This window comes from Mycolicibacterium gilvum (assembly GCF_900454025.1).
Classification (GTDB): Bacteria; Actinomycetota; Actinomycetes; order Mycobacteriales; family Mycobacteriaceae; genus Mycobacterium; species Mycobacterium gilvum.
Window position 1 is genome coordinate 4820780 of sequence record NZ_UGQM01000001.1, and the last position, 461373, is coordinate 5282152.

Consider the following 461373-nt stretch of genomic DNA (forward strand, 5'->3'; position numbering starts at 1 on the left):
CGTCCGCCCCTGTCGCGCACTTTGCGCTGCCTCATCTGCTAGTGGCACACTCACTACGTGCTCACTGCGCAGTGGCGATTTTTCTACGGGTACCGGCCTGCGGTGCCCGTGGTCTAGCTGCTTCCCCTCAGCCCCGCGGTCCGCTACCGGATCCGGGGCTCGTCTCTTGTGTGAGGCCCGAATCGACACGGACCGGGCCTTCACCCAACGAGAACCGGAGACCACGACATGACCACGACGCATTCAGGGATGGAAACCACCCAGTTGCCTGACATCGACGATCTGCGCCAGGAGATCGACCGGCTCGACGCCGAGATCCTCGAGGCCGTGAAGCGCCGCACCGAGGTCTCCCAGATGATCGGCAAGGCCCGGATGGCCTCCGGCGGCACCCGCCTCGTGCATAGCCGCGAGATGAAGGTGATCGAGCGCTACAGCGTCCTCGGCGAAGAGGGCAAGAACCTCGCGATGCTGCTGCTGCGCCTGGGCCGCGGCCGCCTCGGCCACTGAGCCTCCGCCCCCCCTGCGATTTCGGTGTAGTTCGTCAACGTCAGCGTGACCAACTACACCCGAATCACCGGGTCGTGACCGCCTCGACCAGCCACGGCGTCAGCCACTCGACCGCTTCGGGCGTCGGGTGCACCCCGTCGCTGCGCACCTTCAGGCCGTTGACCCTGGTCTGGTAGTAGCCGTTGGGGCTGAGTTTCCCGTTGAGGTCCAGGACCGTGGCATTGGGCCGCTCGTCGACGACCTCACGCAGCATCGTGTTCCATCGCTCGACGCGATCGGGCTGGTCCTCCGGGTAGAGGCTGCCGTCGGCCTTCTCCGCCCGACGGTTGTACGGCTCGGTGGCGACGACGAGGCGCGCGCCGGTCGAGCCGAGGATGTCCAGTGCCCGGTTGAGCTCGCTGCGCAGATACCCGTCGTAGCCCGGCTCGCCGATGTGGGTCCATCTGCCCTCGCTCATCCGGTCGACGACCTCCCACCGTCCGACCATCAACAGCACCACGTCCGGCTTCTCGTGTCCGATGCGCTGCGCCCACCGGGCGGGCCATTCGTCGCACTCCGGCTTCTGCTGCAGTTCCTGGCCGACGTATTCGTACGGGCCGCCGCGCGCGATGCCGCAGCCGATCGTGGTGAAGTCGGCGAAGTCGACCCCCGGCGTCTCGGGCAGATAGCGCATCATCGTCCACGCGATCGAGTCGCCGAACACCGCGACCCGCAGATCCCCCGGAGCCGCCGGCGTCGGCGTGCGCGTCACCTCCACCGGGACCTCGGGTCCGACCAGCGCCGCGATGTCGACCAGCGGTCCGGGCTCGGGTGTCGGCGGCACCACCCGCACGGGCAGCACGGTCATCGTCAGCACCGCCGCCGTCGCCGCGGTCGCCCCGGCCAGCGGCAGCATCGGCACGAACGCCGGCCGCCACTCGCGGATCGGCTGTTCGATCAGCCACCACGACACCGCGGCCACCGCGACCGTGGCGGCACAGCGCAGCGCGAACAACTGCCACCCCGACGCCCCGGTGCGTTCCCCGTTGAGGATCAGGAAGATCGGCCAGTGCCACAGGTACACGCCGTAGGAGATCGCGCCCAGTCCGACGAGCGGCCACACCGACAGCAGCCGCGCGACGGGGCCGTCCTGGGCCAGGGCGACAGGGGCGATGACCAGAACCGCGGCGAGTGCGACCACGATCAACAGTCCGCTGCGGAACTCCTCGGCGCTGCCGGTGGCGATCCGCGCGGCCAGGAACAGCACCACCAATCCGATGACCGGCAACGTCCACGCCACCCACCGCGCCCAGCGCGACCGGAAGATCTCCAGGCCCGCCGTCAACCCACGCCAGTCGCGAACGAGCAGGGCCGCGGCGGCCGCACCGACGAGCAACGCCTGCACCCGGGTGTCGGTGCCGAAGTAGACCCGGTTGAGATTGCCGTCCGAACTCATCAGCGCCGTCGCCGACGCCGACGCGACGATCCCGGCGGTGGCGAGCAGAAAGACCGCGGTGCGCACCGCGCGCTGCGACAGCGTCACCCCGCGCCGGTACGCGAGCGCGGTCAGGCCGGCGATCACCGCGGCGATCAGCAGCGGCCAGAGGACGTAGTACTGCTCCTCGACCGCGAGCGACCAGGTGTGCTGCAGCGGCGACGGCGGTGCGCCCTGGGAGAAGTAGTCGGTGTTCTGCGCGACGAACATCCAGTTGGACATCCAGAAGAACGTCGCGACCGCGTCGTCGCGCAGGGTGGCGACGGACTCGTCGGAGAACAGGCCGCGGACCGCGACGACCGCGAGCACCATCACCACCAGTGCGGGCAGCAGACGGCGGGCACGGCGGATCCAGAAACCCTTGAGTCCGATGTGGCCGGTGCGCCCGATCTCGTCGAGCAGCAGCGAGGTGATCAGGAACCCGCTGAGGACGAAGAACACGTCGACGCCGAGGAAGCCTCCGGACAGTCCCGGCACGCCTCCGTGGTCGGCGAGCACCAGCGCCACGGCGATCGCCCGCACACCGTCGAGCGCCGGAATCGACTGCCCCGGGCCGACATACCGACGCGGCCCCACCCGAACTGGTGCCGCACTCACGGCTGTCACCTGACGAGGCCCTCCTTGCCTTCTCCGAGCAAGGAAGTCTATGGGCGTGTGCGCCCTCGATCTGTGAGGCGCGCGCGTCCTCCCGCGAGCTTCTCCCGCGAGCAGTCGCATACTCGGGCGCGTCGCCGGCGCGTCGTGCGAGTTTGCGTCTGCTCGCGGCGGGAGATGCCCCAGTTGCGGCGGGAGGTGCCCTACTTCGCGGCGGAAGGTGCGCTACTTCGTGAGCGCGATGTACTTCGTGTCGAGGTACTCCTCGATGCCCTCGGTGCCGCCCTCGCGGCCGAAGCCGGACTCCTTGATCCCGCCGAACGGCGCGGCGGCATCGGAGATCACGCCGCGGTTGACGCCGACCATCCCGGACTCGATGCCCTCGGCGACCCGCAGGGCCCGGTCCAGCGACTGCGTGTAGACGTAGGCGGCCAGCCCGTACTCGGTGTCGTTGGCCGCGGCGATCCCTTCCTCTTCGGTGTCGAATCCCGCGATGGGTGCGACGGGACCGAACACCTCCTCTTTGAAGATGCGGGCGTCGGCGGGGACGTCGGTCAGCACGGTCGCGGGATAGAAGTTGCCGGGTCCGCCCGGGGCGACGCCGCCGACGGCGACGGTGGCGCCGCGCGACACCGCGTCGGACACCAGCTCGGTGACGGTGGCGACCTGCTTGGCGTTGATCAGCGGGCCGAGTGTCGAGGACTCGTCGAGACCCTTGCCGAGGGTGAACTCGCTCATCCGCTTGACGAACTTGTCGGTGAACTCCTCACGCACCGCGTTGGCGACGTGGATGCGGTTGGCGGCCGTGCACGCCTCGCCGCCGTTGCGCATTTTGGCCAGGATCGCGCCGTCGACCGCGGCGTCGACGTCGGCGTCGTCGAAGACCACGAACGGCGCGTTGCCGCCGAGCTCCATCGAGGTGCGCAGCAGCTTGTCGGCCGACTGCTTCACCAGTGCCTTGCCAACCCCGGTCGAGCCGGTGAACGTGAGCTTGCGCAGCCGGCCGTCGTTGATCAGCGTCTCGGTGACGGGGCCGGGGCTGGTGGTCGGCAGCACCGACAGCACGCCCTTGGGCAGGCCGGCCTCGGCCATCAACTTGGCGAGCAGGAGCATCGTCAGCGGCGTCTCCTGCGCGGGCTTGACGATCATGGTGCAGCCGGCCGCGAACGCCGGTCCCATCTTGCGGGTGCCCATGGCCAGTGGGAAGTTCCACGGCGTGATCGCGTAGCAGGGACCGACGGCCTGCTTGGTGACGAGGATCCTTCCGGTCCCGGCCGGTGCGGCGGTGTAGCGGCCGTCGATGCGGACGGCCTCCTCGGCGAACCACCGGAAGAACTCGGCGCCGTAGGTCACCTCGCCCTTGCTCTCGGCGAGCACCTTGCCCATCTCCAGGGTCATCAGCGCGGCGATGTCGTCGGCGCGGGCGGTGATGGTCTCGAAGACCGAGCGCAGGATCTCCCCGCGCTTGCGCGGCGCGATACCCGCCCACTCGGCCTGCACCGCGCACGCGGCGTCGAGCGCGGCCCGGGCGTCGTCGGCCGTCGCGTCGGCGACCGACGTCAGCACGGTGTCGTCACTGGGGTCGAGGACGTCGAACGTCGAGGTGCCCTCGCGCTCCTCACCGCCGATCCACAGCCCGGTGGGAACCGACGCCAGCAGCGCTTCGACAGCGGAGTTGTCCATGGCCCAAGTGTTCCACCCCGGACGTCCCAATCGCACTAGGGTTCTGGACATGGGAACCGACATCACCGCGACGTCCGCGTGGCAGGCGCTGGCGAGGCACCACGACGAGATCGGCGACACGGACCTGCGTCAACTGTTCGATCAGGACGCGGCGCGGGGTTCGCAGTTCGCCGTGACCGTCGGCGATCTCTACATCGACTACAGCAAGCATCGCGTGACCGCCGAGACGCTGAACCTGCTCGTCGATGTGGCGCACGCCGCGGGGCTGGAGACCAAGCGGGATGCGATGTTCTCCGGCGAGCACATCAACACCTCCGAGGACCGCGCGGTGCTGCACACCGCGCTGCGGTTGCCGCGCGATGCGGCGCTGACCGTCGACGGGCAGGATGTCGTCGCCGACGTGCACGAGGTGCTCGACCGGATGGGCGATTTCACCGATCGGCTGCGCAGCGGGGACTGGCTCGGCGCCACCGGAGAGCGCATCACCACGGTGGTCAACATCGGTATCGGCGGGTCGGATCTCGGTCCGGTGATGGTGGATCAGGCATTGCGCCACTACGCCGACGCCGGCATCTCGGCTCGGTTCGTCTCGAACGTCGACCCTGCCGACCTGGTCGCAAAGCTGGCCGGGTTAGACCCTGCCGCAACGCTTTTCGTCATCGCGTCGAAGACGTTCTCCACGTTGGAGACGCTGACGAACGCGACGGCCGCGCGACGCTGGTTGATCGAGGCGCTCGGCGAGGACGCGGTGTCGAAGCACTTCGTCGCGGTGTCGACGAACGCGAAGCTGGTCGCCGAGTTCGGCATCGACACCGACAACATGTTCGGCTTCTGGGACTGGGTGGGCGGACGGTACTCGGTCGACTCCGCGATCGGCCTGTCGGTGATGGCGGTGATCGGCCGGGAGCGTTTCGCGGAGTTCCTCGCAGGCTTCCATCTGATCGACGAGCACTTCCGCACCGCGCCGCTGGAGGCCAACGCGCCGGTGCTGCTGGGCCTGATCGGCCTCTGGTACAACAACTTCTTCGGCGCCGAAACCCGTGCGGTTCTTCCGTATTCGAACGATCTGGCACGGTTTGCGGCCTATCTTCAGCAGCTGACCATGGAGTCCAACGGCAAGTCGGTCCAGGCCGACGGCACTCCGGTCAGCACCGCCACCGGCGAGATCTTCTGGGGCGAGCCGGGCACCAACGGCCAGCACGCGTTCTACCAGTTGCTGCACCAGGGCACCCGGTTGGTGCCCGCCGATTTCATCGGCTTCAGCGAGCCGACCGACGATCTGCCCACCGCCGACGGCACCGGCAGCATGCACGACCTGCTGATGAGCAACTTCTTCGCGCAGACGCAGGTCCTCGCGTTCGGCAAGACGGCCGACGAAATCTCCGCTGAGGGAACCTCTCCAGATGTGGTGCCGCACAAGGTGATGCCGGGCAACCGGCCGACCACTTCCATCCTGGCGACGAAGCTGACGCCGTCGGTGGTGGGCCAGCTGATCGCCCTCTACGAGCATCAGGTGTTCGTCGAAGGCGTCATCTGGGGGATCGACTCGTTCGACCAGTGGGGTGTGGAGCTCGGCAAGACCCAGGCCAAGGCACTACTGCCGGTGCTCACCGACGCCGAATCTCCTGCGGAGCAGTCGGATTCGTCGACAGATTCTCTCGTGCGGCGGTACCGAGCGCAGCGAGGCCGAACAGCCTGAGCCGAGCGGAGGGCCGGACTCAGGCTTCGGGGTCCGGGCGCGTCCAGCCGAGGATCATCGCCGGCGCGCAACCCCCGATCAGCAACACGGTGATGGCCATCAGGCCACCCGCGTAGGCCATGTCCGTGTCGGTACCACCGTCGGTGAAAACCGACCCGAAAATCAGGTAACCGATCGGCAGCAGCATCAGATACTGGGTCAACGTCAGCCCGATCGACCTCGCGCTGTTGCGTTGTGCCAGTTCGTATTCGTCGAGGATGGCCAGCGGCGCATCACCCTGGCGGCCGGACACGATCTGCAGCATCACCCACAGCGTGAAGAAGAGGGCCGTGGCGGGCAGCCAGGCGAGCGCCGCTGAGCGAATTCCGGAGGCACACAACACGCTGACCACTGCCATCACCGCGAAAGTGAGCCCGAGGCCAACCACGAGTAGTCGTCGCCTGCGTTGGGTGCGCCAGGATGGCAGAGAATGGGCATAGGTGCGCTCGTACTTCAGGAAGCGGCGGGCACGGTAGCTCTGGTATCTGTCGATCAGGGTGGCCTCAGACATGGGCAGTCCCTCCTTGCGATTGGTCTTTTCGGTACAACTCGGACGACAGCGGGGTGAAGGGCGTGCGCGAGAACACCGCTTCAACAGGCAGGTCGAACACCGAGCAGATGCGGAACGCCAGGTCGAGACTGGGATAGTGGTCGCCCCGCTCGAGTGCTCCGACCGTCTGCGGGTTGACGTCGATCAGTTCCGCGAGACGTGCCCTCGTCATCTGGCGCTCGGCGCGCAGGACACCGATGCGGTTGTAGATGGGGAAGGTTTCCCCGCGTCGTACCGGACTCACCCAATCGATTGTTGGGAAAACCCAACACCGTGTCAACCCGTCTCTGCGATTTCGGTGTAGTTCGTCAATCCCACATTGACCAACGACACCGAAATACCTAGAGGACGGCGGCTTCCCTGCGTTCGGTGATCGGGGCTGCGAGCCGCTGCTCGTCGCAGATGCGCTGCAGCCTCTCCAGTGTCGCGTCCAGCCCCGGCCCCAGTCGCGGGCCCGGGGTGAAGGTGGCCGGCAGATGCCGCATGCCCTGGATCACCCCGATCGTCTCGTAGTGCACCGCCCCGGCCGGGTCACAGTGGAAATCGGGCATCCGGTCGAGGACCGCGGTCAGCATCGACTTGAAGACCGTCCGTGCGACGTTCGACCCGATACACCGGTGCACACCGACGCCGAAGCTGAAGTGCCGGTTGCCTTTCCGGTCGAGCAGCACCTCGTCGGGCCGTTCGAACAGCTCAGGGTCGCGGTTGGCCATCGCCCACGACAGCCACAGCCGCTCCCCCTCTTTGAGCACCACGCCGTCGACCTCGACGTCGGCCGCCAGTGTCCGACCGTCACCGGGCGCCGGGGTGAAGTACCGCAGGAACTCCTCGGTCGCCGGATTCAGCAGGGTGTCGCGGTCGCGGCTGAGCCGAGTGCGCTCCTCGGGGTGCTGCGAGAGCCATTCCAGCGCGTGCGCGGTCAGCGCGGTGGTGGTGTCGAATCCCCCGCCGATCAGCAGCATGAGCATGCCCAGGATGTCGATGTCGGGTGCGGGTTCGCCGTCGATCCTGATCCTGGCCAGCGCATCGATCAGGCCGGGGCGCGGCGTCTCGCGGATCTCGGCGACGTGACGCATCATCTCCATCGCCGACGCCACGGCCAGCTCGGTGACCTCGCGGTATTCCGGCGATTCGGCCGGGGTGTACACCGACGCGTGCGCGGGTTCGCAGTAGATCTGCCAGTCCTTCAACGGCACGCCGAGCAGGCCGAGGGTCAGCACTGCCGGGACGATGTTGGCCAGGTCGTCGACGAAGTCGATCCGTCCGTCTTCGATCTTCTCGTCCAGGCAGGCCTTGACGATCTCGTCGACCACGGGCACCCAGCGCTGCACCGCCGCGGGTGACAGGTAGCCGTTCAGCGGCGTGCGGTATTCGCGGTGCTCGGGATCGTCCATCTCGAGCATGCCGCCACGGAAGGTCACGCTCGTGTCCCCGCGGGGGATGTTGATCCCTGTGTAGCCCTTGCGCTCGCCGGTCACGTCGTTGTCGTTGGAGACGTGCGGGCACCGCGCGAGTTCGAACACGGCGCGGTTTCCGGCAGCCACCCAGTGACCGCCGTAGGTGTCGGTCCACGCCAGCGGGCACCGCGCGTGCATCTGTGCCGTGACCGCCTGGAACTGGTCGCGATACTGCGGCGTGTGTCGGTCGAAGTGGAAGGCGTGTTCGGCGCGTCGTCGATCAAGCTGATCCGACATCCCTCGAGGGTAGGAAACCCGGCCCGCGAGAGATGACAGTTCGGCGAGATTGCCTACTGGTCAGGCGAAATACTTGGTGAACCTCGGCGGAAGGACCTTCATCACCTCGACCAGAGGCCACCACGGCCAGCCCGGGACCACGGCGCGGCCCTTCTCCTTCTCGATCGCGTCGACCATCGCCTTGACGCCGGTCTCGTTGTCGACCATCAGCATCGTCGAGTTCGACTTCGCGGTCATCTCGGACTCGATGTAGCCGGGCTCCAGCACGGTGATCTTGATCGGGCCGGACGGGTACTCGGCCCGCAGCGATTCACCGAGGGAGGTCACGCCGGCCTTGCTCGCCGAGTAGGCCGCCTTGAAGCCGGGCACACCGACGTTGCCCAGCACCGACGACACGAGCACCAGGTGTCCGGCGCCCGCTGCCTTGAACATCTCCAGCGCGGTCTCGATCTGCACGAGCGCCGCGACCAGGTTGGTCTCGAGGGTGGCCTTGTTGGCCCACATCTTGCCGCCGCCCAGCGGATACCCCTTGCCGATGCCGGCGTTGACGATCACGCAGTCGATGCCGCCGAGTTCGTCGCTGAGCTCGGTGAAGACCTTCGGCACCTGCTCGTGGTCGTTGACATCGAGCGCCGCGACGGCGACCTTGATGTTCGGGAAGTCGGCCAGCAGCTGGGTCCGCAGTTCGTCGAGGTTGTCGAGCCGGCGCGCGCACAGCGCGAGGTCGCGTCCCTTGGCGGCGAACTGCCGGGCCATCCCGGCGCCGAGCCCGGAGCTCGCGCCGGTGATCAAGATCTTCTGCCGAGTCATGCCGGAAGGATAACCGAGTTAGACAACTCTCGATAAATCGCCGAAACTGCGTTCCGGCCGCTCGAAGTGCGGGTGCGGACCTGCTGGAATGCACGTTCGGCGCCGCGGGCGGTCATTTCAGCAGCCGGGACATCCTGCGGTCGGCGAGCACCTTGCCGCCCGTCTGGCACGTCGCGCAGTACTGGAACGACTTGTCGGCGAACGACACCTCCCGCACGGTGTCCCCGCAGACCGGGCACGGCAGCCCGGTGCGGGCGTGCACGCGCAGCCCGGACCGTTTCTCGCCCTTCAGCGTCGCGGCCTGCTGCCCGACCGACCGGGTCACCGCGTCGGTGAGCACCGTGATCATCGCGTCGTACAGGTCGGCGCGCTGCGCCTCGGTGAGCTTGTTGGCCGTCGCGAACGGAGAGAGCCTCGCGACGTGCAGGATCTCGTCGCTGTAGGCGTTGCCGATGCCGGAGATGACCTTCTGGTCGGTGATGACGGTCTTGATGCGGCCCGACTCCCCCGAGAGCATCTCGGTGAACGCCGGCAGCGTCAGCGACAACGCGTCCGGCCCCAGCGACGCGATCTGCGGCACCGCCAGAGGATCGGTGACCAGCCACACCGCGAGGCGTTTCTGGGTTCCGGCCTCGGTCAGGTCGTATCCGGGCGCCTCACCGGGCGTCCCGAGGTGCACCCGCAGCGCGATCGGCCCCTTGCCGGGCTTGAGTGGCGCGGCGGCGAGCTTGTCCGACCAGCGCAACCACCCGGCCCGGGACAGATGGGTGATCAGGTGCAGGTCACCGGCCTGCAGGCCGAGGTACTTGCCCCACCGGTTGGCGGCGGTGACCTCCCGGCCGACGAGCGCGGACACCGGCGGATCGAACGTCTTGAGCACCGACAGGGACGCGACGTCGACCCGGCCGACGGTCAGACCGACGGCGTGGCGGCGCAGGTGGTCGGCGAGCGCTTCGACCTCGGGCAACTCGGGCATGCCACTCAGTCTGCCTGGACGATCAACGACAGAAGCCAACTCACGACCGAGAGCACGATGGCGGCCCAGATCGCCGTCCACCAGAAGTCGTCGATGGCGAGGCCCCAGTGGGTGGTGTGCTCGGTGATCCACGACGTGATCCACAGCATGAACGCGTTGATCACCACGTGGAACAGTCCGAGCGTCAGGATGTAGAGCGGAATCGACACGATCTGCACGATCGGCTTGATGACGGCGTTGACCACGCCGAAGATCACCGCGACGACGAAGATGACGCCGATGCGCGCCGCGGTCGACTCCCCTCCGACGAACTCGATGCCGGGCACCAGCAGCGTCACCACCCAGAGCGCGACGCCGGTGAGTCCGGCGCGCAACAGAAGCGATCCCATGCCGATCATGATCCACCCCCGGTGCGCACCGGCGCGCGCGGACGACGACCGTTCGCATCGCCGGCACCTCGGCCGCAGGGCACGCACCACGGCGACGTTCGCCGACAGCCGATGTAGCGAGTCCGAATAGCCTTGGCAGACAGGATGTTCGGCCCCACTCATCCCCAACAGTCGCCGGGCGGACAGCGAACGGACTCCACGCACCTCGTTGCGCGCATTCCGTGGCGGGCATACTAGAACGTGTTCTAGTATGCGGTCACCGACGAGCAGGAGACGACGTGCGATTCACCTTTGCCGAAGCGATGACCGATCCGACGTATTACATCCCGCTGGCGAAGGCCGCCGAGGCCGCCGGCTATCACGCGATGACGATCCCGGACAGCATCGCCTATCCGTTCGAGTCGGATTCGAAGTATCCGTACACCCCCGACGGCAACCGTGAGTTCCTCGACGGCAAGGCGTTCATCGAGTCGTTCGTACTGACCGCAGCGCTGTGCGCGGTGACGACGAAGCTGCACTTCAACCACTTCGTGCTCAAGTTGCCGATCCGGCCGCCGGCGCTGGTCGCCAAGCAGGCCGGTTCGCTGGCGGCGCTGTTCGACAACCGTCTCGGACTGGGAGTGGGCACCAGCCCGTGGCCGGAGGACTACGAATTGCTCAACGTCCCGTTCGCCCGGCGCGGCAAGCGGATGGACGAGTGCATCGACATCATCAGGGGCCTCACTTCGGGCGACTACTTCGAGTACCACGGCGAGTTCTACGACATCCCGAAGACGAAGATGACGCCCGCGCCGTCCAAGCCGGTGCCCATCCTCATCGGCGGGCACGCCGACGCGGCACTGCGCCGGGCGGCCCGCAACGACGGGTGGATGCACGGCGGCGGCGATCCGGAGGAAATCGACGCGCTGCTGGCCAAGCTCACCCGGTTCCGCGACGAGGCCGGTACGGCGGGTGCAGACGATTACCAGATCCACGTGATCTCGCTGGACGCCTACTCCCTCGACGGCATCAAGCGTCTCGAGGACAAGGGGGTCACCGACGTGATCGTCGGTTTCCGGATCCCCTACATCACAGGACAGGACACCGAACCGTTGGAGACGAAGATCCGCAATCTGGAGATGTTCGCCGAGAACGTCATCGCCAAGGCCTGACGCTCAGGCGTCCGCGCACCGCTTGAGGACGCTTGCGATCGCGTCGATCGGCGTCGACGCCTCGATGACGGTGCGCAGCTTCCCGGCGGCCTCCCGGTAGCGGTCGTCGCGACGGACGGCGTCCACCGCGGCGCGGATCGCCGCGGCCGACGGTGACGAGGTGCCGAGGTCTATCCCGACGCCGGTGTAGGCCACGCGCGCGGCGACCTCCGCCTTGTCGGACGTCTCGCCGGCGACGATCAGCGGCACACCGTGGCCGAGGGCGTACTGGACGCCGCCGTATCCCCCGTTGGTGATCATCACATCGACGTTCGGAAGCAGCGCCGAGTACGGAATCCATTCCGCGACACGCACATTGGACGGGATGCGGTCGGCGATCCGCTGGCCTGCGCGACCGCCGGTGGTGGCGACGACGAGCACATCGTCGAGGTCTTCGAGCGCTTCGAAGGTCGGGCCGATCAGCTGGTTGAGGTCGGTGTTGTCGAATGTGCCCTGGGTGACGTGCACGACCGTCGTCCCGTCCCGCTCGATCTCCCCCCACCACGGAGGCGGCACGAATCCGGCTGTCCCGTCCGGCAATACCGGGCCGACGTACTCGACCGTCGCGGGGAGGTCGCTGCGGGGATATTCGAAGTCCCGCACCGAGAGCTGCAGGATGCCGTCGGCGAGGCGAGGCCAGTCGCTGATGAAGACCGGCGACCTGCCGCAGCCGGCCCGCCGCAGCGCGCGGTCGAACCGTCGCTGGCTGGCGCGCATGATGACCCGGTGCGCGACCGCGGTCATCTGCGTGTAGTCGACCCCCGCCTCGGGTTGCCACGCCATCCCGAACGGCGGCGTGTCGGTGCTGGAGATGGTCAGCGGCCCGACCCCGCACACCACCACCGGTGGACGGGGCTCGTCGGCCAGCAGCATCGGCAGCACACCGGTGAAGGTCACGTCGGCCACCACCGCGTCACACCTCGTGACGGCCAGCGCCGAGGCCAGCGAGTCCGCTTCTGCGGCAAGCGGTCTGGCGAAGATGGTGTCGAGCTCGGCACGGCCCAGCCAGAATCGCCGCACCGCCGGGGGCATCCTGCGCATCAGAACGGGCGCAGCGGCCGGCGGGTCGATCACCACGCTGTCGGGCAGGCACAGCATCTGCAACCCTGCGGCCTCGACGAGGTCGGCGTACTCCGCAGCGGTCAGGATCGTCACCTCGTGGCCGAGGGACTGCAGTCCGGCCCCGACGTCGACCATAGGCATCACGTGCCCCCGGAGTGGGCTTACGGCAAGCAGATAATGCGCCAAACCTCATCCTTTGCTGCTGTGGAGCAGGCGCTCCCGTTCCCGGCGCGTACCGCTGAAATTACCCGAGCCGCAGGTGCGCGCCACGTCGTGCACATCTGACCCTACGTAACCCGTCACAGATATGTCATAACCGGTTTCCGGCATTCCACCAGGCCGCCGGCAAGCCTCCGACCACGGCAAATGCACGTCACGACCGATCAGCGCCGCACGAACGGTCCTGTGGCGCTACACAACTGACGCGGTAACACTATCTCCATGTCGGTGGGAGATGCGCGCGAGTTGAGTCGGCACCGTGGACGGGCACCTGGAACGGACCCGATCGCACGACAACGCCGATGCTTAGACGTCACGCTATTGGGTAATTCCCCGCTCTGATGACACCCGGTGCTCGACCCTCAACCGACGGTGGTCAGATGCGGACGGTCAACGGTTACGCGACGTCGACGTTTTCGGCCACCGGCATCGCGTCGCGTCACGACCTGAGATGGCACTCCGACATCCGTGACCGCGTACTGGCCGCGATCACCGAGTTCGTCGACGCACGGTGCGCCGCCGCGCTGGTCGGCGGACCTGTCGACGTGGCCGAGGACGTGCTGCGCGGGCTGCTCGCCGACGGCAAGTGTCTCCGCTCGACGTTCCTCTACGTGGGCTGGCGGTGCGGCGCCGACGGCACGGATGCGGCGATCCGGGCGGCGGCCAGCCTGGAGTTCCTGCACGCGTTCGCGCTGATGCAGGACGACGTGATGGACGAATCCCCGATGCGCCGCGGGCGGCCCACCGCGCACCGGGCGTTCGCCGGGTGGCACCACGCCCACGGACTGTCCGGATCGTCGACCCGGTTCGGGGAGTCCGCCGCGGTGCTGCTGGCCGACCTGTGCCTGGTGTGGGCCGAGCAGATGCTGCGCGAGAGCGGAGTGGACGCGGCGGCACTGGATCGCGCCTGGCCCCGCTACGACACGATGCGCACCGAGCTGGCCGTCGGCCAGTTCGCCGACCTCGTGAACGACACGGCCGCGTTCCCGTCGCTGGACGCCGTCCTTGACGTCGCGCGCCGCAAGTCCGGCAATTACACGGTGCGACGCCCGCTGGAGATCGGTGCCGCGCTGGCCGGATGCGACGAGCGCCAGCTCAGCGCGCTGGGCGGGTACGGCAGCGCGGTCGGCGAAGCCTTCCAGATGCGCGACGACCTGCTGGGCGTGTTCGGCTCCCCCCAGACCACCGGCAAACCCGCGGGCGACGATCTCGCCGCCCGAAAAGCGACGTCCGTGGTGGCCGCGTCCTACCAGCTGGCCAACGACACCCAACGTCGGCGCCTGGGCGCGCTGATGACCGGGGGCCACCTCACCCCGGCGGACATCACCCACTGGCAGAACCTGATCGCCGAGACCGGCGCCGTCGAATGGATTGAAGAGTTGATCGAACGAAGGCTCACCTGGGCCCTGGACAGTCTGGACACCGCAGACTTCGACGGTGAGGCGCGCAACGCGCTCGCCACGATGGCCGCGGCCTGCACCGAGCGGGTGGCGTGATGAGGTCGGTGCCGGGTTCCACCGACCGCGTCGTCGTCGTCGGGGCCGGACTGGCCGGACTGTCGGCCGCCATGCATCTGGCCGGACGCGGCCGCCAGGTCACCGTCGTCGAACGCGATCCCCACCCGGGCGGCCGGATGGGCCGCGCCGACGTGAACGGGTACCTGCTCGACACCGGGCCCACCGTGCTGACCATGCCCGACATCATCGACGAGACGTTCGCGGCGCTCGGTGAGACGACCTCGGACCGCGTGCATCTGGATCCGGTGCTGCCCGCCTACCGCGCCTCCTTCGCCGACGGTACGAGCCTGGACGTCCACACCGACGCGGCCGCGATGAGCGCCGAGATCGAACGCTTCGCCGGACCCGAGGAGGCCGCCGGGTACGCGCGGATGCGCCAGTGGCTGAGCAAGCTCTACGAGCTGGAGTTCAACGGTTTCATCAACGCGAACTTCGACTCGCCGCTGTCGCTGGTGACCCCGCAGCTCGCGCGCCTGGCCGCCATCGGCGGCTTCCGCCGCTGGGAGCCGATGATCCGGCGCTTCCTCAGCGACGAGAGGCTGCTGCGCGTCTTCACCTTCCAGGCGCTCTACGTCGGTGTGCCGCCGAAGCGGGCGTTGGCCGCCTATGCGGTGATCGCCTACATGGACACCGTGTCGGGCGTGTACTTCCCGCGCGGCGGCATGCGCGCCCTCCCCGACGCGATGGCCGCCGCGGCCGCCGACGCCGGCGTCGAGTTCCGTTACGACGCACCGGTTTCGGCTCTTGAGCGATCCGGCTCGCGGGTCACCGCCGTGCGCACCGTCACCGGCGAGCGCATCCCGGCCGACGCCGTGGTGCTCACCACGGAACTGCCCGACACCTACCGGCTCCTGGGCCGCACCCCACGCCGCATGGTGCCCCTGCGCCCGGCGCCGTCGGCCGTCGTCGCCCACTTCGGCACCCGCGCACCCGCACAGGACACCGACGGGTCACACCACACCATCCTGTTCGGCGACGCGTGGGAACGCACCTTCGACGAGATCATCGACCAGGGCCGGCCGATGGCGGATCCGTCGCTGCTGGTCACCCGTCCCGCACTCGGCGATCCCAGCGTGGCACCGCCCGGCCGCGACCTGCTCTACGTGCTGGCGCCAGCGCCGAACACCGATGTCGGCCACCGGGATTGGGATGCCGACCAGGACGGCTACACCTCGCACATGCTGGACACGGTCAGAGAACGCATGCCGCACCTCGGGGACGACGCCGAGCTGCTGCGGGTCGTGACGCCGCGGGACTGGGCCCGGCAGGGCATGGCGTCGGGCACACCGTTCGCGCTGTCGCACACCTTCGCCCAGACCGGCCCGTTCCGCCCGGCCAACACGATCCGCGGGATCGACAACGCGGTGCTGGCCGGCTCCTCTACCGTTCCTGGTGTGGGCATCCCGACCGCGATCGTGTCCGGCCGACTGGCCGCCGACCGGGTCACCGGGGCCGGGAGTCGGACTCAACCTCGGGTAGTGACGCAATGATTGGGGCGCAACGATGATCGGCTCAGAATTGGATGCCGCCGGGGTGCGGGACAAGGATCTGCGGCAGGCCTACCGGGAGTGCCGACGCCTCAACGCCCAGCACGGTAAGACCTTCTTCCTCGCCACCCGGCTGCTGACGCCGGCACAGCGGCCCGCGGTGCACGCGCTCTACGGCTTCGCCCGCCGCGCCGACGACGTGCTCGACAGCTTCGACGATCGCTCCGTCGCGGCCCGCGCCGACGAGCTGCAGAATCTGGCCACCGCGCTGTTCACCCGGCTGGTGGAGAAGCAGCACTCCGGCAACGATCCCGTGCTCGACGCGGTCGAGGACACCGCCCGGCACTACCGGATCGACTGGCAGCTGTTCGACGACTTCCTGGCGTCGATGCGGATGGATCTGACGATCACCGACTATCCCGACCGTGCGGCGCTCGACCGCTACATGTACGGCTCGGCCGAGGTGATCGGCCTGCAGATGCTGCCGGTGCTCGGCACCGTGGTGCCGCGTGAGGAGGCGGCGCCGTACGCCGCGGCGCTGGGCAAAGCGTTCCAGCTGACGAACTTCCTGCGCGACATCGACGAGGACCTGACCCGTGGCCGGGTCTACCTGCCCGCCGACGAGCTCGCCGCGCACGGCGTGGACCGCGAGGTGCTGACATGGTGCCAGCGCAACCGCCGTACCGATCGCCGGCTGCGGGCCGCACTGGTCGAGCAGCACGCGCTGACGCGGCGCATCTACGTGCAGGCCGAACGCGGGATCGCGATGCTGCATCCGCATTCCCGGCCGTGTGTGGGAGCCGCGCTGACGCTGTACTCGGAGATCCTCGACCGGATCGAGGAGATCGACTTCGCCGTGTTCGCCCAGCGCGCCACCGTCTCGACGGCACGCCGCCTGCAGGTCGCCTCCGCGGGACTGGCCCGCGCCGCACGGGCCCGCTTCCGGCACCGGGGGGCCTGACATCGACGGAACGCTCGTTTGTCCGATGCCGCCGGCGGCGGCCTCGCAGCGGCCATACTCGGTGTCCATGGACATCGTGTCGACTTCTCCTGCACGCCGTGCCGACCCGCCCGCGGCGGTGTGATCCGTGGCGACCTACGACGTCCCGGACGCTTTCGACGCCGGCGCCGACGCCTACGACGGCCTCGTCGGCGCGAACCCCGGCTATCACAAGCACCTACGCCTGTCGGCCCGGCGGATGGGGCTGCCCGACGGGGGGCGCGGGCTCCTTCTGCTCGACATCGGTTGCGGCACAGGAGCATCGACCGCCGCGCTGCTGCGTGCCGCGCCGCACGCCGAGATCGTCGCGGTCGACGGCTCGGCAGGCATGCTCGCCCAGGCCCGCGCGAAGCGGTGGCCGCCCAACGTCCGCTTCGTACACAGCAGGGTCGAAGATCTCGCGGTGAACGGGGTGACCGGCCCGTTCGACGGCATCCTCGCGGCGTACCTGATCCGCAATGTCGCCGACCGCGACGGCGTCCTTCAGGAGTTGCGTGCGCTGCTGCGGCCCGGCGGTGTGTTCGCCGCCCACGAGTACTCGGTGCGTGACTCCAGGACCGCGACCGCGCTGTGGAACCTGGTCAGCTCGGCCGTCATCATCCCGGCGGGCAGGCTGCGCTCGGGAGACGCCGAGCTGTACCGGTACCTCAAACGCAGCGTCAACGAGTTCGACGGCGCCGCGGAGTTCCGTAACCGTCTGCAGCGCAACGGCTTCGTCGACGTCACGAGCCACACCATGTCCGGTTGGCAGCACGACATCGTGCACACGTTCCTCGGGAGGACGCCACAGTGAACGATCCGCGACGGGTTCTGCATCCCGCCGCCGCAGCCCTGCCCAGCGCCTCTGCGCTCGGTGCGCAGCCGAAGGCGGCGGTCATCGGCGGCGGCATCGCCGGCCTCGCCGCGGCCACCTCGCTGGCCGAGCGCGGTGTCGCGGTGCGGCTCTACGAGCGGCAGAGCTACCTGGGCGGGCGCGTCGGAGGATGGCAGGACACGCTCGACGACGGCACCACCGTCGCCATGAACCGGGGCTTTCACGCCTTCTTCCGCCAGTACTACAACCTGCGCGGCATCCTGAGCCGCATCGACCCGTCCCTGTCGATGCTCAGCCCGCTGACCGACTATCCGCTCGTCGACGCGCTCGGCAGGCGGGACACGTTCCGCGGACTGCCCCGCACACCACCGTTCAACGCGATGGCGTTCGCGTTGCGCAGTCCCACCTTCCGGGTGCGCGACCTGATCAGGCTCGACGCGCGTGCGGCCGCTCCGCTGGCCGCGGTCTCGGTCCCGGGCACCTACGACGAACTCGACGACCAGGATGCCGAGTCGTTTCTGCGGGACATCAACTTCCCCGACGCCGCACGGCATCTGGCCTTCGAGGTGTTCTCCCGCAGCTTCTTCACCCGACCCGCCGCGCTGTCGGCGGCAGAACTGGCCACCATGTTCCACATCTACTTCCTCGGATCCAGCGAGGGACTGGTGTTCGACGTGGCCACCTCGAATTTCGATGTGGCGCTGTGGAATCCGCTCGCCTCCTACCTGGAGCGCCTGGGCGCCCACGTCCACACCGGCACCGCGGTCGACAGCGTGACGGCGACGTCGCAGAACAGCTTCATCGTCACCGACGGTGCGGGTGACGAGAACGAGGTCGACGGCGTCGTCCTCGCCACCGACGTGTCGGCATTGCAGTCCATCGTCTCGTCGTCGGAGTCACTCGGCGATCCGGAATGGCGCGAGAAGATCCACCGCATGGGAACCGCACTGCCGTTCGTGGTGCAGCGCCTGTGGTTGGACCGTCCGGTGCGCGGCGACCGGCCCGCCTTCCTGGGCACCGGCGGCCTGCCGCCGCTGGACAACATCAGCGTGCTGGAGCGTTATGAGCACGAGGCCCGCGACTGGTGCGCACGCACCGGCGGCTCGGTCGTCGAACTGCATGCGTATTCGGTCGACCAGGACAGCCCCGAACTGCGCCGAGCCCTGATCTCGCGGTTGCACGACTTGTATCCCGAGACGGTGGACGCGACGATCGTCGGGGAGAAGACGCTGTGCCGCAACGACTGCCCGCGGCTGGCACCCGGGGATTTCGCCCAGCGGCCCACGGTGCGGACCCCCCATCCGGGGCTCGCGCTGGCCGGTGACGGCATTCGCATCGACCTGCCGGTTGCCCTGATGGAACGCGCCGCCACGACCGGTATCGCCGCCGCCAATTCACTGCTCGCCCATTTCGGCGTCACAGGGCACGATATGTATACGGTTCCGGTGCGCGGCCGCTCGCCGGTCCTGCGGCATCTGGCCAACCGCGTGGAAAGGCGGGTCTTGCGATGAGCGCTTGCGCGAAGAGCCGAGGGATGCGATGAGCGCTCGCGCGAAGAGCCGAGGGATGCGATGAGCGCTCGCGCGAAGAGCCGAGGGATGCGATGAGCGCTCTGGGTCGCCTCACCCACTCGGTGAAGAAGGCCTGGCCGTTCGAAGTCCTGCCGCGCACCGCCTGGGCCCGTCAGTCCCCCACGGTGGGGCAGGCGTCCCCGCAGCTGATCGAGGCCGCGCTGGCCCGCAGCCAGGCCCGGCCCAGCGGCAACTGGTACGTCATCGCTGCGGGCGCGGACGTCGGCGCCAAGCCCGTCGGCGCGACCGTGGCGGGAGCGGAACTGGTGTGCTGGCGTGGCGCCGACGGCGAGGTGCACGCCGGCCCGGCGAGCTGCCCGCATCTGGGAGCGGACCTGTGCACCGGCACCGTCGACCGCGGCCAGCTGGTGTGCCCGTGGCACGGGCTGCGACTGACCGGTCGCTCGCGCCCCGACTGGCCGTCGGTTCCGACGTTCGACGACGGCGTGCTCGTCTGGGCGCGGCTCGACCGCATCGGCGGTGAGGCCCCGACCGAGGCGCCGATCGTGCCGGTTCGGCCCGAGGCCCCGACGATCGCTGCGGTGACGACGCTGCACGGGGCGTGTGAGGCCGTCGACATCATCGCCAATCGGATGGATCCGTGGCACGGCGGCTGGTTTCACCCGTACTCGTTCACCAAGCTCGAGGTGTTGTCCGCACCCGGCGAGGACGGCGACATCCCTGAGGAGCTCGACCGCTTCCTGGTGGCGGTCACGTTCCGCATCGGCCGCCTCGGCGTGCCGGTGATCGCCGAGTTCACCAGCCCCGAGCCGCGCACCCTGGTCATGCGCATCGTCGACGGCGAAGGCACCGGCAGCGTGGTCGAAACGCACGCGACGCCACAGGGTTACGACCGCGACGGCAGGCCGCGCGCCACGGTGACGGAGGCTGTCGTCGCCCATTCCGACCGTCCCGGGTTCGCGCGCGCGATGCGGGTGGCGCCGATGATCACGCCGTTCATGCGGCACGCCGCGAACCGACTGTGGCGCGACGACCTGGTGTACGCCGAGCGCCTGCAGACCGTGCGGGAGCAGAAGGCGTCCGGAGCCGCCGATCTGCTCAGACCGCTACCCGAGCCCACCCGGGGAGACCGGCAGCCTCCAGCAGCGGCACCTGGCTCTGCGCCCACGGACTGATAGCCCACCGCAGCGCGGCGGCCGAGCGCAGGTCGCTCCATTCCACCCACTCCAGGTCCATCACCTCGTCCGGGGCCGGGGACACGGTCCCGTCGATCAGCGCACAGAACACCGGGCAGATCTCGTTCTCGACCGTACCGTCGGCGGCACGCGCCCAGTAGCGGAAGTCGGGCAGTACGCACACGACGTCGGCCAGCGCGGCTCCCAGTTCGCGCCCGGCGCGTCGGTGCACGGCGTCGGTGACGTCCTCACCCGGGGCGGGGTGGCCGCAGAAGGAGTTCGTCCACACCCCGGGCCAGGTCTTCTTGCCGAGCGCCCGACGCGTCAGCAGCACGCGCCCCGACGAATCGAACAGGTAGCACGAGAAACCGAGGTGTAGGGGGGTGTCACCGTGGTGCACCGTGGACTTCGCGGCCGTGCCCACGCTGCTGCCGTCGGGATCGAGAAGAACCACCTGCTCGTCGCTCACCGCACCATTAGTACCCCGCCCGCACGGCGCCGGGGCCCTGCGCGACCCTTACGAAGTTGTGACCAGTGCGTCGACCGCGCGCGGGCCCAGCACCTCGTCGAGCACCATGGTCGCGCTTCCGATGCCTCCACTCCTGTCGCCGAGAGCCGCGGGGAGGACGTCGAGATTCTTGGTGGCCAGCGCGGTCGCGTTGCCGTACAACGTTTCCCGCAGCCCGGCGACGAAGATGTCGTACGCCCCGGCGACGTCTCCGGCGACGACCAGCGCCGCCGGGTTGAGAAGGTTGACCGCCGCGGCGAGCACTTTGCCGACATGCCGGCCGCTGTCGCGGATCAGCCTGCGGGCCAGAGCATCTCCGGTGTGAGCCAGCGCGACCACGTCGCGCAGGTTTTGCACCGTCCGACCGTCCTCGCGGAGCGCGCGCACCAGCGCCCACCCGCCTGCGACGGTCTCCAGACAGCCGACGTCCCCGCACCGGCAGGCCCGGCCTGCGGCGGCCGCGGTCTTGTTGTGCCCGAACTCCCCCGCAGCCCGGATCGAGCCCACCTGCAGCACACCGCCGAGGATGATGCCGGCGCCGAGACCGGTCGAGGCCTTGATGACGAGCAGGTCGTCGAATGCCCGCCCGGCACCTTCGCGCCATTCGGCGAGCGCGATCACGTTGGCGTCGTTTCCGAGCACGACGGGCGCGGGGGTGAGATCGCGAAAATACGGGAACAGCGGTGCACCGTCCCACCCGCTGAGCACCGGCGTGTCGATGCTGGTGCCGCGCACCGGATCGACGGTGCCGGGAAGGCTGAGCCCGACCCCGAAGATCCGGGCGTCCCGACGGTCGGCCTCGCTCAGCAGGAGATCGAGGCGCCCGACGATGTCGGGCATCAAACTCGCCGGACCCTGGCCGGGTTCCTGGTCGATGTCTGCCGTCGCCAGCGCGTCGCCGGCCAGGTCGCACACGCCGAGCCTGGTCCGGCTCCCGCCGACCGCCGCGGTCAGCACGATGCCGGCCGCGGCATTGAAGCGCAGCACCGCGGCGGGCCGACCCCCCGTGGACGGTGCGTGCTGGTCTTCGACCACCAGCCCACGCGACGTGAGCTCACTCACCCTGGCGTTCACCGCGGTCCGGGACAGACCCGAGAGGGCGCCGACCTCAGAGCGCGTCAACCCGCGCTTCGCCCTGATGAGGGCGTAGATGTCTCCCACAGAGGTGGGAACCGCGGTCCTCGGTGACGACACATCCAGAGCATAACTCGGCGCACCTTATGCATTTGAAGTACAGAAGTGAGATTGATGAATACGTAATTGGTCCCTACCGTTGACGCGTGAGTTCTTTCGAGGTGCCGCCGCGGTTTGCGCTGTGAGCGCGGCGGTCGACCAGCAGTCCACTCCGGGCGCGTCCGTGGCGGCGCCCGATCCGGTCGTGCGCCGACTCGCCGTTCTGGCCCTGGCGCTGGGCGGGTTCGGCATCGGCACCACCGAATTCGTGGCGATGGGACTGCTGCCCGACATCGCACGCAGCTTCGATGTGTCGGAACCGGTTGCGGGGCATGTCATCTCGGCCTATGCCCTCGGCGTCGTGGTCGGCGCGCCGCTGATCGCCGCGATCACCGCCCGGATGGCGCGGCGCACGCTGCTGCTGGCGCTGATGGCGGTGTTCACCCTCGGCAACCTGGCGAGCATGCTGGCGTCGTCATACGAAACGCTCGTCGGCGCGCGATTCCTGGCGGGTCTGCCGCACGGTGCGTACTTCGGCGTCGCGGCACTCGTCGCCGCCCATCTGATGGGGCCGCAGCACCGCGCCAAGGCCGTCGCGCACGTGCTGACCGGACTGACGGTGGCCACGGTGCTCGGGGTACCGGTGGCATCCTGGCTCGGCCAATCGCTGGGCTGGCGCGCAGCCTTCGGACTCGTCGTCGCGGTCGGAGTGCTCACCCTGACGGCGCTGGCGCTCTGGCTACCGGTCCAGCTGCGGCTGATGCGTTCCACCAGTCCGCTCACCGAACTCGGTGCGCTACGCCGGCCGCAGGTGTGGTTGGCGCTGGCCGTCGGGATGATCGGCTTCGGCGGCATGTTCGCGGTGTACACCTACATCGCCACCACGATGACCGACGTCGCCGGGATGCCCCGGGCTCTGGTCCCGGTGGCGCTCATGGTGTTCGGGCTCGGCATGTTCTTCGGCAACCTCGTCGGCGGGCGGTTGGCCGACCGTTCGGTCGTGCGGGCGCTGTACCTGTCGATGGGAGCGTTGTGCGCCATGTTGACGCTCTTCGTCGCCGCATCGCACAACCCCTGGACCGCGCTGCTGGCGCTCTTCGGTATCGGCCTGACCGGCTCCGCGGTCGGCCCCGCGCTGCAGACACGTCTGATGGACGTCGCGCATGACGCGCAGACACTGGCGGCCGCACTGAATCATTCCGCACTCAACATCGGCAACGCGACGGGTGCCTGGGTCGGCGGCCTCGTCATCGCCGCCGGGTACGGCTACACCGCTCCCGCCGGTGCCGGCGCGGTGCTGGCGCTGGCGGGCCTGGTCGTCCTCACCGTCTCGGTGGTGCTCCAGAAGCGCTAGCGGGGCGACAGCCTGATGATCGGCAGTTGGCGGTCGGTCTTGGCCTGGTAGTTCGCGAAGAGTTTCGACTTTCGGGAAATGCGGCGCCATGCTCGGGCCCGCGCGTCACCGTGAAGCTGCTCGGCCACCACGTCATAGGTGTGCCCGTCGAGTTCGATCCGGACCCGGTCCGGATTCGCGGCCAGGTTGTAGTACCAGGACGGGTTCTTCGCCGCGCCCGCCGCCGATGCGACGATCAGCCACGTTCCGTCCTCGCCGGGAAAGTACGTGACCGGGGTGCTGCGTTCGATTCCCGTCCTGCTGCCGACGGTGGTCAGTACCAGCGCGAGGGTGCCGCCGAAGAACGTCTTGCCGGCACGCGCGCGCTTGGCAGCCCACGTGTTGATGAGCCGCGGCAGGAATCCATTACCCGGTTGCCGCGCACCACGTGTGCCGTTGCGGCTGGAGAAGGTCATGACGAGATTCTTCCCGAGTTACGCGGCGATTAACGCCGAGTCCTTGCGGGCATTCAGCAGCATGGCATTCAAACTCACCTATTCCGATGGTCAAGAGTCCCAGCACGACGACGACACCGTGTGGGAGATCGACGACGGTGTCCTGAAGCTGGGCCGCAAGAAGGACGAGTGGTCGGTGTATCTGTCGCCGAGCCATTGGGCGGTGCTCGAGCTCGGGGGCGGTGCGTCCAAGGACGACGACGACACGTCCGACAAGAAGGACGACAAGAAGTCCGATGAGGGCACGACGGACGAGAAGGACCGCGACGCCAAGAACGAGGACGACAACACCGACGATGAGAAGAACGGCGACAAGGACGACAAGGACGACTGAGTCCCCGATCGGCACTACAGTCGGAATCTCCGTATCAGGAGATGACGAAGGGGATGTCCGATGGGCGACGCCGTTGCCGAGGCGACCGAAGACAACCGCGGGGACTGGGCAGACCAGCATCTGGCGACCTACCTGAGCTCCGGCGGTGCCCGCGGACACCTGCTGAATCTGGAACAGGCCGGCGGGCGCGCCTTCACCACCCACTGCCTGCTCCGGGTACAGGGCAGGACGTCGGGGAGGACCTACATCAAGCCGCTGATCTACGGCAACGTCGGCGGCGAGCTGGTCGTCGTGGCTTCCAAGGGCGGTGCGGACACCCACCCCGAGTGGTACCGCAACATCCGAGCGAGCGACACCGTGGACGTCCAGATAGCGACCGAAGCCTTCGAGGCCACCTGGCGCGAACCCGATGACGAGGAACGTCACGCGGTCTGGGAGTTCATGACCCATCTCTACCCGCCGTACATCACCTATCAGCAGTCGACGAGCCGACGAATCCCGTTGGTGATGCTGGCAATCGGGAAGCCGATCGACGTCTTCACAGCGTGACGGCCGCGGTAGCCCTCACCGGACTCGACGTCGGTGATTCTCCGCAGTCCTGGGCGCACGCCGGGTTCGAGGTGGACGGCGCCGTCTGTGCGGTCGGCAGCGTCGGCATTCGATTGCGAGGCGACGGCAACGACATGATCGGCTGGTCGTTGAGTGGACCCGCGAGTGCACCCGCTGACATCGACGGCGTGCCGACGTCGCGGTCGCCCGCCGCTGCCCGTTCCGTCGCCAACCATCCCAACGGCGTCGCCGCCATCGACCACGTCGTGCTGATGTCGCCGAATCTGGATCGCACGGTTCGAGCTCTGTCCGCGATAGGCGTCGACCCGCGCCGGGAGCGGGACGCCGAGATGGGCGGCCGGGCGATCCGGCAGATCTTCTTCCGGTTCGGTGAGGTGATCGTCGAGGTCGTGGGCGCACCCGGCGCTGCCGGCGACGGTCCGTCGTCATTGTGGGGAATCACGTTCACCGTTGCCGACATCGATGTCACGGCGGCTTTCTTCGGAGACCGCACAGCACCGGTCAAGGATGCGGTGCAGCCGGGCCGCCGGATCACGACGCTGCGGCATCGGGAGCTCGGTATGTCGGTCCGGACGGCGTTCATCTCGGCGAGCCGATGAGCCGCGGTCGACACCGGTTGCCTATTCTCGGCTCATGAGCGACGTCGTGGTCATTCACACCGACGGAGGATGCCGACCCAATCCCGGACCCGGTGGTTGGGGGGCGGTGTTGCGACAGCGTCATCACGTGCGCGAGATGTGTGGCGGCGAGCCGGCCCAGACGAGCAACAACCGGATGGAGTTGACCGCGCCGATCATGGCGCTCGAAGCACTCACCCGGCCGGTGTCGGTGCATCTCTATACGGACAGCACCTATGTCCGCAATGGCATCACGAAGTGGGTGCTCGGCTGGGAACGCAACGGCTGGATGACCGCGGCCAAGCAGCCCGTCAAGAACGCCGACCTCTGGCGTCGGCTTCAATCGGCATGTGCGCGACACGAAGTCGAGTGGTTCTGGGTGAAAGGGCACTCCGGCGTCGCCGACAACGAGCTCGCCGACGTGCTGGCGACCCGCGGTCTACAGGAAGCGCTCGCGGCTTCGGTTGTCTAGTCGCGGAGGCCTCCTGCGGGGCGCCCGCCAGAACGTATCAGGCGGGCGACCTCAGGCCGCCTCACCTTCGGGTGGTGCGGGTCCGCCGGGTTCGCCGGGATCGTCGGCGGGTCGCGATGCCTGGGAGTCGTTGTCGCCCAGCGGTTCCGGGTCTTCGGGGCGTAGGAGGCGTTCGGGGCGGTGGTAGGTGTTGACCCGGGCCTGGCCGGTATCCAGGCCGGGTGGCGGGATCCATTCCACCTCGCAGCGGTCGTTCATCCGGGTGGTCCAGCCGCCGTCGGTGACCGAGCGGTTGTCAGGCCCGCAGGCCAGGCCGAGTTCATCGATGTTGGTGTTCCCGCCGTGGGCGTAATCGGCCTCGGCGTGATGAACCTGGCAGCCGTAGGCCCCGACGGTGCAGCACGGCTTCGTGCAGCCTCCGTCGCGGGCGATCAGCATGACCCGTTGCGCCGGGGACGCGACACGTCGGGTGCGGAACAGATCCAGCGCGGAGCCGGTCGCGCGGTCGAAGACGGCGAGGTAGTGATTGGCGTGGCCGGCCATCCGGATCACGTCGCGGATCGGGAGTTTCGTCCCGCCGCCGCTCACGCCGATCCCGGCCCGGGATTCCAGGTCTTGCAGGGTGGTGCGGATGATCACCGACACCGGTAACCCGTTGAGTTGTCCGAGCTCGCCGCTCATCAGCGCGATCCGCCCGACGGCCAGCAGGGCGTCGTGCTGACGCTGCGCCAGACTGCGGTGATCCCCGTCGATCTGCGCCTGGCTCGGGGTTCCCGACGTGCACGGTCGCTCATCGTCGGGATTGCACATGCCCGGTGCGGCGTACTTGGCGAAAATCGCCTCCCACACCGCGCGAGCTTCTGGGGTCAGCTGCCCGGTGAGCGCGCTCATCGCCTCGGCGCCCTGTCGTCCGATCGAGACGCCACGCTTGCGGCCCCGCTCCGCATCATCGGGCTCGGGCCCGTCCTGATCCAGCAGAAACAGCATCCGGTCGGCAGCATCGTTGAGTTCCTTCGGTCCGTGACCGACCGCGGTGCGGACCAGGTTGACCTCGAACTGCTCGCGGGTCGCGACATCGACCCAGCCCGGGAGTTTCTTGACCGCTTTGCGGATGACCGCGACATGCTCGGCGTTGATCAACCCGCGGGCCTGGGCGATCGCGGTCGCCGCCAACTGCGGCGGCAACGCCGGACCCGTCAGCGACGGGCGCGGCGCCAACAGCGCCGCATCGGTCAGCCGGCGGTGGGCTTCTGATCCCGAGATGCGCCACCGCACCCGCAACACCTCGCTCCAGTTCTTGGCGCCCATCTGCTGCGGGGTCCCCTCGGCCTGCAACCGCGCCAACAGCCGATGTCCCACGGCGGGCAGCTGACACGACAGTTCTTCGAGCTCATCGAGCGCCGCGACAAGATCGGGCCGGGTCAGCAGCTCGATCTCACACGCGGCGACCTCGTCGAACGCCGCCCGCAACACGGCGATCCTCGTCTGCAGGTCCCCACCCGACATTCCTCGAACATACATGCGGCTACTCAGGTTCTCGTGGGTAGTTTCACCTGCAGTCCGCCGAGGCAGAGGTAGATCATCGAGGTGAGTGTTTCGGCGGTGTGGTGGCCGTAGCCGCGTGCGTTGATGAGGCGGATCTTGGCGTTGATACTCTCGGCGAGAGCGTTGGAGATGCCGAGTTCGATGGCGGCCAGGATGCCATCGAAGTAGACCGCGAGTCGTTTGCCGAGCGCGACGAATGCGGGGATGCGGCAGCGTTTGGCAGCGGTGATCCAGGCCTTGAGCAGTGCACGGGCGACGCCGGGTTGGTGGTCGTAGCGGTAGAGATCGCGGGCCTGTTCCTTGAGGGCCCATGCTCGTCCGACTCGTCGATTCTGCTTGGCGATCTGGTTGACCAGTTCGCGTTTGGTGTCGGTGAGTCTGTTCTCGCCGGTGCGTAGCGCCCATCGGGTGGTGCGCCATTGCGCTGAGGACATGTGGACTTTGTCGGGGCCGGCTGCCGCCTCGGAGAAGACGGCGTCGAGGGCGCGGTTGATCCATCGCATGATGTGGAAGCCGTCAAAACAGATGATCGCCTCGGGCACCTTCGAGCGAGTGGCGCCGATATAGGGCTTGCTGACGTCCATGCTGACGGCTTGGATCTGCTTGAGCATCGAATCAGGTTGAGCTGTATAGAAATCAGTCAAGGATTGCTCGCTGCGGCCGGGTCGGATGTTGACGACGGTGCCGGTATCGTGGTCGCCGATGATGGTCAGATAGCGGTGCGGGTGTCGGTAGCAGATCTCGTCGACACCGATCCGATACAGCGTCTGCAGGCGCCGCTTGTCGAGCAGTTCGGCGACGCCGCGGTTGATGATCGCGGTGACCGATTCCCAGGCGCAGCGCATCAGTGTCGAGACGGTGGTGCGGTCGCTGCGTTGGGCCAACCACAGCACCATGTCTTCGAAGTCGCGGGTGAACCTGGATCCGGGCCGCGCCCAAGGCACCGCTTCGGTGATGACCCCGCAGTCCGGGCAATTCAGGCGGCGGATCTCATTAACCAGCCATAACCGCTTGACCCCGAGATCGAGGTGGCGCCAGCGTCGGCGACGGCGGTCATAGACGCTGGGCTGGCGTTTGCCGCACGGGCAGGTCAAGAGACGGGCAGTAGGGCGCAGGGTTACTTCGACGGTTGCGTCCAGCAGAGTGGTGTATGAGTCGGACCTGATTAGCGGTACCGGCGTGTCGTAGCCGACTGATTGAGGGTCATCGCGTGATTCTTCGAGGGACCCGTCAAAGTCACTCGAGCAAAGGAACCACGCGATGACCGTTGCCCAGAATATCGACCTGCCCACCGTGCTGGCCGAACGACTCACCACCACACATCCCGACGTGCTGCGCGAGCTGCTCGCCACGTTCATCCACACCCTGATGGGTGCCGAAGCCGACGCCCTGTGCGGCGCCAGCTACGGCGAACGCAGCACCGAGCGGACCAACTCCCGCAACGGCTACCGGCACCGCCAATTCGACACCCGCGCAGGCACATTAGATCTCGCGATCCCGAAGCTGCGCCAGGGCTCCTACTTCCCGGACTGGCTGCTGGAACGCCGCAAACGCGCCGAGCGGGCCCTGACCACCGTGGTCGCCACCTGCTACCTACTCGGTGTCTCGACGCGGCGGATGGACAAGCTCGTCGAAACCCTCGGCATCACCAGCCTGTCGAAGTCGCAGGTGTCGGTGATGGCCAAAGAGCTCGACGCCGCCGTCGAGGCCTTCCGCACCCGACCGCTCGATGCCGGCCCGTATACGTTCGTCGCTGCCGACGCCCTGGTGCTCAAGGTCCGCGAGGGCGGCCGGGTCGTCAACGTGCACGCGCTGATCGCGGTCGGGGTCAACGCCGAGGGCTACCGCGAAATCCTCGGCATCGATGTCACCACCGCCGAGGACGGCGCCGGCTGGCTAACGTTCTGGCGGGCTCTGACCGCCCGCGGCCTGTCGGGGGTCCAAACTGGTCACCAGCGACGCCCATGCCGGGCTTGTCGCCGCGATCGGCGCCACGCTGCCCGGTGCGACGTGGCAGCGCTGCAGAACCCACTACACGACCAACCTGATGGCGGTGACCCCGAAGTCGTCGTGGCCCTGGGTGCGCACCCTGCTGCACTCTGTGTTCGACCAGCCTGATGCTGAATCCGTTGCTGCACAATATGACCGGATCATCGACGCCCTGGACGACAAGCTACCTACGGTCGCCGATCACCTCGAAGCGGCACGGCCGGATCTGCTGGCGTTCACGGCGTTTCCCAAACAGATCTGGCGCCAGATCTGGTCCAACAATCCCCAGGAACGGCTCAACAAGGAAATCCGCCGGCGCACCGACGTCGTCGGTATCTTCCCCGACCGCAACGCCCTCATCCGCCTCGTCGGAGCCGTCCTGGCCGAACAACACGACGAATGGGCCGAATCCCGGCGCTACCTCGGCCTCGACGTCCTGAGCAAATCACGCACAGTCAACGACACCCCGACCGAACAGGAGGCCACCCCGGCGACACTGACCGCCTGAACCATCACCTCGAAGAATCACACGACGACGTCGTACACCACGTCCCTGGACTTGACCACTTCGACATCACGTTCACCGATGACGACATCGGTCACCGATGCCCCCGGGATCGCCAACAGACGGTTAAATGCAGTACTGACGCGCACGTGGGTCGTCCTCGCGGTTGAGGTTGGTGTGGTAACCCCGAAACCTAGAGGTTCGACCACGTGCGCGTCCTTCATCTCGGCGCTGACACGCCGAAACCCTCACCGCACCAACCGAAAACACTGCTGAACAGCAGAAACGCGCCCACTAGAACACTAGGAGCGCCACATACATTCGACCACCGACAAATTCGGCCCCCTCACACCCGCCTCGGACTCCACGGCTCGGGCGACAACAGATCGGCCCTCCACGAGCCGGACCTGATGAGCGCGGCGATCTCCTCGCGCAGCGCATTACCGACCTTGACGACGAGCTCCCGCGGAAGATCGAGCTGCTCGGTTGCGGCCACCCCGAGCTGCTGGGTCAGCACGGGTTCACAGATCCGGGAGTATCTGAGCCGCGACTCCGCGAACTCGCGGCCGCACGCCGACAGCGGCAGCACACCGTAGGCGAGGCCGGATTCGATGAGGCACACCATCACTCGCGTGGAGTCGGTGGTGATCCGGTAATCGATGGTGACCTTCGCGCGCAGCGCCGCGTTGTAGAGCGCCTGACCCAACCCCGTCGTCGAACGTGGCACCACCAGGGGCAGTTCGACGAGATCGGCGAACTGGAGCGGCTTTTCGGGCTCAAGTGGAGAGTCAGGTCCACCCACGAGGACGAACTCCTCGGTCAGGATCTCCCGGTAGAAGACGCGGTCGTCGGGAACCGGGTTGATGAGCGCGATGTCCACCGAACCCTTGAGCATCGCCTCGACGAGATGATCGGTGCTGCCGACGGTCACGGCGAACTGAGCGTCGGGAAAGGCCGAGCCGAGTCGTGTCATCAGCGGCGCGGCGAGCACGTCGATCGCGCTCTCAGGAATACCGATGAGCATCGCGCGTTTGAGGCGGGCCAGCGGGGAGGCCGCGTACTGGACGGCCAGCTCCAATTGGCGCAGTGGCGCGGCGGTCGAAGATCGCAGACGCTCACCGGCGTCGGTGAGCTCGACACCGCGACGGTTCCGCCGGAACAGGGCGACCCCGAGATCCTCCTCGAGCAACTGCAATTGACGACTCAATGCCGGTTGAGCCATTCCCAGCAGACTCGCGGCCCGGGTGATCGACCCTTCTTCGGCGATCCGCAGGAAGTACTTCAACCGATGCGTGTCCATCGCTCCGACACGGTAACAGCCATCGAATTCGAGTATGGCTGAGCTGCGAAATCGGTATTACCTCCCACACCGGATCCCGACCTAGTCTCGCCTGAGAGCCCCTCCACGAAAAGGACGTCGATGACGACCCACAACGATGCCGAGGCCATCGCAGCACTCAATCTCGACCGACTGCCGCACCACATCGTCGGCAAGCGGGTCACCGAACTGATGGACCTGAGCGGGAAAAAGGCGTTCGTCACCGGTGCGGGAGGCGACGGCCTCGGTCACGCGATCGCCAATCGGCTGGCCGGTTCCGGCGCCGACATCGCGCTCGTCGGGCGAACCCGCGAACCGCTGGAGCGACGGGCCGCGGAGATCGCGCAGCGGTGGGGTGTCAACACCTACCCCGTCCAGGCAGACATGTCGAAATGGGATCAGATCCACCGCGGCGTGGCCGAAGCGCACGACAAGCTCGGCCGGCTCGACATCATGATCAACAATCCCGTCATGGTGGCCGCCGGCCCTTTCGAGAAGCAGACCAAAGAACAGATAGACCTCACGGTGCTCGGAAGCCTCACGATGATGATGTACGGCGCGCATGCCGCGCTCGAATACCTGCTGCCGCAGGGCTCCGGGGTGATCATCAACATCGGATCGGTGGGCGGCCGCGTGCAGCAGCGCGGCTTGACCGTCTACAACGCCTGCAAGTCCGGGGTCATCGGATTCACCCGTAACCTCGCCCACGAGGTCGCGCCACGGGGTGTCAACGTCTTCTGCGTCGCACCCGGCATCATGATCAAGGAGCAGATGAAGCAGTACCTGTTCGATCCGCAGGACGATCAACAGCGGGCCGGCCGTGCGGCGATCATCGAGTCCATCACCCATCAGGTGCAACTCGGCCGCGCATCACTTCCGGAGGAGGCCGCGAACATGGTGGCGTTCCTGGCATCCGAGGCGGCCAGCTACATGTGCGGCCAGACCATCGATGTCGCCGGCGGGCAGTGGATGGGCTGACGATGGCCACTGTCAACGACATTCAGGATGCCGCCGTCGCGCAGACCGGCCTGGACGACTTCGGCGACGACTCCTACCGCGAAGGGTTGGAGATCCTGTTGGCGTCGCTGGCCCGAGAGGCGAAGCTCAACGCCCGCGGCGAAGGGTTCCTCTATCCCCGCATCACCGGTTACCTGGCACAGCGCCTGCAGGTCGAGGACTGGTACCGGCGACACCCCGAGATCGACGACGTGCCGATCGCCGCCCCGCTGATCGGAATCGGGCTGCCGCGCACGGGATCCACGGCGTTGTCCGCCCTTCTGGCCCAGGACCCCGACGTGCGCTATCTGCGTAAGTGGGAGTCCAGCCAACCGTGCCCGCCACCGTCCAGCGTCGAGGGCGCCGACCCCCGCATCCCGGATGACCCCAAGGGAGAGATGATCGGCACGCGGTATCACGTGCCGACATCCACCCACGGCCCGATGGAATGCCACGAGTTGATGGCGCTGAACTTCGCGTCGCACCTCTTCCAGTCGTTCGCTCACGTCCCCGGCTATTCGGAGTGGCTGATCGAGCACGCAGACATGCGATCGACACTGGCCTACGAGAAGCGGGTGCTGAAACTGCTCCAGTGGGGTGAGCCCGAACGGCCCTGGCGGTTGAAGTGCCCGTCCCACGTGTTGTGGTTGGACGCGGTCGACGCCGCTTTCCCCGACGCGCGATACGTGATGACCCATCGCGATCCGACGGATGTGATCCTGTCCGTCGCCGATCTCTACGCCGACATCATCGCGTCGTTCACCGACGATCTCGACCGTCCCTCCATCGGCAGACTCAACGTCGAGCACTGGTCGCTGGGCATGGCACGGACGGTCGAATTCCGCGCCGCCGCAACCGGTGATCGGTTCTACGACATCGACTTCCGCGCGATGCAGTCCGACCCCGTCGGGGAGGTCACCGGACTGTACTCGTGGTTGAGAGCACCGGTCAGCGACGAGTTCGCCGGCCGGATGCAGAGTTGGTGGGCGCAAGCGGCAACCGAACGGGAGCCCAGCTCGCACGCCGATGCGGCGGAGTTCGGGCTCGACCTCGACGCGGTGCGCCCGCTTTTCGCGGACTACGTCGAGCACGCCGCACAGTGGACCGCCCACGACACACCGACTGCGAGGACCTGACATGCCCGTCGATCTGACCGGTGGCATCGACCCGCGCCGCGAGTTCGTCTTTGCGGAGTGCCCCGACGATCCCGAGATGCGTGACTCGGTGAGCTTCTGGACCGTGGACGACCGAGGCCGAATCGGCCTGCCGCGCATCGGGATCGAGGCGGTGGCGGCCAATTGGGACAATCACGAGATCCAGATCAACATCGCGTTCCCGGACGGGCGGGTCTATCGACTGCGCGGCGCGGGACCGTCGCTGGCGCCGCAGGGACCCGACGGCACGCCGACAGTCCTCGGTGCGGGCGGACTGGCCTTCCGGTGCGTCACACCGTTCGACGCCTGGACCATGACCTACGAGGGGAAGGCCGTGGCGACGTCGTCGGCGGATCTGGTCACCGGAAGGTCTGACGGCCCCCTCGTGGATGTCTCGTTCTTCGTCGAAGCCAGGATGGCCGTGCCACCCTGGGTTCAGGGCGCCCTGCAACCCGATGCCGCGGAACGGATCGGCACTTCCGTCGAGGGCGAGCTCATGGGCGGGCCACGGTACGAACAGCTCTATCGCGCCACGGGATCGGTCACGATCGCCGGGGAGACCGAGTCCTTCACCGGCACCGGTCTGCGGATCCGGCGGCAGGGCGTACGCCGCCTCGCCCAATTCTGGGGGCACGCCTGGCAATCAGCGGTCTTTCCCAGCGGGAAGGCGTTCGGGTACATCGCGTACCCGCCGCGACCGGACGGGCAACCGACATTCAACGAGGGTTACATCTTCACCGGTGACGGCGGCCTCATCGCAGCGCGCGTCGTCGAGGCACCGTGGCTGAAGCGTCTGCAGGCACTGGGCGAAGACGTCTCACTGACCTTGGAGACCGCCGACGGCACCGTGCACATCGAAGGCGAAACGGTGTACTCCACGCACGACATCCACCACGACGACGACACCTATTCCGTGCGGGAGATGAAGAAGGAGAACCCGAAATTCCCAGCGCTGCAACAGGCCGGAGTGCGGTACCGCTGGGACGGCGAAGAGGCCTACGGCATGCTCGAGCGCTCGAGCCCGCTCGAGCAGATCGAAACCTAGCCGTGCGGGGCCTCACCGGAAAGACCTTCATCATCGCGGGCGGAGCCACCGGAATCGGTGCGGGTACCGCGAAGCGGCTCGCCGACGAGGGCGCGAACGTGGTGGTGGGTGACATCGCCATTGCCGCCGCGACGGCGACGGCAGAGAAGTTGTGCGCTGTCGGGGCCCGCGCCATCGCCGTGGAGTTCGACCTGGCTGACGAATCCTCGGTCCGGCAGTTGGTGGAGCACACGATCACCGAGTTCGGTTCTGTGGACGGACTTTTCAACGTCGGCGCGGACCTATCCCCCGAGACCAACGGCAGCGACCTGACCATCCTCGACACCGGTCTCGACATCTGGCAGCGCACCCTCGACATCAACCTGCTGGGATATGTGCGCACGATCCGCGCAGTGCTACCGCATCTGCTCGAACAGGGATCCGGCAGCATCGTGAACACATCGTCGGGCGGCTCGCTGGGCACCGACCCGATGCACGTCGCTTACAACGCCTCCAAGGCGGCGGTGAATCAACTGACCCGCCACGTCGCGAACAACTACGGGGCCAAGGGTATTCGCAGCAACTGCGTCATGCCCGGCCTGGTCTGGGGTGAGACCCAGGAGAAGGCGAACCTGGAACCGCTGCGCGAGATGTTCGTCGCCGCCGCCCGTACCACCCGGGTCGGTCGTCCCTCCGACCTCGCGTCGATCACCGCGTTCCTACTCTCCGATGAGGCCGAGTGGATCAACGGTCAGTGCTGGTACATCGGCGGCGCGTCTCATATGAGGCAGTAAGCCGCGGCTACCCCTCCCACCGAACATCCTCGGGAACCTTGTCGTCGCGCAGACCGCGCCAGCTCGCCTGCCGCAGACGGCCGTCGGACGTGCGCTCGCTGTAGCGCACCTCCCCCACCAGTTCCGGCCGCACGAACGTCACCCCCTTGGCGTCCTGCTTGGGAAGCTCTGCCGCGAAGGGTGATTCGTCGGTGCGCAGCGGCTCCAGAGTCTTCTTCAACGACGCCAGCTGCTTGTCGGTGAACCCGGTGCCGACACGTCCGACGAAGTGCAGTCCGTCGTCGTCGGGCACTCCGAGCACGAGCGCCCCGATCCCGCTCGTGCGCCCACCTTCACCCTGGCGCCACCCGCCGATCACCACTTCCTGGGTGTTCCAGATCTTGTCCTTGATCCAGGCCGAGGACCGCCGGCCCGGCTGATACGTGGAGTCCCGTTTTTTGGCGATCACGCCCTCCCACCGCTGAGATCTGGCGTACTCCAGCGCCTCGGGCCCGTCCCCCTCAAGGGCGGGTGGAACGATCAATCCTCCGCCTTCGGCCAACGCCTCCAACAGCTTTCGCCGATCGGTATACGTGGCCTTGGTCAGCAACCGGCCGTCGAGGAACAGGATGTCGAACGCCCAGAACTCGACCCGCGTCGACCGGGCCCGGTTCTGCATCTCACCGAAACTCGGAACCCCGTCCTCGTCGAGCGCCACCGCCTCCCCGTCGAGAATCACGTGATGGTCGGCCAGGTCGGCGGCGAGCGCCTTCAACTGCGGGTATTCGGCGGTGACGTCACGGCCCCGCCGAGACCGCAGCGTCAGCTTGCCGTGGTCGGCGTCGACCAGGAGCCGATAGCCGTCCCATTTCCCCTCGAACGCCCATTGGCCCCTGGTGAGTCGCTCCACCGATCCCTCGGTGGTCAGCATCGGCGCCAGGTCGGCCGCGGTCGGCTTCTGCTGGTCCTTCATCCGGTGCGCGAGCCAGTTCTTGCCGTCGGTCTGGATCAACGCGTACCGGCCCTCGATCTTCTGACCGTGCAGCGTGACGATCACCTCGCCGCCCTTGGCCGGTCCATCGGGCGGGTTGTCGCGGAACTTCTCCGTCTCGTACGTGCCGGTATCCCAGATGTGGACCTCGCCGCCGCCGTACTCCCCTTTCGGGATCTCGCCGGCGAAGTCGATGTAGTCCATCGGATGGTCTTCGGTGTGCACCGCAAGGTGATTGACCGACGGGGTGTCGGGAAGGTTCTTCGGTACCGCCCAACTCACCAGGACACCGTCACGCTCCAGCCGGAAGTCGTAGTGCAACCGCCGCGCATGGTGCTCCTGGATCACGAACTTGTCGTTCGCGCCGGTCTCGGGCGGCTCAGCGGGCACCGGCTCCGGCGTCTTCGTGCGGTCTCGCATGCTGCGGTAACGGGTGAGCTTGTCGGTGGCCGGCAATGGCGGGTCGAGGTCGGCGAGCAGGTCACCGTCGCGCTCCAACCGGTCGAGCACCTCGTCGAAGGTCAGGTGACGCAGGTCCGGGTCCTCGATCTCATCCCACGTCCGGGGAGCGGCGACCGTCGGACGTTCCCGTCCACGAAGCGAGTACGGCGCGATCGTGGTCTTGTTGCCGTTGTTCTGACTCCAGTCCAAAAACACCTTGCCGTCGCGCAGGCTCTTGGTCATCGTCGCGGTGACCCGCTTGGGCATGCTCTGCTCGAGCTGTTGCGCCACGCGCTTGGCGAGCACCGACGCCCCGCGGGAACTGATCGGGTCCTCCAGCGGGACGTACAGATGAAGGCCCTTGCTTCCGCTGGTCAGCGGGAACGTCGTGAGCCCGATGTCGGTGATGAGCTCGCGCACCTCGTGGGCGACCTCGCAGAGCTGACGGAACGTGACACCCTCGCCGGGGTCGAGGTCGAACACGATCCGCGTCGCCGGCCCCGGCTTTCCGTCCCCGCCGTCAGCCGCCCCACTCTGCCCGCCCCGGGTGAACCGCCACTGCGGAACGTGCACCTCCAGCGCCGCCTGCTGCGCGATCCAGGCCAGCCCCTCGACGGTGTCGATGACCGGATAGGTGGTGGTGCCGGACTTGTGCGCGATGGTGCCGCGGTCCAGCCAGTCCGGCGCCGACGACGCGAGCTGCTTCTCGAAGAACGACGACTCCTCGACGCCGTTCGGCCACCGCTTACGTGTCACGGCACGTCCGGCGATGTGTGGCAGCATGCCCTCGGCGACATTCACGTAGTACTCGAAGACCTGCGCTTTGGTGGTGCCGCTGGCCGGATACAGCACCTTGTCCGGGTTGGTCAGCTTCACCCGGTCATAACGGTCCACCACAACACGGTATTACCCACTGTCGGCGCGGTAGCGTCGAAACCGTGCGGGCACTTGTCATCGGTGAAGCGCTCATCGACATCGTCGAACGCGGCGACGAGGTCACCGAACATGTCGGCGGCAGCCCCCTCAACGTCGCCGTCGGCCTCGCCCGACTGGGGCGCGACGTCGACTTCCTGACCCACATCGGCACGGACGACCGCGGGAGGCGCATCGCCGAGTACGTCGAATCCTCAGGGGTGCACCTGGTTCCGGGAAGCACCGCGGCCCCGCGCACCGCCACCGCCCGCGCAAAGCTCGACGCCGCCGGCTCGGCGAGCTATTCATTCAACATCGAGTGGGCGCTCACCGGAACACCGGAAGTCGCACCGCCACTGGTCGTGCACACCGGGTCGATCGCCGCAGTACACGAACCCGGATGTCTGGCCACCAAAGCCCTGATCGACGCGTATCACCTGTCGGCGACGTTCACGTTCGATCCGAACATCCGGGCGGCGCTGATCACCGACGCCGATGCCGCCCGGTCACGCATCGACCGACTGCTGGAGCAAGCCGACGTCGTCAAGGCCAGCCACGAGGACCTGCACTGGATCGACCCGACCCGCACGCCCGAACAGGTCGCGGCGGCATGGCTGGCTCTGGGCCCCGCAATCGTCGTCGTCACGTTCGGCGCGGACGGCGCGCTGGCGATGTGTGCCGCCGGATCGGTGCGGGTACCTGCGGGCAATGTGCACGTGGTGGACACCGTCGGGGCGGGCGACGCGTTCATGACCGGACTCATCGACGCGCTCTGGTCGGCGGATCTGCTCGGCGCCGACCGCCGACACCGCCTGGCCCGGATCGACGTCGACGCGCTGACCACCGCCGTCCGCGCGGCGACCCTGACCTCGGCGCTCACCGTCGCCAAATCGGGCGCCGCCCTGCCCGATCGTGTCGAACGCGATACCGCACCCGCATCGGACATACTGAGCTGATGCGGTCCATCTGGAAGGGTTCCATCGCGTTCGGGCTGGTCAACGTCCCGGTCAAGGTGTACAGCGCCACCGAGGACCATGACATCAAGTTCCACCAGGTCCACGAGAAGGACAACGGCCGCATCCGCTACAAGCGGGTCTGCGAGGTGTGCGGCGAGGTGGTCGAGTACCGCGACATCGCCAAGGCCTACGAATCCGACGACGGCCAGACCGTGATCATCACCGACGACGACATCTCCACACTGCCCGAGGAGCGCAGTCGCGAGATCGAGGTCCTCGAGTTCGTCCCGGCCGCCGACCTCGACCCGCTGATGTACGACCGGTCGTATTTCCTGGAGCCCGAGGGCAAATCAACGAAATCCTATGTGCTGCTGGCCAAGACGCTGGCGGAAACCGACCGGGTCGCGATCGTGAACTTCGCGCTGCGCAACAAGACCCGCCTCGCCGCGCTCCGCGTCAAGGACTTCAGCAAGCGCGATGTGATGGTGATCCACACACTGCTGTGGCCCGACGAGATCCGTGACCCCGACTTCCCGGTGCTCGACAAGGACGTCGACGTCAAGCCCGCCGAGCTGAAGATGGCGAGCCAGGTCGTGGACTCGATGACCGACGACTTCAACCCCGATCGCTACCACGACGACTACCAGGAGCAGCTGCGCGAACTCGTCCAGACGAAACTCGAAGGCGGCGAGGCGTTTACCACCGAGGAGCAACCGCAGGAGCTCGACGAGTCCGAGGACGTCTCCGACCTGCTGGCCAAGCTCGAGGCGAGCGTGAAAGCGCGCAAGGCACAGAGCTCGGGCAAGTCCTCCGATTCCGACGACTCGGACGACTCGGACGACTCGGACGACTCGGACGACTCCGACGAGAAGGACGACAAGCCCGCGAAGAAGGTCCCGGCCAAGAAGTCGGCCGCGAAGAAAGCTCCGGCGAAGAAGGCCGCCAAGAAGGCTCCCGCGAAGAAGGCCGCGGCCAAGAAGGGTTAGTCCCTCCGCGTTCTGCGCCGAGATTGCGTTCCCGCAGGCGTCCACTCGATCTCTGCCTGCTGAAATGCAATTTCGGCGAGATGGGAAATTAGAACGTGTTACAGAAAGTGCTCACGCCGCTGGATTCCGCTTGCTAGCGTGACGCGCGGCGGCCACCGACGGCGATTGGAGACACGTGTGATTCTGGACCGGTTCCGGCTCGACGATCAGGTGGCGGTGGTGACCGGGGCCGGCCGCGGTCTCGGCGCCGCGATGGCCCTCGCGTTCGCTGAAGCGGGCGCTGACGTGCTGATTTCCGCACGCACGCAATCACAGCTGGAAGAGGTTGCCGAGCAGATCGCCGGCACCGGGCGGCGTGCGCACATCGTCGTCGCCGACCTCGCCCGTCCCGAGGACACCGCGGCTCTGGCCGCACAGGCGGTGGACGCATTCGGCAGGCTAGACATCGTCGTCAACAACGTCGGCGGCACCATGCCCAACGCGTTGTTGAACACCTCGACAAAGGATATGCGCGACGCGTTCACCTTCAACGTGGCGACGGCACACGCGTTGACGACGGCCGCGGTGCCGTTGATGCTCGAGCACTCCGGCGGCGGCAGCATCATCAACATCACCTCGACGATGGGCCGCGTCGCGGGGCGCGGTTTCGCCGCCTACGGCACCGCGAAGGCCGCGCTGGCGCATTACACGCGACTGTCGGCGCTCGACCTCGCACCCCGCATCCGCGTCAACGCGATCGCGCCCGGGTCCATCCTGACCTCCGCGCTGGAGATCGTCGCGAGCAACGACGACCTGCGCGACCCGATGGAGAAGGCGACGCCGATGAAGCGCCTCGGCGACCCGCTCGACATCGCCGCTGCCGCTGTGTATCTCGCCTCGCCCGCTGGCGCGTACCTGACCGGTAAGACCCTCGAGGTCGACGGCGGCATCAACTTCCCGAACCTCGAACTTCCCATCCCCGATCTGTGAGGAGTCCCGTCATGGCAATCAGAGTCGCCGCTGTCGGCACCGGAAACGTCGGCAGGCACGCGCTGGCGCAGGTGATCTCCGACCCCCGGTTCGAACTCACCGCGGTGTGGGTGTCGTCGGAGTCCAAAGCCGGCAAGGACGCCGCAGAGCTTGCGGGACTGCAGGATTCGACCGGTATCCGTGCGACGGCCGACCTCGACGAGGTTCTGTCCACGCAACCGGAGTGTGTCGTGTACACCGCTCTGGCCGACAACCGTCTCCCCGAGGCGCTCGAGGACTACCGTCGCATCCTGGCCGCGGGGGTCAACGTCGTCGGCAGCAGTGCGGTGTTCCTCCAGCATCCATGGCAGGTGCTGCCCGATGAGATGATCGCGCCGATCGAAGACGCCGCCCGCGAGGGATCTTCGACCCTGTTCGTCAATGGCATCGACCCCGGGTTCGCCAACGACCTGCTTCCGATGGCACTCGCCGGAACCTGCCAGAACATCCAGCAGATCCGCTGCATGGAGATCATCAACTACGACACCTACGACAGCGCGGCCGTCATGTTCGACGTGATGGGATTCGGGGGCTCGCTCGACGAGACCCCGATGCTGCTGCAGCCGGGTGTGCTCAGCCTCGCCTGGGGTTCGGTGGTCCGCCAGCTCGCGGCCGGACTCGACATCGAACTCGACGAGGTCACCGAGACCCACGTGCGGGTTCCCGCGCCCGAATCGTTCGACATCGCCGCCGGCCGGATCGAGGAAGGCACCACTGCAGCAATCCGTTTCGAGGTGCGCGGGATGAAGGACGGCAACGTCGCCGTCGTCCTGGAGCACGTGACCAGACTGCGCGACGATCTCTGCCCGGACTGGCCGCAGCCGGCCCAGCACGGCGGCTCCTACCGGATCGAGATCACCGGCGAACCGTCCTATGCGCTGGACCTGTGCCTGAGCAGCCCGAACGGCGACCACAACCACGCCGGTCTGGTCGCGACCGCCGCTCGCGTGGTCAATGCCATTCCCGCCGTTGTCGATTCGTCACCCGGAATCGTGACTGCACGAGAGTTACCTCCCATAACGGGCAAAGGTCTGTACGCTAACCCTTGAAACTCGCTGGAAGGAACCTGAAATGAAGGCTCGCCTGAGCACCCTCGCCGCCCTCCTCGTCGCCGGCGGCGCCGCCGCGGCGATCGCCGCCGCGCCGGCCGCGCTCGCGCAGCCGAACTGCTCCACGACATCAGCAGGCGCCGGGGGCCGGACCGAGGTGTGCCAGTCGCCCGGTCACGCTCAGATCAGCTCCACCCCCGGGGTGTACGCGCAGCCGTGGTACGGCGGCGGCTTCTTCCGGTGGGAACGCTACGGCCCCTACATCTTCTGATCGGACGATCGGACATGACGACCGCCTCGCGTCTACTCCTCGGGCTCGCCGCGAGCCTCGGATTCCTGGCGGTCGCCGCGGCTCCCCTCGCCGCCGCGGCGCCGGACTGCTCGAATGTCGGCAAGACGGTGACGTTCTGTCAGACCAACGGCAGCACCCAGATCATCAGCACTCCGCCCCCGTGGAATTACGGCGGCTGGACCGGAATCGGTTACTGGCCGCTGGTCGGCGCCTACGGCGTCGGAGTCGGCCCCTGGTAGCCCACCCCGCGATGGTCCCCGCCAAAGGTTTCGGCTAGCCTAACTTTTCTATTCGCCGTTCCGGATAGAAGAGGGGTGTCGTGACCCAGGACGTCCGACCACAGACGAGGCGTTGGCTGCTGCTCGGACCGGCGTTCGTCGCCGCGATCGCCTACGTCGATCCCGGCAACGTCGCAGCCAACGTCAGCGCCGGCGCGCAGTTCGGGTTTCTCCTCGTCTGGGTGATCGTCGCCGCGAACCTGATGGCCTGCCTCGTGCAGTATCTGTCGGCGAAGCTCGGCCTGGTGACGGGGTGCTCGCTCCCCGAGGCGGTCGGCGGCCGGATGAGTCGCAAGACCCGGCTCGCCTACTGGGTGCAGGCCGAATTGGTCGCGATGGCAACCGATCTCGCCGAAGTCGTGGGCGGGGCGATCGCGCTGTACCTGTTGTTCGATCTACCCCTGCTCGTCGGCGGGATGATCACCGGCGCTGTCTCGCTGATCCTGTTGATCGTCAAGGATGTTCGCGGGCAAAGGGTCTTCGAACGGGTCATCACCGGCCTGCTGATGGTCATCGCGATCGGATTTCTCACCAGCCTGTTCGCGGCCTCCCCTCCGGTGGGCGCCGCGGCCGAGGGACTGATACCGCGTTTCGACGGCGCGGAGAGCGTGCTGCTGGCCGCTGCGATGCTCGGCGCGACGGTGATGCCTCACGCGGTCTATCTGCACTCCGGCCTGGCCCGCGACCGGCACGGCCACCCCGGGCCCGGCGAACCCCGGCGCGCACTGCTGCGCATCACCCGCTGGGATGTCGGCATCGCGATGCTGGTCGCCGGAGCCGTCAACCTGTCGATGCTCCTTGTCGCGGCGACCAACCTGCAGGGCATCGAGAACACCGATTCCATTGAGGGCGCCCACGCCGCGGTGCAGAGCACACTCGGCAGCACCGTCGCGCTGCTCTTCGCGATCGGCCTGCTCGCATCGGGTCTGGCGTCGTCCTCGGTCGGCGCCTACGCCGGCGCGATGATCATGCAGGGCCTGCTTCGACGGTCGGTCCCACTGCTCGCCCGTCGGCTCATCACGCTGATCCCCGCGCTGGTGATCCTGGCGGTGGGTGTCGACCCCAGTCGCGCACTGGTGCTGTCACAGGTCGTGCTGTCGTTCGGCATCCCGTTCGCACTGATTCCACTGGTGCGGCTCACGGCCGATCGGGCCTTGATGGGCGCCGACGTGAACCATCGCGTCACGACGGCTCTCGGCTGGATCGTCGCGGGCCTGATCACGGTCCTGAACGTGGTGCTGATCTACCTGACGATCTGGGGCTGAGGAAGTCCTACTCGAAAGCGCCCGCGACCACGACAGCCCCGACGAAGGCCATGATGCAGGCGAGCGTGGCGTAGGTGGCGGGCCCGTGTGTGCGGACGAGGTACGGACGGTCGTCGGGCCTGGGTTGCCTGCGCTTGTTGGCCCACCCCACGGCGACGACCGCAGCGTTGAAGAACGCCACGACCACTGCGGCCACGACAAGCGATCCGGCGACTGCGGACGACACTCATTCCCCCTGGGTTATCCCGAGTAATTCGTCAATCCTTGCATTTCTAGCAAATTCGGCAACTCATGGGAAATCCGCCTAAAATTGAGTGTTTGCGACCGCCGCCGGCATGCAGCCGACCGAGGTGAGGAGAGTTTTTGTCTGCCCAGGTCACGGACCGCGACACGGCCGGGGACGTTCGGCACAACTACTTTGCGTACGGATCGAACCTCTGTGCGCGGCAGATGGCCCGACGCTGCCCGGACGCCACCGATCCCCGGCCGGCGACTCTGGCCGACCACGACTGGCTCATCAACGAGCGCGGCGTGGCCACCATCGAGCCGTTCACGGGCAGCGAGGTGCACGGGGTCGTGTGGCAGGTGTCCGACCGCGATCTCGCCACCCTCGACAGCGCCGAGGGCGTCCCGGTCCGCTACCGCCGGGATGAGATGACGGTGCTCACCGCCGCCGGTCCGTCACCGGCGTGGGTGTACATCGACCACCGGGTGGAGCCTGGTCCGCCGCGGCCGGGTTACCTGGAACGCATCCTCGACGGCGCCCATCATCACGGGCTGCCACGACGGTGGATCCAGTTCCTCGAACGCTGGGATCCGGCGAACTGGCCGCAACGTCGCGAGGACCGGCATGCCTCGGGACCACAGACACTCTCGGAACTTCTCGCGGACCCGGCCGTGACCGAGGAGTCGGTGCTGAGATCCCGCTTCGGGTTCCTGGCGATCCACGGCGGTGGACTCGAGCGGATGACCGACGTCATCGCCGAACGCGCCGCCGACGCCGCCGGGGCCTCGGTATACGTGGTGCGCCACCCCGACCAGTACCCGTACCATCTGTCGTCGGCGCGATACGACCCGGCACATTCACCACGGCTCGCCGAGTTCCTCGACCACGTCGACGTCGCGGTGTCGCTGCACGGCTACGGTCGCATCGGCCGCAGCACCCAGTTGCTCGCCGGCGGACGCAACCGCGCCCTGGCCGAGCATGTGGCGACTCATCTGGAGATTCCCGGCTACCGGGCGCTCACCGATCTGACGACTATCCCGGCGGAACTTCGCGGCCTGCATCCCGACAACCCGGTGAACCGGACCAGGGGCGGCGGCACGCAACTGGAACTCTCGGCGCGGGTGCGCGGGACCAGTCCGCGCAGCGCCGTTCCGAGCGACGACGGACTGTGTCCGGCCACCTCGGTTCTGGTCCAGGGGCTGACCGCCGCCGCGCGGTCCTGGACGCTGCCGCCGCGCTGAGACGCACGTCCCCAACACCCACCCATCCATCCGTGGTGCGGCTCCGAATAGGGATATGTGAACCCCATTCGCACACTCGACCGGCCGATTGCCGTCGCCCCGGCGGCGCGTGACCTGGATGAAGACCGGCCGGCCCGGCGGCGTAGGGCCGCGTCCGTCCCGCGCGTCGGCGCCGCGCTGTACCGTACGCGGATCACCCACCTGCGGCGCACGCCAGTGCACCACTACTTCGAACAGCGCAGCTACAGCTGGTTCGTCGATCTCGACGCGCTGCCCCGGGTGCCCGGGTGGCTTCGCCCGTTCGCGAGGTTCGAGGCCCGCGATCATCTGTGGGACGCACCCGTCGACACGTTGCGCGGGCGCATCGACGCCTTTCTCGCCGGCAAGGGCATCGATCTGCACGGTGGTCGGGTGACCGCGCTGTTGCAGCCGCGGGTGCTCGGGCATGTCTTCAACCCGCTCACCCTGTACTGGTGCCACGACGCGACCGGGGTGTTGCGGTGGGTGGTCGCCGAAGTGCAGAACACCCACGGCGAACGCCACGCGTATCTGATGCCGCCGACCTCTGCGGACCGTCCGGCGGTCGTGGACAAGAAGCTGTACATGTCGCCGTTCACCGGGGTCGACGGCTGCTACCTGGTGCGTGCTCCTGAGCCCGAAGAGCAACTCGACGTGACGATTTCGCTGCTGCGCGACGATCAGCCCGCGTTCGTCGCCACCTGGCGCGGCGCCCGTCGTCCGGCGGGGGCCCGCCAGATCATGGCCATGCAGGTGCTCTCCCCCGTGGCCCCGCTGATGAGCATGCTGAGCATGCGCGTGCAGGGTGCCCTGCTGCGGCTGCGGCGGGTCCCGACGATTCCGCATCCGAACGCCCGGCCCGCACGCGACCGGCGCAAGATTCCGTCGACACCACTGATGAGATGTCCACAATGACGGCATCGGCGCTGGTGGCCGATAGGGTGTTGCTCGTGACCGCCGAACTCGACGCACTGTTGCGCCAGGTGGCCCGCCGAGATGCCGACGCGTTCGCCGCGTTCTACGACCAGACTCGTTCCCGGGTGTTCGGACTCGTGACGAGGGTGCTTCGAGATCCCGGCTACAGCGAGGAAACGACGCAGGACGTGTACCTGCAGGTCTGGCGCACCGCTGAGAACTACGACCCGTCAGCCGGGTCCCCGCTGGCCTGGCTGCTGACGCTGGCACACCGGCGCGCGGTCGACCGCGTGCGCTCCGAGGAGGCCGCGAGCACGCGCGACTCCCGCTACGGCGCGGCGACGATCGAAACACCCACGGACCACGTCTCCGACGCGGCGATCCTCAGCGACGAACGTCAACGGGTGACCGACTGCCTGGGCGCGCTGACCGACACTCAACGTGAGTGCATCCAGCTCGCTTATTACGACGGCCTGACGTACGTCCAGGTCTCCGAGCGCCTTGCGACCAACCTCGCGACGATCAAGTCCCGGATGCGCGATGCGATCCGTGGCCTGAAGAGATGCATGGGGGTCACATGACCGATCCACAGAACGACCTGTTGTCCCTGGCGACGCCGTACGCGTTGCACGCCGTCAGCGCTGCCGAGGCCGCCGAGATCGACCGCCAACTCGACGCCGCGCCACCTGATGTGGCCGATGCGTTCGCCGCGGAGGTGCGCGCAGTGCGCGAGACGATGGCCGTGATCGCCTCGGCGACAGCGGTCGAACCGCCCGCCCATCTGCGCGACGAGATCCTGCGCCAAATCACCGAAGACCGGGTGCGGACATTGCCCTCGCCGCGGCCGCGGCGCTGGTCGCGCGCGGCGCTGTCGGCGGCCGCCGCGGTCTTCATCGGCGTCGGCGCGCTGGGTGTCGGCTATGCGCTGCGTCCGGCGTCCGAGCCGACCACGGCCGAGCAGATCTTCGCGGCGCCCGATGTGCAGACGGTGTCCGGAGAGATCCCCGGGGGCGGCACAGCGACCGTGGTGTTCTCCCGCGAGCGCAATTCCGGTGTGCTGGTGATGAACAACGTGACCCCACCGCAGCCCGGGACCGTCTACCAGATGTGGCTCATCGACACCGACGGTCCGCATTCGGCAGGCACCATGGACTCCGAGTCCGTCGCTCCGTCGACCACCGCCGTGATCCCCGACCTCGGAGGGTCCAAGACGTTGGCTTTCACCATCGAGCCGCCCGGCGGGTCGGCTCAGCCGACCAGTCCGGTGTTCGCGGAACTGCCGCTGATCTGACCGCTCACCCGGTCACCCCCCGCCGAAATTGCATTCCGGCAGGGCATTACTCGGCTTTTCCCTGATGGCCCTCTTTGCCACGCTCATTGTGAGTCAGTGGGAGTCAGTGCGAAGGGGATGAGTGTGTCGATCAGTGCAGGGTTCAGTATCGCCGAGATTCGTGAGTTCGTTGTCGAGTATCAGCGGGTGCCTCATGGGCAGAAGGGGTCGTGGCTTGCTGCTTCAGGGGTCTCTGGCGGTCAGTTCAGACGGTGGCAGGCCGCAGTGTTTAGCGGTGACCTCGACCGTGGCCTGATTCCGCGAGAAGGTAGTGAGATGACAGTTCCCCCGGCGCTGCGCAAAGCGTTGGCCAAAGTTGATGCAGCCAGGCAGGACCGCGACGAGGCCGAACTCGCTCAGCTACGAGAGCGAGTTCGCGAGCTCGAGGCAACCAACGAGGCTTTGGGAAAAGCTATCGGGCTCTTGCACACGATGAGCGCGCACGAGCCCGACGCAGCCCCGACGATCCACGATCTCGACGATTCATCGACGCCGAGAACGGACTTGTCACCGAGTTGACCGCGGCGATCGGTTCGCAACGTCAGGCGCTGGCGATGATCGATCTGTCGCGTTCGACGTGGCATTACCGGACCAACCCGCGCCCGCCGGTCAGCGACCCGCTGCCGCAGAAGCATCGGGCTTACCCATCGCGCATCGATGAGGCCGACCGGGCAGTGATCCGAGACAAGATCCTCGCCGGCTGGGAGGCGGGCAGCTCGGTGGACCATGCGTTCGCCGCCAGCTGGGACGAGGGCGTGATGTTGGCCTCGCGGCGTTCCTGGTGGCGGATCGCCGCCGCGATCGAGGACCAAAGTGCGCGCCCAGTCGCACCGACCCGCTCGACGAGCAAGACGCCCCGGCAGGCGCCGGTACTCAAAGCGACAGGACCACAACAGATCTGGAGTTGGGACATCACCGACCTGCGCAGCCCGTGGCGCGGTGTGGCGTTCAAGGCGTACTCGATCCTTGACATCTACTCCCGCAAGATCGTGGGCTGGCGCGTGGAGGAACGGGAATGCGACGACCTCGCCGTGGACATGTTCGAAGCCGCGTTCGCCGGGCACGGCCTCCCCGCGGTCGTGCACGCCGATTCCGGGCCGGCGATGCGCTCGACGGTCCTCAAAGACCTCCTGGCCGGTCTCAAGATTGGCCAAACCCATAACCGGCCCCGGGTCAGCAATGACAACCCGTTCTCCGAATCGGAGTTCCGCACGATGAAGTACCGACCGAACTATCCCGGTGTCTTCACAGATCTTGACTCCGCCCGCGCCTGGGTGAGCGCCTACGTGTCCTGGTACAACCAGCATCACCGCCACAGCGGCGTCGAACTGTTCACCCCAGACTCCGTCCACGACGGCACGTGGGCGCAGCTCTGGGACCGACGAGACACCGCCCTACAGGCCTACTACGACGCTCACCCCGAACGGTTCCGCAACCGTCCACGAACCAAAAGCCCCAGCCCCGTCGTCGGCATCAACCTCCCCACCGAAAACGACCCCGACCGACTCCAAGCAGCTTGACATCGCCCGTGGAATGCAATTTCGGCGATCAGGGGAACTCGACCGTGGCGGCGGCGCTTTCGGCGAGCACATCGGCGACGTCGTGGCGTCGGCGCCATGCCCGGCGCTGCCGGGCCGCGCCGTTGCCGTGCTCGGCCACGCGGGCGAGGCCGGAGCTGACCAGCTCACCGTCGCCCGAGGCGTCCAGTGCGGGCCCGATGCGTTCGACGAGTCGGTCGAGAAGCTCGACCATGGGCGCGGCCCCGTGGTCGGAGAGATCGACGCCGTCGCCCTCGATTCCGCTGCGCGCGGCCATCCAGTAGGCGGCCTTGAGGACGTACGGGGCGAGCGGGCGGACTGCCTCGCCGCGGGCCTCGTCGTCGAGTGCGGTCATGACGCAGCCCCGCACGATCGCCGCGAACAGCACCGTCTCGGCGACCGTCGCGGGCACGTCGGAGACGCGCACCTCGACGGTCGGAAAGGTCGCCGACGGCCGCACATCCCAATAGACCATGCCCTGATCGCGGATGACGTTGGTGTCGCACAGCATCTGCACCGCGGCGTCGTACTCGTCGGCCGATTCGAACTGCGGTGGCGGCCCGGCGCCGGGCCATCGCGCCCACAGCACGGAGCGCCAGCTGGCGTGTCCGCTGTCTGCGTTGCGGTAGATCGCGGAGTTCGCGGTCAGACCCAGCAACAACGGCAGCCACGGCCGGAGCCGGTTGCCGACCCGGATCGCGGTATCGCGGTCGGGCACCGCGACGTGCACGTGACATCCGCAGATGCCCTGCTCGTGCGCGATCATCCCGTAGCGCTCACCGATGTCGCGGTAGCGAGGGGTGTCGGTGATCGGGAACTCGTGCGGCAGGGTCGGCGGCAGGCCGACCGCGAGCAGTCGGGCGCCGGCGTTCTCGGCGGCGTGAGCAGCGGTCCGTCGCAGATGGACCAGCTGTTCGCGGAGGTCGACGGTGGTGTCGACGACGCCCGTGGCGGTTTCGACCTGACACCGGGTGAGCTCCAGTTGCAACTCCACCCCGTCGCGGGCGGCCAGATCGGCGACCTCGCGGTTGAGGGCCACCGGCGCACCGGATTCCGGGTCGACGAGGAGGAACTCCTCCTCGACACCGAGCGTCGGGATCTCTGTCATGGCTCCGGTGAAATATTGATCCGGCCCGTCGGATATTTCGACGACGGGCCGGATCGGGGTGAGGAAAGTCGATGCGTATATGCCCCTGCCCCCAGCGGTTCAAACCTGGACCTACGATCACGATGTGGCAAAGGAATTCCGCTTCGGTGTCGGCGTCACCCGGGTGAGCACGAGAGCGAAACTCGAAGACGACGCCCGACGCGCCGAAGCTCTGGGTTTCGATGTGCTGCACGTTCCCGACCACCTCGGAGGTCCCGCGCCGTTTCCGGTGATGACCGCGGTGGCGATGGCCACCACATCACTGCGGGTCGGCACCTTCGTGCTCAACTCGGCGTTCTACCGCCCGGCGTTGCTGGCGCGCGATGTGGCGGCCCTCAATGACCTGAGCGACGGACGTGTCGAACTCGGGCTCGGAACCGGCTATGTGCGCGAGGAATTCGACGCGGCGGGCATCCCCTACCCCACCGCCGGCGAGCGCGTCGACCACCTGAAACTCACCGCCGCCCATATCGCCGAGCACCTCCCCGACGTACCGATCATGATCGCCGGCAACGGAGATCGGGTCCTGCGCACCGCCGCACGGTTCGCCGACATCGTCGGATTCACCGGCGGAGACCGCGCCGCCACCGGCGACGAGGATCCCCTCGGCGACCGGATCGGGTTCGTGCGCGCCGCCGCCGGTGAACGGTTCGCCGCGCTCGAGCTCAACATCGCGATCACGGCCATGCCGCTCGACAGCTCGGGGCAGCCGGATCTGACGATCCCCAGGATCTCGCTGCCGGGCCTCTCCGACGACGAACTGCTGCGGCACCCCGGCGTGCTGTCGGGTTCGACGACCGAGATCGCCGATCGGATCCACGGCTACCGCGACGTCTACGGCATCAGTTACGTGATCGTGCAGATGCGCCACGCGGAGGCGTTCGGCGCGGTGATCGATCTCCTTCGCTAGAGCCACAGATACAGCGCGGACAGCAACACCCAGATGCCGGCGCAGTAGGCCTCGAAGGCCGCGCGCAGCGGGATGGGCGCATGGCGCAACTCCATGAAGTCCAGCCCGACGAGGCGGACCTTGACCGCGGCGATCGCAAGAACCAGAACCGCGACCAGGGACCCCGTTCCATGGTCGGCGCCGACGGCCCAGGAGAGCACCGTCGCGGCGACCAGCAACAGCCACGTCGCACCGGCGCGGTTCCTGAGCAGGGCGAGGACGGTCATCAGCTCACCAGGTAGAGGAGTGCGAACAGGAAGATCCAGAGCAGGTCGACAAGATGCCAGAAGCAGGCCGCACCTTCGACCAGAGCCGTTCGGGTGGTGCTCAAGTGGGTGCGCCGGGTTTGGCTGAGGACGAAGATCAGCGCACCGAGACCGAGGCAGACGTGGAACAGGTGCAGCCCGGTCAGGATGACGTAGTAGAGATAGAAGTCGTTGGCGCCCGGGCCGTGACCGGCGTCCGCCAGTGCGACGTACTCGGAAGCCTTCAGCGCGATGAAGACGATGCCCAGCGCCATCGCCGCGGCGACGGCGCTGGCGGCGATTTTTCGGCTCCCGGCCCGGATGGCGTTGAGCGCCAACACGACACACAGTGAACTGGTCAGCAGCACGAGGGTGTTGAGCACGCCGACGCCGATGTGCAGTGTCGTGCGTGCGGTGTCGAAAACCTCTGGGGCGTGGGCACGTTCGACCAGGAAGGTGACGAAGAACGCGCCGAAGACCAGCATGTCGCCGAACAGGAACACCCAGGTGCCGCTCTCACCGGGTATCCGGCGCACGGTGCGCGGCGGGGCCGCCGTGTCGGTCACGCCGGCTGGGCCTCGGGAAGCGCGCCCGCCTCCGCGCGTTGTTGGGCTTTGATCGACGTCGACATCACCGCGGTGGTGCAGAACAACCACACGACGAGCACCAGCCCGGGGATGTAGAAGGCGAACACCCCGTTCCACGCCAAGGGTCCGTCGTTGAAGACCACCACCACGCAGCCGGGCAGCGACAGCGTCGCCACCCACAGGTTGAGGTAGCCGTACCAGCGGGGGAACGTGGGCGGGTCGGCTCTGTCGATGAAGGCGGCCGCGGCCAGCGTGAGGTTCTGGACGATGATCGTCCCGACGATGCCGATGAACCACAACCAGAACACGTCGTTGAGCGCCTGGGTCAGTTCGGCGGACCGTTCCTCGGGGCGGTAGGCGGCCACGCCGAGGAAGAACTGCGGGAACAGCAGGGCGGGAACGAACACGGTCGCCGCCATCAACTGGGTCATCGACAGCATGCCCCAGCCGCCCTCGACCCGCCGGATCCGCAGGACGATCGTGGCCAGGAACGGCAGGGCGAGCACCGCGGACAGCAACGCCCCGGACACCCCGAAACGGATCCAGAGCTTGTGCTCGACGAAGAACGCGGCGATCTCGTCGGCCGACGCCGCCGGCGACAATGGGGGGAACAGCTGCGCGATCCCGGAGAAGCTGGCCCCGTAGAGCAGGATCATGATGGTGCCCGACCAGGCGCCGATGCGTTGCAGTGTCAGCTCCACGGGACGCAGGCTACCGGCCACACCGGCCATGTTTTGACACTTTTGCCATAACGAGGGATCGTCATTGTGGGCCCGGCCGCTCGGCCGGGTAAGCTCCCAGCGTCTTTGCCCTAGCTGCCCCCGTAGCTCAGGGGATAGAGCACGGCTCTCCTAAAGCCGGTGTCGCAGGTTCGAATCCTGCCGGGGGCACTTTTTCCGACTGCCGAGCGTGGGCCTTGTGCACGCTTTTCGACGCAATCGCGTGCACAGGACCCACGATCGAGCGTGCTTTGTCCAGGTGAGCGGCCTGATTTCACCCGTTCCGGGGGATGTCGACCCTCGCGCGTCCCGGCAGATTGAGCACCGGTCCTCGACGAACAGGGCGAGCGGCGGTTGGAGGCAGCGATGCGGAAGTCCTACTACGCGTTACCGATCCTGGCGGCGGGCGCTGTTGCCGCTGGGCTCATGGCCGGGTCGGCCGGGGCGGCCCCGGTGCAGGCGCCGATACCGACGGAATATCCATGGTGCGAGCTGGACGTGTGGTGCTACGACGACGACCTCCAGGTCGTCCTCAATCCGCGCAGCAAGCGCGACGACGTGCAGTACGGCGGCGGCGCCGCATTCGGCAATTAGTGACGAAGTGACTCGACCACGAAGAGGAGTAGGTATGTCTGTTCTCGTTCGATCCGTGGGGGCGATCGTGATCGCCGGCGCCGCGCTCCTTGGCAGCAGCGCACTCGCCGCATCACAGCCGCCGCCCCCGAACTGCTCCATCGCGGACCAGGCCGGGATTCTGTCGGGCGTGTCGGCCTCCTTGTCGGCGTACATGTTCACCCACCCCGATGTGAACGGGTTCTTCAGCGGCCTTCGTGGTCTCCCGCCCGAGGAGCGCCGCGCGAAGGTTGACGCGTACCTCGACATGAACCCGAGGGTGGAAGCCGATATGCAGGGAATCCGCCAGCCGATGACCGACTTCCGCGCTCGATGCGGACTTCCGCCGGCCGGCTTGGCCGACGACTGATACCTACGTGCCCCTGGTCTCGATGACTTTCGCGGCGACCTCGGTGAGCTTGGTGTTGCTGTCCTGCGACAACCTGCGCAACATGTCGAACGCCGCGACGTCGTCGACGTCATAGCGCTCCATGATGATGCCCTTGGCCTGACCGATGCGGTCACGGCTTGACAACGCCGATTCGAGTTGTTCGCTCTGCCGGCTGGCCATGATCGCCGCGGCGGCGTGCGCGGCCAGGATCGCGCCGATGGTCTCGGCCTCAGCGTCGAACGCGTTGGGCTCAAGCCCGAAAAGGTTCAATGCACCGGCGGTATGCCCGCTGGTGTACAGCTTGAACGACAGACCGGAGAGCACCCCGATCTCGGCGGCCGCCGGGGCGTACTTCAGCCAACGTTCCTCGCTCCGGAAGTCGTCGGTGCGCACGATGGTCTGGTCGAGGGCGGCGTCGAGACAGGGGCCCTCCTTGAACCTCATCTGGAGTTCGTCGAGTCGATGAGGCAGCTCGGACGTTCCCGCGACCGACTCGAAGCGGCCCGCCGTGCCGACCAGCAGCACGCCTGCGGCGTCGACCCCCGGGATCAACGTCCTCGCCTCTGCGGTCACGTCCGACAGCACGTCCTCGACACGGCGCGGACTGGCGACCTGGCGGGCCAGCTCAGCCATCCGGCGGGCCAGCTCGTGGGTGGGCATCGGGTTCATCGTTACAGACTTCCCCATATCCCGCGTCGATTACGCAGCGGGGGTTTGCCCCGTCCACTGCTGGGAATGAAGGCGGGAGACACGGGATGCGGTCGACCGCACCTCATGTCCAGGTCTCGTCGGTTCAGACCAGAAGCCGGCGGGACCGCCTACGCCGGAGCAGTCACTCTGTTAGTTGTAGTACGGTGCTGTGGTGCGCTCGGCGGATGACGTGTGGATTCTCGGTGGCTACCAGAGCGACTTCGCGTGCAATTACCACCGCGACGGTCGGGGGTTCTCGGAGCTGACCGCCGAAGTCGTCGAGTCGACGCTGCGCGACGCCTGCATCGACGCCCGCGACATCGGCGTCGTCCACGTCGCCAATGCCTTCGGCGAACTCTTCGCCCATCAGGGCCACCTCGGCGCCATGCCGGCCACCGTCGTCGACGGACTCTGGGACACCCCGGCCACCCGGCACGAAGCGGCGTGCGCATCCGGTAGCGTCGCCGCGCTCGCAGCGATCGCCGATCTACGTTCCGGCGCGTACCGCACCGCACTGGTGGTCGGCATCGAGCTGGAGAAGACGGTGCCGGGCGACACGGCGACGTCCATTCTCGGCGCAGCGGCATGGACGGGGCACGAGGGCCGCGACGCGAAGTTCATGTGGCCGCACATGTTCAACGCCGTCGCCGACGAGTATGACCGCAGGTACGGTCTCGACGAGTCGCATCTGCGCGCCATCGCCGATCTCAACTTCACCAACGCGCGTGCCAACCCTCTGGCTCAGACCCGCGACTGGAGCGTGCCGACTCCGCCCACCGCCGATGACACATCCAACCCGGTGGTCGACGGCAGGCTGCGCAGACTCGACTGCAGCCAGCTCACCGACGGGGGCGCCGGCATCGTGCTCGTCAGCGACGCGTGGCTACGCGACAACCCTGCCGCCCGGCCACTCGGCCGCATCGACGGATGGGGCCACCGCACCGTCGGGCTGGGGTTGCGCCAGAAGCTCGACCACTCCGCGGGGAATCCCTATGTCTTCCCGCATGTCCGCAACGCCGTGCAGGACGCGTTCGGACGCGCCCGCGTCTCGCTCGACGACGTCGACGGGTTCGAGGTGCACGACTGCTTCACCCCGAGCGAGTACCTCGCGATCGACCACATCGGCCTGACCGAGCCCGGCCAGTCGTGGAAGGCGATCGAGCACGGCGAGATCGCGATCGGCGGTCGGCTGCCCGTCAACCCCAGCGGCGGGCTGATCGGCGGCGGGCATCCGGTGGGAGCCTCCGGGGTCAGGATGCTGCTCGACGCCGCTCGACAGGTCAGCGACACCGCCGGCGACTACCAGGTCGAGGGCGCAAAGACGTTCGGCACGTTGAACTTCGGCGGAAGCACCGCCACCACCGTCAGTTTCGTCGTCGGGAGTACACCATGACAGCCGGCACCCATCCCGAAGTCGTGGGCAAGTTCCTGTCCACGCTGCCCGAGGATGACGACCACCCCTACCGCACCGGCCCGTGGCGCCCGCAGACCACCGAGTGGGACGACGACGACCTCAGAGTCGTCGCAGGCCAGATCCCCGGCGATCTCGATGGGGTGTATCTGCGCAACACCGAGAATCCGCTGCACCCGGCCCTGAAGTACTACCACCCGTTCGACGGTGACGGCATGCTGCACATGGTCGGCTTCCGCGACGGAAAAGCCTTCTACCGCAACCGGTTCGTTCGCACCGACGCCCTCGCCGCGGAGAACGAGGCCGGCGGCCCGCTGTGGCCCGGGATCGCCGAGCCGATCGAGTTGGCCAAGCGCGACTACGGCTGGGGTGCACGCACTCTGATGAAGGACGCGTCGTCCACCGACGTGATCGTGCACCGGGGCGTCGCGCTGACGAGCCACTACCAGTGCGGCGACCTGTACCGCATCGACCCGTGCACCGGCGCGGATCTCGGCAAGGAGGACTGGAACGGCGGGTTCCCCACCGACTGGGGGGTGTCCGCGCACCCGAAGGTCGACGACCGCACCGGCGAGCTGTTGTTCTTCAACTACAGCAAGCAGGCGCCGTTCATGCGCTACGGAGTGGTCAGCCCCGCCGGCGACGTGGTGCACAACGTGGACGTACCGCTGCCGGGTCCGCGCCTGCCGCACGACATGGCCTTCACCGAGAACTACGTGATCCTCAACGACTTTCCGCTGTTCTGGGACACCGGGCTGCTGGAACACAACATCCACCTGCCGCGCTTCCACCGCGATGTGCCGTCCCGCTTCGCAGTTCTCCCCCGCCGCGGTAACACCTCGCAGATCATGTGGTTCGAGGCCGACCCGACCTACGTCCTGCACTTTCCCAACGCCTTCGAGGACGGCGACGAGATCGTGCTCGACGGGTTCTTCCAGGGCGACCCGGAACCCACCCAGGGCGTCGACAACGGCATGAGCCGTAAATGGCAGCAGATCTTCCGGTCCCTGTCCCTCGACGGGATGCAGACCCGGCTGCACCGGTGGCGGTTCAACCTGAAGACCGGCGCGGTGCGCGAGGAGCACCTGTCCGACAGTTTCACCGAATTCGGCATGATCAACCCCGGCTTCTCGGGACGTCCCCACCGGTACACGTACGCCGCGACCGGCAAGCCCGGGTGGTTTCTGTTCGACGGCCTGGTCAAGCACGACCTGCACACCGGCACCGAGCAGAGATTCACCTTCGACGACTGCGTTTTCGGCAGCGAGACGGCGATGGCGCCGCGCGTGGGCGGCACGGATGAGGACGACGGCTACCTCGTCACGCTGACCACCGACATGAACACCGACGCGTCGTACTGCCTGGTGTTCGACGCGGCTCGCGTCGGCGACGGCCCGGTGTGCAAACTTCAACTGCCCGAGCGTATCTCCAGCGGTACGCACTCGACCTGGGCGGCGGGTTGCGACCTGCCGCGGTGGCGCGACAGCGAGTCGGCGGCCGGGGCGATCGGCCTCTAGTTGACCGGGCCCCCCAATGCGGTCGCCCGCATGCTCGGCCTGCTCGGCGACGAGTGGACGCTGCTGATCGTCCAGCGGGCGCTGCTGGGGGCCCGGCGCTACGGCGAGTTCCTCGATGCCCTGCCGGTGTCCAATGCGGTACTGACGAGCAGGCTGCAATCGCTGAGTGCCACAGAGATGCTGTCCCGCAACCAGTATCAGAGCAATCCACCCCGGTTCGAGTACCTGGTGACGCCGATGAGCCGCTCACTCTGGCCGATGCTGACCTCGATCTGGGAATGGGAGCGACGGTGGGTGACCGACCATGCCGAGCCCCTGCCCCGGATGCGGCACACAGGGTGCGGCCACGAGTTCGCCCCCCGAGTCGTCTGCCGATCGTGCACGGCGGAGGCGAGCGGCAATGACGTTGTCGCACAATGGGGTCCGAGCGGATCCTGGCAGCGCTCGATCCCGGGCGGTACCCAGCGCCGCCGCTCCAGCGGGCACCGTTCGGGTGCGACCATCCTGTTCCCGCAGACCATGAGCGTGATCGGTGACCGCTGGGCGTTCGCGATGCTGGTCGCCGCGTTCGTCGGGATGCGTCGCTTCACCGATTTCCAGGCCCAGCTCGGCGCCCCGCCCACCACCGTCGCCGACCGCCTGACGACGTTCACCGACGAGGGGATCCTGGTCAGCGGCGACGGCGGCTACCAGCTCACCGACAAGGGGAGGGCCTTCTTCCCGGTGCTGGTGTGCGCGCTGTCGTGGGCGCAGCGGTGGTTCCCGTCCCCCGAGGGACCCGCGGTGATCCTCACCCATACGGCATGCGGAAGGCGTTTCGACCCGGTGCTGCGCTGCGATCAATGCCAGCGGCATCTGCGTGGGGCGCAGATCCGCCCGGTGCCGTAGCTGCAGCAGTGCCCCGACCGGGGCCGAAATTTCCCCCAAAATAGTGCTGGCACTCTCCTATCTCGAGTGCTAATCTCGCTGGTGCACAGTGATTTGGTCGCCCGCCAGGGTGGCGGGCTCTAAGCGACATAGGAGGTGAATTGCTGTGCTCCGTTTTGATCCGTTCAGTGACATTGACGCGCTGACCCGGGGCCTGCTTACCAGCCAGACCGGATCGAACCGTACGCCTCGTTTCATGCCGATGGACCTGTGCAAGATCGACGACCACTATGTCCTGACCGCAGACCTTCCCGGGGTCGATCCCGGATCGGTCGACGTCGACGTCGACAACGGCACGCTCACCATTTCGGCGCACCGAACCGCACGGTCCGACGAGTCCGCCCAGTGGCTCAGCAGCGAGCGTTTCTACGGCACCTACCGGCGCCAGCTGTCGCTCGGCGACGGCATCGACACGGGAGCGATTTCGGCAACCTATGAGAACGGCGTCCTCACCGTGACGATTCCGGTCGCCGAGAAGGCCAGACCGCGCAAGATCGCGATCAACCACACCAAATCCCAGACGTCGATCGAAGCCAACACCGTCGACGCCGAGTGATCCCGACCCGTCGGCTGCCGCGGTCCAGTCCCCTGGCGGGCTGGACCGCGCAGCCGGCGATTATCCTGCGCGACAGCAGGACTCGCGGTCAGACCCGGGTCACCTGAGGCTGCCGGTCGACCACGTCGAGAGCATCGCCCACACCGACAACACCACCGCCAGCAGCGCCACCGCGCCGCCCACGTAGAGCCCGTAGCCGGCGGTCACCGGCGGGTAGACGTAGAGCCGGTAATACCACAGCGCCAGCACCACGAGCAGAATCGAAATGGCCAGCGCCGCCGTGGAAGCCATACGGCCCGAGATCCCTCTGGCCGCCATCGCGCCGGACACCACCAACGTCGACGCGAGCAGCACCACGAGTTGACCCACGCCGAAGCCCGGCGGCGGCACCGGCATCGGACCCACCACACTGCCGATCGCGTTGGCACGCCCTCCATCGGCGGCCGTCAGCCACGGCAGCCACGCACTCACCGCCACGATCAACGCACACAGCGCGACCAGCCACCCCGGAAGCGCGCGAGCCATGCGCGCAAGACTACTAGGGTGAGCCGATGAGCGATCTCCCCGAATGGGCGCGTCGGCTCGATCTCTCCCCCCACCCCGAGGGCGGCTGGTACCGGGAGACGTGGCGCAGCGACCTGACCATTCCGCAATCGGTGTTACCGCCGGACTACACGGGTGGCCGAAACGCGGGGACCGCGATCCTGTTCCTTCTGATGCCGGGCCAGCAGTCGGCCTGGCACACCGTGCGCAGCGCCGAACTGTGGCTCTACCACTCGGGAGGACCGCTGCACCTGGAGGTCGGTGAGCAGCAGGAGTCCGCGACGACGCATGTCCTCGGCGCCGACATCCTCGCCGGCGAGAGTCCCCAGTACGTGGTGCCGCCCGGGCACTGGCAGCGCGCGCGACCCAGCGGTGAGCAGCCGTGCCTGGTCAGTTGCGTGGTCGTACCGGGCTTCGACTTCGGCGACTTCGCCCTCGGCGCGCCTACCGACTGAGCAGTTCCAGCGCCGCGGCGACCAGAGCGGCATTGCCGTCGGCGACGGACCCGTCGGGCAGACACACCGTGTCCTCCAGCCCGATGCGGGCCTGAATCCGGCGGACGCCGGCGTGTTCCAGCAGCGGCCAACAGCTTTCGTCGAGGCCGTGCAACAGCACCGGTGCGGGTGACCGCGCGCCGTCGACCACGCCGAGGATCTCGTCGGCCCTCGACACGTCCCCGTCGGCGCCCAGTTCGATCATCACCCGCATGCAGTGCTGCGTCATCTCGGAAGCCGCCCACGCCCGCGCGGCCTCGGCGTGGAAGAGGCCGATCTCCACCCCGATACCGCGGCTCAGCAGAAGCTCGGCCACCTCGGGTGACCCCGGCTCGTGCCAGTTCACGGACGCGAAGTCCGGCAGGATGCTCCACTCCTCGATGGCCTCGAGGCGCTGCTGCGCGTCGGGCAGTGCCCAGAAGCCTGTGGTGACACCGAGCGGCAACCCCGGCAGAGCCTCACGGACCGCCGCGACCGCGGCGTCCACCTCCTCCGCCCGCAGCGAGTCCCTGCCGTCGGCGCCCTTGGGATGCATGTGAACGGCCTTCGCGCCCGCGGCGTGCACGGCGACCGCCTCGGCGGCCAGTTGATCCGGCGTCACCGGGAGATTCGGATGGTGATCCGGTGTGCGGGCTCCGTTGACACAGGCCTTGAGGTAGATCGTCCCGGTGTCGCGGAAAGGGTTGTCGGCCATGCCGGCCATCCTGGTCTGCGAACGCCGTCGCCGCCCGTCCGACCCGACACGATGAAGAGAAAATTTCCGTCGCGAGCCGTCTCGACCGGGCAATCCCGCGGCGGGTATGGTCGGCGAAGCCGCCGCGTTCGCATCTGATAGAGGTGCGCACCACCCGAGCGGACCAGGGCCGAGTTGAGCGAACAGCCGCGCCACGCATGCTCGTGTGATCACTTGCAGACAGGATGGGCTACATGTCAAACACCTCAGCCGAACAGCAGGACGCCACCGCACAGTCGGCATGGCTGTCGAAGTCGGCGTCGGAGACGCGTGGATCGGACAAGAAGGAAGTCCAGTTCCACTACGACATCTCGAACGACTTCTTCAAGCTGTGGCAGGACCCGTCGCAGACCTACAGCTGCGCGTACTTCGAGAAGGACGACTACACGCTCGAGCAGGCGCAGCTCGCGAAGGTCGACCTGTCACTGGGCAAGCTCGGCCTGCAGCCGGGCATGACGCTGCTCGACATCGGCTGCGGCTGGGGTTCGACCATCCAGCGCGCCGTGGAGAAGTACGACGTCAACGTCATCGGCCTGACGCTCTCGGAGAACCAGAAGCAGCACATCGAGCAGAACCGGTTCCCGAACATCGACACCAACCGCAGCATGGAAGTCCGGCTGCAGCCGTGGGAGGAGTTCGACGGGAAGGTCGACCGGATCGTGTCGATCGGCGCCTTCGAGCACTTCGGGTTCAACAAGTACGAGGACTACTTCAAGAAGACGTTCAGCTGGCTGCCCGACGACGGCGTGCAGATGCTGCACACGATCATCATCCCCAGCGATGAGGAGATCAAAGCCAAGAAGCTGCCGCTGACCATGTCGAAGGTGCGCTTCATCAAGTTCATCATGGACGAGATCTATCCCGGCGGCCGTCTGCCGCTGGCCGCCCAGGTCACCGACGCCGCGAAGGGTGCGGGCTACACGGTGACCCGCGAGCAGCACCTGCAGCCGCACTACGTCAAGACCCTCGACACCTGGGCCGCGAACCTCAAGGACAAGAAGGACGAGGCCGTCGCGATCACCTCCGAGGAGATCTACGAGCGCTTCTACAAGTATCTGACCGGTTGCGCCGACCTCTTCCGCGACGGCTACACCGACGTCGTGCAGTTCACCTTGGAAAAGCAGTGATGGATCGCGGTGTAGTAATTTGAGCACACGCGTTACCTGATTCGGCGACACAACGCCTGAACGGAATGGAGGTCGGTCGGGGATGACCGGGAGAACGGCGGAGCCGCCCACGGGGCACGACACGACACCGCCAACGGCGGACGATATGAAGCCCCATTTCGAGGAAGTGCAGGCCCACTACGACCTCTCCGACGTCTTCTTCGGACTGTTCCAGGACCCGTCCCGGACGTACAGCTGCGCGTACTACGAGCGCGACGACATGACGCTGGCCGAGGCGCAGATCGCCAAGATCGACCTCGCGCTCGGCAAGCTCAATCTCGAACCCGGGATGACGTTGCTCGACATCGGCTGCGGCTGGGGGTCGGTGCTGCAGCGCGCGGTCGAGAAGTACGACGTCAACGTCGTCGGCCTGACGCTGAGCCGCAACCAGTGCAAGTTCGCCCAGGAGCTGCTCGACGGTCTCGACACCGAGCGGTCCCGACGAATCCTGCTGCGCGGCTGGGAGCAGTTCGACGAACCCGTCGACCGCATCATCAGCATCGAGGCCATCGAGGCGTTCCCGCAGGAGCGCTACGCGCCGTTCTTCAAGATGTGCAGCAGCGTGCTGCCCGAAGGCGGCCGGTTCGTGCTGCAGGCGATCCTCGGTCACCCGCTGAAGAAGTGGCCCGAGCTGGGCATTCCGATCGTGATGTCCGATCTGAAGTTCATGCGCTTCATCGCCAAGGAGATCTTCCCGGGTGGCTCGGTGCCCGGAGAGGAGAACATCGTCGAGCTGTCCGCCGAGGCGGGGTTCACCCTCGAGCAGACGCAGTTCCTGAACAAGGACTACGCGCGGACGCTGGACACGTGGGCCGAGGCGCTCGAAGCCCACCATGACGAGGCCGTGGCGGCCACCTCCGAAGAGGTCTACCAGCGGTACATGAAGTACCTGACCGGCTGCAGCGACTTCTTCACCCGCGGCATCAGCGAGCTCGGGCAGTTCACCCTCGTCAAGGCCTGAGCCGCGGCGCGCCGGGCTGCGCCTAAGCGCGGCCGAACACCAGCGACACGTTGTGGCCGCCGAAGCCGAACGAGTTGTTGATCGCGTACTCGTAGCGACCGCGCCGAGGCTCACCGGCGACGACGTCGAGGTCGATCTCCGGGTCGAGATTACGCAGGTTGCGGGTCGGTGGGATGACGCCGTCACGCAGCGCGAACAGGGTCAGGATGGACTCCACCGCGCCGACCGCGCCGACGGAGTGGCCCAGCGCGCCCTTCGGTGCGTACACCGCGGGCTTGTGGCCGCCGAGCGCTTTGTTGATCGCGATCCCCTCGGCGACGTCGCCGACGGTCGTGCCCGTGGCGTGGGCGTTGACGTGGTCGATGTCGGCCGACGCGAGACCGGCCAGCTCGACGGCGTGCGACATCGCGTACCCGGCGCGTTCGCCGTTGGGGTCCGGGGCAACCATGTGGAAGCCGTCCGAGGTGATGCTGGCCCCCATCAGCCGGCCGAGGATCTTCGCACCCCGGGCCTTCGCGTGCGCCTCGGTCTCGATCACCAGCAGAGCGCCGCCCTCGCCGAACACGAACCCGTCGCGGTCCCTGTCGAACGGGCGGCAGGCCCCTTCGGGATCGTCGTTGTTGGTCGACATCACGATGCGCATCTGCGCGAATCCCGCGATCGGCACCGCTTCGATCCGGGCCTCGACGCCGCCGCAGATCGCGATGTCGGCCTCGCCGAAGATGATCTGCCGCCACGCCTGCGCGACACCCTCGGACCCCGACGCACACGCCGACACCGGGGCGAGCACCCCGGCCCGGGCATGGCGCTCAAGCGCGACAGCCGACGACGGCCCGCTCGGTGCGTACTGCTGCACGGCGGTCGGGTTGACCTCGTCGAAACGGGCCCCCCGAAGATTCTCGTAGGCGAACAGCAGTTCCTCGATACCGCCCATGCCGGTGCCGATGGACACGGCCAGCCGGTTCGGGTCCACGTCGGGTGATCCGGCGTGCTCCCACACGCGGCGCCCCAGCACGACGGCCATGCGCTGCACGTAGGACAGGTTGTAGTTCTCTTCGGCGCTCAGCTGCTCGTCGAACGTCTCCAGCAGGTGCCCACCGATGCGTACCGGCAGGTCGAATTCCTCGATGAACGAGTCCTGCAGGACACGAATACCGCTGCGACCCTCCAACAACGCCTGCCATGTCGACTCGGCGTCGGTCCCCAGCGCCGTCGTCATGGCGACGCCCGTCACCACTACGTCAGGAAACTTACCCATGGTCCCCCTCGCAGACTCCGAGTATCGACCACCATTTTTACCCGTGCGCTCTCCATCTATTCCACGGATAGCAGGTGCTGCTATGGGTATCAACATTGCTGTGAGCGACAGAAATTTCAAGAAGGGCGACAAGGTGACGTGGCAGAGCCACGGCAACCCCGTCGAAGGCACCGTCGAGAAGAAGATCACCGCCGACACCGAGGCGGGCGGGCGCACGGTCCGGGCGTCCGAGGAGGAGCCGCAGTATCTGGTGCGCAGCGACAAGACGGGAAAGGACGCCGTCCACAAGCCCGACGCGCTGCGCTCCCCGTGACTTCGGTGTAGTTGGTCAACGTCAGATTGACCAACTACACCGAAATCCCTGCTAGGCGGGGGCGTACCCCAGCGCGGCCTTGACCTCGAGGAACTCGTCGAACGCGAACGGCCCCCACTCGCGGCCGTTGCCGCTGCGCTTGTAGCCGCCGAACGGCGCCGCCATGTCGAAGCCGTGGTTGATCGCGACCGATCCGGCCCGGATGCGGCGGGCCACCGCACGGGCCTGCTCCAGGTCAGAGCCCGAGACGTAGCCCGCCAGACCGTATTCGGTGTCGTTGCCGATCGCGACGGCCTGGTCGAGGTCGTCGTAGCCGAGGATGCACAGCACGGGACCGAAGATCTCCTCGCGCGCGATCGTCATGTCGTTGGTGACGTTGGCGAACACGGTCGGCTTGACGTAGTAGCCCTTGTCGACGCCGTCCGGACGGCCGGTGCCGCCGACGACCAGGGTGGCGCCTTCGTCGATGCCCTTCTGGATCAGCCCCTGGATCTTCTCGAACTGTGCCCGCGACGCGACCGGACCGATGGCGGACTGGTCGCCCGGGTCGCCGACCTTGACCGCGCCCGCGGTCTCACGGGCGACCGCGATCGCCTCATCCATCCGCGAGTTCGGCACCAGCATGCGCGACGGCGCGTTACAGCTCTGCCCGCTGTTGACCATCATCACCGACGTGCCGGCGGCGACGCTCTTGGCGAAGTCGTCGTCGTCGAGCACGATGTTCGGGCTCTTGCCGCCGAGTTCCTGGGTGACGCGCTTGACGGTCGGGGCCGCGTTGCGGGCGACCTCGATGCCGGCCCGGGTCGAACCGGTGAACGACACCATGTCGATCTCGGGGTGGCTGGAGATGGCCGCGCCGACGCCCGGCCCGTCACCGTAGACGAGGTTGTACACGCCGGCGGGAACCCCTGCGGCGTCGAGGATCTCGGTGAAGATCTGCGCGGAGTACGGCGCCACCTCCGACGGCTTGAGCACCATGGTGTTGCCGGTCGCCAGCGCCGGGAACACCTTGCAGGCGATCTGGTTGATCGGCCAGTTCCACGGCGTGATCAGCCCGCACACGCCGATGGGCTCCTTGACCACCAGCGTGCTGCCGTGCTGCTCTTCGAACTGGAAGTTCTTCAGCGCGTCGATCGCGGTGGCGAGGTGGCCGATGCCGAGGTTGACCTGGGGACCGGATGCGAGCGACGCGGGCGCGCCCATCTCCTCGTGGACCGCGTCGGCCAGGTCGGCGGCGCGGTTCTGGTACTCGGCCATGATCGCGCCGAGCAGTTCGAGGCGCTCCTCGCGCGTGGTCTGCGACCAGGTGCCGAAGGCCCGCCGCGCCGCGGTGACCGCCAGGTCGACGTCCGCGGACGAGCCCAACGCGATCTTGCCGGACACCTCTTCGGTGGCGGGGTTGTCGACGTCGAGGGCGTTGGGCCGGACCGGGTCGACCCACTGGCCGTCGATGTAGTGCTTCAGGTATTCACGCATGGCTTTACTCTTCCCTAGTTCACTGGCCTACTGGGTGCCTTCTGCATACCAGGTCCGGAATCGGTCGTACTTGGGCATCTCCTCGGAGTTGGCCTTCGGGTCGATGCAGACGTGGACGACGGCGGTCTTGCCGCTGGCGAATGCGCGCTGGATCGCGGGGCCGATCTCGTCTTCCTTCTCGACGTATTCGCCGTGGCAGCCGAACCCCTCGGCGATCTTGTCCATCCGGACGTCCTTGCTCCAGTGCACGCCGGGTTGCGGTGAGGGCTGCTCGAACGTGCGCTTGTACACCCCGACTTCGAGCCCCCACTGATGGTCGACGCCGACGACGCAGACCAGCGGCAGGTTCTCTCGCACCGCGGTTTCGAGTTCGGCGATGTGGAACAGGAACGCCGAGTCACTGGTCAGGAGCATGACCGGCCGCTTGCGGCCCTCCGCGACGGATGCGCCGACGGCGTAGGGCAGGCCGGTGCCGAGGTGGCCGAAGTTCTGATTCCAGATCACGTCACGCGGCTTCACCTGCGAGTAGGTCCACTGGAAGATCACCGTCGCGCCACCGTCGCGGACCAGGATGCCGTCCTCGGTGTGCTCCTTGAACGCCTTGGTCGCCTCGACGACGTAGCGCGCCGGATGCACCGGGGCGCGCCCGCTCGGCGCCTCCTCGGCCACCCTGGCCAGCTCCGCGGCATCGGCCTTCACCAGGGAGTCGAGGTTCGCCGACGGTGCGCGCGGGGTGTCGCGCAGGGCGTCGACGAGCTGCGGCACCACGCCGCGCAGGTCGCCGACCAACGGCACGTCGATCGGCCGGTTCACACCGATCGCAGTCGGATCCTGTTCCACCAGAATCCATTTGCGGTTGGCGTCGTTGCCCGCCCAGTGCTGGGTGCGGCCGTAGTGCATGGGTTCGCCGAGCTCGGTGCCCAGCGCCACACACAGGTCGGACTGCTCGACGGCCTCGTTGGCGGCCGGGGAGAACAGGTACGGGAAGGTGCGGTCCTGCAGGCCGGGGATGAACGACGTGCCGCCGGAGGTCTGGATGACCGGGCAGGCCATCAACTCGGCGAGCTCCCTGACCTGCTGCTGGGTGCGCGACGTGTGAACGCCGTGGCCCACCAACAGGATCGGGCGCTCGGCGGCACGGATCAGGCGGGCCGCCTCGGCGATCTCCCGCTCGCCGGCGCCCTGGTTGACGAGGCGGTACCGCTCGGGGGGCAGCGGATCGGCGACGTCGAGCTCTTCGAGGATCACGTGCGACGGGAACTCGACGTAGCTGGGGCCGGGGGTTCCCGACATCGACCGGCGGATGGCTTCGCGGATGATCTCGTCGGTCTGATCGGCGTACTCGATCGAGCTGCTGTACTTGACCGACGGCGCGAAAAGCCCTTCCTGCTGGACGAACTGGATGCGGCCGCGCCGTACCCGTCGTTCGGTGACGCGCGCCCGCTGGCCGCCGAGGAAGATCACCGGCGAGTTCTCCACCAGTGCGCACATCATGGCGCCGGCGATGTTGGCCACACCGGGGCCGAGCGTGCCGATGCACAGGCCCGGACCACCCGTCATCCGTGATGCCGCCTCGGCCATGAAACCGGCGCTCAGTTCGTGGTGCGGTGCGACGACCGACCACCCGCGCGCGTCGGCCTCGGTGAACATGTGCACGAAGTTCGGGTCGGGGATGCCGAACAGCGTGTTGACGCCCTCGGCCTCGAACAGGTCGAGAATGCGTTTGTATACGGGAACGCCCATGGGATCTCCTTCTAGTGGTAGCGCTGTGAGAGTCTTCTGCGTTGTGCAGCAGGTGAACCGAACAGGGACCGGTTCAGGGTGGCGCGTTTGAGGTAGGTGTGGATGCCGCTCTCCCACGTGTAGCCGATGCCGCCGTGCAACTGCATCGCCTTACCGGCGACCTCGACGGCGGCGGCGCAGACGTACGACTTCGCCATCGCGGCGGGGATCGCGGCGTCCCCGCCGCCGGCCAGCACGTCGACCGCGTCGGCCACCAGCTGCCGGGAGACCTCGACCGCGACGAGCATGTCGGCGCACGCGTGCTTGACGGCTTGGAACGAACCGATCGGTCTGCCGAACTGGTGTCGTACCTTCACGTAATCGACTGTGGCCGAGAGCATCCGCTCGGCAATACCGAGGCTGTCGCAGGCGACCGCGATCTCGGCACGATGACGAAGTGCGTTCACCGCGTCGGCGGGATTGCCGTCGAACGTCAGGATGTCCACCACCGTGGCCGAGTCGGCCGCGATGGTGGCGAGGCGGCGGGTCTCGTCGACCACCGGCTGTGCCGTCACCGTCGCCGCAGCGGTCTCGATGACGGCGACCTCGGGACCGGTCACCACCAGCAGGCGCTCGGCGCCGACGGCGTCGGGCACGAACTCGGCTCGGCCGGTCAGCTTTCCGGCCGACATCGAGAAGTCTCCGGTCACCACAGCAGACCGCGGCTCGCCACCGGCGACCGCGGCGAGCAGGTGATCGCGGGAGTCGCTGGGCTGCAGCAGGTTCAGCACACCGGCGGCCAGCACTGCCCCGCCGAGATAGCCGGTGACGCCCGCGGCACGGCCGATCTGGTCGAGGATCACCGCGCTTTCGGCGAACGACGCGCCCGCACCCCCCAACGTGTCGGGCACCTCGAGTCCGGTCCATCCGGCGTCGGCGAGCACCTGCCACTCGGGCGCGTGACCGTCTTTGGCCAGCAGGTCCGAGGCGACCGCGCGCAGCTCGTCGTGGAACTCGGCGAATCCGGCGCGCATCACAGCGCACTCGGTTCTCGCGGCAACCCGAGCCCGCGTTCGCCGATGATGGTGCGCTGGATCTCGCTCGCTCCGCCCGGGATGGTCCACTCCCAGGATCCGACGAAATCGAGTACCCAGGAACCGGATTCCCATCCGCTCGACATCGGTTTGGTGAGCACCGTGTGTGCGGGCAGCCCGCCGATCTCGGCGCCGAAGTCGGTGAGCCGTTGCAGCAGCTCGCTGTAGTACAACTTGACGACAGACGGGTCGGCGGGACCGGAGGGACCGTGCTCGACGATGCGCCGGCACATCCCTCGCAGCGCGGCGAGTTCGGTCTCGAAGCCGGCGAGCCGGTCGGCGACGATCGGGTCGTCGACCGGTGCGGATTCGACCAGCCAACGGAATCCGGCGTTGCCGAGGCGTTCGGCGAGCTCGAGCATCGTCATGCCGCGCTCGGCGCCCAGCGTCTCCTGGGCCACCTGCCAGCCCGCGTTCTCGGCGCCGATCAGGTTGGTCGCCGGGATTCGGACGTCGTCGAGGAAGATCTCGCAGAAGTGCGAGTCGCCGATGGCGTTGCGGATGGGCCGCACGTCGACACCCGGACTCGTCATGTCCAGCAGGAAGTACGAGATGCCCTTCCGCTTCGGCGCGTCCGGGTCGGTGCGGGCCAGCAACAGACACCAGTCGGCGTGCATTCCTCCACTGGCCCAGAGCTTCTGGCCGTTGACGATGAACTCATCTCCGACCCGGCGGGCGGAGGTGCGCAGCGCGGCGAGGTCGGACCCCGCCTCGGGTTCGGAGAAGCCCTGCACCCAGATCTCGCCGTCGAGGATCGCGGGCAGATGGCGCCGCCGTTGCTCCTCGGTGCCCGCGACCAGCAGCGTGGACGCGGCGTGGTGGATTCCGACGAACGCGAGCACCAGCCGGGGTGCGTCGTGTGCCGCCAGTTCCTGATACAGCACGACCTGTTTGTCCACAGGAAGGCCGCCACCCCACTGCGCCGGCCAGTGCGGCACCGCGTACCCGGCGCTGTGCAGCTCGGCGAACCACGCTTTCTGGAACCGGACGAACTCCTCCTCGCCGACCCCGGCCTGAGTCGCACGCCAATCCGCGGGGACGTGCTCGCGGCACCAGTCCCGGACCTCGGCGCGGAAGGTCTCCAGCTCGCTCATGTGTACAGTCCCGCCAGTCCGCGCCGCCCGGCGAGGCGGGTCAGATGGTCGCGGGTGGCCGACAGCCCGAACGGCAGGCGCCGCAACGGCTGGCTGTACCGCGACAGCCAGGACAGCGTGGTCTCGTCACAGAAGCCGGCGGCGCCGTGCAGTTGATGGCACACCCGGAAGACGACCTCGGCGGCCTCGAGCGCGGCGAGCCGCAACGCCAGCGCATCGTCGACGGCCTGTGGCTGATCGGTCGCGATGCTCCACAACGCATGCTTGGCCAGGATGTCGACGCCGCTGCGTTCGACCTCGGCGTCGGTGAGCTGGAACTGCACGCCCTGGAAGGACGACAGCGTCTGGCCGAACTGCTTGCGCAGGCTCACGTGCGACACGGTCAGTGCGAGGGCGCGGTCGAGCATCCCGAGCAGGGTCCAGCTCGGCAGCACCAGCGCCAGCGCGAGGTCGGGCCCGCCGGCGTCGTCGACGGGCGAGAGCTCGAGCTCGGCGACGAACGCCGGTCCCGGCTCGCCGTGGCCTGTCACCGTCGACCGTCGACCGTCCAGATCGACTGCGGCCCAACGGAGATCGAGCCCGGCCACGGAAGCCGACGGCCGGGTCGAACCGATCACCAGCAGCCCGTCGACGTCCAGATCGGCCGGAGCGGCGAGGCGTTCTGCCAGCGGATACGGCACCGCCCAGTACCCGGCGCTGCGGCAGAGTGCGGCGGCCGCTTCGAGTCCGTCCGGATCGGCACGCGGGTCCAGCTCCCAGGCGCCGAGGCCGTCGAGCACCGGGGTCACCAGGGCCTGGCGTGCCGCGGGGTCGGCTTCGGCCTGTTCGGCCAGGCGGTCGCCGCCGGCATTCTCGAAGGCCTGCAGCGCCTGCCGCCCGTACTCCAGGGCGTCGTCGGACAGATCGAGGATCATCGCGGGGCTCCCGCACTAGCTGATTTGCTCCTCGCGTCCGCAGTCAGCATTGCCCGCGACAGCAGGATCCGTTGCATCTCAATACTTCCCGACGACACCGTCGCCGCCTGCGAGTAGCGCCAGTGGTCGTCGACCTCACCGAGGAACCATGCGGCACGCTCGTCGTCGTGACGCACCTCCGCCGCGATGTCCATCAGCACCTCGGCGCTGTCCTGGTCCAGCTTCGTCACGGCGATGCGGTACGCGGCGGCATCGCCGGGGGTGATGCGTCCACTGCTCTGCAGCGCCACCACACGGTAGGCCAGAAGCCGCGCCCGGCGGCAGTGCGTCAGCATCCGGATCCAGCGGCCCCGCAGCTCGGTCGGCAGCGAGTCCCAGCGCTCCCCCAGCACCGTCGGCGCGGCGGCCAGCAGCCGCTCACAGCGGGCATAGCGGGCGATGCCGACCCGCTCGAAGGACATCACGTCCTGCACTATCGACCAGCCCTGGTCCACGGTGCCGAGCACATCGGCCTCGGTGACGCGCAGGTCGTCGAAGAACACCTCATTGAGATGGTGCGGGCCCAGCATCGTGCGGATCGGCCGCACGGTGATCGCCGGATCGTCCATCGGCACAAGGAAGATCGTCAGCCCCTGCTGCTTCTTCTGGGTGGCGCCCTCTCCCAGCCTGGATGTCCGCGCGAGCAGGAAGCACCACTGCGCCATCGTCGCGTAGGACGTCCAGATCTTCTGGCCGCTGACCAGCCAACCGTCGCCGTCGGCGCGCGCAGACGTGCGCAGCGACGCCAGATCCGATCCCGCCTCGGGTTCGGAGAAGCCCTGACACCAGATCACCTCGCCGGCGGCGATCGGGGGCAGATGCCTGCGCTGCTGCTCCTCGGTGCCGTGGCGCATGATGATCGGCCCCACCCAGTTGACGCCCATGTACTGCGCGCCGCGCGGCTCGTGGTGGGCCCACATCTCCTCGCGCACCACCGTCTGCTCCCACACCGATGCGCCGCTACCGCCGAACTCCTCGGGCCAGGCCATGCACAGCAGGTTGCGCTCGGCCAGCATCCGGCAGAAACGTTGCGTCGTATCGAGATCGGCCGGGTCGTCGGTGAACGCCCCGAGGAAGTGCTCGGGGACGTGCTCTCCGACGAGCGCCCGCAGTTCGCGCCGCAGGTCCGCGGCACCCTTGCCCATGTCGAAATCCATCAGCTCACCTGTTCTGCTGCGACGGTGTCGAGCCCGAGTTCGGCGAGCACCGCCGCGGTGTCGGCGCCGAGTTCCGGTGCGGGGCCGCGCACCTTGCCCGGGGTGCGGGAAAACCACGTCGGCACCCCCGGGAACTTCACGGGACCGTGCGGGGTGTCGACGGTTTCGAACAGACCGACCGCATTCAGGTGCGGATCGTCGAAGAGCGCGTCGGGGGTGTTCAGCGGCGCGGCCGGAATCTCCAGTTCCCGGAACAGGTTCAGCCACTCCTCGGTGGTCCGTTCGGCCAGCGTCTCGGCGACGAGTCCGTAGACGGTGTCGATCTGGTGGGCGCGCGACTCCAGCGTCGAGTACAGCTCGGACGCCCAGGGCGGTCGCACCGCGGCGATGAACGCGTTCCAGTGTTTGTCGTTGTAGATCAGCGCGGCGATGTAGCCGTCCTTGGTGCGGTACGGACGCCGGTTCGGCGCGACGGTGCGGGGGTAGACGGCCGGGCCGAGCGGGGGGTCGAACATGGCGCCGTTGGCATGTTCGACCAGCATGAAGGAAGCCATGGTCTCGAACATCGAGACCTCGACCTCCTGCCCCTCCCCGGTGCGTTCCCGATGGAACAGCGCCATCATCGTCGCGTACAGGGCCGTCAGTCCGGCGACCTTGTCGGCCATGATGGTCCCGACGTAGTCCGCCTCACCGGTGAGCTGCTTCTGCACCGCGGGCAGACCGCATTCGGCCTGGATGGTGTCGTCGTAGGCGGGCCGGTCACGCTCGGGACCACGCCGGCCGTAGCCGTAACAGTTGGTGTAGATGATCGCCGGGTTGACCGCGGCGACGTCGTCGTAGCCGAAGCCGAGTTTGGCGATCGCCTTGGAGCGCATCGAATGGATGAAGACGTCGGCCCTCTCGATCAGCGCCCGCAGCGCCGCCTTGCCCTCGGCCGAGCGCAGGTCGAGCACGACGCTGCGTTTTCCGCGGTTGACGTTGACGAACACCCCGCTCATCCCCGACACCGGGCCGACCGAGATGAACCGGGTGTTATCCCCCTGCGGCGGTTCGACTTTGATGACGTCGGCGCCCATGTCGGCCATGATCTGGGTGCAGTAGGGCCCCATCACCATCGCGGTGAGGTCGACGACGCGGATGCCCGCCAGCGGTCCGCTGTCAGCCATGGCTTGCCACATGCTCTTCGCGCGAGCGCTCATCGGCCATCGCGAAGCTGTAGCCGATGTGGTCGTTGTGACCGCTGGGCACCACCGGGAAGACCACGGGCGCAGAGAAGTCCCGGATCTCGTCGATCCGGGTGGCGACGTCCTCGATCGTCCACGACGGCTGGTACACCCCCGGCGTCTCCGCGATGACCGCACGCGCGACCCGGCCCGCCAGCGCGATGAAGATCTCGCCGGTCACCGAACAGGTCTCGTGCGCCAGCCAACCGACGGTCGGCGCCACCAGATCGGGGTCCATCGGCGGGTAGGCCGAGGTGTCGATGCCCTCGGCCATCCTGGTGACCGCCGCGGGCACGATCACGTTGCTGCGCACGCCGTGCGCGGCGCCTTCGAGGGCCGCGACGTTGGACAGGCCGATCACGCCGGCCTTGGCGACCGCATAGTTGGCCACGTCGTGGTTGCCGTAGAGGCCGCCGATCGACGAGGTCAGCACGATGCGGCCGTATCCGTTGTCGCACATGACCGGAAAGGCGGGCCGTACCACGTGGAACGCACCCCGCAGATGCACGTCGAGCACGGCGTCGAAGTCGTCGTGGCTCATCTCCCGCAGCGAGCCCCGCCGCACGTTGCCCGCGTTGTGCACGAGCACGTCGATGCGGCCGTAGGCGTCGAGCGCGGTCGCGACGATCGCCGCTCCTCCGTCCGCCGTCGCCACCGAGTCGGTGCTCGCGACCGCTTCGCCGCCGGCGGCGACGATCTCGTCGGCGACCTGCTGCGCGGGGCCGGGGTCGGCACCGTCACCGGTGAGGCTGCCGCCGACGTCGTTGACGACGACCTTCGCCCCGCGCGACGCCAGCATCAGCGCGTACGCCCGGCCCAGTCCGCGACCGCCGCCGGTGACGGCCGCGACGCGACCGTCGAACCTCAGGTCGGTCACGACAGTTCCAGGCCCTCGAGGTCGCCGCTGTCCCGCCATGCCGCGATCAACTCGTCGAAGGCGTAGAAACCGGGCGAGTAGAAGTCACCGAGGAACGCGCCGTTACGCACGGCGCCGCCTCGGCCCTCGTTGTTGTAATAGCCGGGTGTGCAGGACATCTCGAACGCGGAGTTGTCGATGGCGAGCTCGCGCACGGTGTGGACCCAGTTGTCCTGGGCCTCCTGGGCGGGTTCGACGACGGCGGCGCCCCGGTTCTGCGCCTCGGCGATGATGTAGGCGATGTGCTCGGCCTGCTGCTCGAACATCGCCGTGGTGTTCGCCGACACGCCGCCCTGGATGAATCCCATGAAGAACTGATTCGGGAACCCGCGACTGGTCATGCCGTGCAGCGTCTTGTAGTCGTCACGCCAGTAGTCGAACAGCGACACTCCGTCGCGGCCGACGATGCTGTCGATGGCGTACCGGCGGTGGATCTCGGTGGAGATCTCGAAGCCGCTGGCGAAGATCACGCAGTCGACCTCGTACTCGACGCCGTTGGCGACGATCCCCTTCTCGGTCAGCCGTTCCACGCCTTTGGATTCCGATACGTCGACGAGCGTGACGTTGGGCCGGTTGAACGTGTCCAGGTACTGCTCGCTCGAACACGGCCGCTTGCACATGAAGCGGTAGTAGGGCTTGAGCGCCTCCGCGGTCTCCGGATCCTGCACGATCTCGGCGACACGTCGGCGCAGCCGCTCCATGATCTTGTAGTCCTCCTCTTCCCGGAAGGCCATGATCTGCTCGATCGTGACGGCCGTGGGGTCAGGACTGCCGGCGATCCGCGCGGTCAGATTGCGGCCGAGCTCGGTCCAGAAGTCACACACCAGATCCGGCTCACCGAAGACGACACCGACGAACGGGGACCAGTTGTGGAAGTTGCGCTTGCGCTCCTCCTGCCATCCCGGCTGCAGTGAGGCGGCCCAGTCCGGATCCGTAGGGGTGTTCACCCGCTGATCCACCGACGACGGGGTGCGCTGGAACACGAAGAGCTGCTGGGCATCCCGGCCGAGGTGGGGTACCAACTGGATACCGGTCGCACCGGTGCCGACCAGCGCGACACGTTTGTCGGCGAGCTTGTGCAGACCGCCGTCCGCGTCACCGCCGGTGTAGTCGTAGTCCCAGCGCGCCGAGTGGAACACGTGGCCACCCGCGTCGCGGAAGTCCTTGATACCCGGGATCCCGGGCAGCTTCGGTCGGTTGTAGGAACCCTGGGCCATCACGACGAACCGGGCCCGGATGTCGTCACCGCGATCGGTGCTGATCTGCCAGCGTTGCGTCCCGTCGTCCCACCGCAGTTCGCGCACCTGGGTGGAGAACAACGCCCCGTCGTAGAGGCCGAAGTGCTTGCCGATGTTGCGGCAGTGCCCGAAGATCTCGGCGCCGTCGGCGAACTTCTTGCTGGGCATGAAACCGAGCTCTTCGAGCAGCGGGATGTAGCAGTACGCATCGTTGTCGCACTGGATGCCCGGGAAGCGGTTCCAGTACCACACACCGCCGAAGTCCCCGGCCATCTCGATGACGCGGATGCCCGTCACGCCCGCCTTCTTCAGGTACGCGCCGGCGAGCAGACCGGCGAAACCCCCGCCGAGGATCACGACGTTGGTGTCCTCGACGATCGGATCCCGCGGGGTCGCGGTGGTGTACGGGTCGACCTCGGCGAACTCGGCGAAATCCCCTTCCAGCTCGAGGTACTGGTCGGCGCCTTCGGGCCGCAGTCGCTTCGCGCGTTCAGCGGCGTAGCGCTCCCGCAGCGCGGGGATGTCGATGTCGTCGGGGGTGTCGGTGGGCCCGCACTCGTTCACAGTGTTCCTTTCAGAGTGATTTCGGTGTAGTCGGTCAACGTGAGCGTGACCAACTACACCGAAATCGCGGCCTAGATCTCGCGGGGGTCGCCCGTTCCCATGTACTTGGACAGTTGGTGGTGCAGGTTCACGGTGCTGCGCTCGCGGTACGGGTTGGGCAGCGTGCCCGGGAAACCCGCGGACTTCATCCCCTGCTGCACCGCCGCCATGTTGGAGAAGTCCTGCGGCAGCACCGACAGCCAGTTCGGTGAATCCTTCGGCGTGTAGGCCCATTCCGTCGCGGGCTCTTCACCTTTCGGGTACAGCTCGAACACCGCGACCTCGAAGATGCACTTGTTCGGGTCGTAGCTCGGATCGGGACGGGCCGAATAGCAGAGCGCGCTCGTCAGGCCCTGGCCGATCTGGAAGTTCGGGAAGACCTGCCATGCCGTCCCGCTCTGACCCAGGATGTCCGGAGGGATCGTCGGCCAGATCACCCCGCGCGCCTCGTCGTCGCGCCGGGCCGAGGCGAGCCAGTGTTGCAGCACCTGATCGGCCGGGGTGCCTTCGGGCAGTTCGTCGACCAGCCGCTTGGCGGCGTTCACCAGCGTCTGCGTGGTGGTCGCGTTGGTCTCTTCCATGGTGTAGACCTGCATCTCGGCGGTCGAGATGCGCGGGTCACCGGTGCCGAGGCGGATCTTGGACTTGGTCTCGTCCATGCCCTTCGGTGCGTCGTAGCCGATATTGCTGTGCCGGCCCTGCGCTTTCGCCCATCCCTTGAATTCACCGAACTTGTTGAACTCCGGGTGGGTGGTGAACACGTGGTAGGTCTCGTTGAAGGCCTCCATCGCGACTTTCCAGTTGCAGTCGAAGTACAGCCACTTGCGCCACTTGTAGCGCATGTTCTCCAGCCCGAATGGCTCGAGGATCTTCGCGGCCGGGAACAGATAGTCGGCCAGCGGCTCGCAGTCGGGGTCCATGTTGACGAAAAGCCAACCGCCCCAGGTGTCGACCTGCACGGGAGCCAGATGGGTGTTGCGCGGTGTCAGCGTGCCCTTCCAGTCGTCCTGTTCGCGGATGTGGGTGCACGTTCCGTCCAGACCGTAGGTCCAGCCGTGGAATCCGCAGACGAACGACTTTCGGGCCCGCCCCACCGCGTTCTTGGCGCCGTCGGGGACGTCGACGAGCCTGCGGCCGCGGTGCATGCAGACGTTGTGGTGTGCGGCGAACGTGTTCTCGCCGGTGCGGACGACGATGATCGAGTCGTCGAGGATGTCGTAGGTGAGGTAGCTGCCCACTTCCGGGATCTCCTCGACGCGCCCGACCTGTTGCCACACCTTGCGCCACAGCTTGTCTCGCTCGGCGCGCGCATAGGCCTCGGAGACGTAGGCCTCGACGGGGATGGTCACCGGGTCCGACAGGTCCTCGGCGATCTGGCCCGTCGAGTCGTCGGGGTCTGCCTCGACCTCGATCGCGGCGTCGAGGTCTGATTCGGTATGGGTCACTTGATCTTCCTTTCAGCGCCGGCCATCAATGCCGACTGATCACTTCTCGGAAGGACTCGTCCTTGAGGAACAGCGACGTGTTGTCGGCGCCGAGATGGCTCCACTTCAGGTTCAGCCCGCCGTCGACGAGCAGCGTCTGTCCGGTGACGTACCCCGACAGATCGCTCAGCAGGAACAGGACGGCGCCCGCCTGCTCCTCCGGGGTGCCCCGCCGCCCCATCGCGATCGCCGTGCGGTCACGCTCGGGATCGTCGTCGACGTACATGCGCGATGCCGCGGTCTCGGTGACACCGGGGGCGACGGCGTTGACGCGGATTCCGTCGAGCGCGAGCTCGACGGCCATCGTGCGGGTCATCGCGACGATGGCGGCTTTGGCTGTGCCGTAGGCGATGTGGAACGGAGCGGTGTTCATCCCGCTGATCGAGGAGACCGACACGATGGCGCCGGGGTTTCCGTTGGACCGGATCTCGCCGCTGATCGCCTGGCTCATGAAGAACGCCGTCTCCAGGTTCGCCTGGAACAGTGCGCGCCAGTCGTCGCGGGTGACGCGGGTGGACGGCATCCACGTCGCCGGGGCGGCGCCGCCGGCGATGTTCACCAGACCGTAGAGGCGCCCGGGGGTGCGGCGCACGGTGTCGAGCACGGTCGCGATGCCGTCGTCGGTGGACGCGTCGGCGGCGACGGCCACGACGTCGCGTCCTTCCCCGGCCAGTGGAACGACGTGTTCGTCGAGGTTGTCCTGGGATCGGCTGACCGCCACCACGGTGGCGCCCGCGTCAGCGGCGAGGCGGGTGACGGTGGTGCCGATGCCCCCGCCGCCGGCTCCGGAGACGACGACGATGCGGCCGTCCAGGTTGATCGAGACCCCGGTCGTCATCTCACTTATCCGGACAAATAATGTGGCTCTGCATATTGCAGAACACTATTCCGCAGCGGTTATCTCAGCGTCAAGACCGGTTGGCGCGTAATTCGGCCGCTATTGTCTGGACTAGCCGCCCTTGCTAACGTCCGAGTCCATGAACGCCCGGTACGCCGCGCAGAACCCGACCGCCGCCGAGGGCTGGACTCTCCGGTCGGTCACGGCACCCAGCCCCCTCTTCGGCGCCAACGGCCTGCGCACAGGCCCCGACGGACGCATCTACATCGCCCAGGTGACGGGCAGCCAGATCAGCGCCCTGGACCCCGCTACGGGCGCGCTGGAGACGGTCAGCGCGAAAGGGGGCGACATCATCGCCCCCGACGACGTCGCGTTCGCCGATGACGGCACTCTCTTTGCGACCGAGGTGATGGACGGCCGGGTCAGCGCCCGCGAACCGTCGGGCCGCACCCGGGTACTGCGTGACGACCTGCCGTGCGCGAACGGCATCACCGTCGACCGGGGGCGCCTGTTCGTCGGAGAGTGCCGTGACGGCGGCCGGCTGATGGAACTTCCGCTCGACGGGGGCGAGCCGCGGATCCTGCTGGAGAACCTGCCCTCGCCGAACGCGATGGAGGTCGGTCCCGACGGACTCCTCTACTACCCGCTGATGACCGCCAACGAGATCTGGCGCATCGACCCCTCCGGCGGCGAGCCGCAGCGCGTCGCCGCCGACCTCGGTGTCCCCGACGCGGTGAAGTTCGACACCGACGGGTTCATCGTGTCCACGCAGGTGGCCTCCGGGCAGGTTCTGCGCATCGATCCCCGGACCGGTGAGAAAACCGTCCTGGCGCAACTGAACCCGGGCCTGGACAATCTGACGTTCGTCGGGGACCGACTGTTCGCGTCGAACTTCACCGGCGAGATCACCGAGATCGGCCGCGACGGGCAGACCTCGGCGCTGCTACCCGGCGGCTTGAACTGGCCGCTGGACCTGACGGTGTCCGACGGTCGGCTGTACGTGGCCGACGGCACGTACTTCTACCGGGTGGGTCCCGACGGCGCTCTGGAGACCGTGGGAATGCTCTTCTCCCCCGGCTACCCGGGCTTCCTGCGCGGCGTCGTCGCGGTCGGCGGCGACGAGTTCGTCGTCACCACGTCGGGCGGCCAGGTCGCGCGCTATCGGCCCGGCGCAGGTGAAACCGACTTCCTGGCCACCGATTTCGATCAGCTCTACGGCGTCGACGTGGCGGGAGACGGTTCGATCGTCTTCGCCGAACTGGGCACCGGCCGCGTCCTGCGTCTCGACGACGGCCGCGTCGAGACGCTGGCGAGCGGACTGCGGCAACCCGTCGGGGTCGCCATCGACGCCGACGGCGCACCGCTGGTGAGTGAATCCGGCGCCGGCCGCGTGGTCCGGGTGAGCTCGGGCGGGGTGGACACCGTCATCGACGGTCTCCAGCGCCCGCAGGGACTCCATGTGCGCGACAACCGGCTCTACATCGTGGACGCCGGCGCCAAGGAGCTCGTCGAATTCGATCTGGGCACCAAGGCGCGCAGCACGATCGCAACGGGACTGCCCGTCGGGCCGCCGCCGGGCGTCGAACCGAAGCCGCTCAAGGGCATGCCGCCGTTCTCGGGGCCCCAGGGTCCCTTCGCCGGGATCACCTCGGGCCCGGACGGCACGCTGTTCGTGTCCGCCGACGGGGACGGCAGCGTGCTGGCAGTTTCGCGCGGATGACCACCACCGCCGGCGATCACCGCTACCTGCAGGTGGCCCGCACGCTGCGCAAGGAGATCGTCGACGGCGTGTACCCGGTGGGCTCGCAATTGCCGACCGAACACGAACTGTGCGAACGGTTCGCGGTCAGCCGCTACACCATCCGTGAGGCGCTGCGCAGACTGCGCGAGGACAACCTCGTCGCGTCCCGCCCCCGGGCCGGAACCCTGGTGGTCCCGCGTCCGACCACCAATGCCTACGCGCAGGACGTGGTGGCGATCGACGATCTGCTCGCCTTCGCCCAGGGGGCCCGGTTCGCCATCGAGACCAACGCGATGGTCACCATCGACGACGAGCTCGCCGATTTGACGGGTCTGCCGGTGGGGACGGAATGGCTTGCGGTGAGCGGCTATCGGCGCATCGACGACGAGACCGCACCGTTCTGCCGCACCGAGTACTTCATCAACCGGAGCTTCGCCGCCGTGGGCCGGCACCTGCAGCGCCACACCGGTCCGATCTTCCCGCTCATCGAGGATCTCTTCGGAGTCAGCGTCGTCGAGGTGCATCAGGAGATCTCGGCGGTGGTGCTGGGCTCCGAACTCGCCGAGCGCCTGCAGATCTCGCCCGGTACCGCGGCCCTTCGGATGAAGCGCAGCTACACCACCTCCGACGGCGAGGTCGCGCAGGTGACGGTCAACACCCACCCGTCGTCGCGGTTCCGGCATGCGATGACGATGCGCAGGGTGCGGGACGCTCCGTGACCGGCACCCTTGTCGAGGCGCTGCGCGACGCCGCGCGCGACACCCCGGACCGCGTCCTGGTCCGCGATGACGCCGTGGCCCTCACGTGCGCGGAACTGCTCAGTGCGGCCACGGGTCTCGCACACGCCCTGACGCGCCGGATGCCGGCGGGCAGCGTGGTGTCGTTCACCGTGCCGAACTGGCATGAGGCGGCGATCATCTACCTGGGCGCCACGCTGGCCGGAATGGTGGTCAACCCGATTCTGCCGTCGCTGCGCGAGCGCGAACTGTCGTTCATCCTCGACGACGCCGACAGCCGGATGATCTTCGTGCCGGAGACGTTCGGCGGTCACGACTACGCCGCGATGCTCGACCGGGTGGTTCCGGGACTTCCGTCACCGCCGGAGGTCGTCGTGGTGCGCGGCGAGGGCCGGGTGACGTTGGCCGACCTGCTCGACGAGCCCGCGGACGGGGTCCTGCCCGCACCGAGGCCGACCGACACCCGGATGATCCTGTACACCTCGGGCACCACCGGCCGTCCCAAAGGCGTGCTGCACACCCATGAGTCACTGGCGGCGCTGATCGCGCAGCTGGGCCGGTTCTGGCGTATCGACCGGGGAGACACGTTCCTGGTGCCGTCCCCGATCGCGCACATCGGCGGGTCGATCTACGCGTTCGAGTGCCCGCTGCTGCTCGGCACCGAGGCCGTGCTGATGCAGCGCTGGGATCCCGACGCCGCGGTCGGCCTGATGCTCGAGCACCGTGTCACCCACATGGCGGGCGCCACCCCGTTCCTCGTCGGACTGCTGGCGGCCGCACAACGCGCCGGCACCCGGCTGCCCGACCTGAAGGTGTTCATCTGCGGTGGCGCATCGGTGCCGCCGACGCTGATCCGCAGCGCCGCCGCGTATTTCGACAAGGCCGCGGTGAGTCGCGTCTACGGTTCCACCGAGGTGCCGGTGACCACGGTCGGCGCCCTCGACGACATCGACCGGGCCGCCGACACCGACGGCCGACCTGGGATCGCCGAGGTCAGGATCGTCGACGGCGAGATCCGCGCCCGGGGACCACAGATGTTCACGGGTTACCTGCACCCGGAGGACGACCGCGAATCCTTCGACGACGCAGGGTACTTCCGCACCGGTGACCTCGGACGGTTCACCGAGGACAATCATCTGGCGGTGACCGGCAGAGCCAAGGACATCATCATCCGCAACGGCGAGAACATCTCCCCGAAAGAGGTCGAGGACATTCTCGTGACCCATCCGCGGATCGCGGAGATCGCCGTCGTCGGCATCCCGGATCCCCGTACCGGGGAGCGCGCGTGTGCCGCGCTCGTCACGACCGAGGATCCCCCGCCGGACATCGCCGAGCTGAAGGACTTCCTGACCGACCGCGGCGTCGCGAGATTCAAGGTGCCCGAGCAGATCCACGTCGTCGGCGCGCTGCCGAAGAACGATGCCGGCAAAGTCCTCAAACACGTCCTCAAGGCAGAGCTGACCAAGGAGTCCTGAAGCATGCAGACAGCCCAGGTTGCAATAGTCACCGGTGCCAGCAGCGGGATCGGCTTCGGCTGTGCCACCGCCCTGGCGGACCGGGGAATGGTGGTGCTGGGAACCGGTCGCGACGCCGGCCGCCTCGCCGAGTTGGAGAAGGCCGCCCCCGAACCGGGCCGCATCGCGACGCTGGCGGTCGACCTGACCGACGACGACGCACCGCAGCGCATCGTGTCGGCGGCACTGGACCGCTGGGGCCGCATCGACTTCCTGGTCAACAACGCCGGGATCGGTAGCCCGAAACCGTTGCACGAGACCGACGACGAGACACTGGACCACTTCCTCGGTGTCATGCTGCGCGCGCCGTTCCGATTGGCGCGCGACGTGATCGTGCACATGCAACCCGGCTCGGCGATCATCAACGTCACGTCGACGTTCGCGGTGGTCGGTGGGCTGCGCGGCGGAGCGTACTCGGCGGCCAAGGGCGGACTGACCGCTCTGACGAGTCACATCGCGTGCCAGTACGGCGCGCAGGGGATCCGGTGCAACGCGGTGGCGCCCGGGGTGACGCTGACCCCGATGGTGGCCACCCGGCTCGAAGACGAGCGGTTCCGCAAGATCAACACCGAGATGACGCCGCATCAGCGGCTCGGCCGCGTCGAGGACATCGCGTCGACGGTCGCGTTCCTGTGCTCCGACGGCGGCGAGTTCATCAACGGGCAGACCATCGTGGTGGACGGCGGGTGGAGCTCGACGAAGTATCTGTCCGACTTCGCTCTGAACTCGGAATGGGTTGCGCGTCAGGGCACCTCGTGAACCTGTTCGCACTCCTGGAACAGGCCGCGGCGCGCCACGGTGAGCGCGGTGCGGTGTATCACGGCGTTCAGCAGATCCACTCGTGGGCTTCCCTGCGGGAGCGGGCGTTGCGACTGGCAGGGTCGCTGCGCGACCTGGGACCCGGTGCGCGCATCGCGGTGGCCAGCGAGAACCGCCCCGAGATCGTCGAGCTGATGTTCGCGATCTGGGCGGCCGAATGCGTGTTCATGCCGCTCAATTTCAAGCTGCATCCGCGGGAGATGGAACAGATCCTCGACGACTCCGGCGCGGCGCGGGTGTTCGCCTCCCCGAAGATCGCCGCGCAGTTGACACCGGTGACGTCGGCGCCGGTCGAGGTGATCGGGTCAGCGGAGTACCGGAGCCGTTGCGCGGCAGACCCGTTGAGTGTCCCGCGATACACCGAAGCGGCGTCGCTGGCCTGGTTGTTCTACACCAGCGGAACCACCGGCCGGTCCAAGGGCGCGATGCTATCGCACCGCAACCTGATGGCGATGACGGTGTCGCACCTCGCCGACTTCGACTCCCCGGACGAGAACTCCAGCCTGATCCACGGCGCGCCGATGTCTCACGGCTCGGGTCTCTATGTGCCACCGTATGTTTCGCGCGGCGCCCGCCAGGTGGTCCCGGCGTCGGGGGCCTTCGATCCCGACGAGTTCCTGGACCTGTGCGGGCAGCACCCGCGCTGCAGCGCGTTCCTGGCGCCGACGATGGTGGCGCGCCTCGTCCAGACCGGCCGGCCACGTCCTGCCCACCTCGACACCGTCGTCTACGGCGGCGGACCGATGTACGTCGACAGCCTCAAGAAGGCGATGGCCGCGTTCGGCCCGATCTTCGTGCAGCTCTACGGGCAGGGCGAGGCGCCGATGACGATCACCGGGCTGCGGCGCGGTGATCACGTCACCGCCGACGGCTGGGCCCCGGACGCGGTGCTGGGTTCTGTCGGATACGCCCGCTCGGGCGTGGACGTCGCCGTCCTGGGTGAGGACGGTGAACCGGCGGGCGTCGACGAGATCGGCGAAATCGTCTGCCGGGGTGACGTCGTGATGTCGGGCTACTGGAACAATCTCGGCGCGACACAGGCGACGCTGAAGGACGGATGGCTGCGCACCGGGGACATGGGGTCCTTCGACGCGCACGGTTTCCTGACGCTGCGCGACCGGTCCAAGGATGTCGTCATCAGCGGAGGCAGCAACATCTATCCCCGGGAAGTGGAAGAGGTGCTGCTGGAGCACCCCGGTGTCCTCGAGGTCGGTGTGGTCGGCGCCCCCGACACGGACTGGGGTGAGGTGGTCGTCGCCTTCGTCGTCGGCGACGTCGGGGTCGCGGAACTCGATGCACACCTGCTGGAGAGAATCGCCCGTTTCAAGCGACCGAAGCGCTACGAGTTCGTCGACGAGTTGCCCAAGAACAGCTACGGCAAGGTCCTCAAGCGCGAACTGCGCGAGCGGTTGAAATAGCGGCAAGCACGCTGACGTCGGCTTTGCCCGGGCTACGATGACGCCGTGGGGTGGGTGCGGGCCGGCTGGGCCGCGATCAAGCGGGCCGAGATGTGGCCGGGAATCGCGACCCCGACCCTGTGGGCCCGAACCGCGGGTATCTGCCTGGTCTTCGGCGCCGTCACGGTTGCCCTGACCACGCCTCTGGCAGTGCACGACCCCACCGTCGCCGCCGTGCACTACGTCAACGCCGTCATGGCACTGGTCGCCGGCATCGTCGTGCTGCGGCGCGGGCCCCGGGTGACGCTGTGGCAGTTCCACTGGGTGGTCATCGTGGCCACACTGCAGATCACGCTGGCGGTCTCGGTGTCGGAGGGCGTGGCCGCCGTCGCGGTCGCCACGCTGTATGTGTTCGTGTCCTGTGCCGCCTTCTTCGTGGCCTGGCCGACCGCGGCGGTGTACCTGACGGTGGCGATCGCCTGCTGCATGACGGCGCTGGGCATCGCATCGGCGGTGCCGTGGTGGGCGGGCCTGTTCACCTCGGCGACCATGGCGGCGATCGGGATCCTGATCATCGTGCTCGGCCAGAGCGTGTCGCGAGGCGAGTTGGACGCCGCGACCGGGGTGCCCAACCGCCGCGGATTCGAGCGTCTGATCAGTGCCGAGATCGGCCGTGCCCACTCCGGGGGCACCGGCCCCGCGGTCGTCGTCATCTGCCTCGACAACTACGCGGCCGTCCACGACGAGTTCGGCGATCGCGCCGTCGACGCGCTGATGCACCAGCTGGTGGGGCCGTGGCTCGGCGTGCTGGCACCCGAGCACGTGCTGGCTCGCCGCGCCGACGACGAGTTCGTGCTGATGCTGCCCGCGACCACCGAGCAGGCGGCGCTGGCGCTCACCCAACGGCTCCGCACGGCGAGCCCCCAGGATTTCTCCGCCGGCGTCAGCGCGTGGAATCCCGGGGAGGATGCGGCGCCGGTGCTCGAGCGCGCCGACGTCGCGCTGCGGCGCGCCCGTTCGATCGGGCGCAACCAGACGATGTTGGAGTCCTCGCACCTGCCGTCCATCGCTGTGCAGCTCCGCGATGCGCTCGCCGCCGAGACGGTCGGCGTGCGCTACCAGCCGATCATCCGACTGGGCGAGATCGATACCGTGATCGGAGTCGAGGCCCTGCTGCGCTGGTCACCCGAGTTCGGCTCCGATCTGCAGGCCAACGAGGTGATCCGCGTCGCGGAGGACAACGACCTGATCGCCGCCCTCGACCAGTACGTGCTGCGGCGCGCGTGTCTGGACGCCCAGTGGATCCAGCGCCAGGTCACCGATCTCCGACTCTCGCTGAGCGTCAACGTCTCCGGTCTGGAGTTGGTCGAGAAGGGCTACGTCGACCGTGTCGTCGACACCCTGGCGGCGACGGGCTGGCCCGCCGCACAGCTCATCCTCGAAGTGACCGAGAGCGTGATCGACGTGGACCGGCCCTCGTCGATCTACGCGCTGCACGAGCTCCGCAACCACGGAATCCGGGTCGCCATCGACGATTTCGGCACCGGATACTCGTCGCTGAGCAGGCTGCAGAAACTGCCCACCGATCTGCTCAAGCTCGACGGATCGTTCACCTCCTCGATCACCTCGGTGTCGTCTTCGGCCCCGCCGTTCCTTCGGGCCGTCGCGGGACTCGGGCACGCGCTCGGACTGCCGATCGTGGTGGAGGGGGTGGAGACGGCGCATGAGGCAACCGTGCTGCGCGGCATGGGATTCGCGATGGCGCAGGGCTACCATTTCGGTCGCCCGCAGACCCGCGAGGACGTGGTCGACACGATCGTGCGCGCGAGGCTGTGACCGTCGCGCTGTGGGTCGTCGTCGCGGCGCAGACGGTGGGCCTGATCGTGCTGACCGTGATGCTCATCGTGTCCCGGCGGTCCCTGTCGAAGGCCAGGCGCGCGGTGGGGCGCCGGCACGGCGACGACCCGGGGCGGCGGCGCCGCCCGCCGATCGGCGTCGCGCCGCTGGCGGTCAGGACCGTGATGAACACGGTGCACACCGCGGATGCGATCGTGCGCAAGGGTATCGGCGGTTCAGTGCGCAGTTCGATCGAGGATCTCGCGGGATGGGCCCGGATCGAACGGCCCGACCTGGCCCGGGTCGTCTCCGCCGACGGGACCGTCGTCCTCGTCTTCTCCGACATCGAGGGCTCCACCGAACTCAACGCGTCGCTGGGAGACCGTGCCTGGGTCAAAAACCTTGAGCGCCACAACACCCTGATTCAGCGATGCGTCGCCGATCACCGGGGCCACGTGGTGAAGAACCAGGGCGACGGTTTCATGATCGCGTTCGCCGAGCCCGCCGACGCGATCCGGAGTTGCTGCGACGTGCAGCGGGCACTGGCGCGGGACCCCGACCGGTGGGGCGGGATCCGGGTGCGGATGGGGGCACACGTCGGTACGTCGGTTCGGCGCGGGGACGATCTGTTCGGCCTGACCGTCGTCGTCGCGTCACGCGTGGCCGATCTTGCCCAGGGCGGACAGATACTCGTGAGCGAGGCCGTGCGAGAGTCGCTCGACGGGTCGGCCGGTATCGGCTTCGGTGAGCCACGTGCGGTGAGCCTCAAGGGGTTACGGGGTACGCAGAACGTCTACCCCGTCGACGTCTCGCCGTGAGCGCAGACCCTGACCGCGATGTCACCCTGCCTCGGCAGACCGGTCACGGGGTCGTACTCGGTATCGGTGGGTACGAGCCTGCCGACGTTCGTCCCGTGCTCGCGGAAACCCGAATCCTCCTCGGGCAGACCCCCGAAGGCGTGGTGCATCGCGACGACATCCCGGCGCAGCGTGGGGTCGGCCTCGACCACCGCGGCGACCGTGTCGTGGCCGGAGGTCACCGACACCGCGGCGCCGGATTGCAGGCCGAGCCCCGCCATCGCCTCTGGGTGCATGTAGAGCGGGTTGAACGGCTTGCCGCGATGGAGCGCGGGTAGCGCGGTGCCCGAGGAGTTCATGAAGTTCTGATGGCGGCGCGGGATGAGCCGGAACGGAAACTCCGAAACATCCTGGCGCAGCGCATAGTTCTCGGCCCGTACCGCGTTCAGCTCGTCCAGCATGTGCGTGTTGCCGACATCGAGGCGGTCCGCGCAATCGGGATCCCGTTCCTGGACGACGGCGTCGACGTCGAAGATCTTGCCGTGCGGATGGCTGCGTACCTCGTCGAGCGGGATGCGCGAGGTCGAACACATCTGGGCGAACAGTTCCTCGGTGGTGAGGTCGGTCTCGGCGTTGATCGGCAGCACCACGGGCGGCGACTCCATGAATCTGCCGCCGCCACCGCCGAAGAAGTTGACGAACCACAACTCGAGGCCCATGCGCTTGGTCAGGCCCAGGAAGAAGCGCCACTCCTCGATCAGGTCCGAGCCTGCGGGCGGCTCGACGATCCGCGGAACGTACTGCCCGTACGCGGCGGGAATGCCGGTGCCGCTGGTGTAGTACTTGATCAGCTCGCTGCCCATCGTCATGGCCGGTGTCTCCATCTGCATCATCGGGGCGATGACGTAGTCGGCGAGTTGCGACGTCAGCGACATCTCGGTGTCGAGTGTCACGAGAAGCTCCAGGCTCTCCAGCGCCCGTTTGGTCTTGCGCTGATCCGGCCAGGCCGCCATCGGATTTCCCCCGATGCAGATGAGCGCCTTCACCTGGCCGTCGCCTTCGAGCAGGATCTCGTCGGCCAGAGCGGCCGTCGGCATCCCGGCCACGGTGTCGGTGAGCCCGCGCACCCGGAGGCGCTCGCCGTAGCCCCAGCCCTCGTAGGGCGGGTGAGGCTGGGCCTTCGCCGTGAACGCCGGCATCAGGGTGTTCGGTCGCGTCACACGCTCGCCGGCGCGCTGCCAGCGGCCGCAGATCGTGGTCAGGCACAGGCACAGGTACTCCAGCAGGTTTCCGTGCAGCGCGAAGTTCGCGCCCGTGCCGGCGTTGACCATCCCGCGCCTGGTCCCGTAGGTCGCGAAAGTCTCGGCCGCGTCGTGCAGTTGGTCCTCCGGCACATCGGCGCGCTGCGCGACGTAGGCGGGTGTGAAGCCGGCGACGGCACGGGCCAGATCGTCGAACCCTGCCACGTTCTCGTCGATGAATGCCGGATCGTGCCACTGCCGGTCGATGATGATGTGGATGATCCCGGCGAGGATCGTGACGTCTTCGCCCGGCCGGGGCTGCAGATGGACGGCTGCGCGGGCGGCGGTCTGCGAGCGCCGAGGGTCGATGACGATCAGCTTCATACCGCGCTCGATCGCCGCGCGCAGGTTCTGGGACGGATTCTGGCCCGGGATGCCGATGGCCTTCGACACCAGCGGGTTGGTGCCCACCAGCATCCAGCTGTCGGCCTCGTGGAAGTCGACGTCACCGCCGAGCCAGTGGCCGTGGGCCGCCAGGGCGATCTGTTTACCGGGTTGGTCGATGGTGTTGGCCGTGAAGAACATCGGCGACTCGATGCCGCGCATGAACGCGTTGCCCATCAACGCCGACGCGGGGTACGGCAGACCGTTGGTGCCCAGATACATCGCCACCGAACGCGGGCCGTGCTGTGCGATCAGCTCCTGCAACGCGGCGGCGATCTCGTCCATCGCCTGTTCGGAGCCGATCGCGGTGTAGGTACCGTCGGGCAGGCGCTTGCGGCTGTGCAGAAGCCGGTCGGGATTGTTGTGGATCTCCGGCAGTGCCCGGCCCTTGATGCAGTTGTAGCCCTTGAACATCGGGTTGTCCGGATCACCCGCGACCTTCGTCAGGCGCCCGTCGGTGACGGTGGCGAGCACGCCGCAGTGGGCCGAACAGATTCGGCAGATTCCCGGGTGTGTGGTCTGGGGCATGATCCGCGCTTTCGATGCTCAGACGGTCGCTCCCGTAGCCACCGCCGCAGCCATGCTAAGCGACTGCCCAGCATCACCGGTCGAGAACGCGGGAATCGTCACGCAACCGCGTCCAGACGGTCACGGCGAGCCTCTCACCACATCAGGCCGCGGATCATCGCCGCAGGCGGAATGTCCTCTGCCCCAATGAGTCCGGCCGGCGCATCGCAGACCCAGTCGATCGCGTTGACCGCACGGGCGGCGGTGGACAGGCAGCCGGCATCGGTGACGTCCAGCGAGGGGTGGGACAGGTGGGTCATCAGCTCGATGCGTGGCTCGCCCTCCACGATCACCATGTGCACGCCGTCCATCTCCGCGGGCGGATACTCCCAGTCGGGGGCGGCCGCGGGGGTCAGCCGGGTGGTGTGCTCGACGGTGATGACGGGTGTGCCGCCCCGTACTCCCTCGGCGGCGAACCGCACGCCGGCCAACTGTCCGGGCTCGACGGTCATCATCGTGCATTCGATGCGCTGCGGCGTGTACCACGGTTCGAACCGTTGACACACGTCATCGAGTTCGACGCCCAGCTGGTCCGCCAGATTGCGCACCAGTCCGCCGAACATCGACGTGACCACCCCGGGCTGGAACGCCAGCGGTAGATCGTCCTCGGGGGTGGTGCCGAAACCCATCGCGGCGCCGGTGTAGTCGTAGTCGTCGTAGTTGCCGTAGTCGAAGATCTCCTTGATGGTGACGGATTCGGCTCTGGTCACGAGGCTCAGTGCGGCGTGCACCGCGGTGTCGCCGGAGTACCCCGGGTCGATCCCGTTGACGTACAGCGACGAACCGCCCGCCGCGCAGGCCTGCTCCAGCGGACCGCGCAGCCAGTCGTCGGCCTGCCGTGGAGTCACCAGCCACACCATCGACGTACCGACGACGTTGATGCCGGCCGACAGGATCGCCGACATCTGCTCGATGGCCTCCATCGGCCGCGTCTCCCCCAGCGCCGTGTACACCACACAGTCGGGCTTCAGCGCGAGCAGCGCATCGAGGTCGCCCGTCGCGAGGACCCCCGTCGGTTCGGTCAACCCGCACAGTTGCGCCGCATCACGACCGATCTTGTCCGGTCCGGACGCGTGCACGCCCACCAACTCCAGATCGGGGCGTCCGATGATGGCCCGTAACGAATGCCTGCCGACGTTGCCCGTCGAGAACTGCACCACTCTGCGCACTGGAAACCGTTCCACTCAGTAGTCGGGGATGGGCAGCGGCGAGTTGTTGGAGTCGATGCCGCCGTCCACGTGAAAGATCGCGTTGGTGGCATAGCAGTCGCGCGTGGACAGATACACGCACAACCTCCCGAGGTCCTCGACGTCGCCCAGGCGATGCAACGGCGTCGCCTCTTTCATCTTCTCCAGCGACCCGGGTAACAAGTCAAGGCTTCCTTGTAACCCTTCGGTCGCGAAAGATCCCAGCGCGATCGCGTTCACGCGGATCTTCGGGGCCAGTTCCTGGGCCATCGCACGGGTCAGCGCTTCGAGTCCGCCCTTGGCCACGCAGTACGCGGTCAGCGCCCGGATGCCGAATCGGGCAGAGCCCGAGGAGATGTTGACGATCGAGCCGCGTCCCGCATCGATCATGTGCGGCGCCGCCAGCTGGCTCATGATGAACGCCGAGGTGACGCACCAGTCGAACGTGTGCCGGAAGTCCTCGTCGGTGATGTCGAGGAACCGGGCGTAGGTGGAGCCACCGACGTTGTTGATCAGGATGTCGATTCGGCCGAACCGGTCCATGGCGGTGCCGACGACCCGTTCCCCGTCCGGTCTGCTCATCGCGTCGGCGACCACCGCGACGCCGCGCCCTCCCGCTGCCTCGATACCGTCGATGGTCGAGACGATGTCGGATTCCGTTCTGGCCGTGCCGATCACGGTTGCGCCGGCCTCCGCGAGCACACGTGCGATGCCCTGCCCGACGCCCTTGCCCGCGCCGGTGACAATGGCAACCTGACCGTCGAGCTGGAACTGTTCCAACGCCATGAGGTCCTCCTCGTCGAGGTGCAGCCCATCTAACGATTTCTCCTGACCGAAGTCAATAGTGCGGGCCGTTTCGACAGGTGCAAGCGGCGCGGCGAGCAGATGGACGGGCACGTAGAACGACGAAACATGCTATCTATTGCGCCATTCCACACAGCAGGCCCGCCCGGAAGATGGGTGTTGACTGCGGCTCGGCACTGACTATAGTCAGCAATATGGGACTGCCGACTCTGAGATCGAGGCGTGGCCGCGACGGGGCGACCACACCCCGGACGTCGGCCAGTGGTCTCGACGAGCACATGGAGGAGTCCCGGCGGGCCCAGCGCCAGGCCGACAAATGGCTCATCTCCGGAGGCCTGCTGATCGGCACCGCCGCCCTCGGCATCTTCGGACTGCCGCTGTTCCTGCGTGGCGTGTGGTTGCTGCGCAAAGCCCAGCGCGACGGGCTGACCGTGCGCCCGATGCTGGTCACCCTCATCGGCTACCTCGTGATCATCGACGCCGCCATCAACACCGTGGGGTGGGCGCTGGACCTGGTCGCCAGCCACACCATCCTGGCCCGGATCCTGTTGAACGGCTGGGGCGCGATGTTCGACGCCGGCTACTTCTGGCACTACAACGAGCTGTGGCTCGGCGGCGCAGCCGGGCCCGGCGAGAAGGCCATGGAAGTCGGGATGATCCTGACCGTCTTCACCATGCGGATCGCCGCAGGCATCGGCTTCCTGCAGATGAAGCGCTGGGGCCATCAGTGGATGATCATCACCTGCTGGATGGGCATCCTCATCTGGTGCCTGTACGTGTTCAACATGACGATGTACGCCGACGTCAGGTACGCCGGGACCGTGCTGCCCGTGGTCGGCTGGTGGCTCTACGACATCTTCTACATCACACCGTTTCTCGCGATTCCCTATCTGCACTCCGTCAACCGCGAGATCTTCGTGGACTGACCGGGATGACACCACGATGACGCCCCAGATCAAACAGTCGGCCCGCGAGTTGCGCAGGCTGCAGACGCGCGAGCGGATCCTCGGTGCCGCGATCGCCGAGTTCCAGGCGTCCGGCATGGCGGGCGCGGATGTGGGTGCGATCGTCTCGGCGGCCGGCGTCGCGCACGGCACGTTCTTCTTCCACTTCCCCAGCAAGGAGCATGTGCTGCTGGAGCTGGAGAGACGTGAAGAAGCCCGTATGGCAACGGAATTCGTCCGCTATCTACGCCGCAGCCACGATCTGACAGCTGCCTTGACGAAGGTGGTCGGCCTGATCGCCGGCCTGGAACAGCGGTTGGGCCCCGTGCTGTTCCGGGAACTACTCGCACTTCACTTCTCCCCGACCCGGCCCAGCGACGACGACTGGTCCGACCACCCCGTGATCGTCTCCCTCGTCCGCGAGATCGAGCGCGCGCGGGGGGACGGCGAAGTACACCCCGAGGTCGACGCGTTCTTCAGCGCCGCGTTCTTCCTGCTCGGTGTCTACGGCGTGCTGACCACCGTGACGAGCAGCGACACCCGCGACGCCATGCTGGCCAACCTGATCACGACCGCCCGGCGGGGCCTGGAATCCCGATGACCACCACCACTGCACGCCCTATCGACGAGGAGAACTGACATGGCCGGATGGATCTGGGAGATCCTGCGCTACGTAGGAGCGTGGGGCGGTACGGGACTGATCATCTGGTTCTGGTACTGGATGTTCTCCAACCTCGGAACCTTCTGAGACCCTGCGATGTCAGAGATCTCAGAAGCACACGCCCTGGCCATCGAGCGCAGTTGCGCGCTGACCGCGGTGGCGCTGAGCGGTCAGCGGCGCACCGGCGTTCACCTCGTCAGCGGCCGTCACCGTGGCTTCGGACTGAGCCCGATGCTCGACACCGTGCACGTACCCCATCCGATCACCCACCCGGAATGGACCCGCAGGACGTTGACATGCGGTGTCGCGCTGCAGTGTTCACCGTCGAAGGAACGTGTCACCGACTACCGGATCAACGAGCTGACCGGTCGCGAACTGAGTGCACTCGCCCTCGTCGAAGGCGGCGTCGCCCTGGGGTGGGTCGCCGAGAACTGGCCGGGCCTGCTGCCCGAGATGCGCCGGCTTCTGCCGGACCTGGAATCGGCGCCGGCCGACACGGACGGCAAGCAGATGATCGACCGCGCGGTGGCGCTGGCCCGCACCCGCCACCCTCTGGACGTCGACGCCCTGCTCGGCACCCTGCCTCGGGCGCACACCGCACCGCAGAGCATGGCCGACAAGCTGCGACGCACCCTCGGACGACTGCCGTGGACGATGAACGAAAAGCGTTCTCCGCAACCGCACTCCGTGCCGGCCGGCGGTGACGGAGGCGTCCGCAACCCGAACCTTCCCCCGCCGAGCAGGCCGCACGAGAGCGACCTCGACGTCACTCCCGAGCACCGCCCGGGCATTCCCTATCCCGAGTGGAACATGTGGACCGAGAGCTTCATGCCCGATCACGTCGCGGTTCTCGAGCGGTCCCACAGCGGTGGCGCCGGCGAGCCCGGACCGATCGCCGTCGACGTTCGTCGGTGGTTCGAGAAGAACACCCACCGGGCCATGGTGAACCGTCTGGAGGACGGCTCCGACATCGACGTGGACCAGTACGTCGGCCACTACATCGACGTGTCCACCGGGGAAGCGGTCGAGCCGAGGATCTTCCGCGAACTGTCCGTGATCACCCGTGATGTGACCACCGCCCTTCTCCTGGACGGGAGTTCGTCGCTGGGCGTGCACGGCGGCACGGTCTTCAAGCTCGAACTGGCGTGCGCCGACGCGCTGTCGCGGGCGATGACCGGCGCCCGGGAACGGCACGGCATCTTCACCTTCACGGGCAACACCCGCCACCGCGTCGAGGTGAACTGCCTCAAGGACTTCAGTGATCGGCGGTTCGTGCCGCCCGGCAGCCTCGGCCTGTCCACCGGTGGGTACACCCGCCTGGGAGCACCGTTGCGGCACCTGACGAGCCGACTGCTCGCCGAGCCGTCGGAACGGCGCCTGCTGATCGTGCTCGGCGACGGGCTGATCTCCGACGAAGGCTACGAGGGCCGGTACGCGTGGGCCGATTCCGCCCACGCCGTCGAGGAGGCCAACGAGGCCGGCGTCTCCGTCTACTACGTCGGCATCGGACCGGCCCGGGTGGATCCGCTGCCCGAGGTGTTCGGGCCGCGGCGATCCCAACGCATCCGCCGGGTCGAGGACCTGCCCCGGGTCCTCGCCCACGTCCACAGAGAGCTGGTAGCAGCATGACCGACACCTATCTCGCCAACGGCACAGAGGTCCAACTGTTCGAGCAGGCCTACCGGCAGCGGCTTCCCGTGATGCTGACCGGCCCGACGGGGTGCGGTAAGACCCGACTCGTCGAGCACATGGGTCTGCTGCTGGGTCGCCCCGTGGTGACCATCAGCTGCCACGACGACCTCACCAGCTCCGATCTCGTCGGCAGGTTCATGGTCACCGGGGGTGACGTCACGTGGACCGACGGACCGCTCACCCGCGCGGTCAAGACCGGGGCGATCTGCTATCTCGACGAAGTGGTGGAGGCACGGCACGACTCCCTGGCGGTCCTGCACTCGTTGACCGACCACCGGCGCACCCTCTACCTCGACCGCGCGGGTGAGGTGGTGGCGGCCCCGGAGACCTTCATGCTGGTCTGCTCCTACAACCCGGCCTACCGCAGCTCCCTCAAAGAGCTCAAACCCTCGTTCCGGCAACGGTTCGTGACCCTGCCCATGCGGTACCTGCCGCCCGAGCGGGAAGCCGAGGTGATCGTCGCCGAGACCGGAGTCGCGACGGCCACCGCCGAGCGACTGGTGCGGTGTGCCACCGCGATCCGTACCGCCGACGAGGCGTTCCACTTCGAGCCGCCGTCGACCCGCGTGCTGGTCACCGCGGCGCAACTGATCGCTGCCGGCGCCACCGAACTGGAGGCCGCCGAGGCCTGCGTGCTCGCGCCGCTCTCCAGCGACGGCGCCATCGCCGAAGGCCTGCGCGAGGTCGCGGCGGCCGGCCTCGCCGCTGCCGGCAACCCGAGCCCGAACCGATAGGAAGGAAACGACGCCATGGTCGATCAGAAAGAGAAGAACCGCAAGAAGGCGCTCATCATCCTGCAGATCGTCGTGTACGGATACCTGGCGCTGATGTTCGGCATCCAGCTCTACATGTCGTTCGCCCGCGGTTGGTGGGAGCTGTGAACTTCCCTACGCTGAAACGGAAGTCGGAGACCGCGGCCGTCGCAACCGGCGTGCGTCCCGGTCCGGGCAATCTCGAGGCCCACTACGACGAGTCGAGGGCCGCCCAGCGTCGCGCCGACAAGTGGATGATCGCCGGTGCGGCGCTGATGGGAATGTGGGCGCCCGGCCTGATCGGACTACCCATCTTCATGCGCGGCGTCTGGCTGCAGCGCCAGGCGTTGCAGGCCGGGTTGTCGGTGCGGCCGATGATCGTCACGCTGATCGGCTACCTGGTGCTGATCGACGGAATGCTCAACAGCCTCGGCTGGGCGCTGGACCTCGTCGCCAACCACACGCTGATCAACCGAGTGCTGATGGTCGGCTGGGGCGCGATGTTCGATGCGGGCTATTTCTGGCATTACAACGAGGCGTGGATCGGCGGCGCGGCCGCACCGGGTGAGAAGTCGATGGTGTTCGGCATGATCCTCACCGTCTTCGCGATGCGCTGCGCCGCTGCGATCGGGTTCCTGCAGATGAAGCGCTGGGGGCATCAGTGGATGATCATCACCTGCTGGATGGGAGTGCTCATCTGGTGCCTGTACGTGTTCAACATGACCATGTACGCCGACGTGCGCTACGCCGGGGTCGTGTTCCCCGTCATCGGCTGGTGGCTCTACGACATCTTCTACATCACACCGTTTCTCGCGATCCCGTACCTGCACACGGTCAACCGTGAGATCTTCTCGGACTAAGGAGTTCAACTGTGACTGCCTCGGAAACGACCCAGGAGAAGACCGAAGACCTGCCCCCGGGCACCACGCCGTACTACGCGCGCATGCACAAGTGGATCAAGCGTGCCGTGCTGGTCTGCCTCGTCGCACTCGTCATCGAAGGCGCGTTCACGCTGCCGTTCATGGCGGTGTACTACGGCTATCCCACGCTGAGCCTCACCGAGATCTGCAGCGAGCTGCTCAAAGTCCGGTACTCCGACGACACGCTGGAATGTCAGGTGCCCTACCCGGCTCTCGGCCCGCCCGAGGGGGCTGCGGGCAAGGACACCGCACAGGATGAATGGGGAATCCAGCCGGTGCCCAAGTACGACCGCATCGGATGGCGCGAACTGGTTCGCCGGCATGAGGAACGCGAGGCACGTCAGGCCCAGGAGGCCGCGCAGCAGGACCAGGCGGGTTCACCGTGAGCCCGACGGTCGAGCAGCATGCCGAGAACTGGGATCTGAGGCACGCCGATTTCAACGACCCGGACTTCCTCTATGACGTGTACACCGTCATGCGCGGGAACTCCCCGTTCGCGCGCACCGACAACCCGTTCCTGAGCGCGACCCCGTCCGGGGCCTGGGTTGCCGTGCGCTACGCCGAATGCGTTCAGATCCTGCAGGATTGGGAGCACTTCTCCAGCAGCCCGACCCCGGAGGGCGCCGAGCAGCTCGCCGGTGATCTGGTCATCACCCTCGATCCACCGCGCCAGCAGAAGTTCCGCAAGGTGCTCAACCCGTACTTCTCGCCGGCACGCATGAAGGCGCTGCGGCATGAGATCGCCGCAGAGACAGATGATCTCATCGACGTGTTCATCGAGAGCGGGTCCGGTGACCTCGCCGAGGTGGCGTGGCGGCAACCGGGGATCGTGTTCTTCAAGTATCTCCTCGGGATGCCCGTCGACGACGTACCGCTGTGTGTGGAACTGACCGACACCGCACTCAACGGCGCGACCGAGGAAGCCCGGATGGGGGCCTGGGGCGGCCTCTATCAGCATCTGCACGATGCCGTGACGGCCCGCACCGCAGAGCCACCCCGCGACGACATGATCGACGTGCTCCTCTCCGCCGAGATCGACGGCGAGAAGCTCGCGTTCGGCGACGTGGTGTCCAACGCGATGCTGCTGGTGCAGGCCGGCCTCGAGACCACCGCCAGCGCAATGTCGTTCGCATACCACTACCTGGCCACCCATCCGGCCGAGCGCGACCGTCTGATCGCCGAGCCCGACCTGCTCGCCCGCGCGGTCGAGGAGTTCATCCGGTTCGCCGGCTCCATCCACGGCATCCCGCGCACCGTCGCCAAAGAGGTGGAGCTGAGCGGTTGCACCTTCTCCCCCGGCGAGTCGGTGATCGTCAACTACGCCTCCGCCAACCGCGACGAGGAGCAGTTCCCCGAGGCGGCCCGCTGCATCCTCGACCGTCGGGAGAACCGGCATCTCGGATTCGGTGCGGGGGTGCACCGCTGCCTCGGTTCCAACCTCGCCCGCCTGGAGTTCCAGGTGGGCCTGGAGCGGGTGCTGACCCGGATGCCGGACTTCACGCTCACCGCCGGTGCGGAGGCGAAGTTCCACGGGAACTCCGTCACACGCGGATTCCGTTCCGTTCCCGTCACATTCACTCCGGCGGCCAGGACACGATGACCTACAGGGTGGTGCAGTGGACGACCGGCAACGTCGGGCGCAAGTCCGTGCACGCTGTGGTCGCCAACTCCGACCTCGACCTCGTCGGGTGTTACGCATGGTCTCCCGACAAGGTCGGCCGCGACGCCGGTGAGCTGTGCGGCCTCGACCCGCTGGGTGTCATGGCCACCGACGACGTCGACGCCCTCCTCGCTCTGAAACCCGACTGCGTCGTGTACAACCCGATGTTCGCCGATGTCGACGAGCTGGTGCGCATCCTCGGCGCCGGGGTCAACGTCGTCACGACCTCGGAGTTCATCAACGGCCACAACCTCGGCGCCGACCGCGACCGCATCGCCGCCGCCTGCGCCCACGGCGACGCGACGATCTTCGGCAGCGGTATCAACCCCGGCTTCATCCAGCTGTTCGCCGTCGTGACCGCCGGGCTGTCCGACCGCATCGACAGGATCTCTGTCGTCGAGTCCTTCGACACCACCATCTACAACTCACCCGCCACCGAGATACCGATGGGCTTCGGCTATCCCATCGACCACCCGGACCTGCAGAGCATCACCGAGAAGGGGTCTGGCGTCTTCCGGGAAGCTGTCCAGCTCATCGCCGACGCGCTCGGCACCGAGCTCGACGACATCCACTGTCAGGCAACGTATGCCGAGACGACGCAGGACCTACCCCTGCCCGGCGACTGGACCATCGCCGCCGGATGTGTGGCGGGCATCGACGTCCGATGGACCGGCCGGGCCGGCGGCCGCGACGTCATCGACATCCGCGGGATCTGGACCAAGGGCCAGTCGCTGGCACCGCAGTGGTCGACCTCGTTCGGCTACACGGTCACGGTCGAGGGCAGGCCGACGATCAAGACCACGCTGAGTTTCGAGCCCCCACCGGATTTCGTCGCCGAGACACTCGATGACTTCATCATGCTCGGGCTCACCATCACGGCGATGCCGGCGATCACGGCGATTCCGGCCGTCGTCGCCGCCCCCGCGGGTATCGCCACCTACAACGATCTACCGCTCCTGCAGCCCCGCGGAGTGCTGAAGACCAGCTGAAGGGTGACATGTATGCCGGACAGGACCTACCGGGTGATCCAGTGGATGACCGGCGATGTCGGACAGGTCGGGATCCGGCATTTCGCCGCGTCGCCCGTCTTCGACCTCGTCGGGGTGCTCGTCCACAGCAAGGACAAAGTCGGCAGGGACGCCGGCGAGATCGCCGGGATCGCGCCCATCGGTGTCGCGGCCACCGACGACGTCGATGCCGTCGTCGCCCTGGACGCCGACTGCGTCTTCTACACCCCGATCATCATGGACGTCGACACCGTGTGCCGGCTGCTGCGATCGGGAAAGAACGTGGTGACGACCGCCGGATTCTTCCACCCCAGCAAGGACTTCCGAGAGGCCGGTGAGCAGATCCGCGCCGCGTGCGCCGACGGCGCGACCTCCTTCCACGGTGGCGGCATCCATCCCGGCTATGCCGGCGACCTCCTGCCGCTCACGCTGGCCCGGGTGATGAGCAGGATCGACACCATCAACCTCTACGAGGTCGTCGACGTGCTCAAGGACGCGCCGATCGACCACATCGACTGGATGGGATTCGGCAAGGACAAGACCGCATTCCTGGCGGAACCGACCATTCTGGGCCTCGGGCTGCCGTTCTTCGCCCAGTCGATGTACATGATCGCCGACGGGCTCGGGGTCACCATCGACGACGTGTCCGCCGCCGACATCGACGTCGCCACCGCCGTCGCCGACATTCCGCACCGCGACGGCGCGATCCCGAAGGGCACGGTCGCCGCGCAACGGCACGAGTGGACGGCGTGGGTCGACGGCAAACCGCTGATCGTCTTCCACGCCATCTATGTCACCGCCGGTCCCGACATGCTCGACCCGGCCTGGGATTGGGGCGAGACGCGCTATGAGATCGTCATCGACGGTGATACACCCACCGAGCTCACCCTCAAAGGGGTCCGCCAACCCGACGGCACCATGGCCCACCCGGGATACACCTGGACCGCGATGGGGGCCGTGAACGCGATCCCCGACGTGTGCGACGGGCCACCGGGCTGGCGCACCCATCTGGATCTCGGGTTGGTACGGCCGCGTGGGCTGGTGCGACCGTGACCGGCGGACCCGGGTTGCACCACGTCGTGTTCGCGGTCGCACCCCAGCGCTGGGAGACCACCGCGCGGATGTTCACCGAACTCGGATTCGGCTTCAACAACGCCGAACTCGCCGAGCTCGGGGTCCGCGTCGCCCTCGACTGGGATCGCGGCGTCGAGTTGATCAGCCCGATCCCCGACTCGACGGCGGCCGTGGCGGTCTCGGTCCGGGACTTCCTGGAGCGACACGGCGACGGCGTCTACACCGTGGTGGTGCGGGTGCCCGAAGCCGCACCCGCCGAGGCCGTCGCCGATCGCCATGGCGCGACCATCCGGTTCCGGCAGAGCTTCTCCGGTGACGGAACCTATCTCAACGAGGTGGACCTGTCGGTCCTCGGTCTGCCCCTGACCCTGCTCGCGACCAACGTGCCGTGACCGCCACCGCCGCCCCCCTCGGTCTGCCGCAGGTCCTCTACGGCGACCTGCCGATGTCCCGCGACCGCGGCCACGGCTGGGCCACGCTGCGCGACCTCGGGCCCGTGCTCTATGGCGACGGCTGGTTCTACCTGACCCGCCGCGAGGATGTCCTTGCCGCACTGCGCAATCCGGAGGTCTTCTCGTCGCGCATCGCCTACGACGACATGATCAGCCCGGTGCCGCTGGTTCCGTTGGGCTTCGACCCGCCCGAACACACCAGGTACCGCCACATCCTGCATCCGTTCTTCAGCCCCCAGACCCTCGCTGCGCTGCTGCCGTCCCTGCAGGCCCAGGTGGCCGACATCGTCGAGGAGATCGCGCGGCGGGACCGGTGCGAGGTGATGGCCGAGCTGGCGACCCCGTACCCGTCGCAGGTGTTCCTCACGTTGTTCGGGCTGCCGCTGCAGGACCGCGAACGCCTGATCGCGTGGAAGGACGCGATCATCGCGTTCAGCCTGACCACCGATCCGTCCAGCGTGGACCTGAAGCCGGCCGTCGAGCTGTACACCTACCTGAGCGAAGCCGTTGCGGCGCAGCGGGATGATCCGCGCGAGGGCGTCCTGTCACACCTGCTGCACGGCGACGATCCGCTCACCGACAACGAGGCTGTCGGCCTGTCGCTGGTGTTCGTCCTGGCGGGCCTGGACACCGTCACGTCGGCCATCGGCGCGACGATGCTCGAACTCGCCCGCCGGCCCGAGCTGCGCGGCGCCCTGCGCGAAGACCCCGAGGGGATCGCGGTCTTCGTCGAGGAGATGATCCGGCTGGAACCGGCGGCACCGATCGTCGGACGTGTCACGACCCGGCCCGTCACCGTCGCGGGCGTCACGTTGCCGGCCGGCTCGGAAGTCCGGCTGTGTCTGGGTGCGATCAACCGCGACGGCACCGACGAGCACTCGGGCGACGACCTCGTGCTCGACGGAAAACTGCACAAGCACTGGGGTTTCGGCGGCGGGCCGCACCGATGCCTGGGATCCCATCTGGCCAGGATGGAACTCAAGCTCGTCGTGTCCGAATGGCTTTCGCGGATACCGGATTTCGATCTCGAGCCGGGGTACGTCCCCGAGATCACCTGGCCGTCGGCGACGTGCACCTTGACCGGACTGCCGCTGAGGATCCTGCGGTGAGCGCGGCGCCGCCGAGCGTGTTCGACGCCGGACTGCCGACGCTGGACTACGACATCACCGACACCCCGCAGCAGATCCGTCCGCAGTTCTGCGCCGCACAGCAGGTCGCGCCGATCGCGCTGGGGCCGATCGGGCCCGAGGTGCTGTCCTACCCGTTGGCCCGAACGGTACTGGGCGACCCCAGATTCGGGATCCCGCCGGGGATCCACCTCGCCGCGCACGGCATCACCTCGGGAGAGCTGTGGGACCGGGTCACCCGCAGCATCCTGTGCATGGAAGGCGACGAACACCGCCGGTTGCGCAGCCTGGTGTCCCGGGCGTTCACCCCCCGCGCCACAGCGAAGATGGACCAGACCATCTCCGAGGTGATCACCGATCTGATCGACGCGGTGAGTGATTCCGGCGCTTGTGAATTCGTCGACCAGGTCGCCCGGCCGTACCCGATCCCGGTGATCTGCGCGCTGTTCGGCGCTCCCCGGGAGGACTGGGAACTGTTCTCGACATGGGCTCAGGACATCTTCAAGATCGTCAGCTTCGACATCGACCTCGCCGCCGAGGAGCCGACGGTGCTGCGGGCGTGGGACGAATTCGACGCCTACATCGACGACATGATAGCCCGCAGACGCACACATCTGACGACCGACCTGCTGTCCGAACTGATCCGCGCCGAAGACGGCGGCGACCGACTCGACGCCGGAGAGGTCCGCATGCTGGCATTCAGCATCCTGATCGCCGGAACCGACACCACCAGGACGCAACTGGCCGCCTCGATGCAGGTGCTGTGCGACCATCACGACCAGTTCGCACTGTTGCGTGACCGTCCCGAACTCGCCATGCGTGCCGTCGAGGAGACCATGCGCCACTCGCCGTCGATGTGCAGCACCGTCCGCACCGCCACCGAAGATGTGGCCATCGGTGAGTACACCATTCCCGCGGGGACCTTCCTCGTCGTGAACACCTTTGCCGCCAACCGGGACCCGGTGATCTACGACGAGCCGGACCGCTTCGACATCACCCGCGACGATCCCCCGCCCATCCTGACCTTCGGAGGTGGGGCCCACTACTGTCTCGGAGCGAACCTCGCCCGCCGGGAACTCTCGGAGGCACTGAAGATCCTCGCGTGCAGAATGCCGGACGCCCGCGTGTCCGGACCTGCCCCCTGGCGCCCCCTGCTCGGAATGAGCGGGCCCACCCGGCTACCTCTGGAGTTCGGCCGATGACCTACCGGATCGACCCCGATGTGCTGCACGAAGTCGCCGTCCGCGCGGTGGGGGTGCCCGTCGACAGCGGCGAACTCATCACCCGCACAATCGAACTGCTGGCCGAGGCCTATCCCGACCTTATCGACACGACGCCGGGACGCTGGGTCGGCAGCAAAGCCGGCGGAGTGCTCGGCAAGGTGCGGTTCCTGTACTTCAGCCCCCGCGAGTACATCGTGATCTTCGGCTCACCGACCGGCACACAGGGGTTTTCGGGACGCTACCCCGGATTTTTCGTGGAATGTTGACTGTGGGGGTGTGTAGATAAGCGAAAGTGCCTGTCCTGCAAGGAATAATTGGACTTCTCTACGGTTCAAAAACCCTGACGGGAAGGCACTTCGCAGGTGAAGAATATCGCGGCGGCATCGCCGGTGAAAGTTTCCGCCGACGGCCATGGCGTTGTGTCGCATGCCGGGATGGGCATGCTGCGTGAGCTTGCCGACCGGACCGGCTTATCGGCGCAGGTCACGGCCGCGTTGGCCGACACCTACCGCGGCCCGTGGGTGTATGCGCCTGGGGAGGTGTTCGCTGATCTGGCGGCCGCGGTCGCCGACGGCGCGGACTGCATCGACGCGGTCGGTCAGCTGTGCGGTGACCGGGAGCACGTCCTGGGGGCCAAGGCCTCAACGACCACCATGTGGCGGCTGATCGATGAGCGGATCGATGCCGCGCATCTACCCGGGGTGCGCGCAGCCCGAGCCGCGGCGCGGGCAGCGGCCTGGGCTGTCGGAGCCGCCCCCACCACCGGCGGCTGGCTGCATATCGACATCGATGCCACGCTGGTGATCGATCACTCCGACAACAAGGCCGGGGCTGCGCCGACCTGGAAGAAAACGTTCGGGCTGCACCCGCTGCTGGCGTTTCTGGACCGCCCCGACATCGCCGGCGGCGAAGCCCTGGCCGGGTTGCTGCGCAACGGTAACGCCGGCTCCAACACCGCCTCCGACCACATCATCGTCCTGCACCAGGCTTTGGCATCGCTGCCAGCGGCGTGGCGGCCCAACCCCGACGATCCCGACAACCCCGAGGCCCCGAAGGTGTTGGTGCGCTGCGATACCGCCGGATCCACCCACAAATTCGCCGCAGCGTGCCGGGCCGCCGGGGCCGGGTTCTCCTTCGGGTACCCCGTCGATACCCGCGTCCAGGACGCCGTGGACACCCTCAACCTCGGCGATTGCTGGTATCCAGCGATCGACACCGACGGCGGGATCCGCGACGGCGCGTGGGTCGCTGAAGCCACCGACCTGGTCAACCTGGCCTCCTGGCCCGAAGGGACCCGGCTGATCCTGCGTAAAGAACGCCCCCACCCCGGCGCGCAGTTGCGGTTCACCGACGCCGACGGCATGCGGGTCACCGCGTTCATCACCGACACACCACCGGGTGTCGTACCCGGTCAGGTCGCCGGTCTGGAACTACGGCACCGCCAGCACGCCCGCGTCGAGGACCGTATCCGCGAACTCAAAGCCACCGGGCTGCGTAACCTGCCCTGCCACTCCTTCTGGGCCAATGCTGCCTGGCTCGAAATCGTCCTGGCCGCCGCTGACCTGGTCACCTGGACCCGCCTCATCGGGTTCGCCAGCGATCGCGCTCTGGCCCGCGTCGAGATCACCACGTTCCGCTACCGGGTCCTGCACGTGGCCGCCCGTATCACCCGCGGCGCCCGCCAACTGCGGCTACGCATCGATGCCACCTGGCGCTGGGCGGCGGCGATCGCCGCCGCCTGGCACCGCGTCCGCACCGCCTTCGGATAACACCCCACCCCATCGGACCCATCAACGATGAAGGACCCACAGGCCCCAGGAAAGCCCGCCCCACCCGGCGACACGGGACAGCACCTCTACGCCACCACACGAAAACCACTACCCAACAACACAACTCGGCATCACACCGAACCCACACCAATTACCACGCAAAATCCGGGCTACAAGCACGTCGATATCCACAAGTTCCTGTTGGCCGGGCAGATCGACTCCTACGACCTGGAATCCGACGACACCACCCCGCTGCCGCCGCTGCGCCCCGGGGACCGCACCTGCCTGGAGCGCGGGCACGCGCGCGGGCTGACCATCCACCCCGGGTCGTGGCACCTCGAATACGGACGCGGCGCCGTACCCACCACGCTGCCGTTCGCGATGGTGGACACCCTGCTGGTGTCGCTGGAGTTCGAGTCGGTGCGCCGGTCGACCGTCGAGTTCGCGAAGCTGATCCGGCGCGGCCGGCGCCGGCATGGGTAGGTTGGTGCTGTCCCGCCGGCAGCCACGCAGGCGGCAACCCTGGAGGTAACCCATGCGCGTCGTCATCGCCGGTGGTCACGGCAAGATCGCGTTGATCACCTCCCGGCTGTTGTCCGCGCGCGGCGACTCGGTGGCCGGCCTCATCCGCAATCCCGCGCACGAGGACGACCTGCGCGTGACCGGAGCCGAACCGGTCGTCCTCGATCTCGAGGACACCACCAACGGTGTCGTGTCGTCCCACCTGCGCGGCGCGGACGCGGTGATCTTCGCCGCGGGAGCCGGGCCCGGCAGCGGCGCCGCACGCAAGGAGACCGTCGACAGGGACGCGGCGGTCCTGCTCGCCGACGCCGCCGAAGCCGCCGGCGTGCAGCGCTACCTGATGATCTCCGCGATGGGCGCCGACGCGAACACCCCGGACGACGCCGCCGACGACGTATTCGTCGCCTATCTGCGCGCCAAGGGCGCCGCCGACGACCTGATCCGTTCCCGCACAGAGCTTTACGCGACGATCGTGCGTCCCGGTCAACTCACCGACGACCCCGGCACCGGAAAGGTGGCGATCGCCGAACACACCGGCCGAGGGAAGATCCCGCGTGCCGACGTCGCTGCGGTGCTGGTCGCGGTGCTCGACGCGCCGCAGACCGCCGGTCAGACCTTCGAGCTCATCTCCGGCGACACCGACATCGAGGTGGCCGTCGCATCGCTCGCCGTCGGCTGAGAACCGATCAGGACGGTGCGAACACCGTCTTGAACCGGTCCAGCGACTCCTGGATGTCACCCTTGAGCGCACCCGCGACGACCATCCCGATCGGGCCGAACAGCGCCGGTCCACCGAGATGGACGTCGAACGTCACGATGGCCCCCTCAGTGCTGGGCTTGATCCTGCCCATCAGCTTCACCTTGACCCCGCCCTTGCCGTCCCCGTTGAGGGTCATCGACTCCGGCGGCCGGTAGTGCACGACCGTCCAGCGCATCCGGTTGGGCATGCCCTTCACCTCGACGATCGATTCGAGCTCCGTGCCCTTCTCGATCACCTCGGGCAACTTCGAGCGCCACACCCGGTGAATGGACAGCCACTCGCGGTATCGCGACAGATCCGAGGCGGCCTCCCACGCCGATTCCGGCGGCAGCGGGACGTCGACGGAAACGGAGAGCTTCGCCATCGCTACGAGGTCGGGGGCGCCGTCGGTGGTGCGGGCGGCGGCGGGGTGGCCGGAGGCGGAGGAGACGACGGCGGGGGCGACGACGGCGGCACCTGACCCGAACCCTGGGTGGGCGGCACCCGGCCCTGGTCGGTGTTGTCCGCGACAGCCTTCCTGGCGGCTTCCTGCACCTTGTCGACTGTCGACGAGTACTTGCCCTGGGTCTTCTTGTCGACGAGATTGCCGGCCTTGTCGATCACCGTGTCGACCTTGTCGGCATTCTTGGACAGAAGATCTTTGGCTTTATCCAGAAATCCCATGCTCAGACTCTACCCATCGGCGGCCCGCCACAATCTCCGGCGTTCGCCCAGTACATGGCCCTGCACCCACCACAGCACCTCGATCGCCGCCGCGGCGGCGATCCCGATCGCCAGTGCTGTCGATGTCGTCGTCATGTTCGTCGGGTCGAGGATGAACAACTCCCTGGCCGCCGGGATGCTGAAGATCACGACGTAGGCCAGGGCCGAGATCGAGACGAGCGCCACCCGCCACCATTCGTAGGGCCGGGCCACCACCGCGAGCACCCACAGTGCCGCGACCAGCAGCGTGATCAAGGCCGCCGTCGAGGCCTGGGTCTGCTCGGTCTCGGTGGCGGCGCGTCCCTGATAGGCCAGCAGGTACGACGTGAACGTCGCGATCCCGACGACCACGCCGGACGGCAGCGCCGCCGTCATCACCCGACGGACGAAGCCCGGGTGGGCACGTTCGTTGTTCGGTGCCAGCGACAGCACGAACGCCGGGATCCCGATGGTGAACCACGCCGCGATCGTGACGTGGATCGGCTGGAACGGGAACAACAGCGGATCGGTGTCGAAGATCTCGGCGGACAACCCCGCCAGTCCGACCAGCACCGCCAGCAGCACCGAATAGACAGTCTTGGTGAGGAACAGGTTCGAGACCCGCTCGATGTTGCCGATCACGCGCCTGCCCTCGCCCACGACATAGGGCAGGGTGGCGAACTTGTTGTCCAGCAACACGATCTGCGCGACGGCCCGCGAGGCCGAGCTCCCCGAACCCATCGCGACACCGATGTCGGCGTCCTTGAGCGCGAGCACGTCGTTGACGCCGTCCCCCGTCATCGCCACGGTGTGGCCACGGGACTGCAACGCGTGCACCATCGCCCGCTTCTGGTCGGGCCGGACGCGGCCGAACGTCGTGCACTCCTCCAGCGTCTCGGCCAGCTCGTCCTGCTGTTCGGGCAGCCGGCGCGCGTCCATCGTCTCGCCCTGCAGACCGAGCGAACCCGCGACCGCACCCACCGAAACGGCGTTGTCACCGGAGATCACCTTGATGGCGACATGCTGGGAGGCAAAGTAATCCAGCGTGCCACGGGCGTCGGGACGGACGCGCTGTTCCAGGACCACCAGCGCCGCGGGCGTGACGACGCCGGGCGCGTCGGGGGCGTCGACGGGCCTGTCGCTGGAGCCGAGCAGCAGCACGCGCAGTCCACGGGCGCCGATGCGTTCGGCGTCCTCGGCGACCGGGGAGGCCGGGTCCAGCAGCACATCGGGGGCGCCGATCACCCAGTTGCCGTGCTCGGCGTAGGAGGCGCCGCTCCACTTGGTCGCGGATTTGAACGGCGCGGTGGCGGTCGCCGTCCAGCCCGGCGGCACCGCGTACGCCTCGGCGATGGCGGCCATGCTCGCGTTGGGCCGGGCGTCGTCGGCGGCGAGTTGGGCGAGAACGTCGGTGACCGAGCGGGACTCGAGCACCTTGAGGTCGCTGACCCGCATCCCGTTCTCGGTCAACGTTCCCGTCTTGTCGGCGCACACCACGTCGACCCGGGCCAGGCCCTCGATCGCGGGCAACTCGTTCACCAGACACTGCCGCCGTCCCAGCCGGATCACCCCGACCGCGAACGCGATCGACGTCATCAGCACCAGACCTTCGGGCACCATCGGAACCAGCGCTCCGACCATGCGCAGCACCGACTCCCGCCAACCGGAGTCGGTGGTGAACAGCTGGGTGTAGATGATCAACGCGCCCGCAGGGATCAGCAGATAGGTGATGAACCGCAGAATCTGATTGATGCCGTTGCGCAGTTCCGATCTGACCAGCGTGAACTTGCTGGCCTCTTCGGCGAGCTTGGCCGCGTAGGCCTCGCGTCCCACCTTGGTCGCGCGGTAGGCGCCGCTGCCCGCGACGACGAAGCTCCCCGACATCACATGGTCACCGGCGTCCTTGGCGATGGCGTCGGCCTCGCCTGTGAGCAGGGATTCGTCGACCTCGAGGTTGGTCTCCTCCAGGATCACCCCGTCGACCACGATCTGATCTCCGGGCCCCAGCTCGATGACGTCGTCGAGCACCACCTCACTCGGTGGCATCGGCTGGGTCCCGGACTGCCTGCGTACCAACGGTTTCGCCTGCCCGACGATCGCGAGCTTGTCCAGTGTCTGTTTGGCGCGCAACTCCTGGATGATCCCGATGGCACTGTTGGCGATGATCAGCAGACCGAAGGCGCCGTTGATGAGCGAGCCGGTCGAGAGCACGATGACGAACAGCACACCGAGGATCGCGTTGATCCGCGTGAAGACGTTGCCGCGGATGATCTCCGAGACGCTGCGCGCTGCCCGGGTCGGGACGTCGTTGGTCTTTCCCTCGGCGACGCGGGCGGCGACCTCGGCATCGGAGAGCCCCGCCACGAGGTTGTCGCTGGGCGCGCTCATCGGGATCGTCCCGCCGCTGGGCCGCCGATCGTCCCCAAATCCACTTTTTGCAGACGGTTACTCGCACTTCGTCTGCAAAAGGTGGATTTCGGTGCCCGGCTGTCGCTGGGCGCGCTCATCGGACGAACACCCCGTTGCCCTCCTGGTCGAAGTACTCCAGCGTCAGCGCACCGCCGTCGAAGGTCGCCGCCGAAACCGTTCCGGGAGGGGCGTTCTCCGACGAGACTGGGAACACGAACACGTTGCCGTCCCACGCATCGAGCTCGAAGACGCCACGTGGTCCGAGAGCCAGCTGCAGACGTCCGTCACGTTCGGTGACGGTCGCCGGGCCCCAGTAGTCGTTGCCGTACACGCCGGTGTAGGAGTCGAGGGGGCCGTGGGTCTGCGCGTTCACGTGACGCTGCTGTCCCACCAGCGAGCCCACCGGTTTGTCCATGTCGGCGAAAGCCTTGCCGTACAACGCAGCCCAGTCCTGACGTATCTCGCCGAACTGGACGAGGTCGGCGAACTGCGCGGTCAGCGTCTCGGGGACACCCGTCGGGGTGGCGTTGGTCAGCGCGATGATCGCGACGTCGGCCGACGGCAGGAAGAGCACGTTGGTCGCCGCGCCGAGCTCGAAGGCCCCCGAGTGGCTCAGCTGTGTGCGCGCCGCCGACGTGGTGCCCACATTGAAGCCGTATCCGTAGAAGCCCGGCCGCATAGCCGGTTCGGTGGGCGGGGCGGAGGTGACCTGGGGGCTGATCGCGGGCAGTAGCGCCTGCGGATCGATCAGCGCGTTGCCGTCGTGGCGTCCCTCGGCGAGCACCATCGCCATCCAGCGCGTCATGTCGTTGACCGACGAGCTGGCCCCTCCGGCGGGCGACTGGGCCTGCGCGTCCCGGACGTAGCGCGGTTGATAGCCGTCGTCGATGCGGATGTGGCCCACCGCCCTGTCCCGCCGCGATGCGTAATCCTCGAAGCGGTAGCTCGTCACACCCATTCCCAGCGGTCGCAACAGCGTGTCCGCGGCAAGGTCCTCCCAGCTCTTGCCGGCACCCGTGGCCACCGCCTCGGCGCCGGCCGTCAGCCCGAAGTTGGTGTAGGCGTAGGACGTCCGGAACTGGGCCAGCGGCAGTTGGCGCAGCCGGTCGAGGACCTGACGGCGGTCATACCCGAGATCTTCGAGTTGGTCGCCGGCATGGTCGGGCAGCCCGGACCGGTGCGAGAACATGTCCCCGACCGTCACCATCTGCGTGGTCGTCGGGTCCGACAGCGCGAACCAGGGCAACCGGGACACCACCGGGGTGTCCCAGCCGACCTGATCCTGACCGACCAACGCGGCCACGACCGTCGCGCTGAGCGGTTTGGACAGCGATGCCAGTTGGAACACGGTGTCGGCGTCGACCCGGTTCTCGGGGCTGTCGGACTGAGTGTTGTTCTTGACGCCGAACCCCTTGGCGTACACGGTCTTTCCCTGATGCACGACGGCCACCGCCATGCCGGGAACGCCGGACGTCGACATCAGGTCCTCGGCCAGACCGTCCAGCTTCGCCACCGCATTCGCCACCGCGTTCTCCGGCAACGGCATCGCCGGCACCAGCGGCGGCGGCACATCGGAGAGCGGACCCGGCGCCGGCGTGCTCGACGCCGCGGGTTCGGTGCTCTCGGCGGCGCATCCGGCCAGGAGTGCGACGGCCATGACGAGCGCAACCGCCCCGACCCTTGATTTCATGATCAGCACGGTACTGCGTCAACGCAGCCTACGGCCGCCACCACGGCTCGAATGTCGACCCGGGCAGGACCCGCTCGCCCGGGATCGGCACGGCGAGACGGACCCCGTCGAGTTCGGCCGCGGTGACCAGACGTTCGACCGGTTCCGCCCACGGATGCGGCGCCAGCCGGAACGTCGCCCAGTGGACGGGCACCAACACGCTGGCGTCCGGGTCGGCGAGGTCGAGATGGGCCCGCACCGCCTCTTCGGGGTTCATGTGAATGTCGGCGAACGCCGGGTGGTACGCGCCGATCGGCATCAAGGTCAGGTCGAACGGGCCGTACTGGGCGCCGATGTCGGCGAAGCTCTTGGTGTAGCCGGTGTCGCCGCCGAAGAACGCCTTGTGGCTCGGCCCGGTGATCACCCAGGAGGCCCACAGGGTGGTGTCCCGTGAGAACAGCCGGCCGGAGAAGTGCCGGGCCGGGGTGCAGATCAGCGTCAGATCGCCGATGCGGTGTCCTTCGTGCCAGTCGAGCTCGACGATCCGGCGGGACGGTATCCCCCACTTGCGCAGGTGCGCACCGATACCGAGCGGCACCACGAACGGCGCCCGCTGGGTGCGGGCCAACGCGATGATCGTGTCGATGTCCAGATGGTCGTAGTGGTCGTGGCTGATCACCACGGCGTCGACGGCGGGCAGCGACTCCAGCAGCAGCGGGACGTCGTGCATCCGTTGCGGACCGACGGTGCGCGACGGCGAGCACCGCTCACTCCAGACCGGGTCCACCAGCACCCGGTAGCCGTCGACCTCGATCAGCGCACTGGAATGGCCGTACCAGCTGGCCGCGGCGTCGGCGCCCGTCGGCTCCACCGTCGGGGGCTCTTTGAGCGGTATCGGCCGCGGCGGCTTACCGGCGGAGCCGGCGTTGGCCAGATCGCGCAGTAGTTTGCGCTGCAGCTCGCGATCCATCGGCAGCCCCGACGACGACGATTCGAGGTTGACGAACCTGCCGTCCTTGTAGTGCGGAGAGCGCCGGGCCACCGGGGCGATCTCGGCAGGTGTGGCGCCGAGGGACGCCGGGGTGCCGTGCAGTGCGCGCAGCACCCACCCGCCGGCCAGAAGCGACGTCGTCCCGAAGCCGAAGCGAAGCGCAGTCCGGACCACCATCAGGCGCCCTTGAACCTCGGCGGGCGCTTCTCGATGCGCGCCACCTGTGCCTCGATGATGTCCTCGCTCGTCCATGCTCGGTCGTAGAGCTCTTTGTGGGCCGGCCACGGTTCCTCGTAGGCGCCGTCGTCGTTGAGCACCCGCTTGGCATGCTGCAGCGCCAGCGGTGCGAAACCGGCGATCTCGCCGGCCCAGGCCTGCGCGTCGGCGAGGGTGCCGATCCGGTTGGCCATGCCGGTCTGCAGCGCGACGTCGGCGGTGAGGCGTTCGGCGGCCAGCAGCATGCCGCGGGCCCGTCCCGCGCCGACCAGCGACGTCAACCGCCGGATGCTCCAGTTGTCCAGCGCGATACCGTATTTCGCGACCGGGAACTGAAAGTACGCGTCCGGCGCGACGACCCGCAGATCGCAGATCATCGACAGGATCACCCCGGCGCCGATCGCCGGGCCGTTGATCGCCCCGATCACCGGGACCGGCGCCCTGTCGATCGCCACGTTGAGCGCCTTGGCCTTCTCGGGAAGCTCGTCGGCCACCCCCTGACCGCCGGACAGGTCGGCGCCTGAGCTGAACACGTGGCCGGCGCCGGTCAGCACGATCGCGCGGACATCTTCGGTCGCCGCCTTCTCGATCGCGTCGCGCAAACCGTCCACGATCTCGACGTTGAGCGCGTTGCGCCGCTCGGGGCGCTGCAACTCCAGCGTCATCACGTGGCCGTCCCGCGTCACTCCAATCATGGCCCCAGAGTAGTTAGCCTTCTGGATGTGAGCCGGATCGGAGCCCTCGCCCTGCGCGACGCAGTCCTCGACGAGGGCTCTTTCCTCAGCTGGGACCGTCCTCCCATCCCCGTCGTGACCTCCGCCGAATACCGCGCCGAGCTGGCCGCAGCAGCCGACGCGACCGGTCTCGACGAGTCCGTGGTCACCGGTGAGGGGCGGGTGTTCGGGCGGCGCGTGGCGCTGATCGCGTGTGAGTTCGACTTCCTGGCGGGATCCATCGGCGTGGCCGCCGCCGAACGGATCACCGCCGCCGTGCAGCGCGCGACCGCCGAGGGTCTGCCTCTGCTGGCCTCCCCCAGCTCCGGCGGCACGCGAATGCAGGAGGGCACCGTCGCGTTCCTGCAGATGGTCAAGATCGCCGCCGCCGTCGAACTGCACAAGAAGGGTAATCTGCCCTACCTGGTGTATCTGCGCCATCCGACGACCGGCGGGGTGTTCGCGTCCTGGGGCTCACTCGGGCACGTCACCGCGGCCGAGCCGGACGCCCTGATCGGATTCCTCGGGCCCCGGGTCTACGAGCACCTCTACGGTGAGCCGTTCCCGTCCGGCGTCCAGACCTCCGAGAACCTGCAACGCCACGGGGTGATCGACGCGGTCGTCCCGCTCGGGGTGCTGCGCGCCACGGTCGACCGCACGCTGAAGGTCGTCGCCGATGCGCCGGGACCACCGCCCGCGGCCCCCGAGCCCGAGGTTCTGCCCGACATCCCCGCCTGGGATTCGGTGGAGATCTCGCGGCGACCGGACCGGCCGGGCGTCAGCTTCCTGCTGCGCCACGGCGCCACCGAACGCGTGCTGCTGTCCGGGACGGGCCAGGGCGAGTCGGCCACCATGATGCTGGCGCTGGCCCGCTTCGGTAATCAACCCGCGGTCGTGCTCGGCCAGCAGCGCGTGGTGGGCGGGCTGGTCGGGCCCGCCGCGCTGCGCGAGGCCCGCCGCGGCATGGCGCTCGCCGCAAGCCTGAAGCTGCCGCTGGTGCTGGTCATCGACACCGCCGGCCCCGCGCTGTCGACCGAGGCCGAAGAGGGTGGACTGGCCGGCGAGATCGCGCGCTGCCTGGCCGAACTCGTCACACTGGACACACCGACGGTGTCGGTCCTGCTCGGTCAGGGCAGCGGCGGCCCTGCGCTGGCCATGGTGCCGGCCGATCGCGTCCTGGCCGCGCTGCACGGTTGGCTCGCCCCGCTACCGCCCGAGGGGGCTAGCGCGATCGTGTTCCGCGATGTCGACCACGCTCCGGAACTCGCTGCGGCACAGGGTATTCGCTCGGTTGACCTGCTGCGCGACGGCATCGTCGACGCCGTCGTGCCCGAGCATCCCGATGCCGCCGACGAGCCCCGCGCCTTCATCGAGCGGCTGTCGGCCACGATCGCCGTGGAACTGCATCGGCTGCGTTTCGCGCCCGAGGCGGAACGGTCGGTGTCCCGCCTCGAGCGCTATCGCCGCATCGGGTTGGCGTAGCTCTTCAGCCGAGATTGCGACTACGCAGCAAAAGTGCGAGTAGGCGCCTGCTGGAATGCAATTTCGGCGTGGGGTCTACTCGGCGCCCGCGTCGGTCCCGCTCTCGGTCTCGGCCTTCTCTGCCTCGGTCTTCTCGGTCTCGGTTTCGGCTTCGGTCTCGACGTCGGTGTCGGCCACCTCGGCCTCCTCGACTTCCTCGACTTCCTCGACTTCCTCAGCCTCCTCCTCGACCGTCTCGACCTCGTCGTTGACGGCCTCGTCGGATGCGGTCGTGTCGTCCTCTTCGGCGACTCCTTCCCCGTCCTGGTCCTCGGAAACCGCCGGCGCTGTGGAGGATTCGGGGGCCGAGCCGCCTGACGCACTCTCCGCGTCCTCGGCGGCGCCGACAACCGCGGCGGTCCCCGTTTCCAGGGTCACCGTCGACACCGACGCCAACGAGGTGTCCGTCGCCTCGCGCAGCGTGGACTGCGGGGTCAGCGGCGGGGCCAGCGGGTTGCCCTCCCCGTCCCAACCGATGGCCTTCGCGATGACCTTCGACAGCGCGACCAGCGAGCCGATCAACCCGGCGCCCTGTCCGGGCAGCTCGTCGCCCGGACCGAAGACCAGGTTGAGGCTGTTGAACATCGAGCCCCCGGGGCTGAGCAGCCCGCCGAAGTTCAGCTCGACCTCCATGCCCGGAATCGGCAGCTCCAGGCCGAGTGCGGTGAGCAGCGGCGTCACCACCATCGACTGACCGCCGTTGAGGAATGCGTCCGCCATGGCGGTGGGGATGTTGATCAGCGTGTTGATGGCAGCACCGAGGTCCGCGTCCTCACCGATCAGGCTCTGGAACACCGAGTGGATGCCGCCGCCCAGCGCGAGCACCGGGTTCATCACCAGGCCCGCCAGGCCGACCAGGACGCCGCTGAGATAGGTCGTGGTGAACTCCAGCAGCGGGACCAGCTGCGGCGGCGCGGGCTCGATCGCCCCCGGAATTCCGTCGACGATCAGCTCGTAGATGGACGCGTGCAGGGGCTCCAGCGTGCTCGGATCCTCGGCGAACGGCGAGCGCAACCCGGCCACCAGATTCGTCCCCATCTGCCCGAGGATCGCGCCGATGTCGGGGAGCTGACCGAGGTAGCCGATCTGGTTGGCGATGATCTGCTGCAGGATCGGCGCCGGCGCCTCCAACCACGCGTCCACCAGAGCGGCGACGTTGACCTCGGAGGAATTGAAGAGCTCCAGCAGCGGTGTCAACGGGTCGATCGCCGCGTTCAGCTGCACCCCCGTGCTGACCACCTTGAGGTCGGGCAACGTCGGGGTCACCACCACGGGCGCGATGGCGATGGCACTCGCGCCCAGCATCGCTACGCCGGCGGTCGCATACGGACGGAGAGTGGTGTACATATGGCTCCTCTTTGTCGAAATGATCAAGGCGCCGGGAACATTACTGCAAAGTAAGTTGACTTATTTGCGGTTTCATCAATTTTTCTGACTTCAGGGTAAGTTACTGGTCTAGACCGCTTGGGCTCCAGCTGCCGAACCATCTGCCCAGCTCACAGGCGTTCTTTTCACCGCTGGTCAACGCTGATCTCGCGCAGACCCTCACGAGACGTTCACTTTCGGTTAGCTGGGTCCTTGCGTAGGCCAGAACCGACCGGACGGGGCGTCACACCTCGATAGGTGGCCGGAGCCGGTCCACCGTGTACTGCCGATTCCGTCTGGCAGCCCACGCACTGGTCGCCAGCGACGCGGCGAGCAGCCCGGCCAGCACGCCGATCCCGACCCACAGCCGGGAGTCGACGCCGCCGACGGTCAACTGGCGTAGCCCGTTGACCGCATAGGTCATCGGGTCGAACGGGTGCAGGATCTGGAACGGCTTCGCCGTCGTCTCGACCGGATAGATGCCACCCGCCGAGACCAGCTGCAGCATCAGGAATGCCAGCGTGACCACCCGGCCGACGGCGACCCCGAACAGCGCGTTGAACGCCTGGATCAGCGCCAGGAACGTGCCACCGATCAGCACCAGGAAACCGACCGTCGCCACCGGATGCTTCGCCTGCAACCCGACCCCGAAGTGCACCACGACATACATCACGAACACCTGGCACACCACGACCAGCAACGCGGGCCAGAACGAGGCCAGCACCACCCGCAACGCGCCCAGCCCGTTGACGATCGGTCGGGATCGCAACGGCGACAACAGCATCCACACGATCAACGCGCCGATGAACAGGGCCAGTGGAAGGAAGAACGGTGCGAAGCCCGTGCCGAAGGTGGGCGCCGGATTGTCGGTCACCAGATCGGCGCCCACCGGCGCGGCCAGGGTCCGGGCCACCTCGGTGCGTTGCTGCGGTGTCCACGAGGGGATTTGTGTGCTGCCGTCGCGCAACCTGGTGGCCAACTCCTGCCCGCCGGCCCGCAACTTCCCGGTCCCCTCGGCCAGATCGTGTGCCCCGGCCGCGAGTTCACGCCCACCACCGGCCAGCTGCACCAGGCCGTCGGCGAGCCGCTGAGCGCCCGAGTTCAACTGATCCACCCCGTCTCTGAGCGAGGCGACATCGGACCGCAGTCCCCCGTTCAGGGCCCGCGCGAGGAAGACCCGCAGCGTGCTCTGCGGGTCGCCCAACTCGCTCTCCAACCGGGAAGCGCTGTCGCGCAGACGGATCAGACCCTCGTCGGTGGTCGGGTCGATACCCTGCGCGCGCAGCAGACGTTGTGCGCCGGCGAGGGCGTGCCCGGCGTCGCGCACCGCCGGGTCGGGACTGGACTGCAGAAATCCGACAGAGTGGTCGACGATCGCGGCGGCCTGCGCGGTGTTGACGTTCAGGGCTGCGAGGCGGTCCGTGGTCGAACGGACCGCACCGGAGAGGTGCTGCGCGGCGACAGCCACGTCGTCGGGGTTCAACCCCACGGCACCGACCCGGTCGAGCATTTCCAGCAACGGTCCCGTCGTCTTGTCGATCGACGTGGCCAATCGCTGTGTCCCGGCAGCCAACTCGGCCGAGCCGTCCTGCGCGGTGTTCAGACCGGAGGACAGCGTGTCGGCACCGCCGGCCAACCGACGAGCCCCGTCGTCGGCCGTGCCGAGACCCGTCGCGAGCTGCTGCGCACCGTCGGCGGCCTGCTGCAGGCCCTGCCCCGCATCGGTCAGGCCCGTCACCACCGTGCCGACGGACCGCTCACCGATCTCGGCGTTGACCTGGTTGACGATCTCACGGGAGGCGTTCTGGCCGATGACGGAGGCGAGGTAGTTGTTGGCGTCGTTGAAGGTGAACCGGATCGTCGCCTGCCGCGGATCGCCACCCGACGGGGACGCGACGCTCGCACTGAAGTCCTCCGGCAGCGTGATCGAGAAGTAGTAATCGCCTGCCGCTACACCCTCGGCGGCCTCCTGAGCTGACATCTCGGTCAGGTGCAGCTGGCCGGAATCGATCAACGCCCGCGCGACCTCATCGCCGGCCCGCAGGTCCTGTCCCTGCGCCGACGCGCCGCGGTCCTCGTTGACCAGCGCCACCGGAACCTTGTTGACCTCGGCGAACGGGTTCCAGAACGCCCACAGGTACATCGCGCCGTACAGCAGCGGCATCACGATGATCGTGGCCAGCGCGATCCGCGGCAGCCGGCCGTGGAAGTACCGCGAGAGATCGGTGCCCAGCGACATCCCCGCAAGCGCCATCAGGCGACACCTCCCGGATCGCCCGCCCACTCGGGGCGGGTGATGGTCCCGACGACGATCTGGCGTACCGCGTGACCGCTGACGCCGTTGGCCCCGGCGGTGACGATCGTCTGCCGGTCACCGAGCGCGGCGAGGCGCTGCACCAGCAGATCGCGGCTCCCGTCCTCGGCGACGCGGTCGATACCCCCGACGACCAGCAGCGCCGGCCGGACCGAGTTAGCCAACGCGATGAGCAACAGCATCGCGTCGAGCTCGCCGAGTTCCTCGACCGGCGCCGTCGCCGCCGGTATCGGCAGATCTCCGAACACGGGCCCGCAGAACCCGGCCACCTCGGCGTCGTCGGCTCGGCGAATCGCTCTGTACCACGGGGCATCCCAGCGCATCTTCTCCGTCACCAGCTCGCCGACGGTGGCCGTCTGCGCGACGTCGTCGACACCGTCGACCGCGGCCACCGCGGCGATCCCGAAGATGCTGCGCGCTCCGGTCCGGCCCAAGACGCTCAGACGGCCCGACGTGGGTCGCATGCGTCCGGCCAGGGTCAGCAGCAACGCCGTGCGGCCGACGCCGGGAGGGCACACCAGCACGGTCACGCCGCCTTCGTCGACGTCGAGATCCACAGGACCGTAGAGCGGCCCTGCCGGGCCATTCAACGTGAGCGCCCGCGCAGTGATCGCGAGCTCGGCAGCCGGTGCGTCTGACACCAGGCAATCCCACCACACCACGGTGCGCGTATCGCTAAATCGTTGACAGTGGCACGAATTGGGGTCGGTGCGTCACGCCACCGCGAGCGCGGCCAGCATCGCGCACGACGTGACCAGCATCAGAGGTATGCGCGCCATGCTGCGTCGGGTCCACCGGAGCGCGGCCGCCTCGTCGACGTCGGCGGGGTTCCTCCGCTCGAAGTCGGCCGCCTTGGGGACCAGGTCGAACAGTGCCCACAGCCGCATCGTCGCGTGACTCACCAGCGCCACCACCAGCGCCGCACCGACGCGCGGCGCATCCCACGTGAGAATCAGCGTCACGACGAGCAGGATCTCGAACACGATGGGCGCCGGGAGCCAGAACCGTACCCGGGAGATCCCGCCGTTTCGCGACTGGATGATGCCGGGCCGCTTCGGCCAGGATGGATCGACCACCACCGACTCGTAGACGGCCCCGCCGAGCGCGACGCAAGCGGCCAGGGTGGTGGCGGCGATCAGGACGAGCAACGGGGTCCCCACACCCTCCGATTATCCTGATGCCAGGATGTGCCATGGCCCACATTCAGCCGTTCCGCATCGATGTGCCCGATTCAGTACTCACCGACCTCGCCGAACGGCTGCAGCGCACCCGCTGGCCGGAGCCCGAGTGTGTCGACGACTGGAGCCAGGGCATCCCGCTGGCGTACACCCGCGAGTTGGCAGACTACTGGGCCAACGAATATGACTGGCGCTCACGGGAATCCATGCTGAACCGGTTCGACCAGTTCACCACCGAGATCGACGGCCTCGACATCCATTTCGTCCATCAGCGCTCGCCGCGCCCCGACGCTTTCCCGCTGATCATCACCCACGGCTGGCCCGGCTCGATCGTGGAGTTCCAGAAGGTGATCGCCCCGCTGACCGAGGCCGGCTTCCACGTCGTGTGCCCCTCGCTGCCCGGATACGGCTTCTCCGGCAAGCCGACCGCCACCGGGTGGGGCGTCGAACGCATTGCCGCCGCCTGGGACGAACTGATGGTGCGGCTGGGATACGACCGGTACGGCGCCCAGGGCGGCGACTGGGGCGCGGCGGTCACCACGCAGATCGGCCGCAACGTCGGGCACTGCGTCGCGATCCACACCAACATGCCGTTCGGACGTCCCCCGAAGTCACTGTCCGACCCCGACGCCGACGAGGTCGCAGCGTTGGAAAGGCTTGGCTACTACCAGAAGTGGGACTCGGGCTACTCGAAGCAGCAGGCGACGCGACCGCAGACACTGGGTTACGGGCTCGTCGACTCGCCGGTGGCCCAGATGGCGTGGATCGTCGAGAAGTTCTGGTCGTGGATGGACTGTGACGGCCATCCCGAGAACGTGCTGACCAAAGACGAACTGCTCGACAACGTGATGCTGTACTGGGCCACCGCCACCGGCGCGTCGTCGGCGCGGCTGTACTGGGAGAGCTTCGGCGCCTTCGGCGGTGGCGACCCCGTCACGCTGCCCACCGGGGTCGCGTCCTTCCCGAAGGAGATCCTGCGCTCGCCCCGGCACTGGTGCGAGGGCAACTACACCATCACCCGGTGGACGACGATGCCCCGCGGCGGGCATTTCGCCGCGTTCGAGCAGCCGTCGTCGTTCGTCGACGATGTCGCGGCGTTCTTCGACGACTTCCGGTAGGCCGCGAGACCGCCCTCACGGTAGTGCCGGCGGCGAAACAGCTACCGTGGCGGCAGTTTCGCGACACTCAGGCCAGGGACTGCACCCACGACCGGTGCAGCGCGGCGTAGTGACCGCCCTCGCGCGCGGTCAACTCCTCGGGCGGACCGTCCTCGACGATGCGACCGTGTTCGAGCACCAGTACCCGGTCGGCGATCTGCACCGTCGAGAGCCGATGCGCGATGACGACCGCGGTCCGGTCGGCGAGCACCGTCTCCAACGCCCGCTGCACCAGACGCTCGCTCGGGATGTCGAGCGACGACGTCGCCTCGTCGAGGATCAGGACCGCCGGGTCGGCGAGGAACGCGCGCGCGAAGGCGACCAGCTGCCGCTGCCCTGCCGACAACCGTCCACCGCGCTTGGCGACGTCGGTGTCATACCCGTCGGGCAGGACGTCGATAAAGGTGTGCGCCCCCACCGCGCGGGCGGCGGCACGCACCTCGTCGTCGGTGGCCCCGGGTCTGCCGAACCGGATGTTGTCGGCGATCGTGCCGCCGAACATGAAGTTCTCCTGGGTGACCATCACGACGTGGCGGCGAAGATCGGCCTGCGACATGTCCCTGAGGTCGACGCCGTCGAGGCTGACCGTGCCCGAGCCCGGGTCGTAGAACCGGGTGATCAGCTTCGCGATCGTCGTCTTGCCCGCCCCCGTGGTACCGACCAGGGCGACGGTCTGTCCCGCGGGGATCACCAGATCGAGACCGGGCAGGACGGGACGCCCGGGCACGTAGGCGAAATGCACGTCGAGCAGGGCGACCTCACCCCGGACCTCGTCGACACGCACCGGCTTGGCGGGATCGCTGATGCCCGGCTTCTCCGCGAGCACCCCGGCGAGCTTCTCCAACGCCGAGGACGCGGACTGAAATGTGTTGAAGAACTGCGAGATCTCCTGCATGGGCTCGAAGAACATCCGCAGGTACAGCAGGAATGCGGTGAGCGTGCCGATCGTCATCTCGCCGTGCAACGCGCGGTAGCCGCCGTAGAGCAGCACCACACCGGTGGTCAGATTGCCGACCAGCTTCACGCCGGGCATGAACACCGCGAGCAGCTTGAACGTCCGCTCGTTGATCTCGCGGTACCGGTCAGCGACGTCCTCGAAGATCTGCTGATTGCGCGGCTCGCGCCGGTAGGCCTGGACCGCCTTGATACCGGTCATCGTCTCGACGAACTGCACGATCACCAGCGCGGAGATCTCGCGCACCTCGCGGTAGGTCTTCGACGACTCCCGCTGGAACCACCACACCAGAAGCACCAGGACGGGAAACGCGACCAGACACATCAGGCCGAGCTTCACGTCGAGCACCACCAGCAGCACCGCCGTGCCCACCATCGTCAGCACCGCGGTGATCAGGCTGTCGAAACCGGTCTCCAGCATGTCCTGGATCGCCTCGACGTCGTTGGTGGACCGGCTCACCACCCGACCGGAGGTGTAGCGGTCGTGGAACGCGATGTCCAGTCGCCCGAAGTGCCGGAACACCCGGCGGCGCAGCTCGAGGAGCACCTTCTGTCCGATCCGGCCCGAGCGGCGCAGAAAGTACATCCGCCCGACCGCCTGGACGACGACCACACCGCACAGCGTGGCCACGATCGTCATCAGGGTGATGGCCGGCCCGCCCTCGAGCAGCGGAGGGATGCCGTCGTCGATGCCCTTCTGCACGAGAATCGGAACCGACAGGCGCGCGGCGTTCTCCACCACGACGACGACCGCGAGCAGCACCACCGCCCACCGGTACGGCCGCAGCAGCGACCCGAGCAGCGCCCGGGCCTCCCGCTGTCGGGGGACGGTCTCGTCGATCGGGAGGTCGGCGCTCTCGTCGAACTTGCCGCGCCAGTTCGTCTCGGTCATGAGCGACGCTCCAGCATCTCTCGCTCCCGCACGTCGCCGTCGAGCACCTCGTGATCCAGCCGGGCGCGTTCTTCGTCTCTCTCCCAGTCACATTCGCGTTCGCTGCCGTCGTCGAGTTCGTCGTCGGCCGCCAGCAGATACCGGTACTCGGGTACGCCGGCGAGCAGTTCGGCGTGGGTGCCGACGTGGGTGACGGTGCCGTTCTGCAGCAGCGCCACCCGGTCGGCCAGCAGCACCGTCGACGCGCGATGCGCCACGACGATGCCGGTCACCTCGTGCAGGACACGTCGCAGCGCTTCCTCGACGACGGCCTCGGTGTGCACATCGAGCGCCGAGAGCGTGTCGTCGAGGACCAGGATCCGGGGCCTGGTCAGGATCGCGCGTGCCAGCGAAAGACGTTGCCGCTGACCGCCGGACAGACTCATGCCCTGTTCGCCGATCCGGGTGTCCAGACCGAAGGGCAGGTCGTAGACGAACTGCGCGGCGGCGATCTCGACGGCTTGTCGCAGGTCCTCGTCCGTCGCATCGGGACGACCCAGTCTCAGGTTCTCGGCAACCGACATCGAGAACAGCGTCGGATCCTCGAACGCGGTCGCGACCGTTTCGCGCAGCGCACTCAGCGACAACTCGCGGATGTCCTGGGCGTCCACCCTGATCTCCCCCTCGGTGACGTCGTAGAGCCGCGACAACAACCCCACCAACACCGACTTGCCCGAACCCGTCGCCCCGACCAGCGCCAGCGTCTCCCCCGGTTCCACGGTGACGGTGACGTGGCGTAACGCCCATCTGTCCGGCTCCGAGTCGGGGAACCTGAAGCCGACGTCGACCAGTTCCAGCCGTCCGCCGCGCGGCGCCTGCTCGCGCGGGCCGTCGGCGATATCCTTTGGCGCGTCGAAGATCTCGGCGATCCGGTTGGCCGCGGTGAACGACTCCTGGGTCATCGACAGCAGGAAGCCCAGCGACGCGATCGGCCACACCAGGGACAGCATCATCGTGATGAACGCGACCAGCGTGCCCATCGTCACGTGGCCGTGCCCGGCGGCGTACGCACCGAAACCGAGCACGATGATCAGCGTCAGGTTCGGGATGATCTCCAGCAGGGTCCAGAACTTCGCCGATACCGACACCCGGCCGATCTGCGTGTCGTACAGATCGGTCAGTTGCTCGTCGAACCGGTCGTAGACGTAGTCCTCACGGCCGAACGACTTCACCACCCGCAGACCCAGCGCGGCTTCCTCGACATGGGTGGCGACGTGGCCCGCCTGATCCTGCGCCAGCCGCGAGAGCCGCGTGTACTCCTGCTGGAAGTGCAGCACGGTCAGCGTGATCGGCACGATCGAGACCAGCACCACCACGCCGAGCGGCCAGTACATCACCAGCAGGATCACCGTGACGACGGTGATCTGCAGGACGTTGAGCATCAGGAAGATCAGGCCGAACGACATGAAACGGCGAATCGTGCTCAGGTCGTTCATGATTCGCGACAGCAGCTGCCCGGACTGCCATCGGCCGTGGAACGACATCGGCAGGATCTGCAGGCGGGCGTAGAGCTGCTTGCGGATGTCTGCCTCGACGCCCATCGTCGCGCGCGCGACCAGCCAGCGACGGATGAACCACAGCACCGCCTCGGTCACCCCGACGCCGAGGGCGGCGGCACCGACCAACCAGAGTCCCTGCTGGTCCTGCTGGCGCACCGGACCGTCGATGACGGCCTTGGTCATCAACGGGATCGAGATGGTCGCGGCGAGGCTGGCCAGCGCGACGACGATCATCACGATCCAGCGACCGCGGTAGGGCAGCAGATAGGGCATCATCCGCCACAGGTCCGAACTGGGCCTCACCCGGGACGGCGGCGGCCCGATCGCGGGCGCCGCATGCAGGGAGTCGGTCCGGGAGTCAGCCACTTAGAACATCTTCCCATTCACCGCAAGCGGTTAACTCCCTCGCCGAGACCGCATTCCCGCAGCGGAAGTTCGAGTGCGGGCCTGCCGGAACGCACGTTCGGCGGGTGGTGCGACCGAACTGGGTGCGATACAGGTCGGCGTAGCGTCCGCCGCGGGCGAGCAGATCGTCGTGGGTGCCGCGCTCCACGATGTGTCCGTCCTCGACGACCAGGATCACGTCGGCGGCCCGCACCGTCGAGAGCCGGTGCGCGATCACGATCGACGTGCGTCCGGTGAGCGCTTCGGCCAGTGCCTGCTGCACCGCGGCCTCGGACTCCGAGTCCAGCGACGCCGTCGCCTCGTCGAGGATCACCACCTGCGGAGACGCGAGCAGCACCCGCGCGATGGTGAGGCGCTGACGCTGACCACCGGAGAGCCGGTAGCCGCGCTCGCCGACCACGGTGTCCAACCCGTCGGGCATCGCGGCGACCACGTCGTCGAGGCGCGCGCGCCGCAACGCCTCCCAGATCTCGTCGTCGCCGGCCTGCGGCGCCGCCAGCGTGAGGTTCGACCGGATGGACTCGTGGAACAGATGACCGTCCTGGGTGACCATCCCGACCGTGGACTTCAGCGACGCGAACGTCGTGTCCCGGATGTCGGTGCCGTTGAGGCGCACAACACCACCGGTGACGTCATAGAGCCGGGCCAGCAGCGCCGCGATCGTCGACTTGCCCGCCCCGGACGGCCCGACGAGCGCGACGACCTGCCCGGGTTCGGCGGTGAACGAGACGCCGTGCAGAACCTCCTCGCCGCCGCGGTGGTCGAGCTCGGCGACCTCCTCCAGCGAGGCCAGCGACACCTGATCGGCGGCGGGATAGGAGAAGCGGACGTCGTCGAATTCCACGGCGACCGGCCCCGAGGGCACCTCCACCGCGCTGGGCCGTTCACGGATCAGCGGAACGAGATCGAGGACCTCGAAAACCCGCTCGAAGCTCACCAACGCGGTTGCGATCTCGACGCGGGCGTTCGCCAGCGCGGTCAGCGGGGCGTACAGCCGGGTCAACAGCAGCGCGAGCGACACGATCGCCCCGGCCTGTAGCTGCCCGCCGATCGCGAGCGCTCCGCCGAGCCCGTACACCAGCGCCAGCGCCAGCGCCGACATCAGCGTCAGTGAGTTCATGAACGTCGCCTGCAGCATCGCGGTACGCACCCCGATGTCGCGGACCCGCCCGGCCCGCACCCCGAACTCGCGCGACTCGGAGGCGACGTCGCCGAACAACTTCACCAGCGTGGCGCCCGGCGCTGAGAAACGCTCCGTCATCTGGGTGTTCATGGTCGCGTTGTGGGCGGCCGCCTCCCGTGACAGCCGTGCCATCGCCGCCCCGATGCGCCGCGCCGGGATCAGGAACAGCGGCAGCACGATCAGGGCCAGCACCGTGATCTGCCAGGAGATGCTCAGCATCACCACCAGGGTCAGCGTCAGGGTGACCACATTGGCGACCACGCCGGACAGCGTGTCGGAGAATGCCCGCTGCGCACCCATCACGTCGTTGCCCAACCGGCTCACCAGCGCACCCGTCCGGGTGCGGGTGAAGAACGCGACCGGCATCCGCTGGACGTGGTCGAAGACCGCCGTCCGCAGATCCAGGATCAGGCCCTCCCCGATGGTCGACGACAGCCACCGCGTCACCAGCGCCACACCCGCCTCGGCGAGGGCGACGACCGCGATGACGACGCCGATCAGGACGACGACCCGCGCACTGCCCCCGCCGGTGATCTCGTCGACCACCCGGCCGGCAAGCAACGGGGTCGCGACCGTCAGCACCGCACCGAGCACGCTGACGCCGACGAACACCGCCAGCCTGCGATGGTGCCGCGCGGCGAACCGCCAGATCCGGCCGAGAAGCCGCCGATCGGCCAGCGCGTGCAGGTCACCGCCCCGCGAGTGGGTCTGCCGGTACAGACTCTGCCGGGCCACCGTCTCCAAGCTCATGTCATCACCGTAGGACCTCAACAAACATTGAGGTCAACAGCTTCCCGCCGGTTCCGCTCCCGGCGTGCCGGGTACACATGCGATCCGTGACGACTCTTCATTCAACCCGGCAGGAGCTCTGGGAGCGACGGACCGAATGGCCCCTGGCCGGCACGGCCGTCCTGTTCCTGGCCGCCTATGCCGTCGATGTCCTGGCGCAACCCGGCGGGGCGGCGGCGGTGGCGATACACGCGGTGGTGACGGTGTCGTGGGGCGCGTTCCTCGTCGACTACGTCGTGCGCCTGTCCCTGGCCGACAACCGAGGGCGATGGTTCTTCCGCCACCTGTTCGATCTGGCGATCGTGGTGCTGCCCATGCTGCGACCGCTGCGACTGCTCAGGCTCGTCACCTTGATCGCGGTGCTGCAGCGGGTGGCGGGCAACGCCATCCGCGGTCGGGTGGTGATGTACACGGTGTGCGGCGCGATTCTGCTGGTCTTCGTCGCATCCCTGGCCGTCCTGGAGGCCGAGCGTGGACTTCCCGAAGCGGACATCCAGAGCTTCGGCCAGGCGGTGTGGTGGTCGGTCACCACGATCACGACGGTCGGATACGGCGATCTGACACCGGTGAGCACCACCGGCCGGGTCATCGCGGTGTTCCTGATGATCGGAGGCATCAGCCTCGTCGGCTCGATCACCGCGACACTGGCGTCGTGGATCGTGCAGCGCGTCTCGGACGACGACACCGAGGGACGCGCCGTGACGACGGCACATATCGACCGCCTGCTCGGTGAGATCAACGACTTGCGTGAGGACGTGCGCCGCTTGCGTGCCGAGGCGCGGGACACGGCCCCGTAGCGGCCGGGATCGGGACACTCGCCCGCCCGACCCCCGGTTACGCCTGCTTGCCCGTCGCATCAGGCAAGATTGCGTGCATGGACAGTGGCTCACCCCGGGTGCTCGTGGTCGATGACGATCCCGACGTCCTGGCCTCGCTCGAGCGCGGGCTGCGACTGTCCGGTTTCGACGTCTTCACCGCGGTCGACGGCGCCGAGGCGCTGCGCAGCGCCACCGAGACCCGGCCCGACGCGATCGTCCTCGACATCAACATGCCCGTGCTCGACGGTGTGTCGGTCGTGACCGCGCTGCGCGCGATGGACAACGACGTGCCCGTCTGCGTGCTGTCGGCGAGGTCGTCGGTGGACGACCGGGTGGCCGGCCTGGAGGCGGGCGCCGACGACTACCTGGTCAAGCCGTTCGTGCTGGCCGAACTGGTCGCGCGGGTCAAGGCGCTGCTGCGGCGCCGCGGCTCTACGGCCACATTCTCGTCGGAGACCATCACCGTCGGGCCGCTCGAAGTCGACATCCCGGGTCGGCGCGCCCGCGTCGACGGGGTGGACGTCGACCTGACCAAGCGCGAGTTCGATCTGCTCGCGGTCCTGGCCGAGCACAAGACCGCGGTGCTCTCCCGCGCACAGCTGCTCGAGTTGGTGTGGGGCTACGACTTCGCCGCCGACACCAACGTCGTCGACGTCTTCATCGGCTACCTGCGCCGCAAGCTCGAAGCCAACGGCGCTCCGAGGCTGCTGCATACGGTGCGCGGCGTGGGATTCGTCCTGCGGCAGCAGTAGGCGCGCCGTTCGTGAGCGCGCTGTCCCGCTTCGTCCGACGCACCCCGTCGCTGCGTCAGCGGGTCGCGTTCACCAGCGCCATCGCCGGCGCGATCGTCGTCCTGATCGCGGGCACCGTCGTCTGGTTCGGCATCACCGACGCCTGGAACGAGCGGCTGGACCGCCGCCTCGACGAGGCCGCCGGTTTCGTCATCCCGTTCCTGCCGCGCGGTCTCGACGAGATCCCACCCTCGCCGAACGACCAGGACGTCGTGATCACGGTGCGCCGCGACGGCGGCGACGCGGCGTCGAACTCGACGGTGGTGCTCCCCGAGATGGAGCCGGGGTACGCCGACACCTACCTCGACGGTGTGCGCTACCGGGTCCGCACAGTCGAACTCGCCACCCCGCAACCGATGTCGGTCGCGGTCGGGGCCACCTACGACGCGACGATCGCCGACATCAACAACCTGCACCGGCGCGTCCTGATCATCTGCACACTCGCGATCGGCGCCGCGACCCTCGGAGGCTGGGTGCTGGCCGCGTTCGCGGTACGGCCCTTCAAGCAGCTGGCACGCCAGACCAGCGCGATCGACACCGGTGACGAGGAACCCGACATCGACGTGCGCGGAGCGACCGAGGCGGTGGAGATCGCCGAGGCGATCAACGGCCTCGTCCAGCGCGTGTGGGAGGAGCAGGAACGCACGAAGGCGGCGCTGACGTCGGCGCGCGACTTCGCCTCGGTGTCCGCTCACGAGCTGCGCACCCCGCTGACCGCCATGCGGACCAACCTCGAGGTGCTCGCCACGCTGGAACTGTCCGAGGACGGCCGCAACGAGGTGCTCGGCGACGTGATGCGCACCCAGACGCGGATCGAGGCCACGCTCGGGGCGCTGGAGCGGCTCGCCCAGGGAGAGCTGTCGACCGAGGACGACCATGTGCCGGTGGATATCACCGAGCTGCTCGACCGGGCCGCCCACGACGCGATGCGCGTCTACCCCGATCTGGACGTGTCGCTGGTGCCGGCGCCGACGGTCATCATCGTCGGGCTGCCCGCGGGTCTGCGGCTGGCGGTGGACAACGCGATCGCCAATGCGGTCAAGCACGGCGGCGCGACCCGGGTGCAGTTGTCGGCGGTGAGCTCTCGCGACGGTGTCGAGATCGCGATCGACGACGACGGCGTCGGTGTGCCGGAAGCCGAACGCGAGGTGGTGTTCGACCGGTTCTCGCGCGGATCGACCGCGTCGCAGTCGGGTTCGGGGCTGGGGCTGGCGCTGGTCGCCCAGCAGGCCGAATTGCACGGTGGCACTGCATCATTGGGGTCGAGCCCGCTCGGCGGCGCGCGCCTGCTGCTCCGGCTGCCCGGCCCGCACTGACCCGCGCTCACCCCGGGCGCTCACCCGTCGCCGAAATTGCATTCCACGGGCGATGTCAAGCTGCTTGGAGTCGGTCGGGGTCGTTTTCGGTGGGGAGGTTGATGCCGACGACGGGGCTGGGGCTTTTGGTTCGTGGACGGTTGCGGAACCGTTCGGGGTGAGCGTCGTAGTAGGCCTGTAGGGCGGTGTCTCGTCGGTCCCAGAGCTGCGCCCACGTGCCGTCGTGGACGGAGTCTGGGGTGAACAGTTCGACGCCGCTGTGGCGGTGATGCTGGTTGTACCAGGACACGTAGGCGCTCACCCAGGCGCGGGCGGAGTCAAGATCTGTGAAGACACCGGGATAGTTCGGTCGGTACTTCATCGTGCGGAACTCCGATTCGGAGAACGGGTTGTCATTGCTGACCCGGGGCCGGTTATGGGTTTGGCCAATCTTGAGACCGGCCAGGAGGTCTTTGAGGACCGTCGAGCGCATCGCCGGCCCGGAATCGGCGTGCACGACCGCGGGGAGGCCGTGCCCGGCGAACGCGGCTTCGAACATGTCCACGGCGAGGTCGTCGCATTCCCGTTCCTCCACGCGCCAGCCCACGATCTTGCGGGAGTAGATGTCAAGGATCGAGTACGCCTTGAACGCCACACCGCGCCACGGGCTGCGCAGGTCGGTGATGTCCCAACTCCAGATCTGTTGTGGTCCTGTCGCTTTGAGTACCGGCGCCTGCCGGGGCGTCTTGCTCGTCGAGCGGGTCGGTGCGACTGGGCGCGCACTTTGGTCCTCGATCGCGGCGGCGATCCGCCACCAGGAACGCCGCGAGGCCAACATCACGCCCTCGTCCCAGCTGGCGGCGAACGCATGGTCCACCGAGCTGCCCGCCTCCCAGCCGGCGAGGATCTTGTCTCGGATCACTGCCCGGTCGGCCTCATCGATGCGCGATGGGTAAGCCCGATGCTTCTGCGGCAGCGGGTCGCTGACCGGCGGGCGCGGGTTGGTCCGGTAATGCCACGTCGAACGCGACAGATCGATCATCGCCAGCGCCTGACGTTGCGAACCGATCGCCGCGGTCAACTCGGTGACAAGTCCGTTCTCGGCGTCGATGAATCGTCGAGATCGTGGATCGTCGGGGCTGCGTCGGGCTCGTGCGCGCTCATCGTGTGCAAGAGCCCGATAGCTTTTCCCAAAGCCTCGTTGGTTGCCTCGAGCTCGCGAACTCGCTCTCGTAGCTGAGCGAGTTCGGCCTCGTCGCGGTCCTGCCTGGCTGCATCAACTTTGGCCAACGCTTTGCGCAGCGCCGGGGGAACTGTCATCTCACTACCTTCTCGCGGAATCAGGCCACGGTCGAGGTCACCGCTAAACACTGCGGCCTGCCACCGTCTGAACTGACCGCCAGAGACCCCTGAAGCAGCAAGCCACGACCCCTTCTGCCCATGAGGCACCCGCTGATACTCGACAACGAACTCACGAATCTCGGCGATACTGAACCCTGCACTGATCGACACACTCATCCCCTTCGCACTGACTCCCACTGACTCACAACGAGCGTGGCAAAGAGGGCCAGCAGAATTTTTGCGAGTCGAGCCCTGCTGGAATGCAAGTTCGGCGGGAAAAAGGGGGCTAGCTGGTGCCCAGCAGGTCGATCATGAAGATGAGCGTCTTGCCCGACAGCCGGTGTCCGCCGCCGGCGGGGCCGTAGGCCTGCTCCGGCGGGATCGTCAGCTTGCGGCGACCGCCGACCTTCATGCCGGGGATCCCGTCCTGCCAGCCCTGGATCAACCCGCGCAGCGGGAACTCGATCGACTCGCCGCGGTTCCAGGAGCTGTCGAACTCTTCGCCGGTGTCGTACTCGACTCCGACGTAGTGCACCTCGACGTTGGCACCCGCCACGGCCTCCGAACCGTCGCCGACGACGACGTCTTCGATCACCAGCTCCGTGGGTGCCGGGCCGTCGGGGAACTCGATCTCAGGTTTGGTTGCCATCCGCTCACCCTAGACCGCAGACGCGTCGCCAAAAGCACTGCACACTGAACGCGTGGCCAGCGATCGAGACATCCTGAGACAAGTCAACGAGCTCGTCGCCGAGGAGCGCGACCTGCGCGACAAGCTGCAACACCGAGAGATCGACGAGTCCGAGGAACACGCCCGGCTCAAGTCTCTCGAAGCACAGCTCGACCAGTGCTGGGACCTGCTGCGGCAGCGCCGGGCATTGCGTGCCGGCGGCGGGGATCCCGACAGCGCGACGGTGCGCCCGGAGAGCGAGGTCGAGGGCTACCTCAACTAGGGAGTCACTGCGAGCCGTCGGGTGGACAGTTGACCGACACCCACGCCGTCGGCGGCGCCGAGGTGTCGATACGGGTGACGGTGCACTGCGACAGCGGGATGTTCGACGGCTCACCCGCGACCCAGTTGACCTCGACGTCGTATCCGGCGTTGGACAGCTGCCGGATCGTCGCGCCGGGAGTCTCGTTGCCGGCCTCCGGCAGCGACGGTTGCGCGGTCGCCGGCGCCACGACTGCGAGCGACCCGATCACGGCGGCGGCTGCCGGCACGCCGGCGAACCTCATCGTGCGCATCATGGACACTCCTTAAGTTCGTAGTTGCAGTTACTTCGTGTTGTTACGTTGGGCTGTGACCCGGGTGGGTCGGGTGAGGCTGCATGGTCGTAGCCGGCCCTGGTGGTGCGGCTTGAAAGGACTGGCCGCCCGGCCTGCCTGGACTCCTCTGGCCGCTGATTGAGATCTGCGATGTGATCGCTTGTTTAAGGAAATGCTGGCGGGGTTGTCCATGGGGATCATGTTGGTAGACAGGCGAAAAGAGGGGTGATGACGACGGGCCAGGTGTGGGCTGGAGTGGATGTTGGTAAAGAGCATCACTGGGTTTGTGCGGTCGACGACAGCGGGAAGGTGGTGTTGTCGCGCCGGCTGGTCAACGACGAGCAACCGATCCGGGAGCTCGTCGCTGAAATCGACGAGCTGGCCGAGCGAGTGTCGTGGACGGTGGACCTGACCACGGTGTATGCCGCACTGGTGTTGACGGTGCTGGCCGACGCCGGCAAAACGGTCCGGTATCTGGCCGGCCGGGCGGTGTGGCAGGCCTCGGCGACCTACCGCGGTGGGGAGGCCAAAACCGATGCCAAAGACGCTCGGGTGATCGCCGACCAGGCGCGCATGCGCGGCCAGGACTTGCCCGTTCTGCATCCCGATGATGACTTGATCAGCGAGTTGCGGATGCTCACCGGCCATCGCGCCGACCTGGTGGCCGACCGCACCCGCACGATCAACCGGCTGCGCCAGCAACTCGTCGCGGTCTGCCCGGCCCTGGAACGAGCCGCCCAACCGAGCCAAGACCGTGGCTGGGTGATACTGCTGGCGCGCTACCAGCGTCCCAAAGCGATTCGACAAAGCGGTGTTTCGCGGCTGACCAAAGTCTTGACCGATGCCGGTGTGCGCAACGCCGCCTCGATCGCGGCGGCTGCGGTGGCTGCAGTGAAAACCCAGACGATGCGCCTGCCCGGCGAAGAGGTGGCCGCCGGGTTGATCGCTGATCTGGCGCGGGAGGTGATCGCCCTCGATGACCGCATCAAGACCACCGACGCCGACATCGAGGGCCGATTTCGCCGCCATCCACTCGCCGAGGTGATCACCAGCATGCCCGGCATAGGATTTCGGCTGGGCGCCGAATTCCTCGCCGCCGTTGGTGATCCCGCGCTGATCGGATCGGCTGACCAACTCGCGGCCTGGGCCGGCCTGGCGCCAGTGTCTCGAGACTCCGGAAAGCGCACCGGACGACTGCACACCCCCAAGCGTTACAGTCGCCGACTGCGCCGAGTCATGTACATGTCGGCGTTGACCGCGATCCGCTGCGACCCAGATTCCAAGGCCTATTACCAGCGCAAACGAGACGAAGGAAAGCGGCCGATCCCCGCCACCATCTGCCTGGCGCGACGGCGCACCAACGTTCTCTACGCCCTCATCCGTGACAACCGGACCTGGCAACCTGATTCACCCCCGGTCACCGCCGCGGCTTGACTTCTTCATTGAGAGTCCTTTCTGCGAGACCTCAGCCGCCGGTCACGGTGCCGGCGGAGGCGGCACCGGGGCGACAGGAAGCGGCTTGTTCAGCGAATCCAATTCGCGCTGACCGAGCAGACCGCCCTGCAGACCTCCGGCCTGATACATGTCATACAGGCGCTTCAGGTATTCGATACCGGCGATGTCCGCGTTCTCCTGGCCGGGCGCGATTCCGAACAGCTGCCCCGCGCCCGGAGCCGACGGCGCCAGATTCTGCGGGAGCAGATAGGCGTTGTTGAAGGGGTTCATGTGTATCGGTGCCGCCGGCGCGGTCCCCGGAACCGCCGGCACCGCGTGCTGGCCGAGGACGAACTCGTTCGCGGTCTGCCCGGAGACGTCGGGCATGGCGGGTAGTCCGCCGATAAGCTGCGAGGGAGATCCGTTCTGCGCCAGCGGAAACAGGACACCCGCCGGCGGCGGGGCGGGCTGCGCACCCGGGACGGGCGGCGGGGCGGCGACAGGGGCGGCGACCGGGCCGAGTCCGGGAATGGACTCGAACGGCAGCGGGCCGGGCACCGGCGCGGGCGGCGGCGGCTGGGCCGTTGCCGCGGCAGGGACGCCGAGGCCGATTCCGATGCCACTCACGAGAGCGGCGAGCGCGCCGACCAGCCGGCGAGTCATCTCAGACGGCCTTCGTGACGCCGTAGTAGGCGACGATGTCGTCGGCCGCATCGGTGGAGCTGGTCAGCACCGCATAGGACCGCAGGAAGGACTCACCCACACAACCGTCGACCTTGATGTGCACATCCTTGACCGTGACGCGCGGATTGGATCCCTCGAAGGTCTTCTGCGTGAGCTGGACCGTCGTGACCTCACCCGGCTGCGGAAAAACCTCGATCTGCGCGGAAACGGGGAATGCCACCCCCAGTCGGCGTTGATCGTTGATCGAGGGGGTGAAGCCCGCCGATCCGTTCAGCTTCACGACGTTGAGCGAGATGCCGCAACCGATCTGGTAACCGACCTCCAGCGTGCCACCACTGGTCGGCGCGGTGCCGGCGCCGGCGACGGCGCCCTCGAACGTCCCCGCCACCAGATACTCCCTAACGACAGAGCCGTCGTCAGCGGTGCCACCGCAACCTGGAACTCGTCTTTGGCGGACACGGTCAGCTCCCACCCGTCCGGCGTCACCACGAATCCCGGCGGTCCCGAAGCGACAGCACCGTCGGGGGCGGGCGGTGGCCCGACGTCGGCGACGGCCTGCACACCGGGCGCCACCGGTGACACCGGGTCGGGTTGGGCCGACGCCGATGTCGCACCGGCAAGTCCCAGCACGGCCACCGCAGTGGTCGCCGCAACTCTCATGAATGCCGTACGCACCTCACACCACCTTGACCTGGCCGGCATACGTGACGATGTCCGAGGTGTCCGTGGTGGAACTCGTCAGCGTCGAGTACGACTGGATGAACGACTGGCCGACGCAACCGTCGGTCTTGATCCGGAACCCGGTCACCGTCACGCGCGCTTCGCTGCCCTTGAACTTCTTCTCCCCCACCGGAACCAGCGTGACCGTGCCCGGCCGCAGGTTGATCTTGATCTGATTGTTGACGGGCAGTGCGACACCGCCAAGCACCGCCGACTGGTCGAAGTTGGTCGTCGCGCCGATCGAGGACAGAACCTCGACCGGCCCGCCGATGATCCCGCAGCCGATCCGGTAGCCGACCACAAGCGACCCGCCCGACAGTTTCGTGCTGCCTGCGCCGGTCACCGTTCCGGTGAACGTCCCTCCGACGACGTACTCCCGGGACGTCAGGGCCGTGGTCAGCGGAGCCACCGCCACCTGTGTCTCGTCCTTCGCGCCCGCCGTGAGCTCCCAGCCGTCAGGGGTTTTCAGGTATCCCGACGGCGAGGACGCGACGGCGTCCGGCGACGGCGGTGCAGCGGCAGACGCCGGCACGGCGGGGTCCGGCGCCGGAACAGGCTGCGCGAACCCACTCGGAGCCGCACCCAGTGCCGCGAACAGCCAGAGAGCCGTCGCGGCGGCTGCCCGAAAACGCATGCAGGATTGCCTTCCCCCAGAGTCGATATCGCTAGAATGATCGAGGCCGGGGGTTTCTGAACAGGCAAACGCCCGGCAAAAACTTAGATTGACTTTAGTGCACGGAGTGCTTGCCGGGCATATGTTTACGCGTCACCTGTAGTTCACGGCTCGAGCCTTCGCGAAGTCGATCGCGGAACTCGCAACTCATCCCGGGAGGTTCGCCATCACACCGACGAGGCGCACACTCTTTGCGGCAACCTCGGCGTGCGTCCTCGCCCTGCTCTTCGCGCCATCGGGCGCCTCCCAGCCGGCCCCGCCACCGGGACCCACCGCCGCGCCCGAAGCCGTGGAGGCCGCGCCGGAATCGGTCGCGGCGTGCCGCCAGTTCGCCCGCGCACTCGACACGGCTGCGGTGAGCTATTCGGAGTTCGCGAACGTGTTGGCGATCGGGCAGAAGAACCCCGACTACCTCGACCCGATCGTCTCGGCGAACAACTCCTACGGCCGCGCCGGACTACGGGCGGCCGCCACCACCGCGCTGGACGCCTCCCGGACGCCGGGACTGCATCCGGATATCGCCGCGCCGATGCGGTCCTGGTCGATGGGTGCGATGAAGCTGATCCTGCTGATGGGTCTGCGCGCCGACGTCGACCGGTTCAACAACGCGGCCAACGGTCTGAACACCCACACCGAAGCCGCGCAGATCGCGTGTGCGCGGGCGGGCACCCAAGCCTGACGCGGCACACTGGCTGCATGCGCACGACCACGGGAACCGAGCACCGGGACGCCGTCATCGTCGGGGGTGGGCACAACGGTCTGGTCGCCGCGGCGTATCTCGCGCGGGCGGGGCGGCGGGTGCTGGTCCTCGAACGACTCGATCAGGTCGGTGGGGCGGCGGTGTCGGCGCATCCGTTCGACGGCGTCGACGCCCGACTGTCGCGGTATTCGTACCTGGTGAGTTTGTTACCCCGGCGCATCGTCGACGACCTGGGCGCGCGGGTCCAGTTGGCGCGGCGCCGCTGGTCGTCATACACGCCGAACCCTGCCGACGGCGGACGCACCGGCCTGCTGATCGGACCCGAATCCACGTTCGCCGCCGTCGGCGCCGCCGCGGACGAGGCCGGATTCGCCGAGTTCTACCGGCGCTGCGCGACCGTGACGACGAGACTCTGGCCGACGCTGACCGAGCCGCTGCAGACCCGGACGGCGTTGCGACGCACCGTGTGTTCGGCCGGCGGCGAGGCCGCGTGGCAGGCGATGATCGAGCGCCCCATCGGGGAGGCGATCACCGACGCGGTCGCCGATGATCTGGTGCGCGGGGTGATGGCCACGGACGCGCTGATCGGCACATTCGCCGACATGCACGATCAATCCCTGATCCAGAACCGGTGCTTTCTGTACCACCTGATCGGCGGCGGCAACGGCGACTGGGATGTGCCGATCGGCGGCATGGGCGCGGTGAGCGGCGCTCTGGCCGCCGCCGCGACCGGATTCGGCGCCGAAATCCTCACCGGGGCAGAGGTGTACGCGATAGACGCGGACGGGATGGTGCACTACCGGCACACCGACGGCGAATATCGGGTGAGCGCCGACCACGTGCTGGCGAACGTGACGCCGGCGGTGCTCGCCGGACTGATGGGTGAGGAGGAACCTGCGATCGCACCCGGCTCCCAGGTCAAGGTCAACCTGATGCTGCGACGCCTGCCCCGATTGCGTGATGAGAAGGTCTCTGCCGAGCAGGCTTTCGGGGGAACCTTCCACATCAACGAGAACTTCGGCCAACTCCGGGACGCCTACCGGCAGGCCGAGGCGGGTTCGGTCCCCGAGCCCGTCCCGTGCGAGATCTACTGCCACACCCTGGCCGACCCGTCGATCCTGTCGGAGTCGCTGCGTGTGGCCGGTGCCCACACGTTGACGGTGTTCGGCCTGCACACACCGCACACGCTGGCCCACGGACGGGATGGTGGGCAGTACCGCGACACACTGACCGCCGCGGTGCTCGACTCACTGGATTCGGTTCTCGCCGAACCGATTCGAGACGTCATGTGGCTCGATGCGGCCGGTCGCCCGTGCATCGAAACCAAGACGACCCTCGACCTGGACGCCACCCTCGGCATGACGAACGGTCACATCTTCCACGGTGCGCTGCAGTGGCCGTTCGCCGAGCACGACGAACCGCTGTCGACTCCCGCGCAGAGATGGGGTGTCGGCACCCCACACGAACGGATTCTGCTGTGCGGCTCGGGATCCCGTCGCGGTGGGGCGGTGTCGGGGATCGGCGGACACAACGCGGCGATGGCCGTACTGGAGAGTTAGTCGACGAGCAGATCCACCAGCCGGCGCAACGCCGCCAGATCCTCGGACGTCAGCGCCGCCAGCGCCTCGGGCGCCGGGTCGTGCACGGCGTCGATCTCCCCGACCATCTCGCGGCCGGCGTCGGTCAGCGACACCGTCTTGCACCGGCGATTCGACGGATCGACGCGGCGCACCACGAGTCCCCGGTCCTCGAGGTCGTTGACCGCGACCGTAGCCGCCGGCGCGTCGACCGTGGCGGCGGCGGCGATCTGCTTGACGGTCATCGGGGTCCGGCTCAGCCTCATCAGGATCCGAATCCTGCTGAACGGCAGTCCGGTCCGCTCGACCACCGCTTTCTTCCAGTAGTCCCGGTGGTCGTGGACGAACGTCGCCAGGTCGGCCCAGATCCGATCGGCCGTCGGGTCACCGGACATGGGCACCACTGACCGGGTCGGGCGCCCCCGCCACCAGGGGAGCGAGTCTCTCCGCGGAGCGCACGGCCCGCTGCGAGGTCGAGAGGAAACCCACAGCGAGGATCACCAGGCCGAGTGCGATGCAGACGAACCACAGCGGGCGGGCCGCGGTCGCGAAGTCGGCGCCGCGTCCGGTCATCGCCGCGCTGGCGACCGAACCACACAGCGCCACACCGATACTCACCCCGACCTGGCGGCTGGTCGACGTCACCGCCGACGCCGCCCCCGCTCGATCCAGCGGCATCCCGCTGACCGCGGCGTTGGTGATCGGGGCATTGACCATCGAGAACCCGACGCCGAACACCGCGAACACGATCAGCAGATGCCACACCGGCGTCGTCGCGGTCAGCCACGTCAACAACGTTGCCGCCGTGGTGATCAGGATGCCCGCGGCCACCAGCGATGGGCGTGCGCCGTACCGCCCCACCAGACGGCCCGACAGCGGGGAGAAGAACAGTGCCCCGAGTGCGATCGGCAGATAGATCAAGCCGGTCTGCATCGCAGAGAATCCGCGCTCGCCCTGCAGGTACAGCGACATCATGAACAGGAAGGCGCCCCATGCGGCGAACGCACTGATCGCGTTGATCGTCGCGGTCGTGAACGGGATGCTGCGGAAGAACCGCAGATCCAGAAACGGGTCGTGACGCCGGGATTCGAAGCGCAGGAACGCGATCAGCGCCACCACCGCGACGGCTGCGATCGCCAGCACGCGCGGGTTGGTCCACCCCAGCACGGGACCCTCGATGAGGGTGAAGACGGTGCCGAACAGGAACAGGATCCCCAGACCCTGACCGATCGGGTCGACGTTGCGCATGGTCTGCGACTTGGACTCCGGCACGAACACCGCCGTCAGGATGATCGCGGCGGCACAGATGGGCAGGTTGATCCAGAACACCGACCGCCACCCGACGGTCTCGATCAGCAGACCGCCCACGATGGGCCCGGCCGCCATCGAGATGCCGGTGACCCCACCCCAGATGCCCAGCGCCCGCGCCCGCTCCACCGGCTTGGTGAAGATCTGCGAGATGATCGACAGCGCAACGGGATTGAGCATCGAACCGCCGACACCCTGCAGGAACCGCGCGCCGATCAACGTATCGATCGTCGGCGCCAGGCTGCACGCCAGCGACCCGAGGGCGAACACCGTCAGCCCGATCTGGAACAGACGCCGCCGTCCGAACCGGTCCCCCGTCGCACCGGAGAGCATCAGCAGCGACGCCAGCACCAGCGTGTAGATGTCGACGACCCATTGCATCTGCGCGGGACTGGCCGACAGGTCGGCCCGGATCGACGGGATCGCGACGTTGACGATGGTCGCGTCCATCGACACGATCAGCAGGCTCAGGCAGCAGGACACCAGGATGATGGCCTTGCGCCTGGGCGTCATCGCGCCGACAGTTGTATTCACACAACTATTGTGGAACTACAACTGTCAACGTGGCAAGTGACGCGGGTGTGACGTTCGCGGGACGCGAGCGCGCGCCGACTGTCAGCGATCGCGGCGCGTCGCCGTGCAGACCCGCGCGCTCGCGGTGCAACCGGTGGGGCTAGCTGGCTGTAGGGCGAGTCAAGGGTGTTGAAGGTCGTAGTGGGCCTACGTCCCGAGGCGGGGCGTGATTTCGTGCGGTCGGTGGTGCTGCTGGGTTGGGGGCGGGTGCCTGGCGCCCACGCTGACGTATGCAACCTCGGTGGGTTATCTGGCGTGGTTCGGGCTGCCGTAAAGGCGAAGGGCCGGGTGCCAAGCTAGCCTCGGCGTGACCCGGTGGGTCCGCCATAGCGGATACGGCATCTGATCCGGCCCTTCGTCCCGTCCTCTTAGCGTGGCACTTACCGACAGGGGTTGTGAAGGGTCTGATTCGGTCCTTTCGCGGTGGGTGTCAGGGGTTCAGGCCCAGCGGGTCGGTTCGTAGGTGGCGTGGTCGCGAACCAGTGCATGAGCGATGCGGTTGGCACGATGAGCCAACGCGCAGGCGACGACGCCGCCGGGCTTGCCGCGGTCCTTTAGCCCGTGGGCGTAGGTCTTGGCTGCCGGTTCACTGAGCCACAGGCCCATGCCGAGGTCGATCAGGGCGCGGCGCAGCGCCACGCTGCCTTCACGGCTGATGCCGCCATCGCGGCGCTTGTGCGCCGATTCGTACTGCATCGGAGACAGCCCCGACGCACGATAGATTTGCCGCGGTCCCGGCCACCGCTTCGGGTCACCAAGGGCAGCAGCGTAATTGGATACCCGCACCACGCCCCAGCCCGGCACCGAGGTCAACGTCGCGTAGGGGCTGCGCGGTAGCAGCTCTCCCAGTGCGGCCTCCGCGGATTGGATTTGGTCGTCGAGGTCGGCCAGCAAGTTCATGTCGGCGGCCAGGATCTGGCGGGCGATCATCGCGTCGCGGGTCGGCAGTGCATCGCGGGCCGCAGCGACCAAACGCTCCGCGACCGGACGACGCAGCTGCAGATCCCGGGTCGCGGCGAACCGGATCAGCCGGCTGACTCCGAGCCCTGCCAGACGGGCCGGGTCGGAGAATTCGGCGGCGACCAGCCGGCCGATCCTGGTGGCCAGCACGTCGGGCAGCGCCAGGGTCAGTCCGGGAAACGCCCGATCCAATTGACCGAGCAACTGGTTCTTCGTCGCACTGCGCGTGGCCACTCGTCGGCTCCGATGCGCAGCCCAAGCACTGAGTTCGCCGATCACGACATCACGGTCGACGACCGAGCAACCGTGTCCACTCAGCACGAGTTCGGTGATCGCCTCCAAGTCGATGACGTCGGTCTTGATCCGTCGCCGGCCCTGCACTCGGCGTTGCTCGGCGACATGAGCGGGATTGAGTTCCACCACTTCCCACCCCTCGGGCCACCGATGGTCGAGCACTGGTCGGTGATAATGGCCGGCAGCCTCCACGGCGACCTTGACCTGCCCCGACGCAGGCACCGCGGCCATCACGCGAGTCGTCGCAGCGATCAAACCCGACCGGTTCATCGCGAACTCCGACGGCGTGAGCAATCGATGTCGAGCCGCGTCGGTCACCGAAAACACTGCAGAAGTCTTGCCGACATCGACGGCAACGACGATGGTGGACGACGTGACTGGAGCTCCATGCACAGACACAACAAACACCTCCGGGGTGTGTCAGGAGGTCCACGTGCGTCAACACACGGACCCCGAAAGGAATCAGTTACAGATCCCTTCCTGACACCTCCGGAGGCATTTGAGAAGGACCAACTCGATCTATATCAGCGGGTGTCGATGCCGGCGTAGTCGCGCTCGGTGTAACCGGTGTAGATCTGGCGCGGGCGCCCGATCTTGTTCGGCTCACCGTGCATCTCGCGCCAGTGCGCGATCCAGCCCGGCAAGCGGCCGAGGGCGAACAGCACCGTGAACATCCGGGTCGGGAAGCCCATCGCCCGGTAGATCACGCCGGTGTAGTAGTCGACGTTCGGGTAGAGCTTGCGCTCGACGAAGAAGTCGTCGGTCAGCGCGATCTCCTCGAGCTCCTTGGCGATGTCGAGCAGCGGATCGTGCACACCGATCTTGCCGAGGATCTTGTCGGCCTGCTCCTTGACGATGCGCGCCCGCGGATCGTAGTTCTTGTACACGCGGTGACCGAAGCCCATCAGCTTCACGTTGTCCTCGCGGTTCTTGACCTTCTTGACGAAGGTCGCGACGTCGTCGTCGCCGTCGCGGATCTTCGACAGCATCTCCAGCACCGCCTGGTTGGCGCCGCCGTGCAGCGGACCCCACAGCGCGTTGATGCCCCCCGAGATCGAGGTGAACAGGTTGGCCTGCGAGGAGCCGACCAGACGCACCGTCGACGTCGAACAGTTCTGCTCGTGGTCGGCGTGCAGGATGAACAGCATGTCGAGCGCGCGGACGATCTCCGGGTCGACCTCGTAGGGCTCGGCCGGGAAGCCGAACGTCATCCGCAGGAAGTTCTCCACCAGCGTCAGCGAGTTGTCCGGGTACAGGAAGGGCTGGCCCTCGGACTTCTTGTAGGCGTAGGCCGCGATGGTCGGCAGCTTGGCCAGCAGGCGGATCGTCGACAGCTCGACCTGATGCGGGTCGAACGGGTCCAGCGAATCCTGGTAGTAGGCACTCAACGCGTTGACCGCGCTGGAGAGCACCGGCATCGGATGGGCGTTGCGCGGGAATCCGTCGAAGAACCGCTTGAGGTCCTCGTGCAGCAGGGTGTGCCGCTGGATCTTGGTCGTGAAGTCCTCGAGCTGCTCGGCCGTCGGGAGCTCGCCGTAGATCAGCAGATAGCTGACCTCGATGAACGTCGACTTCTCGGCGAGCTGCTCGATCGGGTAGCCGCGGTACCGCAGGATGCCGGCGTCACCGTCGATGTAGGTGATCGCACTCTTCGTCGACGCGGTGTTGACGAAGCCACCGTCGAAGGTGGTGTAACCGGTCTTGGCCAACAGCGAACCCAGAGCGATGCCGTCTGAGCCCTCGGAAGCTTTGACGATGTCGAGTTCGAGCTCGCCGCCTGGATAGCTCAGGGTGGCGTGCTCCTGCCCGGCTTCGGCGTTATCGGCCACTGGGATCCCTTCGTGTCAGTCGGGTCTACGCGGAGTCACGGAGTCTGTCTAGAAGGTAGTCGCATAACCGCAGCGACGCCCGCGGGGGGCTGGTACAACGTCAGACCGGCTGCCCTATACCCGCAATTTCGCCCGCAAACTCGGCGTAGGTGTCGTCGAAGGCGCTGATCACGTCGTCAACGCTGATGCCCGACACGTGCTTGCGGGCCAGGTCGTCCATCGCGGTGATCAGCACCGCGCCCCACACCGCCGCCAGCAGTTTCACCCTGCGGTCGTGGACGCTCGTCCCCATCCGTTCTGCCAGGAGCCTGTCGACCTTGCTGGCCCGGTACTCGACCGTGGCCTGGCGCAGCGTGCCCGACGACATCACGATCCGCAGGATCTGCAACATCCGCTCGGAGGTCAGCGCACCGGCCGCGGCCAGCTTGGTGTTGCGCGCCATCGCGATGTACGCGCGGCGCAGCGCCTCGAAGTTGCCGATGTCGAGCGGCTGACGGGCGAGCTCGGCGGCCGCGCTGTCGAGCACCTCGTCGATCAGGGCCAGCGCGATGGCGTCCTTGGTGGCGAAGTAACGGCTGAACGTGCGCGGCGACACCTCCGCGATCGCGGCGATCTGATCGACCGTGGTCGCGTCGAAGCCCTGACGGTCACACAGCCCCATCGCCGCGTCGATGAGAGTGGCTCGGGTGCGGCGTTTCTTGCGTTCACGCAGACCGAGAACCGGCTCCCCCCTGGGTTCAGCCACCTCCGGATGCTAACCCGCACCAGGCGAATCCCGGACGGAAACGGCAGGTTAGGCCCACGTGCGGGTGACGCACGCGGGCGCTCAGGGCTGGAGGCGCTCCACGGCTCCGTCGCGCACCCGGATCCGGTTGTGCACCCTGTTCTCCCGTCCCTGCCAGAACTCGACCACCTCGGCGGCGATCAGGTAGCCGCCCCAGTGCGGCGGCACCGGTACCTCGTCGACGTCGGCGAAGCGCGCCGTGACGTCGGCGAGCTGCTGCATCAGCGCCGCCCGCGACGCGATCGGACGGCTCTGCTGCGACGCCCACGCCCCCAGCTGGGAACCCCGCGGACGCTTGCTCCAGTAGTCGGCCGTCTCCTCGGCCGAGACCTTGGTGACCCGCCCGCGCACGTGAACCTGCCGGCCCAGCAGATACCACGGGAACGTCGCCGACGCGTACGGCCGGGCCGCCAGCTGGGCGCCCTTGTCGGAGTCGTAGTTGGTGTAGAACGAGATGCCCGATTCGTCGACGCTCTTGCACAACACGGTGCGGGTGACCGGCCTGCCCTCGCCGTCGATCGTGGCGACGACCATCGCGTTGGGTTCGGCGACACCGGCGTCGTGGGCCTCCGTCATCCACTGGTTCAGCAACGCCACCCACCCGATGTCGAGCCAGTCCGCGTCCAGGTCGACGCTGCCGTCCTTCTCCGCCGAGCCGTACTCCACACGCATCCGCGCCAGGTGATCGGAAGTAGCCACACGCCAGACGCTACGCCCGCCGCCAGATCCTATGGTCGGCTCGCGCAGGCAGGTGTAACAATCTGCGCATGACGACTTCGGTGCCGAAGGACTTCGTTGCGGGACTGGCCGGGGTGGTGGCGTTCGAGACGGAGATCGCCGAACCCGACAAGGACGGCGGCGCGCTGCGTTACCGCGGCGTCGACATCGAGGACCTGGTCGCGCACCGCATCACCTTCGGCGATGTGTGGGGGCTTCTCGTCGACGGCAGGTTCGGTGACGGGCTGACCCCCGCCGAACCGTTCCCGCTGCCGATCCACAGCGGCGACGTCCGCGTCGACGTCCAGGCGGGCCTGGCGATGCTCGCGCCGATCTGGGGTTACCGGCCGCTGCTCGACATCGACGACCAGACCGCGCGCGATCAGCTCGCCCGCGCCTCGGTGATGGCGCTGTCCTATGTCGCCCAGTCCGCCCGCGGCATCTACCGGCCCGCCGTCCCACAGCGCCAGGTCGACGAATGCGACACCGTCACAGCACGTTTCATGACGCGGTGGAAGGGCGAGCCCGACCCGCGGCACGTCGAGGCGATCGACGCGTACTGGGTCAGCGCCGCCGAGCACGGCATGAACGCCTCCACGTTCACGGCACGCGTCATCGCGTCGACGGGCGCCGACGTCGCCGCGGCACTGTCGGGGGCGGTCGGCGCGATGAGCGGCCCGCTGCACGGCGGCGCGCCCGCCCGGGTGATCCCGATGATCGAGGAGGCCGAGCAGACCGGCGACGCGCGCGCGGTCGTGAAGGGCATCCTCGACCGCAACGAGAAGTTGATGGGGTTCGGCCACCGGGTGTACCGGGCCGAGGATCCCCGGGCCCGGGTCCTGCGCGCCACGGCCGAACGGCTCGCCGCCCCGCGCTTCGAGGTGGCCGCGGCCCTCGAACAGGCCGCCCTGGCCGAATTGCGGGAACGCAGGCCCGACCGCGCCATCGAGACCAACGTCGAGTTCTGGGCCGCGGTGATCCTCGACTTCGCCGAGGTGCCGCCGACGATGATGCCCGCGATGTTCACCTGCGGGCGGACCGCGGGCTGGTGCGCGCACATCCTCGAACAGAAGCGGCTCGGCAAGCTCGTCCGCCCGTCAGCGGTCTACGTCGGGCCTGCCCCGCGCGGGCCGGAGTCGGTCGAGGGCTGGGATTCGCTCACCCGCCGATGACCGACCCCCGGACCGTCTTCGCTTCGGCGGCACACGCTTTCGCGGCTCTGGTGCGCCAAATACCGGACGACCGCTGGGATGAGGCGGGGCTGGGCGAATGGACGGTGCGCGACCTGGTCGGACACACCTCGCGCTCGCTGATCACCGTCAGCACGTATTTGCGTACCCCCGCCGAGCGTGAGGACACCGGGAGTCCGGCGGCGTACTACGTGTGGGTGCACGACTTCTCGGCGAGCGTCGACGCCTCCTCGATCGTCGAACGCGGCCGCCGGGCGGGACAGGATCTGGGAGCGGATCCGGCCGGGGCCGTCGACTCCCTGGTGGCCAGGACGCTCACCGATCTGGACGGCGTCGGCGATCCGCTGATCGAGGTGATCGGCGGACAGGGCATCCGGTTGAGCAGCTACCTGCCGACCCGGACGTTCGAACTCGCCGTGCACAGCCTGGACATCGCCCGCGCCGTCGGCATCGGTGACATCCCGCCGGCCGACGTTCTGACCGAGGCGGCCGCACTGGCCGCCCAGATCGGCGTCGCGCTCGGCCACGGCCCGGCCCTGCTGCTCGCGATGACCGGGCGCGCCGATCTCCCCGGCGGCTTCTCCGTGGTGTGACGCGCGCGCCACGCCCCGCGATGAGTTTCTGCGCGACAACGGGTCTGCATCGACGTCACCCGTCCCCGTCGAAAGGACTCTCAATGAAGAAGTCAAGCCGCGGCGGTGACCGGGGGTGAATCAGGTTGCCAGGTCCGGTTGTCACGGATGAGGGCGTAGAGAACGTTGGTGCGCCGTCGCGCCAGGCAGATGGTGGCGGGGATCGGCCGCTTTCCTTCGTCTCGTTTGCGCTGGTAATAGGCCTTGGAATCTGGGTCGCAGCGGATCGCGGTCAACGCCGACATGTACATGACTCGGCGCAGTCGGCGACTGTAACGCTTGGGGGTGTGCAGTCGTCCGGTGCGCTTTCCGGAGTCTCGAGACACTGGCGCCAGGCCGGCCCAGGCCGCGAGTTGGTCAGCCGATCCGATCAGCGCGGGATCACCAACGGCGGCGAGGAATTCGGCGCCCAGCCGAAATCCTATGCCGGGCATGCTGGTGATCACCTCGGCGAGTGGATGGCGGCGAAATCGGCCCTCGATGTCGGCGTCGGTGGTCTTGATGCGGTCATCGAGGGCGATCACCTCCCGCGCCAGATCAGCGATCAACCCGGCGGCCACCTCTTCGCCGGGCAGGCGCATCGTCTGGGTTTTCACTGCAGCCACCGCAGCCGCCGCGATCGAGGCGGCGTTGCGCACACCGGCATCGGTCAAGACTTTGGTCAGCCGCGAAACACCGCTTTGTCGAATCGCTTTGGGACGCTGGTAGCGCGCCAGCAGTATCACCCAGCCACGGTCTTGGCTCGGTTGGGCGGCTCGTTCCAGGGCCGGGCAGACCGCGACGAGTTGCTGGCGCAGCCGGTTGATCGTGCGGGTGCGGTCGGCCACCAGGTCGGCGCGATGGCCGGTGAGCATCCGCAACTCGCTGATCAAGTCATCATCGGGATGCAGAACGGGCAAGTCCTGGCCGCGCATGCGCGCCTGGTCGGCGATCACCCGAGCGTCTTTGGCATCGGTTTTGGCCTCCCCACCGCGGTAGGTCGCCGAGGCCTGCCACACCGCCCGGCCGGCCAGATACCGGACCGTTTTGCCGGCGTCGGCCAGCACCGTCAACACCAGTGCGGCATACACCGTGGTCAGGTCCACCGTCCACGACACTCGCTCGGCCAGCTCGTCGATTTCAGCGACGAGCTCCCGGATCGGTTGCTCGTCGTTGACCAGCCGGCGCGACAACACCACCTTCCCGCTGTCGTCGACCGCACAAACCCAGTGATGCTCTTTACCAACATCCACTCCAGCCCACACCTGGCCCGTCGTCATCACCCCTCTTTTCGCCTGTCTACCAACATGATCCCCATGGACAACCCCGCCAGCATTTCCTTAAACAAGCGATCACATCGCAGATCTCAATCAGCGGCCAGAGGAGTCCAGGCAGGCCGGGCGGCCAGTCCTTTCAAGCCGCACCACCAGGGCCGGCTACGACCATGCAGCCTCACCCGACCCACCCGGGTCACAGCCCAACGTAACAACACGAAGTAACTGCAACTACGAACTTAAGGAACCCCCATGGCCGTCCCCGCAGAAGCCAACCAGCCCATGCTCGTCCCACATCTCGTCGTCGACGACGCTTCGGCCGCCCTCGACTTCTACGCCAGGGCCTTCGGCGCTGTCGAGATGGCGCGGCTGCCCGGCCCCAACGGAAAGCTGATGCACGCGGCGTTCCAGATCAACGGCGCGATGGTGTTCCTCAACGACGACTTCCCCGAGTTCTGCGACGGCCGGTCCAGCACCCCCACCGCGCTCGGCGGCTCGTCGGTGACCATCCACCTGCACGGCCCCGACGTCGAGGGCCGGTTCCAGCGCGCGCTGGACGCCGGCGCCACGGTGGTCAACCCGCTCGAGGACCAGTTCTGGGGTGACCGCTACGGCGTGGTGCGGGATCCGTTCGGCCACCAGTGGTCGCTGGCCGAGACCGTGCGCGAGGTCGACCTGAACGAGATGGTGGCCCAGATGAACGGGGCGGGCTAACCGGGCAGATAGTTCTGCAGCAGGGCCACGGGCAGCCCGTTCGCGGTCGTGATCCCCTTCAGCGCGGCGATACTCGCCACCTTGGGGATGCGTTCGAGCTCGGGTGTGTCCGGGTCCGACCCGTACAGACCGAACTGCAGGTCGTAGCCCTCCGACCATTCCAGGTTGTCGACGAACGACCAGTAGGTGTAGCCGCGGATGTCCAACCCGTGCGCCACCAGATCCTGAACCACCGCGACGTGGTTGACCAGGTACGGCGGCCGCTTGGCATCCCCGGCGTCGGCGATGCCGTTCTCGGTGACCCACAACGGTTTCCCGTACGAGGCGGCGACTTCGAGCACCTCCCGGAAACCGCCGGGATCGATCGGCTGGTTGAAGTCGCTGCAGGTGGTCTCCTCGGCCGAGCACCTGATCGGGAAGCCGCGCAGGAACGGGAATCCCGGCAGCGGTGCGACACCGAAACCGACCATCGGCTGCGATCCGTAGTACTGCACGCCGAGGAAGTCGACCTTGTCGGCCATGTCGGGGCGGATCTCGTCGGCGGATTTGATCCCGTCGAAGTCCAGGTCGATCCATCCGTCGATCACCGCGTTCGGGAACCAGTGGTTGTAGTAATGGTTCCAGGCCTCGGCCGCCCCGACGTCGAGTGCGTTGACGGGGTTGGCGGGCCGCGCCGGGATCATGTTGTGGGTGAATCCGACGAATGCCGCCGGGCCGCCCTCGACCGCGGAGGTGGTGTCCCACGCGTGGATGGCGTCGTATGCCGCGACGTGACCGATCGCCTGGTTCACCAGGAACGTCGAGGCGAGATCGGGTCGCAGCACCCCCGGCGGCCAGTTCGGCACCACCCACGAGATCGCCAGGAACTCGGTCAGCACCGGCGGGAACGGCTCGTTGAGCGTCGCCCAGTTGTCGACCTGATCGCCGTACTTCCACGCCAGATACGCGGCGTACTTCTCGAACTCGACGGCGGTCTCCGTGGACAGCCAGCCGGCCGCGGCGACGGGCAGACCGAGTTGGATCAACGGGCGCGCGAGGACGGGATCGTGCACCCACACCGGCAGCGTGAAGTGGTTGACGGTGACCATCGGGTCGAGTCCGTGGAAGCGCAGCGCAGCGAACACATCCCGGTAGTGCGCGACCTCGTCGGCGTTCGCGAGGGCGTCGAGTGCCTGCAGGTCGGCCAGGCTGACCGTCCCCCCTTCATCCGAGATATCCACCGAGGCAGTCGAATCCGGGAATATCCGACTCCATTCGATGCCCATCCGGAAGGTGTTGACGCCCAGTTCCTCACGGGCCAACCGGGCGTCGTCCTCGTAGGAGACATACGCGCCGGGCCCGTTCTCCGGTACTCCCTTCACCAGACCGAGCAACCTGTTGAGCGGGTCGTGCACCCAGCGGTACCAGTCCGACCCGGTGTCCGCCGGCGAGCCGGGGCCACCCTCGGCCTGGAATCCCGAATGCGCGACGCCCCACTTGAAGCCGTCGGGCAGCGACAGGTCGATACCGTCGACGGGTTCGACCGTGACGGTGATGGTGCGTGTGATGCCGTGCCCCCCACCGGGGTTCAGAAAGCTCCCGAGGATCGGCACGAACTGCAGCCAGCCGAGAAGCCCGTGCACGTGCAGGCCCGCCGCATCGTCGGTGACGGCGACGGTGAACTCGTCGGTTCCACCGACCGCGGCCATCGCGTTCATCGGCCGGTAGACGAAGTTTCCGTCGGCGTCCACCGTGACCTCCCCGCCGAAACGAGGCCTGCCGATCACCTCGTAGGTGAGCGGGTCGCCGTCGCGGTCCTCGACGCCGACGTTGCCGGTGATCACGACGTCACCGTCGACCAGGCTCTGCGTGTAGGGCAGCGGGTTGTCGACTTCGTCGGGCGTGCTGTTGAACAGCTCGCGCCGTACCCACGCCAGCAGCCCCCAGGCCGACGGATCACCGGGCGGCGGGGGCGGGCCCGCCGCGAACGGGTGGAACAGCGCGTCGACGACGCTGACGGCGAGATCCACCACGTAGGTCACCGCGCCCCGCAGATCGAATGCGGTGGGCCACGGACGCCAGGACGGCACCCGGGGCGGGTCGACGGTCACCTCTGTGGTGACGACGGCCGTGGGCCCGGCACCGGACGGCACAGCGGCGGTCGCGACATCGGTTGCGGCAGCAGCGTCCGCGTCGGGGTCTGCGTCGGGGTCTGCGTCGGTGTCCGCGCCGGTGTCCGCCCAGGCGGCACGCTCCTCGGCCTCGTCGGGATCGTCGTCCTCGGCGGACGCATCGCCGGTGGTCCCGCCGGTATCCGGCCCGGACGCGTCGACCGATGCGTCGTCGGGTGCACCGGTCTCCCCGCCGGTCTCGGGCGTTGCGTCGTCCTGCGCTTGCGCGTCCCGGTCCTCGGCGCCCCCGCCCTCCGCGTCGTCACGACCGCCGGCGCGATCGCGCGCGGGCTTGGACGGGGACGCCGCCTGGCGATCCTGCGATGACGTTCGCGCAGTGGATGATTCAGCCCCCGCCGACGCGGACGACCCCGAATCCTCGGTGGCCCAGGCCACGCCGGAGCCGGTGACGAGCGCGGCCCCGACACCGAGCGCCACCGCAAGACCACCGACCCGACCGACGAACTGCGCAGAATCCATGAATCTGGAATACCGCCGCCGCGCCGCACGGTGGGCGGATTGACCAAACCCGTCATTTTGTCGGACCCCGTCGGCGCCTACGCGGCATACTTGCCGCACTGCGCCGCGTCCGACGGCATCCGACGCGAGGTGACGATCTGTGCTCTGGCTCCTCCAAGTGCCCCCGCCCATTCTGGTCACGCTGTGGGTCGTCGGCATCGTCGGACTGTCGATCGGCGGCCTCGTCGTCTTCCGCAAGGCGGTGTCTCAGACCCGGCTGGAGAACGCGAATGCCGTGTCGGGTTCGGTGTTCCAGCTCGCCGGGGTTCTCTACGCCGTGCTCGTCGGGTTCGTCGTCGTCGTGGTGTGGGAACAGTTCTCCGACGCCGAGGACGCCAGCGCGCTCGAGGCCAGTGCCGTGACCGACCTCCTCCGCGATTCCGCGGCCCTGCCCGCCGAATCGCGGTCGCTCATCGAGGAGAGCCTGATCCGGTACACCAGAACGGTCATCGACGAGGAGTTCCCCCTCATGCACCGCGGCGAGCATGTCGACGAGCGGTCCGATGCGCTCGACGCCGTGTGGCAGACGTACCTGACGGTGCAACCCCAGACGCGCAACGAGATCGCGTTCTTCGACCACGCCATCGTCCGACTCAACGATCTGGGGGCCGCACGCAAGATGCGGGTCGCCACCGGTGATGCCTATGTGCCGGGCGAACTCTGGATCCTGCTCATCGGTGGCGGCGGCGTGATGATGGCCTTCACGTTCCTGTTCGGCACCCCGGATCTGCTCGTGCACTCACTGGCCGTGGGACTCACGTCGGCGCTGCTGGCCTTCGTGCTGTACCTGATCTTCGCTCTCGAGCATCCCTACGTCGGTGCGCTGTCGGTGCAACCCACCGCGTTCGTGCACGCCCTGCAGTACTCGTCGGGGTGACCCGCGGGCCGGTCAGCGTCGCAACGCAGCCAGCACGCGCCGGTGGATCGGCGGCGCCGGGGCGTTCGCGGCGACCTCGACCATCTCCGCGACCGAGGTGAACTTCTCGCGCGGACGGACGCCGGCGCCGCGCGCGATCTCGGCCTCGTCGATCGCCTTCCAGCCGGCGGTGCCGATCACCGCCGGCCGGCGCCCGCGGACGAAATGCTCCAGCGCCGCACCGCGGTGGACCGGATCGGCGAGCAGACCGTCGTTGTAGTCGGCGACCAGGTTGTGCACGGTCTCGGCGGCACAGGACTTGTTGGTGCCGATGAACCCGGTCGGGCCGCGCTTGATCCATCCCGCGACGTAGCTACCGCGCACCGGGTCTGCGCCGGCGATCACCCGTCCGCCGTCATTGGGCACCACGGCGGCATCGGCGTCGAAAGGCAGCCCGCGAATCGGTGTGCCGCGGTAGCCGATGGAGGTCAGGACGAGCCCGGCGGAGATCTCCACCACTTCGTCGCCGCCGGTCACGGTGAACTCCACCCCCGCCGCGCGGGCGTCGCCGGTGATCCGCCGCGGGGTCAGCTGGTAGGCCAGCCGGATGCGCGGCCGGGTCACCGGCGCGGTCGTGTCGCCGAGTGTGGACAGGATCTCCAGCTTGTTTCGGGTCAGCGGATCGGTCGCCTCCGCCAGCTCCGCCAGGACGCTGTCGTGGTCGGCGGGATCGAGGACCACGTCGCACGACGAGGTCAGCCCGATCAGCTCGGGCAGCGTGAACGCCGACGCGGCCGGGCCTCGGCGGGCTGCGACGACGACCTCCCGCACCTGCGAGTCGCGCAACCGCGCGAGCGCGTGGTCGGCGATGTCGGTGCGCGCCAACGCATCCGGGTCGGTGGTCAGGATCCGGGCGACGTCGAGCGCGACGTTGCCGTTACCGATGACGACGACGCGCTCGGTGTGCAGATCCACCCGCAGATCGGCGGCCTCGGGATGCCCGTTGTACCAGGCGACCAGGTCGGTGGCCGTCGCGGTGCCGGGCAGCTCCATGCCGTCGATGTCCAGTCGCCGATCGCTGGGCGCACCGACGGCGTAGAGCACGGCATGGTGGTAGCGCAGCAGCTCGTCGTGGGTGAGGTCCGAGCCCACCTCGGTGTTCAGGAAGAACGTGAAGCCGGGCTTGTCGGCGATCGTGTCGAACAGCTCGGTGACGCGCTTGGTGTGCTGGTGATCGGGCGCGACGCCGGCCCGCACCAGCCCGTAGGGCGTCGGCAGTTTCTCGAAGACGTTCACCCGCACGTCGGGTTGGGTCAGCAGTTCGTCGGCGGCATACATCGCCGCGGGGCCGGACCCGACGATCGCGACGGTCAGCGGCCCGCCCGACTTCCGGTGCACGACAGGAGCTTCGAGCACCGGCGCGAGTTTCGACGTCGGCGGCAGCTTGCCCTCGCGCTTCGGGTAGAACGCCGCGTTGAGTTCGACGAAGGGCAACTGCTCGGGGGTGAGCTTCGAATCAGGCGCGATGGCCCCGACCGGACATGCCGACACACAGGCACCGCAGTCGACACAGGCGACCGGATCGATGTAGAGCATCTCCGCGGTCGCGAAGCCGGGTTCGTCCGGCGACGGGTGGATGCAGTTGACCGGACACGCGTAGACGCAGGACCCGTCGCTGCAGCACGACTGGGTGATCACATGGGGCATGGTTGCGGCCTCCGGCAGCTACGCCGCGGTGACGACGTGCCCGCGCGCCGGTTCGCTGCGGTAGCGGCTCGGCGGACCGTCGATCCGGCAGATGCGCCACATCAGCTTGGCGACCGGGTTCATCAGACCCGTGTCGTGGCAGAGCATCCGCACGTCACCGAACATGTCGCGCAGGAACTGGCGGGCCTCGGGGGTGCCGAAGAAGATCTCCTTCTTCACCGAGCGCGGAATGTCGAACTCTTTCCAGAACGACTTCGGCGGCACGATGATCGCCTGGCACAGCACCCGCATGATGATCGGCACGTTCAGTGAGAGCAGGAACTTCTGCCTGCGGTTGAGGTGCGGCACGCGCTTGCGCAGATACTCGTGGGCGAACGAGATGTGGCGGGCCTCCTCGGCCACATGGATCGCCATCACCCTCTCCATGATCGGGTGCAGCGACTTGCCCTCGCGCAGCACGTTCTTCTGCGTGTGGTCGATGGGCTCCTCACCGGCGAGGACTCCGAAGAAGAACGGGATCGGCAGCGGCCCGGCCGCCAGCGGGATGAACTGCGACAGCCACTTGAGCACCCGCGGCATGCCGGGCACGTCGGCGCCGATGCGGTTGACCATCTCCTGGAACATCAGTGTGTGGTTGCACTCTTCGACCGATTCGTGCAGGCAGTACCGATACTCGGGCGACCCGTTGGGCACCCAGAACGCGTAGTTCATCAGTCCGCGGATCAGGATCGACTCGAAGTGCAGTCCGACCTTGGCGACGTTGGCCTGCCGCCACATGCCGATCTCGATCTGCCGCTCGAGCGGCTGCGCCCGGTACCAGGGGTGCTGACCGATCGGGTCGGTCCCCGGCAGGATCCAGCGCTCATCGTTCGGGACCACGGCGAACTCCGGGGAATCCCAGTCGATGTCGGTGTACGGATTGAAATTGCGCCGCACCGAGCCCTCGGAGAGGGTCGTCAGGGTCTCGACGTACTGCGCGTCGTCGGTGACATCCATGTTCTTGCGCCAACGCCGGATCATTCGTGTGCGAGCTTCCTTGACCGCCATGCGAAGCCTTCCGTCGGTTTACATCCATCGGCTTGTTGTCCAGAGACAGTACCCGCGGTCCCAGGAATTAACCAGGCTTTTTTCCCGGCTGTGTCACGACCAGGTAATTCCCGTCACATGTGATGCAGATCACCGTCACAGGGGTCGGCTCCCCACGCTCAGCCGCCGCCGGCCACGGAACTACGCTGGTGGGCATGGCCGAGACCCTGACCATCCCCGCTGATCTCAAGCCCGCCGACGGCCGCTTCGGCTGCGGGCCGTCGAAGGTCCGCCCCGAGCAGTTGCAGGCGCTGGTCGCGGCCGCCGATCTGTTCGGCACCTCGCACCGGCAGGCACCGGTCAAGAACCTGGTGGGCCGCGTCCGCGAGGGACTGCGTCAGCTGTTCTCGCTGCCCGAGGGGTACGAGGTGATCCTCGGCAACGGCGGCTCCACGGCGTTCTGGGACGCTGCGGCGTTCTGCCTCGTCGACAAGCGCTCGCTGCACCTGACCTACGGCGAGTTCAGCGCCAAATTCGCATCGGCGGTCGCCAAGAACCCGTTCGTCGGCGATCCCATCGTCGTGAAGGCCGATCCCGGCAGCGCGCCGGAGCCCCAGTCGGACCCGTCGGTGGATCTGATCGCCTGGGCGCACAACGAGACCTCGACCGGCGTCGCCGTTCCGGTACAGCGCCCCGACGGCGCCGGCGACGCCCTCGTCGCGATCGATGCGACGTCCGCGGCCGGCGGACTGCCCGTCACCATCACCGAGGCCGACGCGTACTACTTCGCCCCGCAGAAGAACTTCGCCGGAGATGGCGGGCTGTGGCTCGCGGTCCTGTCGCCAGCGGCACTGGCACGCGTCGAGGCGATCGCCGGATCGGGCCGCTGGGTCCCGGAGTTCCTGTCCCTGCCCATCGCGATCGAGAACAGCCTCAAAAACCAGACGTACAACACCCCGGCGATCGCGACGCTGGTTCTGCTCGCCGAGCAACTCGACTGGCTCAACGGCAACGGCGGACTCGACTGGGCGGTCGCGCGGACCGCCGACTCGTCGCAGCGGCTGTACTCGTGGGCCGAGTCCGCGTCCTTCGCCACGCCGTTCGTCACCGATCCCGCACTGCGCTCGCAGGTCGTCGGGACCGTCGACTTCTCCGACTCCGTGGACGCGGCCGCGGTCGCCAAGATCCTGCGCGCCAACGGCGTCGTCGACACCGAGCCGTACCGCAAGCTGGGCCGCAACCAGCTGCGCGTCGGCATGTTCCCGGCGGTGGATCCCGAGGACGTGAGCGCGTTGACGGCCTGCATCGATTATGTGGTGGAGCGGCTTTAGCCACTCCCGCGTGTCTGCCGGGTCACGGACTGGTAACGCAGTAGGGTCACCCGAATAACGGGCAAGGCGCCAGCCCGGAGGAGGACGCACATGAGGGAACTCAAAGTCGTGGGACTCGACGTCGACGGCACACGCATCATCTGCGAAACCGGCGACTCCGGCGAGAAGTTCGTCCTCCGCGCCGACGACCGGCTCAAGGCCGCCGTGCGCGGCGACCGGGCCGCTTCGAACCAGACCACGATCGATGTCGAGGTGCCGAACATGTTGCGCCCCCGAGAAATCCAGTCCAAGATCCGCGCGGGCGCCTCGGTCGAGCAGATCGCCTCCGCCGCGGGTGTGGACATCGCGCGGGTCGAGCGCTTCGCGCACCCGGTGCTGCTGGAGCGTTCCCGCGCCGCCGAGCTGGCCACCGCCGCGCACCCGGTACTGGCCGACGGGCCGTCGGTGCTGACCCTGCTGGAGACCGTCAGTACGGCGCTGATCGCGCGCGGCCTCGACCCCGAAGCCACCACCTGGGACGCGTGGCGCAACGAGGACAGCCGCTGGACCGTGCAGCTGGCCTGGAAGGCGGGACTGTCGGACAACGTCGCGCACTTCCGGTACGCCCCCGGCGCGCACGGCGGCACCGTCACCGCGTTCGACGACGCCGCCTCCGAGCTGATCGACCCGACCTTCGCCCGCCCGCTGCGTCCGCTGGCCCCGGTGGCGCAACTGGCCCTCGGCGAGCCCGACCCGGTGCCCACTCCTGCTCCTGCTCCTGCTCCTGCTCCTACACCTGCGCCCGCGCCCATCCCCGAGCCGCAGGCCGAGGCACCGGAAGAGACGCCCGCCGCGAAGACCTCCCGTCCCCGCAAGTCGCGCCCTGCCGTGCCGGCATGGGAGGACGTTCTGCTCGGCGTGCGCTCCAGCGGCGGCCAGCGCTGACGTCGTGACCTGAGCGTCTCAGATCGACGCGCCGGCCATGGCCAGCAGCGCGATCCACGAGCCCGCCACCCCGACCCCGGCACCCAGAACGAACCAGCGCCATACCGGGACCCTGCGCCAACCCCACACCGTGGGCGCGAGCCCACCGACGGCGATCAGGTTGAGCCCGGCCGCCAGAAGCGGGTGCACACGCGCCAGGCCCACACTGAGCACGATGACCGCGGTGGCGATCACCGCGGCGACGGACGCGGCCACCGTCAAGCCGGTGGCCCACGGGGTTTCGTCGTTCACCGGTTGCTCCTGTCCCTCTCGTAGAACGCCAGGGCGGCGGCAGTCGCGACGTTGAGCGAGTCCGTGCCGCGTGCCATCGGAATGCGTACGCGCACATCAGCCGAACGCATCGTGTGCTCCTTCAGGCCCGGTCCCTCGGCGCCGACGAGGATCGCGATCCGCTCCTCCGTCAGACCCGACACCGCGTCGGCCAGCGTCGGCACGGTCGGGTCGGGCGTCATCGCGAGAAGCCGGAAGTCGTTGTCACGCAGGATGTTCAGATCGGCAGGCCAGTTCGCGGCGCGGGCGAACGGGACCAGCAGCGCGTGACCCATCGACACCCGCACCGCGCGGCGGTACAGCGGGTCGGCACATCCTGAGCCGAAGATGACCGCGTCGACGCCCAGCCCTGCAGCGTTGCGGAACACCGATCCGAGGTTCTCGTGATCGTTGACCCCTTCGAGGACCGCGACGGTGCGCGCGCCGTCGAGAACCTCGGCCACGGTGAGCTCCGGGGCACGCGACGCCGAGGCCAGCACGCCCCGGTTCAGATGGAATCCGATCGCTTCGGCCATCACCTCGGCGGTGGCCCGGTAGAACGGCGCGGCGAGACCGTCGAGGTCGGTCCCGAGTTCGGTCAGACGGCGGTCGGTGCCCAGTAGCGCCCGGGGCACGAAGCGGGACGCCAGCATTCGCTGCACCACCAGAACCCCTTCGGCGATGACCAGGCCCTTGCCGCTCGGCAGATCCGGCCTGCGATCGACACTGTTGAGATCACGGAAGTCGTCGAGCCTGGGGTCCGCGGGATCGGTGATGTCGACCACGTCGAGCACGGCACCACTCACGCGGATTCGGCGGGACCGGCGGCTGGCACAGCGGTAGACACTACCCACCGGCCGCGGGTGGTCGTTTAGGTTGGACGCGATGAACGCCGACACCGAGCCTCAGCCGCCCCCGCTCCCCGCGGCGCTGCTCGCGCCGTGGCCGGTCATCGTGGTCATCACGTGCGGCTGGGTGGTCGCCGCACTGCTCGCGTTCACCGTCGACGGGCTCCACGACTGGCGGCCGATCACCGTCGCGGGGCTGGGCGTCGGCGTGCTTGGCACATCGATCTTTCTGTGGCAACGTCACTCCGCGCGTCGGGGCCACCGAGGCGCCCAGCGCGGCTTGAACTGATCAGCACACGAGGAGAAGCCCATGGCAGCACCGATTCTGCAGGCCGAGATCGACATCAACGCGCCGGTGTCGAAGGTGTGGGAGCTCGTCGCCGATCTGAAGAAGATGTCGCAGTGGAGCCCGCAGTGCCGCGTGATGAAGCCGCTCGGGACACTGCGCCCGGGTACGCGGACGATCAACCTCAACCGGCGCGGTCCGCTCTTCTGGCCCACGACGTGCCGGATCACCGAGTTCGTGCCGGAGCAGAAGCTCGGATTCCGCGTCAACGAGAACAACACCGTGTGGACCTATGAGCTGGAGCCCACCGAGGCCGGCACCCGGCTCGTCGAGACGCGTCACGCCGAGAACGGCACCTCCGCCGTGTCGAACTTCCTCGTCGGAAAGTTCATGGGCGGGGTGCCCAGCTTCGAGCAGGAGCTGATCGAGGGTATGAACGCCTCGCTGCAGCGGATCAAGGCCGCCGCCGAGAAATAGACCAGGCCCTAGGATTCGGCCGGGGTCTCCACGGGGGATTCGGCAGGGGCCTCCGCCGGGGCCTCGACCGGGGATTCGGTCGAAGACTCTTCCGAAACCTCCGCGGGGGATTCGGTCGGCTGGCCGGACGCCTGCGGACGATCCACCACGTCGAGCACCCCGTCGTCGTACGGGTCGTACAGCGGGGAACCGGTGCCCGCCGCCGCCGGGGTGTCCGAGTGTGCGCCGCAGCCGAATTCGGCGTCGACGACGTGCCCGTCGGCGGCGTACTCATTGGCACACACACCGAACATCACTCCGAGCGCGCCACCGAGCGGAACGTAGTAGCCGCAGTCGCGGCACATCCGCCGCGTCGCCCGCGCCATCGCCGAACCGGGTCCGTACTCGCCGTCATGCCAGCGCTGGGCGGTGTCGTTGCGGCCCCACAGGCTGAGCACCTGGCGGCGGCCGAGTCCGACCTCGACGGCGACCTCGTCGATCTGCGGGTCGCCGGTGGCCGCGTACCCGGGCGCCAGGCGCGGGTCGTCGGCGGGTGGGGCGAGCAGGTCACCGGGGCTCAGATCGCCCGGACGGACCCGCTCCTCCCAGGGCACCCACTGGGGTGCCAGCAGTGCGGTCGGGCCGGGGACGAGGACGACTTCGCTGATGGTGGCGCGACCGGCGCCGGGGCACGCCGCGACCACGACGGCCCACTGCCAGCCGCGGTAGCCCGGTAGTTCGGCGAGGAAACGGTGGGTGGCCGACGTGGAATCCTCGAACCCCGCGCCGAGGTACTCCCCCACGCTGTCCTCACCGCTGAACTCGACGATCGCGGCGCGGGCGTCGTCGACAGCGCCCAGCAGCACGGCTTCCAGTTCCGGCGACGGGGTCGCGGGTTCAGGCGTCGGCGCCGGTTCCACGCCCGTGGGATCGGCCTGCTGATCGGGTTCGGTCATGCTGTCCATCGCCTCCAATACTGCCTGACCCCGGCGACCTCTAGCCACACCGGCCGCCTGCGCGAGCGCTGTCGGTCCGATAGGGGAGAATCGACCCGTGACCGGACCGCGGCGTGACCCCCGGGACCCTGACGGTCAGCAGGGTGGACGCTACTACCCGCCGCGCCCACCTGCGGGAGAACATCCGGGGATGGCGAACTACCCGAGCGACCCGCAGACGCGCCCGGGTAACCGCAGACCGGGCCGTCCCTACTCGCCGGGCCAGGCAGGCAACCGATGGCTGCCTCCGCTGGACGACGACCCCCGCCGCGCAGGCCGCGACTACGACAGCCGCTACCACGACGCCCCGAGCGCCGCGGGCGGCGAGAAGGTCACCGTCACCCGCGCCGCCGCGCAACGCAGCCGCGAGATGGGTTCGAAGGTCTACGGAATGGTGCACCGGGCCGCGACCGCGGACGGCGCCGACAAATCCGGGCTCACCGCGCTGACGTGGCCGGTGGTCGCGAACTTCGCGGTCGACGCCGCGATGGCGGTGGCGCTGGCCAACACGCTGTTCTTCGCGGCCGCCTCGGGCGAGAGCAAGGGCAAGGTCGCGCTGTACCTGCTCATCACGATCGCACCGTTCGCCGTGATCGCGCCGCTGATCGGCCCCGCGCTGGACCGGCTGCAGCACGGCAGGCGGGTCGCGCTGGCCGCGTCGTTCGTCCTGCGCACGGTGCTGGCCGTGGTGCTGATCGCCAACTTCGACAGCGCGACGGGCAGCTTTCCGTCCTGGGTGCTCTACCCGTGTGCGCTCGGCATGATGGTGCTGTCCAAATCGTTCTCGGTGCTGCGTAGCGCCGTCACTCCCCGCGTACTGCCCCCGAGCATCGACCTCGTGCGGGTCAACTCCCGGCTGACCACGTTCGGACTGTTGGGCGGCACGATGATCGGCGGCGGGATCGCCGCGGCCGCCGAGTACGGCTTCCAGCTGTTCCAGATGCCGGGTGCACTGTATGTCGTCGTGGCGGTGACGGTCGCGGGGGCGGTGCTGGCGATGCGCATCCCGAAGTGGGTCGAGGTCACCGAGGGTGAGGTGCCTGCCACGCTGAGCTATCACGGCGCCACCGAAATGCTGCCTCGTGAACCCGCCGCCGCCACGGGCAGGGCCCGCCAGCCGCTCGGCCGCAACATCATCACCTCGTTGTGGGGCAATTGCACCGTCAAGGTGATGGTCGGATTCCTGTTCCTCTACCCGGCGTTCGTCGCCAAGGCCCACGACGCGAGCGGCTGGGAGCAGTTGCGCATCCTCGGGATGATCGGCGCGGCCGCGGCCATCGGGAACTTCGGGGGCAATTTCACCGCTGCCCGTCTCAAACTCGGGCACCCGGCGCGTCTGGTGGTGCGGTGTGCGATCGCGGTGACCGTCGTCGCGCTGGCCACGGCACTGACGGGCAATCTGTTCGTGGCCGCGGCGGCGACGCTGGTGACCTCGGCCGCCAGCGCGATCGCCAAGGCGTCGCTGGATGCGTCGATACAGGACGACCTGCCCGAGGAGTCGAGAGCGTCGGGATTCGGGCGCTCGGAGTCGCTGCTGCAGCTGGCGTGGGTGGCGGGCGGCGCGACGGGCGTGCTGATCTACACCGAGCTCTACGCGGGGTTCACCGCGATCACCGCGATCCTGATCCTGGGTCTCGCGCAGACGGTGCTGAGCTATCGTGGCGAGTCGCTGGTGCCGGGGCTCGGCGGTAACCGCCCCGTGCACGCCGAGCAGGAAGGTGTACGGACGGATGCGGTGGTGACCCGCGAGTGAAACGTCTTGTCGCAGTGCTGGCGGCGGTCGCTCTGCTCGCGTCGATCGGTACCGGCGTGCTGGTCTGGCAGCTGTCCCGCGACCACGGCCCCGGCTACCCGGAGATCTCGGCCTTCTCGCACGGCAATCTGACGCGGGTCGGCCCCTACCGCTACTGCCAGGTGTTCAATCCGACCGACTGTGCCGTTCCCGCCGAGCAGGGCGAGCTCGCGGTCGACGCCCGCCATCCCGTGCAGCTGTCCATCCCGTCGGCAATCTCGCGCGCACCGTGGGTGTTGCTGCGCGCCTACACCGACGACGACATCGTCGAGATCGTTCCGCCGCACACCCGCCTGGCGGTGACGATCCCGACCGAAGACCCCGAGCGCGGACGACTCACCGGCATCGCGGTGCAGCTTCCGACGTGGGTGCGCGACGAGGCCGGCAATGAATTCCCCGTGCCGCACGCGGAGTGGGCGGTCCAGACGGTCTGGCCGGACGAACCGGCGGGTGATCCTCAGCCCGCTGAGTGAGCCTCGGGCACGCGTTCACCCTCGCGCGTCGGGCCGGGAGCAGTCCCGTCTCCGAAGGGCCTACCGCCCAGCGCTTCGCGGCCGTGCGGGCTCAGCCAGTTCGACAGGTCGGGCCCCTTCGGGACGACGCCCGTCGGATTAATGTCGGAGTGGACGATGTAGTAGTGCTGCTTGATCTGGACGAAGTCGGTGGTGTCCCCGAAGCCCGGCGTCTGGAACAGGTCACGGGCGTAGGCCCACAGCGCCGGCATCTCGGAGAGCTTGCTCCGGTTGCACTTGAAATGCCCGTGATACACCGGGTCGAACCTGGCCAGGGTCGTGAACAGCCGCACGTCGGCCTCGGTGATCGTGTCCCCTACCAGATATCGCTGGTCGGCCAACCGGTCCTCCAACCAGTCGAGCGCGGTGAACAACCGGTCGTAGGCCCTCTCGTAGGCCCTCTGTGAGCCGGCGAAGCCGCACCGGTAGACACCGTTGTTGACCTCTGTGTAGATCCGCTGGGCCACCTCGTCGATCTCGTCGCGCAGCGGCTCCGGGTAGAGCTGCGGGGCCCCTTCGCGATGGTGGGCCGACCATTCCGTCGAGAAGTCCAGGGTGATCTGCGCGAAGTCGTTGGTGACGACCTGACCGGTTTCGACCTCGACGATCGCGGGGACCGTCACGCCCTTCGGATAGTCCGGGACGCGCTTGTCGTACGCATCGCGCAGGTAGTGGATTCCGAGCACCGGGTCGACAGCGTCCGGGTCGAGATCGAAGGTCCAGCTGCGCTCGTCGTGGGTGGGGCCGCAAAAGCCGATGGAGAGAGCATCTTCGAGGCCCAGCAGGCGTCGCACGATGATCGTCCGGTTGGCCCACGGACACGCCCTGGCCACGACCAGCCGGTACCGGCCCGCCTCGACGGGGTAACCGTCACGGCCGTCGGCGGTGATCCGGGTGGTGATGTAGTCGGTGTCCCGGTTGAACTCACCGTCGGACGCGGAGGAGTCGGCCACGTAGCTCATAGCTGCCTTGATACCCGTATCGCGGCGGCGAATCTGAAGTTGATCGCTTTTTCGGGCTCCTACTTGATGAACGACTTCAGATTCGCGCCCCGCGGAACCGGCGCGAGGGCCTCCAGCGTCCAATGGCCATGGACCTATTCGTCGGAACTGAGGCGCTGAGTGCCGGCACGGTCAACCGGTACCAACTCTCGACGCGCTACCGGGCAGTGCACCGCAATGTCTACGCCCCGAAGGGCCGGCAGCTCACGCCCGTGCAGAAAGCCGAGGCGGCGTGGCTGTGGTCGCGCCGGACTGCCGCCGTCGTCGGTGTGTCCGCCGCCGCGATGCACGGCGCGCTGTGGATCGACCCCCCGCCTGCCGGCCGAACTGAACCAGCGCAGTCAGCACCGCAGCCCCGGAATCTTGCTGCACTGCAACGCACTTCGCCACGACGAAGTCACCACCGTGCGCGGCATCCCGGTCACGACGCCACAGCGCACCGCATTCGATCTCGGCCGTAGGGCAGGTGTCGTGCGAGCGGTGGTGCGACTGGACGCGTTGCTGCGAGCGACGAACACGGGACCCGACGACGTACGGCTGGTCGCAGAGCGTCACCGCGGAGCACGGGGGATCGTGCAACTGCGGCAGGTCCTCGAGCTGGTCGACGCCGGAGCTGAATCACCTCAGGAGACGCGCACGCGCCTTGTGCTCATCACAGCGGGCCTACCGCCCGAAGGCACCCAGATCGACGTCTACGACCGGTTCGGATACCACCTCGGCCGCGTCGATATGGGCTGGGAGACGTGGAAGGTCGGCGTCGAGTACGACGGCGAGCACCACTGGGGCGACGCCCGGCAAGGCGCCCGCGACATCGACCGTCTGGCGACCCTCGAGGCTCAGGGCTGGCGGATCATCCGGGTCAGCGCCGACATCCTGCGCGATCGCCCCGCGACCATCGCATCGCGGACCTATGCAGCGCTCCGTGACGCCGGGGCGCCCATCGGGCCGCCCAATCTGAACTTATGAGCGCATTTTCGCCGACAGTTCGACAAGAAGTTCAGTGTCGACCCCCCGAGTGTCGACCCCCGAGCGCGGCGGCAATGACCTACGCGTCGAGTTCGCGCGCGACGGCCTTGACGACCTCGGAGACCCGGCGCGCGACCTTGCGGTCGGGGTACTTGCCCTTGCGCAGCTCGGGCTGCACAGCTCCTTCGAGGAGCGTGATCATGTCCTCGACCATGCCGTGCAGCTCGTCGGGGGTGTGCTTGTGCTCGGCAGCGGCAGCTTCGCGACGGTTCCGGCTCACGCTCGGCGGCGGATCGATGAGCTTGACCTGCAGTGCCTGCGGTCCGCGGCGTCCCGCCGCCACGCCGAACTCGACGCGCTGACCGGCCTTCAGACCTTCGACACCGGCAGGCAGCGCCGAGGACCGCACGTAGACGTCTTCGCCCTCCTCCTGTGAGAGGAATCCGAAGCCTTTCTCCGCGTCGTACCACTTCACCCGGCCGGTTGGCACTGGTCTCACCTGCTGTCTGTCTGGTGTCGATAACGCCTACATGGCTACATAAAGGAAGCGCCCCGCCTGCGTCGGGACGCGCCGTGCAAGATCCTACTCGGACGTCCGGGCGGCCAGCATCCCCTTATGTCGGTAGGCTGCAGGTCACCGCTGGAGGAAGATGATGCGACTGATTCTGAACGTCATTTGGCTGGTGTTCGGCGGCCTCTGGCTGGCGCTCGGCTACCTCCTGGCGGCGCTGATCTGCTTCGTCCTGATCGTCACCATCCCTTTCGGTTTCGCGTCGCTGCGGATCGCGGCCTACGCGCTGTGGCCGTTCGGCCGGACCATCGTGGAGAAGCCGGGCCCGCGTCCGGGCGCGCTGGTCGGCAACGTCATCTGGGTCATCGTCGCCGGCGTGTGGCTGGCGATCGGACACATCACCACCGCGCTCGCGATGGCCATCACGATCGTCGGTATCCCGCTGGCCCTGGCCAATCTGAAGCTGATTCCGGTGTCGCTGATGCCGCTGGGCAAGGAGATCGTGCCGGTCGATCAGGCTCACGGTCGCGTGGTCGGTTCGGTGCCGTGACGGTCGTCCCCCTCGGGTTGCCGTCTGTCCAGCGCCCTTCGACCCCGGCGCCGGCGACCGGCCCCCTGATCGACACCTTCGGGCGGGTCGCGACGGATCTGCGGGTGTCGCTGACCGACCTGTGCAATCTGCGCTGCACCTACTGCATGCCCGCCGAGGGACTCGACTGGATGCCGCGCGACCAGAAGCTCACCCCCGACGAACTGACCCGGTTGCTGCGCATCGGCGTCACCCGCCTGGGGATCACGAGCATCCGGTTCACCGGCGGAGAACCCCTGGTGGTGCCGCATCTCGAGGATGTCCTCGCGGCGACGACGGCGCTGCGACCCCGCCCCGAGATCACGCTGACCACCAACGGCATCGGGCTCGCGCAGCGGGCGGCGGGGCTCAGACGTGCCGGACTCAATCGCATCAACGTGTCGCTGGACACCGTCGATCCGGCGCGCTTCGCCGCGATCACCCGCCGCGACAGGTTCGACGACGTGATCGCCGGTCTTCACGCCGCGAAGGAAGCGGGGCTGCAGCCGGTGAAGGTCAACGCGGTGCTCGACGCGGTGAGAGGCCTGCAGGACGCGGTGGCACTTCTTGGCTTCTGCCTGGAGAACGGCTATCAGTTGCGGATCATCGAGCAGATGCCGCTCGACGCCGGCCACTCCTGGCAGCGCGACCGTGCGCTGAGCGCCGACGACATCCTGGACACGCTGCGGCGGCACTTCACGCTCACTCCCGACCCCGCCCCGCGCGGGTCGGCACCGGCACAGCTGTGGCGGGTCCACGACGGGACCGGAGTGGTCGGCCGGGTCGGGATCATCGCGTCGGTGTCGCACGCGTTCTGCTCGACCTGTGACCGCAGCCGGCTCACCGCCGACGGTCAGGTCCGCAACTGTCTGTTCGCCCGCGACGAGACCGACCTGCGGGCGCTGCTGCGCTCCGGTGCGGACGACGACGCCCTGGAGGCAGCGTGGCGCGCGGCGATGTGGGCCAAGGCCGCCGGGCACGGCATCAACGATCCCGATTTCGTGCAGCCGGACCGGCCGATGAGCGCGATCGGAGGCTGAGGGCTTGCCTGCTGGGACCGACGTGCGGGTGACCGTGCGGTATTTCGCGGCGGCGCGCGCCGCGGCGGGGGCGGAATCGGAGACGATCGACGTTCCGTCCGGCACCACCGTCGACGCGCTCGTGGCGACGCTGCGCAGTCGCGACGACGGTCTGGCCTCGGTGTTGGCGAGATGCTCGTATCTGCGCGACGGTGTCGCCGTGCGCGACATGGGTGTGGTCCTCGACGACGCGCAGACGATCGACGTCCTGCCTCCGTTCGCGGGCGGCTAGAGGCCGAATACACCTTTCTATTCCGTGATTTGCGTCACATCACGGAATGGTCACGGGATGGCTACGGACAGGTTGAGGGACCCGGCACCTGCAGGAACGACAGTCGGTCCTGGGTATTTAGAGTTTTTTTAGTATTTGCCGCGTTCCGCAACACGGCTGTGAGCAAAAGATGACGAGCCCCTGGGGAGCCGTTACCGTCTGAACAGGCCGATCGACCCCCACAGATGACCGGCCTGCCGCACCACCGATTGCGCCGAGCTCCATCCGTCGGTGTGCGGGGACAACGAGATACAACCCGGATGGAGGCGGGGGACCCACTGGTCCACCGAATACGACAGGACCGGGAACCGATTCGGTTCCTTGGGGTGAAGCCGTCGACGTTTCGACGATGACGGCCGGGCGACCTCTCCAGCCCGAACCCGACAGCTGACCTCGCGGGCGCTACAGAGAGGAACCACACGCACTTATGAGTGGACGGCACCGCAAACCCGCTTCATCAGCCAAGAGCGTCGCGAAGATCGCCTTCACCGGCGCGGTCATCGGAGGCGGAGGTATCGCCCTCGCCGGACATGCCGGCGCCGCGACCGACGGCGAATGGGATCGGGTCGCCTCGTGCGAATCCGGTGGAAACTGGGCGATCAACACCGGCAACGGCTACCACGGCGGACTTCAGTTCTCCCCGAGCACCTGGTCGGGACACGGCGGCGGCGAGTTCGCCCCGGCGGCCTACCTGGCGACCAAGGAAGAGCAGATCGCCGTCGCCGAGCGGGTGCTGGCCTCTCAGGGCAAGGGCGCATGGCCGACGTGCGGCAAGGTGCTGTCCGCCGCGACGCCGCGCAACGTCGTCGACGAGCCGCCCGCTCCCGCCCCGGTCGACCCGCTCGGCCTGGGCGGTGTGCTGCCTCCGCCGCCGGCCCCGCTGGACCCGTTCGCTCCCCCGCCGCCTCCGCCCGCACCGGCGCCGTTCGATGCGCTGGCAGCCCCGGCGCCCGCACCCCTGCCGCCGGCGCCCGAGGCGCTGCCGCCCGCACCCGTCGAGCAGCTCGCGGCTCCGCTGCCCGCGCCGGCCCCCGAGGCCGTCCCGGTCGACGCGATGGCCGCGCCGGCCCCGCTGCCCCCGGCACCCGAGGCGCTCCCCCCGGCACCCTTGGATGCGCCTGCTCCGGCCCAGACCGTCGCGTTCGACGCCGTCGCCGCTACCGCACCGCTGCCGGCACCGGAGGCACTCCCTCCGGCTCCGCTGCCCGCACCGGCCCCCGAGGCCGTCCCGTTCGACGCCCTGTCGGTGCCGGCACCCGTGGAGCCCGTCGTCGCGCCGATCCCCGTGGACGCGCCGCCGAGCGCGGTGGTCACCGCCGTCAACTGGGACACCGCTCCGGCACCTGCCCCCGGTGACCCGCAGATGTGGTCCCTGGGCCTCGACGCCCCGCTGCAGCCCGCTCCTGTGCCTCCGCCGCTTCCGGCCCCCGCACCGGAAACCGTCGCCGCCCCCGCACCGGTGGTCGGCGTACCCGCCGGCCAGGCCGGTCCGGTTCCGGCGGCGCCCGCCGAGGTCCCGCACCTCGTCAGCCCGGACAACCCGCCTCCCGGCACCACGGTGACGCCGCAGGGTCCTCAACAGAGCCCGAACGTGACGTACCTCAAGGAGATCTGGCACGCGATCCAGACCCAGGAGATCTCGGGCTCGGATGCGCTGCTGGCGCTGACCCAGCGTCCACTGACCGCCAACGGTGGTGGACCGGCGCCGATGGCACCGGTCGGCGCTCCCGCGCCGGCGCCGGAAGCCCCCGTCCAGGGTGCCGCAGCACCGCTGCCGGCTCCGGCCGTCCCGGCGCCCCCGCCGGTGCTGCCGCCCGCCTGATATCTAGGCGGAGTTCACCCATTCGTCGGAGCCATCGGTGAAGAACTGATGCTTCCAGACCGGTAGCCGCTCCTTGACGCGGTCGACCAGCCGGGCGCACGTCTCGAAGGCGGCCCCGCGGTGATCGGCGGCGACCGCGGCCACCAGTGCGGCATCGCCGATACGCAGGGTGCCGACCCGATGACTCACAGCGATCGCGCGCACACCGTGGCTCTCGGCGGCGATCTCGGCTGCCACGTCGGCCAGCGTCTGTTCGGCGGTCGGGTGCGACGAGTACTCCAAGCGGGTGACGCCCCGTCCCCCGTCGTGGTCCCGGACGACGCCCGCGAACGTGACGACGGCTCCGGCCGATTCGTGGGCGACGAGGTTCTCGTGCTCGGTGGTGTCGATGAGCTGATCGGTCAGCGCCGCGCGTACCACGATGGTCATCGCGTGTGGTCCTTGCCGTGGAGTTGGTCGAGGGCGTGGTCGAGTACCTCGGCGAGCACTCCGAGCCCGTCCCTGACCCCGCCGAGGGAGCCGGGCAGGTTGACGATCAGCGTCCTGCCTGCGACGCCGCAGACCCCGCGGGAGAGCACCGACGTCGGCACCTTCGGGAGCCCGGAACGCCGGATCGCGTCGGCGAGGCCGGGGATCTCGTAGTCGAGCAGCGCCGAGGTGATCTGGGGCGTCGCATCGGTCGGTGAGATGCCGGTGCCGCCCGAGGTCAGGATCACATCCGGAGCGTCGGCGAGAGCGGCCTCGAGCGCCGCTGCGACAGGTTCGCCGTCGGCGACGACCACGGGTGCCGGTGTGGTGATGCCGCGGTCGGTCAGCCAGTCGGCCAGAACGGGCCCGCAGCGGTCCTCGTAGACGCCACCGGCGGCGCGCGTGGAGGCGATGACGACGACGCCGGTCCGCGTCACCGGGTCCACGACCCGGTCTTGCCGCCCTCCTTGCGGAGCACCCGGATGCCGTCGATGCCGGCTGCCCGGTCGACGGCCTTGATCATGTCGTAGACGGTGAGCGCGGCGACGCTGACGGCGGTCAGCGCCTCCATCTCGACCCCGGTGCGGTCGGTGGTGCGCACGGTCGCGGTGATGGTCACCGATCCGGGCGCCTCGTCACCGCCGACGGTGAAGTCGATGTCGACGCCGGTGATCGCGAGCGGATGGCACAGCGGGACGAGATCGCTCGTGCGTTTGGCGGCGAGGATGCCGGCGATGCGCGCGGTCGCGAGCGCGTCGCCCTTGGGCAGGCCGTTCGCGGTGATCATGTCGACGACGTCGGGCCTGGTGTGCACCGTGCCCTCGGCCACCGCGATGCGTGAGGTCGCGTCCTTGGCGGTGACGTCGACCATGTGCGCGGCGCCGGTCTCGTCGAGGTGCGAGAGGCGTTCGCCCACAGCCGGTGACCGTTACCTGTTGACGACGGTGACGGCTTGGATGAAGGGCAACTGCTCGGCCGGCAGCGGGAACGTGACGTCCCCGAACGGCGAGAGCGCACCGGTGCGGTCGGTGGCAAGCTCGCTGACCACGTGGTCATCGGGGTCCGTCGAGGGCCAGCCCGGATCGACGTATCGGTTCTTCTTGTCATCAGCCACGAAGACATTGTGGCAGGCCGATAGCCGACTGGCGAGGGCGGGCGGCTCCTTTACGCTGGTCAGCGATGAGTGCGTGTGCGAAGAGCAGGGGGCGGCGATGAGCCCCCGAGCCAAGGCCCCCGGTATGCCGCTGGCTGCCTGGCTGGCCGAGCGCACCGACGAGCAACTGGTCGCGCTGCTGCGTCTGCGTCCCGACCTCACCCAACCGCCCCCCGGCAGCATCGCGGCGTTGGCCGCGCGGGCGGCGGCGCGCCAGTCGGTGAAGGCTGCCACCGACGACCTCGACTTCCTGAATCTGGCGGTCCTCGACGCACTGCTGACCCTCGGCGCCGACACCGTCGTGGCGACCTTCGCCGAACTGGCCGAACTGTTCGGGGAACGCGCCGACGGCGCCGAGATCCGCGCGACCGTCGAAGACCTGTGTGAGCGCGCACTGGTGTGGGGTGACCCGACCGGCGACGGGGCGCTGCGCGTGGTCGCCGAGGTGGCTTCCTGCCTGCCCTGGTACCCGGGTCAGGCGACCGTGGAGGCCGCGTCGATGTCGGCGACGGAGATCGACGCGGCTCTGGCGACCCTCGACGGCGCCGCCCGCGACCTGCTGGACAAGCTGCTGGAGGGGTCTCCGATCGGGCGCACCCGGGACGCGATGCCGGGCACCCCGCCGGACCGTCCTGTGCCCAGGTTGCTGGCGGCCGGCCTGCTTCGCCGGCTCGACGAGGACACCGTCATCCTGCCGCGGCTGGTGGGTCAGGTCCTCCGGGGAGCGACGCCGGGACCGGTCAGCCTGTCCGCGCCGGATCCGACGGTGACCACGACCAAAGCCTCCGACGTCGACGCGGTGGCGGCCGGCGCGGCACTGGACTTCCTGCGCGAGGTCGAGGTGGTCCTCGAAACCCTCAGTGCGGCACCTGTTCCCGAGTTGCGCAGTGGCGGCCTCGGTATCCGCGAGGTCAAGCGGCTGACCAAGGCGACCGGCATCGACGAGCGCAGGCTCGGACTGATCCTCGAGGTGGCCGCGGGGGCGGGGCTGATCGCGCCGGGCATCCCGGAGCCCGACCCGACGGACTCGGCAGCCTCGTCGTGGGCGCCGACCGTGGCTGCCGACCGGTTCATCGAATCTCCGACCGCGGTCAAGTGGCAGCTGCTGATGTCGGCCTGGCTCGATCTGCCGGGCCGTCCCAGCCTCGTGGGCACCCGCGGCGCGGACGGTAAACCCTATGCGGCGCTGTCTGATTCGTTGTTCTCGACCGCAGCCCCGTTCGATCGCCGGCTGCTCCTCGAAACGCTGGACGCGTTGCCGCCCGGAGCGGGGGTGGACGCCGAGAGCGCGTCACAGGCGATGGTGTGGAAGCGTCCGCGCTGGTCGGCGCGTCTGCAGCGCGACCCGGTCGCCGACCTGCTGACCGAAGCCCACGCGGTCGGCGCGGTGGGGCGGGGTGCGCTGGCCACGCCGCTGCGCCGGCTCCTCGCCGGCGCCGACGAGGAGGCCGTCGTCGCGGCGATGGACAAGGTCCTGCCCGCGCCGATCGATCATTTCCTGCTGCAGGCGGACCTGACGGTCATCGTCCCCGGCCCGCTCGAGCGCGCGCTCGCCGAGCAGCTCGCGGCGGTCGCGACGGTGGAGTCCGCCGGGGCGGCGATGGTGTACCGCATCGACGAATCCTCGGTCCGGCGGGCGCTGGATACCGGCAAGACGGCCGGCGAACTCCATGCGCTGTTCGCCAAGCATTCCAAAACACCTGTGCCGCAGGCATTGACCTACCTGATCGATGACGCGGCCCGTCGGCACGGCCAGCTGCGGGTGGGGATGGCGTCGTCGTTCGTGCGCTGCGAGGACACCGCGCTGCTGGCCCAGGCGGTGGCCGCGCCGGCGACCGAGCGGGTCGAGCTGCGCATGCTCGCCCCCACCGTCGCGGTGTCGCAGGCACCGATCTCGGAGGTGCTCAACGCTTTACGCTCCGCGGGCTTCGCGCCCGCCGCAGAGGATGCGACCGGCGCGATCGTGGACCTGCGCGTCCGGGGCGCACGGGTCCCGTCGCCGGGCCGCCGCCGGGGATACCGGCAGACCACGGGGCCCTCCGATCAGACCCTGGGTGCGATCGTCGCCGTCCTGCGCAAGGTCGCGTCGGCGCCGCCGACAGGACTGCGGCTGGATCCCGCCGTCGCGATCTCCGAACTGCAGCAGGCGGCACACCACCAGGAATCGGTGGTGATCGGCTACGTCGACCCGGCCGGGGTGGCCACCCAGCGCGTGGTGGCGCCGATCAACGTCCGCGGCGGCCAGCTCACCGCCTACGACCCGGCGTCGGGGCGCGTACGCGAGTTCGCCATCCACCGCGTCACGTCGGTGGTCTCTGCGGATTCCGGGTGACCGCCGGGCGGCTCACCGGAACACGGTCACCGCGACCACACCGGGCAGCGTATTGCTGACACCGGTGTCGTCGGTGACGTAGACCGACAGTGTGCGCGTCACGCCGATCACGTCCAACAGACCGCCGCCGTAGCGGGTCGCCCTGAACGTGATCGACTGCAGCGCCTGCTTGTACTGCGCGATCGTCGCCGTGCCCGTGAGCGTGAGCAACCCGGTCGCGCTGTCGAAGGTCGCCGCGATCGGCACGCCCGCCACTGCCGTGTAGGCGAGGGTGTCTCCGGTGGTGAAGCGCTCGGAGATCCGCACCGACGCACCGCTGAGCACGCTGGAATCGGTGTCGACGATGGTCGCCGATGTGATCGGCGTGACGGTGTCGCCGACCGACGGGAACGACAGGTCAGGCAACCCGACGGTGACCACGGTCGGCCGGTCGGGATTCTTGACCAGCGCCGCGGCCGCACCGGGAAGCACCGCGGAGAGGCCGGAGTCGTCGACGATGTTGATCGTCACGGTCCGCGGCACGCCGGCACCGCCCGTCGCCGAGAACGTCACCGCCTCCAGCGCGGCCTCGTACTCGGCGACCGACGCGGGACCCGACAACGTCAGGGTGTCGGTGCCGTTCCAGGACGCGGTGATCAGTCCCGGGGTCGGCGGTGCGTAGGCGAGGACGTCGCCCACCTGGCGTCCCACGCCGAGCGCGACCGTCGCGCCGGTCAGCACCGGGGAGTCGAGATCCTCGATGGTGACCACCGGTGCGATCACCACGCCGGGCCTGCCGATGGTGTGGGTCGGAGGTACGGCGGTGACGACGATCGTCGGCCGCAGCGGTGCCAGGGAGTTGGCGAAGACGATGCCCGGGGCGGGGTTGGTGTCTCCATCGGATTCGGTGACGGTGATGGTCACGGTGCGGGGCAGTCCCAGCGCGGTGGCGCTGAAGGTGATGCTCTGCAGCGCCTGCTGGTACTGCTCGACCGTCGCGGTGCCCGACAGCGTCAGCGTCCAGGCGTTGGTCTGCTGCACGGTGATCGGATTGCCCTCGACCGCAACGTATCCCAGCGTGTCGCCGGCGACCCGGTTCAGGCCGATGCTGACCACCGCGCCGGTGAGCTGATCGTCGTCGGCGTTGGCGATGCCCACCGAGGTCAGCAGTTTGACCGGCGCCTTGCCGATCGTGTGGACCGGGAGACCCACCGGGGTGACGATCAGCGGCAGTTCGACGTCGACTCCGGGCAACACGGTGGCGGCCACCAGGGTCGGCGTCAGGCTGTTGTTGCCGTCGGCGTCGGTCAGCGAGATCTCCACGGTCCGGGCCAGCAGCCCGAGGGATTCGGCACTGAAAGTGATTGCTTTGAGCGCGGTTTCGTAATCGGCCCGCGAGTGAACCCCCGTCAGCTCGATCGTCCAGTCGTCGACCTGATTGACTCCGACGGTGATGCCGGCAGGCGCGACGTAGCCCAGCTTGTCCCCGGCGACGCGTGTCAGCGCGCTCATCGCGACCAGGACACGCTGCATCGACGCCGAATCCACGTCGACGATCTGGGCGAGCGACAGCAGCGGGACGGGGGCACCGCCGAGGAAGTACGGCAGCCCGCCGGCGGCCAGCAGCGACGGCGGCGCATCAACGGGCAGTCCGAGCACGGTCACGAGCGAGAACGCCGGGACGAGATTGCTCTCGCCGTGCTCGTCGGTGATGGTGAAGTCCACCGTGCGGGCCACCAGACCGAGGTCGGTGGTGCTGAACGTGATTGCCATCAGCGCTTTTTCGTAGTCGGCCTGCGAGGCCAGACCGGTCAGCTTCAGCGTGTGGTCATTGACCTGCTCGACGTCGATCGTGACGCCCTCGGGGGCGACGTAGCGCAGCTGGTCGCCGTCCTGGCGACCCACCCCGATGGTGACGGTCGCCTCGCTCATCTGCGGCGAGTCGAGGTCGACGATCTTGGCCAGCGACAGCAGATTCACCGGATCCGCACCCACGAGGTAGGGCAACAGCCGGCCCGTCACCGCCAGCGTCGGAGGTACGGCGACGATCGGTTCGGCGTCGAACGCCACGGTCTGGGTGTAATTGTCGGGTTGGGCGAGGCGGAAGAACCGGGCGACCGCGTGAAGCAGGTTCTGGATACCGCCCAGGACACCGGTCAGGTGCTCGGAGTCGTCTCGGATGACGACGTCGAACGACACGGGCACCGGATCTCCGAGCACGGGCAGCGTCGGGGTGTACAGGAACGTGTTGGTGGCCGGGACGCGGACGACCAGGCCGGTGTCGGGTTGCACGATCTCGTAGGTCAGCGGGTCCCCGTTGGGATCGTAGGCGTCGATGGTGATGAGCACCTGGCCGGTGAGGATCTGTTCGGTCTCCACCGAACGCACAACCGGGGTCTTGTTGAAGAAGGTGTGCGTGATCAGCCGGCGTACCCATGCCAGCACCGCGTCGGCGACCGGCGACGGCGCCGGAAGCTCCGGATCAGCAAGTGGTGCAACGGCGGTCGACACGACGGCACTGAGCACGTTGGCACTGGTCACGGTCCCGGTCTCGGGCGTCTGCGGTGCAGCTTCCGCGGAGGCCCCCGAAGCCGTGGGCGCGGTCGTGGTGCGGACGGGCGCCGTCGGCTTCTGCTGTGCCCTGGTGGCGACGTCGGGGGTCGCCTCGGCCTCGCCGGTGGGCGCCGGGGTGTCGTCGGTGTCGTCCTCGGCGGCGCTCACGTCTTCGGCGTCGCCGGACTCCTCGGCGTCGGCGTCCGCGCTGTCGTCGGCCGCGCTGTCGTCGGCCGCGCTGTCGGCGTCGCGGCTCAGCGCCTCGGCCTCCGCCGCGTCGTCGTCGGTGGCGGTCCGGCCGGACGGCGCGGGATCGTCGTCACCGTCGGACTCGCCGTCGCCTGCGGCGCCGGTCGCACCACCGGAGGGAGACGTCGTCTGCCCACGGTCTGTCGACAGACCTGAGGCGGGCTTGCCGGATTCAGCGCGTGTGGCGGGGGCCGAGGCGCTCACCGAACCCCCCGAATCGCCGTCGGTGTCCGCGTAGGCGAACCCGGTGGCCGCGTTCGCGACGGCGAAACCGATTCCGAGCGACACCGCGAGCGCTCCCACCCTCCCGATGTACATCGCAGGACGGGTGCCGCCCTGCGTCACCGGCCGGCGTGATGGCTGCTCGCTCATGGGTCGATCTCCGTTTCCTCAGGGGCTGGACGTCCAGATCGCAGGGTCATCGCGGGCGGAGCACCTGCGATGAAGGGCATGAGAGCAAAATAGTGATCGCAGTCACAGTAAAGCAAGGACCAATCGCGAAGACAGGCGACCCGCAACCGTCCACGCAGGCTCTTCCTGCGAAAATCCGGGCACCGCGAATTAGAGCCGCCGACAATTTCCGGGGGTATGTCGCGCATCGCGGGGGTCGGGGATCCCGTTCGGCAATGCCGACTCCGGACCGGCGAGCGGGGCGGCACACGCTGACGACACGAGGTGTCCGACCCGACCTGGATAATGGGACAACGTGACTTCAGCCAGACTTCGAGGCGGCACCGCGCGTGACTGACGGACCGCTCATCGTGCAATCCGACAAGACCGTCCTGCTCGAGGTGGACCACGAGCAGGCCGGGGCAGCACGTGCGGCCATTGCGCCGTTCGCCGAGTTGGAGCGCGCACCCGAGCACATCCACACCTACCGCATCACCCCGCTCGCCCTGTGGAACGCCCGCGCGGCGGGACACGACGCCGAGCAGGTCGTCGACGCCCTGGTGTCGTTCTCCCGCTATGCCGTCCCGCAGCCGCTGCTGGTCGACATCGTCGACACCATGGCGCGGTACGGCCGCCTGCAGTTGGTCAAGCATCCCGCCCACGGACTCACCCTGGTCAGCTTCGACCGGGCGGTGCTCGAAGAGGTGCTGCGGAACAAGAAGATCGCGCCGATGCTCGGCGCCCGCCTCGACGACGACACCGTCATCGTGCACAACAGTGAGCGGGGTCGGGTCAAGCAGATGCTTCTGAAGATCGGTTGGCCCGCCGAGGACCTGGCGGGTTACGTCGACGGTGAGGCACACCCGATCGCCCTGGAGCAGGACGGTTGGGAGCTGCGTGACTACCAGCAGATGGCCGCGGACTCGTTCTGGGACGGCGGTTCGGGCGTCGTGGTGCTGCCGTGCGGTGCCGGCAAGACGCTCGTCGGCGCCGCGGCGATGGCCAGGGCGGGCGCGACGACACTGATCCTCGTCACCAACACCGTCGCCGGACGCCAGTGGAAGCGCGAACTGATCGCCCGCACGACGCTGACCGAGGAGGAGATCGGCGAATATTCCGGCGAGCGCAAGGAGATTCGACCGGTCACCATCGCGACGTACCAGGTGATCACCCGCCGGACCAAGGGCGAGTACAAGCATCTGGAATTGTTCGACAGCCGTGACTGGGGCCTGATCGTCTACGACGAGGTGCACCTGTTACCGGCCCCGGTCTTCCGGATGACGGCCGACCTGCAGTCGAGACGACGGCTGGGGCTGACGGCGACGCTGATCCGCGAGGATGGGCGTGAGGGCGACGTGTTCTCGTTGATCGGCCCCAAGCGTTATGACGCGCCGTGGAAGGACATCGAGGCCCAGGGCTGGATCGCGCCGGCCGAATGTGTCGAGGTCCGGGTCACGATGACCGACAACGAGCGCATGCTGTACGCGACGGCCGAACCCGAGGAGCGTTACAAGCTCTGCGCGACAGCCCACACCAAGATCGCGGTGGTGAAGTCGATCCTGGACCGCCATCCGAACGAGCCGACGCTGGTGATCGGCGCCTATCTCGACCAGCTCGACGAGCTGGGCACCGAGTTGAACGCCCCGGTGATCCAGGGGTCCACGAAGAATGCCGAGCGCGAGGAACTGTTCGACGGCTTCCGCCGGGGCGAGATCCGCACCCTCGTGGTCTCCAAGGTCGCGAACTTCTCCATCGATCTCCCGGAAGCCAGTGTTGCGGTGCAGGTTTCAGGGACGTTCGGCTCACGCCAGGAGGAGGCGCAACGCCTCGGCCGGTTGCTGCGCCCGAAGGCCGACGGCGGCGGGGCGGTGTTCTACTCGGTGGTGTCGCGCGACAGCCTCGACGCCGAGTACGCGGCACACCGGCAGCGCTTCCTCGCCGAGCAGGGCTACGGCTATGTCATCAAGGACGCCGACGACCTGCTCGGGCCGGCAATCTGAACAGCCGGGTCACAGGATGAGCGTGAGCAGGCCCGTCGTCGTGTTGCTGTAAACGCCCTGGAAGTCCCGGACAACCATGGTGATGGTGCGGCTCCCGAGCAGATTGATCCCTGTCTTCGAGAACCTGACCGACGCCATCGCTGCCTGGTACTGCGCAACAGTCCCCTCACCCGACAGGGTCAGTACTCCGTTTTCGTAGATGCCGGTGATGTCTCCGACCGCAGTGAACTCAAGCTTATCGACGCTTTGAACGTTGGTGATCGTGATGACCGCCTGATCCAGGAAGGAAGAATCATCGACTATCACCACACCTGGGCTCACTACCTGCGCGCCCAGAAGGAGTAGACCTCCTCCGAGCGGGGCGGTGAGGATGGGTGCCGAGTTGGCCGTCTGCGTCACCAACGCTGTGGCGTTCGGGCTGGACGCACCCTGCGCATCGGTCGCGGTGATGGTGATGGTCTTGATCTCCGTCGAACCCGACGGGCCCGACGCGAACGTCACCGACCGCAACAAGTCCTGATACGCCGCCGTACTCGCATCCCCCGTAAACGTCAGCACTCCCGTGACGCTGTCGTAGTTCCCGTCGATGCCGGCCACAGCTGTGAAATCGAGAACGTCGCCCGTGGCGAAGTTATCGGTGATCGCCACCGACGCACCCTGCATCGTCGACGAGTCGAGGTCCAGGATCGTGAGCAACGGGTTCACCGCCACCGCAGTGTTTCCCGCCGTGTAGATCGGACCGAGCAGGGTTGTGACAAGGGGCGCCAGGTTCACCGGCGCAGCGAGGACCGCCACCGCGACCGAGCCCGGCAGACTCGACGCGTTCTGCGTGTCGGTCACGGTGAACGACACCGTCTTGATGGTCGCCGGCGCTGCCGAACCCGTCGCAATCTTCACCGATCGAAGCAACTGCTGGTAGTCGGCGACCGGCGCATCGCCGGTGAAGGTCAGCGTTCCGGTGTCGGCATCGAAGCTTCCGGAAATCCCTTGTTGTGCAGTGAAGCTCAACAGGTCACCGACACTGAAGTTACCCGTGATCTTCACCGTCGCCCCCTTGAGCATGCTCGAATCGAGATCGAGCAGACCGAGACCCGAGTCGACGTTCACTGCGGTGGATCCCGCCGTATAACTCAGGTTCACCCCTGACGTGATCACCAGCGGAGCGACATTCACAGGCGCGGAAACCACCGTCACGGCAACGAGGCCCGGACCACTGACCTTGCCGTCGGCGTCGGTCACCACGAACGAGACGCTCTTGATGGTGGCCAGTGCTCCGCTGCTGGTGGAGAAGGTCACCGAGCGTAGGAGCTCTTGGTAGGCGCTCAGGGTGGCGGTACCTTCGAAGGTCAGCACGCCTGCGTCGTAGGTGCCGCTGATGCCGGATTGCGGAGTGAATGCAAGAACCTCCCCTGATGCCGCACCGCCCACGATGGACACCACGGCTCGCGAGATGTTCGGCGAATCAGCATCCAGCAGAGTCAGATTCGGATCCAGTACCGTTTCCGTCGCACCCGATGTGTAGGTCACGTTGGCCACCGATGTGACGACGACGGGGGTGGCGAGGACGGGTAGCGACACGACTGCCACTGCCACTGTCCCCGGCGTGCTGGTATTGAGCTCAGAGTCCGAAACTGTGAACAAAATGCTTCGAATTGACGTCAAGGCTGTGGTGCTCGTCGAGAACGCGACTGTTCGCAACAGCTGTTGGTACTGGCTCACTGTGGCATCGCCGTCGAAGGTGAGAACACCGGAGTCGTATCCTGCCGATACACCGTCGGGCAAGGCGCCCCAGGTCAGTGAATCGCCCTCGGCCGGGTTGCTGATTGTCACGGTTGCGCCCGACATCATCGACGAGTCTCCGTCGAGCACAACAATTCCGGAGTCGACCGGGGTGGATGTACCACCAGCCGTGTGCGAGACACTGACGACTGATGTCAGAACGATCGGCGAGGCCGCAGAGAGGCCGATCACCGTCACCACGGTCGCGGCCGGCACCACGCTGGGATTGCCATCGACATCAGTGACCGAGAAACTCACCGACTTCAACCCGGGAGCGGTCGAGGTCAACGTGACCGACTGCAGCAACTGCTGATACACCGCGGCCGACGCCGCACCGGTGAACGTGACAGTGCCGGCACCCGGAGTCACGTCGAACCCGTCTGGAACATCGCCCCAGGACAGGACATCACCCTCGGCCGGGTCAGTGACCGTCACTGTCGCGGAGTCGATGTCGGAGTCCAGATCGGTGATCACCACGATCGGACTCACCGTGATCGGCTGTCCGGTAGTTCCCGCCGCGGCTGCGGCGACCAACACCACCGGAACGATCTGCACCTCAGGCAACCCGACCACCGTCACCACGGTCGCGGCCTGCACGACACTGGGATTGCCATCGACATCAGTGACTGAGAAACTCACCGACTTCAACCCGGCAGCGGCCGAGGTCAGGGTGACCGACTGCAGCAGTTGCTGATACACCTGCGCTGATGCCGCACCGGTGAACGTCACTGATCCGGACTGAGCGTCGTACCCAACCGTCGACACACCCTGAGGCAACCCGGCCCAGGACAGCACGTCACCCTCGGCCGGGTCGACGATCGTCACCGTGGCCGACTCGATGTCGGAATCCAGGTCGGTGATCACCACGATCGGACTGATCGTGATCGGTTGTCCTGCAACACCCGTCGCTACCGGCGATACCACCACCAGCGGCGGCACCTCCACCGACAAACCGACCACAGTCACCACCGTGCCCGCAGGCACCACACTGGGATTGCCATCCACATCGGTGACCGAGAAACTCACCGACTTCAACCCCGCACCCGTCGACGTCAGAGTCACCGACTGCAGCAGTTGCTGATAGATGGCGGCCGACGCCGCACCGGTGAACGTCACGGTGCCGGCACCAGTGGTCACCTGGAACCCCTCGGGTACCTCGCCCCAGGACAGCACATCCCCATCAGTCGCGTCAGTGATCGACACGGTCGCGGACTCGATGTCGGAATCCAGATCGGTGATCACCACGATGGGACTCACCGTGATCGGCTGTCCGGTAGCTCCGGCCGCGGCTGCGGCGACCAACACCACCGGAACGATCTGCACCTCAGGCAGACCGACCACTGTCACCACGGTCGCGGCCTGCACGACACTGGGATTGCCATCCACATCAGTGACCGAGAAACTCACCGACTTCAACCCCGCCGCCGTCGAGGTCAGGGTCACCGACTGCAGCAACTGCTGATAGATCGCCGCGGACGCTGCGCCCGTAAACGTCACCGACCCCGCACCCACCGACACGCCAAACCCGTCCGGCACCTCGCCCCAGGACAGCACATCCCCATCAGCCGGGTCTGTGACCGTCACCGTGGCCGACTCGATGTCGGAATCCAAGTCGGTGATCACCACGATGGGACTCACCGTGATCGGCTGTCCGGCAACACCCGTCGCTACCGGCGACACCACCACCAACGGCGGCACCTCCACCGACAAACCGACCACCGTCACCACCGTGCCCGCAGGCACCACACTGGGATTGCCATCCACATCGGTGACCGAAAAACTCACCGACTTCAACCCCGCACCCGTCGACGTCAGAGTCACCGACTGCAGCAGTTGCTGATAGATGGCGGCCGACGCCGCACCGGTGAACGTCACGGTGCCGGCACCAGTGGTCACCTGGAACCCCTCGGGTACCTCGCCCCAGGACAGCACATCCCCATCAGTCGCGTCAGTGATCGACACGGTCGCGGACTCGATGTCGGAATCCAGATCGGTGATCACCACGATGGGACTCACCGTGATCGGCTGTCCGGTAGCTCCGGCCGCGGCTGCGGCGACCAACACCACCGGAACGATCTGCACCTCAGGCAGACCGACCACTGTCACCACGGTCGCGGCCTGCACGACACTGGGATTGCCATCCACATCAGTGACCGAGAAACTCACCGACTTCAACCCCGCCGCCGTCGAGGTCAGGGTCACCGACTGCAGCAACTGCTGATAGATCGCCGCGGACGCTGCGCCCGTAAACGTCACCGACCCCGCACCCACCGACACGCCAAACCCGTCCGGCACCTCGCCCCAGGACAGCACATCCCCATCAGCCGGATCGGTGATCGTCACCGTGGCCGACTCGATGTCGGAATCCAAGTCGGTGATCACCACGATCGGACTCACCGTGATCGGCTGTCCGGCAACACCCGTCGCTACCGGCGACACCACCACCAACGGCGGCACCTCCACCGACAAACCGACCACCGTCACCACCGTGCCCGCAGGCACCACACTGGGATTGCCATCCACATCAGTGACCGAAAAACTCACCGACTTCAACCCCGCACCCGTCGACGTCAGAGTCACCGACTGCAGCAACTGCTGATACACCTGCGCGGACGCAGCACCGGTGAACGTCACCGACCCCGCACCCACAGACACGCCAAACCCGTCCGGCACCTCGCCCCAGGACAGCACATCCCCATCAGTCGCGTCAGTGATCGACACGGTCGCGGACTCGATGTCGGAATCCAGATCGGTGATCACCACGATCGGACTGATCGTGATCGGTTGTCCGACAACACCCGTCGCTACCGGGGATACCACCACCAGCGGCGGCACCTGAACCGACAAACCGACCACCGTCACCACAGTCGCGGCCTGCACCACGCTCGGATTGCCATCGACATCGGTGACCGAGAAACTCGCCGACTTCAACCCGGGAGCGGTCGAGGTCAGGGTGACCGACTGCAGCAACTGCTGATAGATCGCGGCCGACGCCGCACCGGTGAACGTCACGGTGCCGGCACCCGTGGTCACGTCGAACCCCTCGGGTACCTCGCCCCAGGACAGCACATCACCGTCAGCCGGATCGGTGATCGACACCGTGGCCGACTCGATGTCGGAATCCAGATCCGTGATCACCACGATCGGACTGATCGTGATCGGCTGACCCACCACACCAGCAGCCACCGGCGACACCACCACCAGCGGCGGCACCTCCACCGACAAACCGACCACCGTCACCACAGTCGCGGCCTGCACCACACTGGGATTGCCATCGACATCAGTGACCGAGAAGCTCACCGACTTCAACCCGGGAGCGGTCGAGGTCAGGGTGACCGACTGCAGCAACTGCTGATAGATCGCGGCCGACGCTGCGCCACTGAACGTGACAGTGCCGGCACCCGTGGTCACGTCGAACCCGTCCGGCACCTCGCCCCAGGACAGCACATCCCCATCAGCCGGGTCTGTGACCGTCACCGTGGCCGACTCGATGTCGGAATCCAAGTCGGTGATCACCACGATGGGACTCACCGTGATCGGCTGTCCGGCAACACCCGTCGCTACCGGCGACACCACCACCAACGGCGGCACCTCCACCGACAAACCGACCACCGTCACCACCGTGCCCGCAGGCACCACACTGGGATTGCCATCCACATCGGTGACCGAAAAACTCACCGACTTCAACCCCGCACCCGTCGACGTCAGAGTCACCGACTGCAGCAGTTGCTGATAGATGGCGGCCGACGCCGCACCGGTGAACGTCACGGTGCCGGCACCAGTGGTCACCTGGAACCCCTCGGGTACCTCGCCCCAGGACAGCACATCCCCATCAGTCGCGTCAGTGATCGACACGGTCGCGGACTCGATGTCGGAATCCAAGTCGGTGATCACCACGATGGGACTCACCGTGATCGGCTGTCCGGTAGCTCCGGCCGCGGCTGCGGCGACCAACACCACCGGAACGATCTGCACCTCAGGCAGACCGACCACTGTCACCACGGTCGCGGCCTGCACGACACTGGGATTGCCATCCACATCAGTGACCGAGAAACTCACCGACTTCAACCCCGCCGCCGTCGAGGTCAGGGTCACCGACTGCAGCAACTGCTGATAGATCGCCGCGGACGCTGCGCCCGTAAACGTCACCGACCCCGCACCCACCGACACGCCAAACCCGTCCGGCACCTCGCCCCAGGACAGCACGTCACCGTCAGCCGGATCGGTGATCGTCACCGTGGCCGACTCGATGTCGGAATCCAAGTCGGTGATCACCACGATCGGGCTCACCGTGATCGGCTGTCCGGCAACACCCGTCGCTACCGGCGACACCACCACCAACGGCGGCACCTCCACCGACAAACCGACCACCGTCACCACAGTCGCGGCCGGCACCACACTGGGATTGCCATCCACATCAGTGACCGAAAAACTCACCGACTTCAACCCCGCACCCGTCGACGCCAGAGTCACCGACTGCAGCAACTGCTGATAGATCGCGGCCGACGCTGCGCCACTGAACGTGACAGTGCCGGCACCCGTGGTCACGTCGAACCCGTCCGGCACCTCGCCCCAGGACAGCACATCACCGTCAGCCGGATCGGTGATCGTCACCGTGGCCGACTCGATGTCGGAATCCAGATCCGTGATCACCACGATGGGACTCACCGTGATCGGCTGACCCACCACACCAGCAGCCACCGGCGACACCACCACCAGCGGCGGCACCTGAACCGACAAACCGACCACCGTCACCACAGTCGCGGCCTGCACCACACTGGGATTGCCATCGACATCAGTGACCGAGAAGCTCACCGACTTCAACCCGGGAGCGGTCGAGGTCAGGGTGACCGACTGCAGCAACTGCTGATAGATCGCGCCCGACGCTGCGCCCGTAAACGTCACCGACCCCGCACCCACAGACACGCCAAACCCGTCCGGCACCTCGCCCCAGGACAGCACATCACCCTCGGCCGGATCGGTGATCGACACGGTCGCGGACTCGATGTCGGAATCCAGATCCGTGATCACCACGATCGGACTGATCGTCACCGGCTGACCCACCACACCAGCAGCCACCGGCGACACCACCACCAACGGCGGCACCTCCACCGACAAACCGACCACCGTCACCACCGTGCCCGCAGGCACCACACTGGGATTGCCATCCACATCAGTGACCGAAAAACTCACCGACTTCAACCCCGCACCCGTCGACGTCAGAGTCACCGACTGCAGCAACTGCTGATACACCTGCGCGGACGCAGCACCGGTGAACGTCACCGACCCCGCACCCACAGACACGCCAAACCCGTCCGGCACCTCGCCCCAGGACAGCACATCCCCATCAGTCGCGTCAGTGATCGACACGGTCGCGGACTCGATGTCGGAATCCAGATCGGTGATCACCACGATCGGACTGATCGTGATCGGTTGTCCGACAACACCCGTCGCTACCGGCGACACCACCACCAACGGCGGCACCTGAACCGACAAACCGACCACCGTCACCACAGTCGCGGCCTGCACCACGCTCGGATTGCCATCGACATCGGTGACCGAGAAACTCGCCGACTTCAACCCGGGAGCGGTCGAGGTCAGGGTGACCGACTGCAGCAACTGCTGATAGATCGCGGCCGACGCCGCACCGGTGAACGTCACGGTGCCGGCACCCGTGGTCACGTCGAACCCCTCGGGTACCTCGCCCCAGGACAGCACATCACCGTCAGCCGGATCGGTGATCGACACCGTGGCCGACTCGATGTCGGAATCCAGATCCGTGATCACCACGATCGGACTGATCGTGATCGGCTGACCCACCACACCAGCAGCCACCGGCGACACCACCACCAGCGGCGGCACCTCCACCGACAAACCGACCACCGTCACCACAGTCGCGGCCTGCACCACACTGGGATTGCCATCGACATCAGTGACCGAGAAGCTCACCGACTTCAACCCGGGAGCGGTCGAGGTCAGGGTGACCGACTGCAGCAACTGCTGATAGATCGCGCCCGACGCCGCGCCCGTAAACGTCACCGACCCCGCACCCACAGACACGCCAAACCCGTCCGGCACCTCGCCCCAGGACAGGACATCACCCTCGGCCGGATCGGTGATCGACACGGTCGCGGACTCGATGTCGGAATCCAGATCCGTGATCACCACGATCGGACTGATCGTCACCGGCTGACCCACCACACCAGCAGCCACCGGCGACACCACCACCAGCGGCGGCACCTCCACCGACAAACCGACCACCGTCACCACAGTCGCGGCCTGCACCACACTGGGATTGCCATCGACATCAGTGACCGAGAAGCTCACCGACTTCAACCCGGGAGCGGTCGAGGTCAGGGTGACCGACTGCAGCAACTGCTGATAGATCGCGGCCGACGCTGCGCCACTGAACGTGACAGTGCCGGCACCCGTGGTCACGTCGAACCCGTCCGGCACCTCGCCCCAGGACAGCACATCCCCATCAGCCGGATCGGTGATCGTCACCGTGGCCGACTCGATGTCGGAATCCAGATCCGTGATCACCACAATCGGACTCACCGTGATCGGCTGACCCACCACACCAGCAGCCACCGGCGACACCACCACCAACGGCGGCACCTCCACCGACAAACCGACCACCGTCACCACAGTCGCGGCGGGCACCACACTGGGATTGCCATCCACATCGGCAACGGCAAACGACACCGACTTCAGCCCCGCGCCCGTCGAGGTCAACGTGACCGACTGCAGGAGCTGCTGATACACCTGCGCTGACGCCGCGCCGGTGAACGTCACCGACCCCACGCCGACAGACACCCCAAGGTCGTCGGGGATCTCGCCCCAAGACAGGACATCACCGTCAGCCGGGTCAGTGATCGTCACCGTGGCCGACTCGATGTCGGAATCCAGATCCGTGATCACCACGATCGGACTCACCGTGATCGGCTGGCCCGCCAAACCCGTCGCTACCGGGGACACCACCACCAACGGCGGCACCTCCACTGGTAGGCCGACCACCGTGACGACCGTGCCCGCAGGCACCACACTGGGATTGCCATCCACATCGGTAACCGAGAAACTCACCGACTTCAAACCCGCCGCCGTCGACGTCAGAGTCACCGACTGCAGCAACTGCTGATACACCGCGGCCGACGCCGCACCGGTGAACGTCACCGACCCCACGCCGACAGACACCCCAAGGTCGTCGGGGATCTCGCCCCAAGACAGGACATCACCGTCAGCCGGGTCAGTGATCGTCACCGTGGCCGACTCGATGTCGGAATCCAGATCCGTGATCACCACGATCGGACTCACCGTGATCGGCTGGCCCGCCAAACCCGTCGCTACCGGGGACACCACCACCAACGGCGGCACCTCCACTGGTAGGCCGACCACCGTGACGACCGTGCCCGCAGGCACCACACTGGGATTGCCATCCACATCGGTAACCGAGAAACTCACCGACTTCAACCCGGCACCCGTCGAGGTCAAGGTCACCGACTGCAGCAGTTGCTGATAGATCGCTGCCGACGCCGCACCGGTGAACGTCACCAACCCGGACTCAGCATCGAACCCGACCGTTGACACACCCTGAGGAAGCCCATCCCAGGACAGCACATCACCGTCAGCCGGATCGGTGATCGTCACCGTGGCCGACTCGAGATCCGAGTCCAGGTCGGTGATCACTACGATCGGGGTGATCGTGATCGGCTGTCCTGCAACACCCGTCGCTACCGGGGACACCACCACCAACGGCGGCACCTCGACGGGTAGGCCGACCACCGTGACGACCGTGCCCGCCGGCACCACACTGGGATTGCCATCCACATCAGTGACCGAGAAACTCACCGACTTCAAACCCGCCGCCGTCGACGTCAGAGTCACCGACTGCAGCAACTGCTGATAGATCGCCGCCGACGCCGCGCCACTGAACGTCACGGTGCCGGCACCAGTGCTGACCTGGAACCCGTCCGGCACCTCGCCCCAGGACAGCACGTCACCCTCAGCCGGGTCAGTGATCGACACGGTCGCGGACTCGATGTCGGAATCCAGATCGGTGATCACCACGATCGGACTCACCGTAATCGGCTGTCCCGCAACACCCGTCGCTACCGGCGACACCACGACCAAGGGCGGCACCTCGACGGGGAGACCGACCACCGTGACGACCGTGCCCGCCGGCACCACACTGGGATTGCCATCGACATCGGTGACCGAAAAACTCACCGACTTCAACCCCGCACCCGTCGAGGTCAACCTGACCGACTGCAGCAGTTGCTGATAGATCGCGGCCGATGCTGCACCGGTGAACGTCACCGACCCGGACTCGGCGTCGAACCCGACCGTCGACACACCCTGAGGAAGCCCATCCCAGGACAGCACATCACCGTCAGCCGGATCGGTGATCGCCACCGTGGCCGACTCGAGATCCGAGTCCAGGTCGGTGATCACCACGATCGGGGTGATCGTGATCGGCTGTCCCGCAACACCCGTCGCTACCGGGGACACCACGACCAAGGGCGGCACCTCGACGGGGAGACCGACCACCGTGACGACCGTGCCCGCCGGCACCACACTGGGATTGCCATCGGCATCGGTGACCGAGAAGCTGACCGACTTCAAACCGGCACCCGTCGAGGTCAGAGTCACCGACTGCAGCAACTGCTGATAGATCGCGGCCGATGCTGCGCCCGTGAACGTCACCGACCCGGACTCAGCATCGAACCCGACCGTTGACACACCCTGAGGAAGCCCACCCCAGGACAGCACATCACCGTCAGCCGGGTCGACGATCGTCACCGTGGCCGACTCGAGGTCGGAATCCAGATCAGTGATCACGACAATCGGACTCACCGTGATCGCCTGGCCGGCAGTCCCCGTCGCTACCGGCGACACCACCACCAACGGCGGCACCTCCACCGACAAACCGACCACCGTGACGACCGTGCCCGCCGGCACCACGCTCGGATTGCCATCCACATCGGCAACGACAAACGACACCGACTTCAACCCAGCACTGGGCGAAGTCAATGTCACCGACTGCAGCAGTTGCTGATAGATCGCCGCTGACGCCGCGCCACTGAACGTCACGGTGCCGGCACCAGTGCTGACCTGGAACCCGTCCGGCACCTCGCCCCAGGACAGCACGTCACCCTCGGCCGGGTCAGTGATCGACACGGTCGCGGACTCGATGTCGGAATCCAGATCCGTGATCACCACGATCGGGGTGATCGTGATCGGCTGTCCTGCAACACCCGTCGCTACCGGCGACACCACCACCAGCGGCGGCACCTCGACGGGAAGACCGACCACCGTGACGACCGTGCCCGCAGGCACCACACTGGGATTGCCATCCACATCGGTAACCGAGAAACTCACCGACTTCAACCCGGCACCCGTCGAGGTCAACGTGACCGACTGCAGCAGTTGCTGATAGATCGCTGCCGACGCCGCACCGGTGAACGTCACCGACCCGGACTCGGCATCGAACCCCACCGTCGACACACCCTGAGGCAACCCGCCCCAGGACAGCACATCCCCATCAGTCGGATCAGTGATCGACACGGTCGCGGACTCGATGTCGGAGTCCAGGTCGGTGATGATCACGATCGGACTGATCGTGATCGGTTGTCCGGCAACACCCGTCGCTACCGGCGACACCACCACCAGCGGCGGCACCTCCACCGACAAACCGACCACCGTCACGACCGTGCCCGCAGGCACCACACTGGGATTGCCATCCACATCAGTGACCGAAAAACTCACCGACTTCAACCCCGCCGCAGTCGAGGTCAACATGACCGACTGCAGAAGCTGTTGATACACCTGCGCTGACGCCACACCGGTGAACGTGACAGTGCCGGACTCGGCGTCGAACCCGACCGTTGACACACCCTGAGGCAACCCGCCCCAGGACGGCACGTCACCCTCGGCCGGGTCGACGATCGTCACCGTGGCCGACTCGATGTCGGAATCCAGGTCGGTGATGATCACGATCGGACTCACCGTGATCGGCTGACCCACCACACCAGCAGCCACCGGCGACACCACCACCAGCGGCGGCACCTCCACCGACAAACCGACCACCGTCACGACCGTGCCCGCAGGCACCACATTGGGATTGCCATCCACATCAGTGACCGAAAAACTCACCGACTTCAACCCCGCCGCAGTCGAGGTCAACATGACCGACTGCAGAAGCTGTTGATACACCTGCGCTGACGCCGCACCGGTGAACGTGACAGTGCCGGACTCGGCGTCGAACCCGACCGTTGACACACCCTGAGGCAACCCGCCCCAGGACAGCACGTCACCCTCGGCCGGGTCGACGATCGTCACCGTGGCCGACTCGATGTCGGAATCCAGGTCGGTGATCACCACGATCGGAGTCACCGTGATCGGTTGTCCTGCAACACCCGTCGCTACCGGGGATACCACCACCAGCGGCGGCACCTCCACCGACAAACCGACCACAGTCACCACCGTGCCCGCAGGCACCACACTGGGATTGCCATCGACATCAGTGACCGAAAAACTCACGGACTTCAACCCCGCCGCAGTCGAGGTCAACGTGACCGACTGCAGGAGCTGCTGATACACCTGCGCGGACGCAGCACCGGTGAACGTTACCGACCCCGCGCCGACAGACACCCCAAGGTCGTCGGGGATCTCGCCCCAGGACAGCACATCACCTTCGGCCGGATCGGCGATCGTCACCGTCGCCGACTCGATGTCGGAATCCAGATCCGTGATGATCACGATCGGACTGATCGTGATCGGTTGTCCCGCAACACCAGTAGCCACCGGGGTCACCACAATCAACGGCGGCACCTCGACGGGGAGACCGACCACCGTGACGACCGTGCCCGCAGGCACCACGCTCGGATTGCCATCCACGTCGGTAACGGCAAACAACACCGACTTCAAACCGGCACTGGCCGAGGTCAGGGTGACGGACTCCAGGAGTTGCTGATAGATCGCGGCCGATGCTGCGCCACTGAACGTGACAGTGCCGGCACCAGTGGTCACGTCGAACCCGTCCGGCACCTCACCCCAAGACAGGACATCACCGTCAGCCGCGTCGGTGATCGTCACCGTCGCGGACTCGATGTCGGAATCCACATCCGTGATGATCACGATCGGACTGATCGTAATTGGTTGTCCCGCAACACCAGTGGCTACCGGGGTCACCACCACCAGCGGCGGCACCTCGACGGGAAGACCGACCACGGTCACCACCGTGCCCGCAGGCACCACACTGGGATTGCCATCCACATCAGTGACCGAAAAACTCACCGACTTCAACCCGGCACTGGCCGACGTCAACCTGACCGACTGCAAGATCTGCTGATACACCGCCGCCGACGCCGCACCAGAGAACGTCACCGACCCCGCACCGACAGACACCCCAAACCCGTCCGGCACCTCACCCCAAGACAGGACATCACCGTCGGCCGCGTCGGTGATCGTCACCGTCGCGGACTCGATGTCGGAATCCACATCCGTGATGATCACGATCGGACTGATCGTAATCGGTTGTCCCGCAACACCAGTGGCCACCGGGGTCACCACCACCAAGGGCGGCACCTCGACGGGAAGACCGACCACCGTCACCACCGTGCCCGCAGGCACCACACTGGGATTGCCATCCACATCAGTGACCGAAAAACTCACCGACTTCAACCCGGCACTGGCCGAGGTCAACCTGACGGACTGCAAGATCTGCTGATACACCGCCGCCGACGCCGCACCAGAGAACGTCACCGACCCGGCACCAGTGGTCACGTCGAACACGTCCGGCACCTCACCCCAAGACAGCACGTCACCGTCAGTCGCGTCGGCGATCGTCACCGTGGCCGACTCGATGTCGGAATCCACATCCGTGATCACCACAATCGGGCTGATCGTGATCGGTTGTCCCGCAACACCAGTAGCCACCGGGGTCACCACCACCAAGGGCGGCACCTCAACGGGAAGACCGACCACCGTCACCACCGTGCCCGCAGGCACCACACTGGGATTGCCATCCACATCGGCAACGGCAAACGACACCAACTTCAACCCCGCACCCGTCGAGGTCAACCTGACGGACTGCAAGATCTGCTGATACACCGCCGCCGACGCCGCACCAGAGAACGTCACCGACCCGGCACCCGTGGTCACGTCGAACCCGTCCGGCACCTCACCCCAAGACAGGACATCACCATCGGCCGGGTCAGTGATCGTCACCGTGGCCGACTCGAGGTCCGAATCCAGATCAGTGATCACCACAATCGGACTGATCGTGATCGGTTGTCCCGCAACACCGGTGGCCACCGGGGACACCACCACCAACGGCGGCACCTCCACCGGCAGACCGACGACGGTGATCACGGCGATCGTCGGCAGACTCGTCTTGTTCTGATCATCCACAACTCGGAACGACACCGTCTTGATCGCCGCGGTCGGCGTGGTCAGGGTGACCGAGGCCAACAGGTCTTGATACGCCGCCAGCGTCGCAGCCCCCGTAAAAGTGAGGACGCCGTTCGAATAGTTGGCGGTCACTCCGCTCGGCAATGAACCGTACTCAAGGATCTGACCCGGCCCTGGATCATCGAGCGTGACAGTGGCTGAGGTGAGTTCCTCTGAATCCAGGTCGGTGATTACCACTATGGGGCTGACCGTGATGGGTTCGCCGGCGATCCCGGCCCCCACCGGGGTCACGACCACGACCGGCGCCAACTCCACGATGGGATTGACTGTGACCGGAATCGTCAGCGTCACCTCGTCGGGTTCGGCGAGGCCGCTGGCGCGTCGAAGAAAGTGGAGCACCCCTTGAATGACGCCCAGGAGACCCTTCAGATGCTCAGAAGAGTCGCTGATGACGACCGTGAAACTGTCGATGAGTGGCGCACCCGTGACCACCGTCGTGGGGGTGTACACGAAGTTTCCGGTGATCGGATCTCGCAGCACGACACCATGTTCGGGCTGAGTGATCTTGAAAGTCAGTGGATCACCATTGGGATCGACCGCATTGAGGTCTACAACTACCTGGCCGGTGAGAAGCTGCTGCGCGGTGACCGGGCCCCACTCCGGACTCTCGTTGAAGAAGGTATGAGTGATTTGGCGCCGAACCCAGGCCAGCAGTCCATCGAACCACGGCGCTCGTGCCGGTGTTGCCGGATCGTTGAGCGGAGCAAGAACGCTGGAAACAACGGCGGACAGGACGTCGACGGCTCCGATATCCTGTGTGACCTCGAGCTCGGGCGAGGCGGTCGGGACGACGGTGTCACTGCCGCCTTCTGCGTCAGCGATAGGGACGACGGTTTCGGTAACGACAGTCGCAGGTTCGGCGCCGACGTCGATGACCGCCGCCTCGGCGACTGACGATGTCGACTCGTCGGCCTGTTCGGTTGTGGCATCGGTAACCGGTGCCGGAGCATCCGGAGCACCGTCCGATCCGACTGTTTCTACCGATGGCGCCGGGGCCTCTTCAGGGGAATCCGTGTCCGGTAGCTGCGGAGCGCTTTCGCCATCCTCGACGTCCTCGCCTTCACCGGCCGAGCCGTCCCCGTCTCCAATGGAGACGTCGTCTTCGGACTCTGAGGGGTCGGCCTCCGTAGCATCTTCTTGTCCGTCTCCCGGCGAGTCAGAGCCTGACTCTTCCTTCCCGGCTTTCGGTTTTGCACCGACTCGGGTCTCGCCGTTCGCTTCGCCGTCATTGGTGGCATTCGCGGCCGAAGACGTCGCGGACTCGGTATCCGCGGAGGCCACCCCTGATCCATTGGCGATGGCGAATCCGACCCCGAGCGATATCGCGAGGGCACCGACTCGACCGATGTGCAGGCCGGTTGCCGAACGCTTACGCGCATGCTTCGCCGACCTCGACGGACCGTTCTTGTCGACCAGCTCGCGTGCCGCCCAGATACCGGCGTCAACGGGTGTGTCGCCGCTCCTGGAGTAGACGCGGTGACGGGTGGGGGTTGCGCACATAGTGTTCCTCCGTTTGCTGCACCGCATTCCCCCGGACCTGCTCTGGTTCGCACACACCTGCAGACCGTGCCTGCATGGCGAATCGGGGAAGCTGCACGCGACGGACACGCGCACGATCAAGCAGCGGCCAGCACCGCTCCCCCGAGCCATTCCTGCACCATCTACTGGTTTGCTGGGTCGATCAGCCCTTCGGCGTCTCGCCCCCGCTAATCAGGAGCCTAGAGCATCCCGTGACGTTCACGGTAATATTTGCCGGAAATTCCTAAAGTCAAGATCTAGCTAACCAAACCAATGGCCGCCGAAAGCGATTACGCTGCTAGAAGGGCATTAAATCAGTTGTGTCGGCAAATATATTGGACGGCTTCGGGCGAACACGCCGAGCTATCGGGTTTGCACGACACCGCTGGTGCGCCGTCATCTGGACATCACTGCACCTCGCCAGATCGACGGACGGTGCAGCACTCACCGATGGCGAGAATGGCTGGAGGCATTGCTCTCGGACCACGTCTCGCAGCAGTTCCCGCTCGTTCCCCGATATCCGCCGGTCGGATCGTCCCCTCGCCGGCGTGCCTGGTGGGTCGGCACCGGAACGTCTTTCCATATCTCAGGGAAGCGAAGGGTCCCCTAATACCACACTTTGCTGGCGGGGAAGGTTAAGGGCGACGGCGCGGCTTCTGGACCGAACGTGCGTCGAACGTCTCCAGAGACACCAGCACCGCGACCGCCCAGGCCGTTGCTGCGATTCGCCCCTTCCGGCGTCGCGAATCACCCGTGCTCCAGCAGAAAGGTGCGCATCGATGGGATCGCCGGCGATTCGGACGCGCGGCCTCGACCAGGGCCGCCAGATGATTTTGGTTTGCTGGACGCACGCCGTCACGTCAAGCGTGCGTCCAGCACGTAAGAGCTTAGAGCAATAACGCGACCGCGATAGCGTAAAGCGCTCGCATATTTGCGTTTGCAAAATTTAGGCTAACTGTGCAGTTGCGGTTCGGGTCCTCAAAGATGCACTACAGCCTGGGGTTCTCCGCCTGTCGAGCAAATCGACGCCACCGGAAATTTGTCGGCTCGATCCCCGTCACAGTGACCGCTGGACGGGAGGGCCGACGGCGCCTGCCACTCCGCGGGCAACGCTGCGGTGGTTACGCGGCGGCATCCGGCGGTGCCGGAGTGATCGGCGTCACGGTCGTTGCCCAGAAGGATGTGGCGCCAACGAATTTGCCGACCTCACAACTGGGCGCGTATCTCGGAGCCGTCATCACGGACGCGTGGACCCCGATCCCACCGACGCACGTGTCAGTATTTGCCTCCTACGCCAGCGCGGGCATGATCTCGCGCTCGAACAGTTCGATGCTCGACCTGTCGTAGGCGGCTTCCGGGAAGTAGCAGATCACGTACTCGCAGCCGAGATCACGCAGGCGTTGCAGGCTCTCCACGAGTTGTTCGGGTGTACCGCTGCCGGCCTGGGGGGAGTTCATCGCGTTGAGCATCGCGTCGGCAGCGGCCTCCCCGGTCAGGTCACTGATCCGAGAGCGCACACGGGCGAGCCGGTCTTCGACGTCGGCCTCCGACGTGCCGACGACGGCATTGATGTTGGCCGACCGCACGATCGCGTCGAAATCGGTGCCGACGTCCTTACAGTGTTCAGCCAGCACCCGTGACTTGTGTTCGAAGCCGTCTGGCTCCGAGGTGAAGTTGGTGTACTGCGCGTACTTCGCCGCGATGCGCAGCGTGACCTTCTCGCCGCCGCCCGCGATCCAGAGCGGCAGCCCACCGTCCTGCAGCGGACGCGGAGCCACGATCGCACCGTCGACCTGGTAGTGCTTGCCGTCGAAGGACACCACGCCGTCGCGCCAGGCGTCGCGCATGATCTGGACCCCTTCGTCGAGCCGGGCAAGGCGCGTCCCGGCCGACGGGAACCCGTATCCGTAAGCGCGCCACTCGTGTTCGTACCATCCGCCGCCGATGCCCATCTGGACCCGGCCACCCGAGATCACGTCGGCCGTCGCGGCGACCTTCGCCAGGTAGGCCGGGTTGCGGTAGCTCATCGCCGTGCACATCTGCCCCAGCTTGATCCGCGACGTCGTCGCCGCATACGCCGACATCAGCGACCAGGCCTCGTGGGTGGCCTCGTCTGTCGGCACGGGCACGGTGTGGAAGTGGTCGTAGACCCACAGGGAGTCCCACGCATCGCCGGCGTCGACGTACGTCGCGAGATCGCTCATCACCCGCCATTGGTCTCGCGGATCGATTCCGACCAGGTCGAGTCGCCAGCCTTGCGGGATGAAGAGTCCGAAGCGCATGAAACCGACTCTAGGTGGCGCTGCCGATCTGCGAAACGTGTCGCCGCGGCTGGGTAGCGTGCGAGTCATGCCTCTGTCCAAACCGGAACGCGAGGAGTTCCTCGCCGAACCGCACATTGCCGCGCTGTCCGTGGCCAACGGCGCCGACCGCGGCCCGCTGACCGTACCCATCTGGTACCAGTACTCCCCCGGTGGCGAACTCTGGTTCACCACCGGCGCCGGTTCCCGCAAGCACCGGCTCATCGAGGCCGCCGGGTTCGTCTCGCTGATGGTCGAGCGGGTCGAACCCAGCGTGCGCTACGTCGCAGTCGACGGTCCTGTGCTGCGCATCGAGCCCGGCACCGATGACCAACTCGTCGAGATGACCAGGCGCTATCTTCCGCCCGAGAAAGTCGACGGCTACCTCGAGTTCGCGCGCCGCGAGCACGGCGAGAGCGTGGCCGTCTTCGTCGAGGCGGCGCACTGGCTGTCCTCGGACCTCGGCTCGCTCTAGACCGCGCCGTAGAGCGCCGCGACGGCGGGCAGGCTCACCTTCAGGGCAGGATTGCGGGGAAGCGCGTCGACCATGGTGAACGCCACCGGGACGGCGTAGACCGGAAGCTTCTGGCGCACCAGGCTTTTGAGCTCGTCGTCGGACGGGGTGTCCGCGCCCGGCACGACCTCGATCGCGGCGAAAGGAACCTGGCCGAGCCGGGCGTCGGGGACCCCGACCACGCAGGCGTCGCGCACACCGGGATGCGAGACGAGCACGCGCCGGACCTCTTCGGGTTGCACCTTGAAACCACCGCGGTTGATCGCGCCGTCGGCGCGGCCGTGCAGGGTGACGAACCCGTCCTCGTCGATGCTGGCGATGTCGGTGGTGCGGATCCAGTCGGGTCCGAGCGGTCCGACCTTGGCCTCGAGCAGCCCCCGCTCCCCCGCCGGCCGTTCCCGCCCGGTCTCCGCGTCGACGATGCGCAGTTCGGTGTCAGGAAGTGCGCGGCCTACGCTGTCGCGCTTGGTCTTGCCGAACTCGTCGAGCATCTCCGGAGTCCACGCACACAGCGATCCGGCAAATTCCGTTGCACCGTATGCCAATCGGATCGGGATTCGATAGCGGGCCTCGAACTCGTCCCGCGTTTCGGGATCCAGGGGCCCCGAGGCGCTGATCAGGAACTCCAGGGAAGCGAGATCCTCGGCGGGCACCTGCGCGTCCAGCAGCATCCGGATCACCGCGGGCTGCACCCCGGCGCGGGTCACGCGGTGCCTCTTCACCGCGTCGACCCATCCCTCCACAGAGAACCGTTCCAGCATCGCGACGCGGCGCCCGTTGTAGAGGCCCGCGATCAACTGGCAGACCCCGATGCCGCCGAACTGCCAGTATGCGAACTCCGGGGGCGCGTCGCCGTCGGCCTTCTCCCCGGCCGTCACGCTGAACACGGTCCGCTCAAGGACGTGGGTCGCGATCGCCTGCCGTTTCGGCGGACCAGTGGTGCCGCTGGTCAAAATCTTCAGCGCGACACCGGGTTCGGCGGGGGCGTGCGCGTGGGAGGAGTTGCGATGTTCCAGCCGCGGGACCGCGACCACCGGGGGCGTGCCCAGCGAGATAGCCACGCCCGCGGCACCGGTCCGTTCGGCGGCGGCCACCACCGGCTCCGTCCAGTCCTCGGCGTCAGCCACGACCGCGGCCAGATTCAGCCGCTCGACATCGCCGGCGATGGCGCCGGCGGACTGGAAGGAGTAGATCATCGCGACGGTGCGCCCCGCGGCCAGGAAGCCGGCGATCGCGGCGGCGTGCGGCAGCCGGTTGCGCACGATGAGGCCGACGGGAGCGTCGCCGGGAACACCGGCGGTCTCCAACAGCGACGCGATTGCGGCGCCGTAGGCCACCACCTCATCACCTGTGTACCAGCGTCCGTCGAACTCGATGCACGGTCGGTCGGCATAGCTGTGCAGCGCAGCCGCGAACCTTTCGGTAAGCCCTTCGGTCACTCCGCCATTGTGGGGCATCGGGCCACGGCGTCGTCAGGAACCGGTGAACGCGCTGCGGTAGTCGCTGGGGGTGGTATGCATCTGCCGCACGAAATGGTGGCGGAAGGTCGCCGTCGACTCGAAGCCGACGCGCGCGGCGATCTGATCGATCGAGTGATCCGACGATTCCAGCAGCGCCAGGCTCGCCTGGATACGCTGCTCGATCAGCCATCTGATCGGCGTGGTGCCGGTAGCCTTCGCGAACTGACGCAGATAGCTCCGGCGCGACATCGCCGAGCGGGCCGCGAGCTCGTCGAGTGTGATGGTCTCATCGAGATGCTCCAGGGCCCAGGCCATTCCGGCTGCGATACGCCCGTCCTCGGTCGGTTCGGGCACCGGCGTCTCGATGTACTGGGCCTGCCCGCCGGCCCGGTGCGGGGAGATGACCAGCCGGCGCGCCACGTCGTTGGCGACCCGCACCCCGTAGTCGGTGCGCACGATGTGCAGGCACAGATCGAGGCCGGCCGCGCAGCCCGCGCTGGTCAGGACGCGGCCGTTGTCCACGTACAGCGGGTTGGGGTCGATGTCGATCCCGGGGTAGGTCTCGCGCAGCTCGTCGGTGTAGATCCAGTGCGTAGTGGCCTTGTGGCCGTCGAGCACGCCGGCCGCCGCCAGCGCGAACGCACCCGAGCAGATCGACACCAGCCGCGCCCCGCGGGCGTCGGCAGTCTTGATCGCGTCGACGAGTTCGCTCGACACCGGATCCCCGATGTCGCGGACGCTGGGGATGACCACGGTGTCCGCCTCGGCGAGATCGGACAGGTCGTACGCGGTGCGCACCGTCGCCCCGCCCAGCAGCCGCAGTTCCGCGCTCTCCGAGCAGAGCTTCACCGTGTACCAGGGCCGCGTCAGCCCGGCCGAGAATCGCTCGGAGAGCTCGGTCATCCCGAAGATCTCCGCGGCCAGGCCGGACTCGAACCCCGACATGCCGTCATAGGCCAGGATGGCGACGGTGTGCATGGCACTATCTTAACGAACATTGTCGCCAGGGCCACTGTTGCGAGGCGTCGCATCCGACCAGCATGGACGCATGCTCTACACACGAAAGTCCACGTGGACACGACTGCGCCGAAGCCGTGCCGGGCGCGCCGTCACGGCGATCGCCGCCGGCATTCACACCGGCCACGGCCTCGCGCACGGAGTGCCCGCACCGCCTCAATCCGCCGCGCGCCGAACGCACGATTTCTGACCGAAACCGCCGCCTATTTCACGACACAATCCGTGCACTCGAGCGCAGGAGTCCCCCGCAGCCGGGTAGCTGCGGGGGACTCTGCGGTGCTGCTTAGGACGTCAACGAGGCCGGCGGGTTGAACCGCTCGCCGTAGCGCTCGGCCAACTGCTGGGCCCGCGCGACGAACGCCTCCTTACCGACACCGAGCTCGCCCTGGTAGCCGACGATGAACTGCGCCGAACCACCGGTGTACGGCGGGAAGCCGATACCCATGATGGAGCCGATGTTGGCGTCGGCGGTCGAGGTGAGCACGCCTTCGTCGAGGCACTTCTGGGTCTCCAGCGCCTCGGCGAACAGCATGCGGTCGATCATGTCCTGCAACGGGATATCGACCGCGCCGCCGGAGCCGAACGTGTCGGCGAGACCCGGCCACAGGCCGACGCGCTTGCCGTCGACGTACTCGTAGAAGCCCGCACCCTTGAGCCGCGACGGACGACCGATCTCGATCATCTTGTTGACGACCTCCTCGGCCGGGTGCGCCACGTGGGTGCCGCCGGCCGCCTCGGTCGCCTTGCGGGTCTCGGTGGCGATCTTCTGCATGAGCTCCAGGTTGAGCTCGTCGGAGAGCTGCAGCGGCGCCGCCGGGTAGCCGGCCTGCGCACCCGCCTGCTCGATGCTGGCCGCCGGCACACCCTCGCCGAGCATCGCCAACGCCTCGTTGACGAACGTGCCGATGACGCGGGAGGTGAAGAACCCACGGCTGTCGTTGACCACGATCGGGGTCTTGCCGATCGCGAGCGTGTAGTCGAACACCCGGGCCAGTGCCTCGTCAGAGGTCTTCTCGCCCTTGATGATCTCCACCAGCGGCATCTTGTCGACGGGTGAGAAGAAGTGGATCCCGATGAAGTCCTCCTGGCGCTTCACGCCGGTCGCCAGACCGGTGATCGGCAGCGTGGAGGTGTTCGAGCCCAGCAGCGCGTTCGGCTCGACGATGTCCTCGATCTCCTGGAACACCTTGTGCTTGAGTTCCTGGTTCTCGAAGACGGCCTCGATCACGAAGTCGACGCCCTTGAGATCGGCGGCGTCGGCGGCGGGGGTGATCCGATCGAGGACTTCCCTGAATTTTTCCTCGGTCGTGCGCCCACGTTCGAGCGCCTTGGCCTCGATCTTCTCCGAGTACGCCTTGCCCTTCTGGGCCGCTTCGATCGAAACATCCTTCAGGACAACGTCATAGCCGGCCTTGGCCGACACGTAGGCGATACCCGCGCCCATCATGCCCGCGCCGAGCACACCGATCTTCTTGATCTCCTGCTTGGCGATACCGTCGGGCCGCGAGGCGCCGCCGTTGATGGCCTGCAGATCCAGGAAGAAGGCCTGGATCATGTTCTTCGCGGTCTGGCCGGTGACCAGGCCGACGAAGTAGCGGCTCTCGATACGGGTGGCGGTGTCGAAGTCGACCTGGGCGCCTTCGACGGCGGCGTCGAGGATCGCGCGCGGGGCCGGCATCGGGGCACCCTTGAGCTGCTTCTTCAGCAGTGCCGGGAAGGACGGCAGGATCGACGCCAGGCCGGGGCTGCTCGGCGTGCCGCCGGGCATCTTGTAGCCCTTCTGATCCCACGGCTGGGTGTGCGCCTCCGGATTCGCTTTGATCCACGCCTTGGCGGCGGGGACGAGTTCCTCGACGCTGTCGACCAACTCATCGACCAGACCGATCTCCTTGGCCTTGCCCGGCTTGAAACGCGTTCCCTGCGACAGGATCTCCATGAACGCCTTCTGGATACCGAACATCCGCACGGTGCGGGCCACGCCACCGCCGCCGGGCAGGAGCCCGAGGGTGACCTCGGGCAGGCCGATCACGACACCGCGGGTGTCGGCGGCGATGCGGTGGTGACACGCCAGCGCGATCTCCAGGCCGCCGCCGAGGGCGGCGCCGTTGATGGCTGCGACGACGGGTACACCGAGGGTCTCCAGCTTGCGCAGGTCGGCCTTGATGAACTCGACCTCGGCGAAGGACTCCGCCGCGTTGTCGGGGCCGACGTTCATCATGCCCTTGAGGTCACCGCCGGCGAAGAAGGTCTTCTTCGCGCTGGCGATCACCACACCGGTGACCGAATCCTTCTCGGCGGCAAGGCGTTCGACGGCGTCATGCATCGAAGCCTTGTAGTGCTCGTTCATCACGTTGGCCGACCCGGTCGGGTCGTCCAGCGTCAGGGTGACGATGCCGTCGGCATCCTTGTCCCACTTGATGGTGTTCTCAGCCATTTTCGGTCAGACCCTCTCGATGATGGTGGCCACGCCCATGCCGCCGCCGACACACAGCGTGATCAGGGCACGCCGGGCGCCGCGGCGCTCCAGCTCGTCGACCATGGTTCCGGTGATCATGGCGCCGGTGGCGCCCAGCGGGTGGCCCATCGCGATGGCGCCACCGTTGACGTTGAGCTTCTCGTCCGGGATGCCGAGGTCCTTCTGGAACTTCAGCACGACCGACGCGAAGGCCTCGTTGAGCTCGAACAGGTCGATGTCGTCGACCGTCAGGCCGGCCCGGTCGAGCACCTTCTTGGTGGCCGGGGTCGGGCCGGTCAGCATGATGACCGGATCGGCGCCACTGGTGGCGGTCGCGACGATGCGCGCCCGCGGGGTCAGCCCCTGCGACGTGCCGGCGGACTCACTGCCGATCAGCACCAGCGCGGCACCGTCGACGATGCCCGAGCTGTTGCCGCCGGTGTGGACGTGGTTGATCTTCTCGACGAAGTGGTACTTCTGCAGCGCCACGTCGTCGAAGCCGCCCATCGCGCCGACACCTTCGAACGCGGACTTCAGCTTGCCCAGGCTCTCGATAGTGGTGCCGGGGCGGATGTGCTCGTCATGGTCGAGGACGACCAGGCCGTTCTGATCCTTGACCGGGACGACGGACTTGGCGAAGTAACCGCCCGACCACGCGGCCGCGGCGCGCTCCTGTGACCGTGCGGCGTAGGCGTCGACGTCTTCGCGGGAGAAGCCCTCGATGGTGGCGATCAGGTCGGCGCCGATGCCCTGTGGCACGAAGCCGATGCGGTAGTTGGTCTCCGGGTCGGCCGCCCAGGCGCCACCGTCGGAGCCCATCGGAACACGGCTCATGGATTCCACGCCGCCGGCGAGCACCAGATCGTCCCAGCCCGAACGCACCTTCTGCGCGGCGATGTTCACGGCCTCCAGGCCGGAGGCGCAGAAGCGGTTCAGCTGGACACCGCCGGTGGTCTCGGGCAGCTTCGCGACCAGACCCGCGGTGCGGGCGATGTCGCCGCCCTGGTCGCCGACGGGCGAGACGACACCGAGGATCAGGTCGCTGATCAGGTTCTCGTCCAGGTCGGGGAAGCGGGTGCGCATTTCGTCGATCAGGCCGACGACCAGGTTGACGGGCTTGATCTCGTTCAGGGCGCCGCCGCGCTGCTTGCCGCGCGGGGTGCGGATGGCCTCATAGATGAAGGCTTCTTCGGACATGCGATCTCCAGGTCCTGTTCAGGGGTGCCGCGGATCGCCGGACTGACCGGACCCGCGGGGAGGCTGCTCCTCTAGGCGCGATGCTAGCAGCCTCGCCCAACCGCTTGGTTGGGCGACCTGGAGAGTGGCCGGACAGCTAGTCGGACGTGCCCTCGGTGTCGTCGAAGAAGGACCACTCACCGTCGTGCTCGACTTCCATGCGCCAGCCCAGCTCGGAGTTGTCGGCCTTCTGGTCGACGAACCAGGCGTGGGCGTCCTCGGCGCTGTCGATGTCCTTGGTGTCGACGACGTCACCCTTGGGATTCAGAACACGGTAGGTAGCCATGCCGGACGTGTTTCCCGCGTCCGAAGGGTTCACACCTACGCCGAGCGAGGCGTCACCATTTCGTCAAGCGTCGGGTAATCGATGTAGCCGTCCGGTCCCGGTGCGTAGAAGGTCGCGACGTCCGGCTCGTTCAACTCGGCTCCGAGCTTCAGGCGCTCGATCAGATCCGGGTTGGCCAGGAACGCCCTGCCCACCGCGGCGGCGCTGATGACGCCCCAGTCGGCGAGGTTCTCCAGCATCGCGAAATCGGTCTCGACGGTCCGCGGGGTATTAAGCACGAGCGTCCCTTCCCATTGCGTGCGCACCGCGGCGAAGGCGGGTGCCGACGGCTCGATCAGCACATGCAGATAGGCGATGCCGAGTGACGCGATACGGCACAGCAGCGCCTCGTAGGCGCTGACGTCGTCGATCTCCCGCATGTCGCCGGCGCTGTTGCCGGGTGAGATACGCAGCCCGACGCGGTCCGGGCCGATCTCGGCGACCACCGCCTCGACGACCTCGGCGGCCAGCCGCGCCCTGTTCTGCGGCGAACCGCCGTATGCGTCGGTGCGCTGGTTGACCACGTCCGACAGGAACTCGTGCAGGAGATATCCGTTGGCGGAATGGATCTCGACGCCGTCCATACCGGCGTCGACGGCACGGCGCGCGGCGGCACGGAACTGGCCGACGATCTCGGCGATCTCGCCGGTCGTCAGTGCACGGGGCACCGGAAGCGGCTTCTTACCGGTGGGCGTGTGCGTCAGCAGGTCGGCGGCTATCGGCGACGGGCCCACGGTCTCGAACCCGCTGATCTCCGGATGCGCCATCCGGCCGACGTGCCAGAGCTGGACGAACATCTTCCCGCCGGCGCGATGTACCGCCGAAGCGATCTCCGACCACTTGTCCTGCTGCCGGTCGGTGTAGAGGCCCGGCGTGTTCAGGTAGGCGCCGTTGGCCTGCTCGCACACCGCGGTCGCCTCGCTGATGATCAGCCCCGCCGACGCCCGCTGCGCGTAGTACTGCGCCGCCAGCGAGGACGGGGTGCCGTCCGCATCGGCCCGCGACCTGGTCAGCGGCGCCATGAACAGCCGGTTCCCGGCGGCTGTGCCCCCGACCTGTATCGGCTTGAGCAGCGCGGACTGTTCGCTGAGGGTGAAGGTCATGATTCCCTCAAGCCGCAGCCAGGCGCGGTTATTCCCGGCTACTCGCGCGCCGGGTGGTGTTCGAGGCCGAAAACCCTGGGCCGCAACGCTAGACGGCGACGGAGTGCCGGCCGCCGAGATCGCGCAGCACCTCCGCCGACAACAATCCCAGAGCGACGGCATGCGAGGCACAGGCCGCGCGATTGGGTGCGCCGAGCTTGGCCGACGCGCTCTCGAGATGATGCCCGGCGGTGCGCGCACTGATGAACAACTGCGCGGCGATCTGGCCGTTGGTCAACCCGCACACCGCCAGCGTCAGCGCGTCCAACTCGCGCGGGGTGATCCCCATCGGCAGTCCGGTCCGCGTCACCAGCAGTACCCCACACAGACTGTCGCCTCGGTATCGAGACGACGTCGCGATCCGTCGCACGTGCAGCCAGGACGAGCCGTCGTGGTAGCGCAACACCTCTGGTTGCACGGTGAATCCCGGTGCGCGGAAGGCCACGGCGATCTCGTTGACCACCACCGGATCCAGTGCCGAATCGAAGGAGTCGCCGAGCCTCAGCAGGTGAGCGCGGCCCGCCTCGTCGACCGCCCACGCCTGCGCGTCCGGGGCGATCAGCTCGGAGACCATCCGTGGCCGCACCGAGAAATCCAGCTGGTCGGCCATCTGCACACGCAGCGCGTTGATCTCGGCGACGTCGTCGTCACTGGGGAACCGCGCATCGTCACAGTTGACGTGGATGGTGCCGACGTAGGTGCCGTCGGTGGTGACCAGGCGCGCAGAGAGTCCCTCGTCGAAACCGGCGGGACGGAACACGTTGTTGACCGAGTACCCGCGGCGATAGTCGGGAAAGTCCCTCCAGCGCAACGCCCCGAGCCCGTGCACCCGCATCGCGTCGAACAGCGGGTCGTTGTCGACGAACCACGAATTGAAATGGTCCATCACCTGATCCGGGTACTCCCGGTTGGCGACGCCGATGTGGCATCGCTGGATCGGGTCCCACAAGCATATCGCCGACGCCGACGAGTCGGCGCGTGAGGCGAGCACGTCGAGCAGATCGTGCGCGCGGGTCTCCATGCTCGACGCACTGCCCAGCACGTCGCCATAGATCCCGGCCATTGGCGTTCCTCCGACGTCACCCCGTTTTCGTGAGGTCATCATCGGCAGCCCGTGTTTCGGGAACGTTTCTGAATCGAGGCGGTGCCGAAAACGGAACGCCGAAATGGGAGATTCCTCCCATGGCGACCGGGACGGACCGTTCATACGCTGGGCGCCACCCCACAGATTCGTCGCACAACGCCGTGCGGACCCTCATCGGTAAGGCGGCCCATGAAACGAACGCGTCCCACCCTGGCACTCCTGGCGGCTGTCGCCGTCCTCACCGTCGGCTGCGGCAGCCGGGCCGGTGACGAGGCTGCCGCTCCCGCGGCGGAAAGCTGCGTCGACACCACCGGTGACACCGTCAAGGTCGGCGCCATCAACTCGCTCTCGGGCGGTCTGGCCGTCAGTGAGACGGTCATCCGCGACGCGATCACCCTGGCCGTCGAGCAGGTCAACGCCGGCGGCGGAGTGCTGGGCAAGCAGCTCACGCTGATCGGCGAGGACGGCGCGTCGGAACCGACCATCTTCGCCGAGAAAGCGCAGAAGCTCGTCCAGTCCGATTGTGTCGCTGCGGTATTCGGCGGATACACCTCGGCCAGCCGCAAGGCGATGCTGCCGGTCTTCGAGGACAACAACGCACTGCTCTACTACGGCCAGCAGTACGAAGGTCTGGAGAGCTCCCCCAACATCTTCTACACCGGCGCCACCACCAACCAGCAGATCATCCCGGCCCTGGACTACCTCAAGGAACAGGGGGTGAAGTCCCTCTACCTCGTCGGCAGCGACTACGTCTTCCCGCGCACCTCGAATGCGATCGTCAAGGCCTACGCGCAAGCCAACGGTATCGAGATCAAGGGCGAGGACTACACGCCGCTGGGCAGCACCGACTTCTCCACCATCGTCAACAAGATCCGTACCGCCGACGCCGACGCGATCTTCAACGTCGTGGTCGGCGACTCACTCAACGCGTTCTTCCGCGAATACCGCAGCGCGGGCCTGACCGCGGAGGAGATGCCGGTGATGTCGATGTGCGTCGGCGAGGAAGAGGTCCGCAGCATCGGTGCGCCGACCCTTGTCGGTCAGTTGTCGTCGTGGAATTACTACCAGACGCTGGACTCGCCGGCGAACACGACGTTCGTCGAGGACTTCAAGACGCGGTTCGGCACCGACCGGGTCACCTCGGATCCGATGGAATCGGCCTATGCCGCCGTGCTGCTGTGGAAAGCGACTGTGGAGAAAGCCAATTCGTTCGCGGTGCCCGACATTCAAGAGGCCGCCGGCGGCGTGACGGTCGACGTGCCGGAAGGAACGATGACCCTCGACGGGGAGAACCACCACGTGACCAAGACGGCACGCATCGGCCGGGTCGCCGACGACGGCCTGATCTACCAGGTGTGGCAGTCCCCGGCACCCATCGAGCCGGATCCGTACCTGAAGGACTATCCGTGGGCCGCCGGGATCACAGGCTGACACCGGAGCCGACATGCATCTGACACCGAAGGACGAGGACCGGCTGCTGCTGTTCCTGGCCGCCGAGCTGGCACGTAAACACCGTTCGGCGGGCCTGGCCCTCAGCTACGCCGAGGCGCGCGCCCTGATCGCCGACGAGGTGGTCGAGGCCGCGCGGGCTGGGGCGTCGGTCGCCGGGGCCGCCGCCCACGGCGCCACCGTGCTCACCGATGACGACGTGCTGCCCGGGGTGCGGTCCCTGCTGGGTTCGGTCCAGGTCGAGGCGTTCTTCGCCGACGGCCAGAAGCTGGTCACCGTGCACGACGCGATCGGACCGGGCCGCACTCCGGCCGAGCCGACGGTGACCCCGGGCGAGATCCTGCCGTGCGACGGCGAACTGGAGCTCAACGCGGGCCGTGAAGTCGCGACGGTGGTGGTCGACAACACCGGCGACCGCCCGATCCAGGTGGGTTCTCACTTCCACTTCTTCGAAGTCAATCGCGCGTTGCGGTTCGACCGGGCCGTGGCGTTCGGCATGCGCCTCGACATCCCGTCCGGCACTGCCGTGCGCTTCGAACCCGGTGAGCAACAGGAGATCTCGTTGACCAGCTACGGCGGGGAGCGCACCGTGATCGGCCAGAACGACGTCACCAACGCCGACACCTCAGGCACACCGGGCCCCGAGCTGATGGCACGCATGCGCGACCTCGGATTCCTCGACGCCCCGGGCAGGATCTGACATGGGGCACCGGATCTCCCGCAGCCACTACGCCGAGCTCTACGGCCCCACCACCGGCGACCGGGTCCGCCTCGCCGACACCGAACTGCTGGCCAAAGTCGAACACGATGCCACGGTCTACGGCGACGAGTCGGTGTTCGGCGGCGGCAAGACCATGCGTGAGGGCATGGCGGTGCACGGCGACATCACCAACGCAGACGGCGCGCTGGACTTCGTCATCACCAACGTCCTGATCATCGATGCCGTCCTGGGAATCCGCAAGGCCGACATCGGGATTCGCAACGGACGGATCGCCGGCATCGGCAAGTCCGGGAACCCGCGCACCATGGACGGCGTCGACCCGGACCTTGTCATCGGTGCGGGCACCGACATCCGGGCCGGTGAGGGCATGATCGCGACCGCGGGCGGCATCGACGTCCACGTCCACTTCGACAGCGCCGGTCTGGTCGAGGAAGCGATCTCAAGTGGGATCACCACGATGATCGGCGGCGGTTTGGGTCCGGTGACCGTCGGCATCACGACGTCGGGTCCCAATAACCTCGCCCGGATGCTGCGCGCCGCAGAGGGATTCCCGATGAACTTCGGGTTCATCGCCAACGGCAGCGCGTCGAGTACCGCTCCGCTGATCGAACAGGGTCTCGCCGGCGCCATCGGCTACAAGATCCACGAGGACTGGGGCGCCACCCCCGCGGCGATCCGGGCGTCCCTGGACGCGGGCGACGAACTCGATCTGCAGGTGCAGATCCACACCGACACCCTCAACGAGTCCGGGTTCTTCGAGGACACGATGCGTGCGATCGGCGGACGCCCGATCCACACCTATCACGCCGAGGGTGCCGGGGGCGGGCATGCGCCCGACATCATGCGCGTCGTCGGCGAGCCGTACTGCCTGCCGTCGTCGACCAATCCGACCAACCCCTACACGCTCAACACCTTCGACGAGCACCTCGACATGGTGATGGTGTGCCACCACCTCAACCCGCGCATCCCCGAGGACGTCGCGTTCGCCGAGTCGAGGATCCGCCGAGAGACCATCGCCGCCGAGGACGTGCTGCACGACCTCGGCGCGATCTCGGCCATGGGTTCGGACTCCCAGGGCATGGGCCGGATCGGCGAGACCATTGCGCGGACATGGCAACTCGCCTCCCACATGCGCGCCACCCGTGGGCCGCTACCCGGCGACGAGGGCACCGGCGCGGACAACGCGCGGATCCTGCGTTACGTCGCCAAGCTGACCATCAACCCGGCTCGGCTGTTCGGCATCGACCACGAGGTCGGGTCACTGGAGCCGGGCAAGCTCGCCGACATCGTGGTGTGGGAACCGAAGTTCTTCGGTATCAGGCCCGAAGTGGTGTTCAAGGGCGGCTTTCCGGCATGGTCGGTGATGGGTGAGGCCAACGCGTCGCTGATGACGTGCGAGCCGTTGCGATACCGACCGCAGTGGGCGGCGTTCGGACGGGCACCCGCCGACGTGTCGGTGAACTTCGTCGCCGGCGCCGCGATCGACGCCGGCCTGGGACAGCAGCTGGGTCTGGACACCCGACTGGTGGCGTGCCGGGGCGCCCGCGCCCTGACGAAGGCCGACCTCCTGCACAACGACCACCTGCCCGACATCAGGATCGAGCCCGACACCTACCGCGTCACCGTCGACGGGCAGCCGTGCGTGAGCACACCGATGACCGAAGTACCGCTGGGCCGCCGGTACACGCTCAAATAGCCAGGAGGACACCATGATCGAGGCAGTTCGGATAGGCATCGGCGGTCCGGTCGGTTCGGGTAAGACCCGGCTCGTCGAGACGCTGGTGCCGAGACTGTCCGCCGCCGGCCTCAGCGTCGCCGTCATCACCAACGACCTGGTCACCGACGAGGACGCCCAGCGGGTGCGGCGCAGCGGGGTCATCGACCCCGAGCGGGTGCTCGCGGTCGAGACCGGCGCGTGCCCGCACACCGCGATCCGCGAGGACCCGTCGGCCAACCTGGCCGCTGCCGAGCGGCTGAACCGGCGGTTCGGTGACCTCGACGTGATCCTCATCGAGTCCGGTGGCGACAACCTGGCCGCGACCTTCACCTCCGACCTGGTCGATTACTGGATCTTCGTCATCGACACCGCCGCCGGCGACGACATCCCCCGCAAGAAGGGGATCGGGCTGCTGCAGGCAGACCTGTTGGTGGTCAACAAGATCGACCTCGCCGCACTGGTCGGTGCGGACCTCGACATGATGCGGCGCGACTGTGCCATCGCACGGCCGGTGAAACCGACCGTGTTCACCGATCTGAAGTCCGGCCACGGCCTCATCGAGCTCACCGAGAGGCTCATCGACGGCGCGATGCTCGGCGTCGGCGTCCCGTGACCGCACCCACAATCCAGCCCGGCGAGCTCGGCATCGAAGTGGTCGCCGATTCTGCCGGACGCACGAGGACCGCATCGTTGCGGCAGCGCTATCCACAACGCGTCACCATGCCGCTGCACTGCGATCCCGACCGTCCCGGTGCGGTGACGCTGTGCGTGCAGAGCCCCAGCGGGGGCACGTTCTCCGACGACGAGCTGCGGACCACGGTGGCCTGCCGCGCGGGAAGCCATCTGCACCTCACCACCCAGTCCGCGACACAGGTTTTCGCCGGCGACGGCGCAGGCGCCCGTCACCACCTCGACTTCACCGTGGACCGCGGCGCGGCCCTCGAGTACTACCCGGGAACGGTCATCCCGCACACCGACGCGACGTTCACCCAGACGATCGACGTGAACGTCGAGACCGGCGGACTGTATCTCGGATGGGAGGCCGTCGCGGCGGGGCGCATCGCCCACGGGGAACGCTACGGGTACCACACCTACGACAGCGCGATCCTCGCCCGCGTGGACGGGCGGGCCGTCGCGCGGGACCGCCAGGTGATCCGCCCCGGTACCGACGCGATGAGTCTGCTCGAGGGTGACTACCTCGCCACCCTGCTCGTCGTCGCGCCGGGAGCCGACATCGAGGCGCTGCTACGACGACTACGAGCGACGCTGGACGACGGCAGCGGATGTTCCGGCGGGGCCGGCCGCCTGCCGGCGCATGCCGGTGTCTTCCTCCGGTTGATCGCCCAGCGAGCGCCTGATCTGCACCGCGCGCGGACCGACCTGTTCGCCGCCGCGCGCCGCGAGCTCATGCCCGGGAAGGACGAATCATGAATGCACACAGCATCATCGGGGACATCTCGGAGTCGCGGTTCGGCGGGCTCGCACGCCACCACGTCGACATCGGGTGGGGTGATGCGACCAAGCACCGCCAGGTGGTGGTCGCCGACACCGGTCTGGTCGTACAGCTGACGCTTCCGCGCGGATCATTCCTGCGGGCCGGCGCCGTGATCGCGGCCGACGACACCGCCGCGGTGGTGGTCCGACGGCCCGCCCAAGACGCCATCTCGGTGCGGTTCGCCGACAACGACGGCGTGGCGGGAGCCCGCAGGATGCTGCTGCTGGGATACCTGCTCGGCAACCAGCACGCCCCGATCGACGTCGACGAGCACGCCGTGGCCGCGCCGTTGTTCACCAGCGCGCAGGCTGCCGAGGAACTGCTCACCGAACTCGGCGTCACCGGCGACGTCACCCAGCGGGCGCTCGCCGTCGACGGCTGGGCCCGGACCTCCGCGGATTCCCATGCCGGCCACCGACACTGACCCCGACGCCGCACTGGCGCTGTGGATGCAGCTGCACGACAGCGCGTTCCCGGCAGGCCGCATGGTGCACAGCCAGGGTCTCGAACAGTGGCTCGCCGACCGTCCCGACGCCGACCACGATGCCGTTGCGGCTGCGGTACTGGCCTACCTCGCCAACAGTTACGCACCGCTGGACGCCACAGTCTGTGCGGCGTCCTGGCGCTCGGCGGGAGACGACACGGCACTGACCGGACTCGACGCACTGACGGCGAGCTACAAGCTGTTCGACAATGCCCGTACCGCCTCGGAGTCGGCGGGACGCCAGTTGGCGAGCGTCTCGCGGCAGGTCGGCCTGGCCGACAGTCGGTATCTGCGGGCCGTCACCGACGGTGACACCCCCGGCCATTGCGCCGTGGTGGAGGGATCGCTGCAGGCACTGCTCGGCATCCCGGTGCGCGTCGCCGTGCTGGGGGCACTGCGATCGACCCTGGCGTCGATGCTCAGCGCCGCGATCCGTCTCGGCCGCATCGGACCGCTGCACAGCCAGCGGACCCAGGCCCGCAGCGTGGCGTTGCTCGTAGAACTGGCCCACCAGGCCTGCGCGCGCGACGTGGACGAGGTGTGGAGCGTCGCACCGGCGCTGGAGATCAGCGGCATGCGCCACGAGACCCGCTCGGCGCGTCTGTTCACCACATAGAACGATGGCAGGCCGCCCACGGTGACCAGGTTCGAGCTGCCGCTCGCCTCCCCCACGTAGGCTTCGAAGCCGTGACGGTGCAACGGCTGAGGCCCTACGCGGTGACGATCTTCGCCGAGACCTCGGCGCTGGCCGCGCGCGTCGGCGCGGTGAACCTTGGTCAGGGCTTCCCCGACGAGGACGGACCGCCGGCGATGCTGAAGGCCGCCGAGAACGCGATCGCCGACGGCGTCAACCAGTACCCGCCCGGGCTGGGCTCCGCGCCGCTACGCCAGGCGATCGCCGATCAGCGCAGGCGCCGCTACGGCACTGTGTACGACCCGGACACCGAGGTGCTGGTCACCGTCGGCGCCACCGAGGCCATCGCATCGTCGGTCCTCGGTCTCGTCGAGCCGGGTTCGGAGGTGCTGCTGATCGAACCGTTCTACGACTCGTACTCCCCTGTCATCGCGATGGCCGGGTGTCACCGCCGCGCCGTGCCGCTGCGCCAGGACGGCCGCGGGTTCGCCATCGACATCGAGGCGCTGCGGGCCGCGGTGGGCCCGAGAACGCGGGCGCTGATCGTGAACACGCCACACAACCCGACCGGCATGATCGCCTCCGACGAGGAGCTGCGGGGGCTGGCCGAGCTCGCCGTGGCCCACGATCTGCTCGTCATCACCGACGAGGTCTACGAGCATCTCGTCTTTGACGGCAGGCAGCACCGCCCGCTGGCCGGCTATCCCGGCATGGCCGAGCGGACCGTCACCATCAGCAGCGCGGGCAAGATGTTCAACGTCACCGGCTGGAAGATCGGATGGGCTTGCGGACCAAGCGATCTCATCGCCGGCGTGCGCGCGGCCAAGCAGTACCTCAGCTATGTCGCCGGTGCGCCGTTCCAGCCGGCGGTGGCCCAGGCGCTGAACAACGAGGACGCCTGGGTCGACGCGCTGTGCGCATCGTTCCAAGCGCGTCGCGACCGGCTCAGCTCGGCGTTGAGTGACATCGGGTTCGACGTCTTCGACAGCTTCGGGACGTACTTCCTGACCGTCGATCCCCGCCCGCTCGGCTACGACGACAGCACGTCGTTCTGCGCGCAACTGCCCGAGCAGGTGGGTGTCGCCGCGATCCCGATGTCGGCGTTCTGCGATCCCGCTGCGGCGCACGCAGGTGAGTGGAAACACCTGGTGCGCTTCGCCTTCTGCAAGCGCGACGAGACTCTCGACGAGGCGATCCGTCGGCTTCAGGCGTTGAGGAGCACCGGATAGCCCAGGTTCTCACTGCGTGGCGGCAAGGACGCGCTGCCGCAGATTCTGCAGCGCGATGTCGAGCACCATCTGCTTGGCGCGCCGAACCAGGAACGTCGGGTACGGGGCGGCGAGATCGAGGATCAGATCGAACCGAACACGCGTGCGTTCCTCGCCGACCGGGGTCAGGTTGTACTCACCGTGCTGGCAGCGTTGCCGCGAGGTCTGCTCGGCGTCCCACACCACCCAGTCGTCGCCCCAGTGGTATTCCAGCATCTCCTGGTCGGACAGCCCCATGATCTTGACGGTCGCCCTGACGTGGTGCGGCCGACCGTCGGGATGGCGGTCCACGATCTCGGCGTCCTTGTGCAGCGAGGACCACGAGACCACCGACTCGATGTCCGCCAGGGCATCCATGATCGCCTCGGGCGGGGCCTCGATCACCAGTTCACTGGACGCTCGAACCGCCATACCGGCAAATCATAGTCGGGGTGCAGCCTCGTGCAGGGTATTGAGCAGCTAACTGCACCTCCGGTGTGGCGGTCAGCCCTTCAGAACCTTGTGCACCTGCTTCTTGAGCCCCTCGGTCGCGGTCTCGACGCCGCCCTTCATCGTCCGCTTGAGGAGGAAACCGGGCAGAGGCACCGACAGGTCGATCGCGATGTCGAACCGCACCCTGGTCTTGTCCCCCTCGGGGGTCAGCGTGTACCCGGCGTCCTGGGCCTTCAGCTGGCTTGCCGACACCAGCGTCCAGGTCACCCGGTCGTCACCCCAGGTGTACTCGATCACCTGTTCGTCGGTCAGGCCGGCGGCCTTGACCGTCATCTTGACCTGCTTGGGCCTGCCGTTGTCGAACCGTTCGAGCACTTCGGCCTTCTGGTATTGCGGCGACCAGGTCGGGGTCGCTTCGACGTCGGCGATGACGTCGAGGATCTGCTCCGGTGTTGCCTCGATCACGACCTCGCGGGAATCCTTGGTTGCCATGGCGAGACCCTAAACCACCGCGATGGTCGTTCGAGGGAGATCCCCGGACTGCGGTCGTCGCCTCGACGAGGCTCGGGGCCGGGCCCGGGCGACGGCGCGCCGCGATCAGTGCTCGGCGAGCACCTGCTGAGCCGCGTTGTATCCGGGGATGAAGGTGATACCGGGGCCACCGTGGCATCCGGCACCGGCCAGATACAGCCCGGCGATCGGAATCGGTTGGTCCACATATCCTTTGGGCCCGGGACGGTTGGGGCCCATCTGTTCAGGGTGGATGAGGCCGTGGCAGTAGTCCCCACCTGGGGCGTTGAACATCGTGCCCATGTGTTTGGGGGTGAACGTGGTGTGGCGCAGGATCAGTTTCTCGAAATCTGGTGCAAGCTTGGTGATCTTGTCGATCACCCGCCGGCCCATCTCCGTCTTCAACGCCCCGTAGCCGGCGATCTCCTCAGAGAGGGGGAACCACAGCGAGAAGGCCGACACCGCATGCTTGCCCGGGGGTGCCAGAGTCGGGTCGTTGGCCGACGGGATCTGCAACGCGATCGCCGGGTCGGCGGGCACCACACCCCGGCGGGAGTCCTCCCACTGCTGTTGCAGCTCCTCCGGCGTCGTGAAAATGCCGATGGCGGACTGGTATTCGGGATCGTTGAGCACCTCGTAGGGTTCGGCGAAGGTCGGCGGTCCGTCGAGGGCGAAGTGCATCTGCACGTAGCTTCCGCGGTGGTCGATGCGGGCGAAGCGTTCCCGGATATCGGCCGGGATCGCCGAGCCGTCCACGAGTTGATTGACGGTGAGGTCGGGAGCGAGGTTCGACACCACGACGGGAGCGCTCAGCGTCGCACCGTCCTCCAGTCGCACCCCCGTCACCCGCCCGCCGTCGACCAGGATCTCGTCGACCTTGGTCCGCAACCGCAGTTCCACACCCGCGGCGGTGAACATTTGCAGCAGGTGCTCGGTGACCGCACCCATGCCCCCGCGGAACTTCTTGATCAGCGTCGCGTTCTCGTCGGGCACCGCCAGCCCGAAAGCGAGGGCCGCGGCGCTGCCCGGCGTCGCGGGTCCGCGGTAGGTGGTGTTGACCGCGAGGAACGCCAGCATGCCCCGCAGCGCCCCGTGCTTTTCCCGGTCCGGTAGGTACCGGTCCAGCACGTCGGTGACCGAGCCGAAGAGTATGTCGCTGATCGCCTGGCGTTCGAATTCGTTGGTGGCGCAGGCGAACATCTCGTCAAGTGTCTTCGGCGACTGCGCGGCCTCGAATCGTCCCAGCGCGCGGGTCGGCGCCTGACACCACGCCATCAGCCCGGCCATGCCGTTGACCGCTTCGGCGCCGTGCACGTCGTTGAGGTGGGTCAGCAGCTTCATCGGGTCTGTGTAGTAGACGAGTGGGTCGTCGCCGACCCCGCGCAGTTGCACGGACATGACGTCGAGGTCGACGGTCGGGAGGTCACCGAGTCCGAGCGCGTCACTGACGACCGCCGATGTCGGCACCTGGACCGATCCGGCGATCTCGAACCGGAAGCCGTCGAACAGCTCGACGGTTGAGGCCATTCCGCCCGCGTAGAGCTTGAAATCCAGGCACACGGTGCGTAGCCCGGCCTGCTGGAGCAGCGCCGCGGCCGTCAGCCCGTTGTGCCCCGCCCCGACGACGATCGCATCGAAGTCCGTCATCAGCCGAGGCTGGCACGGGCGGTCATCTTTTGTCAATAATGACAAAACTCCGGAGTCCGCCGAAATTGCATTCCAGCAGGGAAAGTGCGAGAAGCGACCTGCTGGAATGCACGTTCGGCGAGATCAGGGCGAGATCAGGCCGGGTCTGCGATCCCGGTGCGCAACAAATCGAGCGCATGCCGGCACAACCGGTCGAGCTCCGGCAGGGAACTGTCCCCGCCGAGCATCCACACCTCCATCGCCCCGAACACCGCCGCGGCGATGCAGCGGGCGGTGACAGTGGTGCGCATCCGTTCGTCGGTGCCCGGCGACGCACCGTCGGCCCTGGCCAGGTGCTCGTCGATCGCGTCGGCGAAATCAGCTTCCACCTGGCGGATGTGGCGCACGATCCGGCCGGCGTCGAGTTCCTGTGACCGCATCGCGGCGATCTTGGTGACAGCCCAATCGTCGTAGGGCGCAGCCATGATCGCGGCCTGCACCGTGTCGAGGATCGGATCCTCGGGTGACCGCGTCGCCAACGCGGCCCGGAACCAGTGCAGTCCGGCGTCGTAATCGGCGAACAGCAGATCGTGCTTGGAGGCGAAGTGCCGGTAGAACGTCCGCAGGGACACCCCGGCATCGGCGGCGATCTGTTCGGCCGTGGTCTCCTCCACGCCCTGCGCGAGGAACCGCACCACCGCGGCCTGCCGCAGCGCTTCCCGCGTACGCTCGCTGCGCACCGTCTGGGCAGGCCGGACCATGAGCGTAAGTTACCGCAACCGTCGAACGGGCCTTCCGGCCGCGGCTGCAGTTGACGGGGCCCGTGCACGTCCCTTTGACTGGGCTGCCGGCACGTCCACCGCACTGCCGACCAGTAATCGACGCCGGGGGGCACATCTGTGAAAGTCCGTCATCTCAACTGCGGGACGATACGGCCGGTGAAGGTGCCGGTGCCGATGGTCTGCCATGTGCTGCTCGTCGAGTCCGACGCCGGCCTGGTGCTCGTCGACAGCGGGTTCGGCACCCGTGACTGCGCGCACCCCGAGGAGTTCGGGCGTATCCGGCGCCGGATCATCCGGCCGGATTTCGAGCGCACCGAAACCGCCGCCGAGCAACTGACGCACCTGGGCTACCGACTCTCCGACGTCCGGCACATCATCGTCACGCACTTCGACGCCGACCACATCGGCGGTCTGGCCGACTTTCCCGACGCACAGGTCCACGTGACGGCGCAGGAAGTCCTCAGCGCGATGAAATCTCCGTCCGTGCAGAACAGGATCCGGTTCCAGCCGTCGCAGTGGGCGCACGGACCGCGGATCGTCGAGCACACCGCCGAGGGCGAGCCGTGGCGTGGATTCGCCGCGGCGAAGGAACTTTCCGAGATCGGTCCCGGGTTCGCTCTGGTGCCGTTGCCCGGTCATACCGAAGGACATGCGTGCGTCGCCGTCGACGCCGGTCATCGCTGGCTGCTGCACGCCGGAGATGCGTTCTATCACCACAGTGAGATCGACGGCGGCGGTCCGCCACCGATGCCGGCGTCGCTACGGGCGTTCGAGATGGCCGTCGCCGCGGACCGGAAGATGGTGCTGGACAACCACTCCCGACTCACGGAGCTGTACCGGCGCCAGGACCCGGACCTGTTGATCGTGTGCAGCCACGATCGGAAGCTCTACGAGCACGCGAAGGCCACCGCTGGGGACTGAAAAGCCCGGGGCGACAACGCAAACCCGGTCAGTGCGGGTTCAGCAGCGCGATGGAGGCGTCGACGGCCTCTTCGGCGACGTCGCTCATCCTGCCGCCCTCCTCGACGGTGATCGCGGTCAGTTCCCGCAGACCACCCAGCAGCATGATGATGCGTGGCCGCGAGACGGGCCCGACGCCTGCGGCGCGGAATTCGTCGGTGGCGCCGAGGGCGCCGACCATGTCGATGAAGCTCTCCAGCGAATCACGCTGCAGCCCGCGGGCCACCGCGCCCAGCGACGGCACGTCGCGAATCCAGCTCAGCATCAGCGCCGGCCGCGCCTCCCCCGACGAGATCCATGCCTCGATGGCCTGGCGCACCTGCTTCTGCCACGGCGCGCTGGGGTCCACGGCGTCGGAGATCTGCCGGATTTGATCGGCGTTGGCGTCCGACAGCAGCGCGACGAAACAGGCCTCCCTGCTGTCGAAGTGTTCGTAGAAGGTGCGCCGCGACGTCCGCGCCCTCCGCACGATGTCGGCGACGGTGGTCTTGGCGTAGCCGTCCTCGGCGATCGACGATTCCAGGGCGTCGAGCAGGCGCTGGCGGAAGTCGTTCACGGCACGGGTCATCAGCGCAGCGGTCAGCGGCAGTAGTTGCGCGTGGCGAGGTCGATGCCCTGCCGGTACAGCGGATCGAGGCCGCGCTCCTGCGCAACGGTGGCCTTGGCCTGATCGAGTTCGGCCCGGCACCCGGGAGAGTGCAGCTTGCCCCACTCGTCGGCCATCAGCGTGACCATCTCGCGGTTCAGCGCGTCGATGATCTCGCGGGACGATGCGAGGTCGGGGGCGTCCGCGGGCGCGACGGCAGGATCGAACGTCCACTGCGCCAGCCGCGTGTACTCGATCGCGACGGTCGCGTCGATCTGGTCGCGGAACGCGGTGGTGACGTAGGACGGGTCGATACCCAGCTCCGTCGCTTCGGCCGAGACCGCGTCGAGCACCACCTGTTCGCGCGCCGGGTCCTGGATCAGGCCGCCGGTGTGGAACTTGTTCGCCGCGATCGGGTCGGCCACCTGCAGGCGCCGCGCCGCGGCGTCCACGAGGTCGACCAGGGTGGCGTCGGGTTGGGCAGAGGCCGCGGGCGCGACCAGAAGCGCCAGCGCGGAGAGCGCGGCTGCGGAGGCGAGAAGGCGTGTCATCGGGTACATCATGTCACCGACGGTGAAGTGGCCAGGGCCGGGATCGAACCGGCGACCTTCCGCTTTTCAGGCGGACGGGATAGCCACTGACCTGCGGTTTATTTGATTCTGTGCGTCGTACGCGCCACATTGAGCTGCGCTGACGTATTCAGTCTGTCCAACGAACGGACATAAACCGGACACGGTGCTTGCGCTCCTGACCAGGAGCTTCCGCGCTGCCGCTTGCATTTTGGGCGGCGTCGGAGCCTCCGGGGAGCAGGCATCCCGATGCCCAGCATCGACTCATCAGCGACCGTCTCGACACCATCGCTTTACGGCTCGGCATCCGACACGTCGCACCCGCCATTCGGTCCCGGTTCTGCGGGCGCCTCGGTTGACGGGAGGTCGCGAGCGCCCGAGGCCGCCAGGCCGCAGGGCGGGAGAGCGCCAGCGGTCGGCCGTACGTCGACCGAGGCGCCCGGCCTCAACCCGGCCGCGGCCGGCGGGCTTGTTATATGTGCCGAAAATGTCCGCGAGTCGGCCGACGACGGCATCGCGGCGGGCGAGCTGCGGGCGATCGACGCACTGGGGTTGCGGTTCCCGAGCCCCGAGATGGTCACCGCAGCCGCGGCACTGTTCGAACCTGCGCCACCGTGGGCCAGTGGTCCTGGGCGTCGCGCCGTCGAACCGGAATCCGGACGGTTTCGCATCTTTATCGGTCCTGGTGTCGTCCGACTCGGGTGGACCAATCCTGTACGGGCCGAGAAGACCGCCGAACGATCGGTCGGTCATCACCAACGTGACGTTGACGACGCGAAGTTCCATGTCAGAAGAGACCTCGAAGGCCACGTCGGGCACGGTGACCGGGCCGTCGGGTCTTCGATCCGACGGAGTCCTACGGGAAGCGACCAGTCTGGTACTGGCGGTGTCATCACCGAATGGTCCAGGAAATCTCGTTCGTCGATGTGCCGCATCTTCGCCGAACTCGACTACGGCCCGCTGGTTGAATCCGGACGCGTTCCCGCCATGGTTACTCTCACGTACCCCGGCAACTGGGAAGTCGTCGCACCTGATGGCGCGAGCGTGAAGCGACACATGGTGTTGTGGCGCAAGCGCTTCCAACGTGAGTACGGAGAACCGGCGCTCTATATCTGGAAGCTTGAGTTCCAGCGTCGCGGTGCACCGCACATTCACCTTTGGACGGCGCCGCCGATCTCACCAGGACGGTCAGGACGCGGCTTCGCGCAATGGCTGTCCGAGACGTGGGCGCAGATCGTCGACCATCCCGACCCAGAACAGAAGGCGAGGCATCGGCTCGCCGGGACTGCCATCGATGTGCGGAACGGGCTGAAGGCTTGCGACCCCAAGCGGTTGGCCATTTACTTCACCAAACACTCATCGCCGAACCTGCACGGCGACAAGGAGTATCAGCACATCGTTCCCGAACTGTGGCGGCGTCCCGGACGCGGACCTGGCCGGTTCTGGGGTGTGTATGGACTCAAGAAGGCCATTGCCGTCGCCGAGGTCGAGCAGAACGCATACCTGGCTGCTCGGCGGATCGTCAGGCGGTGGTCGCGAAGTCAAGCCGTGTATAGCGATTCTGGTCGCCGCTTCCCCACTGCCGTGGTGCCGCGCACATCTACGCGCCTCGTTACTCGCATCGACCGCGATACCGGCATCGTGGCGCATCGGCGGGTCCGTCGACGTCGAACGCTCTGTGATCAGGGTGGCTTGGCCGGTGGCTACGCGTTGGTGAACGACGGTCCAGCGTTCGCCGTCCAACTTGCGCGCGCGATCACTTAGGCGTCAATCTCGTCTGTGCCGGTGCCATGCTCTACTTGCGGCGGAAGAAGGTTCGTGCGCCGTCTTTCAGTTCTGCGGTCTTAACCCTCGTCGTTTCGGTCAGATCGATTGCTCTGTCCCTGGCCGCATCGGCCAGATCTGCGGCCTTGCCTTTGGCCACCGTTGCGCTCTCCGTTCCGGATGCCAGCGCTTTGTTCACCGCCTCGCCCGCGGCCTGGCCCCATCGCTTCGGGTCGCTGGACGCATAACCAGAGTCGATGCCGAGACGAGCTCGAAGGGCGACCACACCTGCCGCCATCTCATTGCTCGACCGGACGGCTGCCGGCGCGTCACGCGGGTTGAGTAGCACTCTGGAGTTCGCGTTGCGGATGGTCTCGTTCATCTGGGTTAGCAACCGGGCGGTGATGGTGGTGATGACGTCCAGCCGCTTGCGGCGGGCGTTGGCCAGGCCCAGTCGGTGGCTGTCGAGATCCTCGGGAGCGGAGTCGAGCACACGGTCGAGTTCCAGGATGGCCACGCCGTCCTGAAGCTGCAGGCAGCGCGCTATCACCGCTAGCCAATCTCGCACCTTGGGTTCGGCGTCCTTGGTGGCCTTGGCAATTTTGCCCAGGTCAGCCTTCTTCTCTAAGTTCTCGGCGATGGCCTCGAGTTGACGTATGGCGTACGCCTGCGTCTGTGCGAGCACCAAGGAACTCGACTGAATCTTCGACCAGGTAATTTCCGAGACCCGCCCGACCTGATCGCGGACTGTCAGCGCGTCCTCAACAGCCAGGTCGACGCCGATCATGTCCGCGAGCACCGCATCCTTCTGGGCGCGCAGAATGTCATCGACCTTCTCGTTGATCTCCTGGAGATACTCCACGATCTGGTCCATCTGTTGCTGCATTGCCTGCTGCTGCATCATCGTGGACAGTGCGCACAGCGCCATGGGTCCGCTAAGCAGGGCCGTCGGCGCCTGAGCGATCTGAAGCCATTGCTTGACCTCACCAGGCTTTCCGATCATTGCGTGACTAACGCCCGGGGTCTTGGTCGCCATCAGGCCGTACTGCTTGACGGCCTGCGCCGACTCTGCGGTCAGCTTGACCCAGCGGCCCGAGGTCGCGGCAACCTCTGAGCCGACTCGCAGTGCCATCGCGCTGGTGCCGGCGAACGACGAAAGACGGCGGACATCCAGCTCCTTAGAGGGCGCCGTACTGAGGCCTTGGTCGAGTAGGAAGCGCTCGACATCGGCTGAGTCACCGATCACGGCCAAACCGTCACCGTCGGTCACCAGTTCGATCTCGTTAGCCATCGTCTCTCCGTTGAAATTGAAGGCCATCAACCGGCCGCTTGACTCACCTCGCAGACGCTACCGGTGGGCACCGACCACTGGGGCAATTGAGATTTGTCGCTGGCATCGGTCTACGGCGTTCGACGCGCTGCACAGCGTCCTGCGAATCCTGATCGGTTTGGGCGTAGCTGCACTGCAAATCCGGACCTTAGGGTTCCGAACATGGCTGCTTCTCCACCACAGTTTCATTCACCGGCACGACGGCCGCCAGCCTGGCAGCGGTGGGTACTCAACGCGCTGCACAACTTTGACCTATACACGATCGACGACTGGGCGGCGCTCATGAAGAGCCACCTTGAACGATCCGGTGGAGCCACCCCAATGCAAACTGCGCGCCATACCGTTGATGCTCTGCACTACGTGGAGAGCATCAGACGTACGACTGCAATCCTTGCCGCACAAGGTAATCCGGCGGCTCGCTATCAACTGGCCGACGCCGCTCTCGACCTGAGGTCCGCTCTCGACAGGCTTCATGAAGCACGCGACGAGCTGCTGAAAGCCGCTGGGGCCGACCGTGTGACTGACGTTTAACGGTAGGCAACTGTCCGTGTGACGAATCAGATTCGCGCCATGTCGACCTGCCTGTTGAACGAGACCGGCAAAGCGAGTCGTCATCGATGGGTGCAGCGCCAGCTCCTAGGCCGAGGTTCGGGGGTGTTCAGTTTCTGAACACCAGAGGTCGGATCTCCCGACAGCCACGCGCCGAGGTTCGGGGGTGTTCAGTTTCTGAACACCAGAGGTCGGATCTCCCGACAGCCACGCGCCGAGGTTCGGGGATGTTCAGTTTCTGAACACCAGTGGTCGGATCTCCCGACGGCCACCTGCGTAATTGAAATTGTTCGGGTTAGGAGCCCATTCCGTTGACAACGGAATGTTGCCATATCACGAACAGAGACGAAGTTTTCTCGACCTGCGGGCGCGATGACATGCGCAGACGCCCCCTGTTCGGGGTAACCCCCTTGTTCCGCAGCCATCGGAACAGGTATGTTTTCCGAACAGGAGATGCTCATGACTGAACCAATCACTCCACCGCCCGGCACGGAGGCGGAGATTTTGACCGAGTGCACCGAACTACTCCGCGATCGTCTACCTGACGACTGGCGAGTCGACATTCAGAGACCGCCGATGGACGCCGCCATAGACGCGATCCTGGCACTTACCGCACCCGCGGGTGAGCAGGTTCGATTCCTTGTAGAGGCGAAGAGGCTAGTCGCCGGCCGCGACGTTCCTAGGATCTCGGAACAGTTGCAGTGGGCAGCAGATCGCGAGCTCATCGACACCGAGACCATGGTCATGTCCCGATACCTGGCGCCCCCAGTTCGCGAGCGGCTGTCGCAGGGGAACATGTCGTTCATCGACGCCACCGGCAACATCTTGATCCAGTCGTCACGTCCCGCGCTATTCGTTCGCGACCGGGGCGCCGATAAAGATCCATGGCGAAGCCCGGGCCGGCCGCGCGGATCGCTGGCAGGTGAGCCCGCCGCTCGTGTAGTCCGGGCACTCATCGCAAAGCAGGGTCCGTGGTCGGCGCGTGATCTCGTCGGCGCGTCCGGGGCATCCACCGGCGCAACGTACCGGGTGTTGGAGTTCCTTCAAGAGGAGGGGCTGGTGCAGAAGATGGGAACGGACTACGCCCTGAACGACTGGCCAACCCTCCTACGCCGATGGAGTCGGGACTACAGCTTCTTCCGCACCAACCGCACATCGAGCTACATCGAGCCTCGCGGCCTAGAAGCGCTGCAGAGCAAAGCCGCCAAGTCTCAGTACTCGCAGTACGCAATAACCGGAACGATCGCGGCCGCCCAGTGGGCGCCTTACGCTCCCGCCCGCGCGGCGATGGTCTACGTCGATGATGCGGCGCGCGCAGCAAAAGAATGGGGCCTACGGCCAGCGGATAAGGGCGCGAATGTGATTCTCGCCGAACCTAAGTACGACGTCGTGTTCACCGGAACCGGTACCAATCGCGACGGTGCTGTCATTGTCGCGATTGAACAGGCGGCAGTAGACCTACTCACGGGTCCGGGCCGAAACCCCTCTGAGGGAGAGGAACTCATCTCATGGATGGAGCGAAACGAAAGTGAGTGGCGACGTGGATGACCTTCTCGTCAAAGCCCGTTCAGCCCTACTGGACGCACTTGAAGCTCTGAATGAACAACGCGATTCGATCGTCGTGGTCGGCGCGCAGGCCATCTATCTGCACAGTGGCCACGCTGACGTTGCGATCGCCGAGGCAACTAAGGACAGCGACCTGGCGGTCGACCCGCGGGCACTCCCCGAAGAGCCACTGCTTGAAGAAGCGATGAAACGAGCTGGCTTCTACCCGAACGCAATCAAGCAGCCCGGAGCATGGCTAAACCCGGCAGGCATCCCAGTCGATCTGATGGTTCCGGATGCGTTGTCGCAAGGCGGTAGGTCTCATCGCGGCGCCCGAATCCCACCCCACTCCAACCAAGCGACAAGGCGAACCGTCGGGTTGGAAGCCGCCGTGGTGGACAATGAGCTCCGTACGATATCCGCGCTCGACCCTGACGACACAAGGACTTTCGAAGCCCGAGTCGCCGGGCCAGCGGCACTTGTGATTGCGAAAGTCCACAAGATCCATGAACGACGCGACCAACCTGACCGCCTCAACGATAAGGACGCTCACGATATCTACCGCCTGCTTGTGGCAACGACCGACACGGCGGCACTCGGATCGAGCTTTCAGCTACTACTGACCGATCCGATATCAAAGACGGTGACGGAGCAGGCTCTCGAATGGCTGCCCGCTCTGTTTGCGGAAGGACCCGATGCCCTCGGATCCGTCATGGCAGGCCGCGCAGAGGAAGGAATCGGAGACCCCGACCTGGTGGCCGCCTCCGTTGCCGCGCTTGCAGCTGATGTGCTCGCTGCTGTCACGGATGCGTCCACCTAAGAGCGGAGGATACGTGCGCCGCAATCGGCGAGCAAACACCGCAAGTCCGCGGGCAGGGTCTTCATGAATTTCAACAGATCCGCCTTTCCCTGGTCGGTGAACCCACCGATGAACACGGGGAAGTGCAGCCTGTGGGCCAGTTGCACGACAAGCATGGGATCAGCGACAACGCGAGTCGAGCTGCTCACGGACAACCGCGAGGTCACGGGCGCGGTCACGGGCGATCCGCTTCGACTTCACCGTGAAGACGGACTTCTCGATCACGACGAGCTGCATCCCGTGTGCGGGGATCTCGGTGCGCTTACGTTCGTCGTAGCGACGGCGTTGCTCGGCGCGGCCGACCCCGGAGACTGTCTGGCGACGGTCGAAGAACTCCACCGCTTCTGAGTGCTGCTCCTCCTGGAACTCCACCACGATTTCCAGGCCGGGCCAGTACCCGTCGACGGGGAGCTCCGTACCCCGAGGTCGCGACGGTGACGGGTCTCCGCGAAGCCAGTCGAACCGCTGCTGACGGCGTCCAACCAGGCCGAGGACCTCGTCGCACAAATCGAGGACGTAGTGCTCGTCGGAGTCCGCGCGGCCTGCCATTGCGCGATCATCGCACCGGCACTCACCCAGTGGCCCACACCCCGCGACATCACTGAAATCGCACGGAAGCTGCAGTCCAGCCCCGCTGCGCTCTGTCCGTCGGAATACGGTGTGCTGATGCGGTGGTACGCGCGCCCCGAGGGTGACTGCGCACGGCTGAACCTCGCGCCTCAGCTCGACTCCTGGGACCGGGCTGACAACCGCAGCCAGGTGCAGCTGGGGAAGTTCCTGGACGAAGCGGACACGCTGCTCGCAGCGTCGCGGATCGACGGCCCGTGGGCACTGCGGCTCGACGTCGGCTTGGCACCGAACCTCGACCTGCTGGACAAGCGGGACCTCGACAACTACGCGAAGCCCCTCGCTTCCCGGCTGTCCGACGGCGGGCTGGTGTCGGTCTGGTGCACCAAGCGCAGCGGTGGACACTCCGCCCTGAGAATCGAGGCAGCGCGCGCGGTGCCCGCGCCATCAGTCGGTGTTTTGCACGCTACGACAACTAGCTCTTGGGACGCACCCGCGGCAAAGGAGGGTTGCGTCCACCAAGGTGGTGTACGAGTCGGACCTGATCAGCGGTACCGGCGTGTCGTAGCCGAATGATTGAAGGTCATCGCGTGATTCTTCGAGAGACCGACCAAAGTTTCTCGAGCAAAGGAACCGACGCGATGACCACTGCCCACAATATCGACCTGCCCACCGTGCTGGCCGAACGACTCACCACCGCCCATCCCGACGTGCTGCGCGAGCTGCTCGCCACATTCATCCACACCCTGATGGGCGCTGAGGCCGACGCCCTGTGCGGCGCCGGATACGGCGAACGCAGCACCGAGCGCACCAACTCCCGCAACGGCTACCGGCACCGCCAATTCGACACCCGCGCAGGCTCATTGGATCTCGCGATCCCGAAGCTGCGCCACGGCTCCTACTTCCCGGACTGGCTGCTGGAACGCCGCAAACGCGCCGAACGGGCTCTGACCACGGTAGTCGCGACCTGCTACCTGCTGGGGGTCTCGACGCGGCGGATGGACAAGCTGGTGGAGACCCTGGGGATCACGTCGCTGTCGAAGTCCCAGGTCAGCGTGATGGCTAAGGAACTCGACGCCGCCGTCGAAGCCTTCCGCACCCGGCCCTTGGACGCCGGCCCGTACACGTTCGTGGCCGCCGACGCCCTGGTGCTCAAGGTCCGCGAGGGCGGGCGGGTGGTCAACGTGCACGCCCTGATCGCGGTCGGGGTCAACGCCGAGGGCCATCGCGAAATCCTGGGTATTGACGTCAGTACCGCCGAGGACGGAGCGGGCTGGTTGACGTTCTGGCGGTCGCTGACCGCCCGCGGCCTGTCCGGGGTCAAATTGGTCACCAGCGACGCCCATGCCGGGCTGGTAGCGGCCATTGGGGCGACGCTGCCCGGGGCGGCCTGGCAGCGGTGCAGAACGCATTACACGACCAACCTGATGGCCGTCACTCCCAAGTCGTCGTGGCCGTGGGTCCGGACATTGTTGCATTCGGTGTTCGATCAACCAGACGCTGAATCGGTTGCTGCGCAATATGATCGGATCATCGAGGCCCTCGCGGACAAGCTCCCCAAGGTCGCCGACCACCTGGAAGAAGCCCGGGCGGACCTGCTGGCGTTCACTGCGTTTCCCAAGCAGATCTGGCGCCAGATCTGGAGCAACAACCCCCAGGAACGCCTCAACAAGGAGATCCGCCGACGCACCGACGTCGTCGGCATCTTCCCCGACCGAAACGCTCTGATCCGCCTCGTCGGCGCCGTCCTGGCCGAACAACACGACGAATGGGCAGAATCGCGGCGCTACCTCGGCCTCGACGTCCTCAGCAAATCACGCACCGTCAACGACACACCGACAGAACAGGAGGCCACCCCAGCGGCACTGACCGCCTGACCCAACTACCTCGAAGAATCACACGACGACGTCGTACACCACGTCCCTGGACTTGACCCAAAGGAGCAGATTCGCTCAGCCCTTGCGGATGTCCCGGAGCTGCCGGATGGACCCGTCGGGCTTGAACTCGCCTTCACCGTCGGACCGAGCAGGAACTGGCTGAACCTCTGGAAGCCAACCATCGACTCGCTGGGTAACCTCCTCGGCCATGAACAGCCGTTTCGCCCGTGGAACCCCCGCGACGGCAGGATCACTGAGCTGGGCATGCACCTCGACATCGATCCGTCGCTGCGCTACGAAGTCCACATCGGCATCGCAGCTCGACCCGTCGTGGCGGCGTCTGCGGAGGCCCGGTAGTGGGCGTACCTGCCCACCACTGCTAGCCCGCCTCGAACCCCCAGGTGATCGCGCGGGCGAGACTCGACGAGTAGTACGCGCGGTCGGCTGTCTTCTTAAACCGCAGCGAGCCGGGGTGCTCCGGGAACAGTAAGTAGGTCGTGCCCGGTTTGACGGCCGACGGCTTCACGAACGGCCACGCCAGCCGGCGCGCGGCACGGTACCGAGCCGCGAGCACTTTCTCCGCATCCGCGCCCAACCCGATGATCAGCCGCGGCGACACGACGTCCAGCTCCTCGTGGAGGAAGGGCAGACAGTTGTCGATCTCGTGGGGATGCGATCGCCGGTCGTCGATAGGGTGGCAGTGCACCACGTTCGTAATAAACAGTTCGCGCTTCTCCCGGCCGGCGATCTCCAGCGCCCGGTCGATGTAGGTTCCGCTGCCGCCGGTGAAGGGGACCCCGGATTCCATGCACTTGCGGCAGAGGCTCTGCCCGACGATGGCGACGGGAGCGTGCGCCGATCCGTATCCCGGTGCCGAAGCAGTCACGCCGGGCGCGTTCATCCCCGGGCACTCCCGGCACCTGCTGATCTGCTCGGCGATGAGGTTCAACCGCCTCCGCCTGGTGTCCGTAGCCATGTCGCAATGGTCTCACCGGTCCCCGACGCGACAACCGCGAATGCGAGAAGGCTCCCGCCTACGTCGGCGCCCCGTGCGAGGCTTGCCGCGGCGTAGGGAATCAGCTGTGTCCCCGCCGCGTCGAAAGGGGCCGAGATGTGGCACGAGGGAGACGCTGCTGTAGGCGATCTGCTGAAATCCCCAGTTTTCGGTCCGGCCGACCGGATGCAAGAGGCACTCCCCGTAAGCAACTGGTGGGCGGATCGCGGAATCGTTCTCAGCTCAAGCGAACTCAACCGGACCGCGTTGTTCAGGCTTGCGGCGCAGTGCTGGGAGACGGACGAACCGGACTGGGTGACATTCCTCTGGCACATTCTCGCGTGGGGAGTGGTGGGCGACTATCGGAACGCGTCGAAGATCGTCGCCAGTGCCGACGACGCCGAACAGCGCGCTCGGCTCAATGGCGTCTTGCGAGCCGCCGCCGAAGCGAGCCGCCGCGGTGACATCCGCACCGCCTACACCGCGATCCACGGAAGGGTTGCCCGTTTGGGGCCTGCATTCTTCTCGAAGTTCCTATACCTCACCTCGGAACGGGACTCGCCGGGGTCGCGGTGCCTGATCCTCGATTCCCGCGTCAGCGCAGCGGTTTTCACACTGACCGGTCGCGAATACTGGAAGGAGACGGCAGCGACGTACGAACGCTTCTGCGTGGAGGTCGACCGGTGGTCGGAGTTGTTTGGTGAGCCGGACGACCTCATCGAGTTCAGGCTGTACCAGTTCGGTCGGCTGATCGCCTCGTCACGGTGGCGGTGGCTGCACACCGAAGCCTCCCTATACCGTGAAGGCCGGCAGCACGTCGAGTTCAACGACATCGCCGAGCGGCAAGCACGGCTCATGGGCTGGACGACTGTGTAAGCGACCGAAGCGGGCGGCCGCACGAAACATCGCGCAGAACGACTTGTACACATGGCACCGAGACATCGGGTTCAGTCGAGCGCCTTACAGAACCGACTCGCCGCTGCGTCGTCCTGGATGCGGAACCCCCCCTGCGTCTCACCCCGCCGGCAGGATCTCCATCACGTCCCACCGGTCCTTCCACTCGGCGATGCGGGTCACAGGGATCGCGTGGTGGGTACTCGCGTCATTCTTGACGCGGTGGCCGCCGGAGTCCGCGAGGTACTTGCTGTGCGCTGTGTGGATATCGTTCTCCATCCACCACTCCGGCACGATGTAGAACTCGGGGTATGCCTTTCCGAGGTCGACGAGTACCCAGTACTTCGTCTCGACCTCGGGTGCCCTCCGCTTCTTGCCCCGCTTCGTGCTCGTCTGCCACGCGCCGGCCGTCTTCGTTTTGACCTGGATGCTGATCACGCGGTCGTGGCTGGCGTCGCTGGCCAGCAAGTCAATGTCATGCATGTTCCCGGAGAACGTCACCGCATAGCCACCGCGCCGGTGGATCTCAGCAGCGACGAAGTGCTCCCCAGCCGACCCGACCTGCTGCGTAGTCAGCTTCGGGCGATTGAAGGGGGCTGTCACGCCATGACCGTATCGCCAGGCGTGGAACCTGACGACGATTCCGGCATTCCGCCGAGGCAGGTCCGCTCGACTGCGGCGCACTGCGCCCGCACCTCCTGCACCGTCGGCGACAACTGGTACGCGTGGTGGTGACAGAAACCGGTCAACTGGTGCCAGGCGTCGATGAGCGCCGGACCCGTCGGGGTCTCGTCGAGGGACTTGAGCACCGCCAGTCTCGCGCTCGCGGTCCCAACAACTATCTGGACTCCCGTCAGCTCTGCGCACCGGGCGTCGATCAGCTCCTCCACGGCCTGCCGCGCGAGGAATGCCGCCAAGCGGGCGGAGTTGCCCAACGCGGTACGGTCCGGCGAGTCGAGGAGTTTATCGGCCCGTGCGAGCAGGACCTCGGCATCACTGATCACCGGCCCTCCACGATGTCGCGGACGGTAGCGCGGAGATCGCGGATGGTGCCGCGGTCCAGCTCGGCCCCGCGATGGGTACCCGACGCGGAAATCGCCACTGTCGGGAACCTGTGCCTCCGATACGACTTCCAGGCGGACACGTCCCCGTCGGCGGCTCCGGTAATGGCGAGCGCCACCCTCCGCTGGGTGGTCTTCGCCTCCTCCCACGCGGTGTCGGTCTCGTGGTAAGCGGTGCCAGCCTTCGCGCGTTCGCCGAAGTACCGCTGGTGGGCGGCGGCTTCGATCGCCATCCGGAACAGGCCTGGTGCCGCCTTCCGCTTGATCAGGTCGTCGATGTCGTCGTCGAGGATGAGTGCCTCGGCGTCGGCGACATACCGGTCCGCGGGTAGGTCGTTCGTCTTCACCACTACCAACGACCCCTGCTCCCGAGTGACGTCGAGCAGCTGGGCGGGCACCGATCGTGCGCGGATCGCAGCCGGCAACCGGTCGTCATGCGAGAACACGATCACCTGCCGCGTCTTGCCGAGCTCCACGAGAACGTCGAGGAACCCCGCGATCTTGGCGGGGTCCATGGCCTGGATCGGGTCGTCGAGCACGAGAAAGCGGAATGGGCTCGCAGGCGTGGTGGCACGCGGAATGAACATGGCGAGCGCCAACGCGTGCAGCTCGCCTTGGCTCATCACCGTTAGCGCGCCGGTCGATACCCCGTCCACAGCACCGTCGACGACGACGTGACGGCGGTTGGCCACTCCTTCGAGGCTGATACTGCCGATATCGACGTTGCTCTCGTGCCGCATCCGCTCCCAGAACTCACCGGTCTGTTCCACCATCGGTGCCAGGCGCCGCTCTCGCAGCGTGTCGGCTGCCTCACGGAGGCATTTCAACGCCCGCCTGACCTGGTCGAGGCTGGCGTCGTCCTTGCGCGCCGCGGTCTCCAGCTCGGCCCAGGCGACTATCGCACCGGCGGAGGGTGCCCACGCGTCCTCCAGACTGTCCGCCCGCTCTGCGGCTTCCTTGCGCAGCGCGGCGGCGGCCTGGTCGAGTTCCGTGGTGGCCAGCTCGACATGGCCAGGCTGGTCGGTAAGGGTGCCCGGCGCAGTGCGCGCGTCCTTCAGCGCCTCGGCGAACGGTGCCAGCGCGGCCAGGTCGACTCCCTCAACTGCGGCCACGTCGGCGACCTCTCCGAAGAAGTCGTCGGCCGCAGACCTCGCCTGCTTCAGTCGCAACGCCAGGGCCTGATGCTTCGTAGTGCTCGCTTCAGCCGCCCTCAGGCGTTCCTCGGCCGCGGCGCGCCAGTCAGCGTCGAGGGTTCCCGTCTCGCACACCGGGCAGGCTCCATCGCCGGTGTCGGCGTGCAGATGCAGAGCATCGCGTAGAAGCGCCGCCCTTGAGGCCAGCGCCTTCAATGCGGAGTCGGCGCCGGCCACGTGCGCCTCGATGGCCGCGCGCAACTCGTTGGCGACCTCGGTGGCTCTGGCGGTCGGCGGGACTTCGAGCGCAGCGACCTTCCGCAGCTTCGCGATGGTGGCGGCCTGCTCGGTCGCTGTCCCCAACGTCGTCGCTTTGATCGCGTCGAGGTCGTAGGGCACGCGCGCGGTGAGCTTCTTCACCTGTTCAGCCCGCGGGTCGGTGACCTCGCTCAGGGAGTTGCGCAGACGGGTACGGGCGTCGTTCGCCGTCTTGCGCGCCCCACCGAGCCGCTTCTCGGCGTCCTTGAGCCTGCCCTCGGCCGCGGCGACGTCGTCGAGCCCGAGCAGCGTGTCAAGCGCGTCGTACAACGCGGCCTGCCCCTCCTCGAAGACTCCGCCGAGCTCGTCGTACGACATGAGCGGCCGGTGAGTCTTGAGCGCCTGATCCCATCCCAGTGCGGCAACCGTCTCACGCCTCTGTCCCTTAATCTGCGACCAGCGTTCGGCCGCGTTCAGGTTGCAGCCCGGCGACCACTCCACACCGACGGTGGCTACGGCCCCGGTGCGGTCGTCGTCGGGTTCCATCGCGAAGTCGACCTTGATGGATGCCGGTTCGCCGGCGTGCAGGTTCCGCCACGATGCCTGCCAGTGCTGACCCTTCTTGGCCTCCCACCGGTAGCTGGTGCCGGTGAGCGCGTACTCCAGGGCCTCGGCGAAGCTCGACTTGCCGGAGCCGTTGCGACCACTGATCACTGTGATCCCGCGGTAGGGATTCACTTCTAAGGTGGCGCGCGGGCCTATGCCGCGGAACCCCGACACCGTGATGGAACGGAGGAAGGCGCGTAGCGGCGGCGGAGCGCTGGTCGTCTCGATCTTCGGCTGCTCTGGTGGCGGTGCGTCCCCACCGAGTTGATCGCCGAACTCGTCGTCTCCCCGCATCGACGCTGCGACGAGGTAGACGGTGTCGTCGGCAACCGCCTCGTTGTCGGCCAGTAGCTCCCAGACCTCCGCCTCAACCGAACCGCCGAGCCCCGCACCGTCCACTGTCATGCCCCCTCACAACCGGATGTGGACGCAGCTTTGCACACAGGCATGACACGGCCGGTGGACACGACTGCCGGTGAACCCGTAGGCGGCTAGAAAGATCACAGATCCAGCACAATCACTGCTGGCAGCATCGGTGCGTCACGGTGGCGACCTAGCCTGACGCCGTGGCGGGGGCACAGTCCATCAAGTCGGCGGACCAGATTGTCGTCTGGGCATCATGTACTTGCGGCCCCTCCTCGCGCAGGCAGGCGTAGCGCATGCCGAGACATCCAGCGGCGAGGACCACTTGGCGGTCGGCATGACGCTGGAGTTCATTGCTGGCAGTGTCCGGGTCCAGATCAAGACCGGCACGAAGGCGACGAAACAAGGACGGCAGCCTCACCGTGCCGGTGACCGAAGCCCGGAAAGCGAAGTGGTCCGCTGCGCAAGTCCCGGCGTTCCTGGTGTACGTCCGCCCGGAGAAATCGACGCCGACGGAGTGGATTGAGCACCTGACCATATGCAACCGCAGCCGTAGACTCACCGCCCGTCGCCGGTTGGGCGAGCGCTTCGGAGGTGCAACTGAGGCACTGCAACGCACAAGTAAACCGCGGCAGCCGCAAGACGCTGGCTGAGCAGAAATTGCGGTCGACCTGCGCACCTACTGGGCCATCGAGACAAAAGCGGCGATGACACGTCCGCAACTTGTCGGTGGCCTCTGGCAATGTTTGCCGCGGGCCGGCCGCGATGCCGGGAGGACTTTCCGCCTAAGGGAGCGCAGCGTGGTGCAACGAGCCTTCATCAGCTTCGACTACGACAACGACGCACGGTTGAAAGACCTGCTGATCGGCCAATCGAAGAATCCCGACTCGCCGTTCGAGGTGCACGACTGGTCCATCAAGACGGCCTCTCCGACGTGGCGCGAAGAGGCGCGGCGCCGCATCCGTGCGAGCGGGTTGGTGATCGTCCTGTGCGGCAAATACACCCACCTCGCGACTGGTGTTGGCGTTGAGCTCGGCATCGCCCACGCGGAGGGCGTGGACTACTTCCTCCTCGCCGGATATCAGCAAGGCTCGACCCGCCCGACGACGGCGAGGGCGACCGACAAGATGTACGACTGGACCTGGGAGAACCTCAAGAGGCTTGTGAACGGTGCGCGATGAGTGAACCAGCTGAAGCACTGCCCGACCCGCGGGTCCTGGACATCTACAAGCTGGCCGTGGAGATGGCGGACCGTGTCTCGGCCCGGCGGGCGTTGGCCAATGCCTTCTTTCTCACCGTGAACACCACCCTGGTCGCGGTGGTCGGGTTGTCTACCACGCAGCCGGATTCCACCCTGCGGTTCATCGCGGTGTGCGTGGCTGGTGTCGCGGTGTCCGTGTGCTGGTGGCTCCTTCTCCGCGTCTACCGCAGGCTCAACGCGGCCAAGTTCGCGGTGATCAACAGGATCGAGGACGAGCACCTGCCCGTCAGGCCATACACGGACGAGTGGACGGAGCTGATGCCTGATGATGACGGCATCAGCCGCCGTGCAAGGCTCGGCAAGGCCTTGCGCGAACTGGGCGGTGTCGAGCGCATTGTGCCGGTCGTCTTCGGTTTGCTGTATATCGCGCTCTTGGTTGGCAGACTGGTGACATGAGTTACCTCGATGCCGACGCTCAGCTGATCCGGAGCTGCTTACCCGCGTGCACCGGTTTACCGGAGGACTCTGACGACCTGTTCGTCCTCTACGCCGTCCTTATGCGCGCCAAGGGCGAGAGCACGCAGGCTGCCGACGTGCACGACGCCTGGTCGGCGTGGATGTCCCGCAGCGAACCAGACCACGAGTCGATCCGCCCCTACGACCAGCTGGCGCCGTCGGTGCAAGAAGAAGATGCACCATTCCTCACCGCAATACACAGTGCCGCCAGAGCTCGCGCCGAGCGCATCTGACTCTCGCAGAGCCGCCTCAGATGAGGTTGCCACCCGCACTGACATGCGCCGACTTTCGTCGTGGCGTACCCGTTCCAGTGTCTCGACTCATTAGGCTCACCCCGTGAACTTGGTGAGGTCGAAGGAGCGCGTGGCAGACCACGGTGAGGTGTTCACACCCCTGTGGATTGTGGACGCAATGCTGAATCTGGTGAAGGATGAGTCGGAGCGCATCGACTCGCGTTTCCTGGAGTCTGCGTGTGGCTCGGGCAACTTTCTGGTGCCGGTGCTCATCCGAAAGCTCGCCACGGTCCACGCCCGGTACCGGCAGAGCGACTTCGAGCGGCGTCACCAAGCCCTACTGGCCCTGATGTCCATCTACGGCATCGAACTGCTCGACGACAATGTGGCTGAATGCCGCGAGAACCTGCTGGCGATCTTCGCCGACTACCTGGGCATCGCTGCGGGAGAACCCTTCCACACCGCGGCGGCCGCCGTGCTGACCGCGAACATCGTCCACGGCGATGCACTGACGATGACGACCCGGAAGAGCTGCCCTGCGCCGATCACCTTCGCCGAGTGGTCGTATCTGGGCAAAGGTCGCTTTCACCGCCGAGACTTCCGGTTCGACACGATGACCAAGATGTCGTCATTTGACGAGGAGGACACCCTCTTCGCCGATCTGGGCAAGCACGAAATCTTCACCCCCACAACCGACTATGGGACGCTGTCGGTCGCCGACATTGCAGGCGGAGGCCCGGGCAGTGACTGATCAAGTTGCGTTCAGTCTGCGCAACCGAAACCCGGACGTGTTGACCTGCATCGCGAACCTGTCGAATGACGAGGTGTTCACTCCGCCGGAATTGGCCAGCCAGATGCTCGATCTTGTCGCTGACGCGTGGGCTGGCGCCAATGGTGGGTCTGTCATCTGGGCTGACAAGTCGGTAACGTTCCTCGACCCCTTCACGAAGTCGGGCGTTTTTCTGCGCGAGATCACGGCCCGTCTCACCGAGGGCTTGAAGTATGAGATACCCGACCTAGACGAGCGCGTGGATCACGTCCTCACCAAACAGGTCTTCGGCATCGCGATCACCCAACTCACCGCAATGTTGGCCCGACGGAGTGTCTACTGTTCAAAGTCGGCCAATGGCGAACACTCCGTTGCCAAGTCGTTCACGAACACGGACGGCAACATCTGGTTCGAACCCCTCGAACACCGCTGGGTTGGCGCGACCGAGTTCGTCGATACCGCTGACACAGATGGCAACCCGGTCAGGCGGGGCATCAACGGCAGGTGCTCCTATTGCGGCGCAAGTCAGACCACCCTCGACCGCGGCGCCGGTCTCGAAACCCACGCATACGCCTTCATCCACACTGACGACATCAAGGCTCGGACCGCCGAGCTGTTCGGAGCAGATATGCAGTTCGACGTCATCATCGGGAACCCGCCGTACCAACTTCAATCTGACGGCGGGACTCGGGACATCCCGATCTATCATCACTTCGTCGAGCAGGCGAAACAGCTTGCGCCCCGGTACCTTGCGATGGTCATTCCATCGCGATGGATGGCCGGCGGCCTGGGCCTGGCCGAGTTTAGGAAGACGATGCTCTCGGACACTTGCATCCGCGAACTCGTCGACTATCCGAATGCGGCGGAGGTCTTCCCATCCGTCGGAATCAATGGCGGCGCCTGTTATTTCCTGCGAGACTCTTCACATGACGGCCCTTGCAATGTGACGACCGTTCGGGGCGGGGACACCATCGGCCCGATGGCGCGGTCACTGAACGAGTTCGACGTGCTGGTACGTGACGCGCGGTCGCTCACCATCTTGCGCAAGGTCCTTGAGAAGGGTGAACCTTCGATCAACACGATCCTGGCCCGGGACAAGGAATTCGGCTGGACGTCCAACTTCGACGGCTTTCACGACGTGCAGCAGCCAGGAGACGTGGCGCTGTACTACATCCGTTCGATGAAGCGCGGCAAGGGATTCATCGGGCGGGAGCAGGTCACCAAGAGCGCTCACCTCGTCGACACCTGGAAGCTTCTCGTCCCGAAGGTGGGTTCCGGTCGTGAGCGTGAACGGTCCGGCGTCGACCTCGTGCTTGGCCCCCCGCTTATTGCCCCGTCCCCATCCGTGTGCACGCAGTCGTTTCTGTTCTTCTATCTCGATTCAGAGGACCAGGTGCGCAGCGTCAAGTCCTATTACGCGACGAGGTTCTTCCGATTCCTGGTCTCTCTGCGAAAGATCACCCAGGATGCCACCCACTCGACGTATACCTGGGTTCCCATGCAGCCATGGGACAGAGCGTGGACGGACGCTGATCTTTACGAGAAGTATGGCATCGACGATGAGGAGCAAGGCTTTATCGAGTCGATGATACGGCCGATGGATCTGTCGGATGCCTAAGCCAATTGACGACCTCCTGCCTGCGAAACCCGAAGCACGCCTTCGCATCTACGCGTACTCGATCGAGGATGAAGCCCATGCCGGCTTGCTGAAGATCGGCCAGACCACCCAAGACGTCAAGACCCGCGTTGCGCAGCAACTCAAGACCGCGGCGATCAAGAACTTCACGATTCAGCTCGACGAGTTCGCGGAGCGCGACGACGGTTCGACTTTCAGCGATCACAACGTGCGGGATCGGCTCAAGACGAAAGGGTTCATCAACACCGAGCTGGAATGGGTGGCGTGCACGGTCGCTGATGTGGCGACGGCCATCGCCGAGTTGCGAACCGGACAATCGTTTAGCGGGACGCACCACGAGACGTTCGCAATGCGTCCTGAACAGTCTGCGGCAGTCGGCAAGGCAAGAACCTACTTTGAGTCGATCTGGGCAGAGGACGACAGCGCTGTTCCCCGGTTCCTGTGGAACGCGAAGATGCGGTTTGGCAAGACCTTCGCCACCTATCAGCTCGCGAAGGAGCTCGAAGCCCGCAAGGTGCTGGTAGTGACTTTCAAGCCGGCGGTGGAGGACGCCTGGCAGAGCGATCTGGAGTCCCATGTAGATTTTGAGGGCTGGCAGTACCTATCCAAGGCAACCGGTACCGATCCGACCACGGCCGATAAGTCGCGACCCCTTGTCTATTTCGGCTCCTTTCAGGATCTGCTGGGCAAGGACAAGCTGGGCAACATCAAAGCCAAGAACACGTGGGTGCACGAAACAAATTGGGATCTGGTTGTTTTCGACGAGTACCACTTCGGCGCGTGGCGTGACAACGCCAAGGAATTGTTCGAAGGCGAGGACGACTCGGAGGCCAAAAAGGAGGCGGCCGCCGAATACAACCCCGAGCTCGATGCGTTCAACGAAGAACTCGACGAGCTGGGCGAAAGCGAAACCGAGTTCCTCCCGATCACCACCAAGGCGTACCTCTACCTGTCTGGCACACCGTTTCGAGCTTTGGCGACTGGCGAGTTCATCGAAGAGCAAATTTTCAACTGGACCTACACTGATGAGCAACGCGCCAAACAACAATGGGCGCAGGACCATCCAAGTGCGTGGAATCCTTACGGCGCACTACCCGAGATGCGGCTACTCACCTATCGAATGCCCGACGAGTTGCTAGCGATCGCCGCCGAGGGGGAGTTCGACGAGTTCGACCTCAACGAGTTCTTCGCCGCGGGCGGTGTCGGTGCGGCAGCGCAGTTCAAACACAAGGACGGCGTGCAGAAGTGGCTAGACATCATTCGCGGCGCCTATTCGGCCACCCAAGTCGACAACCTCAAGCTCGGGGCTAAGAAGCCCCCGTTCCCGTACTCCGACGTGCGCCTATTGCCGTACCTGAACCATTCCTTCTGGTTTCTGCCGTCGGTCGCCTCCTGCTACGCCATGGCCAATCTCATCGCCGAGAAGCAAAACACGTTCTTCCACGACTACAAGGTCCTCACGGTGGCGGGTCAGGGTGCTGGCGTGGGCCTGGCCGCCTTGCCACCGGTGCGCGACGCCATCGGCAACGGACACGACACGAAGACCATCACGTTGTCGTGCGGCAAGCTCACCACCGGTGTCACGGTCCCGCAGTGGTCTTCAATCCTGATGTTGCGCAATCTGAAATCGCCAGAAACCTACTTCCAGGCCGCGTTCCGAGTGCAGTCGCCGTGGTCGATCAAGAACCCAAACGGGGACGACCCGAACTTGGAGGTAACCCTCAAGCCGGTCTGCTACGTCTTCGACTTCGCCCCAACACGGGCACTGCGCCAGATTGCCGAGTACGGATCGGGCCTGCGACCGGACGCGGCCAATCCCGAGGACGCAGTGAAAGAACTCGTCGGTTTCCTGCCTGTGCTGGCTTATGACGGGTCCTACATGGTGCCTGTGGACGCCGGCGCCATTCTTGACACCGCGATGACCGGCACGTCTGCGACGCTGCTAGCCCGCAAGTGGGAGTCGGCGCTGCTGGTGAACGTAGACAACGAAACATTGCGCAAGATTCTTGACAACCCAGCGGCATTGGACGCCGTGATGCGGATCGAGGGCTTTCGGGCACTCGGCAGCGACGTGTTCGAGACCGTGATCAACAAGAGCGAGAAGGTTAAAGACACCAAGAAGACCAAGGGTGACGACATCAGCGACAAAGAGAAGAAGGAGCTGACCGCGGAGGAGAAGGAGTACAAGTCCAAGCGCAAGCAGATCCAAGAAAAGCTGGTGAAATTCGCGACCCGAATCCCCGCGTTCATGTACCTCACGGACTTTCGGGAGAACACGCTTAAGGACGTCATCACGAAGCTGGAACCCGAACTGTTCAAGACTGTCACCGGCTTGAGCGTCGCTGACTTCAACCTTTTGGTGTCGCTCAATGTCTTCAACAGCACGCACATGAACCAGGCGGTGTTCGCCTTTCGCCGTTACGAAGACGCGTCACTGTCGTACACCGGCATTGATAGCCATGAAGGTCTCAGCCATCTTGGACTCTACGACACGGTTGTTGCGCGGGAGGCGTGAAGTATGAATCCACTCTTCTCGGTTATTGGGCGATCAGGCTAGTCGTCCACTCGTTGTGAGGGTGCGTCCTGCGTATGGACGGTCGGAGGATCGGAATTGGCCGGAAAAGGCCGCCGCAACGCCTTTGCGGCAGCCTGCCATGCCCTACACGCTTCGGCTGATGTCCTGCGAGCAGCTTCAAACGCATCGAGGACATCAGCCACTTGGTCTGCAGCGAGTAGATCAGTACGCAGCCGCATTGCGAGGCCGCCGAGAACGTCAGCTTGCGCGAGTGCCACACCGGCGAGGTTCCTGACGATACTGTTGACGACCGCCGGATCACCCACCGATTCAACCTCTCTGATGTCCCCATCAAGGATGTACATACGTGTCCGCAATGTCTCGGAGTGCAGGATCAGGGGTGCAGCATCGCCCCACCGATTGAAGTCGGGCATATCCGCACCGGCAGGCAAGCCCGGCTCCTGCGGCCAACGTTCTCTGATCGGTGGCATCGAGCGGACAAAGACACCACGACCGTGCTCAGACACAACAAGCCCTTCGGAACGAAGCTCCTGTATGGCTTGCCTGACCGTCATTCGCGCTACGCCGAAATGCGCGATCAGTTTCGCTTCCGACGGAAGCTGGTCCCCAGGCCGCAACTGATCCGAGGCGATAGCACGCCGCAATATGTAGGCGATCTGCCGATACGGTGGCGTGTCCTCAGCCCGATCGATTTGCCCAAGCTCCAACATTCCTCCAGCTCCACACGTCTAGAGGTCAATGTACGCGTCCCGGGCTGGCTAGGTCACGCCCGACGCGGGCATCCCAGCCTGCTTCAAGTGCGAATCCCGAGCTAGCGGGGCCTACACACCAGATTTCGTAAAACAATCATCCTGCAAACCACTTGACTAACTTATCTAGACGACTATGTTATCTAGTCATCTAGTTAACTCGGTACGAGAGGTTAAACAATGTCCATCCCCAAATGGCTCCAGATCGGCCACGACCAGGTGTTCTCCCTCGGCGCATTCCTCGTATCCGAGGTGACGCCCATGATCGACTTCGACAAGTCCTCGGGCGAGAACCGCGTGCAAGCAAGGGACCGCGATACCGGCTTGCCGATGTGGCAGGTGGAAGTGCTCGACGGCGACCCGGCGGCACCGAAGCGCAGCCGAACAGTGACGGTCAAGTTCGCCTCACCGACGCAGCCGTCGGCACCCGCCAATTCCAGCGGAACACCCTTTACCCCAGTGTTTTTCGACGGGCTCATGGCGCTGCCCTACGTCGAGAAGTCGGGTGACTTCTCTCGGATCGCGTGGTCGTTCCGCGCCTCCGACATGAGGGCACCGGGCAAGCCGTCCGCGAGCGCAGCGACAAGCCGGGAGTCGGCATGAATCCCGATCCGTACGCACAGCTCGATCCCGACATCCCGATCCGGCTCGATCACATCGTGAATTTCCTGACCACTCTCGAGCTGTGGGCGGTGATCATCGTGGGAGTCAGTGCCGCCGTTCTCCTTTACTGGCGACTGCACTCACCTGAGACGTTCGAAGAACGGTTCGCCACACCGGCCGCACTCCTGAGCTGGCGACTGCGGGCGTACATCACCTGGCACAGACTCTGTAGGCGCTGCAGCTTGTCAGCGTCAGAGCAGGTCACGCATCGCGACAAAGAAGGTCGACAAGTTACTTCGACACGTTGGTTTCATCCAAAGCTGTTGGGAACAGAGGTGTCTCAGACCACCCTGCGGCTCACAGTACGGACAAGGACGGGACAGACCGTGGAGGACCTGGAGCGGGCTGTTCCTGCGATCCGTGACGCTGCTCGAGCACATTCGGCGCGAGCGGTTGTCGTCTCACCGGGGACGTTGCGGATCGAGCTGGTCAAGCGGGAGCAGTTGTCGACAGTACGTCACGCGGTGCCGCCGACGGCTGTCGCTACAAGTCGAGTCACGATCGGACGGCGTGAGGACGGTTCCGCTTGGATCCTCCCGCTGATCGGACTACACACCCTGACCGTGGGCTGCTCGGGTGCAGGCAAAGGTTCCGTCTTCTGGGGCATCGCCTGCGGACTCGGCCCAGCCGTCGCCGGTGGGTTTGTCCATTTGATCGGAATTGATCTGAAGTACGGCATCGAATTATCGATCGGCGCAGGGCTATTCACCAAGATCGCCACCACCGAAGCCGACGCCGTGGCAACCCTTGCCGGGCTAGAGAAACTGATGGATAAGCGCGGCAATGAGATGGCGGGCCACTCGCGCGAGCACCACCCGACCAAAGCCTCACCCCTCGTTGTGCTGCTGATCGACGAGCTGGCCGGAGTGACCGCGTACATGAGCGATGCGACCCTGCGTAAGGAAGCCGCCGCCTCGTTGTCACGAATCCTGACCAAGGGTCGGGCGCTGGGCATCGTGGTCGCCGCGTTCCTGCAAGACCCCCGCAAGGAAATCTTGCCGATGCGAGGCCTCTTTACCCAGACCATTGCGCTTCGACTGCGATCCCGCGAGGAAGTCATGATGGTTCTCGGCGACGGGATGGCCGACAAAGCGCCAGCGCACCGAATCAGCCCCGACAGACCCGGCACCGGCTACGTCATCACCGAAGACGGCCACGCGACCAAGGTCCGATCCGACTTCTGGTCGGACAATCAAATCCGCTCCACTGCAAGGCAATACGGAAGATTGCGAACCGCAGGAGGGCAGCGCAGTGAATGACCGGTTCGATGTAATCCAAGCAGCGAGGTGAGGGCATGGTGATTCACGGTCTCCGGGAAGCCCTCGTATCCACCGGCAGCTTTCCCGAGCTGCTCACCGCAGATCAAGTGTCGGCGCTCCTCGGTGTCTCTGCCGCGACGCTCAACCGCTGGGCGGCACTCCGCGAAGCGACAGGCGAGCAGATCGGCCCGCCCTGCTACACGTTGTCCGAGCGGGTCCGCCGCTGGGATGCAGCCGAAGTCCGGTCCTGGCTCAAGCAGGTGCGCCGGTAATGGCCGGCAACACCCCGCGCGGCATCCGAAAACGCCTCGACTCCGCGGGGGAGCCCCGCTATCAGGTCCGCTATCTCATTCGTGACCCCGACGCCCCATCCGGCTGGGTGGAAACGTCCGCGACGTTCCCGACCCTGCGCGAGGCGAAGGCGTTCAAGTCCGAGCGCGACAACGAGGCCGCGCTCGGCGCCCGACGGTTCGATCCCCGTCTGGGCCGAACACCGCTCAGCAGGATCTGGACGCAGTTCTCCGACACCAAGAAACCGGCGGTCTCACCGAAGACCTGGAGCGGCTACACCCAGCACTGGGAATTGCGCATCAAGCCGCGGTTCGGGCATGTGCCGGTTGACGAGATCAGCCGCGGCGACGTCCAAGCGTTCGTTGACGGCCTGACGGTCGGCCCGTGGGCGAAGGTGTCGACGCTGCGTCTCCTGCGGTCGATTCTCGATGTCGCGCACCAGGACGGCCGAATCCACCGCAACCCCGCGCTCGGCGTCTCGGCTGGCCGCATTCCCGAGCGCGAACGGCATCGGTATCTGACCGCTCAGGAAGTCCAGACACTCGCTACCGCCTGCGGGGATCAGGGCGACGTGGTGACCATCTTGGCCTACACCGGCCTGCGCTGGTCCGAACTCGTCGGGTTGCGCGTCAAAGACATCGACCTCGTGGCTCGTCGCCTCTACGTCCGACGCGCGGCACCCGAAGTGGAGGGGCACATTGTTATCGGGCCGCCAAAGACCCGCGCCGGAATTCGAACAGTCCCGCTCCCCCAAGTCGTCGTTGACATCCTCAAAACGCGAATCGGCGGGCGGGCGGTTGACGAACCCGCCATCACATCACCCAACGGCGCGATGCTGCGCTCGAACAACTGGCGCAGGCACACGCACTGGAACAAGGCCCTGAAGAAAACCAACTTGGCTCCTCTGACCATCCACGATCTGCGCCATACCTATGCAAGCCTGGCCCGAAAGTCCGGCGCTGACCTTCGCTATGTACAGAAAACCATGGGCCACTCGACGCCGACTGTCACCGCGAACATCTACAGCGACCTCTACTCCGATGAACTGGACCAGGTCGCGACGAATCTCGATCGACTTCACGCGACCGAGATTCACACACCGAAGACCGGACAAGAACCGGACAAAGAAAACTGACAACCGAGTGCAAGACCCGTGTCGATGCAGGTGAAGATCGGTGGCCAGGGCCGGGATCGAACCGGCGACCTTCCGCTTTTCAGGCGGACGCTCGTACCAACTGAGCTACCTGGCCGGACGGCACCGATCACTTGCCTGGCAAGTGCCTCGCCGTAATGGCGACCCTGACGGGACTCGAACCCGCGACCTCCGCCGTGACAGGGCGGCGCGCTAACCAACTGCGCCACAGGGCCTTACTGTGTTGCTCCTCCCACCGAAGTGGTCGTTGCGTGTACCCCCAACGGGATTCGAACCCGTGCTACCGCCGTGAAAGGGCGGCGTCCTAGGCCACTAGACGATGGGGGCCTATTCCGAATTCCTCCGGGGCACTCGCAACGCTCATGTCGTTGGGAGCTTCGATAGCTTAGGGTACGGACACCCAAATCCTCAAACCGGCTGTGTGCCGTATCCTTCTCGACGTCGCACAGACACGGCCCCTATAGCTCAGTCGGTAGAGCTACGGACTTTTAATCCGCAGGTCCCAGGTTCGAGCCCTGGTGGGGGCACCACGGAAAACGCATACCTCGCGCGCGCCGAGAGCTCGCGTTCGCCCGCATCGCGCGGCGTGTTAATGGGCAGACGCGCGCGCTCGCGGAGCAACTAGCGGTAGTAGACCTCGTCGCCGTCGGGGTAGCCGCCGCCGGTGGTCGTGACGTGCACGTGGTCGTAGTGGCCGTAGCCGCCGGACTGCGCGCCGCCGGGCGTGTAGTACGTGCCCCGCCAGATGGCGTCCTGGATCCCGAAGCGCTTCGCGTTCGCGAGCACGTAGGCGACGATCTGATTGCCCAGCGCGATGCCGGCCTGCGACGTCGGGTTCGGGATCATCACGTCGAGCGCGAGGCCGTTGGGGTGCCAGCGCAGGGCGTCGGAGCGCACGCCGCCGATGTTGTTGATCTCCGGGAAGACCGCGCTGATGCTGCGGGAGGTCAAAATCGTGCGGACCTGCAGTCCGCGCTCGGGGGCGACGCCGGCGGGCAGGGTGCGGTCGACGACCCGCCACCGGGACGCCGACACCAGCGATGCCGGTGACGTCGCGGCACGACCGGGGTCGGTCAGTAGAGCAGGCTGCGGCGAGGTGGCCGGCGCCGCGACGATCTCGACACAGCACGGCGTCGTCTGCTCCTCGACGGGCGGGGGCGCCGGCGCGGCAACGGGTTCTTTCTCGGCCGCGACGGAGGCGGAGACCGGGTTCGTGTCGCCCTTCACGGCCAGGAACACCGCGGCCGGGGCGAGTGCCGATACGAAGTACACCGACGGATTGCGTCGCTTCTTCGGTAAGGAGTGCCGACCCACGCCCAGCAACATAACGAAAATTCGCGCAATTTACAGCATCGAAGTTCAGAACTGAATACGACGCGCTGATCGTTACCCTTCCGCGACCAGTCGGTGAGCAGACGGAAATGCGCAGGTCAGGCCGACAATTACGCTACGCGACGACCAGTAATGCGACGAGGGCCACAATCAGCAGAATCGCCGCCACGGCGAGTACCGCACCGGCGCGCCCCGCACGCGGCGGGGGCGGATCCAGGCTCCGACGCATCTGCTCGGCAGTCGCGAATCTCCACCGTGGGTCGCGGGCGATCGCGCGCTCGATCGTCGCCGCCAACGCCGGGTCGACATCGGGCCGCACCGACGTCAACGGCGCCAGTTGTCCCGCCGCGATCGCATCGGCCAGCGCCGACAGGTTGTCCTGCGGATACGCCCGCCGGCCCGTCAGCGCCTCGTACGCGACCACCCCGAGCGCATAGAGGTCGTCGCTGGGCGTGGCCGGCCGTCCGGCGATGCGATCGGACGGCAGATAGGCCATCGTGCCGAAGACCCGGTTCGTCAAGGTCTGCGGGGTGTCGGGGCTCTTGGCCACGCCGAAGTCGGCGATCTTCACGCCGCCGAACTCGGTGAACAGGATGTTGGCGGGTTTGATGTCGCGGTGCAGGACGCCACTGAGGTGCGCGGCGCTCAGCGCCGAGAGCACATCGCGCAGGATCGCGCGGACCTGCTCGACCGGCAGCGGGCCGTGGCGGGCCAGCAGGTCGGCCAGGTTCTGTCCGGGCAGCCGCTCCAGCACAATGTAGTGCCTGCCCTCGTGCACACCCGTGTCGTGTACAGCGACCACGTGCGGGTGGTTCAGGGCGGCTGCGGCACGAGCCTCGGTGGCGAACCGGCGGCGCGTGTCCGGTTGTGTGGACACCGACGGGTAGAGCAGCTTGACGGCGACCGGGCGGCCCAGCCGCTGATCCCAGGCGTCGCGAACCTCGGCCATCCCACCCCGGCCGAGCACGGGTCCCAGCCGGTAGCGACCGCCAAGAACTTCCGGGGCCTGCATGCCTTCCAAGCTAGCCCTTCTGCGAAGGATGCAAACCTGACGCCGCTTCGGGCGTGGCGGACCCACGTCGGACGTACGATCGGAAGCAATGCTCTACCAGCACGTTCCGCAGCCTTTCGCGCGTCGCCATCCGGTGCTCACCGTCATCGCGGCGGCGACGCTGGCGTGCTGGGTGGCGCTGGGCTGGTACGAGGCGGTGGCGCTCGCGGTGGCGGCCGGGCTGCTCGTGGTCGCGCGTCGGCGCCGACGGGCCGCGGCGATCCGCGAGGCGGGTCTGCGGGCGCGGGCCGAGTACGAGAACAGGCTCACCGTGTCCGGTGATCCCAGAGGGCTGTACGGCCGCTACTCGCCGTACCGGCCCAACTGGTATCCGGATCCCCAGAACCCTTGTCTGCTGCGCTATTTCGACGGCGTCGCATGGACGCCGCACGTGTCCGGACGCTGAGGGTTCAGACCTTCGGGCTGTAGTAGTGCGGGTTGTCGCGATACTCCAGTGGCGGCAGGTTGCGCGCCGGGGTCTCCACCAGCGCGGAGTCGGCAGGCAACCGGCCGGTGGCACGGTCCCACGCCGATCGCTTGCGCGGGTGCATCAGCCAACGCTTGGGCAGCACCTTGGTCGCCAGGGTCACGACGTCGCAGAATCGCCGGTGCAGGAACTCCTGGCGCGGTGACCACGTGTAGCCCATCAGCTCGCGCACCGGCGGGTCGTAGAGCGCGACGGTCATGAAAGTCAGGAAGCGCTGCATCACCGCCAGGTTCAGCTTCCACAACGGATCCGGAATCCATTCCAGCGACGGATGTTTGGGCATCGTCGACAAGTCCATCACCTCGCGGGCGGCCCAGTTGTTCTCCAGTACGTCGGTGCACATGTGGTCCCAGTACTCCTGGAATTCCTCCCAGGTCTTCGGGACGGGCCGCATGCTCATGCCGTACATCCGGTACCAGGTGACGTGCTCGTCGAACAGTTGGCGTTTGTCGGCCTCGGTCAGGCCGCCGCCGAACTTCTCGGCCGCCAGCAGTGTGGACTTGAAGAACGTCGCGTGTGCCCAGTAGAAGACGTCGGGGTTCAGCGCGCTGTAGCGGCGCCCCTGATCGTCGACACCGTTGAGGCCGATGTGATAGTCGCGCACCTGGGCGCCGGTCTTGGGCGCGCGGTTTCCGTCGAAGACCACGCCGCCGATCGGGTAGATCGAGCGCAACAACCGCGGGATCCGCTCCATGAAGAAGATCGAGTGGTCCTTCACCGCGGCGCCGAGTTGTGGGTGCATGTTCTGCATCGACCCGGCCCACGTCCCCTGGAACAGACCCGTCCACTGACCGAAGTATTTCCAGGTCAGGGAATCCGGCCCCAGCGGCTCGGGCAGCGCGTCATAGCCGCCACCGCTGATCGGGCAGCCCGCTGCCACCGCCCCGGACGCTTCGCCGGAGTCGCTGGTCACCGGGCCCGCTGCGGACGTATCTTGAGTCACTGTGCTCTTCCCGTTCGCCGTTTCGCCAATCTGACTACACACGTTGTCACTAATGGAGCTTAGGAGGGCCGTGCCGTCCGGTCAACGACGCGGGAGATGGTCCGGCGTTCCGCTCCAGGATCGCCAGGCGCTGCGCCGCGACGAGCTGATCACCGCCGGCATCGGCCTGCTGGGCAGTTCCGGCGGACCCAACCTCACCGTGCGGGCGGTGTGCAAGGCCGCCGGGCTGACGGAACGCTACTTCTACGAGAGCTTCACCGACCGTGACGAGTACGTCGCCGCCGTCTACGACGACGTCTGCACGGCCGCGATGGCCACACTCCGCGAGTCAGAGAGCATGCGCGACGCGGTCGAGCGGTTCGTCGCGCTGATGATCGACGACCCCGCCCGCGGCCGGGTGCTGCTGCTGGCCCCCGAGGCCGAGCCCGTCCTGGCCCGCTCGGGCGCGCGGTGGATGCCGAACTTCATCGAGCTCCTGCAGCACAACCTCACCCGGATCACCGACACCACCACCCAGGCGATGGTTGCCACCGGCCTGATCGGGGCACTCACTGCGTTGTTCACGGCCTACCTCGACGGCAGGCTGGAGGCCACCCGGGAGCAGTTCATCGACCACTGCGCTGAGCTACTGCTCAGCAGGGCGGTGACCTGATCCGGCCTCCGACCTGGGTGTGTGCCGCGGCGCGGCGGCTTGAATGTCACCGACATACACAGATATATTGAGTGCAACCACGAGGTACAGATAACTGGGAGGTGTCGTGTCGAAAGACCTGACCGACCTGCAATTGCTGACCGAACTCGAGCCCGTTGTAGAGCCCTTGGTCAACCGCCACATGCGGATGAAGAAGGACTGGAACCCGCACGACTACATCCCGTGGTCGGACGGCAAGAACTACTACGCACTCGGCGGCCAGGACTGGGATCCCGAGCAGTCCCAGCTGTCCGACGTCGCCCGGGTGGCCATGCTGGTCAACCTCCTCACCGAGGACAACCTGCCGTCGTACCACCGCGAGATCGCGATGAACTTCAGCATGGACGGCCCCTGGGGATTCTGGGTCAACCGGTGGACCGCCGAGGAGAACCGCCACGGCATCGCGCTGCGCGACTATCTCGTCGTCACCCGCAACGTCGACCCGGTCGAACTGGAGATGCTGCGCGTCGAGCAGATGACCCGCGGCTTCTCCCCCGGTCAGAACGACCAGATCGAGGCCGACCTGTTCGCGGACAGCCTTTTCGATTCCGTGATCTATGTGACGTTCCAGGAACTCGCCACCCGCGTCTCGCACCGCAACACCGGTAAGGCCTGCGAGGAGCCCATCGCCGATCAGCTGCTGCAGCGCGTGTCGGCCGACGAGAACCTGCACATGATCTTCTACCGCGACGTCTCGGAGGCGGGCTTCGAGATCGCCCCCGACCAGGCGATGAGGTCGCTGCACAAGGTGCTGCTCAACTTCAAGATGCCCGGATACACCATCCCGGACTTCCGTCGTCGCGCGGTGACAATCGCCTCGGGCGGCGTCTACGACCCGCGGATCCACCTCGAGGACATCGTGATGCCGGTGCTCAAGAAGTGGCGCATCTTCGAACGCGAGGACTTCAACGGCGAGAGCGCCCGGATGCGCGACGAGATCGGCGCGCACGTCGAGGAGCTGCAGGAGACGGTCCAGAAGTTCGAGATCGCCAAGCAGCGCCGCGAGGAGCGGCTGCGTCAGATGGCCGAGAAGAAGGCCGCCAAGAATCTGCTGGTGGGATCATCAGCCTCGTAACAGACACTCCGGGCTGCGAAGGTCGAACGGCCCGATCCCTGCGGATCGGGCCGTTCGACCTTCGCAGCCCGGTCGTCCTCGCCCCGATGGCCGGGGTGACCAACGTCGCCTTCCGCACGCTGTGCCGCGAACTCGAGCTCAGCCGCGCCGGCACGGTCAGCGGACTCTACGTGTGCGAGATGGTCACCGCCCGCGCGCTCGTCGAACGGCATCCGGTGACGATGCACATGACGACGTTCGCGCCCGAGGAGTCCCCGCGCTCGCTGCAGCTCTACACCGTCGATCCGGTCAACACCTACGCCGCCGCGAAGATGATCGTCGACGAGAACCTCGCCGACCACATCGACATGAACTTCGGTTGCCCGGTTCCCAAGGTCACCCGCCGCGGAGGCGGGGCCGCGCTGCCCTACAAGCGGCGGCTGTTCGGACAGATCGTGAGCGCGGCGGTCCGTGCCACCGAAGGCACTGACATCCCGGTCACCGTGAAGTTCCGCATCGGCATCGACGACGAGCACCACACCCACCTCGACGCCGGACGCATCGCCGCCGAGGAGGGCGCGGCCGCAGTCGCTCTGCACGCCCGCACCGCTGCCCAGCGTTACTCCGGAAGTGCCGACTGGGACCAGATCGCCGCCTTGAAGGCCCACGTCACGAATGTTCCGGTGCTGGGAAACGGTGATATCTTCGACGCTCGTGACGCGCTGGCCATGATGGCCGCGACGGGATGCGACGGAGTCGTGATCGGTCGTGGCTGCCTGGGACGGCCCTGGCTGTTCGCCGAGTTGTCCGCGGCGTTCACCGGCGCGACCCCGGCCACCCCGCCGACACTCGGCGAGGTCGCGCAGATCATTCGCAGACACGGCGAGCTTCTCGCTGCGCACTTCGGAGAGGACAAAGGCATGCGGGACATCCGCAAGCACGTCGCGTGGTACATGCACGGCTTCCCGGCCGGCGCGGACCTGCGCCGGTCGATGGCCCTGGTCAAGACGATCTCGGAGCTCGACGACCTGCTCGAACAGCTCGACCCCGACGTCCCGTTCCCCGCGGCCGCCAACGGACCCCGCGGCCGGCAGGGTTCGGCGGCCTCGGTCACACTGCCCGAAGGGTGGCTCGACGACCCGGATGACTGCACCGTGCCGGCGGGCGCCGACGTGATGCATTCCGGCGGCTGAGCTGCGACGACATGACGTCCACCGGGGTTCGAGACCATTCCGTGTGGGTATTGCAACCTGGGTTCGGCTGGATGAATCTCAGGATGTCTCAGTACGATGAGGCGTCAAACTGTCCGGCTCCGTCGGCGGAGCGCGGGCCAGTGCTCTTTGAGACAGACTGCAGGCACCCGGCTACCTGCGTGCCGGAGCGCAACGACGCGCAAGCACCGCGAGACGCCGTGGAGGCTGGAAGGCCGGTAGGAACATGAGTGACGGCGATAGCGCCACTCCCGGCCGTCCGCATGCCGAACGCGGGGACGGCGGGAGGATCCGGCGGTCCCGCCGGGCCGCGCCCGACGTCGCGCCGTGGGAACGCGACATCGACAGCAACGCCGGCCGCGAGGCCTCGGGGCCCGACGAAGGTCCGGCCGCGCCCGTCACCGTCGCCGACCTGATCGCCAAGATCAACGGCGGTGCTCCGCCGCCCGAACCGAAGCGGCACCGCGCAGAACCCGAACCCGAACCCGAGCCCTATCCGGACACCGGTGAGTTCGACACGACCGTCCTGCCCGTCATCGATCCGCGGGCATCCGAACTTCCGGACCTGGAGGCGCCCCGGCCGCCGCAGCACGTCGTGGCCAAGCCGGTGCGCTCACACCGGCGGACCGTCATGGCCGGCCGCGTCGCGGCGGCGCTGGTCGCAGTGCTCGCGCTGGTGCTCACCGGCGGCGCCTGGCAGTGGCAGTCGGCGAAGAACAATCTCCTCAACCGGGTCTCGGCGCTCGACCCCGACTCCCGCGACATCGTCGACCCCAACGCCCAGTTCGGCGACGAGAACTTCCTGATCGTCGGCACCGACAGCAGGCTCGGGAGCAACGCCGAGATCGGGGCGGGCACCACCGAGGACGCGGCGGGCGCGCGGTCGGACACCGTGATGCTGGTGAACATCCCGGCCAACCGCAAACGCGTTGTGGCCGTGTCGTTTCCGCGTGACCTCGAGATCGAGCCGATGAAGTGCGAGCCGTGGGATCCCGAGACCCGCGAGTACGGCCCGATCATGGACCCGGAATCGCCGATGTACGGCAAAGAAGAGGTCTACACCGAGTACAAGCTGAACTCGGCGTTCGCCGTCGGCGGCCCCAAGTGTCTGGTCAAGGTCATCCAGAAGCTGTCCGGCCTGCACGTCAACCGGTTCATGGCGGTCGACTTCGTCGGCTTCTCCAAGATGGTCGACGCGCTCGGCGGCGTCGAGGTGTGCAGTACCACCCCGATTGAGGACTACGAGCTCGGAACGGTCCTGCCCACCGCCGGGCGACAGGTCGTCAACGGACACACCGCCTTGAACTACGTGCGGGCCCGGCAGGTCACCACCGAGACCAACGGCGACTACGGCCGCATCAAACGGCAGCAGCTGTTCCTGTCGTCGCTGCTGCGCTCGCTGATCTCCAAGGAGACGTTCTTCTCGCTGTCCAAGCTCAACAACGTGGTGAACATGTTCATCGGGGACAGCTACGTCGACAACGTCGACACCAAGGATCTCGTCGACCTCGGCCAGTCGGTCCAGGGCGTGACCGCCGGGCGCATCACGTTCATCACGGTGCCGACCGTCGGATACGCCGACGAGTACGGCAATGAGATCCCCCGCACCGACGACATGCGCGCGTTGTTCGACGCCATCATCAACGACGACCCGCTTCCCGAGGAGCGCAACCCCGACAACTCACCGGTGCCGGGTACCCCCGAGTCATTGGCGGCCGCGCCGGGCAGCGGCGTGGACGGCGAAGGGCCGTCCGACGAGATCGTCGACGCCATCACCACCGATCCGCAGAACGTGACCGTCCAGGTGTCGAACTCCACCGGCCAGTCGGGACTGGGCGCGACCGCCAGCACCGCGCTGCAGTCCCACGGCTTCAACGTGGAGAGTCCGGACGATTACCCGGGTCCGCTGGAGAAGACGACCGTGTTCTTCTCGCCGGGCAACGAGGAAGCCGCGGCGACGGTCGCGTCCTCCTTCGGCGATGCGACGGTGGAACGGGCGAGCGGCCTCGGCGACGTGGTGCAGGTCGTCCTGGGTAGCGATTTCAACTCCGTCGGCGCACCGTCACCGAGCGGCTCGTCGGTTCAGGTCCACATCATCCGCAGCACGAAGACCCCGGCCACCGAACTGCCCGAGGATCTGACCGTGACCAACGCCGCCGACACCAGCTGCGAGTGACCTCGGCGCGTCTGTGCGGGCGGCATTCACCGTCCGTTCACGTTCGGTTCGTGACGCCGCGGGTACCACGCCGTAGGGTTGATCCATGCGTACCGCGTACCACGAGCAACTGGATGCCCTGACCAGCAGGCTCGGTGAAATGTGCGGGCTTGCCGGGGTGGCCATGGAGCGCGCCACGCAAGCCCTTCTACAGGCTGATCTCCCCCTCGCAGAGCAGGTCATCACCGACCACGATCAGATCTCGGCGCTCAGCGTGCGCGCCGAGGAAGAGGCCTTCGTCCTCCTGGCGCTGCAAGCACCCGTCGCCGGCGACCTGCGCGCCATCGTCAGCTCGATCCAGATCGTCGCCGACGTCGACCGGATGGGCGCGCTGGCGTTGCACGTCGCCAAGATCGCGCGTCGCCGGCACCCGCAACACGCGCTGCCCGAAGAGGTCAACGGCTACTTCGCCGAGATGGGTCGCGTCGCCGTCGAACTCGGCCACAGCGCCCAGGAGGTCCTGATCACCCGCGATCCGGAGAAGGCGGCCCGGATCCGCGAGGAGGACGACGCGATGGACGACCTGCACCGCCATCTGTTCACCGTCCTGATGGACCGGGAATGGAAGCACGGGGTCGCCGCCGCGGTCGACGTGACGCTGCTCGGCCGGTTCTACGAACGCTTCGCCGACCACGCCGTCGAGGTCGCCCGCCGCGTCATCTTCCAGGTCACCGGCCGCACCACCGACGGCGAGGAACTCCCCGCCTCCCGCTGACACGCTGCACGAACAAGGCCCCCGGAGATATCTCCCGGGGGCCTTCTTCGTGGTCGAGAACTCGTGGCGGAACTCTCAGCCGAAGCGGCCCGAGATGTAGTCCTCGGTCGCCTTCTCGGTCGGGTTCGAGAAGATCTTCTCGGTGTCGTCGATCTCGATGAGCCTGCCCGGCTTGCCGGTCGCCTCCAGGTTGAAGAACGCGGTCTGGTCGCTGACCTGACTTGGCTCACTTTTCGGGTTCGGGCCTGACTGCAGCGTTCTGACCTGCGGTTCTAGTTGTAGATCGGCCGGAATTTGCACACTAAAGTGTGGTCGTAGGCTGCGCTGGTGGCCTACATCCGGACCGTGAAGACCGCCTCGGGGGCGACTGCAGTGCAGATCGTGTGGTCCTGGCGGCGGGGGTCACGCTCGATCGAGCACATCGGATCGGCCCACGATGATGTTGAGCTCGCGGCATTGAAGTCCGCTGCGGCCGCCCGCTTGGCGGCCGGACAAACTGAACTCGACTTGGGCCTGTCTGGTGGCCTCGAGCCGGGGACGCTGCCGATCACCTCCTCGCAGATGACGCATCTGTGGGGCGGCCTGTGCGCCGCCTACCGTGCACTGGGATTCGAAACGGTCACCCAGGGCGACAACGTGTTTCGCGATCTCGTACTTGCCCGGATCATCGAGCCGACCAGCAAGATCGACACCGCACGGGTGTTGAGCGAAGTCGGCGTCGACGCGGCCTCCTATGCCACCCTCAAGCGTCGGCTGCCGATCTATGCCACACCCGCCTGGCGGCAATCCCTGGCTGCGGCAACAGCACGGCATGCCCGGCTGGGGCCGGCCTCACTAGTGCTCTACGACGTGTCGACGCTGTACTTCGAGACCGATACCGGTGACGGATTCCGCGAACCTGGGTTCTCCAAGGAACGCCGGTTGGAACCGCAGATCACCCTCGGGTTGCTCACCGACGCCTCGGGGTTCCCGCTCACGGTAGAGGCCTTCGAGGGCAACCGGGCCGAGACCGCCACCATGCTTCCAGTCATCAACGCGTTCAAGGCCGCCCACCAGTTGAGCGATGTCACCGTCGTCGCCGATGCCGGGATGATCTCCGAATCCAACCAGGTCGCCCTGCAAGCCGCGGGGTTGTCATTCATCCTGGGCACCCGGATTCCGTTCCTGCCCGATGTGGTCCGCGAATGGCGCGATCAACACCCCGACGAGGCCGTTCCTGATCAGCTGGTGTTGACCCAGCCCTGGCCGGCCAGCAGCTCGGAGAAGACTCGCGGCATCCCCGATCGCGTCGTCTACTACCAGTACCGCAATGACCGGGCCCGGCGCACCCTGCGCGGCATCGATGAGCAGGTCGCCAAGGCCCAGAAGGCTGTCGATGGTCATGCTCCGGTCAAGCGCAACCGGTTCATCAAGCTCACCGGTGCCACCAAGACGGTCAACCGCGAGTTGGAAGCCAAGAACCGCGCTCTGGCCGGCTGGAAGGGCTACACCACCAACCTGGTCGACCAGCCCGCTGACTTCGTCATCGGCGCCTACCACCAGCTCTGGCGCATCGAGAAGAGCTTCCGGATGTCCAAGCACGACCTGGCCGCCCGCCCGATCTACCATCACCTGCGCGAGTCGATCGAGGCCCACCTGAGCATCGTGGTCGCCGCCATGGCCGTCAGCCACTACATCGAAACCCAAACCGGTTGGAGCATCAAGAAGTTCGTGCGTACCGCCCGCCGCTACCGCACCGTCCAGATCAAAGCAGGCCGCCAGCTCCTCACGGCCGCCGATCCGTTGCCCGACGAGCTCCGCGTGGCCCTCGCCAAAATCAGTGCCCCGACTTGAACACTAAATTGAGCCAACTCGGGTCTCAGCCGAAGCGGCCCGAGATGTAGTCCTCGGTCGCCTTCTCGGTCGGGTTCGAGAAGATCTTCTCGGTGTCGTCGATCTCGATGAGCCTGCCCGGCTTGCCGGTCGCCTCCAGGTTGAAGAACGCGGTCTGGTCGCTGACGCGGGCGGCCTGCTGCATGTTGTGGGTGACGATCACGATCGTGAAGTCCTTCTTCAGCTCCGAGATCAGGTCCTCGATCGCCAGCGTCGAGATCGGGTCGAGCGCCGAGCACGGCTCGTCCATCAACAGCACGTCGGGCTGCACGGCGATGGCGCGGGCGATGCAGAGCCGCTGCTGCTGACCGCCGGACAGGCCTCCGCCGGGCTTGTCGAGCCGGTCCTTGACCTCGGTCCACAGGTTGGCGCCCTTGAGCGAACGCTCCGCGGTCTCGTCGAGCGTCTTCTTGTTCCGCACGCCCTGCAGTTTCAGACCGGCGACCACGTTGTCTCGAATCGACATGGTAGGGAAGGGATTCGGACGCTGGAACACCATGCCGATGGTCTTGCGGACCCCGACCGGGTCGACGCCGGCGCCGTAGATGTTCTCGCCGTCGAGCAGCACAGAGCCTTCGACCCGCGCGCCGGGAATCACCTCGTGCATCCGGTTGAGCGTGCGCAGCACCGTCGACTTGCCGCAGCCGGACGGACCGATGAACGCGGTGACGCTGCGCGGTTCCACCGACAGCGTGACGCCGGCGACCGCGTGGAAGCTGCCGTAGTAGATGTTGACGTCTTTGAGGTCCAGCCGTTTGGCCATGAGAGTCTCCCTTTAAACCTTTTTGGGGGCAAAGAATTTGGCGATGAACCGGGCGCCGACGTTGAGCAGGGCGATCAGCACGACCAGGGTCAGCGCCGCGCCCCACAGCCGGTCGGTGGGGATCGGGTTGGCGCCGGCACCGGCCGAGGTCTGGTCGTACATCATGCCGGGCAACGAGCCCATGAACCCGCCGAACATGTCGAAGTTCATCGCCTGCGAGTAGCCGACCAGGATGAGCAGCGGCGCGGTCTCCCCCATCACCCGGGCCAGCGAGAGCAGGATCCCGGTCACGATGCCCGACAGCGCCGTGGGCACGACGATCGCCGCGATGGTCTTCCACTTCGGCACACCGAGGGCATAGCTGGCCTCGCGCAGATCCATCGGCACGATCCGCAGCATCTCCTCGGTCGAGCGCACGATGACCGGAATCATCAACAGCACCAACGCAAGTGACACCGCGAAGCCGGACCTGTCGAAACCCAGCGTGGCGACCCACAGCGCATAGATGAACAGGGCCGCGACGATCGACGGCACACCGGTCAGGATGTCGACCATGAACGTCGTCACCTTGCCGAGGCGAGTTCCGCCGCCGTACTCGACGAGGAAGATGCCGACGAACACGCCGACCGGGATCGAGATCACCGCGCAGATCGCGGCCTGCAGCAGCGAACCGACGATCGCGTGGTACGCGCCGCCGCCGGCGCCGAACGCCGTCATCCCCGCCTGCGAGTTCGTCCACCAGGTACTCGACATCACGATGCCGATGCCCTTGGCGACCACGGTGTAGAGCACCCACACCAGCGGCACGATCGCGACCACGACCGAGGCGGTGACCAGGACGGTCGCAAGATTGTTCGTGATCTTGCGGCGCGTGCTGACGCCCTGGAAGGTCGACACCTTGACCGGCTGATCCAGTGTTGCGGAGGTCATGATGCGGACCGGTCCTTTCCGGCGACTGCGGCACGGGCCAGCGAGTTCACCACGAAGGTCAGGATGAACAGCACCAGGCCCGCAGCGATGTAGGCGCCCGCCTTGTACTGGTCGTTGAATTCCGAAGCCGCCGAGGCGATGAGGCTGGCGAAGGTGTAGCCGGCGTCGAACAGCGACCAGTCGAACGCGGCCTGCGTGCCGCGCAGAATGATCAGCAGCGCAATGGTTTCGCCGAGTGCGCGGCCGAGACCGAGCATCGCGCCGCTGATGTAGCCCGACATCCCGAACGGCAGGACCGTCGTGCGGACGACCTCCCAGCGGGTGGCGCCCAGTGCAAGCGCGGCCTCGATCTGACCGCGCGGCGTCTGGATGAACACCTCCCGGGTGACCGCGGTGATGATCGGCAGGATCATCACCGCGAGCACGATGCCCGCGGTGAAGATCGTGCCGCCGCCGGCGACCGAGGCGTTGCCGGTGGAGAACAGGAAGAACCAGCCCAGATTCTCGTTGAGCCACAGCGCGACCGGTTTGATCGCGGGCGCGAGGACATACAGCCCCCAGACGCCGTAGATGATCGACGGCACGGCCGCCAACAGGTCGACCATGTACGCCAGAGGTCCGGACACCCGTTTAGGGGCGTAGTTCGTCAGGTAGATCGCGATGCCCAGTGCGATGGGCATCGCGATCACGAGCGCGAACACCGACACGAACACGGTCACCTTGAGGAGGTCCAGGATGCCGAAGCTCATGGCCGCCGTGTCCGAGGTGTTCCAGGTGCCGCTGTAGAGGAAGAAGTTCGCCTCGTTACGCGCCAATGCCGGCACGGCGCGCCACAGCAGGAAGATCCCGATCGCGCCGATGATGGCCACGATGAGGATGCCCGATCCCTCCGCCAGGCCGCGGAAGATGCGGTCGCCCGCACGTACTTTCGCGGTCCCGGACGGGTTCGTCGAGATCGGGGTGGGTTCGGGGAACGGGGCTGCCAGGGCTTCCCCGGACCCCGAACCCAGCGGGTTCGGTGTCGTCAATGCGGTTCCATCGAGCTTGTCGGACATTCGGTCAAGCACCCATCCTTGCCGTGGTACGGCTGTAGCGCCAGTGAACTAGGCGGTCGACCCGATGGCGTCGATCGACGTCAGCAGACGCTCCTTGAACTTGTCCGGCAGCGGGACGTAACCGGCAGCCGACAGTCCGCTCTGGCCGTCGTTGGCGGCGATGGTCAGGAACGACTTGACGGCCTCGGCGGTCTCCGCGTCGTAGCCGTTGGAGCAGACGATCTCGTAGGTCGCCAGCACCAGCGGGTAGGCGCCCGATTCCTGGGTGCCGTACAGCGACGCGAGATCCAGCGTCAGGTCGTTGCCCTCGGCGGCGAACGTGGCCGCGTCGATGGCCTTGCCGGCCGACTCGTCGGTCAGCTCGACCGCACCGCTGCCGTTGTCGATCTGCGCGTAGGGGATGCCCGCCTGATCGGCGAAGCCCTTCTCGACATAGCCGATGGAGCCGGGGGTGGCCTGGACGGCCTGTGCGACACCGGCCGACTTCTGCGCACCTTCACCGGCGCCGCCCTGGAACTCGCTGCCGTCGCCCTTGGTCCACGCCCCACCCGAGGCCGCCTCCAGGTACTTCTGGAAGTTGTCGGTCGTCCCCGAGGAGTCCGAGCGGTAGATCGGGGTGATCTGCGTATCGGGCAGCGTCTTGCCCTCGTTGAGCGCGGCGATCGCCGGGTCGTTCCACGTGGTGATCTGGCCCTGGAAGATCTTGGCGAGCGTGTCGCCGTTGAGTACCAGACCGTCGACGCCGTCGATGTTGTAGGCCATCGCGATCGGGCCGAACACCAGCGGCAGGTTCCACGCCGGGTTGCCGCCGCAGCGCTGCGCGGCCTGCTGCGCCTGCTCGTCCTTGATCGCCGAGTCGGATCCGGCGAAGTCCACATTGCCCGCGACGAACTGCTCGCGCCCCGCGCCCGACCCGGTCGGGTTGTAGGACAGGTTCTTGCCCTGGCACTTCTGGCTCCACACCTGGTTGAACAGTGCGACCGCGTTCTGCTGCGCGGTCGATCCCTCAGCGGTGACCGACGCCTTGCCGCCGCACTCGGCGGCCGACGCCGGAGATGCACCGGACGCAGACGATCCCGCGGGCGCGTTGTTGTCGCTGCCGCACCCGGCAAGCGCCAGCGCGGCGATCGCTGCTACCGAGACAGTCGTTCCGAACGACCTGCCGATGACGTTGCGCTTCACTGATCCCACTTTCGTTTGGTGGCACGAACTCCACGGCAACGTATGCGCCCGCAATGGACGCTCAGGGGATGGCGAGTAAACGGAGGGTGAACAGGTTCAGCGACTTCACAGGTCGCCGGGCGGACGTGCGGCATAGGCCACATCGGTATTGACGATGTCGAAACCGAGCCGTCGATAAGTCTTCACCGCGGCGGTGTTGTCGGCCTCGACGTAGAGCATCACGTCGGCGACACGACCGTCGCGGGACAGCCGGCTCTCCAGATGATGCAGTCCGAGCAAAGTCAGCGCCGCACCGAGGCCGCGACCCTGGGCGGCCGGGTCGACCCCCACGACGTACACCTCGCCCAGCGACTCCGAATGCACCTTCGTCCAATGGAATCCGAGGAGGCCGCCGGTGTCCTCGTCGAACGCCAGGAAGAAGCCGGCCGGGTCGAACCACGGCTCGCCACGCCGTTCGGCGAGGTCGGCGTCGGTCCAGCCGCCCTGCTCGGGATGCCACGAGAAGGCGGCGTTGTTCACCCGCAGGACCTCGGCGTCGTCGTGGGGGCCCGAGTACGTCGCGAACCGCACGCGCTGGGCGGTCGTCTGCGGTGGCAGGTCGGCCAGCGGGCGCTGCATCTGCAGGAGCTCGCGGACGGCGGTGAGCCCGAGCGCTTCGGCGGTTTCGCGCGCCGCGGCCAGATTGCCGTGCGCCCAGACCCTGGTCTGCGGTCCGCCCTCGGCCAGCGCGGCACGGATCATCGCCGAGCCGGTGCCACGTCGCCGCGCGTCCGGATGCACGACCACCTCGGCCATCGGGGGCGCGTCGTCGTCGGCCGGGGCCAGGTTGAGGTAGCCCCTCACCCGGCTGCCTGCTCCGTCGTCATCGACGGCGACGAGATGGCGGGTGCGGTCGTGCGCCAACGCCCGAAGGACCTGGTCTCCGACCGGTGCGACTCCGTCGGCCGCCGACGCCGCGGAGACCAGCTCCCGGATCTGGCGCACACGATCGTCGGTCAGGCTCTGCTGCCAGGACACCGACGACGTCACGGACTACGCAGCGCGTCGCCCAGCGCCTGGGGAACCTCATCGGAGGCCAGCGGACCGTCGTCGGCGTACGGATCGTCGTCGAGGTCGTCCTCGGACTCCGGCGCCGGCGGGCGACCGCGCGCGGGCCGCACGGCCTTGTACCCGACGTTGCGGACGGTGCCGATCAACGACTCGTATTCGGGGCCGAGCTTGGCGCGCAACCGACGCACATGGACGTCGACGGTGCGGGTGCCGCCGAAGAAGTCGTAACCCCACACCTCCTGCAACAGCTGGGCGCGTGTGAAGACCCGCCCCGCGTGCTGGGCGAGGTACTTCAGCAGCTCGAACTCCTTGTAGGTCAGATCGAGCGGCTTCCCGCGCAGCCGCGCGGTGTAGGTGCCCTCGTCGATGACGAGCTCGCCGAGGCTGATCTTGCCGAGGTTCTCCTGATTGGCCATCCCGCCTCTGCGCCCGACGAGCAGACGGAGCCGGGCGTCGATCTCGGCGGGACCCGTGCCGGGTAGCAGGATCTCGTCGAGACCCCACTCCACGTTGACGGCGACCAGCCCTCCCTCGTTGACGACCGCGACCACCGGGACGGATGTGCCCGTCGTCCCGAGGAGTCGGCACAGGCCGCGCGCGGCGGCGAGATCGGTGCGGGCGTCGACGATGGCGACATCTGCGGTACCGGCTTCGAGCAGCGAGGACACCTCGGTCGGTGCGGTACGCACGTTGTGGGCGAGCAACGACAGTGACGGCAGGACCGATTCCGGGTGCGGGTCGACCGTCAGTAGCAGTAGATCCAACTGACCCTCCAGCAGCCGTGGAGCTCATTCGCCGGGATCCCGCAGGACGTCGCTGTCCCGTGGTGACTTCCCAGATTCATGTCCGACACATGGCCGTTACCGGACCGATGGTTGTCTAACGATAGCGTGCTACCTGCTCTTAAGCCGCGCTGAACGGGTGTTCTGGACATCGTCGGCAACAATGTCGGGGTGCGCAAGCTCGTCATCGGTGCCCTCGCAACCGTCACCTCGGTGATCCTCGGAGCCGTCGGCACCGATTTCGGTGCGGCGATCTACGCCGAATATCGCCTGGCCAGGAGCGTCCGCAGCGCGGCGAACCTGAACTGGGATCCGTCCGTGGCGATCCTGGGATTTCCGTTCATCACCCAGGCACGCCGTCACCACTACGACGAGGTGGAGATCAAGGCCAGTGGCGTTGATCACCCGGTGACCGGCAAGGCGTCGCTCGAGGCGACGATGCACTCGGTGGGGCTCGGCGATTCGTGGCTGATCGCGCCGGACGCGACCCTGACCGTCGCGAAGCTGGAGAGCCGCATCATCATCGACTCCACCCACGTCGGGCGCTACATGGGGATCCCGGATCTGTTGATCGAGGCGCCGACCGCCGAGACCGAGGACTCCACCGGCGGCACCACCGAGTCGGGCATCTCGAGCAACCGCGGGCTGGTGTTCACCGGCACCCCCGACAAGGCCGGGTTCCACGAGCGGGTCAGCATCGCCGTCGACGCGTCGACGGCCGGACCCGACGACACCACGCTGGTGCTGACCGCGACCGGGGTGCTGACGGAGCCGGGCACCGCCGACCAGGCGGTGCCCGACGAACAGCTGGCCGCGGTCCTCGCGGCGTTCACCACCGAGTTGCCCGGGCAGAAGCTGCCGTTCGGGATCGCGCCCACCACCGAGGGTGCCCGCGGCTCCGACATCATCATCGAGGGCATCGCCGAAGGCGTGACCATCGACCTGGACGAGTTCCGTCTCTCATGAGTTCGTCCTGGATCGCGGTGCTTGCGGTGCTGATCGGCGCCCTCGGCGTCGCCTATGTGATCAGCAGGTTGATCGCGCTGCGGTCCGAGATGACCGCGGCGGGTGAAGAGGCGCGCGACGTCGACACGAGCGGCCTCGGTCTGTCGACGACCGGACCCACGATCCTGCACTTCAGTGCGTCCTGGTGCGGTCCGTGCGCGGGTGTGCGCCGGGTCGTCGACCAGGTCTGTGCGGACCTTCCCGCGGTAGCGCACGTCGAGATCGACATGGACGTCGATCCCGACGCCGCGAGGCGCCTTTCGGTGCTCTCGCTGCCGACCACGATCATCTTCGACGCCGACGGACGGCCCCGGTACCGGACGTCCGGAGTCCCGACCGCCGCTGACCTGCGGTCGGCCCTCGAACCGCTGTTGGCCTGATCACCCCGTCGTTGGGTAAGCTGTCAGCCGTGTCAGCCCGCCTTGAGCTTTCGCTCACCAAGCGCCGCGCAGTCGATCTGTGCCGCGTCGCGGGTTGTTGCTGTTGTTGTTGCTGCTGAGTAGCCGCGTCGTACGTCACGCCGCCTGCTGCGATCGGTCGCCATTCGGACCGCCGCGCCCAGCCATATCAACCAACAGGAGCACGTTTATGTCGAACATCACAGCCACGGACTCGCCCGCGCAGGTCGACGTCCGCGGTCCGCGCTTCGTCGCGTGGGTGACGACCGCGGTGCTGGTCGTGGCACTGCTGATCTCGGCGCAGAGTCCGGCTCTGGCGGCAGCGATTCTCGGGCTGCAGACGCTGGTGTTCGCGATCGGTGCTGCCGCGGGTCCGCGTCGGCACCCCTACGGTCTCGTCTTCGCCGCGGCCGTCGCTCCGCGTCTCGGGCCCGCGACGGAGCGGGAACCGGTCGCTCCGCTGAGGTTCGCACAGCTCGTCGGTGTCGTGTTCGCAGCGATCGGCACGCTCGGTTTCGCCGGCGGTCTGGTGCCGCTGGGTCTGGTCGCGACGGGCCTCGCGCTCGTCGCGGCGCTTCTCAACGCAGCCTTCGGGATCTGTCTCGGCTGCCAGCTCTACCCGCTCGTCACACGCTTCACCCCCACCCAGAAGTAACCGAAAGGATCCACCACATGGCACGCTCCGACGTCCTGGTCAGCACCGACTGGGCCGAGAGCAATCTCGACGCGCCGAACACGGTCTTCGTCGAGGTCGACGAGGACACCAGCGCCTACGACACCGGGCACATCCCCGGCGCGATCAGGCTGGACTGGAAGACCGATCTGCAGGATCAGGTGAAGCGGGACTTCGTCGACGCGGCGCAGTTCTCCAAGCTGCTCTCCGAGCGCGGGATCGCGAACGACGACACCGTGATCCTCTACGGCGGCAACAACAACTGGTTCGCCGCGTACGCGTACTGGTACTTCAAGCTGTACGGACACCAGAACGTGAAGCTGCTCGACGGCGGCCGCAAGAAGTGGGAGCTCGACGCCCGCCCACTCTCCAAGGATGTCGTGGAGCGGCCGCAGACCAGCTACACCGCTCAGGATCCCGACACCAGCATCCGCGCCTTCCGCGACGAGGTGATCGCGGCGATCGGTACCAAGAACCTGGTCGACGTCCGCTCCCCCGACGAGTTCTCGGGCAAGATCCTCGCTCCGGCGCACCTGCCGCAGGAGCAGAGCCAGCGCGCCGGGCATATCCCGACCGCCATCAACGTTCCGTGGAGCAAGGCTGCCAACGAGGACGGAACGTTCAAGTCCGACGAGGATCTGGCCAAGCTGTACGCAGAAGCCGGACTGGACGGCGAGAAGGAGACCATCGCCTACTGCCGCATCGGTGAGCGCTCGTCGCACACCTGGTTCGTGCTGCAGGAGCTGCTGGGACACAAGAACGTCAAGAACTACGACGGTAGTTGGACGGAATACGGCTCCCTGGTGGGTGCCCCGATCGAGTTGGGAAGTTGATATGTGCTCTGCCCCTAAGCAAGGACTGACGTTGCCCGCGAGCGTCGACCTGGAGAAGGAGACGGTCATCACCGGCCGTGTCGTCGACGGTTCGGGCCAGGCCGTGGGCGGTGCCTTCGTGCGGCTGCTGGACAGCTCGGACGAGTTCACCGCCGAGGTCGTCGCGTCGGCCACCGGCGATTTCCGCTTCTTCGCGGCCCCCGGTACCTGGACGCTGCGCGCGCTGTCGCCTGCGGGCAACGGCGATGCGAGCGTGGCGCCGTCGGGTGCGGGGATCCACGAGGTCGACGTCAAGGTCGCGTGACGACGAAGCCGGCGAGGTACGAGCCGGCGAGGAGTCGCGCCATCAAGGACGCGTAGGTCACCTGTTCGAACCGGAGCTGCGCCCCGCCATGGGGCGTAGCTCTGATCTTGCTGCGAAAACGCTGCAGAATTAGCTGACGTCGGCGAAACTGTGGGAGAACCCGCGCTGCTGGGCGCGGGCTCTACCCCGACAACTTCGCGGGGTGTCGTGATACCGGCCTCGCGTGTCGCGCGACATTCGGGATCACGGCCCGCCGCGTGACCCCAGAGGACCCGACCATGAAGATCACGATCGCGTGCGCCGCGTCTGCGGCCTTCGCCGCAACTGCTCTGTTCAGTGCTCCCGCGGCCCTCGCGGCGCCGGAGGACGATTTCCTCACTGTGATCACCAAGGGCGGCATCACGTGGCCGCCGGACAAGACCCCCGAGGTCATCGCGACCGGACACGCCGTGTGCCAGGACTGGGACAACGGCGCCTCCTTCGAGCAGGAGGTGGCCGATCTGACCAGTGTGACCTCGTGGTCGGACTACCAGGCCGGCTACTTCATCGGTGCCGCGACCGGCGCGTTCTGCCCCGAATACGAGTGGAAGGTCAGCTGACGCCGACCCCCTGACCAGAACGTCGAGAGCCGCCGGGAGAGTATTTCTCTCGGCGGTTAGACTTTTCTCCCGTGGTGCTGTTTTTCGAACTTCTTCTCGTCGCAGCGGTCGTGGTGATCACGTGGTTCGCGTTGTACGCGCTGTACCGCCTCGTCACCGACGAGTCGTGACCCTGCGCACGACGCGAGTAGCGCAATGACCTCAGGCGACGACGCGGTCGCCGCAGCCGCCGAGCGCGCCCGGCAGACCGCCGCGCGCAACATCCCGGTGTTCGACGATCTTCCTCTGCCCTCGGACACCGCGAATCTGCGGGAAGGCGTCGACCTCGACGACGCACTGCTCGCCCTACTCCCCCTCATCGGCGTGTGGCGCGGCGAGGGCGAGGGACGGGATGCCCACGGGGACTACCGCTTCGGTCAGCAGATCGTCGTGTCCCACGACGGAGCCGACTATCTGAACTGGGAGGCCCGTTCCTGGCGTCTGGACGACGGCGGCGACTACGACCGACGCGACCTGCGCGAGACCGGCTTCTGGCGGTTCGTCAACGACCCCACCGATCCCGGCGAGAGCCAGGCCATCGAGCTGCTGCTGGCGCATTCGTCCGGCTACATCGAGCTGTTCTACGGGCGTCCCCTCAATCAGGCGTCGTGGGAACTGGTGACCGATGCGCTGGCGCGGAGCAAGTCCGGGGTCCTCGTCGGCGGCGCGAAGCGCCTCTACGGGATCATCGAGGGCGGGGATCTGGCCTACGTGGAGGAGCGGGTCGACGCCGACGGCGGCCTGGTTCCCCACCTGTCCGCGCGCCTGTCGAGGTTCGTCGGCTGATGCGTCCATGGGCGGTATCCGCGGTGATCGCGGCGGTGGTGGTGACAGCGGGCTGTGCGTCGGCGGTCGACCCCGACGGCGACACGACCACGCCGTCGTCGGCAGTGCCCAGCGTCGGGCACGGCTCGTTCGCGTCCTGCCTGAGCCAGCACGGTGTTCCGGCCCCGCCCGGACCCGTCACCGAGCCTCCGCCGGGTGTCGACGTCAAGACCTGGAACATCGCGATGGCCGAGTGTTCGTCGCTCGCGCCCGGTCCGGCTGAGTAAGCCTTCGGCCTCAAAGCTGTTGTTCCAGCACCGGATTGGAGGACCGCCACCGTGCCGCAACCCGCACGCCGGCACGAGCAGAGCTCAGTCCGCAGACAGCAGCTGTCTCAGGCCGCAGCGCGTCTCTTCACCGACCGGGGCTACCACAACGTCAGCATGGACGACGTCGCATCCGCTGTCGGACTCACGGGCCCGGCACTGTATCGCCATTTCCGCAAGAAGAATGACATTCTGGTGCAAGCGATCTCGGAACAGCTCGCCGCAGTCGAAGCGGTGGCCGTCCGCGCGGGGGCGGCAGAGCTTGCACCCGAGAAGCGCGCCGAGATGTTCCTGGCCGAACTCGGAGATCTGGTCTTCGGGCGTGAAGGCGTGCTGCTCTGGAAGCGCGAGCGTCGGGAACTCTCCGCAGAGCAGCAGAACCAGTTCCGGTCCAAGCTGGACGACCTACTGCGTCTGACCGCTTATGCTCTCGGCCTCTCCGACGGTGCGAGACCTTCCGGCGAGCAGGAGTTGCGGTCCTGGAGTGTCATGGGCATCTACTTCGGCACCGCGCCAGGGCGCAAGCGGATGGAAAACACCTCGGCCAAAAGGCTTTTGCAGCGGGCCGCGCACAATGTGCTCGAATGCGACCTGGACGCTGCGCCCGCCCCGACCGTTGCCCCTCTGCAGCAAGAGCGACGCCCGCCCGGTCGCCGCGAGCGAATTCTGAGCACCGCCACCCGGCTTTTCCATACCCAGAGTTACCACGCCGTTGGCATCGAGGACATCGCCAGCGGATCTGACACCGCGATCGCGACGTTCTACCAGTACTTCGGCGGAAAAGCCGAGCTGCTGCAAGCGGTGCTGAATCGCGGAGCCGAAGGACTGCACTACGTCACCAATCACCGGCTGTCGTCGGCAACGACCTCACAAGATGCCCTGGACATCATCGTCAGCACCCTCATCGAGCTGGCATTGGGCCCCCACCAGCCGATCCTCGCGATCCTCGCTGCAGACCTCATCTACCTCCCAGACACGGCGCAAGAATCCATCCGGATGAGCGAGCGCGAGTACATCGACGAGTGGGTCGACGCCATCCTCGCGGTCCGGCCCGAACTGGCCGCGCCACATGCGCGTGTGCTCGCGCAGGCCGCGATCGGTCTGGTCACAGACCTCACCCAAACCCAGGGGATGCGGGCACGCCCCGGAATAGCCATAGAGCTGTACCGACTCGTGTGGGCAGTACTCTTCGCCTGACCGCGGGCTACCGCAGCACCGCGACCGATCCGGTGTCGGTCAGCCACCGATTCTGCAGCCGCACCAGCGCTCCGTCGGCACGCAGCGAATCGACGGCCCAGGACACACACCGCGTCAACGGGCTCTCGTACGCCAGCACGATGCCGAACTGTTCCACCTCATCGCCGGTCGACGGGAGTTGACCCAGCAGAACCCCGTCGCGCAACTCCCCGGCCATCGCGAGGGCGGTCGGAAGGTCCAGCACCATCGCGTCGATCTCACCGTCGAGCAACGCCATTTTGGCGTCCACGATGGTCTGGTACGTCTGTACGGCCCCGTCGTCGAGCAGAGTGGTCGCGACCGGGTGGCCGGTCGTGTCGACCTGCGTGCCGAGCCTGTGGCTGCGCAGGTCCTCGAGCGTGGTGACACCTGCCGCCGGCGAACCCTGCGTGGTCACCACCGCTTGCGTGACGTCGAAGTACGGGCTGGAGAAGTCCACCGCGGCGCGGCGCTGATCGGTGATCGAGAACTGAGAGAGATTGACGTCGAACGATTTCGGGCCCGGGGTCAGCGCGGCGTTGAACGGAACCCGCACCCACCGCACGTCGTCGGCGCTGTACTGCAGCGTGGCCGCCACGGCGTAGGCCAGGGCGGATTCGAAGCCCTCCCCGTTGGCGGGATCGTCACCCTTGTACCAGGGCGGATAGACGGGTTGGTCGGCTCCGAAGGTGAGGATGCCGGGGTACAGGGTGTCGAGGACGCCCTTGTTGCAGTCGGCGGCATCCACGGCGGGCCCGGTCTCCGCGGTGGTGGGTGCGCACGCGGCGACGGCGACGGCGAAGCTCAGGAGAACCGTCGCCGATCCCGATGGCCCGGCCGTTCGCATGTCCGAATCATCGCAGATTCAGCACTTCGCGCAGTTCGGCGACGGTGGCGGATATGGAGCGGCCCCCGAGCCGTCGTTCCCGGTCGGACAAGACCAGGAGGCTCGGGGGCCGGGTGACTGCGGGGAATTCGCCAGCGCGCACAGGTGCGACGAGCGCTTTCCCGGCGCTGCTAGTGTCCCGCGTCTGAAGTTGGTTTACGGGTGTGGGGCAGGATCTCGTCTGCGGTCTTGGTCCACACGAACGGGTGGCAGCGTTGGTTCCAGCCGTCGATGAATGCGCTGATGGCTGCGACGAGTTCTTTGACGCTGTTGAACGATCCGCGCCGGATGGCCTGGCGGGTGATGATCGAGAAGAATACCTCGACCATGTTCAGCCATGACCCTGAGGTCGGGGTGAAATGCAGTGTCACACGTGGATTCTTGGCCAGCCAGGCGTTGATGTCGGCGTGTTTGTGGGTGTGGTAGTTGTCGCATACGACATGCAGTCGACGCTGCGGGTAGGCCCGTGCGACCGCTTTGAGGAAGTCCAAGAACTCGGCTTTGCCGTGGCGCTCATAACAGCGGTCGGTGACCTTGCCGGTCGCGATCTCGAGCGCGGCGAACAAGGTGGTAGTGCCGTTGCGTTTGTAGTCATGGGTCGCCTTCTCGGGCAGTCCCGGCCGCAGCGGCAGGATCGGCTGGGTTCGATTGAGTGCCTGGATCTGGCTCTTTTCGTCCACGCACAACACGATCGCCTTGGCCGGCGGATTCAGATACAGACCCATCACGTCACGGACCTTGGCCTCCAACTCCGGGTCGGTGGAGAACTTGAACGTCTCGCGCCGCCACGGCTTGACCCCGTAGCGTCGCCACGCCCTGGCCACCGTGGCGTCCCCGACACCGAGGCGCTTGCCCAATAATCGACTCGACCAGTGCGTGACCGCCAACGATTCCGGTGGCGGCTCCAATGTGGCCGCCAGGATCGCCGCGTCATCGACGGTCTTGGGGCGGCCACTGCGCGGCTCATCGGCAAGTCCGTCAATCCCGAACGCGGCGAACCGATCCCGCCACTTGATCACCGTCGGCCGCGACACCCCCACCCGCCGTGCCGCACCCGAGGTACCAGCCCCGTCGGCTACGGCCAACACGATCCGCGCCCGCTCGACATGGCCGGCAGACACCGTCGAGGACCGAGTCCACGACTCCAACGTCACACGATCTTCAGGACTGATCACCAGTGCAGATGACGGCATACACCATCATCTCACACTGTAAACTAATTAATGACGCACGACACTAGCTCGCAGCCACCTCACATGTCCATAAGTCACTCAATTTGTCGGACCACCTCCTTCCCTGTGTACACGCGACCGTACTCGCGCTTCGACAGGGCGACAAGCGATTTACGCGCTCAGCGATCACAGACGATCGCCGCGTCCACCAACGCTGCGATCTCGCCGGACAGTGGGGTTTCGGGGAGCGGGCGACCGTCGAGGGTGTGCACCCGGGCGGCCAGGGTGATGCTGGACACCAGCCACACTCCCTGGGCCGCAACCAGATCCGCGGGCGTGAGGGCCTGGTAGTCGCAGTCGTAGCCCTTGTTGCGGGCCACCTCGAACAGCGCCTGCTGCGTCGTCCCCCGCAGGATCGGATACCACGGCGGCGGCGTGAGCAGGCAGGTGCGGCCGTCAGCGGACGACGTCGCGATCACCACGGTCGACCGCGGCCCCTCCAGGATGTGGCCGTCGGTGCTGACGAACACGACGTCCCCCGCACCCTGACGTTCCGCGTGACGCAGCGCCGCCATGTTGACCGCATAGGACAGCGTCTTGGCGCCCGCGAGCAGCCACGGCATCGCGTCGATACCGCCGGATGCCAGACCACGCTCGAGCGTGAGGGCTGCCAGACCTTCACGGCGGACCCTGGCGACCCGTGCGGGCACCTGCCCGATCGTCGCGTACGCCGTCGGCTCCGAGCCGTGCTCGCGGCCGCGCGAGTAGACCAGTCGCAGCACCCCCTCGCCACCGCCGGAGTCGAGCCACGCGTGCACCGCGGCGTCGACGGCGGTCCGCCATCGCGCCGCGTCGGGCTCGGGGAGATCGACCATCTGCGCCGAATGCGCCAGCCTGTTCAGGTGCGCGTCCAACAGGCACGGTCGGCCGTCGCGCACCAGCAGCGTCTCGAAGATGCCGTCGCCGCGGACGGCGGCGAGGTCGTCGGCGTGCAGCAGCGGCACCTCGGGGTCGTGCAGCCGCCCGTCGAGGGTGACGAGGACTCCCGGATGGTCGGCCATGGGGCATCAGCGTAGCCGCGGGCCCCAGAGCACGGCTCGTAGAGTTGAGCCATGTCTTGGGAGACGTCGAAAGTACCGGTACCCGACGGACCCGATGCGGGCACAGCCTGGCACTACGGCGACCCCCTCGGTGAACAACGCGCCGCCGCCGACGCGGCGGTGGTCGTCGACCGCTCGCATCGCTCGGTGCTGACGCTGACCGGGGGCGAACGCAAGTCCTGGCTGCACACCATCTCCAGCCAGCATGTCAGCGAGCTCCCCGACGGCGCCGTGACCGAGAACCTCAGTCTCGACGGGCAGGGACGCGTCGAGGACCACTGGCTGCAGACCGAGCTGGCGGGCCGGACCGTCATCGACACCGAACCCTGGCGCGGGGAGGCCCTGGAGTCCTTCCTTCGCAAGATGGTGTTCTGGTCCGACGTCGCGATCGAATCCGCCGACCTCGCGGTGCTGTCCCTTCTCGGTCCCGCGGTCGCGGACACGCCGGTGCTGACGGCGCTCGGGCTCGACGAGCTGCCGTCCGAGGGCAGCGCGGTCGAGCTTCCCGGGGGCGGTTTCGTGCGCCGACTTCCGGGCACCGGGGTGGAGGTCGACGTGGTGGTGCCGCGCCCCGAGGTCGCCCGGTGGTTCGATGCGCTCGTGGCCGCCGGGGTGCGACCCGCGGGGACGTGGGCCTACGAGGCGCACCGTGTCGCCGCCCAGCGGCCCCGGCTCGGGATCGACACCGACGAACGCACCATCCCGCACGAGGTGGGGTGGATCGGCGGGCCCGGCGTCGGCGCCGTGCACCTGGAGAAGGGCTGCTACCGCGGGCAGGAGACGGTCGCGCGGGTCCACAACCTCGGCAAGCCCCCGCGGATGCTCGTCCAGGTGCACCTCGACGGCGACGCCGAACGTCCGTCACCGGGAGATCCGCTGCTCGCCGGCGGCCGTGCCGTCGGGCGGCTGGGTACCGTGGTCGACCACGTCGACGAGGGTGTCATCGCGCTGGCGCTGGTCAAACGGGGGCTTCCCGCCGACACCGCGCTGACGACCGGAGGCCGGGTGCAGGTGGCCGCGGCGATGGATCCGGAGTCGGTGCCGCCCGCCGATGTGGTCGGGGCGGGACGTCTGGCGATAGAGCGGCTGCGGACCGGCGGACGCGAGGAGCCATCCAGGCCCGGCGGACGCGAAATGTGAGAAACGGCGCTTCAACAGGGCCTGCCAGCGCCACGGCCCGCGGCACGGTAAGCTGACCGCAGGACAATAAACACACTCAGATCGGAGCCGCCTAGTAATTAGGCCGCTCCGTTATTGCGCGAGGGGGTTCCCCCATGGGCCGCGGCCGGGCAAAGGCGAAGCAGACCAAGGTTGCACGTGAGCTTAAATACAGCTCACCGCAGACCGATTTCGAGCGGCTTCAGCGCGAGCTGTCGAACGCTCCTGACGACGACCGTCTCAACGGCAGCGACGCGCTGTCCGACGAGGGGTGGCCGGCGGACGACGACGACTGGCGGCGCTGAGCCGCAAGTCTCCGTACAGGAGCTGTCAGAACCGGGGATGCCGGCCCACGAGCGTCGCTCGTGAACCGTCCTTGCCACCCTTCTCGATGGTGCCGAGGGTCCAGCAATCCAGGTGACGGGCGGTCAGCACGGCCAACGCGCGGTCGGTGTCCTCCGGCGCGACGACGGCGACCATGCCGACCCCCATGTTGAAGGTCTTCTCCATCTCGGCCCGCTCGATGCGGCCACGCTGGGCGATCATGCCAAACACCGGTGCCGGAGTCCACGTACCGCGGTCGAGCTGAGCCACCAACCCGTGGGGGATGACCCTCTCCAGGTTCCCGGCCAGCCCGCCACCGGTGACGTGGCAGAACGTCCGGACCTGGGTCTCGGCCGCCAGCGCCAGGCAGTCCTTGGCGTAGATCCGCGTCGGCTCCAGTAGCTCCTCGCCGAGGGTGCGGCCGAACTCCTCGACGTGACCGGCGAGGTTCATGTGGTCGATCTCGAGGAGCACATGGCGGGCCAGTGAGTAGCCGTTGGAGTGCAGCCCGGTCGAGGCCATCGCGATGATGACGTCGCCGGGACGAACCCGGTCGGGTCCCAGGACGTCGTCGGCCTCGACGACGCCGATCCCCGTCGCCGAGATGTCGTAGTGGTCGGGAGCCATCAACCCCGGATGCTCGGCGGTCTCCCCGCCCAGCAGTGCACAGCCGGCCTGCACGCAGCCCTCGGCGATCCCTGACACCAACTCGGCCACCCGCTCGGGAACGGTGCGCCCGATGGCGATGTAGTCCTGCAGGAACAGCGGTTCCGCACCGCAGACCACCAGGTCGTCGACGACCATCGCGACGAGGTCGATACCGACGGTGTCGTGCTTGTCCATCGCCTGTGCCACGGCCAGCTTCGTGCCGACGCCGTCGGTGGACGAGGCGAGCAGCGGCTCGCGGTAGTCGCCGCGCAGTGCGAACAGACCGGCGAAGCCACCGAGGCCACCTCGCACCTCGGGCCGCGTGGCTTTCTTCGCGAGAGGCTTGAAGAGTTCGACGGCGCGGTCACCGGCTTCGATGTCCACTCCTGCCGACGCATAGGAAATGCCGTGTTGTTCGGCGATACCTTGTCGTTCAGAACCCTTAGTCATCGACAGCAAGATTACCCGCGCACACCCGGCCGATCGCTGCCAGTGCCGGTTGTGGCATCACCAACGCGCCTGCTCGTGCGCACAGCAGACCGGCTCCGGTCGTCGCCCGCGGCAGCTGCGCTGCCCCGTCACGTGTTTGCCGGGCGCCGGAAGTGGACATCCCGGCGCCATGCCAGAAAACGAAGTCCGCTGCGTGGTGACGGGTGCGACCGGTTACATCGGCGGCCGGTTGGTGCCGGAGTTGCTCGCGCGCGGCCTGCAGGTCCGGGCGATGGCACGCACGCCGAGCAAGCTCGACCGCGCCGACTGGCGGGACCGCGTCGAGGTGGTGCAGGGCGACCTCACCAAGGCCGATTCGCTGACCGCGGCCTTCGACGGCGCCGACGTCGTCTACTACCTGGTCCACTCGATGGGCACGTCACGCGACTTCGTCTCCGAGGAACGGCGGTCGGCGCACAACGTCGTCGAGGCGGCGAAGAAGGCGGGCGTCCGCCGGATCGTGTACCTCAGCGGTTTGCACCCTGACCGCAAGGAGTTGTCGCGCCACCTCGCATCGCGGGTCGAGGTCGGAGAGATCCTGATGGAATCAGGAATCGAGACCGTGGTGTTGCAGGCGGGCATCGTGATCGGCTCGGGGTCGGCGTCATTCGAGATGGTGCGGCACCTGACCGACCGCCTCCCGGTGATGACGACACCGAAGTGGGTCCACAACAAGATCCAGCCGATCTCCATCGCCGACGTGCTGCACTACCTCGCCGAGTCGGCGACCGCCGAGTTCGGCGAGTCACGCACGTGGGACATCGGCGGCCCGGACGTGATGGAGTACGGCGACGCGATGCAGGGATACGCCGACGTCGCGGGTCTGCGGCGCCGGGTCATGGTGGTGTTGCCGTTCCTGACGCCGACGATCGCGAGCTGGTGGGTGGGTCTGGTGACACCGATCCCGTCAGGCTTGGCGCGACCGTTGGTCGAGTCCCTCGAATGCGACGCGATCTGCCACGAGCACGACATCGACGGCGTCATCCCACCCCCGAAGGGTGGTCTGATCGGCTACCGCGAGGCGGTGGCCAGAGAACTCCGCTCCGAGGGCAACTCGTCCGCCGGACGCCGGCATCTGCTGCGGTTCAGTCCGGCGACCACGGACTGACAGCGACGAAACCTCTGCGGGTCAGGGCCTGCGCAGCGCGGACGCGTTGTCGTTGTCGGCGGCCGTGACCGGTAGTCCGGTGCGGGCTGCAGTGGCGAGCATGTGCTCGATCACGTTCTTGCCCAGTGCCGTCTCACCGGGCAGCTCGATCGGGTAGTCGCCGTCGAAGCATGCCGAGCACAACCGGGTCGCGGGCTGTTCGGTGGCGGCGATCATGCCTTCACGACTGATGTAGCCCAGGGTGTCGGCACCGATCGCGCGCCGGACGCCGTCGAGCATCTCGTCCTCGTCGGCGGAGTTGCTCGCGGCGTTGGCGATGAGCTCGGCCGGGGTCGCGAAGTCGATCCCGTAGAAGCACGGCCACTTCACCGGCGGCGACGCGATACGGACGTGCACCTCGACCGCGCCGGCCTCCCGCAGCATGCGGATCAGGGCACGTTGGGTGTTCCCGCGCACGATGGAGTCGTCGACGACGATCAGCCGTTTGCCGCGGATGACCTCTTTGAGCGGGTTGAGCTTGAGCCGGATGCCGAGCTGACGGATCGTCTGTGACGGCTGGATGAACGTGCGCCCGACGTAGGCGTTCTTCATCAGACCCTGGCCGAACGGGATTCCGGATTCCTGCGCGTAGCCGACGGCTGCGGGGGTGCCCGATTCCGGGACGCCGATCACGAGGTCGGCGTCGATCGGCTTCTCGCGGGCCAGCCGGCGGCCGATGTCGACGCGGGTGGCGTGCACCGAGCGTCCGACGATCGTGCTGTCGGGGCGGGCGAGGTACACGTACTCGAAGACGCAGCCCTTGGGGGTGGGGTTCGCGAAGCGGGTGGAACGCACGCCGTCGGCGTCGATGGCGAGAAGTTCGCCGGGTTCGATGTCGCGGACGAACGAGGCGCCGACGATGTCGAGCGCGGCGGTCTCCGACGCGACGACCCAGCCGCGGTCGAGGCGGCCGAGCGAGAGCGGACGCACCCCGTAGGGGTCACGCGCGGCGTACAGGGTGTTCTCGTCCATGAACGTCAGGCAGAACGCGCCGCGCACCGTTGGGAGGAGTTCGAGGGCGGCCTGTTCCAGCGAGGAGTCCGCGGCCCCGTGAGCGAGAAGCGCGCCCAGGATGTCGGAGTCGGTGGTGGCGGTCGCAGCGCCGCGGTCGTTCATCAGACCTTCGTCGCGGGCGCGCGCGGCCAGTTCCGCGGTGTTGACGAGGTTGCCGTTGTGGCCGAGGGCCACACCGGTGCCCGCCGCGGTGTTACGGAACACCGGCTGGGCGTTCTCCCACGTGGTGGAGCCGGTCGTGGAATACCGGCAGTGCCCGACGGCGACGTGCCCGGGCATCGCGGCCAGCGTCTGCTCGTCGAACACCTGGCTCACCAGGCCGAGATCTTTGAAGACCAGCACCTGGGACCCGTCGGCGACGGCGATGCCCGCGGCCTCCTGCCCCCTGTGCTGCAGGGCATAGAGGCCGTAATACGTGAGCTTCGCCACCTCCTCGCCCGGTGCCCAGACCCCGAATACTCCGCACTCTTCTCTGGGTTCGTTCTCGAGCTGCTCGGTGGTCACAATCAGGCTGCTCCCTAGGGGCTGTGGGTGACGCCGCCAGTCTACGGTCTGGACAGGCCGAAACGAGAATCAACGACCGCCTTTTCGCCCGGTGACCGGAATTCCCGCTCGGGGACGGCAATTCGGCACCCGAATCACGGTGTACGGACGGCGAAGCTGATCAGGTCAGTGGCACCAGCGGAAGCCTCGCGGCGATCTCCCGGGCCCGGGATCCGGACAACTGCAGTGCGCCGGCCGCCGCTGCGTCGTCCACGGACAGCAGCCCGGTGGCCAGCAGCAGCCAGGTGCGGGCGTCGGTCTCGACGACGTTGGGCGGATTTCCGCGCGTGTGGGTGGGCCCGGCGATGCACTGCACGGCCACGAACGGCGGCACCCGCACCTCGACGGAGGAACCGGGTGCGACGGCGGCGAGGGTGCGCGCTGTGGCGCGCACCGCGTCGGCGAGCTGCGGACGTTCGGGCGGGGTCGTCGTCCCGTCGCGGAGCCACGCCGACACCGCGGCGACGGCGTCGCGCGTCTTCTGCGGGTCCACGGTTCGTCGAGCGGCCATGGCCCAGCTTCTCAGAGCACCGTTCGGGTCCACGCCGCCGGCCACTGATGTCGCCCTTGACCTCAATGACGATTGAGGTTCTAGCGTCCCCGCATGACGTTCACCCCGCTGGAGATCGAATTCATGCAGCAGACCGACCTGGGCAGGCTGGCGACGATTCAGCCCGACGGCACCCCGCAGAACAGCCCCGTCGGATTCACCTACAACGAGCAGCTGGGCACCATCGACATCAGCGGATACGACATGTCGAGGAGCCGCAAGTTCCGCAACATCGCAGTGAACCCGAAGGTGGCGTTCGTCGTCGACGACATCTTCTCGCGTGATCCGTGGCGGGTGCGATGCCTGGAGATCCGGGGAGTCGCCGAACAGGCTGTGCCGGTGGATGTTCCGCGCGAACCCGACGGTGAGCCCCTGGATGCCGCGATCATCCGCGTGTTCCCGCGGCGGGTGATCAGCTTCGGGATCGACGATCAGGTGACCGAACCGCACCAGTTGGTCGCCCACGTCCGCAACGTCGCCGTTGAACGGCCAGCGCCGCAACTGCCCCGGCTTCGTTGACGGCCAGGTGGGCCAGGATCGGGGCAGCCAGGCTCCCCGACCTCTCGTAGAGCCATGAGAACACCCAGCCCGCAGCGCCGGTGACGAGGACTGTGCCCGGCACACTGTCGCCCGTCGCGCGCGCATCGGGGATGTGTGACAGCCCGAAAACCGCTGCCGTGAAAAGCCTCCCCGGTCTCGGTCCGAAAGCACGGGCCGCGGTGTCCCCCAGCACAGCGCGATAGGTCAGTTCCTCGGGCCCGACCGTCGCGAACGGGATACGCAGCAGCAGCCATCGCGTGGGGGCGGCGGGCAGCTCGCGTTCCGCCATGCCGGCGCGGACGGGCGGGGCGATCAGCCCGGCGGCCACACCCAGACCGACCGCGCCCGCGGCCGCACTCCCCCAGCGGACGCCGCGTCCCAACTCGGCGGGACGCAGCCCCGGCGAGGGCCGGGACAGCAGCGTCACCGCTGAGCAGAACAACATGTGCGGCAACGGATTCCACCTGTGAGGAAGGCGTGGCGCCGTCGCGCTCCAGCCGAGCAGCACCGCTGCGAGGCCGGCCGCGCGCACCGTGTCGCGCATCAGAAGTCGCCGTCCTCACTTCCGGTCTGCGCCAGCGCCACGCGGATGCGCTCGGTGTCCCCCGGTGTCCAGCCGTCCGGCGGGGCCGCTCCGGCCCAGCCGTCGAGGATGTACTCGCCGTAGTTGTGCCCGTGACCACCCGGCACCGAGGACGCATTCGTCATGTCGGCGGCGACCTGCCAGAACGTGACGATCGGATACCAGCGCATCGCGGTCGTGCGGTCACGACCGGGCGGCTCGGACAGCCAGTCGGGGCGGGTGAACAACAGGTCCGGGGACCACCAGACGATCGGATCCGAGGAGTGTTGCAGGAAAAGCACTCTCGGCTCATCCCAGGGCGACCGGGTGTCCTCGGCGATCTGTGCGGCGTTGTTGCCCTGCGAGAACCGCACGGTCCGCCCGTCGTCGTAACGCGGCTCGACCTCCGGGGTCCGCGGGTCGCGCCGTATCGTGATCGCCCGCCACAGCGGGCTGGCGTTGGGAGGACCGACCCACAGCACCGACGAGAATCCCATCCGGGAGATGTCGGGCAACCAGTCGAAAGCACCCTGTCCCGCCATCGATCCGAGGCTCTCGCCGTACAGGATCAACCGCGGTCGGCTCTCAGGCGGCAACGTCGCCCAGCGTCCGTGGACGGCGTCGATCAGCAGCCGCCCGGCCGCCATCGACTTCTCCTGATCCCCGAGAAAGGAGATCCAGCTCGGCAGATACGAATACTGGGACGCGACGATCGCGGTGTCCCCGTTGTACATCATCTCCAGCGATCGGGCCGCGATCGGATTCACCCAGCCCGTACCGGTGGTCGGGACGATCACCAGCACCTCGCGGTCGAAAGCGCCGGTGCGCTCGAGTTCGCTGAGCAGCACCGCCATCCGGGCCTCGTCGGTGTCGGCGGTCTGCAGCCCGACGTACACCCGGATCGGTTCCTCGGCCGGCCTGCCGTTGATCCGGCTCAGTTCTTCTGCGTGGGGTCCGGTACCGACGAAGTTGCGGCCCTGGAAGCCGAGGGTGTCCCACGTGGCGAACGAGTCGGGGCTCCCGGATTTCTCGGGCTCCTCCGGCTGGACGACTCCCTCGCGGGTGGTCGTGTTCTGCGGCTGGAACACCTGGTTGGCACCGGCGAAGAACCCTCGCATCAGCACGCCGTTGACCAGGGTGATGACCAGGATGACGACCACCGCGGTGCCGAAGAACAGTGCCATCTCGTCGGAGAGCCGCCAGCGGCGGATCAGCAACCGGGCCAGGGTTTTGATCGCGCCGAGCAACAGCCGGGACGTCGCGACGCACACGGCGGCTACCGCGGCGGCGATGAGCAGAAGCCGCAGATAGCTTGTGGTACCGGGCCCTTCCATGCCCATCAGACCGGACACCTGCCGTTGCCAGGCCGCGGCGGGGATCACCATCAGGACGCACGCACCCACCGACACGGCGACGGTGACCGTCTTCAGCGCATTTCGCAGGCGTGGCGACAGCGGCCACCACAACCGGTTCGCCAGGACGAACCGACGCAGCATCCGCTCGAGAAAAACGCCGATGCCGTAGCCGATCGCGGCATTGATCCCGCCGATCAGCCCCTGGAACAACCAGTCCCGGGGCAGCAGCGACGGCGTCAGTGAGACGCAGAAGAACAGCGCACCCAGCGCGACACCGGTGAAGTCCAGGCGGAGCAGTCGCCACGCCCAGACGTAACGGGGGTTCTTCCCGGTGTCGCTCGCCGTCACCCGAACAACCCGGGCAGCACGCCCTCCGACGTGCGCCGCAACTCCTCAATGCCGACGGTGAACTGTCCCTGCACCTCGACGGTCGGTTCGCCGCCTTCAGGTCCCTGATCCACGACGCCGATCCGGGTCGCCGGCAATCCGCGGGCCTGGCACATCGCGGTGAAGCGGCTCTCCTCGGTGCGCGGTACCGCGACCACCACCCGGCCCGACGACTCCGAGAACAAGAAGACGAACACGCCAGTGTCATCGTCGAAGTCCTCGGGAAGGACGAGGCGGCAACCGGTTTCGCCGGCCAGCGCGGCTTCGACCACGGCTTGGATCAGCCCACCCTCGGACACGTCGTGCGCGGCGGACACCAGACCGTCGCGGGACGCGGCGGTGAGCACCTCGGCCAGCAGCTGTTCGCGTTCGAGGTCGACCTTCGGCGGCACGCCCCCGAGATGCCCGGCCGTCACCTCGGCCCAGATCGACCCGTCGAACTCGTCGTGGGTGTCGCCGAGCAGGAGCAGCGTCTCGCCGGGTTCGCTTCCGAAGGCGGTCGGGATGCGGCGCTTGACATCGTCGATGATGCCGAGCACACCCACGACCGGGGTCGGCAGGATGGCCGTCGTCCCTGTCTGGTTGTAGAAGCTGACGTTGCCACCGGTGACCGGAATCCCCAGCGCCGCAGCACCATCGGCCAGTCCGCGGACCGCCTGCGAGAACTGCCACATCACACCCGGGTCTTCGGGCGACCCGAAGTTCAGGCAGTTGGTGACCGCGACGGGCGTGGCCCCGGTGACCGCGACGTTGCGGTACGCCTCGGCCAGCGCGAGTTGCGCCCCGGTGTAGGGATCGAGCGCCGTGTAGCGCCCGGATGCGTCCGTCGAGATCGCGATTCCCCGGCCGGTCTGCTCGTCGACGCGCAGCACCCCGCCGTCGGCGTACTCGGCCAGCACGGTGTTGCCGCGCACGTAGCGGTCGTACTGCTCGGTGATGAACGCACGGCTGCACAGATGCGGGCTGCCGACCATCGCCAGCAGCGTCGCGCGCAACTCCTCGCCGGTCACCGGACGCGTCAGCGACGCCGAGGTGTCGGCGATCAGTGCGTCCTGGCTGTCGGGACGTTGCACCGGACGCTCGTAGACGGGCCCCTCATGGGCGACGGTGCGGGGCGGCACGTCGACGACGGTCTCACCGTGCCAGGTGATCTCGAGTCGTCCGCTGTCGGTGACCTCGCCGATGACGGTGGCCAGCACATCCCACTTACGGCAGACCGCCATGAACGCGTCCACGTTCTCGGGGGTCACGACCGCGCACATGCGTTCCTGCGACTCGCTCGACAGGATCTCGGCGGGGGTCATGTTCGCCGCCCGCAGAGGCACCTGCTCCAGCTCGACCCGCATGCCGCCGTCGCCGGCGGAAGCCAGTTCCGAAGTGGCACAAGATAATCCGGCGCCGCCGAGATCCTGGATGCCGACCACCAGATCGGCGGCGTAGAGCTCCAGGCAGCACTCGATGAGCACCTTCTCCGTGAACGGGTCGCCGACCTGCACGCTCGGCAGCTTCTTGCGTGACCTGGATGGTCCAGCTCCGCCTCCGGCTTCGTGTCCGCCCGCGCTGCCCGACTCGTCGCCGCCGAAGGTCTCCGACGCCAGCACCGACACCCCGCCGATACCGTCGAGCCCGGTCCGCGCGCCGAACAGGATGATCTTGTTGCCGGCGCCGGACGCGAACGCCAGCTTCAGGTCCTCCTTGCGCAGTACGCCGACGCACAGCGCGTTGACCAGCGGGTTGCCCGCGTAGCTGGCGTCGAAGATCGTCTCGCCTCCGATGTTCGGCAGGCCCAGCGAGTTCCCGTAGCCGCCGACCCCGCGCACCACGCCGTCGAGCACGCGCCGGGTGTCCGGGGCGTCGGCTGCGCCGAATCGCAGCTGGTCCATCACGGCCACCGGGCGCGCACCCATCGCCATGATGTCGCGCACGATGCCGCCGACACCGGTCGCCGCACCCTGGTAGGGCTCGATGTAGGACGGGTGATTGTGGGACTCGACCTTGAACGTGGCGGCCCAGCCGTCGCCGATGTCCACGACTCCGGCGTTCTCACCGATGCCCGCGAGCATGGTCTCGCGCATCTTCTCGGTGGTCGTCTCCCCGAAGTAGCGCAGATGCACCTTCGAGGACTTGTACGAGCAGTGCTCGCTCCACATGACCGAGTACATCGCGAGCTCGGCATCGGTGGGCCGACGGCCGAGGATCTCGCGGATCCGCTCGTACTCGTCGTCCTTGAGCCCGAGTTCCCGATAGGGCTGGGGCTGGCCGGGAGTGGCGGCGGCCCGCTCGACAGTGTCTACCTCTTGGGTCAACCCAGACGTCACCGCGACAGTCTAGCCAGCGTGGCGCTGCGACTCAGGACACACAGAACGCGTTGCCCTCCGGGTCCGCGAGCACCACCCATTCGAACTCGGGACCGAAATTGTTCCGGCCGGTCTCCGTCGCGCCCAGCCCGACGAGGCGGGCCACCTCGGCTTCCCGGTCCCCGGCGTGGAAATCCAGATGCACCTTGTTCTTGCCCGGTGTCGGGTCGGGCACCCGCTGGAAGCCCAGCGCCGGGCGCCCTTCGGCGGCGACCATCACGAATTCCCCTGGCGCGACGGCATTCACCTCTCCACCCGCAGCCTCGGCCCACCAGGACGCCAGCGTGTCGGGATCCACACAGTCGAACGTGATCATCTCGATCTTGAGTGCCATGGCTCGACCGTAGGTCAGACCGGTGACAAGAACGCCTGCAATGCCGCCGAATAGTCGGCGACATCGGTCGCGCCCATCACCTCGCGCGCCGAGTGCATCGCGAGCTGGGCGGCGCCGACGTCGACGGTGGGGATCCCGGTGTTCGCCGCGGTCATCGGGCCGATGGTCGATCCGCACGGCAGGTCGGCCCGGTGCTCGTAGCGTTGCAGGTTCACCCCGGCCTGAGCGCACGCCAGCGCGAACGCCGCCGCAGTGCGCCCGTCGGTCGCGTAGCGCAGGTTGGGCTGCACCTTGAGCACCGGACCGGCGTTGACCTCGATCAGGTGACCCGGTTCGTGGCGTTCGGGATAGTTCGGGTGGGTGGCGTGGGCCATGTCCCCCGACGCCACCACCGAGTCAGGCAGCCGGCGCAGGAAGTCCTCCCGGCTGCCGCCGGCGGCCAGCGTGACGCGTTCCAGCGTCGTGAGCAGCAGGTCGGACTGAGCGCCGTGGTCGGACTGCGAGCCGACCTCCTCGTGGTCGAAGAGCACCAGCACCGGGACCACACCGTCGGGTTCCGCGGCGAGGAACGCCTCCAGACCGGCGTAGCAGGTCGCCTGGTTGTCCAGCCGGGGCGCACTGACCAGCTCCCCGTCGGCGCCGACCAGCCGCGACGGGGCGAGGTCGTGGGTCATCAGGTCGAAGCCGAGCACGTCGTCCTCGGTGACCCCGGCCCGCCCGGCGATGTACCCGAGGAACGAGCGGGCCCCGCCCCCGACGCCCCACACCGCGTTGACATGCCGCTGCGGGTTGAGCTCCACACCCTTGCGGTCCTCGGACAGGTGGATCGCCAGCTGCGGCACCCGCAGGATCGGGTCGTCGACCCGCACGAGGAGGTGCCGGACGGTGTTGCCGTCGCGCACCGACAGGCGGCCGCTGACACCCAGGTCACGGTCCAGCCACGAGTTCAGCCAGGCACCGCCGTAGGGAGCCAGCGCGACGATCTGCCAGCCGGACAGGAACCGGTCCGGATGCTGCTTGACCCGCAGGTTCGGGCTGTCGGTGTGGGCGCCGACGACGCGGAACGGTGCAGCGGCACTGTCGGTGTTCGACCGCCACGCGATCAGCGAGCCGGCCCGCACCGCGAAGAAGTCGCCCGCTTCCGGCCACGGGTCGCTCTCGGCCAGCTCGGTGAAGCCCGCCGCGAGCAGCCGGTCCGCCGCGGTGCGGCACGCGTGGAACGGCGACGGAGACGCGTCGATGAACTCGCACAGACCCTGAGGGCTAGCAGGCATCTTTCCATCTTCGCCGATCAGCGCCGCCGATCTTGATTTAGGGTCGGACCCGTGCCCGCTCCCCTGCCGCAGCCGGTCCTGGCTCCGCTGACACCGGCGGCGATCTTCCTGGTGGCCACGATCGACGACGGCGGCGAGCGCGCGGTGCACGACGCGCTGCCCGACATCGCCGGGCTGGTGCGCGCGGTCGGGTTCCGGGACCCGGCCAAGCGGCTGTCGGTGGTGACGTCGATCGGCTCCGACGCGTGGGACAGGCTGTTCTCCGGACCGCGCCCGGCCGAACTGCACCCGTTCGTCGAGCTCGACGGCGGCCGCCACCGCGCGCCGTCGACGCCGGGCGATCTGTTGTTCCACATCCGAGCCGAGACGATGGACGTCTGCTTCGAGCTGGCGACCAAGCTGGTCGCGGCGATGGGGGCGATCACCGTCGTCGACGAGACGCACGGCTTCCGCTTCTTCGACAACCGTGATCTGCTCGGGTTCGTCGACGGCACCGAGAATCCCGACGGCCCGCTGGCCGACAGCGCGACCCGCATCGGTGACGAGGACCCCGACTTCGCCGGCGGCTGCTACGTGCACGTGCAGAAGTACGTGCACCGGATGGACGCATGGAACGCGCTGTCGACCGAGGAGCAGGAGCGGGTGATCGGCCGGACCAAACTCGACGACATCGAGCTCGACGATGCGGTCAAACCCGCCGACTCCCACGTCGCGCTGAACGTCATCACCGACGAGGACGGCACGGAGCTCAAGATCGTGCGGCACAACATGCCGTTCGGCGAGGTGGGCAAGGGTGAGTTCGGGACCTACTTCATCGGCTACTCGCGCACCGCGGCGGTCACCGAGCGGATGCTGCGCAACATGTTCCTCGGTGACCCGCCGGGCAACACCGACCGCGTGCTCGACTTCTCGACCGCGGTGACGGGGTCGATGTTCTTCACCCCGATCAACGACTTCCTCGACGACCCGCCGCCTCTGCCCGGCGCGGTCCCTGACACCGACGACACCGACGACCCCGACGGCTCGGCGCCGGTCGGCTATCACGGCTCTCTGGCGATCGGCAGCCTGAAAGTCCGCCGTGGTTGAAAGGATGAAGCGATGAACAACCTGTACCGGGACCTGGCCCCGATCACCGCGGCGGCGTGGGCCGAGATCGAGCAGGAGGCCACCCGCACGTTCAAGCGGCACATCGCCGGACGCCGTGTCGTCGACGTCAGCGAGCCCGGCGGGCCGGTCACGGCGGCGGTGAGCACGGGTCATCTGGTCGACGTGACGTCCCCCGGCGACGGGGTGGTGGCCCACCTGCGCGACGCCCGCCCGCTGGTGCGGCTGCGAGTTCCGTTCACCGTCAACCGAACCGACGTCGACGACGTCGAGCGTGGTTCGCAGGATTCAGACTGGGACCCGGTGAAGGAGGCCGCCATGAAGCTGGCGTTCGCCGAGGACCGGGCGATCTTCGAGGGCTACGAGGCCGCGCACATCGGCGGCATCCGCAAGTCGAGCACGTGTCCGAGCCTGGCGCTGCCCGAAGACCCCTGCGACATCCCGGACGTGATCAGCCAGGCGCTCTCGGAGCTTCGGCTGGCCGGCGTCGACGGCCCGTACAGCGTGCTGCTGTCGGCGGATGTGTACACCAAGGTCAGCGAGACCACCGCGCACGGCTATCCGATCCGCGAGCACCTCAGCCGACTCGTCGACGGGGACATCATCTGGGCGCCCGCCATCGACGGAGCATTCGTGTTGTCCACGCGCGGAGGCGATTTCGATCTGCAGCTGGGCACCGACGTGTGCATCGGCTACTCGTCGCACGACTCGGCGACCGTGCAGCTGTACCTCGAGGAGACGATGACATTCCTGTGCTACACCGCGGAGGCCTCGGTCGCCCTGAGCGCCTGACCTCTGCACCGCGAGAGCGCGTGTCTGCACGCCGACACTCCGTGTCGGGGCGTGCAGGACCGCGCGCTCACCGCGGGTCAGGCGACCAGAACTGCGTCCAGCGCCGAGTAGAAGATGCCCAGCCCGTCGTCGGACGGACCGGTCAGCGCCTCGGTGGCGTGCTCGGGGTGCGGCATCAGACCGACCACGCGCCCGTTCGCGGAACTGATGCCCGCGATAGCGCGCATCGAGCCGTTGAGGTTCTCGCGGTAGCGGAACACCACACGGCCCTCCCCTTCGAGCTCGTCGAGCACCTCCGTGCTCGCGACATAGCGGCCCTCGCCGGACTTCAACGGCACCAGCAGATCGGCGCCCTGCTCGTAGCGCGACGTCCACGCCGACGAGTTCGACGCGACCTCAAGCCAGGTGTCGCGGCAGATGAAGTGCAGGTTCTCGTTGCGCGTCAGTGCCCCGGGCAGCAGCCCGGCCTCGCACAGCACCTGAAAGCCGTTGCAGATGCCCAGCACGGGCATGCCCCTGCCCGCGGCGGCGACGACCTCGCCCATCACGGGTGCGAACCGGGCGATGGCGCCGGCGCGCAGGTAGTCGCCGTAGGAGAAGCCGCCCGGCACGATCACCGCGTCGACACCCTTGAGGTCGGCATCGGCGTGCCACAGGTTCACCGCTTCGCCGCCGGCCAGACGCACCGCGCGCGCCGCATCGATGTCGTCGAGCGTGCCGGGGAATGTGATGACGCCCACGCGGGCGGTCATTCGCCGTCCTCCCGCGTCACGGTCCAGTCCTCGATCACGGTGTTCGCGAGCAGACCCTCGGCGATCTCGGCGAGCTTCGCGTCGTCGATGTCGCCGTCGATGTCCAGTTCGAATCGCTTGCCCTGCCGGACATCTGAGATTCCCTCGAACCCGAGCCGGCCCAGCGCGCCGACGATCGCCTGCCCCTGCGGATCCAGGATCTCGGTCTTCGGCATCACGTTCACCACCACTTTTGCCACGCGGTCACTCTACCTGCGGTGACCGGGCCGTCGCGTCATCGGCATGAGCCCAGATAGGCGGTGCACAGCGGCACCGCCATCGAGTCGAAGACCTCCGCGTCGGCCGGCACGCCGCGCCACGGCACCGCGGGCGGCGTCGCCGACCACAGCGTCATCTCCACGAGTGTGCTGCTGGCCGGGTCGACGACCAGGTAGGTGCGCATGACACGGCCGGCACCGCTGACCACCGCCGCGAACTGCATCGCCTCGCTGGTCGTCAGCGACGGGGACACCGTGGGTGCGGTCAGCTGGCAGGCCGACAGCGCCATCCGGGCCCATTCGAGGGTCTCCAGCGCGTCGCGGCCGCCGGTGACGGTGTCGCCCCGCCAGTGCACGACCTGCACCTGAAGGCTCCACTGACCTGGGCTGTTGACGATCTCGGCGCGGGCTGCGACGGCGTAGTCGCGTGGGTCGCCGTCGCGGGGCGGGCTGGCGCACCACGACTCGAACGCGAACCGCGGGGCCGTCGTGGCGATGGCGATACCGGCGAGGTCCGGCCAGCGATAGACCGGGGCCAGCGGGATCGCGCCCGGGTAGATCCAGGCCGACCCCGGGATGCCGTCGCAGGCGGGCGGGCAGATTTCCGGGGCGGCATCAGAGACCCCCGGCGACGCCATCAGTCCCCACATCGCGACAGCCAGCGCGAACAACGATCGCACGTACACCCCACCCCCACACGCCCGGTGCGCGTCACAATATAGGGATGCAGCTCACACATTTCGGCCATTCATGCCTTCTCGCGAGCTTCAGCGGGCCGCAGGACGCCCAGACGTCGGTACTGTTCGATCCGGGCGCCTTCTCGCACGGGTTCGAGGGGATCACGGGTCTGGCGGCGATCCTGATCACCCATCAGCACCCCGATCATGTCGACGTCGAGCGGCTGCCCGCCCTCATCGAGGCCAATCCACAGGCTGCGCTGTACGCCGACCCACAGACCGCGGCCCAACTCGGCGGCCCGTGGCAGGCCGTCAACGTCGGCGACGAGCTGAGCATCGGGCACCTCACGGTGCGCGGTGCGGGCGGCACCCACGCGGTCATCCATCCGGAAATCCCTGTGATCGACAACATTTCGTATCTGGTCGGCGACGGTGAGCACCCGGCGCGCCTGATGCATCCCGGCGATGCGCTGTTCGTTCCCGACGAGCCGGTCGACGTGCTCGCCACCCCGGCCGCCGCGCCGTGGTTGAGGATCTCCGAGGCCGTCGACTATCTGCGCGCGGTGGCGCCCACCCATGCCGTGCCCATCCACCAGGCGATCATCGACCCGATCGGGCGGCCCATCTTCTACGGCCGCCTGACCGAGATGACCGACACCGACTTCCAGGTCCTCGAGCAGGAGAACGCGGTCACCTTCTGACCGCGAGCACTCACAAACTCGCGCGTGTCGTCGGCGTGTCGTGCGAGTTCGCGTCTGCTCGCGAGTGCTCGCGAGTGCCTGCCCGGCCTTAGCCCACCGCGACCGCCGCGTGGCGCCCCGCCGCACGACCCGAGAACACGCACCCGCCCAGGAACGTCCCCTCCAGCGACCGGTAGCCGTGGACGCCGCCGCCGCCGAACCCGGCAGCCTCACCGACGGCGTACAACCCCGGCAGCACCGTGCCGTCGGCCCGCAACACCCGGGAGTCGAGGTCGGTCTGCAAGCCGCCCAACGACTTTCGCGTCAGGATGTGCAGCTTGACCGCGATCAGCGGACCGGCCTTGGGGTCGGTCAACCGATGCGGCGCCACCACGCGGCTGATCCGGTCGGGCAGGTAGGCACGCGCGGCGCGAATCGCGGTGACCTGGCCGTCCTTGGTGAACCGGTTGGTCACCTCGCGGTCGCGGGCGGTGACCTCGGCCTCCACGACACCGAACTCCAGCGGCACGACACCGGGGATCGCGTTCATCCTGGTGACCAGCTCGCGCAACGACGTGGCGGTGACGAAGTCGACGCCCTTGTCGACGAACGCGTGCACCGGCGCGGGGCCCTTGCGGCTGCGTTCCAGGACGGCGCGGATGCTGCGCCCCGTGAGGTCGGGATTCTGCTCCTGCCCGGACAGGCCGAACTCCTTGTCGATGATGCGCGAATTCAGCACGAACCAGGTGTAGTCCTGGCCGGTCTGCGCGATGTGCTCCAGCGTGCCGAGCGTGTCGAACCCGGGGTACAGCGGCACCGGAAGCCGTTTACCGGTGGCGTCCAGCCACAGCGACGACGGTCCGGGTAGGATCCGGATCCCGTGGCGCGGCCAGATCGGGTCGTAGTTGGTGATTCCTTCGGTGTAATGCCACATCCGGTCGCTGTTGATGACGCTCGCGCCCGCAGTCGCCGAGATCTCCAGCATGCGGCCGTCCACGTGGGCGGGCACCCCGCTGAGCAACTGTTCGGGCACCCGGCCCATGCGCTCGGGCCAGTACTTGCGGACCAGTTCGTGGTTGCCGCCGATTCCGCCGCTGGCGACGATCACCGCTTGCGCACGGAATTCGAAGTCGCCGAACACATTTCGTGACGACGGCGCGCCACGCACAGCATCCGAGGGCTCCAGTACCGCACCGCGGACCCCGACGACGGCGCCGTCGTCGACGATCAGCTCGTCGACGCGGTGGCGGTGGACGAACCGCACCCGAGGGTTGCCGATCAGCCGACGGGCGAAGATGTCGACGAGCGCAGGACCGGTGCCCCAGGTGATGTGGAACCGCGGCACCGAGTTGCCGTGGCCGTTGGCGTCGTAGCCTCCGCGTTCGGCCCATCCGACCAGGGGGAAGATCTGCAGCCCGCGGTCGCGCAGCCAGCTGCGTTTCTCACCGGCCGCGAAATCGACGTACGCGTGCGCCCACTGACGGGGCCAGTGGTCTTCGGCGCGGTCGAAACCGGCGGTGCCCAGCCAGTCCTGCAGCGCGAGTTCGTGGCTGTCCCGGATGCCCAGTCGCCGTTGCTCGGGGCTGTCGACGAAGAACAGTCCGCCGAACGACCAGTACGCCTGGCCACCGACGTTGGCCGAGTTCTCCTGGTCGACGATCAGCACGGACCGGCCCCGTTCGGCGAGCTCACACGCCGCCACCAACCCGGCCAGCCCGGCGCCCACCACGATGACATCAGCAGTCATTGGGCCAATCTAGCGAGCCGGACCCGTCATGCGGCGTCGGTCAGCGCAGGAAGAGGTGACCATTCGTAGACGGCCGGCGTGCACGCGTGCATCAGCGACAGGTCGACGGCGTCGAGCATGGCCTGGCGCGGACCGGGTTTCCTCAGGTGCCGGGCCGCCACCGCGACACGTACGACACCGTGCCGACGCGCGGTGCGGGCCGCGGCGAGAACCAGAGTGCGACACCACCAGGGTTCGGTCAGGAAGCCTTCGCCGATACCCAGGACACGGGCGCGCACCATGTCCCGCCGGACCAGATCGGTGATGCCCGCCAGCCCGGCGACCAATCGGAACCCGTTGCGGGGCAGAGCGATCAGAGTCCCCTGTGACACGTTCCAGCCCGGCGCGGCGAACAGCCGGGTACGCAGGCCGAGGTGTTCGAGCACGCGGTCGGCGCCCATCAGGCGCAGGTTCGCCTCGTGGGCCTGCAGCGTCGCGAACTCGTCACGGCGCGCTCTGGTGGCGGCCTCGTCGTATCCGTGCAACACGATGGCATCTCCGTCGGCGCGGCGGGCGGTCAGCCAGTCGACGGTGGGCGCGTCGTGGTCGAGCCGATAGCCGCCCTTGAGTCGTGGGGCGACCAGGAACGACGCGGGCACCCCCCGCTCGCGGAGCTGGGCCCGGAAGTCTGCGACATCGTCGAGGGTGCGGTCTCTGACACCGGAGATCGAGACGATCAGTTGTCCTGCCACACCCGCAGTGTCGCAACGTCAGGTGTCCTGACGGTGGCCGACACCCCGCCGCCAGATGAGCGTCCGGCTACGTTCCCAGCACGTCGTCGATCGCCGCGATCACGGCGGGATCGTCGGGGGTGGTGCGGGGTCGGAACCGCTTGACGACCTCGCCGCCGGGGGCGAGCAGGAACTTTTCGAAGTTCCACTGCACGTCGCCGGCCTCTCCGGCGTCGTCGGCGGTCTTGGTGAGCTCGGCGTACAGCGGATGGCGGTCGGCGCCGTTGACGTCGGTTTTCGCCAGCAGGGGGAACGTCACGCCGTAGGTGGTGGAGCAGAACTCCTGGATCTCCTCGGCGCTGCCCGGCTCCTGCCCCATGAACTGGTTGCACGGCACCCCGATCACCGTCAGCCCGCGCGGGCCGTAGTCCTTGGCGAGCTGTTCGAGTGCGGTGTACTGCGGTGTCAGACCGCACTTGGAGGCGACGTTGACGACGAGCGCGGCGCCGTCGGCCAACTCGGCCAACGTGGTCGACCGGCCGTCGAGCGTCGTGAGCGGGATTGCCGTGAGCGCAGAAGTCATGGCACGACGCTACCCGCGGTCGGCATCGCCGACAGGTCCAGGGGTGAACAACATCCGGGCCACCCGGCGCGCGGTGTACACGGCGTCGGCATCGGTGTCGATCGCTTCGTTGAGCCACAGCATCGCAAAGCCGTGCACCAATGACCACGCGGCCAGGCCGGCCGCCTGCGGGTCCTCCCGGGCACGTGCGTCGTCGAGCGTCCCGACGCCGGCTGCGAGCTCGGCGCCGGCCTCGGTCTGGGCTGCGACCAGCTCCGGGTTGTCCGGATCGACCAGCGACCGGTCGAACATCACCTCGTAATGGCCGGGATGGTCGACGGCGAACCGCACGTAGGCCAGTGCGGCGTCGAGGAATTCGGGCCTCGACTCCCCCAGCGCCGCGGCCAGCATCCGCCATCCCTGGGCCGCCAGCGCGGTGAACACGCCCCGCCGGTCGGTGAAGTGGTGTGCCGGGGCGGCGTGCGATACGCCTGCGGCGCGGGCCAATTCGCGCAACGAGACTCCGTCGGCCCCGCGTTCGGCGACGAGTGTCGCCGCCTGCGCGAGGATCACGGCCTTGAGGTCGCCGTGGTGGTAGGAACCCCTGGTCATGCTGTGTCCTTCGAGTCAGCCGCCGGTTTCGGCCTTCGCGACGTCCAGCAGCCACGCGTACTGGAACGCGGTCTCCTTCCACCGCTCGTAGCGCCCGCTGATACCTCCGTGTCCGGCGTTCATCTCGGTCTTGAGCAGCACCCTGGCCGACTCGGCGGCCGGATCTTTCTGCGCATGACGCAGTGCGGCAACCCATTTTGCCGGTTCGACGTAGAACACCCTGGTGTCGTTGAGGGAGGTCATCGCCAGGATCGACGGGTAGTTCCCGGGCGAGACGTTCTCATACGGCGAATAGGACTTCATGTACCGGTAGACCTCGGGGTCGTCCAGCGGATTTCCCCATTCGTCCCATTCGGTGACGGTGAGCGGAAGCGACGGGTCCAGGATCGTGGTCAGCGGATCGACGAACGGCACCGCGGCGAGGATCCCGGCGAACCGTTCGGGCGCCATGTTGGCCACGGCCCCCACCAGCAGACCGCCGGCGCTACCTCCGTAGGCCACCAGGTTCTCGGGACGGACGGTCCCGTTCTCGTCGAGGTGACGTGCCACCGCGATGAAATCGGTGAATGTGTTGCGCTTCTCCAGCATCTTGCCGTGTTCGTACCAGGGTCTGCCGAGCTCGCCACCCCCACGCACGTGCGCGACCGCGAACACCATTCCGCGGTCAAGCAGCGACAGACGCGCGATCGAGAAGCGGGGATCCTCGCAGGACTCGTATGCGCCGTATCCGTACAGCATCGCCGGTGCCGGGAACTGCACACCGGCGCGGTGGACGATCGAGATCGGCACTCGGGCACCGTCTTCGGCGACAGCCCAGTCGCGCCGCTCGACATAGTCCTCGGGCCGGTAGTCACCGAGTACGGGCTGCTCGCGCAGCAATGTCCGTTCTCCGGTCGCCAGATCGAGGTCGTAGATGCGCACGGGGGTGACGAAGGACGTCGCACCGATGCGCAGCTTCGGCGCGCTCCAGTTCGGGTTCGCCGACAGCCCCACCGACATCAGCTCCGAATCGAAGGTGATGTCCTGTGCTCGCCCGTATCCGGCGTCCGTGACCGGCCAGAGCTGGATGCGCGGCAACGCGTCCTCGCGGTAGCTGAGGACCAGGTGCCCGTCGAACGCGTCGACGGCGTCGAGGCGCACGTCCTCACGGTGCTCGATCAGGGTGGTGACGTCGGTCGGGTCGGCGACCGGTGCCTCGACGAGAGTGAAGTTCTCGGCACCGTCGTTGTGCAGGATCAGGAACCGGTCCTGCCCGCCGACGACAGCGTGCTCGATCGAGTACTCCACGCCGTCGCGTCGCGGCCAGACGACGGTGAAGTCGGTGTCCCCGTCCTCGGCATCGCCGTAGCGCAGTTCGGAGGTCACGGCACTGCCGGCGGCGATGATCACGTACTTGTTGCTCCGGGTCCGGCCGACGCCGATCCAGTAGCGCTCGTCAGGTTCGTGATACACGCGCTGCGCCGGCTGCCCGGAGCCGAGGCGGTGCCGCCACACGGTGTCCGGACGCCAGGCGTCGTCGACGGTGACGTAGTAGACGGTGGCGTTGTCGGCGGCCCAGGTCACGCCCGCACCGATGCCGGTGATCTCGTCGTCGTAGCGCTTCCCGGTGCGTAGATCCTTGAATCGCAGGGTGTACCGCTCGTCGCCCTTGACGTCGACCGAGTACGCCAGGATGTTACCGTCCACGCTGACGCTGGCGGCTCCGAGGGAGAAGAAGTCGTGGCCCTCGGCCTCGACGTTCTCGTCGAGAAGCACCTGCTCGCCGGGGATCTCGGTGTTCTCGTCGAGTTCGGGCGGCGTCCAGTCCTCGGGATCGTCGACGGGGCAACGGCATTGAACGCCGTACTGCTTGCCCTGGAAGCTGCGTCCGTAGTACCACCAGTCGCCGCGGCGGGTGGGCACCGAGAGGTCGGTCTCCTTGGTGCGGGCTTTGATCTCGTCGAAGATCTTCTGCCGCAGCGGCGCCAGCGATTCGGTGACGTGTTCGGTGAACGCGTTCTCCGCTTTCAGGTAGTCGACGACGTCGGAGTTCTCCTTGTCGCGCAGCCATTCGTACGGGTCGACGAAGACGTCCCCGTGATGGACGCGCTGGGAGTCGACTCGCTGCGCGATGGGCGCCCTGACGTCACCGCTCACGCGGCTCCTCCAATCCAGTCGTCGAACCGCAGACCCGAGATACGTTCGTAGGCTTCGATATAGCGCGCCCGAGTAGCTGCGACGATGTCGGGCGGCAGCGGCGGCGGAGCCTGGTCGCCGTTGCGGTCCCAGCCGGAGTCGGTGCCGGTCAACCAGTTACGGACGAACTGCTTGTCGAAGCTGTTCTGCACCTGCCCCTCCGCGTAGTCGTCGGCGCGCCAGTAGCGCGAGGAGTCCGGAGTGAACACCTCGTCGGCCAGGGCGAGCTCCCCGTCGGCGCCGATGCCGAACTCGAACTTGGTGTCGGCGACGATGATGCCGTTGCTCAACGCATGGTCGGCGCCCTGCTGGTAGACGGCGAGGGTGCGCTCGCGCAACTGCTCGGCACGCTCGGCCCCGATGAGCTCGACGACGTCGTCGTAGGTGATGTTGACGTCGTGCTCGCCGAGGTCGGCTTTGGTCGCCGGCGTGAACAGGGGCTCGTCGAACTTGCTGGCTTCGACGAGGCCGGACGGTAGCGGGATGCCGCACACCGAGCCGGTCTTCTGATAGTCGATCAGCCCGGAGCCGGTCAGATAGCCACGGGCGACGGCCTCGACCGGCAGCATGTCGAGTTGGCGGACCACCAGCGCCCGGCCGAGCACCTCCTCGGGGATCCGCTCGTCATCGGGCGGACCCGCCAGGTGGTTCGGCGAGTCGAGGAGCCCGAAGAAGAACACGCTCATCGCGGTCAGCACCCGCCCCTTGTCGGGGATCTCGGAATCGAGGATGAAGTCGTAGGCCGAGATCCGGTCGGTCGCGACGAACAACAGATGCCGGTCATCGACACGGTAGAGCTCACGGACCTTTCCGCTGGCCAGATGCTGGTAGTCGGACAGAGCGGGACGCATCGGGCCAGCCTATCCGGCCGCAAAAAGGGGCCCGTGGGAAAGGGGCGAGCGAAGCGGCGGGGAAACGTGCTGTGATCGGTCACATGAGATCCCGCTGGATTCCGTACGCCACGACCCCGGTCCGACTGCTGTGGCAGCTGGTCAGCGACATCGTCGTGATCGCATGGACGGCCGCCTGGGTGTGGGTCGGGACCGCCGTGCACGCGGCCGTGTCCACGATCGCCGAGTTCGGCTATCAACTCGAGGGCGGCGCCAACGGTGTCGCGGGAAACCTCGACAACGCGGGCAACAGCGCCGACGACGTGCCGCTGATCGGCGGTGCGCTGGCCGGCCCGCTGCGCGGAGCGGGTGACGCGGCACGGGAGATCGCGGGCGCAGGGCAGTCGCTGGGCGTCACGGCGGGCTGGCTGGCGTGGCTGCTCGCGCTGGCCGTGGCCGCGCCGCCGATCCTGGCGCTGATGATGCCGTGGCTGTTCCTGCGGGTGCGATTCTTCCGCCGCAAGTGGACCGCAGTGACGCTGTCGTCGACCTGGGCGGGCGAGCAGTTGCTGGCTCTGCGGGCGTTGGCCAACCGGCCGCTGCCCAAACTGGCCGCGATCAACCCCGATCCCGTGGGCGCGTGGCGCGAGCAGGACCCGGTCGCGATCCGCGGGCTGGCGGCCCTGGAACTGCGGGCCTCGGGGATCAGGGCCGCCAACCTCAAACGCGCCAAATAGCCCGCCGAAATTGCATTCCAGCAGGCCTCATCTCGACCTTCTTCTGCGTCGACGCAATCTCGGCAGCCTTACTTCAGCAGACGCTTGAGCGCGGTCCCGAACGGATGCCTGGCGGTCACCGAGCCGAAACGCACCCTGCCGGTGACCACGACGTGCAGGGCCCGCGACGGCGGACTCGACGTGACTTTCACCGTCGTGGAGGCCCCGACCTGCACGACGCCGTTCAGGTCGGCTGTGGCGCCGTCGGGCAGGATCAGCTCGGTGGCGCTGAAGTAGTCGTCGATGTCGATGTGCACCACCGGGTTGTGCAGCACCGCAGAGGTGAAATCCAGTGTGGTCGAGCACATTCGGGTGACCAGACGCAGCCGCGGCGGTACGGTCCACGGCCCCTTGCGCGAGATGCCGGACATCCAGGTCCTCAGCACTTCCGGAGGGGCCGGGGCGGGTGCGCGACGAATGTGCGGCAGATCCGCGATGACGGTGTCCAGTTCGCGGCGGGTCCGCGCCCCGAGCACGACGTCGATACGTTCGGTGTACTCGTCGAGCGTGAGCATGCCCTGTCCCACGGCGTGTTCGAGGATCTGGGTCACCGCGGCGCGGTCGGCGTCCGATGCCCTGATGTCGGGTTGTCCGGAGTCCACCGCACCCAGACTAGGCGGACGTGCGTGGCCCGACCACCAGTGTCGTTCGGCTTCAGTGACTCAGAGGATCGCGCCCGAGGTGTATTCGGCCGCACCGGGATACCGCGCGACGAGGTCCTCGACCTCGGCGACCACGCGGTCGACCTGATCGCCCGCCGCCCCGCTGAACGCCTGCCGGTCGGCGAGCGCCGCATCGAGGGCGGGCCTGTCCAGCGGCAGCCTCGGATCGGCGGCGAGGCGGTCGAGCAGGTCCGGTTCGGCACCGCGCTCGCGCATCGCGAGCGCGACGGCGACCGCATGCTCCTTGATGACCTCGTGCGCCGTCTCGCGCCCGACCCCGGCCCGCACCGCAGCGATCAGGATCCGGGTGGTGGCCAGGAAGGGCAGGTAGCGGTCGAGTTCACGCTGGATCACGGCGGGATAGGCGCCGAACTCGTCGAGCACCGTCAGGAACGTCTCGGTCTGCCCGTCGAGGGCGAAGAACGCGTCCGGCAGCGCGACGCGACGGACCACCGAGCAGAACACGTCCCCCTCGTTCCACTGCGCGCCGGCGAGTTCCGCGGCCATCGAGCCGTAGCCGCGCAGCACCACCTGCAGGCCGTTGACGCGTTCGCACGACCTGCTGTTCATCTTGTGCGGCATCGCCGACGAACCGACCTGCCCCGGCGCGAACCCCTCGGTCACCAGTTCGTGGCCGGCCATCAGCCGGATGGTGTGGGCCAGCGACGACGGCCCGGCCCCGAGTTGCACGAGCGCCGAGACCACGTCGTGGTCCAGTGAGCGCGGGTAGACCTGGCCGACGCTGGTGAACATGTCGGTGAAGCCCAGGAATCCGGCGACGCGGCGCTCAAGGTCGGCCAAGCGCTCGGTGTCACCGTCGAACAGGTCGAGCATGTCCTGCGCGGTGCCCATCGGCCCCTTGATCCCGCGCAACGGGTAGCGGTCGATCAGCTCGCCGACCCGCTTGAGCGCGACGAGCATCTCCTCGGCGGCCGACGCGAACCGCTTGCCGAGCGTCGTCGCCTGCGCGGCGACGTTGTGGGACCGGCCGGCCATCACGACGTCCCGGTAGAGCGCGGCGCGTTCGGCGAGGCGCGCGACGACCGCGACGCCGTGGGCGTGCACCAGTTCCAGCGACCGCCGGATCTGCAGCTGCTCGACGTTCTCGGTGAGGTCGCGGCTGGTCATGCCCTTGTGCACGTGCTCGTGGCCGGCCAGGGCGTTGAACTCCTCGATGCGGGCCTTCACGTCGTGGCGGGTGACCCGCTCCCGCGCGGCGATCGAGGCCAGGTCGACGTTCTCCAGGACACGCTCGTAATCGTCGACGACCCCGTCGGGCACCGGCACACCCAGCTCTGCCTGCGCTTTCAGCACCGCGATCCACAACCGTCGCTCGGCGACGATCTTCGCCTCCGGTGACCAGATGGCCACCATCTCCTCGCTGGCATAGCGGTTGGCCAGAACGTTCGGGATGCTCACGAAGACACAGCTTACGAGTCCCCGCACCCGGCGATCGGGCACAGTAGGCCCATGAACTTCGTCGGGCTCGACCTCGCCTGGGGCGAGAAGAACCAGACCGGCGTCGCCGTGGTCGACTCCGACGGCCGGCTCCTGCACGTGGGTGCGGCGACCGACGACGACAGCATCGCCGCGGCGATCGCGCCCTACACCGCCGAGGAATGCCTGGTCGCGATCGACGCCCCGCTGATCGTCAAGAACGCCACCGGGCACCGGCCGGCGGAGACGCGGTTCAACCGGGACTTTTCACGCTTCGAGGCGGGCGCCCGTCCGGCGTTCACCGACCGGCCGGAGTTCAAGCACCCCCGCGCCGCCCGGATCGCCGAACGGCTCGGCCTGGACACCGATCCGTCGTCGGCCGCCCCCCGCCGGGCCATCGAGGTGTATCCGCATCCGGCGACGGTGGTGCTGTTCGACCTGGACAGGACACTGAAGTACAAACGCGGGCCGTTCGAGGATCGCCACCGTGAACTGCTGCGGCTGATGACGCTCATCGAAGGGCTCGACGACGCGACCCCCCGGCTGCGCGTCAACCGCAGCGTGGCGTGGGTGGAGCTGCGCAAGCGGGTCGAAGCGGCGACCAAGCCCAGCCATCTCGACCGCGACGAGGATCCGGTCGACGCCGTGATCTGCGCCTATGTCGGTCTGTACTGGTATCACCGGCCCGACGACGTGACGATCTACGGCGATCACGCGTCCGGCTACATCCTCACGCCGTCGCTGCCGAAGTCCCGCCTACCCGAGGCGGCGCCCACGAAGAAGTCGCGTCCGGATCGGCACCCGGACCTCACCCGCCCGTCGGCCGTGGTCGCCGAGTACGCCTCGCGGCGCCCCGCACTGGTGGAGGCGACCGACCACTATCTGGCGCTGGTCACCGGGCTTCTCGACGACGCGGGCATCAACTATCTGTCGGTCGCCGCGCGGACCAAGACCGTCGAGTCCTTCGCGGCCAAGACCCGGCGACGCGGCGCGGACGGGAAGCCGCTCTACAGCGAGCCGCTGGTCGAGGTCACCGATCTGATCGGTCTGCGTGTCATCACCTACCTGCGTGAGGACGTCGACACGGTCGCCAACCTGCTCGCCGAGGAGATGCGACTGCTCGACGACCGCGACATGGGTCAGGAGACCGCACGCGAAGGCCGCTGGGGGTATGCCAGCCGGCACCTGCTGATGGGCGTCGAGGGCGTCCAGCAACCCGCGTCCATCCAGGTGCGCACCGTCCTGCAGCACGCGTGGGCCGAGTTCGAACACGAAATCCGTTACAAGGGTTCGATTCCCGAGGCCTACGTGCCCGACCTCGACAGGCGCTTCACGCTCGCCGCCGGCCTGCTCGAGCTCGCCGACCGCGAGTTCTCCGCGGTGCGGGAACGGCTGCGGACGGCGCTGCCGGAGACCGCCGAACCCGAGATCGGCAGCGACCCCCGCCTCCCGACGCCGGTGCTGGCCACCTACCTGGGCAACCGCTTCCCCGACGCCGGGTGGTCGCGCACCGACCACTACGCGTGGATCGCCGGGCTGCTCCTCGACCTCGGGATCGACTCGATCGACGAGGTCGACGCCGCGCTGGCCGGTATCGACACCGATGCCGTCAACGCCGCGATGGACTACCGCTATCCAGCCGGTGCGGTCCGCCGTCTCGACGACGCCCTCCTGGCCCTCTACGGCACCGATTACATTCGGCTGCAGGACAATTCGCACCGCGTCAAGCTGCTCGAAGCCAGGCTGGCGCGGTTGCGGCCGGTTTAGTCGGGCGACGACCCGAGGTGCGTCGGGTCGGTGATGCGCCCGGACTTGATACCGAGTTGCTTGTTGATCAGCTGGGTGATGAAGAACAGCACGACGCCGATGACGACGAGTCCGCCGGCGACGATGTACTGCTGGACCGGCCGCCCCGAGAACGGCAGCACCAGATACAGCGACGCGAGGAATCCGATGACGGGAAGCGCGGTCGGCGTCGTGAAATGCCCGCCCGCCCGCACGACGTCGCGTCGCAACACCAGCACGGCCACGTTGACGACGGCGAACACCGAGAGCAGAAGCAGACTGGTCGTGCCGCCGAGGATCGAGATCGCGTTGCTGCTGGCGAAGGCCGACACGTAGGCGATGAGTCCGAACGCGATCACGGTGGTGAAGATGATGGCCACCCACGGGGAACGCCGGGTCGGATGCACCAGGCCGAGTGCGGGCGGCAGCACGTGCTGGCGGGCCATGCCGTAGATCAGCCGGCTGGCCATGAGCATGTTGATCAGCGCCGTGTTCGACACCGCGAACATCGTCATGAACGGCAGGATGGTGTCGATCGGCAATCCGGGGGCGCCTGCTCTGACCACCTCGACGAGCGGAGTGTCACTCTCTTCGAGCTTGCCGACCGGGACGAGCGCCACGGCCACGATCGAGACCAGGATGTAGACGACGCCGGCGATCGACAGACCGGAGAGCAGGATCTTCGGGAAGGTCCGCACCGGATCCTTGGTCTCCTCGGCCATGTTGACCGAATCCTCGAATCCCACCATCGCGAAGAAGGCCAGCGAGGTGGCGGCCGTGATGGCCAGGAAGGTGTTCTTGTCCTCGGCGGTCTCGAACGCCACGACGCGAGAGAAGTCGACCTCTCCGCCCCCGGTGAACGCCCAGAGCCCGACCAGGATCACCAGCACCAGGCCGGTGATCTCGACGATCGTCAGGATCACGTTGAGCTTCACGCTCTCACCGACGCCGCGGAAGTTGATCGCCGCGAGAGCGGCCATGAACACCAGGGCCAGTATCAGCACGCCGGCCTTCGGCGCATCCTCGACACCCACACCGGTGAAGAAGTTCGCCGCGAACGCCCTCGAAGCCGTTGATGCCGAGGTGATCCCGGAACACATGACGACGAAAGCCACCAGGAAGGTGATGAAGTGGATCCCAAAGGCCTTGTGCGCGTAAAGCGCAGCTCCAGCGGCCTGCGGATACTTGGTCACCAGCTCCAGATAACTGAACGCGGTGATGGTCGCGATGGCGAACGCGACGAGGAACGGAAGCCAGGCCGCGCCACCGACTTCACCGGCGACGTCGCCGACGAGAGCGTAGACGCCGGTGCCGAGAATGTCCCCGACGACGAAGAGCAGGAGCAGGCCGGGGCCCATCACCCGCCGCAGTTCGGGCTGCTTCTCGGTAGTGCCCGTGCCGGTCGTGTGTTCCGACATCACGCCCTCCTCACCGACTCGTTGGAATCATTCATCATCGACCAGCGCGACACGTCGTGCAGTGCCAACGGGACAACTCATGCGACCGGGACGGTTTAACCGGACGGCGCGAAACACAAACGCTCAATTGAACGGGGCGAGCACGTCGATGACATCGATCAGGGTGGCCCTGGCCGTGGCCCGGGGGCCGTCCCCGTCCCCGACCAGCGCCGCGACGACCGCTCCGTCCACCGCGCAGACCAGGGCGGTGACCAGTTCGGCCCGCACGGACCGGCCCGATCGCTCCACCACCTCGACGACGGCGTCGCTGCGCTGGCGCAGGATGCGCCGCTGGATGTCGCGCAGTCCCGGCTGCCTGGCACACGCGATGTAGCGCTCGTAGCGCGAGATCATCTGTTCGGTCACCCGCTCGGGGTTGTCGCCGACGAGCAGGTCCACGAGGATGTCGGCGGTCGATTCGGCCCCGCGCCGCCGTCGCGACAACGCCGCGACGCGGTGCCGCAGTTGTTCGGTCTCCCGGCTGCCGACATGTTCGACGGCGTTGGCGATCAGGTCGTCCAGCGAGGAGAAGTAGTACGTCGTGGACGCCAGGGGCAGCCCGGCGCGCCGTGCGACCGCGCGGTGGCGGACCGCGTCGAAGCCCCCTTCGCAGAGAAGGTCGGCGGCAGCGCTGACCAGCGCATACCGTCGACGTTCTCCCTTGGGAGTGACCGCTGCCGTCACTTTTAGCATGCTGCCAGCCAGGGGGTTTCGGCATCGGGCTTTCGCCGAATCCCGGGGGTTCGACCCTGCCCGCACCCCGATCGGCGTCGGGTCGCCGGTGGCAGGATGGCGCCCATGCCGATGATCAACCGCCGGGACGTGTTGTCGCTCGGGCTGCGCGCAGCGATGGTCGCCACCGCGGGCACCGCTGCGGCGTCGTTGCTCGACACCCCGGCATCGGCCGCCCCGCCCGCGCCGACCTACACCACCGGATCGTTCCCGTCGGCGGCCCGGGGTGGCGCCGTGACCAACTGGGCGATCGCACGACCGCCCGGCCGGACCGAGCCACTGCGCCCGGTGATCCTGCTGCACGGCAAGGATTCTTCGGCGGCCACCGTGATGTCGATGGGCGTCGAGCAGTTCCTCGCCGACGCGGTGCGGGCCGGCCTGCCGCCGTTCGCGATGGCCGCCGTCGACGGCGGCAACGGGTACTGGCACCGGCGCGCGTCCGGCGACGACGCGGGCGCGATGGTGCTCGACGAGTTCCTGCCGCTGCTTGCCGCGCAGGGACTGGACACCTCGCGGGTCGGATTCCTGGGGTGGTCGATGGGCGGGTACGGAGCGTTACTTCTCGGGTCGCGGCTGGGCGCCGGACGGACCGCGGCGATCTGCGCGGTGAGTCCGGCGTTGTGGACGTCTCCGGGCGCAGCCGCCCCGGGGGCGTTCGACGGCGCCGAGGACTATGCAGCCCACAGCGTCTGGGGTCCGGCCGGCCTGGACGGCATCCCGCTGCGCATCGACTGCGGCTACGACGACCCGTTCGCGTCGGCGACCGAACAGTTCATCGCGCAGCTGCCCAGCCCACCCGCGGGCGGCTTCTCCCCCGGCGGACACAACGCGCAGTTCTGGTCGGGACAGCTGACGTCCGAGATGACCTGGATGGCACCGCTGCTCGCCGCTTAGCCGGAACCGCCGACCGGCGAGATCCGTCCCTCGGCGGCAGCTTGGCCGATGTCACTGCGGAAGTGGCTGCCCGGCAGCCGGATTGCGGCGACCGCCGCGTACGCGGATTCGCGGGCGGCCGCGAGGTCCTTTCCGGTGCCGACCACCGACAGCACCCGGCCACCGGAGGAGACGACGCTGCCGTCGTCGCGGCGCGCGGTTCCCGCGTGCAGCACCGCCGGCGCGTCCGCACCGTGGATGACATCACCCACCCGCGGGCGGCCCGGATAGTTCTCCGCGGCCACCACCACCGTCACCGCGGAGCCGTCCTGCCAGTGCAGCGGAGGCTGAGCCGCCAGCTCGCCTGTCGCGGCGGCGTGCAGCAGCCGGCCCAGGGGTGATTCGAGGAGCGCGAGCACCGCCTGGGTCTCGGGATCACCGAAGCGGCAGTTGAATTCGACCACCGCCGGCCCGCGGGACGTGATCGCCAGACCCGCGTAGAGCAGACCGGAGAACGAGCTTCCTCGCCGGACCATCTCGGCGGCAACGGGTTTGACGATCTCGTCGACGATCTGCTTCGTCACCTCGTCGGGCAGCCACGGCAGCGGCGCGTAGGCGCCCATCCCGCCGGTGTTGGGACCGGTGTCGCCGTCACCGACGCGCTTGAAGTCCTGCGCCGGAAGCAAGGGCACCACGGTGTCGCCGTCGACCACACAGAACAGCGACACCTCGGGGCCATCGAGGAAGGATTCGAGGAGCACCGGGTGGCCGGCGTCGAGCAGGCCGGCGGCATGCGCGCGGGCGGCGTCGCGATCGGTGGTGACCACAACGCCCTTGCCGGCGGCCAGACCGTCGTCCTTGACCACCCAGGCGGCCTGACCGGCGGGCGGACCGAAGCGGTCCAGCGCGGCGTCGAGGTGGGCCGGGTTGTCGACGATCTCACTGCCGGCCGTGCGCACACCGGCCGCGGACATCACGTCCTTGGCGAAGGCCTTGGAACCCTCGATACGCGCGGCGTCCTTCGACGGCCCGAAACACGCGATACCCGCCGCGCGGACGGCGTCGGCGACGCCGAGCACCAACGGGACCTCCGGTCCGATGACGACGAGGTCGGCGCCGATGCGTCGGGCGAGCGCCACGACGGCGTCACCGGAGGTGACGTCGAGGTCGTACTGGTCGGCGACGGCGGAGGTGCCGGCGTTGCCGGGCGCCACAGACAGCGCGTCGACCTCCGGATCTCGGCGCAGCGCGAGCAGCAGCGCGTGTTCACGGGCTCCGGATCCAACTACCAGGACGTGCACAGATGCCCACCCTAGTGGCACCGCCGGGCGGGGCGCCCATCCAGTCGGCCATACAAATGTCGGCAGGCGTGTATGGTCGACGCTACGTGCCGCACGTCACACAGGAGTGAACGCCGATGACCGCCGAAGACGCCCGGGTCCAGAGCTGCCCTTTCCTTCCGGACGGGTACGACTTCACCGACCCCGACGTCCTGCTGGAGGGCGTCCCGGTCGCCGAGTTCGCCCAGCTCCGCAGGACCGCACCGGTGTGGTGGAACGCGCAGCAGGAGTCGATCTTCGACGACGGCGGCTACTGGGTGGTCTCGCGGCACGAGGACATCAAGTCGATCTCACGCAACAGCGCGCTGTGGTCGACCAACGCCAAGGGCGCGGTGATGCGGCTCCCGGACGGGGTCACCGCCGAACAGCTGGATCTGACCAAGGCGCTGCTGATCAACCATGACGCGCCCGAGCACACCCGGCTGCGCAAGATCGTCTCGCGGTTGTTCACCCCGCGGGCGATCGCCGGCATGGAGGCCAAGCTCGCCGACTCGGCCCGCCAGATCGTCGGTGAGGCCGCGGACAAGGACGGCGGCAACTTTGTCGACGACGTCGCCACCCTGCTCCCGCTGCAGGCCATCGCCGACCTGATCGGGGTGCCCGAGGAGGACCGCGAGAAGCTGTTTCACTGGTCGAACGCGATCATGAACACCGACGACCCGGATTTCGACTCCGACCCGACGATCGCCAACGCCGAGCTGATGGGCTACGCCTACACCATGGCCGAGCAGCGGCGACGGTGCCCGGCCGACGACATCGTCACCCGTCTCGTCGAAGCCGACCTGGACGGCGATGCGCTCGGTGAGGTCGAGTTCGCCTTCTTCGTGATCCTGCTCGCCGTGGCGGGCAACGAAACGACCCGCAACGCGATGACCCACGGCATGAACGCGTTTCTGGACCACCCCGACCAGTGGGAGCTCTACAAACGCGAACGTCCCGAGACCGCGATCGACGAGATCATCCGCTGGGCCACACCGGTGCACTGCTTCCAGCGCACCGCGCTCGACGACGTCGAGATCGGCGGGGTGACGGTCGCCCGGGGTCAGCGGGTGGGCCTGTTCTACAGCTCGGCGAACTTCGACGAGGACGTCTTCGACAACCCCTTCGAGTTTGATATCCTGCGAAACCCGAACCCTCACCTGGCATTCGGCGGCAACGGCGCGCACTACTGCATCGGCGCGAACCTCGCCCGGATGGAGATCAAGCTGATGTTCGAGGCGATCGCCGACCGGCTTCCGGACATCTCCAAGCGCGCCGAACCGCAGCGCCTGCGGTCGGGATGGATCAACGGGGTCAAGGACCTGCAGGTCGCCTACCGGTAGCGGACGGCGGCGACCACCGGGTGGGTGGCCTACAGTGCCTTCGTGCGCACCCATGGTTGGTCCGGGGCGAAACCGGCCTCCGACGACGAGGCTGTCGCGCGCATTCTCGAAGCGGCGGGCAAGGCGATCGAGGAGCGCGGCGCGGATTTCAGCATCTCCGACGTGGCACGCACCGTCGGTGTCACCAGGCAGACCGTCTACCGGTACTTCTCCAGCACCGAGGCACTGCTGGTCGCCGCAGCGGTGCACGCCGTGGACGGCTTCCTCGACCGGCTCGCCGCACATCTGGTCGGTGTGACCGATCCGCCCGAGGCGGTGACCGAGGCGGTCGCGACTGCGCTGGAGTGGCTTCCGAGGGAGAAGTACATCGGGCTGATCATGGCCCCCGGAGGGTCGACACACGTGCAGTCGGTCACCTCCGACATCGCCCTGCGCTTCGCGCGTGACATGGTCGGCCGCCTCGATGTGGACTGGACAGCCGCGGGCTTCGACGAGGCCGAACTCGACCAGCTCTCCGAACACCTGTTGCGCATCATCCAGTCGTTCGTCCTGGATCCCGGCCGCCCGCCCCGCCGCGGCGACGAATTGCGTTCCTATTTGAGACGGTGGGTCGGCAACGCGCTCCTGCGCCGCTGAATTCGTGCGCGGCGGCCCCCCTGCCCGAATCTAAGCTGGACGGGTGAGTGTGCTGGGGAGCTTCCTGACGACGTGGTCACAGGCCCGGGCCACCTTCGGCGACGGCGTTCCGCTGCCCGGCAGCACCTTCGACGGCAGTTCGACGCTGCGACGGCTGGAGGCCGAAACCCGCAGTGCCGCGCCGAGGTCCGACTGGACCGGCGGCGCCGCCGACACCTACGCCGCCGGCAACGCCGAGCACGCCCGGGCCCTGGCGCGGATGGCGGAGCTCGACGAGCGCATGGGGCGGGAGGTCGACCGGTCCGCGGTGGTCGTCCGGGACGGCCGCGTGGATCTCGACTCCGTGAAGGACTGGGTGTTGTCCGCTGCGGCATCCGTGCCGGACAACGCCGCCGGCGAACGGATGCTGCTGCCCATCGTGGGCAAGGGATGCACCGACATCGCCGACATCGTCATGTCGTCCAACGGTCAGCTGGCCACGATCGCCGAACGCATCCGCAGCCTCGGCGTCGAGTACGCGGCGCTCGACGACGCCGCGTCGGTCACACCACGGTCAGAGGCAACGACTTCCGATCTTCGAAGACCCACGCCGCGCCACCGCTGAACTCGGTCACCTCGACCTCGGACAGCTTCTTCGCCGGGGTGTCCGTCGCGATGACCCGCACGGTCCAGTCCGATTCGGTGCCCGACACCTCGGCACGCAGATACGGATCGACGGCGGCCACGATCGCCTGCAACGGGGTGTCCGCGACGGACGACACCAGGGAGATCCAGGATCCGTCCTCGTAGGCCGGGGACGTCCGCACGTGGATGAAGTCGGGATCGACGTCGGCGTACACATAGGCGGCCGGATTGAGCAGCGGGTGCAGTTCGAGTACCCGCAGGGCACCCTTTGCATCTCGGGACAGTTTGAGCGCCTTGTGGATCCGCTCGGCTGCGACGCCTGCGATACCGATCAGCTGTTTGGTGCGGATGGTGCGTGCCAGCGCCGCGTCGCCCTTGGCCCGCGCCTCGACCGCCAGCGTGAACGACAGCACCAGCAGATGCATCTGCAGGCACACCTCGTCGGCGATCCGGACCAGCGCCGAATGGGAGAACGCGCCGAAGTCCACGTCGGACAGCAGCGGGCCCGAATAGTCCGCCATCCCTTCGTCGTCCGGATCGATCGGCGCGAGCTCGGTGTGGTGGGCACGGCTGGCGCCGACGATGTCCATCGCCGGGATGAACGGCACCTCGGGGTAGGACTCGTCGATGATGACCGTCCACCGGCAGTGCGGGTGCTCGTCGGAGGACGCCCTGGGCGGCCGGTGAATGGGGCGGACCTGGGCCTTGCGGTTGGTCGCCAGCGCGGTCGCGTCGAAGGTGGGGTCTTCGATGTCGTGGCACATACCTCGGACGTAGTCCTCGCCCATCGGTTCGACGTCGAGCAGTGCGCCGCAGTGGTCGAGGTAGAACTCCCCGTGCCAGCGGTCGTGGACGACATAGCGGAAGTCCATGAACTGGGGCGGGGCACCGATGTCGAGTTGCAGGCCCTTGAAGAGGGTGAAGATGTCCTCACCCTCGTAGTTGAGCGCCTTCTGCATCCGCTTCGTGTACAGCGGACTGGCGGCCGCCCACTCCTCGATCGCGATCTGGAGCATCTCCTCGCGACCAAAATTGCTGATGCACCAGGCCATTCCGGACCGGTCGATCAGCTGGCCGATCAGCAGCAGTTCCGGTACCAGGGTGGCCAGCTCCTCGCGCGACAGCGCGGCATATCTACTCATCATCGAGGGTCTTCCCGGAATGCATCTTCACCGCCGCGTTGACGTTCGCTTTGCGGTCCTCACCACTTCCCTTGTCCGCGGCCTTCTTTCGATTGCGTATCACCTTGCTCACCGCACCATCCAGTTTCGAACCCAGCGGGAACCCGAGGTAGTGGGTCAAGAAGAGCGCGACCTCCTTGAGCTCCTCTGCGGTGAACTCTTCGTTGTGCAGCGCGGCGTTGACCTGGATCTCAGCCAGATCCGAGTTGCCGACCGCAGTCACCGCCGCCAACGTGAGCAGGCGCTTGTCCCGCATCGACAGTCCCTCACGGGTCCAGATGGTGCCGAAGAGATGGTCGACGGTCAGGTCGAAGTACGGGTCGCCCTCGATGTTCGGCATCTCCCAGCCGTACACCTCGTTCATCTTCTCCAGGCCCTTACGGCGCAGCTCGTCCATCGTCACTCCTTCGTGTGGGGCACACCGAGACCGGCTGCCAGGTCCTGCAACGCGATCCGCGCCAGCGGGAGATCCACGCCGGTTTCGTCGCCGAGCGCGAGTGCCAGTTTGAGGTCCTTCTCCGCCAGTCCCCGGGTGTGGACGAACATGTCGTGCAGGAAGTGGTCGGGGGTCAGCGCCTTCATGTCGTCGCGCACCATGATCGCGCCCGGGCCGCCGCTCTGCGCGTCGCTGTGCCGAACCACCCGGCCGAGCTTCTGCAGATCGATGCCGGACGCCTCGGCGAGCCGCATCGCCTCGCACGCCGCGGTGAACCCGATGAACGTCAGCATGTTGCGGGCCAGCTTCATCCGGGTCCCCGCGCCGGGTTCGCCCGCGCGGACCACCATCGACGCCCACTTCTTGAAGACCGGTTTGACCCTCTCGTAGGCGTGCTCGTCGGCGCCGACCATGACCGCCAGCTCGCCCTTCTCCGCCGCGCCGGCACCACCGCTCACCGGCGCGTCCACGATGTGGATGCCCTTGGGGCGCAGCTGTTCGGCCAGCTCCCCCGCCGTCGCGGGCTCGATGGTCGAGTGGATCGCGATGACGGTGCCGGGTTCGGCGTGCGCGGCCAGTTCTGCGACGACGTCCCGGACCTGTGCGTCGTTGAGCACGGTGACGCTGATGACGTCGGCCGCAGCCACGTCGGCGACGCTGTCGGCGAGTGTGGCGCCCAACTCGACCAGCGGGGTCATCGCCTCGGTGCGGACGTCGAACACGACCAGCCCGCCGGGCCAGTCCACCAGGCGCTTGGCCATCGGCGCGCCCTGATTGCCGAGCCCGATGTAGCCGAGCTTCAGATCGTCGGTACTCACCTGATGATCTGCCCGCCGTCGACATTGAAGATCTGCCCTGTGACCCACTTCGCCTGATCCGAGAGCAGGAACAGCAGCATGCCGACCAGGTCGTCGGGCTGACCCATGCGCGACAACGGGATTCCCTTGACGATGTCGGCCACCATCTCCTGTGGCGTCGTCGTCCGGTTGGCCTCGGTGTCGATCGGTCCGGGTGCGATCGCGTTGACCCTGATGTTCTGGCCGCCGAGCTCGGTGGCCAGCTGCTGGGTCAGACCGTTGATGCCGACCTTGGCAAGGCCGTAGAAGTTCGAGTACAGCCACGCCGCGGTCGACGACTGGTTCACGATCGCCCCGCCGCCGCGCTTGGCCATCTTGCGGTACACCGCCCGGGTGCACACCAGCGCGCCGTCGAGGTTCACGCTCATGAACTTCTTGTAGTAGTCCCAGTCGACGGTGATCAGGAAGTCGAGCTTCATCCCCCCGAAGATCGCCGCGTTGTTGACCAGGTAGTCGATGCCGCCGAACTCCGACAGTGCCTGAGCCGCCATTTCTTTGGCCGAGTCCGGGTCCGACACGTCGACGCGGACCGCGAGCGCGTTACCGCCCTCGCCCTTGATTCCGTCGGCGACCTTCTGTGCGCCCTCGACGTTGATGTCGGCCACGACGACGGCTGCGCCCTCGCGGGCCAGCGCCTCGGCGTACGCCTGACCGATGCCGCCTCCGGCGCCGGTGACGATGGCCACCTTCTCGTTGAACTGGTCACCATAAAGGCCCATGCAGAGACCCTCCGTTTCTGAGTTAGTTGACGGCCGTGGCGATCGCTTTGATCTCGAGGTACTCCTCGAAACCGGCAAGGCCCATTTCCCGGCCGATGCCGGACTGCTTGTATCCCCCGAACGGCATGTCGGCCGAATACCAGACCCCGCCGTTGATGTTGACCGTGCCCACCCGCAGCCGCGCCGCAACCCCGTTGGCGCGCTCGAGATCCGGGGAGAAGACCGTGCCCGACAATCCGTAGGGCGAGTCGTTGGCGATCCGCACCGCGTCGTCGTCGCCGTCGTGCGCAATGACGGTGAGCACGGGGCCGAAGATCTCCTCGCGGGCGACCTTGGCGTTGTTGTCCAGACCGGCGATGACCGTCGGCTCGATGAAGAAACCGGTGTCGCGGTCAGCGGGACGTCCACCGCCACAGGCGAACCGGCCGCCCTCGGCGACAGCCGAGTCCAGATAGCTCTGGATCCGGTCGCGCTGACGCGCCGAGATGACGGGGCCGCAGATCGTCCCGGGCTTGTCGGGATCCCCGGGCTTCAGGCCGCCCATCGTCGCGGCGGCGGCCTCGACGGCTTCGTCGTAGCGGGCCCGCGGAACGAGCAGGCGGGTGGTGATCGCGCAGCCCTGTCCGGCGTGCATCGACGCGGTGAACGCCGCCATCGAGCAGGCGCCGGCCAGATCAGCGTCATCGAGCACCAGGAACGCGGACTTTCCTCCCAGTTCCAGGAAGACCTTCTTCAGCGTCGCGGCGCCGTCGGCCATCACCGCTCGCCCGGTGTTCGTCGAACCCGTGAACGAGACCATGTCCACCCGTGGGTCTTTCGACAGCAGCGCCCCGACGCCGTGATCGCTGGAGGTGACGATGTTGATCACGCCGGCCGGGAAATCCGTGTGCTCGGTGATCAGCTCGCCGAGCACCGCCGCCGCCCACGGGGTATCCGGAGCGGGCTTGAGCACCAACGTGTTTCCGGCCGCCAGCGCTGGACCCACCTTCGCGAGATTGATCTGGTGCGGGAAGTTCCACGGGGTGATCGCTCCGACGACGCCGATGGCTTCACGAGCCACGGTGCGTCGGGTCTTGATCCCCATCGGTGAGGCGATGCCCAGATCGGTGCTCCACCGGTAGGACTCGGCGGTGTCGGCGCAGAAGCTCAGATCGTCGACGGGTCCTTCGAGCTGAGCGGCGGCGGTCAGCATCCGCGGCGCGCCGACCTCGGCGATGGTCAGCTCCCGCAGCTCCTCGACGTGGGCGCGCATCGCGTCCTGCAGTTGGCGGATACAACGCACCCGCAACGCGGTGTCGGTCGACCAGCCCGTCTCGTCGAACGCCCGCCGGGCCGCGCCGATCGCGGCATCCATGTCGTCCGCGCCGGCGTCGGCGGCCACCCCGAGCGTCTCCTCGGTCGCCGGATTGACGGTGGGGAATGTTCCCGCGCTTCCGGCGACCAGTTTTCCGTCGATGAGCAGCTTGCTGTCGCGATCGGCCAGGATTGCCATCCGACCTCCTGTTCATGTGGTGGACACGTGTCCGGCGAAGTCTTGACGAACCTTAGCCGCACCACCGGAGCACAGGCAAGGATGCAGAATCGAAAATCGGCAAAACTGCTCGTAAGAAGCAACATTGTCGGTGCACTTGCCGATCCGGCATCCCGTCCGATAACTTGGACATGTGTCCAGTGATGCTGTTGCCGCGCTCACACCCGAGTCCGGGCACCCGCCTCGAAACCGGCGGCAGGAGGAGACGTTCCGCAAGGTGCTCGCCGCCGGACTGGAGATGCTGCGCGAATCGTCCTACGCCGATCTGACCGTGCGCGCGGTCGCGGCACGGGCCAAGGTCGCTCCGGCGACGGCCTACACGTACTTCTCGTCGAAGAACCATCTGATCGCCGAGATCTACCTGAACCTGATGCAGCAGGTCGACTACTTCACCGACGTCAACGACAGCACCGTGACCCGCGTGGAGAAGACCCTGCGCAGCATGGCGTTGATGGTCGCCGACGAACCGGAGGTGGCCGCCGCGTGCACGACGGCGCTGCTGTCCGGCAACGACGCGACGGTGCGCTCCGTCCGTGAGCGCATCGGCGGCGAGATCCACCGGCGGATCCGGGCCGCCGTGGGACCCGACCCCGATCCGCGGACGCTGGCCGCCCTGGAGATGACGTTCTTCGGCGCGCTGGTCAACGCGGGCAGCGGCGCCTTCACCTATCACCAGATCGCCGACCGGCTCAGCTATGTCGTCGGCCTCATCGTCGGAGACGATCAATGACAATCAGCGCAGTGACGCTCGATCCCTACAACTACGACTTCCACGAAGACCCGTATCCGTACTACCAGCGCCTGCGCGATGAGGCGCCGCTGTACCGCAACGACGAACTCGGCTTCTGGGCGCTGTCGCGGCATGCCGATGTGCTGAAGGGCTTCCGCAACAGCACCACGCTGTCGAACAAGTTCGGCGTCTCGCTGGATCCGGCGTCACGCGGGCCGCACGCGTCCAAGACGATGTCGTTCCTCGCGATGGACGATCCCGATCATCTGCGGCTGCGCACACTGGTGTCGAAGGGGTTCACCCCCAGGCGCATCCGCGAGCTGGAGCCGCGTGTCACCGAGATCGCCAACCAGCACCTCGATTCCATGCTGGAGGCGGCGGCCTCGGGTGCCACCGTCGACTACGTCGACGAGTTCGCCGGCAAGCTGCCCATGGACGTGATCTCCGAACTGATGGGCGTCCCGAACGCCGACCGCGCCCAGGTACGCGCCTGGGCCGATGCGGTGATGCACCGCGAGGACGGCGTCACCGACGTGCCGGACTCGGCCATCGAGGCATCGCTGAACCTGATCGTCTACTACCAGGAAATGGTCAAGCAGCGACGCACAGCACTGACCGATGACCTGACGTCGGCACTGCTCGAAGCCGAGATCGACGGTGACCGGTTGACCGACGACGAGATCATCGGCTTCATGTTCCTGATGGTGATCGCCGGGAACGAGACGACCACCAAACTGCTTGCCAACGCGGCGTTCTGGGGCCATCGCAACCCCGATCAGCTCGGACCGGTCTTCGACGATCACGAGCGGATTCCGCTGTGGGTCGAGGAGACGTTGCGCTATGACACGTCCAGCCAGATCCTCGCCCGCACGGTCGTCGGCGAACTGGAGCTCTACGACACCGTGCTGCCCGACGGGGATGTGGTGCTGCTGCTCCCCGGGTCGGCGCACCGCGACGAGCGGGTGTTCCAGAATCCCGACGACTTCGTCATCGGTCGGGAGATCGGTTCCAAGCTGATGAGTTTCGGTAGTGGTGCCCACTTCTGTCTCGGCGCCCACCTGGCGCGCATGGAGGCCCGGGTGGCTCTGGCCGAGTTGTTCAAGCGAATCCGCGGATACGAGGTCGACGAGGACAACGCCGTCCGCGTCCACTCGAGCAATGTCCGCGGGTTCGCTCATCTTCCAATGTCGGTGTCCCACCGCTGAAAGGCCCTCTGAATGCCACGTTTCGATCCTCTCCCCGACCGTCGCCCCGCACTGGTCGCCGGCGCCTCCTCCGGGATCGGTGAGGCGACCGCGATCAGACTGGCCGCCAACGGTTTTCCTGTGGCTCTCGGCGCCCGACGGGTCGAGAAGCTCGAGGAGATCGTCGGCAAGATCCGCGCCGACGGTGGTGAGGCGATCGCGGTGCACCTCGACGTGACCGACCCGGATTCCGTCAAGGCCGCCGTCGAACAGACCACCTCGCAACTCGGTGACATCGAGGTGCTCGTCGCCGGTGCGGGCGACACCTACTTCGGCAAGCTCGACTCGATCAGCACCGAGCAGTTCGAATCGCAGATCCAGATCCATCTGATCGGGGCCAACCGGGTCGCGACCGCGGTGCTGCCCGGCATGATCGAGCGCCGCCGGGGCGATCTGATCTTCGTCGGATCCGACGTGGCACTGCGGCAACGGCCGCACATGGGTGCGTATGGGGCGGCCAAGGCGGCGCTGGTCGCGATGGTCACCAACTACCAGATGGAGCTCGAAGGCACCGGCGTGCGCGCGTCGATCGTGCATCCCGGCCCCACCAAGACCTCGATGGGTTGGAGTCTGCCCGCGGACTTGATCGGGCCGGCGTTGGAGGACTGGGCCAAATGGGGTCAGGCTCGCCACGACTACTTCCTGCGCGCCGACGACCTCGCCAGGGCCATCACCTTCGTCGCCGAGACGCCGCGCGGCGGATTCATCGCGAACATGGAGTTGCAGCCCGAGGCGCCGCTGTCGGAGGCCAAAGACCGCCAGAAGCTCGCACTCGGTGAAGAAGGGATGCCGTCATGACGCCGCGACACGACGATGCGCCGCGAGGAACGAGCAGGCGAGGAGAAGTGAGCAAATGACGACAGCGATCGTGCCCAGGGTCTCCGGCGGGGAGGACGACGAGCACGGCCACCTCGAAGAGTTCCGCACCGACCCGATCGGTCTGATGAAGCGAATCCGCGAGGAGTGCGGGGACGTCGGCTGGTTCCAGCTCGCCGACAAGCAGGTCGTGATGCTGTCGGGCGCGGAGGCCAACGAGTTCTTCTTCCGCTCCACCGACAGCGAGCTCAACCAGGCCGAGGCCTACCCGTTCATGACGCCGATCTTCGGCGAGGGCGTGGTCTTCGACGCCGACCCGGAACGTCGCGCCGAGATGCTGCACAACACCGCCCTGCGGGGTGAGCAGATGAAGGGGCACGCCGCCACCATCGAGAACGAAGTCCGCCGGATGATCGAGAACTGGGGTGAACAGGGCGAGATCGAGCTGCTGGACTTCTTCTCCGAGCTGACCATCTACACCTCGACGGCGTGTCTGATCGGGTTGAAGTTCCGCAACCAACTCGATTCCCGGTTCGCCGAGTACTACCACCTGTTGGAACGCGGCACCGACCCGCTCTGCTACGTCGACCCCTACCTGCCCATCGAGAGCTTCCGCATTCGCGACGAGGCCCGCGCCAACCTCGTCGAGCTCGTGCAAGAGGTGATGAACGGACGGATCGCCAACCCGCCGACCGACAAGAGTGACCGTGATCTGCTCGACGTGCTGGTCTCGATCAAGGACGAGGACGGCAACCCGCGGTTCTCGGCCAACGAGGTCACCGGCATGTTCATCTCGCTGATGTTCGCCGGCCACCACACCAGCTCGGGCACGTCGAGCTGGACGCTGATCGAACTGCTGCGCCATCCCGAGTACTACGCCCAGGTGCAGCAGGAGCTCGACGACCTCTACGCCGACGGCCAGGAGGTGAGTTTCCATGCGCTGCGCCAGATCCCGAAGATCGACAACGCACTCAAGGAGACCTTGCGACTGCACCCGCCGCTGATCATCCTGATGCGGGTCGCCCAGGACGAGTTCGAGGTGGCCGGCTACCCCATCCACAAGGGTCAGATGGTCGCCGCATCGCCGGCGATCTCCAATCGCATCCCCGAGGACTTCCCGTACCCCGACGCCTTCGACCCCGACCGGTACGAGAAGCCGCGTCAGGAAGACCTGATCAACCGGTGGACGTGGATCCCGTTCGGGGCGGGAAAGCACCGGTGCGTCGGTGCGGCGTTCGCCCAGATGCAGATCAAGGCCATCTTCTCGGTGCTGTTGCGCGAGTACGAGTTCGAGATGGCACAACCGGCGGAGAGCTATCAGAACGACCACTCCAAGATGGTCGTGCAACTGGCGCGTCCGGCGAAGGTGCGCTACCGCAGGCGCGTCAAGGACTGACGGGGACCGCTGAAATGGGTTGTTACCGCGTGGAGCTCGACGAGGATCTGTGCCAGGGGCATGCCATGTGCGAGCTGGAGGCCCCTGACGTCTTCCGGGTGCCCAAGCGTGGTGTCGTCGAGATCCTCGATTCCGAACCCCCTGACGAACTGCGCGAAGCCGTCGAAATGGCCGTCGAGATGTGCCCGACCCGGGCGCTGACCATTACAGAAAAGGAATAGTCATGGCGTCACGTGAGCAATTGGAAGACTGGGTGCAGCGCTGGCTGAAGGCCAACCAGGACGCCGAGAAGGCCGGCGACTGGAAGCCGCTCGCGGAGTTCTACACCGACGATGCGACCTACGGCTGGAACATCGGCCCCAAGGAAGACGTCATGTGCGTCGGCAAGACCGAGATCCGCGACATCGCCCTGGGGCTGGAGATGGAGGGCCTGGAGAACTGGGTCTACGAATACCAGCGCACGCTGATCGACGAGAAGCAGAACGAGATCGTCGGCTTCTGGAAGCAGGTTGCCAACCGGACCGACGGCACACAGACCGAGATCTACGGCATCGGCGGCAGCTGGTTCCGCCTCAACGATCAGCTGTTGATCGAGTGGCAGCGCGACTTCTTCGACTTCGGCCACGTCGTGAAGGGTTACGCGAAGCTGATCGAGTCGGGCGACCTGACCCCGACCATGCAGAAGCGCATCGAGCGGTCGCTGTCGGGTGAGCGGCTGCCCGGCTACTACCCGATCGGAGAGGCGCCCGCTCCCATTTGGTGAGCTCACCACCAAGCGGTTGCTTGGGGGCGTTGTGATGTGGCTAACTAGAGCCTCTAGTCTTGAGTCAGTAGCTCTATGGATGAAGCACGGAAGCAGGAGAGATGAAGACCAAAGGCGCCCTGATCTGGGAATTCAATCAGCCATGGTCGATCGAGGAGATCGAGATCGGCGACCCCGTCAAGGACGAGGTCAAGATCCAGATGGAAGCGTCGGGCATGTGCCATTCCGACCACCACCTGGTGACCGGCGACATCCCGATGGCCGGCTTCCCGGTCCTCGGCGGCCACGAGGGCGCCGGCATCGTGACCGAGGTCGGCCCGGGAGTCGAGGGGCTCGAACCCGGCGATCACGTCGTGCTGTCCTTCATCCCGTCCTGTGGCGCGTGCCCGTCCTGCCAGGCTGGTCTGCGCAACCTGTGTGACCTCGGCGCGATGCTGCTGCAGGGCACCGCCGTCTCCGACAACACCCACCGCATCCACGCCGCCGACGGCACCCCGGTCATCCCGATGACCCTGCTGGGTACCTTCAGCCCGTACATGGTCGTGCACAAGAGCTCGGTCGTGAAGATCGATCCGTCCATCCCGTTCGAGGTGGCCTGCCTCGTGGGTTGCGGTGTGACCACCGGCTACGGCTCGGCGGTGCGCAGCGCCGACGTGCGTCCCGGCGACGACGTCGTCATCGCCGGCATCGGCGGTGTCGGCATGGGTGCGCTGCAGGGTGCACTCAACGCAGGCGCCCGCAACATCTTCGCGATCGACCCCGTCGAGTGGAAGCGCGACCAGGCCCTGAAGTTCGGCGCCACCCACGCCTACCCCGACATCTTCAGCGCCATGGCCGGCGTCGCCGAGCTCACGCAGGGCCGGATGGCCGCCAAGACCATCATCACCACCGGTGAGCTGCACGGCGAGGAGATCGACAACTACCTCAACATCACCTCCAAGGGTGGGACGTGCGTGGTGACCGCGGTCGCCAACATGGCCAAATCCGATGTGACGCTGAACCTGTCGATGCTGACCCTGCTGCAGAAGAACCTGCAGGGCACCATCTTCGGCGGCGGCAACCCGCACCACGACATCCCACAGCTGCTGTCGATGTACAAGGCCGGCCGCCTCAACCTCGACGACATGGTCACCCGGCAGTACAAGCTGGAGCAGATCAACGACGGCTACAAGGACATGCTGGAAGGCAAGAACATCCGCGGCGTCATCCGCTACACCGACGCCGACCGGTAACCCCAGACCCTTTCCGCCGAAATTGCATTCCAGCAGACGAAGTTCGAGTAAAGCCCTGCTGGAATGCAATTTCGGCGGAGGTCGGACCGAAGGAGTCAGATGACCGAGACGGCAGAAGACCTGTCACCGGTGGTCGCGGCGTCGCGCAACTCGTGGCGCTGCGTGCAGACCGGGGACCGCGAGGGCTGGCTGGCCCTGATGTCCGACGACATCGTCGTCGAGGATCCGATCGGAGAGGCCGTCACCAACCCCGACGGCACCGGCGTGCGCGGCAAGGCGGCCCTCGCCGCGTTCTACGACACCAACATCGGTCCCAACACGCTGCGCGTCACGTGCGAGGAGACGTTCCCGTCCAGCAGCCCGACCGAGATCGCCTACATCCTGGTGCTGGAGACCACCTTCCCGAACGGTTTCGTGGCCACGGTCCGCGGTGTGTTCACCTACCGCGTCGACGACGCCGGGCTGATCACCAACCTGCGCGGCTACTGGAACATGGATGCGATGACATTCTCCGAGGCGGAGAAGGCGGATTAGCCGTCCGCTTGCCGGCCGCGCCGCAGTCGTCGTCGGCGGTACGCGCGGAGTCGGCCTGGCGGTCGCCGAACTGCTCACCACTCTCGGTGCGCGGGTCGTGGTCAACGGCCGCGACCCTGATGCCGCACACGAAGCGGCACAACGCATTCCGGGTGCCCTCGCGCACCCGGGTTCCCCCGCCGACCCGGCGGTCGCCGACGCCCTGATCGACACCTGCGTGCGCGAGTTCGGCCGCATCGACATCCTGATCAACTGTGCGGGCACCGCCGAACCCCAGGGATCGTCGATTCTGAACGTCACGAGCGCGCAGTTCCGGGAGCTGCTGGACGCGCACCTGGGAACCACGTTCGAGACCTGCCGCGCCGCAGCGCCTGTGATGGTGGCCCAGGGTGGCGGCGCCATCGTGAACACCGGCTCGTTCGCGTTCCTCGGCGACTACGGCGGCACCGGCTACCCGGCCGGCAAAGGCGCGGTCAACTCGCTGACACTGGCGATCGCCGCCGAACTCGCCGAGCACGGAGTGCGCGCGAACGTGGTGTGCCCGGGCGCGAAGACACGCCTGTCGACAGGGCCGGAGTACGAATCGCACATCACCGAACTGAACCGGCGGGGCCTGCTCGACGACGTCAGCTTCCAGGGCGCTCTCGACGCCGCGCCGCCGGAATACGTCGCACCCACCTATGCGTACCTGGCGTCAGATCTCGCCACGCAGGTGACGGGCCAGATCTTCATCGCCGCAGGCGGTTTCGTCGGCCGCTTCGAGCGGCAGACGCCGTCGCTCGTGGCCTACCGCGGGCACGACGACGAGCCGCCGTGGACCTTCGAGGAGATCGCCGCGCAGGTCCGCTAGTCAGCGCACCTGCGGTCTGATCTCCTCGATCACCCACTGCGCGTAGTCGAGGTACTCCTCGACGCCTCTGACCTTCGGGATCGGCACCGCGCTGACCGTGACGCCCTGCTCCCCCAGCCAGTTCAGCTTGTCGACGATCTCGGCGGCACTCATCCCGGGGCGGGCGTGCGGATCCTTCTGTGCGACATGGCCTTCACCCACCCGGTTGGTGCCCAGCCCGTGCACGACGTCGAACGGCCGGCCGTCATACCCGTCCTGCGACTTGATGAACTCCACCCGCTCGGCGATCTTCTCCGGTGGTGTCAGGAACGACCACCACCCGGACGCGTACTTGGCCGCGCGACGCAGCGCCGCATCGGCGTCACCGCCGATCCAGATCGGCAGGTGCGGCCTCTGCACGGGTTTCGGCTCGAACGCGATCTCGTCGAACGACACGTACCGGCCGTCGAAGCTCGGCGAGTCGCTGGTCCACAACTCCACGATGGCCGCGAGATACTCGTCGGCGATGCGGCCGCGCTCGCGGAACGGCACACCGAGTGCGTCGAATTCGCCCTTCAGCCATCCGACCCCGAACGTGACCATCATGCGGCCGCCGCTCATCCAGTCCGCGGTCGCCAGGGCCTTGGCCAGCACGATCGGATGCTGCAACGGCAGCACGGTGATACACGAGTTCAGCCGGATCCTGTCGGTGGCCCCGGCGAGATACGCCTGCGCCACCGTGGACTGAAGATAGTGCGGGCCCGACAACTCGAGGTGCTCGGTCGGGATCACGAAATGCTCTGGAACGGCGATCATGTCGTAGCCCCACGCGTCCGCGCACCTGGCCATCCGCGTCTGGTCGGCACCCGTCACCGATGCCTCCCACGGCTGGGACATCGCCGGCAGGCGCAGCATGTGTGGCAGCGGGAAGACGAACTGCATCAGCGGGCTACTTCAGCATGCTGCCGGCGTCGACGGTGACGGGCAGACCGGTGATGTACCGGGCCTCGTCGGAGGCAAGGAACAGCACCGCGTTGCTGATGTCGCGCGGCTCGACCCAGCCGACAGGAAGCACGTGCATGAACTGGGCGGCGACGGCGAGATCGTCGGGGCCCGGGTTCTCCAGGTCGGGCCGGAACAGCTTCATGGTCCCCTCGTTCATGAACAGCGGAGTGTTCACGTTGGTCGGGCACACCGCGTTGACACGGATCGAATGCTGCCCCAGTTCGACGGCGAAGGTCCGCATCAGGCCGATCACGCCGTGCTTGGCGGCGATGTAGTGACCGGTGTGCGGGTACGGCTTGAGCCCGCCCACCGAACTGGTCAGGATGATCGATCCACCGTTGCCGCCGGCAAGCAGGTGCGGCACAGCGGCTTTCACCGACTTCCAGACACCGGAGAGGTTGACGTCGATCATGTCGTTCCAGTCTTCTTCGCTGGTGTGGTCCAGCGTCTGACCGCCGTTGCCGATTCCGGCGTTCGCGACGACGATGTCCAGTCGGCCCAACTGCTCGACGCCCGAGTCGACAGCTGCCTTGACGGCGGCGAAGTCGCGGACATCCACCTGCTCAGAGACGATGCGGCGCCCGGTGCCCTTGACGAGGTCGACCGTCTGCGCCAGATCGTCGGGTGTCGCAGGCGGGATGTCGGTGTGGGTACTGATCGGCCCACAGACGTCGATCGCGATGATGTCGGCGCCCTCTTCGGCCAGTCGCACCGCGTGACTGCGGCCCTGCCCGCGCGCGGCGCCCGTGATGAACGCGACTTTACCTTCGACCCGACCGCCCATGTGGCACCTCAATCCAACCCGATAGTCAACTTTTGTCGATCGATCAGGAGCGTGACACCGATCACCCGAACTGTCAACCACCGGGTTCCGCGGCCAGCAGTGCGAGCTGCCGATCCACCCAGGCCCGCATCTCCTCGTGCCCGAGCGTCACACCGACGGCGTCCTCGTTGCACAGACTGCGTGCGATCTGGGCGATCAGCATCGAGACCACCACCGGCGGATGTTCCTGTAGATCAACACCGTTGGCCCGCAGCGCGACGGTGACGGCGGCCGTCTCGATGTCGCGCACCCGCTCGGCGTACGCCTTCAACTCCACCCGGATCGCCTTGCGATGGTTGGCCAGCGCCATGAACTCGGCGTTCAGGCCGGTCCTACCGGCCTCGCTGTTGATCAGCCAGAGCGCGCGCAACGGGTCGTCGTTGGTCAGTGCCGCCCGCATGTGTTCCAGCGAGCTTTCGCCGCCGACGCGCAACACCTCGACGAAAAGGTCGTCCATGGTCGGGAAGTAGTAGTAAACCAGAGCCTGTTTGACGCCGGCCTCGGCGGCGACCCGTCGTGACGTCGCGGCCGCATATCCCTCGTCGCGCATGACTTTCGCGGTCGCCTCGATCAGACGGCCGCGGGCATCGGCAGGGCGCGACTTCGCCGCCGCCGGCATCAGCGGCCACCCGGGCGCGCAGTGCTTGACCGTGCCTCGAGCGCCATGGTAAGCATGGCGCATTCTAGCAGTCTGATCGATCGATCAGGCAAGCGAAAGGATGGCTGCGCCGATGACCGACCTCGCCACGGTGGACTTCTTCTCCGACTACGCGATCAGCCAGGATCCGTACGCGTACTGGGATTTCCTGCGCGAGCAGAGCCCGGTGTACCGCGAACCGCACTACGGCGTCGTCGCCGTCACCGGATACAAGGAGGTCCTCGCGGCGTTCAAGGACCACGACTCGTTCTCGGCGGTGAATGCCATCGGCGGTCCGTTCCCGCCGCTGCCGTTCACCCCGGAGGGAGACGACATCACCGAACAGATCGAGGCGCACCGCCACCTGTTCCCGATATACGAGCACATGGTGGTGATGGATCCGCCCGCGCACGAGCGGGCCCGCTCACTGCTGAACAAACTGCTGACACCTCGTCGCCTCAAGGAGAACGAGGACTACATGTGGCGGCTCGTCGACAGCCAGATCGACCAGGTCATCGACAAGGGACGCTGCGAGTTCCTCACCGAGTACGCCAAACCCTTTGCCACGTCGGCCATCATCGATCTGCTCGGGGTGCCCGAGGAGGACCGGCCCGAGTTCCTCGCGGCGCTCGGTGCCGAACAGCCGGACGGCGCCAGGGTCGGGGCCCTGGACGGGGAACCCGTCGGGCTCGACCCGCTGCAGTACCTCGACGACAAGTTTCTCGGCTACCTCACCGAACGCCGCCGCGAACCCCGCGGCGATGTCCTCTCGGGGATGGCCACGGCGGTGTACCCCGACGGGTCGACACCGGAGCTGATCGAGGTCGTCAAGCCGGCCACGTTCCTGTTCGCCGCCGGGCAGGAGACCGTCACCAAGCTGCTCAGCGCCGCGATCAAGACTCTCGGCGAGTACCCCGAATACCAGCAACTTCTCCGCGAGCACCCCGACCGCATCCCGGCGTTCATCGAGGAGTCCCTGCGGATGCACTCGCCGACCAAGATCGACTTCCGGTTGGTCCGCAAGACGACGACCCTGGGCGGCATGCACCTGAAGGCGGGCACCATCGTGATGCTGTGTCTCGGTGCGGCCAACCGGGATCCGGCCAAGTTCGACGATCCGCACGAGTTCCGTCCGGACCGCAAGAACGTCCGGGAGCACATCGCGTTCGGCCGCGGCATCCACACCTGTGCCGGCGCCCCTCTCGCCCGGGTCGAGGGACAGATCACCGTGCGCCGGTGGCTGGACCGGACCAGCGAGATCCGACTCGACGAGGCGGTGCACGGGCCCGCCGGCGACCACCGGTTCTCCTACGACCCCACCTTCTTGTTACGCGGGCTCTCGGAGCTTCGGATCGAATACACTGCCGCCTCATGACATCCCGACGGGTACTGATCACCGGTGCAGGCCAGGGGGTCGGGCGCGGGCTGGCGTCCGCGTTCGCGGACTCGGGCGCCGAGGTGCTGGTCAACGACCTTCATCTGGAGCGCTGTCAGCAGGTCGCCGACGAGATCCGCGCCGCCGGCGGCACAGCGGTCCCCACCCCGTTCGACGTCTGCGACTACGAGTCCGTGGTGGCGGCCGTGACCGAGCACGGCCCGGTCGATGTGCTCGTCAACAATGCGGGCAACGCCGGTGCCGACGGGTTCGGCAACCGGGCCAAGTTCGCCGACACCGCACCGGCGGACTGGGAACCGTTCCTGCGCGTCAACCTCTACGGCGTACTGCACTGCACCAGAGCGGTGCTGCCCGCGATGATCACCAACACGTGGGGGCGCATCCTGACGATCGTCTCCGACGCGGGACGCACCGGGGACCCGGGCGGCGCTGTCTACGGCGCGTCGAAGGCCGCAGCCGCCGGGCTGACGAGGTCCGTGGCGCTGGAGAACGGGCGGTTCAACATCACTGCCAACAACATCTCGCTGGGGACGATGCGCACCCCGATGACCGAGCCGCTGTGGGCTGATCCGGCGAATTCCCCTCAGACCAAAGAGATCCTGCGCAACTACGCCATCCGGCGTCCCGGCGTACCCGAGGACATCACCGAGCTGGCGCTCCTGCTGGCGGGCGAGCACGGGTCCTGGATCACCGGCCAGACCATCTGCGTCAACGGCGGGTACTCATTCGGGCTGTGACAGCTCGTGGTCGCGGTACTGCTCGCGCAGCGTGATCTTGAGTACCTTCCCGGTCGCGGTGTGGGGGAGCTCGTCGACGAAGACCACGTCGTCGGGCAACCACCACCTGACGACCCGCTCCGCCAGGAACTCCAGGATGTCCTCGCGAGTTGCACTGTGCCCCTTGCGTAGTACCGCCACGAGGAGGGGCCGCTCCTGCCACTTGGGGTGCGGTACGCCGATCACCGCGGCCTCGGCGATCGCGGGATGCCCCATCGCCGCGTTCTCCAGGTCGATGGAGCTGACCCATTCCCCTCCGGACTTGATGACGTCCTTGGTGCGATCCACCAGCTGCAGATAACCGTCCGGGTCGATCGTCGCGACGTCACCGGTCGGGAAGAAGCCCTCACCGTCGAGCTTGTCGCCACCCTCACCGCGGTAGTACCCGCTGGCGATCCACGGCCCACGCACCCAGACCTCGCCGAAAGCCTTACCGTCCCAGGGTAACCGATTGCCGTCATCATCGACGATCTTGATCTCGACACCCCAGATGCCGCGGCCCTGCTTGAGTCTGAGAGACCGCCGGTCGGCGGGGTCGAGTGCGTCGTGTTTGGGCAGCGGACGTCCCACCACGCACAGCGGACTCGTCTCCGTCATTCCCCAGCCCTGATACGCCTCGGCACCGAAGTCCTTCTCGAAGCGCTCGATCATCGACAGCGGCAGCGCGGCGCCGCCGGTGCCCGCGTACCTCAGACCCAGCTCGTGAGCGTCGATCTCGGGATGCTCGTCGAGGTAGGCGAACAGCATCATCCACACCGTCGGCACACCCTGGGACTGGTTGACCCCTTCGGCCTTCATCAACTGATACACCGATTCCCCGTCGAGATGCGGGCCCGGCATCACGAGCTTCGCGCCGACCATCGCCGCGGTGTACGGACTGCCCCACGCGTTGGCGTGGAACATGGGCACCACCAACAGGATCACCGAGCCACTGTGGATGTCGATGGTGTCCCTGGCCGCCGCCATCAGCGTGTGCAGCATCGTCGAACGGTGGGAGTACAGAACACCTTTCGGGTTGCCTGTGGTCCCGGAGGTGTAGCACAGCGACGAGGCGCTGCATTCGTCGAACTCGGGCCACTCGTAGTGGGTGGACTGCCGGCCGATCACGTCCTCCCAGCACAGCAGCCGGTCAGCGGGAATGCCCGAGACGTCGGGCATGTGCTCGCGGTCGGTCATCGCGACGAAGTACTCGACGCTGTCGAAGGATGAGGCCAGGCCGCTGACCAAGGGGGCGAAGGTGATGTCGAAGAACAGCACCCGGTCTTCGGCGTGGTTGACGATGTAGCTGATCTGCTCGGGAAACAGTCGCGGATTCACGGTGTGCATCACCGCGCCCGTCCCCGAGACGCCGAAGTACAGCGCGAGGTGCCGATCGCTGTTCCAGGCCAGCGTCGCGACCCGGTCGCCGTGCCGGACGCCGAGTTCTGCGAGCGCGTTGGCGACCTGTTTGGCGCGCTCGCCTATCTCACGCCAGGTGGTGCGGCGCACCGGCCCCTCGGGTAGTCGGGAGACGATCTCGGTGTCACCGTGGAATGCGGCGGCGTGTTCGATCAGCGACGAGATCATCAGCGGCCGGTCCTGCATCAAACCCAGCATGCGGCAAGGCTAGAGCGGATCCGGCGCGAAAGGTGACGCTTACCGTCGTTTCCCACGCCCGACTCGCACCGCCCCGGTACCGTCGCGGGCAGCGACAGGAGACGAATATGAGGCGCTGCATCGCTGCCGCAGTGACTGCCCTGGCATTGCCGCTCGGCCTGATCGCCGCCGCCCCGACGGCCGCGGCCGGTTGCCTGTACGGCGGGCCCGTCATGGGAAAGTGCGACGGCCCGGTACTGGCCGACGGGAACTGGGAGCGGTGCGTGACCGTCGCCCAGTATGTTCCGTCCGGCTTCAGCTCACACCTCGTCCCCGTCAAACGGTGCATGCTCATGGGACCCGCACTGCCGCCTGCCGACCCGAACTTCGCCGACCCTCCGATGCACATCGACGGCTGACACGTCACAAGTTAGCGTGAGCGCCATGGCGACCATCTTCACCAAGATCATCAACGGCGAGATCCCCGGCAGATTCGTCTACTCCGACGACGAGATCGTCGCGTTCCTGACGATCGAGCCGATGACCCAGGGACACACGCTGGTCGTCCCGCGCGCCGAGATCGACAACTGGCAGGACATCGAACCGGCGGTGTTCGGCCGGGTGATGGAGGTGGCCCAGCTGATCGGCAAGGCCGTCTGCAAGGCCTTCGACACCGAACGTTCGGGGGTCATCATCGCCGGGCTGGAGGTGCCGCACCTGCACGTGCACGTCTTCCCGGCGCGCGAGCTGTCGGACTTCGGCTTCGCCCACGTCGACCGGAACCCGTCGCCCGAGTCGCTGGACGAGGCGCAGTCCAAGATCAAGGAGGCGTTGGCGCAGTTGCGCTGACCGGCACGTCGGTCTGCTCCCCGCGCGATTCCTCGCCGGCGTGCTCGGGGGCCGCCATCTGCTGCTCGCGCAAGCGCTCGTCGGTACCTGTCTGCTCCTCGCGCAAGCGCTCGTCGGTAATGCGGGGCAGACGCACCGTGAAGCGGCACCCGCACCCCGGCGCCGTCGTGACGCTGACCCTGCCGCCGTGCGCGTACACCAGAGAATCGACGATCGACAGGCCCAGCCCGGTGCCGCCGCTGGCCCGCGCCCGTGACGAATCGGCCCGATAGAACCGCTCGAACACCCGCTGGGCGTCCTCGCCGGTCATGCCCGGCCCTTCGTCGCAGACCTCGACGATCGCGGTGTCGTCGGCGGTGCCGACCCGCACGGTGACCCCCGCCGACTCCGGGGTGTGCTGCAGCGCGTTGGCCACGAGGTTCGACAGCACCTGACGAAGACGTGCCTCGTCCCCGAGTACCTCCGGGGTGCCGGGTCCGTCGAAGACCTCCATCCGGACCCTGCGCTTCGGCGCGATCGACTGCGCGTCGTGCACCGTGTCGCTGGCGAGCGCCAGCAGGTCGACCCGGCGATGCTCGAGGGGCCGTTGGGCGTCGAGTCGTGCGAGCAGCAGCAGATCCTCGACGAGCAGGCCCATGCGGCGGGATTCGCTCTCGATCCGTCCCATCAGCATCTCGACGTCGCGGGCGGCGCCCTGGCGGTACAGCTCGGCGAAGCCGCGGATCGTGGTCAGCGGAGTGCGCAGCTCGTGACTGGCGTCGGTGATGAAGCGCCGCATCCTGTCCTCGGAGCTGCGCGCCTTCTCGGCCGAGGACTCCGAGAGCGCCATCGCGTGCTGAATCTGGGCGAGCATCCCGTTGAGCGCCAACGACAGTCGGCCCACCTCGGTGCGCGGATCACGCTCGGGGACGCGCCGATCGAGCTGCCCCGCCGCGATCGCGGCCGCGGTCTGTTCGACCTCCGACAGCGGTCGCAGACTTCGATGGACGACGGCGTAACCGGCGATGCCCAGCACCAACAACACGGCGGCGCCGATACCGACCTGGGTGTACACCAGCGAACGCATCGTCGACTTCACGTCCGACAGGTCGATGGCGACCGTGGTGAGCTCGCCGCGCAGCCCCCGCACCGTCATCGCGCGCCACTGCACGTCCGAATGATCGACCGAGCCGACGGTTCTCGGCTCGGGACCCACGTTGTTGTCGGCGGGCAGTTCCGGTTCGGCCTCGCGGTCGTTGATAAGCATCCAGACGTGCCCGTCCGGGTCGATGCCGCGGACGTAGAAGTCCGACGGCGGACGTGCCGGGTTCGGGTCGTCGACGGTGATGGTCGGAAGCCTTCGGGGGACCTGCGCCCAGCCACGGGACGCGTCGAGCAGGGTGTCGTCCACACGGTTCATCAAGCTGTGCTGCATGATCGTGGTGACCGCGATCCCCGATGCGAGCAGGCCACAGGCCACCAGCAGCAGAGTCGCCGCGACGAGAGCGACCCGCAGCGGCACTCCCCGTCTCAGATACCTTCGCCGGCCCGCCACATCACCATTGTTCAGGTTCGAAACATCATCGGGGCCCATGGCTCTTCGCGCAAGCGCTCATCGGGGCTCGCGGAGGACATAACCAACCCCACGCAGCGTGTGAAGCAGGCGCTTGTCACCGGTGTCGATCTTGCGGCGCAGGTAGGACACGTAGGACTCGACGACGTTCACGTCGCCTCCGAAGTCGTACCGCCAGACGTGGTCGAGGATCTTGGGCTTGGACAACACCGTGCCCGCGTTGATGATGAAGTACCGCAGAAGCGTGAACTCCGTCGGCGACAGCGACACCGGTTCGCCGGCCTTCCACACCTCGTGGGTGTCCTCGTCGAGTTCGATGTCGGCGAACGTCAGCCGGGAGGTGCGGGGTTCCTGGACGCGGCCGCCCGAGCGGCGCAGGATCACCCGCAGGCGCGCGACCACCTCTTCGAGGCTGAACGGTTTGGTGACGTAGTCGTCGCCTCCAAGGGTCAGGCCTGCAATCTTGTCCTGCAGCGAGTCCCGGGCGGTCAGGAACAGGGCGGGCGCGTCGATACCGTCGGCACGTAGGCGGCGCAGCAGGCCGAAGCCGTCCATGCCGGGCATCATGACGTCGAGAATGATCGCGTCCGGGCGCACTTCGCGGGCCTTGTCCAGCGCGGCGGGGCCGTTGGAGGCGGTGTGGACCTCGAATCCCTGAAATTTCAGGCTCACGGAAAGCAGTTCGACGATGTTGGCCTCGTCGTCGACCACGAGGACGCGAGCCTCGGGAACGTTCTCTGGTACGGGCATGGCCATGAAGGTTCATAATTCTCGGTCTGATTGGAAATAGGCTGCCCGATCGCTGTGCACTTCCTGTGAGTTTGCGGTTGCGGGCTCCATAGACTGGGCGAATGAACCTCGCGAAGTCCCTGACAGAGCTGGCGTTCGCACCGATGCGCGCTGGTCTGGCGGTTGCCGACGCGGGTATCGGGGTCGCCAGAAGTGGCATCGACATCGCCTCACGCGCGATGGGCGACAGCGCCAACGCCACCCAGACCCCGACGTCGTTCGCGTCGATGCTGGGTGTTCAGGACGCCGTCGAGCGCGCCAACCGGCTGGCCAAGCTCATGGACGAGGACCAGCCGTTGGGTCGCGCACTGGCGTCCGGCGGCCCGATCGACCGACTGCTGCAACCCGGCGGGGTCGTCGACCGGCTGACGGCGCCGGGCGGCGCGCTGGACAGGATGACCCAGGACGACGGCGGGTTGATGCGTGCCATCGAGCCCGGCGGTCTGGTCGACCAACTCCTCGCCGAGGACGGTCTGGTCGATCGGCTGCTCGCCGAGGACGGCGTCGCGGACCGGCTGTTCGCCGAAGGCGGGGTCGTCGACACGCTGACCGCGCGCAACGGCCCGCTCGAGCAGCTCGCGGCCGTCGCGGACACGCTGAACCGACTCGCTCCGGGCCTGGAAGCCCTCGAGCCGACCATCGAAGCGCTGCGCGACGCGGTGATCGTGCTGAGCCAGGTGGTCAACCCGTTGAGCAACATCGCCGATCGCATCCCGCTGCCCGGGCGCCGGATCCGTAACCGCCCGACGACCCGCCCGGTGCCCACGCAGCGGATCATCGAATCCGAGGAGTGACTCTCTTCAGTACGATTGGCCGTCGGCATAGCGTTGCCGGCGGTTGTAGCGACCCTTCCCCCAGTTTTTAGCTTTGTATGTCGGCAGCTGACTATCGCAGTTCGGACAGATCAGTCGCAGATTCTCGCGACGGTCGTTTTTCGGGTCCCCGTCGATGTGGTCGATGACCAGACCTAACGTCAGTCCGTTCCACAAGTTCTTCAGACCACAAATGGCGCAGCAACCGCCTTGTTGGTCGTTCAGGTAGACGCGGACGTAATGCCGCTGATGCGACATCCCTCCACGGCAGACGCCTGTCTCAAGCCAGGCTCCCAACAGCAGGCGGCGCTGATACGCCTGCTGACATGCGTTGCCGCAGAACACTTTCTGCTGACGCTTCTGAAGTTCGGCCCCACAACCGCGACACGCCCTTGCCACGCTCCCGACGCTAGCCCTGAGCACCGACACATCCCGGGTGAGCCAGGCGATAGAATTCGGGGCGTCCTCACGGACACGCCTCCTTAGCTCAGTGGTAGAGCGTTCGCCTTGTAAGCGGAATGTCATCGGTTCAATCCCGATAGGAGGCTCCACCTTCCGGCGAGAGCCGGTTGTCGGCTGTTGACCGTAGCGTCTCCAGCGTGAGTCAGTGTCGCGGTTGCGGTCGCCCACTCCTGAAGCGCAGCCAGAAGATCTACTGCAGCACGTCGTGCCAGGCGGCGGTCCGCCGCGACGCTGCCGTCAAGCGATGGCTGGAATCGGGGGACGCGTGGGTCGACACCCGAAGCGGACACTACATTCGCCAGTATCTGTCCGCGGCCCAAGCGGGACGTTGCGCGATCTGCGAGGGCGACGGCGTGTGGCTCAACCTTCCGCTGACTTTCGTCGTCGATCACATCGACGGCAACCCGTCGAACAATCGGCGGGAAAATCTCAGGCTCATCTGCCCCAATTGCGACTCGCAGCTCTCGACGTACAAGGGCCGCAACCGCGGCAGCGGCCGACACTCCCGCCGTCAGCGGTACGCCGACGGCCAGTCCTTCTGAGCCCACGGCACTCGCTGCAGTTTCAACCTTCCCCGATCGCGGCAATACTCGATACCGGTCGATACGAAACCAACCTTGCGAAGGCGGAACTCTTGTCCCAAGCCGTGGAGTCGGACCCCGAAGACCAGGGCAACGAGCCGCCCGAGATCAACTTCGACGAACACCTGCACCCTGCGCGCCCGCGCTCGCTGCGGTTCCGTCCGCGTGTGCGCACGCCGTTCACCCGCAGGTCACTGTCCAGGGACGGATCGCCGACCGGAGACAACCCGGCGTACGTGTCGTGGTTGATCAGCCAGTCGATGCTCGCGGACGCGAACGAGATCAGCCAGCAGTTCTCCGGGCAGGGTTCGATGTGGCAGAACCCCTATGCGACGCCGAGCGCGCGCGGGGCCGTCGAGACCGCGTCCGTGTGGTTCACGGCGTATCCGCTGTCGCTGATCACGAGGTCCAACGAGTCCTTCCTGAAGGCGATGGCCGACGCCGACATGTGGAAGGCGTTCGCCGAGATCGGCATCGAGGCCGTGCACACCGGACCGGTCAAACGCGCCGGCGGCATCTCCGGCTGGGAACTCACGCCCAGCGTGGACGGTCACTTCGACCGCATCAGCACCCAGATCGATCCCGCATTCGGCACCGAGGACGAGTTCCGGCAGATGTGCGGCACCGCCAACTGGTACGGCGGCACGATCATCGACGACATCGTGCCCGGCCACACCGGCAAGGGCGCCGACTTCCGCCTCGCCGAGATGAAGTACGCCGACTACCCCGGCATCTACCACATGGTCGAGGTCGACCCCCGCGACTGGGAGCACCTTCCGGAGGTCCCCGCGGGCGCCGACTCGGTCAACATCGACTCCGACACCGAGGACTGGCTGGACAAGGCCGGCTACATCATCGGCAAGCTGCAGCGCGTCATCTTCTACGCCGAGGGGATCAAGGAGACGAACTGGAGCGTCACCCGGCCCGTCGTCGGCATCGACGGTGTCGAGCGTCGCTGGGTCTATCTGCACTACTTCAAGGATGGACAGCCGTCGATCAACTGGCTGGATCCGTCATTCGCCGGGATGCGGCTGGTCATCGGCGATGCACTGCACTCGCTGACCGATCTCGGCACCGGCGGTCTGCGCCTGGACGCCAACGGCTTCCTCGGAGCCGAGAAGACCGCCGCCGAGGACAGCGCCGCGTGGTCGGAAGGGCACCCGCTCTCGGAAGCCGCCAACCATCTGATCGCGAGCATGGTGCGCAAGGTGGGCGGCTTCACCTTCCAGGAGCTCAACCTGACGATCGACGACATCCGCGAGATCGGCGAGGCCGGGGCGGACCTGTCGTATGACTTCATCACCCGTCCGGGCGTCCAGCACGCACTGGCCACCGCCGACACCGAGTTCCTGCGCCTGACGTTGCGTACGACCCTCGAACTCGGCGTCGACCCGGCGTCGCTGGTCCACGCATTGCAAAATCACGACGAGCTCACCTATGAACTCGTGCACTGGTCCAACGGGCACCGCGACGACCTCTTCCCCTACAAGGGCGAAGAGGTCACCGGAGAGGTTCTCGGCGACATCGTGCGCACCGATCTGCGCGAGAAGCTGTCCGGCGACAATGCGCCCTACAACCTGGTTTTCACGACCAACGGCATCGCGTGCACGTCGGCGACGATCATCGCGGCGACGCTCGGCATCACCTCGCTCGACGACATCACCGAGCCCGAGCAGATCGACCGGATCCGGCGGGCGCATCTGCTGCTGGCGATGTTCAACGCGCTGCAGCCGGGCGTCTTCGCGCTGTCCGGCTGGGATGTGTGCGGCATGCTGACCCTGCCGTCGTCGACGATCCCCGAGCTGCTGCGCGAGGGGGACACCCGCTGGATCCACCGGGCTGCCCACGACCTGATGGGCGTCAACCCGGAAGCCACCCAATCTCCGGCCGGAATGCCCAGGGGCAGAAGTCTTTACGGCTCGATCCCGGAGCAGCTCGCCGATGACACCAGCTTCTTGCGCCAGTTGCAGGCCATCCTGAAGGTGCGTTCGCACTACGGGATCGCGACCAGCCGCCAGATCGACATCCCCGAGGTGTCACAGCGCGGCATGCTGGTGCTGGTGCACCACCTCGACACAGACAACCAGTACCAGCTCACGGTGCTGAACTTCGCCAACGAGGACGTCACCGGCACCGTGCGCTCGAAGAAGCTGCCTCCGGGCAGCGAGGTGTCGGACATGTTCTCCGGCAGGCATCTGGCGACGGTCGACGATCTGCACAGCTTCAGCGTCGAATTGACCGCCCATCAAGGGCTGTCTCTTCTCGTCGAGGCGCCCGCCGAGGACACCGACGCGGACTGATCTCCGACCCCTTCGCGGGACAGGACCGCAAAGCGCGAGAGGCGCGGGGGTGACGTTCGCGCGGGCCATCTGACCGACGGCGGTCAGGTTCGCCGACGCGCAGGCACGCCAGGTGTTGTACCGACCTCCCGCACCGACCGGCGCGGGGCAGGTCGTCGACGTTGCCGCAGGGAACCAGACCGGCGAAAGGGCACCTCAACACCGGTCCGTCATGAGTCATCCGCATTTGCTGCGTCAGCATCCGGAGAGCGTTGTGACGCTGATTCCTCATGGTCACAGTAACGAAACGAAACCCGTGACGATTTAACCTTTTGCTCGCCGCCTTCCCGCCGATGCGATTGAATGGTCCACGACGACGGGGCGGTCATAGGTTGAATCGAAGGGAATCCAAGGTGGCGGCATCGTATGTCGGTCGGGTCGGTGCGCTGGCCGTTGCGCTCGGCGTCGGATCGGCGGTATTTGCAGGACAGGGCATGGCCTGGGCTGATGACGGTGCGTCGTCAGCCTCGAAACCCTCGGCATCAGCAACCTCGGGCGGCAACACCGCCGACACCCAGAGCACTACCACGAAGCCGGACGACGCCACCCAGACCGACGACGACACCGCCGACGACACGGCCACCGACGACTCCGCCACTGACACCGAGGAACCCGACGCCGAGGACCCCGACGTCGAGGAACCCGATATCGACAGTCCGCAGGTCGACACCGACAGTCCCGACGACGAGGTCGACGGCCCCGACGACGAGCCCGAGCCCGCTGCCGAATCCGACGACAGGACGCCGGCCAAGCCGGCAGGAAGGGCGCCGCGCGACACCGAACCGGAGGCCGCACCCGAGGCCGAGGTCGAAACGGGTACTCAGCAGAGCGCCCAGACCTCTGAGCGCGACCCGTCGGACACGACAGCGACCCCCCGCGACACCGAGGACACTTCGGCACCGCAGACCTCGACGACGGTCACGGTGGACGCCACCGCGGCCAAGGCCACGACGGGCACGGCGTCATCGACGCTCGCCGATCTGTCCACCACCGAGCAGGGTCCGCAGACTTCCGACGCGAAGCCGAACCTGATCACCGCGGTGGTCAACGTCGTCAACAGCATGATCGACTGGGCCCGGCAGAAGGCCGCGGCCGACCCGGGCGATGCGCCGCAACCGCCGTTCCTGTGGGCGCTGATGGCGATCGCGCGCCGTGAGCTCGACACCTTGTTCGCCGCACGCACCTCCAACTCGCCGCGCAGCAGCACGGCCGCATCGACGAGCCTCGCGCTGGGCGACGCGGCCACCGCAGCAGCCACCGCAGCGGCCACGACACCGCAACCGTTCCGGTCCCCGTGGCTGAACCCGCAGGTCAGCGCGTCGACGAAGTTCATCAGCTGGGTCACCGGCGCGTTCTACGACGGTGATTACGCCCTGCTGGCCAACACGCTGAAACGCTTCAACGTGTACGGCACCGATGTGGGCGTGATGTGGGACAACGGCATGGTCGACGACCCGTCCACCCCCGACATCGACGAACGGCAGGTCCTCATCGCCGTAGGCGACACCTTCGGCGGGCCGGGTATGACCGGCCGCCACATCTACAACTCGCTGTTCCGCAGCTCCGACCGCGACCTCGCCGACGGCATGACCATCCCTGATGGGGAGTGGTTCAACGGCAACATGTTCGGCGGCGCCCCGCTCGATAAACCCGATCAGTCCCGTCCGATCATCGAGCGCCCAGCATGGCTGCCCGGCTCGGTGACGCTGATCCCGACCGCCGGTGTGTCCCTGCCGACCGAGGTCAGCGAGGACACCCCGTTCGGCACCATCCAGTACGTCAGCTTCATGTCGGTGACGAGATGGGGGCAGTCCGGCCGCTGGAGCACGAACTACTCGGGAATCGCGTACTCCACCGACAACGGCGAGAACTTCACCGTGGCGCCGTCGAGCGTGCGGTACAACTCGTTCTTCAGCGGTAACCGCAACTTCCAGCAGTCGGCGTTCGTCAAGGGCGACGACGGCTACGTGTACATGTACGGAACCCCCAACGGACGCCAGGGGGCGGCCTACCTCGCCCGCGTCGCGCCCGAGGACATCCTCAACGCCTCCAAGTACGAGTACTACAAGAAGGCGTCGTCGGGTTGGTTCGGCGGCAGCCCGGCCCGCTGGGTGGGCAGTCCGTCCTCGGCGTCGGCGATCATCGGCAAGTCCGGCGGCCTGTTCGGGTTCACCAAGCCCGGTTACACCGTGAGCGAAATGTCGGTGCAGTACAACGAATATCTGAAGAAGTACATCGTGTTGTACGGCGATCAGTCCAACAACATCGTCATGCGCACCTCGGACACCCCCGAAGGGGGTTGGTCGGATGCGACCGTACTGATGCGGCAGCAGACCGGCGGCATCTACGCGCCGATGCTGCACCCGTGGTCGCCGTCGACGGAGGGCACCGGCTCGACGCTGTACTGGAACCTGTCGCTGTGGTCGGAGTACAACATCATGCTGATGGAGACCGACCTGTCGAAGATCTGATTCCGGGCAGCTAGGTGACGGGCACCTCGGGGATCGGACGATCCACGCCCGCCCCGGGACCGTCGAAATGCCACCATTCGCCGTCGTAGACGGTGAAGCCGCCCGCGGTCATCGCGTCCCGCAACCGCGCCCGGTTCGCCTGTGCCGCAACGCTGACGCCCTCCGTGGCATAGGCCAGGCTGCGCGCGGTGAAATCGTCGAAGCCGGTGCCCATGTCGACGAGACGGTCGGCACGCGCCAGCGTCACGTCCACCGAGCGGCCCGCGACGTGGCTGCGGGCGTAGGGACCCGGCCGTGCCACCCACGCCGGATTCGGCACCACCTCGAACATCCGCGCCTGGACCGCGTGCGGCCGGTAACAATCCCAGAACACCAACCGTTCGCCACCGGCACGCAGCAGGCGCGCCGCCGTCGCCAACCCCCCGGCGAGCGACTCGTACACCAGGCACCGCGCCGTAGGCGGGTAGAGCGGGATCCCGACGAAGTTGTTCGAGGTGGCGTACCGCAGATCGATCACCGCGTCGGGTACCACCGCGCGCACGTCGACGAACCCGGCGGCGCGGGCCGCATCCGACAGCGGCGGTATCGGCGCCGCCGATCCGGTGGCCGACGAGCCCATCGTGGCCACCGCGGCCAGCACTCCAATGATCAAGTACCGCAGCGTGAGAACGCTCATCGACTCAGCCTAGGCATACACTGCGCTCGTGCGCGACATACTCGGGGAGTTGCTGGCGGTGTGGGAAGCGGGTGGCACCGCCGGGCTCTCCACCGTCGTGCGCACCATGAAATCCGCACCCCGGCCGCCCGGCGCAGCCATGGTGGTCTCCCCCGACGGCACGGTCGCCGGGTCGGTCTCGGGCGGATGCGTCGAGGGCGCCGTCTACGAGACGGCCAACGAGGTGATCACCGGCGGTGCGCCACATCTGCAGCGCTACGGCGTCAGCGACGACGACGCGTTCTCGGTCGGCCTCACCTGCGGCGGCATCATCGACATCTTCACCGAACCGGTGTCGCGCAACACCTTTCCACAACTGAGAGACGTCGCCACCGCCATCGCCGAACACCGCGCCGTCGCGGTGGCCACGGTCATCGCGCATCCCGATCCGGCCCGGGTCGGGAGGCGCATCATCGTCGGAACGGATTCGCGGCAGGGATCGGTGGGGTCGCCGCGTGCCGATGACGCCGTGGCCGACGACGCGCGGGGCCTGCTGCTCGCGGGCCGGTCGGCTGTGCTGTCCTACGGGCCCGACGGTCAGCGCCAGGATGCGGGCATGGAGGTCTTCGTCTCCAGTTACGCACCGCGACCTCGGATGCTGGTGTTCGGCGCCATCGACTTCGCTGCCGCGCTCGCGCACCAGGCCGCCTTCCTGGGCTACCGCGTCACCGTGTGCGACGCCCGCCCCGTGTTCGCGACCGAGGCGCGTTTCCCCGCCGCCGAAGAGGTCGTGGTCGACTGGCCGCACCGCTATCTCGCCGCGCAGGCCGACCTCGGACTGATCGACGCGCGCACCGCGATCTGCGTGCTGACCCACGACCCGAAGTTCGACGTCCCCGTCCTCGAGGTCGCGCTGCGCCTACCCGATGTCGGCTACATCGGGGTGATGGGGTCACGACGCACCCACGAGGACCGCATGTCGCGGCTCCGGGAAGCCGGACTCACCGAGACCGAACTCGCCCGCCTCGCCAGCCCTATCGGGCTGGATCTGGGCGCCAGGACACCCGAGGAGACCGCGGTGTCCATCGCGGCGGAGATCATCGCGCGCCGCTGGGGCGGAGGCGGCCGACCGCTGACCGAAACCGACGGTCGTATCCACCACGAGGCCTGAACACCGCCGTGAGACACAAGTGGTGGAAATGTCGCTCTCGGATGCGATAACGTCACTCTTCACAGCCCCAGGAGAGTGATCGCACGTGACCGACGCCGATGTTCAAGCCGTCGACGCTGTTTCCCCGCGCTACGCCGGACAACGCGTCCCCCGGGTGGAGGACAGCCGACTTCTCACAGGTCAGGGTCGTTTCGTCGACGACATCTCCCGACCCGGGATGCTGCATGCCTGTTTCGTGCGCAGCCCGTTCGCGCGCGCGACGATCCGCGGCATCGACACGTCCGCCGCGCTCGCGCTGCCGGGTGTCCACGCCGTGTTCACCGCATCCGATCTGAACCCGGACGTGCGCGAGGCATGGCATGCGGTGGCCGGCAAGGACGTGCCGGACACCCCGCGTCCGCCACTGGCCGAGGGCGAGGTCAAGTTCGTCGGGGATCCGGTGGCACTCGTCGTCGCCGACAGCCGCTACCTCGCCGAGGATGCGGTGGATCTCGTCGAGGTCGACTACGAACCGCTGCCCGCCGTCGCCGACTTCCGCAAGGCCGTCGGCGGGGCGTCCGCGGGAGTCCCGGTGGTGCACGAGGCCTACCCGGACAATGTCGCGGGCGGCATGGGGGGCATGCCGCCCGACGAGGAGCTGTTCGCCACCGCGCCGCATGTCGTCGAGCAACACATCTATCAGCAGATGTACGTGCCGGTCCCGATGGAGACCCGTGGCATGGTCGTCGAATGGACGTCGTCGACCGACGAACTCACCATCTGGGCCTCCACGCAGACGCCCCATGAACTCCGTGCGTTCGCCGCGCGGCTTCTCGGAATCCCGGCCCAGGGCGTGCGCGTCATCATGCGCGACACCGGGGGCGCGTTCGGCCAGAAGGTCGTGCCGATGCGCGAGGACATGTGCATCCTGCTGGCGGCCCGCCGGGTGCCCGCGGCGCTCAAATGGATCGAGGACCGCCGCGAGAATCTGATGTCGGCGGGCCAGTCCCGCCACGTCGACGGAAAAGTACGGATGGCCTTCGACGACGACGGCAAGATCCTGGCCGCCGACATCGATTTCATCCAGGACGTCGGCTCGTACCCGACCCCGTACCCGGTGCTGACCACCGCGGCCATCGGCATGTTCTTTCCCGGCCCGTACCGCGTCCCGAAGGCCAGCTTCAACTACAAGACCGTCTTCTCCAACACGCCCGGCCTGCACGCCTATCGCGGGCCGTGGCAGTACGAGACCCTGACGCGGGAGATGCTTCTCGACTGCGCCGCCCGCAAGATCGGCATGGATCCCGTCGAGCTGCGACGCATCAACATCCTGCGGGGCGACGAGATGCCGTTCTTCAACCCGAACGGCATGCCGTACGACAACTGCGCTCCCGCAGACACTTTCGAGCAGGCAGTGAAGATCCTCGACCACGAGGGCTTCCGCAAGGAGCAGGCCGAGGCGCTGGCCGAGGGCCGCTACATCGGCCTCGGCTTCTCGGCCTACATCGAGCCCACCGGCGCGGCGACAGGCAATCTCGCCACCGAGGGCGCGACCGTCCGGATGGAGTCGACCGGAAAGATCAACGTCTACGTCAACGGCGGCTCGGCCGGCAACAGCATCGAGACCACCGTCGTGCAGCTCACCGCTGACGCGCTGGGCGCCAACATCGACGACGTCGCGACGATCCAGGGTGACACCGCGGTGACCCCGTACGGCGCGGGCACCCAGGGCAGCCGCAGCGCGCCGATGACGGCGGGAGCGGTCAACGAGGCCGGGGCGATCCTGCGCACGCAGATCATCGCGATCGCGGCGCAGATCCTCGGCGTCGAGGCCGCCGAGATCGAGTTGGCGAATTCGCGGGCGAGTGTGCGCAGCGACCCCGAGAAGAGCGTCAGCTTCGCCGACATCGCGTACCGCTCGTACTACGACCCCGGCCAGCTCGGTGGCGTCTCCCCCACGCTGGAGGCCACCGCGCGTTTCAATTCGCAGGCGATGATCCACTGGGCCAACGCAACTCACGTGTGCACCTGCGAGGTCGACGTCGAGACCGGCCACGTGACGTTGACGCGGTACATCGTCAGCGAGGACGTCGGCCCGATGATCAACCCGAACATCGTCGAGGGCCAGGTCGCCGGTGGCACCGTGCAGGGCATCGGTGGTGCGCTGCTGGAGAAGCTCGCCTACGACGACGACGGCAACCCGGTCGCCTCCACGTTCGTCGACTACCTGCTGCCGACCGCGACCGAGGTGCCGCCGATCGAATTCGGCCATGTCGAGATTCCCGGGCCCGGTGTGGGCGGTTACAAGGGAGCCGGAGAGGGAGGCGCGATCGGCTCGCCGCCGGCGGTCATCAACGCGGTCAACGACGCGCTGGCGCCGCTCGGGGTGACGCTGACCCAGTTGCCCGCCACCCCCGCCACGATCGTCGAGCTCATCGACGCCGCTTCGAGAAAGGACCACTGACGGTGGAACTGAACAACGAATTCCGGGTCGCGGTGCCGTCCGCGAAAGTCTGGGAGATGTTCACCGACGGCGAGCGGGTCGCGCCGTGTCTGCCCGGGGCCACGCTGCTGTCCACCGAAGGAGACACCTTCCACGGATCGGTGAAGGTGAAGGTGGGTCCGATCACCGTGTCCTACAAGGGCACTGCGACCTACAAGGAGAAGGACGCCGCCGGACAGCGGATCGTGCTGCGCGCCGAGGGCAAGGAGACCCGCGGCAGCGGGACCGCTGCCGCGACCGTGACCGCGCAGCTGAAGGACGAGGGTGACTCCACCCATGTCGCGATCGTCACCGACCTCGCGATCTCGGGGAAGGCCGCGCAGTTCGGCCGCGGTGTTCTCGCCGACGTCTCCGGCAATCTGATCGCCCAGTTCGCCCGCAGCCTGGAGGCCGAGCTGCTCGGCGGCGCGGCGCCGGCGTCCGCAGGCTCAGCAGCCGCGGCACCGACACACACGACGCAGGCGCCTAGCGCCGAAACCGCGGCGGCCGCAGCGCAACCGGGAGGCGACTCGGTCGATCTGCTCAAGGTGGTCGCGGTCCCGATGGCGAAGCGCTTCGCCCCGGTCCTCGTCGCCGCGACCGTCGCGGGTGCGGTCGGTTTCCTGATCGGCAGCAGGCGGCGGCGTAAGACACCCGCCGCGGTGCTCGCCGACGACCTGCAGGCCGTCCTGGCCCGGCTGCTGTCATGAAAGCCGCCCCGTTCGCCTATCACCGCCCCGACACCGTCGCCGACGCGGTGTCGCTACTCGGCGAGTACGGCGACGACGCGAAAATCCTTGCAGGCGGCCAGAGTCTGGTCCCGATGCTGGCGATGCGGCTCACCCACTTCGAGAACCTGATCGACATCTCCCGCATCGAGGAGCTGCGCAACATCGAATTGCGCAACGGCGCGGACAGCTCCGTGCGGATCGGCGCCGGGACACCACATGCGCTGGTGGGCATGGATGACGAAGTGGCCGAGTCGGTTCCGCTGTTGACACTGGCCACCCCGCACATCGGCCACTTCCAGATCCGGACCCGCGGCACCCTCGGCGGCGCGATCGCGCATGCCGACCCCGCCGCGGAGTACGCGGCGGTGGCGCTGGCACTGGACGCAGAGATCGAAGCGACCTCCGGCCGCGGCACCCGTCGGATTCCGGCGGCGGAATTCTTCACCGGCCTGTGGGAGACCGCGCTGGCCTCCGACGAGATCCTGACCGCGGTGTCGTTCCCGGTCTGGTCGGGCCGGTGCGGTTTCGCGGTGCAGGAGTTCGCGCGCCGTCACGGCGATTTCGCGATCGCCGGCGCCACGGTCGCGGTGGCGCTCGACGAGGACGACACGGTCACCCGCTGCGGTATCGGCATGCTGGGCATGGGTTCGACTCCCGAACGCGGCACGGCGGCCGAGGCGGCGGTGCTCGGCCGGCCCGTCGCCGACATCACTGCCGAGGAGCTCGGCCGGCTGGCCGTCTCGACACTCCACGACATCCCGGCCGACCTGCAGGGTTCGGCGGCCTACCGCTCCAGGGTCTGCGCCACCATGGTGGCGCGGGCATGGTCGGAGGCAACCACTGCGGCGCGCCACACCACGGAGGCTCTCCATGCATGAAATCCCTGTCGAGGTCTCGGTCAACGGGCGCCGCTACGCCGCGACCGTCGAGCCGCGGCTGACGCTGGCCGACTACCTGCGCGAGAAGTGCGGCCTCACCGGTACCCACCTGGGGTGCGAGCACGGAGCGTGCGGTGCGTGCACGGTGCTGCTCGACGGTCAGGCGGTGCGCGCATGCCTGGTGTTCGCGGTGCAGGTCGACGGCCAGGAGGTGACCACGGTCGAGGGCATCGCCGGCGAGAACGGTGAGCTCTCCCCCGTGCAGGCCGCGATGAAGGAGTGCCACGGGCTCCAGTGTGGTTTCTGCACACCGGGTTTCGTCACCAGCATCACCGCGTTGCTGCGCGACAACCCGACGCCGACGGACACCGAGATCCGCGAAGGGCTGTCCGGGAACTTCTGCCGGTGCACCGGCTACCAGGGCATCGTCAACGCCGTCAAACGTGCCGCCGAGACCACCGGGTAACACACCCCGCCGAACTTGCATTCCAGCAGGCCCGCACTCGCACTTCTGCTGCGCGGACGCAATCTCGGCGCGCTGATTATTCGGCGTTATTCCGCGACGACGCCGCGCAGACCGTCCGCGCCGAAGAGCGGCTCCAGCATCCCGGACAGGTCCGGCCCACGACGCAGGCCGTGCCCGCCGTCGACGTTGATGACCTGGCCGGTGATGAAACTCGCTGCGTCACTGAGCAGGAACACCGCCAGGTTCGCGATGTCCTCGACCTCCCCGACGCGGGGCAGCGGCGTGCACGCGGCGTAGTCGTCGCTGACCGCAGGTGTGTCGAGGATCGGGGCGACCATGTCGGTCTTCGTCAGTCCCGGCCGGATCCCGTTGACCCGCACCGACGACGGGCCCAACTCGTCGGCCGCCACCATCATCAGGTGATCGAGTGCCGCCTTGGACGGTCCGTAGGCTCCGAACCACCGGTGGGTGTTGCTCGAGGCGATCGACGAGATGCCGATGAACGCTCCGCCGCCACCGCGGACCATCTCGCGCGCCGCGTGCTTGAGGACGTACATGGTGCCGTTGACGTTCAGGTCGACGGTGTTGCGCCAGGCGGCGGAGTCGACCTGGGTGAGCGGACCGATGGTCTCCGAGCCGCCGGCGCTGTGCACGACCGCGTCGAGGCGGCCACGCCAGCCGGTCGCGGCCTGCACCAGGCGGGTCACCGCGTCCTCGTCGGTCACGTCGGCCGGTTCGTACATCACCTCGCCGGCGCCGTCGCCCGACTGGGCGGTGATCTCCTCCGCCGCGGCGGCGAGCTTGTCCGCGTTGCGCCCGGCCAGGACCACGTTGCCGCCGGAGGCGACCACCGCGGCGGCCACCCCCTTGCCGATCCCACTTCCGCCACCGGTGACCAGCACGGTGCGATCCACCAACGAGAGCAGCACGGAAACCTCCGGTATCTAGGCCATATAACTAGAACAGGTTCCAGTTATACGTCACGGCTCGTCGCGGCGGGACAGCTTTGGCGCGCCGAGTGTGCGCCAGTCCGGGACGTTCGGCGGGAGACCGACCGGATAGCGGTTCTCGTTGTACGCCGCCCAGTGCGCGTGGCCGAGTTCGTGGATGTGGAACGCGTGCCGCAACGCCTCCGTGAAGCCCATCGCGTCGCTGGCCGCGTTGACCGAGTCCTTCACCAGCAGCGCGGCCATCGTCGGGCGCTCGGCGATGCGGCGGGCGAATTCCAGGGTCTTGTCCTCCAGCTCGGCCCGCGGGAACACCTTCGAGACCATGCCGAGCCGGTGCGCCTCGTCGGCGTCGATCGCATCCCCGGTGAGCAGCAGCTCCTTGGCCTTGCGCGCGCCGAACTCCCACGGATGCGCGTAGTACTCGACACCCGGCATGCCCATCCGCACCGCGACCACGTCGCTGAACTTGGCGTCGTCGGACGCGACGATCAGGTCGCACGCCCAGATCAGCATCAGCGCCGCGGAGATCGCATTGCCCTGCACCTGCGCGATCGTGATCTTCCGCAGATCCCGCCACCGACTGGTGTTGTTGAAGAAGTAGTGCCATTCCTGCAGGTAGGTGCGTTCGATGACGGCGTCGCGGGTCGCGCCGTTGCACGTGAACGTGGGGTGCTGATCGGGACCGGGCGCCCGTTCGGCCAACGCCGCCTCGGAGCCGAGGTCGTGGCCCGCCGAGAAGTTCTTGCCGCGCGCGGCCAGGATCACGACCCGGACGACATCGTCGGCCTCGGCCCGTCCGAATGCCTCGTCGAGTTGCACCAGCAACGTCCGGGACTGGGCATTCTGGGCGTCGGGCCGGTTCAGCCATATCCGCGCGATCCTGCCCTCGTCGAGGGTCTCGTATGTCACCTGATCTTGGTCCGCCACACGTTGCACATTACGGCTGAAGTGTTACGTCCCGGCACCGGGCCCCAGCTCTGCGCACACCGCGGTTTGGACCGGTTGGCTAAGGTTGGCGTATGCCAGCCAAACCTGATCCCACCGAGATCGGCGACGTCGAGCCCATCGCCGACAGCACCGAGCGTCAGGCGCGCCGCGTGGTCGCCGCCTACGCCACCGACGCCGACGAATGCCGTGTCTTCCTGTCGATGCTGGGAATCGGACCGGCGAAGCTCGCCGACGCGTAATGACGGACCAGAGCGGTAACGGCGTCCGCTCCGGCTCGGCATCCGAAGCGCCTCCGTCGGCGAAGGCCGACTTCGTCGTGGTGGCCAACCGGCTTCCCATCGACCAGGTCAATCTGCCGGACGGCAGCACCGAGTGGAAGCGCAGCCCCGGCGGTCTGGTCACCGCACTCGAACCCCTACTCCGACGCCGCCACGGCGCGTGGATCGGCTGGCCCGGCGTCCCCGAGGACGCCGACGACCCCGACGCGTCCACCGAGCCGATCGAGCAGGACGGGATGACGCTCGTCCCGGTGCGGCTCAGCGCCGCGGACGTCGCCAAATACTACGAGGGCTTCTCCAACGCCACCCTGTGGCCGCTGTACCACGACGTCATCGTCAAGCCGACCTACCACCGAGAGTGGTGGGAACGCTACGTCGACGTGAACCGCCGGTTCGCCGAAGCCGCCGCCCGCACCGCAGCCGAGGGCGCGACCGTGTGGGTGCAGGACTACCAGCTCCAACTGGTGCCCAAGATGCTGCGGATGCTGCGCCCTGATCTGACGATCGGTTTCTTCCTGCACATCCCGTTCCCCCCGGTCGAGTTGTTCCTCCAGATGCCGTGGCGCACCGAGATCATCGAAGGTCTGCTCGGCGCCGACCTCGTCGGTTTCCACCTGCCCGGCGGCGCACAGAACTTCCTGATCCTGGCCCGCAGACTCCTCGGCGCGGTCACCTCACGCGGCAACGTGGGCGTGCGCTCCCGGTTCGGCGAGGTCCAGTTCGGTTTCCGGAAGGTCAAGGTCGGCGCGTTCCCGATCTCGATCGACTCCGCCGAGCTCGACCAGCACGCCCGCACCCGGGCAACCCGTCAGCGCGCCAAGGAGATTCGCGCCGAGTTGGGCAACCCGCGCAAGGTGCTGCTCGGCGTCGACCGCCTCGACTACACCAAGGGCATCGACGTGCGGTTGCGGGCGTTCTCCGAACTGCTCGAAGAGGGCCGCATCGATCCCGAGGACACCGTGCTGGTGCAGCTCGCCACCCCCAGTCGCGAGCGGGTCCAGAGCTACATCGAGATGCGCGAGGACATCGAGCGCCAGGTCGGCCACGTCAACGGCGAGTTCGGGAAGGTGGGCCACCCGGTGCTGCACTACCTGCACCGCCCCATCCCCCGCGAGGATCTCGTCGCGTTCTTCGTCGCCGCCGACGTCATGCTCGTCACGCCGCTGCGCGACGGTATGAACCTGGTCGCCAAGGAGTACGTCGCCTGCCGCCATGACCTCGGCGGCGCTCTCGTCCTGAGCGAGTTCACCGGCGCGGCAGCAGAATTGCGTCAGGCTTACCTGACCAATCCCCATCACCTCGAAGGGGTCAAGGACGCGATCGAGGCGGCGCTGAACCAGTCACCCGAAGAGGGCCGACGGCGCATGCGGGCGCTGCGCCGCCAGGTCCTGGCCCACGACGTGGACCGGTGGGCGCGGTCCTTCCTCGACGCGCTGGCATCGAGAGAACCGATCAACGAGGAGTCGCACTAGATGGGGACGTACGCGATCACCGGCTCTGCGTCGGGGATGGGCGCCGCGGCGGTGGCCCGGTTGCGCGCCGACGGGCACACCGTGATCACCGTCGACATCAAGGACGCCGACGTCGTCGCCGACCTCTCCACCGCCGACGGGCGGGCCGACGCCGCGGCGCAGGTTCTCGCGGCCTGCGCGGGCCGCCTCGACGGAGCGGTGCTGGCCGCCGGCCTGGGCCCGAGTCAGGGTGCCGACCGGTTGCGCCTCATCGGCGCCGTCAACTATCTCGGTGTCGTCGACCTGCTCACCCGGTGGCGTCCCGCGCTCGCCGTCGCACAGAACGCGAAAGTCGTTGTGGTCGGCAGCAATTCGACAACGACCACGCCGGCGGTGCCCAACCGTGCGGTGCGTGCGCTGTTGGCCGGCGACGTGGACAGAGCCCTTCGCGCCGTCCGGCTCTACGGACCCGGTAAGCCCGCGATGATGTATGCGGCGTCCAAGATCGCCGTCACCCGCTGGGCCAGGCGCACCGCGGTGCTGCCGGAGTGGGCGGGTGCCGGGATCCGGCTCAACGTCCTCGCACCCGGCGCCGTGATGACGCCGCTGCTGCAGGAGCAGCTCGACAACAAGCGTCAGGCCAGGTTCGTCGAGAAGTTCCCCGTCCCCGTCGGAGGCTACGGCGAGCCCGATCTGCTCGCCCGGTGGATGTGCTTCCTGCTCTCCGATGCGGCCGACTTCGTCTGCGGCAGTGTCATCTTCGTCGACGGCGGCACAGACGCGCTGTTCCGCGGCGACGACTGGCCGCGGCCGGTTCCGGTGCGCCGGATCGGTCACTACGTCAGGCGGTTCCTCGGCCGGAGCTGATCCGCGCCGCCGCGAAGGACTCGACGATCGCGGCACGCGGCGAACGCCAGGACAGCCCGAGATCCTCTCTCGTCAGACTGTCGTCGGTCGGCGTCGCCGAGGTCAACAGCAATGCCGCCTCATAGCTGAGCCCGTCACCGAGCGGGATGTAGCGTCCCGCGACATCGGAGATCCGTCCCACCGCGAGAAGCGCTTTCGGCGACATCGGGATCCGCCGGACCGGCCGTTCCAGGCCCTCCTCCAACGCGTCGATCATCTCGTCGAACGTCAGCATCACACCGCCGCACACATAGCGGTGCGGTCCACGGCCGGGGCTCATCAGGCGGGTGTGCACGTCGGCGACGTCGCGGACATCGATCATCTGCATCCCGGCGCGGACTCGCGGTGCGACCCGCGCCCGCACGATCGGCGCCCAGCCGCGCTCCGTCACGCCTAAGGCCGTGCCACCGAATGCCGCGCCGACCACGCTCGACGGATAGGTCACCACCACAGGGGCGCCGGCGTCCTGCAACCGGCGCGCCGCGCGGTCGGCGTAACCCTTGGTCTTGGCGTAGCTGCTGCGACCGTCGGCGGTCGGCGAATCCGCCGAGATCACACCGTTTTTCGGTGGGAACAGGGCACTGTAGCTGCTCACCGACACCACCGGGTCGAGGCCGAGGTCGACGGCCCGGGTCAGGATCTGTTCGGTCGCGTAGGCGTTGATGTCCCACATCAGCTGCGATCGCCGCTCGTCGGTGCCGACCACACCGGCGGCATGCAGCACCGCGTCCACACCGCTGAGCAGTTCGGTGACCGTGGACTCCGAGCGGATGTCGCCGACCACCACCGAAACCTCACCGAGCGCGCGCAACCGGCCGATCACCGGCGCATCCTGCTCCTGGGGCAGGACCAGCAACCGGACGCTGTGCCCGGCTTCCAGTAGCGCACGCACCGTGTGGGCGCCGAGGTAGCCGATGCCACCCGTGACCGCGATATGAATGGTGCCCTCCAGTCAGATCGGGGTGATGTAGGCGATCAGCCACTTGCCGTCGACCTTCTTGTAGTCGACCCGCAGCCGGCTTCCGTCGTACACCGACTCCTTCGACTTATCGGTGACGGTGCGATTCATGTAGACCATCACCGACGCCGAGGTGCGGTGGGCGTCGAGCACTCCCGTGCCGACCGTGTGCGCCTGGCTGATCAGTTCCCGGTCGCGCGCCTGCGGAATGATCTCGTTGGTCACGCGGTCCTGGAACTCCTGGCGGTACTCCGGGGTCAACATCGGGTAGACCTCGGCGAAGGAACGCTCGACGGTCTGGTAGTCGAATCCGAAGACCCGCGGAATCTGCTCTTCGGCCAGCGCCGGCAGTTCCGCCCTGGCCTGCTGCTCGCCGTCGAGTTCCACGCCCTTCCAGTAAAGCCATCCGCCCACTGCCGAGAGCGCGACGAAGCCGGTCGCCAAGACGATGGCGACGGCGCCGATCACTTTGGCGAGCCCCTCGCGCATCAGTTGCCCCCGTCGGGGTATTTGAGGTCGTAAGCGGTCATGTGACCGTTGTCGTCCTCGTGGACGATGACCCGCATCCGGTAGGGCTCCGACGGCGCGTTGTTGCCGTCGAGATCGGTGACCGTCACCCGCACCGAGACCAATACCGCTGCGTTATCGGCGATCTCGTCGATCCGCTCCAGTGCGGCGCCGTTGATGACCGCCTCGGAGGTGGCGTTGGTGTCGCGGAAGAGCAGCTTGAGGTTCTCGACGTTGCCCTCCTGCGTCATCATCGCGCGCAACGGGCCGCTGGTGCCGTCGACGAACCGGTCGACGCTCTCGTCGATCGTGTTCTGGGTATAGCTGAACATGTTGACCACCGACTGCGAGGCCGTGTCGACGAAACGCTGCTCGCGCGCCTGCTCGGCTTCGATGCCGCGCTGCCGATCGACCATCAGCGCCGTCGCCACGGTCAGGGCCGCCACGGCCACCAGCGTGACGGCGATCGACACGACCGCGACCAGGCGCCGGTGCGCGCGGCGACGCGGTGGCGGTCCGACCGGCCGGACCGGTCGCGCCGGGGAGGTCCCTTCGACGCTGACGCCGGTCACCGCGGGCGGCGCATCGCTGGCCGGACCGGCGGCGCGCGACGCACGGCGGCGCACCCGCTGCGGCGGGGTTACTGACTCTTGCACTACCTATACCTGCTTCGGCGCCAACATCAGATCCACCCAGTTCTCCGCGGGCGCGAGTTTGTCGGAGCCGGGCGCGTAGACGCCGACTCCGCCTGCCGGGTCGACGAACTTGCCGTTGTGATCGTAGGTCGCCACCGAGGTGGAGCTGGCCAAGGGGGCCTCGGCGGGCAGCGGCGGGGCACCCGGTGCCGGAGCCGGTGCCGGAGCCGGCCCGGGCGCCGGGGGTGGCGCCAACGGTGGGCGGCCGTACGGCGGGACCACGTGGTCGGGCGGCGAGAAGTACGGCCACGGCGCCGGCTGCGGGCCCTGCTCGTTGGGTGGCGTGGGCAACGGGAACGGCGCGTGCGGAGCGGGCCCGGGGCCCGGTGTGACCCCGGGGGGCAACTGCACCGACGGCGGACCCGGATCGGGATCGACCTGCGGCGGGATCATCGGGAACTTGTTCGGCGGCAAGATGTTCCGGCCGTCCTGGACCGGGGTGCCGACGGGGACGGGCGGCCCGCGCCACGGGTTGCTGCCGAGCGGCACGTACCCGCGCGGATCGCGGCAGAGCTGGATGGTGGGCGCACGTTTGCCGGGGAACTCCTGGCACGGGTAGTTACGGGCGCCGCGCACCACGCTCGGATCGTTCTGCGGCACCTTGCAGTACAGGTCCGTCGGCAGCTCGCGCAGGGTGGTGTCGGCCGGTGAGCGGATCTGCGTCGCCGGGATGAAGCCGGTCGCACACGGCGGTGGGTCCTGCAGGTGGATCTTGAAGTCCAGCTTGCCGCCCTCGTCGGTGGGCACGCCGCCGGCGACGGTGTTCAGCGCCGCGAGCAGCGCGGGGAAGACGACCAGAGCGTGCTCCAGCGACTTGTTGTAGATCACGCCGATGCGGCCGAAGTTGGCCAGGTTGGCCGCCAGCATCGGGAAGGACGGCCGGATTCCGTCGAACGTCTCGTTGGCCACCTCGGCCGCGCCCGGCACCGTCTGCAGCGTCGTGCGCAGCTGCGGGTCGGCGCCCGCGACCTCCGTGGTCAGCCGCCCCAGTCCCTCAGCGAGCGAACGGATGTCGTCACCGCTGCGGATCTGGGCGTCCAGGAAGGGGCCGGCCTGGTCGATGAGCTGGGCGACCTGCGGGTAGTTCGCGTTGGCCTCGTCGACGAGCAACCGCGACGACTGGATCAGCCGGGCCAGTTCGGGCCCGGATCCGTTGAATGCCTTGAAGGTCTCGTCGAGCAACTCCTGCAGCCTGCTGTCGCTCACGCTCTGCACCAGGGTGTCGGCCTCGGCCAGCAGGCCGGCGATGTCCTGCCCGATCGCCGTGCGGTCCAGGCCGATATCGGAGCCGTCACGCAGCATCTGCTGCGACGCGTCCTCCGGCGGAACCAGGTCGATGTACTGCTCGCCGATCGCCGACACGCTCTTGACGGTCGCCGTCACGTTCTCCGGAACCGGGGTGTCGCTGTTGAGCTGCATGCGTGCGACCACACTGTTGTCGGACAGGCCGACCGACTCGACATGGCCGATGGTGACGCCGCGATAGGTCACGTTCGCGTTCTGGTAGATCCCGCCGCCGGCCACGAAATTGGCCGTCACGTTGTAGGCGCCGATCCCGACCGCGGCCGGCACGTGCAGGTAGAACAGCGCCACCGCGCCCACGCTCAGGACGGTCACGATCGCGAAGATCGACAGCTGTATGCGGGTCAGGCGGTCCAGCATTACGGCGCCCCCTCGTGTTGCGTCGCGGTGCCCGGCGGAATCTTGAACGGATCCGCCGCCTGACCCGACAGGTTCGCCATCGCGCCGGTGAGGAAGTCGGGCGGATTGACGATCTCGTTCATCCGCTTCATGTTCGGGTCCAGTCCCAGCGACGTCGTGAACACCGATTCACCGACGCGGCGCAAAGTCAGGTCGAACGTCGTGTACACGTTCAGGTAGTCACCGCGCACCGCGTTGCGCAGGTACTTGTAGTGGAACGGGAACGTCGGCAGGAACTCGAGGTCCTTGATGAAGTAGTCCGCGTTGTCGTTGAGCGCCTTGATGACCGGGAACAGGTCCTTGAAGTCCGCGGCGAAGTCGTCCTTGGTCTCCTGCAGGACCCGCGATGCGACCTCGGCGAAGCTGCGCAGCGCGGTGAACGCATCGACGAGTTGCGCCCGGTTGTCGTTGAGCACCTCCAGCGCCTCGGGCAGCGTGTCGAGCGTGCGGCCCAGGCTGTCCTTGCTGCCGGCCAGAATCCCGGCGAACCTGTTCAGTCCCTCGGCCGCGGCGATGATGTCACCGGTCTGCCGGTCCAGCGAGTCGGTCAGCTCGGCAAGCCGGGGAATCAGGCCCTCGAACGTGCCGGAACGCCCCACCACGGCGTTGTAGGTCTCGTCGGTGATGTCCTGCAGCGCACCGAGATTGCCCTTGTTGACCACCACGCCGAGCGAGGACAGCACCTGCTCGGTCGTCGGGTAGTTGGCCGTGTTGTCGATCGGGATCCGCGAACCCTCCACCAACTCGCCCGTTCCCGATCCGTCTGCGGGCGGGGCCAACTCGATGTGCTGCGAGCCGAGCAACGAGGTCTGGGCGACCTTGGCCGTCGCGTTGGCCGGTAGCTTCACGTTTCCGTCGAGGGAGAGCTGGACCTCGGCGAAGAAGGTGCCGTCCTCGCGCTGCACCGCCTCCACACCGGACACACTGCCCACGGTGACGTCGTCGACCATCACCGGCGAGTTCTGCGGCAGCGTGGACACGTCGGGCAACTGGACGCTGACATCGAAGGAGCCGCTGCCGTGTCCGGCGGTGCCGGGCATGTTCAGCGAGTTCAGGCCACCGAACTGGCAGCCGCTCAGCAGCAGCGCGACCGACGACACCCCGAGTACGCGACGGATCATCGGCCCGCCTCCGCCGGTCCGGGCGCAGCGGGTGCGGCGGGCGCCGGCCCCGTCTCGGGGCCACCCGCGTGCGAGGTGGACGCCTCGGCGCCCTCGGCGGGAACCAGCAGCGACGTCAGGTCCGCATCGGGTGCGACCTTGGGTGGCGTCACGCCCGGGGCGTTCTGCCACTGCAGGTACGGAACCGGGGTCTCGGCCTTGGCCTCGGTGGCCGGGGTGTCGTAGATGATCTGCCCCTTGTAGGCCGTGATGCTGTTGATCGGATGGAACAGCAGCGGCGGATAGTTCATCGTGATGCGCTTGAACACCGGGCCCATCCGCTGACGGCAGATCTCGGCGCGCTTGTAGTTGTCGGGGGTGGCGGCGGCGTCGAACGTACCGCCGCAGATGAACTGCACGGGGTTGGCGAAGTTCGGCAGCGTCAGCAGCCCGCCGACGGTGCCCTGCGCCGGGTTGTAGATGTTGTAGAAGTTGCTCAGCCCATTGGGCGTGATGTGCAGGATCTGTTCGATGTCGTCACTGTGCTCGGTCAGCAGGTTCGTGAAGTCGGTGAGACGGTTGACCTGTCCGATCAGCGCCTCGTTGCTCTCGCCGAGGAAGCCGCGCACGTCGGTGAGCGCCTGGTTCAGCGTGCCCAGTGTGATGTCGAGATCGGTGGTGGCATCGGCGAGGACCTGGGACACCGACGCGACGTGATTGGAGAACTGCACGATCTGCTCGTTGCTGCGCGACAGCGCGTCGACGAGGATCTGCAGGTTACGGATCGTGCCGAACAGGTCGGCCCGGGAATCCCCGAGCCGCCCCGCGGTCTGCGAGAGTTCACGCACCGCGCTGCGGAAGGTGTCACCGTTGCCGTCGAAAGTGTCGGCGGCCTGGTTCACGACGTCGGTCAGCGGCCCCCGCACCGAGTCCTCGTTCGGCCCGAGTTGGGTGCTCAGCTGCGTCAGTTGCTCTTTGACCTCGTCCCACTCGACCGGAACGGCGGTGCGGTCGAGCCCGATCTCGGCACCGTCGGCCAACACGGCGCCACCGGTGTAGGCGGGGGTCAGCTGAATGAACCTGGCCGACACCAGGTTCGGCGAGATCACCAGCGCCTCGGCCTCGGCGGGCAGCTTCACGTCGCTGTCGATCGTCATCGTGATCTTCACGTCGTTGGCGCGGGGATCGATCGCGTCGATCGTGCCGACCGGCACACCGACCACGCGCACGTCGTCGCCGGGGTACAGCCCCACCGCGGACGTGAAGTACGCCGTCACCTTCTGCCCGGTGCGGCTCGGCCACACCAGGTACGCGCCGATCGCCAGGACGGCGACGAGCACACAGATCAGCACCGGCCGTAACCAGCGGCTGCGTGTCACCGAGTTCTCCTGTGTCATGGGGACTTCGGCCTCAGGATCATCCGCTCCGAGATGTAGCCACGGAGCATGTCGGACAGGCTGTCAGGCAGCTTGCCCGGCTGGAAGTAGGTGTCGAGCAGCACCTCGGCGATCGGCGCCGGCGGCAGACCGTAGAGGTTGATCTGGAATCCGGGGCCCGATCCGACGACCTCGCCGAGCGCCGTCGCGTAGGCCGGCAGTCGCTTGAGGGCTTCGCCGATGTGCTCGCGACGCTCCAACAGGTTGTCCAGCACCAGGTTCAGCTTCTCCAGCGCCGGCTTGAACTCGCGCCGGTTGTCGGCGACGAAGCCCGAGATCTGGGTGGCGACGTCGTCGATGCCGGCGATCAGGTTGCTCAGCGCCTGACGTCGCTCGTCGAGCGCGGCGAACAGCAGATTGCCGTCGGTGATCAGCTGATTCACCTGACCGGATCGCTGTGCCAGCGTGTCGGACACGTTCTTGGCACGCGCGAGAAGCTGATCGAGAGCCTCGTCGCGCTTGTTCAGACTGCGCGACAGATTGGTGACGCCGTCGAGCGCGCTGCGCAGATGCGGGGTCGCGTCTTTGAGCGAGTCGGTCAGCGTCTGCAGAGCCATCTCGAACTGCGGCTTGTCGAGTTCACCGACGTTCTGTCCGAGATCCTGCAGCGCGGTGTTCAAGGTGTACGGCGTGGTGGTCCGACCCAGCGGGATGACGGTGGATTCGCCGTTGCCCTTGGGCGTGACGGCCAGCGACTTCTCACCGAGCACCGTGTCGGTCTTGATCGCGACCAGCGACTGGTCCCCGACCTTGACCTCGCGATTCACGGTGAAGGTGATCTTGGCGGCGTCGCCGGCGAGCTCGACGGAGTTGACCTTGCCCACGTTGATCCCGGAGACGTTCACATCGTTGCCGGGGGTGATGCCGCCGGCATCGGCGAAGTACGCCTCGTACGCCTTGCCCTGGGGGAAGAACGGCAGGCTGGAATACCCGAAGGACACCAGTACCAGGCAGGCGACCAACGCGATGCCGAAGATGCCGGTGCGCAACGGATTCGAATCATCGGGCCTAGCCATCTTCGGAACACCTCCCCTTGCTCGGATCCGGCGGACCACCGAACGGAACCAGAATGTCGCTGCCCGCCGGTCCGTTGATCTTCAAGCGGGTCGAGCAGTAGAAGATGTTGAAGAACGAGCCGTAGGCACCGAGGGCGTTGAGCCGCAGATAGTTCTCGGCCAACGGCTCGATGACCTTGTTGACGTCGGCCTTGCGCTCGTCCATCCGCTGCGCGAACGGCCGCACGTTCTCGATGACGCCCTGGATGGGCCGGCGCGACGTCTCCAGCATCTCGGTCAGGTCGTTCTCGGCGGTCGCCAGCGGACCGATGGCACCGGCGATCGGATCGCGGCCCTCGGCCAAGCCCGTGATGAGCTTCTGCAGCTGATCGACGCTGGCGTCGAACTCGGCGCCCTTCTCGTCGACGGTGCCCAGCACGGTGTTGAGGTTGGTGATGACGTCGCCGATGAGCTGGTCGCGCGCAGCGAGGTTCTGGGTGAACGCGCTGGTGCTCGACAGCATCGCCGCGAGCGCCCCGCCCTCACCCTGCAGGAGCTCGATGACGGCGCTGCTGATCTCGTTGACCTTGGCGCCGTCCAAACCCTTCACCACCGGCTTGAGCCCGCCGAGCAGGGCGTCGAGATCCAGCGCGGGCTCGGTGTTGACGACGGTGCCGCCCGGCGGCAGCTTCACGAGATCTCCAGGGCCCGAGGTGATTTCGAGGTACCGATCGCCGACGAGGTTCTCGTAGCGGATCACGGCCTTGGTCGAGGTGTAGAGCTGGTAGCGCTCGTTGACGGTGAACTCGACCTCGACGGAGTTGTCGGGATTGAGGCTGAGCCCTTCGACGGTGCCCACGGGGATGCCGGCGATGCGGACGTCCTGTCCCGTCTTCAGCCGCGACGCGTCGGTGAAGGTCGCCCGGTACTTGTCCTCGGCGGCGAACCGGAACTCACCGAACACCACGATCAGCGACGCGGCGACCATCAGCATCACCACCGTGAAAATGCTGACGCTGACCAGGGTTCGTCTTTCGCGATTCACTAGAAGTCGTCCCTTTCCGCATACGCGCCGTTGAACAGGAACTGCAGCGTCGACGGCGCGTCGAATTGCAGCTCGGTGTTCGGCTGGTACGGGACATAGGCGTTGTCGGTGACCAGGAACGGCGTGCGGTACCAGGAACCGCCGTACTGCTTGCTCGGAACATCGGGCAGACCACGGCAATTCGGGCCGCCGGACGCGTTGACGATCGGCAGGCTCTCGGGGTAGGTGTACGCCGGCGAGCCGGGCAGGAAGTTCGACGACACGAACAGACCCGGCCGGATGCCGCCGATGATCGGGGCGAAGCGGTCGATCGCGGCCGCGGTGCCCCGCAGCGTGCATCCGATCACCGGGGAGTACTCGCCGGCGACCTTGAGCGGCGCGCGCAACCGCTGCACTGCGGCGATGTAGTCGTCGGCCGCCGGTTCGAACGTCGCGGTGCCGTTGTTGGCCAACCCCGTCGCCGCCAGCAGCGCCGCATTCAGGTTGTCCTGCTCGTCGACGATGGTCTGGCTGATGGCTGGTGCGTTGTCCAGGATGCGGGCCAGATCCGGGCCGGCGTCGCCGTAGATGTCGGCGACCACCGCGGTGCGGCGCAGATCTTCCTGCAGCGCGGGCAGTTTCGGGTTGAGCTGGCTGGTGTAGTAGTTCAGGCCCGACAGCAACGCCCCGACGTCATCGCCGTGGCCGCGCATACCTTCACCGAGTGCCGACAGCGTGCCGTTGAGCTTGATCGGATCGATCTTCTGCAGCAGGTCGGTCAAGGTCTGGAACAACGTGTTGACCTCGAGCTGCACGTCGTCGGCCTTGACCTCGGTGCCCGGGCGCAGCGGCTGGCCGCTCGGGTCCTCGGGGGCCAGGAACTCTACCGACTTCGCACCGAAGATCGTGGTGCCGCCGATCCGCACCGGCGCATCGCCCGGGATGTAACGCATGTCGTCGCGGTTGATCGCGAGCGTGAGTTTGGCGGCGTTGCCGGCGTATTCGATCGATTCGACCTTGCCGACCTGGATACCGCGGTACTTGACCTTGGCGTCGACGTCCATGACCAGGCCGGCGCGCGGCGAAAGCACCGTCACCTTGTCCGTCGGGGTGAACGCCGCCGTATAGGAAAGGTAGGTGAACACGACAGCGGCAAGAACCAGCGCAGCGAGGATCGCCGCAGCGATCCTCACATGACTGCGCTTGGCGTCACCGTCGCTCATCGTGTTCCTTCCCTTACCCGGAGAGGTTGAAGTTGCCGGACGCGCCGTAGACGGCGAGCGAGATCATCAGCACGATCGTGACCACGACGATGAGCGAGGTCCGAACCGCCTGACCCACCGCGATACCGACGCCGACCGGACCGCCGGAGGCGTTGTAGCCGTAGTAGGTGTGCACGAGCATCACCGCGATCGACATCACGATCGCCTGGAGGAACGACCACAGCAGGTCACTCGGAACCAGGAACGTGTTGAAGTAGTGGTCGTAGAGACCGGCGGACTGGCCGTTGATGTAAACGGTCGTGAAGCGGGCCGCGAAGAACGCGGCCAGCACCGAGAGCGCATACAGCGGAACGATCGCGATCAGCCCCGCGATGAGCCGCGTCGACACCAGATACGAAACCGCATGCACCGCCATCGCTTCCACGGCGTCGATCTCCTCGGCGACCCGCATCGCACCCAACTGTGCCGTGGCACCGGCGCCGATGGTCGCCGCGAGTGCGATACCCGCGATCACCGGAGCCACGATGCGCACGTTGAGGAACGCCGACAGGAAGCCGGTGAGCGCCTCGATGCCGATGTTGCCGAGCGAGGAATAGCCCTGCACGGCGATGACGCCACCCGATGCCAACGTCATGAACGCCGCGACACCGACGGTGCCGCCGATCATCACGAGCGCGCCGGTGCCCATGGACATCTCGGCGATGAGCCGGATCGTCTCCTTGCGGTAGCGGGTGATCGCGTTCGGGACGTAGCGGAACGTCTCGCCGTAGAACAGCGCCTGCTCTCCCACGGTGTCCACCGCACGCGGGAACACCCGCAGCATGCGGCGGAATCGAACTGTCGCGTCGTAGCTCATGATCCTGCGCTCACCGCTACCTCACCAGCACTCTCACGCCGATCGCCGTCATGATCACGTTGATCACGAACAGGCAGATGAACGCGTAGACGACGGTCTCGTTGACGGCGTTGCCGACGCCCTTGGGCCCGCCCTTGACCGTCAGACCCCGGTAGCACCCGACGAGACCCGCGACGACACCGAACAGCAGCGCCTTGATCTCGGCGAGGATGAGTTCGGGCAGGCCCGTCAGCACCGTCAGCCCGTTGATGAACGAGCCGGGGTTGACCCCCTGAAGGAACACCGAGAACACGTAACCGCCCGACAGTCCGATCAGGCAGACCAGACCGTTGAGCAGAAGCGCGACGAAGGTCGAGGCGAGCACGCGCGGGACGACGAGCCGCTGGATCGGGTCGATGCCGAGCACGCGCATCGCGTCGATCTCCTCGCGGATGGTCCGCGCGCCGAGGTCGGCACAGATCGCGGTCGCGCCCGCGCCGGCGACGACGAGCACCGTCACGACGGGGCCGAGCTGGGTGATGGTGCCGAACGCGGTACCCGCACCGGAGAGGTCGGCGGCGCCGATCTCCCGCAACAGGATGTTGAGGGTGAAGGCGACCAGCACCGTGAACGGAATCGCGACCAACAGCGTCGGGACCAGGGAGACGCGGGCGATCATCCAGGTCTGTTCGAGGAACTCCCGGAACTGGAACGGGCGGCGGAACGTCTTGACGAACGTGTCCAAGGACATTTCCACGAACCCGCCCACGGCCCGCGCAGGCGCCGCAAGCTGTTCGATCAACCTCGGCTCCGTTCTCGGGACGGGAAGGTGGCACTCGGCAGGCGGAACGTGTGGCGAAGTGCCGGCGACGCACCGCCCGCGTCGTTACCTACTATGGATTAAGCGTGGCTCTTAGTGAGCCGGATCATACTAACTAGAACGTGTTCGCAGTGTCAAAGACGCCGTATTCCGGGCTGAACTCTTAATTTACGCTGCTCACAGCCATTGTGACGCAGGTCATTCTAGAACGTGTTCTAGCTGGATTCGGGTGCGGGACGCACAAACCGTCAGACCGGGTCCCCGAGCCCCATCGCCGCCGAAAAGCTCCGACCGGGATCTCTCTCAGCAAAGTAGCCCTGCAAAGTCCCCGACAACGCTGACGGGTCCCAGGCATCGCCGTCTGCGCTGAACTGCCGCTCCGCCGTCGGAGCCGCAATCAGGGTGACAGTCGGACCATAAACGATGAACAGCTGCCCGTTGACCCCTTCGGACGCCGGAGAAGCTAAGAATCGGACAAGGTTCACGACATGCTCGGGCGACAGCGGATCGACCGCACCGTCGGCAAGCTCCGGAGCGTCACCGAACACCCCGGCGGTCATCGCCGTGCGCGCCCTCGGCGCGATCGCGTTCGCCCGTACCCCGAAGCGCTCCAGCGCACGGGCGGCCGACAACGTCAGCGCCGTGATACCGGCCTTGGCCGCGCCGTAGTTGGGCTGGCCGACGGGGCCGGACAGACCGGCCTCCGAGGAGGTGTTGATGATCCGCCCGTAGATGGTGCCATCCCCCTCCTTGGCTTTCGACCGCCAGTAGGTGGCGGCGTTGCGGGTCAGCAGGAAGTGCCCGCGCAGATGCACCGCGATGACGGCGTCCCACTCCTCGTCGGTCATGTTGAACAGGATGCGGTCGCGCGTGATCCCGGCGTTGTTCACCACGATCGCGAGACCGCCGAGGCCGTCGGCGGTCTCGACGAGCTCGTCGGCGGTGGATCGCTGGCTGATGTCGCCGGCTACCGCGACGCCCTTGGAGCCGGCCGACGAGATCTCGTCGAGCACATCGGACTTGTCGAGTGCCGCAGCCATGTCGTTGACGACGACGGTGGCACCCGCCTTGGCCAGGCCGATGGCCTCCGCGCGGCCGAGGCCCGCGGCTGCACCGGTGACGACGGCGACGCGGCCGGACAGATCATTCTGGGTCAACTTGCTACTACCTCTAGTCGTGTCGGATCAGGGCGGCGCGAGGGCATTCGGCGACGGCCTGGTCGGCCACCGCCTCCTCCGACTCGGGCACGGGGTCGGCCTTGACGACGGCATAGTCGTCGTCGTCGAGCTCGAACAGGTCGGGGGCTATTCCGACGCAGACGGCGTTGCCCTCGCAACGGTCGCGATCCACTTCCACTCGCATCAGATCCTCCTTCGTCCGGGCTGCCGGTCCGATCATGCCGGGCTCACAGTGTGACACCACTCTGGACCCCAACACTAGAACGTGTTACAACCGGGGAACACCCGAGGTGCGCCTGCACGACCCGGGGCTGCCCCCGAACCCAGGCTCTGAAGACAAGTGAGGACGACGCGATGCGGATCGGCTACACCCCCGAGCAGGAGGAGTTGCGTCGCGAACTGCGGTCGTACTTCACCAAGCTCATGACCCCCGAGCGCGCCGAGGCACTGGCCGCCAGCGACGGCGAGATGGGCCGCGGCAACGTCTACCGCGAGACCGTCGCGCAGATGGGCAAGGACGGCTGGCTGACGCTGTCGTGGCCCGAGGAGTTCGGCGGACAGGCCCGCCCGCCGATGGACGGGCTGATCTTCAACGACGAGGCCGCGATCGCCAACGTCCCCGTTCCGTTCCTGACGATCAACAGCGTCGCGCCGACGATCATGCACTTCGGCACCGAGGAGCAGAAGAAGTTCTTCCTGCCGCGGATCGCCAAGGGAGACCTGCACTTCTCGATCGGGTACTCCGAACCGGGCGCCGGCACCGACCTCGCGTCCCTGCGCACCACCGCGGTGCACGACGGTGACGACTACGTGATCAACGGCCAGAAGATGTGGACCAGCCTGATCGCCTACGCCGACTACGTGTGGCTGGCCGTGCGCACCAACCAGGAAGCCAAGAAGCACCGCGGCATCTCGATGCTCATCGTGCCGACGACCGCCGAGGGCTTCTCCTGGACACCGGTGCACACCGTCTCCGGTGTCGACACCAGCGCCACCTACTACCAGGACGTCCGGGTGCCGAAATCGGCACTGGTCGGCGAGGAGAACGGCGGCTGGAAGCTCGTCACCAACCAGCTCAACCACGAGCGCGTCGCGCTGGTGTCCGCTCAGCCGATCTTCGTCGCCCTCAACGGCGTCCGCGAGTGGGCGCAGAACACCAAGGACGTGCACGGCAATCGGGTGATCGATTCCGAATGGGTGCAGCTGAACCTTGCCCGCGTGCACGCCAAAGCCGAAGTCCTCAAGCTGATCAACTGGGAACTCGCCTCCTCGACCGACACCGCCCCGTCACCGGCGGACGCGTCGGCGGCCAAGGTGTTCGGCACCGAACTGGCCACCGAGGCCTACCGCCTGCTGATGGAGGTGCTGGGCACCGCCGCCACGTTGCGCACCAACTCCCCGGGGGCGGTGCTGCGGGGCCGCATCGAGCGGATGCACAGGTCGTGCCTGATCCTGACGTTCGGCGGCGGTACCAACGAGATTCAGCGTGACATCATCGGCATGGTCGCCCTCGGCCTGCCCCGAGTGAACCGGTAAGGAATCCCCATGGACTTCACCACCACCGAAGCCAGCGAGGACCTCGGCGGCCTCGTGCGGACGATCACCGAATCGGTGTGCACGCCGGAGCATCAGCGCGAACTCGACGGGCTCGGTCCCGACGCCGGCGGCCGGTTCGACAAGACGCTGTGGAGCAAGCTGATCGACGCCGATGTGCTGTCGACGACGGCTCCGGAGTCGGTGGGCGGCGGCGGTTTCGGCGTTCTCGAAGAGGTCGCGGTGCTGGTGGCGCTCGGCCGCCAGCTCGCCGCGGTCCCGTACCTCGAATCCGTGGTGCTGGGCGCGGGTGCGCTCGCGCGGTTCGGGGCCGACGGACTCCAGCAGCAGTGGGCGGCACCGGCCGTCACGGGCGACAAGGTGCTCACCGTCGCACTCGACGGCGAGATGGGCGAGGGCCCGGTGCGCGCCACCACCACCGCCGACGGCGTGACCTTGACCGGGACCAGGACCCAGGTCCCGTTCGCCGTCGGCGCAGACGCGTTCCTGGTGCCGGCCGAAACCGATTCCGGTGTCGCGGTGTTCCTCGTCGCCGCAGCCGACGCCGGAGTCACGGTGACCCCGCTGGACACCACCGGCCACGGCAGCGTCGCCGCGCTGGACCTGCAGGGCGTCGGCATCACCGGCGACCGTCGCGTCGGCGGCTCCGAGGTGCTCGACTGGCTGGTCACCCGCAATGCCCTGGCGCGCAGCGCCTATCAGCTCGGTGTGGTGGAGCGGGCGCTCGAGTTGACCGCCCAGTACGCCCGCGAACGCGAACAGTTCGACCGGCCGATCGGCAGCTTCCAGGCGGTGTCGTCGCGCCTGGCCGACGGCTACATCGACATCAAGGGCCTGCGGCTGACCGTGACGCAGGCCGCGTGGCGGGTGTCGGAGGATCTGCCCGCCGACGTCGACGTCGCCAGCGCCGCGTTCTGGGCCGCCGAAGCCGGCCACCGGGTGGCGCACACCGCGGTGCATGTGCACGGGGGTGTCGGTATCGACATCGACCATCCGGTGCACCGGTACTTCCTGGCCGCCAAGCAGACCGAGTTCGCGGTCGGCGGGGCCACCGGGCAGCTGCTGCGCATCGGCCGCGAGCTGGCCGACACCCCGGCCTGACGGCACGGTGACCGCACCCGCACCGACCGTCTCAGCGCTGCTGTCGGCCCTGTCCGACGTCGACGACCGGGGCGTGCACTCGATCGATCCCGGAAGCGCGGTCACGTCGTTCATCAGCTGGCGCAACCACATCCGCGACGGCGCCACGCTGGCGTCGGCGTTGCGGTCTCGCCTGGACCCCGACCGACCCGGCCATGTCGGCGTCCTGCTGGGCAACACCCCGTTCTTCGGCACGGTGCTGGCCGCCGCGGCGCTGTCGGGCATCGTGCCGGTCGGACTGAACCCGACCCGCCGCGGTGATGCGCTGAGGCGCGACGCCGACCACGCCGACTGCCAGTTCGTCCTGGCCGACGCCGAGAACGTCGCACAGTGCGGCGGCCTTTCGGGACTCGACGTCATCGACGTCGAGTCGGAGGCCTTCGCCGAGGAGCTGTCCGCCCACCGCGGCGCGGACGCCGGGTTCATCGAGCCCGATCCCGAAGATCTGTTCATGCTGATCTTCACCTCGGGCACCAGCGGTGACCCGAAGGCGGTGCGGTGCACACACGAGAAGGTCGCGCTCCCCGGGCTGATGCTCGCCGAACGCTTCGGACTGGGGCCGGCGGACACGTGCTATCTGTCGATGCCGCTGTTCCACTCCAACGCGATCATGGCGGGGTGGGCTCCTGCCGTCGCCGCGGGGGCGTCGATCGCGTTGCGGCGCAAATTCTCGGCGTCGCAGTTCATTCCGGACATCAGGCGCTTCGGCGCGACCTACGCCAACTACGTCGGCAAACCGCTGTCCTACATCTTGGCCACGCCACAGCTTCCCGACGACGCCGACAACCCGTTGCGCATCGCCTACGGAAATGAAGGCGCCCCAAGGGATCTCAGCAGGTTCGCCGAACGGTTCGCGGTCCGGGTCGTCGACGGCTTCGGGTCCAGCGAGGGCGGAGTGTCGATCGCACGCACCCCTGACACCCCCGAAGGCGCACTGGGACCGCTGACCGGCGGCGTCACCATCCTCGACGTCGATACCGGCGCCGAATGCCCGCCCGGCGTGATCGGCGAGTTGGTCAACACCGACGGCCCGGGCCAGTTCCGCGGATACTACAAGGATCCCGAAGCCGAAGCCGACCGGATGCGCGGCGGGATCTACCACAGCGGTGACCTCGCCTACCGCGACGAGGACGGTTACGCGTATTTCGCCGGGCGACTGGGCGACTGGATGCGTGTCGACGGGGAGAACATCGGCACCGCGCCGATCGAGCGAATCCTGATGCGCTTTCCCGGAGTGGCCGAGGCGGCGGTCTATCCGATACCGGACCCCGCCGTCGGCGATCAGGTGATGGCCGCCCTCGTGATGTGCGAGGGCGCTCCGTTCGAAGCTGCCGCGTTCACCGAGTTCCTCAGCGCACAAGCCGATCTCGGCCCGAAGCAGTGGCCTCGATTCGTCCGCGTCGCACCGGCACTCCCCCGCACCGAGACGTTCAAGGTGCTCAAGCGCCGACTCTCCGCCGAGGGGGTCGACTGCCCGGACCCCGTTCACCCGATCGTGCGGCCGTGAGGGACCTGCGCCGCACCGATGTGGCGACGATGCTCCTGGACCGGGCGGGCGACCAGCATCTCGGTGTGCTCACCCGCGAACGGGACTGGACGTGGGACCAGGTGGTCCGGGAGTCCGCCGCGCGGGCGTCTCTGGCCACCCGCCTCCTCGACGGCGTGCCCGGGCCCTTCCATGTCGGGATCCTGCTTGCGAACGTGCCGGACTTCGTCTTCTGGCTCGGTGGTGCGGCACTGGCCGGCGCCACCGTCGTGGGGCTCAATCCCACCCGGGGCACAGCCGATCTCGCCGCCGACATCCGGCACGCGGACTGCCGGCTCATCGTCACCGACTCCGTGGGCGCGCAACGGTTGCGTGGCATCGGTCACGGCGTGCCCGATGACCGGGTGCTGGTCGTGGACGATCCCGAGTATCGGCGGGCGCTTGAGGCGTGTGCCACCGAACCCGCCGTGGCCGCGGGTGTCGGCGCCTCCTCGCTGTTCCTGCTGCTGTTCACCTCGGGGACCACCGGGGCGTCGAAGGCCGTCAAGTGCAGCCAGGGGCGTCTGGCCAGGATCGCGTATGTCGCGACCGAGAAGTTCGGCCATCACCGCGGCGATGTCGACTACTGCTGCATGCCGCTGTTCCACGGCAACGCGCTCATGGCGTTGTGGGCGCCGGCACTGGCCAACGGTGCGACGGTGTGCCTGACGCCGTCCTTCTCGGCATCCCGGTTCCTGTCCGACATCAGGTATTTCGGCGCGACGTTCTTCACCTATGTCGGCAAGGCACTGGCCTACCTGATGGCCACCCCCGAGCAGGCCGACGACTCGGACAACACCCTCACCCGCGGATTCGGCACCGAGGCCTCGCCCGAGGACCAGGCCGAGTTCCGCCGCCGGTTCGGCGCGGAGCTTCACGAAGGGTACGGCTCCAGCGAGGGCGGCGCGCTGGCCACCCCGGACCCTGCAGCACCGGCGACCGCGCTCGGCAGGCCGGCCCACGAGGACGTGGTGGTCGTCGATCCGGCGACGCTGAAGCCCTGTGCCCCAGCGGTTCTCGACCCCCGGGGCCGGGTCACGAATGCTGACGACGCCATCGGCGAGATCGTCGATCGGCGCGGCGCCAGGGACTTCGAGGGCTATTACCGCAACGACGCCGCGGACGCCGACAGGGTGCGCAACGGCTGGTACTGGTCGGGCGATCTGGGCTATGTCGACCGCGACGGGTTCCTGTACTTCGCGGGGCGCAGGGGTGACTGGATCCGGGTGGACGGTGAGAACACCTCGGCGCTGACGATCGAGCGGGTGCTGCGCAGGCACCCCGAGGTGATCGCGGCGGCGGTCTACGGTGTGCCGGATCCGCGGTCGGGCGATCAGGTGATGGCCGCCGTCGAGGTCGCCGAACCCGGATCCTTCGACATCAACGCGTTCGTGGACTTTCTCGTAGGCCAGGACGATCTGGGCGCCAAGGGTTTTCCCAGGTTGTTGCGGGTGTCGGCGCGCCTGCCCGCGACCGGGTCGAACAAGGTGCTCAAACGGGAACTGCAGACGCAGCGCTGGCACACCGACGAGGCCGTGTACCGATGGTCGGGCCGGGGACGTCCGCGGTACCGCTTGATGACCGCCGACGACCGCGCCGCGCTCGACGAGGAGTTCGTGACACACGGAAGGGCCCACCATGGCACCACTTGAGAGCCCAGGCGAGAAACCTACGACCACCTGGGACGAGGTCACCGACGTCCTCGTCGCCGGATCGGGCGCCGGCGGGGTGACCGGCGCGTACACCGCGGCCCGCGAGGGACTCGACGTGATCCTGGTGGAGGCCACCGAGAAGTTCGGCGGCACCACGGCCTATTCGGGCGGCGGCGGGATGTGGTTCCCGTGCAATCCGGTTCTGATGCGCGCCGGCGTCGACGACACCATCGAGGATGCGCTGGAGTACTACACATCCGTCGTCGGGGACCGCACACCGCGGGCGCTGCAGGAGACCTACGTCCGCAGCGGTGCACCGCTGGTCGAGTACCTGGAAGCCGATGAGCTGATCAACTTCTCGCTGTTGCCGTGGCCCGACTACTTCGGTGCGGCGCCCAAGGCGAGGGCCGACGGCATGCGCCACATCGCCGCCAAACCGTGGAAGGTGGCCGCCGCGCCGCATCTGCGGGAACTCGTCCGCGGGCCTCTCGACTCCGACCGGCTCGGCGCCCCGCAGCCGGACGACTACTTCGTGGGCGGCCGCGCGCTGATCGCGCGTCTGCTGGCCGCCGCGCAGCGCCATCCGAACTCGTCGGCGAGGCTGAACACCGCGCTGGTCGAGCTGGTCGTGGAGGACGGTGCGGTGGTCGGGGCCGTCGTCGACGCCGACGGCGAGCGCCGCTCCATTCGGACCCGGCGCGGAGTCCTGCTCGCCGCAGGGGGTTTCGAGCACAACGACGACATGCGAGCACGCTACGGAGTGCCGGGCAGCTCCCGGGACACCATGGGGCCGTGGGGTAATCGCGGGCTCGCACACCAGGCCGGCATCGCGGTCGGCGCCGACACCGACCTGATGGACCAGGCGTGGTGGTCCCCCGGACTGACACACCCGGACGGGACGTCGGCATTCGCGTTGTGGTTCACCGGCGGCATCTTCGTCGACGACCACGGCAGGCGGTTCGTCAACGAGTCGGCGGCCTACGACCGGCTCGGTCGTGCCGTCCTGGCGGCCGTGGACGACGGTCGGGTCACCCTGCCGTTCTGGATGATCTACGACTCCGCGGGGGACAGAGACGGGGTCGTACCTCCCGTCAAGGCCACCAACGTGTCGATGGTGGAGCCCGAGAAGTACATCGCTGCGGGGTTGTGGCGCAGCGCGGACACCCTCGAGGAGCTTGCAGTCCAGATCGGTGTGCCGCCGGACAATCTCGTCGATTCGGTGGCTCGCTTCAACGACTTCGTCCGCCGTGGTGTCGACGAGGATTTCGGTCGCGGCGACGAACCCTACGACCGCGCGTTCTCCGGCGGTGTACCGCCGCTGTACGCGATCGAGAAGGGGCCTTTCCACGCCGCCGCGTTCGGGGTCTCCGATCTGGGCACCAAAGGCGGATTGCGTACCGATACCGCTGCGCGCGTCCTCGACCGGGCGGACAATGTGATCCCGGGGCTGTACGCGGCCGGCAACACGATGGCCGCGCCCAGCGGCACCGTCTATCCGGGCGGCGGCAACCCGATCGGTACCAGCATGGTCTTCAGTCACCTGGCCGTGCTGGACATGGTGAAAGGAACCACACCGTGAGCGGTGCAGCGACAGACGTCCGCCATATCGACACGGGTCAGGCCATGACGCGATTCGCCCGCGGATGGCACTGCCTCGGGCTCGCGGATTCGTTCCGTGACGGAGCGCCCCACGGCATCAACGCGTTCGGCACCATGCTGGTCGTCTTCGCCGACTCCCGCGGCAACCTCGCGGTACTGGACGGCTACTGCCGCCACATGGGCGGCAACCTCGCCCAGGGCACCATCAAGGGCGACGAGGTCGCCTGCCCGTTCCACGACTGGCGCTGGGGCGGCGACGGCAGATGCACGCTCGTCCCCTATGCCAAACGCACCCCCCGCCTGGCCCGCACCCGCGCCTGGCACACCACCGAGGTCAACGGCCAGCTTCTGGTGTGGCACGACCCGGAGGGCTCCGCCCCTGCCACCGAACTGATTCCGCCGACGATCGAGGGTTACGACGAGGGACGCTGGTCGCCGTGGCAGTGGAGTTCGGTGCTCATCGAGGGCGCGCACTGCCGCGAGATCGTCGACAACAACGTCGACATGGCGCACTTCTTCTACATCCACCACGCGTACCCGACGTACTTCAAGAACGTCATCGAAGGACACACCGCCAGCCAGTTCATGGAGTCCAAGCCGCGGCCGGACTTCACGCCCAACCCGGAAAAGCTCTGGGAAGGAACGTATCTGCGGTCGGAGGCAACCTACTTCGGACCGGCGTACATGATCAACTGGCTGCACAACGACCTCGCGCCGGAGTTCACCGTCGAGGTCGCGCTGATCAACTGCCACTACCCGGTGACCCATTCGTCGTTCATGCTGCAGTGGGGCGTGGCCGTCCAGGAGATGCCGGGCCTTCCCGCCGACAAGGCCGAGAAGCTGGCGTCGGCGATGAGTCGCTCGTTCGGTGAGGGCTTCCTCGAAGACGTGGAGATCTGGAAGAACAAGTCACCGATCGAGAACCCGTTGCTGACCGAGGAGGACGGGCCGGTGTACCAGCACCGCCGCTGGTACCACCAGTTCTACGTCGATGCCGCCGACGTCACCGCGGACATGACCGACCGCTACGAGCAGGAGGTCGACACCACCCACGCCAACGTGTTGTGGCAGCGGGAGGTCGACGAGAACATGGCCGCGCGGGGGTAAACCACCGAAATCACAAGGGGGACGCCAGCGACGGCACCACGGCCTCGATCAGATGCGGGCCGGGTTCGGCGAAGGCGGCGCTCAATGCGGCCGCCAGGTCCTCGGCCGTCGTGACGCGGCGGCCCGGAACCCCCATCCCCTCGGCGATCTTCACGAAATCGATGGTCGGACTGCCGAGGTCGAGAAGCTGCGAGGCACGGGGACCGGGAGCCTCGGCGTTGGCCGCACCGACGCGGAGCAGCTCGAGCCGCAGGATGTCGTAGGCGCCGTTGGCGAAGATCACCGTGGTCACATCGAGGTTCTCGCGGGCCTGGGTCCACAGGGCGGACACGGTGTACATCGCCGAACCGTCCGCCTGCAGCGACACCACCGGACGGCCCGGCGCCGCGATCGCCGCCCCGATCGCGGCCGGCATTCCGTAGCCGATCGCACCCCCGGTCAGCGTCAGCACATCGTGGGCCGGGGCTCCCGCGGTCGCCGACGCCACCCCTATTCCCGCGGTGTTGGATTCGTCGACAACGACCGCACCTTCGGGGAGAAGCGCACCGATCACCGCGGCCGCGGAGAACGCGGTGAGGTGTCCCGTCGGCATGTCCGGGCGCGCCGACGGCGCCACCTGCACGCGGGTGTCGGAGGTCAGTTCGTCGGCGAGTGCCTCCAGCGCGGCGGTCGCGCCGAGATGTTGTGCCAGCGTGTGCACTTCACATCCGGGCGGTACCAGGCTGCTCGCGCGGCCCGGGTAGGCGAAGAAGGACACCGGAGCGGCCGCACCGGCCAGGATCAGATGCTCGGCGCCGCGGAGTTGCTCCTCGGCGGCCTCGGCGAAGTACGCGAGCCTCTCGACCGCCGGGACACCCGCACCGCGCTGCAGCCGGGCCGGAAACGTCTCGCACAGCACCCGGGCACCGGTCGCCTCGGCGATCCGCGCGGCGGCCGAGAGTCCCGGCATGCGGGTGGCGTCACCACCGATCAGCAAGATCGTCGGCGCGCCGGAGTTCAGCACATCGACCGCATCGCGGACCGCGTCCTCGTCGGAAGCGACCGGCTCGACCTCGGGCGGGAACGGATCGGGAACATGGTCGCTCCGCAAGCTCCGCTCCGCCGGTTCCCCGTCGCTCCAGGAGACGTCGGCGGGCAGGATCAGCGTGGAGACGATGCCCGCCCGGCTGGCGGTCACCGCATCCACCGCGTCCACGGCGATGTCCCCGCAGTCGAGGGTCCGGCGCGTCCAGCCGGACACGGTCCGCGCGAGGGCGTCGATGTCGGATTCCAGCGGTGCGTCGTACTGCTTGTGATACGTCGCGTGGTCTCCGACGACCACCACCATCGGCACATGGGCCCGCCGGGCGTTGTGCAGATTCGCCAACCCGTTGCCCAGCCCCGGCCCGAGATGCAGAAGCACGGCCGCCGGGGTGCCGGTCATCCGTGCGTAGCCGTCAGCGGCACCGGTGGCCACGCCTTCGAACAACGTCAGGACACCGCGCATCCGCGGCACCGCATCGAGTGCGGCCACGAAATGCATCTCCGAGGTGCCCGGATTGGCGAAGCACACCTCGACGCCGTGGTCGACGAGGGTGGTCAGCAGAGAGTAGGCGCCGTTCACACCTGTCGTTATACGCCCGATCAGTTGTCGCGAATAGCGTCCAGCCGCGTGGAGGCCTCGTCGAATCCGCTCACCAGCTCGGCGATGATGTCGGCAACGGGCCGGATCTCGTTCATCCGGCCGACGATCTGGCCCACCGGCATCGCGACGGTGGTCGGGTCGCTGGATTCGCTCATCCGCTGATGGGCCTCGCTGACAAGGATGTTCTGCAGCGGCATCGGCAACGGCTCGGGCGCGCCCTCGGCGTCCCAGGCGTCGGTCCACCGGCTCTTGAGCAGCCGCGCGGGCTTACCGGTGTAGATGCGACGGCGCACGGTGTCGGCCGAGGTGGCCTTCAACATGGCTTCCTGGATCACCGAGCGACCAGATTCCAGCCGAACACCGAGGTCGTACTCCGCCGAGGTCAGAAACGCCGAGCCCATCCAGACACCCTGTGCGCCAAGGGCCAGGGCCGCCGCGACCTGCCGGCCGGTCCCGATGCCGCCGGCGGCCAGCACCGGCGCCCTGCCGTCAAGAGCATCGACGATCTCCGGCCACAACACCATCGACCCGATCTCACCGGTGTGCCCGCCCGCCTCATGCCCCTGGGCGACGACGATGTCGACACCGTTCTCCACATGGCGCAGAGCGTGTTTCGGCGAACCCGCCAGGGCCGCCACGGGTACGCCCGCCTCATGCACCTGGTCGATGACGTCCTTGGGCGGTGATCCCAGCGCGTTGGCGATCAGCTTGATCGGATGCTTGAGCGCAACCTCGACGTGGCTGCGGGCGACCGAATGCAGCCATCCCAGAACACCTTCGGAGCGTTCCTCATCCTCGGGCAGCGGCGGGACGCCGAGATCGGCGAGGGTCTTGTCGACGAACTCGCGGTGTTCGGCCGGGATCAGCTTGTTGATGTCGACCGACGTGCCCTCGGTCGGAACCTTCGCGGGCATCACGATGTCGACACCGTACGGCTTGCCGTCGGTGTTGGCGTCCATCCACTGCAGGACGTTCTCCAGGTCGTCGGCATCATTGAATCGCACACACCCGAGCACACCGAGCCCACCGGCCTTGGTCACCGCCGCGGCGACCTTCTCCGACGGGGTGAAGACGAAGATCGGGTACTCGATGCCGAAGCGATCGCAGAGTTCGGTACGCATCAGTTGGCTCCCACGTGTTTGGCGTGCACCTCATCGGCCGGACGTTCCTCGGTGGTGTCCTTGGCCCAGCGGTAGTCCGGCTTGCCCGCCGGCGACCGCTTTATCTCGTCGACCAGCCAGAGACTGCGCGGCACTTTGTATCCGGCGATCTCCTTGCGCACGAACGCATCGAGATCCGCCAGGGACGGACGCGCGCCGTCGCGGGGATGCACGACGGCGGCGACGTGCTGACCGAAGCGCGGATCCGGGACACCGACCACCAGCGCGTCGAACACATCGGGGTGCCCCTTCAGGGCGGCCTCGACCTCTTCGGGGTAGATCTTCTCGCCACCGGAGTTGATCGACACCGAGCCACGGCCGAGCATCGTCACGGTGCCGTCCGCCTCCACCTCGGCGTAGTCGCCCGGGATCGCGTACCGCACGCCGTTGTAGGTCCGGAAGGTCTCGGCGGTCTTCTTCTCATCCTTGAAGTACCCGACCGGGATGTGTCCGCACTTGGCGATGACACCCCGCTTGCCCGAGCCGGGCTCGACCTCGTTGCCGTCCTCGTCGAGCACCTTGGTGTTCTTGTCGATCGTCACGCGCGGACCGCCGGTGTGCGACTGCCCTTTCGCGACGATGCTGGTGCCACCGAAGCCGGTCTCCGACGACCCGATGGAGTCGGTGATGATCCGGTTGGGCAGCAGCTCGAGGAACTTCTCCTTGATGCTGGTGGAGAACAGCGCCGCGGTGCTGGCCAACAGGAACAGCGACGACAGGTCGTAGGTGTTGCCTTCCTCCTGATGCGCCAGCAGTGCGTCCAGCAGCGGGCGGGCCATCGCGTCACCGGTGAAGAACAGCAGGTTCACCTTGTGCTCGTGGATCATCCGCCAGATCTGGTCGGCGTCGAACTCCGGTGTCAGCACGACGGTGTGGCCGGAGAACAGCGCCATCCACGTGGCCGACTGCGTCGCACCGTGGATCATCGGCGGGATCGGCAGCCGGACCATCGGGGGGTTGTCGACCGCGGCCTTGGACAGGTCGTACTCGTCGGCGATCGGTTCACCGGTCGCGAAGTCGGTGCCGCCGAACAACACCCGGTAGATGTCCTCGTGGCGCCACATCACGCCCTTGGGGAACCCGGTGGTGCCGCCGGTGTAGAGCAGGTAGATGTCGTCCTCGCTGCGGGGACCGAAGTCCCGCTCGGGCGAACCCTGCTCCAGCGCCGCGTTGAACTCGACGCCACCGTAGCGCTCGTAGTCGTCGTCGCTGCCGTCTTCGATCACCAGGATCGTCTTCACCTTCGGCGTCTCAGGAAGCACGTTGGCCACGCGGTCGGCGTAGCGGCGTTCGTGCACCAGCGCGACCATGTCCGAATTGTCGAAGAGGTACTTCAGCTCACCCTCGACATAGCGGAAGTTGACGTTGACCAGGATCGCGCCGGCCTTCACGATGCCGAGCATCGCGATGACGATCTCGTTGCGGTTGCGGCAGTACAGGCCGACCTTGTCGTCCTTCTTGACGCCCTGGTCGAGGAGGTAGTGGGCAAGGCGGTTGGCCTTCTCCTCCAACTGCGCGTAGGTCAGCTGTTCGTCACCGGTGATGATGGCGACACGGTCAGGCACGGCGTCGATGGCGTGCTCGGCAAGATCGGCGATGTTCAGGGCCACGGCTCTAAACTAGAACGTGTTACATTTCCAGACAAGTCTGTGGCATCGACGCTGGAAGGCGGATCAATTCGTGAGCGACGAACAAAACTCAGAAAAGGGTCCCGACGCCCTCGTCGAACAGCGGGGCCACACCCTGATCGTCACGATGAACCGGCCGGAAAAACGCAATGCGCTCTCCGCCGAAATGATGCAGATCATGGTCGAGGCCTGGGACCGCGTCGACTCCGATCCCGAGATCCGCAGCTGCATCCTGACCGGCGCCGGCGGGGCGTTTTGCGCGGGCATGGACCTCAAGAAAGCGGACAGCCAGGCACCCGGGGACTCGTTCAAGGACGGCAGCTACGACCCGTCCAAGATTCCCGCGCTACTCAAGGGCCGCCGCCTGACCAAGCCGCTGATCGCCGCGGTCGAGGGCGCCGCGATCGCCGGCGGCACCGAGATCCTGCAGGGCACCGACATCCGGGTCGCCGGCGAGAGCGCGAAGTTCGGCGTTTCGGAGGCCAAGTGGAGCCTCTACCCGATGGGAGGTTCGGCCGTCCGTCTGGTCCGCCAGATTCCTTACACCGTCGCCTGCGACATCCTCCTCACAGGACGCCACATCAGCGCGGCCGAGGCCAAGGAGTTCGGACTGATCGGGCACGTGGTTCCCGACGGGCAGGCGCTGACCAAGGCGCTGGAGATCGCCGAGGTCATCAACGGCAACGGCCCCCTCGCGGTGCAGGCCATCCTCAAGACCATCCGTGAGACCGAGGGCATGCACGAAGAAGAGGCCTTTGGGCCCGACACCGCCAACGGCATCCCGGTGTTTCTCTCCGAGGACTCCAAGGAGGGTCCGAAGGCGTTCCTGGAGAAGCGCAAGCCGGTCTGGAAGCTGAAGTAGGCACTCCGCCGAACTTGCATTCCAGCAGCGGAAGTTCGAGAAGACGCCTGCTGGAATGCAAGTTCGGCGCTGTTAGCTCAGCACCTTCGCTGTGGGCGTGAACACCACCGGCATCGACTCCAGACCGCTGACGAAGTTGGCCGGCCGCAGCGGCAGCATGTTCTCGTCGGCGAGCCTCAGGTCGGGCAGACGCTGCACGATCTTGCCGAGCATGAGTTTGAGCTCGAGGCGGGCCAGCTGATTGCCCAGGCAGAAGTGCGTGCCGAAACCGAACGCCACGTGACTGTTCGGGTCCCGGTGGATGTCGAAAGACTCCGGGTTCTCGAAAACACTCTCGTCAAAGTTCGCCGATTCGAACATCAACATGATCTTCTCGCCCGATTTCAGGGCGGTGCCGTGGAAGTCGGTGTCGGCGGTCAGGGTCCGGCACATGTTCTTCACCGGCGACGTCCAGCGCAGCATCTCCTCGATGGCGCCGGGAAGCAGGTCCGGCTGGGCTACTACCTGGCGCCACTGATCCTGGTGTCGCAGAAGCTGTTCGGTGCCTCCCGACAGCGTGTGCCGGGTGGTCTCGTCGCCACCGATGAGGATCAGCAGCGTTTCGAACACGATCTCGTCGTCGGACATCCGTGAGCCCTCGACCTCGGCGTTGACCAGGATCGAGAACAGGTCGTCACGGGGGTTGGACCGCCGGTCCGCGATCACCTCCATGGTGAACGCGGTGTAGGCGGCGAACGTGTCCATCAACTTCTGGATGGTCTGCTCGTCCACGGTGGACGACAGCCCGCACACCAGGTCGTCGGACCACGTCAACAACATGTCGCGTTCCTCGGGGAGCACACCCAGCATGTCCCCGATCACCGCCATCGGCAGCGGTGCGGCGATGTCGCCGACGAAGTCACACTCACCGCGCTCGCAGACCGCGTCGATCAGTGTGTCGCAGAGCTTTTCGATCGACGGCACCTTGTCCATCACGCGTTTGCGGGTGAAGCCGGAGTTGACCAGCTTGCGGCGCAGCAGATGCGCGGGATCGTCCATGTCGATCATGTACGGCATGCCCGGCTGGTCGGGCCGGATTCCACCGGTACTGGAGAACAACTCCGGGTTGCGCTCGGCGTCGAGCACGGCCTGATACGTCGTCGCCGCAGCCAGTCCGTTGCGATCCCGGAACACCGGCTGATTCGCGCGCATCCACGCGTAGGCGGCCCGCGCGGCGGTGCCGTCGGCGTAGAAGTTGCCGTCAGCCAGATCGACGTCCAGCCCGGTCTCAACAGTGGATGTCATTATGCTCCTACGATTTTGGCGTCAGCGAAGGTCATGTCGACGTTGGCTGCCGAACTCGACACCAGCGCGCGTTTGGGCAAGCCTAGGGACGAAAGCTCGGCCGCGTAGGGATGTTCGCCGAGTCGGAGCGAGACACCTCCGGGCCGGTAGCGCACCCCCGAGAGCACCATCTGCCCTTCCGTTTCGCGGGTGACACCGTCGAGATGCGAGTACGTCGAATGCACCTGCGGACGTGATCCGAACGCCGAAGGCATCGGGATCCCGGGCGCGAAGTCCATGCTCACCGCGTGGCGGCCGTCGATGCTGACGTCGAACCCGAACTGCCGTCCGTGGCGAATGGTGAAATCCGCCATCACCTTCGGGTAGCCCCAGATCGTCCGGCCGGCCTCCAGGGTGAACGACTGGTCGACCGGTAGGTGGTGCACGAACGCGCCGGCCGACTGCAACGCCCGTAACCCCGTTGCTTGAGAAGGAGATGTGCCCGGCGGGTTCACCATGATGTTGGTGCCGTACTCGTAGTACTGGCCGAGATCGGTGTCCTCGTAGCGCATCAGCATCAGCACGGCCAGGGCGCGACGGTTGCCGCGGCCGAATCGGCATACCCGCAGTCCGCTGTAGTCGATCATCCGCTGCGCTGCGGCGGCGTCCACGACGAACATCGCGGTGTGCTGGTGGGCACGGCGCACCCGCACCGGCATGGTGAGGACGGTTCCGGCGATGGTGTGTTGTGTCACACCGCACAATCTAGAGCGTGCGCTAGACACTCGGCAAGGAAGTGTCTAGTCGGATGTCCTACACGAGGTCGGCGAGGTCGCGGATCTGCTCGGGGGATCGTGCGCCGACGACCATCATCGTGACGCCGGCGGCTTCCCACGCCGTGATCTGCTCCTTGACGTACGCCAGATCGCCGACAATCGCCGAGTCGTCGACCAGCTCGTCGGGAATCACCGTGGCCGCTTCGTCCTTGCGGTCACTGCGGAACAACCGGGTCACGTCGTCGACGACCTCGGCATAGCCCATCCGGCGATACACGTCGGCGTGGAAGTTGGTGTCTTCGGCGCCCATTCCGCCCATGTAGAGCGCCAGGTGCGGCTTCATCAGCTCCATGATCGCCGGCCGGTCGTCGGTGACGACGACCTGTGCCGTCGCGCAGATCTCGAACGTCTCCCGGGTACGACGCGCGCCGGGACGGGCGAATCCCTCGTCGAGCCACTCGTTGTACATGCCCGCGATGCGCGGCGAATAGAAGATCGGCAGCCACCCGTCGCAGATCTCGGCGGCCAGCGCGACGTTCTTGGGTCCCTCCGCGCCGAGCATCACCGGGATGTCCGAGCGCAGCGGGTGGGTGATCGGCTTGAGGTTCTTGCCCAGACCCGTGGTGCCCTCGCCGGTCAGCGGCAGCGGGTAGTGCGGCCCGTCGCTGTGGACCGGGGCCTCCCGCGCCCAGACCTGCCGCAGGATGTCGACGTACTCCCGCGTGCGGGCCAACGGCTTCGGGAACTTCGCTCCGTACCAGCCCTCGACGACCTGCGGACCGGACACCCCGAGCCCGAGGATGTGCCGTCCTCCGGACAGGTGGTCGAGCGTCAGCGCGGCCATCGCGCACGCGGTCGGCGTGCGCGCCGACAGCTGGATCACCGAGGTGCCCAGGCGCATCCGGGTGGTCTCGCGCCCCCACCACGCCAGCGGGGTGTAGGCGTCCGAGCCCCACGCCTCGGCCGTGAAGACGGTGTCGAAGCCCGCCCCCTCGGCGGCTGCGACGAGCTCGGCGTGGTTCTCCGGTGGCTGAGCGCCCCAATATCCGAGCTGCAAACCCAACTTCATGCCAGCCGTCCTTCCGGGCCACCGGGCCCGCTTCTTGAAACCATTCTTAGAACCTGTTCTACTCGATGCCGTGACCACCAGCCAAAGCAGCCCGGTGCAGATCGACCCGCATGAGCCGCCGCTTTCTGCGCCGTTGAAGCTCGCATTCGACTACACCCGTTCAGTAGGACCGCTCCTCGGTGACTTCTTCACCGCGCTGCGTGAGCGGCGCATCGTCGGGGTTCGCGGATCGGACGGCAAGGTGCTCGTCCCGCCGGCCGAATACGACCCCGTCACCTGGGAGCAATTGACCGAGATCGTACCGGTGGCCAGTGTCGGGACGGTGCTGTCCTGGACGTGGCAGCCCCAGCCGCTGCCGGGGCAGCCGCTGGACCGTCCGTTCGCCTGGGCGCTGATCAAGCTCGACGGCGCGGACACCCCGCTGCTGCACGCCGTAGATGTGGGAGACGCGGGTTCGGAATCCATCAGCACCGGCGCCCGGGTGCACGCGCACTGGATCGACGAGCCGGTCGGTGCGATCACCGACATCGCCTACTTCGCCCTCGGCGACGAGGCGGAGGACGTCCCGCCCGCCCCGGAGGGCCTCGATCCCGTGACGATGGTCGTATCACCGTCCGCCATCGAGATCCAGCACACCGCTTCGCTTCCCGAGAGCACGTTTCTGCGTGCACTGGAGCAGGGCACGCTGCTCGGCGCCCGCAGCGGCGAAACGGGTAAGGTGTACTTCCCCCCGAAGGAAGCGGACCCCGCCACGGGCCTGGAACTCAACAACTTCGTCGAGCTGCCCGACAAGGGCACCGTGACGACGTTCGCGATCATCAACATCCCCTTCGCCGGTCAGCGGATCAAGCCGCCGTATGTGGCCGCCTACGTCCTGCTCGACGGCGCCGACATCCCATTCCTGCACCTGGTCACCGAGATCGATCCGTCCGAAGTCCGGATGGGCATGCGGGTGCAGGCCGTTTGGAAACCCGAGGAGGAGTGGGGCCTCGGCATCGACAACATCGATTACTTCCGGCCGACAGGCGAACCCGACGCCGACTACGACACCTACAAGCACCACCTGTAGACAGGAACCTCACTCATGACCAATCAGCGAGAAGCGAAGCGAGATCGCGCATGACAGACGTCGCAGTGGTCGGGTTCGCCCATGCACCCCACGTCCGCCGCACCAACGGCACCACCAACGGCGTCGAGATGCTGATGCCGTGTTTCCGCGAGCTCTACAGCGAACTCGGCCTGGAGCAGACCGACATCGGCTTCTGGTGTTCGGGATCGTCGGATTACCTTGCCGGGCGGGCCTTCTCGTTCATCTCGGCGATCGATTCGATCGGTGCGGTCCCACCGATCAACGAATCGCACGTCGAGATGGACGCCGCCTGGGCACTGTACGAGGCCTACATCAAGATCCTGACCGGCGAGGTCGAGACCGCTCTGGTGTACGGGTTCGGGAAGTCGTCGGCCGGCACACTGCGCCGGGTCCTGGCGCTACAGACCGACCCCTACACGGTCGCGCCGCTGTGGCCCGACTCGGTGAGCATGGCCGGTCTGCAGGCCCGCTTCGGTCTCGACTCCGGCAAGTGGACCGCCGAGCAGATGGCGCGGGTGGCGCTCGACGCGCTGGCCGCCTCTCCGCGGGTGGATCGTCTGGAACCCGGCAACAATGTCGAGGAGCTGCTGGACCAGCCGTACTTCGCAGAACCGTTGCGCCGCCACGACATCGCGCCGATCACCGACGGCGCGTCGGCGATCGTCCTCGCCGCGGGAGACCGCGCCCGCGAGCTTCGCGAGCGCCCGGCCTGGATCACCGGCATCGAGCACCGCATCGAGACACCGGTTCTCGGCGCCCGCGACCTGACGACGTCGCCGTCGACGGCGGCCTCGGCGGCCGCGGCGACCAACGGCGACCCGGGCTCGATTGAGATCGCCGAGCTGTACGCACCGTTCAGCCATCAGCAGCTCATCCTCACCGAGGCGATCGGTCTGGGCGAGAACACGACGATCAACCCCTCCGGTGGCGCCTTGGCCGCGAACCCGATGTTCTCGGCCGGCCTGGAGCGGATCGGCCTGGCGGCGCGCCACATCTTCGAGGGCAACGCCTCCCGTGTGCTGGCCCACGCGACGAGCGGGCCTGCGCTGCAACAGAATCTGGTCGCCGTCTTGGAAGGTAAGTAGCCATGGCCAAGAAACTCGCCGCCGTTCTGGGGACCGGACAGACGAAGTACGTCGCCAAGCGCAAAGACGTGTCGATGAACGGACTCGTGCGCGAGGCGATCGACCGCGCACTCGACGATGCCGGCGTGACGCTGGCCGACATCGACGCCGTGGTCGTGGGCAAGGCTCCGGACTTCTTCGAGGGCGTCATGATGCCCGAGCTGTTCATGGCCGATGCGACCGGCGCCACCGGCAAGCCGCTGATCCGTGTCCACACCGCAGGCTCGGTCGGCGGTTCGACGGCGATCGTCGCCGCCAGCCTGGTGCAGTCCGGCAAGTACCGGCGCGTGCTGACGATGGCGTGGGAGAAGCAGTCCGAGTCCAATGCCATGTGGGCGCTGAGCATTCCGGTGCCGTTCACCAAGCCGGTCGGCGCGGGCGCCGGCGGCTACTTCGCTCCGCACGTGCGCGCCTACATCCGCCGTTCCGGCGCACCGACCCACATCGGCGCGATGGTCGCGGTCAAGGACCGCCTCAACGGCGCCAAGAACCCGCTGGCCCATCTGCATCAGCCCGACATCACCCTGGAAAAGGTGATGGAGTCTCCGATGCTGTGGGATCCCATCCGCTACGACGAGACCTGTCCGTCCTCCGACGGTGCCGCGGCGTTGGTGATCGGTGACGAGGCCAGCGCGGATGCCCGGGTGGCGGAGGGACATCCCGTCGCCTGGATCCACGCCACCGCACTGCGTACCGAACCGCTGGCCTACGCCGGACGCGATCAGGTGAACCCGCAGGCCAGCCGCGACGCGGCGGCCGCACTGTGGAAGTCGGCGGGCATCAGCAGCCCGATCGACGAGATCGACGTGGCCGAGGTATACGTGCCGTTCTCGTGGTACGAGCCGATGTGGCTGGAGAGCCTCGGGTTCGCCCCCGAGGGTGAAGGCTGGAAGCTCACCGAGGCGGGTGAAACCGCCATCGGCGGGCGTATCCCGTTCAACCCGTCGGGCGGTGTGCTGTCGTCTAATCCGATCGGCGCCTCGGGCATGATCCGGTTCGCCGAGTCGGCGATCCAGGTGATGAACAAGGCCGGCGAACACCAGGTCCCGAACGCACGCAAGGCCCTGGGCCATGCGTACGGCGGTGGCGCGCAGTACTTCTCGATGTGGGTGGTCGGCTCAGACAAACCAGGGGACAAGCCCGCGTAACGCACCCGCCGACATTGCGCTCCGGCAGGACCGCACTCGCGAAAGTCCTGCTGGAATGCAATGTCGGCGTCAGTGTCGGTAGCCGCGCCAGACCGCGCGGACCAACCCGTCGATCGCGCGGTCGTCGAGCGGGGGCATCCCGAGCACCAGCCGGTAGTACGGCGGGGACACCACCGCGTCGACCACCACCTCGACGTCGACGTCGTCGCGCAACTCGCCGCCCTCGACCGCATCCCGAACGGTCGCGGCCACCGCTGCCCTCCGGGGAGCGATCCACTGGTCGCAGAGCGCCTGCTGGATGGCGGGATCCGACGCCGACGCCGCAATCACGTTGCGCAGCAACGGGCCGACAGTCGGATCGACCAGTATCGCGTTCAGCGCGCAGACGTGGTGGACGACGGCTTCCACCGACGTGCTCCCGGGCGGGCGGGTGATCGAGTCCCGGACCGAGTCGAGAAGTCCCTCCAGGACGATCGCCGGTGCCGAAGGCCACCACTTGTAGATCGTCGTGCGACTGACCTCGGCACGTCGCGCGATCGCCTCGACGCTCGCCGCCGCGGGCCCGCCGGCCAGCGCCAGTTCGGCCGCGGCGGTCAGCACGGCGCTGCGCACCGCCTCACTGCGGGGTCGTCCACGGCGACTGGCCACGGGGTCAGCTTATTGCCGGAGTCCGTCTCAAGCCGGTGACCGCCACCGCGAGGCAGCCGACGGCGGCGACGGCGCCGAAGCCGAACATCGACGGATAGCTCGCGTAGTCGGACAGGAACACCATCGCCGCGGGCACCCCGAAGCCCAGGTAGCACAGGCTGTAGAACACCGCGGTCAAACCCGCGAGATCGTCGGGCGTCGCGATCCGCTGAATCTCCAGCAGGCCGGCGACCAACGCCATTCCGTAGCCGGCCCCGAGGACGGCGGCAGCCACCACGGTGGCCCAGATCGTCAACGATGCGGAGGCCCATGCCGCCAACGCCATGCCGGCCGCGACCAGCCCCAGCGCGACGACCACACCGAGCGCTCCCCTGGACAGCAGGCTGCGGCCGAGGTGCTGCACGCCGAAGGCGACGCCCAGGGTCACGGCGCACAGCAGCGCCGAGAACGCGATGGGGGCGGCGGCCACGTGTTCGGTCATCAGTGCGGGCAGCACGGCGTAGGCGGACGCGCCCGCCCCGAACACCCACGGCGCGAGGGGGACCACCACGAGCAGGAACCGTCGGTGCGACGCGCCGGGGATCGCGAGGTCGGTCCACCACGAGTTCGCCGCCGGCCGCACCGAGACCGAGCGCGCGCGGGTCTCGGGAGCGGAGAGCAACAGCACCGCCGCGGCGACTGCCATGGCGACGTTGATCGCGTAGGGCAGCACCGTGGGAGCGGGGCCCCACTGCGCGAGCACTCCGGCGACCGCCGCGCCCAACCCGAAGCCGGCGGTCAGGCTCATCGCGGCACGACGCGCGCCGGCGTCACCCACGCCCCACGGCGGGCTGGACAGTTCCTTGATCCAGCTGCCACCGACGGCCATCGCGAGCCCGAGGGCCAGACCGCTGAACACCCGGCCGACGCCGAGCAACCAGGCCGAGTCGGCACCCACCGCGAGGATGAGCGAACCGATGGCCGCGAGCAGCGGGGCGGGCAGCATCAGCGGCCGTCGACCGAAGCGATCCGACAGCGGCCCGCCGATCAGCAGCGCGGGCACGATCCCCAGCACATAGGCGAACAGCAGCAGGTCGACCGTCAGCGCCGAGAAACCGTCGTCGAGGCGATACATGACCAGGAGCGGGGTGAACTCGTTTCCACCCCACGCGATCGCGAAGGTCGCGAGCGCGACAGCGATCCACCCGCGGGCCCTGCGACCTGCCCCGATCGTGGCCGGTCGGTCGAGCCCGGCCGTCGCGGCGCCTCCGCCAGAATAAGTGGACACTTTGTCCACTATATAAGCGAGCGCAAGTGGGTACCCGTCTCGACGGGAGTGGCATCGGCAACATTCTTCGCAGGTGAACGCGTATTGGATTGCGCCCCGGCGGGGCAAAACTGTAACGTGTTCTAGTTAGAAGCCAACAACTGGGGAGGCCCAAGGTGAGCACCGACACGGCTGGCATTCGCGAGATCGACACCGGAGCGCTGCCCGACCGGTACGCCAGAGGCTGGCACTGCCTCGGTCCGGTCAAGAACTTCACCGACGGCGAACCACACGGCATCGAGATCTTCGGGACCATGCTGGTGGTCTTCGCCGACTCGCAGGGCGAATTGAAGGTCCTCGACGGCTACTGCCGCCACATGGGCGGCAACCTCGCCCAGGGCACCATCAAGGGCGACGAGGTCGCCTGCCCGTTTCACGACTGGCGCTGGGGCGGCGACGGCAAATGCAAGCTCGTCCCCTATGCCAAACGCACCCCCCGCCTGGCCCGTACGCGTGCCTGGCACACCGACGTCCGCGGCGGTTTGCTCTTCGTCTGGCACGACCACGAGGGCAATCCTCCGCAGCCGGAGGTCCGCATCCCGGAGATCCCGCAGTGGTCGAGCGGCGAGTGGACCGACTGGAAGTGGAACACGATGCTGATCGAGGGCTCCAACTGCCGCGAGATCATCGACAACGTCACCGACATGGCGCACTTCTTCTACATCCATTTCGGCTTGCCGACGTACTTCAAGAACGTCTTCGAAGGGCATGTCGCCAGCCAGTATCTGCACAACGTCGGCCGCCCCGACATCAACGACATGGGCACCGCCTACGGTGACGCGTCCCTGGACTCCGAGGCCAGCTACTTCGGCCCGTCGTTCATGATCAACTGGCTGCACAACACCTACGGCGACTTCAAGGCCGAGTCGATCCTGATCAACTGTCACTATCCGGTGTCGCAGGACTCGTTCGTCCTGCAGTGGGGTGTGATCGTGGAGAAGCCCCAGGGCCTCGACGACAAGACCACCGAGAAACTCGCCGATGCGTTCACCGACGGTGTCAGCAAGGGCTTCCTGCAGGACGTCGAGATCTGGAAGCACAAGACGCGTATCGACAACCCCCTGCTGGTCGAAGAAGACGGCGCCGTCTACCAGATGCGCCGTTGGTACCAGCAGTTCTACGTCGACGTCGCCGACGTGACGCCGGAGATGACCGACCGCTTCGAGATGGAAGTCGACACCACGGTGGCGAACCAGAAGTGGAACGTCGAGGTCGAGGAGAATCTCAAGGCGCGCGAGGCCGAGAAGACGGAGCAGCCGGCGACATGAGCCGCCCACCGGATGTGGACCGCCTCGCCAGATCGATGCTCCTGCTGCACGGTCACGACGACGAGGGTCATGAACACGGCCACACTCCGGCTCCGACCGAGAGCAGGCCCGGATCCTGGCGCAAGGCACCGGATTTCACGTCAGACCCGGATCGGGCCGCGGCCGTGCGCGCAAGCAGTCAAGCCGACCGCGAGCGCTACCTCAACTCTGGACTCGCGTCGGTGGACTGCCGGTTCTGTCACGTCTCTGTCAAGGTGAAAAAGCTCGGTCCCGCACACACGTCCGTGCAGTGGACACGGGACGCGACGCAGCGCTGCGCGCATTTCACCGAGATCCGGGATGCCGGCGGCGATCCCGCCCGCTCACCATCCTGCCCGCGGCTGGCCGACAGCATCAGGCACGCGGTGGCCGAGGGCTGCCTGGAGGAATACTCCAGCGCTCCATCGCCCGGCGACGGCGAGCCGTCTACAAGCCCCTGAACCGTTCCTGAACTTGCTCGGCGGTCAGACCGTAGTCCGCCAGCGAGTACGTGTGTTTCGGGGCGCGGGGGCCCTTCTTGCTCTGTTCGTGGGTGTTCACCACCGCGTCCCGGGCGGCGTCGGTGAACTCGATGCCGAAGGCACGGTAGATGTCGTCGACCGCGCCGACCGGGTCGTTGATCAACGCGAAGTAGTCCAGGTCGTAGAACTGCGCCGGATCATGTTTGGCGCGTTCGGCATTGAACAGTTCGAGACCCCGCGACCATGTCTCCATGGAGTCGGCGCCGATGACCTCGCCGGTGAAGGTGTTCGACCACCCCTCGGTGGTGTGCTGCGCCAGCGAGCACATCGACGCCATGATGGTCTCGGCAGGCCGGTGGCACTGCACGACCAACGCGTCGGGGTAGGTGGCGAACAATGCGTCGAGCGCGAACAGGTGGCTGGGATTCTTGAGCACCCAACGCTTTTCGCGGTCGTTGAGCCCGATCAGCTGAAGGTTGCGCCGGTGCCGCTGATACGGCTTCGTCCAGTCCTGCTGCGCCAACCACCGTGAGTACGTCGGCACGTGCGCGAGCGTCTCGTAGGACACCGAATGCAGCGACTGTCGCAGGAGCTGCCAGCACTCCTCGACCTCGTCGGCGGTCATGAAGTGCAGGCCGGTGTAATCCGGATTCTCTTCGTGCGCCTTGGTGAACTGTGCGTCGAGCTGCTGGAAAACCGGGTTCTCGGACCAGGTTTCGCGGGGCGGGCGCGGCTGCGGGAACTCCGCCAGCCACAGTTCGAGGCCCTGGTTACGGGGGTCGGCGGCCAGCAGGCGATGCACCGCAGTCGTTCCCGTGCGCGGCAGGCCGGTCACGAAGATCGGGCGCTCGATCGCCACGTCGGCGTGCTCCGGATACTGCTTGAAGGCCGCCTCCGACACGAGCCTGGCCACCAGTGCGTTCCTGGCGAAGAACCGTTGCATCTTGCTGCCGAGTTCGGTCAGGTCGGCGTCGCGCTGGTAGGACTCCAGCAACACGGCGAGCGCCTCGCGGTAGTTGTCGTCATCGGAACCGAAATCGTCGAGACCGCAGGCCTTCACGGCAGAAGCGTGCAGATCCTCGACGGTACCCACGTCGGTTCTCGGGGTGTGCGCGCTCATCATGCCTTGAATTCCCCACAGTTGACGTCCAGAGCCTGACCGGTGATACCGCTGGACAGGTCGCTGGCCATGAACAGGATCGCCGACGCCACCTCGTCCTCGGTGGGCAGCCGCTTGAGGTCCGAGGCCGCCGCGGTCGCCTTGTAGATCTCGTCGACGGTGGTGCCGTACTTGCCGGCCTGATGGGAGAAATAGGACTCCAGCGTTCCGCCCCAGATGTAGCCGGGCAGCACGGAGTTCACCCGGATCCCCTGATCGCCCAGTTCCGTGGCCAGCGTCTGCGACATCGCCAGGAGCGCCGACTTGGCCATCTTGTACGCGCCGTACTTGGCCTGCGAGTGGCGCACGACCATCGAGTTCACGTTCACCACCGCGCCGTTGGCCTCGGCGAGCGCGGGTGTGAAGGCCTGCACCATGCGCAGCGCACCGAACACCGTCAGCTCGATCGCGTCCCGCATGTGCTCGAAGGTGGTGTTGGCGAACGGCTTCATCGACGGCACCCGGAAGGCGTTGTTGATCAGCACATCGACCTTGCCGTACGCCTTCAGCGACTCCTCCACGAGATTGGCCACCTGCGCCTCGTCGGTGATGTCGGTACCCACGGACACGGCGCGCCGGCCCAGATCAGTGATCTGTGTGGCGACATCCTCCAGCCGCTCGACCGTGCGCGCGGCCAGCACCAGGTCAGCGCCGGCCTCCGCGCACCGGCGGGCCAGCGTGGTGCCCAGCGCGGGTCCGACCCCACTGATCACGACGACCTTGTTCTCCAGCAGCGGAAGCGCTCCCGACATGTCAGCCCACCATTCTTTCGCCGATCTGCTTCTGGCGCAGAGCGATCCGCGTGCGCCAGTCCTCCTCCGAGATTGTGTTCGAGTCGTGGTACGGCAGCGCCGACGCGACGTCGTCGACGTGCACCAGCTCGACGGTCGGCCCGTCGGCCGCCGTCATCTCGCGCGACACCCGCTGCCAGCGGAACTGCAGAAAACCCTTGCGATGCCCCAGGGTCTCGACCCAGTTCGTCACCCCGGGATTGCGGTCGGAGACCACGATGCGGATCTTGTCGTCCGGATCCGCCTGCGCCTGAGTGCCGTTCAGCGACGTCTGGTGGTTGATGTAGTCGAGCGAGATGTACCACAGGCTGCCCAACTGGAAGCCGAGATACGGCGCGTCGGTGACCGGCAGCGTGACGATCAGCGCCTGGTCCTCCGCCAGATCGAACTGGCCGGCCGACGAGTACTGCGTCGCGAGGCCACCGGGTGTGAGCCGGGGCGCCACCATCGTGTTGGGCGGGCTGTCGTTGTAGAACCACTGCGGAAACTGCAGCCAGGTCTTGACCCGCTGCACGAGTTGCTTGCCGGCGACCGTGTAGCGCTTCTCGATGAGCTCGCGGGTCAACGGCGGCGGAGCCGTGCCCGCGGTGTCGGTGCGCGCGATGGCGAACGTGCCGCGCTGGGCCGACCAGTCGTTGTATACCTCGCGGATCACCAACTGCGAGGGCACCGCAGGGGTGAACCGCCATTCGAACGTTCCGTCGGCGGCGATGTCGAGCTTGCGGTCGTCGAACGCGGTGTCGCTGTCGGGTACGACCTCGTCGGTGTACTCACCGCCGAGCAGCTGGAAGCTCACATCTGTGGTGGTACCGCGCCGCCCGGTGACGACGTACTCGTGGCCGGGCTGCACCCGGGTGCCGAAGTACATGGTGTCGGGGTTGTCGAGACCCATCTTGGTGAACGGACCCGTGCCACTGTGCAGGAACGGGTGATCGCGGTCGTAGTCGAACGCGACGTGCGTACACGCGGCGATGCAGCCCGCGAGGTACTGCAGGCCCTCGAGGAGATCTGCCTCGGATTCGATGAACGGAGCGGCCGAGACGAGTTCCTCGGCTTCGGCGATGGCGTCGGCGAGTGGCTGTGCGAACACAGTCTGAAACTAGAACCTGTTCTACCGAGAGTCAATATATCGACCGTGCTGGTTCATATTTGGAACGGTGAGGCTATAGTTCCGGCATGAGCGTGCCGGTTCAACCCGGTCGGGCGTCGCCGCCCACCGACCGTGTGGTCCAGATCCTGGACTTCCTGGCATCCAGACCGACCGAGCGGTACGGAGTTTCGGATCTGGCCAGACGTGTCGGGCTGAGCAAACCGACCTGCCTGGGCATCGTCACCTCGCTGACCGAGGCGGGCTACCTCGTCCGCGATCCCGCCGACAAGACCTACCGACTCGGTCCGTCGTTGATCACGCTCGGTCACCGGGCCCAGGAGTCGATGCGGGTCAGCCCCGCCGCGCGGGACCACCTGCGCCGGCTGTCGGCGCGGTACGGTGCCACCGCCGCGTTGTCGGCCGTGGTCGACGATCGGATCACGCTGCTGGACCTCGTCGCCCCGACGGGCGCCAGGCCCGGTGTCGAGGTGGGCCAGAGCTATCCGTTCGCGCCGCCGGTAGGCCTGATGTTCGTGCTGTGGGATGACGAGGCCGAACAGGACTGGCTCAGAAGGCAACCCACGATCCCACTACGCACCGACACCGAACGTCTGAAGAGGGTGGTCGCGTCGTGCCGCGCAGACGGATACCTCGTCGAGAGGCAGACCCCGGGCGGGCGGCGGCTCTATGCACTGATGGCCGGTATGCCCACCGAACTGCCCGACGAGTTGCGGGCCCTGCTGGGTGAACTGGTCTCCGACATCGGGGAGCGGGTGTATCTGCGGGAGGAGAGTTCCGGGCGCCGAAAGCACGACATCAGCGTGATCTCCGCCCCGGTGTTCGATCACTACCAGCGACAGGTCATGGTCACCTCGATGCACATCGGAAAAGCTCTGACGGACAACGAGATCAGTGAGCGCGCTCGCGCGGTCGTGGCGGCCGCCGACGCGGTGACCGCTCAACTCGGCGGCATGAGGCCGCGCGACCCGGCCTGAACCCTCAGCCTCCGGAGAGCCGCTGTAGGGAGATGGGCAGGCCGTCGGCGGGCGTGGGGCCCGTACCCCAGGTCATCAGCGGCCGGTATCCGGGCGCCACGCGCCAGCGAAAATGGCGCAGCAGTTGGTGCATCACCAGCTTGACGTTCATGTCGGCGAACTGCTGACCGATGCATTTGTGCACACCGCCCCCGAACGGGGCGAACGCATAGCGGTGCACGGCCGCGACGTCGCCACCCCCGAGGAATCGACCCGGGTCGAACCGGTCCGGATCCGGCCACCAGTCGGCCAGGCGCATCGACGCGTAGACGTTGATCGCGACCTGGGTCTTGCGGGGGATGTAGTGCCCGCATACCTCGGTGTCGGTGACCGTCTGCCGGAACAGCGTGCCCGCCGGGGCATACATGCGCAGGATCTCCTTGAACGCGACATCCAGCAGCGGATAGGCGCCGTCCAGATCCGCCAGGCCCAGTCCGTCGCCGGCGTCGGCCTCGTCCCGTAACGCGTCCTGCCAGCGTAGATTTCGGCCGAGTTCGTATACCAGCATGGAGATCGCGATGGCGCTGGTGTCATGAGCGGCCATGAGCAGGAAGATCATGTGGTTCACGATGTCCGCGTCGCTGAAGCTGTCTCCGTCCTCACTGCGACTACGGCACATCATCGAGAACAGGTCGGCACCGGTTCCGGCTCGCCGCTCGGGGATCTGCGCGGCGAAGTACCGTTCCAGACGTTCCCGGGCGCGCAGGCCGCGCGCCCACGTCCCACCGGGGACGTCGGCGCGGATCATCGCCTGCCCGCCGCAGACGGTGTCGTGGAAGTCCGACGAGAGGCGGTCGGCCTCCGCACCCAGGACAGCACCGACGAAGACCTCGGCCGCCTGGTCGAGAAGCAGCTTCTTCACGGCGGTATAGAACGGAAACCCCGCAGCTGTAGGCCAACTCGTGACCGTACGGGAGATACCGGGTCGCATCAGCGTCAGATACCCGTCCAGCGCGCTCCGGGTGAAGGCCTGCTGCATGATGCGGCGATGGTCGCGATGTTCCTCGAAGTCCAGCAGCATGATGCCGCGGTGGAAGAACGGACCGATCACCGGCGCCCATCCCCGCGTGCTGGAGAACGCCTTGTCCCTGTTGATCCACGCCGTCTCCAGCGCCTCGGGACCCATCAACTGCACGACGCGGAAGCCGATTCCGCCCGCCCAGGAGACCGGTCCGAAACGCTCATAACGTTCGCGGGCGAACTCCAGGGGCTCGACGAACGTGCTGAGGAGGTGCCCGAGCACGGGGAATCCGTAATTGCCCAGCACCGGCTTCAACTCCGACCCCGCCGGTGGACGGCTCAACGGCCGCACCCGACTGGGATAGCGCGATGTCACCGAGGCCGCCGCGGACTGGAAACGCAATGTGGCCGACGCCGCCGGCAAGCCGGGCAACGACTGCGGCAAGGCACTCATGGCACAGCTCCTGATCCGGCGTTTCCGTACTTCTGGTACGAGAACGTGCCAGACTGATCCGATGATGTCAAGGCTCCTCGCCGCCTGCGCGAATGCGAGCATCGTCGGGTGACTGACGCACCGCGACGCACCTACGGCGGCCAGAGCGCTGATGCACGCCGCCTGGCCCGGCGTGTGCGTCTGCTCGACGCAGCGATCGAGGTGATCGCCGACGACGCGTGGCGCACGGTCACCGTCGACCGCCTCTGCGCCGATGCCGGGCTGAACAAGAGGTACTTCTACGAGAGCTTCGCGACCCTCGACGACGTCGCCGCCGCCGCCGTCGACGACATCGCCGACGACGTCCGCACCGCGACGGTCAACGTGGCAGCCCATCGGGCCGACGAACCACTGGATCAACAGGCCCGGGCCGTCGTCGACGCGTTGGTGCGGGCGCTGGTCGAGGACCCCCGGCGCGGGCGCATCCTGCTCGGCGGTCTCGCGGGTTCGGTTGCGCTGCACGAGCACCGAGGCGCGGTGATGCGCGGGCTGACCGCCGTGCTGGTGTCGCATGCCCGCAGCGTGCACGGCGTCGAGCTGGAGAAGGACCCCCTGGCCGAGGTCGCTCCGGCGTTCATCGTCGGCGGCACCGCCGACGCGATCCTCGCCTACCTGGACGGTCGCGCAAGGATGTCTCTCGACAGCCTCGTCACCGCCCTGACCACGCTGTGGCTCATCACCGGAAACGGTGCCGCGGAGGTGGCACGCCACCGGCTCGACGGCTGACGAAGCAACACGTGCCGTGCCTGCGCGGTCATCGCAGGCACGGCACGCGGGTGCATCAGATGGCCGCTATCAGGGGGTCGGCGCGGCCGGCGTCTCGGGCGTGACGCCCGGGGCCGTGGCCGGAGGGATCACCTCAGGGGCCTGCGGTGCTGCCGGAACCTCGGAAACGCCCAGGGTCGACACCGCCTGGGCGATCGGCGTCGGCTCCACCTTCAGTCCGCACAGGGTCTCCAGGGCACTGGCGGGCTGGTGAATCGCCTTCAACTGCTTCTCCACCTGCGGGTTCTGCTCGAAGTACGCCGCGTAGGCGGTCTGCGCCTCCGGTTGCGGCTGAACCGAGATCGCGGTGAGCGCCTCGTTGGTCTGAGGGTTGGCCGCCAGGTAGGCACCCTCGGAGGCGGCGACGGTGCTGACGGTTCCGGCGACGTTGCTCGCGGAACACTCGGGAGCCGGTTGAGCACCGGCCACCGGGGCGACGATCGCCGCGGTACCGAAAGCGAGCAGGCCGCCGGCGAACATTCCGAACAGGCCGCGGCGCACAGTGGTCACGGACGCGTTCATCGAATCACTCCTTGAAGTCTGCGGTCAGACGGTCCGTGCAGGGCTAACCCGTCCGGCGCGTGACCAAACCCGTCGGCGACCCCACACCCGCCGTGGCGACCGGCATCATCACAGGTCAAAACTAGTGGCTGGGGCCCGCGAAAAATTGCTCCCTCACGCCGTCGCTGCCACAGCGAACGGCAGAACCTGCACCGCTCCGGCTGCGCGCACCACCCGCGCCGCCATCGTGATCGTCCAGCCGCTGTCGGCCAGGTCGTCGACCAACAGCACGGGCCCTCCGACCTGAGCCATCAGCGCCGGGTCCGGGGCAGAGAACGCCCCGTGCAGAGCCGCCACCCGATACGCGGAATTCGACGCCGTCACCGGCCTCCGATCCGGCGCATACCGCAGCACTCCGAGATCGGTGAGCCGACCCAGCTCGGACAATCTGCGCGCGAGCGACGAGATGAGCTGCGGATGGGTGTCGGAGTCGACGGCCATCACCGCGGACGGTCGGGTCTCCCAATCCCAGGAGGCAAGCACCTTGACCGCCGCCTGCACCACCTCCTCGGGCGCCTCGGCGTCCTCGGCGTCCAGAAGTCGGCGCAGTCGGGCGCCCCAGCCGAGGTCGGTGAGCCGACCGATGACACGTCCCGGCGCCGGACCGTCGGTGATCTTTCCGCTGAGATCGATGCCCAGCTTCGCCAGCCCCGTCGGCCACTGCTTACGCGGAGCCAACACCACACCGGGGCGCATCAGCCGTTGCCGGGAGTCCTCGGCGACCGCCGCATCGACCCCGGACTCGTAACGACTGCCGACGCAGTTGTCACACCGCCCGCACCGCTCCCCGTCGCGCAGACCGGGATCATCGAGCTGGCGCCGCAGAAACACCATTCGACACTCGGCGGTGCTCTGGTAGTCGAGCATCGCCTGCTGCTCGCGGCGGCGCGCCTCGTCGAGGGTCCGGTACCGCGGCTCGTCGTAGCTCCAGGGCTGACCCGTGCTGATCCACCCGCCTTTCACCCGGCGCACCGCACCGTCGACGTCGAGCACCTTGAGCACCATCTCCAGCCGGGAGCGCCCGAGATCCACCAGGGGTTCGAGTGCCGCAGTGGACTGTGCCCGATCGGACTCCAACGCGTCAATCACGTTGCGCACCATGGCTTCCGAGGGGAACGCCACCGACGCGAAGTACCGCCACACATCCTGGTCCTCGTGGCCGGGCAACAGAACCACCTCGGCGCTGTCCGTCGAGCGGCCGGCGCGTCCGACCTGCTGGTAGTACGCGATCGGCGACGACGGCGCACCGAGGTGGACGACGAACCCCAGGTCGGGTTTGTCGAAACCCATTCCCAGCGCAGACGTGGCGATCAGCGCCTTGACGCGGTTGGCGAGCAGATCGCCCTCCAGCTGTTCACGCTCGGCGGCTTCCGTCGCCCCCGTGTAGGACGCGACCTTGTGTCCGTGTTCGGCGAGCAGCGCTGCCACATCGTTGGCCTGGGCGACCGTCAGCGTGTAGACGATTCCCGACCCGGGCAACGAACCCAATTGCGAGACAAGCCATGCCGCACGCTGAGCCGGGTTGCCCGCCTTCACCACCGACAGCCGCAGCGACTCCCGGTCGAGCCCACCGCGCAACACCAGCGTGTCGTGCTCGCTTTCGGGTCCACCCACGCCGAGCTGCGCGGCGACGTCGGCGACCACCCGGTCGTTGGCCGTCGCGGTCGTCGCCAGCACCGGCACGTCGGCACCGAGGTCGGCGATCAGCGTGCGGATGCGCCGGTAATCGGGGCGGAAATCATGTCCCCAGTCGGATACGCAGTGCGCCTCGTCGACGACGACCAGACCTGCGTCATCGGCGAGCGCCGGCAGCACCTCGTCACGAAAGTCGGGATTGTTCAACCGTTCCGGGCTCACCAGCAGCACGTCGAGCTCGCCGCGTCGCACCCTGTCGTGAATGTCGGACCAGTCCGTCACGTTGCTGGAGTTGATGGTCGCGGCGTGCACTCCCGCCCGCTCGGCTGCGGCGACCTGGTTGCGCATCAGAGCCAGCAGCGGCGACACGATCACCGTCGGACCGTGGCCCGCGGCACGCAGGAGTTTCGCCGAGATGAAGTAGACCGCCGACTTGCCCCAACCGGTGCGCTGCACCACCAGCGCGCGGCGCCGGTGCACCACCAGCGCCTCGATCGCCGTCCACTGGTCGTCGCGCAGGACCGCGTCCGGACCCGCCAATTGTTCGAGGATCGCCTGCGCGTCAGCTCTGGTCGCCGTCGCCTTCGCGACTGCAGGGGAATCGTTCATGAGGCCCATCGTGCCTGCTGGGTCTGACGGCGGCACGCGCCGTCAGTGGACGATGAGCCAGATCGCTGCGAAATGGCACGCCGCTGCTGCGACGGTGAACGCATGAAAGAACTCGTGGTGGCCGAAAGTCGCAGGCCACGGATTCGGCCATTGCACGCCGTAGAGGATCGCACCCAGGTTGTAGAGCACACCGCCGGCGATCAGGAGCGCGACCACCGTGGCGCCCGCACCGTGAAGCAAAGCGTCGGCAAACCAGATCGCGACGTACCCCAGCATCAGATACAACGGGATGCCCACCCACCGCGGCGCCGACGGCCAGCACATCTTCAGGGCCACGCCGGCCAGCGCGCCCGCCCAGACCATCGTCAGCACCTCGGCGCCGACCCCGGGCGGAAGGGCGAGTACGGCCAACGGCGTGTAACTCGCCGCGATGAACAGGAAGATCACCGAGTGGTCGAGTCGCATCATCCACTTCTCGGCCTGCGGTGATCCCCACTCGACGCGGTGGTAGGTGGCACTGACGGTGAACATCGCCACGACACCGGCGACGTACACCGAGGCCGCCCACCCAGCGCGCTCCGACGGCGACATCCAGGCGCCCTGGACCAACGCGACACCCGCGAAGACGGCCACGACGGCCGACACCAGATGTATCCACCCGCGCGCGCGGGGCCGCCGGGCGATGCCGTCGACAACCGGGTCCAAGGGGATGGGCCCAGTCAGTGCATCGCCGTTGATCAGGACATCTCCGATGTGTGGGCGAGCCGCGGGTCGTCACCGCGAAACCGGGGCGTGTCGCACCGGCGCAGGCGAATGGTAGCGCCCGGCGATGTGCCGGCGCGATCAGGCGCGCGTCGCCTCGGCTTCCTGTTCGCGCTTGATCTCCAGCGCGATGTCGATCAGCTGGTCCTCCTGGCCGCCGATCAGCTTGCGCTGACCCGCGCGGTGCAGAAGCTGGTGCGCAGGCACACCGTAGCGCTCCGACTGACGGATCGCGTGCTTGAGGAAGCTGGAGTACACACCCGAGTAACCCATGATCAGCGCGTTGCGGTCCAGCAGGCATTCGGCCGGCATCGCAGGGGCGACGACCTCCTCGGCCGCATCGGCGATGTCGAAGAAGTCGATGCCCGTCTTGACGCCGATCTTGTCGAACACGCCGATGAGCGCCTCGACCGGCGCGTTGCCGGCGCCCGCGCCGAACCGGCGGCACGAGCCGTCGATCTGCTTGGCGCCCGCGCGCACGGCCTCGATCGAATTGGCGACCCCGAGGCCCAGGTTCTCGTGGCCGTGAAAGCCGACCTGAGCGTCGTCGCCGAGTTCTGCGACCAAAGCCGATACGCGATCGGCGACCCCTTCGAGAACGAGCGCGCCCGCCGAGTCGACGACATAGACGCACTGGCAGCCCGCATCGGCCATGATGCGGGCCTGTTTGGCGAGCTTCTCCGGCGAGATGGTGTGGCTCATCATCAGGAAGCCGACGGTCTCCAGACCCAGTTCGCGCGCCAGCCCGAAATGCTGAATGGACACGTCGGCCTCGGTGCAGTGGGTCGCGATGCGGCAGATCGAGCCACCGTTGTTCTGGGCCTCTTTGATGTCTTCCTTGGTGCCCACCCCGGGCAGCATCAGGAAAGCGATCTTCGATTCTTTGGCCGTCTCGGCGGCCAGCTTGATCAGCTCCTGCTCCGGGGTCTTGGAGAACCCGTAGTTGAAGCTCGACCCGCCGAGCCCGTCGCCGTGGGTGACCTCGATGACGGGGACGCCCGCCGCGTCGAGGGCCGCGACGATAGAGCCGACCTCGTCTTTGGTGAACTGATGGCGTTTGTGGTGCGAACCGTCGCGCAGCGACGTGTCCGTCATGCGGACGTCCCAGATCGGGTTGAAGTAGATGTCCTCGGTGCTCATGCCTGCGCTCCAGTCGTGGACGTAGCGACGCGTTCCCGGGCGATTTCTTCGCCCACCTTGGCCGCGGCCGCGGTCATGATGTCCAGGTTTCCAGCGTAGGGCGGCAGATAGTCTCCCGCACCCTCCACTTCGACGAAGATCGTGACCAGATGGTTTCCGCCGTTGACCACCGACGGTTCGTCGAACTGCGGTTCGTTGAGCAACCGGTAGCCGGGGACGTAGGTCTGCACCTCGGCGACCACGTCCTTGACCGACTGGGTGATCGCAGCGTGGTCTGCGTCCTCCGGGATCGCGCAGAAGATGGTGTCGCGCATGATCATCGGCGGATCGGCCGGGTTGAGGATGATGATGGCCTTGCCCCGACGCGCACCACCGATCACCTCGACGCCGGCGCTGGTGGTCTTGGTGAACTCGTCGATGTTGGCGCGGGTGCCCGGACCGGCCGAGGCCGACGACACCGACGCGACGATCTCGGCGTACGGCACGCCGCCCGTGTCGGCGACCGCGCGACTTACTGCGTACACCATCGGAATGGTCGCCTGTCCACCGCAGGTCACCATGTTGACGTTCGGGGCGTCGAGATGTTCACGCAGGTTGGCCGGCGGGATCACACCGGGGCCGACGGCCGCCGGCGTCAGGTCGATGGCGCGGATACCCGCCTCGGCGTAGCGCGGCGCGGCGTCGCGGTGCACATAGGCACTGGTCGCCTCGAACACCATGTCCGGCAACTCGCTCTGGGCCAGCAGCCAGTCGACCCCCTCGTGCGAGGTCTCCAGACCGAGCTTGCGGGCCCGCGCCAAACCCTCGCTCTCGGGGTCGATGCCGATCATCCAGCGCGGCTCAAGCACATCCGAACGCAGAAGCTTGTAGAGCAGGTCGGTACTGATGTTGCCCGAACCCACGATCGCGACGCTCATTTTCTCAGCCATTGTCAGGCTCCTATTCGAAATCCAGTCGTACTGAACCTAACCCGGTGAAGTCGGCGACGAAACGGCTGCCGGGAGGTGCATCTATCGCACGCGTGCACGATCCCGGGAGCACGATGTCACCGGCCTTGAGCCGGACACCGAAAGCCTCGACCTTGCGGGCCAGCCAGGCGACGGCGGTGACGGGGTTTCCCAGCACCGCGTCACTGCGCCCCTCGGCCACCACCTCGCCGTTGTTGGTCAGCACGGCGTCGATGGCACGGATATCGACGTCCTTCGGCGACACCCGGGCCTCACCGAGCACCCAGCCCGCGGAGCTCGCGTTGTCGGCGATGGTGTCGCACAACTTGATCTGCCAGTTGGTGATGCGAGTGTCGATCAGCTCGATCGCCGGCGCGAACGCCGCCGTCGCGGCGAGCACGTCGTCCTCGGTACAGCCGGCGCCGGGCAGGTCGTCGGACAGGATGAAGCCGACCTCGACCTCCACCCGGGGATAGAGATATCGACCGGAACCGACTGGAACATCTTCGAAGACCTGCATCTCTTCGAGCAGGTGGCCGTAGTCGGGTTCGTCGACGCCCATCATCTTCTGCATGGCCTCCGAGGAGAGGCCGACCTTGTGGCCGATGATGCGCGCGCCGTCGGCGACGCGTCGGCGGATGTTGATCAGCTGGATCTCGTAGGCGTCGACGACGTCGATGTCGGGATGGGCGTCGGTCAGCGGGCTGATGGGTTTGCGGCTCTGTTCGGCCTCGGCCAGGTCGGCGGCCAACTTCTCACGCACCTCAGCGGGCAGCATTTCGTGAAGTCCCCTCGTGTCTTCGACCGGCACAGTTGTTAGTGGGCCGGGCAATTCTATAACGTGTTCTACATGACGCAGCAGGAGTATGACGTCGTCGTGGTGGGCAGCGGCGCCGCCGGCATGGTGGCCGCCCTCACCGCAGCTCACCAGGGCCTCTCGACGATAGTCGTTGAGAAGGCGCCGCACTACGGTGGTTCCACTGCGCGGTCAGGTGGCGGAGTCTGGATCCCGAACAACGAAGTGCTGAAACGAGACGGGGTCAAAGACACCGCCGAGGCGGCCCGCACCTACCTGCACTCGATCGTCGGCGATGCCGTGCCGGCCGAGAAGATCGACACCTACCTCGACCGCGGTCCGGAGATGCTGTCGTTCGTGCTGAAGCACTCCCCGCTGAAGCTGTGCTGGGTGCCGGGATACTCCGACTACTACCCCGAGACGCCGGGCGGCAAGCCCACCGGCCGATCTGTGGAACCCAAACCGTTCAACGCCAAGAAGCTCGGGCCCGACGAGAAGGGTCTGGAACCGCCGTACGGCAAGGTGCCGCTGAACATGGTGGTGATGCAGCAGGACTACGTGCGGCTCAATCAGCTCAAGCGCCATCCGCGCGGTGTGCTGCGCAGCCTGAAGGTGGGCGTGCGTTCGGTGTGGGCCAACGCCACCGGCAAGAACCTCGTCGGCATGGGCCGCGCCCTGATCGCGCCACTGCGCATCGGTCTGCAGAAGGCAGGCGTGCCGGTGCTGCTGAACACCGCCCTGACCGACCTCCACGTCGAGGACGGCGTCGTCACCGGCATCTATGTCGTCGCCACCGGGGACTCCGTCAACGCTGAGCCGCAACTGATCCGCGCGCGGCGCGCAGTCATCCTCGGCAGCGGCGGCTTCGAGCACAACGAGCAGATGCGGGTGAAGTACCAGCGGGCGCCCATCACCACCGAATGGACGGTGGGCGCGGTGGCCAACACCGGCGACGGCATCGTGGCCGCCGAAAAACTCGGCGCCGCACTGGAGATCATGGAGGACGCCTGGTGGGGACCGACGGTGCCGCTGGAGGGCGCACCGTGGTTCGCGCTGTCCGAGCGCAACTCCCCCGGCTCGATCATCGTCAACATGGCGGGCAAGCGGTTCATGAACGAGTCGATGCCCTACGTAGAGGCCTGCCACCACATGTACGGCGGCCAGTACGGCCAGGGACCGGGACCGGGCGAGAACATCCCGGCCTGGCTGATCTTCGACCAGCAGTATCGTGACCGCTACATCTTCGCGGGCCTGCAACCGGGACAACGCATTCCGTCGAAGTGGCTGGAGTCCGGCGTCATCGTCAAGGCCGACACCCTCGACGAGTTGGCCGCGAAGACCGGACTGCCCGCAGACGCGTTCAAGGCGACGGTCGACCGCTTCAACGGGTTCGCCCGGTCGGGGCGTGACGAGGACTTCAAGCGAGGCGAGAGCGCGTACGACCGCTACTACGGCGATCCCACGAACAAGCCGAATCCGAACCTGGGCGAGATCAAGCAGGGCCCGTTCTACGCGGCCAAGATGGTGCCCGGTGATCTCGGCACCAAGGGCGGAATCCGCACCGACGTGCACGGGCGGGCGCTTCGCGACGACGGCTCCGTGATCGAAGGGCTCTACGCCGCCGGTAATGTCAGCTCGCCGGTGATGGGCCACACCTATCCCGGCCCCGGAGGGACCATCGGTCCCGCGATGACCTTCGGTTATCTTGCAGCGCTCCACATCGCCGGAGCCGCTTCGGCGGCGACATACAGCCCCGGAAAGGGATGACGTGCCCATCAATCTCGACGAGGCCATAGGCGCCGAGCTGCCACCGGTCGAATTCTCGTGGACCAGCAGCGATGTCCAGCTGTACCACCTCGGGCTGGGCGCGGGCGCCGATCCGATGGACCCGCGTGAGCTGCGCTACCTGGTCGACGACACCCCGCAGGTTCTTCCCACCTTCGGCAACGTGGCGCAGAGCTTCCACATGACCGAGCCGCCCGCGGTGAAGTTCCCCGGCATCGACATCGAGTTGAGCAAGGTGCTGCACGCCAGCGAAGCCGTCACCGTGCCCGGACCGGTCCCGGCCGCGGGGACCGGGATCGCGGTCACCCGGTTCACCGAGATCTGGGACAAGGGCAAGGCTGCCGTCATCTGGTCGGAGACCGAGGTCAAGGATCCCGACGGAACGCTGTTGTGGACGCAGAAGCGGTCGATCTTCGCCCGCGGTGAGGGCGGCTTCGGCGGCGACCGCGGACCGTCCACCTCGACCGCGGCCCCCGACCGCGCACCCGATCTGGAGTTGACGGTGCCAACCTCACCTCAGCAGGCGCTGCTCTACCGGATGTGCGGCGACCGCAACCCGCTGCATTCGGACCCCGAGTTCGCCGCCGCCGCCGGCTTTCCGCGGCCCATCCTGCACGGCCTGTGCACGTACGGCATGACCTGCAAGGCACTGGTGGACAACCTGCTCGACGGCGATGTCCGGGGCCTGAAGTCCTACGGCGCCCGGATGGCCGGGGTGGTGTTCCCGGGGGAGACGTTGCGCGTCAGCGTGTGGAAGGACGGCGGCAGCTATACCGCCACCGTCACCGCACCCGAACGCGACAATGCGGTGGCGCTGGCCGGGGTCGAGTTCGTCCCGGCCTGACGCGACACCTGCTACTGGCAGAGCTCGGAGATCTGTGTCGCCGCCGTCTGCGCGTCGTTCATCCTCGTGACCTGATTGGCATCGTCGGCGGGCGTGCCCGCAAGCTGACCCATCCCGATGTACTCAAGGTTGTTCGCGAAGGTCCGCACCGCCTCGGCCAAATCGTCGGGCACCTCGCCGTCGAGACGGGACAGCAGGAACTGACCGCCGCCGAGGGTGGCCAGGCGCGCATTGGCCGCGACGGCCTGCGTCGCAACGGGTTCGGGTCCGAGATTTGCATTCGTTTGCAACGACACCGCATTGCGGACCAGCGCAAACGCATTGCACACCCTGGTCTTGGGGTCGGTGGTCTGGTCGGCGGTCGACGCCGAGGTATCACCCGACGGGGCGCTCACCAACGCATACACAGCGACCGCGAGCGCTGCGAGCGCGACCACCAGGGCAGCAATGACGAGTTGTCCGGTACGTCGCGAAGCAGCTGCAGATTCATACACCGGGCGATCATAGCCCGGTCATCGCCGGCGAAAATGCCGACGCGCCACAGCTTTTGCACGTCGCGGCAAACAACAGCAGGCCCACCGGGGATACCGATGGGCCTGCTGTCTCGCTGAATGACTTCTAGTCGTCGGAGTCCGCCGAACCCGAGGAACCCGAGCTCGTCTCGGTCTCGCCGTCCGCACCTGCGTCACCGTCGGAGCCGATCGCACCACCCGCTCCGCCCGGGCCGCCCTTACCGGCCACCGGCGTCTTGGTGCCGCCGGTCTCGTTGTACCCGTCGCCGCCGATACCGCCGTTGCCGCCGTTGCCCACGGCGGCTCCGCCGTTGCCGCCGGCACCGCCGTTTCCGCCCTTGCCGTTGCCGGTGCCCACCGGATCGCCTTCTTCGTCGGGCACACCGCCCCAGCCGTAGCCGCCGTCGCCGCCGTCACCGCCGTCGCCCACGACCCTGGCCCCGCCGCCGTTGCCGCCGTTGCCGCCGGTCGCGTCACCGTTCAGGCTTTCCGCGGCACCGCCGTGGCCGCCACGTCCGCCTGTCAGGCCGCCGGCACCGCCGTTACCGCCCTGCGCGTCGGCCTCTTCGTAACCCCAGCCGTCACCGCCCGTGCCGCCGGCGCCACCGGAGCCGCTGTCGGCACGGGAGCCACCCCCGTTGCCTCCGACGCCGCCCTTGCCGACCTTGCCGTCAGCCCACGCGGAGCCGCTCCCGCCGTCGCCGCCGCTGCCGGCCTTGCCGTAATTGGTGCCGCCGCCGGTGCCTCCGGCACCTCCGGTCGCGCTGCCGGACTCCGACCACGCCTGGCCGCCGGCCCCTCCGTCGCCGGCCTGGCCCAGCTGGCTCCTGCCGCCGTTACCGCCGCGGCCACCGGTCGCGTTGTTCTTCGCCGCGTCCGTTCCGGTGAAATTGCTGGTGTTGTCGTCATTGCCGCCCGCGCCGCCGTCGCCGCCACGACCGAACAGGCTGCCGTCGCCACCCCGGCCACCCTGGCCCGCCGCGGACACGAGTGCACCGTTCGCGCCGTACACGGCGTTGACGCCGTCACCGCCATTGCCGCCGTCGCCGAAGTACAGACCCGCCTTGCCACCGGCTCCGCCGTAGCGACCGTCGCCGCCGTTGCCGCCCAGCAGCCCGCCGTTGCCGCCGTTGCAGGCCTCACCTGTGCAGTCGGCAGCCGCGTCGAGGCCATCGCCGATCAACCAGCCGCCCGGCCCGATGATCGGCCGTAACGCCGGGGTCGCACTGGCCTGTGCCAGTGCCGACGAGGAGTCGGTCTTGGCACGATCGCTGCCCGCGTCGAGCGTCAGCCACAGCAACTCTTCCTCGTTCGACACGAGCTGCACGCGGGGGTCGGTGGAGGTGGATGCATCGACATCGGTCAGCAGCGCCGTGCCGACACCGGCAAGGGCCGCGCTGGCCATGCCCGCCGTGATACCGGCGCCGAGATACCTGCGAATTGCCGCCGAGCGATCGCTCGTATTGGCGTGCCTTGCCATGGTCCTGCTCCCTGAGATCGTGGGCTCAAAAGGGGTCGCCACAGCCATGCGCCAGGCAACGCCCTGTCAGTCTTACCAGAGCCGCAGCCACATTTGGCTCCTTTTGCTGGCCACAATCAAAACGTTCACCCGTCGGACGGCTCGGAGTGGCCGGCTCCGCGGCGATTATGTGCAGCCCACGGTGAACGGACGACGCAGAAACTACTGGTCAGGGGCTCTGCGATCTATCGTTCGCATGAAGTCCGGCGGCTGCGGTTCACCACGGTCGAGCGCCAGGCCGACCCGTACAGTGCGCCGCGCGAGCGCGGCACACTTTGCTGAGAGGAAGCTGAGGACCGTCGAGGACGTGCGGGTCCGGCAAACCGATTCTTTGTTGCGAAAGCCTCCCGGTCAGCGCCGGAACCCCTTCCGGCAACTACCGACCGTCGTTCGGCAACGATCGGCATGTCCCGTGGGTCCACCAATCGGTGCGCCCTTCGGACCCGCGCACCGACAAGGCGCCCGGACGTGTGCGCGCACGTACGGACAACATCGGGCGCAGCGCGCATGCCACTGCTGCCGGGATTCCTCCGGCAAATCGGGCCCTCCCCACTCCGACAAGGTCCGCCGAAAGGCAATACAGACGACCTGTTACGTTGCCCGGTGGGGAATACCTCGCTGCTCGCTCAACGAACACAGGAGGAGAACGTGAACTTCAAGCCTGCTCTGGTTGCCGCGGCGACGGCCGCCGCCGCCACTGCCGTGACCCTCGGGGGCGCCGCTTCGGCTTCGGCGGACACCGAGGTGAAATGGCTCGGGCAACCGGGCGAACTGGTCAACGGCGCCGTCGTCCAGCATTGGACGGTCAGCCATCTCAAGCCCAGCACGGACACCATCCCCTATCGGCCCGTCGGCACCCTGTGGGAGGCGACTGCCAGCGATGAGGCCGTGGCCGGAACGGTCACGCCGATCATCTCCAATCTCAACGCCCGCGCGAAGAACGGTGACACCTATCGTGTGCTGTTCGGTGTCGCCACCACGCAGGGTGTGAATCCCGCGCCGCTGGCCCAGGGCCAGAAGACGTCCGGCAAGATCTACTTCGACGTCACCGGCGAGGCACCCGACAGCGTCTTCTACAGCACCGGCGACGCCGAGGAACTGTTGTGGCTGCAGGCGCCGCCGCCCGCCACCGGCTCGGGCTCCGGCACCGGCGGAAGCACGAGTGGCTCGTCGTCTTCGGGCACCTCCGCCGCGCCGCCGGCGTCGGCCACCGCTGAGACCGCCGCACCGGAATCGCCCGCCTCGACCGCGACTGCGGAGCCCGCAGCCGTCGGATCGGCCACACCGGCCTCGGTGCCCTCGGGCAGCAGCGGCACCCCGCTTCCTGCAGGCAGCGCGGGAACCCCGTTGCCGGAGGGCAGCGCCGGGACCCCGTTGCCGGAGGGCAGCGCCGGGACCCCGTTGCCCGCGAACGCGGCGCCTCCCGCCGAAGCCGCGCCGGCACCCGTGCCCGCAGCCGCCACGCCGGCTCCGGCCGCGCCGACCACGACGGTCGTCGTGCCGGCACCGCCGGCCTGACGCCGACGATTCGCTCCACCCGTTCTCAGGAGTGCGACGCCCACCAGGTGTAGAGCTGAACCATGTTCGGCCCCTGTGGGCCGGACTGCACCTCACTGATCAGCAGATCGGCGTCGGTGGTCCACGCCACCGTGGGCCTGCTCTCCTGAAAGCCGCACACCAGGGTTCCGACAGGCTGGTCAGGCGCCGCGTTGCGCCGCCACGGACCGGGTGACTGAATGTTGCCCGGGCAGTCCACCACCGAGAGCCCCGTGATCACGTCGTCGAAGAACGCGTTGCGTGCCGACTCGCTCCCGACCAGCGTGTAGGTCGCGGTGAGCGGGCCGCCGACATCGTCGTTCTTGGTGCAATCGATCTGCGACAGTGCGTCTTTCGACGGTTCCACGGGTCGGCATGCGCCGGTGGCGTACCCCTTGGGCAGCAGGCTCTGCAGCCGTGCGTCCGCAGCCTGCCGAGATTCCGTCTCGCCGACGGTCGCGGTGTCCGCGGACGTGTCCTGCCCGCCTTCGGCTTTCGGCCAGAAGAACCATGCGAGCGCTCCGAGCCCCAGGACCGCGGCGGCCGCCGCGGCGATCGGCGCGACCGGAGCCCGATTCCGCTGCACCGGGCGGGGATTCACCGCCATCGGGGCGTCGTAGCGGGGCCGGGGGTCCTCAGAGGGTGGGTCGCTCCTGCTGACGTTCAGCGGCCCTGTGTCGTCATCGTCGGGATGCGGCTCGTAGGAGCTCATTCGGCCAGACTAGTGCGCCCTGTGCGGCCGACGAACGTCATCCCAGGATGAGACCCGATGTCGGCACACCGGTGCCCGCCGTGACGAGCACGTGTTCGACATCGGGAACCTGGTTGACCGACGTCCCCCGCAACTGACGTACTCCTTCGGCGATGCCGTTCATCCCATGGATGTAGGCCTCGCCGAGCTGTCCGCCATGAGTGTTGATCGGCAGCCGTCCGCCGATCTCGATAGCACCGCCGGCGATGAAATCCTTCGCCTCACCCTTGCCGCAGAACCCGAGCTCCTCGAGCTGGATCAGCGTGTACGGCGTGAAATGGTCGTACAGGATCGCGGTCTGGATGTCCGTCGGCGTCAGGCCGCTCTGCGCCCAGAGCTGGCGACCCACAAGGCCCATCTCCGGCAGACCGAGCTCCTCCCGGTAGTACGAGTACATCGTGAACTGATCGGCACCCGCGCCCTGGGCAGCCGCCTCGATGATCGCCGGTCGATACTTGAGATCCCTGGCCCGCTCCGGGGTGGTGACCACGATGGCCACCCCGCCGTCGGTTTCCTGACAGCAGTCGAGCAAGCGGAGCGGTTCGGCGATCCAGCGCGAATTCTGATGGTCCTCGATGGTGATCGGCTTGCCGTAGAAGTGCGCCTTCGGATTGTTTGCGGCGTGCTTACGATCTGCCACCGAGATCACACCGAAATCCGCGCTGGTGGCGCCGAATTCGTGCATGTATCGCTGCGCGATCATCGCCACCGACGCCGCGGGCGTACTCAACCCGTGAGGATAGGACCAGCTGTACTCGACGCCGCGGGAATCCGCGTTCACCGTCAGCCCCGTCATCACCTGGCCGAACCGGTGCTCGGAGCGTTCGTTGAACGCGCGGTAGGCCACCACGACCTCGGCAACGCCGGTCGCCACCGCGATCGCCGCCTGCTGCACGGTCGCCGCGGCCGCGCCACCGCCGTAGCCGATCTGGCTGAAGAACTTCAGCTCCCCTATACCGGTCGACCGGGCGACCGCCGTCTCCAGGTTCGAGTCCATGCTGAAGGTGACCAGACCGTCGACATCGGCGGTCGTCAGCCCGGCGTCGTCGAGTGCGTCCAGAACCGCCTCGGCGGCCAGTCGGAGCTCGCTGCGGCCGGAGTTCTTCGAGAAGTCGGTGGCGCCGATACCGGCGATCGCGGCTTTTCCGGAGAGCATCAGTGGTCCCCCAACGCAAGTGTCGCCGTGGCGATGACGTGATTTCCCAGACTGTTCGCACCGACCACCTTCACGGTGACGACACCGTCGTCGACGGCGGTCACCTCGCCGGTGAAGGTGATCGTGTCGTAGGCGTACCACGGCACGCCGAGACGCAGGCCGATCGACCTGATCCGGGCAGCGGGCCCGGCCCAGTCGGTGAGATAGCGCTGCACCAGTCCGGTGTCGGTCAGGATGTTGACGAAGATGTCCTTGGACCCCTTCGCCTGCGCCTTGTCCCGGTCGTGGTGGACGTCCTGATAGTCACGGGTCGCAATGGCCGTCGACACGATGAAGGTCGGGTCTCCGTAGATCTTGAGTTCGGGAAGCGTGGTCCCGACCTCGACGCTGGGTGCGCTCACCGGGCGGGCTCCCATGCGTACAGGGTCCACGCCGGACTGACATCACTGTCGGGGAAGTCGAGATACGTTGCACGCACGGGCATTCCGATCTTCACATCGGTGGGGTCGACGTCACGCAGCTCGCCGAGCATGCGAACGCCTTCGTCGAGTTCGACGAGCGCGATCACGAACGGCAGGCTGCGCCCGGGCACCTGGGGTGCGTGATGCACCACGAAGCTGAACACCGTGCCATTGCCGGACGCGACGACATAGTCGGTCGGCGCGTCCTTGTCGGCCCACACCGCCGGCACCGGTGGGTGTTGCAGAGTACCGTCGGGTCTGCGCTGGATGCGCAGCTCGTGGGCGTTCACGCCGTCCCAGAAGAACCGGGTGTCCCTCGAGGACGCCGGCCGCATCAGCTTGTCCGGGTCGAGGTCCTCGGGAACGGGCGGTTTGTCCTCCGCACGCGGCTTGAACTTCATGATGCGCCAGTTCATTTCGGCGACAGTCTCGCCGTCACCGACCGTCCAGGTGATGAGCTGGTTGATGAAGAAGCCCTCGCCCAACGCGGTCTGCTTGGGGCCGACGACATCGGTGATGTCGGCGTGGATGGTGAGCTCCTCACCGGGTTGCAGATAGCGGTGGTAGGTCTGCTCGCAGTTGGTGGCCACCACGCCGACGTAGCCGGCCTCGTCGAAGAGCTCCATGATCTTCGACAGCGGATCGTCGTCGGAGCGGCCCTGCCCGAGTCCGCCCATCGTCCAGACCTGGATCATCGCCGGTGGCGCGACGACACCGGGATGGCCCGCGGCCTTTGCGGCCTCGTCGTCGACGTAGATCGGATTCCTGTCGCCGATCGCGTCCACCCAGTGGTGGATCATCGGCTGGTTCACCGGATCCCGAGCCACTCGCGGATCACTCTTGCCCGCCGCGGTGATCTTCTCGATACCGGCTTTCAGATCGCTCACCGCGGCACCCTCGGGACCTTCAGCCCGGATGCCGCGATCATCTCCCGCATCACCTCGTTGACCCCGCCCCGAATGTGATCACCAGGTTGCGCTTGGTCATCTTGTCCAGCCAGTCGAGCAACTCGGCGGTGTGCGCGTCGGCGGGGTTGCCGTAGCGGCCCACCAGTTCCTCGGCGAGGCGGCCCACTTCCTGGATGCGCTCGGTCGAGAACACCTTGGTCGCAGCGGCATCGGCCACGGCGATGGTCTCACCTGAGGCCGCAACCTGCCAGTTGAGCAGCTCGTTGATGCGCCAGATCGCCTTGATCTGGCCGAGCAGACGCCTCGCGCCCTCCTCTTTGATCGGCACGACGCCGTCCGACCCCGGCGTGGTCGCCCACTCGTGCACCTCGTCGTAAATACCTGCGACCCGCCCTGCCGGCCCGAGTCCCACGCGCTCGTGGTTGAGCTGGGTGGTGATCAGCTTCCAGCCGCCGTTCTCCTCGCCGACGAGCATGTCGGCGGGCACCCGCACGTCGTTGTAGTACGACGCGTTGGTGTGATGGGCACCGTCGGACAGGATGATCGGGGTCCACGAGTAGCCGGGATCCTTGGTGTCGACGATCAGGATCGAAATGCCTTTGTGTTTGGCTGCTTCCGGGTCTGTACGGCACGCCAGCCAGATGTAGTCGGCGTCGTGGGCACCGGTCGTCCACATCTTCTGCCCGTTGACGACATACTCGTCGCCGTGGCGCACCGCTGTCGTCCGCAGCGACGCCAGATCGGTTCCCGCTTCGGGCTCGGAGTAGCCGATCGCGAAATGCACCTCACCGGAGAGGATTCCGGGAAGGAACTTCTTCTTCTGTTCCTCCGTGCCGTGCACCTGCAGCGTGGGTCCGACCGTCTGCAGCGTGACCATCGGCAGCGGCACGTCGGCACGGTTGGCCTCGTTGACGAAGATCTGCTGCTCGATCGGCCCGAATCCCAGGCCTCCGTACTCCTTCGGCCACCCGACGCCGAGCTTGCCGTCGCTGCCCATCCTCTTGATGACCGCACGGTAGGCCTCGTTGTGACGATCGGATTTCATCGCCGCCGCCTCTTCAGGCGTGATGAGCGTCGTGAAGTACTCGCGCAGCTCCGCTTGCAACGCCCGCTGTTCGGGCGTCAGTTCGATATACATCTTTACGCTCCCACCAGGTCGAGGCGATGCGCGGGACCGCCCAGCAGCCGGGTCAGGTCCTTGATCGAGGAGTAGTAGCGGTCCATGGGGTAGGTGATGTCCATCCCCATACCGCCGTGCAGGTGATGACAGAGCCGCATCGCCGGCGGGGCCTGCGAGGTCAGCCAGTAACCCAGGATCGCGAGATCATCCTCGGCGTCGAGACCCTCCGAGAGCCGCCACACCACCGAGTTGGACACCAGATCGATGGTGCGCGAAGCGATGTAGACCTCGGATAGCTGCGCCGCCACCGTCTGGAACGTCGACAGCGGGCGACCGAACTGCTCGCGATTGGCGACGTAGTCCGCCGTCAGACGCAGCGCTCCGGCGACGAGTCCTGCCGCGAACGCCCCGATCGCGGCCAGCGACAGCTGGTTCACCCGGGAGACTTCCGCGCCGGCGAGGACGTCGTCGTCGGCAACCGCGACGTCGTCGAACGTCACTGCCGCCTCCTCACCTCCGTTGGCGGTCGGTGTCACGGTCACGGTGAGCCCGTCGGCGTCCCCGGGCACCACGACGACGCCACTGTCGGTCGTCACGATCAGCCAATCCGCCTGTGCGGCATAGCCGACGGCGATCTTGGTGCCGTTGAGTCTTCCCGCGGCGAGGGTGACGGCGGGGTGGTCGGGCAGGGACGCGCCCGGCTCATTGAGAGCCAGAGTCACCACGGAGCCCTTCCCGACGGCTGCGAGATACCGGTCCTGCTGATCCTCGGTGGCAAGATCGAGCAGCACGGCCGTCGCGCCGAGCGTGACCAGCGCGGGGCTGACCGTGCCGCGCCTGCCGATCTCGGTGAGCGCGGTCGCGATTTCGGCGAGACCGACACCGTCACCACCGAGGCGCTCCGGCACCGCCAGTGCCGTGACCCCGCCGGAAACCAGTGCTTCCCACGTGTTCTCGCGTTCGAGGACCGACGTCACCACATCGGCGACAGCCTGCTGCCCCTCGTCCGGACTGAAATCCACCCGAATCCTCCTTGATTCGCAGACGCGTCAGTGGCTGACCGGACAGCCTTTGCCGGTGTAATCGACCTGCCAGTGCTTGATGCCGTTGAGCCATCCGGACTTCAGCCGCTCGGGATCGCCGATCGGCTTCATGTCGGGCATCGCGTCGGCGATCGCGTTGAAGATCAGGTTGATCGTCATCTTGGCGAGGTTCGCGCCGATGCAGTAGTGCGCACCCGTTCCGCCGAACCCGACGTGCGGGTTGGGGTTCCGCATGATGTTGAAGCTGTGCGGATTCTCGAACACCTCTTCGTCGAAATTGGCTGAGCGGTAGGACATCACGACGCGCTGACCCTTCTTGATCTGCACGCCTCCCAGTTCGGTGTCCTCCAGCGCGGTGCGCTGGAACGCCGAAACCGGGGTGGCCCAGCGGACGATCTCGTCGGCGGCGGTCTCCGGGCGTTCCTTCTTGTAGAGCTCCCACTGCTCGGGGTTCTGCGAGAACGCGATCATGCCGTGGGTGATCGAGTTGCGGGTGGTCTCGTTGCCCGCCACCGCGAGCATCACGACGAAGAAGCCGAACTCGTCGTCGGAGAGCTTCTCGCCCTCGATGTCGGCTTCGATGAGCTTGGTGACGATGTCCTCGGTGGGGTTCTTCGCCCGCTCCTCGGCCATCTTCATGGCGTAGGTGATCAGCTCGAACGATGACATCGCCGGGTCGACGTCGGCGTACTCGGGATCCTCACCGGCGGTCATCTCGTTGGACCAGCGGAACAGCTTGTCGCGGTCGTCCTGGGGTACGCCGAGCAGCTCGGCGATCGCCTGCAGCGGCAGTTCGCAGGACACCTGCTCGACGAAGTCGCCCGAGCCCGCTGCCGCGGCAGTCTCGGCGATCTTCTGCGCGCGGGAGCGCAGTTCGTCCTCGAGGCGACCGACGGCGCGCGGGGTGAACCCGCGCGAGATGATCTTGCGCAGTCGCGTGTGCTGCGGGGCGTCCATGTTGAGCAGCACGGCCTTCTGCAGGTCGATCGCGTCGCGCGTCATGTCCTGCGGCCACACCGGAATGGCACCGTCCGGGGAGCTGCCGAAGATGTCGTTGCGCTTGGACACTTCTTTGACATCCGCGTGCTTGGTGACGAGCCAGTACCCTTTGTCACCGAAGCCACCCGTGCCGCCGGGCACATCGACCCAGTGGACGGGCTCGGAGTGACGAAGCTCCGCCAGTTCTTCAACGGGGAGCCGCTCCAGATTGAGGGTCGCGTCGAGGAAGTCGAAGTCGGGCGAGATCGGGCAGGAATTCGTGCCTGGCATAGTTGTGGGCTCCTCAAATGCAACGTGTTCTAGTTCCAGTAAAACATGCCTCTACCGCAGATAAAAGGCACGCAGGCATCGCTGCTTGTCAGACTAATGAAACGTGTTCTAGCCTGACGGAATGGGTACCCCTGTCATCGTCGAAGCCACCCGCAGCCCCATCGGTAAGCGCAACGGCTGGCTGTCCGGTCTGCACGCGACCGAGCTCCTCGGAGCGGTACAGAAAGCACTCGTCGAGAAGGCCGGCATCGATGCGGGTGACGTGGAGCAGGTCATCGGCGGCTGCGTCACGCAGTACGGCGAGCAGTCCAACAACATCACGCGCGTCGGCTGGCTGACGGCGGGACTGCCCGAGCACGTCGGCGCCACCACCATCGACTGCCAGTGCGGAAGCGCCCAGCAGGCCAACCATCTCGTCGCCGGCCTGATCGCCACCGGCGCCATCGACATCGGCATCGCCTGCGGCATCGAGGCGATGAGCCGGGTCGGCCTCGGAGCCAACGCCGGACCGGACCGCGGCCTGATCCGCGCGTCGTCGTGGGACATCGACATGCCCAACCAGTTCGAGGCCGCCGAGCGGATCGCCAAGCGGCGCGGGATCACCCGCGCCGATCTCGACGCGTTCGGGCTGGCCTCACAGACCAAGGCCAAGCAGGCCTGGGCGGAGGGCCGCTTCGACCGCGAGATCTCGCCGATCTCGGCGCCGGTGCTCGACGAGAACAAGCGTCCCACCGACGAGTGGGCGCCTGTCACGCGCGACCAGGGTCTGCGCGACACCACCGCCGAGGGACTGGCATCGCTGAAGCCCGTGATGGAAGGGGCGATCCACACCGCGGGCACCTCGTCGCAGATCTCCGACGGGGCCGCCGCGGTCCTGTGGATGGACGAGGAGAAGGCGAAGGCCGTGGGGCTCAAGCCGCGCGCGCGGATCGTCGCCCAGGCCAATGTCGGCGCCGAGACCTACTACCACCTCGACGGCCCCGTGCAGTCGACCGCCAAGGTGCTGGAGAAGGCCGGCATGAAGCTCGGCGACATCGACCTCGTCGAGATCAACGAGGCGTTCGCGTCGGTCGTGCTGTCCTGGGCGCAGGTGCACGGCGCCGACATGGACAAGGTCAACGTCAACGGCGGCGCGATCGCGCTCGGACATCCGGTGGGCTCCACCGGCGCCCGGTTGATCACCACCGCGTTGCACGAACTGGAGCGGACCGACCGGTCCACCGCACTGGTCACCATGTGCGCCGGCGGTGCGCTGTCCACCGGCACGATCATCGAACGCATCTAGTGCCTGTATCGGACGAGGACCGCATCGCCGCGGCACAGGCCTACATCAGCGCGCTCGCCAGCCACCGCGCCGACGACGTGCCGTTCGCACCGGGTTGCACCCGCGTGGAGGTCGGCGTGAAGACCGGCTTCTCGGGTGATCACCTGCGCCGCAGCCTCAACCGGGGCTTGCAGTACAAGGTCATCAAGGCGGTCACTGCTCCCGAGTTCACCGTCGACGGCGACACCGTGCGTGCCCGGTTCGAACTGTCGACCACACCGGCGTTGGCGGGCCGCAGCGTCGGCGCGCGCATCGATGAGACGTTCCTGATCCCGGCCGACGACCCGTCCGGCCGGGCGCAGATCCACCACATCAACGCCTCGATCCGCCCCTTCCTGAGTCGTTAGGAACCCGCCATGACCAAAGCTCCCAAGCCACTCACCCCCAAGCAGGTCGAGAGCCTCAACTCGAACGCGGTCGGCACCGGCATCAAGTGGATGTCGAAGTTCAACACCTGGGCGTACAAGGCCACCGGCGGACGCCTCGGCGCGAAGTGGCGCGGCGGGTCGAACCGGTTCTCGGCGCCGCCGCCGGTCGGAATCCTGACCACGATCGGCCGCAAGTCGGGTGAGCCGCGGGAGAGCCCCCTGCTGTTCCTGCGCGAGGGCGATCGCATCGTCCTGGTCGCCTCTCAGGGTGGACGCGCGACGAACCCGATGTGGTACCTGAACATCCAGGCCAATCCACAGGTCACGTTCCAGGTCAAGAACGAGAAGCTCACCCTCGTCGCCCGCGACGCGACCGACGCCGAGCGCGACGAGTACTGGCCGAAGCTCGACGCGATCTATCCGGATTTCGTGAATTACCGGACCTACACCGACCGCAAGATCCCGATCCTGATCTGCGATCCGGCCTGACGGCCCGGGAGATCCACCCTCGCTCAGCAAACCGTCTACTAGGCTTCGGCTTATGACCGGCGCCGGCGGTTCGGACGAGCACAAGGTACGCATCGGCGTCGCAGTCACCACTGTCGGTCGCTGGGATTCTCTTCGTGAACTGCTGGGTGATCTTGCGGAGCAGACGTATCCCCCGAGTCTGATCGCGGTCGCGCATCACGATGTCACTGCGACAGCGGAGTTGGACGACATCGTGAAGGCCTTCGCCGACTCTTTGGAGATCCGCACAGTGGTCAGTCCTCGCGGCATCTCCAACGGGCGCAATGCGGCCGCAGCTGCGCTGGGAGACGAGGTCGACTGGCTGTGGTTCCCGAACGACACCACCCGTATCGATGCTCAAACCCTCGAGCTCCTCTCCCACCACTGTGTCCCACCGTCAACGGCCGTTGCCGCACAGCTGGTGGATCGTGAGGGCCCCAGAAACCCCCTGCCGGTCCCAGGTTCGGCCCTGACCCGCCGCAACGTGTGGGGTGCGATGGAGCCGGCGACCCTGTTCGAACGCACCGCATTCGAGGCCGCGGGCGGATGGAATCTCGCACTCGGGTCGGGGGCGGACACCCCGTGGCAGTCCGGCGAAGGGCCTGATCTCCTGCTTCGGATGGCAGAACGCAAAGGCTTCGCCATCGACTGGGTTCCCGACGTCGCGATTCAGGCTCAGACAGAGTTCGCCCATCTACCCGTTCACGAACGGCGACGCAAGCAACGCAGTTACGGGCGTGGGCACGGGTATGTGCTACGTACCTGGCGGTACCCGCTCTGGTACAAAGCAGCCAATCTCGTGGCCGCCGCACTGATGCCTCTGCGCAAGCCCGAGAAGTTCGGCCCGGGTGAGGCGTTCGCTCTGCTGGTCGGCCGGGCCGAAGGTGTGCTCGGGCGGCCGTTCACCCGCAGTGATGACCACCGCGCCATCTTGCGATGACCGGAGGGCGCAAAACCAGAATCTGGCTATCGGCACTACTTCTGATATGCGCCGGCGTCACCTCTTGCCGAGCGGTCGATCCCCCTGTCGAGATCGGCATGACACTGCATCTGCGCGACAGCGACGCGGCGGCCCTTGATCGGCAATTCGAACTGATGTCTGCAATGGACGTGCAGTGGGTCAGGGTCGACATCGACTGGTCAGTTGTGGAACGGGAACGTGGACGTTTCGACTGGAGCTTTTCCGACAAGGTTGTCGAGCTGGCCGCTGCGCACGGAATGAACGTCCTTGCCGTGCTCGGCTTCACACCACAGTGGGCACGGGCGTCGAGTACCCCCGCCACCGAGACAGCGCACTACTCCCGGCCCGAGAAGTTGAGCGACTGGGCAGTCTTTGTCCAGACGGCAGCCGAACGTTATGTCCCGCGGGGGATCCGCACCTGGGAGATCTGGAATGAACCGAACACCAGCAAGTTCTGGCCGCCGCGGCCCGATGTCAACGAATACGGCCACCTGTTCTGGGTCGCGGCGGACGCCGTGCGCGCCGTCGATCCCGAAGCCACGCTCCTCATCGGCGGCCTGGGACCGAAGTTCGAAGAGCCCGACGCCGAGGTCCCGCCGACGGAGTATCTGCAACTTCTCTATGCCAACGGAGCTGCCAAGTACGCGGACGGCATCGCCGCCCACCCGTACAGCTTCCCTTCGCTCCCCACAGACGTCGATCAACGCATGCTCGGAGGTTTCAGGGATCTTCCGGAGTTACACGCCGTGATGGACCGCAACGGCGACGGGCAAAAGAAGATCTGGATCACCGAGTTCGGCGCGCCGACGGGTACCGGCCCGCACGCAGTGTCAGACCAGGACCAGGCCGTTGCACTGCTCGAAGCACGTGAACGGCTCGAATCTTGGGATTGGTCGGGCCCTCTCATCTACTACGAACTGGTCGACGGCGGCCCTGATCTCAGCGACACCGAACAGAACTTCGGGGTACTTCGCGAGGATCTGTCCCTGAAACCGGCAGCAGAGGCACTGCTGGACGGCGCTTCTGGTTGAGGAAGACCCATCGCCGTCACGGACCGCGCCTGTCGGCCGGCACCAGCAGCATCATCAATCCCGACACCAAAGGCCTCAGTCGTGAGGGCGCCCTGTCGATCAGTCGTGCCGGAATACCCGGGGCGACCATCGGGATCACCGCGAGCAGTCGAATTGCCACCAGGAAGGTCAGAACAGCGGCGGGGATCGCGATCCACAACGAGGCGATGCCGCCCCAACCGAGCACGATGCCGTAGGCGACTCCGGCCTGCGCGACAGCAGCCAAGGCGATCGCTGCGAGCGCCCGATAGGGCGGCGAAACGTTCAGACGTCGTGTCACGTAGAAGGTCTCGATGAGAACGACGGTTACCTGCACTATGCCCCGGGACCATGCGGCGCCCATCAGCCCGAACCGGGGGACGAGAAGGAAGCCGAGCGCGAGGGTGCCGAGCAGACCAATCCCGTTCGACATCAACAGGAAGCCGGTCTTGCCGATGCTCTGCAGGAGGTAGAAAGTCGTGACGCCCAGGCTGCTGATGGCTGCGGCGATCAGCAGAACCGATGCGACGGGAACCGAGTTCTCGAATGCGCTACCGAACAGAAGCGGCACCAGCACGGGGGCAAGCGCCGCCAAACCGAGACACAGCGGAACGATGACCATCGCAATGAGCGCCGTCATCGTGCGGTACAGGCGGTGCATATCCTCCCGGGCGCCGAGGCCGTGCTGCTCGCTGAACCGGGGCAGCAACGCTGAAAGTAGAAGGGGCGGTAGCTGTACCGCCATTTCGGCCACGGTCACCGCGGCCGCGAAGAACCCGACTGCCTCGAGCCCCGTGTAATGCTCCAGGAAGAGAACCTCGGTGCGGCCGAACACGAGGCCACCCAGCACAGCCGTGGCCCAACTCGTGAGCGCAAAACGGGTGACCTCCTGCCGCAGCGATGGACTCACCTTCGGCTTGATACGCAGCAGACGACCAATCCTGGCTGCCGGCAGCAGGTTTCCGGCGACGTAACCGGCCAGAGCACCCGGGATTCCGAAGAACCAGGCACCCGCCGTGATCACCACCAGTTTTATCAAGGCCGACACTGCCGACAAGCGCGCCAGCTCTCCGAAGCGCTGCTCGCCTCTCAGGTAGAACTGATAGACCTCCGCCATGCGCCAGAGGATGAACCAGATCAACGCCACTGCGATCACGATGTCGCGAGAAGACTCCGAACCCGCATCGGTCGCCTCGCGGCCCGGCCAGTAGAGGTAGGCGAAGAGTAAGAGAGTCCCGACGACCGCGGCAAGTATCGACAGTCTGGTGGTGGCTCCGATCAGCCCGTCGGCTTCGTCGTCGTCTCCCGCGGCACGCAGCTTCGGTATGAACCGTTGTTGCACGATACCGATACCCAATCCGGCGACCATCGACCCGATTGTCACGCAGAAGACCACGTAGGCAAGGACTCCCAAGTCGTCCGGACCGAGTAGGCGGGCTGTGATCGCGTTGCCGATGAATCCGGCAAGCGCGACCGCAGCACCGGACCCGAACCCGAGCATGGTGTTTCTGATGAACGATGGCGGCATCAGTACCACCGGCCTGCGGAGCTCATTCCGGGCCGCGTCGCCGAGTCGCGCCTGCGCGGATACGTCCCGCTGAGAGCTTCAACAGTGATTTCACGACGCTTGCCCACGCGAGGACGCCCGGACGTCCGTAACGGATGCCCGCCGCGACGGACCTGGCAACGCCTCGGTAGGACCCCGCGCCCAGCGCTGAGCCGACTGGAGAGGTCAGCATGTAGTCGCCGCGAACGCGCTTCGACTCGTCGGCGAGTTCACTGATGCCCCAGGCGATCAGCTCCGCGCTTCGGTCCACGCCCGACCTGGACAGCGACGCCGGGGTCCACATGATGTCCACGAGGGGCTCGGCCACCTGTATCACGGGTATGTCGGGGAAAGCACGCCGGACTTCGATCAGCCACTTCGGATCGTCGTGAATGGAGCCGGCTGCCACCGAGAGCGGGACCGCCTCGGCCACCGAGCGCGGAAAAACCAAGGTCGAGGTCTGCACCATGTTGAAGGCGCGCTGCGCGCGGAACTCGAACAAGAAAGGAGCGACGGGTTCGTGCGGGGTGATCAGGGTGCGCGGACCGATGATCGGTTCCCGGCCGTCGATGTGGACCGAGAAGCGTGATGCGAGAATCCATTTGTCGCCATCCGGTGCCGCAGCCAACTGAACGGCCAGCTTGTCCTGGCGCCAGACGTCGTCGTCGTCGAGAAACGCGATCACAGTGCCCACTGCGGATTCGACTCCGACATGTTTGGCCAAGCTGGGTCCCACCCGCCCCGACGTCCGCACTACGCGTACCGCAGGCGACTCCGGTAGATCCGGCTCACCGTCGGAGTCCACCACCACGATGATCTCGAGCGGCGGATACGACTGGCGCAATGCCGATTCGACTGCAGATCTCACACTCGCTCGGCAGATGGTGGGTATGACCACGCTGACCGATCTCTCAGATGGGCGCATCAAGCCGGCTCCCGCGGACATCTTCATGTCGAGTCACGATCATCACCGCGAAGATCAACCCACTTATCGGGAAGAGCTGCAGGTTGGGAAGTAGCGCCCACACCGCTTCGGTCGTCGCAGCGACGAAAAACGCGATCAGATAGCCGAAGCACGCGATCTGCTGACTGGGAATCCGGAGGGCACGGGTCGACTTGATCGCTGCCACCAGCAACAGTGTCAGCACCGCCAACCCCAGGAGCCCTGACTTCACCAACGTGTCGACGACCATGTTGTGACCGGTACCCACATAGGCCCATTTGGCGATGTTCGCAGCCTGCTGAGCATCATTGAGAAACCAATTGACGCCCATTCCCACCGCGGGTGATTGCTGCCAGACCTTCAAGCTCTCCGCCCACACCAGGGCACGTTCGGTGAATGCCGAAGGGTCCCAGTCTGCGAACGGAACCGCGAACATCAAGGCCGCGCTCACCCCGACGAGGGCGGTACCGGCCGCCCGAACCGAAATACGCGCGATCGATCGGAACCAGCAGAACAACCACCACATGGCCACCAGAGCAGCGGCGATGAGGGCGGTCCTGGAAGCTGCCGCGATCATGGTTGCGGCGAGGATGACACCGACGGCCAGGCGCAATCTCCGTTCGGGAATGAGCGGCACCAGCGCGAACGCGAGTGCGCAGTACATGCCCAGAACGTTGGCGTGCCCGAACGGCCCGGCCAACTCCCAGCCCGCGACGATCGCCTTCTCCGAGGCCGTGTTGTACATCATGAACTCTGGGATGATCAGCCCGCCGATGAGCGAGTACACCGAGATTGCTGCGACTGTGTACGGCACCCATTTCAGGCCGGAGATCGGAGCGCCGACATTCCAGATCGCCAGGACGAACAAGTTTGCGAGAAGAATCTTCGGCAGATCCGCCGGCGGAGGCACTTGGGGGCTGACCAGAAAAGGGACGTTGACAGCGAGCAACAGCACAAACAGACCGGTGACATCCCGGTCAGGATGGCCGCGCATCGCTGCGACGACGGCAGTCAATGCGAGCAGCACCGCCGAGCCGCCAAGGCTGGCCAGTTGGGCCAGCGGCAGATCCGAGGATGTCTGAGCCTCTCCCGGCGGTAATACCGGCGAGTGTTCGACCATCAGATAGGTGATCAGATCGGGGATGACCACAAGTGCGATCGCACCCACTGTCAACAGGGCGAATGCGCGGTCATTCTTCCGGAAATCCGTTGCCGTCGAGCGGCAGACACGCGGGAGCGCCGCTACATAGACTCCGAAGGAACGGACACGGTCTGTCGTCCTTGTGGCATGCGCTTCGCCGTCCTTCGGCACCGCTGCTACGAATGTGGTTTGGTGTCTACCCTGTTCCAATTCGTGCGGATTCATGGCTGCGCGGACCGTTCACTTGCCGTGGGCGCCGCGGCGCCAGCTCGCACGCTGAGCGCGGGAGCCTGCTCGGGCCTCGCCCGCGGAAACGTCGTAAGTGTCTCCGGAGTCGCGCTTCGTGGGGGGCGTCATCGTCAGAACCGCGCCGAGCAGGGGCCCGCCGGCTCGTGTCAGTCGATGAACTGCCTCGGTGAGCTGTTTGCGCGTGGTCTTTCCGAATCGTGCGACCACGAGCACGCCCTGAGACCTCGAAGCCAGCAGGGCTGCATCCGTGACAAGCAGCGACGGGGAATCGACGATCACGTAGTCGAACTCCCTACTGAGCTCTCCCAGAACCTCACCGGTCACCGGCGATTCGAGAAGCTCGGTGGGATTCGGCGGAACAGGCCCGGATGTCAACGCCTTCAACCGGGGAACGCTCGTGTCCTGCAGCGCTTCTCGGATGCTCGCCTCTCCATTCAACACACTGCTGAAGCCCACCTGCCCGGGGAGCTCGAGATACGCAGCGACCACCGGCCGCCGAAGGTCGGCATCCACGATGACCACCGAGTGGTTCGCCTCGGCAAGTGCCAGCGCCAGATTGACAGCGGTGGTCGTCCTGCCGTCATCGGGTCCACAGCTGGCGATCAGAAGCACACGTGGCCCATCGGCCACCTGGAGAAACCGCAGGTTGATCCGGAGCTCGCGGTAGGCATTGGCGACCTTCGACCGATCCGTGTCGAACGACGGTAGCGGACCCTTTGCCCGCTGTTCTTCGAACGGAACATCGGCCAGCAGTCCGACCCCCGTCACCTTCTCCAGGACATCTGCGCTCTTGACCGTGTCGTCCATCCGGTCTCGGACCAACGCGATGCAGATCCCCAGCAGTGCGCCTGTCACCGCAGCAATGGCGAGCATCCGCGTCGTCTTGGCACTCATCGGGCTGTCGGGCAACTCGGCTCGCTGCTGGATGACCACGCGGGCATTGGGCGGAGCACCCAGCTCTGGTGTCTCCAGCGCTGCAGCCATCACAACGAATTCGTCGGCCAGCGTGTTCGCGATGTCGCGGGCGCGGGACGCCGACGAATCCGTCACCGCGACATCGATGAGGACCGTGTCCGCCGGCACGGTGGCTTCGATCTTCGCCTGCAGGTCGGCCGCAGTCATATCGAGCCCCAGTTTGTCGACAGTGCGCTGGGCGAGTAGCTCGCCCATCACCAACTCGGTGTAGGAGAGCACGCGACGTTCCGCAAACAGGCCGCCGTCATACGTCTGGGTATTGGTGCCATCGGACGTGGTCGCCACGAACATTCGCGTTGTGGCCTGGTACTGCGGCGTGACCACGAACGAGTAAGCGAACGCGGCCAACACGGCAAGGACGGTTGCGCCGCAAATCAACTTCCACCGCGAACGCAAGATCTGCGCGAAGTCCTTGACAGTCAACTGCGACTCTTCATCGCCGATACACTCCCTTTATTCTCACCGCCTGGCGTCCGCATCGAAGGCGCGCACAGACGTGTAACGCTATCCCACAATGGTTCGCCCGGCGGCGATACTCATAGAGCCCCGCGCCGCTGTCCGCCTGTGGCAGCCCGCTCGACGGTAATTGCCTGTCGAGGGCATGTACCCGCCGGTATAGTCCTTTCCCTGTTGGGATTACGAAGCTCGAACACCGAAAGTGGAACCGCGTGCATCCGGTCAGTTCAGTCATGTTGACGTTTTCCCGACAGCCGCCGATGCAAGTCAGCGAGAGATCCGCCGCCGACCTACACGATTCACGCGGGCCTGATTCGGGCGAGGTCAGCGCATGAAGCGCCGTGGCATTCGGGTCCTGTCAGCGATGTTGATCCTCGTCGCTCCGTCCCTGTCCGCGGGATTGCACTCCGGGGTGGCGCACGCGCAGCCAGACGTCGCCGCAGAAGCCGCCGCAGCTCCAGGCCTTCGCCTTCCCTGGCGAGCTCTCGGGCTGGAACCGGAGACCTTCCTCGGCGCGGACAGCAGTACGAGTTTCGTGATACCGGTCCCCCCGGGTCTGACGCCGACACGTCTTCAGGGACTCGTGCACGCGCCCATGAACATCGAGTCGAGCTTCCTGGAGGTCAAAGACGGGGACGGAAGGTTCCTTGCGGCCGTCGATCTCCCCCGGGCGAGTTCGGCGCAAGCGGTCACCCCGCTGGACGTCGATATCTCCGCAGCGCAGGTCCGCGCCGAGGCGGCTGATCTCACTTTGACGGTGAGGCCGCTCGACAATGCCGATCAGTTCTGCGGACCGTTGCAGCAGGTGCACATCAGTGACCTCGCGACGGTCTTCACCGGCGCCGAGTCCTCAGCGGCCACCATTGCGAACTTCTTTCCGCCTGTCCTCGAGCGGGCGGTCATCTACGCGCCTGACGACGCCGACTCAGCGGAACAGCAGGCGGCTCTGACACTGGCGTCGACGGTTACGCAGCTCTATCGCCCGCAACCGGTGGAGGTCCGGGTGGTCAATCATCCGCGCGGCGCGACCCCGCCCCCGGCCGGACAACTCGGGCGTGCCGTGGTGGTCGAGACCGGTGGACAAGCCGGCCTCGACGTCAGGGCACCCGGAAGTCCGGGAGCCTACCTACGGGTCGCTGGTCAGGGGGACGAACTCTCGACGCAGGTGTCACTTCTGGTCAACCAGCTCCAGTCCCTCGTTCAGACCGCGTCGTCCAGGATCGACGCGGCCGGATCCGTAGAGCCCGCCCGGTTGGACAGTCCGACCTTCGGTCAGTTGGGTATGACCGGCAGAACCGATGTTCTTCGCACCGGGAGTTTGAGGGTGGCGACAGACCGCTCAACCCTTGGTGGCCGGATCGACAAGGTCACGGTGAACTTGAAGGCCGATTACACCCCGGTGCCGACCGACGATTCCGCAAGTGTCGTGATCCGTTCCGACGATGTCGTGGTGTACCGGACTGCGCTCGACAACTCCGGACGTCTCGACGCGACGTTCGACATGAGCAGCCAGACTTTCGGCCAGTGGCTCAATCTCGACTTCGCCCTCACGTATACGCCGCAGGAATCGTGCGGGCCCTTCATTGCGCCCATCACCTTCCAGGTCGATCCGCAGTCGACGCTGACGATCAGCCGCGGCGGGCCGCCCCTCCACGGTTTCGGGGCAGTGCCTTCAGAGTTCAGCCCACGCTTCCTTGTCGCTTTCGACGGGAGCAGCCCAAATCAACTGGCCTATGCCGCAGCAGTCGTCGTCTCCATCTCGCGACTCACCGGCGCGCCGTTGCTTCCCCGGGTAGTCGACCTCAAAACAGCGGTCGACGCGAAGGCAGGCGCGCTCATCGTCGCCCGAACCGGAGCACTGAAAGAAAGCTCGCTGAGTCCACCGCTCAGCGGTGAGGGCAGTTCGGTCGAAGTCGGCCTGCCCGTAGAACTCCGCGCGGATTTCGAGGATGGTCTCGGATCTATTCAGGCTTTCGCCGACCGACCCCGCGACCGCTCAGTTGTTCTGATCACGACGACAGATGCGTGGCCACTCGTGGATCCGCTCTTCAACTACCTAGGGCAACTCGAAGGCGGCTGGTCCGCCCTGACCGGCGACGTTCTCGCCGCAGGGACAGGGGGCGACCCCACCAACGTCGCGATCCGCGACGCCGCCGACCCCTCGCAAGGATCAGCTGTTGAGCAGGGCACCCACACGGACTTTGTGGGCAGGTGGGCTCCCGTCGGCGTTGCCGTTCTCATCGCCGTCTCAGTCGCCGCAATCGCCGCGTACCTATGGTCGCGAAGGCGTAGGGCCGCAACCGTGAATGCGAACGGCAGTGAAACTTCCGACGCCCTCGAGGGCCGGAGTTAGTCTCGGCCGCGCGGAGGGTGCCCACTGAGGTCGGAGGCCACCGCCTCAGCAGCTGACCGCAATGACAGCCCTGCCTGTCGTGATTCCACGTAAGCCCTTCCGCGGGAAGCCAGCTCAGCGGTTGCGTCTGCGTCGCGACAGTAGCGCCGAAGCAACTCAGCCAACGCACGGCGGTCGTACGGGTCGAAGTATGCAGCGCCATCACCACACGTCTCCCTCAGCGCGGCGATGTCCGAGGCAAGGACCGCGGTACGGGACGCCATCGCCTCGATCGGTGGCAACCCCGCACCTTCGTGCAGCGACGGCATGACGAGCAGGTCGGCTTGCGCCACCAGCGAGCGAAGGACGTCGAAGTCGAGGCGTCCCATGACGACGACCCGGTCGCCCATTGTCTCGGCGAGCCGGGTCACGCGCTCGTCGCCACCGCGCAGCGCCTCGCCGCTTCCGGCGATCACCAGTTTGTGAGGGACATCGCCGCTTACATCTCCGAACGCTTCCATCAGAAACGGTAGGTTCTTGTGCCACTTGGCGTTGCCGACGTAGAGCACGTAGGGGGCGGTCACAGGCGAAAGTCCGGGCTCGGCAGCGTCGAACCACTCCTCACCGACCGGGATCGGCGTCACACAGGTACGCGCCGCAGGCGCGAACGCTTTGAGTGTGTCCACCGTCGCCTGCGACGGTGTGAAGATGAGACGGCTCCGCCGTGCATCGAGCGTGAGCATCGTCCTGGCGTAGTACTTCCGGGCCGTACTCATTCCGCTGATCGTCTTGTCCATCACGTGCAGGGTGTCGTGCACGGTGACGAACAACTGCATCTTCCGGTGCGCCGGCCGCAGTGCGGTCAGCGGGAACGGATAATGCGGAACCCACAGGCCCCTCGGCCGCGCGGAGCGCACGGTCTGATCCCAAACCCGTTGCTCTGCCATGGAATACATCGGTGCCGTGGCCTGCTCGACAAGCACAGTAGTCGTGTCGCGAAGGGCCGGCGCGGTCTGCCGGCCGACCAGCACGCCGAGCGAGAGCCGACGCTCGGCGAACGTCTGCTCCAGCTCCGGAAGTAGCAGCCCGATGTAGGTCCCGATTCCGCTCTGCCGAATATGTCGGGCGTCGAAGAGCAGGTCCATCGGCTAGGTCAGGCGCCCTTCCAGATCGGGAAGGAAATCCGGGTTGCCCCACATCCGTTTGAGTGTCTCGTCCAGCTCGTGCTGCGGGCTCCATCCGAAGGTGTCGCGTATCCGGGTGATGTCGGCACCGAGGAACGGACGGTCGACCGCACGCATGCGTCGCTCGTCCTGCCGCACTTCGAAGTTCAGACCGAGGACCGAACGCATCCGGTCGACGATCTCGTCGACCGAATACTGCTGTCCGCTACCGAGATTGACAACCTCGCAATGACCCGGCTCTGGGGCGGTGCCCAACGCGGCAGCGGCGAACCCGCTCGCGGCGTCCAGCACGTCGATGTAGTCGCGCTTGGGCCACGTGTTGCCGAGATAGATCGCCTCCGGGTTGTCCCGCAGCTGGACGACGATGGCAGGTAGAAGATGCGGGTTCGTCTCGCCAGGACCGATGACGTTGAACAAGCGGACGATGACGCCGGAGAGATTCCTGCTCTCGGCGAGTGCCCGCAGGTAGACCTCACCCTGCTGCTTCGTGTAGCCATAGATGTCGACCGGCTCCACCACAGATTCGAGTTCACGATGGGCGGCTTCGTCCGGTCGGTATACGGCACCACTGCTGGCGAACACAAAGCGGGTTCCCGGCGCGCAGGCGGCCAAGAGGTTCACCGTGCCTGTGACGTTGGTGGCCACGGCGTTGGCCGGGTCGCTGTCGCACTCGGGGATGTAGTGGATCGCCGCGAGGTGGACGATCACCTCTGGTGCGAAATCGTCGATCAACGCGCGCGTCGCCGCCGCATCGCGAATGTCGACCCTGCGAAACGCGAATCCGTCCGGTTCCCCTTCCAGCCAGTCGGGCGTGCCGTACCGGAGCAGGTCGGCGACGAGCACTTCCGCACGGTCCTTGAGCGAGCGGACCAGTTGCTTGCCGACGAATCCGGCGCCGCCGGTGATCATTACCCGCATGAACTCTCCTTAATCCGCTGATATAGATCGAGTTGGTCCTTCTCAAATGCCTCCGGAGGTGTCAGGAAGGGATCTGTAACTGATTCCTTTCGGGGTCCGTGTGTTGACGCACGTGGACCTCCTGACACACCCCGGAGGTGTTTGTTGTGTCTGTGCATGGAGCTCCAGTCACGTCGTCCACCATCGTCGTTGCCGTCGATGTCGGCAAGACTTCTGCAGTGTTTTCGGTGACCGACGCGGCTCGACATCGATTGCTCACGCCGTCGGAGTTCGCGATGAACCGGTCGGGTTTGATCGCTGCGACGACTCGCGTGATGGCCGCGGTGCCTGCGTCGGGGCAGGTCAAGGTCGCCGTGGAGGCTGCCGGCCATTATCACCGACCAGTGCTCGACCATCGGTGGCCCGAGGGGTGGGAAGTGGTGGAACTCAATCCCGCTCATGTCGCCGAGCAACGCCGAGTGCAGGGCCGGCGACGGATCAAGACCGACGTCATCGACTTGGAGGCGATCACCGAACTCGTGCTGAGTGGACACGGTTGCTCGGTCGTCGACCGTGATGTCGTGATCGGCGAACTCAGTGCTTGGGCTGCGCATCGGAGCCGACGAGTGGCCACGCGCAGTGCGACGAAGAACCAGTTGCTCGGTCAATTGGATCGGGCGTTTCCCGGACTGACCCTGGCGCTGCCCGACGTGCTGGCCACCAGGATCGGCCGGCTGGTCGCCGCCGAATTCTCCGACCCGGCCCGTCTGGCAGGGCTCGGAGTCAGCCGGCTGATCCGGTTCGCCGCGACCCGGGATCTGCAGCTGCGTCGTCCGGTCGCGGAGCGTTTGGTCGCTGCGGCCCGCGATGCACTGCCGACCCGCGACGCGATGATCGCCCGCCAGATCCTGGCCGCCGACATGAACTTGCTGGCCGACCTCGACGACCAAATCCAATCCGCGGAGGCCGCACTGGGAGAGCTGCTACCGCGCAGCCCCTACGCGACGTTGACCTCGGTGCCGGGCTGGGGCGTGGTGCGGGTATCCAATTACGCTGCTGCCCTTGGTGACCCGAAGCGGTGGCCGGGACCGCGGCAAATCTATCGTGCGTCGGGGCTGTCTCCGATGCAGTACGAATCGGCGCACAAGCGCCGCGATGGCGGCATCAGCCGTGAAGGCAGCGTGGCGCTGCGCCGCGCCCTGATCGACCTCGGCATGGGCCTGTGGCTCAGTGAACCGGCAGCCAAGACCTACGCCCACGGGCTAAAGGACCGCGGCAAGCCCGGCGGCGTCGTCGCCTGCGCGTTGGCTCATCGTGCCAACCGCATCGCTCATGCACTGGTTCGCGACCACGCCACCTACGAACCGACCCGCTGGGCCTGAACCCCTGACACCCACCGCGAAAGGACCGAATCAGACCCTTCACAACCCCTGTCGGTAAGTGCCACGCTAAGAGGACGGGACGAAGGGCCGGATCAGATGCCGTATCCGCTATGGCGGACCCACCGGGTCACGCCGAGGCTAGCTTGGCACCCGGCCCTTCGCCTTTACGGCAGCCCGAACCACGCCAGATAACCCACCGAGGTTGCATACGTCAGCGTGGGCGCCAGGCACCCGCCCCCAACCCAGCAGCACCACCGACCGCACGAAATCACGCCCCGCCTCGGGACGTAGGCCCACTACGACCTTCAACACCCTTGACTCGCCCTACAGCCAGCTAGCGGTGGCCCGCTACAGAGCAGGCGTGCTTCTCCAGCGTTTCCGCAACCTGGTTCCAATCGAGCGATGTCGCACCGCGCAGGCCGGCTTCCGAGAAGCCTTCCCAATCGTCCTTCGCTGTGGCCGCCACCATGGCATCTGCGAAATCGGCCGGTTCGGTGCCGCAAACAATGCCGGACCCGTACTGCCTGACCACGTCCCGGCCGCCGTTCTCGGAAAAGTCCGCGGTCACCACCGGTGTCCCGCTTGCCATCGCCTCGGCGATGACTCTCGGGAAACCCTCACGGCGACTGGGCATCCCGAGTAGCGCCGAGTGGGCCAGAAGTTCGATCTTCTCTGCCTCGTCGACCGAGCCGAGGACCCTGATGCGCGAGGCGACGGGCGACTGCGCGGCATAGCTCACGATCTCCTCCCGCGCCGGGCCGTTACCGGCGATCACCAGATCACCGGGGAAGCCACGATCGGCCGCGAGTGCGAACGCATCGACCAGCAGCGTCAAATTCTTGTGTGGCGCGAGCCTCCCGACGTACAGAATCCCGGAGCGCTCAGCACGGGGAGTGGACCGGTATCGCGCGGCAACGATACCGCTCGGTAGGACACCGCAATCCCGACCGGACTGTGAGCGGATAGCGATGGCGACCGCCTCGCTGACGGCGAAGTTCATCCCGACCCACTTGGGCAGCTGCGATTGCAGCAATCTGAACAGGCGGTCCTCGCGAATCTCGCACCAGTGCACAGCACTGCGAGCGCGAATCTTTCCGGGCAGCGCCGGGATGTGCATCAAGGGCCACTGGTTCATCAGGATGAAGTCGTGCTCCCCACGGGCCGCCATCCTGCGCACATCGGCGCTGAACTTCGTGATGTCCGTCCAGTCCCGGCGCAGCGCGGCGATCTTGGGCGACATGTACCGGCCTCTGTTGGTGTGCCGCAACACCCGCACGCCGTTGATCATCTCGTCAGAAGGCAGCCCTGGTTCATGGCCGATGCAGTGGACGTCGACCTGGTGGCCACGCCGCACCATCGCCTCGGCGAGCTCCTGGAAGAACACTTCCTGACCGCCGACATGAGGAAAGTACAGCTCGGTGAGGAAAGCGAACTTCATGGGCGATCACTCGCCCGCGCCACTGGCATCAGTCCAGTCCCCCTCGCCCCGAATCGAAGCCCGATGCTACCCGGGCACATCGAATCCGGAAGACGTTTGCTGAGTGTCGTCATCACCCACCGCCCGTGAGGTGTCACGAGTGCACGCTCCCCGGCATTCGACTTCAACCAGGTACGTGGCCAGACATGCTCGATTATCGTTGCGAAGGTGACCTCCCTATCGGGCTTCGACGACTGGCTCAACCGCTTGGTGGACGAGCAGGCGGCCCTCGCCGGTCAGACGGTGCCCGACTACGTCGCCCAGGCGGTGGCCACCCGACTGATGGGTGACATCAAGCGCCGCGACGAGGAGATGGCCGTCTTCTTCGAGCATCTCTCCGAGGTCGGCATCGTTCTTCCCCAGGAGACCAGCGGCCCCAACCCGGTCGTCGTCGACCCCGAGCGGTTGGAGGCGCTGCGCGCGACCGGGCTGCTGGACGCTCCCCGGGATGTCGCGTTCGACCGCATCGCCGACATGGCGGCCACCGCGCTGGGCGCCCCGGGCGCGGCGATCACCCTCGTCGACATCGACCGGCAGTTCTTCGTCGCGATGCACGGTGCTGCGACGGACGCACCCGACGCCCGGGAGACACCGCTGGCGCGATCGGTGTGTCAGTACGCCGTCGCTGCAGGGCAACCTCTGGTCGTCACCGACGCGCGCACCGACCCGGTCTTGAAGTACAACCCGGCCGTCACCGACGGGACCGTGGTCTCGTACCTCGGCATCCCGCTGATGGACAGCGGCCAGCACGCGATCGGCACACTGTGCGTCTGGGACACCATCCCTCGGGACTGGACCTCGGGGCACGTGACCACCCTGCGGGATCTCGCGCATCTGGCGTCTGCCCGCATCTTCGACGAATAGCGCGCGACGAACCGGATCAGGCTCCGTAGACCGGGACCGGTGTACGCGCTTTGGCGAGCAGATCGCCGACGACCGGGCCGAGTTCGGCGGGATCCCAGCGCGCGCCCTTGTCGATCTCGGGCCCGTGCGCCCATCCCTCGGCCACCCGGATCTTGCCGCCCTCGACCTCGAACATCCGGCCCGTGACGTCTCGTGATTCGACGCTGCCGAGCCACACCACCAGCGGCGAGATGTTCTCCGGCGCCATCGCGTCGAACTCTTTGTCCTGGGTCGCCATCATGTCGGCGAAGACGGTCTCGGTCATCCGCGTCCGGGCCGACGGCGCGATCGCGTTGACGCTGACACCGTAGCGACCCATCTCGGCGGCGGCCACGAGCGTCAGCGCGGCGATGCCCGCCTTGGCTGCGCTGTAGTTGGCCTGCCCCACGCTGCCCTGCAGTCCTGCACCGGAGCTCGTGTTGATGATGCGGGCGTCGACCGTGTCGCCGGCCTTGGACCTCGCACGCCAGTACGCGGCGGCATGTTTCATCGTCGCGAAGTGCCCCTTGAGGTGCACCGCGGTGACCGCGTCGAACTCCTCCTCGGAGGTGTTGGCGAACATCCGGTCCCGCACGATCCCGGCGTTGTTCACCAGCACGTCGAGTCCGCCGAAGGTATCGACGGCGGTCTGGATCAATCCCTCGGCCTGCCCCCAGTCCGCGACGTTGGCGCCGCTGGTGACCGCTTCGCCTCCGGCGGCGACGATCTCGTCGACGACCGTCTGGGCGGCGCTCCCGCCGCCGGCGGGCGAGCCGTCCAGACCGACGCCGATGTCGTTGACCACGACGCGGGCCCCTTCGGCGGCGAACGCCAGCGCGTGCGCCCGTCCGATCCCGCCACCCGCACCCGTCACGATGACCACGCGGCCGTCCAGCAGTCCCATATCTGTGTCTCCTTATTTGATGTCGGCAGTGGTGGTCGACAGGTAGTGCGGCGGCTCTCCGCCTCCGTGCACCTCCAGCGACGCACCGCTGATGTAGGAAGCCGCATCGGAGGCGAGGAACGCCGTCGCCCAACCGATGTCCTCGGGCCGGGCCAATCGGCCCAGCGGCACGTTCTTCGATATCGCGGCGATCGAGTCCGCGTCACCGTAGAACAGTTCGGATTGCTCGGTCTCGACCATCCCGACGACCACCGAGTTGACCCTGACCCTGGGCGCCCACTCGACCGCCAATGTGCGGGTGAGGTTGTCGATCCCCGCCTTGGCCGCTCCGTATGCGGCGGTGCCCGGCGTGGGACGGTGACCGCTGACGCTGGAGATGTTGACAATCGAGCCGCCTCCGTCCTGCTTCTGCATGACGGCGTTGGCGTGAGTCGAAACCGACAGAGCACCAAGTAAATTCAGCTGAAGGATCTTCATGCTGAACTTCGCCGACGCCTCGGCGGCGAGTACGTAGGGTGACCCGCCCGCGTTGTTGACCACGACGTCGAGCCGGCCGTGATCGGCGGCGATACCGTCGACCAGAGCCTTCACCGCGTCGTCGTCGCGGATGTCGCAGGCCCTGAATTCATACGGGGAACTGTCGACCGGGCGGCGCGCACAGGTGATCACGGTGGCGCCCTGATCGGCGAACACCGTGCTGATGCCCGCTCCCACGCCCCGTACCCCGCCGGTGACGAGGACGACGCATCCGGTGAGGCCTAGTGCAATGGCGCTGCGGCCGGAAGCGGCCCTGTCGACGGCGTCAGTCACTGTGCTAGCGTACCAAGCAAGTGCTTGCTTAGGTAGCGACCCAGGAGTTTGCATGCCAATCACCACAAAGACCGTGGAACCGGGCATCGTCACGGTGACCGTCGACTACCCACCGGTCAACGCCATCCCGTCGCGCGGCTGGTTCGAACTCGCCGACACCATCACCGCCGCGGGCCGCGATCAGAACACCCACGTGGTGATCCTTCGCGCCGAGGGCCGCGGCTTCAACGCCGGCGTGGACATCAAAGAGATGCAGAACACCGAGGGCTTCACCGCGCTCATCGACGCGAATCGCGGTTGCTACGAGGCCTTCCGAGCGGTGTACGAATGCGCGGTGCCCGTCGTCGCCGCGGTCAACGGGTTCTGCGTCGGCGGGGGAATCGGCCTCGTCGGCAACGCCGATGTGATCGTCGCCTCCGACGACGCGAAGTTCGGGCTCCCTGAAGTGGAGCGCGGCGCACTCGGTGCCGCCACCCACCTGTCCCGGCTGGTGCCACAGCATCTGATGCGCCGGTTGTTCTTCACCGCGGCGACCGTCGGCGCCGACACCCTGCACCACTTCGGCTCGGTGCACGAGGTGGTGCCGCGCGCGGACCTGGACGAGGCCGCCCTGCGCGTCGCCCGTGACATCGCCTCGAAGGACACCCGCGTCATCCGGGCCGCCAAGGAAGCGCTGAACTTCATCGACATCCAACCGGTCAACGCCAGATACCGCATGGAGCAGGGGTTCACGTTCGAACTGAACCTGGCAGGAGTGTCCGACGAGCATCGGGACGCGTTCGCCGGTACGGACAAAGGGTCGAAATAACATGACAGACAAGAGAACAACTCTCGACGAGGCGGTCTCCTCGATCGAGAGCGGCATGACCATCGGCATCGGAGGCTGGGGATCTCGGCGCAAACCGATGGCACTCGTGCGCGCACTGCTGCGCACCGAGGTCACCGACCTGACCGTCGTCACCTACGGCGGACCGGACCTGGGCCTGCTGTGCTCGGCGGGCAAGGTCACGCGCGTCTACTACGGCTTCGTGTCGCTGGATTCACCGCCGTTCTACGACCCGTGGTTCGCCAAGGCGCGCACCACCGGAGCGATCGAGTCGCGGGAGATGGACGAGGGCATGCTGCGGTGTGGTCTGCAGGCCGCGGCCCAGCGGCTGCCGTTCTTGCCGATCCGGGCCGGGCTGGGCAGCGACGTGCGCGCGTTCTGGGGCGACGAGCTCAAGACCGTGAAGTCCCCGTACCCCACGGGTTCGGGCTACGAGGAGCTCGTCGCGATGCCGGCGCTGAACCTCGACGCGGCACTGGTGCACCTGAACCTCGGTGACGCGAAGGGCAATGCCGCATACACCGGCATCGACCCCTACTTCGACGACCTGTTCCTGATGTCCGCCGAAAAGCGCTTGCTGTCGGTGGAGAAGGTGGTCTCCACCGAAGAACTGGTGAAATCGGTTCCCCCGCAAGCATTGCTGATCAACCGGATGATGGTCGACTCCGTGGTGGAGGCCCCCAACGGGGCTCACTTCACCACCGCCGAACCGGATTACCGCCGCGACGAGAAGTTCCAGCGCCATTACGCCGAGGCCGCCGCATCCGACGAGACATGGGCAGAGTTCGTCAAGACCTACCTGTCCGGCAGCGAAGAGGACTACCAGGCCGCGGTCCGTGAATTCCAGCAAGCCCAGGAGGCGTCGAAGTGATCTCCGCAACCCGCGCCGAGGTATGCGCCGTCGCATGCGCCGAATTGTTCCGCGACGCAGGCGAAATCATGGTCAGCCCGATGACGACGATCGTGTCGATCGGTGCGCGGCTGGCCCGGCTGACCTTCTCCCCCGATATCGTGCTGAGCGACGGCGAAGCCCGCCTCATCGCGGACACGCCTGCGATCGGCGCGGCCGCCGCGATCGAGGGCTGGATGCCGTTCGGCCGGGTCTTCGAGACGCTGAGCTGGGGCCGCAGGCATGTGGTGATGGGCGCCAACCAGATCGACCGGTACGGCAATCAGAACCTGTCCGCGTTCGGGCCGCTGCAACACCCGACCCGGCAGATGTTCGGGGTGCGAGGCGCCCCCGGCAACACCATCAACCACGCGACGAGCTACTGGGTGGGCAACCATTCCACGCGCGTGTTCGGTGATTCCGTCGACATCGTCTCCGGAATCGGCTGGGACAAGATCGATCCCGATAACCCCGCATACCGTTTCGTCAATGTCTACCGCGTCGTGACCAACCTCGGCGTGTTCGACTTCAACGGCCCGGACCACCAGATGCGGGCGCTCTCACTGCATCCCGGCGTGGAGGCCGACCAGGTTGCCGAGAACACCTCGTTCGAGGTGCACGGACTCGACGGGGCCGAGACCACCCGGCTCCCCTCCGCCGAGGAACAGAGGCTGCTGCGCGAGGTGGTGGACCCGAAGTCGTTGCGGGACAAAGAAGTCAAGTCGTGACGCGCCTCGTCACCCCGCTGACCGAACTGGTCGGCATCGAGCATCCCGTCGTCCAGACCGGCATGGGCTGGGTCGCGGGCGCACGCCTGGTCGCCGCCACGTCCAACGCGGGCGGCCTGGGCATCCTCGCGTCGGCGACGATGACGCTGGCCGAACTCACCACCGCGGTCGGGAAGGTCAAGGCTGCGACCGACAAACCCTTCGGCATCAACATCCGCGCCGATGCCGGCGACGCCAACGAGCGGGTGGAACTGCTGATCCGTGAGGGCGTCAAGGTCGCGTCGTTCGCGCTGGCGCCCAAACCCGACCTGATCGCACGGCTCAAAGAAGCCGGCGTGGTCGTCATCCCGTCCGTCGGACTGGCCAAGCACGCGAAGAAGGTCGCCGGCTGGGGTGCCGACGCCGTCATCGTGCAGGGCGGCGAGGGCGGCGGCCACACCGGACCGATCGCCACCACGCTGCTGCTCCCCTCCGTCCTCGACGCCGTCGCCGACACCGGGATGCCGGTCGTCGCCGCAGGCGGCTTCTTCGACGGGCGCGGTCTCGCGGCCGCCCTGACATACGGCGCCGCCGGCGTGGCGATGGGAACCCGGTTCCTGTTGACCAAGGATTCGACGGTGCCCGACGCCGTCAAGCAGCGTTACCTGGACGCGGCGCTGGACGGCACCGTGGTGTCGACGAAGGTCGACGGTATGCCGCATCGCGTGCTGCGCACCGGACTGGTCGAGAAACTGGAGAGCGGCTCCCCGGTGCGCGGCCTGTCTGCCGCGGTCCTCAACGCCCAGAAGTTCAAGAAGATGTCGGGCATGACGTGGAAGTCCATGATCACCGATGGCCTGGCGATGCGGCACGGCAAGGACCTGACGTGGTCGCAGGTCGTGATGGCGGCCAACACCCCGATGCTGCTCAAGGCCGGTCTCGTCGAGGGCAACACCGAGGCCGGCGTGCTGGCATCCGGGCAGGTCGCGGGCATCATCGATGACCTGCCGTCCTGCGCGGAGCTCGTCCCGGCGATCGTGGCCGAGGCGGTCGAACACCTGCAGAAGGCTTCGCAGCACATCCGCTGAGCAGGTTCTCGACACGCGTCCAGCCATTCTGCCGTGCCGTCGCGCCGACGTTCCTAGACTCGGCGGCATGAAGACCAACGCGGCGATTCTGTGGGAGTACGGCGGCGACTGGACGGTCGAGGAGATCGATCTCGATCCGCCGGGCGACGGCGAGGTGCTGGTGAGCTGGGAGGCCACCGGTCTGTGCCACTCCGACGAGCACATCCGCACCGGCGATCTGCCCGCACCGCTGCCACTGATCGGTGGACACGAAGGTGCCGGGATCGTGCGGGAGGTCGGCGCCGGGGTCGTCGGGCTCGCTCCCGGTGACCACGTCGTGGCATCGTTCCTGCCGGCCTGTGGGCGCTGCCGGTTCTGTTCGACCGGACATCAGAACCTGTGCGACCTCGGAGCCATGATCATGGCCGGCACCCAACTCGACGGCACCTATCGCCGGCACATCAACGGCCAGGACGTCGGCGTGATGGCGCTGGTCGGCACGTTCTCGCAGTACGGCACGGTGCCCGAAGCGTCCATCGTCAAGATCGACGACGACATCCCGCTGTCGCGGGCGTGCCTGCTCGGCTGCGGCGTCACCACCGGATGGGGTTCGGCGGTCAACACCGCCGACGTGTCACCCGGGGACACCGTCGTGGTCATCGGCCTCGGCGGCATCGGCAGCGGCGCCATCCAGGGCGCGAGGCTGGCCGGCGCCGAGAAGATCGTCGTCGTCGAGCCGGTGGAGGCGAAGCGGGACTTGGCATTCCGGTTCGGCGCCACCCACTTCGTCACCTCGATGGAAGAGGCGACCGCACTCGTCGCCGACCTCACCCGCGGCGTGATGGCCGACTCGGCGATCCTGACCGTCGGCCTGCTGGCCGGGTCGATGCTGGAGGAGGCCGCCAACATCATCCGCAAGGGCGGCGCGGTGGTGATGACGGCCCTGTCCACGATGGCCGACAATCAGCCGACACTGGGCATGATGATGTTCACGCTGTTCCAGAAGCGCCTGCTGGGCAGCCTCTACGGCGAGGCGAACCCGCGCGCCGACATCCCGCGACTGCTGTCGCTCTACCGCGAGGGCAAGCTACTGCTCGACGAGACCGTCACCCACGAGTACAAGCTCGCCGAGGTCAACGAGGGCTACGAGGACATGCGGGAGGGCCGCAACATCCGCGGCGTGATCCTGCACGACCACTGACCACTGGGGCCGCGCCGGACCGTCACGGCCGGAACAGGATTCCGTCGTCGGAGGCCGCCCTCATCAGCTGCGGGATGGTCAACGTCCCGTAGCCGGTGTGGACCGGCCCCCGCGACGTGCCGAGGAACAACACCATGCCGGGGTCCGGGACCACGTCGAGGTGGTAGGCCTGTACGCCCGGCAGGTGGTACTGGAAGAAGTTGATCAGGTAGTCCACCAGGAAGATCGTGGTGCCGATCAGACCCCTGCCCCACAGCGCCGATGCGTTGTACAGCGGCGTCATCGCCGCGGGGTCGCCGATCATCACGATCGGGCCGTAGTGCGGTTTCGTTCCACCCCCTGGCACGTAGGGCGGCATGAACGGTTGCAGGCCCGGCAGATCGGTCGCCATGTACGGCGCTGAGCTCCCGTACGTGCCGATGTTGACGAACATCGAGTCGGCGCCGTTGCCCGGCGTGCGGGTGTTCATGCCGGGGGCCTCGAAACCGATGCCGGCCAGGCCGATCTGCTGGGCGACGAACTGGGCCTCCCATCCGCCCAGCGAGTGACCGGTGACGAAGATGTCGTCGGTGGCGTACCCCTGCACCGCGGCCTCGGCGAGCACCCGCTCGGCGAAATCGAGGGCGTCGTAGAACGCGAGCGGCGTCGTGCGGGTGAACACCACCTGCAGATCGGCGAGTACCTGGGTGATCGTGATCAGCGGGTTGAACAGCAGATGCGATCCGCCCGTCGTGCCCTGGTAGGCGATGATCACCTGGCCCTCGGGAGTCACCCAGGTCCTGCCCACCATGCCGGTGAAGATGTTGGTCCGTGACAGCTGAAACCCGTTGACGGTGAACGGAACCAGCCCGCCCGGCGTCCCACCGAGCACATAGCCGGCCGCGGACGCGTTGAGGAACTGGGCGACCGTCGGCGTCGGGCGGGTGACGGGGCCGGTGTAGGTCAGCGTCGGAACTTCCGGCAGCGGCGGCGGTGTGCGGTGCAGACCGATCAGTCGTTCGAGTTCGCGGAACGCGCCGAAGATCAGGTCGTTGATCGGTCCGAGGCCGTTGGGGACCGGCGGATGGTTCGCCGACGCGGTGAAGCCCAGCGCCTGCAGCACGGCGTTGATCAGTCGGCCCGGCAGCTCCAGGAGTTGCGCGACGGGTGAGAGAGGCTGCGGCGGAGCGGGTCTCGTGATCTCGATCGGGGCGACATCGGCGGCGGTCGGCGATGTAACCGACACGACCTCGGCCCGCGCCGGCGACCTGTCGAGCACTGGCAGTGGGGTGGCGGGCTCGACCGTTGCCAGTGCGACTGCGGCCGGCTCCCGGGCGTCGGTGGGCGTGGTGGGGACGGGGGCGACGCCCTCGCGTGCTGCGACCGGTTCCGATGCCGGACCCGGACCCGGAAGTTCGCCGGTCCCCGCGGTCTCGTCGATCTCCGCGGTGTCGCCGTCGGGAAGTCCGGAGTCTTCGGGCGCCGAATCTACCGGGTCCGCGTCCTCGTCTGCTCGCGACGGGGCGGACTCCCCGGAGCCGGTCGTCGGCGTCTCGGTGTCGGCCGGCCCCGATCTGCGCGAGGGCGGCTTCCTGGACTCGGCGCCATCCTCCGGCCCGTCCGCCGCCTGCTGTGCGGAGGCAGAACCGGCATCGGCAGGCTCGGCGTACGCCACGCCGTGCATCGGTGCGAGCACGAGGCCCACCGAGAGTGCTATCGCCGCAAAACCATAACCGAACGGTCTGGTATTCCGACGTTCCTGCGCAAGCACGGCATCCTCCACCTGACAACGCTAAATGTCAGATGGAGGATGCCACAGCGTGCGATCGGCCGGTCTGTTTTCGCGGACGCCGCTACGACAGCCGCTCGATGATCGTGACGTTGGCGGTGCCGCCACCCTCGCACATCGTCTGCAGGCCGTAGCGGCCGCCGGTGCGCTCCAGGGTGTTCAACATCGTCGCGAAAAGCTTTGCGCCCGTAGCGCCGAGCGGGTGACCGAGGGCGATCGCGCCACCACTGGGGTTGACCTTCTCGGGGTCGGCCTTGGTCTCCTTCAGCCAGGCCTGCACCACCGGCGCGAAGGCCTCGTTGATCTCGACGGTGTCGATGTCGTCGATCGTCAGGCCGGTCTTGTCCAGCGCGTAGCGGGTCGCCGGGATCGGCCCGGTCAACATGAACACCGGATCGGCGCCGCGAGCGCTGATGTGGTGGATACGTGCGCGCGGCTTCAGCCCATGGGTCTTGACCGCATCCTCCGAGGCCAGCAACACCGCGCTGGCCCCGTCGGAGATCTGGCTGGCCATCGCCGCGGTCAGGCGTCCGCCCTCGACGAGCGTCTTGAGGCCGGCCATCTTCTCCAGCGAGGTGTCGCGCGGGCCCTCATCGGTGGCGAAGCCGGCGCCGTCGGTCTGCACGGGGATGATCTCGTTCTCGAAGTGCCCGGCACGGATCGCGGCCTGCGCGCGATGATGACTCATCAGCGCGTACTGCTCCATCTCCTCGCGGGACAGGTTCCACTTCTCGGCGATCAACTCCGACCCGCGGAACTGCGAGATCTCCTGATCACCGTAGCGGTGCAGCCAACTCTTCGATTCGTTTGTCGGAGAGGTGAATCCGAACTGCTCGGCGACCGTCATCGCGGAGCTGATCGGGATCTGGCTCATGTTCTGCATGCCGCCGGCGACGATCAGATCGGCCGTGCCGGACATGATGGCCTGAGCGCCGAAGGAGATGGCCTGCTGGCTGGAGCCGCACTGCCGGTCGACGGTGACGCCGGGGACTTCCTCCGGGAAACCCGCTGCCAGCCAGGACAACCTGGCGATGTTGCCGGCCTGCGGGCCGATCGCGTCGACACAACCGGCGATGACGTCGTCCACGGCGCCCGGATCGACGTCGTTGCGCTCGAACAGGCCCCGCCACGCCGCAGCACCGAGATCCACGGGATGCACACCGGCGAGTGATCCGTTGCGCTTGCCGACAGCGGTGCGCACAGCATCGATGACGTACGCCTCTGAAGCCACAGCCATTATTTCGATCCTTCCGTTATGCCACCAAGGACGATGGCGAGGTACTGTCTGCCGACCTGTTCGGCCGTGAGCGGTCCGCCGGGCTGATACCAGCGCACCGAGACCCAGGTGGTGTCACGGATGAAGCGGTACACCAGGTCGACGTCGATGTCGGGGCGGAAGCTGCCCTCGGCGATGCCCTGTTTGAGGACCTCGACCCACATCCGGCGTTGCTGACGGTTGCGGTCGTCGAGGAAACCGAACTGCGGCAGCGAGTTCAGCCGCTTGGCCTCGTCCTGATAGATGACGACCTGGGCGTGCCGGTGTTCGATGGCTTCGAAGGAAACCATGAACAACCCGCTGACCCGCTCCAGCGGATCCGTGGTCGCGGCAACGATCTCGTCGTAGCGGGTGAAGAGCCAATCGAGAAAGTCCTTCAAAACCTCTTCGACCATTTGCTCCTTGGATTTGAAGTGGTGATAGAGGCTGCCCGACAGGATCCCGGCGGAGTCCGCGATGTCGCGGACCGTCGTCGCCCGCAGCCCGCGGTCGGCGAACATCGTCGCGGCGAGCTGCAGCAACTCGTCGCGCCGACTCGGAAGCGCCCTGTCCACCCGCGTCTCACGCCCGCTGACTGGACACCGAGATGACCTCGCCCGTCAGATAACTGGAGTAGTCGCTGGCCAGGAACGCGATGGTGGCCGCCACCTCCCACGGTTCGGCCGCGCGACCGAACGCCTCACCTTCGGCGAGACGGTCGAGCAGCTCGGAGCTACTCGTCTTCTCCAGGAACTTGTGCCGGGCGATGCTCGGCGACACCGCGTTGATCCGAACCCCGTAGTCGACGGCTTCGATTGCGCTGCACCGGGTCAGCGCCATCACGCCGGCCTTGGCCGCGGCGTAGTGCGACTGGGAGTGCTGTGCCCGCCAACCCAGCACGCTGGCGTTGTTGACGATCACGCCACCGTGGGGGGCGTCGCGGAAGTACCGCAGCGCGGCGCGCGTTGCGCGCATCACCGACGTCAGCGTCACGTTCAGGACGCGGTCCCACTCGTCGTCGGTCATGTCGATGACGGGAGTCTGGCCGCCCAGCCCGGCGTTGTTGACCAGGACGTCCAGCCGGCCCGCCTTCTCGACCGTCGAGGTGATCAACGCGTCGACGGCCTCGGTCGAGGTCACATCGCAGACGACCGCGTCGACCTTGCCGAGCCCGAGCGCGGCGAGTTCGTCGCGGGTCTCCCCGAGACGCCGCTCGTGGTAGTCGGAGACGACGACGTCGGCACCCTCCAGGAGTGCCCGGCGCGCGGTGGTGGAGCCGATTCCGGTGCCTGCCGCGGCGGTCACCAGAACGACCTTGCCCTTCAGCAGACCGTGGCCGTCGATCTCGGCCGGGGCTTGGGAAAGGTCGGTCATGGTTGTCTCCTCTTCGCGCGAGCGCTCATCAGTGGCGTGCCTCCCTGGGCAGGCCGAGCACGCGCTCGGCGATGATGTTGCGTTGGATCTCGTTGGATCCGCCGTAGATGGTGTCGGAGCGGGAGAACAGGTACAGCCGCTGCCATTCGCTGAACTCGCCGTCGGGCAGTGTCAATCCCGCCGCGCCCTCGATGTCCATGGCGATCTCGCCGAGCTCGCGATGCCAGTTGGCCCACAACAGCTTCGAGATGTTGTCCTGGCCCGGTTTCTCGACGTCCATCGTCGCCAGCGCGTAGGACCGCATCGCCTTCAGTCCGGCCCACGAGCGGACCAGCCGTTCCCGGATCAGGGGATCGTCGGCGGCACCGGTCTTCTCGGCCAGCTCGACCAGGTTGGAATGCTCACGCGCGTAACGGATCTGCTGCCCCAGCGTGGACACGCCGCGCTCGAACGTCAGCGTTCCCATCGCGACGCGCCAGCCGTCTCCGGGTTCACCGACGACGAGATCGGCGGCGGTGCGCGCGTCGTCGAAGAAGACCTCGTTGAACTCGGAGTCTCCGGTCAGCTGGATGATGGGCCGGATCTCGACGCCGGGCTGCTGCAGCGGCACCAGCAGGTAGGACAGGCCGGCATGACGCTTGGAGCCCTTCTCGGTGCGCGCCACCACGAAGCACCACTGGGCCCAGTGCGCCAGCGACGTCCACACCTTCTGGCCGTTGATGACCCACTCGTCCCCGTCGAGGGTCGCGGTGGTCGACACATTGGCCAGATCGCTGCCGGCGCCCGGCTCGGAGTAGCCCTGCGACCACAGCTCGGTGACGTCGAGGATCCTGGGCAGAAAGCGCTGCTGCTGCTCCGGTGTCCCGTACGCGATCAGCGTCGGGCCGAGCAGTTCCTCACCGAGGTGGTTGACCTTGTCGGGCGCGTTGGCCTTGGCGTACTCCTCGTAGAACGCGACGCGGTGAGCCACCGACAGGCCGCGGCCGCCGTGCTCCTCCGGCCAGCCGAGGCAGGTGAGCCCCGCCGCCGCGAGGTGCTGGTTCCACGCCAGCCGCTCCTCGAACGCCTCGTGCTCGCGTCCGGGACCGCCCAGACCCTTCAACGCCGCGAAGTCGCCGACCAGGTTTTCGGCGAGCCAGTCGCGGACCTCAGCCCTGAACTTCTGGACCTCTATCACCCCTGTAGGGTAGCCTACCAAGCACTTGCTTGGGTACCCCGGACTGCTACAGGAGCTTCGATGACGACCTCCCCGAGGACCACTCCCGCGGTTCTCGAACGGATCGCGCGAGAGCTTCCCGACCAGCCCGCGGTGGTGACGGCCCAGCGCACGCTCACCTACTTCGGCCTGCGCTCCGAGGTTCTCCACGCCGCGGCCGCCATGATCGACCTGGGCATCGAACCCGGTGACCGGGTGGCGATCTGGTCGCCCAACACCTGGCACTGGGTGGTGGCGTCGCTGGCCATCCACCACGCCGGCGGCGTGCTCGTCCCGCTCAACACCCGCTACACCGCGAGCGAGGCGGAAGACATCCTGGCGCGCACCGGAGCACCGCTGCTGTTCGCGTCCGGGGCGTTCCTGGGCGCCGACAAGGCCGCGAGCGTCGACCGGGACTCGCTGCCCGCCCTGCGGCACATCGTGCGCATCCCCGTCGACACCGACGACGGGACCTGGGACGAATACATAGCACGCGGCGCAAAGGAAGAAGCTCTGGCCGCCGTCGGCGCCCGCGCGGCCGCCGTCACCGCCGACGACGTGTCGGACATCCTGTTCACCTCCGGCACCACCGGACGCAGCAAGGGCGTCAGGTGCGCCCAGCGCCAGTCGCTCGACGCGTCCGCGGCGTGGGCAGCATGCGGTCAGCTCACCCGGGACGACCGCTACCTGTGCATCAACCCGTTCTTCCACAACTTCGGGTACAAGGCCGGCATCCTGGCCTGCCTGCAGACGGGGGCGACGCTGTATCCCGAGCTGACCTTCGACCCCGGGGAGACGATGCAGGCGGTGCAGGAGCATCGCATCACCGTGCTACCCGGCCCGCCGACGATCTACCAGACCCTGCTCGACCATCCGAGGCGCTCCGAATTCGATCTGAGCTCACTGCGTTTCGCGGTGACGGGGGCGGCGACCATCCCGGTGGTGCTGATCGAGCGGATGCAGAGCGAGCTCGACATCGACATCGTGCTGACCGCCTACGGACTGACCGAGGCCGCCGGCTTCGGCACCATGTGTCGCGCCGACGACGACGCCGTCACCGTCGCGACCACGTCCGGACGTCCGATCGCCGACTTCGAACTGCGCATCGGTGAGTCAGGAGAGGTGCTGTTGCGCGGACCGAACGTGATGCTCGGATACCTCGACGACCCGGAGGCGACCGCCGCGGCGATCGACGGCGACGGATGGTTGCACACCGGCGATGTCGGCGAACTCGACCCCGCCGGAAACCTGAAGATCACCGACCGTCTCAAGGACATGTACATCTGCGGCGGGTTCAACGTCTACCCGGCCGAGATCGAGCAGGTCCTCGCACGCCTCGACGGCGTCGCCGAGGCCGCCGTGATCGGGGTCCCCGACGATCGCCTCGGCGAGGTCGGGAAGGCCTTCGTGGTCACCCTTCCCGGCGCGGAACTCGACGAGAAGACCGTGATCGACCACGCGCGAGAGCATCTCGCCAACTTCAAGACGCCGCGCTCGGTCGAGTTCCTCGATGCGCTGCCCCGCAACCCCGGCGGCAAGGTGGTCAAACCGCTACTCCGCCAACGAAGTGAGAGGGCCTGAGTTGGACCTGACATTCGACGACGCCACCCTGGATTTCCAGGCCGAGGTGCGGGAGTTCCTCGCCGCCAACAAGGGCTCGTTCCCGACCAAGTCCTATGACACCGCCGACGGATTCGAACAGCACCGCCGGTGGGACAAGGTGCTCTTCGACGCCGGGTTGTCGGTGATCACGTGGCCCGAGAAGTACGGCGGCCGCGACGCGTCGCTGCTGCAGTGGATCGTCTACGAGGAGGAGTACTTCCGTGCGGGGGCACCCGGGCGGGCCAGCGCGAACGGCACGTCGATGCTCGCACCGACCCTGTTCGCGCACGGCACCGAGGAGCAGCGGGACCGGATTCTGCCGAAAATGGCCAGCGGCGAGGAGATCTGGGCGCAGGCGTGGTCGGAGCCGGAATCCGGCAGCGACCTCGCGTCGTTGCGTTCCACGGCGACTCGGACCGAGGGCGGCTGGTTGCTCAACGGCCAGAAGATCTGGAGTTCGCGGGCGGTGTTCGGTGAGCGCGCCTTCGGCCTGTTCCGCTCCGATCCGGCCGCGCAGCGCCACAAGGGCCTCACCTACTTCATGTTCGACCTGAAGGCCGACGGCGTCACCGTCCGTCCGATCGCGCAGTTGGGCGGTGACACCGGCTTCGGCGAGATCTTCCTCGACGACGTGTTCGTCCCCGACGACGACGTGATCGGCGAGGTGCACGACGGCTGGCGCGCCGCGATGAGCACCTCGAGCAACGAGCGCGGTATGTCGCTGCGCAGCCCGGCACGCTTCTTGGCGCCTGCGGAACGGCTTGTGGCGCAGTGGAAGGACAATCCCGATCCGGTCTTCACCGACCGCGTCGCCGACGCCTGGATCAAGGCGCAGGCCTACCGGCTGCACACGTTCGGCACCGTCACCCGCGTCGCGGGCGGTGGCGAGCTGGGGGCGGAGTCGTCCATCACCAAGGTGTTCTGGTCCGACCTGGACGTGGCACTGCACCAGACCGCGCTCGATCTGCGGGGGGCCGACGGAGAACTGATGGATCCGGTCACCGAAGGTCTGCTGTTCGCCCTCGGCGGACCGATCTATGCCGGCACCAACGAGATCCAGCGCAACATCATCGCCGAGCGGCTTCTGGGCCTGCCCCGAAAGTAGACGACTGTGAACTTTGAGATCGACGACCAGCAGCGGGATTTCGCTGCCAGCATCGACGCCGCGCTGGGCGCGGCCGACCTGCCCGCCGCTGTGCGGGCATGGGGGGAAGGCGATACCGCTCCCGGCCGCAAGGTCTGGTCCCAGCTGACCGACCTGGGTGTGACGGCACTGATGGTGCCGGAGAAGTTCGACGGTATCGAGGCACATCCCGTCGACCTCGTGGTCGCCCTCGAGCGGCTCGGCCGGTGGAACGTCCCGGGACCGGTCACCGAGTCCATCGCGGTGGCACCGATACTGCTCGGCGACGACGACAGGGTCGGCGCCCTGGCATCCGGCGAGCTGATCGCCACCGTCGCCGCGCCGCCGCTGGTCTCACGGGCCGTCGACGCCGACACCGCAGGTCTGATCCTGCTCGCCACCGAGGGCGCCGTCGCCGACGCCGAGATGGGCACACAGCACGAGTCCGTCGATCCGGCGCGAAAGCTGTTCGAGGTCACCGCATCCGGTGAGGCCCGGGCCGCCGACGTCGAGCGCGCCTTCGAGTTCGGCGCCCTCGCCACAGCGGCGCAGCTGGTCGGCGCCGCGCAGGCCATGCTGGACGCCTCGGTCGAATACGCCAAGCAGCGCAGCCAGTTCGGCACGATCATCGGCACGTACCAGGCGATCAAGCACAAGCTCGCCGACGTGTTGATCGCCGTCGAGCTGGCCAGGCCACTGGTGTACGGAGCGGCCCTGTCCCTGGCCGACGGTTCGCAGGACACCGCCCGCGACGTCAGCGCGGCGAAGGTGGCCGCCGCCGATGCCGCACTGCTCGCCGCGCGCTCCTCACTGCAGACGCACGGGGCGATCGGGTTCACGCAGGAACACGACCTTTCGCTGCTGTTGTTGCGGGTGCAGGCGTTGCGGCCCGCCTGGGGTGATCCGACGTGGCATCGGCATCGAGTACTGGAGGCGCTGACCAAATGAGCGAAGAACGGGAGTTGTTGCGCGACACCGTCGCCGCGCTCGTCGAGAAGCACGCCTCCCCGGAGGCGGTGCGCACGGCAGCCGCGTCCGAACGGGGCTACGACGAGGCGCTGTGGACGATGCTCTGCGAGCAGGTCGGCGCCGCGGCGCTGGTCGTGCCCGAGGAACTCGGTGGCGCCGGCGGCGAACTGGCCGACGCCGCAGTGGTACTCGAAGAGCTGGGCAAGCGGCTGGTGCCGACCCCGCTGCTGGGTACGACGCTCGCCGAACTGGCGCTGCTGTCGGTCGACGCACCCGATGCCGCGCTTCTGGAGGCACTGGCGGAGGGCACCTCCATCGGGACCGTCGTCTTCGACCCCGAGCACGTGGTCAACGGCAACGTGGCCGACGTCGTGATCGGCACCGACGGCGAAACCCTCAGCCGGTGGACGTCTTTCACCGCCACACCGTCGGTGGCCATGGACATCACCCGTCCGTTGGCGTCACTGGAGGTGACCGAGACCTCCCCGCTCGGCACCGATCCGGGGCTGGCCGACATCGCCGCGATCCTGCTGGCCGCCGAACAGGTCGGCGCCGCGTCGAAGTGCCTCGACCTGACCGTGCAGTACACCAAGGACAGAGTGCAGTTCGGCAGGCCGATCGGCAGTTTCCAGGCGCTCAAGCACCGGATGGCCGACCTGTATGTCGCGGTCCAGTCCGCGAAGGCCGTCGTCGACGAGGCGGTCGCCGAACCGTCGTCGACGTCGGCGGCGCTGGCACGGCTGGCCGCCACCGAGGCCTTCTCGAAGACAGCCGCCGAGGCCGTGCAGATGCACGGCGGTATCGCCATCACCTGGGAGAGCGACATCCAGCTCTACTTCAAGCGCGCCCACGGCAGCGCACAGTTGCTCCCGCCGCCGCGCGAACAGCTCCGCCGGCTCGAATCCGAGGTGTTCTAGCCTGAGACGGTGACCCCCTCGCAGCGTTCGGGCATCCCGCCGTTCTACGTGATGGATGTGTGGCTCGCCGCCGCCGAGCGCCAACGAACGCACGGGGATCTGGTGAATCTGTCCGCCGGTCAGCCCAGTGCCGGCGCTCCCACTGCCGTTCGGGATGCCGCGGTCGCGGCGTTGCACCGCAACCAGCTCGGATACACCGTCGCGCTCGGCATCCCCGAGTTACGCACCGCGATTGCCGGTTCCTACCAGGACCGCCACGGACTCGAGGTCGATCCAGGCGACGTCGTCATCACCACCGGGTCGTCGGGTGGGTTCCTGTTGGCGTTTCTGGCCTGCTTCGACGTCGGGGACCGCGTCGCGATCGCCAGCCCGGGTTACCCCTGTTACCGCAACATCCTGTCCGCGCTGGGATGCGAGGTGGTGGAGTTGCCGTGCGGACCCGACACGCGTTTCCAGCCGACGCTGCAGATGCTCACCGAGCTCGATCCCCCCGTGTCGGGTGTGATCGTCGCGAGCCCTGCGAACCCGACCGGTACCGTCATCGCGCCTGAGGAACTGGCCGCGATCGCGGCGTGGTGCGAAACCTCGGGCGTCCGGTTGATCAGCGACGAGGTCTACCACGGCCTGGTGTACCCGGGCGCGCCGGCCACCAGCTGCGCATGGGAGACATCGCGTGAATCCATTGTGGTGAACAGCTTTTCGAAGTACTTCGCGATGACCGGCTGGCGGCTGGGCTGGCTGCTGGTGCCCGACGAGCTCAAGCGCGCCGTCGACCGGTTGACGGGGAACTTCACGATCTGCCCACCCGTCCTGCCTCAGCTGGCCGCCGTCGCCGCGTTCACCCCCGAGTCGGTCGCCGAGGCCGAATCGCTGCTCGAGGGCTACGGGGCCAACCGGACGATGCTGCTCGACGGGCTGCGGGCCCTCGGCATCGACCGCCTCGCGCCGACCGACGGCGCGTTCTACGTCTACGCCGACGTCTCGCACCTGACCACCGATTCGCTGTCGTTCTGCTCGAAGTTGTTGGCCGACACCGGTGTTGCGATCGCGCCTGGCGTCGACTTCGACACCGTCCGCGGCGGCGCCTTCGTCCGGCTGTCCTTCGCGGGGCCGTCCTCCGACATCGAGGAGGCGCTGCGCCGGTTCGGCGCATGGCTCCCCTGAGTCCCACCGCGCAGCGGGCGCCGCTGCTGGCGGCCGGCTTTACCACCGCGTTCGGCGCCCACGCCGTGGCTGGCACGTTGGGCACCACGACCACCGGGACGGCGGCGTCGCTGCTGACCCTGGGTGCAATGCTGGCGATCTACGACGGCGCCGAGGTGATCCTCAAACCGCTGTTCGGGACGCTTGCCGACCGCATCGGCGCGCGCACGGTCCTGATCGCCGGATTGGCCGTCTTCGCCGTCGCGTCGCTGAGCTTCGCCGTCGCCGACGAGACCGCGTGGCTGTGGGCCGCACGGCTGGGACAGGGCATCGGCGCCGCCGCCTTCTCCCCCGCCGCGTCCGCTCTGGTCGCGCGGCTGGCACCCGCGTCGGGACAGGGCCGGGCGTTCGGGACATACGGCTCGTACAAGTCGGTCGGCTACACCCTGGGACCGCTGATCGGCGGTGCGATCGTGACGTTCGGCGGCCTTCAGGCCCTGTTCGCGGTGATGGCCGCACTCGCAGCCGCCGTCGCTGTGTGGGCCGCCGTGGCGGTCCCCCGCCTCGCCGTGCTGCCGAGAACCCGTCAGACACTTCTCGACACGGTGCGACGGTTCTCCGAGTCTTCGTTCGTGACACCGACACTGGCGCTCGCCGCGGCGACCGCGGCGCTGTCGGCCGGGGTCGGCTTCCTGCCGGTGCTGGGCACCGACTTCGGCCTGTCCCCGGTCGTCACCGGTGCCGTCGTGTCGGTGCTCGCACTGACCACCGCCGTGGTGCAACCACTGGCCGGGCGCGCCGCGGATTCGGGCAGGATCTCGTTGACGTCCGGGCTCTTCACCGGCGTCGTGGTGACCGCGGCCGGGGTCGCCGCGGCGGCCCTGCCGGGACTGGTGGGGTTACTCGGTGGAGCGGTCGTCATCGGCGTCGGATGCGGGCTCATCACGCCGCTGGCCTTCACGATGCTGGCGCGGTCCACGCCGGAGGAGCGGTTGGGCCAGACCATGGGGGCCGCCGAGATCGGGCGCGAGTGCGGCGATGCCGCAGGGCCTCTCGTCGTCGCTGCGATCGCCGCAGCCTCGACCGTGCCGTTCGGTTTCCTCGGGCTCGCGGCGGTGGTGGCGGCCTCCGGAGTCGGTGTCCGCCGAGGACGCGGACGTGTCGGTGGGGTGGGGTAGCTTCGGTGGCATGTTCGAAAGTTTGTTCGATATTGATGAGGGGGCGTCGCAGGCCGAGCTGCGGGCGGTCGTCGAGCGGTGTGAGCGGTTGAAGTCGGCGGCTGCGGCGGCCCAGGCGCGCGCGACCGCGTTGTGGGCGGCCAAGCGTGCTGCTGCCGAGGAGGCTGCGGGGGTGCCGGCGCGTCGGCGGGGTAAGGGGTTGGCCTCGGAGGTCGCGTTGGCCCGCCGGGATGCCCCGGTCAAGGGTGGTCAGCATCTGGGGTTTGCCAAGGCGTTGATGGGCGAGATGCCGCATACGTGGGCGGCGTTGGAGTGCGGCGCGCTCTCGGAATGGCGGGCGACGCTGATCGTGCGGGAATCGGCCTGTCTGAGCGTCGAGGACCGTCGGCGCCTCGACGCCGAGATGTGCGCCGACGTGTCGCGTTTTGAGGGGTGGGGCAACAAGCGGGTGGAGGCCGAGGCCAAGAAGATCGCCGCACGGTTGGATGTCGCAGCGGTGGTCGAGCGCGCCGACAAGGCGGCGGCTCAGGCGCGGGTCAGCTGTCGCCCCGCACCGAACGGGATGGTGTATTTCACCGTGCTTTTGCCGCTGGCCCAGGGCATCGGAATGTATGCCGCGCTCAAACACCACGCCGACACGACCTTCGATGGGCGCTCCCGCGGTCAGGTCATGACCGATACCGCGTTCGAGCGGATCACCGGACGCTCAGCGGGGACCGCGGTGCCGGTCGAGGTGAACCTGGTGATGGCCGACACCACGCTGGCCGGTGATGACGACTGCCCGGGGTGGCTCGACGGGTACGGGCCGGTCCCGGCCGGGTTCTGCCGCGCGCTGACCGGCGACGCGGTCGCTGACAAGGGAGCCAGGGCCACGTTGCGGCGGTTGTATCGGCATCCGCGGTCGGGGCAGTTGGTGGCGATGGAGTCGCGGGCGCGGCTGTTTCCGAAGGGGTTGGCCACGTTGATCGATCGGCGTGATCAGACCTGCCGCACGCCCTACTGTGACGCCCCGATACGCCATCACGATCATGCGACGCCCGATCGTGCCGGTGGCAAGACCAGTGCGGAAAACGGGCTCGGTGAGTGCGCGGCGTGCAACTACGCCAAAGAGGCGCCCGGCTGGCAGGTCAGCGCCGGAACACAGGACGGGTCACACACCGCGCGATGGGTGACCCCGACCGGGGCGGTGCACTACTCGATCGCCCCGACCCTGCCCGGCCCACCCGTGCGCCGCCGCATCAGCGACACCGAAGGCCGACTCAGCATCGACCTCATCACCTTCGACAAACCCGACGCCGCCTGACTCACGTCGAGGTGACGGCGCGGCACTGCCCGGCATACCAATCGAGCAGCGCGGGGTCGTCGACGGCGCTGCGCTCGACGATCTTCGCGGGATCGCCGCCCTGGAGAAGCTTCTTGATGGGGACTTCGAGCTTCTTACCTGTGCGGGTGTGCGGGATCGCCGGTGCGGCGATGATCTCGTCGGGCACATGCCGGGGCGAGAGCTCGGTGCGAATGCGCTCGTTGATCTTGTCCCGTAACCCGTCGTCGAGTTTCACCCCGTCGGCGGGCACCACGAACAACGGCATCCAGTACCCGCCGTCGGGTAGCTCGGCGCCGATCACCAGCGCTTCGGCCACCTCGGGAAGACTTTCGACCGCCTGATAGATGTCGGCACTGCCCATCCGGATACCGTGCCGGTTGAGCGTCGAATCCGAACGACCGTGGACGACCACACTGCCGCGATCAGTGAGGGTGATCCAGTCCCCGTGCCGCCACACCCCCGGGTACGTGTCGAAATAGGCGCAGCGATAACGACTTCCGTCGCGGTCGTTCCAGAATCCGACGGGCATCGACGGCATCGGTTTCGTGATGACCAGCTCGCCGACCTCGCCACGCACCGGCTGGCCGTCCTCATCCCAGGCGTCCAGCGCCACCCCGAGATATGGGGCGGACAGCTCGCCCGGCCACACCGGCACCGTCCGCACGCCACCGAGGAAGGCCGACACCACGTCGGTGCCGCCGCTGATGGACGCGACCTGAACTCCCACCTGGTCCTGCAACCACAGCGACGACGCCGCCGGCAGCGCCGAACCGGTGATGCCCACCGACCGCAGAGCCGACAGATCGTAGGTCGACGCCGGCGTCGCCTCCGCCTTCATGCAGCCCAGCACGTATCCCGGGCTGGTTCCGAGCACCGTGGCGCCCACCCGGGATGCGATCTCCCACAACGTCTCCGGGTGCCGCGCGGTGGGGCTCCCGTCATAGCAGACGATGGTCGCGCCCACCAGCAGGCCGGCCACCTGGAAGTTCCACATCATCCAGCTGGGGCTCGTGTACCAGAAGAAGACGTCGTCCCTGCCGATATCCGACTGCAGCGCAACAGCCTTGAGATGCTCCACCACGACGCCGCCGTGGCCGTGCACGATACCCTTCGGCAGCCCCGTCGTCCCCGACGAGAACAGAACCCACAGCGGATGGTCGAACGGCACCCGGGCGGGCGTGAGAGGTGTCTCGACACGCGCCGCGAGATCGTCGAGTGTGAAAATAGCTGTCAGCGAAGGAATCTCGGACCTCAGGGCCGCGACATCGGCCCTCTTGTCGTGGTACCTGCCCGCATAGGTGTACCCGTCCGCTGCGACGAGGGCTTTCGGCTCCAGCTGCCCCAGACGGTCGAGGGCCGCCTTGGCCGAATAGTCCTGTCCGCACGCGCTCCAGACCGCACCGATGCTCGCGGTCGCCAGGAACGCGACGACCGCCTCGGGAATGTTGGGCAGGTACCCGACCACCCGGTCGCCGGACTCGACCCCCGCGGCACGCAGCCTGTCGGCGAACGCGGCGGTGCGCCCGAGAAGTTCGGCCCAGGACACCTCGCGATCGGGCGCGTCTTCACTGACGTGAAGGATCGCCGGCCGATCGGTCCGGACGTGGCGCATCACCTGATCGACGTAATTGATCTCCGTGCCGGGAAACCACTGCGCCCCGGGCATTTCCGCGCTCTGCAGAACCGGCTGCGCCCGCTCACCGAGGTCGAAGTAGTCCCAGAGCGCCGCCCAGAACTCCTCGACGTCCTCCACGGACCAGGCCCACAGCGCGTGGTAGTCCGGAAAGTCCCTTCCGGTGCGTTGCTCGACGAACCGCGTGAAGGCGGTGATCTCGGCCTCGGCGATGTCGCGCTCAGCGGGGGTCCACTGAGGTTCGGTCACCGAGCGCTCCATCCGCCGTCCATGGTGTACGACGCGCCGGTGACCATCCCGGCCGCGGGCGAGGCCAGCCACGCCACCAGTGAGCCGACCTCCTCCGGCCCGACGAGCCGCTTGACCGCGCTCTCCTTGAGCAGGATGTCGGAGACCACCTGGTCCTCCGGGATGCCGTGCGTCCTGGCCTGATCCGCGATCTGCTTGGTCACCAGCGGGGTACGGACGTATCCGGGGTTGACGCAGTTGCTCGTGACGCCGTGCGGTCCGCCTTCGAGCGCCGTCACCTTGGACAGCCCTTCCAGCGCGTGCTTGGCCGTCACATAGGCGACCTTGAACGGCGACGCACGCAGGCCGTGGATCGACGAGATGTTGATGACGCGGCCGAACTCGTTGCGGTACATGTGCGGTAGTGCGGCACGGATCAGCAGAAACGGCGCCTCGACCATCAGCGCCATCATCGAGCGGAACTTCTCGGGTGGGAACTCCGCGATCTCGCTGATGTTCTGGACTCCGGCGTTGTTGACCAGGATGTCGGTCTCCAACTGCAGACTCTCGAGGGCAGCGACGTCGAGAAGGTCCAGCGCCCAAGCCTTTCCGCCGATCTCCTCGGCCACCGTCTTGGCGCCCACCTCGTCGATGTCGGCGACGGTGACCGTGACACCGCGTTCGGCGAGGGCCTTCGCGCACGCCGCCCCGATGCCACCGGCGCCGCCGGTGACCACTGCGGTGCGGCTGCGGAGGTCGTTGACACCCGACTCGCTCATACGATGCCGGCCTTCTCCAACTGTTCGCGGTCGGCCGCGTCCAACGTGTGCAGGTCGATGCCCTTGGTCTCACGGGTGAACCACGCCGCGACCAGGGTCACGGCCGCCGCGCCGGCCAGGTACAGCGCGATGGGCACCCAGGTGCCGAACTTGTCGAGCAGCCACGTCGCGATGGCGGGCGCCAATGACCCCGCCACGATCGAGGTCACCTGATAGCCCAGCGACACACCGGAATAGCGCATCCGGGTGGGGAACATCTCGGCCATGATCGCCGGCTGCGGCGCGTACATCAGCGCGTGGATCATCAGGCCCAGGATGACCGCGGCCATGATGAGTAGGTAGCTGCCGGTGTTCATCATCGGGAACGCGAAGAAGCCCCAGGTGGCCGCCAGGATCGCGCCGACGATGTAGACGGGCCGGCGGCCGAACCGGTCCGAGAGCCGGCCCACCTGCGGCACCACCAGGAAGTGCACCGCGTGCGCCGCGAGCAGCCACCACAGGATGTCGCTGGTGTCGGCACCGACGTGGGTCTTGAGGTAGACGATCGAGAAGGTGACCACCAGGTAGTACATGATGTTCTCCGCGAAGCGCAGCCCCATCGCGGTGAAGACGCCGCGCGGGTAGCGCTTCAGCACCTCGGCCACGCCGAAGGACACCGCCTTGACGCGGTCGACCTCTTCCTGGGCCTTGACGAAGATGGGTGCGTCGGTGACCTTGGTCCGGATGTAGTAGCCGATCAGCACCACGACGGCCGACAACCAGAACGCGACGCGCCAGCCCCAGGACATGAAGGCGGCCTCGGGCAGCACCCCGGTCAGTACCAGCAGGACGACGGTGGCGAGCATGTTGCCGACCGGCACGGCGGCCTGCGGCCAGCTCGCCCAGAAGCCTCGGTCCTTGGCCGGGCTGTGCTCGGCGACGAGCAGCACCGCTCCGCCCCATTCGCCGCCCACCGCGAAGCCCTGGATGAATCGCAGCGCCACCAGCAGGATCGGGGCCCACACTCCGATCTGGTGATAGGTGGGCAGGCATCCCATCAGGAACGTCACGACACCGACGAGCAGGATCGCGAACTGCAGCAGTTTCTTGCGGCCGTATTTGTCGCCGAAGTGGCCGAAGACGATGCCGCCGAGCGGGCGCGCGACGAAGCCGACCGCGTAGGTCAGCAGCGCTGCGATGAGCCCGGCGGCCTCGCTCGTGCCTTCTGCGAAGAAGACCTTGTTGAACACCAGCGTGGCCGCGGTCGCGTAGAGGAAGAACTCGTACCACTCGACGACGGTGCCCGCCATCGACGCGACCACGACGCGTTTGAGACCCTTCGACCGCGAAGCACTCTCCGTAGAACTCACAGCACACCCCTTCGTTGTGATGCCCACCACATGACCCGTGAGTATTCATGCAGCTCCCCAGTCCAGCAATGGTCAAAACTGCAGGATGGTTCTGCGAAAATGCAGAGATGAGTCCCCTCGGCCGCCGCCCCAGCGCCGACGACCTGCTGGTTCTGCTGGCTGTCGGCCGAACGGGCAAATACACCTCCGCCGCCGACGAACTCGGCCTCAACCACACCACGATCAGCCGCCGCATCGCCGCGCTGGAGCAGGCGATGGGCGGACGCGTGCTCGCCCGGGTCGCCGGTGGGTGGGAGCTCACCGACCTAGGACGCGATGCGCTGGCCGCGGCCGAGGTCGTGGAGACCGCGGTCCGCTCGCTGGCCACCGACCCCGCGGGACAACGCGCCCTGGAGGGGGTGGTGCGCATCTCGGCCACCGACGGCTTCTCGGCCTACATCGCCGCTCCGGCAGCGGCGGCGGTGCAGCGCCGGCATCCCGGGGTCGCGGTGGAGATCGTCGCGACCACCCGCCGCGCCACGCAGCAGCGATCGGGGATGGACGTCGAGGTCGTGGTCGGGGAGCCGAAGGTGCGGCGCGCCAGGGCGTTACGGTTGAGCGACTACTGCCTCGGCCTCTACGGCTCTCGCGACTATCTCGCCACGCACGGCACCCCTGCGACCATCGCCGAACTGCAGAAACACCCCCTCGTCTACTTCATCGACTCCATGCTCCAGGTCGACGACCTGGACCTCGCCACGAGTTTCACACCCGCGATGCGGGAGTCGGTGACATCGACCAACGTCTTCGTCCACGTCGAGGCCACCCGGGCCGCCGCCGGCATCGGTCTGCTGCCCTGCTTCATGGCCGATCGCCACGACGACCTGGTACGCGTTCTCCCCGGGCAGGTTTCGATCACGCTCACGTACTGGTTGGTGACGCGTGCCGAGACCTTGCGCAGACCCGAGGTGGCCGCGGTGGTCGATGCGATCCGCGATCGGGTGCGCGACCGGCACCACATGCTGCTCGGCGCGGGTTAGCGTCGGTCATGCCATTCCTTGACCACGACCGGGGACCCGCCTACTACCGTCACTGGGCGGCCGAAGACCCCCGCGCGGCGGTTGTCTTCCTGCACGGTTTCGGTGAGCACACCGGGCTGTACCACCGATACGCGTTCGCGCTCAACGCCGCGGGTATCGACGTGTGGGCCGTCGACCAGTTCGGCCACGGGCTGAGCCCGGGCACGCGGGGTGACTTCGGCTCGATCGAGGACTCCTCGGCCCTCGCGGACGCGTTGACCGAGCGTGCGAGCACACGCAGCGTGCCGCTGATCGCTCAGGGGCACTCCTTCGGATCGATCGTCACGCTGTTCCGTCTCCTCGACGGTCCGAACCGCTACCGGGCGGCTGTCATCTCCGGTTCACCGTTGATCCCGGTGCCCGAATTGGTGGATGCCGACACCTCGATCGACCTCGACCCCGGATGGCTGTCCTCGGACCCGTTTTACCTCGACGCGCTGGAGAACGACCCCCTCGCGTTCGTCGAATCCGACAGCACTGCGCTGACGCGCGAGCTCGACCGGGGTTGGGACCGATTCGGTTCCGATCTGCCGGCGCTGTCCGTGCCGACGCTGGCCGTCCACGGAGTCAACGACCCGATCGCGCCGATCGGGGCGGTCCGGGCCTACGCCGAGCAGATCGATGCGTTGGAGCTCGCCGCGTTCGACGGCGCCCGACACGACGTCCTCAATGAGTCGCAACACGGCGACGTCGCCGCCGCGATCATCGGGTTCATCGAGTCCCACCTGCGCTGATGCAGGTTATCCACAGGGGTTGTCCCCAGTGTGGATGAATCACACCGGTGTAACTCCGGCGAGGATCAGCCGGGTCGCATCACGAACGACCCGCTGCCGCGGACCGGGGTGGTCGGCGGCGATCACATGGGTCCCGATGGCCAGCGAGAACGCGAGCAACGCTCGCGCTTCCACCTCGTCGGCATCTTCGCAGACCGCGCCCAGCAGCTCGCGGAGGAACCCGATCCGCCGATTGTCGACGCGCCGCAGCCGGGCCGCGACGTCGGAATCGCGTCGCGCCCAGTCCCGCACCGCAAGGTCCAGCGGGACGAGCTCGTCGGAGAACGTCAGCGCCCCGGCCCGCGTCACCCGGCTCTGCACATCGCCGCCTTCGGCCTCGACCCGTGCCCGGACCTCGTCGATGCTGCGCTGCTCCCACTCGTCGAGCATCGCGGTGACGAGATCCGACCGGCCTTCGAACTGCCGGTAGAACCCGCCGCGGGTGACGCCGAGGCGCTGTGCGAGGACCTCCACCCGGACCGCATCGGGCCCCTCTTGCGCCAGCAACGCGAGACCGGCGTCGATCCATGATCGGCGGGGCGTGCGGACGGGGGGCGGCATCTGGCCATCCTAGGATAGATACAGTACTGTTCTGTATCAAAGTGGGAGGTGGCCATGACGACAACCAGTACGGTTCAACGGGTCGACGCCGACGAGGCCCTGCTGGCGTGCACCACGCTGTCCCGCGTCGACCACGTCGACGTGCACACCCTCTCGCCTACCAGTGCGCTCCAGACACCCGAGGCGTGGGCGCGGATCATCCTCGAGGGTCCCCCTGCGGCCACGCGCCTACGGCTACGCGCCGGCTGGACGATGCTCGGCCTCAGGCTGCACCGCGGGGACGCCGACGTCATCGCCGGCTGGCGGATCACCCATCGGGATACGGAATACCTTCGGCTGCAAGCGAGTTCAGCCATAGGATTGACCGGGGAACTCGTCACCCGGGTCACCGACGACCACGTGGTGTTCGCGACCCTCGTCCGGCTGGGCAACCCCGCAGCCCGATTGCTGTGGGCCAGAGTTCTTCCCACTCACCTGACCGTCGTACGGTCACTACTGGAAGGAGCGGCCGCCCGGACCTGCTAGAGCCAGGTGTCGTCGGTCGTCGCGGTCAGGAACGCCTCGAGGTCGTTGCGCCAATCGGCCGGGGTGTTCTTGTCCGGCTCGATACCGGTGTACTGCCCGTGATAGAAGAGCAGCGGCCGCGGCTTCTTCTTCGGCACATCCGAGAGCGAGTGCACCGCGCCGAACACCACGAAGTGGTCTCCCCCGTCGTGCACCGAGTGCACCGTGCAGTCGATGTGCGCCAGGGAGCCCTCGATGACCGGCGACCCCAGTTTCGAAGGCGCCCAGTCGATACCGGCGAACTTGTCGGGCTCTCTGGAACCGAACCGCGCGGACACGTGCTGCTGATTCTCGTGCAGGATGTTGACACAGAACGTGCCGCTCGCCTCGATCGCCGCCCAGGACCGCGACGCCTTCGTCGGACAGAACAGCACCAGTGGCGGATCCAGCGACAGCGCAGCGAACGACTGGCAGGCGAAGCCCACTGGGGCGTCGTCATGAACGGTGGTGATCACCGTGATCCCGGTGCAGAACTGCCCGAGCACATTGCGGAATGTGCGGGGATCGATCGGCGGACTGCCCACGGCTACTTGAAGCCGACGCTGAAGTCGTGCCCCCACAGCGAGACCGCGGTGCTCTCGCGCGCCACCCAGTTCTGATCGTCGACTTCGAGTCCCTCACAACCGAACTCGACGTCGAAGCCGCCGGGGGTCTTCATGTAGAACGACAGCATCTTGTCGTTGACGTGCCTGCCGAGGGTGGCCGACATCTTGACCTTGCGGCGCAGCGCGCGGTCCAGGCACAGACCCACATCGTCGGAGTTCTCGACCTCCACCATCAGGTGCACGATACCGCTCGGGGTCTCGCCCGGCATGAAGGCCAGACTGTGGTGGCGCGGGTTCACACCGAGGAAGCGCAGCCATGCGGGCGCACCGTCGGCGGGGCGGCCCACCAACTGCGGGGGCAGCTTCATCGAATCACGCAGGAAGAACCCGAGCACGTCGCGGTAGAAATGCAGCGTCTCCGCGTCGTCCCGGGTGGTCAGCACGACGTGGCCCAGGCCCTGCTCCTCGGTGACGAACTTGTGGCCGTACGGGCTGACGACGCGACGGTGCTCCAGGGCCACGCCGTGGAAGACCTCCAGCGTGTTGCCCGAGGGGTCGTCGAAGATGATCATCTCGTCGACGCGGCGGTCGGCGAGCTGGCTGGCAGTGGCCTCCTTGTACGGCGTGCCGTGGATGTCGAGGCGCGCGCGGATGTCCTGCAGCGCCGCGGCGTTCGCGGTCTCCCAGCCGGATTCGAGCAGACGGTCGTTCTCGCCGGGCACGATGATCAGACGCGCCGGGAACTCGTCCATCCGCAGATAGAGCGCGCCCTCGGTCGGGCCCGAACCCTCGACCATGCCGAGGACCTTCAGCCCGTACTCGCGCCACGCCGCGACGTCGGTGGACTCGATGCGCAGGTATCCCAGCGACTTGATCGTCATGGCCTCTTCCTCTCTGATCCCGCTCTAGTTCGTGAGGAAATCGATGGTGAGCTTGTTGAACTCGTCGAACTTCTCCAGCTGCGCCCAGTGCCCGCACTGCCCGAAAACATGCAGCTGCACCCGGGGAATCTGCTTCAGCGCCACCAAGGCTCCGTCGAGCGGGTTCACCCGGTCCTCGCGGCCCCAGATGAGCAGTACCCGTTGACGCAGCTTGTACACGTCGCGCCACATCATCCCGAGCTCGAAGTCCGCACCGGCGAACGACTTACCCATCGCCTTGGTGGCGGCCAACGACTCGGGGGTGCTGGCGATCTGGAACCGCTCCTCGACCAACTCCGGGGTGATCATGGCCTGGTCGAAAACCATGATGCGCAGGAACTTCTCGATGTTCTCGCGGGTGGGCTCGGCGGCGAACCTGCCGAGCAGCTTGACACCCTCGGTCGGATCCGGCGAGAACAGGTTGACGCTCAGTCCGCCCGGCCCCATCAGCACGAGCTTTCCCGCGCGCTTGCCGTTGTCCAGCGCGAACCGCACCGCCGTACCGCCACCGAGCGAATTGCCCACCAGCGCGGCCTTTTCGATTCCCAGGTGGTCGAACAGGTTCAGCAGCGCAGTGGCGCTGTAGCGGTTGTACTGCTCGTGCTCGGTGTGCTTGTCGGAGTGCCCGTAGCCCGGCTGATCCACGGCCAGCACATGAAAGTGCTTGGCCAGCACCGGGATGTTGCGTCCGAAGTTCGACCAGCTCGACGCGCCCGGGCCGCCCCCGTGCAGCAGCACCACCGTCTCGGGATTACCCACTCCCGCTTCGTGATAGTGCAACCGCATGTCCTCGCGGACCTGGGCGTAGCGGGACGTCGACTCGAACGTGATCTCCTGCTGCTGAGCAGCTTCCGCGGCGAAGGACGTCACTAGACCATCGTGTCCTGCGGCGGCAGACCGAACGCGTCGTTGCCGAAGATCAGGTAGGCGCGCTCGGGCTCGTTGGCCGCGTGGACCCGGCCGGCGTGCGCGTCCCGCCAGAATCGCTGCACGGGCTGGTCGAGCTGCAGGGCCGTCGCACCGGATGCCTCGAACAGCAGGTCGATCGACGCGATCGCCCGCGCGGTGGCACGGACCTGGTCGCGACGTGCGCTGGCGCGCAACGAGAACGGGATCTCCTTGCCGGCCTGCAGCAGCTCGTATTCGTCGCGGACGTTGCCGATCAGCTGTCGCCACCCGGCGTCGATGTCGGAGGCCGCCTCGGCGATACGGATCTTGGCGAACGGATCGTCCTTGGACTTCTCGCCGGCGAATGCCGCCCGCACCCGCTTGCCCTGATGTTCGACGTGCGCCTCGTACGCGCCGTAGGCCATCCCCATGATCGGAGCGCTGATCGTCGTGGGATGCATGGTGCCCCAAGGCATCTTGTACACCGGCGCGGTGTTGTTCTCGTAGCCGCCGGCGGTGCCGTCGTTCATCGCCTTGTAGGACAGGAACCGGTGCCGGGGCACGAAGACGTCCTTGACCACGACGGTGTTGCTTCCGGTGGCCTTCAGGCCGACGACGTTCCACACGTCGTCGATGCGGTAGTCCGTGCGCGGGATCAGGAAGCTGCCGAAGTCGACCGGCTTGCCGTCCTTGATCACCGGGCCGCCGAGGAACGCCCACGTCGCGTGATCACACCCGGACGACCACTGCCAGGCGCCGCTGACCAGGTAGCCGCCGTCGACGACGGTTCCCGCGCCCATGGGCGCGTACGAGGACGACACCCGCACCGTCGGATCGTCACCCCAGACGTCCTCCTGGGCCTTCTGGTCGAACAGCGCCAGGTGCCAGTTGTGCACGCCGATGATCGACGAGACCCACCCGGTGGAACCGCATGCGCTGGCGATGCGCCGCACGGCTTCGTAGAAGAGGGTGGGATCGCACTGGAGACCACCCCACTGCTCGGGCTGGAGCAGCTTGAAGAAACCGACCTCGTCGAGTTCGGCCACGGTCTCATCCGGCAGGCGCCGCAATTCCTCGGCGGCCGCGGAGCGCTTGGCGATGCGCGGCAGAAGATCGTTGACACCGGCGAGAACCGTCTGCGCGTCGCGCTGTTCAATGGACGTCACTGGTTTGCCTCCAAAGGCGTGCGAAGTAACCTACAAGAGATTAGAACACGTTACGATTTGTGTCGAGTAGCGGCGTCCTGTGGCAGCTGGACCTGCACACATGCATTTCTGTAACCTGTTCTAGTTATGACCGCTGTGAGTGCCGAGAAAGGGCCCATCCTGTGACGGACGTTGCCGCCGACGAGCCGCTGGGCGCCCATGTTCTCGAATTGGAGATCGCCGACGTCATCGACGAGACGTCCGACGCGCGGTCCCTGGTCTTCAGGTCTCCCGCCGACGCCCCGGTGGCGCCCGAGAAACTGCGGTACTCCCCGGGGCAATTCCTGACGTTGCGGGTCCCGAGCGAAAAGACGGGATCGGTGGCGCGCTGCTACTCGCTGTGCAGCTCACCGTTCACCGGCGACCCGCTGACCGTGACGATCAAGCGCACCGCCGACGGATACGCGTCGAACTGGCTGTGCGACAACGCGCACGCAGGGATGAAGATGCACGTCCTGGCCCCGTCGGGCACGTTCGTCCCCAAGAACCTCGACACCGACTTCCTGCTGCTGGCCGCCGGCAGCGGCATCACCCCGATGCTGGCCATTCTGAAGTCCGCGCTCAGCGAGGGCAGCGGCCACGTCACGCTCGTGTACGCCAATCGCGACGAGAAGTCGGTGATCTTCGCCGAGACGTTGCGCGACCTGGCGAACAAATATCCCGACCGGCTCACCACGATCCACTGGCTGGAATCGGTGCAGGGCCTGCCCAGCGTCTCCGCGCTGACGGCGCTGTTCGCTCCGTTCACCTCGCGGGAGGCCTTCATCTGCGGTCCCGGTCCGTTCATGGCCGCCGCCGAGGAGGCCCTGACCGCGTCCGGCGCGGCCGCCGACAAGATCCACATCGAGGTGTTCAAGTCCCTGGATTCCGACCCGTTCGCGGCGGTCACGATCGACGACGCCGACGACGAGGGCGACTCTGGCCCGGCCACCGTCGTGGTGACGCTGGACGGCGAGACGCACGAAGTCAGCTGGCCCCGCAAGGCGAAGCTGCTCGATGTGCTGCTCAACAAAGGCCTCGACGCTCCGTTCTCCTGTCGCGAAGGGCATTGCGGCGCGTGCGCGGTGCTCAAGAAGTCGGGGGACATCGAGATGGAGGTCAACGATGTGCTCGAGCAGCAGGATCTCGACGAAGGGCTCATCCTGGCCTGCCAGGCGCACCCCACATCGGATTCAGTCGAAGTCACCTTCGACGAGTAGCGGGAGGATTACCTTCATCACGATGAAGCGGCTAGCAGCGGCGAGTGTGACGGCACTGGCATCGATGGCAATGGCGCTCACCGGCGCCCCCGGGGCGGGAGCCGCCTCGGACGCCGGCGTCTCGTCGATCCCGGTCGGTCCCGACCGGATCGAGATGCACGTCTCCGCCGACTGCGTCCCGGCGCAGAACAGGTGCTTCTACCGGACGTCGGCAAACCTGCTGACGCCCGGTGGTCCGACCGGATTCCCGCAGGACACCTGGGCCCGGCAGACCATCACGTTGCGGAGCGACTCGCAGGACGTGTGGCAGGAGGCGTGGTACAGCGCACCGGCCGGGGTGCCCCGGGAACTCAAGGGCGCCAACCACAACAACGTGCTGTCGCGGATGCTGAAGTCGTTGCGCGAGGTCGAGGTGTCGGTCACCTACTTCGGCGGCGGACCCATCGAGCGGTTCACCACCGACGGGGATTCGGTCCCCACCGCCTGGACGACGGGCCTGCCGGCGAAAGGGTCGCGATTCATCGTGTGCTCGCAGATCCAGGTGGTCTACCCCGGCGTGAACCTGACGACCCCGACCGCGTGCGCGCAACCGATCTTCGACTAGCAGCTCAACGCGGAAGACCGAGCAACCGCTCCCCCGCCATCGTCAGCAGGATCTGCTCGGTGCCGCCGGCGATCGTCAGGCACCGCGTGTTCAGGAAGTCGTGCACCTGCTGGTTGACGATCGCACCCGCGCCCTCGGAGAGCTCCATGCGGAACTCGGCGAGCGCCTGCCGGTAGCGCACCCCGATCAGCTTGCGCGCGCTGGCCTGAGGACCGGGGTCCTGGCCCTCGACGGCAAGCTGCGCGATCCGCTGATCGAGCAACGTGCCGACCTGCGCCGTCCCGATCAGGTGCCCCAGCCGATCCTGTTGCGCCCCATCGACGTCCAGTTCGGCGATGACCCGCAGCAGCTCCTCCATCGGGTTGCCCAGCGCGGTGCCCTGCGCCATCGCGACCCGCTCGTTGGCCAGCGTGGTCCGCGCGAGCCGCCACCCCTGGTTCACCTCGCCGACCACCATCTCGTCGGGGACGAAGACGTCGTCGAAGAAGACCTCGTTGAACAACTCGTCGCCGGTGATCTCACGCAGCGGCCGGATCACGATGCCGGGGCTCTTCATGTCGATCAGGAAGTACGTGATGCCCTTGTGTTTCGCAGCCTCGGGGTCCGTCCTGGCGAGGCAGACGCCCCAGTGCGCCTTCTGCGCGGCCGAGGTCCACACCTTCTGCCCGGTGAGCTTCCAGCCCGAGACTTTTGCACCGCTCGCGGATGCGCCCTCTGCCCGAACCGCTTTCATCCTCAGCGCCGCCAGATCCGACCCCGCACCCGGCTCGCTGAACAGCTGGCACCACGTCAGCTCGCCGCGCAGGGTCGGCGGCACGAACTGCTCGATCAGCTCGGGGCTGCCGTGTTCCAGGATCGTCGGCACCGCCCACCAGCCGATCACCAGATCGGGGCGCACCACACCCGCCGACGCGAGCTCCTGGTCGATGAGCAGCTGCTCGGCCGGACCCGCGGCACGACCGTAGGGCTTGGGCCAGTGCGGCGCCAGCAGACCCGTCTCGGCGAGCGCGACCTGCCGCCCATCCTCGGGGGCGGCGGCGACTTCGGCGACGGCAGAAGCGATCTCGGGCCGAAGGTCGGCCACCGACTCCAGATCGATGTGCAGTTCCCGGCGCACCCCCTGCTGGGTCAGCGCCGCGACGCGGCGCAACCAGTGTGAACGGCCGCCGAGGAACTGCGCGATGCCGTAGGCGCGGCGCAGATACAAGTGGGCGTCGTGTTCCCAGGTGATGCCGATACCGCCGAGGACCTGAATGCAGTCCTTCGCATTCGCCTTGGCCGCCTCGATGCCCACCGACGCGGCCAGCGCCGCCGCGATCGACAACTGGGCGCCGTCGGCGGCCGGATCGGACGCGGCGCGCGCGGCATCGGCCGCGGCGACCGAAGCCTGCTCCGAGCGCAGCAGCATTTCGGCGCACATGTGTTTGATGGCCTGGAAACTGCCGATCGGCTTGCCGAACTGTTCGCGCACCTTCGCGTACTCGGTGGCCGTGTGCAGCAGCCAGCGGGCCAGACCCGCCGACTCGGCGGCCATCACCGTCGCGGCGAGATCGACGACGCGTTGCCCCGACACCGGTAGCGCCTCCGCCGGCGCGCCGTCGAAGCTCACCCGCGCCAGCGGGCGGGAGAAGTCGGTGGCCTGCAACGGTTCGACCGTCACCCCGTCGGCGCCGGCGTCCACCAGCAGCCAGGTCTCGCCGACGGGCAGGAGCAGCACCGCCGACTCGTCGGCGCCGAGGACGTACGCGGCGGTGCCGGACACCCGCCCGTCGGCATAGGAGAGATCGGCGTTCAGGGCGACCCCCGCCCAGCGCTGTCCGGTGGCGAGCGACTCCAGGAGGTCGGCCTGCCCATCCGGGAGGACCAGCGTCGCCAACGCCGTCGTGGCCACCGGCCCCGGCACCAGCGCGGCGGCCGCCTCGTCGACCATCGCCGCGAGATCCGCGACCGTCCCGTCGGCTCCGCCGTGCGCCTCGGGCAGCGCGACACCGAAGATCCCTAGTTCGGCGAGACGCCCGTACGGGGCCTGCCACGCGGCGGCGTCACCCTGCTCGACCTCGCGTGCCGCCTCGACCGAGCCGGACGCTGTGGCCCAGCTCCGGACCAGTTCACGAGCGTCGGCCTGTTCGTCGGTGATGGTCGCCGAGGTAGGTACGGGCACCGGGACTCCTAGCGTTTGGGCAGGAAGACAGTGCTTCCCACTAGAACGTGTTCTAATAGTGCCAGCGTGCGACCGTCAAGTCGACCGCCATCACCGCAGCGCACACCGGTGTCGACACGACACGGAGGTGAGAGATCCGTGGCCGACATGCGTATCGTTTTCACCGGAGAACGCCGACAAAGGAGCCACTGGTCGCATGTCTGGGTCGTCTGAGTCTGCTACCGCAGGATCCGATTCCCGCCCTCGCCAGGTCATGAACGTCGCGGTGCTGGCCGAATCCGAACTCGGCTCCGAAGCCCAGCGCGAACGCCGCAAACGCATCCTCGACGCCACCCTGGCGATCGCGTCCAAGGGTGGCTACGAAGCCGTTCAGATGCGCGCGGTGGCCGAGCGCGCCGACGTCGCGGTCGGCACGCTGTACCGGTACTTCCCGTCGAAAGTGCACCTGCTGGTCTCGGCCCTGGGCCGGGAGTTCGAACGGATCGACGCCAAAACCGACCGCGCCGCCCTGGCCGCCGGGGCCACCGCCTACCAGCGCCTCAACATCATGGTCGGAAAGCTCAACCGGGCGATGCAGCGCAACCCGCTGCTCACCGAGGCCATGACCCGCGCGTTCGTGTTCGCCGACGCGTCGGCCGCCGGCGAGGTGGACCACGTCGGGAAGCTCATGGACTCGATGTTCGCCCGGGCGATGAGCGACGGGGAACCCACCGAGGACCAGTACCACATCGCACGGGTCATCTCCGATGTGTGGCTGTCGAACCTGCTGGCCTGGCTCACCCGCCGCGCGTCGGCCACCGACGTCGCCAAGCGCCTCGACCTCGCGGTGCGCCTGCTCATCGGAGACGGCGACCAACCTAAGATCTAGGCCGTGAGCGCCCTGCTGCCCGAGCTCGAGTCCGCGCTCTCCGCCGCCGCGCGCACGCCTCGACTGCTCGTCGCCTCCGACTTCGACGGCACCCTCGCACCGATCGTCAACAACCCCGCCGATGCGCGTCCGCTCCCCGGGGCCGCCGAGGCGCTGATCACCCTCGCCACACTGCCGTCGACTGCCGCGGCGCTCATCTCCGGCCGGGCCCTGGCGACACTGCGCGAACTCTCGTCGATGCCCGACTCGGTGCACCTGGTGGGCAGCCACGGCGCAGAGTTCGAGTCCGGGTTCTCCCGCGACATCGACCGCGAACTCCTGCAGACGATCACCGACGGCCTCGACGCCATCGCCGCCGGCAGGCCGGGGGTCGCCGTCGAGACGAAACCCGCGTCCGTCGCGCTGCACGTCCGCAACGCGTCACCCGCCGACGGCGACGCCGCCCTGGCCGCCGCATGGGATGCGGCTCGCGACTGGGACGCCCACATCACGACCGGTAAGGCCGTCCTCGAGTTCGCCGTGATCAGCACCGACAAGGGCGAAGCGGTCGACATCCTGCGCGAGCGCCTCCAGGCCACGACAGTGGTGTTCCTCGGCGACGACGTCACCGACGAGAAAGCCTTTGTGCGCCTTGGTGAATCCGACGTCGGCGTGAAGGTGGGTCCCGGTGACACGGCGGCCGCCTACCGGGTCGAGTCCCCCGCCGACGTCGCGACGGCGCTGCGCCACCTCGTCGACACACGCGCGGCCCAGTCCCCGCAACCGGCGCCCTAGGCCGGCGGCCCCGACGTCCGTCCCCGGATCACCTCGGTATCGAGGACCTCGACCACCGGGAGACCGGATCGGGGCGGGTTGTGCAGCAGTTCGCCCGCGCGACGTCCCTTCTCGACACCGGGTTGCGCCACCGTGGTCAGTCCGCGCTGCCGCGCCTCCGGCACGCCGTCGAACCCGGTGACCGTCATCTGCCCCGGCACGTAGATGCCCTTCGCCCGCAGATGATCCATCGCCGAGAGCGCGAGCACGTCGGCGGTGCACATCAGCGCGGTGATCCGCGGATTGGCCTCCAGCGCGATGTCGGCGCCCGCCCCGCCGGACGTCGGTAGATGCTCGTAGCTCTCCACCAGGGTCAGCGACGCAGGATCCAGGCCCGCGGCCGTCATCGCGTCGTACACCCCGTGGATGCGCTCACACTGAACGTGGAAATGCGGCGCCCGGACCCGTTCCGGATCGGCCAAGGCGGGCCCGGGGCCGTGCGGCCAGTCCCTGCCCAGCCGCATCGTCAGCAGGCCGATCTCCCGGTGCCCGAGGTCTATGACATGCTCGGCAAGGCTGCGCATCGCCGCCCGGTCGTCGATACGCACCTGGGACGCGCCCGGCACATCCCGGGGCTGGTCCACCACCACGACCGGCAGGTGACGCTCCATCACCGCCGGGAGATACGGGTCGTCATCGCTCGCCGAGTACACCACGAAGCCGTCCACCCCGGCGGCCAGCACCGCCGCCGAGCCCTCGGCGACGCTGCGGTTGGGCCCGACCGCGACCAGCAGCAGCCCCTGCCCCACCGCCTCACACGATTCGGCAAGTCCGGCAACGAAATCGAGCGCGGCGGGGTCGCTGAACGAATAGTTCAACGGTTCGGTGATCACCAGCCCGACCGCACCGGCCCGACGGGTGCGCAACGAGCGGGCCACCGGATCCGGGCCCGGGTATCCGAGGCGCTTGGCCGTGGAGAGCACCCGCTCGCGCAGCTCCGCCGACAGCTGGTCGGGCCGGTTGTAGGCGTTGGAGACCGTGGTCCGCGAAACCTTCAGCTCGGCGGCCAGAGAAGCCAGGGTCGCGCGCCGCCTGGGCGTCGGACTCCTGGACATGCATCCGGAGATTAGCCGATGGGCTGCGCGACGGCCTCTTTCCTGCCCCGGCGCGGCATCCGCGAACCGCCCCAGACCACCAACCACACCGCGCACGCGATCGTGACGATCACGAAGCTGGGCGGAAGGTTGAACATCGCCGAGAGCACCAGCCCCGCCCACACCGAGACCAGCCCGATCGCCGCCGACAACCCCATCGCCAGCACGGGCCGCGCCGTCAGCATCAGCGCCGTCGCGGCGGGTGTCACGACGAGCGCGAACAACAGCAGCGTGCCGACCGCCTGCACCGCCATCGTCACGGTCAGGCCCAGCAACACCATGAACGCGACCGACAGGCCGCGCACCGGAACACCTTTGGCCTCGGCCACCCTGCTGTTGACCGAGGTGAACAGCAGCGGACGGAAGATGAACGCCATGCCGGCCGCGGTCAACAGCAGCAGCGCGAAGAACGACAGCAGCTGTTGCCCGCTGATCGCCAGCAGGTTGCCGAACAACACGTTGGTCAGCGTCGAGGAGTTCTTGGTGGCCAGCGAATTGAAGAACAACCCGAGCCCCGTCGCGAACGCGAGCACGGTTCCGGTGGCGACCTCGCGATCGGCGGCCCGCTTTCCGAGCGCGCCGATCACCAGCGCCCCGCCCACACAGAACACCCCCAGGCCGACGGCGGCGGGCACGCCGATCAGCACCGCCCCCGTGGCCCCGGGCAGCCCGATGTGGGCCAGCGCGTGAGCGGCGAACGAGGAGTGGCGAACCACGATGAAGTAGCCCATCAACCCGGCGGCGAGCGCGACGATCGTGCCGCCCAGCCACGCGTTGCGCATGAACGACGACCCGACGATGTCCACCCAATTCTGCTGGTAGCCCACCGCGAGAACCGTCTGTGTCATCCTCCGCTCCGCATGTAGAGCTCGCCCTGAAGGGTGTGTGCCACCTGGATCCTCGTCCCGTACATGTGCGTGAGCAGCGCGGAGTCGACGACCTTGTCGAGCGCGGCGTGGTGGGCGTGCCCGTCGAGCAGGTAGATCGCGCTGTCGAGGACGCCCAGCAGCGGGTTCAGGTCGTGGGCGACGACCAGCACGGTGACGCCCAGTTCCCGCTTGAGCCGGCCCAGCACCGCGACGATCTCGTGCTGGTTGCGCACGTCCAGCGACGCCAGCGGCTCGTCGAGGATCAGCATCTTCGGCTGCGCGACCAGCGCCCCGGCCAGCGCGATCCGTTGCCGTTGGCCGCCGGACAGGTCCGAGAGCCGCCGATCGGCGATGCCGACGGCGTCGACCCAGCCGAGCGCCTCCTCGACGCGTGCGCGGTCGGCCGCGCTGGTGCGGCCGAACCCCCACCGCCGTCCCGTCAGGCCCAGCAGCACCGCATCGCGGGCGCGGATCGCCTCGTTGGCGTTCGCATCGTAATTCTGTGGCACATAGCCGATCTCGTCGTTCTGCGTGCCCGGGGCGCGGCCGAAGACCCGGACGGATCCCGACGCGGGCCCGAGCAGGCCCAGGATCACCTGCAGCAGCGTCGTCTTGCCCGAGCCGTTGGGTCCGATGACCGCGACGAACCGGCCGGCCTCGACGTCGAACGTCGACTCCGACCAGATGATCCGACCGCCGCGCTCGGCGCTGACGTCGGTGAACGACAGCGCCGTCGCCGGCTCAGGTGCCGACACCGAGGGCCTCGGCCAGGGAGTCCAGTTGCGCCACCTGCCAATCCTGGAACGAGC

General features: G+C 67.4%; 435 protein-coding genes, 7 tRNA genes, 5 pseudogenes and 1 riboswitch (1 of these 448 running past the window's edge). Of the genes and pseudogenes, 224 read left to right on the forward strand and 223 right to left on the reverse strand.

The features are described 5' to 3' along the window. The first annotated feature begins 228 nt into the window (after positions 1-228). On the forward strand, positions 229-507 hold the full coding sequence (locus DYE23_RS22605; RefSeq protein ID WP_011892751.1) for a chorismate mutase: 279 nt from the start codon (positions 229-231) through the stop codon (positions 505-507). Between the two features lie 64 nt (positions 508-571). Here the strand turns inward: DYE23_RS22605 and DYE23_RS22610 are convergent, their stop codons facing one another. Beyond that, entirely contained in the window at positions 572-2587 is a 2016-nt protein-coding gene (locus tag DYE23_RS22610; protein WP_115328224.1) for an acyltransferase family protein, read from the reverse strand. A 213-nt stretch (positions 2588-2800) separates the two neighbouring features. Beyond that, positions 2801-4258, reverse strand: coding sequence for an NAD-dependent succinate-semialdehyde dehydrogenase (locus DYE23_RS22615; protein ID WP_115328225.1), 1458 nt, complete (start codon positions 4256-4258; stop codon positions 2801-2803). A 49-nt stretch (positions 4259-4307) separates the two neighbouring features. On the opposite strand from DYE23_RS22615, the gene pgi reads away from it, so the two are divergent. After that, the gene (gene pgi, locus DYE23_RS22620; RefSeq protein ID WP_115328226.1) at positions 4308-5957 is read left to right on the forward strand and encodes a glucose-6-phosphate isomerase; all 1650 of its coding nucleotides are present in this window, start codon (positions 4308-4310) and stop codon (positions 5955-5957) included. 19 nt (positions 5958-5976) lie between these two features. On the opposite strand, the gene DYE23_RS22625 is transcribed toward pgi, so the two are convergent. From DYE23_RS22625 to DYE23_RS22650, 6 genes are all read right to left on the reverse strand, one after another. Continuing rightward, positions 5977-6507, reverse strand: coding sequence for a hypothetical protein (locus DYE23_RS22625; RefSeq protein ID WP_115328227.1), 531 nt, complete (start codon positions 6505-6507; stop codon positions 5977-5979). Next, entirely contained in the window at positions 6500-6790 is a 291-nt protein-coding gene (locus DYE23_RS22630) for a helix-turn-helix transcriptional regulator (RefSeq protein ID WP_115328228.1), read from the reverse strand. Before DYE23_RS22630 ends, DYE23_RS22625 begins: the two co-directional genes overlap by 8 nt. 97 nt (positions 6791-6887) lie before the next feature. Beyond that, the gene (locus tag DYE23_RS22635; RefSeq protein ID WP_115328229.1) at positions 6888-8240 is read right to left on the reverse strand and encodes a cytochrome P450; all 1353 of its coding nucleotides are present in this window, start codon (positions 8238-8240) and stop codon (positions 6888-6890) included. Between the two features lie 60 nt (positions 8241-8300). Then, complete coding sequence (locus DYE23_RS22640) at positions 8301-9050, reverse strand: SDR family oxidoreductase (protein ID WP_115328230.1); 750 nt, start codon at positions 9048-9050, stop codon at positions 8301-8303. 112 nt (positions 9051-9162) lie between these two features. Further along, on the reverse strand, positions 9163-10026 hold the full coding sequence (locus DYE23_RS22645; RefSeq protein ID WP_099961933.1) for an Fpg/Nei family DNA glycosylase: 864 nt from the start codon (positions 10024-10026) through the stop codon (positions 9163-9165). Positions 10027-10031: 5 nt separating this feature from the next. Next, positions 10032-10415 (reverse strand): phage holin family protein, encoded by a 384-nt coding sequence (locus tag DYE23_RS22650; protein WP_013470929.1) that lies wholly within the window; start codon positions 10413-10415, stop codon positions 10032-10034. 278 nt (positions 10416-10693) lie between these two features. Between DYE23_RS22650 and DYE23_RS22655 the strand changes: the two genes are divergently transcribed. After that, positions 10694-11566 carry an LLM class flavin-dependent oxidoreductase gene (locus DYE23_RS22655; protein ID WP_115328231.1) on the forward strand — a complete coding sequence of 291 codons (873 nt, stop codon included), beginning with the start codon at positions 10694-10696 and terminating at the stop codon, positions 11564-11566. A gap of 3 nt (positions 11567-11569) precedes the next feature. On the opposite strand, the gene DYE23_RS22660 is transcribed toward DYE23_RS22655, so the two are convergent. Beyond that, a complete protein-coding gene (locus DYE23_RS22660) occupies positions 11570-12802 on the reverse strand; it encodes a glycosyltransferase (protein WP_235660478.1) in 1233 nt (410 codons plus the stop codon). A 464-nt stretch (positions 12803-13266) separates the two neighbouring features. Here DYE23_RS22660 and DYE23_RS22665 point away from each other — a divergent pair, with 464 nt between their 5' ends. The 6 genes from DYE23_RS22665 to DYE23_RS22690 all read left to right on the forward strand — a co-directional run bounded on the left by DYE23_RS22665 (position 13267) and on the right by DYE23_RS22690 (position 20411). Beyond that, a complete protein-coding gene (locus tag DYE23_RS22665; protein WP_115328233.1) occupies positions 13267-14382 on the forward strand; it encodes a polyprenyl synthetase family protein in 1116 nt (371 codons plus the stop codon). Beyond that, positions 14382-15893 carry a phytoene desaturase family protein gene (gene crtI, locus DYE23_RS22670; RefSeq protein WP_115328234.1) on the forward strand — a complete coding sequence of 504 codons (1512 nt, stop codon included), beginning with the start codon at positions 14382-14384 and terminating at the stop codon, positions 15891-15893. Before DYE23_RS22665 ends, crtI begins: the two co-directional genes overlap by 1 nt. A 13-nt stretch (positions 15894-15906) precedes the next feature. Next, positions 15907-16851, forward strand: coding sequence for a phytoene/squalene synthase family protein (locus tag DYE23_RS22675; RefSeq protein WP_115328235.1), 945 nt, complete (start codon positions 15907-15909; stop codon positions 16849-16851). A 127-nt stretch (positions 16852-16978) separates the two neighbouring features. Next, on the forward strand, positions 16979-17683 hold the full coding sequence (locus DYE23_RS22680) for a class I SAM-dependent methyltransferase (protein ID WP_115328236.1): 705 nt from the start codon (positions 16979-16981) through the stop codon (positions 17681-17683). Then, entirely contained in the window at positions 17680-19215 is a 1536-nt protein-coding gene (locus DYE23_RS22685; RefSeq protein ID WP_011892735.1) for an FAD-dependent oxidoreductase, read from the forward strand. Before DYE23_RS22680 ends, DYE23_RS22685 begins: the two co-directional genes overlap by 4 nt. 92 nt (positions 19216-19307) lie before the next feature. Beyond that, entirely contained in the window at positions 19308-20411 is a 1104-nt protein-coding gene (locus tag DYE23_RS22690) for a DUF5914 domain-containing protein (protein WP_115328237.1), read from the forward strand. Here the strand turns inward: DYE23_RS22690 and idi are convergent. Both idi and DYE23_RS22700 read right to left on the reverse strand, forming a co-directional pair. Then, on the reverse strand, positions 20335-20880 hold the full coding sequence (gene idi, locus DYE23_RS22695) for an isopentenyl-diphosphate Delta-isomerase (RefSeq protein ID WP_011892733.1): 546 nt from the start codon (positions 20878-20880) through the stop codon (positions 20335-20337). The genes DYE23_RS22690 and idi overlap by 77 nt on opposite strands. A 48-nt stretch (positions 20881-20928) precedes the next feature. Next, complete coding sequence (locus tag DYE23_RS22700; RefSeq protein ID WP_115328238.1) at positions 20929-22113, reverse strand: ROK family transcriptional regulator; 1185 nt, start codon at positions 22111-22113, stop codon at positions 20929-20931. A gap of 121 nt (positions 22114-22234) precedes the next feature. Between DYE23_RS22700 and DYE23_RS22705 the strand changes: the two genes are divergently transcribed. Then, positions 22235-23446, forward strand: coding sequence for an MFS transporter (locus tag DYE23_RS22705; protein ID WP_011892731.1), 1212 nt, complete (start codon positions 22235-22237; stop codon positions 23444-23446). Here DYE23_RS22705 and DYE23_RS22710 read toward each other — a convergent pair. Then, positions 23443-23901: a nitroreductase/quinone reductase family protein gene (locus DYE23_RS22710; protein WP_115328239.1), complete on the reverse strand. Its 459-nt coding sequence runs from the start codon at positions 23899-23901 to the stop codon at positions 23443-23445. The two genes, DYE23_RS22705 and DYE23_RS22710, sit on opposite strands and share 4 nt — an antisense overlap. Between DYE23_RS22710 and DYE23_RS22715 the strand changes: the two genes are divergently transcribed. From DYE23_RS22715 to rnhA, 4 genes are read left to right on the forward strand one after another with little or no spacing between them, the layout of a single operon-like run. Beyond that, entirely contained in the window at positions 23900-24274 is a 375-nt protein-coding gene (locus tag DYE23_RS22715) for a hypothetical protein (protein WP_235660479.1), read from the forward strand. The genes DYE23_RS22710 and DYE23_RS22715 overlap by 2 nt on opposite strands. 60 nt (positions 24275-24334) lie before the next feature. Next, on the forward strand, positions 24335-24823 hold the full coding sequence (locus DYE23_RS22720; protein ID WP_115328241.1) for a nitroreductase/quinone reductase family protein: 489 nt from the start codon (positions 24335-24337) through the stop codon (positions 24821-24823). Then, a complete protein-coding gene (locus DYE23_RS22725; RefSeq protein WP_115328242.1) occupies positions 24820-25443 on the forward strand; it encodes a VOC family protein in 624 nt (207 codons plus the stop codon). The genes DYE23_RS22720 and DYE23_RS22725 overlap by 4 nt, the downstream gene beginning before the upstream one ends. 34 nt (positions 25444-25477) lie before the next feature. Next, on the forward strand, positions 25478-25933 hold the full coding sequence (rnhA, locus tag DYE23_RS22730; RefSeq protein WP_011892727.1) for a ribonuclease HI: 456 nt from the start codon (positions 25478-25480) through the stop codon (positions 25931-25933). A gap of 51 nt (positions 25934-25984) precedes the next feature. Here rnhA and DYE23_RS22735 read toward each other — a convergent pair whose 3' ends face one another. Beyond that, positions 25985-27454, reverse strand: coding sequence for an HNH endonuclease signature motif containing protein (locus DYE23_RS22735; protein ID WP_115328243.1), 1470 nt, complete (start codon positions 27452-27454; stop codon positions 25985-25987). Positions 27455-27462: 8 nt separating this feature from the next. Beyond that, positions 27463-28644, reverse strand: coding sequence for an ISL3 family transposase (locus tag DYE23_RS22740; protein WP_435404807.1), 1182 nt, complete (start codon positions 28642-28644; stop codon positions 27463-27465). A 94-nt stretch (positions 28645-28738) separates the two neighbouring features. On the opposite strand from DYE23_RS22740, the pseudogene DYE23_RS22745 reads away from it, so the two are divergent. Further along, positions 28739-29975, forward strand: a pseudogene (locus tag DYE23_RS22745) (IS256 family transposase). A 17-nt stretch (positions 29976-29992) separates the two neighbouring features. Here the strand turns inward: DYE23_RS22745 and DYE23_RS31780 are convergent. Together DYE23_RS31780 and DYE23_RS22755 are read right to left on the reverse strand one after the other, a co-directional pair. Next, positions 29993-30121: a hypothetical protein gene (locus DYE23_RS31780; RefSeq protein WP_272940052.1), complete on the reverse strand. Its 129-nt coding sequence runs from the start codon at positions 30119-30121 to the stop codon at positions 29993-29995. 197 nt (positions 30122-30318) lie between these two features. Beyond that, complete coding sequence (locus DYE23_RS22755; protein ID WP_115328244.1) at positions 30319-31272, reverse strand: LysR family transcriptional regulator; 954 nt, start codon at positions 31270-31272, stop codon at positions 30319-30321. A 120-nt stretch (positions 31273-31392) separates the two neighbouring features. Here DYE23_RS22755 and DYE23_RS22760 point away from each other — a divergent pair, with 120 nt between their 5' ends. Genes DYE23_RS22760 through DYE23_RS22775 form a run of 4 tightly spaced genes read left to right on the forward strand, consistent with a single transcriptional unit; the run spans position 31393 to position 35258 of the window. Continuing rightward, positions 31393-32268: an SDR family NAD(P)-dependent oxidoreductase gene (locus DYE23_RS22760; RefSeq protein ID WP_115328245.1), complete on the forward strand. Its 876-nt coding sequence runs from the start codon at positions 31393-31395 to the stop codon at positions 32266-32268. Positions 32269-32270: 2 nt separating this feature from the next. After that, positions 32271-33422, forward strand: a complete 1152-nt coding sequence (locus DYE23_RS22765) for a sulfotransferase family protein (RefSeq protein WP_115328246.1) — start codon at positions 32271-32273, stop codon at positions 33420-33422. 1 nt (position 33423) lies between these two features. Next, positions 33424-34485: a DUF7064 domain-containing protein gene (locus DYE23_RS22770; protein WP_011892721.1), complete on the forward strand. Its 1062-nt coding sequence runs from the start codon at positions 33424-33426 to the stop codon at positions 34483-34485. 2 nt (positions 34486-34487) lie between these two features. Beyond that, positions 34488-35258 (forward strand): SDR family NAD(P)-dependent oxidoreductase, encoded by a 771-nt coding sequence (locus DYE23_RS22775; protein ID WP_115328247.1) that lies wholly within the window; start codon positions 34488-34490, stop codon positions 35256-35258. 7 nt (positions 35259-35265) lie between these two features. Here the strand turns inward: DYE23_RS22775 and DYE23_RS22780 are convergent, their stop codons facing one another. Beyond that, entirely contained in the window at positions 35266-37566 is a 2301-nt protein-coding gene (locus tag DYE23_RS22780) for an ATP-dependent DNA ligase (RefSeq protein ID WP_011892719.1), read from the reverse strand. A gap of 41 nt (positions 37567-37607) precedes the next feature. On the opposite strand from DYE23_RS22780, the gene DYE23_RS22785 reads away from it, so the two are divergent. The 7 genes from DYE23_RS22785 to DYE23_RS22815 all read left to right on the forward strand — a co-directional run bounded on the left by DYE23_RS22785 (position 37608) and on the right by DYE23_RS22815 (position 43415). Next, positions 37608-38537 carry a carbohydrate kinase family protein gene (locus DYE23_RS22785; protein WP_115328248.1) on the forward strand — a complete coding sequence of 310 codons (930 nt, stop codon included), beginning with the start codon at positions 37608-37610 and terminating at the stop codon, positions 38535-38537. Then, positions 38537-39523, forward strand: coding sequence for a non-homologous end joining protein Ku (gene ku / locus DYE23_RS22790; RefSeq protein ID WP_115328249.1), 987 nt, complete (start codon positions 38537-38539; stop codon positions 39521-39523). The genes DYE23_RS22785 and ku overlap by 1 nt, the downstream gene beginning before the upstream one ends. Positions 39524-39700: 177 nt before the next feature. Next, positions 39701-40492, forward strand: coding sequence for an SDR family oxidoreductase (locus tag DYE23_RS22795; protein WP_115328250.1), 792 nt, complete (start codon positions 39701-39703; stop codon positions 40490-40492). Between the two features lie 11 nt (positions 40493-40503). Beyond that, positions 40504-41580 (forward strand): NAD(P)H-dependent amine dehydrogenase family protein, encoded by a 1077-nt coding sequence (locus DYE23_RS22800; RefSeq protein WP_115328251.1) that lies wholly within the window; start codon positions 40504-40506, stop codon positions 41578-41580. Positions 41581-41602: 22 nt separating this feature from the next. Then, positions 41603-41851, forward strand: coding sequence for a hypothetical protein (locus tag DYE23_RS22805; protein WP_115328252.1), 249 nt, complete (start codon positions 41603-41605; stop codon positions 41849-41851). Between the two features lie 14 nt (positions 41852-41865). Continuing rightward, positions 41866-42111 carry a hypothetical protein gene (locus tag DYE23_RS22810; protein WP_115328253.1) on the forward strand — a complete coding sequence of 82 codons (246 nt, stop codon included), beginning with the start codon at positions 41866-41868 and terminating at the stop codon, positions 42109-42111. Positions 42112-42191: 80 nt separating this feature from the next. Beyond that, positions 42192-43415, forward strand: a complete 1224-nt coding sequence (locus tag DYE23_RS22815) for an Nramp family divalent metal transporter (RefSeq protein WP_115328254.1) — start codon at positions 42192-42194, stop codon at positions 43413-43415. A gap of 7 nt (positions 43416-43422) precedes the next feature. On the opposite strand, the gene DYE23_RS22820 is transcribed toward DYE23_RS22815, so the two are convergent. Next, on the reverse strand, positions 43423-43641 hold the full coding sequence (locus DYE23_RS22820; RefSeq protein WP_115328255.1) for a hypothetical protein: 219 nt from the start codon (positions 43639-43641) through the stop codon (positions 43423-43425). Between the two features lie 137 nt (positions 43642-43778). Between DYE23_RS22820 and DYE23_RS22825 the strand changes: the two genes are divergently transcribed. The 6 genes from DYE23_RS22825 (at position 43779) to DYE23_RS22850 (ending at position 48665) form a co-directional block, all read left to right on the forward strand. Further along, positions 43779-44882 carry a poly-gamma-glutamate hydrolase family protein gene (locus DYE23_RS22825; protein ID WP_115328256.1) on the forward strand — a complete coding sequence of 368 codons (1104 nt, stop codon included), beginning with the start codon at positions 43779-43781 and terminating at the stop codon, positions 44880-44882. Between the two features lie 114 nt (positions 44883-44996). Further along, the gene (locus DYE23_RS22830) at positions 44997-45815 is read left to right on the forward strand and encodes a DUF1365 domain-containing protein (RefSeq protein ID WP_235660617.1); all 819 of its coding nucleotides are present in this window, start codon (positions 44997-44999) and stop codon (positions 45813-45815) included. Beyond that, a complete protein-coding gene (locus tag DYE23_RS22835) occupies positions 45812-46396 on the forward strand; it encodes a sigma-70 family RNA polymerase sigma factor (protein ID WP_115328258.1) in 585 nt (194 codons plus the stop codon). Before DYE23_RS22830 ends, DYE23_RS22835 begins: the two co-directional genes overlap by 4 nt. Then, positions 46393-47106 (forward strand): anti-sigma factor, encoded by a 714-nt coding sequence (locus DYE23_RS22840; protein WP_115328259.1) that lies wholly within the window; start codon positions 46393-46395, stop codon positions 47104-47106. Before DYE23_RS22835 ends, DYE23_RS22840 begins: the two co-directional genes overlap by 4 nt. Before the next feature lie 315 nt (positions 47107-47421). Further along, the gene (locus DYE23_RS31520) at positions 47422-47664 is read left to right on the forward strand and encodes a hypothetical protein (RefSeq protein WP_235660295.1); all 243 of its coding nucleotides are present in this window, start codon (positions 47422-47424) and stop codon (positions 47662-47664) included. Next, entirely contained in the window at positions 47661-48665 is a 1005-nt protein-coding gene (locus DYE23_RS22850; protein WP_011891385.1) for an IS3 family transposase, read from the forward strand. Before DYE23_RS31520 ends, DYE23_RS22850 begins: the two co-directional genes overlap by 4 nt. Before the next feature lie 28 nt (positions 48666-48693). On the opposite strand, the gene DYE23_RS22855 is transcribed toward DYE23_RS22850, so the two are convergent. After that, positions 48694-49791, reverse strand: coding sequence for a glutamate--cysteine ligase 2 (locus tag DYE23_RS22855; RefSeq protein ID WP_115328260.1), 1098 nt, complete (start codon positions 49789-49791; stop codon positions 48694-48696). A gap of 124 nt (positions 49792-49915) precedes the next feature. On the opposite strand from DYE23_RS22855, the gene DYE23_RS22860 reads away from it, so the two are divergent. Then, entirely contained in the window at positions 49916-50740 is an 825-nt protein-coding gene (locus DYE23_RS22860; RefSeq protein WP_013470910.1) for a TIGR03621 family F420-dependent LLM class oxidoreductase, read from the forward strand. On the opposite strand, the gene DYE23_RS22865 is transcribed toward DYE23_RS22860, so the two are convergent. From DYE23_RS22865 to DYE23_RS22875, 3 genes are read right to left on the reverse strand one after another with little or no spacing between them, the layout of a single operon-like run. Then, positions 50737-51006: a cytochrome C oxidase subunit IV family protein gene (locus DYE23_RS22865; protein WP_011892705.1), complete on the reverse strand. Its 270-nt coding sequence runs from the start codon at positions 51004-51006 to the stop codon at positions 50737-50739. The two genes, DYE23_RS22860 and DYE23_RS22865, sit on opposite strands and share 4 nt — an antisense overlap. After that, positions 51006-51590 carry a cytochrome c oxidase subunit 3 gene (locus DYE23_RS22870; RefSeq protein WP_115328261.1) on the reverse strand — a complete coding sequence of 195 codons (585 nt, stop codon included), beginning with the start codon at positions 51588-51590 and terminating at the stop codon, positions 51006-51008. Before DYE23_RS22870 ends, DYE23_RS22865 begins: the two co-directional genes overlap by 1 nt. Next, entirely contained in the window at positions 51587-52267 is a 681-nt protein-coding gene (locus DYE23_RS22875) for a hypothetical protein (RefSeq protein ID WP_372516197.1), read from the reverse strand. Before DYE23_RS22875 ends, DYE23_RS22870 begins: the two co-directional genes overlap by 4 nt. Positions 52268-52428: 161 nt before the next feature. Between DYE23_RS22875 and DYE23_RS22880 the strand changes: the two genes are divergently transcribed. From DYE23_RS22880 to DYE23_RS22890, 3 genes are all read left to right on the forward strand, one after another. Further along, a tRNA-Arg gene (locus tag DYE23_RS22880) sits at positions 52429-52501 on the forward strand. 195 nt (positions 52502-52696) lie between these two features. Continuing rightward, positions 52697-52924 (forward strand): hypothetical protein, encoded by a 228-nt coding sequence (locus tag DYE23_RS22885; protein WP_115328263.1) that lies wholly within the window; start codon positions 52697-52699, stop codon positions 52922-52924. Between the two features lie 34 nt (positions 52925-52958). Continuing rightward, positions 52959-53312, forward strand: coding sequence for a heme-binding protein (locus DYE23_RS22890; RefSeq protein ID WP_115328264.1), 354 nt, complete (start codon positions 52959-52961; stop codon positions 53310-53312). Positions 53313-53315: 3 nt separating this feature from the next. On the opposite strand, the gene DYE23_RS22895 is transcribed toward DYE23_RS22890, so the two are convergent. Next, positions 53316-54002 (reverse strand): GAF and ANTAR domain-containing protein, encoded by a 687-nt coding sequence (locus DYE23_RS22895; protein WP_115328265.1) that lies wholly within the window; start codon positions 54000-54002, stop codon positions 53316-53318. 193 nt (positions 54003-54195) lie between these two features. Here DYE23_RS22895 and DYE23_RS22900 point away from each other — a divergent pair, with 193 nt between their 5' ends. The 4 genes from DYE23_RS22900 to DYE23_RS22915 all read left to right on the forward strand — a co-directional run bounded on the left by DYE23_RS22900 (position 54196) and on the right by DYE23_RS22915 (position 58434). Next, positions 54196-55416, forward strand: coding sequence for an acetyl-CoA acetyltransferase (locus tag DYE23_RS22900; RefSeq protein WP_115329082.1), 1221 nt, complete (start codon positions 54196-54198; stop codon positions 55414-55416). Beyond that, a complete protein-coding gene (locus tag DYE23_RS22905) occupies positions 55413-56951 on the forward strand; it encodes a carotenoid oxygenase family protein (protein WP_115328266.1) in 1539 nt (512 codons plus the stop codon). The genes DYE23_RS22900 and DYE23_RS22905 overlap by 4 nt, the downstream gene beginning before the upstream one ends. Before the next feature lie 30 nt (positions 56952-56981). Beyond that, complete coding sequence (locus DYE23_RS22910) at positions 56982-57839, forward strand: winged helix-turn-helix transcriptional regulator (RefSeq protein WP_115328267.1); 858 nt, start codon at positions 56982-56984, stop codon at positions 57837-57839. Between the two features lie 145 nt (positions 57840-57984). Then, positions 57985-58434 (forward strand): Hsp20/alpha crystallin family protein, encoded by a 450-nt coding sequence (locus DYE23_RS22915; protein WP_013470893.1) that lies wholly within the window; start codon positions 57985-57987, stop codon positions 58432-58434. Between the two features lie 99 nt (positions 58435-58533). Here DYE23_RS22915 and DYE23_RS22920 read toward each other — a convergent pair whose 3' ends face one another. Next, entirely contained in the window at positions 58534-58959 is a 426-nt protein-coding gene (locus DYE23_RS22920) for a hypothetical protein (RefSeq protein ID WP_011892695.1), read from the reverse strand. A 26-nt stretch (positions 58960-58985) separates the two neighbouring features. Here DYE23_RS22920 and DYE23_RS22925 point away from each other — a divergent pair, with 26 nt between their 5' ends. Further along, positions 58986-59432, forward strand: coding sequence for a cupin domain-containing protein (locus tag DYE23_RS22925; protein WP_011892694.1), 447 nt, complete (start codon positions 58986-58988; stop codon positions 59430-59432). Here the strand turns inward: DYE23_RS22925 and DYE23_RS22930 are convergent. Next, positions 59422-60165, reverse strand: a complete 744-nt coding sequence (locus DYE23_RS22930; protein ID WP_011892693.1) for a 3-keto-5-aminohexanoate cleavage protein — start codon at positions 60163-60165, stop codon at positions 59422-59424. The two genes, DYE23_RS22925 and DYE23_RS22930, sit on opposite strands and share 11 nt — an antisense overlap. A 233-nt stretch (positions 60166-60398) precedes the next feature. On the opposite strand from DYE23_RS22930, the gene DYE23_RS22935 reads away from it, so the two are divergent. Then, positions 60399-61331: a cyclopropane mycolic acid synthase family methyltransferase gene (locus tag DYE23_RS22935; RefSeq protein WP_011892692.1), complete on the forward strand. Its 933-nt coding sequence runs from the start codon at positions 60399-60401 to the stop codon at positions 61329-61331. Positions 61332-61413: 82 nt separating this feature from the next. After that, positions 61414-62331, forward strand: a complete 918-nt coding sequence (locus DYE23_RS22940) for a cyclopropane mycolic acid synthase family methyltransferase (protein WP_013470892.1) — start codon at positions 61414-61416, stop codon at positions 62329-62331. A gap of 22 nt (positions 62332-62353) precedes the next feature. On the opposite strand, the gene DYE23_RS22945 is transcribed toward DYE23_RS22940, so the two are convergent. Next, positions 62354-63589: a KasA/KasB family beta-ketoacyl-ACP synthase gene (locus DYE23_RS22945; RefSeq protein WP_115328268.1), complete on the reverse strand. Its 1236-nt coding sequence runs from the start codon at positions 63587-63589 to the stop codon at positions 62354-62356. A 100-nt stretch (positions 63590-63689) separates the two neighbouring features. Between DYE23_RS22945 and DYE23_RS22950 the strand changes: the two genes are divergently transcribed. Next, positions 63690-63902, forward strand: a complete 213-nt coding sequence (locus DYE23_RS22950; RefSeq protein ID WP_011892689.1) for a hypervirulence associated TUDOR domain-containing protein — start codon at positions 63690-63692, stop codon at positions 63900-63902. A 51-nt stretch (positions 63903-63953) separates the two neighbouring features. Here the strand turns inward: DYE23_RS22950 and DYE23_RS22955 are convergent, their stop codons facing one another. From DYE23_RS22955 to DYE23_RS23005, 11 genes are all read right to left on the reverse strand, one after another. Continuing rightward, positions 63954-65378, reverse strand: coding sequence for an aldehyde dehydrogenase family protein (locus DYE23_RS22955; protein WP_011892688.1), 1425 nt, complete (start codon positions 65376-65378; stop codon positions 63954-63956). Positions 65379-65405: 27 nt separating this feature from the next. Further along, positions 65406-67121: a thiamine pyrophosphate-binding protein gene (locus DYE23_RS22960; RefSeq protein WP_115328269.1), complete on the reverse strand. Its 1716-nt coding sequence runs from the start codon at positions 67119-67121 to the stop codon at positions 65406-65408. A gap of 11 nt (positions 67122-67132) precedes the next feature. Then, positions 67133-68134 carry an acyl-CoA dehydrogenase family protein gene (locus DYE23_RS22965; RefSeq protein ID WP_115328270.1) on the reverse strand — a complete coding sequence of 334 codons (1002 nt, stop codon included), beginning with the start codon at positions 68132-68134 and terminating at the stop codon, positions 67133-67135. Then, positions 68134-69288 (reverse strand): acyl-CoA dehydrogenase family protein, encoded by a 1155-nt coding sequence (locus tag DYE23_RS22970; protein WP_115328271.1) that lies wholly within the window; start codon positions 69286-69288, stop codon positions 68134-68136. Before DYE23_RS22970 ends, DYE23_RS22965 begins: the two co-directional genes overlap by 1 nt. Beyond that, positions 69285-70202, reverse strand: coding sequence for an acyl-CoA dehydrogenase family protein (locus DYE23_RS22975; RefSeq protein WP_115328272.1), 918 nt, complete (start codon positions 70200-70202; stop codon positions 69285-69287). Before DYE23_RS22975 ends, DYE23_RS22970 begins: the two co-directional genes overlap by 4 nt. Continuing rightward, entirely contained in the window at positions 70199-71398 is a 1200-nt protein-coding gene (locus tag DYE23_RS22980; protein WP_115328273.1) for an acyl-CoA dehydrogenase family protein, read from the reverse strand. The genes DYE23_RS22975 and DYE23_RS22980 overlap by 4 nt, the downstream gene beginning before the upstream one ends. Then, positions 71398-72564: a CaiB/BaiF CoA transferase family protein gene (locus DYE23_RS22985; RefSeq protein ID WP_099961949.1), complete on the reverse strand. Its 1167-nt coding sequence runs from the start codon at positions 72562-72564 to the stop codon at positions 71398-71400. The genes DYE23_RS22980 and DYE23_RS22985 overlap by 1 nt, the downstream gene beginning before the upstream one ends. After that, positions 72557-73498: an SDR family NAD(P)-dependent oxidoreductase gene (locus DYE23_RS22990; RefSeq protein ID WP_115328274.1), complete on the reverse strand. Its 942-nt coding sequence runs from the start codon at positions 73496-73498 to the stop codon at positions 72557-72559. Before DYE23_RS22990 ends, DYE23_RS22985 begins: the two co-directional genes overlap by 8 nt. After that, positions 73495-75339 carry a flavin-containing monooxygenase gene (locus tag DYE23_RS22995; RefSeq protein ID WP_115328275.1) on the reverse strand — a complete coding sequence of 615 codons (1845 nt, stop codon included), beginning with the start codon at positions 75337-75339 and terminating at the stop codon, positions 73495-73497. Before DYE23_RS22995 ends, DYE23_RS22990 begins: the two co-directional genes overlap by 4 nt. Positions 75340-75410: 71 nt before the next feature. Further along, positions 75411-76823, reverse strand: coding sequence for an aromatic ring-hydroxylating oxygenase subunit alpha (locus tag DYE23_RS23000; RefSeq protein ID WP_115328276.1), 1413 nt, complete (start codon positions 76821-76823; stop codon positions 75411-75413). 25 nt (positions 76824-76848) lie between these two features. After that, entirely contained in the window at positions 76849-77700 is an 852-nt protein-coding gene (locus DYE23_RS23005; protein ID WP_115328277.1) for an SDR family NAD(P)-dependent oxidoreductase, read from the reverse strand. A gap of 139 nt (positions 77701-77839) precedes the next feature. On the opposite strand from DYE23_RS23005, the gene DYE23_RS23010 reads away from it, so the two are divergent. Genes DYE23_RS23010 through DYE23_RS23040 form a run of 7 tightly spaced genes read left to right on the forward strand, consistent with a single transcriptional unit; the run spans position 77840 to position 86562 of the window. Beyond that, positions 77840-79420, forward strand: a complete 1581-nt coding sequence (locus DYE23_RS23010) for an SMP-30/gluconolactonase/LRE family protein (protein WP_115328278.1) — start codon at positions 77840-77842, stop codon at positions 79418-79420. Beyond that, positions 79417-80160, forward strand: coding sequence for a GntR family transcriptional regulator (locus tag DYE23_RS23015; RefSeq protein ID WP_011892676.1), 744 nt, complete (start codon positions 79417-79419; stop codon positions 80158-80160). The genes DYE23_RS23010 and DYE23_RS23015 overlap by 4 nt, the downstream gene beginning before the upstream one ends. After that, the gene (locus DYE23_RS23020) at positions 80157-81653 is read left to right on the forward strand and encodes an AMP-binding protein (RefSeq protein WP_115328279.1); all 1497 of its coding nucleotides are present in this window, start codon (positions 80157-80159) and stop codon (positions 81651-81653) included. The genes DYE23_RS23015 and DYE23_RS23020 overlap by 4 nt, the downstream gene beginning before the upstream one ends. 3 nt (positions 81654-81656) lie before the next feature. Continuing rightward, positions 81657-82451 (forward strand): SDR family NAD(P)-dependent oxidoreductase, encoded by a 795-nt coding sequence (locus tag DYE23_RS23025; protein WP_011892674.1) that lies wholly within the window; start codon positions 81657-81659, stop codon positions 82449-82451. Then, complete coding sequence (locus DYE23_RS23030) at positions 82448-83929, forward strand: AMP-binding protein (protein WP_115328280.1); 1482 nt, start codon at positions 82448-82450, stop codon at positions 83927-83929. Before DYE23_RS23025 ends, DYE23_RS23030 begins: the two co-directional genes overlap by 4 nt. A gap of 45 nt (positions 83930-83974) precedes the next feature. Next, positions 83975-85744, forward strand: coding sequence for a bifunctional diguanylate cyclase/phosphodiesterase (locus DYE23_RS23035; protein ID WP_099961956.1), 1770 nt, complete (start codon positions 83975-83977; stop codon positions 85742-85744). Further along, on the forward strand, positions 85741-86562 hold the full coding sequence (locus tag DYE23_RS23040; RefSeq protein ID WP_235660481.1) for an adenylate/guanylate cyclase domain-containing protein: 822 nt from the start codon (positions 85741-85743) through the stop codon (positions 86560-86562). The genes DYE23_RS23035 and DYE23_RS23040 overlap by 4 nt, the downstream gene beginning before the upstream one ends. Here DYE23_RS23040 and DYE23_RS23045 read toward each other — a convergent pair. From DYE23_RS23045 to DYE23_RS23055, 3 genes are all read right to left on the reverse strand, one after another. Beyond that, complete coding sequence (locus tag DYE23_RS23045) at positions 86538-88754, reverse strand: molybdopterin-containing oxidoreductase family protein (protein ID WP_115328281.1); 2217 nt, start codon at positions 88752-88754, stop codon at positions 86538-86540. The genes DYE23_RS23040 and DYE23_RS23045 overlap by 25 nt on opposite strands. A gap of 134 nt (positions 88755-88888) precedes the next feature. Next, the gene (locus DYE23_RS23050; RefSeq protein WP_115329084.1) at positions 88889-89962 is read right to left on the reverse strand and encodes an NAD(P)H-dependent amine dehydrogenase family protein; all 1074 of its coding nucleotides are present in this window, start codon (positions 89960-89962) and stop codon (positions 88889-88891) included. 15 nt (positions 89963-89977) lie between these two features. Next, complete coding sequence (locus tag DYE23_RS23055) at positions 89978-90766, reverse strand: SDR family NAD(P)-dependent oxidoreductase (protein ID WP_011892667.1); 789 nt, start codon at positions 90764-90766, stop codon at positions 89978-89980. A gap of 212 nt (positions 90767-90978) precedes the next feature. Here DYE23_RS23055 and DYE23_RS23060 point away from each other — a divergent pair, with 212 nt between their 5' ends. From DYE23_RS23060 to DYE23_RS23135, 17 genes and pseudogenes are all read left to right on the forward strand, one after another. After that, the gene (locus tag DYE23_RS23060; protein WP_049777230.1) at positions 90979-91710 is read left to right on the forward strand and encodes a hypothetical protein; all 732 of its coding nucleotides are present in this window, start codon (positions 90979-90981) and stop codon (positions 91708-91710) included. 16 nt (positions 91711-91726) lie between these two features. Then, entirely contained in the window at positions 91727-92329 is a 603-nt protein-coding gene (locus DYE23_RS23065; protein ID WP_011892665.1) for a TetR family transcriptional regulator, read from the forward strand. Positions 92330-92485: 156 nt separating this feature from the next. Continuing rightward, positions 92486-94018, forward strand: a complete 1533-nt coding sequence (locus tag DYE23_RS23070) for a nitric oxide reductase activation protein NorD (RefSeq protein ID WP_011892664.1) — start codon at positions 92486-92488, stop codon at positions 94016-94018. Continuing rightward, positions 94015-94815, forward strand: a complete 801-nt coding sequence (locus DYE23_RS23075; protein ID WP_013470881.1) for a CbbQ/NirQ/NorQ/GpvN family protein — start codon at positions 94015-94017, stop codon at positions 94813-94815. The genes DYE23_RS23070 and DYE23_RS23075 overlap by 4 nt, the downstream gene beginning before the upstream one ends. A gap of 15 nt (positions 94816-94830) precedes the next feature. Further along, complete coding sequence (locus DYE23_RS31785; protein WP_011892662.1) at positions 94831-94962, forward strand: hypothetical protein; 132 nt, start codon at positions 94831-94833, stop codon at positions 94960-94962. After that, a complete protein-coding gene (locus DYE23_RS23080; protein WP_011892661.1) occupies positions 94959-95693 on the forward strand; it encodes a hypothetical protein in 735 nt (244 codons plus the stop codon). The genes DYE23_RS31785 and DYE23_RS23080 overlap by 4 nt, the downstream gene beginning before the upstream one ends. 11 nt (positions 95694-95704) lie before the next feature. Then, positions 95705-96139: a hypothetical protein gene (locus DYE23_RS23085; protein ID WP_011892660.1), complete on the forward strand. Its 435-nt coding sequence runs from the start codon at positions 95705-95707 to the stop codon at positions 96137-96139. Continuing rightward, a complete protein-coding gene (locus DYE23_RS23090; RefSeq protein WP_115328282.1) occupies positions 96136-97353 on the forward strand; it encodes a cytochrome P450 in 1218 nt (405 codons plus the stop codon). Before DYE23_RS23085 ends, DYE23_RS23090 begins: the two co-directional genes overlap by 4 nt. Beyond that, positions 97350-98402, forward strand: coding sequence for an NAD(P)H-dependent amine dehydrogenase family protein (locus DYE23_RS23095; protein ID WP_013470879.1), 1053 nt, complete (start codon positions 97350-97352; stop codon positions 98400-98402). Before DYE23_RS23090 ends, DYE23_RS23095 begins: the two co-directional genes overlap by 4 nt. A gap of 12 nt (positions 98403-98414) precedes the next feature. Further along, on the forward strand, positions 98415-99473 hold the full coding sequence (locus tag DYE23_RS23100) for an NAD(P)H-dependent amine dehydrogenase family protein (RefSeq protein ID WP_011892657.1): 1059 nt from the start codon (positions 98415-98417) through the stop codon (positions 99471-99473). After that, the gene (locus tag DYE23_RS23105) at positions 99470-99886 is read left to right on the forward strand and encodes a hypothetical protein (protein ID WP_011892656.1); all 417 of its coding nucleotides are present in this window, start codon (positions 99470-99472) and stop codon (positions 99884-99886) included. Before DYE23_RS23100 ends, DYE23_RS23105 begins: the two co-directional genes overlap by 4 nt. A gap of 53 nt (positions 99887-99939) precedes the next feature. Further along, complete coding sequence (locus DYE23_RS23110; protein ID WP_172527946.1) at positions 99940-101055, forward strand: cytochrome P450; 1116 nt, start codon at positions 99940-99942, stop codon at positions 101053-101055. Next, the gene (locus tag DYE23_RS23115; RefSeq protein ID WP_011892654.1) at positions 101052-102275 is read left to right on the forward strand and encodes a cytochrome P450; all 1224 of its coding nucleotides are present in this window, start codon (positions 101052-101054) and stop codon (positions 102273-102275) included. The genes DYE23_RS23110 and DYE23_RS23115 overlap by 4 nt, the downstream gene beginning before the upstream one ends. Then, a pseudogene (locus DYE23_RS23120) lies at positions 102272-102538 on the forward strand (isomerase); the annotation flags it as partial. The gene DYE23_RS23115 and the pseudogene DYE23_RS23120, both read left to right, overlap by 4 nt. A gap of 120 nt (positions 102539-102658) precedes the next feature. Further along, a complete protein-coding gene (locus tag DYE23_RS23125; protein ID WP_016341434.1) occupies positions 102659-104065 on the forward strand; it encodes an IS1380 family transposase in 1407 nt (468 codons plus the stop codon). Between the two features lie 27 nt (positions 104066-104092). Next, positions 104093-104548 (forward strand): ERG2 family protein, encoded by a 456-nt coding sequence (locus tag DYE23_RS23130; RefSeq protein ID WP_235660482.1) that lies wholly within the window; start codon positions 104093-104095, stop codon positions 104546-104548. A gap of 52 nt (positions 104549-104600) precedes the next feature. Further along, positions 104601-105266, forward strand: a complete 666-nt coding sequence (locus DYE23_RS23135; protein WP_013470878.1) for an NAD(P)H-binding protein — start codon at positions 104601-104603, stop codon at positions 105264-105266. A 7-nt stretch (positions 105267-105273) separates the two neighbouring features. Here DYE23_RS23135 and DYE23_RS23140 read toward each other — a convergent pair whose 3' ends face one another. From DYE23_RS23140 to DYE23_RS23165, 6 genes are all read right to left on the reverse strand, one after another. After that, positions 105274-105711: a type II toxin-antitoxin system Rv0910 family toxin gene (locus DYE23_RS23140; protein WP_011892651.1), complete on the reverse strand. Its 438-nt coding sequence runs from the start codon at positions 105709-105711 to the stop codon at positions 105274-105276. A gap of 2 nt (positions 105712-105713) precedes the next feature. Next, the gene (locus tag DYE23_RS23145) at positions 105714-106010 is read right to left on the reverse strand and encodes an antitoxin (RefSeq protein ID WP_011892650.1); all 297 of its coding nucleotides are present in this window, start codon (positions 106008-106010) and stop codon (positions 105714-105716) included. Positions 106011-106019: 9 nt separating this feature from the next. Then, positions 106020-108416 carry a cation-translocating P-type ATPase gene (locus DYE23_RS23150; RefSeq protein ID WP_011892649.1) on the reverse strand — a complete coding sequence of 799 codons (2397 nt, stop codon included), beginning with the start codon at positions 108414-108416 and terminating at the stop codon, positions 106020-106022. A gap of 115 nt (positions 108417-108531) precedes the next feature. Then, a complete protein-coding gene (locus DYE23_RS23155; RefSeq protein ID WP_011892648.1) occupies positions 108532-110127 on the reverse strand; it encodes a serine hydrolase in 1596 nt (531 codons plus the stop codon). A gap of 28 nt (positions 110128-110155) precedes the next feature. Then, a complete protein-coding gene (locus tag DYE23_RS23160) occupies positions 110156-111274 on the reverse strand; it encodes an MBL fold metallo-hydrolase (protein ID WP_011892647.1) in 1119 nt (372 codons plus the stop codon). Then, entirely contained in the window at positions 111274-112008 is a 735-nt protein-coding gene (locus tag DYE23_RS23165) for an enoyl-CoA hydratase (protein ID WP_115328283.1), read from the reverse strand. Before DYE23_RS23165 ends, DYE23_RS23160 begins: the two co-directional genes overlap by 1 nt. A gap of 27 nt (positions 112009-112035) precedes the next feature. On the opposite strand from DYE23_RS23165, the gene DYE23_RS23170 reads away from it, so the two are divergent. Further along, entirely contained in the window at positions 112036-113508 is a 1473-nt protein-coding gene (locus DYE23_RS23170) for an acetyl-coenzyme A carboxylase carboxyl transferase subunits beta/alpha (RefSeq protein WP_115328284.1), read from the forward strand. Positions 113509-113583: 75 nt separating this feature from the next. On the opposite strand, the gene DYE23_RS23175 is transcribed toward DYE23_RS23170, so the two are convergent. From DYE23_RS23175 to DYE23_RS23190, 4 genes are all read right to left on the reverse strand, one after another. Further along, positions 113584-114894, reverse strand: coding sequence for a hypothetical protein (locus DYE23_RS23175; protein ID WP_115328285.1), 1311 nt, complete (start codon positions 114892-114894; stop codon positions 113584-113586). Between the two features lie 262 nt (positions 114895-115156). After that, positions 115157-117166, reverse strand: a complete 2010-nt coding sequence (locus DYE23_RS23180; RefSeq protein WP_011892643.1) for a YhgE/Pip domain-containing protein — start codon at positions 117164-117166, stop codon at positions 115157-115159. Next, positions 117166-117867, reverse strand: a complete 702-nt coding sequence (locus tag DYE23_RS23185) for a P-loop NTPase family protein (RefSeq protein ID WP_011892642.1) — start codon at positions 117865-117867, stop codon at positions 117166-117168. Before DYE23_RS23185 ends, DYE23_RS23180 begins: the two co-directional genes overlap by 1 nt. Before the next feature lie 72 nt (positions 117868-117939). Next, the gene (locus DYE23_RS23190) at positions 117940-118386 is read right to left on the reverse strand and encodes a hypothetical protein (protein ID WP_011892641.1); all 447 of its coding nucleotides are present in this window, start codon (positions 118384-118386) and stop codon (positions 117940-117942) included. Between the two features lie 32 nt (positions 118387-118418). Here DYE23_RS23190 and DYE23_RS23195 point away from each other — a divergent pair, with 32 nt between their 5' ends. After that, positions 118419-119522: an epoxide hydrolase family protein gene (locus DYE23_RS23195; RefSeq protein ID WP_011892640.1), complete on the forward strand. Its 1104-nt coding sequence runs from the start codon at positions 118419-118421 to the stop codon at positions 119520-119522. 67 nt (positions 119523-119589) lie between these two features. Here the strand turns inward: DYE23_RS23195 and DYE23_RS23200 are convergent, their stop codons facing one another. From DYE23_RS23200 to DYE23_RS23210, 3 genes are read right to left on the reverse strand one after another with little or no spacing between them, the layout of a single operon-like run. Further along, complete coding sequence (locus DYE23_RS23200; protein ID WP_011892639.1) at positions 119590-121407, reverse strand: ABC transporter ATP-binding protein; 1818 nt, start codon at positions 121405-121407, stop codon at positions 119590-119592. Next, a complete protein-coding gene (locus DYE23_RS23205; protein ID WP_115328286.1) occupies positions 121404-123311 on the reverse strand; it encodes an ABC transporter ATP-binding protein in 1908 nt (635 codons plus the stop codon). The genes DYE23_RS23200 and DYE23_RS23205 overlap by 4 nt, the downstream gene beginning before the upstream one ends. Continuing rightward, positions 123304-125283 (reverse strand): ABC transporter ATP-binding protein, encoded by a 1980-nt coding sequence (locus tag DYE23_RS23210; protein WP_013470874.1) that lies wholly within the window; start codon positions 125281-125283, stop codon positions 123304-123306. Before DYE23_RS23210 ends, DYE23_RS23205 begins: the two co-directional genes overlap by 8 nt. A 77-nt stretch (positions 125284-125360) precedes the next feature. Between DYE23_RS23210 and DYE23_RS23215 the strand changes: the two genes are divergently transcribed. The 3 genes from DYE23_RS23215 to DYE23_RS23225 all read left to right on the forward strand — a co-directional run bounded on the left by DYE23_RS23215 (position 125361) and on the right by DYE23_RS23225 (position 128247). Further along, the gene (locus tag DYE23_RS23215; RefSeq protein WP_011892636.1) at positions 125361-126119 is read left to right on the forward strand and encodes a potassium channel family protein; all 759 of its coding nucleotides are present in this window, start codon (positions 125361-125363) and stop codon (positions 126117-126119) included. 77 nt (positions 126120-126196) lie between these two features. After that, positions 126197-126892, forward strand: a complete 696-nt coding sequence (gene prrA / locus DYE23_RS23220; RefSeq protein WP_011892635.1) for a two-component system response regulator PrrA — start codon at positions 126197-126199, stop codon at positions 126890-126892. Positions 126893-126903: 11 nt separating this feature from the next. After that, entirely contained in the window at positions 126904-128247 is a 1344-nt protein-coding gene (locus DYE23_RS23225; protein WP_011892634.1) for a HAMP domain-containing sensor histidine kinase, read from the forward strand. Between the two features lie 55 nt (positions 128248-128302). Here the strand turns inward: DYE23_RS23225 and DYE23_RS23230 are convergent, their stop codons facing one another. The 3 genes from DYE23_RS23230 to DYE23_RS23240 all read right to left on the reverse strand — a co-directional run bounded on the left by DYE23_RS23230 (position 128303) and on the right by DYE23_RS23240 (position 130216). Continuing rightward, the gene (locus DYE23_RS23230; protein ID WP_011891385.1) at positions 128303-129307 is read right to left on the reverse strand and encodes an IS3 family transposase; all 1005 of its coding nucleotides are present in this window, start codon (positions 129305-129307) and stop codon (positions 128303-128305) included. Then, positions 129304-129546: a hypothetical protein gene (locus tag DYE23_RS31525; RefSeq protein ID WP_235660295.1), complete on the reverse strand. Its 243-nt coding sequence runs from the start codon at positions 129544-129546 to the stop codon at positions 129304-129306. Before DYE23_RS31525 ends, DYE23_RS23230 begins: the two co-directional genes overlap by 4 nt. Before the next feature lie 307 nt (positions 129547-129853). Further along, positions 129854-130216, reverse strand: a complete 363-nt coding sequence (locus tag DYE23_RS23240; RefSeq protein WP_011892633.1) for an FKBP-type peptidyl-prolyl cis-trans isomerase — start codon at positions 130214-130216, stop codon at positions 129854-129856. A 52-nt stretch (positions 130217-130268) separates the two neighbouring features. Here DYE23_RS23240 and DYE23_RS23245 point away from each other — a divergent pair, with 52 nt between their 5' ends. Further along, positions 130269-130517 carry a DUF2630 family protein gene (locus DYE23_RS23245; protein ID WP_011892632.1) on the forward strand — a complete coding sequence of 83 codons (249 nt, stop codon included), beginning with the start codon at positions 130269-130271 and terminating at the stop codon, positions 130515-130517. A gap of 4 nt (positions 130518-130521) precedes the next feature. Here DYE23_RS23245 and DYE23_RS23250 read toward each other — a convergent pair whose 3' ends face one another. Next, entirely contained in the window at positions 130522-130812 is a 291-nt protein-coding gene (locus DYE23_RS23250; RefSeq protein WP_011892631.1) for a hypothetical protein, read from the reverse strand. Positions 130813-131058: 246 nt separating this feature from the next. On the opposite strand from DYE23_RS23250, the gene DYE23_RS23255 reads away from it, so the two are divergent. After that, positions 131059-132264: an IS110 family RNA-guided transposase gene (locus DYE23_RS23255; protein WP_006247666.1), complete on the forward strand. Its 1206-nt coding sequence runs from the start codon at positions 131059-131061 to the stop codon at positions 132262-132264. A 42-nt stretch (positions 132265-132306) separates the two neighbouring features. On the opposite strand, the gene DYE23_RS23260 is transcribed toward DYE23_RS23255, so the two are convergent. The 3 genes and pseudogenes from DYE23_RS23260 to DYE23_RS23270 form a co-directional block, all read right to left on the reverse strand. After that, positions 132307-132927 carry a hypothetical protein gene (locus DYE23_RS23260; protein ID WP_011892630.1) on the reverse strand — a complete coding sequence of 207 codons (621 nt, stop codon included), beginning with the start codon at positions 132925-132927 and terminating at the stop codon, positions 132307-132309. A 1-nt stretch (position 132928) separates the two neighbouring features. After that, positions 132929-133608: pseudogene (locus DYE23_RS23265) on the reverse strand (MspA family porin). A 16-nt stretch (positions 133609-133624) separates the two neighbouring features. Next, complete coding sequence (locus DYE23_RS23270) at positions 133625-134302, reverse strand: MspA family porin (RefSeq protein ID WP_011892628.1); 678 nt, start codon at positions 134300-134302, stop codon at positions 133625-133627. 328 nt (positions 134303-134630) lie between these two features. Between DYE23_RS23270 and DYE23_RS23275 the strand changes: the two genes are divergently transcribed. Further along, complete coding sequence (locus tag DYE23_RS23275) at positions 134631-135020, forward strand: Rv2240c family protein (RefSeq protein WP_115328287.1); 390 nt, start codon at positions 134631-134633, stop codon at positions 135018-135020. A gap of 17 nt (positions 135021-135037) precedes the next feature. After that, entirely contained in the window at positions 135038-136600 is a 1563-nt protein-coding gene (locus DYE23_RS23280; RefSeq protein ID WP_115328288.1) for a phytoene desaturase family protein, read from the forward strand. Here the strand turns inward: DYE23_RS23280 and DYE23_RS23285 are convergent. The 6 genes from DYE23_RS23285 to pdxH form a co-directional block, all read right to left on the reverse strand. Continuing rightward, entirely contained in the window at positions 136597-137013 is a 417-nt protein-coding gene (locus DYE23_RS23285; RefSeq protein WP_013470872.1) for a MarR family winged helix-turn-helix transcriptional regulator, read from the reverse strand. The genes DYE23_RS23280 and DYE23_RS23285 overlap by 4 nt on opposite strands. Continuing rightward, the gene (locus DYE23_RS23290) at positions 137003-138439 is read right to left on the reverse strand and encodes an MFS transporter (protein ID WP_115328289.1); all 1437 of its coding nucleotides are present in this window, start codon (positions 138437-138439) and stop codon (positions 137003-137005) included. The genes DYE23_RS23285 and DYE23_RS23290 overlap by 11 nt, the downstream gene beginning before the upstream one ends. Positions 138440-138937: 498 nt before the next feature. After that, entirely contained in the window at positions 138938-140152 is a 1215-nt protein-coding gene (locus tag DYE23_RS23295) for an IS110 family RNA-guided transposase (protein ID WP_115327778.1), read from the reverse strand. A gap of 125 nt (positions 140153-140277) precedes the next feature. Then, positions 140278-141582 carry a citrate synthase gene (locus DYE23_RS23300; protein WP_011892623.1) on the reverse strand — a complete coding sequence of 435 codons (1305 nt, stop codon included), beginning with the start codon at positions 141580-141582 and terminating at the stop codon, positions 140278-140280. 100 nt (positions 141583-141682) lie between these two features. Further along, positions 141683-142327 carry a TetR family transcriptional regulator gene (locus DYE23_RS23305; RefSeq protein WP_011892622.1) on the reverse strand — a complete coding sequence of 215 codons (645 nt, stop codon included), beginning with the start codon at positions 142325-142327 and terminating at the stop codon, positions 141683-141685. An 81-nt stretch (positions 142328-142408) separates the two neighbouring features. Next, the gene (gene pdxH, locus DYE23_RS23310) at positions 142409-143065 is read right to left on the reverse strand and encodes a pyridoxamine 5'-phosphate oxidase (RefSeq protein ID WP_011892621.1); all 657 of its coding nucleotides are present in this window, start codon (positions 143063-143065) and stop codon (positions 142409-142411) included. A gap of 68 nt (positions 143066-143133) precedes the next feature. Here pdxH and DYE23_RS23315 point away from each other — a divergent pair, with 68 nt between their 5' ends. Both DYE23_RS23315 and DYE23_RS23320 read left to right on the forward strand, forming a co-directional pair. After that, the gene (locus tag DYE23_RS23315; RefSeq protein ID WP_011892620.1) at positions 143134-144255 is read left to right on the forward strand and encodes a citrate synthase 2; all 1122 of its coding nucleotides are present in this window, start codon (positions 143134-143136) and stop codon (positions 144253-144255) included. After that, positions 144252-144866 carry a maleylpyruvate isomerase family mycothiol-dependent enzyme gene (locus DYE23_RS23320; protein WP_041799921.1) on the forward strand — a complete coding sequence of 205 codons (615 nt, stop codon included), beginning with the start codon at positions 144252-144254 and terminating at the stop codon, positions 144864-144866. The genes DYE23_RS23315 and DYE23_RS23320 overlap by 4 nt, the downstream gene beginning before the upstream one ends. 92 nt (positions 144867-144958) lie before the next feature. Here the strand turns inward: DYE23_RS23320 and DYE23_RS23325 are convergent, their stop codons facing one another. After that, a complete protein-coding gene (locus DYE23_RS23325; protein ID WP_006247666.1) occupies positions 144959-146164 on the reverse strand; it encodes an IS110 family RNA-guided transposase in 1206 nt (401 codons plus the stop codon). 246 nt (positions 146165-146410) lie between these two features. Here DYE23_RS23325 and DYE23_RS23330 point away from each other — a divergent pair, with 246 nt between their 5' ends. After that, a complete protein-coding gene (locus DYE23_RS23330; RefSeq protein ID WP_011892618.1) occupies positions 146411-146872 on the forward strand; it encodes a VOC family protein in 462 nt (153 codons plus the stop codon). On the opposite strand, the gene DYE23_RS23335 is transcribed toward DYE23_RS23330, so the two are convergent. Continuing rightward, on the reverse strand, positions 146869-149502 hold the full coding sequence (locus DYE23_RS23335) for a family 1 glycosylhydrolase (RefSeq protein ID WP_115328290.1): 2634 nt from the start codon (positions 149500-149502) through the stop codon (positions 146869-146871). The two genes, DYE23_RS23330 and DYE23_RS23335, sit on opposite strands and share 4 nt — an antisense overlap. Before the next feature lie 139 nt (positions 149503-149641). On the opposite strand from DYE23_RS23335, the gene DYE23_RS23340 reads away from it, so the two are divergent. Further along, positions 149642-150418, forward strand: coding sequence for a bestrophin-like domain (locus DYE23_RS23340; protein WP_013470866.1), 777 nt, complete (start codon positions 149642-149644; stop codon positions 150416-150418). Positions 150419-150430: 12 nt separating this feature from the next. On the opposite strand, the gene DYE23_RS23345 is transcribed toward DYE23_RS23340, so the two are convergent. Further along, entirely contained in the window at positions 150431-152104 is a 1674-nt protein-coding gene (locus tag DYE23_RS23345; protein WP_013470865.1) for an FAD-dependent oxidoreductase, read from the reverse strand. A gap of 18 nt (positions 152105-152122) precedes the next feature. Further along, positions 152123-153151: an AurF N-oxygenase family protein gene (locus DYE23_RS23350; protein ID WP_115328291.1), complete on the reverse strand. Its 1029-nt coding sequence runs from the start codon at positions 153149-153151 to the stop codon at positions 152123-152125. 194 nt (positions 153152-153345) lie between these two features. Between DYE23_RS23350 and serC the strand changes: the two genes are divergently transcribed. Together serC and sepH are read left to right on the forward strand one after the other, a co-directional pair. Beyond that, positions 153346-154461, forward strand: coding sequence for a phosphoserine transaminase (gene serC, locus DYE23_RS23355; RefSeq protein WP_013470864.1), 1116 nt, complete (start codon positions 153346-153348; stop codon positions 154459-154461). Between the two features lie 90 nt (positions 154462-154551). Beyond that, positions 154552-155385, forward strand: a complete 834-nt coding sequence (sepH, locus tag DYE23_RS23360) for a septation protein SepH (RefSeq protein WP_115328292.1) — start codon at positions 154552-154554, stop codon at positions 155383-155385. A gap of 18 nt (positions 155386-155403) precedes the next feature. On the opposite strand, the gene DYE23_RS23365 is transcribed toward sepH, so the two are convergent. Then, positions 155404-155676 carry a DUF2537 domain-containing protein gene (locus DYE23_RS23365; protein WP_011892611.1) on the reverse strand — a complete coding sequence of 91 codons (273 nt, stop codon included), beginning with the start codon at positions 155674-155676 and terminating at the stop codon, positions 155404-155406. Further along, positions 155673-156500, reverse strand: a complete 828-nt coding sequence (locus DYE23_RS23370; RefSeq protein WP_372516276.1) for a TrmH family RNA methyltransferase — start codon at positions 156498-156500, stop codon at positions 155673-155675. The genes DYE23_RS23365 and DYE23_RS23370 overlap by 4 nt, the downstream gene beginning before the upstream one ends. Positions 156501-156579: 79 nt before the next feature. Here DYE23_RS23370 and DYE23_RS23375 point away from each other — a divergent pair, with 79 nt between their 5' ends. Further along, positions 156580-156831, forward strand: a complete 252-nt coding sequence (locus DYE23_RS23375) for a DUF2530 domain-containing protein (protein WP_011892609.1) — start codon at positions 156580-156582, stop codon at positions 156829-156831. Between the two features lie 21 nt (positions 156832-156852). Beyond that, positions 156853-157305 carry an SRPBCC family protein gene (locus tag DYE23_RS23380; protein ID WP_011892608.1) on the forward strand — a complete coding sequence of 151 codons (453 nt, stop codon included), beginning with the start codon at positions 156853-156855 and terminating at the stop codon, positions 157303-157305. An 8-nt stretch (positions 157306-157313) separates the two neighbouring features. Here the strand turns inward: DYE23_RS23380 and DYE23_RS23385 are convergent, their stop codons facing one another. Next, positions 157314-158240 (reverse strand): DUF3027 domain-containing protein, encoded by a 927-nt coding sequence (locus tag DYE23_RS23385; RefSeq protein WP_013470862.1) that lies wholly within the window; start codon positions 158238-158240, stop codon positions 157314-157316. A gap of 97 nt (positions 158241-158337) precedes the next feature. On the opposite strand from DYE23_RS23385, the gene DYE23_RS23390 reads away from it, so the two are divergent. Both DYE23_RS23390 and DYE23_RS23395 read left to right on the forward strand, forming a co-directional pair. Further along, on the forward strand, positions 158338-160032 hold the full coding sequence (locus tag DYE23_RS23390; protein ID WP_372516275.1) for an MFS transporter: 1695 nt from the start codon (positions 158338-158340) through the stop codon (positions 160030-160032). Continuing rightward, positions 160029-160544: a DUF2771 domain-containing protein gene (locus tag DYE23_RS23395; protein ID WP_013470860.1), complete on the forward strand. Its 516-nt coding sequence runs from the start codon at positions 160029-160031 to the stop codon at positions 160542-160544. The genes DYE23_RS23390 and DYE23_RS23395 overlap by 4 nt, the downstream gene beginning before the upstream one ends. On the opposite strand, the gene DYE23_RS23400 is transcribed toward DYE23_RS23395, so the two are convergent. Continuing rightward, positions 160529-161545 (reverse strand): glutathione S-transferase family protein, encoded by a 1017-nt coding sequence (locus DYE23_RS23400; protein WP_011892604.1) that lies wholly within the window; start codon positions 161543-161545, stop codon positions 160529-160531. The two genes, DYE23_RS23395 and DYE23_RS23400, sit on opposite strands and share 16 nt — an antisense overlap. A gap of 216 nt (positions 161546-161761) precedes the next feature. Here DYE23_RS23400 and DYE23_RS23405 point away from each other — a divergent pair, with 216 nt between their 5' ends. Next, a complete protein-coding gene (locus DYE23_RS23405; protein ID WP_494337389.1) occupies positions 161762-162550 on the forward strand; it encodes an endonuclease domain-containing protein in 789 nt (262 codons plus the stop codon). Positions 162551-162629: 79 nt separating this feature from the next. Here the strand turns inward: DYE23_RS23405 and DYE23_RS23410 are convergent, their stop codons facing one another. Continuing rightward, positions 162630-163040, reverse strand: a complete 411-nt coding sequence (locus tag DYE23_RS23410; protein ID WP_011892603.1) for a cold-shock protein — start codon at positions 163038-163040, stop codon at positions 162630-162632. Positions 163041-163203: 163 nt separating this feature from the next. On the opposite strand from DYE23_RS23410, the gene DYE23_RS23415 reads away from it, so the two are divergent. The 4 genes from DYE23_RS23415 (at position 163204) to DYE23_RS23430 (ending at position 166801) form a co-directional block, all read left to right on the forward strand. After that, the gene (locus tag DYE23_RS23415; RefSeq protein WP_011892602.1) at positions 163204-163611 is read left to right on the forward strand and encodes a YccF domain-containing protein; all 408 of its coding nucleotides are present in this window, start codon (positions 163204-163206) and stop codon (positions 163609-163611) included. Further along, entirely contained in the window at positions 163608-164669 is a 1062-nt protein-coding gene (gene moaA / locus DYE23_RS23420; protein ID WP_115328294.1) for a GTP 3',8-cyclase MoaA, read from the forward strand. Before DYE23_RS23415 ends, moaA begins: the two co-directional genes overlap by 4 nt. Positions 164670-164673: 4 nt before the next feature. Further along, complete coding sequence (locus tag DYE23_RS23425) at positions 164674-164940, forward strand: MoaD/ThiS family protein (protein ID WP_013470858.1); 267 nt, start codon at positions 164674-164676, stop codon at positions 164938-164940. A gap of 283 nt (positions 164941-165223) precedes the next feature. Further along, positions 165224-165396, forward strand: a riboswitch (cyclic di-AMP (ydaO/yuaA leader). A gap of 10 nt (positions 165397-165406) precedes the next feature. Then, positions 165407-166801: a transglycosylase family protein gene (locus DYE23_RS23430; RefSeq protein ID WP_115328295.1), complete on the forward strand. Its 1395-nt coding sequence runs from the start codon at positions 165407-165409 to the stop codon at positions 166799-166801. A 3-nt stretch (positions 166802-166804) separates the two neighbouring features. On the opposite strand, the gene DYE23_RS23435 is transcribed toward DYE23_RS23430, so the two are convergent. The 4 genes from DYE23_RS23435 to DYE23_RS23450 are packed head-to-tail and all read right to left on the reverse strand — an operon-like array spanning position 166805 to position 168383. Next, positions 166805-167230 (reverse strand): molybdenum cofactor biosynthesis protein MoaE, encoded by a 426-nt coding sequence (locus DYE23_RS23435; RefSeq protein ID WP_011892598.1) that lies wholly within the window; start codon positions 167228-167230, stop codon positions 166805-166807. Next, positions 167227-167706 carry a MogA/MoaB family molybdenum cofactor biosynthesis protein gene (locus tag DYE23_RS23440; protein ID WP_011892597.1) on the reverse strand — a complete coding sequence of 160 codons (480 nt, stop codon included), beginning with the start codon at positions 167704-167706 and terminating at the stop codon, positions 167227-167229. Before DYE23_RS23440 ends, DYE23_RS23435 begins: the two co-directional genes overlap by 4 nt. Further along, positions 167703-168140, reverse strand: a complete 438-nt coding sequence (moaC, locus tag DYE23_RS23445) for a cyclic pyranopterin monophosphate synthase MoaC (RefSeq protein WP_011892596.1) — start codon at positions 168138-168140, stop codon at positions 167703-167705. Before moaC ends, DYE23_RS23440 begins: the two co-directional genes overlap by 4 nt. 57 nt (positions 168141-168197) lie before the next feature. Continuing rightward, positions 168198-168383, reverse strand: a complete 186-nt coding sequence (locus tag DYE23_RS23450) for a hypothetical protein (protein ID WP_041787701.1) — start codon at positions 168381-168383, stop codon at positions 168198-168200. A gap of 97 nt (positions 168384-168480) precedes the next feature. Between DYE23_RS23450 and DYE23_RS23455 the strand changes: the two genes are divergently transcribed. Further along, positions 168481-170754 (forward strand): helicase-associated domain-containing protein, encoded by a 2274-nt coding sequence (locus DYE23_RS23455; RefSeq protein WP_041799915.1) that lies wholly within the window; start codon positions 168481-168483, stop codon positions 170752-170754. A gap of 12 nt (positions 170755-170766) precedes the next feature. On the opposite strand, the gene DYE23_RS23460 is transcribed toward DYE23_RS23455, so the two are convergent. After that, on the reverse strand, positions 170767-173907 hold the full coding sequence (locus DYE23_RS23460) for a RodZ family helix-turn-helix domain-containing protein (protein ID WP_115328296.1): 3141 nt from the start codon (positions 173905-173907) through the stop codon (positions 170767-170769). Between the two features lie 368 nt (positions 173908-174275). On the opposite strand from DYE23_RS23460, the gene DYE23_RS23465 reads away from it, so the two are divergent. Further along, on the forward strand, positions 174276-175925 hold the full coding sequence (locus tag DYE23_RS23465) for a DNA repair helicase XPB (RefSeq protein WP_099961965.1): 1650 nt from the start codon (positions 174276-174278) through the stop codon (positions 175923-175925). A 9-nt stretch (positions 175926-175934) separates the two neighbouring features. On the opposite strand, the gene DYE23_RS23470 is transcribed toward DYE23_RS23465, so the two are convergent. Further along, a complete protein-coding gene (locus DYE23_RS23470; protein WP_147292298.1) occupies positions 175935-190655 on the reverse strand; it encodes a beta strand repeat-containing protein in 14721 nt (4906 codons plus the stop codon). Between the two features lie 6 nt (positions 190656-190661). Here DYE23_RS23470 and DYE23_RS30665 point away from each other — a divergent pair, with 6 nt between their 5' ends. Further along, positions 190662-191069 carry a hypothetical protein gene (locus tag DYE23_RS30665; RefSeq protein ID WP_147292299.1) on the forward strand — a complete coding sequence of 136 codons (408 nt, stop codon included), beginning with the start codon at positions 190662-190664 and terminating at the stop codon, positions 191067-191069. Between the two features lie 1913 nt (positions 191070-192982). On the opposite strand, the gene DYE23_RS23475 is transcribed toward DYE23_RS30665, so the two are convergent. Beyond that, positions 192983-193975 (reverse strand): LLM class F420-dependent oxidoreductase, encoded by a 993-nt coding sequence (locus DYE23_RS23475; RefSeq protein ID WP_115328298.1) that lies wholly within the window; start codon positions 193973-193975, stop codon positions 192983-192985. Between the two features lie 67 nt (positions 193976-194042). On the opposite strand from DYE23_RS23475, the gene DYE23_RS23480 reads away from it, so the two are divergent. After that, positions 194043-194468 carry a pyridoxamine 5'-phosphate oxidase family protein gene (locus DYE23_RS23480; protein ID WP_041799913.1) on the forward strand — a complete coding sequence of 142 codons (426 nt, stop codon included), beginning with the start codon at positions 194043-194045 and terminating at the stop codon, positions 194466-194468. Here DYE23_RS23480 and DYE23_RS23485 read toward each other — a convergent pair. Further along, positions 194465-195964: a class I adenylate-forming enzyme family protein gene (locus DYE23_RS23485; protein ID WP_115328299.1), complete on the reverse strand. Its 1500-nt coding sequence runs from the start codon at positions 195962-195964 to the stop codon at positions 194465-194467. The genes DYE23_RS23480 and DYE23_RS23485 overlap by 4 nt on opposite strands. 15 nt (positions 195965-195979) lie before the next feature. Beyond that, on the reverse strand, positions 195980-196945 hold the full coding sequence (locus DYE23_RS23490; protein ID WP_115328300.1) for a helix-turn-helix domain-containing protein: 966 nt from the start codon (positions 196943-196945) through the stop codon (positions 195980-195982). 70 nt (positions 196946-197015) lie between these two features. Here DYE23_RS23490 and DYE23_RS30935 point away from each other — a divergent pair, with 70 nt between their 5' ends. Beyond that, positions 197016-197174 (forward strand): hypothetical protein, encoded by a 159-nt coding sequence (locus tag DYE23_RS30935; protein WP_158022602.1) that lies wholly within the window; start codon positions 197016-197018, stop codon positions 197172-197174. A 93-nt stretch (positions 197175-197267) separates the two neighbouring features. On the opposite strand, the gene DYE23_RS23495 is transcribed toward DYE23_RS30935, so the two are convergent. From DYE23_RS23495 to DYE23_RS23515, 5 genes are all read right to left on the reverse strand, one after another. After that, positions 197268-199418, reverse strand: a complete 2151-nt coding sequence (locus DYE23_RS23495) for a 3-hydroxyacyl-CoA dehydrogenase NAD-binding domain-containing protein (RefSeq protein WP_115328301.1) — start codon at positions 199416-199418, stop codon at positions 197268-197270. Positions 199419-199424: 6 nt separating this feature from the next. Continuing rightward, positions 199425-200636: an acetyl-CoA C-acetyltransferase gene (locus DYE23_RS23500; protein WP_013470844.1), complete on the reverse strand. Its 1212-nt coding sequence runs from the start codon at positions 200634-200636 to the stop codon at positions 199425-199427. 136 nt (positions 200637-200772) lie between these two features. Then, positions 200773-200961, reverse strand: a complete 189-nt coding sequence (locus DYE23_RS23505; protein ID WP_011892586.1) for a hypothetical protein — start codon at positions 200959-200961, stop codon at positions 200773-200775. Between the two features lie 35 nt (positions 200962-200996). Then, positions 200997-202103, reverse strand: a complete 1107-nt coding sequence (locus DYE23_RS23510; protein ID WP_013470843.1) for an alkene reductase — start codon at positions 202101-202103, stop codon at positions 200997-200999. An 88-nt stretch (positions 202104-202191) separates the two neighbouring features. Further along, positions 202192-203205 (reverse strand): helix-turn-helix transcriptional regulator, encoded by a 1014-nt coding sequence (locus DYE23_RS23515; protein ID WP_115328302.1) that lies wholly within the window; start codon positions 203203-203205, stop codon positions 202192-202194. A 210-nt stretch (positions 203206-203415) separates the two neighbouring features. Between DYE23_RS23515 and urtA the strand changes: the two genes are divergently transcribed. From urtA to DYE23_RS23555, 8 genes are all read left to right on the forward strand, one after another. Further along, on the forward strand, positions 203416-204657 hold the full coding sequence (gene urtA / locus DYE23_RS23520; RefSeq protein WP_115328303.1) for an urea ABC transporter substrate-binding protein: 1242 nt from the start codon (positions 203416-203418) through the stop codon (positions 204655-204657). A 13-nt stretch (positions 204658-204670) separates the two neighbouring features. Continuing rightward, the gene (locus tag DYE23_RS23525; protein ID WP_115328304.1) at positions 204671-205375 is read left to right on the forward strand and encodes an urease subunit beta; all 705 of its coding nucleotides are present in this window, start codon (positions 204671-204673) and stop codon (positions 205373-205375) included. A 1-nt stretch (position 205376) separates the two neighbouring features. Then, a complete protein-coding gene (gene ureC / locus DYE23_RS23530) occupies positions 205377-207092 on the forward strand; it encodes an urease subunit alpha (protein ID WP_115328305.1) in 1716 nt (571 codons plus the stop codon). Between the two features lie 13 nt (positions 207093-207105). After that, positions 207106-207726 (forward strand): urease accessory protein UreG, encoded by a 621-nt coding sequence (ureG, locus tag DYE23_RS23535; protein WP_013470838.1) that lies wholly within the window; start codon positions 207106-207108, stop codon positions 207724-207726. Continuing rightward, on the forward strand, positions 207723-208544 hold the full coding sequence (locus tag DYE23_RS23540; RefSeq protein ID WP_013470837.1) for an urease accessory protein UreD: 822 nt from the start codon (positions 207723-207725) through the stop codon (positions 208542-208544). Before ureG ends, DYE23_RS23540 begins: the two co-directional genes overlap by 4 nt. Beyond that, positions 208541-209032 (forward strand): urease accessory protein UreE, encoded by a 492-nt coding sequence (locus tag DYE23_RS23545; RefSeq protein WP_115328306.1) that lies wholly within the window; start codon positions 208541-208543, stop codon positions 209030-209032. Before DYE23_RS23540 ends, DYE23_RS23545 begins: the two co-directional genes overlap by 4 nt. Then, entirely contained in the window at positions 209013-209708 is a 696-nt protein-coding gene (locus tag DYE23_RS23550) for an urease accessory protein UreF (RefSeq protein WP_115328307.1), read from the forward strand. The genes DYE23_RS23545 and DYE23_RS23550 overlap by 20 nt, the downstream gene beginning before the upstream one ends. Positions 209709-209779: 71 nt before the next feature. Continuing rightward, the gene (locus tag DYE23_RS23555; RefSeq protein WP_115328308.1) at positions 209780-210955 is read left to right on the forward strand and encodes a pyridoxal phosphate-dependent aminotransferase; all 1176 of its coding nucleotides are present in this window, start codon (positions 209780-209782) and stop codon (positions 210953-210955) included. 9 nt (positions 210956-210964) lie between these two features. Here the strand turns inward: DYE23_RS23555 and DYE23_RS23560 are convergent, their stop codons facing one another. The 4 genes from DYE23_RS23560 to DYE23_RS23575 form a co-directional block, all read right to left on the reverse strand. Further along, a complete protein-coding gene (locus DYE23_RS23560; RefSeq protein WP_011892575.1) occupies positions 210965-211405 on the reverse strand; it encodes an SRPBCC family protein in 441 nt (146 codons plus the stop codon). Positions 211406-211477: 72 nt separating this feature from the next. Further along, positions 211478-211918, reverse strand: coding sequence for an SRPBCC family protein (locus DYE23_RS23565; protein WP_011892574.1), 441 nt, complete (start codon positions 211916-211918; stop codon positions 211478-211480). 105 nt (positions 211919-212023) lie between these two features. Further along, the gene (locus DYE23_RS23570; protein WP_115328309.1) at positions 212024-213583 is read right to left on the reverse strand and encodes a phytoene desaturase family protein; all 1560 of its coding nucleotides are present in this window, start codon (positions 213581-213583) and stop codon (positions 212024-212026) included. A gap of 134 nt (positions 213584-213717) precedes the next feature. Further along, on the reverse strand, positions 213718-214323 hold the full coding sequence (locus DYE23_RS23575) for a TetR/AcrR family transcriptional regulator (protein ID WP_013470832.1): 606 nt from the start codon (positions 214321-214323) through the stop codon (positions 213718-213720). Positions 214324-214461: 138 nt separating this feature from the next. On the opposite strand from DYE23_RS23575, the gene DYE23_RS23580 reads away from it, so the two are divergent. Next, on the forward strand, positions 214462-215265 hold the full coding sequence (locus tag DYE23_RS23580) for an MBL fold metallo-hydrolase (protein WP_115328310.1): 804 nt from the start codon (positions 214462-214464) through the stop codon (positions 215263-215265). Between the two features lie 28 nt (positions 215266-215293). Here DYE23_RS23580 and DYE23_RS23585 read toward each other — a convergent pair whose 3' ends face one another. The 3 genes from DYE23_RS23585 to DYE23_RS30940 form a co-directional block, all read right to left on the reverse strand. Next, positions 215294-215872, reverse strand: coding sequence for a TetR/AcrR family transcriptional regulator (locus DYE23_RS23585; RefSeq protein ID WP_011892570.1), 579 nt, complete (start codon positions 215870-215872; stop codon positions 215294-215296). Between the two features lie 11 nt (positions 215873-215883). Then, positions 215884-216453 (reverse strand): chorismate mutase, encoded by a 570-nt coding sequence (locus tag DYE23_RS23590; protein WP_115328311.1) that lies wholly within the window; start codon positions 216451-216453, stop codon positions 215884-215886. A 16-nt stretch (positions 216454-216469) separates the two neighbouring features. Then, positions 216470-216534, reverse strand: a tRNA-Phe gene (locus DYE23_RS30940). 849 nt (positions 216535-217383) lie between these two features. Here DYE23_RS30940 and DYE23_RS32040 point away from each other — a divergent pair. Further along, complete coding sequence (locus DYE23_RS32040; protein WP_235660483.1) at positions 217384-218223, forward strand: rolling circle replication-associated protein; 840 nt, start codon at positions 217384-217386, stop codon at positions 218221-218223. Between the two features lie 31 nt (positions 218224-218254). Here DYE23_RS32040 and DYE23_RS23600 read toward each other — a convergent pair whose 3' ends face one another. Beyond that, the gene (locus DYE23_RS23600; protein WP_115329085.1) at positions 218255-219514 is read right to left on the reverse strand and encodes a hypothetical protein; all 1260 of its coding nucleotides are present in this window, start codon (positions 219512-219514) and stop codon (positions 218255-218257) included. A 201-nt stretch (positions 219515-219715) separates the two neighbouring features. Between DYE23_RS23600 and DYE23_RS23605 the strand changes: the two genes are divergently transcribed. From DYE23_RS23605 to DYE23_RS23615, 3 genes are all read left to right on the forward strand, one after another. Continuing rightward, positions 219716-220084, forward strand: coding sequence for a hypothetical protein (locus DYE23_RS23605; RefSeq protein WP_115328313.1), 369 nt, complete (start codon positions 219716-219718; stop codon positions 220082-220084). Positions 220085-220561: 477 nt separating this feature from the next. Beyond that, positions 220562-221650, forward strand: a complete 1089-nt coding sequence (locus DYE23_RS23610; RefSeq protein ID WP_172527833.1) for a helix-turn-helix domain-containing protein — start codon at positions 220562-220564, stop codon at positions 221648-221650. Then, complete coding sequence (locus DYE23_RS23615; RefSeq protein WP_115329086.1) at positions 221643-222467, forward strand: GSU2403 family nucleotidyltransferase fold protein; 825 nt, start codon at positions 221643-221645, stop codon at positions 222465-222467. The genes DYE23_RS23610 and DYE23_RS23615 overlap by 8 nt, the downstream gene beginning before the upstream one ends. 159 nt (positions 222468-222626) lie before the next feature. On the opposite strand, the gene DYE23_RS23620 is transcribed toward DYE23_RS23615, so the two are convergent. Further along, positions 222627-223055, reverse strand: a complete 429-nt coding sequence (locus DYE23_RS23620; RefSeq protein ID WP_115328315.1) for a hypothetical protein — start codon at positions 223053-223055, stop codon at positions 222627-222629. Positions 223056-223172: 117 nt separating this feature from the next. On the opposite strand from DYE23_RS23620, the gene DYE23_RS23625 reads away from it, so the two are divergent. Then, positions 223173-223649, forward strand: a complete 477-nt coding sequence (locus DYE23_RS23625; RefSeq protein WP_174905246.1) for a hypothetical protein — start codon at positions 223173-223175, stop codon at positions 223647-223649. A 65-nt stretch (positions 223650-223714) separates the two neighbouring features. Then, complete coding sequence (locus tag DYE23_RS23630; RefSeq protein ID WP_070356446.1) at positions 223715-224950, forward strand: IS256 family transposase; 1236 nt, start codon at positions 223715-223717, stop codon at positions 224948-224950. A gap of 379 nt (positions 224951-225329) precedes the next feature. Here the strand turns inward: DYE23_RS23630 and DYE23_RS23640 are convergent, their stop codons facing one another. Beyond that, entirely contained in the window at positions 225330-225899 is a 570-nt protein-coding gene (locus tag DYE23_RS23640) for a uracil-DNA glycosylase family protein (RefSeq protein ID WP_337442312.1), read from the reverse strand. Positions 225900-226130: 231 nt separating this feature from the next. On the opposite strand from DYE23_RS23640, the gene DYE23_RS23645 reads away from it, so the two are divergent. Further along, on the forward strand, positions 226131-226820 hold the full coding sequence (locus DYE23_RS23645) for an 8-oxoguanine DNA glycosylase OGG fold protein (RefSeq protein ID WP_115328317.1): 690 nt from the start codon (positions 226131-226133) through the stop codon (positions 226818-226820). Between the two features lie 138 nt (positions 226821-226958). Here DYE23_RS23645 and DYE23_RS23650 read toward each other — a convergent pair whose 3' ends face one another. From DYE23_RS23650 to DYE23_RS23660, 3 genes are read right to left on the reverse strand one after another with little or no spacing between them, the layout of a single operon-like run. Beyond that, positions 226959-227441 (reverse strand): hypothetical protein, encoded by a 483-nt coding sequence (locus DYE23_RS23650; RefSeq protein ID WP_115328318.1) that lies wholly within the window; start codon positions 227439-227441, stop codon positions 226959-226961. Then, positions 227438-227842 carry a hypothetical protein gene (locus DYE23_RS23655; protein ID WP_115328319.1) on the reverse strand — a complete coding sequence of 135 codons (405 nt, stop codon included), beginning with the start codon at positions 227840-227842 and terminating at the stop codon, positions 227438-227440. The genes DYE23_RS23650 and DYE23_RS23655 overlap by 4 nt, the downstream gene beginning before the upstream one ends. Continuing rightward, positions 227839-230301, reverse strand: a complete 2463-nt coding sequence (locus tag DYE23_RS23660) for an AAA family ATPase (protein WP_235660484.1) — start codon at positions 230299-230301, stop codon at positions 227839-227841. Before DYE23_RS23660 ends, DYE23_RS23655 begins: the two co-directional genes overlap by 4 nt. Positions 230302-231059: 758 nt before the next feature. Here DYE23_RS23660 and DYE23_RS23670 point away from each other — a divergent pair. From DYE23_RS23670 to DYE23_RS23695, 6 genes are all read left to right on the forward strand, one after another. Further along, positions 231060-231440: a TIR domain-containing protein gene (locus tag DYE23_RS23670; RefSeq protein ID WP_115328322.1), complete on the forward strand. Its 381-nt coding sequence runs from the start codon at positions 231060-231062 to the stop codon at positions 231438-231440. Then, on the forward strand, positions 231437-231916 hold the full coding sequence (locus DYE23_RS23675) for a RipA family octameric membrane protein (protein ID WP_115328323.1): 480 nt from the start codon (positions 231437-231439) through the stop codon (positions 231914-231916). Before DYE23_RS23670 ends, DYE23_RS23675 begins: the two co-directional genes overlap by 4 nt. Beyond that, positions 231913-232209, forward strand: coding sequence for a DUF7701 domain-containing protein (locus DYE23_RS23680; RefSeq protein WP_057969471.1), 297 nt, complete (start codon positions 231913-231915; stop codon positions 232207-232209). The genes DYE23_RS23675 and DYE23_RS23680 overlap by 4 nt, the downstream gene beginning before the upstream one ends. Positions 232210-232339: 130 nt before the next feature. Then, positions 232340-232960, forward strand: coding sequence for a DNA methyltransferase family protein (locus tag DYE23_RS23685; RefSeq protein ID WP_235660485.1), 621 nt, complete (start codon positions 232340-232342; stop codon positions 232958-232960). Next, the gene (locus DYE23_RS23690) at positions 232953-234596 is read left to right on the forward strand and encodes an Eco57I restriction-modification methylase domain-containing protein (protein WP_115328325.1); all 1644 of its coding nucleotides are present in this window, start codon (positions 232953-232955) and stop codon (positions 234594-234596) included. Before DYE23_RS23685 ends, DYE23_RS23690 begins: the two co-directional genes overlap by 8 nt. Continuing rightward, the gene (locus DYE23_RS23695; RefSeq protein ID WP_115328326.1) at positions 234589-237129 is read left to right on the forward strand and encodes a GIY-YIG nuclease family protein; all 2541 of its coding nucleotides are present in this window, start codon (positions 234589-234591) and stop codon (positions 237127-237129) included. The genes DYE23_RS23690 and DYE23_RS23695 overlap by 8 nt, the downstream gene beginning before the upstream one ends. 38 nt (positions 237130-237167) lie before the next feature. Here the strand turns inward: DYE23_RS23695 and DYE23_RS23700 are convergent, their stop codons facing one another. Beyond that, entirely contained in the window at positions 237168-237860 is a 693-nt protein-coding gene (locus DYE23_RS23700) for a GntR family transcriptional regulator (RefSeq protein ID WP_115328327.1), read from the reverse strand. Between the two features lie 219 nt (positions 237861-238079). Between DYE23_RS23700 and DYE23_RS23705 the strand changes: the two genes are divergently transcribed. The 4 genes from DYE23_RS23705 to DYE23_RS23720 are packed head-to-tail and all read left to right on the forward strand — an operon-like array spanning position 238080 to position 241247. Next, on the forward strand, positions 238080-238502 hold the full coding sequence (locus DYE23_RS23705) for a plasmid replication, integration and excision activator (protein WP_115328328.1): 423 nt from the start codon (positions 238080-238082) through the stop codon (positions 238500-238502). Then, positions 238499-239821 (forward strand): FtsK/SpoIIIE domain-containing protein, encoded by a 1323-nt coding sequence (locus DYE23_RS23710; protein WP_115328329.1) that lies wholly within the window; start codon positions 238499-238501, stop codon positions 239819-239821. The genes DYE23_RS23705 and DYE23_RS23710 overlap by 4 nt, the downstream gene beginning before the upstream one ends. A gap of 35 nt (positions 239822-239856) precedes the next feature. Further along, positions 239857-240093: a helix-turn-helix transcriptional regulator gene (locus DYE23_RS23715; RefSeq protein ID WP_115328330.1), complete on the forward strand. Its 237-nt coding sequence runs from the start codon at positions 239857-239859 to the stop codon at positions 240091-240093. Continuing rightward, positions 240093-241247, forward strand: a complete 1155-nt coding sequence (locus tag DYE23_RS23720; RefSeq protein WP_115328331.1) for a tyrosine-type recombinase/integrase — start codon at positions 240093-240095, stop codon at positions 241245-241247. Before DYE23_RS23715 ends, DYE23_RS23720 begins: the two co-directional genes overlap by 1 nt. 41 nt (positions 241248-241288) lie before the next feature. Here the strand turns inward: DYE23_RS23720 and DYE23_RS23725 are convergent. The 3 genes from DYE23_RS23725 to DYE23_RS23735 all read right to left on the reverse strand — a co-directional run bounded on the left by DYE23_RS23725 (position 241289) and on the right by DYE23_RS23735 (position 241592). After that, positions 241289-241362: transfer RNA gene (locus tag DYE23_RS23725), tRNA-Phe, on the reverse strand. A gap of 41 nt (positions 241363-241403) precedes the next feature. Further along, positions 241404-241480: transfer RNA gene (locus DYE23_RS23730), tRNA-Asp, on the reverse strand. 39 nt (positions 241481-241519) lie between these two features. Next, positions 241520-241592, reverse strand: a tRNA-Glu gene (locus DYE23_RS23735). A gap of 127 nt (positions 241593-241719) precedes the next feature. Here DYE23_RS23735 and DYE23_RS23740 point away from each other — a divergent pair. Then, positions 241720-241795, forward strand: a tRNA-Lys gene (locus DYE23_RS23740). A gap of 91 nt (positions 241796-241886) precedes the next feature. On the opposite strand, the gene DYE23_RS23745 is transcribed toward DYE23_RS23740, so the two are convergent. Next, the gene (locus tag DYE23_RS23745) at positions 241887-242591 is read right to left on the reverse strand and encodes a VldE C-terminal domain-containing protein (protein WP_115328332.1); all 705 of its coding nucleotides are present in this window, start codon (positions 242589-242591) and stop codon (positions 241887-241889) included. A gap of 121 nt (positions 242592-242712) precedes the next feature. Further along, the gene (locus DYE23_RS23750) at positions 242713-243609 is read right to left on the reverse strand and encodes a serine/threonine-protein kinase (protein WP_115328333.1); all 897 of its coding nucleotides are present in this window, start codon (positions 243607-243609) and stop codon (positions 242713-242715) included. 88 nt (positions 243610-243697) lie between these two features. On the opposite strand from DYE23_RS23750, the gene DYE23_RS23755 reads away from it, so the two are divergent. Further along, a complete protein-coding gene (locus DYE23_RS23755; protein WP_115328334.1) occupies positions 243698-244054 on the forward strand; it encodes a DUF2510 domain-containing protein in 357 nt (118 codons plus the stop codon). Between the two features lie 4 nt (positions 244055-244058). Here DYE23_RS23755 and DYE23_RS23760 read toward each other — a convergent pair whose 3' ends face one another. Then, positions 244059-245078 carry an oxygenase MpaB family protein gene (locus DYE23_RS23760; protein WP_115328335.1) on the reverse strand — a complete coding sequence of 340 codons (1020 nt, stop codon included), beginning with the start codon at positions 245076-245078 and terminating at the stop codon, positions 244059-244061. A 70-nt stretch (positions 245079-245148) separates the two neighbouring features. On the opposite strand from DYE23_RS23760, the gene DYE23_RS23765 reads away from it, so the two are divergent. The 5 genes from DYE23_RS23765 (at position 245149) to phoU (ending at position 250964) form a co-directional block, all read left to right on the forward strand. After that, the gene (locus tag DYE23_RS23765; protein ID WP_011892565.1) at positions 245149-245730 is read left to right on the forward strand and encodes a TetR/AcrR family transcriptional regulator; all 582 of its coding nucleotides are present in this window, start codon (positions 245149-245151) and stop codon (positions 245728-245730) included. 106 nt (positions 245731-245836) lie between these two features. Next, the gene (locus DYE23_RS23770) at positions 245837-246844 is read left to right on the forward strand and encodes an acyl-ACP desaturase (protein WP_011892564.1); all 1008 of its coding nucleotides are present in this window, start codon (positions 245837-245839) and stop codon (positions 246842-246844) included. A 38-nt stretch (positions 246845-246882) separates the two neighbouring features. Then, positions 246883-248016 (forward strand): tRNA dihydrouridine synthase DusB, encoded by a 1134-nt coding sequence (gene dusB / locus DYE23_RS23775; protein ID WP_041800584.1) that lies wholly within the window; start codon positions 246883-246885, stop codon positions 248014-248016. Between the two features lie 244 nt (positions 248017-248260). Next, positions 248261-250210, forward strand: coding sequence for an LCP family protein (locus tag DYE23_RS23780; RefSeq protein WP_115328336.1), 1950 nt, complete (start codon positions 248261-248263; stop codon positions 250208-250210). Between the two features lie 85 nt (positions 250211-250295). Beyond that, entirely contained in the window at positions 250296-250964 is a 669-nt protein-coding gene (phoU, locus tag DYE23_RS23785; protein ID WP_013470825.1) for a phosphate signaling complex protein PhoU, read from the forward strand. Between the two features lie 75 nt (positions 250965-251039). On the opposite strand, the pseudogene pstB (DYE23_RS23790) reads toward phoU, so the two are convergent. Next, positions 251040-251192, reverse strand: a pseudogene (pstB, locus tag DYE23_RS23790) (phosphate ABC transporter ATP-binding protein); the annotation flags it as partial. Between the two features lie 99 nt (positions 251193-251291). Here pstB (DYE23_RS23790) and DYE23_RS23795 point away from each other — a divergent pair. Continuing rightward, positions 251292-252797, forward strand: a complete 1506-nt coding sequence (locus DYE23_RS23795) for an IS1634 family transposase (protein ID WP_435404796.1) — start codon at positions 251292-251294, stop codon at positions 252795-252797. 25 nt (positions 252798-252822) lie between these two features. On the opposite strand, the gene pstB (DYE23_RS23800) is transcribed toward DYE23_RS23795, so the two are convergent. The 6 genes from pstB (DYE23_RS23800) to DYE23_RS23825 all read right to left on the reverse strand — a co-directional run bounded on the left by pstB (DYE23_RS23800) (position 252823) and on the right by DYE23_RS23825 (position 258580). Then, complete coding sequence (gene pstB, locus DYE23_RS23800) at positions 252823-253599, reverse strand: phosphate ABC transporter ATP-binding protein PstB (RefSeq protein WP_013470824.1); 777 nt, start codon at positions 253597-253599, stop codon at positions 252823-252825. 12 nt (positions 253600-253611) lie between these two features. After that, on the reverse strand, positions 253612-254529 hold the full coding sequence (pstA, locus tag DYE23_RS23805) for a phosphate ABC transporter permease PstA (protein ID WP_115328337.1): 918 nt from the start codon (positions 254527-254529) through the stop codon (positions 253612-253614). After that, positions 254526-255584, reverse strand: a complete 1059-nt coding sequence (pstC, locus tag DYE23_RS23810) for a phosphate ABC transporter permease subunit PstC (protein ID WP_013470822.1) — start codon at positions 255582-255584, stop codon at positions 254526-254528. The genes pstA and pstC overlap by 4 nt, the downstream gene beginning before the upstream one ends. 48 nt (positions 255585-255632) lie before the next feature. Then, entirely contained in the window at positions 255633-256766 is a 1134-nt protein-coding gene (gene pstS / locus DYE23_RS23815) for a phosphate ABC transporter substrate-binding protein PstS (RefSeq protein ID WP_115328338.1), read from the reverse strand. Between the two features lie 105 nt (positions 256767-256871). Then, positions 256872-257795: a mycothiol synthase gene (gene mshD / locus DYE23_RS23820; RefSeq protein ID WP_115328339.1), complete on the reverse strand. Its 924-nt coding sequence runs from the start codon at positions 257793-257795 to the stop codon at positions 256872-256874. Then, the gene (locus DYE23_RS23825; RefSeq protein ID WP_115328340.1) at positions 257792-258580 is read right to left on the reverse strand and encodes a winged helix-turn-helix transcriptional regulator; all 789 of its coding nucleotides are present in this window, start codon (positions 258578-258580) and stop codon (positions 257792-257794) included. Before DYE23_RS23825 ends, mshD begins: the two co-directional genes overlap by 4 nt. A gap of 189 nt (positions 258581-258769) precedes the next feature. On the opposite strand from DYE23_RS23825, the gene lmeA reads away from it, so the two are divergent. The 10 genes from lmeA (at position 258770) to DYE23_RS23875 (ending at position 264737) form a co-directional block, all read left to right on the forward strand. Further along, positions 258770-259564 carry a mannan chain length control protein LmeA gene (gene lmeA / locus DYE23_RS23830; RefSeq protein WP_115328341.1) on the forward strand — a complete coding sequence of 265 codons (795 nt, stop codon included), beginning with the start codon at positions 258770-258772 and terminating at the stop codon, positions 259562-259564. After that, entirely contained in the window at positions 259561-259983 is a 423-nt protein-coding gene (locus tag DYE23_RS23835) for a TlpA family protein disulfide reductase (protein WP_115328342.1), read from the forward strand. Before lmeA ends, DYE23_RS23835 begins: the two co-directional genes overlap by 4 nt. Positions 259984-260012: 29 nt before the next feature. Then, on the forward strand, positions 260013-260102 hold the full coding sequence (locus DYE23_RS31960) for an Ms5788A family Cys-rich leader peptide (protein WP_353961813.1): 90 nt from the start codon (positions 260013-260015) through the stop codon (positions 260100-260102). A gap of 89 nt (positions 260103-260191) precedes the next feature. Then, positions 260192-260656, forward strand: a complete 465-nt coding sequence (locus DYE23_RS23840) for a DUF4395 domain-containing protein (protein WP_115328343.1) — start codon at positions 260192-260194, stop codon at positions 260654-260656. Between the two features lie 17 nt (positions 260657-260673). Further along, positions 260674-261507, forward strand: coding sequence for a sulfurtransferase (locus DYE23_RS23845; protein WP_115328344.1), 834 nt, complete (start codon positions 260674-260676; stop codon positions 261505-261507). A 1-nt stretch (position 261508) separates the two neighbouring features. Then, positions 261509-261811, forward strand: a complete 303-nt coding sequence (locus DYE23_RS23850) for a DUF1416 domain-containing protein (protein ID WP_024448701.1) — start codon at positions 261509-261511, stop codon at positions 261809-261811. Between the two features lie 278 nt (positions 261812-262089). Further along, positions 262090-262410, forward strand: a complete 321-nt coding sequence (locus DYE23_RS23855; RefSeq protein WP_115328345.1) for a DUF732 domain-containing protein — start codon at positions 262090-262092, stop codon at positions 262408-262410. A gap of 195 nt (positions 262411-262605) precedes the next feature. Then, positions 262606-263235, forward strand: a complete 630-nt coding sequence (locus DYE23_RS23865; RefSeq protein WP_115328346.1) for a heme-binding beta-barrel domain-containing protein — start codon at positions 262606-262608, stop codon at positions 263233-263235. Beyond that, entirely contained in the window at positions 263235-263501 is a 267-nt protein-coding gene (locus tag DYE23_RS23870) for a hypothetical protein (protein ID WP_115328347.1), read from the forward strand. The genes DYE23_RS23865 and DYE23_RS23870 overlap by 1 nt, the downstream gene beginning before the upstream one ends. Positions 263502-263552: 51 nt before the next feature. Then, positions 263553-264737, forward strand: a complete 1185-nt coding sequence (locus DYE23_RS23875; RefSeq protein ID WP_115328348.1) for a TetR/AcrR family transcriptional regulator — start codon at positions 263553-263555, stop codon at positions 264735-264737. A 7-nt stretch (positions 264738-264744) separates the two neighbouring features. On the opposite strand, the gene DYE23_RS23880 is transcribed toward DYE23_RS23875, so the two are convergent. From DYE23_RS23880 to DYE23_RS23890, 3 genes are all read right to left on the reverse strand, one after another. After that, the gene (locus DYE23_RS23880) at positions 264745-265602 is read right to left on the reverse strand and encodes an ABC transporter substrate-binding protein (protein ID WP_115328349.1); all 858 of its coding nucleotides are present in this window, start codon (positions 265600-265602) and stop codon (positions 264745-264747) included. Positions 265603-265772: 170 nt separating this feature from the next. After that, positions 265773-266834, reverse strand: a complete 1062-nt coding sequence (locus DYE23_RS23885) for an IS630 family transposase (protein ID WP_115328205.1) — start codon at positions 266832-266834, stop codon at positions 265773-265775. 158 nt (positions 266835-266992) lie between these two features. After that, positions 266993-267874, reverse strand: coding sequence for an aminodeoxychorismate lyase (locus tag DYE23_RS23890; protein ID WP_115328350.1), 882 nt, complete (start codon positions 267872-267874; stop codon positions 266993-266995). 51 nt (positions 267875-267925) lie between these two features. On the opposite strand from DYE23_RS23890, the gene ygfZ reads away from it, so the two are divergent. Together ygfZ and DYE23_RS23900 are read left to right on the forward strand one after the other, a co-directional pair. Further along, the gene (gene ygfZ, locus DYE23_RS23895; protein ID WP_115328351.1) at positions 267926-269053 is read left to right on the forward strand and encodes a CAF17-like 4Fe-4S cluster assembly/insertion protein YgfZ; all 1128 of its coding nucleotides are present in this window, start codon (positions 267926-267928) and stop codon (positions 269051-269053) included. Positions 269054-269187: 134 nt separating this feature from the next. Beyond that, positions 269188-269376, forward strand: a complete 189-nt coding sequence (locus DYE23_RS23900) for a DUF3073 domain-containing protein (protein ID WP_115328352.1) — start codon at positions 269188-269190, stop codon at positions 269374-269376. 25 nt (positions 269377-269401) lie between these two features. On the opposite strand, the gene purM is transcribed toward DYE23_RS23900, so the two are convergent. Continuing rightward, entirely contained in the window at positions 269402-270493 is a 1092-nt protein-coding gene (gene purM / locus DYE23_RS23905) for a phosphoribosylformylglycinamidine cyclo-ligase (RefSeq protein ID WP_115328353.1), read from the reverse strand. Positions 270494-270662: 169 nt separating this feature from the next. Here purM and DYE23_RS23910 point away from each other — a divergent pair, with 169 nt between their 5' ends. Then, complete coding sequence (locus DYE23_RS23910; RefSeq protein WP_115328354.1) at positions 270663-271640, forward strand: NAD(P)H-binding protein; 978 nt, start codon at positions 270663-270665, stop codon at positions 271638-271640. Positions 271641-271661: 21 nt separating this feature from the next. Here DYE23_RS23910 and purF read toward each other — a convergent pair whose 3' ends face one another. Next, entirely contained in the window at positions 271662-273197 is a 1536-nt protein-coding gene (purF, locus tag DYE23_RS23915) for an amidophosphoribosyltransferase (RefSeq protein ID WP_115328355.1), read from the reverse strand. A gap of 160 nt (positions 273198-273357) precedes the next feature. After that, positions 273358-273747 carry a sterol carrier family protein gene (locus tag DYE23_RS23920; RefSeq protein WP_115329088.1) on the reverse strand — a complete coding sequence of 130 codons (390 nt, stop codon included), beginning with the start codon at positions 273745-273747 and terminating at the stop codon, positions 273358-273360. A 93-nt stretch (positions 273748-273840) separates the two neighbouring features. Between DYE23_RS23920 and DYE23_RS23925 the strand changes: the two genes are divergently transcribed. After that, positions 273841-274305, forward strand: a complete 465-nt coding sequence (locus DYE23_RS23925) for a PPOX class F420-dependent oxidoreductase (RefSeq protein WP_115328356.1) — start codon at positions 273841-273843, stop codon at positions 274303-274305. Here DYE23_RS23925 and DYE23_RS23930 read toward each other — a convergent pair. From DYE23_RS23930 to DYE23_RS23950, 5 genes are read right to left on the reverse strand one after another with little or no spacing between them, the layout of a single operon-like run. Further along, the gene (locus DYE23_RS23930) at positions 274199-274870 is read right to left on the reverse strand and encodes an Rv0804 family intramembrane glutamic endopeptidase (RefSeq protein WP_115328357.1); all 672 of its coding nucleotides are present in this window, start codon (positions 274868-274870) and stop codon (positions 274199-274201) included. The genes DYE23_RS23925 and DYE23_RS23930 overlap by 107 nt on opposite strands. Beyond that, positions 274870-276591, reverse strand: a complete 1722-nt coding sequence (locus DYE23_RS23935) for an alpha/beta hydrolase (RefSeq protein WP_115328358.1) — start codon at positions 276589-276591, stop codon at positions 274870-274872. The genes DYE23_RS23930 and DYE23_RS23935 overlap by 1 nt, the downstream gene beginning before the upstream one ends. After that, a complete protein-coding gene (gene purL / locus DYE23_RS23940; protein ID WP_115328359.1) occupies positions 276588-278948 on the reverse strand; it encodes a phosphoribosylformylglycinamidine synthase subunit PurL in 2361 nt (786 codons plus the stop codon). Before purL ends, DYE23_RS23935 begins: the two co-directional genes overlap by 4 nt. Before the next feature lie 31 nt (positions 278949-278979). Beyond that, a complete protein-coding gene (locus DYE23_RS23945; protein WP_115328360.1) occupies positions 278980-279321 on the reverse strand; it encodes a VOC family protein in 342 nt (113 codons plus the stop codon). A 14-nt stretch (positions 279322-279335) separates the two neighbouring features. Beyond that, positions 279336-280595, reverse strand: coding sequence for a M18 family aminopeptidase (locus DYE23_RS23950; RefSeq protein ID WP_115328361.1), 1260 nt, complete (start codon positions 280593-280595; stop codon positions 279336-279338). A 51-nt stretch (positions 280596-280646) separates the two neighbouring features. On the opposite strand from DYE23_RS23950, the gene DYE23_RS23955 reads away from it, so the two are divergent. Together DYE23_RS23955 and DYE23_RS23960 are read left to right on the forward strand one after the other, a co-directional pair. Then, the gene (locus DYE23_RS23955) at positions 280647-281681 is read left to right on the forward strand and encodes a Dyp-type peroxidase (protein ID WP_011892524.1); all 1035 of its coding nucleotides are present in this window, start codon (positions 280647-280649) and stop codon (positions 281679-281681) included. 12 nt (positions 281682-281693) lie between these two features. Next, positions 281694-282491, forward strand: coding sequence for a family 1 encapsulin nanocompartment shell protein (locus DYE23_RS23960; RefSeq protein ID WP_115328362.1), 798 nt, complete (start codon positions 281694-281696; stop codon positions 282489-282491). A 77-nt stretch (positions 282492-282568) separates the two neighbouring features. Here DYE23_RS23960 and purQ read toward each other — a convergent pair whose 3' ends face one another. The 3 genes from purQ to DYE23_RS23975 are packed head-to-tail and all read right to left on the reverse strand — an operon-like array spanning position 282569 to position 284180. Further along, entirely contained in the window at positions 282569-283243 is a 675-nt protein-coding gene (purQ, locus tag DYE23_RS23965) for a phosphoribosylformylglycinamidine synthase subunit PurQ (RefSeq protein ID WP_011892522.1), read from the reverse strand. Continuing rightward, on the reverse strand, positions 283240-283482 hold the full coding sequence (gene purS, locus DYE23_RS23970; protein ID WP_011892521.1) for a phosphoribosylformylglycinamidine synthase subunit PurS: 243 nt from the start codon (positions 283480-283482) through the stop codon (positions 283240-283242). Before purS ends, purQ begins: the two co-directional genes overlap by 4 nt. 35 nt (positions 283483-283517) lie before the next feature. Further along, a complete protein-coding gene (locus DYE23_RS23975) occupies positions 283518-284180 on the reverse strand; it encodes an ATPase (RefSeq protein WP_174905247.1) in 663 nt (220 codons plus the stop codon). A gap of 44 nt (positions 284181-284224) precedes the next feature. On the opposite strand from DYE23_RS23975, the gene DYE23_RS23980 reads away from it, so the two are divergent. After that, positions 284225-284878, forward strand: a complete 654-nt coding sequence (locus DYE23_RS23980; protein WP_115328363.1) for an MBL fold metallo-hydrolase — start codon at positions 284225-284227, stop codon at positions 284876-284878. Between the two features lie 88 nt (positions 284879-284966). Here DYE23_RS23980 and DYE23_RS23985 read toward each other — a convergent pair whose 3' ends face one another. The 6 genes from DYE23_RS23985 to DYE23_RS24010 form a co-directional block, all read right to left on the reverse strand. Further along, positions 284967-286604, reverse strand: a complete 1638-nt coding sequence (locus DYE23_RS23985) for an FAD-binding dehydrogenase (protein WP_115328364.1) — start codon at positions 286602-286604, stop codon at positions 284967-284969. Positions 286605-286630: 26 nt separating this feature from the next. After that, positions 286631-287335, reverse strand: a complete 705-nt coding sequence (locus DYE23_RS23990) for a DUF2334 domain-containing protein (protein ID WP_011892517.1) — start codon at positions 287333-287335, stop codon at positions 286631-286633. Between the two features lie 67 nt (positions 287336-287402). Continuing rightward, entirely contained in the window at positions 287403-287897 is a 495-nt protein-coding gene (locus DYE23_RS23995) for a glutathione peroxidase (protein WP_013470810.1), read from the reverse strand. Between the two features lie 9 nt (positions 287898-287906). Next, the gene (locus DYE23_RS24000; protein WP_013470809.1) at positions 287907-288488 is read right to left on the reverse strand and encodes a TetR/AcrR family transcriptional regulator; all 582 of its coding nucleotides are present in this window, start codon (positions 288486-288488) and stop codon (positions 287907-287909) included. 15 nt (positions 288489-288503) lie between these two features. Next, positions 288504-290624 (reverse strand): S9 family peptidase, encoded by a 2121-nt coding sequence (locus DYE23_RS24005; RefSeq protein ID WP_115328365.1) that lies wholly within the window; start codon positions 290622-290624, stop codon positions 288504-288506. Next, positions 290621-291514 carry a phosphoribosylaminoimidazolesuccinocarboxamide synthase gene (locus DYE23_RS24010; RefSeq protein WP_115328366.1) on the reverse strand — a complete coding sequence of 298 codons (894 nt, stop codon included), beginning with the start codon at positions 291512-291514 and terminating at the stop codon, positions 290621-290623. The genes DYE23_RS24005 and DYE23_RS24010 overlap by 4 nt, the downstream gene beginning before the upstream one ends. A gap of 83 nt (positions 291515-291597) precedes the next feature. Here DYE23_RS24010 and DYE23_RS24015 point away from each other — a divergent pair, with 83 nt between their 5' ends. After that, the gene (locus tag DYE23_RS24015; RefSeq protein WP_115328367.1) at positions 291598-292230 is read left to right on the forward strand and encodes a hypothetical protein; all 633 of its coding nucleotides are present in this window, start codon (positions 291598-291600) and stop codon (positions 292228-292230) included. Positions 292231-292298: 68 nt separating this feature from the next. On the opposite strand, the gene DYE23_RS24020 is transcribed toward DYE23_RS24015, so the two are convergent. Continuing rightward, the gene (locus DYE23_RS24020) at positions 292299-292871 is read right to left on the reverse strand and encodes a DUF1707 SHOCT-like domain-containing protein (RefSeq protein WP_011892511.1); all 573 of its coding nucleotides are present in this window, start codon (positions 292869-292871) and stop codon (positions 292299-292301) included. A gap of 60 nt (positions 292872-292931) precedes the next feature. Further along, a complete protein-coding gene (purB, locus tag DYE23_RS24025) occupies positions 292932-294350 on the reverse strand; it encodes an adenylosuccinate lyase (RefSeq protein WP_041799904.1) in 1419 nt (472 codons plus the stop codon). A gap of 51 nt (positions 294351-294401) precedes the next feature. Between purB and relZ the strand changes: the two genes are divergently transcribed. Beyond that, on the forward strand, positions 294402-296135 hold the full coding sequence (relZ, locus tag DYE23_RS24030; protein ID WP_115328368.1) for a bifunctional ribonuclease/(p)ppGpp synthase: 1734 nt from the start codon (positions 294402-294404) through the stop codon (positions 296133-296135). Here the strand turns inward: relZ and DYE23_RS24035 are convergent. Both DYE23_RS24035 and DYE23_RS24040 read right to left on the reverse strand, forming a co-directional pair. Next, the gene (locus tag DYE23_RS24035) at positions 296132-297571 is read right to left on the reverse strand and encodes an APC family permease (protein WP_011892508.1); all 1440 of its coding nucleotides are present in this window, start codon (positions 297569-297571) and stop codon (positions 296132-296134) included. The two genes, relZ and DYE23_RS24035, sit on opposite strands and share 4 nt — an antisense overlap. 123 nt (positions 297572-297694) lie before the next feature. Beyond that, positions 297695-298303, reverse strand: a complete 609-nt coding sequence (locus DYE23_RS24040) for a TetR/AcrR family transcriptional regulator (RefSeq protein WP_011892507.1) — start codon at positions 298301-298303, stop codon at positions 297695-297697. 96 nt (positions 298304-298399) lie between these two features. On the opposite strand from DYE23_RS24040, the gene DYE23_RS24045 reads away from it, so the two are divergent. After that, positions 298400-299236, forward strand: coding sequence for an alpha/beta hydrolase (locus DYE23_RS24045; protein ID WP_041787676.1), 837 nt, complete (start codon positions 298400-298402; stop codon positions 299234-299236). Here the strand turns inward: DYE23_RS24045 and purD are convergent. Next, positions 299233-300516, reverse strand: coding sequence for a phosphoribosylamine--glycine ligase (gene purD / locus DYE23_RS24050; protein WP_011892505.1), 1284 nt, complete (start codon positions 300514-300516; stop codon positions 299233-299235). The genes DYE23_RS24045 and purD overlap by 4 nt on opposite strands. A gap of 116 nt (positions 300517-300632) precedes the next feature. Between purD and DYE23_RS24055 the strand changes: the two genes are divergently transcribed. From DYE23_RS24055 to DYE23_RS24065, 3 genes are read left to right on the forward strand one after another with little or no spacing between them, the layout of a single operon-like run. Continuing rightward, positions 300633-301877 carry a cytochrome P450 gene (locus DYE23_RS24055; RefSeq protein WP_115328369.1) on the forward strand — a complete coding sequence of 415 codons (1245 nt, stop codon included), beginning with the start codon at positions 300633-300635 and terminating at the stop codon, positions 301875-301877. A gap of 42 nt (positions 301878-301919) precedes the next feature. After that, positions 301920-302513 (forward strand): TetR/AcrR family transcriptional regulator, encoded by a 594-nt coding sequence (locus DYE23_RS24060; RefSeq protein WP_041800576.1) that lies wholly within the window; start codon positions 301920-301922, stop codon positions 302511-302513. Positions 302514-302556: 43 nt separating this feature from the next. After that, the gene (locus tag DYE23_RS24065; RefSeq protein WP_115328370.1) at positions 302557-303117 is read left to right on the forward strand and encodes an EspA/EspE family type VII secretion system effector; all 561 of its coding nucleotides are present in this window, start codon (positions 302557-302559) and stop codon (positions 303115-303117) included. On the opposite strand, the gene DYE23_RS24070 is transcribed toward DYE23_RS24065, so the two are convergent. From DYE23_RS24070 to DYE23_RS24090, 5 genes are read right to left on the reverse strand one after another with little or no spacing between them, the layout of a single operon-like run. Beyond that, complete coding sequence (locus DYE23_RS24070; protein ID WP_115328371.1) at positions 303056-304282, reverse strand: hypothetical protein; 1227 nt, start codon at positions 304280-304282, stop codon at positions 303056-303058. The genes DYE23_RS24065 and DYE23_RS24070 overlap by 62 nt on opposite strands. Beyond that, entirely contained in the window at positions 304272-304715 is a 444-nt protein-coding gene (locus DYE23_RS24075; RefSeq protein ID WP_013470797.1) for a carboxymuconolactone decarboxylase family protein, read from the reverse strand. The genes DYE23_RS24070 and DYE23_RS24075 overlap by 11 nt, the downstream gene beginning before the upstream one ends. A gap of 2 nt (positions 304716-304717) precedes the next feature. Continuing rightward, positions 304718-305572, reverse strand: a complete 855-nt coding sequence (locus tag DYE23_RS24080; protein WP_011892499.1) for an NAD(P)-dependent oxidoreductase — start codon at positions 305570-305572, stop codon at positions 304718-304720. Further along, entirely contained in the window at positions 305569-306330 is a 762-nt protein-coding gene (locus DYE23_RS24085; protein ID WP_011892498.1) for an SDR family oxidoreductase, read from the reverse strand. Before DYE23_RS24085 ends, DYE23_RS24080 begins: the two co-directional genes overlap by 4 nt. Before the next feature lie 22 nt (positions 306331-306352). Further along, on the reverse strand, positions 306353-307822 hold the full coding sequence (locus DYE23_RS24090) for an aldehyde dehydrogenase (protein WP_115328372.1): 1470 nt from the start codon (positions 307820-307822) through the stop codon (positions 306353-306355). 172 nt (positions 307823-307994) lie between these two features. On the opposite strand from DYE23_RS24090, the gene DYE23_RS24095 reads away from it, so the two are divergent. The 9 genes from DYE23_RS24095 (at position 307995) to DYE23_RS24135 (ending at position 315426) form a co-directional block, all read left to right on the forward strand. Then, positions 307995-308591: a TetR/AcrR family transcriptional regulator gene (locus DYE23_RS24095; protein WP_011892496.1), complete on the forward strand. Its 597-nt coding sequence runs from the start codon at positions 307995-307997 to the stop codon at positions 308589-308591. Next, complete coding sequence (locus tag DYE23_RS24100; protein WP_115328373.1) at positions 308588-309796, forward strand: cytochrome P450; 1209 nt, start codon at positions 308588-308590, stop codon at positions 309794-309796. Before DYE23_RS24095 ends, DYE23_RS24100 begins: the two co-directional genes overlap by 4 nt. A 12-nt stretch (positions 309797-309808) precedes the next feature. Continuing rightward, the gene (locus DYE23_RS24105) at positions 309809-310633 is read left to right on the forward strand and encodes an SDR family oxidoreductase (RefSeq protein ID WP_013470793.1); all 825 of its coding nucleotides are present in this window, start codon (positions 309809-309811) and stop codon (positions 310631-310633) included. A gap of 55 nt (positions 310634-310688) precedes the next feature. After that, positions 310689-312047 carry a lanosterol 14-alpha demethylase gene (locus tag DYE23_RS24110; RefSeq protein ID WP_013470792.1) on the forward strand — a complete coding sequence of 453 codons (1359 nt, stop codon included), beginning with the start codon at positions 310689-310691 and terminating at the stop codon, positions 312045-312047. A 14-nt stretch (positions 312048-312061) separates the two neighbouring features. Further along, positions 312062-312268, forward strand: a complete 207-nt coding sequence (locus tag DYE23_RS24115) for a ferredoxin Fdx (RefSeq protein ID WP_013470791.1) — start codon at positions 312062-312064, stop codon at positions 312266-312268. Between the two features lie 2 nt (positions 312269-312270). Next, positions 312271-312810 carry a nuclear transport factor 2-like protein gene (locus DYE23_RS24120; protein ID WP_011892491.1) on the forward strand — a complete coding sequence of 180 codons (540 nt, stop codon included), beginning with the start codon at positions 312271-312273 and terminating at the stop codon, positions 312808-312810. Between the two features lie 101 nt (positions 312811-312911). Continuing rightward, positions 312912-314042 carry an NDMA-dependent alcohol dehydrogenase gene (locus DYE23_RS24125; RefSeq protein WP_011892490.1) on the forward strand — a complete coding sequence of 377 codons (1131 nt, stop codon included), beginning with the start codon at positions 312912-312914 and terminating at the stop codon, positions 314040-314042. 99 nt (positions 314043-314141) lie between these two features. Continuing rightward, the gene (locus tag DYE23_RS24130; RefSeq protein ID WP_011892489.1) at positions 314142-314576 is read left to right on the forward strand and encodes a nuclear transport factor 2 family protein; all 435 of its coding nucleotides are present in this window, start codon (positions 314142-314144) and stop codon (positions 314574-314576) included. Beyond that, positions 314572-315426 (forward strand): SDR family NAD(P)-dependent oxidoreductase, encoded by an 855-nt coding sequence (locus tag DYE23_RS24135; protein WP_115328374.1) that lies wholly within the window; start codon positions 314572-314574, stop codon positions 315424-315426. Before DYE23_RS24130 ends, DYE23_RS24135 begins: the two co-directional genes overlap by 5 nt. Here DYE23_RS24135 and DYE23_RS24140 read toward each other — a convergent pair whose 3' ends face one another. From DYE23_RS24140 to DYE23_RS24150, 3 genes are all read right to left on the reverse strand, one after another. After that, entirely contained in the window at positions 315427-316347 is a 921-nt protein-coding gene (locus DYE23_RS24140) for a TIGR03619 family F420-dependent LLM class oxidoreductase (RefSeq protein WP_115328375.1), read from the reverse strand. 7 nt (positions 316348-316354) lie between these two features. Then, on the reverse strand, positions 316355-317194 hold the full coding sequence (locus tag DYE23_RS24145) for a mycofactocin-coupled SDR family oxidoreductase (protein ID WP_115328376.1): 840 nt from the start codon (positions 317192-317194) through the stop codon (positions 316355-316357). Between the two features lie 73 nt (positions 317195-317267). Next, positions 317268-317852, reverse strand: coding sequence for a TetR/AcrR family transcriptional regulator (locus DYE23_RS24150; protein WP_011892485.1), 585 nt, complete (start codon positions 317850-317852; stop codon positions 317268-317270). Between the two features lie 112 nt (positions 317853-317964). On the opposite strand from DYE23_RS24150, the gene DYE23_RS24155 reads away from it, so the two are divergent. Together DYE23_RS24155 and DYE23_RS24160 are read left to right on the forward strand one after the other, a co-directional pair. Next, positions 317965-319245 (forward strand): cytochrome P450, encoded by a 1281-nt coding sequence (locus DYE23_RS24155; RefSeq protein WP_013470787.1) that lies wholly within the window; start codon positions 317965-317967, stop codon positions 319243-319245. After that, a complete protein-coding gene (locus DYE23_RS24160; protein WP_011892483.1) occupies positions 319242-320003 on the forward strand; it encodes an SDR family NAD(P)-dependent oxidoreductase in 762 nt (253 codons plus the stop codon). The genes DYE23_RS24155 and DYE23_RS24160 overlap by 4 nt, the downstream gene beginning before the upstream one ends. On the opposite strand, the gene DYE23_RS24165 is transcribed toward DYE23_RS24160, so the two are convergent. Then, positions 319989-321638 carry a long-chain-fatty-acid--CoA ligase gene (locus DYE23_RS24165; RefSeq protein ID WP_115328377.1) on the reverse strand — a complete coding sequence of 550 codons (1650 nt, stop codon included), beginning with the start codon at positions 321636-321638 and terminating at the stop codon, positions 319989-319991. The two genes, DYE23_RS24160 and DYE23_RS24165, sit on opposite strands and share 15 nt — an antisense overlap. Before the next feature lie 107 nt (positions 321639-321745). On the opposite strand from DYE23_RS24165, the gene DYE23_RS24170 reads away from it, so the two are divergent. After that, positions 321746-322036, forward strand: coding sequence for a CDGP domain-containing protein (locus tag DYE23_RS24170; RefSeq protein WP_115328378.1), 291 nt, complete (start codon positions 321746-321748; stop codon positions 322034-322036). A 25-nt stretch (positions 322037-322061) separates the two neighbouring features. Next, positions 322062-322466 carry an HIT family protein gene (locus DYE23_RS24175; protein WP_011892480.1) on the forward strand — a complete coding sequence of 135 codons (405 nt, stop codon included), beginning with the start codon at positions 322062-322064 and terminating at the stop codon, positions 322464-322466. On the opposite strand, the gene DYE23_RS24180 is transcribed toward DYE23_RS24175, so the two are convergent. Both DYE23_RS24180 and DYE23_RS24185 read right to left on the reverse strand, forming a co-directional pair. Continuing rightward, on the reverse strand, positions 322438-324039 hold the full coding sequence (locus DYE23_RS24180) for a sensor histidine kinase (RefSeq protein ID WP_172527834.1): 1602 nt from the start codon (positions 324037-324039) through the stop codon (positions 322438-322440). The two genes, DYE23_RS24175 and DYE23_RS24180, sit on opposite strands and share 29 nt — an antisense overlap. 18 nt (positions 324040-324057) lie before the next feature. Beyond that, positions 324058-324774 carry a response regulator transcription factor gene (locus tag DYE23_RS24185; protein ID WP_011892478.1) on the reverse strand — a complete coding sequence of 239 codons (717 nt, stop codon included), beginning with the start codon at positions 324772-324774 and terminating at the stop codon, positions 324058-324060. A gap of 95 nt (positions 324775-324869) precedes the next feature. On the opposite strand from DYE23_RS24185, the gene DYE23_RS24190 reads away from it, so the two are divergent. After that, positions 324870-325601 (forward strand): hypothetical protein, encoded by a 732-nt coding sequence (locus DYE23_RS24190; RefSeq protein WP_011892477.1) that lies wholly within the window; start codon positions 324870-324872, stop codon positions 325599-325601. A gap of 6 nt (positions 325602-325607) precedes the next feature. Here DYE23_RS24190 and DYE23_RS24195 read toward each other — a convergent pair whose 3' ends face one another. Beyond that, entirely contained in the window at positions 325608-326018 is a 411-nt protein-coding gene (locus tag DYE23_RS24195) for an HNH endonuclease (protein ID WP_013470783.1), read from the reverse strand. A 77-nt stretch (positions 326019-326095) separates the two neighbouring features. Between DYE23_RS24195 and DYE23_RS24200 the strand changes: the two genes are divergently transcribed. The 4 genes from DYE23_RS24200 to DYE23_RS24215 all read left to right on the forward strand — a co-directional run bounded on the left by DYE23_RS24200 (position 326096) and on the right by DYE23_RS24215 (position 331472). After that, positions 326096-326170: transfer RNA gene (locus DYE23_RS24200), tRNA-Thr, on the forward strand. Positions 326171-326218: 48 nt separating this feature from the next. Next, entirely contained in the window at positions 326219-326623 is a 405-nt protein-coding gene (locus DYE23_RS24205) for an HNH endonuclease (protein WP_011892475.1), read from the forward strand. Positions 326624-326715: 92 nt separating this feature from the next. Next, a complete protein-coding gene (gene treS, locus DYE23_RS24210; protein ID WP_013470782.1) occupies positions 326716-328962 on the forward strand; it encodes a maltose alpha-D-glucosyltransferase in 2247 nt (748 codons plus the stop codon). A 473-nt stretch (positions 328963-329435) separates the two neighbouring features. Then, complete coding sequence (locus DYE23_RS24215) at positions 329436-331472, forward strand: DUF5005 domain-containing protein (protein ID WP_115329090.1); 2037 nt, start codon at positions 329436-329438, stop codon at positions 331470-331472. Between the two features lie 10 nt (positions 331473-331482). Here DYE23_RS24215 and DYE23_RS24220 read toward each other — a convergent pair whose 3' ends face one another. Then, positions 331483-332091: a M15 family metallopeptidase gene (locus DYE23_RS24220; protein ID WP_235660619.1), complete on the reverse strand. Its 609-nt coding sequence runs from the start codon at positions 332089-332091 to the stop codon at positions 331483-331485. Positions 332092-332176: 85 nt separating this feature from the next. Here DYE23_RS24220 and DYE23_RS24225 point away from each other — a divergent pair, with 85 nt between their 5' ends. The 5 genes from DYE23_RS24225 (at position 332177) to DYE23_RS24245 (ending at position 337834) form a co-directional block, all read left to right on the forward strand. Next, positions 332177-333298 carry an XdhC family protein gene (locus tag DYE23_RS24225; protein WP_013470779.1) on the forward strand — a complete coding sequence of 374 codons (1122 nt, stop codon included), beginning with the start codon at positions 332177-332179 and terminating at the stop codon, positions 333296-333298. A gap of 85 nt (positions 333299-333383) precedes the next feature. Continuing rightward, positions 333384-335741, forward strand: a complete 2358-nt coding sequence (locus DYE23_RS24230; RefSeq protein ID WP_011892470.1) for a xanthine dehydrogenase family protein molybdopterin-binding subunit — start codon at positions 333384-333386, stop codon at positions 335739-335741. Positions 335742-335743: 2 nt separating this feature from the next. Then, entirely contained in the window at positions 335744-336469 is a 726-nt protein-coding gene (locus DYE23_RS24235) for an SRPBCC family protein (protein ID WP_011892469.1), read from the forward strand. Then, the gene (locus DYE23_RS24240; protein WP_011892468.1) at positions 336466-337368 is read left to right on the forward strand and encodes an FAD binding domain-containing protein; all 903 of its coding nucleotides are present in this window, start codon (positions 336466-336468) and stop codon (positions 337366-337368) included. Before DYE23_RS24235 ends, DYE23_RS24240 begins: the two co-directional genes overlap by 4 nt. Continuing rightward, positions 337361-337834: a (2Fe-2S)-binding protein gene (locus DYE23_RS24245; RefSeq protein WP_115328381.1), complete on the forward strand. Its 474-nt coding sequence runs from the start codon at positions 337361-337363 to the stop codon at positions 337832-337834. Before DYE23_RS24240 ends, DYE23_RS24245 begins: the two co-directional genes overlap by 8 nt. 86 nt (positions 337835-337920) lie before the next feature. Here the strand turns inward: DYE23_RS24245 and DYE23_RS24250 are convergent, their stop codons facing one another. Both DYE23_RS24250 and DYE23_RS24255 read right to left on the reverse strand, forming a co-directional pair. After that, positions 337921-338763, reverse strand: a complete 843-nt coding sequence (locus DYE23_RS24250) for an SDR family oxidoreductase (protein WP_011892466.1) — start codon at positions 338761-338763, stop codon at positions 337921-337923. Between the two features lie 51 nt (positions 338764-338814). Beyond that, positions 338815-339711 carry an enoyl-CoA hydratase gene (locus tag DYE23_RS24255; protein WP_372516218.1) on the reverse strand — a complete coding sequence of 299 codons (897 nt, stop codon included), beginning with the start codon at positions 339709-339711 and terminating at the stop codon, positions 338815-338817. A 92-nt stretch (positions 339712-339803) separates the two neighbouring features. On the opposite strand from DYE23_RS24255, the gene DYE23_RS24260 reads away from it, so the two are divergent. From DYE23_RS24260 to DYE23_RS24270, 3 genes are read left to right on the forward strand one after another with little or no spacing between them, the layout of a single operon-like run. Beyond that, the gene (locus tag DYE23_RS24260; RefSeq protein ID WP_011892464.1) at positions 339804-339971 is read left to right on the forward strand and encodes a hypothetical protein; all 168 of its coding nucleotides are present in this window, start codon (positions 339804-339806) and stop codon (positions 339969-339971) included. Further along, the gene (locus DYE23_RS24265) at positions 339971-341482 is read left to right on the forward strand and encodes an alpha,alpha-trehalose-phosphate synthase (UDP-forming) (protein WP_115328382.1); all 1512 of its coding nucleotides are present in this window, start codon (positions 339971-339973) and stop codon (positions 341480-341482) included. The genes DYE23_RS24260 and DYE23_RS24265 overlap by 1 nt, the downstream gene beginning before the upstream one ends. Continuing rightward, complete coding sequence (locus tag DYE23_RS24270) at positions 341483-342328, forward strand: SDR family oxidoreductase (protein WP_115328383.1); 846 nt, start codon at positions 341483-341485, stop codon at positions 342326-342328. Here DYE23_RS24270 and DYE23_RS24275 read toward each other — a convergent pair. From DYE23_RS24275 to DYE23_RS24335, 13 genes are all read right to left on the reverse strand, one after another. After that, the gene (locus DYE23_RS24275) at positions 342303-343307 is read right to left on the reverse strand and encodes an NAD-dependent epimerase/dehydratase family protein (RefSeq protein WP_115328384.1); all 1005 of its coding nucleotides are present in this window, start codon (positions 343305-343307) and stop codon (positions 342303-342305) included. The genes DYE23_RS24270 and DYE23_RS24275 overlap by 26 nt on opposite strands. Before the next feature lie 12 nt (positions 343308-343319). Then, the gene (locus DYE23_RS24280) at positions 343320-343814 is read right to left on the reverse strand and encodes an Rv1363c family protein (RefSeq protein WP_115328385.1); all 495 of its coding nucleotides are present in this window, start codon (positions 343812-343814) and stop codon (positions 343320-343322) included. Beyond that, positions 343814-344488 carry an Rv1363c family protein gene (locus DYE23_RS24285; protein WP_013470772.1) on the reverse strand — a complete coding sequence of 225 codons (675 nt, stop codon included), beginning with the start codon at positions 344486-344488 and terminating at the stop codon, positions 343814-343816. The genes DYE23_RS24280 and DYE23_RS24285 overlap by 1 nt, the downstream gene beginning before the upstream one ends. Positions 344489-344491: 3 nt before the next feature. Then, the gene (locus tag DYE23_RS24290; RefSeq protein WP_115328386.1) at positions 344492-346189 is read right to left on the reverse strand and encodes an MCE family protein; all 1698 of its coding nucleotides are present in this window, start codon (positions 346187-346189) and stop codon (positions 344492-344494) included. Beyond that, positions 346189-347349: an MCE family protein gene (locus tag DYE23_RS24295; protein ID WP_011892457.1), complete on the reverse strand. Its 1161-nt coding sequence runs from the start codon at positions 347347-347349 to the stop codon at positions 346189-346191. The genes DYE23_RS24290 and DYE23_RS24295 overlap by 1 nt, the downstream gene beginning before the upstream one ends. Beyond that, positions 347346-348725 carry an MCE family protein gene (locus DYE23_RS24300; protein WP_041787660.1) on the reverse strand — a complete coding sequence of 460 codons (1380 nt, stop codon included), beginning with the start codon at positions 348723-348725 and terminating at the stop codon, positions 347346-347348. The genes DYE23_RS24295 and DYE23_RS24300 overlap by 4 nt, the downstream gene beginning before the upstream one ends. Next, a complete protein-coding gene (locus tag DYE23_RS24305) occupies positions 348722-349780 on the reverse strand; it encodes an MCE family protein (RefSeq protein ID WP_013470769.1) in 1059 nt (352 codons plus the stop codon). Before DYE23_RS24305 ends, DYE23_RS24300 begins: the two co-directional genes overlap by 4 nt. After that, positions 349773-350804, reverse strand: coding sequence for an MCE family protein (locus tag DYE23_RS24310; protein WP_011892454.1), 1032 nt, complete (start codon positions 350802-350804; stop codon positions 349773-349775). Before DYE23_RS24310 ends, DYE23_RS24305 begins: the two co-directional genes overlap by 8 nt. Next, the gene (locus DYE23_RS24315) at positions 350804-352006 is read right to left on the reverse strand and encodes an MCE family protein (protein WP_013470767.1); all 1203 of its coding nucleotides are present in this window, start codon (positions 352004-352006) and stop codon (positions 350804-350806) included. Before DYE23_RS24315 ends, DYE23_RS24310 begins: the two co-directional genes overlap by 1 nt. Positions 352007-352019: 13 nt before the next feature. Beyond that, positions 352020-352862, reverse strand: coding sequence for an MlaE family ABC transporter permease (locus DYE23_RS24320; protein WP_011892452.1), 843 nt, complete (start codon positions 352860-352862; stop codon positions 352020-352022). 16 nt (positions 352863-352878) lie between these two features. Next, positions 352879-353643, reverse strand: coding sequence for an MlaE family ABC transporter permease (locus tag DYE23_RS24325; protein WP_041799894.1), 765 nt, complete (start codon positions 353641-353643; stop codon positions 352879-352881). Positions 353644-353909: 266 nt separating this feature from the next. After that, positions 353910-354818: a 3-oxoacyl-ACP reductase gene (locus DYE23_RS24330; RefSeq protein WP_115328387.1), complete on the reverse strand. Its 909-nt coding sequence runs from the start codon at positions 354816-354818 to the stop codon at positions 353910-353912. Between the two features lie 13 nt (positions 354819-354831). Beyond that, positions 354832-355023 (reverse strand): ferredoxin, encoded by a 192-nt coding sequence (locus DYE23_RS24335; protein ID WP_013470764.1) that lies wholly within the window; start codon positions 355021-355023, stop codon positions 354832-354834. A gap of 170 nt (positions 355024-355193) precedes the next feature. Between DYE23_RS24335 and DYE23_RS24340 the strand changes: the two genes are divergently transcribed. Genes DYE23_RS24340 through DYE23_RS24365 form a run of 6 tightly spaced genes read left to right on the forward strand, consistent with a single transcriptional unit; the run spans position 355194 to position 363416 of the window. Next, positions 355194-356375, forward strand: a complete 1182-nt coding sequence (locus DYE23_RS24340) for an acyl-CoA dehydrogenase family protein (protein ID WP_099961994.1) — start codon at positions 355194-355196, stop codon at positions 356373-356375. 9 nt (positions 356376-356384) lie between these two features. Further along, on the forward strand, positions 356385-357494 hold the full coding sequence (locus DYE23_RS24345) for an acyl-CoA dehydrogenase family protein (protein ID WP_099961995.1): 1110 nt from the start codon (positions 356385-356387) through the stop codon (positions 357492-357494). A 7-nt stretch (positions 357495-357501) separates the two neighbouring features. Further along, positions 357502-359040, forward strand: coding sequence for a long-chain-fatty-acid--CoA ligase FadD17 (gene fadD17, locus DYE23_RS24350; protein WP_011892446.1), 1539 nt, complete (start codon positions 357502-357504; stop codon positions 359038-359040). After that, positions 359037-360710, forward strand: coding sequence for a steroid-22-oyl-CoA synthetase (casI, locus tag DYE23_RS24355; RefSeq protein WP_115328388.1), 1674 nt, complete (start codon positions 359037-359039; stop codon positions 360708-360710). The genes fadD17 and casI overlap by 4 nt, the downstream gene beginning before the upstream one ends. Beyond that, on the forward strand, positions 360697-362289 hold the full coding sequence (locus DYE23_RS24360) for an FAD-binding protein (protein ID WP_115328389.1): 1593 nt from the start codon (positions 360697-360699) through the stop codon (positions 362287-362289). Before casI ends, DYE23_RS24360 begins: the two co-directional genes overlap by 14 nt. Before the next feature lie 44 nt (positions 362290-362333). Then, positions 362334-363416 (forward strand): 3-ketosteroid-9-alpha-monooxygenase, oxygenase component, encoded by a 1083-nt coding sequence (locus DYE23_RS24365; RefSeq protein ID WP_115328390.1) that lies wholly within the window; start codon positions 362334-362336, stop codon positions 363414-363416. Positions 363417-363426: 10 nt separating this feature from the next. Here DYE23_RS24365 and DYE23_RS24370 read toward each other — a convergent pair whose 3' ends face one another. The 3 genes from DYE23_RS24370 to DYE23_RS24380 are packed head-to-tail and all read right to left on the reverse strand — an operon-like array spanning position 363427 to position 367810. Beyond that, positions 363427-365019: an acetolactate synthase large subunit gene (locus DYE23_RS24370; protein WP_115328391.1), complete on the reverse strand. Its 1593-nt coding sequence runs from the start codon at positions 365017-365019 to the stop codon at positions 363427-363429. A gap of 20 nt (positions 365020-365039) precedes the next feature. Next, entirely contained in the window at positions 365040-366161 is a 1122-nt protein-coding gene (locus DYE23_RS24375) for an NAD(P)H-dependent flavin oxidoreductase (RefSeq protein WP_115328392.1), read from the reverse strand. After that, entirely contained in the window at positions 366161-367810 is a 1650-nt protein-coding gene (locus DYE23_RS24380; protein WP_115328393.1) for a medium/long-chain-fatty-acid--CoA/3-oxocholest-4-en-26-oate--CoA ligase, read from the reverse strand. Before DYE23_RS24380 ends, DYE23_RS24375 begins: the two co-directional genes overlap by 1 nt. A gap of 70 nt (positions 367811-367880) precedes the next feature. Here DYE23_RS24380 and DYE23_RS24385 point away from each other — a divergent pair, with 70 nt between their 5' ends. After that, positions 367881-368690 (forward strand): crotonase/enoyl-CoA hydratase family protein, encoded by an 810-nt coding sequence (locus tag DYE23_RS24385; RefSeq protein ID WP_115328394.1) that lies wholly within the window; start codon positions 367881-367883, stop codon positions 368688-368690. A 72-nt stretch (positions 368691-368762) separates the two neighbouring features. Here DYE23_RS24385 and DYE23_RS24390 read toward each other — a convergent pair whose 3' ends face one another. From DYE23_RS24390 to DYE23_RS24400, 3 genes are read right to left on the reverse strand one after another with little or no spacing between them, the layout of a single operon-like run. Further along, on the reverse strand, positions 368763-369974 hold the full coding sequence (locus DYE23_RS24390; RefSeq protein ID WP_115328395.1) for a cytochrome P450: 1212 nt from the start codon (positions 369972-369974) through the stop codon (positions 368763-368765). Beyond that, on the reverse strand, positions 369974-370708 hold the full coding sequence (locus DYE23_RS24395; protein WP_115328396.1) for an acetoacetate decarboxylase family protein: 735 nt from the start codon (positions 370706-370708) through the stop codon (positions 369974-369976). The genes DYE23_RS24390 and DYE23_RS24395 overlap by 1 nt, the downstream gene beginning before the upstream one ends. A gap of 58 nt (positions 370709-370766) precedes the next feature. Continuing rightward, positions 370767-371798 carry an LLM class F420-dependent oxidoreductase gene (locus tag DYE23_RS24400; RefSeq protein WP_011892436.1) on the reverse strand — a complete coding sequence of 344 codons (1032 nt, stop codon included), beginning with the start codon at positions 371796-371798 and terminating at the stop codon, positions 370767-370769. A 70-nt stretch (positions 371799-371868) separates the two neighbouring features. Here DYE23_RS24400 and DYE23_RS24405 point away from each other — a divergent pair, with 70 nt between their 5' ends. The 3 genes from DYE23_RS24405 to DYE23_RS24415 are packed head-to-tail and all read left to right on the forward strand — an operon-like array spanning position 371869 to position 375160. Continuing rightward, complete coding sequence (locus DYE23_RS24405; RefSeq protein ID WP_172527835.1) at positions 371869-372867, forward strand: Zn-ribbon domain-containing OB-fold protein; 999 nt, start codon at positions 371869-371871, stop codon at positions 372865-372867. Between the two features lie 50 nt (positions 372868-372917). Further along, positions 372918-373973 carry a thiolase family protein gene (locus DYE23_RS24410; protein ID WP_115328397.1) on the forward strand — a complete coding sequence of 352 codons (1056 nt, stop codon included), beginning with the start codon at positions 372918-372920 and terminating at the stop codon, positions 373971-373973. Positions 373974-373975: 2 nt separating this feature from the next. Further along, on the forward strand, positions 373976-375160 hold the full coding sequence (locus DYE23_RS24415; protein WP_013470752.1) for a thiolase family protein: 1185 nt from the start codon (positions 373976-373978) through the stop codon (positions 375158-375160). A gap of 69 nt (positions 375161-375229) precedes the next feature. Here DYE23_RS24415 and DYE23_RS24420 read toward each other — a convergent pair whose 3' ends face one another. Both DYE23_RS24420 and DYE23_RS24425 read right to left on the reverse strand, forming a co-directional pair. Further along, positions 375230-375808: a TetR-like C-terminal domain-containing protein gene (locus tag DYE23_RS24420; RefSeq protein ID WP_011892432.1), complete on the reverse strand. Its 579-nt coding sequence runs from the start codon at positions 375806-375808 to the stop codon at positions 375230-375232. Between the two features lie 4 nt (positions 375809-375812). Beyond that, positions 375813-377018 carry an MFS transporter gene (locus DYE23_RS24425; RefSeq protein WP_041788401.1) on the reverse strand — a complete coding sequence of 402 codons (1206 nt, stop codon included), beginning with the start codon at positions 377016-377018 and terminating at the stop codon, positions 375813-375815. Positions 377019-377230: 212 nt separating this feature from the next. Between DYE23_RS24425 and DYE23_RS24430 the strand changes: the two genes are divergently transcribed. Then, entirely contained in the window at positions 377231-378382 is a 1152-nt protein-coding gene (locus DYE23_RS24430; protein WP_011892430.1) for a 3-ketosteroid-9-alpha-monooxygenase, oxygenase component, read from the forward strand. Continuing rightward, positions 378379-378861, forward strand: coding sequence for a hypothetical protein (locus DYE23_RS24435; protein ID WP_115328399.1), 483 nt, complete (start codon positions 378379-378381; stop codon positions 378859-378861). Before DYE23_RS24430 ends, DYE23_RS24435 begins: the two co-directional genes overlap by 4 nt. Here the strand turns inward: DYE23_RS24435 and DYE23_RS24440 are convergent. The 3 genes from DYE23_RS24440 to DYE23_RS24450 are packed head-to-tail and all read right to left on the reverse strand — an operon-like array spanning position 378848 to position 381922. Further along, positions 378848-380002, reverse strand: a complete 1155-nt coding sequence (locus DYE23_RS24440; RefSeq protein ID WP_115328400.1) for a sulfotransferase family protein — start codon at positions 380000-380002, stop codon at positions 378848-378850. The genes DYE23_RS24435 and DYE23_RS24440 overlap by 14 nt on opposite strands. Beyond that, complete coding sequence (locus DYE23_RS24445) at positions 380002-380793, reverse strand: SDR family oxidoreductase (RefSeq protein WP_115328401.1); 792 nt, start codon at positions 380791-380793, stop codon at positions 380002-380004. The genes DYE23_RS24440 and DYE23_RS24445 overlap by 1 nt, the downstream gene beginning before the upstream one ends. A gap of 1 nt (position 380794) precedes the next feature. Then, positions 380795-381922, reverse strand: a complete 1128-nt coding sequence (locus DYE23_RS24450) for a hypothetical protein (protein ID WP_115328402.1) — start codon at positions 381920-381922, stop codon at positions 380795-380797. Positions 381923-382008: 86 nt separating this feature from the next. Between DYE23_RS24450 and DYE23_RS24455 the strand changes: the two genes are divergently transcribed. Continuing rightward, positions 382009-382917, forward strand: coding sequence for an IclR family transcriptional regulator (locus DYE23_RS24455; RefSeq protein ID WP_115328403.1), 909 nt, complete (start codon positions 382009-382011; stop codon positions 382915-382917). A 4-nt stretch (positions 382918-382921) separates the two neighbouring features. On the opposite strand, the gene DYE23_RS24460 is transcribed toward DYE23_RS24455, so the two are convergent. Continuing rightward, positions 382922-384370: a cytochrome P450 gene (locus DYE23_RS24460; protein WP_115328404.1), complete on the reverse strand. Its 1449-nt coding sequence runs from the start codon at positions 384368-384370 to the stop codon at positions 382922-382924. A 108-nt stretch (positions 384371-384478) separates the two neighbouring features. Between DYE23_RS24460 and DYE23_RS24465 the strand changes: the two genes are divergently transcribed. Beyond that, positions 384479-385135, forward strand: coding sequence for a TetR/AcrR family transcriptional regulator (locus DYE23_RS24465; protein WP_115328405.1), 657 nt, complete (start codon positions 384479-384481; stop codon positions 385133-385135). A gap of 69 nt (positions 385136-385204) precedes the next feature. Here DYE23_RS24465 and DYE23_RS24470 read toward each other — a convergent pair whose 3' ends face one another. From DYE23_RS24470 to DYE23_RS24495, 6 genes are all read right to left on the reverse strand, one after another. After that, entirely contained in the window at positions 385205-385696 is a 492-nt protein-coding gene (locus DYE23_RS24470) for a heme-binding protein (protein ID WP_011892422.1), read from the reverse strand. A 153-nt stretch (positions 385697-385849) separates the two neighbouring features. Beyond that, complete coding sequence (locus tag DYE23_RS24475; RefSeq protein WP_115328406.1) at positions 385850-387988, reverse strand: RecQ family ATP-dependent DNA helicase; 2139 nt, start codon at positions 387986-387988, stop codon at positions 385850-385852. 33 nt (positions 387989-388021) lie between these two features. Continuing rightward, on the reverse strand, positions 388022-388702 hold the full coding sequence (gene trhA / locus DYE23_RS24480; protein WP_235660622.1) for a PAQR family membrane homeostasis protein TrhA: 681 nt from the start codon (positions 388700-388702) through the stop codon (positions 388022-388024). Between the two features lie 120 nt (positions 388703-388822). Continuing rightward, positions 388823-389881: a 4-hydroxy-2-oxovalerate aldolase gene (gene dmpG / locus DYE23_RS24485; protein ID WP_011892419.1), complete on the reverse strand. Its 1059-nt coding sequence runs from the start codon at positions 389879-389881 to the stop codon at positions 388823-388825. Then, positions 389878-390810, reverse strand: a complete 933-nt coding sequence (locus DYE23_RS24490) for an acetaldehyde dehydrogenase (acetylating) (protein ID WP_115328407.1) — start codon at positions 390808-390810, stop codon at positions 389878-389880. The genes dmpG and DYE23_RS24490 overlap by 4 nt, the downstream gene beginning before the upstream one ends. A 10-nt stretch (positions 390811-390820) precedes the next feature. Then, positions 390821-391606 carry a 2-keto-4-pentenoate hydratase gene (locus DYE23_RS24495; RefSeq protein WP_011892417.1) on the reverse strand — a complete coding sequence of 262 codons (786 nt, stop codon included), beginning with the start codon at positions 391604-391606 and terminating at the stop codon, positions 390821-390823. A gap of 72 nt (positions 391607-391678) precedes the next feature. Between DYE23_RS24495 and kstD the strand changes: the two genes are divergently transcribed. Further along, positions 391679-393391, forward strand: coding sequence for a 3-oxosteroid 1-dehydrogenase (gene kstD / locus DYE23_RS24500; protein WP_115329092.1), 1713 nt, complete (start codon positions 391679-391681; stop codon positions 393389-393391). Position 393392: 1 nt separating this feature from the next. After that, on the forward strand, positions 393393-394253 hold the full coding sequence (locus DYE23_RS24505; protein ID WP_115328408.1) for an enoyl-CoA hydratase ChsH3: 861 nt from the start codon (positions 393393-393395) through the stop codon (positions 394251-394253). 11 nt (positions 394254-394264) lie between these two features. Here DYE23_RS24505 and DYE23_RS24510 read toward each other — a convergent pair whose 3' ends face one another. Beyond that, entirely contained in the window at positions 394265-394747 is a 483-nt protein-coding gene (locus tag DYE23_RS24510; protein ID WP_115328409.1) for a hypothetical protein, read from the reverse strand. Positions 394748-394871: 124 nt separating this feature from the next. Further along, entirely contained in the window at positions 394872-396245 is a 1374-nt protein-coding gene (locus DYE23_RS31790; RefSeq protein WP_115328410.1) for a hypothetical protein, read from the reverse strand. Positions 396246-396932: 687 nt separating this feature from the next. Between DYE23_RS31790 and DYE23_RS24520 the strand changes: the two genes are divergently transcribed. Next, positions 396933-397802 (forward strand): MPT63 family protein, encoded by an 870-nt coding sequence (locus DYE23_RS24520; RefSeq protein ID WP_115328411.1) that lies wholly within the window; start codon positions 396933-396935, stop codon positions 397800-397802. Positions 397803-397827: 25 nt separating this feature from the next. Here the strand turns inward: DYE23_RS24520 and DYE23_RS24525 are convergent, their stop codons facing one another. The 7 genes and pseudogenes from DYE23_RS24525 to DYE23_RS24555 form a co-directional block, all read right to left on the reverse strand. Then, positions 397828-398532 (reverse strand): hypothetical protein, encoded by a 705-nt coding sequence (locus tag DYE23_RS24525; protein WP_115328412.1) that lies wholly within the window; start codon positions 398530-398532, stop codon positions 397828-397830. 37 nt (positions 398533-398569) lie between these two features. Further along, a complete protein-coding gene (ltp2, locus tag DYE23_RS24530) occupies positions 398570-399727 on the reverse strand; it encodes a 17-hydroxy-3-oxo-4-pregnene-20-carboxyl-CoA lyase (RefSeq protein ID WP_115328413.1) in 1158 nt (385 codons plus the stop codon). Next, positions 399727-400128 carry a MaoC family dehydratase gene (locus tag DYE23_RS24535; protein ID WP_272940054.1) on the reverse strand — a complete coding sequence of 134 codons (402 nt, stop codon included), beginning with the start codon at positions 400126-400128 and terminating at the stop codon, positions 399727-399729. The genes ltp2 and DYE23_RS24535 overlap by 1 nt, the downstream gene beginning before the upstream one ends. After that, positions 400125-401075 carry a bifunctional MaoC family dehydratase N-terminal/OB-fold nucleic acid binding domain-containing protein gene (locus tag DYE23_RS24540; protein ID WP_115328415.1) on the reverse strand — a complete coding sequence of 317 codons (951 nt, stop codon included), beginning with the start codon at positions 401073-401075 and terminating at the stop codon, positions 400125-400127. Before DYE23_RS24540 ends, DYE23_RS24535 begins: the two co-directional genes overlap by 4 nt. Next, positions 401072-402234 (reverse strand): annotated as a pseudogene (gene fadE29 / locus DYE23_RS24545) (acyl-CoA dehydrogenase FadE29). The gene DYE23_RS24540 and the pseudogene fadE29 overlap by 4 nt, the downstream one beginning before the upstream one ends. A gap of 2 nt (positions 402235-402236) precedes the next feature. Beyond that, on the reverse strand, positions 402237-403238 hold the full coding sequence (locus DYE23_RS24550) for an acyl-CoA dehydrogenase family protein (protein ID WP_115328416.1): 1002 nt from the start codon (positions 403236-403238) through the stop codon (positions 402237-402239). 27 nt (positions 403239-403265) lie between these two features. After that, positions 403266-404528, reverse strand: a complete 1263-nt coding sequence (locus DYE23_RS24555) for a cytochrome P450 (protein ID WP_115328417.1) — start codon at positions 404526-404528, stop codon at positions 403266-403268. A gap of 121 nt (positions 404529-404649) precedes the next feature. Between DYE23_RS24555 and DYE23_RS24560 the strand changes: the two genes are divergently transcribed. The 5 genes from DYE23_RS24560 (at position 404650) to DYE23_RS24580 (ending at position 408719) form a co-directional block, all read left to right on the forward strand. Then, positions 404650-405813 carry a steroid 3-ketoacyl-CoA thiolase gene (locus tag DYE23_RS24560; RefSeq protein ID WP_115328418.1) on the forward strand — a complete coding sequence of 388 codons (1164 nt, stop codon included), beginning with the start codon at positions 404650-404652 and terminating at the stop codon, positions 405811-405813. Further along, positions 405813-406199, forward strand: a complete 387-nt coding sequence (locus tag DYE23_RS24565) for a DUF8021 domain-containing protein (RefSeq protein ID WP_115328419.1) — start codon at positions 405813-405815, stop codon at positions 406197-406199. Before DYE23_RS24560 ends, DYE23_RS24565 begins: the two co-directional genes overlap by 1 nt. Positions 406200-406208: 9 nt before the next feature. After that, a complete protein-coding gene (locus tag DYE23_RS24570) occupies positions 406209-406709 on the forward strand; it encodes a nitroreductase family deazaflavin-dependent oxidoreductase (RefSeq protein WP_115328420.1) in 501 nt (166 codons plus the stop codon). Positions 406710-406761: 52 nt separating this feature from the next. After that, complete coding sequence (locus DYE23_RS24575; RefSeq protein ID WP_115328421.1) at positions 406762-407667, forward strand: glycosyltransferase family 2 protein; 906 nt, start codon at positions 406762-406764, stop codon at positions 407665-407667. A 98-nt stretch (positions 407668-407765) separates the two neighbouring features. Further along, complete coding sequence (locus DYE23_RS24580) at positions 407766-408719, forward strand: GH39 family glycosyl hydrolase (protein ID WP_235660488.1); 954 nt, start codon at positions 407766-407768, stop codon at positions 408717-408719. A 16-nt stretch (positions 408720-408735) separates the two neighbouring features. On the opposite strand, the gene DYE23_RS24585 is transcribed toward DYE23_RS24580, so the two are convergent. From DYE23_RS24585 to DYE23_RS24600, 4 genes are read right to left on the reverse strand one after another with little or no spacing between them, the layout of a single operon-like run. Next, entirely contained in the window at positions 408736-410265 is a 1530-nt protein-coding gene (locus DYE23_RS24585) for a lipopolysaccharide biosynthesis protein (protein ID WP_147292301.1), read from the reverse strand. Between the two features lie 22 nt (positions 410266-410287). Beyond that, a complete protein-coding gene (locus tag DYE23_RS24590; RefSeq protein ID WP_115328424.1) occupies positions 410288-411235 on the reverse strand; it encodes a glycosyltransferase family 2 protein in 948 nt (315 codons plus the stop codon). Continuing rightward, the gene (locus DYE23_RS24595; protein ID WP_115328425.1) at positions 411195-412592 is read right to left on the reverse strand and encodes an O-antigen ligase family protein; all 1398 of its coding nucleotides are present in this window, start codon (positions 412590-412592) and stop codon (positions 411195-411197) included. The genes DYE23_RS24590 and DYE23_RS24595 overlap by 41 nt, the downstream gene beginning before the upstream one ends. A gap of 15 nt (positions 412593-412607) precedes the next feature. After that, entirely contained in the window at positions 412608-414014 is a 1407-nt protein-coding gene (locus DYE23_RS24600; protein WP_308207158.1) for a tyrosine-protein kinase domain-containing protein, read from the reverse strand. A gap of 445 nt (positions 414015-414459) precedes the next feature. On the opposite strand from DYE23_RS24600, the gene DYE23_RS24605 reads away from it, so the two are divergent. Further along, entirely contained in the window at positions 414460-416400 is a 1941-nt protein-coding gene (locus tag DYE23_RS24605; RefSeq protein ID WP_235660489.1) for a cellulose biosynthesis cyclic di-GMP-binding regulatory protein BcsB, read from the forward strand. Here DYE23_RS24605 and DYE23_RS24610 read toward each other — a convergent pair. Next, on the reverse strand, positions 416397-417524 hold the full coding sequence (locus tag DYE23_RS24610; protein WP_115328428.1) for a glycosyltransferase family 4 protein: 1128 nt from the start codon (positions 417522-417524) through the stop codon (positions 416397-416399). The two genes, DYE23_RS24605 and DYE23_RS24610, sit on opposite strands and share 4 nt — an antisense overlap. A gap of 3 nt (positions 417525-417527) precedes the next feature. Then, positions 417528-418481, reverse strand: a complete 954-nt coding sequence (locus tag DYE23_RS24615; RefSeq protein WP_115328429.1) for an NAD-dependent epimerase/dehydratase family protein — start codon at positions 418479-418481, stop codon at positions 417528-417530. Positions 418482-418627: 146 nt separating this feature from the next. Here DYE23_RS24615 and DYE23_RS24620 point away from each other — a divergent pair, with 146 nt between their 5' ends. Beyond that, positions 418628-419842, forward strand: a complete 1215-nt coding sequence (locus tag DYE23_RS24620; protein ID WP_115327778.1) for an IS110 family RNA-guided transposase — start codon at positions 418628-418630, stop codon at positions 419840-419842. Positions 419843-420176: 334 nt separating this feature from the next. Here the strand turns inward: DYE23_RS24620 and DYE23_RS24625 are convergent, their stop codons facing one another. Continuing rightward, positions 420177-421280 carry a glycosyltransferase family 4 protein gene (locus DYE23_RS24625; RefSeq protein ID WP_115328430.1) on the reverse strand — a complete coding sequence of 368 codons (1104 nt, stop codon included), beginning with the start codon at positions 421278-421280 and terminating at the stop codon, positions 420177-420179. A gap of 207 nt (positions 421281-421487) precedes the next feature. Here DYE23_RS24625 and DYE23_RS24630 point away from each other — a divergent pair, with 207 nt between their 5' ends. Further along, positions 421488-422183 (forward strand): GAF domain-containing protein, encoded by a 696-nt coding sequence (locus tag DYE23_RS24630; RefSeq protein ID WP_013472853.1) that lies wholly within the window; start codon positions 421488-421490, stop codon positions 422181-422183. Positions 422184-422199: 16 nt separating this feature from the next. On the opposite strand, the gene DYE23_RS24635 is transcribed toward DYE23_RS24630, so the two are convergent. Both DYE23_RS24635 and DYE23_RS24640 read right to left on the reverse strand, forming a co-directional pair. Next, complete coding sequence (locus tag DYE23_RS24635) at positions 422200-423105, reverse strand: SDR family oxidoreductase (RefSeq protein WP_013472854.1); 906 nt, start codon at positions 423103-423105, stop codon at positions 422200-422202. Positions 423106-423117: 12 nt separating this feature from the next. Next, a complete protein-coding gene (locus DYE23_RS24640) occupies positions 423118-423915 on the reverse strand; it encodes an SDR family oxidoreductase (protein WP_099962007.1) in 798 nt (265 codons plus the stop codon). 52 nt (positions 423916-423967) lie between these two features. On the opposite strand from DYE23_RS24640, the gene echA20 reads away from it, so the two are divergent. The 5 genes from echA20 (at position 423968) to DYE23_RS24665 (ending at position 428605) form a co-directional block, all read left to right on the forward strand. After that, complete coding sequence (echA20, locus tag DYE23_RS24645; protein WP_099962008.1) at positions 423968-424723, forward strand: (7aS)-7a-methyl-1,5-dioxo-2,3,5,6,7,7a-hexahydro-1H-indene-carboxyl-CoA hydrolase; 756 nt, start codon at positions 423968-423970, stop codon at positions 424721-424723. Between the two features lies 1 nt (position 424724). Then, positions 424725-425612 (forward strand): cholesterol ring-cleaving hydrolase subunit IpdA, encoded by an 888-nt coding sequence (ipdA, locus tag DYE23_RS24650; protein WP_115328431.1) that lies wholly within the window; start codon positions 424725-424727, stop codon positions 425610-425612. After that, a complete protein-coding gene (gene ipdB / locus DYE23_RS24655) occupies positions 425609-426358 on the forward strand; it encodes a cholesterol ring-cleaving hydrolase subunit IpdB (protein ID WP_013472858.1) in 750 nt (249 codons plus the stop codon). The genes ipdA and ipdB overlap by 4 nt, the downstream gene beginning before the upstream one ends. Continuing rightward, a complete protein-coding gene (gene ipdC / locus DYE23_RS24660) occupies positions 426355-427425 on the forward strand; it encodes a (3aS,4S,5R,7aS)-5-hydroxy-7a-methyl-1-oxo-octahydro-1H-indene-4-carboxyl-CoA dehydrogenase (protein WP_013472859.1) in 1071 nt (356 codons plus the stop codon). Before ipdB ends, ipdC begins: the two co-directional genes overlap by 4 nt. A gap of 67 nt (positions 427426-427492) precedes the next feature. After that, positions 427493-428605, forward strand: a complete 1113-nt coding sequence (locus DYE23_RS24665) for an NDMA-dependent alcohol dehydrogenase (protein ID WP_013472860.1) — start codon at positions 427493-427495, stop codon at positions 428603-428605. 22 nt (positions 428606-428627) lie between these two features. Here DYE23_RS24665 and DYE23_RS24670 read toward each other — a convergent pair whose 3' ends face one another. The 5 genes from DYE23_RS24670 to ipdE1 all read right to left on the reverse strand — a co-directional run bounded on the left by DYE23_RS24670 (position 428628) and on the right by ipdE1 (position 434179). Next, positions 428628-430268 carry a hypothetical protein gene (locus DYE23_RS24670; protein WP_276051599.1) on the reverse strand — a complete coding sequence of 547 codons (1641 nt, stop codon included), beginning with the start codon at positions 430266-430268 and terminating at the stop codon, positions 428628-428630. Positions 430269-430437: 169 nt separating this feature from the next. After that, the gene (gene fadA6, locus DYE23_RS24675; protein ID WP_099962011.1) at positions 430438-431610 is read right to left on the reverse strand and encodes a steroid 3-ketoacyl-CoA thiolase FadA6; all 1173 of its coding nucleotides are present in this window, start codon (positions 431608-431610) and stop codon (positions 430438-430440) included. Further along, the gene (gene kstR2, locus DYE23_RS24680) at positions 431610-432203 is read right to left on the reverse strand and encodes a TetR family transcriptional regulator KstR2 (protein ID WP_011892380.1); all 594 of its coding nucleotides are present in this window, start codon (positions 432201-432203) and stop codon (positions 431610-431612) included. Before kstR2 ends, fadA6 begins: the two co-directional genes overlap by 1 nt. Before the next feature lie 7 nt (positions 432204-432210). Continuing rightward, the gene (gene ipdF / locus DYE23_RS24685; RefSeq protein ID WP_011892379.1) at positions 432211-433002 is read right to left on the reverse strand and encodes a (5R,7aS)-5-hydroxy-7a-methyl-1-oxo-2,3,5,6,7,7a-hexahydro-1H-indene-carboxyl-CoA reductase; all 792 of its coding nucleotides are present in this window, start codon (positions 433000-433002) and stop codon (positions 432211-432213) included. 28 nt (positions 433003-433030) lie between these two features. Further along, positions 433031-434179, reverse strand: a complete 1149-nt coding sequence (gene ipdE1, locus DYE23_RS24690) for an acyl-CoA dehydrogenase IpdE1 (RefSeq protein ID WP_011892378.1) — start codon at positions 434177-434179, stop codon at positions 433031-433033. A gap of 60 nt (positions 434180-434239) precedes the next feature. Here ipdE1 and fadD3 point away from each other — a divergent pair, with 60 nt between their 5' ends. From fadD3 to DYE23_RS24725, 7 genes are read left to right on the forward strand one after another with little or no spacing between them, the layout of a single operon-like run. Continuing rightward, complete coding sequence (fadD3, locus tag DYE23_RS24695; protein ID WP_011892377.1) at positions 434240-435778, forward strand: 3-((3aS,4S,7aS)-7a-methyl-1,5-dioxo-octahydro-1H-inden-4-yl)propanoate--CoA ligase FadD3; 1539 nt, start codon at positions 434240-434242, stop codon at positions 435776-435778. A gap of 1 nt (position 435779) precedes the next feature. After that, positions 435780-436904, forward strand: a complete 1125-nt coding sequence (locus tag DYE23_RS24700; protein ID WP_011892376.1) for an acyl-CoA dehydrogenase family protein — start codon at positions 435780-435782, stop codon at positions 436902-436904. Positions 436905-436910: 6 nt separating this feature from the next. Continuing rightward, the gene (locus DYE23_RS24705; RefSeq protein WP_011892375.1) at positions 436911-437870 is read left to right on the forward strand and encodes an acyl-CoA dehydrogenase family protein; all 960 of its coding nucleotides are present in this window, start codon (positions 436911-436913) and stop codon (positions 437868-437870) included. Then, positions 437867-438808, forward strand: a complete 942-nt coding sequence (ipdE2, locus tag DYE23_RS24710; RefSeq protein ID WP_011892374.1) for an acyl-CoA dehydrogenase IpdE2 — start codon at positions 437867-437869, stop codon at positions 438806-438808. The genes DYE23_RS24705 and ipdE2 overlap by 4 nt, the downstream gene beginning before the upstream one ends. Before the next feature lie 9 nt (positions 438809-438817). After that, complete coding sequence (locus tag DYE23_RS24715; protein WP_011892373.1) at positions 438818-439972, forward strand: pyridoxal phosphate-dependent aminotransferase; 1155 nt, start codon at positions 438818-438820, stop codon at positions 439970-439972. Then, on the forward strand, positions 439960-441129 hold the full coding sequence (locus DYE23_RS24720) for an MFS transporter (RefSeq protein ID WP_011892372.1): 1170 nt from the start codon (positions 439960-439962) through the stop codon (positions 441127-441129). The genes DYE23_RS24715 and DYE23_RS24720 overlap by 13 nt, the downstream gene beginning before the upstream one ends. Before the next feature lie 10 nt (positions 441130-441139). After that, positions 441140-442432, forward strand: coding sequence for a 13E12 repeat family protein (locus DYE23_RS24725; protein ID WP_115329094.1), 1293 nt, complete (start codon positions 441140-441142; stop codon positions 442430-442432). Position 442433: 1 nt separating this feature from the next. On the opposite strand, the gene DYE23_RS24730 is transcribed toward DYE23_RS24725, so the two are convergent. From DYE23_RS24730 to DYE23_RS24740, 3 genes are read right to left on the reverse strand one after another with little or no spacing between them, the layout of a single operon-like run. Then, on the reverse strand, positions 442434-444347 hold the full coding sequence (locus DYE23_RS24730) for an acetoacetate--CoA ligase (protein ID WP_011892370.1): 1914 nt from the start codon (positions 444345-444347) through the stop codon (positions 442434-442436). Next, complete coding sequence (locus tag DYE23_RS24735; protein ID WP_013472866.1) at positions 444332-445093, reverse strand: 3-hydroxybutyrate dehydrogenase; 762 nt, start codon at positions 445091-445093, stop codon at positions 444332-444334. Before DYE23_RS24735 ends, DYE23_RS24730 begins: the two co-directional genes overlap by 16 nt. Then, positions 445090-446382, reverse strand: coding sequence for an MFS transporter (locus tag DYE23_RS24740; protein ID WP_235660626.1), 1293 nt, complete (start codon positions 446380-446382; stop codon positions 445090-445092). The genes DYE23_RS24735 and DYE23_RS24740 overlap by 4 nt, the downstream gene beginning before the upstream one ends. A gap of 128 nt (positions 446383-446510) precedes the next feature. Here DYE23_RS24740 and DYE23_RS24745 point away from each other — a divergent pair, with 128 nt between their 5' ends. Then, positions 446511-447461, forward strand: a complete 951-nt coding sequence (locus DYE23_RS24745) for a LysR family transcriptional regulator (protein ID WP_115328432.1) — start codon at positions 446511-446513, stop codon at positions 447459-447461. A gap of 8 nt (positions 447462-447469) precedes the next feature. Then, entirely contained in the window at positions 447470-448234 is a 765-nt protein-coding gene (locus DYE23_RS24750; RefSeq protein WP_011892366.1) for an alpha/beta fold hydrolase, read from the forward strand. Positions 448235-448273: 39 nt separating this feature from the next. On the opposite strand, the gene DYE23_RS24755 is transcribed toward DYE23_RS24750, so the two are convergent. Further along, positions 448274-448834, reverse strand: coding sequence for a TetR/AcrR family transcriptional regulator (locus DYE23_RS24755; RefSeq protein WP_115328433.1), 561 nt, complete (start codon positions 448832-448834; stop codon positions 448274-448276). Between the two features lie 54 nt (positions 448835-448888). Between DYE23_RS24755 and DYE23_RS24760 the strand changes: the two genes are divergently transcribed. Beyond that, entirely contained in the window at positions 448889-449359 is a 471-nt protein-coding gene (locus DYE23_RS24760) for a hypothetical protein (protein ID WP_011892364.1), read from the forward strand. Here DYE23_RS24760 and hsaB read toward each other — a convergent pair. Genes hsaB through hsaA form a run of 4 tightly spaced genes read right to left on the reverse strand, consistent with a single transcriptional unit; the run spans position 449356 to position 452917 of the window. Then, the gene (hsaB, locus tag DYE23_RS24765) at positions 449356-449922 is read right to left on the reverse strand and encodes a 3-hydroxy-9,10-secoandrosta-1,3,5(10)-triene-9,17-dione monooxygenase reductase subunit (RefSeq protein WP_011892363.1); all 567 of its coding nucleotides are present in this window, start codon (positions 449920-449922) and stop codon (positions 449356-449358) included. The genes DYE23_RS24760 and hsaB overlap by 4 nt on opposite strands. A gap of 2 nt (positions 449923-449924) precedes the next feature. Continuing rightward, positions 449925-450824 carry an iron-dependent extradiol dioxygenase HsaC gene (gene hsaC, locus DYE23_RS24770; protein ID WP_011892362.1) on the reverse strand — a complete coding sequence of 300 codons (900 nt, stop codon included), beginning with the start codon at positions 450822-450824 and terminating at the stop codon, positions 449925-449927. A 24-nt stretch (positions 450825-450848) separates the two neighbouring features. Continuing rightward, entirely contained in the window at positions 450849-451733 is an 885-nt protein-coding gene (gene hsaD / locus DYE23_RS24775; RefSeq protein WP_115328434.1) for a 4,5:9,10-diseco-3-hydroxy-5,9,17-trioxoandrosta-1(10),2-diene-4-oate hydrolase, read from the reverse strand. Next, positions 451733-452917, reverse strand: a complete 1185-nt coding sequence (gene hsaA, locus DYE23_RS24780) for a 3-hydroxy-9,10-secoandrosta-1,3,5(10)-triene-9,17-dione monooxygenase oxygenase subunit (RefSeq protein WP_011892360.1) — start codon at positions 452915-452917, stop codon at positions 451733-451735. Before hsaA ends, hsaD begins: the two co-directional genes overlap by 1 nt. Before the next feature lie 161 nt (positions 452918-453078). Between hsaA and DYE23_RS24785 the strand changes: the two genes are divergently transcribed. Both DYE23_RS24785 and DYE23_RS24790 read left to right on the forward strand, forming a co-directional pair. Further along, complete coding sequence (locus tag DYE23_RS24785; RefSeq protein WP_011892359.1) at positions 453079-454155, forward strand: ferredoxin--NADP reductase; 1077 nt, start codon at positions 453079-453081, stop codon at positions 454153-454155. Positions 454156-454177: 22 nt separating this feature from the next. Beyond that, entirely contained in the window at positions 454178-454759 is a 582-nt protein-coding gene (locus DYE23_RS24790) for a hypothetical protein (protein WP_011892358.1), read from the forward strand. Positions 454760-454763: 4 nt separating this feature from the next. On the opposite strand, the gene DYE23_RS24795 is transcribed toward DYE23_RS24790, so the two are convergent. Then, positions 454764-456920: an acyl-CoA dehydrogenase family protein gene (locus DYE23_RS24795; protein ID WP_011892357.1), complete on the reverse strand. Its 2157-nt coding sequence runs from the start codon at positions 456918-456920 to the stop codon at positions 454764-454766. A 196-nt stretch (positions 456921-457116) separates the two neighbouring features. Between DYE23_RS24795 and kstR the strand changes: the two genes are divergently transcribed. After that, positions 457117-457788: a cholesterol catabolism transcriptional regulator KstR gene (gene kstR / locus DYE23_RS24800; RefSeq protein WP_011892356.1), complete on the forward strand. Its 672-nt coding sequence runs from the start codon at positions 457117-457119 to the stop codon at positions 457786-457788. A 3-nt stretch (positions 457789-457791) separates the two neighbouring features. Further along, positions 457792-458562, forward strand: a complete 771-nt coding sequence (otsB, locus tag DYE23_RS24805) for a trehalose-phosphatase (RefSeq protein ID WP_115328435.1) — start codon at positions 457792-457794, stop codon at positions 458560-458562. On the opposite strand, the gene DYE23_RS24810 is transcribed toward otsB, so the two are convergent. The 4 genes in view from DYE23_RS24810 to DYE23_RS24825 are tightly spaced (at most 11 nt apart) and all read right to left on the reverse strand, a layout consistent with a single transcriptional unit that may run on beyond the window. After that, a complete protein-coding gene (locus DYE23_RS24810; RefSeq protein WP_115328436.1) occupies positions 458559-459656 on the reverse strand; it encodes an Rv3575c family transcriptional regulator in 1098 nt (365 codons plus the stop codon). The genes otsB and DYE23_RS24810 overlap by 4 nt on opposite strands. An 11-nt stretch (positions 459657-459667) precedes the next feature. Continuing rightward, entirely contained in the window at positions 459668-460543 is an 876-nt protein-coding gene (locus tag DYE23_RS24815) for a metal ABC transporter permease (protein ID WP_115328437.1), read from the reverse strand. Next, a complete protein-coding gene (locus DYE23_RS24820; protein WP_011892352.1) occupies positions 460540-461319 on the reverse strand; it encodes a metal ABC transporter ATP-binding protein in 780 nt (259 codons plus the stop codon). The genes DYE23_RS24815 and DYE23_RS24820 overlap by 4 nt, the downstream gene beginning before the upstream one ends. Further along, positions 461306-461373 carry the final stretch of a metal ABC transporter solute-binding protein, Zn/Mn family gene (locus DYE23_RS24825; RefSeq protein ID WP_115328438.1) on the reverse strand. 928 nt of this gene lie beyond the right edge of the window, so only the last 68 of its 996 coding nucleotides appear in the window; the start codon falls outside the window, past its right edge; its stop codon occupies positions 461306-461308. Before DYE23_RS24825 ends, DYE23_RS24820 begins: the two co-directional genes overlap by 14 nt.

Excerpts from the sequence above, each read along its gene's own strand:
- DYE23_RS22605 (WP_011892751.1), top strand. The coding sequence starts at position 229 with ATGACCACGACGCATTCAGGGATGGAAACCACCCAGTTGCCTGACATC.
- DYE23_RS22615 (WP_115328225.1), bottom strand. The coding sequence starts at position 4,258 with ATGGACAACTCCGCTGTCGAAGCGCTGCTGGCGTCGGTTCCCACCGGG.
- pgi (WP_115328226.1), top strand. The coding sequence starts at position 4,308 with ATGGGAACCGACATCACCGCGACGTCCGCGTGGCAGGCGCTGGCGAGG.
- DYE23_RS22625 (WP_115328227.1), bottom strand. The coding sequence starts at position 6,507 with ATGTCTGAGGCCACCCTGATCGACAGATACCAGAGCTACCGTGCCCGC.
- DYE23_RS22635 (WP_115328229.1), bottom strand. The coding sequence starts at position 8,240 with ATGTCGGATCAGCTTGATCGACGACGCGCCGAACACGCCTTCCACTTC.
- DYE23_RS22640 (WP_115328230.1), bottom strand. The coding sequence starts at position 9,050 with ATGACTCGGCAGAAGATCTTGATCACCGGCGCGAGCTCCGGGCTCGGC.
- DYE23_RS22645 (WP_099961933.1), bottom strand. The coding sequence starts at position 10,026 with ATGCCCGAGTTGCCCGAGGTCGAAGCGCTCGCCGACCACCTGCGCCGC.
- DYE23_RS22650 (WP_013470929.1), bottom strand. The coding sequence starts at position 10,415 with ATGGGATCGCTTCTGTTGCGCGCCGGACTCACCGGCGTCGCGCTCTGG.
- DYE23_RS22660 (WP_235660478.1), bottom strand. The coding sequence starts at position 12,802 with ATGGTCGACGTCGGGGCCGGACTGCAGTCCCTCGGCCACGAGGTGACG.
- DYE23_RS22665 (WP_115328233.1), top strand. The coding sequence starts at position 13,267 with ATGCGGACGGTCAACGGTTACGCGACGTCGACGTTTTCGGCCACCGGC.
- crtI (WP_115328234.1), top strand. The coding sequence starts at position 14,382 with ATGAGGTCGGTGCCGGGTTCCACCGACCGCGTCGTCGTCGTCGGGGCC.
- DYE23_RS22675 (WP_115328235.1), top strand. The coding sequence starts at position 15,907 with ATGATCGGCTCAGAATTGGATGCCGCCGGGGTGCGGGACAAGGATCTG.
- DYE23_RS22690 (WP_115328237.1), top strand. The coding sequence starts at position 19,308 with ATGAGCGCTCTGGGTCGCCTCACCCACTCGGTGAAGAAGGCCTGGCCG.
- DYE23_RS22715 (WP_235660479.1), top strand. The coding sequence starts at position 23,900 with ATGACGAGATTCTTCCCGAGTTACGCGGCGATTAACGCCGAGTCCTTG.
- DYE23_RS22710 (WP_115328239.1), bottom strand. The coding sequence starts at position 23,901 with ATGACCTTCTCCAGCCGCAACGGCACACGTGGTGCGCGGCAACCGGGT.
- DYE23_RS22720 (WP_115328241.1), top strand. The coding sequence starts at position 24,335 with ATGGGCGACGCCGTTGCCGAGGCGACCGAAGACAACCGCGGGGACTGG.
- rnhA (WP_011892727.1), top strand. The coding sequence starts at position 25,478 with ATGAGCGACGTCGTGGTCATTCACACCGACGGAGGATGCCGACCCAAT.
- DYE23_RS22735 (WP_115328243.1), bottom strand. The coding sequence starts at position 27,454 with ATGTATGTTCGAGGAATGTCGGGTGGGGACCTGCAGACGAGGATCGCC.
- DYE23_RS22755 (WP_115328244.1), bottom strand. The coding sequence starts at position 31,272 with ATGGACACGCATCGGTTGAAGTACTTCCTGCGGATCGCCGAAGAAGGG.
- DYE23_RS22760 (WP_115328245.1), top strand. The coding sequence starts at position 31,393 with ATGACGACCCACAACGATGCCGAGGCCATCGCAGCACTCAATCTCGAC.
- DYE23_RS22765 (WP_115328246.1), top strand. The coding sequence starts at position 32,271 with ATGGCCACTGTCAACGACATTCAGGATGCCGCCGTCGCGCAGACCGGC.
- DYE23_RS22770 (WP_011892721.1), top strand. The coding sequence starts at position 33,424 with ATGCCCGTCGATCTGACCGGTGGCATCGACCCGCGCCGCGAGTTCGTC.
- ku (WP_115328249.1), top strand. The coding sequence starts at position 38,537 with ATGCGGTCCATCTGGAAGGGTTCCATCGCGTTCGGGCTGGTCAACGTC.
- DYE23_RS22800 (WP_115328251.1), top strand. The coding sequence starts at position 40,504 with ATGGCAATCAGAGTCGCCGCTGTCGGCACCGGAAACGTCGGCAGGCAC.
- DYE23_RS22805 (WP_115328252.1), top strand. The coding sequence starts at position 41,603 with ATGAAGGCTCGCCTGAGCACCCTCGCCGCCCTCCTCGTCGCCGGCGGC.
- DYE23_RS22810 (WP_115328253.1), top strand. The coding sequence starts at position 41,866 with ATGACGACCGCCTCGCGTCTACTCCTCGGGCTCGCCGCGAGCCTCGGA.
- DYE23_RS22835 (WP_115328258.1), top strand. The coding sequence starts at position 45,812 with ATGACGGCATCGGCGCTGGTGGCCGATAGGGTGTTGCTCGTGACCGCC.
- DYE23_RS22840 (WP_115328259.1), top strand. The coding sequence starts at position 46,393 with ATGACCGATCCACAGAACGACCTGTTGTCCCTGGCGACGCCGTACGCG.
- DYE23_RS31520 (WP_235660295.1), top strand. The coding sequence starts at position 47,422 with ATGACAGTTCCCCCGGCGCTGCGCAAAGCGTTGGCCAAAGTTGATGCA.
- DYE23_RS22855 (WP_115328260.1), bottom strand. The coding sequence starts at position 49,791 with ATGACAGAGATCCCGACGCTCGGTGTCGAGGAGGAGTTCCTCCTCGTC.
- DYE23_RS22865 (WP_011892705.1), bottom strand. The coding sequence starts at position 51,006 with ATGACCGTCCTCGCCCTGCTCAGGAACCGCGCCGGTGCGACGTGGCTG.
- DYE23_RS22875 (WP_372516197.1), bottom strand. The coding sequence starts at position 52,267 with ATGATCCTGCTCTACGGGGCCAGCTTCTCCGGGATCGCGCAGCTGTTC.
- DYE23_RS22885 (WP_115328263.1), top strand. The coding sequence starts at position 52,697 with ATGCGGAAGTCCTACTACGCGTTACCGATCCTGGCGGCGGGCGCTGTT.
- DYE23_RS22890 (WP_115328264.1), top strand. The coding sequence starts at position 52,959 with ATGTCTGTTCTCGTTCGATCCGTGGGGGCGATCGTGATCGCCGGCGCC.
- DYE23_RS22895 (WP_115328265.1), bottom strand. The coding sequence starts at position 54,002 with ATGAACCCGATGCCCACCCACGAGCTGGCCCGCCGGATGGCTGAGCTG.
- DYE23_RS22905 (WP_115328266.1), top strand. The coding sequence starts at position 55,413 with ATGACAGCCGGCACCCATCCCGAAGTCGTGGGCAAGTTCCTGTCCACG.
- DYE23_RS22910 (WP_115328267.1), top strand. The coding sequence starts at position 56,982 with ATGCTCGGCCTGCTCGGCGACGAGTGGACGCTGCTGATCGTCCAGCGG.
- DYE23_RS22920 (WP_011892695.1), bottom strand. The coding sequence starts at position 58,959 with ATGGCTCGCGCGCTTCCGGGGTGGCTGGTCGCGCTGTGTGCGTTGATC.
- DYE23_RS22925 (WP_011892694.1), top strand. The coding sequence starts at position 58,986 with ATGAGCGATCTCCCCGAATGGGCGCGTCGGCTCGATCTCTCCCCCCAC.
- DYE23_RS22930 (WP_011892693.1), bottom strand. The coding sequence starts at position 60,165 with ATGGCCGACAACCCTTTCCGCGACACCGGGACGATCTACCTCAAGGCC.
- DYE23_RS22935 (WP_011892692.1), top strand. The coding sequence starts at position 60,399 with ATGTCAAACACCTCAGCCGAACAGCAGGACGCCACCGCACAGTCGGCA.
- DYE23_RS22940 (WP_013470892.1), top strand. The coding sequence starts at position 61,414 with ATGACCGGGAGAACGGCGGAGCCGCCCACGGGGCACGACACGACACCG.
- DYE23_RS22945 (WP_115328268.1), bottom strand. The coding sequence starts at position 63,589 with ATGGGTAAGTTTCCTGACGTAGTGGTGACGGGCGTCGCCATGACGACG.
- DYE23_RS22955 (WP_011892688.1), bottom strand. The coding sequence starts at position 65,378 with ATGCGTGAATACCTGAAGCACTACATCGACGGCCAGTGGGTCGACCCG.
- DYE23_RS22960 (WP_115328269.1), bottom strand. The coding sequence starts at position 67,121 with ATGGGCGTTCCCGTATACAAACGCATTCTCGACCTGTTCGAGGCCGAG.
- DYE23_RS22965 (WP_115328270.1), bottom strand. The coding sequence starts at position 68,134 with ATGCGCGCCGGATTCGCCGAGTTCCACGACGAGCTGCGCGCGGTCGCC.
- DYE23_RS22970 (WP_115328271.1), bottom strand. The coding sequence starts at position 69,288 with ATGAGCGAGCTGGAGACCTTCCGCGCCGAGGTCCGGGACTGGTGCCGC.
- DYE23_RS22975 (WP_115328272.1), bottom strand. The coding sequence starts at position 70,202 with ATGATCCTCGATCTGTCCGACGACGCCCTGGAGTACGGGCGGCAGGCG.
- DYE23_RS22980 (WP_115328273.1), bottom strand. The coding sequence starts at position 71,398 with ATGGATTTCGACATGGGCAAGGGTGCCGCGGACCTGCGGCGCGAACTG.
- DYE23_RS22985 (WP_099961949.1), bottom strand. The coding sequence starts at position 72,564 with ATGGCTGACAGCGGACCGCTGGCGGGCATCCGCGTCGTCGACCTCACC.
- DYE23_RS23005 (WP_115328277.1), bottom strand. The coding sequence starts at position 77,700 with ATGACGACCGGGGTCTCGATCAACCTGGACGGCCGCATCGTCGTCGTC.
- DYE23_RS23010 (WP_115328278.1), top strand. The coding sequence starts at position 77,840 with ATGAACGCCCGGTACGCCGCGCAGAACCCGACCGCCGCCGAGGGCTGG.
- DYE23_RS23015 (WP_011892676.1), top strand. The coding sequence starts at position 79,417 with ATGACCACCACCGCCGGCGATCACCGCTACCTGCAGGTGGCCCGCACG.
- DYE23_RS23025 (WP_011892674.1), top strand. The coding sequence starts at position 81,657 with ATGCAGACAGCCCAGGTTGCAATAGTCACCGGTGCCAGCAGCGGGATC.
- DYE23_RS23045 (WP_115328281.1), bottom strand. The coding sequence starts at position 88,754 with ATGCCCCAGACCACACACCCGGGAATCTGCCGAATCTGTTCGGCCCAC.
- DYE23_RS23055 (WP_011892667.1), bottom strand. The coding sequence starts at position 90,766 with ATGGCGTTGGAACAGTTCCAGCTCGACGGTCAGGTTGCCATTGTCACC.
- DYE23_RS23060 (WP_049777230.1), top strand. The coding sequence starts at position 90,979 with ATGGGACTGCCGACTCTGAGATCGAGGCGTGGCCGCGACGGGGCGACC.
- DYE23_RS23065 (WP_011892665.1), top strand. The coding sequence starts at position 91,727 with ATGACGCCCCAGATCAAACAGTCGGCCCGCGAGTTGCGCAGGCTGCAG.
- DYE23_RS23070 (WP_011892664.1), top strand. The coding sequence starts at position 92,486 with ATGTCAGAGATCTCAGAAGCACACGCCCTGGCCATCGAGCGCAGTTGC.
- DYE23_RS23075 (WP_013470881.1), top strand. The coding sequence starts at position 94,015 with ATGACCGACACCTATCTCGCCAACGGCACAGAGGTCCAACTGTTCGAG.
- DYE23_RS31785 (WP_011892662.1), top strand. The coding sequence starts at position 94,831 with ATGGTCGATCAGAAAGAGAAGAACCGCAAGAAGGCGCTCATCATCCTG.
- DYE23_RS23095 (WP_013470879.1), top strand. The coding sequence starts at position 97,350 with ATGACCTACAGGGTGGTGCAGTGGACGACCGGCAACGTCGGGCGCAAG.
- DYE23_RS23100 (WP_011892657.1), top strand. The coding sequence starts at position 98,415 with ATGCCGGACAGGACCTACCGGGTGATCCAGTGGATGACCGGCGATGTC.
- DYE23_RS23110 (WP_172527946.1), top strand. The coding sequence starts at position 99,940 with ATGTCCCGCGACCGCGGCCACGGCTGGGCCACGCTGCGCGACCTCGGG.
- DYE23_RS23130 (WP_235660482.1), top strand. The coding sequence starts at position 104,093 with ATGAAGGACCCACAGGCCCCAGGAAAGCCCGCCCCACCCGGCGACACG.
- DYE23_RS23135 (WP_013470878.1), top strand. The coding sequence starts at position 104,601 with ATGCGCGTCGTCATCGCCGGTGGTCACGGCAAGATCGCGTTGATCACC.
- DYE23_RS23140 (WP_011892651.1), bottom strand. The coding sequence starts at position 105,711 with ATGGCGAAGCTCTCCGTTTCCGTCGACGTCCCGCTGCCGCCGGAATCG.
- DYE23_RS23145 (WP_011892650.1), bottom strand. The coding sequence starts at position 106,010 with ATGGGATTTCTGGATAAAGCCAAAGATCTTCTGTCCAAGAATGCCGAC.
- DYE23_RS23150 (WP_011892649.1), bottom strand. The coding sequence starts at position 108,416 with ATGAGCGCGCCCAGCGACAACCTCGTGGCGGGGCTCTCCGATGCCGAG.
- DYE23_RS23155 (WP_011892648.1), bottom strand. The coding sequence starts at position 110,127 with ATGAAATCAAGGGTCGGGGCGGTTGCGCTCGTCATGGCCGTCGCACTC.
- DYE23_RS23160 (WP_011892647.1), bottom strand. The coding sequence starts at position 111,274 with ATGGTGGTCCGGACTGCGCTTCGCTTCGGCTTCGGGACGACGTCGCTT.
- DYE23_RS23165 (WP_115328283.1), bottom strand. The coding sequence starts at position 112,008 with ATGATTGGAGTGACGCGGGACGGCCACGTGATGACGCTGGAGTTGCAG.
- DYE23_RS23175 (WP_115328285.1), bottom strand. The coding sequence starts at position 114,894 with ATGTACACCACTCTCCGTCCGTATGCGACCGCCGGCGTAGCGATGCTG.
- DYE23_RS23180 (WP_011892643.1), bottom strand. The coding sequence starts at position 117,166 with ATGGCGCTTGCGGGGATGTCGCTGGGCACCGATCTCTCGCGGTACTTC.
- DYE23_RS23195 (WP_011892640.1), top strand. The coding sequence starts at position 118,419 with ATGGCCCACATTCAGCCGTTCCGCATCGATGTGCCCGATTCAGTACTC.
- DYE23_RS23200 (WP_011892639.1), bottom strand. The coding sequence starts at position 121,407 with ATGACCGAGACGAACTGGCGCGGCAAGTTCGACGAGAGCGCCGACCTC.
- DYE23_RS23210 (WP_013470874.1), bottom strand. The coding sequence starts at position 125,283 with ATGAGCTTGGAGACGGTGGCCCGGCAGAGTCTGTACCGGCAGACCCAC.
- DYE23_RS23215 (WP_011892636.1), top strand. The coding sequence starts at position 125,361 with ATGCGATCCGTGACGACTCTTCATTCAACCCGGCAGGAGCTCTGGGAG.
- prrA (WP_011892635.1), top strand. The coding sequence starts at position 126,197 with ATGGACAGTGGCTCACCCCGGGTGCTCGTGGTCGATGACGATCCCGAC.
- DYE23_RS31525 (WP_235660295.1), bottom strand. The coding sequence starts at position 129,546 with ATGACAGTTCCCCCGGCGCTGCGCAAAGCGTTGGCCAAAGTTGATGCA.
- DYE23_RS23240 (WP_011892633.1), bottom strand. The coding sequence starts at position 130,216 with ATGGCAACCAAACCTGAGATCGAGTTCCCCGACGGCCCGGCACCCACG.
- DYE23_RS23250 (WP_011892631.1), bottom strand. The coding sequence starts at position 130,812 with ATGATGCGCACGATGAGGTTCGCCGGCGTGCCGGCAGCCGCCGCCGTG.
- DYE23_RS23255 (WP_006247666.1), top strand. The coding sequence starts at position 131,059 with ATGACGACGGGCCAGGTGTGGGCTGGAGTGGATGTTGGTAAAGAGCAT.
- DYE23_RS23260 (WP_011892630.1), bottom strand. The coding sequence starts at position 132,927 with ATGACTCGCCGGCTGGTCGGCGCGCTCGCCGCTCTCGTGAGTGGCATC.
- DYE23_RS23270 (WP_011892628.1), bottom strand. The coding sequence starts at position 134,302 with ATGCGTTTTCGGGCAGCCGCCGCGACGGCTCTCTGGCTGTTCGCGGCA.
- DYE23_RS23280 (WP_115328288.1), top strand. The coding sequence starts at position 135,038 with ATGCGCACGACCACGGGAACCGAGCACCGGGACGCCGTCATCGTCGGG.
- DYE23_RS23285 (WP_013470872.1), bottom strand. The coding sequence starts at position 137,013 with ATGTCCGGTGACCCGACGGCCGATCGGATCTGGGCCGACCTGGCGACG.
- DYE23_RS23290 (WP_115328289.1), bottom strand. The coding sequence starts at position 138,439 with ATGACGCCCAGGCGCAAGGCCATCATCCTGGTGTCCTGCTGCCTGAGC.
- DYE23_RS23315 (WP_011892620.1), top strand. The coding sequence starts at position 143,134 with ATGACGACTTCGGTGCCGAAGGACTTCGTTGCGGGACTGGCCGGGGTG.
- DYE23_RS23320 (WP_041799921.1), top strand. The coding sequence starts at position 144,252 with ATGACCGACCCCCGGACCGTCTTCGCTTCGGCGGCACACGCTTTCGCG.
- DYE23_RS23325 (WP_006247666.1), bottom strand. The coding sequence starts at position 146,164 with ATGACGACGGGCCAGGTGTGGGCTGGAGTGGATGTTGGTAAAGAGCAT.
- DYE23_RS23330 (WP_011892618.1), top strand. The coding sequence starts at position 146,411 with ATGGCCGTCCCCGCAGAAGCCAACCAGCCCATGCTCGTCCCACATCTC.
- DYE23_RS23335 (WP_115328290.1), bottom strand. The coding sequence starts at position 149,502 with ATGGATTCTGCGCAGTTCGTCGGTCGGGTCGGTGGTCTTGCGGTGGCG.
- DYE23_RS23345 (WP_013470865.1), bottom strand. The coding sequence starts at position 152,104 with ATGCCCCATGTGATCACCCAGTCGTGCTGCAGCGACGGGTCCTGCGTC.
- DYE23_RS23350 (WP_115328291.1), bottom strand. The coding sequence starts at position 153,151 with ATGGCGGTCAAGGAAGCTCGCACACGAATGATCCGGCGTTGGCGCAAG.
- serC (WP_013470864.1), top strand. The coding sequence starts at position 153,346 with ATGGCCGAGACCCTGACCATCCCCGCTGATCTCAAGCCCGCCGACGGC.
- sepH (WP_115328292.1), top strand. The coding sequence starts at position 154,552 with ATGAGGGAACTCAAAGTCGTGGGACTCGACGTCGACGGCACACGCATC.
- DYE23_RS23375 (WP_011892609.1), top strand. The coding sequence starts at position 156,580 with ATGAACGCCGACACCGAGCCTCAGCCGCCCCCGCTCCCCGCGGCGCTG.
- DYE23_RS23380 (WP_011892608.1), top strand. The coding sequence starts at position 156,853 with ATGGCAGCACCGATTCTGCAGGCCGAGATCGACATCAACGCGCCGGTG.
- DYE23_RS23385 (WP_013470862.1), bottom strand. The coding sequence starts at position 158,240 with ATGACCGAACCCGATCAGCAGGCCGATCCCACGGGCGTGGAACCGGCG.
- DYE23_RS23400 (WP_011892604.1), bottom strand. The coding sequence starts at position 161,545 with ATGAGCTACGTGGCCGACTCCTCCGCGTCCGACGGTGAGTTCAACCGG.
- DYE23_RS23405 (WP_494337389.1), top strand. The coding sequence starts at position 161,762 with ATGTCTACGCCCCGAAGGGCCGGCAGCTCACGCCCGTGCAGAAAGCCG.
- DYE23_RS23415 (WP_011892602.1), top strand. The coding sequence starts at position 163,204 with ATGCGACTGATTCTGAACGTCATTTGGCTGGTGTTCGGCGGCCTCTGG.
- DYE23_RS23430 (WP_115328295.1), top strand. The coding sequence starts at position 165,407 with ATGAGTGGACGGCACCGCAAACCCGCTTCATCAGCCAAGAGCGTCGCG.
- DYE23_RS23435 (WP_011892598.1), bottom strand. The coding sequence starts at position 167,230 with ATGACCATCGTGGTACGCGCGGCGCTGACCGATCAGCTCATCGACACC.
- moaC (WP_011892596.1), bottom strand. The coding sequence starts at position 168,140 with ATGGTCGACGTCACCGCCAAGGACGCGACCTCACGCATCGCGGTGGCC.
- DYE23_RS23455 (WP_041799915.1), top strand. The coding sequence starts at position 168,481 with ATGAGCCCCCGAGCCAAGGCCCCCGGTATGCCGCTGGCTGCCTGGCTG.
- DYE23_RS23460 (WP_115328296.1), bottom strand. The coding sequence starts at position 173,907 with ATGAGCGAGCAGCCATCACGCCGGCCGGTGACGCAGGGCGGCACCCGT.
- DYE23_RS30665 (WP_147292299.1), top strand. The coding sequence starts at position 190,662 with ATGTTCGGGCTGAGTGATCTTGAAAGTCAGTGGATCACCATTGGGATC.
- DYE23_RS23475 (WP_115328298.1), bottom strand. The coding sequence starts at position 193,975 with ATGCGCTTCGGACTCTTCATCCCGCAAGGCTGGCGACTCGACCTGGTC.
- DYE23_RS23480 (WP_041799913.1), top strand. The coding sequence starts at position 194,043 with ATGCCTCTGTCCAAACCGGAACGCGAGGAGTTCCTCGCCGAACCGCAC.
- DYE23_RS23485 (WP_115328299.1), bottom strand. The coding sequence starts at position 195,964 with ATGCCCCACAATGGCGGAGTGACCGAAGGGCTTACCGAAAGGTTCGCG.
- DYE23_RS23490 (WP_115328300.1), bottom strand. The coding sequence starts at position 196,945 with ATGCACACCGTCGCCATCCTGGCCTATGACGGCATGTCGGGGTTCGAG.
- DYE23_RS30935 (WP_158022602.1), top strand. The coding sequence starts at position 197,016 with ATGCTCTACACACGAAAGTCCACGTGGACACGACTGCGCCGAAGCCGT.
- DYE23_RS23495 (WP_115328301.1), bottom strand. The coding sequence starts at position 199,418 with ATGGCTGAGAACACCATCAAGTGGGACAAGGATGCCGACGGCATCGTC.
- DYE23_RS23500 (WP_013470844.1), bottom strand. The coding sequence starts at position 200,636 with ATGTCCGAAGAAGCCTTCATCTATGAGGCCATCCGCACCCCGCGCGGC.
- DYE23_RS23505 (WP_011892586.1), bottom strand. The coding sequence starts at position 200,961 with ATGGCTACCTACCGTGTTCTGAATCCCAAGGGTGACGTCGTCGACACC.
- DYE23_RS23510 (WP_013470843.1), bottom strand. The coding sequence starts at position 202,103 with ATGACCTTCACCCTCAGCGAACAGTCCGCGCTGCTCAAGCCGATACAG.
- DYE23_RS23515 (WP_115328302.1), bottom strand. The coding sequence starts at position 203,205 with ATGGCCGGGATCTATGGCGACGTGCTGGGCAGTGCGTCGAGCATGGAG.
- urtA (WP_115328303.1), top strand. The coding sequence starts at position 203,416 with ATGAAACGAACGCGTCCCACCCTGGCACTCCTGGCGGCTGTCGCCGTC.
- DYE23_RS23525 (WP_115328304.1), top strand. The coding sequence starts at position 204,671 with ATGCATCTGACACCGAAGGACGAGGACCGGCTGCTGCTGTTCCTGGCC.
- ureC (WP_115328305.1), top strand. The coding sequence starts at position 205,377 with ATGGGGCACCGGATCTCCCGCAGCCACTACGCCGAGCTCTACGGCCCC.
- ureG (WP_013470838.1), top strand. The coding sequence starts at position 207,106 with ATGATCGAGGCAGTTCGGATAGGCATCGGCGGTCCGGTCGGTTCGGGT.
- DYE23_RS23545 (WP_115328306.1), top strand. The coding sequence starts at position 208,541 with ATGAATGCACACAGCATCATCGGGGACATCTCGGAGTCGCGGTTCGGC.
- DYE23_RS23550 (WP_115328307.1), top strand. The coding sequence starts at position 209,013 with ATGCCGGCCACCGACACTGACCCCGACGCCGCACTGGCGCTGTGGATG.
- DYE23_RS23560 (WP_011892575.1), bottom strand. The coding sequence starts at position 211,405 with ATGGCGGTTCGAGCGTCCAGTGAACTGGTGATCGAGGCCCCGCCCGAG.
- DYE23_RS23565 (WP_011892574.1), bottom strand. The coding sequence starts at position 211,918 with ATGGCAACCAAGGATTCCCGCGAGGTCGTGATCGAGGCAACACCGGAG.
- DYE23_RS23570 (WP_115328309.1), bottom strand. The coding sequence starts at position 213,583 with ATGACGGACTTCGATGCGATCGTCGTCGGGGCGGGGCACAACGGGCTG.
- DYE23_RS23575 (WP_013470832.1), bottom strand. The coding sequence starts at position 214,323 with ATGGTCCGGCCTGCCCAGACGGTGCGCAGCGAGCGTACGCGGGAAGCG.
- DYE23_RS23585 (WP_011892570.1), bottom strand. The coding sequence starts at position 215,872 with ATGACCCGTGCCGTGAACGACTTCCGCCAGCGCCTGCTCGACGCCCTG.
- DYE23_RS23590 (WP_115328311.1), bottom strand. The coding sequence starts at position 216,453 with ATGATGTACCCGATGACACGCCTTCTCGCCTCCGCAGCCGCGCTCTCC.
- DYE23_RS32040 (WP_235660483.1), top strand. The coding sequence starts at position 217,384 with ATGTGCCGCATCTTCGCCGAACTCGACTACGGCCCGCTGGTTGAATCC.
- DYE23_RS23600 (WP_115329085.1), bottom strand. The coding sequence starts at position 219,514 with ATGGCTAACGAGATCGAACTGGTGACCGACGGTGACGGTTTGGCCGTG.
- DYE23_RS23605 (WP_115328313.1), top strand. The coding sequence starts at position 219,716 with ATGGCTGCTTCTCCACCACAGTTTCATTCACCGGCACGACGGCCGCCA.
- DYE23_RS23610 (WP_172527833.1), top strand. The coding sequence starts at position 220,562 with ATGACTGAACCAATCACTCCACCGCCCGGCACGGAGGCGGAGATTTTG.
- DYE23_RS23620 (WP_115328315.1), bottom strand. The coding sequence starts at position 223,055 with ATGGCAGGCCGCGCGGACTCCGACGAGCACTACGTCCTCGATTTGTGC.
- DYE23_RS23625 (WP_174905246.1), top strand. The coding sequence starts at position 223,173 with ATGCGGTGGTACGCGCGCCCCGAGGGTGACTGCGCACGGCTGAACCTC.
- DYE23_RS23630 (WP_070356446.1), top strand. The coding sequence starts at position 223,715 with ATGACCACTGCCCACAATATCGACCTGCCCACCGTGCTGGCCGAACGA.
- DYE23_RS23645 (WP_115328317.1), top strand. The coding sequence starts at position 226,131 with ATGCAAGAGGCACTCCCCGTAAGCAACTGGTGGGCGGATCGCGGAATC.
- DYE23_RS23660 (WP_235660484.1), bottom strand. The coding sequence starts at position 230,301 with ATGACAGTGGACGGTGCGGGGCTCGGCGGTTCGGTTGAGGCGGAGGTC.
- DYE23_RS23675 (WP_115328323.1), top strand. The coding sequence starts at position 231,437 with ATGAGTGAACCAGCTGAAGCACTGCCCGACCCGCGGGTCCTGGACATC.
- DYE23_RS23680 (WP_057969471.1), top strand. The coding sequence starts at position 231,913 with ATGAGTTACCTCGATGCCGACGCTCAGCTGATCCGGAGCTGCTTACCC.
- DYE23_RS23695 (WP_115328326.1), top strand. The coding sequence starts at position 234,589 with ATGCCTAAGCCAATTGACGACCTCCTGCCTGCGAAACCCGAAGCACGC.
- DYE23_RS23700 (WP_115328327.1), bottom strand. The coding sequence starts at position 237,860 with ATGTTGGAGCTTGGGCAAATCGATCGGGCTGAGGACACGCCACCGTAT.
- DYE23_RS23705 (WP_115328328.1), top strand. The coding sequence starts at position 238,080 with ATGTCCATCCCCAAATGGCTCCAGATCGGCCACGACCAGGTGTTCTCC.
- DYE23_RS23710 (WP_115328329.1), top strand. The coding sequence starts at position 238,499 with ATGAATCCCGATCCGTACGCACAGCTCGATCCCGACATCCCGATCCGG.
- DYE23_RS23715 (WP_115328330.1), top strand. The coding sequence starts at position 239,857 with ATGGTGATTCACGGTCTCCGGGAAGCCCTCGTATCCACCGGCAGCTTT.
- DYE23_RS23720 (WP_115328331.1), top strand. The coding sequence starts at position 240,093 with ATGGCCGGCAACACCCCGCGCGGCATCCGAAAACGCCTCGACTCCGCG.
- DYE23_RS23745 (WP_115328332.1), bottom strand. The coding sequence starts at position 242,591 with ATGTTGCTGGGCGTGGGTCGGCACTCCTTACCGAAGAAGCGACGCAAT.
- DYE23_RS23750 (WP_115328333.1), bottom strand. The coding sequence starts at position 243,609 with ATGCAGGCCCCGGAAGTTCTTGGCGGTCGCTACCGGCTGGGACCCGTG.
- DYE23_RS23755 (WP_115328334.1), top strand. The coding sequence starts at position 243,698 with ATGCTCTACCAGCACGTTCCGCAGCCTTTCGCGCGTCGCCATCCGGTG.
- DYE23_RS23780 (WP_115328336.1), top strand. The coding sequence starts at position 248,261 with ATGAGTGACGGCGATAGCGCCACTCCCGGCCGTCCGCATGCCGAACGC.
- phoU (WP_013470825.1), top strand. The coding sequence starts at position 250,296 with ATGCGTACCGCGTACCACGAGCAACTGGATGCCCTGACCAGCAGGCTC.
- pstB (WP_013470824.1), bottom strand. The coding sequence starts at position 253,599 with ATGGCCAAACGGCTGGACCTCAAAGACGTCAACATCTACTACGGCAGC.
- pstA (WP_115328337.1), bottom strand. The coding sequence starts at position 254,529 with ATGACCTCCGCAACACTGGATCAGCCGGTCAAGGTGTCGACCTTCCAG.
- pstC (WP_013470822.1), bottom strand. The coding sequence starts at position 255,584 with ATGTCCGACAAGCTCGATGGAACCGCATTGACGACACCGAACCCGCTG.
- DYE23_RS23835 (WP_115328342.1), top strand. The coding sequence starts at position 259,561 with ATGAGTTCGTCCTGGATCGCGGTGCTTGCGGTGCTGATCGGCGCCCTC.
- DYE23_RS23840 (WP_115328343.1), top strand. The coding sequence starts at position 260,192 with ATGTCGAACATCACAGCCACGGACTCGCCCGCGCAGGTCGACGTCCGC.
- DYE23_RS23845 (WP_115328344.1), top strand. The coding sequence starts at position 260,674 with ATGGCACGCTCCGACGTCCTGGTCAGCACCGACTGGGCCGAGAGCAAT.
- DYE23_RS23850 (WP_024448701.1), top strand. The coding sequence starts at position 261,509 with ATGTGCTCTGCCCCTAAGCAAGGACTGACGTTGCCCGCGAGCGTCGAC.
- DYE23_RS23855 (WP_115328345.1), top strand. The coding sequence starts at position 262,090 with ATGAAGATCACGATCGCGTGCGCCGCGTCTGCGGCCTTCGCCGCAACT.
- DYE23_RS23865 (WP_115328346.1), top strand. The coding sequence starts at position 262,606 with ATGACCTCAGGCGACGACGCGGTCGCCGCAGCCGCCGAGCGCGCCCGG.
- DYE23_RS23870 (WP_115328347.1), top strand. The coding sequence starts at position 263,235 with ATGCGTCCATGGGCGGTATCCGCGGTGATCGCGGCGGTGGTGGTGACA.
- DYE23_RS23880 (WP_115328349.1), bottom strand. The coding sequence starts at position 265,602 with ATGCGAACGGCCGGGCCATCGGGATCGGCGACGGTTCTCCTGAGCTTC.
- DYE23_RS23885 (WP_115328205.1), bottom strand. The coding sequence starts at position 266,834 with ATGCCGTCATCTGCACTGGTGATCAGTCCTGAAGATCGTGTGACGTTG.
- DYE23_RS23890 (WP_115328350.1), bottom strand. The coding sequence starts at position 267,874 with ATGGCCGACCATCCGGGAGTCCTCGTCACCCTCGACGGGCGGCTGCAC.
- ygfZ (WP_115328351.1), top strand. The coding sequence starts at position 267,926 with ATGTCTTGGGAGACGTCGAAAGTACCGGTACCCGACGGACCCGATGCG.
- DYE23_RS23900 (WP_115328352.1), top strand. The coding sequence starts at position 269,188 with ATGGGCCGCGGCCGGGCAAAGGCGAAGCAGACCAAGGTTGCACGTGAG.
- purM (WP_115328353.1), bottom strand. The coding sequence starts at position 270,493 with ATGACTAAGGGTTCTGAACGACAAGGTATCGCCGAACAACACGGCATT.
- DYE23_RS23910 (WP_115328354.1), top strand. The coding sequence starts at position 270,663 with ATGCCAGAAAACGAAGTCCGCTGCGTGGTGACGGGTGCGACCGGTTAC.
- DYE23_RS23920 (WP_115329088.1), bottom strand. The coding sequence starts at position 273,747 with ATGGCCGCTCGACGAACCGTGGACCCGCAGAAGACGCGCGACGCCGTC.
- DYE23_RS23925 (WP_115328356.1), top strand. The coding sequence starts at position 273,841 with ATGACGTTCACCCCGCTGGAGATCGAATTCATGCAGCAGACCGACCTG.
- DYE23_RS23930 (WP_115328357.1), bottom strand. The coding sequence starts at position 274,870 with ATGCGCGACACGGTGCGCGCGGCCGGCCTCGCAGCGGTGCTGCTCGGC.
- DYE23_RS23945 (WP_115328360.1), bottom strand. The coding sequence starts at position 279,321 with ATGGCACTCAAGATCGAGATGATCACGTTCGACTGTGTGGATCCCGAC.
- DYE23_RS23950 (WP_115328361.1), bottom strand. The coding sequence starts at position 280,595 with ATGCCTGCTAGCCCTCAGGGTCTGTGCGAGTTCATCGACGCGTCTCCG.
- DYE23_RS23960 (WP_115328362.1), top strand. The coding sequence starts at position 281,694 with ATGAACAACCTGTACCGGGACCTGGCCCCGATCACCGCGGCGGCGTGG.
- purQ (WP_011892522.1), bottom strand. The coding sequence starts at position 283,243 with ATGACCGCCCGCGTGGGCGTCATCACATTCCCCGGCACGCTCGACGAC.
- DYE23_RS23980 (WP_115328363.1), top strand. The coding sequence starts at position 284,225 with ATGCAGCTCACACATTTCGGCCATTCATGCCTTCTCGCGAGCTTCAGC.
- DYE23_RS23985 (WP_115328364.1), bottom strand. The coding sequence starts at position 286,604 with ATGACTGCTGATGTCATCGTGGTGGGCGCCGGGCTGGCCGGGTTGGTG.
- DYE23_RS23995 (WP_013470810.1), bottom strand. The coding sequence starts at position 287,897 with ATGACTTCTGCGCTCACGGCAATCCCGCTCACGACGCTCGACGGCCGG.
- DYE23_RS24000 (WP_013470809.1), bottom strand. The coding sequence starts at position 288,488 with ATGACCAGGGGTTCCTACCACCACGGCGACCTCAAGGCCGTGATCCTC.
- DYE23_RS24010 (WP_115328366.1), bottom strand. The coding sequence starts at position 291,514 with ATGCGTCCCGCTCTGTCCGACTACCAGCATCTGGCCAGCGGAAAGGTC.
- DYE23_RS24015 (WP_115328367.1), top strand. The coding sequence starts at position 291,598 with ATGAGATCCCGCTGGATTCCGTACGCCACGACCCCGGTCCGACTGCTG.
- relZ (WP_115328368.1), top strand. The coding sequence starts at position 294,402 with ATGAACTTCGTCGGGCTCGACCTCGCCTGGGGCGAGAAGAACCAGACC.
- DYE23_RS24035 (WP_011892508.1), bottom strand. The coding sequence starts at position 297,571 with ATGTCGGAACACACGACCGGCACGGGCACTACCGAGAAGCAGCCCGAA.
- DYE23_RS24040 (WP_011892507.1), bottom strand. The coding sequence starts at position 298,303 with ATGCTAAAAGTGACGGCAGCGGTCACTCCCAAGGGAGAACGTCGACGG.
- DYE23_RS24045 (WP_041787676.1), top strand. The coding sequence starts at position 298,400 with ATGGCGCCCATGCCGATGATCAACCGCCGGGACGTGTTGTCGCTCGGG.
- DYE23_RS24055 (WP_115328369.1), top strand. The coding sequence starts at position 300,633 with ATGACCGCCGAAGACGCCCGGGTCCAGAGCTGCCCTTTCCTTCCGGAC.
- DYE23_RS24070 (WP_115328371.1), bottom strand. The coding sequence starts at position 304,282 with ATGATGAGTAGATATGCCGCGCTGTCGCGCGAGGAGCTGGCCACCCTG.
- DYE23_RS24075 (WP_013470797.1), bottom strand. The coding sequence starts at position 304,715 with ATGGACGAGCTGCGCCGTAAGGGCCTGGAGAAGATGAACGAGGTGTAC.
- DYE23_RS24085 (WP_011892498.1), bottom strand. The coding sequence starts at position 306,330 with ATGGGCCTTTATGGTGACCAGTTCAACGAGAAGGTGGCCATCGTCACC.
- DYE23_RS24090 (WP_115328372.1), bottom strand. The coding sequence starts at position 307,822 with ATGGCAATCCTGGCCGATCGCGACAGCAAGCTGCTCATCGACGGAAAA.
- DYE23_RS24100 (WP_115328373.1), top strand. The coding sequence starts at position 308,588 with ATGACAATCAGCGCAGTGACGCTCGATCCCTACAACTACGACTTCCAC.
- DYE23_RS24105 (WP_013470793.1), top strand. The coding sequence starts at position 309,809 with ATGCCACGTTTCGATCCTCTCCCCGACCGTCGCCCCGCACTGGTCGCC.
- DYE23_RS24110 (WP_013470792.1), top strand. The coding sequence starts at position 310,689 with ATGACGACAGCGATCGTGCCCAGGGTCTCCGGCGGGGAGGACGACGAG.
- DYE23_RS24115 (WP_013470791.1), top strand. The coding sequence starts at position 312,062 with ATGGGTTGTTACCGCGTGGAGCTCGACGAGGATCTGTGCCAGGGGCAT.
- DYE23_RS24120 (WP_011892491.1), top strand. The coding sequence starts at position 312,271 with ATGGCGTCACGTGAGCAATTGGAAGACTGGGTGCAGCGCTGGCTGAAG.
- DYE23_RS24125 (WP_011892490.1), top strand. The coding sequence starts at position 312,912 with ATGAAGACCAAAGGCGCCCTGATCTGGGAATTCAATCAGCCATGGTCG.
- DYE23_RS24130 (WP_011892489.1), top strand. The coding sequence starts at position 314,142 with ATGACCGAGACGGCAGAAGACCTGTCACCGGTGGTCGCGGCGTCGCGC.
- DYE23_RS24140 (WP_115328375.1), bottom strand. The coding sequence starts at position 316,347 with ATGCAGTTCGTCTTCCCGCTGCCACACATGCTGCGCCTGCCGGCGATG.
- DYE23_RS24145 (WP_115328376.1), bottom strand. The coding sequence starts at position 317,194 with ATGGGCGGTCGGGTCGAAGGTAAAGTCGCGTTCATCACGGGCGCCGCG.
- DYE23_RS24150 (WP_011892485.1), bottom strand. The coding sequence starts at position 317,852 with ATGCCGGCGGCGGCGAAGTCGCGCCCTGCCGATGCCCGCGGCCGTCTG.
- DYE23_RS24155 (WP_013470787.1), top strand. The coding sequence starts at position 317,965 with ATGACCGACCTCGCCACGGTGGACTTCTTCTCCGACTACGCGATCAGC.
- DYE23_RS24160 (WP_011892483.1), top strand. The coding sequence starts at position 319,242 with ATGACATCCCGACGGGTACTGATCACCGGTGCAGGCCAGGGGGTCGGG.
- DYE23_RS24165 (WP_115328377.1), bottom strand. The coding sequence starts at position 321,638 with ATGCTGGGTTTGATGCAGGACCGGCCGCTGATGATCTCGTCGCTGATC.
- DYE23_RS24170 (WP_115328378.1), top strand. The coding sequence starts at position 321,746 with ATGAGGCGCTGCATCGCTGCCGCAGTGACTGCCCTGGCATTGCCGCTC.
- DYE23_RS24175 (WP_011892480.1), top strand. The coding sequence starts at position 322,062 with ATGGCGACCATCTTCACCAAGATCATCAACGGCGAGATCCCCGGCAGA.
- DYE23_RS24180 (WP_172527834.1), bottom strand. The coding sequence starts at position 324,039 with ATGGGCCCCGATGATGTTTCGAACCTGAACAATGGTGATGTGGCGGGC.
- DYE23_RS24185 (WP_011892478.1), bottom strand. The coding sequence starts at position 324,774 with ATGGCCATGCCCGTACCAGAGAACGTTCCCGAGGCTCGCGTCCTCGTG.
- DYE23_RS24190 (WP_011892477.1), top strand. The coding sequence starts at position 324,870 with ATGAACCTCGCGAAGTCCCTGACAGAGCTGGCGTTCGCACCGATGCGC.
- DYE23_RS24215 (WP_115329090.1), top strand. The coding sequence starts at position 329,436 with ATGGCCTGGGCTGATGACGGTGCGTCGTCAGCCTCGAAACCCTCGGCA.
- DYE23_RS24220 (WP_235660619.1), bottom strand. The coding sequence starts at position 332,091 with ATGGGCTCGTCGGCCACCGGATCGGCGGCGCCGATACCGCCGCTGTCG.
- DYE23_RS24240 (WP_011892468.1), top strand. The coding sequence starts at position 336,466 with ATGAAAGCCGCCCCGTTCGCCTATCACCGCCCCGACACCGTCGCCGAC.
- DYE23_RS24245 (WP_115328381.1), top strand. The coding sequence starts at position 337,361 with ATGCATGAAATCCCTGTCGAGGTCTCGGTCAACGGGCGCCGCTACGCC.
- DYE23_RS24260 (WP_011892464.1), top strand. The coding sequence starts at position 339,804 with ATGCCAGCCAAACCTGATCCCACCGAGATCGGCGACGTCGAGCCCATC.
- DYE23_RS24265 (WP_115328382.1), top strand. The coding sequence starts at position 339,971 with ATGACGGACCAGAGCGGTAACGGCGTCCGCTCCGGCTCGGCATCCGAA.
- DYE23_RS24270 (WP_115328383.1), top strand. The coding sequence starts at position 341,483 with ATGGGGACGTACGCGATCACCGGCTCTGCGTCGGGGATGGGCGCCGCG.
- DYE23_RS24280 (WP_115328385.1), bottom strand. The coding sequence starts at position 343,814 with ATGCGCGAGGGGCTCGCCAAAGTGATCGGCGCCGTCGCCATCGTCTTG.
- DYE23_RS24290 (WP_115328386.1), bottom strand. The coding sequence starts at position 346,189 with ATGCTGGACCGCCTGACCCGCATACAGCTGTCGATCTTCGCGATCGTG.
- DYE23_RS24295 (WP_011892457.1), bottom strand. The coding sequence starts at position 347,349 with ATGATCCGTCGCGTACTCGGGGTGTCGTCGGTCGCGCTGCTGCTGAGC.
- DYE23_RS24300 (WP_041787660.1), bottom strand. The coding sequence starts at position 348,725 with ATGACACAGGAGAACTCGGTGACACGCAGCCGCTGGTTACGGCCGGTG.
- DYE23_RS24305 (WP_013470769.1), bottom strand. The coding sequence starts at position 349,780 with ATGGCTAGGCCCGATGATTCGAATCCGTTGCGCACCGGCATCTTCGGC.
- DYE23_RS24315 (WP_013470767.1), bottom strand. The coding sequence starts at position 352,006 with ATGAGCGACGGTGACGCCAAGCGCAGTCATGTGAGGATCGCTGCGGCG.
- DYE23_RS24320 (WP_011892452.1), bottom strand. The coding sequence starts at position 352,862 with ATGAGCTACGACGCGACAGTTCGATTCCGCCGCATGCTGCGGGTGTTC.
- DYE23_RS24335 (WP_013470764.1), bottom strand. The coding sequence starts at position 355,023 with ATGCGAGTGGAAGTGGATCGCGACCGTTGCGAGGGCAACGCCGTCTGC.
- DYE23_RS24340 (WP_099961994.1), top strand. The coding sequence starts at position 355,194 with ATGCGGATCGGCTACACCCCCGAGCAGGAGGAGTTGCGTCGCGAACTG.
- DYE23_RS24345 (WP_099961995.1), top strand. The coding sequence starts at position 356,385 with ATGGACTTCACCACCACCGAAGCCAGCGAGGACCTCGGCGGCCTCGTG.
- DYE23_RS24360 (WP_115328389.1), top strand. The coding sequence starts at position 360,697 with ATGGCACCACTTGAGAGCCCAGGCGAGAAACCTACGACCACCTGGGAC.
- DYE23_RS24365 (WP_115328390.1), top strand. The coding sequence starts at position 362,334 with ATGACGCGATTCGCCCGCGGATGGCACTGCCTCGGGCTCGCGGATTCG.
- DYE23_RS24375 (WP_115328392.1), bottom strand. The coding sequence starts at position 366,161 with ATGCGTACCGAACTCTGCGATCGCTTCGGCATCGAGTACCCGATCTTC.
- DYE23_RS24390 (WP_115328395.1), bottom strand. The coding sequence starts at position 369,974 with ATGACATCCACTGTTGAGACCGGGCTGGACGTCGATCTGGCTGACGGC.
- DYE23_RS24400 (WP_011892436.1), bottom strand. The coding sequence starts at position 371,798 with ATGAAGTTGGGTTTGCAGCTCGGATATTGGGGCGCTCAGCCACCGGAG.
- DYE23_RS24410 (WP_115328397.1), top strand. The coding sequence starts at position 372,918 with ATGACAGACGTCGCAGTGGTCGGGTTCGCCCATGCACCCCACGTCCGC.
- DYE23_RS24415 (WP_013470752.1), top strand. The coding sequence starts at position 373,976 with ATGGCCAAGAAACTCGCCGCCGTTCTGGGGACCGGACAGACGAAGTAC.
- DYE23_RS24435 (WP_115328399.1), top strand. The coding sequence starts at position 378,379 with ATGAGCCGCCCACCGGATGTGGACCGCCTCGCCAGATCGATGCTCCTG.
- DYE23_RS24440 (WP_115328400.1), bottom strand. The coding sequence starts at position 380,002 with ATGAGCGCGCACACCCCGAGAACCGACGTGGGTACCGTCGAGGATCTG.
- DYE23_RS24445 (WP_115328401.1), bottom strand. The coding sequence starts at position 380,793 with ATGTCGGGAGCGCTTCCGCTGCTGGAGAACAAGGTCGTCGTGATCAGT.
- DYE23_RS24455 (WP_115328403.1), top strand. The coding sequence starts at position 382,009 with ATGAGCGTGCCGGTTCAACCCGGTCGGGCGTCGCCGCCCACCGACCGT.
- DYE23_RS24460 (WP_115328404.1), bottom strand. The coding sequence starts at position 384,370 with ATGAGTGCCTTGCCGCAGTCGTTGCCCGGCTTGCCGGCGGCGTCGGCC.
- DYE23_RS24470 (WP_011892422.1), bottom strand. The coding sequence starts at position 385,696 with ATGAACGCGTCCGTGACCACTGTGCGCCGCGGCCTGTTCGGAATGTTC.
- DYE23_RS24475 (WP_115328406.1), bottom strand. The coding sequence starts at position 387,988 with ATGGGCCTCATGAACGATTCCCCTGCAGTCGCGAAGGCGACGGCGACC.
- dmpG (WP_011892419.1), bottom strand. The coding sequence starts at position 389,881 with ATGAGCACCGAGGACATCTACTTCAACCCGATCTGGGACGTCCGCATG.
- DYE23_RS24490 (WP_115328407.1), bottom strand. The coding sequence starts at position 390,810 with ATGGCTGAGAAAATGAGCGTCGCGATCGTGGGTTCGGGCAACATCAGT.
- DYE23_RS24495 (WP_011892417.1), bottom strand. The coding sequence starts at position 391,606 with ATGCTGCCCGCTGAGGTGCGTGAGAAGTTGGCCGCCGACCTGGCCGAG.
- kstD (WP_115329092.1), top strand. The coding sequence starts at position 391,679 with ATGACGCAGCAGGAGTATGACGTCGTCGTGGTGGGCAGCGGCGCCGCC.
- DYE23_RS31790 (WP_115328410.1), bottom strand. The coding sequence starts at position 396,245 with ATGGCAAGGCACGCCAATACGAGCGATCGCTCGGCGGCAATTCGCAGG.
- DYE23_RS24525 (WP_115328412.1), bottom strand. The coding sequence starts at position 398,532 with ATGAGCTCCTACGAGCCGCATCCCGACGATGACGACACAGGGCCGCTG.
- ltp2 (WP_115328413.1), bottom strand. The coding sequence starts at position 399,727 with ATGCTCTCCGGAAAAGCCGCGATCGCCGGTATCGGCGCCACCGACTTC.
- DYE23_RS24555 (WP_115328417.1), bottom strand. The coding sequence starts at position 404,528 with ATGCCAGGCACGAATTCCTGCCCGATCTCGCCCGACTTCGACTTCCTC.
- DYE23_RS24560 (WP_115328418.1), top strand. The coding sequence starts at position 404,650 with ATGGGTACCCCTGTCATCGTCGAAGCCACCCGCAGCCCCATCGGTAAG.
- DYE23_RS24570 (WP_115328420.1), top strand. The coding sequence starts at position 406,209 with ATGACCAAAGCTCCCAAGCCACTCACCCCCAAGCAGGTCGAGAGCCTC.
- DYE23_RS24575 (WP_115328421.1), top strand. The coding sequence starts at position 406,762 with ATGACCGGCGCCGGCGGTTCGGACGAGCACAAGGTACGCATCGGCGTC.
- DYE23_RS24580 (WP_235660488.1), top strand. The coding sequence starts at position 407,766 with ATGACACTGCATCTGCGCGACAGCGACGCGGCGGCCCTTGATCGGCAA.
- DYE23_RS24585 (WP_147292301.1), bottom strand. The coding sequence starts at position 410,265 with ATGCCGCCATCGTTCATCAGAAACACCATGCTCGGGTTCGGGTCCGGT.
- DYE23_RS24590 (WP_115328424.1), bottom strand. The coding sequence starts at position 411,235 with ATGAAGATGTCCGCGGGAGCCGGCTTGATGCGCCCATCTGAGAGATCG.
- DYE23_RS24595 (WP_115328425.1), bottom strand. The coding sequence starts at position 412,592 with ATGAATCCGCACGAATTGGAACAGGGTAGACACCAAACCACATTCGTA.
- DYE23_RS24610 (WP_115328428.1), bottom strand. The coding sequence starts at position 417,524 with ATGGACCTGCTCTTCGACGCCCGACATATTCGGCAGAGCGGAATCGGG.
- DYE23_RS24615 (WP_115328429.1), bottom strand. The coding sequence starts at position 418,481 with ATGCGGGTAATGATCACCGGCGGCGCCGGATTCGTCGGCAAGCAACTG.
- DYE23_RS24625 (WP_115328430.1), bottom strand. The coding sequence starts at position 421,280 with ATGAAGTTCGCTTTCCTCACCGAGCTGTACTTTCCTCATGTCGGCGGT.
- DYE23_RS24635 (WP_013472854.1), bottom strand. The coding sequence starts at position 423,105 with ATGGGACTGCTGGACGGCCGCGTGGTCATCGTGACGGGTGCGGGTGGC.
- echA20 (WP_099962008.1), top strand. The coding sequence starts at position 423,968 with ATGCCAATCACCACAAAGACCGTGGAACCGGGCATCGTCACGGTGACC.
- ipdA (WP_115328431.1), top strand. The coding sequence starts at position 424,725 with ATGACAGACAAGAGAACAACTCTCGACGAGGCGGTCTCCTCGATCGAG.
- DYE23_RS24665 (WP_013472860.1), top strand. The coding sequence starts at position 427,493 with ATGAAGACCAACGCGGCGATTCTGTGGGAGTACGGCGGCGACTGGACG.
- DYE23_RS24670 (WP_276051599.1), bottom strand. The coding sequence starts at position 430,268 with ATGCACGGCGTGGCGTACGCCGAGCCTGCCGATGCCGGTTCTGCCTCC.
- fadA6 (WP_099962011.1), bottom strand. The coding sequence starts at position 431,610 with ATGGCTGTGGCTTCAGAGGCGTACGTCATCGATGCTGTGCGCACCGCT.
- ipdF (WP_011892379.1), bottom strand. The coding sequence starts at position 433,002 with ATGACCGACCTTTCCCAAGCCCCGGCCGAGATCGACGGCCACGGTCTG.
- fadD3 (WP_011892377.1), top strand. The coding sequence starts at position 434,240 with ATGACGACCTCCCCGAGGACCACTCCCGCGGTTCTCGAACGGATCGCG.
- ipdE2 (WP_011892374.1), top strand. The coding sequence starts at position 437,867 with ATGAGCGAAGAACGGGAGTTGTTGCGCGACACCGTCGCCGCGCTCGTC.
- DYE23_RS24720 (WP_011892372.1), top strand. The coding sequence starts at position 439,960 with ATGGCTCCCCTGAGTCCCACCGCGCAGCGGGCGCCGCTGCTGGCGGCC.
- DYE23_RS24725 (WP_115329094.1), top strand. The coding sequence starts at position 441,140 with ATGTTCGAAAGTTTGTTCGATATTGATGAGGGGGCGTCGCAGGCCGAG.
- DYE23_RS24730 (WP_011892370.1), bottom strand. The coding sequence starts at position 444,347 with ATGGAGCGCTCGGTGACCGAACCTCAGTGGACCCCCGCTGAGCGCGAC.
- DYE23_RS24735 (WP_013472866.1), bottom strand. The coding sequence starts at position 445,093 with ATGAGCGAGTCGGGTGTCAACGACCTCCGCAGCCGCACCGCAGTGGTC.
- DYE23_RS24740 (WP_235660626.1), bottom strand. The coding sequence starts at position 446,382 with ATGGCGGGCACCGTCGTCGAGTGGTACGAGTTCTTCCTCTACGCGACC.
- DYE23_RS24745 (WP_115328432.1), top strand. The coding sequence starts at position 446,511 with ATGGTCAAAACTGCAGGATGGTTCTGCGAAAATGCAGAGATGAGTCCC.
- DYE23_RS24750 (WP_011892366.1), top strand. The coding sequence starts at position 447,470 with ATGCCATTCCTTGACCACGACCGGGGACCCGCCTACTACCGTCACTGG.
- DYE23_RS24755 (WP_115328433.1), bottom strand. The coding sequence starts at position 448,834 with ATGCCGCCCCCCGTCCGCACGCCCCGCCGATCATGGATCGACGCCGGT.
- DYE23_RS24760 (WP_011892364.1), top strand. The coding sequence starts at position 448,889 with ATGACGACAACCAGTACGGTTCAACGGGTCGACGCCGACGAGGCCCTG.
- hsaC (WP_011892362.1), bottom strand. The coding sequence starts at position 450,824 with ATGACGATCAAGTCGCTGGGATACCTGCGCATCGAGTCCACCGACGTC.
- DYE23_RS24790 (WP_011892358.1), top strand. The coding sequence starts at position 454,178 with ATGAAGCGGCTAGCAGCGGCGAGTGTGACGGCACTGGCATCGATGGCA.
- kstR (WP_011892356.1), top strand. The coding sequence starts at position 457,117 with ATGTCTGGGTCGTCTGAGTCTGCTACCGCAGGATCCGATTCCCGCCCT.
- DYE23_RS24810 (WP_115328436.1), bottom strand. The coding sequence starts at position 459,656 with ATGTCCAGGAGTCCGACGCCCAGGCGGCGCGCGACCCTGGCTTCTCTG.
- DYE23_RS24815 (WP_115328437.1), bottom strand. The coding sequence starts at position 460,543 with ATGACACAGACGGTTCTCGCGGTGGGCTACCAGCAGAATTGGGTGGAC.